Source organism: Fuscovulum sp. (genome assembly GCA_035192965.1).
Lineage (GTDB): Bacteria > Pseudomonadota > Alphaproteobacteria > Rhodobacterales > Rhodobacteraceae > Paragemmobacter.
In genome coordinates this window covers 3602918-4058544 of the sequence record CP136571.1, presented here as the reverse complement: position 1 = coordinate 4058544, position 455627 = coordinate 3602918, and the positions used below count along the sequence as shown (strand labels likewise).

Genomic DNA, 455627 nt, shown 5'->3' with positions numbered 1-455627 from the left:
GATCCGGGGCCTTGTGGCCGGGTGCGGTGAGGGGCGAAATCTGACGCAGATTTCGCGGCGATTTTTGACGCAAAAATCGGGGGCAGGAGGGCGCACGCAGTGCGGCGGAATTTGTGCCAAATTCCGGTGCGATTTCTGCGTCAGAAATCGCGTCAGCCGCCCCCGATCAATGCCCCGGCGGCAAAGACCAGAGCGCCGCCCACGACCACCTGAAAGGCGGCGCGCAGGAAGGGGGTTTCCATGAAGCGGTTCTGGATCCAGGCGATGGCCCAAAGTTCGACAAACACCACCACCATGGCGATGATCGTGGCGGTCCAGAAATCGGGGATCAGGTAGGGCAACGCGTGGCCCATGCCGCCAAGCGTCGTCATCACGCCCGACGCAAGGCCGCGCTTCCATGGGCTGCCGCGCCCGGACAGCACGCCGTCATCATGCGCGGCTTCGGTGAAGCCCATGCTGATGCCTGCGCCGACCGAGGCCGCAGTGCCGACGAGGAAGGTGGTCCAGGTGTCCTGCGTGGCGAAGGCGGTGGCGAAGATGGGGGCGAGGGTGGAGACAGAGCCATCCATCAGCCCGGCAAGGCCCGGTTGCACCCATGTGAGGATGAATTGGCGGCGGGCGGTGGCGTCTTCGTCGCTGCGCGCCCCTTCGGTGAGGTGTTTGTCGGCCAGTTCGACGGCCTTGCGTTCATGCCCGGCCTCGGCGGCGGCAAGGTCGCCCAGCAGTTTGCGGGTGGCGGCATCGGTCGTGGACTGCGCGGCGCGGCTGTAGAAGCGGTTGGCTTCTTGTTCCATCGCCGTTGCCTCGCCCCGGATCGCATCGAGCGAGAGGTTCTTGGCAAGCCAGACCGGTTTGCGCGCGTAATGGCCTGCCACATGTTCGCGGCGGATGAGGGGGATGACATCGCCGAATCGCGTGCGGTGCAGGTCGATCAGGCGCTGGCGGTGCTGATCCTCTTCGCCCGCCATGCCGTCGAAGATGGCGGCGGTGGCGGGGTATTCGCCGCGCAGGCGTTCGCCATAGCTGCGGTAGATGCGGGCGTCGTCTTCCTCGGACGAAATGGCGAGGGCGAGGATTTCCTGTTCGGTCAGGTCGGAAAAGCGGCGGCGGGTGGAGAGGCCGGGGATCATGGGGCTGCTCGATCAGTTTGGAATGATTCTAAGTTAGTCGAAAGCGATGCTGGGGCAAGGTGAAAAAAGTGAACCGAACGGTTCATATCCATCTTGAAAAAGTGAACCGATGGGTTCATATCTGGAAAATGAACGAAACGGTTCATTTCTGGAGTGGAAACAATGAAGCGCCTTGCCCCCCTTGCCGTGATCCTGTCGATCCTTGCCGGCCCGAGCGTTGCCGGTGGGTTCAGCTTTGACCTGCCCGTGCTGACCTGGCCCAGCGATGGCGCGACGATTCTGGGAACAAAATCAGCGACGAAGCCCTGAGGCGGCACTGTCGCGGCCCCAAAGCGGGTGCGTCAGTCCACGGAACGGATGAGCTTGCGTTCCAGCACGCGCAGCACGGCCGCAAGGTCGTGCCCGCGGCGCAGCACCTGGCCATCCATGCCGACGACGGCGTAGATGCCTTGGCGGGAGCGGAGTTTCGGGTGTTTCTCGATCCGGTAGAGCGGGTTTTCCGCCGTGCGGCGGAAGATGGCGAAGACGGCATATTCCCGCAGCGTGGAGATGCCGTAATCGCGCCATTCGCCCAAGGCCACCATGCGCCCGTAAAGCGTAAGGATCAGCGACAGTTCGTGCCGATCAAAGCTGACCTGATCGGTCATGCGGGTGGATTGGGGGAAAGGGGTCGGTGGTTGGACCGTCATTTCCCGATCTTACGCGCTTGGGCGGGCAAATCAAGCCTTGGGGATGCCGTGAAGAGTCCGCAGGAATACCCCGATCTGATCTGATTTCCGCCCTTATCGGACGTCATACATCCTTTCAGACGACAGGCCGGGGTCGGTATCACAGCCCCCACCAAGCGTCGGCCTCGGCCGGTCTGTCGTAATCGGAGGCCCCCGTCAGAGCGACGGGGGCCTTTCGATTCCTGGGTCTTTCAAAGGTGGCGATCACGGAAAGCCGGGGGCGCTTTGGATGATGCCCGTTTCCATGCCGCGCCAGTTCTTTTGCACTGCATCGAGGCGCTTTTTCGCGGCCGGATGGTTGGCGTCGAGGACGCCGAGTTTGACAAGCAGCGCGGTGATTGCGCCTTCGGCGCCGCGGGTGCCGCCATCGGTGACTTTCAGCGCGATGCCCATCTTGCGTTCGGGGATGATGGCGATGAACACCGCCTCGGCCCCGGTCTTGATGGCGACGCGGCCGTCCATTGCGCGCATCAGTTCGGTGCAGGAGCGGGATTCGCCGGCGACCATTTCGGGATGGGTGGCCATGGAATGGGTCAGGCGGTGCATGGCGCGGTCGCGCGCATCGCGTGTGCCGGTGGCGGCGGCGAAGCGGGCCATGGCGCGGGCGAGGCCGTGGACGGAGGTGGCGAAGTTTGGGGCAGAGCAGCCGTCGATGCCGTAGCCGGGCGAGGTTTCGCCCGTGGTTTCCTCATGCGCCTGTTTGACGGCAATCTGAACGGGGTGGTCGAGGTCGATGTATTCGGACCCGCCCTTGAGGTGGCGGTTGAGGGTGAGGAAGCCCGAATGTTTGCCCGAGCAGTTGTTGTGGCACTGGCAGGGTTTTTCATCCGCCTTGATGAGGCGGTTCCGCTCGGCAATGTCATAGGGTTCATGTGCGCCGCAGCGCAGATCGGCATCGGACAGGCCAAGATCGGCAAGCCAGCGGGTAACGGCCTCGGTGTGGATCGCCGCGCCCTGATGGCTGGCGCAGGACAGCGCGATCTGGCGGTCGGTCAGGCCATGGGCATCGGCGGCGCCGGATTCGAGGAGCGGCAGGGCTTGCAGCATCTTGCAGGAGGAGCGCGGGAAGATGGTGGCGGTCGGGTCGCCCCAGCTTTCGACGATCTGGCCCGTCTCATCGCAGATGACGGCATGGCCGAGATGGGTGCTTTCCAGCATTCCCCCCCGCCAAAGTTGGATCATGGGGACGGGCGCGGTCATCGGGTTCCTCCATCAGCGTCACAGATGCGCGATTTTCTGCCCAAGGGGCTTTCGCGGATTGGTCTTTCCAAGTTAAAAGGGGATATCGAGTTGAGACGTTCCGCGCCACAGCAAAAGGTCCGCGTTCCCGATGGGAACGACAGGGCGGTGGGCGGACAAGAGGCAAAGTGCGGAGGCCTAACCCCATGACCACCCTGTTCGGCCGCGTCCTTGGCGCTGCTTTGTTTGCGGCAACCCTGACTGGCGGCGCGGTGTTTGCGCAGGAATCCGATAACCGCGTGGCGGTGACGTCGGATTGGAACGTGTTCACCGAGGAAGAGCCGAAGGAATGCTGGGGGGTGACCGTTCCGAAAGAAACGGTGAACACCCGCGATGGCCAGCCGGTTCAGGCGCGGCGGGGCGATATCCTGCTGTTCGTGACCTATCGGCCCGGCAAGCCGGGTGAGGTGTCGTTCACGGGCGGCTATCCCTTTGCCAACGGGTCCACGGTGACGATGAATGTGGATGGCAACAGCTATGACCTGTTCACCGATGGCGAATGGGCCTGGCCCGCAACGCCCGAGGCGGATGCAACACTGCTGGCGGCAATGAAGGCGGGGACCACGGCCACGCTGACCGCCCGGTCAGAGCGCGGCACGCAGACGCAGGACACGTTCAGCCTGCGCGGCTTTACCGCCGCGATGACGGAAGCCGAGACGCGCTGCAAGTAAGAGCGGTGGCTTTGCCTGACCGAATTTGGCCCCCGTTTGGGGGCCTTTTTCATTCTTGATCAGGTTTCAGAAGACGCGCCAAGATGCGGCTGTCATGGTCTTGCCCGCCGTAGAAGATGGCGAGGATGCGGATGATCTGCCTGTCTTCGATCAAGTCGAAGTAGAAGATCGCTTTGTCTTTGGTGACGCGGCGGATGCTGGCGCCAAGTTCGGGGCAGCGGGTGCCTTGGTAGGGGGCGAGGGTCAGCGCCTCTGCCAAGTACAGGATGGCAGTGAGCCGCGCCTTGGCGATGGCGCGGGCATGGTCGGGAGCATCGCCAAAAGACAAGGCGCTGGATTCAATGAAATTCCGGATCGTCCTGAGATCCTTTCGAGCGCCACCGACGAATTCATGTGTCCATCTCAAGATCGGTCAACTCTTCTTCAAACATCGCGTCGACATAGCGTTTCATCTCTTCGGCAGAAATCGACGGTTCCGACTGCCGCTGCTGGAGCAGGGTACGAAGGGCATCGGTTGCCTCGGAGTCGCGCCGCAGGAGTTCCAGGCCCTGCTGTAGGACGGCGCTGACGCTGCTGTAGCGGCCTTCGGCCACGAGGCGGCGGACGAAGGCATCTTGGGCGTCGGTCAGGGAGATGGAGGATTTGACGGTCATCTTCTTGGCCCCTTGTGGTGCTACTGGGTAGTATGGGGCGGTGCGTGGGGCGGATCAAGGCTGTGCTTTGCAGAGCCTTTTGTTTTTGGGGCGAATCCCCTATATGAACGCCTTCCCAGCCTGTCAGGATCACCGACCATGACCGTCCCTGCGCCGACTTCCGCGCCCATTCCGGCACCCATCACGCAAGATGTGCTGACCATCCCGCGCAAGCTGGTTGAGGGGGGGAAGACCAATATCGTCGGGCTGACGCGGGATCAGCTGCGCGAGGCGCTGATCGCGGCGGGGACGCCGGAAAAGCAGGCCAAGATGCGGCTGGGGCAGATCTGGCAATGGGTCTATCACTGGGGCGTGCGCGATTTTGGCGGGATGACCAATCTGGCGAAGGACTATCGCGCGCTTCTGGAGCAGCATTTCGTGATCGAACTGCCGGAGGTGGTGACACGCCAGATTTCCGAGGATGGGACGCGGAAATATCTGGTGCGTATCGCGGGCGGGCATGAGGTGGAGACGGTCTATATCCCCGAGGAAAACCGGGGGACGCTGTGCATTTCATCCCAGGTGGGTTGCACGCTGACCTGTTCCTTCTGCCATACCGGCACGCAAAAGCTGGTGCGGAACCTGACGGCGGGCGAGATTGTGGGCCAGGTCCTGCTGGCGCGCGACGATCTGGGCGAGTGGCCGGTTCCCGGTGCGCCGAAGGATGAGACGCGGCTGGTGTCCAATATCGTGCTGATGGGCATGGGCGAGCCGCTGTACAATTTCGACAACGTGCGGGACGCCATGAAGGTGGTGATGGACAATGAGGGCATCGCGCTGGGGCGGCGGCGGATCACCCTGTCGACATCGGGTGTGGTGCCCGAGATTGCGCGCACAGCGCAGGAAATCGGCTGTTTGCTGGCGGTGAGCTTTCACGCCACGACGGATGCGGTGCGCGATGTGCTGGTGCCGATCAACAAGAAGTGGAACATCGCCACCCTGCTGGATGCGCTGCGCGACTATCCCGGCCTGTCGAACAGCGAGCGGATCACGTTTGAATATGTGATGCTGGACGGGGTGAATGACAGCAAGGAAGACGCGCATCGGTTGGTGAAGCTTCTGGAGGGGATTCCGGCCAAGGTGAACCTGATCCCGTTCAACGAATGGCCCGGCGCGCCCTATAAGCGGTCGTCTGGCAACCGGATTCATGCCTTTGCCGACATCATCTATCAGGCGGGTTATGCCAGCCCCATCCGCACCCCGCGGGGCGAAGATATCATGGCGGCTTGCGGGCAGTTGAAATCAGCCACGGAGCGGGCGCGGAAATCATCGCGCGAGATCGCGGCAGAGGCCGGGATCGGCGGCTGAGGGTTGTTGTACCGGGGGCGCCCCCGGGGCTCTGCCCCGGACCCCGGGGTATTTGGGCCAAGATGAAGGGCGATTGTGCAGCAGCGGCCGCCCTTCCGGTGTCAACTGGCGGGCTGCGGGGTTTCGGGCGGGGCGTGGCGCACGGTCCAGCGATCCAGCCATGAGAACAGGAGCGGGTTGGCGAGGATCGAGATCAGCGCGCCTGCGACGACAAGATCCTTGGCCTCGGACGGGACGATGGCGAGTTTGACGCCCATCACGATGAGGATGAAGGAAAACTCGCCGATCTGGGCGAGGCTGGTGGCGATGGTCAGCGCGGTGCCCTTTTCGTGGCCAAAGGCGCGGACGATGGCATAGGCGGCCAGCGACTTGACCACGAGGATGATCAGCACCGTGGCGAGCAGGGCCAGTGGGGCCTGAACGACCACCGCCGGGTTGAACAGCATCCCCACGGATACGAAAAACAGCACGGCAAAGGCATCGCGCAGGGGCAGGGTTTCGCGCATGGCCTGTTGGCTGAGCGTGGACGTGGCCATGACCATGCCCGCGAAGAAGGCCCCCAACGCGAAAGAGACGCCGAAGATCTGCGACGAGCCGAAGGCCACGCCAAGGGCGATGGACAGCACGCCGAGGCGGAACAGTTCGCGGCTGCCGGTATGGGCGACGTAGTGCAGGATCCACGGGATCACCTTGCGCCCGACAAGCAGCATCAGCGCGACGAAGGCCGCGAATTTGGCGAGCGTGACGGCGAGGGTGGCGGTGATGGGGCCAAAGCCCAGACGGATCACCTCTTGCGCGGCCTCACCCTCCACCGGTTGGGCGATGCCACCCAAGAGCCCCGCGAGCGGCGGGATCAGCACAAGGGCAAGAACCATGGCCACATCTTCGACGATGAGCCAGCCCACGGCGATGCGCCCCCGGTCGGAGGCGACAAGATCACGGTCCTGCAATGCGCGCAGAAGGACGACGGTCGAGGCGACCGAAAGAGAAAGCCCAAAGATCAGCCCCGCACCGACGCCCCAGCCCATGAGCAGCGCAAGGCCGAGGCCCGCGCCGGTGGCCACAGTGATCTGGCCGAGGGCGCCCGGGATGGCGATGGTCTTGACCGCCAGCAGATCCTTGAGCGAAAAGTGCAGCCCCACCCCGAACATCAGCAGGATTACCCCCAGTTCGGCCAGTTCCGTTGCCAGTTCCTGATCGGCCACATAGCCCGGTGTGAAGGGGCCGATGATGATGCCTGCCAGCAGATAGCCCGCCAGCATCGGCAGGCGCAGGCGCTGGGCGATCAGGCCCAGCAGGAAGGCAAGGGACAGGCCGATCACGATGGTGGCGATCAGGGGCGTTTCGTGGGGCATCGGGCCTCCTTCTTTGGGGCGGGGGTGTGGGGTCGGGAATGGCTGCGCGCTGTCCGCCATCTGCCGGGGGAACAGGCGGCGGTCCTTGGCGGGTTAGCTTGGGGACAGACCGAGACTAAGCATCTGGCGGGGCGATTCAACCGTTGGCTTGGGCGCTGTGATCACGATTTTCGTCGCTATCTTTCAGATTGTTGCGGAATGGCGCGCGGGGGGGCTTTGCGGGGGGTGGGGGCGGCTGCTACGCCTGTGGCATGCCTGTGCCCCTGATCCCCAACGACCTTGCCCGACGGGTGTTTCTGGACCGCCACGCGCTGGCCGAGCCGCCCGTGGGTGCGGCGTCGGGGGCGGGTTTGGCGGGTTTGGTGGGGCGGATCGGCTTTGTTCAGGTCGACAGCATCAACACTGTGGCGCGGGCGCATGACATGATCCTGTGGGCGCGGCGGCAGGCGTATCGGCCGCCTGCGCTGGCCGGGCTGGTCGAGCGGGACCGCGCGCTGTGGGAACATTGGACGCATGACGCGTCGATCCTGCCGGTGGAGGTCTGGCCCTACTGGCGGCACCGCTTCGCGCGGGATGAAGACCGGCTGCGGGGGAATTGGCAGCGCTGGTTCCGCGACGGGTATGAGGCGCAGTTCAGCACCATCCTGAACCGGATCGCGCGGGATGGCCCGGTGAAAAGCGCCGAGGTGGGCGAGGGCGAAGTGCGCGGCAAGGGCGGCTGGTGGGACTGGCACCCGTCGAAGACCGCGCTGGAATGGCTGTGGCGGACGGGGCATCTGGCGATCACCCGGCGCGAGGGGTTTCGCAAGGTCTATGACCTGACGGAACGGGTGATCCCCGCTGCGCTGCGGGCGGTGGAGGTCGAGGAGGCGGCGCTGGTGGATTGGGCCTGCGCCTCGGCCCTGGAGCGGTTGGGGTTTGCGACAGCGCGCGAGGTGCAGGCCTATTGGAACGCGATCACCGTGGAAGAGGTGCGGGACTGGCTGGCGATGGCGCTGCGGGCGGGTCGGGTGGAGGAGGTGGAGGTCGAGGGGGCCTTGGGCGCGCGCAAGCGGTGCTATGCGGTGCCGGGCGTGGTGGGGGTGACGCCGCAGGAACCTCCGGCGCGGCTGCGGGTGCTGTCGCCCTTTGATCCGGCGCTGCGGGATCGGGCGCGGGCAGAGTTCCTGTTCGGCTTCCGCTACCGGATCGAGGTGTTCGTGCCGGAACCGAAGCGGGTGTTTGGCTATTACGTGTTCCCGCTTCTGGAAGGGGCGCGGCTGGTGGGGCGTGTAGATGTGAAGCGGCGCGACGGCGTGCTTGCGGTGCGCGCGCTGTGGCCAGAACCGGGGGTGGTGTTCGGCAAGGGGCGGATCGCCAAGCTGGAGGCGGAACTGGACCGGTTGGCGGCTTTTGCGGGCTGCGAGAGGGTGGATTGGGCCGAGGGGTGGCTGCGCGCGCCGCAGGCACAGCCCTAGTCACCGCCCGTTTCTTGCTGCGGCTCTATCTTCTCTGCGGCAAATATCCTCGGGGGGTGAGGCGCGCAGCGCCGAGGGGGGCAGACAGCCCCCCTTTGCACCAGTGACGTTCAGCGCAGGCGGTCCAGAATATCGATACTGGCAAACCCATCCGGCACCAGACCGACAGTTCGTTGAAAGGCGCGGATGGCGGCGATGGTGTTGGGGCCGATCTTGCCGTCGACGCCGCGTGTGTCATGGCCTGCCGCGGTGAGGCGCTCTTGCAGTTCGCGCCGTTCCTCGCCGGTCAGGGCACGCAGGTCGCGGGGCCATGTGGCGCGGATCGGGGGGCCACCTTTCAGGCGGTCTGACAGATGGCCGATGGCGATCACATAGGCGTCGGCGGTGTTGTAGCGCTCGATCGCGCGGAAGTTGGGATAGATCAGGAAGGCCGCGCCGCGCGCCCCGCCGGGCAGCAGGACGGAGGCCGGGCCGTGATCGGGCAGCGGGCCGCCATCGGCGCTGCGCAGGCCGAGGGCGACCCAATCGGCGGTGGGCTGGGGGGTGATCTTGCCCGCCTGTTCGTAATCAAAGCCGGGGGGAAGGGTAACCTCGATCCCCCAGGGTTGTCCTTTCGTCCAGCCAGACTTCGCCAGATAGGCGGCGGTTGAGGCCAGCGCATCGGTGGGATCATCCGACCAGATGTCGCGCCGCCCGTCGCCGTTGAAATCCACCGCAAAGGATTGATAGCTGGAGGGGATGAATTGCGTATGCCCCATCGCCCCGGCCCAACTGCCGGTGAAACTGTCGGGGTCCACATCGCCGGATTGCAGGATGCGGAGCGCGTCGATCAACTGCGCCTCAAAGAACGGGCCACGGCGGCCGTCATGGGCAAGTGTCGCCAGCGCCCCGATCACGGGGACATCGCCGCGATTGGCACCAAAGCTCGACTCCAGCCCCCAGACGGCGACGACCACCTCTTTCGGCACGCCATAGGTGGCCTCGATCCTGTCCAACAGGGGGGCATTGGCGCGCAGGGCGGCAATGCCGTTGGTGACACGCGCGTCCGAGACTGCGCTGTCGAGGTAATCCCAGAGCGCACGGGTGAATTCGGCCTGATTGCGGTCTTTCTCGATCACATCGGCATTGTAGGTGACATCCTGAAAGGCCCGGTCCAGCGTGGCGGGGGTGATGCCTGCGGCCAGTGCGCGGGGGCGGAAGGCGGCGATCCAATCGCGCAGGCCGTCAGTCTTGGTTGCAGGCACGGTCTGTCCCCCGGCGGCAGTCTGGGTTTGGGCGGAGAGTGGCGCGATGGGGGCGGGTTCTGCAAGGGCGGGCAGCGGCAGAACCGCAGAAAGAAGGGCGAACTGCCGCACGCGCATGGGACCACCTGCCTGTTTGATCTTGTAGATTGCGCCGGAGTGTAGCGCAGGGCGGGGGGGCTGGCAAAGGCGCGGCAGGGCCGGGCGGGCGAAGTTCTGCCGCCCCTAGCGGCGTTTGCGGATGACCTTGCGTTTGGTCTTTGCCTCGCGCGCCGCAAACGGCCCCGGTTTGCGCGGGGCAAAGCGGCCTTTGCGCCCGGTGTTCGGGCTGCGCGGCAGGGCTGCGCCGTCAAGCGACAGCAGTTCCAGCACCAGACCGCCCGTCACGGGGATCGCCTCGGCCAGCCGGACGGTGACGCGTTGACCGATGCCCAGCGTCAGGCCGGTATCGGCCCCCATCAGGGTTTGGGTCTGATCGTCATAGTGAAAGAATTCGCGCCCCACATCGCGGATGGGGATCAACCCATCGGCCCCCGTTTCATCCAGCTTCACGAACAGCCCAAAGCGCTGCACGCCCGAGATGCGGCCTGCAAATTCATTGCCCACGCGATCGGCCAGATAGGCGGCGAGGTAGCGGTCATTGGTATCGCGTTCGGCCATCATGGAGCGGCGTTCGGCATCGGAGATCAGCTTCGCGGTTTCTTCCAGCACCTCGATATCCTGTGCCGACAGCCCGTCATCGCCCCAGCCATGCCCAGAGATTAGGGCGCGGTGAACGATGAGATCGGAATAACGACGGATGGGCGAGGTGAAATGGGCATAAGACCGCAGCGACAGGCCGAAATGGCCAAAATTCTGCGGGTGGTAATAGGCCTGCGTCATGGACCGCAGGGTGGTGATGTTCATCAGCTCATCAAATTCCGTCCCCTGCGCCTGTGCCAGCAGGCGGTTGAGGTGCGCGGTTTTCAGGACCTGCCCTTTGGCAAGGGTGAAACCCGACGCTTCGGCCACTTCGCGCAGGGCGTCCAGTTTCTCGGGGCTGGGTTCTTCATGGACGCGGAACAGGAGCGGGCGCTTGAGCCGGGTCAGTTCCTCGGCCGCGGCGACATTGGCGAGGATCATGAATTCCTCGATCAGCTTATGCGCGTCGAACCGGTCGCGATAGGCGACCGACAGGACCTTGCCTTCGTCCGACAGCACGATCTTGCGTTCGGGCAGGTCCAGATCCAGCGGCTGGCGCAGATGGCGGGCTTTGGTGGCCACTGCGTAGGCGGCGTAAAGCGGCGTGATTACCCGGTCCATGAGGGGGGCGGTGCGGGCGTTGGGGCGGCCATCGGCGGCCTCCTGCACCTCACCATAATGCAGAGAGGCGGCAGAGCGCATCATGCCGCGCACAAAGCGGTGGCTGATCTTCTGGCCTTCGGCATCCAGCTTCAGGCGGACGGCGATACAGGGGCGGTCCACGCCTTCGTGCAGGGAACAGAGATCACCCGACAGGACATCGGGCAGCATGGGAACCACGCGGTCGGGGAAATAGGTGGAATTGCCGCGCTTGCGCGCCTCACGGTCCAGCGGGCTGCTGGGGCGGACGTAATGGGCTACATCGGCGATGGCGACCCAGACGATGAACCCGCCGGGATTGTGGCTGTCGGTATCGGCCTCGGCATAGACGGCATCGTCATGGTCGCGGGCGTCAGACGGGTCGATGGTCACCAGTGGCAGATCGCGCAGGTCTTCGCGGCCTGCCATCGGGGCGGGTTTTGCGGCCTCGGCTGCTGCAATCACGGGATCGGGGAAACGGTCGGGGATGCCGTGCTGGTGGATGGCGATGAGCGAGACGGCCTTTGGCCCCGCCGGATCGCCCAGACGGGCCACGATGCGGGCGCGGGGCAGGCCCATGCGCTTGGGGCCGGACTGTTCCGCCTCGACCAATTCGCCATCGCGGGCGTCGAGTGTGTCGTCGCGGCCGACCATCCATTCCTTGTCGGCGCCTTTGTCGATGCCGATGATGCGGCCTCCTTCGGCGTTCTGGCGGAAGATGCCCAGCAGTTTGATCGGGTTGGTGCCAAGGCGGCGGATCAGACGCGCCTCATACTGCCAGTCGTCGAGATCGACCTTGGACAGGCGGGCAAGGATGCGGTCACCCGCGCCAAGGGCGGGATCGCCCTTCTTGGGGATGAACAGGATGCGGGGGGCATCCTCGGCCTCGCCCTGCCATTCCATCGGGCGCAGGAAGACATCGCCCTGACCATCGGGCGGCAGCGCGGTCAGCAGGGTGACAGGGGGCAGGGCATCGGGGTCGCGATAGGTGCGGGCCTTTTTGGTGAGCGCGCCTTCGTCTTCCAATTCGCGCAGGACGCGCTTCAGGTCGATCCGCGCCGCGCCCTTGATGTTGAAGGCTTTGGCAATGTCGCGCTTGGCGGAAAGACCGGGATTTTCGGCGATCCACTGGAGAATCTGGGCTTTGGTGGGGATATCCTGCATGGGATTGCCCTAGCACGGGTTGTGCGGAAAGGCCATTGCTTCGGGTGTCGCTCCCGGCCCTGCACGCGGGGGCTGTTTGCTCCGCCAGCCAGCGGTTCCTGAACCGGTGGCGAACACAGGGGCCGATCCCCGTGGCTGTTCTGGAACGGATGAAGCGGCTTTCACCTGTTTTCAAATATCCACAAGGGGTGAATTGGCCGGAACGGCCAAGAGGGGACGCGTGCGTCCCCTGACACCGGAGGAGGCGCGGATGCGCCGACGACAGAAAAGGCTTGCGCGGCCCGCTTGCGGGGCGCGCTCCGCTGGATCACAGGGCGAGGATCATGTCGCGGTGGGGGATGCCGGCGTCCATGTATTCGGGGCCGGTGGCGGTGAAGCCCAAGCGTTCGTAAAAGCCGATGGCGTGGGTTTGCGCGCCGAGTTTGGCGGTGGTCAGGCCAAGGCCGCGCAGTTCGGTGATGGCGGCGCGGATGAGCGCTGCGCCAAGGCCGGTGCCGCGATGGGATTTCAGCACGCAAACGCGGCCGATCTTGCCCATATCCCCTGCGATCAGCAGGCGGGCAGAACCAACGGGGGTGCCGCTGGCGGTCGCCAGCAGATGGAGTGCGGTGTCGTCCTTGTCGTCGACCTCATCCGCCTCGGGGACGCCCTGTTCTTCGATAAAGACGATGCGGCGGAGGCTGCGGCAGGTGGCGATGTCACGGGTCGGCTGGATGAGCAGGGTCATGGTCAGGTCTGGGTCAGTTCTGGGCGAAATAGTCGCGCAGGATGCGCGTGTAGATGGATTTGAGCTGGTGGATCTGTGCGACCTCGACCCGTTCATCGACCTGATGCATGGTCTTTCCGACAAGGCCGAATTCGACCACGGGGCAGTGATCTTTCACGAAGCGCGCATCCGAGGTGCCGCCGGTGGTGCTGAGTTCCGGGGTAACCCCGGTTTCCGCCTGAACCGCGCGGGAGATCAGGGCTGACAGGTCACCCGGCGGGGTGAGGAAGCTTTCGCCGGAAATCTGGATGCGCGTGGCGATGGTGACGCCGGTTTCCTGTTCGACCTTTGCCGCCTCGGCCCGCAGCCATGCGGCGACGGCTTCGCCTGTATGGGCATCGTTGAAGCGGATGTTGACGGTGGCGCTGCCTTTGGCGGGGATCACGTTGTTGGCCGGATTGCCGCAATCGATGGTGGTGATTTGCAGGGTGGAGGGGTCGAAATGACCCGTGCCGTCATCCAGCTGATCGGGCAGGCGGGACAGGAGCGTGGTCAGCGCGCGCATGGGGTTCTTGGCGCGGTGGGGATAGGCGGAATGGCCTTGCACGCCCGTTGCCGTGAACCATGCGGTGAGCGAGCCGCGACGGCCAATTTTCATCATCTGGCCCATGTGATCGGGGCAGGTGGGTTCGCCGACAAGGCAGTGGGTCATCCGTTCGCCGCTTTGCGCCATCCAGTCGAGAAGTGCGACGGTGCCATCGGTGGCGTCGCCCTCTTCATCGCCCGTGATGGCCAGGATCACCGCGCCATCGGGCGGGGTGTCGTGGACAAAGTCGATGGCGGCGGCGGCGAAGGCGGCGACGCCGGATTTCATGTCGGTCGCGCCGCGCCCATACATCCAGCCGTCGATCACCGCTGCACCGAACGGGTCTTGCGTCCAGGCGGCGCGGTCGCCCACGGGGACGACATCGGTATGGCCGTTAAAGCCGAAGCTGCGGTTCGCGCCGCGCGTGCCCCAGCGGGCGTAGAGGTTGGCGGTGCCGTTCCTGTCAACCCGCGTGCAGGTAAAGCCTGCCTTGCTGAGCAGGTCTTCGAGCAGGACGAGCGCGCCACCTTCGACCGGGGTCACCGAGGGGCAGCGGATCAGGGCGGCGGTCAGGGCGACGGGATCGGTCGGCATGGCGGTCCTTTCAGGCGGTGCCATGGGGATAGCGCGCGCTGCCGGGGGCTGCAACTGCCTGTGCCGTGGTGGATTTGGGGCCTGCCGGGCCAGACCGTGACCGGTTTGGCGGGGGCGGGACAGACTTCTGCGCGGAATGGGCCAAACTTTTGGACGATTTGCCGAGCATAAGGTTAATGAAAGTTAACAATCCCGCCCAGTGTGGGACCAGATCGGATGTCCGACCATGGCGACGGGTGCAGAACTGACCTATAACACGGCCGCCTCTGCCTTGCAGATGGCCGAGGCGATCTTTGGCGACGGCGTGATTGTCCACAGCGCCACCTATACGGGTGATCCGGCCGCGAGCGCGATCTATTCCAACGGGCAGCTTGCGCCGGGTGTAGTGCCTTCCGACACCGGGGTGATCCTGTCCACCGGGCGGGTGGCGGATTTCACGCAGTCGAGCGGTGATCCGAACCGCGCGGCGGGAACGACAACGGATACGACGGGGCCGAACAATGACCCGCTGTTCAACGCGCTGGCCGGGGCGGGCAGTTTTGATGCGTCGTTTCTGGAGGTGAGCTTTACGCCTTCGGGCAGCATGATGACGATGCGCTTTGTTTTCGGGTCTGAGGAGTACCCGGAATACATCAACAGCAGTTTCAACGATGTGGTGGGCGTCTGGGTGAATGGTGTGTCGGTGCCGATGACGGTGAATGGCGGCACGGCCAGTGTGAACAACATCAACGGGGCGACGCAGCAGAACCTGTTCATCGACAACCAGACGGACGCCTTCAACACCGAAATGGACGGATTTACGGTGACGCTGTCGCTGTCGATTCCGGTCACGGCGGGGGTGCCGAATACGATCCGCATCGGAATCGCGGATGTGGGGGATGCGGCCTTTGATTCCAATCTGCTGATTGCAGCGGATTCGATCCAGACGGCGATCATCGCGGCGGATGATACGGAAACCATGGGGCCGAACGGGACACGCATCCTGCGGGTGCTGGACAATGACACGACCACGGTCGGGACCTTGGTGATCACCCATGTGAATGGCCAGCCCGTGGTGGCCGGGCAGACGATCACGCTGGCGTCGGGTGAGCAGATCACGCTGAACGCCAATGGCACATTTACTGCCGTGTCCAATGGCACGGTGGAGACGCAGAGTTTCACCTATACGATATCGAACGGGCAGGGCGGGACCGATGTCGGCATGGTGACGCTGGCGATGGTGCCCTGTTTCGTGGCGGGGACGCGGATCGCCACGCTGGACGGGGCCATCGCGGTTGAGGATTTGCGTCCCGGCGATCTGGTGTTGACGCGGGATGAGGGGGCGCAGCCCCTGCGCTGGGTTGGGCGGCGGCGGGTGGCGGCCAAGGGGGCCTTTGCGCCGATTGGTTTTGCTGCGGGGGCGCTGGGCGGGCATGGCGCGCTGCGCCTGTCGCCAGAGCATCGGGTGTTGGTGCAGGGCAGCATGGCCGAGATGCTGTTCGGCGCGTCGGAGGTTCTGGTCGCGGCGAAGCATCTGGTCAATGACACGACCATTCGGCGCCTGCCGGGGGGCGAGGTGGAGTATCTGCATCTGCTGTTTGACCGGCATCAGGTGATCTGGGCGGAGGGCCTTGCGACCGAGAGCCTGTTTCTTGGGGTGCAGGCATTGGGGGGCCTTGAGCAGGATGCGCTTGACGAAATCCTTGCGATTTTTCCCGAATTGGATGCCCGGACCGGCAAAGGTTATGGGCCGACTGCAAGGCGTGTGTTGAAAGCGCATGAGGCTCAGGTCATGATGCGCGTCATGTTGGTAAACGCCGCCGCCTGATTTGACGCGCTGGATCGCCTTGTCCGACCAGCCGGATGCGCCCGGAACGCCCGTTTCGGGCGATCTTTCGCATGGGGTTCTGGTGTTCGAGATCGAGATGCCGCTGGCCGGGGCCGGGGTGTTGCTGGATCTGCGTGTGGGCAGCGGGGCGGATGAGGTGGCGCTGTCGCTGTTTCACGATCTGGGCGCGGGGATGGCGTTGCTGCACCGGCAGGGCGGGCGGGTGTTGCGGCATGTGCTGCCGGGGCCTTTGCCGCAGAAGCTGGGCGTGGCGCGGCTGAGTTTCGGCTGGGACATGCGCGGGCGCGGCTGGTGGATGGAAATGGAGTTGGCCGGGCAGCGGCTGATGGCGCAGGGCGAGGCGGCGATGCCCGTCCGGCTGGCGGACCTGACGGCGCTGTGCGCGGGCGGGGCCGGGGTGCTGCGCCATCCGGCGGTGCTGTGGTTTGGGGCGATGCAGGGCACAGCGCGGCCGGGGCCGATGGGGTGGCTGGGCGTGGCGACGCCGGTTTCCACACAGCGCGGGCCGGTGGCGGCGGGGGCGCTGCGGCCCGGAGACCGGGTTCTGACGCGCGACAATGGCGCGGTGGCGCTGATCGGGGTGACGCGGGCGCAGGTGCCGAGCCGGGGGAGCATGGCCCCGATCCGGCTGCGTGCGCCCTATTTCGGGCAGGGGGGCGACATGCTGGTGTCGCCGGATCAGCCGATCTGCATTTCCGGGGAAGAGACGGAGTATCTGTTCGGAGCCGAGGAGGTGCTGGTGCTGGCGCGGCATCTGGCGGATGGGCAGATGGCGGTGGCCGACAGCCGCCGGGCCGTGGCAGTGGGTGTGGTGCTGGACCTTGGGACAGCGGAACTGATCGAGGCGGATGGCTGCTGGCTGGCCACGGGCGGACCCGAGGGCATGGCCACGCCGCGGCGGCTGCTGGACCCCTATGAGGCGCTGCCGCTGCGGACGGCGCTGGAGCGGTTGCAGCGGCGCGCGGTGTGACGGATCAGTCGTAGAACGGGTTCATCTGGGCGACGATGACCGAGTTTTCATCCAGCGCGCGCTGCATCAGGGCGCGTTCGTCGGCATCAATCTCATCCCCGCCTTTGAGACGATCCTCGAGCGTGCCGTAGCCGGACACGTCGAGCGGCGCGAGATCGGCCTGTTTCAGGATGGCGACGGTTTCGCGGACGGCTTCGTCTTCGTCCACGCCGGAGGCATAGATCATCAGCGCGGCCCCGGTGGATTTGTCGGGCAGGCCATCACCCGGCTTGCGGCCCACTTCGACCACCAGCGTATAGACCTGCTGGGGGCGCTTTTCGCGCTTGGGGGGAGGGGCTTCGGTCATGGCGGGCCTTTTTGGTTTGCGCGGCCAAGCGATAGCATCCCCGGGCGGAGAGCGCAAAGCGGCTGCGCGGGGGGCGAGTTCGCAGGAAAAATTAACAAAGGTTAACTTTCGGTCGTTTACGGATTTCGAGAGAGTATCTGGAGAGTGCCTCGATGTCCGCGACGGAATTGCTGATCGATACCGCCAGTGCCGAACAGATGGCCGCGACCATCTTTGGCGAGGGTGTGACTGTCGTTTCGGCCAGCTTCACGGGTCAGGCTGAGCAGGTTGGCATCTATTCGGGCGCCGACACGACGATGCCCGGTGTCGCACCTTCGGACAGAGGGTTGATCCTGTCGACGGGGCGGGTGGCGGATTTCACCCAGAGCGCCGGGGATGCCAATATCTCGGAAGGGACGTCGACCGACCTCAAGGGGGCGGGCGATGCCATGCTGGGCGCGGTGTCGGGGCAGCTGACCTTTGACGCGGCGGTGTTCGAGGCGAGTTTCATCCCGACGGGGGATGTGCTGACGATGCAGATCGTCTGGTCGTCGGAGGAGTATCTGGAATATGTCAATTCCGGCTTCAACGATGCCTTTGCCGTCTGGGTGAACGGGGTTCCGGCGGAACTGGTGTTGGGTGCGGGAAGCATCTCTATCGACAACATCAACAACAGGGTGAATTCGAACCTGTATGTCGACAACCCGGCGGCTTCGAACAGCTATAACACCGAGATGGACGGGTTCACCGTCACGCTGACGCTGAAGGTGCCGGTTCAGGCGGGCGCGGTGAACACGTTCCGCATGGCCATCGCGGATTCCGGGGATGGGGCGTTTGATTCCGCCGTGATGGTGGCGGCGGGATCGGTGCAGGTCGGGCTGATCGCGCAGGATGACGAGGTGACGATCCGCAAGGGCGATCTGGCAACGCTGGATGTGGTGGGCAACGACAAATCGAGCGTCGGGTCGATTTTGAAGGTGACCAAGATCAACGGCGTTGCTGTAGAGGCCGGGGACAGCGTGACGCTGCCCACGGGCGAGACAGTCACGCTGGGGCTGGATGGGGTGCTTTATGTCCAGTCGGTGAACAGCCTGGCGGATCAGGTGCTGACCTATGAGGTCACCGACAGCATGGGCAATACCGACGTGGGCTTTGTGACATTGTCGGTGGTTGCCTGTTTCACCGAAGGGACGTTGATCGACGTGCCGGGGGGGCAGGTTGCCGTGGAGCGGTTGGCGCCGGGGGATCCGGTTCTGACGCGGGATCATGGGGCGCAGGTGCTGCGCTGGGTGGGGCGAGTGGTGCGCGCCGCGCAGGGCGTGGATGCGCCGGTGGAGATTGCGGCGGGGACGCTGGGCGATCACGCGGCGGTGCGCCTGTCGCCCAACCACCGGGTGCTGGTGGCGGGCGCGCGGGCGGAGTTGCTGTTCGGTGAGCCGGAGGTGCTGGTGAAGGCCAAGCATCTGGTGGACGATCACGCGGTGCGGGTGGTGGAGGGCGGCGCGGTGACCTATCTGCACCTGCTGTTTGACCGGCACGAGGTGGTGACGGCGAACGGGCTGCCTTGCGAAAGCTATTTCCCGGGCGATTGCACGATGAAGGCCTTCGATGCCGAGGTGCAGGAAGAGATCCTGCGGCTTTTGCCGAGCCTGCGCGAGGGCGTGGCGGCCTTTGGGCCGTTGGCGCGGTCTGAGGTGAAGGCGGGCGAGGCGCGGCTGTTGATGCGCTAGGTCTGCGGCGGGCAGGCGGGCGGGGGCGGGGGAGCCCCGACTTCGTTGGCGTGGTGCGGGTGGTGCTGTCGGAATTTGGGTATTTGGGCCAAGATGAAGGGGCAGAGGTTGCGCTCTGCCCCCCTCTTGGTGTGATCAGTCGCGCAGGAGTTCGTTGATCGAGGTCTTGGAGCGGGTTTGCGCATCGACCTTTTTCACGATCACGGCGCAGTAGAGGTTGATGCCGTTCTTTGACGGCATGGAGCCTGCGACGACGACCGAACCGGCGGGCACTTCGCCATAGGTGACAGTGCCGGTTTCGCGATCGACGATCTTGGTCGATTTGCCGATGAACACGCCCATGCCGAGGACCGAGCCTTCGCGAACGATGCAGCCTTCCACCACTTCGGAGCGGGCGCCGATGAAGCAGTTGTCCTCGATGATGGTGGGGCCGGCCTGCATGGGTTCCAACACGCCGCCGATGCCGACGCCGCCCGAGAGGTGGACGTTCTTGCCGATCTGCGCGCAGGAGCCGACGGTCGCCCAGGTGTCGACCATGGTACCTTCATCGACATAGGCGCCGAGGTTGACGAAGGAGGGCATCAGAACCACGCCCTTGGCGATGAAGGCCGAGCGGCGGACGATGCAGTTGGGGACCGCGCGGAAGCCTGCGGATTTCCACTGATCGGGGCCCCAGCCGTTGAACTTGCTGTCGACCTTGTCCCACCAGGTGCTGCCCTGCGGGCCGCCGCTGTGGGGTTCCATATCCTTGAGCCGGAAGCCGAGGAGGACGGCCTTCTTGGCCCATTGGTTAACGTGCCAGTTGCCATCGGCCTGACGTTCGGCCACGCGCAGGGTGCCGCTGTCGAGCGCGGTGAGCGTGGATTCGATCGCGTCGCGGGTTTCGCCGCGGGTGGCGGGGGTGATGCTGTCGCGGGCATCCCATGCGGTTTCGATGGCAGCTTCGAGCGCGGCGTAGGACATGGTTTCCCCCCTTTTGATTGGTCTGATCCGGTGCGACCCTATAGAGATGGAGCCTATAGAGAAGGTGGCGCAGCCGCGCAACAAGAGGACCGGAATGACAGCCAAGGATGATGGACGCGCGCACCCGTTCCGGGACAGCACGCAGGATGTGGCGGCGGCGGAGCGGTTGCCGGATACGGCGCAGACCCGCGCCCCGGCCTATCGGCTGGCTTTCACCGACACCGATTTCCTGATGCGCGAGGAGTTGCGCCCGGTGCGGTTGCAGTTGGAGCTGCTCAAGCCGCAGATGGTGCTGGACGAGCGGGGGATACGGTCCACCGTGGTGGTGATGGGATCGGCGCGGGTGCGTGCGGATGGTACCGGGCCGGCGGGGGCCTTGGCGGGGTGGTATGAGGAGGCGCGCAAGCTGGCGTTTCGCATCACCGAGGAGAGTTTGAAGAGTTACGGGCGGGAGTTGGTGGTGGTGACGGGGGGCGGCCCCGGCATCATGGAGGCGGGAAACCTTGGCGCGGCAGAGGCGGGGGGGCAATCCATCGGCCTTAATATCGTGTTGCCGCATGAGCAGGCGCCCAATGCCCATGTGACGCCGGACCTGTGTTTCAACTTTCATTACTTTGCCATCCGCAAGATGCATTTCCTGATGCGGGCGCGGGCGGTGTGCATTTTCCCCGGCGGGTTCGGCACGTTGGACGAGATGTTCGAGGCGCTGACGCTGATCCAGACGGGGCGGATGAAGCGGGTGCCGTTCCTGCTGTTCGGCCGCGCGTTCTGGGAGAAGATCGTGGACTGGCAGGCGCTGGCGGATGAGGGGCTGATCGCGCAGGCGGACCTTGGGTTGTTCCGGTTCGTGGAGACGGCGGAAGAGGCGGTTGAGGTGATCCTCGGCTGGGAGTGAGGCGGGTTGAGGGGGACTCGTCTTTCAGGCTGATGTTCCTATAATGTTCTTTTGGAACCTGAGCGAATCCCCTGCTGCCCATGGCCTTTGTCGAATTGTCGGCCCTGTCAAATTTCACCTTTCTTGTCGGGGCGTCGCATCCCGAGGAGTTGATTGCGCGTGCCGCCGAGATGGGGATGGCGGGGCTGGCGGTGGCGGATGTGAATTCCGTGGCGGGCATCGTGCGGGCCCATGCGCGGGTGCGGGAACTGGCGCGGGTGGCGGCAGAGGAGGGGCGGGCGTGGGCCGGGACGCGGCTGATCCCGGCAGCGCGGATCGTGTTGCGGGACGGATTCACGGTGACCTGTCTGCCCGAGGATCGGGCGGGGTGGGGGCGGCTGTGCCGGATGATCTCACTCGGTCGGTTGCGGGTGGCGAAGGGGGCCTGTGATCTGGGGGTGGAAGACCTGCTGGATTGGGGCGCGGGGATGGTGCTGCTGATCCATCCGCCCGCGCGGGGGGAGATGGGGGCGTGGCGCGGGGTGGTGGGGCGGTTGGTGGCGCGGTTTCCCGGCGCGTGCCATCTGCTGATGGCGCCGCGCTATGACGGGCAGGATCGGGCGCGGTTTGTGCGGCTGGCGCGGCTGGCCGAAGGGGTGGGGGTGACCCCGGTGGCGAGTGCGCTGCCGATGATGCATCACGGATCGCGGCGGCGGATGGCGGATGTGCTGACGGCAATCCGGCTGGGGGTGCGGGTGGATGCGCTGGGCCGCCGCGCGCTGCCCCATGCCGAGCAGCGGTTGCGGTCGGAGGCCGAGATGCTGCGCCTGTTTGCGGACCATGAGGCGGCGGTGCATCGGGCGGGGGAGGTGGCGGCGCGCTTGCGGTTTTCGCTGGATGAGTTGCGCTATGAATACCCGTCCGAGGTGACGGGGGGCGAGACGGCGGCAGAGCGGTTGGCGCGGCTGGCCTGGGCTGGGCTGGACTGGCGTTATCCTGCCGGGGCGTCAGACCGGGTGCGGGCGCAGATGGCGCATGAATTACAGCTCATCGGGAAGCTGAAATACGAGCCCTATTTCCTGACCGTGCATGACATCGTGCAGTTTGCGCGGGGGCGGGGGATTCTGTGCCAGGGGCGGGGATCGGCGGCCAATTCGGTGGTGTGCTATGCGTTGGGGGTGACGTCGGTTTCCCCGGAGATTGGCACCATGGTGTTTGAGCGGTTCGTGTCGGAGGCGCGCAACGAGCCGCCGGACATCGACGTGGATTTCGAGCATGAGCGGCGCGAGGAGGTGATCCAGCATATCTATGCGCGCTACGGCCGGCACCGGGCGGGGCTGTGCGCCACGGTGATCCATTACCGGGGCAAGCGGGCGGTGCGCGAGGTGGGGCGCGCGATGGGGCTGACCGAGGATACGCTGGCGGCGATGTCGAGCCAGATCTGGGGCTGGGGCGGGCCCGGGCAGATCACGGAGGTGCGGCTGCGCGAGATCGGGCTGGACCCGGCGGATCGGCGGCTGGCGCTGACGATGCAGATCATCGACGAGATTCAGGGCTTTCCCCGGCATCTGAGCCAGCATGTCGGCGGGTTCATCATCACCGAGGGGCGGCTGGATGAGCTGGTGCCGGTGGAGAATGCCACGATGGAGGATCGGACCGTCATCTGCTGGGACAAGGATGACATTGATACCTTGGGCATCCTGAAGGTGGATGTGCTGGCGCTGGGGATGCTGACCTGCATCCGCAAGGGGTTTGACCTGCTGGGCAAGCATCACCAGTTGCACCATACCCTTGCCAGTCTGCCCGCCGAGGATGCGGCGACCTATGACATGCTGTGCAAGGCCGATAGCCTTGGCGTGTTTCAGGTGGAAAGCCGGGCGCAGATGAATTTCCTGCCGCGGATGCGGCCGCGGACATTCTACGATCTGGTGATCCAGGTGGCGATCATCCGGCCCGGGCCGATTCAGGGGGATATGGTGCATCCCTTTCTGCGGCGGCGGAACGGGCAGGAGGTGGTTTCCTTTCCATCTGACGAATTGGGGCGGGTGCTGGGCAAGACGCTGGGCGTGCCGCTGTTCCAGGAGCAGGCGATGCAGATCGCCATCATCGGGGCAGGCTTCACGCCGACGGAAGCCGACCGGCTGCGCCGGTCGCTGGCGACGTTCAAGAAGCATGGGTCGGTCAGCGAGTTCCGGGATCGGTTCATGGAGGGGATGCTGGCGAAAGGATATGACGCAGACTTTGCCGCGCGCTGTTTCGCGCAGATCGAAGGGTTCGGGAGTTACGGGTTCCCCGAAAGCCACGCGGCGAGTTTCGCGCTGCTGGTCTATGCCAGTGCGTGGCTGAAGCGGCATCATCCGGGGATTTTCGCCTGCGCGCTGCTGAACAGCCAGCCGATGGGGTTTTATGCGCCGGCCCAGATCGTGCGGGATGCGCGCGAGCATGGGGTGGCGGTGCGCCCGCCCTGCATCAATGCGAGCCATTGGGACAATGTGATGGAACCCGACGGGCGGGGCGGGTTGGCGCTGCGGCTGGGGCTGCGGCAGATCAAGGGCATGGCCGAGGATGAGGCGCAGTGGATCGTGGGGGCGCGGGGCAATGGCTATGTGGCGGTGGAGGATGTCTGGCGCCGGGCGGGGATCAGCGCGCTGATGCTGGCGCGGCTGGCCGAGGCGGATTGCTTTGCCGCACTGGGCCTTTCGCGCCGGGATGCGCTGTGGGCGGCAAAGGCGCTTGGCGAGAGCAAGCCACTGCCGCTGTTTGCGGGGGATATGGATGGCGAGGGGATCGTGGAGCCTGCGGTGGTGTTTCGGGCCATGACGGCGGGCGAGCAGGTGGTGGAGGATTATGTGTCGATGCGGTTGACGCTGCGGGCGCATCCACTGGCGTTGCTGCGGCCCTGGCTGACGCCGGAAGCGGCTTGAACATCGGGGGGTGGTGGGTCAGGCTGGCCGCAGGACAAGGGAGGCGCGGATGACACCGGAGCGGTTGGCGATCGAGATGGGGCTGGATATCCCGGATTTCGACGTGATGGGGTATTACGGGGCGGATTACGGGACGATGAAGCCCTATCATCGGGTGGGGAGCCTGCTGTTCCTGTCGGGCCATGTGGCGCAGATCGGAACGGAGATCACCCATAAGGGACGGCTGGGGGCGGACCTGACGACGGATCAGGGCTATGCGGCGGCGCGGCGGACGGGGCTGAACGTGCTGGGCGGCATCCGGCAGGCGGTGGGGTCACTGGACAAGGTGCGCAGCATCGTGCGGACGTTGAACTTCGTGGTCTGCACGCCGGATTATGAGGATGTGCACAAAGTATCCAGCGGGCTGTCGGACCTGTTCGTCGAGGTGTTCGGGCGCGAACGGGGCCTTGGCGGGCGGGCGACCATCGGGGTGATGGCGCTGGCGGGGGGCGTGTGTTTCGAGACCTGGGCCACGGTGGAGGTGGAGGATTAGTCGCCGCCTTAATGCTCGGCCAGATGATCCATCTTGGCTGCGAGTTTAAGGTCCAGCGCGGTCAGCCCGCCCGTATCATGGGTGGTGAGCGTGACAGTCACGGTCTTGTAGACGTTGGACCAATCGGGGTGGTGATCCCATTTTTCCGCCCAGATCGCGGCGCGGGTCATGAAACCGAAGGCCTCGACGAAGTTGCGGAAGGTGTAGACCTTGGCGATGGCGCGGCCGCCTTCGATTTTCATCCAGCCATTGGCGAGAAGGGATGTGAGATCGGCTTCGGAGAGGGTGCTGTCGGCAGGGCGGTCGATCATGGCGGCTTTCATTCATCAGGTTGGGCAGGGCGATTTTTCTGCGAAAAATCGGGGAATGTTTCTGCGAAACCTTTAACGCTTCGTGAAACAACCCTGTGATGGGTGACAGGCGGGCGGGGGAAGGTCAACGCTGCTGTCATGGTTCGGCGGTGACCTGCCGGAAGGGGCCGTAGGCGGTGAGGACTTCGATCTCTTCGTCCACGGCGCGGCGTTCGGCGCGGAGGTATTGCGCGACCGCATCGCGGAAGCCGGGTTCGGCGATCCAATGCAGGGAGTGGACGGGGGTGGGCAGGTAGCCACGGGCGAGTTTGTGTTCGCCCTGTGCGCCTGCCTCGACCCGGGCGAGGCGATGGGTGATGGCCCAATCGATGGCCTGATAGTAGCAGAGTTCGAAATGCAGGCAGGGGTGATCCTCGATGCAGCCCCAGTAGCGGCCAAAGAGCGTGTGGCGGCCGATGAAGTTGAGCGCGCCAGCGACGGGGGTGCCGTCGGGGCGTTCGGCCAGAACGAGAAGCATGTCGTCGCGCAGGGTCTCGTGCGCCTGGGTGAAGAAGCGGCGGGTCAGGTAGGGGGTGCCCCATTTGCGGGCGCCGGTGTCCTGATAGAAGGTCCAGAAAGCATCCCAGTGGCGGGGTTCGATCTGATCGCCAGTCAGCTGGCGGATGGTGAGGCCAGAGGCATGGGCGGTTTCGCGTTCCTTGCGGATCATCTTGCGCTTGCGCGAGGAGAGGTCGTTCAGGAAATCGTCGAAGGTGGTGTAGCCGCGGTTTTCCCAATGAAATTGCTGGGTGACGCGGTGCAACAGACCGTGGCGGGCGGCCAGCGTTTCGGCCTCTTCGCCGGTGCAGAAGGTGGCGTGGAGCGAGGAGAGGTGGTTGGTGCGGGCGAGGTGGATCGCGGCGTCCACCAGCGTGTCGCGGGCATGGGGGGCATCGGGTGCGGCTAGGAAGCGGCGGCCTGTGGCGGGCGTGAAGGGGACGGCGATCTGGAGTTTGGGGTAGTAGCGCCCGCCCGCACGTTCCAGTGCCTGCGCCCAGCCGTGATCGAAGATGTATTCGCCCTGGCTGTGGGATTTCACATAGAGGGGCGTGGCGGCGAGCAGGCGGGTATCATCGCGGATCACCAGCGGGCGGGGCTGCCAGCCGGTACCGGTGCCGGTGGAGCCGGACCTGTCGAGCGCGGCGAGGAAGCGGTGGGTCGTGAAGGGATCGACCGGGCGGCCACCATCGGCGCATTCCGGGCAGGCCAGCGCGTCCCAATCGGGGGCGGGCAGATCGGTGACGCTGTCGAGGAGGTCTGTCTGGGTCATTCCCGGCCGTTGTTTTGCGGAGAGGCTGGGGGGCCGTCTGCCCCCCAGACCCCCCGAGGGTACTTTTGCCAAGATGAAGGTGGCTTGGCGAAGGGGGGCGTCAAGCTGGGATCGTGGCCGGGTACTGTTCGAAGGTGATGTTCTGGGCGATGTGCCGCGCCTCGGACTCTGCCGCGGGAGATTTGATCGTCCAGCAGAGGATGGCGGCGCCCTGCGCGGCGAGGTCGGCCACGCGGGGGCGGGCGAGGTCGGCGGCTTCGTGGCTGATGAAGCTGGCCTGAACGCGGTCGTAATCGGGGATGTCGCGCAGGTGGGCGCAAGTGGCGGCGGGCAGGGGGTGCCAGTCTTCCGGATCATAGGCCGAGGTGGTGAGCCCGCGCGGCAGGGCGGGGGCAAGGCGGGCCATATGGGCGATGCAATGCGGGTTGAAGGACATCACCGCGACAGGGCCCACGTAGCCCGCCAGCAGGGCGGCGGTGGCCTGTTCGAGGCGACCGTCGGTATCTGCCATGCGGAGGGTCTGATCCTTTAGCTCGATCAGCAGGGGGGTGCGGCCTGCGACGAGGGTGAGGATGTCGGCAAGGGTCGGGATGCCTTCATCGCCGCCCTTGAGCGGGATGGCGGCGAGTTCGGCGGCGGTGAGGTCACGAAGCCAGCCGTCGCGCGGGGTGAGGCGTTCGAGGGTTTCATCATGGAACACCATCGGGACGCCGTCGCGCGACAGTTGCAGGTCAATCTCGATCCCGTAGCCGGCTGCGATGGCCGCGCGGATGGCGGCGCGGCTGTTTTCCGGGCAGCCCTGCGCCACATCGTGGTAGGCGCGGTGGGCGATGGGGGCCTTGAGGAAGGCGGGCGGCAGGCTGGGGGAGGGGCTTGCAGACATGGGATCAGCGGATTTCAAAGATGCCTTCGATTTCCACCGCGACGCCAAGCGGCAGCGAGGCGGCGGACACCGCCGAGCGCGCATGGCGGCCCGCATCGCCCAAAGCGGCGACGAGGAAATCGGATGCGCCGTTGATGACCTTGGGCTGATCGATGAATTCGGGGGTGGAGTTGACGAAACCCGTCAGTTTCACCACGCGGACGAGGCGGGAGAGATCGCCGCCGCAGGCCTTTTTCACCTGAGCGAGCAGGGAGATGGCGCAGGATTTCGCGGCCTCGGCCCCCTGTTCGATGGCGAGGTCATCGCCGAGGCGGCCCTTGATCAGGCCGTTCACGTTCTGGCTGATCTGGCCCGAGACGTGGACGATGTTGCCCACCACCACGAAGGGGACGTAATTCGCCGCCGGGGCGGGGGCATCGGGGAGGGTGACGCCGAGTTCGGCGAGGCGGGCTTCGATGGACATGGTTCCTCCGGGAGTCATTTGACGCGGAGGCTAGCCGGGGGCGGGGGGCGCGGCAAGAGCGGGCGTTGGGGGCGGGCGTAGGGACGCGGTATCAGGATTCGCGGAAGGCCTGCCGGAAGTAATCGGTGAAGGGTTGCAGGAGATAGGCCATCGGGGTGCGCGTTCCGGTGCGGATGAAGGCGTCGACAGGCATGCCGGGCAGGAGGGTGAGCCCGTCAAGACGGGAGATTTCCTGCGGCGACAGGGTGATTTCGGCGCGGAAGAAGGGCTGGCCGGTATTCTGATCGGCGAGCGCATCAGCGGAGACAAGCGCGAGGGTGCCTGCAAGTTCCGGCGTGTCGCGCGCCGAAAGGGCGGGAAAGACCAGACGGACGGGTTGGCCGATGCGCACCTCATCGACATTGGCGGGCGGGATGCGGATGGCAATGACGAGCGGGCGATCCTGCGGGACGAGGTACAGGATCGGATCGGCGGGGCGCAGCACGGCGCGGGGGGTGGTGACCGACAGGCCAAGGACGGTGCCGGAAACGGGGGCGCGGATATCCAGCCGGGCGATGCGTTCGGCTAGCGCGCCGCGCCGTTCGGCAAGCTCACGTTCTGTTGGGCCGATGTCGCGCAGTTCGGCGGTGGCTTCTTCGCGGCGCAGGGCGGCGAGGCGGAGGGTTTCAAGGTCGATCTCGGTGATCCGGCCTTCGGCCTGAGCGCGGAGGGAGGCAAGTTCGCCGGTGCGGCCTTGCAGGCTGGCGGCTTCGCGTTGCAGGGCGAGGACGCGGGCAGCCTGAGCAAGACCACGATCGAGCAGGGATTGCTGGTCGGTGAGTTCGCGGGTGATCAGGTCGGTCTGGGTGACAAGGGCGGCGGATTGGGCGTCGATGCCTTCGATCTGGGCGGCGGTCTGGGCCTTGCGGCGGGCGAGTTGTTCGGATTGGCGGGCGATGGTTTCGAGGCGCGCCATGAACAGGCGGTTCTGACCTTCGAGTTGTTCGGCCACGTCGGGGCGGGTGGCGGCGAGGGCGGTCAGATCGGGCGGGAAGGTGAGGGCGGGGGCATCGTCACGCTCGGCCTCCAGCCGGGCGCGGCGGGCGCGGATTTCGTGAAGCTGCGCTTCGACGATGCTGTGTTCCGAACGCAGGAGCGCGCCGTCGAGCGACAGGAGAAGATCGCCCGCCTGAACCGGTTGGCCTTCGCGCACGGCGATGGTTTCGACAACGCCGCCATCGGGGTGCTGGACGATCTGGCGGTTCTGGTCGACCTGGATCTGACCGGGCGCGATGATCGCGCCGTCGAGTTCGGTGCCGCTGCCCCAGAGGCCCAGCAGGGCGGCAAGGCCGGCGAGGGTGAGCAGGCCCGCGCGGATGTGGCGGCGGGCAGACCAATCGGGGGTGGCGGTCATCGGATGCCCCCCGGTGCGACCTTGCCCACGATATCGCCGGCGTTCTGGACCATGTCGCGCAGGATCTGATCGCGCGGGCCGAAGGCGCGGCGCAGGCCGTCTTCGAGCACGAGGAGGAGGTCGCATTCCTGAATGGCGGCGGGGCGGTGAGCCATGATGAGGGCGGCCCCGCCTGCGGCCTTGTGCGCGCGGATGGCGGCGTTCACGGCGAGCGATCCTTCGTTGTCGAGGTTGGAATTGGGCTCATCAAGGATGAGCAGGGCCGGTTGGCCAAAGAGCGCGCGGGCAAGACCGATGCGCTGTATCTGGCCGCCGGACAGCAGGCCACCCGTGCTATCGAGCCGGGTGTCATAGCCGCGCGGCAGGCGCAGGATCATGTCATGGGCGGCGGCGGCCTGTGCGGCGGCGACAATGCGGGCATCATCGGTGGGGGCGAGGCGGGCGATGTTTTCGGCGATGGTGCCATCAAACAGGCTGACGCGCTGGGGCAGATAGCCGATCAACGCGCCGAGACGGTCGGGATCGAATTGATCAAGGCTGGCGCCATCAAGGCGGATGCTGCCCGAGGCAGGGTGCCAGAGGCCGGTGAGCGCGCGGGCGAGGGTGGATTTGCCAGCCCCGGAGGGGCCGATGACACCGAGCGCCTGGCCGGGTTGCAGGGTGAAGGACAGGCCGCGCAGGGTGGGGGCGGATTGGCCGGGGGGGATGAGGGAGATGTTTGCCACCTCGATCTTTGCGGCGGGGCGGGGCAGCGCGGTGCGCGGCGCAGTTGGCGGCACACGTGATAGCAGATCTGCGAGGCGGGCGCGCGCCTCCATCGTGCGGGTGAGGATGGGCCATTGCGCCACGGTCTGTTCGATGGGTTGCAGCGCGCGGCCCATGAGGACGGAGGCCGCGATCATGGCGCCGGCGGTCAGTTCGCCCTGAAGCACGACCCAGGCGGCAAGGCCCAGCATCGCCGATTGCAGGTACAGGCGGAAGCCGCGCGAGGCGGCGGACCATCCGCCGCCACTGTCGCCTGCGATGATGTTTTCCGACAGGGCAGTGCTGCGGGTTTTCTGCCAGCGGTCGAAGGCGGCACCGGTCATGCCGAGGGCGCGGATCGTTTCAGACTCGGCGCGCATCCTGTCGGCCATGCGGTCGGCCTGGAGGGTGGTTTCGTTGGCGCGTTGCAGGGCGTGGCGGGTGTTGCGCTGATTGAGCAGCGCCATGCCGAGGATCACGACGGCCCCGGCAACAGCGAGCCAGCCGAGAATGGGGTGAAAGATGAAGATCGCGGCGAAATAGAGCGGGGCCCAAGGCATATCGATCAGGGCGGTGACGGATTGCGACGACCAGAAGGCGCGGATCGCCTCGACATCGCGCTGGGCGGCGAGGGCGGCGCTGTCGTCGGGGGCTATGGATTGGCGTGTGAGGGCGGCTTTGAACACGCGCGCATCGAGTGCATCCTGAAGGCCCGCGCCGATGCGGGCGAGGATGCGGCCGCGCAGGTGATCAAGCAGGGCCATGATGACGAAAAGCGCGGTCATCAGCAGGGTCAGCGCGACAAGGGTCGCCTCGGACTGGCTGCCGAGGACGCGATCATAGACCTGCAGCATATAAAGCGGGCTGGTCAGCATCAGCAGGTTGACGGCGCTGGAAAAGAGGATGGCGGCGACGAAAAGGCCGCGCTGCGTTTTAAACGCAAGGCGCAGCTCTGCTGCGCCATGGGAGAGTCCGCTTCGCCACATGCGTCGCGCTTCCTTTTCAACCGATCACTGGTTACCCGGCGGTTGCCCGCCTGCCGAGACAATTAGCATGGCCGCCGGTGCCCTGCCACGGGGAAGTTGGGATCTAGGTGAAGGGCGGCAGGCCGCTTTCCGCCATTGGGGCGCGGCGGGAAATCTGAACGCGCCCCTGCTGCGTAGGATTGGGGTAGGGTGAGGCGGGTTTCCGCATTTCGTGACCACGGCGACACGGTCGGGCGGTTGTCATGGGGGGCGGGGCGGCATAAGGCTGGGACCAGACAGGTGCACCGCGGATCGGGACAGGATTTAGGGAGCAGGATGAATTTGGCGCAAATGACGTTTTCTGGCCGGGCCGCTGGCCGTTTCGGGCGGGTGGCCCTGCCTGCGGGCCTGTGCGCGCTGATGCTGACGGCCTGCGGGCCTGCGCCGATGGCGACCGGGGTGAATGACCCGAACGAGGCGCAGAACCGCGAGATTCACGAATTCAACCGCGGCGTGGACAAGGTGCTGCTGCGGCCCACGGCCAACACCTATAGCTCAATCCTGCCGGAACCGGTGGAGCAGGGGATTTCGAACTTTGCCACCAATCTGGATGCGCCGGGGGATGTGCTGAACAACATCCTGCAACTGCGGCTGGGCAAGGCGGCAGAGAACACGCTGCGCTTTGCGATCAATACCACGGTCGGCGTTGGCGGGCTGTTCGATCCGGCCACGGCTTTGGGTGTGGCGGGCGACCCGACCGATTTCGGCGAGACGCTTCATGTCTGGGGTGCGCCCGAGGGTAAATATGCCGAAGTGCCGTTCATGGGGCCGACGACGAGCCGCGATCTGGTGGGCGTGATCGTGGATGTGGCGGCCAACCCGGTGCGGCTGGCATTGCCGCAGCCGGAATCCTATTACGCGACGGGAACCAAGGTCGCCTCGCGGCTGAGTGATCGGGCGCGCTATTCAGAAACGGTCGATTCCGTTCTATATGAGAGTGCCGACAGCTATGCGCAGACGCGCCTGCTGTATTTGCAGAACCGTCGCTTCGCACTGGGGGGTGCGGCTGGTGAGGCGGATGTTGGTTTCGAAGACCCTTATTCAGATTTCGAGGACCCCTATGCGGAATGATCACAACTCGGCCCGGCTGACACGCCGGGGATTCACCTCGATCGCGCTGGCGGCGACGGCGGCCTTTGGCCTGCCCATGCCTGTCTTTGCGCTGACGGTTGACGATGCGCGCGGGCTGATCGATTCCGCGGTTGCGGATGTGAACCGCATCATCGCATCGGGTAAGTCCGAGAACGCGATGTTCGGGGATTTCGAACGGATGTTCGCGCGCTATGCCGATGTGCCGGTGATTGCGCGGTCGGCGCTGGGGCCTGCGGCGCGGCAGGCAAGCTCGGGGCAGTTGTCTGCCTTTACCAAGGCCTATCAGGGCTATCTGAGCCGCAAATATGGCCGCCGGTTCCGGGAATTCATCGGGGGCCGGATCGAGGTGACGGATGCGCGCCCGATCAAGAGCTATTTCGAGGTGATCTCGGTCGCCTATCTGCAGGGTGAGGCGCCGTTCGATCTGCGCTGGCATGTGTCGGACAAGTCGGGGAAGAACCTGTTCTTCAACATCATCATCGAAGGGGTCAACATGCTGGCCTCGGAGCGGACGGAGATCGGCGCGCTCTTGGATCGCAACGGCGGCGATATCGACCGTCTGGTGGCGGAACTGAAAACGATCTGACCCTTAGCAGGGTGTGGAATGAAAAACCCGCCGGGGATGGCCTGACGCATTCTGTTTTGTTGGACAAGGATGAGGCAAACAGCCTTTGGCCAGAGATTTTCTACGTGGGGCGAGCCTAGTAAGGCCCGCCTCGGCTGTTTTGGGAGAGCGGACCTGAACTCCTGCTGGAGGTGCCAATACTGTCAGATATGCAAGGCTCGGCGGTCACAACCGACGGAAAGAAGGCTGCTCTGGAGACAGTCACCGCGCCAAGTATAAGCGCCTGAGATAGAACAGCGTTCCACCAATCCCTACGGTTGCTATGCCAGTGCACAAGCCGACCACCAAACGGTGCAAAGTTGGTGGAGAAAAGGAATCCTCGGCGACAGTGGCTGACGGAAGGCCCGCGAAATAGCTGGCCTCGATAGCATAGAGATGCAGTGTGGTGAGTATGGTGAAAAGGCCCCAGACCACCAATACCCACTGCAAGACGACCAGAATGTAGTTCGAAATTCGTCTCATCGGCATCCGCAACCAACTCAATACTTCGTCTTTCTGCGCCAACTCTGGCGGGAGTATGGCATCTGGAGCGTCAAGCAGAAATTGGTTAGCGCTTTCCGTTGATGATCGTCTTGAGCTGTATGGTCCTATCCAAGTCCTACCAAACAAAATGCGTCAGGGGATTTCCCCGGCGGGTTTTTTCATGCGTTGCGTTTCAGTAGATGCCCAGCAGATCGCGCAGGAGGGATTCGACGGGGTCTTCCTGTGAGCGGTCGCGTTGCGGCTGTTGCTGGATCTGGCCTTGGCCGGATTGGTCGGGCAAGGGCTGGGCGTACTCTGGCTGCGGCGGGGTGCGGGGTTCGGGGATTTCCATGGGAAGGGGTTTGACTTCGACCCCGTCATGGACGCGCATCATCACCTCGTGCCAGATTTCGGCTGGCAGGCCGCCGCCGGTAACGCCGGTCAGCGGCGTGTTGTCATCATATCCCATCCAGACGCCCGCCACGTAATCGGCGGTGAAGCCCACGAACCATGCGTCGCGGGCGGCTTGGGTGGTGCCGGTCTTGCCTGCGGCGGGGCGGCCGTCGAGTTGGGCGCGGGTGCCGGTGCCGGTTTCGATGACCTGAGACATCATGTAGGTGAGCAGGCGGGCGGATTGTTCCTGAATGACCCGTTCACCGATGCCGCCTGCGGCGCCGATCAGGGGTTCCTCTTCGCCCTGAAGGCGGAGTTCGACAAGGCCGTAGGGCGTGACGGAGGAGCCGCCGTTCAGGATGCCTGCGAAAGCGCCGGTCATTTCGATCAGGGTGGATTCTGAGGCCCCTAGGGCGAGGGCGGGCCCTGCGGCGAGGTCGCTTTGGATGCCGAAATTGGCGGCGACTTCACGGACGAGGTCGCGACCGACGGACTCGGACACCTTGACGGCGGGGATGTTGCGGCTTTCGGCAAGGGCCTGGGTGAGCGTGATCAGTCCCTTGAATTCATTGTCGTAGTTCTTCGGTGTCCAGGGACCGGAGCCGGGGATGTTGAGGGTAAGGGGGGTGTCTTCGACGTAATCTGCCGGGCTCCACCCCAGATCGAGGGCGGCGGCGTAGACAAAGGGTTTGAAGGTGGAACCGGTCTGGCGCAGGGCCTGCGTCGCGCGGTTGAAGCTGCCCGCCGCTTCGATCTTGCGCCCGCCGACCATGGCGCGGACGGCCCCATCGGCGGACATGACAACGATGGCGGCCTGTGCGTTGGAGCCTTGCTTGATCTTTGTGTCAAAGACGAAGGCGAGCGCCTCTTCGGCGGCTTTCTGAAGGCGCTGGTCCAGCGTGGTGCTGATGACCACGTCTTCGGTGGTTTCCGATGTCAGGAAGGCGGGGGCGGTTTCCATCACCCAATCGGCGAAGAAGCCGCCGGACCGGGAGGCCGCGGCCTCGGACAGGCGGGCGGGGGTGTTGCGCGCCTCATCCGCCTGTTCGGCTGTGAGGTAGCCCTGATCTTCCATCAACCCGACGATGACGTTGGCGCGGGCGCGGGCCCGGTCCATGTTGTTGGTGGGGGCGAAGTAGGAGGGGGCTTTCAGCAGGCCTGCGAGCATCGCGGCTTCGGCGGCGGACACCTCATTCGCGGATTTGCCGAAATAGCGCTGGGCGGCGGCCTCGAACCCGCGCGCGCCTGCGCCGAGATAGGCGCGGTTGAAGTAGATCGTCAGAATCTCTTCCTTGGAATACTTCACCTCCATCGCGATGGCGTAGGGGACTTCCTTGATCTTGCGCCAGATGCCGCCACGGCGGCAGTCGGATTCGTAATCCGCTTCGGATTTCCACTGCGACTGGTCATAGGGGACGCCGAGGCAGAGGAGTTTGGCGACCTGCTGAGTGATGGTGGAGCCACCGTTGCCTTCGAGCGGGCCGCGCCCTTCGGCGAGGTTGATGCGGATGGCCGAGGCGATGCCGCGCGGCGAGATGCCGAAATGGCGGTAGAAGCGGCGGTCTTCGGTGGCGACCACGGCATCATGGAGGAAGGGCGAGACGGTATCGGCGGTGATCATGCCGCCAAAGGTTTCGCCGCGCCAGGCATAGACCTTGTTTTCCCGGTCGAGGAAGGTGACCGACCCGCGCGAGCGGGCATCGACAAGTTGGTCGACGGGGGGAAGTTGGGCGAAGAAGTAGAGGACAGCGGCGGCGAGGACGGAGCCGAGGACAAAGCCCACGCGCCAGCCCACGCCCCAGATGATGCGCCAGATCAGGCCGAAGAAGCCAAAGAACAGCGTGCCGATCGGGCCGCGCTTGCGCGGGGGGCGGCCAGAGCCGCGCGTGGGTTTGCGCGGCGGGGTGCCGCCACCGCCTGTGCCGCCCTTGCCCGCGCCGCTGCTGCGGGCGGGTGCCTGACGCGCAGGTGTATAACGCTTGTCCGCCACGAGCGACCCGCGCCCCTTGCCCGATACTGCCATGCCTGTTCTGCCCGTCTTTCGCGCGCTGCTTCCCCGCCAATCTAGCCTGCCATTGCGGGAATGTGGAGACGGCATTGCGTTTACGTATCGGCAACGATTCGCTTACATGACATGCACATATTTTAATCATTGGCACATGAAAGTGCAAAAATTGTGCAAATTAGCGGGATTCAGGGGTTGTTGAGCCGTCACCTTGCCTTGTGCCAGCGCAGCATGAGCCGTCTTCATGCCCCCGAGGGCCCAGACGGGCTCCCGCCAATGGAAGGGGAACGACGTGAAACTCATCATTGCAGCGATCAAGCCGTTCAAGCTGGAGGAGGTCCGCGAGGCGCTGACCACCATCGGCGTAAGAGGCATGATGGTCACCGAGATCAAGGGCTTCGGGTCGCAGTCCGGGCATACGGAAATTTATCGTGGCGCTGAGTATGCGGTGAATTTCGTGCCGAAGGTCCGGCTTGAGATCGTGGTCAGCGACAGCCTGGCAGATCAGGTCGTGGAGACCATCCGCGTGACCGCAAAAACCGACAAGATCGGCGACGGCAAGATCTTTGTCGTCGACGTCGAGCAGGCCGTGCGCGTGCGCACCGGCGAAACCAATGACGATGCGCTTTGAAAGCCGCAGGGAAGGGGAAACCGTAACCATGAAGAGTTTGATGAAACTGTCTGGCCTTTCCGCGCTTGTCGCGGCGGCGTCGGCATTGCCAGCGATGGCGCAGGAATTGACGCCTTACGTCTATGAAAAGGTTGTGGACAAGGGTGACGTGGCCTGGATGTCGGTGGCCACCATCGTCGTGCTTCTGATGACGATCCCCGGCCTTGCGCTGTTCTATGGCGGCCTTGTGCGCACCAAGAACATGCTTTCGGTGCTGACGCAGGTCTTTGCGATCACCGCCATCGTCTGTCTGATCTGGGTGACCTACGGCTATTCGCTGGCCTTCTCATACGGCGGGTCGATGGATACCTATGTTGGCGGTCTGTCGAAGATGTTCCTGGCGGGCGTGGATTACACGACGCTGGTTCCGACATTCTCGAACGGTATCTGGATGCCGGAATACACGTTCATCGCCTTCCAGATGACCTTTGCCTGCATCACGCCGGCGCTGATCGTGGGGGCCTTTGCAGAGCGCGTGAAATTCTCGTCGCTGCTGGTTTTCACCGTGCTTTGGGTGACCTTCATCTACTTCCCGATGGCCCATATGGTCTGGTGGTGGGGTGGTCCGGACTTCCTAGCCGAACAGCAGACCGCGTTGCTGATTGCCGAGGCTGCTGGTGACACTGCCGCTGCGGAAGCTGCCGCCGCCAATCTGGCTGCGAACGGGCTGATCTGGAACTGGGGCGCGCTGGACTTTGCGGGCGGCACCGTTGTTCACATCAACTCGGGCATCACCGCCCTTGTGGGTGCGATCGTTGTCGGCAAGCGGATCGGCTATGGCAAGGAATCGATGGCGCCGCATTCGCTGACCATGACCATGATCGGTGGCGCGCTGCTGTGGGTGGGCTGGTTCGGCTTTAACGCCGGGTCCAACCTGGAAGCCAACGCGATCACCTCGCTGGCCATCGTGAACACCTTCGTGGCGGCTGCTGCGGGCGGTGTGGCTTGGATGTTCGCAGAATGGGCAACCAAGGGCCATCCGTCGCTTCTGGGTCTTGTGTCGGGTGTTGTGGCCGGTCTGGTCGCGGTGACGCCGGCGGCAGGCTTTGCAGGCCCGATGGGCGCAATCGTGCTGGGTCTGGTGACCGGTGTGATCTGCTTTGTCTTCGTGGGCTTCATCAAGAACAAGTTCCAGCTGGATGACTCGCTGGATGTGTTCGGGATCCATGGTCTGGGCGGCATCATCGGCGCGCTGGGCACGGGTATCCTGGTGAACCCGGCGCTGGGCGGGGCCGGTATCCCTGACTACCTGTCGCAGCCGGGCACGCTGCAGGTGGCCGAGTATGTGTTCGCCACGGCGTTCATGGCGCAGGTCAAGGCCGTTGCCTTCACCATCGTCTTCGTCGGGATCGGTTCGTTCATCCTGTTCAAGCTGATCGACATGACCATGGGTCTGCGCGTGAAGCCGGAAGTGGAGCGCGAAGGTCTGGACGTCGCCGAGCACGGCGAGCGCGCCTACAACATGTAAGGAACTGGACGGGGCTGCGCCAAGCGGCCCCGTCAACGACGCGCCTGGGAACCTCCTCCCTTCCGGGTGTGAAACTGCAACGGCCCGCGGGATCCTCCCCCTGCGGGCCGTTTTTCGTTGCGGTGGGGTCAGCGTTCGCGGATGGCGATGATGCGGCAGGGGATGGCGGGGTCGAGGAAGGCCTCGTTCACCTTCCAGTACACCCATGTGCGGCGGGAGTAGTACCAGCACCAGTCGGCGGCGTCCTGGATTGCGGCATCCACGTTCGCCCTGTCGCTGGACGCCCCCCACACGCCATAGGGGCTGAGGGCGAAGGCGCCGGGCCCCTTGGTCGCCTGCCAGTGTTGGTAAGCGGAGTGGATTTCGGGGGTGACGGGAAGGACGCCTTCCATCTTTTCGACCGGCACGTTCATGTGTGTCACGGCGCAGGGGCCTTCGGACGGGCGGCGTTGGGTTTCGCAGAACAGGAGGGCGATGTCGCGCCCCGCCTCGGGCCAGCCGGATTCGCGCACGGTTTCGCCACCGTCGCCGCCGTTGGCGGCGTAGGTGCCGTGCAAGCCTTTCGGGAGATAGGGTTGCATCCAGAGTTTCGGCCCACCGGTGAGACGGATGACTTGTGACCTGGCGGCGGGGGCGATTTCGGTGAGTTCGATGGTGAAGGGTGCAGGGTAGAGTTGTGGCTTGGGGCGCAGGTCCTCGATCCCTGTCACGCGCAGGACGCGGCAGGGTTCGGAGAGCGGGGTGTCGGCCAGCGGTTCGGTGGCGCGGCGGGCTTCGCAATCCTCGGCGGCGTCGCGCATGAAACTGGTATTTCTCCCGCGCCGACCCAAGAGGTCAGCGCCCCAGGCATTCGCCCCGCCCACGGCAACCGTGCCTTCGCCCAGCATGGAGCGTGCGGCGATGCCCTGTGCCATGGCGCGGGTCAGCACCGGTTCGCTGCGGGGCGGGTCACGGTGGAGAGGCAGGCGTTCGGCCACCACGCGGCAGTCGTCGCCGCAGAGGGCGAGGGCGTAGGCGCGGGCGAGTTCGGGTTTGCGCGCGCCGGTCCAGACGCCTTGGCGTCCGCCCGGCCCGATGGCGACGGCAGCGAAATAGTCGCTGTCGGCAAGTGCCTTGGCGGCGGCTGCTACCTCAAGCGGTGTGGCGCCGGGCGCGGGCAGGGTTTCGCCCTCGGGGCCGTAGTAGAGGTAGGTGCCGCTTGGTTCGTCGGACTGTTCGGGGACGGGGTCGAAATAGCCCATCGCGTAGAGGGCAAGGATTCCCGCCACGATGATAGCGAAGAACTGGTGGGGAGGAAGTTTGGCAAGCACACTGTACATGCCGTGGCTGTAGCGCGGATTTCCGGCGTTTTTCGGGACGGTCGTTGGTTGTTTCGCGGCATCACTGTGGATCGCGCCTACCATTTTCCGAACGGCAAGCGCCCGCCGCAGGGCGCGGCGGGCGCTTGGCCTTTAGGAATTGTGCCCGTCAGCCCGCGACTTGGGCGATGGCGGTGGCGAGGATGGGGACGGTGCGGGCGTTGAGGCCTGCGATGTTGATGCGCGAGTCGCCCACCATGTAGATGCCGTGTTCGTCGCGGAGCGTGTTCACCTGATCCTCGGTCAGACCGAGGCGGGAGAACATGCCGCGATGGGTGGCCACGAAATCGAAGCGGTCGGAATTGGTGGCGCGGCGCAGCTCATCGGCCAGCGACTGGCGCAGGGTGAGCATGTTGAGGCGGACCTCTTCCAGTTCGGCCATCCAGTCGGCGCGCAGCGCGGCATCCTCAAGGATCATCGTCACCAGACGCGCGCCGTGATCGGGCGGGAAGCTGTAGTTCTGGCGGTTGAGGAAGTTGAGGTTGCCTTGCAGCACGCCCTTGCCGCCCTCGGGGCCGATGCCGATGAGGATACCTGTGCGTTCGCGGTAGATGCCGAAGTTTTTTGAGCAGGAGGCGGCGATCAGCACTTCGGGGAAGGCGGCGGCGATCTGGCGGGTGGCGGCGGCGTCCTGTTCCAGACCGTCACCAAAGCCCTGATAGGCGATGTCCACGAAGGGGATCGCGCCTTTGGCCGACAGCAGGGTGATGACGCCTTCCCACTGGGCGGCATCAAGGTTGGCGCCGGTGGGGTTGTGGCAGCAGCCATGCAGAAGGACGACATCGCCCGCCTTGACGGTGGCAAGGTCGGCCATCAGGCCCGGAAAATCGATGCCGCGGGTGGCGGCGTCGAAGTAGCGGTATTCGGCCATGTTCATGCCGAGGTATTTGATGATGGACGGGTGGTTGGGCCAGGTCGGGTTGGAAATCCAAACGGTGGCCGAAGGGGTGGCCAGCTTGATCAGTTCCAGCGCCTGCCGGATGGCCCCGGTGCCGCCCGGTGTGGCGACCGATGCCACGCGGTCCATCGGGACAGCATTGCCAAGGATCATGCCTGCCAGCGCGGCGTTGAAGGCCGGTTCGCCCGCAAGGCCGGTATAGGTTTTGGTCGTCTCGGTCTCCCACAGCTTTTTCTCGGCGGCCTTGACGGCGCGCATCACCGGGGTCAGGCCGGTGGCATCCTTGTAGACGCCGACGCCGAGGTCGATCTTGGTGGGGCGGGGGTCATCGCGGTAGAGCGCGATGAGTTGCAGGATCTTGTCCTGTGGCTGGGCCTTGAGCTGGTCGAACATGCTTACCTCTTTTCACCGCTTCCTGTTTGAACAGGAAGGTCGTCATACATCCCCCATTCCGACCATGAGCCATCATAGAGCGCGTGGTTGCGGTGGCCGATCCGTTCCAGTGCCAGCGACAGCACGGCGGCGGTGACGCCCGACCCGCAGGTGGTGATCGCGGGTTTGGACAGGTCAACGCCCGCGGCCTCGAAAGTGGCGCGCAGGTCGGCGGGGGATTTCATGGTATTGTCGCTGTTCAGCAGGGTACCGAAGGGAACGTTCACGGAGCCCGGGATATGGCCTGCGCGCAGGCCGGGGCGGGGTTCGGGGGCATCGCCCCGGAACCGCGCGGCAGAGCGGGCGTCGATGATTTCCGCCTGCCGCAGTTTCGAGGTATGGGCGACCTGCGTGACATCTTTCACCAGATGGTTCTGGCGTGACACGGTCATGTGCCGGTCGCGGATCATCGGGGGGAGGTCTTCGACCTCGTGCCCTTCGGCCAGCCATTTGGGGAAGCCACCGTCAAGGACGGCGACATCGGTCTTGCCCATCAGGCGGAAGGTCCACCAGACGCGGGGGGCAGAGAACATCCCGGCCCCGTCATAGATCACCACCTGATGGCCGTCGCCCACGCCCATGGCGCGCATCCGCGACATGAACTTTTCCGTCGGCGGGGCCATGTGGGGGAGGGAGGAACGCTGGTCAGAGATTTCGTCGATGTCGAAGAAGCGCGCGCCGGGGATATGGGCGGCGTCATATTCTGCCCGCGCGTTGCGGCCCGCATCGGGAAGATACCAGGAGGCATCAAGGATGCGCAGATCGGGATCGCGCAGATGGGTGGCGAGCCAGTCCGTGGAAACGAGGGTTTTGGGATCGTCCGTCACTTGCGCCTCCGGCCATGCGGTCAGGGGCAAGTAGCCGGATCGGGCCTTTGTGGCAAGGGCGGGGCGATTTCTGACGCAGAAATCGCGACGTTTTCTGCACGCAGAAAACGGGGGGCTGGCGTTGCGGCGGGGGGGCCGATTTCTGTGTCAGAAATCGGTGCATTTTTTGCGTCAAAAAATGCTTCAGTCGCGCTTTGACATCTTCAGGAGCCGCGCCTTTTCGCGTTCCCAGTCACGCTTGGCGCTGGTTTCGCGTTTGTCGGCCAGTTTCTTGCCTTTGGCGATGCCGAGCTTGAGCTTCACCATGCCGCGGTCGTTGAAATACATCTTGATCGGGACGATCGTCATGCCTTCGCGGGCGGTGGCGTTCCACAGGCGCGACAGTTCTTTCTTGCTGACCAGCAGTTTGCGGCGGCGGCGTTCGTCATGGCCCCAGGTTTTGGCCTGAAGATAGGGGGCGATGTAGCCGTTGATGAGCCACAACTCGCCGCCTTCGACCGAGGCATAGCTTTCGGCGATGTTCGATCCGCCTTGGCGGAGGCTTTTCACCTCGGACCCCAGCAGCATGATGCCAGCCTCGAGGTCGCTTTCGATGTGGTAATCGAAACGCGCGCGGCGGTTTTCGGCGATCAGTTTGGAATTGGGATCGGACTTGGTGACCATGATCGGTTGGAGATAAGCGATGCGGTGGGCACTGTCCAGAAGGGGCGGTCAGGGTTGCCGTGAACGGGCGCGGCTGCGCGCGAGGGTGTATAGGCCGGAGCCTACGACGAGGGCCGAGCCGATGAGGGTATAGGCATCGGGGGTTTCGTTGAAGACGAGGATGCCAAGGAGCATCGCAAAGACCAGCCGCGTATAGCGGAAGGGGGTGACGGCCGCGACCTCTCCCGTGCGCATGGCGATGGTCAGGGCGTTATAGGCAAAGATGCCAAAGCCCGTCATTCCGGCCAGAAGGGCGAGGGTGCGCGCGTCGGGCAGGGTTGCGCCGCCGGTGACCGCAAGGATCACCCCCCCGGCGAGGGCGAGCATGGCCATGCCGATCACGCCAAGCTGGCGGTTCGATAGGGTGAGCGGGGCCGCGCGGGTGGCAAGGTCGCGCCCGGCAAAGCCGATGAGGCCCACCACGGTGACAAGCGAGAGGGGGCTGAAGCCATCCAGCCCCGGGCGCAGGATGATGAGGACACCGGCAAAGCCCACGAGAATGGCCGTCCAGCGCCGCCAGCCGACACTTTCGCCGAACAGCAGCGCGGCCCCTGCGACCACGACCAGGGGCGTGGCTTGCAGGATGGCCGAGGCGGTGGAAAGGGGCGTGAGCGCGATGGCGAGGGAATAGAAGATGCGTCCCGTCACCTCGAACCCCGAACGGAGGAGCAGGGGGCGTGAGAGCATGGCGGGGTGCAGCGCCGCCTCACCCATCTGCCGCGCGCGGAGGGCGAAGAAAAGGGTGCCGGTGAGGCCGAAAATCAGAAGGGCCTGACCAAGGGGGATATGGGCGGTGACGGCCTTGAGGAACATGTCCTCGATGGCGAAACCCGCCATGGCCGTCACCATCCAGAGCGCCCCGCGCAGGTTGTTGCGCGGGTTGGTCGCGGTCACAGGATGCCCGCAAATTCCATTGCGGCCTTGATCTTGGCCTTGGTGCCGTCGGTCAGGCCGACCAGCGGGAGGCGGACCTCATCAGAGCAGCGGCCCAGAAGGGAGAGGCCGTATTTTGCGCCGGCCAGGCCGGGTTCGATGAAGATCGCCTCGTGCAGGGGCATCAGGCGATCCTGGTATTCCAGTGCCTTGCGGTAGTCGCCTGCAAGGGTGGCCTGCTGAAACTCGGCGCAAAGCTTGGGGGCAACGTTGGCGGTGACCGAGATGCAGCCGGTGCCGCCATGGGCGTTGAAGCCGAGGGCGGTGGCATCCTCACCCGACAGCTGGATGAAATCCGGCCCGCAGGAGGCGCGCTGCATAGAGACGCGTTCGATTTTGCCGGTGGCATCCTTGACCCCGATGATGCGGGGCAGTTGCGCCAGTTTGCCCATGGTTTCGGGCTGCATGTCCACGACCGAGCGGCCGGGGATGTTGTAGATGATGATGGGAAGCGTGCAGCACTCATGCAGCGCGGTGTAATGCGCGATCATGCCTGCCTGCGTGGGCTTGTTGTAATAGGGGGTCACGACAAGCGCGGCATCGGCCCCCACGCGTTCGGCGTGCTGGATCAGACGGATGCCTTCGACAGTGTTGTTCGACCCCGCGCCCGCGATGACCGGGACGCGACCTGCGGCGAATTTCACCACGGCCTCGACCACGGCCTCATGCTCTTCGTGGCTGAGGGTGGGGCTTTCGCCCGTGGTGCCCACGGGGACAAGGCCGGTGGAGCCCTGTTCGATCTGCCAATCGACAAGTTTCTTCAGCGTGTCCAGATCAAGTTCGCCGTTCTTGAACGGCGTAACCAGGGCGGGAATGGACCCTTGGATCATGGCACGCGTCTCCTGTCTTGGGGCGTGAGTCGCCCTGTTGCAAACGCGCCCTTCCTAACGGTGTGGCAAAGCCTTGCCAAGCGGGGCAGGTGTTGACGCGGTTGTGGGTTGCGGGGGCGGGCGGGGTGCGGCAGAGTCTGGCGTTAAGGATCACGAGCAGTCAAAAACGATGATCGGGCAGATGATGGCAAGAGCGCGCACCCTTGGGTGGGTTATTTCCCTATTTCTGATGGTGGCACCGGTGCCGGTGCTGGCCGATGGCGCGGCGGCGCTGCGGCAGGCGATGCGGCTTGCCTCGGCCGGTGATTGGGACGGGGCTGCAGGGGCGGCTCAGGGGGCCGGGCAGGTTGGGGCCGACATCATCACCTGGCAGCGGTTGCGTGCCGGGGATGGTCGGCTGGGGGATTATGAGGATTTCATCGCGCGCCGGGCCGATTGGCCGGGCATGGCGCTGCTGAAGGAAAAGGGCGAAGAGGCGGTGGCACGGTCCACCGATCCGGGCCGGGTGATCGCCTATTTCACCGGGCGCACGCCGGAAACGGCCGAGGGGTCGCTGGCGCTGATTTCGGCGCTGCGCAATTCGGGGCGGGATGCCGAGGCGGAGGCCGAGGCCTTTCGTGCCTGGACGGAACTGCCCTTTGCGCCGGATCAGGAGCAGGCCATTCTGGGACTGTATGGCGATGCCCTGAGGGTTGCGCACGAGGTGCGGCTGGACCGGCTGTTGTGGCAGAACCGGGTGTCCGAGGCGAAACGGATGCTGCCGCGCGTGGGGCCGGGATGGCAGGCGCTGGCGCAGGCGCGAATGGCGCTGCGCGGGGATGCGGATGGGGTGAATGCGCTGATCGAGCGGGTGCCTGCGGATTTGCAGGCCGATCCGGGGCTGGTTTATGAGCGGTTCGACTGGCGGTTCCGTCGCGACCGCGATGACGAGGCGGCGGAACTGGTGATCGCGCAATCCAAAAGCGCCGCGGCGCTGGGTGACCCGGAGGCCTGGGCCGAGCGGCGGGCGGCGTTGGCGCGGTCGCTGCTGCGGGCAGACAAGGCGCAGGCGGCGTATCGCGTGGCGGCAAGCCATTTCACGACGGCCGGGTCGGGTTATGCCGATCTGGAGTTTCTGGCGGGGTTCATCGCGCTGCGCAAGCTGGGCGATGCGACCACGGCCGTGACGCATTTCCGCAATCTGCGCGAGGGGGTGGCGACACCGATTTCTGTAAGCCGGGCGCATTACTGGGCCGGGCGGGCACTGCTGGCGGCAGGCGATCAGGCGGGCGGCACGGCCGAGTTGCAGAAGGCGGCAGAGCATCACAGCGCCTATTACGGGCTGCTCGCGGCCGAGGCGCTGGGACAGTCGCTGGACCCCGCGCTGTTGAACGATGCGCGGCCTGCGGATTGGCGGGGGGCGTCTTTTGCCAATTCGTCGGTCCTTGAGGCGGCGATGGTGCTGAGCCGGGCCGGCGAGCGGAACCTTGCCAAACGGTTCTTCCTGCATCTGGGCGAAAGCCTGAATGGCTCTGAGCTGGACCAGCTGGCCGATCTGGCGTTGCAGATGGATGAGCCGCATATCGCGCTGGTGGTGGCCAAGCAGGCGGCGGAAAAGGGAGTGATCCTGCCGCGCAGCTATTACCCGGTGCCGTCTTTTGTGCCGGGGGACGGGTTGCCGGTGAGCCGGGCGCTTGCCTTGGCCATTTCGCGGCGAGAGTCTGAGTTCGATCCCGCAGCGCGGTCGGCGGCGGATGCGCGGGGGTTGATGCAGGTGCTGCCATCGACCGCCAAGCTGGTGGCGCCAAGGGTGGGGTTGTCCTTTGATGCGGGCAAGCTGAACGATCCGGGGTATAACGTGCGGATCGGGACCGGCTATCTGGCGCAATTGGTTGAGCAATTCGGACCATCGGTGGCGCTGATCGCGTCGGGTTACAATGCCGGGCCAGGGCGACCGAAGCGGTGGATCGGGCTGTTCGGCGATCCGCGCGATCCGAATGTGGATGTGGTGGATTGGGTGGAGATGATCCCGTTTACCGAAACGCGGACCTATGTGATGCGGGTGACGGAGAGCCTTGTGATCTATCGCGCCATCCTGCGCGGGTCGGTGGGGCCGGTGGATGTAACGGGGGAGTTGCGGGGGTAGCGGTTCGTTCCCGACGCCCTTTGTCGCGCGTGATGCAGACGGGGGTGTGCGGGCAATGCGCTGATTGCACAAATTTGTGACAGATCATGGCCACCCGATACCTTCCCCTTTTCCTGCGGCATAGCCCGACCCCGCGCGTGCAGAACTTTGCCTTGCTGGCCGGGATCGAGGCGAGCGTGCGCGGGACGCTGATTTCGGCCATGCCGTTGACGGTGTATGCCTCGCTTGGCAGCGCCGAGGCCACGTCGAGCGCCTATTTCTGGGCGGGGATCGTGGCGCTGGTCTGGGGGTTGATGGTGCCGTGGTTCACGCGGCATCTGCCCCGGCGGTGGATGTATACGTCGGGCTGTCTGCTGTATCTGGTGGGGATGACGCTGGCGGTCATCGGCACGCCGGTGACGGTGCCGCTGGCTTTGATGTGTCTTGCCAGTGCGACCGCGACGACATTCGTCTGTTTCAACGCCTATGTCCTTGATTACATAGACCGCACCGATCTGGGGCGGAGCCAATCCACGCAGATGGTCTATTCCGCCGCGCCCTGGGCGATTGGGCCGATGCTGGGGGTGACGCTGCATGACCTGTGGGCGCCGGCGCCGTTCCTGCTGGCGGGGACGTTTGCGGTGGTGCTGCTGGTGGTGTTCTGGATCCTGCGGTTGGGGAACGGCAAGCAGATCACGCGGGCGAAGGGGCCTGCGCTGAACCCGCTGGCCTATCTGGGGCGGTTCTTTCAGCAACCGCGTCTGATTGCCGGGTGGATGTTTGCGGTGATGCGGTCCTGCGGGTGGTGGGTCTATGTGGTGTATCTGCCGATCTTCTGCATCGAAGCGGGCCTCGGTGACAAGGTGGGGGGCGTGGCGCTGTCGATTTCCAACGCGCTGCTGTTCATCTCGCCCCTGATGCTGCGCTATGCGCGGCGGCGGTCGGTGCGGCGGGCGGTGCGGACGGCGTTCGGGCTGTGCGGATTGTGCTTTGTGACAAGCGCGCTGTTTTCGCCGCTGCCTTGGGTGGCGGTGCTGGCGATGATGGGGGCTTCGGTCTTTCTGGTGCTGTTGGATGTGGTGGGGGGGTTGCCCTTCCTGATGGCGGTGAAGCCGTCGCAGAGAACGGAAATGTCGGCTGTTTACAGTAGTTTCCGGGATGTTTCGGGGATCATGACGCCGGCGGCAGCGTGGATCGTTCTGGTGCCGTTTGGCGCGCCGCTGGCGGCGTTCTTTGCGGTGACGGGGGCCGGGATGTTGGGTGCTTTTGCGATTGCGGGGCGGCTGCATCCGCGGTTGGGGACGTTGCGGCCATCGCATGGGCGGCCTGTGCCGGGGGAGTGAAGCAGGCGAATTCTGACGCAGATTTCGCGGCGTTTTCTGCACGCAGAAAACGGGGTGGCGCTGTCGCTTGGGGGCGATTTCTGTGCGCAGAAATCGTGCCATTTTCTGCGTCAGAAAATGGTTTGGTTAAGGGTTTGTTAACCGCTTTTGAGCTGCGAGACGCAAAAGGCGCGGGCCGTTCGCACGGTCCGCGCCTTTGCTGTTTCACCCTGACGGGGAAAGGTTGATCAATCCAGAAGGCGGCGGGCGATGACCTGGGCCTGAATTTCGGCAGCGCCTTCGAAGATGTTCAGGATGCGCGCGTCGCAGAGGATGCGGCTGATCGTGTATTCCAGAGCAAAGCCGTTGCCGCCGTGGATTTGCAGCGCGTTATCGGCGCTGGCCCATGCGACGCGGGCGCCCAGCAGCTTGGCCATGCCCGCCTCAAGATCGCAGCGTTTGTCATGGTCCTTTTGCCAGGCGGAGAAATAGGTGAGCTGGCGGGCCACCATGATTTCCACCGCCATCATGGCCAGTTTGCCGGAAACGCGGGGAAATTCGATCAGGGATTTGCCGAATTGCTTGCGGTCTTCGGCGTATTTCATGCCGACCTCCAGCGCCGATTGCGCCACGCCCACGGCGCGGGCGGCGGTCTGGATGCGGGCGGATTCGAAGGTTTGCATCAGCTGTTTGAAACCTTGGCCTTCGACGCCGCCGAGAAGGTTTTCGCCCTTCACTTTGAAATCGTCGAAGTTGACGGTGTATTCCTTCATGCCGCGATAGCCGAGAACCTCGATCTCACCACCCGACAGGCCAGCGTCCACGAAGGGGGTTTCATCGGTGCCGGGGGTCTTTTCGGCCAGGAACATCGACAGGCCACGATAATCGGTCGTGCCGTCGATGGTGCGGGCGAGGACGGTCATCACATGGGTGCGGGCGGCGTGGGTGATCCAGGTTTTGTTGCCGTTGATGACCCAGTCATCACCTTCCTTGCGGCCCTTGGTGCGCAGGGAGCCGAGGTCGGACCCGGTGTTGGGTTCTGTAAAGACCGCGGTGGGGAGGATTTCGCCGGAGGCGAGTTTGGGCAGCCATTTGGCCTTTTGTTCAGGCGTGCCGCCGCAAAGGATCAGCTCTGCCGCGATTTCGGAGCGGGTGCCGAGGGAGCCCACGCCGATATAGCCGCGCGAGAGTTCTTCGGACACCACAACCATGGAGGCCTTTGACAGGCCGAACCCGCCGAATTCTTCGGGGATGGTCAGGCCAAAGACGCCCATTTCGGCAAGGGAATCAATGATTTCCATCGGGATCAGTTCATCGCGCAGGTGCCAGCCTTGGGCGTGCGGGATGACCTTGTCATCGGCGAAGCGGCGGAATTGATCGCGGATCATTTCCAGTTCTTCATCCAACCCGGAGGCGCCAAAGGTGGCGCGGCCGTGATTGTCGCGCATCAATTCCACGAGGCGGGTGCGGGCGGCGACGGTATTGCCCTGGGCCATGAGGGCAACCGCCGCCGCGCCGGGTTTGGCCGGGGTGAGGCCGAGGTCCTGCAAGCGCGCGACCTCTCCCTGGCTCATCGGAATGCCGCCTTGGATCTGCTGGAGGTATTCGCCATAGGCGATCTGTAGGAGCAGCGCCTCCATTTCCGAGAACTTGCCATCGGCATCGAGGCGCAGCGCCCAGGCCTGCATCTGCCGCAGGGATTCCGTATAGGTGGCGAGCCATGCCAGCGCATGGGCGGCGTATTGGTGTTCTTCCAGTGCAGCGGCAGAGACCTTGCCCGCAACGGTGACCATGCCGCGGAGGTTTTCGCGGGCGGCGATGAAGGTGGCCTCGACCTCGGGGAGGGCTTCGGCCGTGAGGCGGAGAAGGTCGGCGAGGAGGGGCGACTGCGTCACGGACTGGCCATCGTGGGGCATCGGGATCACCTTGGAAAGGGCATGCTGCGGTTGCGAGATAGGTAGTGCCTTCATGTGCGCTGAGCAACTTAATTTCGCTGGAAAAACGTCAAGTGAAGGAAAATGTCGCAGCGGAATTTCTGCGGTCTGTATGCCAAAGCGGGGCGGTTGGCTGCGTTTTGAGGCCTAAGCGCTTGCGGGCGCTGTATTAATGGGCCGGATTGCGGTGCAGCTGCCGGTGCAGATGCCTGTGCAGACGGGCGTATGCACGCAGCGCACGGTGGTTGGGCGGTTAACCACGTTTGGGATTGGGCTTTGAGGGGTGAGTCGGCCCTTGGCTTTGCCAAGCCGGGGCGGCATGGTCGCAGCCGACAGGGCGCGGGGGGCTGGAATGGACGTGGCGATGGCGGGGCTGGAGCCTGCGGCATTCTGGGCGGCGATGGCGGTGACGCTGTTTGCCGGGTTCGTGAAGGGGGCGGTGGGCTTTGCCATGCCGCTGATCATGATTTCGGCCTTTAACGGGTTCCTGCCGCCGGAACTTGCGGTGGCGGGGCTGATATTGCCGACGCTGATCACCAATCTGAGCCAGTCGACGCGGCAGGGTTTGCCTGCGGCGTGGGAGTCGGTGATCGCCTATCGGCGGTTTCTGATCGGGACGGTGGTGTTCATCATCCTGTCAGCGCCGCTGCTGACGGTGATCCCGCGCACGGCATATCTGTTGATCCTGGGGGTGCCGGTGACAGCCTTTGCAGGGTTGCAACTGGCGGGGGTGCCTTTGGCGCTGCCCATCCGGCACAGGGCGCGGGCGGAATGGGGGCTGGGGGTTCTGGGCGGGATGTTCGGGGGAATTTCGGGCATCTGGGGGCCGCCTCTGCTGGTCTATCTGCTGTCGACCGGGGCGGGCAAGCAGGAGACGGTGCGGGTGCAGGGGGTGGTGTTTCTGATCGGGGCGGTGGCCCTGCTGGCGGCGCATCTGCGGACCGGGGTGGCCGATGCGGCGAGCCTTGGGTTTTCGGCCGCGTTGGTGGTGCCTGCGATGGTGGGAATGTTCATCGGCTATCGCGTGCAGGACCGGCTGGATCAGGCGCAATTCCGGCGCTGGACGCAGGGGTTGCTTGTGCTGACCGGGTTGAACCTGGTGCGGCAGGCGGTGATGTGAAGGGGCGAATTTTCTGCGAAAATTCTGGATCCTTCTGCGAAGGATAGGGGCCGGGACAGTTTCAGAAAATGTCCCGGCCTTTTGCGATCAGCCGATGGCGGCGGCCTTTACGTCATCGTCGATGAACGGGACGTATTGGGCGAAGTTCTTGGAGAACATGTCCACCAGTTTCGCGGCCTGCGCGTCATAGGCGGCTTTGTCGGCCCAGGTGTTGCGCGGGTCGAGAAGGGCGGTGTCCACGCCCGGCACGGCGACCGGCACCTCGAACCCGAAATTCGGGTCGCGGCGGAATTCCACGGTGCCGAGGGAGCCATCGAGTGCGGCTGAGAGCAGCGCGCGGGTGGCCTTGATCGGCATCCGCTTGCCCGTGCCGAAGGCGCCGCCGGTCCAGCCGGTGTTGACCAGCCAGCAGGTTGCGCCGTGCTTGGCGATCTTGGCTTGCAGAAGCTTGCCATAGACCTCGGGCCGGCGGGGCATGAAGGGCGCGCCGAAGCAGGTGGAGAAGGTGGGCTGCGGTTCGGTGACGCCGCGTTCGGTGCCAGCCACCTTGGCGGTGAAGCCGGACAGGAAGTGATACATGGCCTGCGCGGGCGTCAGCCGCGAGATGGGCGGCAGGACGCCGAAGGCATCGCAGGTGAGCATGATGATGTTCTTGGGGTGCCCGCCAAGGCCGGTGCTGGAGGCGTTGGAGATATAGTCCAACGGATAGGCGCAGCGCGTGTTGGCGGTCAGGCTGTCATCGTTGAAATCAAGTTCCAGCGTTTCGGGATCATAGACCATGTTTTCCACCACAGTCGCGAAGCGGTGGGTGGTGGCGTAGATTTCGGGCTCTGCCTCGGGGTCGAGGTTGATGGTCTTGGCGTAGCAGCCGCCCTCAAAATTGAAGGAGCCGCGGTCGGACCAGCCGTGTTCATCGTCGCCGATCAGGGTGCGATCGGGCGATGCGGAAAGCGTGGTCTTGCCCGTGCCGGAGAGGCCAAAGAAGACCGCCGTGTCGACCGGGTTGCCGATGGCGTGGTTGGCCGAGCAGTGCATCGGCATCACGCCTTTTTCGGGCAGCAGGTAGTTGAGCAGGGTGAAGACGGATTTCTTGTTTTCGCCCGCATAGGCCGTGTTGGCGATCAGGATCAGCTTCTTGTCGAAGTGGAAGGCGATGACGGTTTCGCTGCGGCAGCCGTGGCGGGCCGGGTCGGCCTTGAAGCTGGGGCAGTTGATGATGGTCCATTCGGGGACGAAGCTGTCAAGCTCGGCCCGGGCGGGGCGGCGCAGGACGTGGCGGATGAAAAGGCCGTGCCAAGCCAGTTCGGTGACGACGCGCACATCGAGGCGATGGACGGGGTCGGCCCCGGCGTAGAGATCCTGAACGAAGTAATCGCGGCCCTGCATATGGGCCAGCATGTCGGCATGGAGGCGATCAAAGCCTTCGGGCGGCATGGCGGCGTTGTTTTCCCACCAGATCGTCTTTTCCACCGACGGGGTGCGGACGACATGCTTGTCCTTGGGGGAGCGGCCGGTGAACTGACCGGTGGAGCAGAGGAAGGCACCGCCGATGCCAAGCCTGCCTTCGCCCCGGGTGACCGCAGCTTCGACAAGGGCTGGTTCGGGGAAGTTGTAATAGACGTTCCCGAGGCCGGTGATGCCTTGATGTGCCAATTCCTGCGCGGGGTTCACGCGTCCGTTCGTCATCCTGCAAGCTCCTGTGGCCGGGATCGCACCGACCATGTCCATTCCAGTGAAGTCCTGCCCGGGCCAAGGGGCAGATGCCGACGTCCGGGCCAAATCGGCCGCGACATAAAATTGCTATAACACGTCGTTTGCCGCATGGAACAGGACGCTTTCGCACAGTTAGCGCAACCATTGCGAGTTTGGCGCAACCAGTGGATACAATCCTGCCCGCAGGACGGGAATGTGCGGCAATTTGGCCATTTCTGTGGGTTTTCCGCGACGGTTGCGCCCCACAGATGACGTGATTCGCACATATCGGTTGATTCCCTGCGATGGAAAAATGATCATGCCCCACAAAACAAAAAATCAATGACACACGGGCAGAGTAGGGAAATCGATATGGCAAGGATCGCGCTTGTCGACGATGACAGGAATATCCTGACATCCGTCGCAATGACCTTGGAAGCCGAGGGCTTTGAAGTAGAAACTTATAATGACGGGCAATCGGCGCTGGACGCCTTTAACCGTCGGCTGCCGGACATGGCGGTTCTCGATATCAAGATGCCGCGGATGGACGGGATGGACCTGTTGCAGCGGCTGCGGCAGAAAACCAGCATGCCGGTGATCTTTTTGACATCCAAGGATGACGAGATCGACGAGGTTCTGGGTCTGCGCATGGGCGCGGATGACTATGTGAAGAAGCCGTTCAGCCAGCGCCTGCTGGTGGAGCGCATCCGGGCGCTGCTGCGCCGGCAGGATGCGATTGCCAGTGGCGAAGTGGCGGTGACGGAAGAGACCAAGATCATGGAGCGGGGCAACCTGCGCATGGACCCGCTGCGCCATTCCGTGACCTGGAAGGGCAATGATGTGGCGCTGACGGTGACGGAGTTCATGCTGTTGCAGGCGCTGGCCCAGCGGCCCGGTTTCGTGAAGAGCCGGGATCAGCTGATGGACGTGGCCTATGACGACCAGGTCTATGTGGACGACCGCACCATCGACAGCCATATCAAGCGGCTTCGGAAAAAAATGCGGGCGGTGGACGACAACTTTTCGGCCATCGAGACGTTATATGGAATCGGCTATCGCTATAACGAAGAGTAAATGACCGCAGCACCGCGCATTGGAAAGGATGGCCGCCCGGCCCGTTCGGGCGAGGTGATCCTTGGGGAAGACTGGACCTCGGGTGAGGGGCTGGTCGATCCTGCCTTGCGCGCAAGCCGTGACAGGCGGGGGCTGGTGTCGTTGAACCGGTCGCCGCTGGCGCGGAAGATCATCCTGTTCAACCTGCTGGCGCTGCTGGTGCTGGCAGGGGGGGTGCTGTTTCTGAACCCGTTCCGCGATACGCTGGTGGGCCTGCGCGGTGAGGCGCTGGTGAACGAGGCGGCGCTGGTGTCGGACGTGTTCGAGGCCGTGGCCGCCGAGGCGCCGGGGCCGATGGATGCGGCGCGGCTGGCGCGAGTGCTGGAAAGCGTGCAGGTGCCGCCGGGGGTTGAGGCCTTTGCGGTGGCGGCGGATGGCACGCTGGCAGCGCGGCGGATGGGCGCGGATCGCCCGGCGATCGTGACGCGGCCGACGCCGATCGTCGATACGCTGACCGGGGCCTGGAACGGGGTGCGGAGCCTTGTGTCAGGGGCCGAGCCGGATGCCGCAGCGACGGACGGGTTTGCGCTGGTGCAGACGTTGCTGCCTGCCGCGCTGAAGGGCGAGGGCGTGCGGATCGACGGGCGCGCGCCGGATGGCGGGCGGCTGTTTGCCGTGGCGCAACCGGTGACGGTGAACGGGCAGGTTCTGGCCGTTGTCGCGCTGAGCGGCGATCAGGCCGGGATTGATGTGCTGGTGCGCGGCGAGCGGGAACAGGTTTTGCTGATCTTCATCGCGTCGCTGATGGTGTCCTTTGGCCTGAGCCTTGTGTTGGCATCGACGATTGCCAATCCGCTGTCTGACCTTGCGGCGGCGGCGGAGTTGGGGCGCGACAGGGATGCACGCAAGATGGCACCCGGGCGCGTGCGGATCCCCGATCTGGCGGCGCGACCCGATGAGATCGGGCGGCTGTCGGTGGCGATGCGGGGCATGGTGGCGGCGCTCTATGACCGGATCGACGCGAATGAGCAGTTCGCGGCGGATGTGGCGCATGAGATCAAGAACCCCCTTGCCAGCCTGAGGTCTGCCGTCGGCACGATGCGGCTGGCCAAGCGGGACGACCAGAAGAACAAGCTGCTGGACGTGATCGAGCATGACGTGCGGCGGCTGGACCGTCTGGTGAGCGACATTTCCAACGCGTCGCGGCTGGACAGCGAATTGGTGAAGGAGGAGGAGGAGGAGTTCAACCTTGTCCGCACCCTTTCCAACATCGCGGAGTATCTGGGCCAGCAGGCCAATGAGAAGGGTGTCGAGTTCATCACCGATTTCCCCGGCGATCCGATCATGATCCGGGGGCTGGAGGCGCGGCTGGCGCAGGTTTTTGTGAACCTGATCACCAATGCGATCAGCTTTTGCGAAGATGGCGATGCGGTGCGCGTCTGGGCGCGGCGGCGTGAGAACCGGGTGCTGATCGTGGTCGAGGATACTGGGCCGGGGATTCCGGAACAGGCGCTGACCAAGGTGTTCAAGCGGTTCTATTCGGAACGTCCGCAGGTTCAGTTCGGTGAACATTCGGGGCTGGGGCTGGCGATTTCCAAGCAGATCGTCGAGGCGCATGGCGGCGTGATCTGGGCCGAGAACATCCGCCCGACCCATGCGGATGTGACCTCTGATCCGCTGGGCGCGCGGTTTGTGGTGGGTCTGCCGGTGTGACCGGCAACGGCCTGCTGCTGCACGCGACCTGCGTGGCGGTCGAGGGGCGGGGCATTCTGATCATCGGGCCATCGGGGGCGGGCAAGTCGGCGCTGGCCTTGCAGCTTATGGCGCTGGGCGCGCGGCTGGTGGCGGATGATCAGGTGGCGCTTTCGCTGCGCGATGGGGCGCTTTGGGCCGCGTGCCCGCCGACGATCCGGGGAATGATCGAGGCACGGGGAGTGGGTCTGCTGAATGCCGATCCCGTTGAGGGGGCCGAAGTGGTGCTGGCAGTCGATCTGGGGCAGGGGGAAACGATGCGCCTGCCGCCGCGACGTGAGGTTTCCTATCTTGGGCGGAGCGTGGACCTTGTGCTGGGAAGCCAAACGCCCCATTTCCCGGCTTCGCTGCTGCTCTATGTCAGTGCAGGACGCAGGGAATGACGGACGTGCCCGTGACGGATGTACCAAACGCACAAGGATCGGTGCCGATGCAGGAGCATCGGCTGGTGCTGGTGACCGGGCCTTCGGGGGCCGGACGGTCAACCGCGATCGATGCGCTGGAAGATCTGGGTTATGAGGTGATCGACAATCTGCCGCTGAGCCTTGTGCCGCGGCTGATTGAGGGGGCGCCGCTGGGGCGGCCCATCGCGCTGGGCCTGGATGTGCGCAACCGCGATTTCAACGTGGCGGCGCTGATCGAGTTGATTGATGCGCTGACGCGGGATCCGCGGGTGACGCTGGAAATGATCTATGTGGATTGCGCGGCATCCGTGCTGATCCAGCGCTACAGCCAGACGCGGCGGCGCCATCCGCTGGCCCCGGCGGAAACGCCTGCCGAAGGGGTGGCGCGCGAGATTGATCTCTTGGCGCCGATCCGGGCGCGGGCGGATCATCTGATCGACACCAGTGAGATGAGCCCGCATGACCTGAAGGCGGAACTGGCGCAGTGGTTCGATCCACGGGTCGGCGAGCGGCTGGCGGTATCGTTGCAAAGCTTCAGCTTTAAGCGCGGGATGCCGCGCGGTGTGGATATGGTGTTCGATTGCCGGTTTCTGCGGAATCCCTATTGGGAACAGGCCTTGCGCGATCTGGACGGGCGCGATGAAGCGGTGGAGGCCTATATCCGCGGCGATGCGCGCTTTGCGGAATTCTACGGACGGTTGAGCGATCTGATCACCTTTCTGCTTCCGGCTATGGTGGAGGAAGGCAAGGCGCATCTGGCCATCGGCTTTGGCTGCACCGGCGGGCAGCATCGCAGTGTTGCAGTTGCAGAAATACTGGCCAAAGCGCTTGCAGAGGCGGGCTGGCCGGTGTCAAAACGTCACCGGGAACTGGAACGCAGGGCGGCATCGCAGCCGCCCTTGGCTACTGGGGTGACAGGCGCGTGATCGGTATCGTGATCGTTGCACATGGCGGGCTGGCGCGGGAATACCTGTCGGCGGTGGAGCATGTCGTGGGCAAGCAAGATGCGATGCGGGCCATCGCCATCGAAGATGACCATGACCGCAGCGCCAAGCAGGCGGAAATCTGCGCGGCGGCGGATTCAGTGGATACCGGCGCGGGCGTGGTGGTGGTGACCGACATGTTCGGTGGATCGCCTTCGAACCTGTCGCTGATGGCGTGCAGCGGGCAGGATCGGCGCATCGTCTATGGCGCGAACCTGCCCATGCTGATCAAGCTGGCCAAATCGCGCGAGCTGACGGTGACCGAGGCGGTGGCGGCGGCGCTTGACGCGGGGCGCAAGTATATCAACAGTCTGGACCTTGGCGGCGGGGCGTGAGCTGGGGAACATGACGGGACGGGTATTGCGGATCATCAATGAGAAGGGCCTGCATGCGCGGGCCTCGGCCAAGTTTGTGGAAGTGGTGGAAAGCCACGAGGCACAGGCGCGGGTGACCAAGGACGGGATGACCGTTTCGGGGGATTCGATCATGGGTCTGCTGATGTTGGCCGCATCGCGCGGCACGGCCATCGAGGTGGCGACGCAGGGGGCGGAAGCGGAGAAGCTTGCCGATGCGCTGGAGGCGCTGGTTGCAAACCGCTTCGGCGAGGACTACTGAGGCGCGTCAGACGCGAAAGGCAAAGCCGCCGTGACCGAGACGTCGCAGAGCGAAGATCTCCGCAGCCTTGAGGTGAGCGAAGAGGAACTTGCCCGCCGCAGGGTGGAGCGGGCGGAACGCCCCTATGACATGCGCCGTCTGTCCTATGCCGGAACGTTCAAGAACCCGGTCAAGGCGAACACGATCCGGGTTCTGGAATGGCTGACGGCGAAGGTTACGCTGCTGAAACTGATCCGGGATTTCGAGCGGACGGGGGCGCCGGTGGGCGCACCGTTCTGGCCCAAGGCGATCCGTCAGATGGGGATCACCATCCAGACGCCGCCCGAGGAGATTGCGCTGATCCCGAAGACCGGGCCGCTGGTGGTGGTGTCGAACCACCCGTCGGGATTGGTGGATGGGATGGTTCTGGCGGAATTGGTCACGCGGGTGCGGTCGGATTTCAAGATCCTGACGCGGTCGCTGCTGACGGGGATTCCGGAAGTGGAACAGTTCATGATCCCGGTGCCCTTTCCGCATGAGGACAATGCGCGCGAATTGGGCCTGCAGATGCGGGACGAGACGATGAAGCATCTGAAGGCGGGGGGCGTGATCATCCTGTTCCCGGCCGGCAAGGTGGCGATGTCCGAGGGCTGGTGGGGCCCTGCGGTGGAGAGCGAGTGGAACGTCTTTACCCATAAGATCGTGAAATCCTCGGGCGCGACGATCCTGCCGGTGTATTTCCCCGGCCAGAATTCACGCGCCTTTCTGATCGCCAACAAGATCAGCGACACGGTCCGGCAGGGGCTGCTGCTGTATGAGATCAAGCGCTGCCTGTTCAAGCCGACGCGCCCCGTGATCGGTGCGCCGATCCCGGCGGAGGAGTTGAAGAAGTGGGAAGGGAACCCGCGGGGGTTTCTGGCGTGGCTGCGCGAGCATACGTTGAGTTTGAAGAAATGAGGCACAGGCCCTGATTTTTCGCAGGAAAATCGTGGGGCCTGTGAGGGGGGCGACGTCTGGCCCCAACGATTTTTCTGCGAAAAATCAGGGGCCTTTGGGGCGATTTCTGGCGCAGAAATCGCTGCGGAATTTGACACAAATTCCGAAATCACGAAGTTTGGCACCGATTTCTGCGTCAGAAATCGGCGCGGAAACTGCGTCAGTTTCCGCTTCTTAGCGTGTCGGAACCGGGGTTTCGCCGCGATAGTCGTAGAAGCCGCGCTGGGTTTTGCGGCCGAGCCACCCCGCCTCCACATACTTTGTCAGCAGAGGGCAGGGGCGGTATTTGGTGTCGGCCAGACCGTCATGCAGCACGTTCATGATGGCAAGGCAGGTGTCCAGCCCGATGAAATCGGCCAGTTCCAGCGGGCCCATCGGGTGGTTCGCGCCGAGTTTGAGAGATTCGTCGATGGATTTGACCGAGCCTACGCCTTCGTAGAGCGTATAGACCGCTTCGTTGATCATGGGCATCAGGATGCGGTTGACGATGAAAGCGGGGAAGTCTTCAGCGCTGGCGGCGGTCTTGCCCAGTTTGCGAACAACGGCGTGGAGGCTGTCCCAAGTGTCCTGATCGGTGGCGATGCCGCGGATCAGTTCCACCAGTTGCATCACTGGGACGGGGTTCATGAAGTGGAAGCCCATGAATTTTTCCGGCCGGTCGGTGCGGCTGGCAAGGCGCGTGATGGAGATGGACGAGGTGTTGGAGGTGAGGATCGTGGAGGGCTTCAGGTGGGGCAGCAGATCCTCGAATATCGCCTGCTTGACGGTTTCGCGTTCGGTGGCGGCTTCGATGATAAGGTCAGAGGGGCCGAGATCGGCGAGTTTGAGCGTGGTCCGGATGCGGGCCATCGCGGCGGCCTTATCCTCGGCGCTGACTTTGCCCCGGCTGACTTGCCGTTCGATGTTGCGGTCGATGAGCGCGACAGCCTTGTCGAGGCTGTCCTGCGCGATGTCATTGAGCAGCACGTCATAGCCAGCAAGGGCGAAGACATGGGCGATGCCATTGCCCATCTGACCTGCGCCCACGATGCCGACGGTGCGGATCTCTGCCATTTTCGTGCTCCTTCTGTCCGCGGCGACCTTAGGCGTGTGGGGGCCGTGGGCGCAAGATGGGGTGGGCAGGGAGTGTTGCGGAAAGATTGGTTCGAATTGCGACTTTAGCCCTTTGTTCATCTCTGCCCGGCAGGCTTTGCCCTGGGTGTTGTGAAAACTTGGGGGTGTGGGCGATGGCCTATGTTTATCCCGGCGACGGGTCGCTGGATTATATGCCGTGCCGGTATGGGCGGTCGCGGTTGCTGTTTCGCGGGCCGCGGCGCGATCTGGGCGGGCGCTATGCGGTGGTTCTGGGCGGGATCGAGGCTTATGGCCGCTATATCCCGCAGCCCTATCCCGCGCTGCTGGAGGCGGGGCTTGATCTGCCGGTGGTCAATCTGGGCTGCCCCAATGCGGGGCCGGATGCATGGCTGAACGATCCGGCGGTGATGGAGATCGTGTCGCGGGCGGTTGTGACAGTGGTGCAGGTGCCCGGCGCGGCGGATCTGACGAACCGGCTGTATACGGTACATCAACGGCGCAATGACCGGTTCCTGCGGGCGTCGCCCTTGTTGCAGGCGATCTATCGCGGGGTGGATTTCACGGATTTCAGCTTTACCCGCCATATGCTGCGGTCACTGTTCGAGGCGGGGCCAGAGCGGTTTGCGCTGGTGGCGGATGAGTTGCGGGCGGCCTGGGGCGCGCGGATGGGGGCATTGCTGGCAGGGATGCGGGGAAAGACGGTGCTGCTGTGGATGGCCGATCAGGCCCCCGGCCCGCGCCGCGATGTGCCGATGGGAGAGCCGCTGCTGGTGGATGCGGCGATGTTGGAGGCGGCGATGGAGCGGGCGGATGCGCTGGTGACCGTGACGCCCAGTGTGGCAACGCGGTGGAAGGGGCTGGAGGGGATGGTGTTTCCGGCCTTGGCCGAGCCTGCGGCGCGGGGCCTGCCGGGTGTGGTGGCGCATGAGGATGTGGCGGCGGCCCTGTTGCCGGTGCTGCGCGGGATGGTGTGATGCAAAAGGGGCGCGGGTTTGCACCCGCGCCCCTGTTCCGATCCGGCCTGCGGCGGGATCAGAGCTTTTCGATCATTTCCGGCACGGCGGTGAAGAGGTCGGCCACGAGGCCGTAATCGGCGACCTGGAAGATCGGGGCCTCTTCGTCTTTGTTGATGGCGACGATGACCTTGGAGTCCTTCATCCCGGCCAGATGCTGGATCGCACCCGAGATGCCGACGGCCACGTAGAGCGTGGGGGCGACGACCTTGCCGGTTTGGCCGACCTGCCAATCGTTCGGAGCGTAGCCCGAGTCGACCGCCGCGCGCGAGGCACCGACGGCGGCACCCAGCTTGTCGGCCAGTTGTTCGATCAGGGCGAAATCGGCTTGGGACCCGACGCCACGGCCACCAGAGACGACGATGCCTGCGGAGGTGAGTTCCGGGCGGTCAGAGGCGGCGACCTTGTCTTCAACCCATTTCGACAGCGAGGCATCGGCGCTGGCGGCGATCTTTTCGACGGCTGCCGCGCCGGTGTTGCCGACAGCGGCGAAAGAGGCCGTGCGGACGGTGAACACCTTTTTCGCATCCGCCGATTTCACGGTCTGGATGGCGTTGCCGGCGTAGATCGGGCGTTCGAACGTGTCGGCGTCGATGACGGCGGTCACGTCGGAGATCACCATCACGTCGAGAAGGGCGGCCACGCGGGGCAGCACATTCTTGGAAAACGCGGTGGCGGCGGCGGCGATGTGGCTGTAGCCGCCCGCCAGACCCGCGATCAGGGCGGCGGTGGATTCGGCCATGCCATGATCGAAGGCGGCGTCATCTGCGTGAAGAACCTTGGCCACACCTGCGAGCTTGGCGGCCTCGGCCGCTGCTGCGGCGGAGGTGCCTGCGATCAGGAGATGCACGTCGCCCAGCGACGCCACGGCGGAGAGGGTCTTTGCCACGGCATCGGTGGCGAGCTGCCCGTCATTCACATCGGCGAGAAGAAGAACGGCCATCAGATCACCCCTGCTTCGTCTTTGAGTTTCGCGATCAGTTCCTGAATGGAGCCGACCTTGACGCCGGCCTTGCGGCCTGCGGGTTCCACGGTTTTCACGACCGACAGGCGCGGGGCCACGTCGACGCCGTAATCAGCGGGCGTCTTGGCGGCGAGCGGCTTGGCCTTGGCCTTCATGATATTGGGCAGCGAGGCATAGCGCGGCTCGTTCAGGCGCAGGTCGACGGTCACGATGGCGGGCATCTTGACCGCGATGGTCTGGAGGCCGCCGTCGACTTCGCGCGTGACGGTGGCGGTGTCGCCTTCGATGGCGAGTTCGGAGGCGAAGGTCGCCTGCGACCAGCCCAGCAGGGCCGACAGCATCTGGCCGGTGGCGTTCATGTCATTGTCGATCGCCTGCTTGCCGCAGAGGACGAGGCCGGGGCCTTCTTCCTTGACCACGCCGGCCAGCAGTTTGGCGACGGCGAGGGGTTCGATGTCGGTGTGGACGTTATCGGTGGCCTCGATCAGGATGGCGCGGTCGGCACCCATGGCGAGCGCGGTGCGGAGCGTTTCCTGCGCCTGCTTCACGCCGATGGAGACGACGATGATTTCGGTCGCAATGCCCTTTTCCTTTAGACGGATCGCCTCTTCGACGGCGATTTCGTCGAAGGGGTTCATCGACATCTTGACGTTGGCGAGATCGACGCCCGATCCATCCGCCTTGACGCGGACTTTCACGTTGTAGTCGATCACACGTTTGACGGGCACGAGGACCTTCATCGCGTATCTCCTTTTGCAGGCCCGGCGGCGCGGACCTTATCCCAAGCTCTCGATAGGGTAACTAGACCGTCCGACCGGGTTGCAACAGATCAAATACGACAGCAAAGCGCGTCGGGACGTCGCGTTTTCCCGGCGGGTCAGCCTTCGCGGGTCAGTCCCGGCACCCAGAGGACATCATCCTTGCCGTCGTTGTTGGCGATGCGGCCTGCCACGAAGAACCAGTCGGAGAGGCGGTTGAGGTATTTCACCGACTCGGGGTTAACCGATTCCATGGTGGCAAGTTCCACGGTCAGGCGTTCGGCGCGGCGGCAGACGGTGCGGCAAAGGTGCAGGTAGGTGGCCAGCGGCGAGCCGCCGGGCAGAATGAAAGACCGCAGCGGTTGCAGTTTGGCGTTCATCACGTCGATTTCCCGCTCTAGCCGGATGACTTGCGCCTCTTGCATCCGCAGGGGGGTGTAGGGGAGGGTTTCGTCAAGATGCATGTCGGGGGTGCAGAGATCGGCGCCGAGATCGAACAGGTCGTTCGAGATGCGGGCGAGGGCGGCGTCCATGTCGGTATCGGCATGAAGGCGGGCAAGGCCGACGGTGGCGTTGGTTTCATCCACGGTGCCATAGGCCGAGACGCGGGTGGCATGTTTGGCCACGCGGGCCCCGTTGCCGAGCGCGGTTTCGCCGGCGTCGCCGGTCTTGGTGTAGATCTTGGACAGGACGACCATCGGTTACCTCTTGGATTGCAGATAGGCGAAAGCGACGATCAGGGCCACGGCCACGGCCTGCGCGATGATGCGATAACGCATGATGCGGTTGGCGTGTTTGCGGTTGAAGTCGCCGCCTTTGGCAAAGCCGCCGATGCCGATCATCAGGATGGCCAGCACCGCAAGGGCGGCAATCGCGGCGACGATGAAGAGCGGGTCTGACAGCATGGCGGTTCCCCCTGATGCGCTGCGGGTGATCTAGGGGTGAATGGCGGAAAAGCCAAAGGGCAATTTGCCGGGACGGGGAATTTGCCGCGACTGGGTGGTTCGTGGGGTCAGCCTTTGGCGATGACGCGGTCGAGCAGGCGGGTGGGCAGGATGCGTTTGAAGAAACCCGCAATGTGGGTGGGGGTGGTGACGTAGTAGCGCGCGCGGGGGCGGGGGGATTCGACGGCGTGGATCAGCTTGGCCGTGACGGCGGCGGCGGGGAGTTCCCAGCGGTCTTTCCGCGCATCGGGTTTGTAGAGCCGGTCGAGGAGGGTGCTGTATTCGTCGCGCCGGGCGGAGTTTTCCCAATCGATCCATTTCTCAAAGTGCGGGATGGCGTTTTCGCGGATGCGGGTGCCGATGGGGCCGGGTTCGATGAGGATGACGTCGATCCCCGTGCCTTGCATTTCAAGGCGCAGGACATCGGACAGCCCTTCCAGCGCGAATTTGGTGGAGACATAGGCCCCCCGCCATTTCGCCCCCACAAGGCCGAGGACGGAGGAGCAGTTGACGATACGGCCATGCCCTTGGGCGCGGAAGGTGGGGATCAGGCGGCGGGTCAGGTCGTGATAGCCAAAGAAGTTGGTTTCAAAGATTTCCCGCAGCGCGCCCCGGGGCAGGTCTTCGACTGCGCCGGGGCAGGCGAAGGCACCATTGTTGAACAGGGCGTCAAGTTTGCCATCGGTGCGGTTCAACACCTCGGTCACGGCGGATTCGATGCTGGCTTCGCTGGCGTGGTCAAGGGGGAAGCTTTCCAGCCCTTCGCTGATCAGCCGGTCACAATCGCCCTGTTGGCGGCAGGTGGCAAAGACGCGCCAGCCACGCGCCTTGAGGGCATGCGCGGCGTCGTAGCCGATGCCCGAGGAGCATCCGGTGATGAGGATGGAACGCATGTGCCTGCCGCCTGATTTTTGTTCTGCTGCTTTGTCATGGATTTAGCGGCAGCTTGGGCGATTTGGCAATGGCGGGGTGGTCAGTCGCTGGACGGCCCGAGCGACAGGGTGGAGAGCGAGGGCGCATCGGACGAGATCAGGCGGCGGTGGACGAAGCCATCAATGCCATCGCCTTCGATGCGGATATGGACCCAATCGCCGATCTCTTCGACGACCTGAACAATCTCGCCGCGTTCGACACGGTCGATCACCGATCCGGTGCGGCTGGCAGCGTCGCGGACATTGGCGGCTTCGGCCGTGATGTAGCGCAGGGTGACAGTCGGGTTGTTGAAATCGTTGAAGGCGGGTTCCGGTTCCGCGCTGGTCAGGCTGGCGGGTTGGATCGTGGCCTGTTCCGGCGCGGGCAGGATGCGCAGCGTGTCGGCCGGGGCGGCGGCGGTTTGCGTTTCGGTTTCCGATTGCGGCGCGGGCAGGGCGGGGGCGAGGGCCACGTCATAGGCCCCTTGCAGACCCATGCGCTGCTGGCCGCGATCTTCACCGCCGATCAGAAGGGCGAGGTAAAAGGTGGCGCCGAAGAAAACGAGGTAGCGAAACATGGTTAATGCCCGACTCATACGCTGGAATGACCTGTGCCATAGCATGGCTTGTGGTTGAGTCGGTGTGAAAATTTGCACGTTCGACCATTGTCTGATCGGGGTGGGGCCAATGGTGGATTCGGCGGTGGTTTCGGCTGGACCGATGGCGCGCGGCGAATTACACAACATCCATGTCTGACACGCCTGTGAACCCCAAAATCGAGCCTATCGAGCTGTCTGAACCGTTGAGCCGTGCGATCGGCGAGCGGTATTTGACCTATGCGCTGTCCACCATCATGCATCGGGCGCTGCCCGATGCGCGGGATGGGTTGAAGCCGGTGCATCGGCGGATTCTGTATGCGATGCGGGAATTGCGGCTGACGGCGACGGGGGGATTCCGCAAATCGGCCAAGATCAGCGGCGATGTGATGGGGAACTATCACCCGCATGGCGATGCTGCGATCTATGACGCGATGGCGCGGTTGGCGCAGGATTTCAACGTTCGTTATCCGCTGGTCGATGGGCAAGGGAATTTCGGCAATATCGACGGGGATAACCCGGCCGCCAGCCGCTATACCGAAGCACGGCTGACGGCGATTGCCGAGACGCTGATGGAAGGGCTGGCCGAGAACGCCGTGGACTTCCGCCCGAACTATGACGGCACGCTGGAAGAGCCGGTGGTGATGCCGGCGGCGTTTCCCAACCTGCTGGCCAATGGATCGTCCGGCATCGCGGTGGGGATGGCCACGAACATTCCGCCGCATAACCTGGATGAGTTGATCGGGGCCTGCCATGCGATGCTGGGCAATCCGGGGATCAGTGACGACGAGTTGGTGGCCTTTGTGCCGGGACCGGATTTCCCGACGGGCGGGGTTCTGGTGGAGCCGCGGGCAAATATCCTGGACGCTTATCGCACGGGGCGGGGGTCGTTCCGGCTGCGCGCGAAATGGGAGGTGGAAGATCTGGGCCGCGGGATGTGGCAGATCGTTGTGACCGAGATCCCGTATCAGGTGCAGAAATCCAAGCTGATCGAAAAGCTGGCGGAACTGATCCAGACCAAGAAGATCCCGATCCTCGCCGATGTGCGGGACGAAAGCGCCGATGATGTGCGGATCGTGCTGGAGCCGCGCACGCGGACGGTGGAACCCGACATGCTGATGGGGATGCTGTTCAAGAACAGCGATCTGGAGATTCGCTTCAGCCTGAACATGAACGTGCTGATTGATGGTAAGGTGCCGAAGGTGTGCAGCCTGAAAGAGGTGCTGCGGGCGTTCCTTGACCATCGCCGCGACGTGTTGCAGCGCCGGTCGCTGCACCGGATGGAGAAGATCGACCACCGGCTTGAGGTGTTGGAAGGCTTTATCATTGCTTTCCTCAACCTCGACCGGGTGATCGACATCATCCGTTATGACGACGATCCCAAGCGCGCGTTGATGGCCGAGGATTGGTCGAAAGACCACAAACGCGCCATGTCGGAGAAGGATTATGTCGGCCCCCCGGACGGTGAGGGAGAGCTGACCGAGGTGCAGGCGGAAGCCATCCTGAACATGCGGCTGCGGTCTTTGCGGCGACTGGAAGAGATAGAGCTGATCCGCGAGCGCGACGCGCTGATGAAGGAGCGGGCCGATCTGGCGGACCTGCTGGAAAGCGACCGCCGCCAGTGGAAGCAGGTGGGCGTGGAGCTTGAGGCGATCCGCAAGCAGTTCGGCAAGGACAGCAAGGGTGGCGCGCGGCGCACGGCATTTGCCGAGATGGGCGATGTGGAAGAGGTGCCGTTCGAGGCGATGATCGAGCGGGAACCGATCACCGTTATCTGTTCCAAGATGGGCTGGATCCGCGCGATGAAGGGGCAGGTCGCGCTGGACACGGACGTGAAGTTCAAGGACGGGGATGAAGGACGGTTCCTGTTCCATGCCGAAACGACGGACAAGATCTTGCTCGTCGGGTCGAACGGGCGGTTCTACACGCTGTTGGGCGCGAACCTGCCCGGTGGGCGGGGGATGGGCGAACCCGTGCGGCTGATGGTCGATCTGCCGAACGAGGCAGAGATCATTGAGTTGATGATCTATCGCGCGGGCGAGAAGCTGCTGGTGGCATCGACGGCGGGTGATGGGTTCGTGGTGCCATCGGAAGAGGTGCTGGCGCAAACGCGGGCGGGCAAGCAGGTGCTGACCGTGCGCGATGGTGTGAAGACCGCGCTGTGCCGCCGGGTGGCCGGGGATACGGTTGCCGTGGTGGGGGATAACCGCAAGTTGCTGGTCTTCCCGCTGGCGGAACTGCCCGAGATGGCCAAGGGCAAGGGCGTGCGGTTGCAGAAATACAAGGACGGCGGGTTGTCGGATGCGACGACCTTCACGCTGGCCGAGGGGCTGACGTGGAAAGACCCGGCCGGGCGGACGCGGACCGAGGCGGATCTGGCCGAATGGGCCGGGCCGCGGGCGGGGGCGGGCAAGATGGCACCGCGGGGTTTCCCGAGGGATAACAGATTTAACTGAGTGAATTTTCAGGACGGTTGCGATGGATCACCCCGCTGTAACGGATGTGCAGGTGCAATATCGGGGGGATGCGGCGAAGCTGTTTCCGCTGGCGCTGGGCACGGGTGTGCTGGGACTGGTGACGCTGGGGATTTACCGGTTCTGGGGCAAGGCGCGCATTCGGCGGCATGTCTGGGCCAAGATGCGCGTGGGCGATGACGCGCTGGAGTTCACCGGAACGGGCCTTGAGATGTTTCTGGGGTTCCTGATGGCGGTGGTGGTGCTGGCCGTCTATCTGGCGATTGTGCAGTTGATCCTGTTCTCGGTCGGTATCCGGTTCGTGTTCGACCCGCAGTCCGAGGTCGAGGAGATTGCGCAGGGCATTTCGATTGCGCTGTCTTTCCTTGCCGTGCTGCCCCTGATGATTTTTGCGGCCTATCGGTCGCGTCGATACAAGCTGGCGCGGACGCGGCTGCGGGGCATTCGTTTCACGATGGAGAATGCGGCAGGCGGCTATGTGATCCGCGCGCTGGGCTATCTGGTGTTGACGGTGGTGTCGCTGGGGCTGTTGTGGCCGCTGATGACGTTCCGGCTGGAAGCCTACATGACCGACCGGACATGGTATGGCTCCGCGCGGTTCCGGCAGGGGGGCGTGTGGACGGGGCTGTACCGGGCTTATTTTCACGTGATCGTCGGCATGGGGATGATCGTAGCGGCGTTCATCTTTGGGGCGCTGAACGAAAGTTGGATGGCCGGGCTTTTGGGCGTGCTAGGCGTGATCTGGGGTCTGGTGGGTCTGATCCTGTATCGCGTGCGGGCCTTTGGATACCTGATGTCGCATAAGGTGATGGAGGGGGGCCTTGGCTTTCGCGCCGCGCCGCGGGCGGGGGCAGTGGTGTGGACCTATATCAAGGGTGTGTTGATCGTGGGTCTGCTGGGCGGGTTCGCGTCGGCGGTGATCTTTGCGCCGCTGGGGGCGATGATGGTGGGGATCGAAGAGGCGAGCGAGTTCGTGCAGCTGGAATTCGCCGTGCTGGGGGTGGTGCTGTATCTGCTGGTGCTGACGGTGTTCGGCGCGCTGTCGCTGGTGTTCATCAGCCAGCCGATTCTGGCGCATTTTGCCCAAAGCGTGACGGTGACGGGGGTGGCGGCGCTGGATCTGGTGCGGCAGAGGATGGGCGATGGCGGGGCGGATGCCGAGGGTCTGGCTGATGCGCTGGATATGGGCGGGGCGTTCTGATGGGACCGGGGCCGGAGAACGCGGTCTGGTTTGACGGCCAAAGCGCGCGACGGCAGGCGGTGATGGTCGAGGTGGCGCCGGACGGGCGGGCCTTGCGGTTTGGCGGGCAGGTCTGGCCGATGGACAGGCTGCGGCAGATCGAGGGCGAGGGGCTGGTTCTGGCGCTGCTGGTGGAGGGTGGCGATGAGTTGCCGCATGATCCGGCGCGGCTGGTGTTGGCGGATGGCGCGCTGGCGGAATGGGTGCGGGCGCGCGCGCCGCATCTGGCGCGGCGGGATCTGAAGCAGGGCACGGGCATAAAGATCGCGGTGCGCGTCGGTCTGGCGGTGGTGGCGCTGGCGGCGATCCTGTTCCTGTTTTTGCCGCGCATATCCGACCGGCTGGCCGATCAGTTGCCGCTCGAGCAGGAGGTTGCCTTTGGGCAGGCGGTGATCGGGCAGATCGAGGGGTTTCTGGGCGGGGATGAGCCGTTGGCCTGTTCCGCGCCGGAGGGGCTGGCCGCGCTGGAGAAGATGGAGCGGCGGCTGACCGAGGGGCAGGGGCTGCGCTACGACATCGAATTGCGCGTGTTCGACCATGAGATGCTGAACGCCTTTGCGGCACCGGGGGGGCAGGTTGTCATCATCCGGGGGCTGCTGGACGAGGCGGAAACGGCCGAGGAAGTGGCGGGCGTGCTGGCGCATGAGATCGGCCATGTGGAAGCGCGCGATCCCACGCGGCTGGCGTTCCGGCAGGCCGGATCGGCGGGTATCTTGGCGCTGGTGCTGGGGGATGTGACGGGGGGCACGGTGATCGGCCTGCTGGGCGATCACATGCTGAGCGCTTCCTACACCCGCGAGGCCGAGGCGGCGGCGGATGCCTTTGCCTTTGCGCTGTTGCAGCGGACGGGGATCGGGACCGAGGGGTTGGCAGCGTTCTTTGAACGGATTGAGGGGATGGGCGCGGATGTGCCGGAGATATTGTCGACCCATCCGGCAAGCGGCAACCGGGCCGAGGCGGCGCGGGGCGCGGGCGGGGCGGCAGAGCAGCCAGTGCTGAGCGATGCGGAATGGCAGGCGTTGAAGGCCATCTGCGGCTGACGGCGCCTTGACCCGCCTTGCGGAGCGAACTGTCCGCGACAAGGAAACCCGTCGCGGACACACTCGTTACTGCACACGAACGGAAGGTAAGGAAGGCCCTCGCCGCCCCGTTCAACCCATACGTTAGTATGGGAAAAAAGCATTTCAACCGATGCGTAGAAGTGTTGCGAAAATGATCTGGGGTCGTTTCAGCCGTGCCTGTTTGCGCGGCGCTTCATGCCCGATCAATGCGCAGCCAGATGCCGCCTTCGGGACGCAGGGTAAGGATCATCACGGGTTTTGGTGTCTTGCCGGGGACGGGGGTGAAGCGGAACCGGGCAAGCAGGGTGGCGAGGATGATGACCGCCTCTTGAATGGCGAAGTTGGCCCCGATGCAGATGCGGGGGCCATCGCCGAAGGGCAGGAAAGTGAAGCGGTCGGTCTGATGGCCGGGGGCGAAGCGTTCGGGATCGAAACGGTCGGGGTCGGTCCAATGGGCGTGATGGCGGTGCAAGGCGTAGATCGGCAGGATGACCGTATCGCCGCGTTTGACCGCGCGCCCGCAGAGCGTGTCGGGTTTCTGGGCGGTGCGCGACAGAAAGGCGGCAGGCGGATAGAGGCGCAGGGTTTCGTCGATCACCTGCCGGATATAGGGCAGGTTCGGCACATCCGCTGCCGTGGCCGCGCGGGGGCCGAGCAGGGCCTGCGCCTCGGTGCGGGCACGGGTCTGAACGGCCGGATCGAAGGCACAAAGATAGAGCGCCCATGACAGGGTGAGGGCGGTGGTTTCATGGCCCGCGACGATGAAGGTGAGGAGGTTGTCGCGCAATTCCGCGGTCATCATTTTGCGGCCGGATTTCGGGTCTTCGCCCGCCATCAGCAGATCAAGCAGATCCGGGATACCGGGGCTGCCGCTGGCGCGGCGGCGGGTGATGGCGGCATCGGCCACGGCTTTCATGTCGCGCAGGCCGGAACCCGCGATCATGCGCGACGGGCGCGGCACCCAGGGCGGGGCGCCGAGGATATCGAGCAGCGAGACTTTGGCAGTTTGCGAGATATAGGCGTCGATGGCGCGGTGAACGGCGTCGCGGTCAAACCCGTCGCCGCCCGAGAAGGTGACGTCGGAGATCACCTCGAAGGTGGCGGTGACCATTTCATCAAAGGCATCCGCGGCGCGGCCCGTGGCTGTGGCGAAACGGTCGCAGGCGCGTTCGGCGGCGGCGGTCATCACCGGGGCGAGGGCGGCGACGTTGCGATGGGAAAAGACCGGCGCGGCGGTGCGGCGTTGCCAGAGCCAATCCTGCCCTTCGGCGATGAACAGGGATTTGCCGATGCCGGGACCGAGGATGAGCTTTGTGACATCGGATTTGGGGTAATCCTCGACCCGGTCGCGTAACACGCGGCGCAGGGCTTCGGGATCCATGATCATGTGCCACCGCTTGCCGCGGGTGTTCGACACGATCGGCGCGCGGGTGGCCTGTTCGGGGATCAGTTCCAGAAGGTTGCGCCGTCCGGCGCGCAGGCTGCCGAGGATGCCGAGCGGTTCTGGGGCGAGGGGCACGCGCACAGGCAGCGGTGCGGGCAGCGGGGCGGGCGGGGGGCCAGCTTCGGGATCGGCGATCTGGACGCGGGGGGACATGGGTTTTCCCTTGCTGGACCCATCACAGATAGGCGACGGGACGCATCGGGCAACGGGCGACCGTTGCGCAGCGGCTTTGCAACGGTTATCGGGATGGCAATGGCCTGTGGGCCGAGACGGACGGGAGACCCCATGCTGACCCTTCGCCAAGTGGCCTTTTTCATCGGGTTTGCCGTTCTGGCAGGCTGTGGCAAAAGCGATCTGGAGGAGCCGCCGGTTCCGCTGGGGGATTTTGCGCTGGGGCTGAATATCGTTGTGGCCGACAATGTGCAGAAGGTGCCGATTTCGCGCGATGCCTCGGTCGAGGAGTGGGAGGCGGTGATGAAGGATGCCGTCGCCAACCGCTTTGGCCGCTATCAGGGGCCAAAACTTTATAACATCGGGATTTCCATTGATGGCTATGCGCTGGCGCCGCCCGGTATTCCGGTGGTGGCGGCCCCGAAATCGGTGCTGGTGATCACGGCCAATGTCTGGGACGACGCGGCCGAGCAGAAGCTGAATGCCGAAGGGCACCGGATCACCGTATTCGAAAGCCTGTCGGGCGAGACGGTGATCGGCACCGGTTTGACGCGCAACAAGACGGAACAGATGGAAGCGCTGTCCTATAACGCGGTGAAGCGGGTGGAGGAGTGGTTCCTGGAAAACCCGGAATGGTTCGGCCTGCCGCCGAAGCCGCCCGCACCCGAGGCAGCCCCTTCCAGCAATCGGTGACGCATCGGCCAGCAAAGGCTGCCATTCCCGCTTGATTTTCCCCCAGCGGCGGCTTAATTCGCCGCGCGAGTAGCACGGGCCGGGTTCGGCCCCCCAATCCGAAGGCCCGAAGACATGGCAAAGGCAAAGTTTGAACGGAACAAACCGCACGTCAACATTGGCACGATTGGCCACGTTGACCACGGCAAGACGACGCTGACGGCTGCGATCACGAAGTATTTCGGCGAATTCCGCGCCTATGACCAGATCGACGGCGCGCCGGAAGAGCGGGCTCGTGGGATCACGATCTCGACCGCCCACGTGGAATACGAGACGGAAGCCCGTCACTATGCGCACGTCGACTGCCCCGGCCACGCCGACTATGTGAAGAACATGATCACCGGTGCGGCCCAGATGGACGGCGCGATCCTGGTTTGCGCCGCATCCGACGGCCCGATGCCGCAGACGCGCGAGCACATCCTGCTCGGCCGCCAGGTGGGTATCCCCTACATGGTCTGCTACATGAACAAGGTTGACCTTGTTGATGACGAAGAGCTGATCGAACTGGTCGAGATGGAAATCCGCGAGCTGTTCTCGAGCTACGAATATCCGGGCGACGACATTCCGATCGTCAAGGGTTCGGCCCACCAGGCCATGATCGGCGAGCGCAAGGACATCGGCGAGGATTCGATCCGCGCTCTGATGAAGGCCGTGGATGAGTACATCCCGACCCCGGCCCGCGCCATCGACCAGCCCTTCCTGATGCCGATCGAAGACGTGTTCTCGATCTCGGGCCGCGGTACGGTTGTGACCGGCCGTGTGGAGCGTGGCGTGATCAACGTCGGCGACGAAGTTGAAATCGTCGGCATCCGCGACACCAAGAAGTCGGTCTGCACGGGCGTGGAAATGTTCCGCAAGCTGCTGGACCGTGGGGAAGCTGGCGACAACGTCGGCGTTCTGCTGCGCGGCATCGACCGTGAAGGCGTGGAGCGTGGGCAGGTTCTGTGCAAGCCGAAGTCGGTGAACCCGCACACGAAGTTCGAGGCGGAAGCCTATATCCTGACCAAGGAAGAGGGTGGCCGTCACACGCCGTTCTTCGCGAACTACCGTCCGCAGTTCTACTTCCGCACGACGGACGTGACCGGGACGGTTGAGCTGCCGGAAGGCACCGAAATGGTGATGCCGGGCGACAACCTGAAGTTCAACGTGACGCTGATCGCCCCGATCGCGATGGAAGAGAAGCTGCGCTTCGCCATCCGTGAAGGCGGCCGCACCGTCGGCGCAGGCGTCGTGTCGAAAATCATTCTGTAATCCGATCCTGTATCGGGTTGAAAGGCGCGCGGGGGTGACCCCGCGCGTTTTTCGTTATATGGTTGCGTTGCAATCATGGGAGGCACCGATGGACCTGACGATCTGACCTGCGTTTTCCTGAAACGACGATCAGCGAGGTTCATTCCATGCCATTTCTGAACGCGGATGCGGTGCATCCCCTGACCTTTCCCGATGGAACCGTGCACCCCGATATGGTGCATCTGAACCGGGTCATCGACCATCCGAACATCACGGTGGGCGATTACAGCTATGCCAATGATTTTGATCCGCCGCGTGAGGCGGGGGGCTGGGCGGCGCGGCTGGCGCCGTATCTTTATCCCGGTGCGCCGGAGCGGTTGGTGATCGGGCGATTCTGCCAGATCGCGCATGGCGTGCGGTTCATCACGGCATCGGCCAATCACGCGATGGACGGGATCACGACCTATCCGTTCGGGGTGTTCGACCCAGTGACGCTGGAGGGATATCGCGATGGATTCGCCCAGCTGCCGGATACGGAGGTGGGCCATGACGTGTGGATCGGGCATGGCGCGCTGATCCTGCCGGGGGCGCGGATCGGCAGCGGGGCGATCATCGGGGCGGGGGCCGTGATGGCGGGTCAGGTGCCGCCTTTTTCGGTGGTGGCGGGCAATCCGGCGCGGGTGGTGCGGATGCGGTTTTCCGGGCTAGAGGTGACGCGGCTGCTGGCCATCGGCTGGTGGGATTGGCCGCTGGAGCGTATCCGGGCGGCGCTGCCGGCGCTGCTGGCGGCGGATGTGGCGGCGCTGGAGCGGGGGTAGAGGGTGGCATGGCGGGAAAATCCGTCGGGGTGGTTTTTCGGGGCTGACGCCCCCTTGATTTCCCCCGGCCCATGCCGTAACCCCCTTCGCAGGCCTAGGAGTTTAGCTCAGTTGGTAGAGCATCGGTCTCCAAAACCGAGGGTCGTGGGTTCGAGTCCCCCAACTCCTGCCAAGCCTGCTGGATGCGTTCCGCGGGCGAACGGCCCCAGAAAAGCCCCGATTTTTCCCTGAACCCGACGTGACATGGCCCCGGCGCGGGCATGGTGCGGGACAAGGATCACGCGCAGGTTGTCCTGTGGAGTGGGCCTATGTTCCGACTGTTCGCGATGCTGCTGGCTTTGCCTTGGCCGGTGATGGCCCTGATATCGGCGGGCCTGTTCTGGCTGGCGCAGGATTCGCATCAAAGGGTGACTGCCTTCGAGGCCGAGAAGGCGCAGGCCTTGCAGGCGGGCGCGCCGGAACCGGTTGCGTTCGACGCGTTCACCGAAGCGGATATCCATGCAGCGGATGAGGTGCATGTCGCGGCCTGGCTTGGCACGGATTACAATTACGAATTGACCAAGCAGCGGAAGGGCACCGATACGGTGCGGCGCATGTACGTCCTGTTTGGCCCCGGAGACGCAGAGACGAGCAAGGTGGCGCGCGGGATCGTGCTGTTGTCGCCCGGTCAGGTGGATGGCTTTATCGGGCATTTGTTGAGCCGGATGTATGATCCGCTGGATGCGCGGATGCCGTTTCATCTGAATGGGACTGTGGATACGAGCCCCGAGCTTTCGGACATGGTCGCGGATGCTTTTGCAGAGCAGGGCCTGACAAAAGCCGAGGATTTTGTCGTGATCGAGCCGTTTCTGGAGGGCCGCGAAGCGGCGCTGGCCCCGGACCCGGACGCACCGATGCGGGTGGCCACGGTGTTTGGCGGGCTGGGCGCGCTGGCGGCGTTGCTGGCGCTGGGGAAGTTGCTGACGGGCCGCGGGCGGAAGACGCGCCGGGAAGATCGGGCGAATGCGGAACTGGAACGGGCTGTCATGATGGCGACTGCGACGCGCCCGGTGGTGGCCCCATCGCCGACGCACTCTGAGCCGACGAACGCTGCGCCGGTTGTCGCGAGCGGGCAGCGCTATGCGACCGTGCCGACGCCCCCGCCTGCGGCGTGGTCACCGCTTGAGGCGGTGATGGCGAAGCAGGCAGCGACGGTGGGGGCGACGCGCAGTGGCGGCTATGGGTTTTCGTCAGGGCTGGCCGCGGGTGCGCCATCAGGGGTGGGCGCGGATCAATCCCTGCCCAGGCGCGATGGGGCCGGGGCAGGGTTGCGGCGCATGTTTCGGGCGCCGACCAAGGTCGTGGGCGCGCTGGTATTTTACTTCGCCGTCTATCTTGCCTTTGGGCATTTGACGCCGCCCACCACCATGAACTCCGTACCGGAGGGCGGTATGGTGGCGAAGGTGATGGAGGGGTTGTTCGGGTTTGCCCCGGCTGAGGCCGAGGGCGAAGAGGGCGCGGCGACCTTGCCGCAGGGCAATGGTGGGGCGCAGCGGACCTTGCCGCAGGTGGATGACACGCCGCCATCGCCGAAGAATCAGGTGAGTGAGGATATTGCGGCGGGCATGACGCCTGCGGAGGCGGTGCGCAGAGCGATTGCGGCGGAGTTTCCGGATGCGACGGGGCCATCAGGGCCGGTTTTCCTGAGCACAGGCGAGGACCAGCCTGCGGCGCAAGCCGGTCTGGTGGAGCAATTGCGCGACCTTGTTCCGCAGGGCTGGGGCGGGATGGATCCAGCGGAAGTCTCTGCAGCGGTCATGGGGGGCGGCTTGTGGAAGGGGCCCGCCGGGATTGCGGTTCTGCTGGCGCTGGGTTCGGTCTTTGCCGCCATCGGGTTGGCCGTCGCGCGCCGGTCGCGACAGCGCGCGACAGCGACGCGGGGCGATCCGTGGGCGCGGATATCCGACCGGCTGCAATAGCGGCGCGGGGTGGGTTTGGCTTTCCCTTGAAATCCCGGCCCATCCGGCGTATCTGCCCACCAACCCTAATGCGTGGATCTGAGACCATGGCCAAGACGAACCCCATCACCTTTCTTCAGCAGGTGCGAACCGAAGTCGGCAAGGTCGTCTGGCCGACCCGGCGCGAGGTGGTTCTGACCACGATCATGGTGTTCATCATGGCGGCTCTGACGGCGACATTCTTCAGCCTTGTCGATTTGGGCATCCGCACGGGGCTGCGCGCGATCCTTGGGTGAACGCGGGCGATTGCCCGGATTTGCCTTGAATTCATTGGGCCGCGCTTGTATCTGCGCCCCTGAACAAGGAGCACGGGCGCGCAGCGATTCGAGTTGCGCGCTTTGTTGTGTTCCTGAAAGCATAGAAATTTCAGGGGGTTCGCCCCCGCTGACGTAAGGTGGATGAGGCATGGCGAAGCGCTGGTATTCGGTGAGCGTTCTCTCGAATTTCGAGAAGAAGGTTGCCGAGCAGATCCGGACGGCCGTGATCGAAGCCGGGTTGCAGGAAGAAATCGACGAAGTGCTGGTTCCGACGGAAGAAGTTCTGGAGGTTCGGCGCGGCAAGAAGGTGACGAGCGAGCGGCGCTTCATGCCCGGCTATGTGCTGGTGCGGATGGAGATGTCGAACAAGGGCTATCACCTGATTTCGTCGATCAACCGGGTCACTGGGTTCCTTGGCCCGCAGGGCAAGCCGATGCCGATGCGGGATGCGGAAGTGAATGCGATCCTGAACCGGGTCGAAGAGGGCGAGGCTGCACCGCGCAACCTGATCCGCTTCGAGATCGGCGAGAAGGTGAAGGTCACCGATGGCCCGTTCGAGGGCTTTGACGGGATGGTGGAAGAGGTCGACGAGGACCACAGCCGCCTGAAGGTTTCGGTGTCGATCTTTGGCCGGGCAACCCCGGTCGAACTGGAATTCACGCAGGTCACCAAAGGGGCCTGAGTGTATCGCGTGGGAGGCGAGCGCCCCTTGGGGTGACGGACCGAACCACTAAACCGCGCCACGCCCAATTCCGGGAGGCGCTGTGACAGAGGAGATGGCCCCATGGCCAAGAAAGTAATCGGCAGCCTCAAGCTGCAAGTGAAGGCTCAGCAAGCCAACCCGTCGCCGCCAGTTGGCCCGGCTCTGGGTCAGCGCGGGCTGAACATCATGGCCTTCGTGAAGGAATTCAACGCGAAGACCGCCGAAATTCCGCCGGGCACCCCGACGCCTGTCGTGATCACCTATTACCAGGACAAGTCGTTCAGCCTTGAGCTGAAGACGGCGCCGGCCTCGTACCTGCTGAAGACCGCTGCCGGTCTGCCGCCGGTGGGCAAGCGCAACCGCGCGAAGGGTTCGGCGAAGCCGGGCCGTGAAGTGGCTGGTACGGTGACCGTGGCGCAGGTGCGCCAGATTGCCGAAACGAAGATGAAGGACCTGAACGCCAATTCCGTGGAAGCTGCGATGCAGATCATCCTCGGCTCGGCGAAGTCCTGCGGCATCGAAGTGAAGGGCTGAGATCATGGCAAAACTCGGTAAGCGCGTTCGCGCAGCACAAGAAGTTTTCGGCACCGCGACCAATGTTTCGGTCGAGGATGCTGTCGCCCTGATCAAGAAGGCGGCTTCGGCCAAGTTCGACGAGACGGTTGAAATCGCGATGAACCTGGGGGTTGACCCCCGCCATGCGGACCAGATGGTGCGCGGCGTGGTGCAACTGCCGAACGGCACGGGCAAGACCGTGCGCGTGGCGGTGTTCGCCCGTGGTGCCAAGGCCGATGAGGCCAAGGCCGCCGGTGCGGATATCGTGGGCGCGGAAGACCTGATGGAAACCATCATGGGCGGCAAGATCGAGTTCGACCGTTGCATCGCGACGCCGGACCTGATGCCGCTGGTGGGCCGTCTGGGCAAGATCCTGGGCCCGCGCAACCTGATGCCGAACCCGAAGGTCGGCACTGTGACGATGGACGTGAAAACGGCTGTCGAAGCGGCGAAGGGCGGCGAAGTGCAGTTCAAGGTCGAAAAGGCCGGTGTGGTGCATGCAGGCGTTGGCAAGGTGTCGTTCGACGCCGAAAAGCTGGCGCAGAATGTGCGCGCCTTCGTTGACGCGGTGAGCCGTGCGAAGCCCGCCGGTGCGAAGGGTGCCTACCTGAAGAAGGTGTCGCTTTCTTCGACGATGGGCCCGGGCGTTTCGGTTGATCTGGCCTCGGCCACTGCCAACTGATTGACGTATCGGTCCAAGACCTGATTTACAATGCGGACATCCGGAAACGGGTGTCCGTTTTTTTTGGCGCGGCGCGTGTGTCGCCCCGGTGGGTGGAGAGTGCGGGTGGATTTGGCCGAAGACGGTCGGGCGATCGAGATGCTTGTTCCGGACCGGGGCCGGATCGCCGTTTATTCCTGCTATTTCGGCCAGTATGAACCGTTCCATCGCAATGCCCTGGGGCCGGAAGGCGACTGGGATCGCATCATCTTTACCGATCATGCCGAACTGGATGCGCCGGGTTGCCGGGTGGTGCGGCTGCCCGAGCGGTTTGAGGGGCTGAGCCCGAAACAGCTGTCGCGGTTGCCGAAGCTGTGGCCGGAGCGGTTTTTGGGGGCCTATGACTGGGTGATCTATATCGACAACCGGGCGCGGCTGGTGATGCCGCCGGATGAGGTGGTCGCCCGGCTGGATGCCGCACATGGCGGGGTGGCCCCGGCGGGCCGGTTTCTGGTGCGCCACCGGGCGCGGGGCTGTTCATGGCGCGAGGCAGAGGTGTGCGAGCGGCAGGAAAAGCTGGATGCCGAAGAGATGGCCCGTCTGCATGCGTGGTTCCGGGAGGCGGGGCTGCCCCGGAATGCGGGGCTGTTCGTCAATACGGCGCTGGTGCAGAAGATGGGATCACCCGATACCGCGCGGCTGAATGAGGCGTGGTTCCGCGCCTTTGTCAGCATTGCGGGGCGGGATCAGGTTCTGTTGCCCAATGTGATGCGGGTGACAGGTCTGGCGCAGCATGAGATGGGCATGGCGCTGGCGGAGTTTGCACAATGGCCGGTCTTCGGGTTCAAGATCCGCAACATGTTTCGCCGGGGCATGGCGCTGCCCGCGGGATGGGACAGCCCGAAGGCGGCTGATGCAATGGACGAGGATGGGTCGGACGGGGCGACGGCCGGCCGGACGGAACGAAGGAAGCCTGCCGCGAGGGCGGCGTCGAAAGGAGAGATGCAGGTGCAGGATTTCAAGCGGAAGCGCAAACTGGGCGAGCGGCTAGTGGCAGAGGATGCGGCCCGTCTGGAGCAGGGGAGCGTCGTCCTTGGTGAGGATGACATGAAGCTGTACCGCTATGGTGGGGAGGATGGGTTTGATCTGGAGCTGTATCGCAAGGTGCAGACCGAGGCGAACAAGCTGAAGATCAAGAACCAGTTCGTGCCGGAAGAGCATATCGCGATCCTGTCGCGCTATATGCTGGATCAGGGTGCGAAGCCCGTCACCGGCATCTGCCACGGCACGCGCCGGGGCAATGAGCAGGTGTGGTTTCGCCAGTATCTGGGCCCGCAGGCCGAGGTGTTCGGGACCGAAATCTCGGACACGGCGACGGAGTTCCCGCACACGATCCAGTGGGATTTCCACGAGGTCGATCCGGCGTGGCTGGGCAAGATGGACCTGGTCTATTCCAATTCCTGGGATCATGCCCATGATCCGGAGCGGGCCTTTGCGGGGTGGATCAGCTGCCTGAAACCCGGCGGGTATCTGATGCTGGATCACGGCTGGAACTATCTGCCGGATCGGGTGTCGCCGATGGATCCGTTCGGGATTTCGGAAGCGGGGCTGGTGAAGATGCTGAACCGGTTGGGGGATGCGACCGGCGAGGTGATCGAGGTAATCGACGGTGGCAAGCACAAGCGCCACCAGATCCGCACGGTGATTTTCCGCGCCAAGGCGTGATTTCGCGGTTGGCAGCGGCTTTGAACACGGTAACGGCATGACGGCTGTGCTGACGGGGCTTGGAAAGGGCGGGCGGAATGGATATTGACCCGTGATACTCTGCCTGCGTGATTCGTTGCGCAGGTCGCGTATCCTTTGTCCGAGACGGTGGGTGCCCGGCGTGAGCCTGGCTTAATTTCCCTCCTGAGATGAGAGAACGAGACGGATTTCCGGGGGTTTTCCTCGGGCGATCATAACTCGGGATATCATTCGGACCCGAATGCCCCTGCTTGCAGGGGCTTAAATGAGCCGGGGGGAGACCCCCACACTTGGAGTGAAACTGTGGATAGAGCCCAGAAAGAGAAAGTGGTCGATGAACTCGGCCAGATCTTCGAAAGCTCTGGCGTTGTGGTGGTTGCCCACTACACGGGTATGACGGTTGCACAGATGCAGGACCTGCGCGCGAAAATGCGCGAAGTTGGCGGGTCCGTACGCGTTGCCAAGAACAAGCTCGCCAAGATCGCCCTTGAAGGGAAACCCGGCGCACAGATGGGTGACCTGCTTACGGGCATGACCGTGCTTGCCTATTCGGAAGACCCTGTCGCTGCGGCGAAGGTCACCGAGGCCTATGCCAAGACGAACGAAAAGTTCGTCATTCTTGGCGGGGCTATGGGCGGCTCGATTCTGGACCAGGCCGGTGTCAAGGCTGTGGCTTCTCTGCCGTCGCGCGAAGAGCTTATCGCTCAGATCGTGTCGTGCATCGGGGCACCTGCTTCGGCAATCGCTGGTGCAATTGGCGCGCCTGCTTCGAACATCGCAAGCATCCTGTCCACCATCGAGGAAAAGGCTGCGGCCTGATCCGAGAATACCCGCGTGGTTGACCCCACAGCGTTGGACCCCATCTTAATAGAACGGAATGAGCAAAATGGCTGATCTGAACAAACTCGCCGAAGACATCGTCGGCCTGACCCTGCTGCAGGCTCAGGAACTGAAGTCCATCCTGAAGGACAAGTATGGCATCGAGCCGGCCGCCGGTGGCGCCGTCATGATGGCTGCTGGCCCGGCTGCTGCTGCCGCCCCGGTGGAAGAGCAGACCGAATTCGACGTCGTCCTGACGGACGCCGGCCCGAACAAGATCAACGTGATCAAAGTCGTGCGCGAAATCACCGGTCTGGGCCTGAAAGAAGCCAAGGACCTGACCGAAGCCGGTGGCAAGGTCAAGGAAGGCATCTCGAAGGCTGACGCCGAAGCGATGAAGAAGAAGTTCGAAGAGGCTGGCGCCAAGGCCGAACTGAAGTAATCGGGCAGGATGCGTTTCGCATTCTGACACTGGTTTTGAGGCTGGGTCGGGGATTTCCCCGGCCCAGCCGAACCTGTCTTGAAAGGGGCATCACGGCCCTTTGGCCCCGATGCGGGTGCCCCTTTCAAGGCGTGGTTTTGGGTTCGGGAGCTTTCCGGTGGGACGGAAAGCATGAATGGAACCCTTCCGCCGCATCGCAATAGGCGCGCGTTCGTGACCCCGACGAACCAGCGCCAGCGACACGAGAAAAGGTGACGACGCACATGGCGCAAGCTTACGTTGGCCAGAAACGCATCCGCCGCTATTACGGCAAGATCCGCGAAGTCCTGGAGATGCCGAACCTCATCGAGGTTCAGAAATCTTCTTATGACCTGTTCCTGAAATCGGGTGACGGCGACAAGCCGGCCGATGGCGAGGGGATTCAGGGAACCTTCCAGTCGGTTTTCCCGATCAAGGATTTCAATGAGACCGCGGTGCTTGAGTTCGTGAAATACGAGCTTGAGAAGCCGAAATACGACGTGGACGAGTGCCAGTCGCGCGACATGACCTTTGCGGCGCCGCTGAAGGTGACGCTGCGCCTGATCGTGTTCGATGTCGACGAGACGACGGGCGCGCGGTCCGTCAAGGACATCAAGGAACAGGATGTCTACATGGGCGACATGCCCCTGATGACATCGAACGGCACGTTCATCGTGAACGGCACCGAGCGGGTGATCGTTTCGCAGATGCACCGCAGCCCCGGCGTGTTCTTTGACCACGACAAGGGCAAGACGCATTCGAGCGGCAAGCTGCTGTTCACCTGCCGGATCATTCCGTATCGCGGGTCGTGGCTGGATTTCGAATTCGACGCCAAGGACATCGTGTTCGCGCGCATCGACCGCCGCCGCAAGCTGCCGGTGACGACGCTGCTTTATGCGCTGGGCATGGATCAGGAAGGCATCATGGATGCCTATTACGATACCATTTCCTTCAAGCACGTGAAGAACAAGGGCTGGGTGACCAAGTTCTTCCCGAACCGCGTTTCCGGCACGCGCCCGACCTATGATCTGGTCGATGCGGCGACGGGCGAGGTGATCCTGAAGGCGGGCGAGAAGGCCACGCCGCGGATGGTGAAGAAGTGGAAGGATGACGGCGCGATCACGGAGCTGCTGGTTCCGTTCGACCACATTCTGGGCCGCTATGTCGCCAAGGACATCATCAACGAAGAAACCGGCGAGATCTGGGTCGAAGCCGGCGACGAATTGACGATGGAGTACGACCGCGACGGCGGTGTGAAGGGTGGCAGCCTGAAGGTTCTGCTGGATCAGGGCATCACCGATATTCCGGTGCTGGACATCGATAACATCAATGTCGGTCCGTACATCCGCAACACGATGGCGGCTGACAAGAACATGGGCCGCGACACCGCGCTTATGGACATCTACCGCGTCATGCGCCCGGGCGAGCCGCCGACCGTTGAAGCGGCAAGCCAGCTGTTCGACACGCTGTTCTTTGACAGCGAACGCTATGACCTGTCGGCCGTGGGCCGGGTCAAGATGAACATGCGTCTGGATCTGGGCAAGCCCGATACCCAGCGCACGCTGGACCGCGAAGACATCATCGCCTGCATCAAGGCGCTAACGGAACTGCGCGATGGCAAGGGCGAGATCGACGACATCGACCACCTTGGCAACCGCCGCGTGCGGTCTGTCGGGGAATTGATGGAGAACCAGTATCGCGTCGGCCTGCTGCGGATGGAGCGCGCGATCAAGGAGCGGATGTCGTCGGTGGAAATCGACACGATCATGCCGCAAGACCTGATCAACGCGAAACCGGCTGCGGCTGCGGTGCGGGAATTCTTTGGTTCCTCGCAGCTGTCGCAGTTCATGGACCAGACCAACCCGTTGTCGGAAGTCACCCACAAGCGCCGCCTGTCGGCCCTTGGGCCGGGCGGTCTGACCCGTGAGCGTGCCGGTTTCGAAGTGCGCGACGTTCATCCGACCCACTATGGCCGGATGTGCCCGATCGAAACGCCCGAAGGTCAGAACATCGGTCTGATCAACTCGCTGGCCACTTTCGCCCGCGTGAACAAGTACGGCTTCATCGAAACACCGTACCGCAAGGTGATCGACAACAAGGTGACCGACGAGGTCGTCTACATGTCGGCGACCGAGGAAATGCGCCACACCGTGGCGCAGGCCAACGCCGCGCAGGACGAGAATGGCAAGTTCACGGATGATCTGATTTCCAGCCGGAAATCGGGGGAATTCATGCTGAACCCGCCGGACGCGATTGACCTGATCGACGTGTCGCCGAAGCAGTTGGTGTCTGTCGCCGCATCGCTGATCCCGTTCCTTGAGAACGACGACGCGAACCGCGCGCTGATGGGGTCGAACATGCAGCGTCAGGCTGTGCCGCTGCTGCAATCGGATGCGCCTTTCGTGGGCACGGGGATCGAGGCTGTTGTGGCCCGCGACTCCGGTGCTGCGATCATGGCGCGGCGGGCGGGTGTCATCGACCAGGTCGATGCGACCCGTATCGTTGTGCGTGCGACCGAGATGCTGGAACCCGGCGAGCCGGGCGTGGATATCTATCGTCTGCGCAAGTTCAAGCGTTCCAACCAGTCGTCCTGCATCAACCAGCGTCCGCTGGTGAAGGTGGGCGATACGGTCGGCCGGGCCGAAGTGATTGCGGATGGCCCCTGCACCGATCTGGGCGAACTGGCCCTGGGGCGGAACGTGGTCGTCGCGTTCATGCCGTGGAACGGCTATAACTATGAAGACTCGATCCTGATTTCCGAGCGTATCCTGCGCGATGACGTGTTCACCTCGATCCATATCGAGGAATACGAAGTTGCGGCGCGCGACACGAAGTTGGGGCCGGAAGAGATCACCCGCGACATCCCGAACGTCGGCGAGGAAGCCCTGCGCAACCTTGACGAAGCCGGGATCGTCTACATCGGTGCCGAAGTGCAGCCGGGCGATATTCTGGTGGGCAAGATCACGCCCAAGGGCGAAAGCCCGATGACGCCGGAAGAAAAGCTGCTGCGCGCCATCTTTGGCGAAAAGGCATCGGATGTGCGTGACACGTCGCTGCGCCTGCCGCCGGGGGCCTATGGCACCATCGTGGAAGTGCGCGTGTTCAACCGCCACGGTGTGGACAAGGACGAGCGTGCGCTGCAGATCGAGCGGGAAGAAGTGGAACGTCTGGCGCGGGACCGCGACGACGAATTGGCGATCCTTGAGCGCAACATCTATTCGCGCCTGAAGACGCTGATCATGGGCAAGACCGCCGTCAAAGGGCCGAAGGGCATCCGCTCGGGTTCGACCATTGACGACGAACTGCTGGGCACGCTGTCGCGCGGCCAGTGGTGGCAGCTGGCGCTGGGTGAAGAAGCCGAGGCGAAGGATGTCGAGGCGCTGCATGACCAGTTCGAGGCGCAGAAGCGCGCCCTGGATCACCGGTTCGACGACAAGGTCGAAAAGGTGCGCCGTGGCGACGATCTGCCCCCGGGCGTGATGAAGATGGTCAAGGTGTTCGTCGCGGTGAAGCGCAAGCTGCAGCCGGGCGACAAGATGGCCGGTCGTCACGGGAACAAGGGTGTTATCTCGAAGGTCGTGCCGATCGAAGACATGCCGTTCCTTGCGGATGGCACGCCGGTTGATCTGGTGCTGAACCCTCTGGGTGTGCCGTCGCGTATGAACGTCGGGCAGATTCTGGAAACCCACATGGGCTGGGCCGCGCGCGGTTTGGGCCTGAAGATCGACGATGCCCTGAAAGAGTATCGCCGGTCGGGTGACATGACCCCGGTGCGCGAAGCGATGCGCATTGCCTATGGTGATGAGACCTATGACGAGGTGCTGGCCGACCGGAGCGAGGATGAATTCCTTGAACTGGCAGGCAATGTGACGCGCGGTGTTCCGATTGCGTCGCCGGTGTTCGACGGGGCCAAGGAAGCGGACGTGAACGACGCGCTGACGCGCGCCGGGTTCGATACCTCGGGTCAGTCGGTGGTGTTCGATGGTCGTTCGGGCGAGCAATTCGCGCGGAAGGTCACCGTGGGCGTGAAATACATGCTCAAGCTGCACCACCTTGTCGATGACAAGCTGCACGCCCGTTCGACGGGGCCGTACTCGCTGGTCACGCAGCAGCCGCTGGGTGGTAAGGCGCAGTTCGGTGGTCAGCGTCTGGGGGAAATGGAGGTCTGGGCTCTGGAAGCCTATGGTGCCGCCTATACCCTGCAGGAAATGCTGACCGTGAAGTCGGACGACGTGGCAGGCCGGACCAAGGTCTATGAATCGATCGTCAAGGGCGAGGACAATTTCGAAGCGGGCGTTCCGGAGAGCTTTAACGTTCTCGTAAAGGAAGTGCGCGGCCTCGGCCTGAATATGGAACTCCTGGATGCGGAGGAGGAGTGACCGAAAGGCGGTGTGAACCGCCCTTTGGCCCCTCGTGGGGCGGGTTGACACCCGCCCTGCGCCCCCGCCCCCTTTCAAGGATTTGGAAATGAACCAGGAACTGACCAACAACCCGTTCAACCCGGTTGCCCCGATCAAGACGTTTGACGAGATCAAGATCTCGCTCGCGTCGCCGGAGCGCATCCTTTCGTGGTCGTTCGGCGAGATCAAGAAGCCGGAAACCATCAACTATCGCACGTTCAAGCCGGAACGTGACGGCCTGTTCTGCGCCCGTATCTTCGGGCCGATCAAGGATTACGAATGCCTTTGCGGCAAGTACAAGCGCATGAAGTATCGCGGCGTTGTCTGCGAGAAATGCGGTGTGGAAGTCACGCTGCAAAAGGTGCGGCGCGAGCGGATGGGCCATATCGAACTGGCCGCACCCGTGGCGCATATCTGGTTCCTGAAATCGCTGCCGTCGCGGATCGGGCTGATGCTCGACATGACGCTGCGGGATCTGGAGCGGATTCTGTACTTTGAAAACTATGTCGTCATCGAACCCGGTCTGACGGACCTGACCTATGGTCAGCTGATGACCGAGGAAGAGTTCCTGGATGCGCAGGACCAGTATGGCGCGGATGCCTTCACCGCCAATATCGGCGCGGAAGCGATCCGGGAAATGCTGGCGGCGATTGATCTGGAATCGACGGCGGATCAGCTGCGCGAAGACCTGAAAGAGGCGACGGGCGAGCTGAAGCCGAAGAAGATCATCAAGCGGCTGAAGATCGTGGAATCGTTCCTGGAATCGGGCAACCGGCCGGAGTGGATGGTTCTGACGGTGCTGCCGGTCATTCCGCCGGAACTGCGCCCGCTGGTGCCGCTGGATGGTGGCCGGTTTGCGACGTCGGACCTGAACGACCTGTATCGCCGCGTGATCAACCGCAACAACCGCCTGAAGCGGCTGATCGAGTTGCGCGCGCCCGATATCATCGTGCGGAACGAAAAGCGGATGCTGCAGGAAGCGGTTGACGCGCTGTTTGACAACGGCCGTCGTGGCCGCGTGATCACGGGCACCAACAAGCGCCCGCTGAAATCGCTGTCCGACATGCTGAAGGGCAAGCAGGGCCGGTTCCGCCAGAACCTGCTTGGCAAGCGCGTGGACTTTTCGGGCCGTTCGGTCATCGTGACCGGGCCGGAACTGAAGCTGCACCAGTGCGGTCTGCCGAAGAAGATGGCGCTCGAACTGTTCAAGCCGTTCATCTATTCGCGGCTTGAGGCGAAGGGGCTGTCGTCCACCGTCAAGCAGGCGAAGAAGCTGGTTGAAAAGGAACGTCCCGAGGTTTGGGATATTCTGGATGAGGTCATCCGCGAACACCCGGTTCTGCTGAACCGTGCGCCGACGCTGCACCGGTTGGGGATTCAGGCGTTCGAGCCGATCCTGATCGAAGGCAAGGCGATCCAGCTGCACCCGCTGGTCTGTTCGGCGTTCAACGCCGACTTTGACGGCGACCAGATGGCCGTGCACGTTCCGCTGAGCCTTGAGGCGCAGCTGGAAGCGCGCGTCTTGATGATGTCGACCAACAACGTTCTGTCGCCTGCAAACGGCGCGCCCATCATCGTTCCGTCGCAGGACATGGTGCTGGGGCTGTACTACGTCACCATGGAACGTAAGGGCATGGTTGGCGAAGGCATGGCATTCGCCGATATCGAGGAAGTGGAACATGCGCTGGCCGCTGGCGCGGTGCATCTGCATGCCTCGATCACAGCGCGGATCAAGCAGATCGACGAAGAGGGTAACGAGGTCTGGAAGCGGTTCAAGACGACCCCCGGTCGTCTGCGGCTGGGCAACCTGCTGCCGTTGAACGCTAAGGCGCCGTTCGAACTGGCCAACCGGTTGCTGCGCAAGAAGGACGTGCAGAACGTCATCGACACCGTCTACCGCTATTGCGGGCAGAAAGAGTCGGTCATTTTCTGTGACCAGATCATGGGTCTGGGCTTCCGTGAAGCGTTCCGTGCGGGCATTTCGTTCGGCAAGGACGACATGCTGATCCCGGATTCCAAGTGGACCATCGTGAACGAAGTTCGCGATCAGGTGAAGGAATTCGAACAGCAGTACATGGACGGCCTGATCACCCAGGGCGAAAAGTACAACAAGGTTGTCGATGCCTGGTCGAAGTGTTCCGACAAGGTGGCCGGTGAGATGATGGCAGAGATTTCTGCCGTTCGTTTCGACGATGCCGGTGCCGAAAAGGAACCGAACTCGGTCTACATGATGTCCCACTCTGGGGCGCGGGGTTCGCCGGCGCAGATGAAGCAGCTTGGCGGGATGCGCGGCCTGATGGCCAAGCCGTCGGGTGAGATCATCGAGACGCCGATCATCTCGAACTTCAAGGAAGGTCTGACCGTTCTTGAATACTTCAACTCGACCCACGGCGCGCGGAAAGGTCTGGCCGATACGGCGCTGAAGACCGCGAACTCGGGCTATCTGACGCGGCGTCTGGTGGACGTGGCACAAGATTGCATCGTGCGCAGCCATGATTGCGGAACCGACCGGGCGATCACCGCCGAAGCCGCCGTGAATGACGGTGAAGTGGTGCAGACCCTGGCCGACCGTGTGCTGGGCCGTGTGTCAGCGGATGACGTGCTGGTGCCGGGAACGGATGAGGTTCTGGTGGCGGCGGGCGAGCTGATCGACGAGCGTCGGGCTGATCTGATCGATCAGGCCGGGGTTGCGGTCATGCGCATCCGCAGCCCGCTGACCTGTGAGGCCGAAGAGGGCGTCTGCGCCATGTGCTATGGCCGTGACCTTGCGCGCGGTACTCTGGTGAACCAGGGGGAAGCTGTCGGCATCATCGCCGCGCAGTCCATCGGGGAACCCGGTACGCAGCTGACGATGCGGACGTTCCACATCGGCGGTATCGCACAGGGTGGCCAGCAATCGTTCCTTGAAGCCAGCCAGGAAGGCCGGATCGAGTTCCGCAATGCCAACCTTCTGTCGAACGCCAATGGCGAGCAGATCGTGGTCGGGCGGAACATGTCGATCGCCATCGTGGATGAGGCCGGTCAGGACCGGGCGGTTCACAAGGTGAGCTATGGTGCCAAGATCCATGCCAAGGACGGCATGGCTGTTAAGCGCGGCACCAAGCTGTTCGAATGGGACCCCTATACCCTGCCGATCATCGCCGAAAAGGGCGGTGTGGCGAAGTTCGTCGATCTGGTATCGGGCATTTCGGTGCGCGAAGACACGGATGATGCGACGGGTATGACGCAGAAGATCGTGTCGGACTGGCGGTCGGCGCCCAAGGGCAATGACCTGAAGCCCGAAATCATCATCATGGACCCGGCAACGGGTGAGCCGGTGCGTGCCGACAATGGCAACCCGATCACCTATCCGATGTCGGTGGACGCGATCCTTTCGGTCGAAGACCAGCAGGAAGTGCGTCCGGGCGATGTGGTGGCGCGTATCCCGCGCGAAGGTGCCAAGACCAAGGACATCACCGGGGGTCTTCCCCGCGTGGCGGAACTGTTCGAAGCCCGTCGTCCCAAGGACCACGCAATCATCGCGGAAACCGATGGCTATGTGCGCTTCGGCAAGGACTATAAGAACAAGCGCCGCATCACGGTTGAACCCGTCGATGAGACGCTGCAGGCGGTTGAGTACATGATCCCCAAGGGCAAGCACATTCCGGTTCAGGAAGGTGATTTCGTCCAGAAGGGTGACTACATCATGGACGGCAACCCGGCTCCGCACGATATCCTGCGGATCATGGGGGTCGAGGCGCTTGCCAACTACATGATCGACGAAGTGCAGGACGTGTACCGACTGCAGGGCGTGAAGATCAACGACAAGCATATCGAAGTGATCGTGCGTCAGATGCTGCAAAAGCTGGAAATCCTGGATGGTGGCGATACCACGCTGCTGAAGGGCGAACAGGTGGAGCGCATCGAGCTGGACGAAGAGAACGCCAAGGCACGCAACCGCGGGCTGCGCGAGGCCAAGGCCGAGCCGGTTCTGCTGGGGATCACCAAGGCGAGCTTGCAGACACGGTCCTTCATCTCGGCCGCGTCCTTCCAGGAAACCACCCGCGTGCTGACCGAGGCTTCGGTTCAGGGCAAGCGCGACAAGCTGGTGGGTCTGAAGGAGAACGTGATCGTGGGTCGTCTGATCCCGGCAGGGACGGGCGGGGCGACGAGCCGCGTGAAGAAGATCGCCGCGGATCGCGACCAGAACGTGATCGAGGCGCGCCGGTCGGATGCTGAAACGGCGGCGGCTTTGGCGGCACCGGTCGACATGAAGGCTAACGATCTGGATCTGGGTATGTCGGATGCGATCGACAGCCGCGACTGATCTTTGACGCAGTCTTGAAAGGGGCCGTCGCAGCGATGCGGCGGCCCTTTTCCTTTGGCGGGCGCGCTGATAGCGATGTGGGCCAAGAGGACATGATGCCGATATCCGACAATCTGCGCGGCGCGATCTATATGATGATCGCAATGGCCGCCTTTACCCTGAACGACAGCGCGATGAAGGCCGCGACGCAGACCCTGCCCTTGTGGCAGGCCATTGCGATGCGGGGATTGCTGACGCTGGCGCCACTGGCGCTGATCGGGGTGGCAACCGGGGGGCTGCGGTTCCGGATGGCGCGGCGAGATGCGGGGATCGTGGCGATCCGGTCTGTGGCAGAGGTGGCGTCGACGCTGCTGTTCTTGGCGGCGCTGGTGCATATGCCTTTGGCGAACCTGTCGGCGATCCTGCAATCGCTGCCTTTGGCGGTGGCCTTGGCCGCTTGGGCGGTGTTTGGCGACAGGATTGGCTGGCGGAGGATCACGGCCATTCTGGTGGGGTTCGTGGGGGTGTTGATCATCATTCGGCCCGGACCGCAGGGGTTTGACCATTGGTCGCTGATGGGGTTGGCATCGGTGGCCTTTGTGGTGGTGCGCGATCTTTCAACCCGGCAGCTATCAAGGGCGGTGCCGTCATCCACCGTGGCGGTGCTGGCGTCACTTGCGGTGACGGTCACCGCGCTGACCCTGTCGCTGCCTGCCGGGTGGGAGGCGGTAAGCCTGCGCGAGGGGCTGCTGATCGGTGGGGCAGCGGCGGCGCTGGTGGTGGGCTATAACTTTGTGATCATGGTGATGCGGGTGGGCGATATCGGGTTTATCGCGCCTTTCCGGTATACGGCCCTGCTCTGGGCGATCTTTCTGGGCTGGGTGATCTTTGGCACGCTGCCCGATGCGCTGACGCTGATGGGGGCGGGGCTGGTGGTGGGATCGGGCATCTTTACCCTGTGGCGCGAGCGCAAGGTGAAGGCGGTTCAGATGCCGGGGGGGCAGGGCTGACCCCAGGCCAGCAACCGGGCCGGGGCGGTTGTTGACATCCCCCGCGACTCCCCCTATACGCCCGCTACCTGAGTGCTGGCCCCCTGTGGGAGTCGGCCCAAGGATATCGAAAAGTGAGTGGTCATGATCCGGGCGCAGGCCCCGATCCTCTGGAATTCCACCGCGTCGTCCCCGCGAAGGGGGCGCATGCGGTTTTGGCGTTTTGCGATCCGCGCAGACGTCAGTCGAGAAGCAGCGCGCCGGGAGATTGGCGCGAGTATTGACAACGCCCGTGAGGGCAAATCGGGGTACGTGAATGCCGACGATCCAACAGCTGATCCGCAAGCCGCGGGAAGCGAAAGTAAGAAGGTCCAAGTCGCAGCACTTGGAATCCTGCCCGCAGAAGCGTGGCGTGTGTACCCGCGTGTACACCACGACGCCTAAGAAGCCGAACTCGGCTATGCGGAAAGTCGCCAAGGTGCGTCTGACCAATGGCTTTGAAGTCATCAGCTACATTCCGGGTGAAAAGCACAACCTTCAGGAACACTCTGTGGTTCTGATCCGTGGCGGCCGGGTAAAAGACCTTCCCGGTGTGCGTTACCACATCCTCCGCGGCGTTCTGGATACCCAGGGCGTGAAAGATCGTCGTCAGCGTCGTTCGAAATACGGCGCCAAGCGTCCGAAGTGAGGAGATAAGAGATGTCACGTCGTCACGCCGCCGAGAAGCGCGAAATCCTGCCCGATGCCAAGTATGGCGACCGGGTTCTGACCAAGTTCATGAACAACCTGATGCTGGACGGAAAGAAATCCGTTGCAGAATCCATCGTCTATGGCGCGCTTGAGCGCGTTCAGTCGCGTCTGAAGCGCGAACCGATCCAGGCCTTCCACGAAGCGCTGGAAAACGTGAAGCCGTCGGTCGAAGTGCGTTCGCGCCGCGTCGGTGGTGCAACCTATCAGGTTCCGGTCGAAGTGCGCACCGAGCGCCGCGAAGCGCTGGCGATCCGCTGGCTGATCATCGCGGCCCGCAAGCGCAACGAGAACACCATGGAAGAACGTCTGGCTGCCGAGCTTTCGGATGCCGTGAACAACCGTGGCACCGCTGTCAAAAAGCGGGAAGACACCCACAAGATGGCGGATGCGAACAAAGCATTCAGCCATTACCGCTGGTAAGGGGTCATCATGGCACGCGAATTTCCGCTGACGCGCTACCGCAACTTTGGCATCATCGCGCATATCGATGCCGGCAAGACCACCACGTCTGAGCGCATCCTGTATTACACAGGCAAGTCGCACAAGATCGGTGAAGTCCATGATGGCGCGGCCACCATGGACTGGATGGAGCAGGAGCAGGAGCGTGGCATCACGATCACCTCTGCTGCGACGACCACGTTCTGGGAACGCACCATTGATCCGGGTCTGGAGCATGCGCGTTCCGACAAGTACCGTTTCAACATCATCGACACCCCCGGCCACGTGGACTTTACCATTGAAGTCGAACGTTCGCTGGCCGTGCTTGACGGTGCTGTCGTTCTGCTGGACGGCAACGCAGGTGTGGAACCGCAGACCGAAACCGTGTGGCGTCAGGCTGACCGCTACAAGGTTCCGCGGATCGTGTTCGTCAACAAGATGGACAAGACCGGTGCGGACTATTTCAACTGCGTCCGCATGATCAAGGACCGGACCGGCGCGAATGCGATGCCGGTGGCCCTGCCGATCGGCGCCGAGGACAAGCTGGAAGGCATCATCGACCTCGTGACGATGGAAGAGTGGGTTTATCAGGGTGAAGATCTGGGCGCGTCCTGGATCCGTCAGCCGATCCGCGCCGACCTGAAGGACGTGGCCGATGAATGGCGCCTGAACCTGCTGGAAACGGCAGTCGGTCAGGACGACGCGGCCATGGAAGCCTATCTGGAAGGCAACGAGCCGACCCCGGAAGAACTGCGCGCGCTGATCCGCAAGGGGACGCTGGCGATTGACTTCATCCCGGTTTTTGCGGGCTCGGCCTTCAAGAACAAGGGTGTGCAGCCGCTGCTGAACGCCGTGATCGACTATCTGCCTTCGCCGCTGGACGTGCCGCCCTATATGGGCTTTGCACCGGGCGACGAAACGGAAACCCGCAACATCGCGCGGTCTGCAGATGACGACCAGCCCTTCTCGGGTCTGGCGTTCAAGATCATGAACGACCCCTTCGTTGGTTCGCTGACCTTTACCCGGATCTATTCGGGCAAGCTGGCCAAGGGCGATGCGATGATGAACGCGACCAAGCAGCGCAAAGAGCGCGTTGGCCGCATGATGATGATGCACGCCATCGACCGCGAAGAAATCACCGAAGCATTCGCTGGTGACATCATCGCGCTGGGCGGTCTGAAGGAAACCACCACCGGGGACACGCTTTGTGATCCGGCGGCACCCGTTGTTCTGGAAACCATGACCTTCCCGGTCCCGGTGATCGAGATCGCGGTGGAACCCAAGACCAAGGCCGACCAGGAAAAGATGGGCATCGCGCTGGCCCGTCTGGCCGCCGAAGACCCGTCCTTCCGGGTGGAGACCGACATCGAATCCGGTCAGACCATCATGAAGGGTATGGGGGAACTTCACCTCGACATCCTCGTCGACCGTATGCGTCGCGAGTTCAAGGTCGAGGCGAATATCGGTGCGCCGCAGGTGGCTTACCGCGAGACGATCTCGCGCGAGCATGAGATCGACTACACGCACAAGAAGCAGACCGGTGGTACCGGCCAATTCGCGCGCGTGAAGCTGGTCATTCAGCCGACGGAACCGGGCGAAGGCTATTCCTTCGAGTCGAAGATCGTTGGTGGTGCGGTGCCGAAGGAATACATCCCCGGCGTCGAAAAGGGCATCAAGTCGGTGATGGATTCGGGCCCGCTGGCCGGCTTCCCGGTGATCGACTTCAAGGTGCAGCTGATCGACGGCGCATTCCACGATGTTGACTCGTCGGTTCTGGCCTTTGAAATCGCGGCCCGTGCGGCGATGCGCGAAGGTCTGAAGAAGGCCGGCGCCAAGCTGCTGGAACCGATCATGAAGGTCGAAGTGGTGACCCCGGAGGAATACACCGGCGGCGTCATCGGCGACCTGACCTCGCGTCGGGGGATGATCAACGGGCAGGACAGCCGCGGCAACGCGAATGTCATCGCCTCGATGGTTCCGCTGGCGAACATGTTCGGCTACATCAACCAGTTGCGTTCGATGACCTCGGGTCGCGCTGTGTTCTCGATGGAGTTCGACCATTACGAGGCCGTGCCGCAGAACATCTCGGACGAGATCCAGAAGAAATACGCTTAACCGGTGTGGCGGGGTGAACCCCGCCCTACCACCCCGTAGGCCGGGGGATACCCCGGCAGCACCGACACACGAATGAGGAGTGACCCTGATGGGCAAGGCAAAGTTTGAACGGAACAAACCGCACGTCAACATTGGCACGATTGGCCACGTTGACCACGGCAAGACGACGCTGACGGCTGCGATCACGAAGTATTTCGGCGAATTCCGCGCCTATGACCAGATCGATGGCGCGCCGGAAGAGCGGGCTCGTGGGATCACGATCTCGACCGCACACGTGGAATACGAGACGGAAGCCCGTCACTATGCGCACGTCGACTGCCCCGGCCACGCCGACTATGTGAAGAACATGATCACCGGTGCGGCCCAGATGGACGGCGCGATCCTGGTTTGCGCGGCTTCCGACGGCCCGATGCCGCAGACGCGCGAGCACATCCTGCTCGGCCGCCAGGTGGGTATCCCCTACATGGTCTGCTACATGAACAAGGTTGACCTTGTTGATGACGAAGAGCTGATCGAACTGGTCGAGATGGAAATCCGCGAGCTGTTCTCGAGCTACGAATATCCGGGCGACGACATTCCGATCGTCAAGGGTTCGGCCCACCAGGCCATGATCGGCGAGCGCAAGGACATCGGCGAGGATTCGATCCGCGCTCTGATGAAGGCCGTGGATGAGTACATCCCGACCCCGGCCCGCGCCATCGACCAGCCCTTCCTGATGCCGATCGAAGACGTGTTCTCGATCTCGGGCCGCGGTACGGTTGTGACCGGCCGTGTGGAGCGTGGCGTGATCAACGTCGGCGACGAAGTTGAAATCGTCGGCATCCGCGACACCAAGAAGTCGGTCTGCACGGGCGTGGAAATGTTCCGCAAGCTGCTGGACCGTGGGGAAGCTGGCGACAACGTCGGCGTTCTGCTGCGCGGCATCGACCGTGAAGGCGTGGAGCGTGGGCAGGTTCTGTGCAAGCCGAAGTCGGTGAACCCGCACACGAAGTTCGAGGCGGAAGCCTATATCCTGACCAAGGAAGAGGGTGGCCGTCACACGCCGTTCTTCGCGAACTACCGTCCGCAGTTCTACTTCCGCACGACGGACGTGACCGGGACGGTTGAGCTGCCGGAAGGCACCGAAATGGTGATGCCGGGCGACAACCTGAAGTTCAACGTGACGCTGATCGCCCCGATCGCGATGGAAGAGAAGCTGCGCTTCGCCATCCGTGAAGGCGGCCGCACCGTCGGCGCAGGCGTCGTGTCGAAAATCATTCTGTAATAACCACAAACAGAACCTCTTGGGTGGGCGAAAGCCCACCCCAACGTTCTAAAAGGAAAACAAGATGCAAGGTCAAACCATCCGCATCCGGCTTAAGGCCTTCGATTACCGCGTACTGGATGCCAGCACGCAGGAAATCGTGAACACGGCCAAGCGGACCGGCGCGCAAGTGCGCGGCCCGATCCCGCTGCCGAACAAGATCGAGAAGTTCACCGTTCTGCGCGGTCCGCACATCGACAAGAAGTCGCGCGACCAGTGGGAAATCCGGACGCACAAGCGTCTTCTCGACATCGTAGATCCGACCCCGCAGACCGTGGACGCGCTCATGAAGCTCGACCTCGCGGCCGGCGTGGATGTCGAGATCAAGGTTTAAGGGGGCATGACCATGCGCTCTGGAGTTATCGCAAAGAAGCTGGGCATGACCCGGCTGTTCCTGGAGAACGGCACGCAGGTTCCTGTGACCGTCCTTCAACTTGACAACCTGCAGGTCGTCGCACAGCGCACCGCCGACAAGGATGGCTATACGGCTGTTCAGCTTGGCGCGGGCGAGGCAAAGGCCAAGCGGACCACGGCAGCGCAGCGCGGCCATTTCGCCAAGGCGAATGTCAGCCCGAAGCGCAAGATCGCGGAATTCCGCGTGACGCCCGACAACCTGATTGATGTGGGTGCGGAAATCACCGCAGACCATTACCTGGCCGGGCAGTTCGTGGATATCGCGGGCACCTCGATCGGTAAGGGTTTTGCCGGTGCGATGAAGCGCCACAACTTTGGCGGTCTGCGGGCGTCGCACGGTGTTTCCGTGTCGCACCGTTCGCACGGGTCCACGGGCCAGTGCCAGGACCCCGGCAAGGTGTTCAAGGGCAAGAAGATGGCAGGCCATCTGGGTGCCGTTCGTGTGACCACGCAGAACCTGCAGGTCGTGCGCACGGATGCCGACCGCGGCCTGATCATGGTCAAGGGCGCTGTCCCGGGATCGAAGGGTGGCTGGGTCACCGTGAAGGACGCCGTCAAGAAGGCCCCGTTCGCCGACGCACCGCGTCCGGCTGCGGTGCGTTCGATGACTGCTGCTGCTCCGGCCGTGGAAGTTGCGGCCGAAGGGGGTGAAGCATGAAACTTGATGTGATCAAGCTGGACGGCGGCAAAGCCGGTTCCATCGATCTGGACGAAGCGCTGTTCGGGCTGGACCCGCGCGCCGACATCCTGCACCGCGTGGTGCGCTGGCAGCGGGCGAAAGCCCAAGCTGGCACCCATTCGACGCTGACCCGGGCCGAGGTCTCGTACTCGACCAAGAAGATCTATCGCCAGAAGGGCACCGGTGGCGCACGTCACGGTTCCCGCAAGGCGCCGATCTTCCGTCACGGTGGCGTTGTGAAGGGCCCGACCCCGCGGTCGCATGCCCATGACCTGCCGAAGAAGTTCCGCGCCCTCGGGCTGCGCCATGCGCTGTCGGCCAAGGCCAAGGCGGGTGAACTGGTGATCGTGGACAGCCTGGTGATGGCGGAAGCCAAGACCGCAATGCTGGCCAAGACCCTGCAGGAACGTGGCTGGAAGCGCGTGCTGATCATTGATGGTGCGGATGTCGACGCGAATTTCGTGCTGGCCGCCCGCAACATCGAAGGGATCGACGTGCTGCCGACCATCGGTGCAAACGTTTATGACATCCTGAAGCGTGACACCCTGGTGATCACGAAGGCCGGTGTCGAAGCACTGGAGGCTCGTCTGAAATGAGCGTGAAACCCGAACATTACGACCTGATCAAGAAGCCGATCATCACCGAGAAAGCCACCATGGCATCGGAGCATGGTGCGGTGGTGTTTCAGGTTGCCATGACGGCGACCAAGCCCGCCATCAAGGAAGCCGTGGAAGCGGTTTTCGGCGTAAAGGTGAAAGCGGTGAACACCGTCGTCACCAAGGGCAAGGCCAAGAAGTTCCGCGGTCGCGCAGGCGAGCGGTCGGACAAGAAGAAGGCCTATGTCATGCTGGAAGAAGGCAACACTATCGACGTTGCCACCGGCCTCTGATATTGAGCCGACGAATCTGGCGGCCCCGGTTTTCCGGGGCCGTGGATTTTTAAGGAATCCGGTCGTTTTGCCTGCGGGCATCCGGCCGAAATCGGGGATCTTCGGAGCCCTATAACCACGGGACCGCATCTGCGATCCCTTAGCTGACGGAAGACAGAGAGCATGGCACTCAAGTCGTATAAACCGACGACGCCTGGCCAGCGTGGGCTGGTTCTGATCGACCGTTCGGAGCTGTGGAAAGGACGCCCTGTCAAAGCCCTTACCGAGGGTTTGACAAAGACGGGTGGCCGGAACAACACCGGACGTATCACGATGTGGCACAAGGGCGGCGGCGCAAAGCGCCTGTACCGCATTGTGGATTTCAAGCGCCGCAAGTTCGACATCGCGGCGACCGTGGAACGGATCGAATATGACCCGAACCGCACCGCTTTCATCGCGCTGGTGAAGTATGCGGATGGCGAGCTTGCCTATATCCTGGCACCGCAGCGTCTGGCTGTTGGCGATCAGGTGATCGCGGGTGCCAAGACCGACGTGAAGCCCGGCAACGCAATGCCGTTCTCGGGCATGCCGATCGGGACGATCGTTCACAACGTCGAGCTGAAGCCCGGCAAGGGCGGCCAGCTGGCACGCGCGGCGGGCACCTACGCCCAGTTCGTGGGCCGTGACGGTGGCTATGCGCAGATCCGCCTGTCTTCGGGCGAATTGCGGATGGTGCGTCAGGAATGCATGGCCACCATCGGTGCCGTGTCGAACCCCGACAATTCGAACCAGAACCTCGGCAAGGCCGGGCGTCGCCGCCACATGGGCATCCGCCCGACCGTTCGCGGTGTTGCGATGAACCCGATCGACCACCCGCATGGCGGTGGTGAAGGCCGCACCTCGGGTGGTCGTCACCCGGTGACGCCGTGGGGCAAGGGGACCAAGGGCAACCGGACCCGTTCGAACAAGCAGACGGACAAGTACATCGTCCGTTCGCGTCACGCCAAGAAAAAAGGGCGCTAATCCATGACTCGTTCTATCTGGAAAGGCCCGTTCGTCGACGCTTACGTCCTGAAAAAGGCCGAGAAAGCACGGGAATCGGGCAAGAACGAAGTGATCAAGATCTGGTCGCGCCGTTCCACCATCCTGCCGCAGTTCGTTGGCCTGACCTTCGCGGTCTACAACGGACACAAGCACATTCCCGTCAATGTGACCGAAGAAATGATCGGCCAGAAGTTCGGGGAATATTCCCCGACCCGGACCTATTACGGTCACGCCGCGGACAAGAAAGCCAAGAGGAAGTAAGCCATGGGTAAGGAAAAGAATCCGCGCCGCGTGGCGGACAACGAAGCGATGGCGATTGCCCGGATGCTTCGCACCTCGCCGCAGAAGCTGAACCTCGTCGCCGGTCTGATCCGGGGCAAGAAGGTGGAAAAGGCTTTGGCCGATCTCACCTTCTCGAAGCGCCGCATCGCGGGTGACGTGAAGAAGTGCCTGCAGTCGGCGATCGCCAATGCGGAAAACAACCACAACCTCGACGTTGACAGCCTTGTCGTCGCCGAAGCCTGGGTCGGCAAGAACCTGGTCATGAAGCGCGGCCGTCCGCGGGCGCGTGGCCGGTTCGGCAAGATCATGAAACCGTTCAGCGAGATCACCATCAAGGTGCGTCAAGTCGGGGAGTCTGCATAATGGGTCAGAAGGTTAACCCCATCGGGATGCGCCTGCAGGTCAACCGGACCTGGGATAGCCGCTGGTTCGCCGAGTCGAAGGACTATGGCAACCTGCTGCTGGAAGACCTGCGGATGCGCGAGTTCATCCACAAGGAACTCAAGCAGGCTGGCATCAGCCGCGTGATCATCGAGCGCCCCCACAAGAAGTGCCGTGTGACCATTCACACCGCACGTCCGGGCGTGATCATCGGCAAGAAGGGCGCGGATATCGAGACGCTTCGCAAGAAGCTGACCGCGTTCACCAAGTCTGAACTGCACCTGAACATCGTCGAAGTCCGCAAGCCGGAACTGGACGCCCAGCTGGTGGCCGAGTCGATCGCCCAGCAGATGGAGCGCCGGGTTTCGTTCCGCCGGGCCATGAAGCGCGGCGTGCAGAACGCCATGCGGATGGGCGCGCTGGGGATCCGTGTGAACGTCGCCGGTCGTCTGGGTGGTGCGGAAATCGCGCGTACCGAATGGTACCGTGAAGGCCGCGTTCCGCTGCACACGCTGCGCGCCGACATCGACTATGCGCTGTCGGAAGCCGAGACCCCTTATGGGATCATCGGTGTGAAGGTGTGGATCTTCAAGGGCGAGATCCTTGAGCATGATCCGCAGGCCCATGATCGCCGTCAGGCCGAAGCGCAGGACGGTGCTGCACCGCGTGCGCCGCGCCGCGACCGCGAACGCGCGTAAGGGAGTAGAAGGAAATGCTGCAACCGAAACGGACCAAGTTCCGCAAACAGCACAAGGGCCGTATCCACGGCGAGGCGAAGGGCGGCTTTCTGCTGAACTTCGGGTCCTTTGCGCTGAAAGCTACTGAGCCCGAGCGTGTGACCGCGCGGCAGATCGAAGCGGCCCGCCGCGCGATCACCCGCCACATGAAACGCCAGGGTCGCGTCTGGATCCGGATTTTCCCGGATGTTCCGGTGTCGTCGAAGCCTACCGAAGTCCGTATGGGTAAAGGTAAGGGTTCGGTGGATTACTGGGCAGCCAAGGTGAAGCCGGGCCGCATCATGTTCGAGATCGACGGCGTGTCCGAAGTTATCGCGCGTGAAGCCCTGCGTCTGGGCGCCATGAAACTGCCGGTCACCACGCGCGTTGTCGCGAAGGAAGACTGGTAAGGGTCGCGCGCTTTTAGCGCACACCTTACGGAACAGGCCCCCACTGGCAACGGTGGGGGCCTTTTCGTTTGGCGTGAAGGGTGGTGCCGCCCAATGTCAGGCGGCGGTCTTTACCTGGATCGGGCCGTCGTCGGCCAGCACGAGGCCGGACGTGGCCATAAGTTTGATCGTGCCGGTCCATTCTTGCATGACGCCGTTTTCATCCGGCCGTTGGAACGTCAGGACAAGGTCGGTAGATCCGTCCTGCGGGTTTTCCACCAAGGACGCGCCCTTGAAGTAGGGGGCATCTTCGGGGCGGATGTTGATGATCAGGTCGTCCTCGGCCTGTGAGAAGTCATCGATGACAAGCATTGTGTCGGTGCTGAAATCTGCGCCGGAGGTGACATCCTTAACATCAAGGGTGAAGGTGTCTGCGCCGGCACCACCGGAAACCGTATCGACACGCTGAGCGAATGGGTCGTTCAGGGCGATGCCGATGTTAAGGTTGTCGTCGCCGTCACCACCATTGATGGTTGAGGTTTCTTGGGTGTTGCTGGTGCTGTCGATGTTCAGCACATCATTCCCGGCGCCGCCGAGGACGTTCATATTTGCGCTTTCGCCAACGTTGAGCGTGTCATTGCCAGCCCCGCCGTCCAGAACGGAATCCGCGCCCGTCTCGATGTCAAAGCGGTCATCCCCCCCACCACCAAGGAAGCTGCCACCTGCGATTCCGGTGATCGTGTCATTCCCCGCGCCGCCTGTGACAGAGGAGAGGCCGCCCGGTGCGATGTCATAACGGCGGCCCTGATCATCCGGGATCGCCGGGGCTGGGGGAAGGTTCACGCCGAGCGATTCAAGGTTTGCCCCGGTGATCCCTTCCATGCGGATGGTGGAATAGCGTTCGACGACTTCGCCGTTCTGGTTTGTCACCGAGTGATACAGCCTGAGGTCGGTGAAGCCGTTTTCGGAATTTTCGATCAACTCGGCCCGTGAGAAGTTATCCGCTTTGATGTTCAGACGGTCTTCGCCGGGTTTGAAATCCTTCAACGTGACAAAGTCCGCCTGTCTTTGGTCTGCATCCGGCCATGCGTTGAAGGTCAGATCAAAGGTGTCTGCCCCCCTGCCACCCCCAAGAACGGCCCCGGCGGCGTTGGGAATATCTGGAAAGGCAACGGAAAGGGTATCGTTTCCATTGCCGCCATAGGCAGCCTGACCGTCAAAGGCCGAGGCGGAGAAGGAGATCAGATCGTTTCCGGCATCCCCGTGCAGCACATAGTTGTCACCTGCGCTGGTAAGCGTTTCATTCCCATCGCCGCCAAAAATTCTGGCGCCATAGCCATCCTCGAAATCGAACCTGTCATCGCCGCCGCCAGCAAGGACGTCGCCTTCGGCGATGCCGACAAAGGTGTCGTTGCCAGAGCCGCCGGCGGGGTTTCTGACGCCGCTTTTCAGTTCGATGCGGCGACCTTCGTCGTTGTCATCGGGCGGATCGTCGCCGTCGTCATCGTTCTGATTTCCACCGCCGGAAGGACTGTCCGGGCTCTCAGATCCACCAAGCAGCGAGGCGGCGCCAAGCCCGAGGAGGGCCAGCAAAAGGAATTCCATGACATCACCATTTACCAAACAACCTTGGGAGGAGTTTGTGCAGGCACACGCTTTCTGTCAACAGGCCCGGCGGCCCCAATGGATAGGGCTGCTGTGGGGGCTGCCCTTGCCCTTATGGCACGGCCCCGCGAAGGGGTGCGTCAAAGGGCAGTGTCATGTGCGGTGGGTTGATCCGAACATGGGGGCGCGGCTTGCGTTGGCTATCGCTGGATAAGGGTGCTTGCATAGCGGTCGGCAAGGGGCACGAATTTGGGAAGTTTGCGAAAGAACTTTTCGGTATCGGCCAGATCGTAGAACGCGCTGTCGAGATCGAGGAAATCCAGCCGTGCCTCTGGCGGGCCAACGCGGGCCTGCCGGGTGTCACGGTCGAACGGGTAGGGGGCGGCGACACGATCCATCGCCTGTGAGATGATGTCGGCGACATCGGGCATGCCGATCGCGGCAAATCCTTCGCGTGCCTCGGGGGCTGTTACCCCGGTCGAGTTGAAGAAGTACTGCCAGAAGCCGCCATTGTGCACCTCAAGATGCAGCCAGTGCAGGCAGAACAGATGCACCGCGCCGGGGGGAACACCCTGTATGGACTGAAGCCAGACATCCCGGCCATCATAGAACTTGATCAGCCTGTCGTAATGGGCGGCATAGGCGGCGGGATAGGCGCGCGGGGCATTGAACAGCCTGTGAAGCATGGCCTATTTTCCTTGTGGAAAGTTGCGCAACACCGGCATAGCAAGCGGGGCGGGCTGCATCAACTTCCCCCTTGCCCCGTAACCCCTTCCTCCCTATACGGGCGCATCCACGGCTCCGGGGCGACTCGGAATCGGTGGTTTGTCATTGATCCACCAGGTTCAAGGTTACCCTGAGACGATTGCAGGGGTCTTCTGGTGATTGAGAAAAGGAAGACGCGGCATGACCGCCACGGAACTGAAGACCAAGACGCCTGACCAGCTGCGCGACAGCCTGGTTGCGCTGAAGAAGGAAGCGTTCAACCTGCGCTTCCAGCAGGCCACCGGCCAGCTTGAGAACACCGCCCGCATGAACGCCATCCGCAAGGACGTGGCGCGCATCAAGACGGTGCTGACGCAAAAAGCCGCTGAAGCCGCGAAATAAGAGGATCACGACATGCCCAAACGCATCCTGCAAGGTGTTGTGACCTCGGACAAGAACGCCCAGACGATCACCGTTCTGGTCGAGCGCCGCTTCAAGCACCCGCTGCTGCAAAAGACAGTCCGCAAGTCCAAGAAGTACCGGGCCCACGACGAACACAACAAGTTCAAGGTTGGCGACGCTGTCCGCATCGAGGAATGTGCGCCGATTTCGAAAACGAAACGCTGGACGGTGGTTGTCGAGGCGTAAGCCGCAACCTCCGTTCTGCTCGAACGAAACCCTGGGACCGTTACGATCATGACGGTTCCCAAAGGTCGGGAGTAAACCAATGATCCAGATGCAGACCAATCTGGATGTAGCTGACAACTCTGGCGCTCGCCGGGTTCAGTGCATCAAGGTTCTTGGCGGTTCGCACCGCCGTTATGCTTCGGTCGGCGACATCATCGTGGTGTCGGTGAAGGAAGCTATTCCGAAAGGCCGTGTGAAGAAGGGGGATGTCCGCAAGGCAGTCGTCGTTCGCACCGCCAAGGAAGTCCGCCGTGAAGACGGTACGTCGATCCGCTTTGACCGTAACGCCGCCGTCATCCTGAACAACCAGGGCGAACCGGTCGGCACCCGTATCTTCGGGCCGGTCGTGCGCGAGCTGCGTGCGAAGAACTTCATGAAGATCATCTCGCTGGCTCCGGAGGTGCTCTGATGGCTGCGAAACTCAAGAAGGGTGACACGGTCATCGTGCTCACCGGCAAGGACAAGGGCAAGAAGGGCGAGATTTCCGCCGTCATGCCCAAGGACAACAAGGCCGTCGTCGATGGCGTGAACGTCGCGATCCGCCACACCAAGCAGTCGGCTTCTTCTCAGGGCGGCCGTCTGGCCAAGGCGCTGCCGGTCGATCTGTCGAACCTGGCGATTGTTGACAAGAACGGCAAACCCACCCGCGTCGGCTTCCGCATGGAAGGCGACAAGAAGGTGCGTTACGCCAAGTCCACCGGGGAGGCGATCTGATGCTTGACCAAGCCACCTATACCCCGCGGGCCAAGGCGGACTATGCCACGCGCATCCGCCCCGCGATGAAGGAAGAGTTCTCCTACAAGAACGACATGCAGATCCCCAAGCTCGAGAAGATCGTGCTGAACATGGGCGTCGGCGAAGCGGTCAAGGACACCAAGAAGGTGAAGCAGGCCGCTGAAGAACTGTCGCAGATTGCAGGTCAGAAAGCCGTCATCACCTATGCAAAGAAGTCGATCGCCGGCTTCCGCGTGCGGGAAGAGATGCCGCTGGGCTGCAAGGTCACGCTGCGCGGCGACCGGATGTACGAATTCCTGGATCGTCTGATCACGATTGCCCTGCCGCGCGTCCGCGACTTCCGCGGCGTGAAGGGCACGTCCTTTGACGGCCGTGGCAACTATGCCATGGGCCTGAAGGAACACATCGTGTTCCCGGAAATCAACTTCGACAAGGTCGACGAAGTTCTGGGAATGGACATCATCATCTGCACCAACGCGAAGACCGACGCAGAAGCCAAGGCGCTGTTGAAGCATTTCAACATGCCCTTCACGTCGTAACCGCGAGGAACCTAGATATGGCAAAAAAATCCATGGTGAACCGCGAAGTGAAGCGCGCCAAGCTTGTGAAGCAGCATGCTTCGAAGCGCGCGGCACTCAAGGCGGTGATCAACGACCAGTCCAAGCCGGTGGAAGAGCGCTTCAAGGCGACTCTGAAACTTGCCGAACTGCCCCGCAACTCGTCCGCCACCCGGCTGCACAACCGCTGCCAGCTGACGGGCCGTCCCCATGCTTATTATCGTAAGCTGAAACTCTCGCGCATCATGCTGCGGGAACTGGCGTCTTTCGGCCAGATCCCCGGCATGGTGAAGTCGAGCTGGTAAGGGAGGAAGACAGATGTCGATGAACGATCCTCTCGGCGATATGCTGACCCGTATCCGCAACGCGCAACAGCGCGGCAAATCCACCGTCGCGACGCCGGCTTCGAAGCTGCGCGCCTGGGTGCTGGATGTGCTGGAAACGGAAGGCTACATCCGCGGCTACGAGAAAAAGACGACCGAGAATGGCCAGGGTGAACTGGTGATCTCGCTCAAGTACTTTGAAGGCACCCCGGTGATCCGCGAGCTTAAGCGCGTGTCCAAGCCGGGCCGCCGCGTCTATATGGGTGTCAAGGACATCCCGTCGGTGCGGAACGGTCTGGGTGTTTCCATCGTCTCCACGCCGAAAGGCGTCATGTCCGATGCAGCAGCACGGTCCGCCAATGTTGGCGGCGAAGTGCTCTGCACCGTGTTCTGAGGAGGGTGGTATGTCTCGTATTGGAAAGAAGCCGGTCGAAATGCCCAAGGGCGTGTCGGCCTCGATCAGCGGTCAGACCATCGAAGTGAAGGGGCCGAAAGGCACCCGCAGCTTCACCGCTGGCGACGACGTGACGCTGACTGTCGACGGAACCACCATCAAGGTGACCCCGCGCGGCATGTCCAAGCGCGCACGTCAGCAGTGGGGCATGACCCGCTCCATGGTGTCCAACCTTGTGGTTGGTGTGACCGATGGGTTCAAGAAAGACCTGGAAATCCAGGGTGTGGGTTACCGCGCCGCGATGAACGGGAATATCCTGAAGCTGTCGCTCGGCTATTCGCATGAGGTCAACTTCGAAGTGCCGAAGGGGGTGACTGTCACCTCTCCGAAGCAGACTGAAATCGTTGTGGAAGGTATCGACCAGCAGCTTGTCGGACAAGTTGCGGCGAACATCCGTGAGTGGAAGCGCCCCGAGCCCTATAAGGGCAAGGGCATCCGCTACAAGGATGAGTACATCTTCCGCAAGGAAGGCAAGAAGAAGTAAGGGGCGCAACCATGGCGAACACGAAAAGAGAGCTGTTCCTCAAGCGTCGCATGCGCGTCCGGAACAAGATCAAGGCGATGTCGAACGGGCGTCTGCGCCTTTCGGTGCATCGTTCGAGCAAGAACATCAGCGTCCAGCTGATCGACGACGTGAAGGGGGTCACCGTGGCCGCTGCATCGTCGCTCGAGAAGGATCTGGGGATCGTTGGCAAGAACAACGTCGAGGCTGCGGCCAAGATCGGCGCTGCGATTGCAGAACGTGCGAAAAAGGCCGGCGTGGAAGAATGCTATTTCGACCGCGGCGGTTACATCTTTCACGGCAAGATCAAGGCTTTGGCCGATGCTGCCCGTGAAGGTGGCCTGAAGTTCTAATCAAAAGCGGGTGGCGTGTTCCGGTATGGGCGCGCCACCCCGATGATCCGGGGTTGCCCTTTGGCATCCACCAGGATTGGCCAACAAACGGCGCTTTGCCGCGCCACGAGTGAAGGAATGCCATATGGCAGAACGTGACAACCGCCGGGAAGGCCGTGGCAATGACCGCCGCGACAACCGCCCGGAAGAAACCCCGGAATTCGCCGACCGTCTGGTCGCGATCAACCGCGTGTCCAAAACCGTTAAGGGCGGCAAGCGCTTTGGCTTTGCGGCACTTGTCGTGGTCGGCGACCAGCGTGGTCGCGTCGGCTTTGGCAAGGGCAAAGCCAAGGAAGTGCCGGAAGCGATCCGCAAGGCCACTGAACAGGCCAAGCGTTCGCTGATCCGCGTTCCGCTGAAGGATGCGCGCACGCTGCATCACGATATGGAAGGCCGTCATGGCGCAGGCAAAGTGGTGATGCGGACGGCTGCGGCCGGTACCGGGATCATCGCCGGTGGTCCGATGCGCGCTGTGTTCGAAATGCTGGGGATTCAGGACGTGGTGGCGAAATCCATCGGGTCGCAGAACCCCTACAACATGATCCGCGCCACGATCGACGGTCTGAAGCAGGAAACATCGCCTCGCCAAGTTGCGAATCGTCGCGGCAAGAAGGTGGCCGAGATTCTGCGCAAGCCCGAAGCTGAAGCAGTGGAGGCTTGATCATGGCTGACAAGAAAACCATCGTGGTAAAGCAGGTGGCATCCGCCGCCCGCCGCCCGGCCGTGCAGACCGCGACCCTGAAAGGTCTGGGCTTGAACAAGATGAACCGCACCCGCGAGCTGGAAGATACGCCTTCCGTGCGCGGCATGGTGCGCAAGATCCAGCACCTGGTGCAGATCATCGAAGAACGCGGCTGATCGTGGGGCAGGGGTAACCCTGCCAAACGGTGCCTGACAGGACGCGCGGGGGAAACCTCGCGCGTCTTTGCCATTTTATAGGGGGGCAGCGTGCCGCCCTGAACCAACAAGAAATGCCGCGTTGCCCTTCATCCGTCGCAGGTATGGGCATTCCGGCCAAGGAGTATGCGACATGAAATTGAATGAACTGCGTGACAATGACGGCGCCGCCAAGAAGCAGAAGCGCGTGGCGCGCGGCCCAGGTTCGGGCAAGGGCAAGACCGCAGGGCGCGGGATCAAGGGCCAGAAGTCCCGTTCGGGCGTGGCACTTGGCGGGTATGAAGGCGGCCAGATGCCGCTGTACCGCCGTCTGCCCAAGCGCGGCTTCAACAAGCCGAACCGTCTGGAATTCGCGGTGGTCAACCTGGGCCTGATCGAAAAGTTCATCGGTCTGGGCAAGCTGGATATCAAAGCTGAGATCACCGAAGACGTGCTGGTTGCTGCCGGTCTGACCAAGACCAAGCGCGACGGCATCCGCATCCTGGGCAAGGGTGAGCTGACGTCGAAGGTGAAACTGGTGGTCACGGGCGCGTCTGCCTCGGCCATTGAGGCCATCGAAAAGGCTGGTGGTTCGATCACCGTCAAGGCATCGGCGCCGGCGGCTGCCGAATAACGGTTGTGAGCGGTCGCAGGACCGCTTACATCAGGGCAAGTTTTCCCGCGCCGCCGACCGGAAAACGGTTCGGCGGCGCCTCCATGAAAGAAGTCTGGGCATGGCATCTGCTGCGGAGCAAATGGCGGCGAACCTGAGTTGGTCCGCCCTTGGCAAGGCGACCGACCTTCGCCAACGCATTTTCTTTACCCTCGGGTTGCTGATCGTCTACCGGCTGGGGACCTATATCCCCGTGCCCGGTATCGACGGGACGGCGCTGCGCGAGTTCATGACGGAGGCGAGCCAGGGCATCGGTGGGATGCTGAACCTGTTCACAGGTGGCGCGATCAGCCGTATGGGCATCTTCGCGCTGGGGATCATGCCCTATATCAGCGCGTCGATCATCGTACAGCTGATGGCCGCAATGGTGCCGAAGCTGGAGCAGCTGAAGAAGGAAGGCGAGCAAGGCCGCAAGAAGCTGAACCAGTACACGCGCTATGGCACCGTGGCGCTGGCGATCTTTCAGGCCTGGGGCATCGCTGTTTCGCTGGAAGCGGGCGGTCTGGCCCATGATCCGGGGCTGTTCTTCAAGGCAGCTTGCGTGATCACGCTGGTGGGCGGGACGATGTTCCTGATGTGGCTGGGTGAGCAGATCACCGCGCGGGGCATCGGCAACGGTATTTCGCTGATCATCTTTGTGGGGATCGTGGCGGAAATTCCGGCCGCTTTGGTGCAGTTCTTTGAACAGGGCCGGTCGGGCGCGATTTCGACCCCGGTCATCCTGGGCATCATCGTGATGGTGATCGCGGTCATCGCCTTTGTGGTGTTCATGGAGCGCGCGCTGCGCAAGATCCATATCCAGTATCCGCGCCGTCAGGTGGGGATGAAGATTTTCGACGGCGGGTCATCGCACCTGCCTGTGAAGGTGAACCCGGCGGGCGTGATCCCGGCGATCTTTGCCTCGTCCCTGCTGCTGTTGCCGACGACGATCGGCACCTTCTCGGGGTCGGATACCAACCCGGTGCTGTCCACGCTGATGGCCTATCTGGGCTATGGTCAGCCGCTGCATCTGTTGGCGATGGCAGCGATGATCGTGTTCTTTTCCTACTTCTACACCGCCAATGTGGCGTTCAAGGTGGAAGATGTGGCGGACAACCTGAAGAACCAGCAAGGGTTCATTCCCGGTATCCGTCCCGGCAAGAAGACCGAAGAGTATCTGGAATACGTGCTGAACCGCATCCTTGTGCTGGGGTCGGCCTATCTGGCGGCGGTCTGTCTGCTGCCTGAGATCCTGATCGCAGAGGTGGGGCTGCCGTTCTATTTCGGGGGTACGTCTGTGCTGATCGTGGTGTCGGTGACGATGGACACGATCAACCAGATTCAATCACATTTGTTGGCGCACCAGTATGAAGGGTTGATCGAAAAATCGAACCTGCGTGGCAAAAAGCGGACGGCGCCCAAGGCGCCGGCGCGGCGCTGATCGCGGGGGGGACATGGTCAACATCATTCTTCTGGGCCCGCCGGGGGCGGGAAAAGGTACGCAGGCCAAGCGGCTGGTGGATGAGCGGGGCATGGTGCAGTTGTCGACAGGCGACATGTTGCGCGAGGCCAAGACCAGCGGCACCGAAATGGGCCGCCGGGTATCCGAGGTGATGGCGCGGGGCGAGTTGGTCACCGATGACATCGTGATCGGGCTGATCGAGGAAAAGATCACCGGCCCGGCGGGCGGAGGGTTCATCTTCGATGGCTTTCCCCGCACGCTGAAACAGGCGGATGCGCTGGGTGATCTGTTGCACCGGTCCGGCCAAGCGCTGGATGCGGTGATCGAGATGCAGGTGGATGACGCCGCGCTCGTGGCGCGGATCACCGGTCGCTATACCTGCGGCAATTGCAGCGCTGTCTATCACGACCAGACCAAGCCCACGTCAGTGGCGGGTGTCTGCGATGCCTGCGGGTCAACCGACCTGCGGCGGCGGGCCGATGACAATGAAGAGTCGCTCAAGCAGCGGCTGATGGAATACTACAAGAAAACGTCGCCGCTGATCGGTTACTATTATGCCAAGGATCAGCTTTCGACGGTGGATGGGCTGGCGGAAATGGACGCAGTTTCTGCGGCCATTGCGGCAGTGCTTGACAAGGCATGAAAATGCCGGTCCCCGGCCTTGACGGGCCGGGGAAAAGCCCATAAAGCACAGCGTCCCGCAAGGGAATCGTCCGGCCATATTGATGCTTGGCTGGTCAGATCGAATCGGTGGCACGGGATCGCCTGCGCCGCCGGAGTTGTGAAAAAAGGTTCTGGCATCACGGAACCGCAACGAAAAGGAACAAACGTTTGGCACGTATTGCTGGCGTCAACATCCCCACCCAGAAGCGGGTGCCGATTGCCCTGACCTACATCACCGGTATCGGTCCCCATAACGCCGAGATCATCTGCACCTCGCTGAACATCGACACCTCGCGTCGCGTGAACCAGCTGTCGGATGCCGAAGTTCTGGCGATCCGCGAATTCATCGATGCAAACTTCACCGTCGAAGGCGACCTGCGTCGCGAAACGTCGATGAACATCAAGCGTCTGATGGATCTGGGCTGCTATCGCGGCCTGCGTCATCGCAAGGGCCTGCCGGTCCGCGGTCAGCGCACCCACACGAACGCACGTACCCGCAAGGGCCCCGCCAAAGCCATCGCTGGCAAGAAGAAATAAGGAGGGGCACCCATGGCACGTGATACCAAGAGCGCCGCGCGCACCAAGAAAAAAGAACGCAAGAACATTGCTGCTGGCGTGGCACATGTGAACTCGTCGTTCAACAACACCAAGATTCTGATTTCCGACGTTCAGGGCAACGCGATTTCGTGGTCCTCGGCCGGCACGATGGGTTTCAAAGGCTCGCGCAAGTCGACGCCTTATGCTGCCCAGATGGCCGCCGAAGACGCCGGGAAAAAGGCGCAGGAACATGGCGTGAAAACGCTGGAAGTCGAAGTGCAGGGTCCGGGTTCGGGCCGCGAGTCGGCGCTGCGTGCGCTGGCAGCTGTGGGTTTCAACATCACCTCGATCCGTGATGTCACCCCGCTGGCGCATAACGGCTGCCGTCCGCCGAAGCGCCGCCGCGTCTGACACTGTTTGATATGGGCGGGCCGTGCCTTCTGGTGCGGCCCGTTTCAGCTATTTCTGATCCTCGGGCGTCCGCCGCTAACTGGACATGGGCAGCGGGCAAGTATGGAGGCGAAAGCATGATCCACAAGAACTGGCAAGAACTCATCAAACCGACGCAACTGGTGGTCAAGCCCGGGGCTGACCCCGCGCGCGTGGCGACGGTGATCGCCGAACCGCTGGAGCGGGGCTTTGGCCTGACGCTGGGCAACGCGCTGCGTCGCGTGCTGATGTCGTCGCTGCAGGGCGGGGCCATCACCTCGGTGCAGATCGACAACGTTCTGCATGAGTTTTCCAGCGTGGCCGGTGTGCGTGAAGACGTCACCGACATCGTGCTGAACCTGAAGGGCGTGAGCCTGAAGATGGAAGTCGAAGGGCCGAAGCGCCTGTCGATTTCGGCCAAGGGTCCGGGCGTTGTGACCGCTGGCGATATCTCGGAATCCAACGGGATCGAGGTTCTGAACAAGGACCACGTGATCTGCCATCTGGATGACGGCGCGGATGTGTTCATGGAACTGACGGTGAATACCGGCAAGGGCTATGTCGCGGCCGACAAAAACCGCCCGGAAGATGCGCCGATCGGTCTGATCCCGATCGATGCGATCTATTCGCCGGTCAAGAAGGTTTCCTACGAAGTGCAGCCCACCCGTGAGGGCCAGGTGCTGGACTATGACAAGCTGACGATGAAGATTGAAACCGATGGCAGCCTGACGCCGGATGACGCCGTGGCCTATGCCGCGCGCATCCTGCAGGACCAGCTGTCGATCTTCGTCAACTTCGACGAGCCGGAATCGGCCAAGCTGGGCGAAGTGGATGCAGGGCTGGAATTCAACCCGCTGCTGCTGAAGAAGGTGGACGAGCTGGAGCTTTCGGTGCGTTCGGCCAACTGCCTGAAGAACGACAACATCGTCTATATCGGCGACCTGATCCAGAAAACCGAAGCCGAGATGCTGCGCACCCCGAACTTTGGCCGCAAGTCGCTGAACGAGATCAAAGAAGTGCTTTCGGGCATGGGCCTGCATCTTGGGATGGAAGTCGAGGACTGGCCGCCGGAGAACATCGAAGATCTGGCCAAGCGCTTCGAAGACCAATTCTAATTCGGGGGGCGGGGGAAACCCCGCCTTTCGGACAATGCCCGCGCAGGCGGGGAATACCTGGGCATTCCGCCCCAACGACGCGGCCTGCACGCACAGGCCGCAACACAAAGCAAAACGAGACGATAGGAGACCATCATGCGTCACTCGAACGGCTACCGTAAGCTGAACCGCACCCATGAACACCGCAAGGCGATGTTCGCCAACATGTGTGGTTCGCTGATCGAACATGAACAGATCAAGACGACCCTGCCCAAGGCCAAGGAACTGCGCCCGATCATCGAAAAGCTGATCACGCTGGCCAAGCGCGGCGACCTGCATGCGCGCCGTCAGGCCCATGCTCAGCTGAAGCAGGACATGCACACCGCGCGCCTGTTCGAAATTCTGGGCCCGCGCTACAAGGACCGTCAGGGCGGTTATGTCCGCGTGCTGAAGGCCGGCTTCCGCTATGGCGACATGGCCCCGATGGCGATCATCGAGTTTGTCGACCGCGACACCTCGGCCAAGGGTGCAGCAGACCGCGCCCGCGTCGAGGCCGAGGATTCTGCCGAGGATTGATATCCAAGGCTTTGCCCTTTTGATGAAAAGCCCGCCGAAAGGTGGGCTTTTCCATTTGCGGCGGGGTTTTTCGGGACGGTAAGGGATTACCGCCTTGGCCCCGGCAACGCGGAAAGCTATCGAGGAAACGCAACTCGCAGATGTTTCTTCTTGTGCGAATGCGCATAATGAGCGTAGCAATCATAGGTTGAAAGGGGGCGTGCTCGCGCAGAGCCGACATGTCGGAAAGAAAGGTTGTTAATCAGTTGCTGGAAGACCTCGATCAGCTTGCCCCGATGGGCTATTCGGTCGGGCTGCACATTCGCTATGCAAGTCCTCTGGTTTATAAAAGCACCTATCCGGCGGATTGGACTGAGTTTTACAACAGCCATTCCTACTATCTGCGGGATCCGCTTGTCTTCTGGGGCGTGGGTGTCGAAGGCACCACACGCTGGAGCAGCATCCCCCTGCCTGATCCCTTCAGCGTCATGGCGAAGGCCGCATCGCATGGTCTGAAATTCGGTGCAGTGTCATCCTATGGACCCATCACCTCGCGCTCGATCGTCGGCGTTGCCCGGTCTGATCGGGAATTCGAGGATGAAGAACTGGAACTGCTGAGGGAAATCACGATCCGGCTGCACATCGAAGCGAAACCGCCAAGCGAGCTGACGCGGGCGCAGATCGAGGCGCTTCAATGTCTGGCCGATGGGGATCGCCATGCGGCAGCGGCGGAAAAACTCGGTATTTCGGAAAGTGCCCTGAAGGCGCGGCTTGTATCCGCGCGAATCCGGCTTGAGGCGCGGACCACGTCAGAAGCGATCAGAAAGGCGCGCGAATACAGGCTGCTTTGACGCGGGCCATCCCTTCACAGGTTTCACCAGCCCTGAGAAGGAGACTACGATGGAAGTTACGACCCTTTCCTATGACAATCTGCATGCCCATGGCACGCTGTTTGCCGATCTGTTCCGCGCCCGCCACCGCACCTTTATCCGCAACAATGGTTGGAACCTGCCCGAGGCGGACGGGATGGAGTTCGACCAGTATGACACCCCCGCCAGCCGTTGGGTTGCGGTGCATATCCGGGGCGAGGTGATGGCTGGGGTGCGGCTGACACCGACGGTGCATCGCTGCGGGATCTATTCCTACATGATCCGGGATGCGCAGCGGGGTTTGCTGGAGACGATCCCGAGCGACCTTTTGAACTTTGAGGCTCCGGTTGATCCGCGGATCTGGGAATCGAGCCGGGTATTCGTGTCGGACCTTGTGCCAGCGGCGGATCGGCTGCGGGTGCAGATGCGGCTGATCCATGAAATGGTGATGTCGGCCCGCGAGTTGGGGGCGGCGTCGCTGTTGGGGATCATTCCGGAACATGCGCCGCGTCTGGCGCGGCGGGTGGGGCTGGATTGCATCCCCGCCGGGCCGGTGCTGGATACAGGTGGGATGCGCAGTGTCTGCGTGACGATCAGCATGCAGACACGGATGCATTGAGTGGTGGATTGCTGATGGTCTGCGCGGTGCTTGTGCGCCGCGCAGACCGGGCGCATATCGGGGATAGCCTCGTGAGGGAGTGACCCATGATCCGCAACCTTTGCCTTGTGATCGCGCTTGTCTGTGCGGTGCCCGCCTATGCCCAGACGGTTGTTCCGGAAACGCAGGGCCAGATCGCCCTGTCCTTTGCCCCGGTCGTCAAGGCGGCGGCCCCTGCGGTGGTGAACATTTACGCGACCCGGATCGTGCAGGAACGCCGATCCCCTTTTGCCGATGACCCGTTCTTCAACCAGTTCTTCGAGGCGCTGGGGCCAACCCAGCCCCGGGTGCAGAATTCGCTGGGGTCGGGGGTGATAGTCAGCGCGGGCGGGATTGTGGTGTCGAACTATCACGTCGTGGGGCAGGCGACCGAGATTCGCGTCGTGCTGAATGACCGGCGCGAGTTCGCGGCGGATGTGATTCTGGGCGATGAAGCAAGCGATCTGGCCGTTCTGCGCCTGCGCGATGCAGAGGGATTGCCCTTCTTGCCCCTGCGCAATTCGGATGAATTGGAAGTGGGCGATCTGGTGCTGGCCATCGGCAACCCGTTCGGGGTGGGGCAGACGGTATCATCGGGGATCGTGTCCGGTCTGGCACGGTCGGCGTTGCAGGTGGCGGATGGACGCGGGTATTTCATTCAGACCGATGCCGCGATCAACCCCGGCAATTCCGGCGGGGCGTTGGTGGATATGCAGGGGCGGCTGGTGGGGATCAACACCGCGATCCTAACGCAGGGTGGCGGATCGAACGGGATCGGTTTCGCGATTCCGGCCAATCTGGTGCAAAGCATCGTTGCACAGGCCGATGCAGGGGCCGCGCGTTTTGCCCGGCCCTGGGCTGGGGTGACGGGGCAGGCGATGGATGCGGCACTGGCCGAGGGGCTGGGTCTGGCGCGGCCGGATGGGGTGCTGGTGTCAGAGCTGCATCCGCAAAGCCCCTTTGCAGCAGCGGGGTTGCAGGTTGGAGATGTGATCCTGTCGCTGGGCGGTGAGCCGACCAACACGCCGCAAGAGGTCATGTTCCGTCTGTCGGCGCTGGGGGTGGGAGCGGATGCCGAATTGGTCTGGCTGCGCGACGGGGCAGAGCAGCGCGCGATGATGCGGCTGGCCCCCGCGCCCGACGATCCGCCGCGTGACCAGACGACGGTGGTGGAGGATGTGTCGCTGCGTGGGCTGACGGTGGTGCAGATCAACCCGGCGGTGATGGAGGAGTTGAACCTGCCCATGCAAGCCGAGGGCGTGGCGGTGGTGCAGGCCGAAGACCTTGCCGAACGGGCGGGGTTTCAGCCGGGGGATGTGGTTCTTGGGATCAACGGGGTGCCGGTGACAACGCCTGCGGATGTGGTCGCGCTGGCGGGGATGGACGCGCGGGTCTGGGTGATCGACCTGATCCGCGGCGGGCAGCCGCTGCGGTTGCGGTTCCGCTTCTGAGCTTTCAAGCAGGCGGTTGCGGGGGTAGGCTGGGCGCATGGGTGATCTGTTTGATACCGCACCAAAGCCGAATGCAGAGGGTCCGCGCCCGCTGGCCGACAGGCTGCGACCAAAGCATCTGTCTGAGGTGATCGGCCAAGGGCATGTGCTTTCGCCTGAGGGGCCTTTGGGGGCGATGCTGGCGGCGAAGAGCCTGTCGTCGATCATCCTTTGGGGGCCGCCGGGGGTGGGCAAGACCACGATCGCGCGGCTGTTGGCGGATGAGACGGAACTCGCCTTTGTGCAGATCAGCGCGATCTTTACCGGGGTGCCGGACCTGAAAAAGGTGTTCGAGCAGGCCCGCATCCGGCGGCAGAACGGGCAGGGGACGTTGCTGTTCGTGGATGAAATCCACCGTTTCAACAAGGCGCAGCAGGATGGATTTCTGCCGCATATGGAGGATGGAACGATCCTTCTGGTCGGGGCCACGACGGAAAATCCAAGCTTCGAGTTGAACGCCGCGCTGCTGAGCCGGTCGCAAGTGATTGTATTGGAACGCCTTTCTCTGGCCGATCTGGAGCGGATGGCGCAGCGGGCAGAGAAGGAATTGGGTCGTAACCTGCCGCTGACGGGTGAGGCGCGTGAGGCGCTTTTGGAGATGGCGGATGGGGATGGGCGGGCGCTGTTGAACCTGGTTGAGCAGGTGGCGGCGTGGAAGGTGGACCGGGCGATGGACCGGGCGGCGCTGGCGCAGCGACTGATGCGGCGGGCGGCGAAGTACGACAAGTCGGGGGAAGAGCATTACAACCTGATCTCGGCCCTGCACAAATCCATTCGGGGGTCGGACCCGGATGCCGCGTTGTATTGGTTCGCGCGGATGCTGGAAGGGGGGGAAGACCCCCGCTTTCTGGCGCGGCGGCTGGTCAGGATGGCGGTGGAGGATATTGGTCTGGCAGACCCGCAGGCGCAGGGCATTTGCATCGACAGCTGGCAGACCTATGAGCGGCTGGGGTCGCCCGAGGGCGAGTTGGCCTTGGCAAATGCTGTTGTTTATCTGGCACTTGCGCCGAAATCGAACGGGGTCTACGTGGCCTATAAGGCGGCACGGGTGGCGGCGCGCGAGACCGGCAGCCTGATGCCGCCGCGCCATATCCTGAACGCGCCGACCAAGCTGATGAAAGAGATCGGCTATGGATCGGGCTATGCCTATGACCATGAGGCGGAGGATGGGTTTTCGGGGCAGGATTATTTCCCCGAAGGCATGAAGCGCCCGGTCTTTTATGCGCCGCCCGAACGGGGGTTCGAGCGCGAGTTGAAGAAGCGGGTGGAGTATTTCGCCAAGCTGCGCGGAAAGCGGCAGGGCGAGCGTTAATTCACGCTGTTCCTCAAGGGGTTGGGCGAAAATGGCTGTGCAGCGCCCGGTGCAGATGGTGGTGCAGACGGCTGTGCATACAAATTCCGGCAGGGCAACGGGTGCGATCATGGTTAATGGTGCGCTGGTGTTGAGGCCACCCCTTGCCGATGCCGGTGCCGGGGGGAGGGAAGGGCGCCAAGCCGGCGGCGTTGGTGCCGGGGGCGAGGGCGCAATTGGGTATTTGGGCCAAGATGAAATGGCAGGGCGGGCTTGGGTTCAGACGGCTTTGGCGGGCCTGTCGAGGTTGACATTCTGGCCCCTTGGCGCAATGCAGAACGGATGATCACGACCCTTCTTCATGTGGCCGCAGGTGGGGCCATCGGCGCGGTCCTGCGCTATCTGACCAATGTCAGCGCGGGCCGCCTTTTCGGCCCCGGTTTCCCGGTGGGGACGGTGATCGTGAACGTCGCGGGCTGTTTTGCGATGGGTGTGATCGTCACGGTTCTGGCGAAGAAGGGGGGCAATCATCTGGCGCCCTTTCTGATGACCGGGGTGCTGGGCGGGTTCACCACCTTTTCGGCCTTTTCGCTGGATGCCCTGACCCTGTGGGAGCGGGGGCAGCATGGGGTGGCAGCCATCTATGTGCTTGGTTCGGTTATCCTGTCGCTGGCAGGGATCGTGGCGGGCCTGACCCTTGCACGGAGCCTGACATGAACGCTGTACAGACCTTGACCGTATCAGAGGATGAGGGCGAACAGCGCCTTGACCGCTGGTTCAAGCGGCGGTTCCCGCATGTGACCCAAGGTGCGGTGGAAAAGATGTGCCGCACGGGGCAGGTCCGGGTGGATGGGGCGCGGGCCAAGGCATCAGACCGGGTGATCCCCGGCCAATCCATCCGCGTGCCGCCGCTGCCCGATCCGAATGCACCGGGGCGGGCAAAGACCGACGGGATCAGCGCGGCGGATGCCAAGATGATTCAGGACTGCGTGTTGTGGATGGACGACCACATGATCGTGCTGAACAAGCCCGCCGGTCTGCCCAGCCAGGGTGGCAGCGGGCAGGGCGAGCGGCATGTGGACGGGTTGGCCGAGGCGTTGAAGTTCGGCTACAAGGAAAAGCCCAAGCTGGTGCATCGGCTGGACAAGGACACATCGGGTTTGCTGATGCTGGCGCGCACCGACCGGGTGGCGCGCAACCTTTCCGAGGCGCTGCGCCACCGCAACACGCGCAAGATTTACTGGGCGGTGGTGGCGGGCGTGCCGAACCCCAAGAAGGGCAGCATCAAATACGGGCTGATGAAGGCCCCCGGCCATGGCAAGCGCGGCGAGGGGGAAAAGATGCTGTGTGTGCATCCCGCCAAGATGGCCGAGTTCCCCGATGCCAAGCGGGCGCATACGGATTACTTCGTGCTGTGGTTCCTTGGCACCCGCCTGTCGTGGATGGCCTTGGAGCCGGTGACGGGGCGGACGCATCAGTTGCGCGCGCATATGGCCGAGATCGGGCATCCGATCATCGGGGATGGCAAATATGGCGGGTCGGATGCCGATAACGAAGGCGATGGCTGGGGCGCGGCGGTGGGCGGCGACATCAGCCGCAAGCTGCATCTGCATGCGCGGATGCTGGTGGTGGAGCATCCGGTGTTGAAGACCGAGATGACATTCACCGCCCCCTTGCCCGACCATATGGCGCGGACGTGGAAGGCGCTGGACTGGAATGAAAAGGACGTGCCGGCCGATCCCTTTACGGTGTTCAAATGAGCGCATGGAAGGCCAAGCGGTTCTGGACCAAGGCCGAGGCTGAACCTTGCGAGGGCGGCTTTACCGTGCGGCTGGATGGCCGCCCGGTGAAGACGCCGGCCAAGGCGGCGCTTGTGGTTCCGACACAGGCCATGGCGCAGGCGATTGCGGCAGAATGGGATGCGCAGAGCGGCGAGGTGAAGCCCGCCACGATGCCGGTGACGCGGGCGGCCAACTCCGCCATCGACAAGATCACCGCGCAGCGCGACGAGGTGGTGGAGATCATCGCGGCCTATGGCCAGTCTGATCTGCTGTGCTACCGCGCGGTGGCGCCTGCGGCCTTGATCGCACGGCAGGCGGCGGGGTGGGACCCGGTGCTGGACTGGGCCGAGGCGGCATTGGGCGCGCGGCTGGTGGTGACGGCGGGGGTGGTCCATGTGGCGCAACCGTCTGACGCGCTGGCGCGGCTGACGGCGCGGGTGGCGGGGATGACAGAGTTCCAGCTGGCGGGGCTGCATGACCTGGTGGCGATCTCGGGATCGCTGGTGCTGGCGCTGGCGGTGACGGAGGGGCGGTTGGGCGATGACGAGGCCTGGGCGCTGTCGCGGATCGACGAAAGTTGGCAGATTGAGCAGTGGGGGGCCGATGAAGAGGCCGCCGAGTTGGAGGCCTTTCGCCGTGTCGCTTTCGGCGAGGCGAGTCGATTCTATGCATTGTGTGGATGACAATGATGCCTGTTTTTCGTGCAAAAGCCGCGCGGCACGTACCTGTTCAGTGGCAAATCATTGATCGTGCAGGGAATTTCGTTTCTTGGCGGGTAGTGCTTGACCTTTCAAACCGCTTCGGAAGAAACTGTTAAACACTGGGAGAGGCTCACCTCCTATTGGTTCCGCCCTTGGGGCGCGAAGGTGCGCCACAGGGGACAAGATAACCGCTGCCCGGGAAATGGGCGGCATACTCAGGAAGAGGTAAGAATGAACAAATCCGTATTCCTCGGCGTCGTCGCGGCAACCACGATGGTTGCAGGCGTGGCGTCGGCACAAGCGACGCTGGAAGCGGTCAAGGCACGTGGCGAGCTGATCTGCGGCTCGAACACCGGTCTGACCGGGTTCGGTGCGCCGGATGCGAGCGGCAACTGGGTCGGCTTTGACGTCGATCTGTGCCGCGCCGTGGCTGCCGCGATCTTTGGCGATGCGACCAAGGTGAAGTTCGTCCCCACCACGGGCGAAACCCGCTTTACGGCGCTGCAATCGGGCGAAGTGGACCTGCTGGTCCGCAACTCCACCTGGACCATGAGCCGTGACAGCGAGCTCGCGCTCGATTTCGTGGCGGTGAACTACTATGACGGCCAGGGCTTCATGGTGAAGAAAGAGCTGGGCGTGTCTTCGGCCAAGGAGCTGGATGGCGCGACGGTTTGCATCCAGACCGGCACCACGACCGAACTGAACCTTGCCGACTTCTTCAAGCAGAACAACATCAGCTATCAGCCGGTGACCGTGGCCGACGATTCGGAAGCCCAGCGCCAGTATGTCGCCGGTGCCTGTGACACCTATACGACGGATGCTTCGGGTCTGGCTGCAAGCCGCGCGACGCTGCCGGATGCGGAAAACCACATCATCCTGCCGGAGATCATCTCAAAAGAGCCGCTCGGCCCGGTCGTGCGTCATGGCGACAGCAACTGGGGCGACATCGTCCGCTGGACCTATTACGCGCTGCTGATCGCCGAAGAGAAAGGCATCACCAAAGCCAACGTCGGCGAGTTCGCGAACACCACCGCGGATGAAGAAGCCAAGCGTCTGCTGGGCGTGTCCGGTGACATGGGCGTGAAGATCGGGCTGGACAATGCCGCGTTCAAGAACGCGATCGCAGCGGTCGGCAACTATGGCGAAATCTTTGCCGCCAACATCGGCGAAGGCACCGCGATCAACCTGGCGCGCGGTCTGAACGCGCTGTGGACGCAGGGCGGCCTGCAGTACGCACCGCCGTTCCGTTGATCTGATACTGACCGGGGGCGCCCTTGCGGGCGCCCCCGGCCCAATTCGGGCCTGACGACGGCAACCGAAGGAACACCCGGAATACCGGGGTTCACGTCAAGACGCGCGCGGCGGGCGTGCGAACACAGGGGAAATCACATGGCTGTGGCCAGCGACGTGCCGAAAGAGTCCTTTCGGCTCTCAATGCTCATCTATGATACGCGGTATCGGTCGATCACCATTCAGCTCTTTGTGCTGCTGCTGTTTGCGCTGTTTCTGGCCTGGCTTTTGAACAATACGGCCGTGAACCTGGCGACGCGGGGCAAGGAGTTCAACTTCGGCTTCCTGTGGCAGCGGGCCGGCTATGACATCGGGCAGCAACTGATCCCCTATACCAATGACAGCACGCATTTCCGGGCGCTGTTGGTGGGTTTGATCAACACGCTGGTCGTGGCGATTCTGGGCTGCGTGCTGGCGACCGTGATCGGCGTGGTTGTCGGTGTTTTGCGGTTGTCGAAGAACTGGCTCGTGAGCCGGTTGATGACGGTCTACGTGGAGATGTTCCGCAATGTGCCGCTGCTTCTCTGGATCCTGCTGTCTTATGTGATCCTGTCGGAAACGACGCCGCAGCCGCGGGATTTCCGGGTGACGGATGAGATGACAGCAGCGGGAGAGGCCCCGGCGGCATCCATGATGCTGTGGGATACGGTGGCGGTGACGAACCGTGGCACCAACATCCCATCGCCGCTGTTTGATCGCGGGCTGGGCAGCGCGGATATCGGGTTCATGACGCTGAACCTGACGACGCTGGCCTATCTTGTGGTGATCTTTGGGTCGATCTGGGTGAACCACCGTATCCTTTCCGCCGCGCGCGCGCAGCAGGAGGCGACGGGGGATCGGCCGGTCACGTGGTGGAAATCGGTGCTGGTGCTGCTTGGCCCTGTGATTGCGCTGAGCGTTGCGCTGGGCCTGCATCTGGAAGTGCCGGAGTTGAAGGGGTTCAACTTTGCCGGTGGCATTCTGGTGGCCCATTCCTTTACCGCGCTGGTGATCGCGCTGGCGCTGTATACGGCGGCGTTCATTGCGGAAATCGTGCGGTCGGGGATTCTGGCCATTTCGCGCGGGCAATCGGAGGCGGCGTTCGCGCTGGGCCTGCGGCCGGGGCGGACGATGAACCTGATCATCCTGCCGCAGGCGCTGCGGGTGATCATTCCGCCGCTGATCAGCCAGTATCTGAACCTGACGAAGAACACCTCGCTGGGGATCGCCGTGTCCTATCTGGACCTGCGCGGCACGCTGGGGGGGATCACGCTGAACCAGACCGGGCGCGAGCTGGAATGCATGCTGCTGATGATGCTGATCTATCTGACCATCAGTCTGATCATTTCGGCGCTGATGAACCTGTATAACACCTCTGTCCAGATCAAGGCGCGCTGACATGGCATCAGAATTGAGTTTTGTGCGGGATCAGATGCTGCCGCCTTCGGCACCGCCGGTGCGTGAAGCGGGGGCGGTGAAGTGGCTGCGCGAGAACCTGTTTTCCGGCCCGTTCAATACGGGGCTGACAATCCTGGGGATCGTGGTGATCTATATGATCATCTCGGCATCGCTGCCGTGGTGGCTGAATTCGGTGTGGAACGCCGCGTCGCTGGCGGAATGCCGTGACATCGTGACGGCGAGCGCCGGGGAAGGCGCGACCGGGGCCTGTTGGGCCATGATCCGCGAGCGGTGGCATCAGTTCATCTTTGGCTTCTACCCGCCGGATCAGTACTGGCGGCCCGTGCTGGCCTTTGGTCTGCTGGTGGCGGCGTTGTCGCCGGTGCTGTTTGCCGGGCAGAAGAAGAACCTGTCGATCATCCTTGGCGTTGTCGGGGTGTTCCTCGTGGTGACGCTGGGGCTGGCCGGTGCACCGGTGGGCGCATGGATCGCCGCGCTGGCGCTGGTGGGCGGGATGCTGGCGATTGCGCAGGTGCAGCCGAGCAAGCTGTTGTGGTTCACCGCGCTGTTTCCGGCTTTGTGCTTCTGGCTGCTGTGGGGCGGGTCGGTCTGGGTGCCCATCGTGGCGCTGCTGGGCTTTGTCGTGATGGGCGTGGCCTATATGGCGCTGGTGGCGCGGCTGGGGCCGACGGCATCGGCGCTGATTGGGGTGTTCCTTGCGCTGCTGTGGTGGATGTTCATTGACGTGCCGCTGACGCAGGCCATCAACGGCATGGTGCCCTGGGGATTGGTGTCCGTGAATTCGGACCAGTTCGGGGGCTTTTTGCTGGCGATCACCATCGGGGTGACAGCGATCACCTTCTCGCTTCCCATCGGGATCCTTTTGGCGCTGGGGCGGCAATCGGACATGCTGATCGTGAAGACGCTGTGCGTTGGGTTCATCGAATTCATCCGGGGCGTGCCACTGATCACGCTGCTGTTCACGGCGTCGCTGCTGCTGCAATACTTCCTGCCGCCGAACACCAACTTTGACATTATCCTGAGGGTGATCATTCTGGTGACGCTGTTCGCCGCGGCCTATCTGGCCGAGGTGATCCGTGGCGGTCTGGCCGCGCTGCCCAGCGGGCAGTATGAGGCGGCGGATGCGCTGGGGCTGGATTACTGGCGCGCGCAGCGCCTGATCATCCTGCCGCAGGCGTTGAAAATCTCGATCCCGTCTATCGTTTCCACATTCATCGGTCTGTTCAAGGACACAACGCTGGTGGCGTTCGTGGGCCTGATGGACCCGCTGAAGGGGGTGACGCAAATCGTTCGTGCCGACATCAACTGGAAGGGCATCTACTGGGAGCCCTACATCTTTGTCGGCGCCATCTTCTTTGTCATCTGCTTTGGCATGTCGCGCTATTCGATGCATCTCGAGCGCAAGCTGAAGACCGATCACCGTTAAGGATTGACCCATGTCTGAACAGGCCATTGACCGATCAAAGATGACGATCTCGGATGAGGTTGCCATCCGGATTGCCAGCATGAACAAGTGGTACGGGACGTTCCACGTGCTGCGCGACATCAACATGACCGTGCAGCGCGGCGAGCGGATTGTGATCTGCGGACCGTCGGGTTCGGGGAAATCGACCCTGATCCGCTGCATCAACCGGCTGGAGGAACACCAGCAGGGGCAGATTGTGGTGGATGGGACGGAGCTGACCAACGACCTGAAGAACATCGACAAGGTTCGGTCCGAGGTCGGGATGGTGTTCCAGCATTTCAACCTGTTCCCGCATCTGACGATTCTGGAAAACTGCACGCTGGCACCGATCTGGGTGCGCAAGGTGCCGAAGAAGGAAGCCGAAGAAACCGCGATGCATTTCCTGCGCAAGGTGAAGATCCCCGAGCAGGCGAACAAGTATCCGGGGCAATTGTCGGGCGGGCAGCAGCAGCGGGTGGCCATCGCGCGGTCGCTGTGCATGAAGCCGCGGATCATGCTGTTTGACGAACCGACCAGCGCGCTTGATCCGGAGATGATCAAGGAAGTGCTGGATACCATGATCGAGCTGGCCGAAGAGGGGATGACCATGCTCTGCGTGACCCACGAAATGGGTTTTGCGCAGGCGGTGGCGAACCGGGTGATCTTTATGGATCAGGGCCAGATCGTGGAGCAGAACGAACCCAAGGAGTTCTTCAACAACCCCAAGAGCGACCGGACGAAGCTGTTCCTGTCGCAGATCCTGGGCCACTGAAGGGCAGAGCGCGGAATGCGAAAGGGGGTGCCGGTTGGCACCCCCTTTTGGTTTGGCGGGACGCGTGGTTCGCGCCAGGGATGGTTAAACGATCGTCAGGCGACGATTTCGCTGGGGATGATGAAATCATCCACCACACCCGTGCCGAAGGTGACATCGGCCCAGTTCGCGACGTTGAAATCCGCCACCAGCGTGGCCCCGGTGGGGTAGCGGCTGAATTCCGGGTTGTGCGGGGCCTGTGCCACCAGACGGGCGGCAAATTCTGCGATGCCGGGGTTGTGGCCGATCATCATCACGCAATCGCCCTTGGCATGGCGCAGAACGGCCAGCATCACATCGGGGCCGGCGTGATAAAGCGCGGGTTTCAGTTCCAGCACCGGCGTGCCGGGCAGGGCGGGGGCGATCCCGCTCCAGGTCTTGCGGGTGCGCAGCGCATCGGAACAGAGCACCTCATCCGGGACATAGCCGCGCGAGGCGAGCCATTGGCCCAGATCGGCGGCAGCGGCCTTGCCGCGTTCGTTGAGCGGGCGGTCGTGATCCGGGGTGAGTGGATCATCCCAGCTGGATTTCGCGTGGCGTGTCAGGATCAGCCGCTTCATCGTGGTGTTTGCCCCCCGTGGAATCGGCGCATGTGATAGGCCGACTGTTCGGGAAGTCTTGCATAGCGTTGCGACAGGGGGCAAGCGCGGCGGACGATGCAGCCCGATTCCATGCAATCCGCGCCGGGGGCGGTGTCGAGGAAGGCGTGGCAGGCGGGGACGTCATAGCCGTTGGCGGTGAGGGCCTGCGTTGGGCAGGCCGTCAGGCAGGGCTTGGCGCAGGTATCGCAGGGTTTTTCCGGTGGCGGGGGAAGGGCGAGGTGGTCTTTCAGGGCGAGCGCGCCCCGGAAGCTGACCATCAGGCCCTGGTCTGCGTGGACGAGCAGGCGAACCGGGCTGTCCCAAGTGCGGCCCGTGCGCAGCGCCCATTTGTAGAAGGGGTGGTAGGGCGGGCCACCAAAAGGAAACAGCGCCTTGGCCCCCAGATCACAGGCGAGGCGGCCAATGGTGCGGCGCGACCAGCGGTCGACAGGATCGGGTTCGCCGTCCAGCCATTCGGGTTGTGCGGTGAGGTGGGGCCAAAAGCCGGGTTCTGCCGGACCGAGGAGGAGAAGGGTCTGGGTGCCGGGCGGGGTGGCGTCGTCCGCGCCCGGATGGAAGCCGCCCAGCACGGTGAGGTGATGGGCGGCGAGGGCGGGTTGAAGATCGTCCAGCGTCACCGCTTTACGCGCGGTTTGACGCGGGGCTCGGTAGAGCGGATCTGCGATCCGGCGCCGTGATCGGTGAACAGTTCCATCAGGCAGGCATTGGGGACGCGACCATCGAGGATGGTCACGGCGCGGACGCCTTCGGCCAAAGCGGCCAGCGCGGTTTCCGTTTTGGGGATCATGCCGCCCGCGATCACGCCATCGGCTGTCATCTGGCGAACTTCTTCGGGGGTGATCTGGGTCATCACCTCGCCCGACGCGTTCTTGACGCCTGCGACATCGGTGAGCAGGAGCAGGCGGTCGGCCTTGAGCGCGCCGGCGATGGCCCCGGCGGCGGTGTCGCCGTTGACGTTGAAGGTTTCATTGTCGGCCATGCCGGTGGCGACCGGGGCCACGACGGGGATGATGCCTGCGTTGTAGAGATCGCGCAGCACCTGCACGTTCATCTCAACCGGGCGGCCCACAAAGCCCAGTTCGGGATCGTCGGCCTCGCACACCATAAGATCGTCGTCCTTGCCGGAAATGCCCACGGCGCGGCCGCCGGCATCCATGATGGCCTGAACGATACGCTTGTTCACCAGACCGGACAGGATCATTTCTACCACCTGCACGGTGGCCTTGTCGGTGACCCGCTTGCCGCGCACGAAGTTGGATTTTATGCCAAGCTTTTCAAGCATTTCATTGATCATCGGGCCGCCGCCATGGACGACCACGGGGTTCACGCCAACCTGCCGCATCAGCACGACGTCGCGGGCGAATTCGGCCATGGCGGCATCGTCGCCCATGGCGTTGCCGCCGAATTTCACGACCACCACGGCATCGGCATAGCGTTGCAGATAGGGCAGGGCTTCGGACAGCATCTTGGCGGTGTTGGCGGCGTCAGACATGGTGCTCGTTTGCAGTTTCATGGGGCCCCCCGGATCAGGTTGCGTCTTGGTAATGCGTGATGCCGCGCCTGCCAAGCGGCAATGGCTTTCCGCCGACAAAGCGGCGAAGATGGGCGGAAGAGACAGGTGGTGAATCGGATGGCAGAGCAAAAAACCCTCGTGTTGACAGGGGCTTCGCGTGGGATCGGGCATGCGACGGTGAAACGGTTTTCGGCTGAAGGCTGGCGGGTGCTGACCTGTTCGCGCCATCCGTTTGATGAGCGCTGCCCCTGGCCGGGTGGAGAGGAGAACCATATCCAGATCGATCTGGCCAGCCCCGACAAGACCATCGCCGCCATCGAGACGATAAAAGCCAAGATAAACGGGCGGTTAGATGCGCTGGTGAACAATGCGGGGATCAGCCCGAAAGGCGAAGGGGGCAAGCGCCTTAACACTTTGGAAACCGATCTGCGGACCTGGGGGCAGGTGTTCCATGTGAACTTTTTCGCGTCGATCGTGCTGGCGCGGGGGTTGCAGGCGGAACTGTCGGCGGCGCGGGGGTGTGTGGTGAATGTCACCTCTATCGCGGGAAGCCGGGTGCACCCTTTTGCGGGGGCGGCCTATTCCACATCCAAGGCGGCGCTGGCGGCGTTGACGCGGGAAATGGCCCATGATTTCGGGCCGTTAGGGGTGCGCGTCAATGCCATTGCGCCCGGCGAGATCGAGACGGCGATCCTGTCGCCGGGGACGGACAAGATCGTGGAGCAGTTGCCGATGCAGCGGCTGGGCCAGCCGCGCGAAGTGGCGGATGCGATCTGGTTTTTGTGTTCCGATCAGTCGTCCTACATTTCCGGCGCGGAGATACAGGTGAACGGCGCGCAGCATGTGTGAGGGCTGTGCAGCCGCCGGTGCAGATGGCGGTGCAGACGGGCGTGCATACAAATTCGGGCAGAGTCGCGCGGGCGAAACTGGTTAACGGTGCGCGGGCGGGGAGGTGACATCAGCCCCGTCCCGCCGCCTTGCAGCGGTCACTCCAACGTGGCGATGATGGCGCGGAGGGTTTCGATGCCGTCGCCCTTTTCCGACGAGGTGACCACCAGTTCGGGATAGGCGGCGGGGTGTTTGGCCAGCGCGGCCTTGACCTGCGCGATAGAGGCCTCGCGCGTTTCTGCATTCACCTTGTCGGCCTTGGTCAGCACGCATTGGAAGGTGACGGCGGAGCGGTCGAGGAGGGTGAGAATCTCTTCATCTACCGCTTTCACCCCGTGGCGCGTGTCGATCAGCACGAAGGCGCGGCGCAGGGTCTGGCGGCCAGCGAGATAGGCCTTCAGGAGTTCCTGCCACTTGCGGACGACGGCGACCGGGGCTTCGGCATAGCCATAACCGGGAAGGTCGGTCATGTAGCGGTTTTCGCCAAGGGCGAAGTAGTTGATTTCCTGCGTGCGGCCCGGTGTGTTGGAGGCGCGGGCGAGGGTTTTGCGGCCTGTCAGGGCGTTGATCAGGCTGGATTTGCCGACGTTGGAGCGGCCGGCGAAGCAGACCTCAAGCCGGTCGGCAGGGGGCAGGCCGGACATGGCGACCACGCCTTTGACGAAGGTGACGGGGCCTGCGAAGAGCAGGCGGCCCGCTTCGCGCGCCTCATCCGATGCGTCGGGGGCGAGGGAGAATTGCAGGCCGGTCATGCGAGGGTCCATTCATCGCCTGTGGCGATGGTGCCGGGTTGCAGGACGGTGGCGTAGAGGCCGAAATCCTGATGCCCGTAGTTGCGTTCAAGGGCGCCGAGCGTATCGGCGTTGCTGTGGCCGGTGGCGGGTTCGACGGTGGTGGCCATGCAGCGGGTGATGCGTTCCTGCAGATGCAGGATGGCGGTGCCGATGCGGATGTCGCGGCCGACCCAATCCCATTCGGCCCAAGCGGGCGCGCCGTCGAGCCAGAGGTTGCCGCGCCAGCGGTGGATTGAAAGATCCTGCCCGATGCGTGTGGACAGATCGGCAAGGGAGGCGAGGTTGAGGATGGAGATGGAGGGGAAATCGCTGTCGGTCATGCCGCGACCGGCGGTGACGATGCGGGTGGGCTGGGCGCGTTTTTCCGGGTTCAGCGGGCGGACCCAATCCAGAAAGCGGGGCGTGTCAGCGGCATCGTCGGGGCGGAAGGTGATCTCGCCCCGGTCGGGGTGGCGCAAGGTGACGGTGGCGGTTGTCGTGTCCAGTTCGGATTCGATGGCCATGAGGGCATAGGCCTTGGCCCCGCGTGCGAAGTTCACGCAAGGGTTCCAGCCATCGGTCAGCTTGGCGGCATCGTGGGCCACCGCCCAGAGCCTGTCCCATGGCAAGCATTCGCCCGCAGAAAGACGAACGGACGCGAGCATCTCGCGTCCGTGTCCCTTGATCGGGTGGCGGCAGATATGGGCCAGCCGCCCGCCTGTCATTTCTTGCCCTTCTTGGATTTGTCGGCCACGGGGACCGGTTCCTTTTTCTTCATGCCCGATTTGATGTTGCCAAAGATATCCGGCTTGTGGCCGTGGCTGCGCATGATGAGATATTGCTGCGAGAAGGTGATGATGTTGTTCGTGATCCAGTAGACCACGAGACCCGAGGCAAAGCCGCCCAGCATGAACATGAAGATCCAGGGCATCCAGGCAAAGACCTGTTGCTGGATCGGGTCGGTGGGCGCGGGGTTCAGCTTCTGTTGCAGCCACATGGTGATGCCCAAAAGGATGGGCAGGATGCCGATGAAAATCAGCGCCATGAAGCTGCCCTGCACGGGTGCATCCCAGGGCAGGAGGCCGAAGAGGTTGAAGATCGAGGACGGATCGGGGGCCGAAAGATCGGTGAGCCAGCCGAAGAAGGGGGCGTGGCGCAGTTCGATCGTGACGAAGATCACCTTGTAGAGCGCGAAGAAGATCGGGATCTGGATCAGGATCGGCAGGCAGCCCGCAGCCGGGTTGACCTTCTTGTCCTTGTAGAGCTGCATCATTTCCTTTTGCAGCTTTTGCTTGTCTTCGCCCGCGCGTTCCTTGAGCGCCTCAAGCTCTGGCTGCAATTCCTTCATCTTGGCCATGCTGACATAGGATTTGTAGGCCAGCGGCAGGACGAGGAATTTCAGGAAGAAGGTCAGGCCGATGATGGCGAGGCCCATATTGCCGATCATGGCGTTGAGCCAGTGCAGCACGGCGAAGATCGGCTTGGTCAGGAAGAAGAACCAGCCCCAGTCGATGGAATCGATGAAGCCTGCAATGCCGAGGTCTTTTTCATAGGCGCGGATCGTGGCCCATTCTTTGGCACCGGCGAAGAGGCGGACAGAGGAGGTGACGGTGGCCCCAGCGGCCAGTTCCTGCACGGGTTTGCGGGTTTCCGTCTGGTAGATGTTGGCGCCCGGAACGTATTTGGTGACGGCCGTGAACGGGGTGCCCTGTTCGGGGATCAGCGTCGTCATCCAGTATTTGTCGGTAAAGCCGATCCAGCCATCGGTAGTGGCAGAGACGACTTCGGCCTGCGCGCCTTCGCGTTCGACGACGGGGAGTTCCATCAGATCGTCGTATTTCTGTTCGGTCAGGGTGCCATCTGTGCGGCTGACCATGCCTTCGTGCAGCACGAAGAAGTTTTGCAGGCCGGTCGGCTGGCCGTGGCGGGCGACGATGCCATAGGGGAAGAGCGAGACAGCGGTGCCGCCAGCGTTCTGGACCGTGTCGGTGACGGTGAACATGAAGTTGTCATCGACCGCGATTTCGCGCGTGAAGGTCATGCCCTTGGTGTTGGACCAGGTGAGCGTGACGGGGGCGCCCGGTGACAGGGTGCCGCCTTGGGCGATGCGCCATTCGGTTTTCGCGCCCGGCACATCATCGGCGGTCAGGCCGGTGCCCGGACCCCAGCCGAAGACGGCGTAATAGGGGTGGGCTTCGCCCACGGGTGAAAGCAGGCGGACGATGGGGGAGTCGGGTTCCAGCGTTTCCTTGTAGCTTTTCAGCGACAGGTCATCGATCCGGCCCCCGAGCAGCGAGATGGAGCCCACCAGTTCCGGGGTGTCGACCGTCAGGCGCGGGGCTTCGGGCAGGGGTTCTGCGGCCTCGGCCGTGGCGGTGGCGGTCGCGGTGCCTTCGGGCGTGGCGGCGGTTGCCGGTGCCTCGGTCTGGGTGATGGCCGCAGGGGCGTTGGGATCGACCGGCGGCGCTTCGGGCGGCGGGAAGAGCACGAACCATACGAGGATCACGACGAAGCTCAATACGGTTGCGAGGAGGAGGTTCTTGTTCTGATCTTCCATAGGGAGAGACTGCCGCCAATGGTGGAAATGAGTCAGGCCTGCTTCAACAGAAGGGGGGGCGAAAGGTCAAGGCCTTTCGCCTGTGCGTGCCGGGGGCAGCCGGGAAAGTTGATCGGCGCGGGCGTGTCAGCGCAGGGCGGGGGGAAGGCCGGTATCGACGTCGGCGGGGGCGTCGGTGGGGGCCATGCCGGGGGCGAGCGAGAGGAAGTCGAACAGCGCAGGGTCGGCCAGATGCGAGGGGCGGACGTTCATCAGCGCGCGGAACATGATCTGGCGGCGACCGGGGGAACGGGTTTCCCAGTCATCCAGCAGCTTTTTGACCTGCATGCGTTGCAGCCCTTCTTGCGAGCCACAAAGATCGCAGGGGATGATGGGATAGTTCATGGCGCGGGCGAACTTTTCGCAATCCGCCTCGGCCACGAAAGACAGCGGGCGGTAGAGCATCAGATCGCCGTCCTCGTTCAGCAGTTTGGGCGGCATGGCGGCCAGGCGGCCGCCGTGGAAGAGGTTCATGAAGAACGTCTCGAGGATGTCATCGCGGTGATGGCCGAGGACGACGGCGGAGCAGCCCTCTTCGCGGGCGATGCGGTAGAGGTTGCCCCGGCGCAGGCGCGAACAGAGCGCGCAATAAGTGCGGCCCTGCGGAACCTTGTCCATCACGATGGAATAGGTGTCTTGATATTCGATGCGGAGGGGGACGCCCATTTTCGTGAGAAATTCAGGGAGCACCGTGGCGGGGAAGCCGGGCTGGCCCTGATCGAGGTTGCAGGCGAGCAGATCGACAGGAAGAAGGCCGCGCCATTTGAGTTCGTACAGGACGGCGAGAAGGGTATAGCTGTCCTTGCCGCCCGAGAGGCAGACAAGCCAGCGGTCGCCCCGGTTGACCATGCCGTAGGTTTCAATCGCTTCGCGCGCCTCACGCACGATGCGTTTGCGGAGTTTCTTGAACTCGGTCGTCGAGGGCGCGCCGTGGAACAGCGGGTGGATGTCGTCGAGATCGTCCAGCATGGGGTTGCTTTCACGCCAATGTGCAGGATGGCTATGCCAGAAGGGCGCGCGCGCGGCAATCCGGCAGGGGTTGTGGCGCGTATTACGGGAAATGGGGGATGGTGTGATGGCAAAGCGGATGATGCGGGCGGGGATGATGCTGGGGGCGCTGGCGGTGCTGGCGGCCTGTACGGGCAAGCCGTCGCTGGAGGATCCCTCGCTGTCGACCCGCGAGCTGGAGCTGGAAGAGTTCTTTGATGGGCGGCTGGTGGCCTATGGCCAGTTTCAGGACATTTTCGGCACGGTGCGGCGGCAGTTCGTGGTGAATATCCAAGGCGATTGGGACGGGCAGCGGCTGCGGCTGGTGGAGGATTTCGTCTATGAGGACGGATCGACCGAACAGCGGGTGTGGACCTTGCGCAAGACAGGCGAGGAGACCTGGGAAGGCACGGCGCCCGGCGTGATCGGGGTGGCCAAGGGGGTGGAGAAGGGTGACCGGTTCAACTGGCAATACACCATCGACCTGCCGGTGCCTGCGGCGGATGGCACGGCCGAAACGCTGCGGGTCACGTTCGATGACTGGATGTGGTTGCAGAGCGAGGACCGGCTGTTCAACCGGGCCTATATGAAGCGCTTCGGCGTGGATATTGGGGATGTGTCGATCAGTTTCGAGAAGTTGTAAGGGGACGATTTTTCTGCGAAAAATCTGGGACTGGTGGCGCTGCGCAGGGCGATTTTTCTGCGAAAAATCAGGGTTGATCCTTCCGTGAAGGATCAGCGCTGCGGCGGTCATGGTCCGGGTCTGATCCCGGCACGGGATCGTAGCCGTGCCCGCCCCAGGGGTGGCAGCGACAGATGCGGTGGGCGGTGAGATAGCCGCCCTTCAGGCCGCCGTGGCGTTCCAGCGCCTCAAGCGCGTAAGCGGAACAGGTGGGCTGAAAGCGGCAGCCGTGGCCGACCCAGGGCGAGAGCACCAGACGATAGGCGCGGACGGGCAGCGCGAGGACGCGGGCGAGCGGCGTCATGGTTTGGGGGCGGGCGCGCGGTCGCGGTGGACGCTGTGCAGCGCGGTGGCAAGATCGTCGAGCAGGTCGGTGAAGGCGCGGGTGACCGTCGCCTCGGGCCGGGCGACGAGGACGTAATCCCAGCCGGGGCGCGCGAGGGCGGGCAGGACTTGTTGCGCCACGGCGCGCAGGCGGCGCTTGGCACGGTTGCGAAAGACGGCGTTGCCGATTTTCTTGGACGCGGTGAAGCCGAGGCGAATGTCGGGGCTGCCGTCATCGCGGTTGCGGGCTTGCAGCAGGAAGCCGCCCGTGCCTTGCCTGCGGGCCGATGCGGCGCGCAGGAAATCGGCGCGTTTGCGCAGGGTCTGGGGTTTTGGTGCGGTATCCGCGCAAAAGGAAACCGCCGGGGGAACCCCGGGCGTTTCGGCATTGCCGCTTTTGCCCGTATCCCTCGGCGGTGTCATGGCGTCACCTTTTGTCGGCCCGATTGGCGGGCCGGGAAGGATCAGGCGGACAGCTTCTTGCGGCCCTTGGCGCGGCGGGCGGCCAGCACAAGGCGACCACCTTTGGTTGCCATGCGGGCGCGGAAGCCATGGCGGCGGCTGCGCACCAGGTTCGACGGTTGGAATGTACGCTTCATTGCGGCTCTCCGTAGCGGTCAGGCTGCGCAAACCCGATGGATTCGAGCGCCATATTATTCGAAGCCCGGTCTTTACGGGCGGTTTCGGTGCAAGTCAACGCAAGGCGGACCGATTTTCTGCAACATTTCGCAGCCTGATGGGCGGGGAATGTTGCAAAGGGGGGGCTTGGGTTCAATGCGGCGTGATGCGGCTGGCGGGAAGGGGGGGATTTGGCCATGGTCGGGGCATGGAAAAGACCGATGCCCCCCGCCCCGTGCCCGATGCCCCCAAAAACCGGGGGCGGATGATTCCCGCGCTGATCTTGTTGGGGGTGGCGATTGTGGGGGCGGTGTTCCTGCGCGACAGCCTGACCTTTGACGCGCTGGCCGCGCATCGGGAGACGCTGCTGGCGTATCGCGATGCGCATTACGGGTTGGCGGTGGTGGCCTTTGTGCTGGCCTATGTGGGGATCGTGGCCTTTTCCCTGCCGGGGGCGACGGTGGCCACGCTGACGGGCGGGTTCCTGTTCGGGCTGTTTCCGGGCGTTTTGTACAACCTGACCGGGGCGACGTTGGGGGCGGTGCTGCTGTTTCTGGCCGCGCGCGCCGGATTCGGCGCTGGGCTGGCGGCCAAGATCGAGATGCAGGGCGGCAAGGTGGCCAAGCTGCGCGCGGCGCTGGCGCGGAATGAATGGGAAGTGCTGTTCCTGATGCGGGTCACGCCCATCGTGCCGTTCTTCATGGCGAACCTGATTCCGGCGCTGCTGAATGTGTCGCTGTTCAAGTTCGTGGTGACGACGGCGTTGGGGATCGTGCCGGGGGCTTTGGTCCTTACCTCTGTGGGTTCAGGGTTGGGCGATGTGTTCGCGACGGGTGGGACGCCGGATTTCGGCGTGTTTCTGGAGCCTTATGTCATCGGGCCGATCATCGGGCTGGTGGCGCTGGGGCTGTTGCCGATGGTGGTGCGCGCCCTGCGGCGGAAAGAGGAGTTGTGAGCGTGCCAGAGAACAAGTCGGTGATCAGGACGGATATCTGCGTGATCGGGGCCGGGTCTGGCGGGCTGTCGGTGGCGGCGGGCGCGGTGCAGATGGGCGCGCGGGTCGTGCTGATCGAGGGCGGCGAGATGGGCGGGGATTGCCTGAATGCGGGCTGCGTGCCGTCAAAGGCGCTGATTGCCGCGGCAGAGGCGGCGCAGGCGCAGCGCGGATCGGCGCGGTTCGGCATCGCGGCGGTGGAGCCTGCGGTGGATTTCGGCGCGGTGAAGGATCATGTGGCGGCCGTGATTGCGGGGATTGCGCCCGTGGACAGCCAAGAGCGGTTTGAGGGCTTGGGCTGCGTGGTGATCCGGGATTGGGCGCGGTTTGTATCGCCCAAGGCGGTGGAGGCGGGGGGCAAGCGCATTGTGGCGCGGCGGTTCGTGATTGCCACGGGGTCGCGGGCGGTGGTGCCGCCTGTGCCGGGGATCGACACGGTGCCCTATCTGACCAACGAGTCGGTCTTCAGTCTGCGCGAGCGGCCGGAGCATCTGCTGATTCTGGGCGGCGGGCCGATTGGCATGGAAATGGCGCAGGCGCATCGGCGGCTGGGATCAGCGGTGACGGTGATCGAGGCGGGGCGCGCGCTGGGCCGGGAAGACCCGGACGCGGCGGCGGTGGTGTTGGACCGGCTGCGGGCCGAGGGCGTGGAAATCCGCGAGGGGCAGGGGCTGGTACGGATCCGGGCGCTGGAACCGGGGGTGGAGGCGGTGCTGGCCGATGGCACGGTGATCGCGGGGACGCATCTTCTGGTAGCGGCGGGGCGCAAGGTGATGCTGGAGGGGCTGGGGCTGGAGGCCGCTGGCGTTGCGCATGACGCCAAGGGTGTGATGGTGGGGCCGAACCTGCGGTCAACCAGCAATGGCCGCGTCTTTGCGGTGGGTGACGCGGCGGGGGGCGCGCAGTTCACCCATCTGGCGGGGTATCATGCGGGCATCGTGATCCGGCAGGCGGTGCTGGGCCTGCCTGCCAAGGTGCGGACGGATCATATCCCGCGCGTGACCTATACCGATCCGGAACTGGCGCAGGTGGGGCCGAGCGAGGCAGAGGCGCGCAAGACATGGGGTGACAAGCTGACGGTGAGCCGCGCGGAGTTTCACCACAATGACCGCGCGCAGGCGATGCGGGCGGGCGAGGGCTTTGCCAAGGTGATGGTCGTAAAGGGCCGCGTGATCGGGGCCACGGTGGTTGGCCCGCATGCGGGCGAGGTGCTGGCGCCGCTGGCGCTGGCGGTATCGGCGAGGATGAAGGTTGCCACATTGGCCGGGGTGGTGTTGCCCTATCCGACATTGGCGGAGATCGGCAAACGCGCGGCGGGAACCTATTTCACGCCAAAGCTTTTTGATAACCCTGGGTTGAAGCGTTTTGTGGGGCTGGTGCAGCGTTGGCTGCCCTGACCGCCGGGCGGCGCGCCCGTGGCGGGCGGTGCATTTTGGGTATTTGGGCCAAGATGAAGGGGCTGGGTGCGCCAGTATCCTTGGACTGAGCAGGCGCAGATTGAGGTGGTGCGCAGATTGATGCCTTGTTGCGGCATATGCGGACCTTAGGGGTTGCGGGCGAGCAAGGGCGATGCGTATTTCAATAGTTGTAGACAAGGGGCGGGGTTTTCGTGCGGATCGGGCGGGGCAGGTTTCTGAACACGCTGTCTGGGCGTTTCCTGCTGCTGACGGTGGCCTTTGTCATGCTGGCCGAAGTGCTGATCTTTGTGCCCAGCATCGCGCGGTTCCGGGCGGATTACATGCTGCTGCGGCTGGAGAAGGCGCAGATCGCATCGCTGGCGCTGCTGGCGGCAGATGATGCGACAGTGGGGGCAGAGCTTGAGACCGAACTGCTGAAGAATGCCGAAGTGTTCAACGTGGTGCTGCGGCGCGATGAGGTGCGGCAGTTGGTGTTGTCGTCGCCCATCCCCGCGCCGATCCATGACACGTTCGATCTGCGGATGGCGGGGCCGTGGGAATTGATCCGCGATGCATCTGTCGTGCTGGCCGATCCCGAGAACCGGATCATCCGGGTGATCGGCAACCCGGTGCAGGATGCGGGGCTCTTGATCGAGATCACGATGGAGACCGGGCCGCTGCGGGTGGCGATGATCGAATACGGGCTGCGGATCCTGTTCCTGTCAGCGCTGATTTCGGTCGTGACGGCGTTTTTGCTGTTTCTGGCGGTGCAGCGGTTGCTGGTGGTGCCGATCCGGCGGGTGGTGCAGCATATGACCGCCTATGCCGAAGCGCCCGAGGATGCGCGGCGCGTGATCGCGCCTTCGGCCGAGGTCGAAGAGTTGCGCGTGGCGGAAGAAGCGCTGGCCTCCATGCAGACGCAGTTGACCGGCGCGTTGCGGCAGAAGGAGCGGCTGGCGCAACTGGGCGGGGCGGTGGCCAAGATCAGCCATGACCTGCGCAACATCCTGACCACGGCGCAATTGTTTGCCGACCGGCTGGGGGCGAGCGCCGATCCGGCGGTGGCGCGGGCCGCGCCCAAGCTGGTGGGATCAATCTCGCGCGCGGTGAGCCTGTGCGAATCGACACTGGCCTTCGGCAAGGCCGAAGAGCCGCCGCCGACATTGAAGCGGTTCGCGCTGCGCCTGCTGGCCGATGATGTGATCGAAGGCGAAGGTCTGGCGGGCGAGGAATCGCTGGTGGCCTTTTTGAACGATGTTCCGGCGGGGTTGGTGATCCGGGCGGATACGGAACAGCTTTACCGCGTGCTGTCCAACCTGGTGCGCAATGCGCGGCAGGCCATCGAGGCGACGGGGCAGGGCGGGACCATCGAAATGTCGGCGGGCGAGGATGAGCAGGATTGGTGGATCCGGGTTGGCGATACCGGGCCGGGCCTGCCGCCACGCGCCAAAGAGCATCTGTTCGAGGCGTTCCAAGGCGGCGCACGCAAGGGCGGCACGGGGCTTGGACTGGCCATCGCGGCTGAGCTGGTGCGCGGCCATGGCGGGCGGCTGGAACTGGCACGCAGCGATGCCGAGGGGACGGAGTTCCAGATCCGCCTGCCCAAGCGGCTATCGCCCGGCGATGCGGAATGAGGCCGTTGCCTTGCGTTTTTTCCCTTGCACCCCCGAATGACCGGGGCTAAACGCTGCCCCACGATGGACCCGTAGCTCAGCTGGATAGAGCATCAGACTACGAATCTGAGGGTCGGGCGTTCGAATCGCTCCGGGTCCGCCATCCTACCGACTGACGACCGTTCAGAATCGGATGAGATGTTGAACAAGCAAGCCAGAATGAAGATTGCCTTGGGTGGCCTGATGCGCGGTTTTCCGGCATGGGCGCGTGGCGTGGGGCGTTGGCCGTTGCAGGCGATGACGGCACGGGCGAGGAATGGGTTTCGAATTTTTGCCCCATTTCCCGGTTAGCCGATCCTGATGCCCAGAATTCATTCCATTGATGTGCTGAAGTTGATCATCGCCGCGGGTGTGGTCTGGGCGCATGCGACGCTGCTGACCTTGCAGGGGGGCGTGGTCGCCTATGTCCTTGGGCAGGGGCTGGTGCGGACGGTGGTGCCGACATTTGCGGTGGTTTCGGGATTCCTGTTCCATTCGACCTTTCACCATGGCCGCGCGCGGGCGTGGTTGATCCGGCTGGGCTTGTTCTATCTGCTGTGGACCGTGCTGTATTTGCCGGTCTGGTGGCCGCAGGACCCGACGCTTGGCACGGTGGTGCAGGACCTGATCTTCGGGCCGATCCATCTGTGGTACATGGCGGCGCTGATGCTGGCGCTGGTGGTGTTGCGGGTGGTGCTGCTGCTGGCGGGGGATGATCGCCGGGGGCGGCGCTGGCTGATCTGGCTGGGGCTGATCTTTCTGCTGTGCGGCACGACGTTGCAGGGCGTGGATTTCTTTTCAGACGCGACCTTGTCGATGCACACATGGCGCAACGGGGTGTTCTTCGAGTTCCCCTTTGTGGTGATCGGCTATCTGGTGGCCGACCGTATCCGCCGGCGCGGGATGGGCTGGTTGCCGAGTGCCGGGCAGGCCTGGGCGGTGCTGGGCGGGCTGGCGCTGCTGCGGCTGGGCGAGGCGGCGCTGTCGCTGGATCTGTTCGGGCTGAGCATCTTTGCGCCGCCGGAGTTTCCGTTCCTGACGGCGGCTTTCGCGTTGATGATCCTGCTGGTGGCGCTGCGCACAGAGGTGCCGCCCGTGCCTGTGAACATCGCCTTTCTGTCGATGATGATCTATTTTCTGCATTTCATTGTGCTGCTGGCGGCGTTGCGGCTGGGCGTGACGCAGATCTGGGCGCTGATGGGGCTGGGGCTGGGTTTGCCAGTGCTGGCCGGGCTGTTCTTGCTGGGGATGGGGCAATGGCTGCATGGGCGGATGCCTGCGGCCTGGCATCGGCGGCTCTATGGCAGTGCCGGGCTGAAGGGCGGGATGGACCCCACCCTTGCGGCGGGTGAAACCGAACCCCGGCGCGGCTAGGGCAGGGCGATCGGTCGGTCCGGCCTTTTCCTTGGGCGGATAAGCTGGCATTTGGGCTTTGAACGCGACGTGCAACGCATTGCAGAAGAGGCCGGGCCATGCTGAACGGAAAACATCTGATTGCCGGGGAATGGGTTGGGGGCGGGGCGACCTTCACCTCGACCCCTGCAAGCGGGGCGGGGCAGGTCTTTGCCAGCGGCGGCGCCGCCGAGGTGGACCGCGCCGTGCAGGCAGCGGAAGCGGCGTTCTGGTCCTATTCCGCGCTGACGCGGGCCGAGCGCGCGGCGTTTCTGGAGCGGGTCGCGGATGAGATCGAGGCGCGCGGCGCGGAGTTGACCGCCATCGGCACCGCCGAGACCGGCTTGCCCACAGCGCGGCTGGAGGGGGAGCGGGGGCGCACCACGGGGCAGCTGCGGCTGTTCGCGCGGCATATCCTGTCAGAGGCTTTCCTTGACCTGCGCCATGACGCGGCGTTGCCCGATCGCCAGCCTTTGCCGCGCCCGGATATCCGGCTGATGCAGCGCCCGGTGGGGCCGGTGGCGGTGTTCGGGGCGTCGAACTTTCCCTTGGCGTTTTCCACGGCGGGGGGCGACACGGCCTCGGCCTTGGCGGCGGGGTGCCCGGTGGTGGTGAAGGGGCATCTGGCCCATCCCGGCACGGGCGAGATCGTGGCGCAGGCGGTGGCGGCGGCTGTGGCGGCCTGCGGTGTGCATCCGGGGGTGTTCAGCCTGATCCAGGGGGTCGGCAATGATCTGGGCGTGGCGCTGGTGACCCATCCGCTGATCACGGCGGTCGGGTTTACCGGATCGCTTGCGGGTGGGCGGGCGCTGTTTGATCTGTGCGCGCGGCGTGATGTGCCGATCCCGTTCTATGGCGAATTGGGGTCGGTGAACCCGGTGTTCCTGCTGCCGGCCGCCTTGGCGGCGCGGGGGGCAGCGGTGGCTAAGGGCTGGGCCGGGTCGCTCACGATGGGGGCGGGGCAGTTCTGCACCAATCCCGGTATCCTGCTGGTGATCGACGGGCCGGAGGCGGAGGGCTTCGTCGCCGCCGCGCGTGAGGCGCTGGCGGCAGTGGCCGCGCAGGTGATGCTGACCGAGGGCATCGCATCGGCCTATCGCGCCGGGCGCGACCGGATCGCGGCGGTGGGCGGCGTGCGCGATGTGCTGCACACGCCTTGCGACGGCCGCAGTGCGACGCCCGCGCTGTTCGAGGTGACGGGGAAAGACTGGCTGGCCAATCACGCGCTGGGCGAAGAGGTGTTTGGGCCGCTGGGCCTGATCGTGCGGGTGGCGGATTTCGCGCAGATGGAGGCGGTGGCGCGGTCCTTGGAGGGGCAGTTGACCTGCACCTTGCAGATGGACGACGCCGACACCGATCTGGCGCGGCGGCTGATGCCGGTGCTGGAGCGCAAGGCGGGGCGGGTGTTGGCCAATGGCTTCCCCACTGGTGTCGAGGTTTGCGAGGCGATGGTCCATGGCGGGCCTTACCCCGCCTCGACCAGTTTCGGCGCGACGAGTGTGGGGACCATGGCGATCCGCCGCTGGCTGCGCCCGGTAAGCTATCAGAACCTGCCCGAAGCGCTGTTGCCTGCCGAGTTGCGCTGATCTTATTGCGCGGGCAAGGCCGGGGCGGCCTTGCCCGCAAGACCTTTGTCTCGCCTGCGCGCGTGCCGCGCTTCGGCTCGGGCGCGGGGGTTCCACCCCCGGACCCCCGGGGATATTTGCGGCAGAGAAGAGGGGAATTCGTGCTGCTTGATATCTTCTCTGGAAAAATATCCTCGGGGGGTGAGGCGCGCAGCGCCGAGGGGGGCAGACGGCCCCCCTGCACCGCCGGGGCCGTGATCAGCCTTCGTCTTTTAGAAGCAGCAGCAGGGCAAGGATGGACAGCGCGACACCGCCGAGGATGAGGGCGGGGGGCGCGCTGCGGCCCAGGGCGATTTCCCACAGGATCACCCAGCTTGGCACCAGATAGGTATAGGCCATGACCTTGGCCGCCGGCAGGTGCAGGGTGGCGAATTGCAGCAGAACGAAGGTGGCGGCGCTGGCGAAGACCGCCGTATAGACCAGTGTGATCCAGACGATGGCCGGCAGGGCGGGCCAATCGGTGGCAAGGATGGCAGGCGCGCCGGCCACGGTCAGGATCAGCCAGCCTGCGATCATCATCCCGAAGGTGAAGACCACGGCGGGTTCACCACGGTTGAACTTGCGCACGAGGGGCGCATAGAGCGCGTGGGCGACGCAGCCTGCGAAATAGATCACCTCGCCCGTGCCGATTTGCAGGGCCAGCAAGCGCTGGGGATCGGCGCGGAAGATCACCCAAAGCGCGCCCACTGCCCCGATGGCCAGTGCAAGTGCCATGCGGCGCGTCAGGCGCTGGCGCAGGGTGAGCCAGCCGAACCCCGCCGCCAGCGCCGGGGTCAGGGTGAAGACAGCGGCGGTAGAGACGGGTTCGGCGGTTTTCAGGCCTTGGAACATCAGCACGAAATAGGCAGCCAGCAGAGCGCCGAGGATCAGGTAGCGCCACGGGGCCTGCGCCGCGCTGCGCCGGATGCCGGTGGTGGCAAAGGCTGCGGCACCCACAATCGCGCCCGCCAGCAGGAAGCGGAGCGCCGACAGCGCCAGCGGGTCGATCAGCGGCGCCGTCATTGCGCCAAGGCTGAACGACCCTGCCACGAGGGCCGAGAAGGTGAGCATCGCCAGATGCCCGCGACCTTGGTCTGTCAGGGTCACGCCGCGCTCATACCGACCAGGATTTTGCTGCGTCCTTCAGGACGGTGAGGAAGGCCTGCACCTTGCGGGTGCGGTGCAGATCGACATGGGTGACGATCCACAAGGGCGCATCCCATTCGGGGCGGGGGGGCATGATCTCGACCAGGTCGGGGTCATTGGCGGTCTTGAAGGCCGAGAGAAAGCCGATGCCGAGCCCGGCACGGATGGCGGCTTCCATCGCGGCCATTTCGGTGGCGCGGAAGCGGATGTTTTCAGGCGGGACGATGGCGCGGAGCCAGCGGTTGAAGGGCGCGCGGCTTTCGGCGCTGTCATTGCCGACGAAGCTGTGGGCGATGAGGTCGGCTTCCGAGGCGGGCAGGCCGTGGCGTTCGACATAGCTGCGCGCGGCGTAAAGGCCGGTGCGCATGCGGACGAGGGGTTGGACCACGTTGTCGGGTTCTTCCGGTGCGGCACCGGCGCGGATGGCGACATGCGCCTCGCCATAATCCAGGCGGAAGACGCGCATATCGGTGAGGAAGCGCAGGATCACGGCAGGATATTCGGTCTGGAACCGCGCGAGGATGGGGACCAGCAGATCGGCCACGCCCGAGATGGAGGTGATGACGAGTTCGCCCGCCACCGTTTCGCCGATGCCTTTGATGCGAGAGGCCAACTGGGCGAATTGTTCATCCGTGGTCTGGGCGACTGACAGCAGGTCATGCCCGGCCTCGGTCGGGGTGTAGCCCCGCGCGTGGCGCTGGAACAGGCGGGTGCCGAGGCGCTTTTCCAGCGCGTCGATATGGCGGATCACGGTGGCGTGGTGGACCCCCAGAACCTCGGCCGCGCCGGAAACAGTGCCAAGGCGCGCCACCTGATAGGCGGTGCGAATTTCATCCCAGGTATCAATGCCCATAGCTGTGCGTCCGTGAACAATGTGAGGGTTAATCTGGCGGCGATGCACAGGGGATTGCAAGAGGCAATTCCCGGTTGCGCGGGCTGGTGCGGCTGAGCGTGGGCCTGGGGGCGGGCCAGAGGGCGGGCCAGAGGGCGGGGTTGACTCGGCGGGCGGGTGGGCGTATCGCCCCCGGTAATTCCCCGGAGGCCTGCGCTTCCGGTCCCGTCGCATATGCGGGGATCGCCATCCGTCAGCGCGTTGCGCCCACGGGTGCCTTTTCGCTTTGCGTGGGTCACAATTCCGCTGCCGGACCCCCATATCCGGTTTTTCGCAACGAACCCGGAGGGTCGCCATGTTCGAGAGCCTGTCAGAACGCCTTGGTGGTGTTTTCGACCGCCTGACCAAGGCCGGGGCGTTGAGCGAGGCCGATGTCGTGACCGCGCTGCGCGAGGTGCGGGTGGCGCTGCTGGAGGCGGACGTGTCGCTGCCTGTGGCGCGGGATTTCGTCAAGCGGGTGCAGGACAAGGCCACGGGCGTGGCGGTGACCAAGTCGGTCACGCCGGGGCAGATGGTGGTGAAGATCGTCCATGACGAGCTGATCCGCGTTCTGGCCGGGGATGGCGAACCCGATGCGCTGAAGATCGACAATCCGCCGGCCACGATCCTGATGGTGGGTTTGCAGGGGTCGGGGAAGACCACGACCACGGCCAAGCTGGCCAAGCGGTTGAAAGAGCGTAACGGCAAGCGGGTTCTGCTGGCCTCGCTCGATACCAACCGCCCGGCCGCGATGGAGCAGTTGGCCATCCTCGGCGCGCAGATCGGCGTGGACAGCCTGCCCATCGTCAAGGGCGAGTCTGCGGTGCAGATTGCCAAGCGCGCCAAGACGCAGGCCAATCTGGGCGGCTATGACGTGCTGTTCCTGGATACCGCCGGCCGGTTGCACATCGACGAAGTGCTTATGGACGAGGTGCAGGCGGTGCGTGACATCGCCCAGCCGCGCGAAGTGCTGCTGGTGGTCGATGGCCTGACGGGCCAGGACGCGGTGAATGTGGCGACCGAGTTCGACGGCAAGGTCGGCATTTCTGGCGTGGTGCTGACGCGGATGGATGGCGACGGGCGCGGCGGTGCCGCACTGTCCATGCGGGCGGTGACGGGCAAGCCGATCCGGTTCGTCGGTCTTGGCGAGAAGATGGACGCGATCGAGACCTTCGAGGCCGATCGCGTGGCGGGCCGTATTCTTGGCATGGGCGACATTGTCGCGCTGGTCGAGAAGGCGCAGGAGACGTTCGAGGCCGAGCAGGCAGAGCGCATGATGAAACGGTTCCAGAAGGGGCTGTTCAACATGAACGATCTGCGGATGCAGCTGGAGCAGATGGTCAAGATGGGCGGCATGCAGGGCCTGATGGGCATGATGCCCGGCATGGGCAAGATGCAGGCCGCTGCCGCCGAGGCGGGCATCGACGACAAGATGCTGAAGCGGCAGATCGCGCTGATTCAGGCGATGACCAAGAAGGAACGCGCCAATCCCGACATGTTGCAGGCGAGCCGGAAGAAGCGGATCGCGGCAGGGGCCGGGCTGGACGTGGCCGATCTGAACCGGCTGCTGAAGCAGCACAAGCAGATGGCCGAGATGATGAAGAAGATGGGCAAGGGGGGCATGATGAAGCAGGCCCTCAAGCAGATGATGGGCAAGGGCGGGCTGCCGGATCCCAGCAAGATGACGCCCGAACAGCTGGAAGAAGCGGCGCGCGGGATGAAGCAGGGCCTGGGTCAGGGCGGCGGCTTCCCCGGGATGCCGCGCGGGATGAGCCTGCCTTCGGGCCTGTCTGGGCTGATGAAGAAGAAATGACCCTGCCTGCTGCGCCCCAGCTGACCGGACTGCCCGTTCTGGAGACAGAGCGGTTGGTGCTGCGTGGGCCGCAGGCATCTGATTGGCCGGTGTTTCGTGACTATCGCCTGTCGCCGCGCACCGTGTTCACCGGTGGGGTGAAGAAGCCGCATGAGGCGGCGGAGCAGTTCGCGTCATTCTTTGGGCATTGGGTGCTGCGCGGGTTCGGGCGGCTGATCGCCGAGTATCGCGCGACGGGGCAGCCCGTAGGCCATTTCGGGCCGATGCAATGGGAAGACGGCGGCGAGGTGGAACTGACCTGGTCGCTGTGGACGGCGGCAGCCGAGGGCCGGGGGCTGGCCACCGAGGCCGCGCTTGCTCTGCGCGACTGGGTGTTCGGGCGGCTGCGGTTGCCGATGGCGGTTGCGATGGTTCATCGCGACAATGCCGCATCGCATGCGATTGCGCGGCGGCTGGGCGGGCAGGAAATCGCGGGCCGCGTGCCGGCCTGGGTTGAGGTCGGATCGGTTTATCGCTTCGGGCCGGAGGGGCAGGCATGATGGCCCCGACCTTGCATACTGAGCGCCTGACGCTGAGGATGCCGCGCCTAGAGGACTTTGAGCCTCGGGCGTCCTTCTATGCGTCAGATCGGTCGGTCTGGGAGGGCGGGCCGCTGTCGCGCATCGAGGCGTGGCGCATCTGGGCTTCTGAAGTGGGGCTTTGGCCGCTGCGGGGCTATGGTCCGTTCACTGTCGAGGTGGGCGGGGCCTATGTCGGCGAAGTCGGCATCTATCAGGCCGAGGATTATCCGGGGCCGGAACTGGGCTGGTTCGTCGTGCCCGAGGCCGAGGGGCGCGGCTACGCGCTTGAGGCTGCGCGGGCCGTGATGGGCTGGGTGCGGCGGAGCTTTGGCTGGGACGAGATCACCAACATCATTGATCCGGGCAATGCGCGATCCATCGCGCTGGGCCTGCGGCTGGGCGGGCGAATTGATCCGGCGCGGCCGGGGATCGACCCGGGCGATGTGGTGATCGTGCATGATCTGCGGGGGATGGCGTGACCTTGCCCTTTGATATCCCGACGCTGACGACCGAACGTCTGACGCTGCGCGAACCCCGCGAGAGCGATCTTGAGGCGATTGTCGCCTTTGGCGAGTCGGAGCGCACCGAATACATCGGCGGGAAGCATGACCGGATGGGGGCTTGGCGCATCCTGCTGGCCGGGATCGGGCATTGGGCGCTGCGCGGCTATGGGTTCTGGGCTGTGGAAACGCGGGATGGCGATTTCGTCGGGCGCGTTGGCGTGATCAAGAACGATGGCTGGCCTGAGCCGGAATTGGCGTGGCATCTGTTCGACGGGTTCGAGGGGCGCGGCTATGCCCATGAGGCCGCCTTGGCCGCACGCAAACATGCCTATCGGGCCTGGGGCATGGGGCCGCTGATTTCGATGATCGCCTTCGAGAACATCCGTTCCATCGCGCTGGCCGAACGGCTGGGCGCGATATTCGAAGGCCGGAACGAGGGGCGCGTGCGCCCTTATGGCATCTGGCGGCATCCCGCCCCTGACAGCGAGGTTCACGCATGACCGACGCCGCCACCCGCGCCGCCACCCTGCTGGCAGAGCATCGCGACAGCATCGACCGGCTGGATGCGATCCTCGTCTACACGCTGGCCGAGCGGTTCAAGCACACGCAGCAGGTGGGCCGGCTGAAGGCCGAGCATGACCTGCCCCCCAGCGATCCGGCGCGCGAGGCGCGGCAGATCGAACGTCTGGAACGGTTGGCCCAAGAGGCCAATCTGGACCCGGAGTTCGCCAAGAAATTCCTGACCTTCATCATCAGCGAAGTCATCAGGCATCACGAGAAACTACAGAAATAACCCATGAAGCTGCGCAGATGCGCGGCCTATGATACCCAAGGAGAAGACGATCATGGCTATGAAAATCCGACTGGCCCGTGGCGGTTCCAAGAAGCGCCCGCACTATTCCATCGTGGCGACCGACTCGCGCATGCCGCGCGATGGCCGTTTCCTGGAAAAGCTGGGCACCTATAACCCGCTGCTCGCCAAGGATGACGAGAACCGCGTGAAGATGGACATGGACCGCATCAAGCATTGGATCGGTCTGGGCGCGCAGCCGACCGACCGGATCGCACGGATGCTGGAAGCAGCTGGCGTGATGCCGAAGAAGGCCCGCAGCAACCTCAAGGCCGCTGTGCCGGGCAAGGCCATGGCCGAGCGTGCCGCCAAGAAGGCCGCCCGCGCTGCTGCACCTGCGGAAGAATAAGACCATTTGCCGGGGGGGCCGCGTCTGTGGCCCCCCCGGACTTCCCTTTTCGCAGTTCCAGCCCCTTGGTGAATGACCATGACGCGACCTGACCGCATCTGTGTCGGTGCCATAGCCGGTTCCTTTGGCGTGCAGGGAGAGGTGCGCCTGAAGAGTTTCTGTTCCGACCCCGAGGCGATTGCGGGCTATGGCCCCTTGTGGACCGAGGATGGCAAGCGGTCTTTCACCGTGAAGCTGACGCGGGCCAATGTATCAGGCGGGTTGGGGGTGCGGCTGTCCGGCGTTCTGACCAAGGAACAGGCGGATGCCCTTAAGGGCACGCAGCTGTATGTCGACCGGGACCGGTTGCCGTCGCTGCCGGATGACGAATTCTATCATGCCGATCTGATCGGATTGACGGCGCAGGATACCGGGGGTGTCGTGCTGGGCACGGTGCGGGCGGTGCACAATCACGGCGCGGGTGATCTGCTGGAAATTCTTGGACCGGGGATGAAGGCAGCGCTTTTGTTGCCCTTCACACTGGCCGTGGTGCCGACGGTTGATCTGGCGGCGGGGCGGATCGTGGTCGATCTGCCCGAAGAAACGGAATAGTGCCGATGGACGAGGTGCCGGAGAAGGCCCCCGATCATGCCCCCGAGAAGCCCAAGTCGCATGGGCGGCTGAAGGTGCAGGTCACCGCTGTGCCGCGCGACCTGATGGAGGAGCCCCGGCATATCAAGGGGGCATGGGTGGCGCGGATCGTGACGCTGTTCCCCGAGGCCTTTCCCGGCACGCTGGGCCTGTCGCTGACGGGTAAGGCGCTGGATCAGGGGCTGTGGCGGCTGGAACCCATCGACCTGCGCCCCTTTGGCGAAGGCAAGCATCGCACGGTGGATGACACGCCTGCGGGTGGCGGGGCGGGCATGGTGCTGCGCGCCGACATCGTGCATCGCGCGCTGCGGCAGGCGGCCATCGGCACGCCCGCCGACAGGGCGCGGTGGCCGATCGTGTATCTGTCGCCGCGTGGCAAGCCGTTCGATCAGGCCCGCGCGCAGGATTGGGCGGCGGCGGATGGAATCACGCTGCTGTGCGGGCGGTTCGAGGGCGTGGATCAGCGCGTGCTGGACCATTGGGGGATTGAGGAAGTGTCGCTTGGCGATTTTGTCCTGACCGGGGGCGAGATCGCGGCGCAGGCCATGCTGGACGCCACGGTGCGGCTGCTGCCGAATGTGCTGGGCAATGCGGCAAGCACCGAGGAGGAAAGCTTCTCGGACGGGTTGCTGGAGCATCCGCAATTCACCCGCCCGCAGGTTTGGGAAGGGCGGGAGATTCCGGCGGTGTTGATGTCAGGCCATCACGGGCAGATCGCCAAGTGGCGGCGGGCCGAGAGTGAGCGGCTGACGGCAGAGCGGCGGCCGGATTTGTGGGAAAAGCGGAAGGGGTAAGGGTTCGTTGACGCTGCCTTGGGGCAAGGCGGGGTGAAGCCCACCCTGCGCCGTCGCGTTCCGCCCCTTTCCACCCTTGACCAAAGCCCCGTTCCGCCCCTATACGCGCCCGGTCCGGGGTGGTTTCACCGTTTGGACCCGATTCCTTTTGGCCTCTGCCTTCTTCGGCAGATTGCAGGACAAGGGGGCGGTGCATGAAAAGCAGGCCTGAACCTCTGGCGGGCGCATCCTTTGCGGGATGGCGGACCCGGTCGAAGACCGAGAGCTCTGGGGCGGCATCACCTCTGCGGATATACCGCAGGTATATGGAGACTTGGCGATGAACCTTATCGCACAGATCGAGGCGGAGCAGATTGCTGCCCTCGGCAAGACGATCCCGGATTTCAAGGCCGGCGACACCATTCGTGTCGGCTACAAAGTGACCGAAGGGTCGCGTTCGCGGGTGCAGATGTATGAAGGCGTCTGCATCGGCCGCAAGGGCGGGGCGACCATCGCCGCGTCTTTCACCGTGCGCAAGATTTCCTTTGGCGAAGGCGTGGAACGTGTATTCCCGCTCTATTCGACGAACATCGATTCGATCGAAGTGGTCCGTCGTGGCCGCGTGCGTCGTGCAAAGCTGTACTACCTGCGCGACCGTCGCGGCAAATCGGCCCGGATCGCCGAAGTGACCAACTACAAAGAAAAATCAGAGTAAGGAGCCGGTGCGATGAAAAAGGGCATTCACCCCGAATATCACATGATCACGGTCAAGATGACCGACGGCACCACCTTCCAGACCCGTACCACCTGGGGCAAGGAAGGCGATCAGATGGCGCTGGACATCGATCCGCTGGCCCACCCGGCCTGGACCGGCCAGTCGGCCAAGCTGATGGACACCGGCGGCCGTGTGTCGAAGTTCAAGAACAAGTACGCCGGTCTGGGTTTCTGATCCTTACGGACGTGCAAAGGTTGAACGCCGCCCCCCTGTGGGCGGCGTTTTACTTTGGGGCAAGGCAAGGAAGGGCTTGCGGATTTCCGCCAACTGGGCCTTATCCCTGTTCCGCGACCTGAGTTCTGCCGCGCGGGGCGCAGTCTGGTGTCGGGGGAAGGCCACATGGCGCATATCATCGTTGTCGGAAACGAGAAGGGCGGGTCGGGGAAATCGACCACCTGCATGCATGTGGGCACGGCGCTGGCGCGGCTGGGGTTCCGTGTGGGGGCGCTGGACCTTGATCTGCGGCAGCGCAGCTTTGGCCGCTATGTCGAGAACCGCCGTGCCTATATGGCGCGTGCCGGGTTGACCCTGCCCAGCCCGGACTATCGGGAATTGCCCGAAGTGGCGGCGGATGCGCTGGCCCCGGGCGAGAATGCCTTTGACGCGCGGCTTGCCAATGCGATTGCCGCGCTGGAGCCGGTATCAGATTTCATCGTGATTGATTGCCCCGGATCGCATACGCGGCTGTCGCAGGTGGCGCATTCTCTGGCCGATACGCTGATCACGCCGCTCAATGACAGTTTCGTGGATTTCGACCTGCTGGCGCGGGTGGACCCGGAAACGGGCAAGGTGAAGGGGCCGTCGATTTATTCCGAGATGGTGTGGAATGCGCGGCAGTTGCGGGCGCAGGCGGGGCTGAAGCCGATTGACTGGATCGTGCTGCGCAACCGGCTTGGCGCGCAGCAGATGCACAACAAGAAGAAGGTGGGGGCGGCGCTGGAGGAATTGTCGCGGCGGATCGGGTTCCGCGTGGCGCCGGGCTTTTCCGAGCGCGTGATCTTTCGCGAGCTGTTTCCGCGTGGGCTGACGCTGCTGGATCTGCGCGATACCGGGGTGGATCAGTTGAACCTGTCCAACATCGCCGCGCGGCAGGAAGTGCGCGATCTGGTGACCGAGCTTAGATTGCCGGGTGTTCGGGTGGATTTCTGACGCCGTCATGGCTGTGGCCCGTGAAGGGGCCAGTCTGCGTGGAGCGCAGATTTTCACGCGCGCCGATGCGTTGCAGGCGTTGGTCATAGGCAGGGTCGATCTGCCCGGCCTTGTGAGGCAGAAGCCCGAATTTTTCGAGCAGGCTGAGGCCGAATTCCATGTCCGTCTCCTCTCGGGCCGCGATTGGCTTGGAGTTGTGTGACAATCAGAATTCCAGCAAAGCACGGCAAGAAAGGGGCAAGGGTTGGGTCATTCCACGTCAGTACCGAAGGCCGGCTTGGATTGCGGGCAGGGTTGTGGCGCGTGCAAGCCCTGTGCCATGACGTGTGAAATGGGGGAAGACCGATGAAAAACATGCTGTTTGACGCGCTTTTCGCACCTTTGGTGGGGCGCGGGACGCCGCTTCTGATCCTGGCGGATGGGCGGACGATCAGCGGGGATGCGTTCCTGCGGATGGTGGCGCGGCAGGCGAATGCGCTGCGGGCGCTGGGGTTGGGCAAGGGCGACCGGATCGCCGCGCAGGTGGCCAAGACACCCGAGGCTTTGGCGATCTATGGCGCGGCGGTGGCGATGGGGGCGATCTTCCTGCCGCTGAACACGGCCTATACTGCGGAAGAGGTGGGCTATTTTCTGGGCAATGCGACGCCGCGCGTCTTTGTCTGTGATGGCGGCAAGGCGGGGGTGATGGCCCCGGTGGCGGCGGCGCATGGGGCGCGGTTGGTGACGCTGAACGCGGATGGGTCGGGGGAGCTGGCCGATCTGGCAGCGGGGGCGGCGGATCAGGTGCAGGTGGCCGAATGCGGGGCGGAGGATCTGGCGGCGTTTCTTTATACGTCGGGGACGACCGGGCGGTCGAAGGGGGCGATGCTGACGCATCGCAACCTGTTGTCGAATGCCGAGGTCTTGGTGCGGGAATGGCGGTTCACGGATCGGGACGTGCTGCTGCATGCGCTGCCGATTTTCCATACGCATGGGCTGTTCGTGGCGTCCAACGTATCGCTGCTGTCGGGCGGGGCGATGATCTTTCTGCCGGGATTCGAAGCCGGCGCGGTGCTGCGGCTGCTGCCGGAGGCCACGGTGATGATGGGGGTGCCGACCTTCTATACCCGCCTGCTGGAGGATGCGCGGCTGGACCGCGCGCTGGTGGCGCATATGCGGCTGTTCGTGTCCGGGTCGGCCCCGCTGCTGGCGGAGACGCATGTGGACTGGGAGGCGCGGACGGGGCACCGCATTCTGGAACGCTATGGGATGACCGAGACGAACATGAACACCTCGAACCCCTATGACGGGGAACGGCGGGCGGGGACGGTGGGTTTCCCGCTGCCGGGGGTGGAGCTGCGCATTCTGGCCGAAGGGCAGGAGGTTGGCCCCGAAGAGGTGGGGATGATCGAGGTGCGGGGGCCGAACGTGTTTCAGGGCTATTGGCAGATGCCCGAGAAGACGCGCGAAGAGCTGCGCCCGGACGGGTGGTTCATCACCGGCGATCTGGGGAAGCGCGATGCCGATGGCTATGTGCATATCGTGGGGCGGGCGAAGGATCTGGTGATCACCGGGGGGTATAATGTGTACCCCAAGGAGGTGGAATTGTTGCTGGATGAGGTGCCGGGGGTAGCGGAAAGCGCGGTGATCGGGCTGCCGCATCCGGATTTCGGCGAGGCGGTCTTTGCCGTGCTGGTGGCGAAGCCGGGCGCGGTGCTGGAGCCGGAGGCGGTGCTGGCGGCGATTGCGGACAAACTGGCGCGATTCAAGCAGCCCAAGGGCGCGGTTGTGGTGGACAGCCTGCCGCGCAACACGATGGGGAAGGTGCAGAAGAACCTGCTGCGGGAAGCCCATAAGGGGCGGTTTGCTTGAGGGGGGCGAAATCTGACGCAGATTTCGCGACGATTTCTGCACGCAGAAATCGCTGATGGGCGTCATGCCTTTGGGTTGGGGGCGGAGTTTGCGTCAAACTCCGGCGCGAAATCTGCGTCAGATTTCGCTGTCTTCGGGGAGTTCGGAGGCGAGGAAGCGTTCGAAGGCATCCAGATCGACCGGGTCGAACTGGCCGAAGCCCTGCATCCAGACCGATGCCGCGCGCAGGGCATCGGGCTCCAGCTTGCACCATTTCACGCGGCCGCGTTTTTCCTGCGTGATCAGGCCGGCATCGGCCAGCACGGCAAGGTGCTTTGAGATCGCGGCCAGCGACATGGCAAAGGGATGGGCCACATCGGTGACGGCCATGTCATCCTCCAGCAGCATCGTCAGGATGGCGCGGCGCGTGGGATCGGCCAGCGCGGCGAAGACGGTGTCGAGCGGATGGGGCGCGGGGCTGGTCATGCGGCATGTTTGGGGGGCGGGGGTGGGATCGTCAACCGTTTGGTTGAATATGCTGATAGGGCAGGATGTGGGGCACCGGGGGGTGGCTTGGCTTGTGGCGCCGGAAAATTATGCATTGAAAACAGATTGTTGGGGCAGGGTTTTGGCGGGATTTCGGTGCTTGACTCAGGCACCCCCCCTCCGTAGTTATCCCCCGACTGTTCTGGGGGCACCCAACCATGGCTGAAGACCCTGATCGCGAGCGTCTGCGGGCGCTTGAGGAAAGGATCGCCAAGGTGAAGGGCGTGGTCGAAGGACCCGCCAAGCGCCATCAGGACAGCCAGTATTCGCAGGCCAATCTGGCATGGCGGATGGTGGTGGAACTTGTGGCCGGTCTGGGGATCGGCTTCGGCATCGGATACGGGCTGGATGTTCTGTTTGGAACGCTGCCCATCTTCATGGTGCTGTTCATTTTCGCGGGTCTCGCGGCGGGTGTGAAAACCATGCTGAGATCGGCGAAAGAGGTGCAGGAACGCAAGGCGGCCGAGGCCGCCGAAGAAGGGGACGACTGACGTGGCGGAAGAGGCGCATAGCGAAGGCGGTCTGGTGTTTCACCCGATGGACCAGTTCATCGTCAAGCCGCTGTTCGGCGATGGTCCGGTGGAATGGTACACGCCCACGAACGTGACGCTGTGGCTGGGCATTGCGGTGCTGTGCACGGTGGCGCTGTTCGTGATGGGCACGCGCGGGCGGGCGATCATTCCGACGCGGGTGCAATCCATCGCAGAGCTGGCCTACGGGTTTATCTACAAGATGGTGGAAGATATCGCCGGGCCGGATGGCGCGAAGTATTTCCCCAAGATCTTTACGCTGTTCGTCTTCATCATGATGACGAACTATCTGGCGCTGATCCCGATGTCCTATAGCCCCACGTCGCATATCGCGGCGACGGCGGTTCTGGGCTTTGGCGTGTTCATCGCCGTGACGGTGCTGGGTTTCGTCAAGAACGGGGCGCATTTCCTTGGCCTGTTCTGGATGTCCGAGGCGCCGCTGGTGCTGCGCCCGATCATCGCGGTGATCGAGGTCATTTCCTACTTTGTGCGTCCGGTCAGCCATTCCATCCGACTGGCGGGCAACATCATGGCCGGCCATACGGTGATCAAGGTGTTCGCCGCTTTTGCCGGGGTGGTTGCCCTGGCACCGGTGTCGATCCTGGCCATCGTCGCGATCTATGGGCTTGAGGTGCTGGTCGCCTTTATCCAGGCCTATGTCTTTACCATCCTGACCTGCGTCTATCTGCGGGATGCCCTGCATCCCGGCCACTGAGGCGCCTGTCGGTTCTAATCAACAGCATTCCATCTAAGGAGAAAATCATGGAAGGCGATATCGCAAGCATGGGTCAGTTCATCGGTGCCGGCCTCGCCGCCATCGGGTCGGGCGTGGCCGCTGTCGGTGTGGGCAACGTGGCCGCGAACTTCCTGGCGGGCGCCCTGCGCAACCCGTCGGCAGCCGGTTCGCAGACCGCGACCCTGTTCATCGGTCTGGCCTTTGCAGAAGCTCTGGGGATCTTCGCGTTCCTCGTGGCACTTCTGCTGATGTTCGCCGTCTGATCTGACTTCGTATCCTTATTGGGGGGCACGCCGGGGAACCGGCGGCCCTTCGAAGTTCAAAGGGTCCGACGGAGGACAAGATGGCAACTGAATCGACTGCCGATGTGATCGGAGCCTGCGTGGATGCCAATGGCAGTGCCATTGGGATGCCGCAGCTGTGCGTGGAGTGGATGCCGAACCAGATCTTCTGGTTGGTCGTCGCGCTGATCGCGATCTATTTCGTCCTGTCGCGTATCGCGCTGCCCCGGATTGGCGGGGTTCTGGCCGAGCGCAAGGGCACGATCACGAATGACCTGACGGCAGCGGAAGAACTGAAGGCCAAGGCGGTGGAAGCCGAGAAAGCCTATCAGGATGCGTTGACGCGGGCGCGTGCGGAGGCTGCAAAGATTGTGGCTGAGGCGCGGGCCGACATCCAGAAGGATCTGGATGCCGCAACGGCGCGGGCCGATGCCGAGATCGCGGCGCGGTCGGCGGAATCGGAAAAGCGGATCGGCGAAATTCGTGCCGGGGCGCTGGAGGCCGTGACCGAAGTGGCGAAGGATACCGCCAAGGAACTGGTCAATGCGCTGGGCGGCAAGGCGGATGCGCGGTCGGTGACCGCGGCTGTGACCGCACGGCTGAAAGGGTGATGGCGATGAGAACGCTTCTGGCATTTCTGGCGCTGTCTGCCACCCCGGCCTTTGCGGCGGCGGGCAAGCCGTTCTTTTCGCTGAGCAACACCGATTTCGTGGTGAGCATCGGTTTCCTCGTCTTTATCGGCATCCTGCTGAAGTACAAGGTGCCGGGCAAGATCGTGGGGCTGCTGGACAGCCGCGCGGCGCAGATCAAGGCGGAACTGGAAGAGGCGCGCAGCCTGCGTGACGAAGCCAAGGCGCTGCTGGCATCCTATGAGCGCAAGCAAAAGGATGTGCAGGAGCAATCCGAGCGGATCGTTGCAAACGCCAAGGAAGAGGCGATGAACGCGGCAGAGCAGGCCAAGGCCGATCTGCAGGCGTCGATCGCGCGGCGGATGGCGGCGGCCGAGGATCAGATCGCTTCGGCCGAAGCATCGGCCATTCGCGCAGTGCGCGAGCAGGCGATTGCGGTGGCGGTTGCGGCTGCGGGCGATGTGCTGGCCAAGCAGATGACGGCAGAGGGTACCTCTGCCTCTATCGACGCGGCGATTGCGCAGGTGGAAGCCAAGCTGCACTGATCCGGCGGGTCAATTGGAATGGAAGGAACCCGGCCTTGCGCCGGGTTTTTTCATGGGCCGCTACCGGCCTTGTTCGTGTTCCAGCCTTTGGCGGGCAATGGATTCGTTGCGTTCGGCGCGGATCTGTTCGTTCAGTGCCGTTTCGACATAGGTGAGGTGGGCCTCTATCGCGCTGCGGGCGGCGGCGGGATCGCGGGCTTGCAGGGCGGCGTTGATGGCGCGGTGCTGATCCAAGAGCGCCTCGCGCGTGGTGCGGGCCTTGAACATCATCTGGCGATTGTAGAACACGCCCTGACGAAGCAGGTCGAACATTGACCGCATCATATGCAGCATGACGACGTTATGGCTGGCCTCGATGATGGCCATGTGAAATTCGGCGTCCAGCGCCGCCTCATCCGACGGGTCGCGTTTGCCATGGGCGGCTTCCATCTTGGCGTAGATGGCGTTGATGACCATGAGATCGGTGTCTGAGGCGAGGCGGGCCGCGCGTTCGGCGGCCAGACCTTCCATATCGCGGCGAAAGGCGATGTAGTCGAACACCGCTTCGTCATGGCGGGAGAAGAGGTCCACCAGCGCGGGGGCAAAGGCAGAACCCAGGACATCGGCCACGTAGATGCCCGCGTTGGGGCGTGCGACCAGAAGGCCGCGATCCTGAAGGTCACCCACGGCTTCGCGCAGCGAAGGGCGCGAGACATCCATCCGTTCCGACAATTCGCGTTCGGAAGGCAGGCGTTCGCCGGGGCGCAGGATGCCGCGCAAGATCAGAAGTTCGATCTGCCGGATCACGGTCTGCGACAGCTTTTCGGGGCGGACTTTGTGGAACGGCATGGCACCCCCAAGGATTGGTCGGAATTTATGACCAAAGCCGGGGGGCCACAATGAAAAAGGCCGGGCAGTGTGCCCGGCCTTTGACGGTGTGGAATGCGCGATCAGCGGGTCGGGCGGATGATGATTTCCACGCGACGGTTCTGCGCGCGCCCTTCGGGCGTGAGGTTCGAGGCGATGGGCTGATCCTCGCCCCGGCCAAAGGCCGTGACGCGGGCCGAGGGCACGCCGCTGTTGCGCAGCACGGACGCGACCGAAACAGCGCGGCGCTGCGACAGATCCTGATTGTAGCTGGCCGAACCGGTGTTGTCGGTGTGGCCGATGATCTGGATCTGGCTGTTGGGATAGCGCAGCAGGTTCTGGGCGACAGACTGGATGTCGCTGGCGAGGTCGGGGCGCAGCGAGGCGCTGTCGACAGCGAAAAGAACGTCCTGCGGCATGTTCACGACAAGGTAGTCACCCATGTTGGTGACGTTGAACTGGCCGTTGATGCCGCGCAGTTCGGCGGCCTGCTGGTCCAGCGTGGTGCCGATGGCACCGCCGACGATGGCACCAATGCCTGCGCCAACGGCGGTTTTCAGCACGCGGTCATCGCTGCTTTGCGAGCCGAGAAGGCCGCCAGCCATGGCACCGATCAGCGCACCCGACTGGGCGCGGGGGCCCATCTGCGGGGTGGTCTGGGTGGCATAGGGATCGGCCGGGACGCAGGCGGTGAGCGCCAGAACGGCGAATGCGGAAAGGATGAGGGGGGTCTTGAAGGTCATTTTGTCGCCTTGATCTATATCGCCCGCAGGTGCGGGTGCCGGATGTTCTTATACCAGTCTGTACACGCGCAGGATAGCACAGCCCCCGCTGCGGCGACATTCCGCGCATCACATTCCGGTGCGGGCAGATTCCCAGGCGAGGATCGCGCGCTTGACGGGCAGGCCCCAGTGATAGCCGCCAAGTTCGCCCGATTTGCGCAGAGCGCGGTGGCAGGGGATGAGGAAACTGATCGGGTTGCGCCCCACGGCGGTGCCCACGGCGCGCACGGCCTTTGGGTGGCCCACAGCGCCTGCCAGTTGCGAATAGGTGGTGACATGGCCTGTGGGAACGGACAGCAACGCCTCCCAGACCTTGATCTGGAACGGCGCGCCGATGAGGTGGATGGGAATTTCAGTCTGGTCGGCTATGCCGAAGGCGGAGTGGACCCAAGGGGACAGCGTTTCAGGATCAGTGATGTAGGTGGCCTTGGGCCAGCGGCGACGCAGGTCTTCGACGGCGGCCTCGGCCCCCATGTCGGTGGCAAAGCCCATGCCGCAGATCCCCTTGTCGGTGCCCATGACGATGGCAGGGCCGAAGGGGGTGTCGAACCAGCCTTCGCGGATTGTCAGCCCCTCACCACCCCGCGCGAATTCGCCGGGGCTCATCGCCTCCCAGCGCAGGAACAGGTCATGCAGGCGGCCTGTGCCGGACAGGCCGGTGGACAGCGCCGTATCCAGCACGGTGAACCGTTCAGCCAGCATCTGCCGGGCATGGCCGAGCGCCAGATACTGCTGATACCGCTTGGGCGAGATGCCGACCCATTGAGAAAAGACGCGCTGGAAATGGGCGGGCGACATGTCCATCTGCGCGGCGAGATCGTCGAGCGTCAGGGATGGACCGGCCGCGTCGATCACCTGCAGCGCGCGGGCGATGACGGCGTAATGATAGCTGGGGGATTGATGGTCGGTAAGATCGGGCATCGCTGTCTCCTGTAGCGGCAATCTAGGCGCGCGGGCGGCGACAGGCGACCCGGAATCTGCGCATCCTGACTTGCCCGCTGCGGCGCGGTCGCTTATGGCGGGGCGATGGCCAAGCAGCTTCCCTATGCCGCGATGAAGGAAATCTTCACCCGCTTTCACGCGCTGGATGCAGCGCCGGAAGGCGAGTTGGAGCATGTGAATGCCTTTACCCTGCTGGTGGCGGTGGCGCTGTCGGCGCAGGCCACCGATGTGGGCGTGAACAAGGCGACACGCGGGCTGTTTGCCGTGGCCGACAGTCCGGAAAAGATGCTGGCTTTGGGCGAAGACGGGCTGATCGGTTACATCAAGACCATCGGCCTGTTCCGCAACAAGGCGAAGAACGTCATCAAGCTGAGCCGCATCCTGATCGAGGAATATGGCGGCGAGGTGCCATCCTCGCGCGCGGCGTTGCAATCGCTGCCAGGTGTGGGACGCAAGACGGCGAATGTGGTGCTGAACATGTGGTTCAAGCAACCGGCGCAGGCGGTGGACACGCATATCTTTCGCCTTGGCAACCGCAGCGGCATAGCGCCCGGCAAGGATGAAACCGCGGTCGAGCGGGCCATCGAGGACCATGTCCCGGCCGAGTTTCAGCTGCACGCCCATCACTGGATGATCCTGCATGGCCGCTATATCTGCGTGGCGCGCAAACCCAAATGCGGCATCTGCCCGATCCGCGATCTTTGTATGTATGAGGAAAAGACCGAATGAAGACCTATGATGTCGTGGGCATCGGCAATGCCATCGTCGATGTGTTCAACCAGGCGGATGACAGCTTCATCGAGATGATGGGCATCGAAAAGGGCATCATGCAGCTGGTGGAACGCGAGCGGGGCGAGCTGCTCTATGCCGCGATGAAAGAGCGGGTGCAGGCACCCGGCGGGTCGGTTGCCAATACCATTGCGGGGCTGGGCAATCTGGGCCTGCGGACGGCCTTTATCGGGCGTGTGCATGATGATGCACTGGGGCAGTTCTATGCGCAGAGCATGACCGATGGCGGGACGGCCTTTCCCAATCCGCCGGTCGCGGGGGGTGAATTGCCGACCTCGCGGTCGATGATCTTTGTCTCGCCGGATGGGGAGCGGTCGATGAATACCTATCTGGGGATTTCGTCGGAGCTTGGGCCGGAGGACGTGTCGGATGATGTGGCGGGGGCGGCGACGCTGCTGTTCCTTGAGGGCTATCTGTACGACAAGCCCAAGGGAAAGCAGGCCTTTGAACGCGCGGCGAAGCTGTGCCAGAACGCGGGCGGGTTGGCCGGGATCGCCTTGTCGGACCCGTTCTGCGTGGACCGCCACCGCGATGATTTCCGGCGTCTGGTGAAGGAACTGGACTACGTCATCGGCAACGAACATGAGTGGGCGTCGCTCTATCAGACCGACCTGTCGGCGGCGCTGGAACAGGCGGCGGCGGATGCGGGGGTGGTGGTCTGCACCCGGTCTGGGGATGAGGTCATTCTGGTGCGCGGGGATGAGACGGTGACAGTGCCCGTCCGCCGCGTGGTGCCGGTGGATGCGACGGGTGCCGGCGACCAGTTCGCGGCGGGGTTCCTTTTCGGTCTGGCGACGGATCAACCGCTTGCGGTGAGCGGACGGATGGGCTGCGTGGCGGCGGCAGAGGTCATCAGCCATTTCGGCGCGCGGCCCGAGACGGACCTGAAGGCGCTGTTCCGCGCGGAAGGCCTGATCTAGGCCGGGGGGGCGGCTTGCTCGGGCCTGGCCCAAGGGGGCCAAGCCTTCGCGCGCCGCCGCTGCCGCGGAACAGGGTCCGACCGCGATGCTTGTGGCACTGTCGGATTTGGATATTTGGGCAGAGAAGAAATCAGCTTCGGTTCCGCAAAGCGGGCTAAGGATTTCGTAATCTTTGCCTGAGAAGATGTGCCTTGCGGTACAGGCTGGGAAGCCGATGACCGCCAGAGGAGAGACGGCACCCCGCGGCTGGAGCGATCCCCCGTCGGGGTGCCGGACATTCCTTGCTGAAATGCCCTATCTTCTCTGGAAAAGTACCCTCCGGGGGTCCGGGGGTGGAAAACCCCCGGGGGGCGGGTCTTGGCGGATCAGTCGCCCAGCTTGGCGTGAACCTCGTCCAGATCGACCTGGCCCTTGGGCATCTTGTTCGACGGATCGTCGAAATCGTATTTGAACAGTTGGAAATCGCGCTTGTAGATTTCCCACATCAGGTGATGCGACAGGTCGTCGAAATAGGCCTCGACCGGGTGAAGGCGTTTGGGGCCGTGGCCTTCGCTTTCGTTGAACCGGGGGATCTTCTTGAGGTTGATCTTGTGCTTGGTCTTGATGCTGTCGAGCACGACCTGCATGCCTTCATCGAATTTCTCGGTGAAGAAGATGTGGTCATAGCGCCCGCCATTCACGATGAAGGTCGAGATATGGCCTGACATGGCAGACCAGTGGATGTCCGGCTCCATCGGTTTCTTGAAGCGGATGGTGTCGCGGGCGAAGAGCAGAAAGCGGCGGAAGCTGGCGATCTGGTCGAATTCCTGCTTGCCGTCATCCCCGCCGACCTCGACCCCGTATTTCTGCACAAGCAAAGGCACGAGGTTGCCGCGATAGCGTTTTCCGTTGCGCTGGATGCCACAGATCTTGTCGAAGAACGACGACAGGATGCGGGTATAGGGGTTGCGCACGCAGGTGAAGGCAAAGGATTTGTGGCCCTTTACATTGGCCTCGATCAGGCGCTGGCTGTCTTCTTGCGCCCATTTGTGCAGGCCTGTGGTGCTGTCATGGATGTCGCCATCGAAGAAGCGGCCGTGATCGGAATAGAACATGATCTGACCGATGGACGAACAGGCGCATTTCGGCACCACGCGGTACACGACGCTTTCGCTTTCGGTCATCCAGGTGCCGGGAAAACCCATGTAGAAACTGCCTCCAACGCCGGGCGATCTGACGTGCCCTTGACCCAATGGCCACAAAAAAGCAAAGAAAAGCTGTTTATTCAATGACCGTTGACGTTATTTGTGCACTCAGTGACACTTAGCGCACCGTATCAGTCCGGATCCCATGGCCAAAATCGCCTACATTCTTTTGTGCCACAAGGATCCCGATGGCATCATCGCGCAGGCGCAGCGTCTGACGGCGGCTGGGGATTTCGTCGCCATACATTTCGACGCGCGCGCGCCGCGCGAGGCGTTCGACAAGATCCGCGCGGCGCTGGCGGCCAATGACGCGGTGACCTTTGCCCGCAAGCGCATCAAATGCGGCTGGGGCGCGTGGAGCCTGGTGGAGGCGACGCTGCTGGCGGTGCGGGCGGCGGTGGATGCCTTTCCGCGGGCCACGCATTTCTACATGCTGTCGGGGGATTGCATGCCGATCAAATCGGCAGAATTCGCCCATGCTTTCCTTGACCGGGACGAGGTCGATTACATCGAAAGCTTTGATTTCTTTACCTCGGACTGGATCAAGACCGGGATCAAGGAAGAGCGGCTGATCTATCGGCACTGGTTCAATGAACGCACGCATAAGAAGCTGTTCTACGGGTCGATGCAGGTGCAGCAGAAGCTGGGTCTGGCGCGGCAGGTGCCGGCGGATATCCAGATGCAGATTGGCAGCCAGTGGTGGTGTCTGCGGCGGCGCACTGTGGAGTGGGTGCTGGATTTCTGCGATCAGCGGCGCGATGTGATGCGGTTCTTCCGCACGACGTGGATTCCGGACGAGACGTTCTTTCAGACGCTGGTGCGCCATCTGGTGCCCGAGGCCGAGATCCGCACGCGGACGCTGACCTTTCTGATGTTCACCGATTACGGGATGCCGCTGACATTCTACAACGACCATTATGATTTGCTGGTCAGTCAGGATTACCTGTTCGCGCGCAAGATTTCGCCCGACGCCGATGATCTGAAGGAGCGGTTGGGCAAGCTTTATGCCGCCAAGGGCGTGCAGTTCACCATATCGAACGAAGGGCGCAGCCTGTTCCGGTTCCTGACCGGGCGGGGGCGGGTGGGCCGCCGCTTTGCGCCGCGTTTCTGGGAGCGGGAATCGTCGCTGGGGCGGGAACGCACGCTGATGATGGTGACCTGCAAGAAATGGCACGTCGCCAAGCGGTTGGTAGAGCGGGTACGCGATGTGACCAACCTGCCCGCGATGGATTACCTGTTCAATGAAGGATCCACCCCGCTGCCTGATCTGGGCGGCATCCAGACGACGCTGGAAAAGCGGACGCGGCATCGGCGCGCGCTGGTCCGGATGCTGTTTGATTACTGGCAATCGGACCGGCTTTTGTTCTGCATCGATCCGGCCAATGTGGACCTGATGCAGGATTTCTATAACGACAAGGCGCAGGTGCGGCTGTTGGAAATCGAATGCGATTTCACGGATGATTATCTGGTGGGCCATGCGCGGCGGGTGGGTCTGGCGGGGGACAAGACGCCCAAGGAAACCATTGACCGGCTGCTGCCCACGATCCGCTATGACGTGAAGTTTGAAAGCGACCGGCTGCGGGACGCCAACTTTGCCGGGTTCCATCGCATCCGGCAAAGTGCGAGCGTGGATGAAAACACCCTGCCCTTGGCAGAGTTCCTTGATATTCCTGTCGAAAAGGCGCGTGAGATCGCGGCGACAGGGCATCTTTTCGTGGATTGAGAGCTATGGCCCATACCTATGACGCGACCAATATCTTTGCCCGGATCCTGCGCGGCGAGATTCCGAACAAGACGCTGATCGAGACTGAGCACACGCTGGCCTTTCACGACATCAACCCGCAGGCGCCGCATCATGTGCTGGTGATCCCGAAGGGGCCCTATGTGACCTTTGATCATTTCTGTGCGGATGCCAGCGATGCCGAGATCGTGGATTTTCACCGCACGGCGGCCAGTGTCTGCGCCATGCTGGGGGTAAGCCTTGGCGATGGCGGTACGGGGTATCGCGGCATCACCAATGCGGGCGGGGATGGCGGGCAGGAAGTGCCGCATTACCACCTGCATATCGTGGGCGGCGCGCCGCTGGGGCGAATGCTGACGCGCCCCTGAAAGCGCAAGGATCGGGTCGATTGATGGCGGCCTGACGGGCAGGGTGGGTGGACCAAGGAGGGTTCACCGATGCTGCGATTTGTTCCGATACCGACCGAAATTGCCCGCGCCTATCAGGCGGGGGGTGCAGATTCCTATGGGCTTTTGCCCGAGCGGCAAGTGTCTGATGGGGGTGGGAACCCGTGCCGGCATTGCCTGCGGATGATCCCGAAAGGGGCGGGGCTGCTGGTGCTGGCGCATCGGCCCTTTGGCGCGCTGCAGCCCTATGCCGAGACGGGGCCGATCTTTCTGTGTGCCGATGCCTGCGCGGCGGGGGATGGGGTGGAGGTGCCGGAGATACTGGCGTCGCCGGATTACATCCTTCGCGGTTATGGGGCGGATGAGAGGATCGTCTATGGTACGGGCGGTGTTGTTCCGACCGGGCGTATTGCGGAACGGGCGGCGGAGCTGCTGGCGGATGCGCGGGTGGAATTCGTGCATGTCCGATCGGCGCGGAACAATTGCTTTCAGCTGCGGGTGGAGCGCGTGGATTAGCGGCGGAAGGGGCTGGGCCTGAGATTCTGCGCGGCCGATCCGGTGATGTCTGCGATCCGTTTTTCGCGCGTTTCCAATGTTTTGGCGGTTTTCAGCCATTCCAGCGTGCCACGCTTTATGCTGCGGGGAAGGGCGGTCCAGAAGACTGTGGTGCCGGACAGTTCAAGCGCAGTGGCGAGGTCGGGCGGCACCTCCAGCCGTTCGACATCGTCAAGAAAGGCCCACATGCCGTTTGCTTGTGCTGTGGTGATGAGGGCTTCGCCCGCCGCCGTCATGGCGCCCGAGGCGCGGGCGCGGAGGACATGAGCCTTGTTGATGGCGGACCAAGCGGATTTCGGATTTCGTCGTGAAATCAGGATCATGGAGAGGTCGGCGTCAAGCGTGCGGGTGACAGAATCGATCCAGCCCCAACACAGGAGTTCTTCCACCACCGGTTCATAGGCGAGGTAGTCGGGGTGGTGTTTCTTGTATGTGGCAAGCCAGACCGAGCCGTGGGTGGCGTGATTTGCGGCCAGCCATGTTCGCAGGTCGGCCCGGGTGCGGATGGTAAGGATCGGAGCGTCTTTGGCCGTCATCGGATGTGCCGTGCATTGTGCCGCATTCTGTGCAGCAGAGATTGGCCAAGCGCCAAGCGGCTGGGAAGGGATTTCTTCATCGGCAGCGTTGCGCCTGCGGGGCCGTTGATTTGGGTATTTGGGCCAAGATGAAGCGGCGGGGTCAGGGTTGTGGGTTGGTGGCGTCCCAGTTTTTGAGCCAGCGTTTGGGGGCGGCTTCGCGCCAGTGGCGGATCAGGCGGGGGCGGGCCCAGTCGGGATCGATCCGCCCGGCGCGGACGAGGACGAGGTTGTGGGGGGCGTAATGGGGGTGCAGGAAGAAGGTGGCGGGGTCGGCCTGCATCAGCATTTCGCGTTCCTCCCGGTCGGCCTTGAACACGGCGGCGTCTTCGTAGGGGGACCAGTAACACCAGAGCTTGCCATGCGCCTTGAGCGCTTCATGCCCCCAAGGGGTGGCAAGGGTAACTTCGGGCAGGTTCAGCCCGAGCGCGAAGGCGCGCAACTCGGGCCAGGTGGTGATCATGGGTTGAAGCCTTCGTCGCCGCCAAGCCCCGCGATGAATTCGGTGATGCGGCGGGCGCGGACAGAGGGGGATTTTGCGGTGGAAAGCCGGAAGGCCAGCGCAGCGCGGGCCTTGGCAGGCAGGGCGGTGAAGGCCGTTTGCGCGGCCTCGGAGGCGGCGGCGAGGGCCGTGAGGAAATCATCGGGGATGTCGGCGGGCTTTTCCGCCGCATAGGCCGCGGCCCAGCGGCCATCGGCCTGGGCGCGGGTGACCTCGGCCAGGCCCGGTTCTTCCATCCAGCCACCTGCGATCAGCTTTTCCGCCGTGGCGCGGGCCTTGGGTGACCATGGGCTGCCGGGGCGGCGGGGGGTGAAGCGGTGGAGCATGTGGAAGGGGCCATCGGGTTTTTTCTGCGCGTCGACCCAGCCCCAGACCAGCGCCTCTTCGACCGCCTGTTCCCAATCGATCGAGGCGGCCCCGGTGGCCTTTTTCGCGATTCGGAGCCAGACGTCCGTTGCCTTGTCATGGCGCATCGACAGCCAGAAGTTCCATTCATCCTGCGTGGCGAAGGTGAGGGGGGTGGGCTGTTTCAATGCGCTGCCGCCCATGTCTGGCCTTGGCCTGCCTCGACGATCAGGGGGACCTTGAAGTGGACGGCCGGGTGGGCGGCAGCCTCCATCACCTCTTTCGCGCGGGCGGCGAGGGTGGGGGCGGCGTCTTCGTCCACCTCGAACAGCAGTTCGTCATGGACTTGCAGCAGCATCTTGGCGGGCAGGTCGGCGATGGCCTGCGGCATGCGGATCATGGCGCGGCGGATCACATCGGCGGCGGTGCCCTGGATCGGGGCGTTGATGGCGGCGCGTTTGGCGAAACCTGCGGTGGGGCCTTTGGCGTTGATTTCGGGGGTGTGGATCTTGCGCCCGAAAAGGGTGGTGACGAAGCCCCGCGCCTGCGCCTCTTTGATGGTGGCGTCCATATAGCCCTTGATGCCGGGGAAGCGCTGGAAATAGCGGTCGATGAAACCCTGTGCTTCGGCGCGCGGGATGCGGAGGTTGCGGGCGAGGCCAAAGCCGGAAATGCCGTAGATGACGCCGAAGTTGATCGCCTTGGCCTGACGGCGGATGTCGGACGTCATCTGGTCAAGCGGGACGTTGAACATTTCCGACGCGGTCAGCGCGTGGATATCCAGCCCGTCGCGGAAGGCCTGCTGCAACTCGCGGATGTCGGCGATATGGGCGAGGATGCGCAATTCGATCTGGGAATAGTCGAGCGAGACGAGGAGTTTGCCCTTTGGCGCGACAAAGGCCTCGCGGATGCGGCGGCCCTCTTCCGTGCGGACGGGGATGTTTTGCAGGTTCGGGTCGGTGGAGGAGAGGCGGCCCGTGACGGCCCCGGTGATGGAGTAGGAGGTGTGCACGCGGCCCGTATCGGGGTGGATATGGTCCTGCAACGCATCGGTATAGGTGGATTTCAGCTTGGACAGTTGACGCCAGTCGAGCACGCGGGCGGCCAGGGTGGCAGCCTTTGGGTTGGTGTCTTCCAGTGTGGTGATATCCTCAAGAATATCGGCACCGGTGGCATAGGCCCCGGTTTTGCCTTTCTCGCCGCCCGGCACCTGAAGGCGATCAAAGAGGATTTCGCCCAGTTGTTTGGGGGAACCCACGTTGAAAGGTTCGCCTGCGATGTCCTGAATCTCGGCCTCTAGCCCCGCCATCTTTTGGGCGAAGGCGTTGGACATGCGCGAAAGCGTGTCGCGGTCGACCTGGATGCCTGCCATTTCCATATCGGCAAGGACCGGGACGAGCGGGCGTTCGAGGGTTTCATAGACGGTGGTGACATGGCCGCGGTGGAGCTGCGGCTTGAGGTGTTCCCAAAGGCGCAGGGTCACGTCGGCATCTTCGGCCGCGTATTTTACCGCATCGGCCACGGGGACGCGGTCGAAAGTGATGGCGGATTTGCCCGTGCCGAGCAGGGATTTGATCGGGATGGGGGTATGGCCCAGATGGGTTTCCGACAGGGCATCCATGCCGTGATTGTTCAGCCCGGCATGCAGGGCCGAGGACATGAGCATCGTGTCATCAAAGGGGGTGATGCGGATGCCGTGGCGGGCAAAGATCTTGAAATCGTATTTCATGTTCTGGCCGATCTTCAGGATCGACGCGTCTTCCAGAACAGGCTTCAGCGCGGCAAGCACGGTGTCCATATCCAACTGACCTTCGGCCAGTTTGGCGGAGCCGAACAGATCATCGGTGCCGGAGCGGTGGGTAAGCGGGATATAGGCGGCTTTGCCTGCCTCGACACAGAGCGAGATGCCCACCAGTTCGGCGCGCATTTCATCAAGGCTGGTGGTTTCGGTATCCACCGCCACATAGCCCCGGTCGCGGATCGTGGCGATCCATTGGTCCAGCGTGGCAATGTCGGTGATGGCCGTATAGGCCGCGTGGTCAAAGGGCAGTTGCGCGGCGTTCGCGGCGGGTTCAGGGTGGTTCATGTCGGTTCCCTTGCCTTCGGGCAAGGGTGCCGGGGGCGCCACTTTCAGGCTTTCGGCCACACGACGGGTGAGGGTGCGAAACTCCATCTGGTTGAGGAAGGCCATCAACGCCTCGGGGTCCGGAAGGCGGACCTCAAGATCATCGAGCGTCACATCAAGCGGCGTGTCGGCCTTGAGTTGGACCAGCTGCTTGGAGATGCGGATCAGGTCGGCATTGTCGATCAGCGCTTCGCGGCGCTTGGGCTGTTTGATTTCGCCAGCGCGTTCCAGGAGCGTTTCCAGATCGCCGTATTCCTGAATGAGCAGGGCGGCGGTCTTGATGCCGATGCCCGGCGCGCCGGGGACGTTGTCGACGGAGTCGCCCGACAGGGCCTGCACATCGACCACGCGGTTGGGGGCGACACCGAATTTTTCGAAGACCTCATCCGGGCCGATGGCGCGGGTTTTCATCGGGTCGAACATCATCACGCCGGGGCCGACGAGTTGCATCAGATCCTTGTCCGACGAGATGATGGTGACATCGCCGCCGGCCTTGGTCGCCTCGACTGAAAGTGTGGCGATGATATCGTCGGCCTCAAACCCCTCGGTTTCGATACAGGCGATGTTGAAGGCGCGGGTGGCGTCGCGTGTGAGGGGGAATTGCGGGCGCAGATCTTCTGGCAGTTCCGGGCGGTTGGCCTTGTAGAGCGGGTAGATGGTGTTGCGGAAGGTCAACGAGGAATGGTCAAAGATCACCGCCACATGGGTGGGCGCGCCGTTCGGGGCATCGGGGCCTTTGTTGCCTTCGAGATAGCGGAACAGGATGTTGCAGAACCCGGCCACGGCCCCGACGGGCAGGCCATCGGATTTGCGCGTCAGCGGTGGCAGCGCGTGATAGGCGCGGAAAATGAAGGCCGATCCGTCGATCAGGTGAAGGTGGCAGCCCTTGCCGAAGGTCATGGTCGTCTCCCTGGATTGGCGGGGATTATTGGCAGAAAGGCGCGGCGAGGGCTACCCGCTTTGGCCGGGAAGATGCCAGTCAAGCGAAAGGGTGACGGACCAGTTGGCGGGCGTCCAGAGGCCAAAGGGAATGCCCGCGGCGCGCAGGGTTTCGCCAAGCCAGACATTGCAGGTGCGCAGGGCATGAAAGCGGCCGGTGGCGGGGAAGAAGGCATCCTGCGGGGTGAAGCCGGGATGATCGAGCGGGGTGCGGCTGGCGAAGGTGGCGAGGGTTTGCGACAGCAGCGCCTGATACTGCGCCTCGGACAGGGTGAGAGTGCGCAGATTGTCCAGCGGGGGCAGGGGGCCGGTCACATCCAGCCGGATCACCGCGCTGTCGCCGGTGGCGGCGGTCAGGATGGCGGAGGGCGTGATGTCGGCATAGGTGCCGGCGGTGGTGTAGAAGGCCGCCGATCCCCAGCCGAACATCAGCCATTCCGCGCCGGGATGGTTGACCGGCACGCCCGCGGCTTCGGCAAAGGCAAAGCGGGCGCGGGTGTCGGGCGACAGGGGAAACAGGATATCAGTATGGATCGGCCCCTGAATGAGGCCGATGGTGCGGGCGGGCGGGCCAGAGGCCACAGGCCCCGGCCCGGGAATCAGCGGCAGGGTGAAAGAGGCCGCAATGTAAAGGGCGGGTAGGCCAAGGATCAACGCGGCAAGGTACAGGACGGGGCGTAGGAGGCGGCGCATGGGGATTTACCGCCCTGCGCCGGGGCAAGTGGGCTTGTCTGCCCGCCTTAGCGCTTGATTGCCGGGGACAGGGTGCGGGAGGATGCCGCCATGTCCGACGGGCGGGGGGATGGCATGCGTCGACTGATGGGGGCTGTTCTTGGGTTTCTGATAGGCGGCGGGGTGGTGCTGGCGCTTGGCCTTGCGCTGCCGTCGGTCTTTTCCATCAGTCAGGCGGAAGGGGCCTATGCGATGGGGGTGGTGTTCTTCTGGGCGCCCATGGGCGCAGTGGTCGGCGCGATTGTGGGCCTGATCCTGGGCAATCTGCGCAGCTAGGGCCGTGCGATCAGTGATCGTCATGGGCGTGATCGCGGTCGATCACGTAGCGCTTGTCGCAATAGCCGCATTCGACCCAGCCGGTATCGCGCGCGATGGTCAGCCAGACGCGGGGATGGCCCAACGCGCCTTCGCCCCCGTCGCAGGCCACTTTCCAGGTGGTGACGACTTCGGTTTCTGGGGCGTCGATGGGCATGGGGCGACCTTTCGTTTCGGTGGCGGTCTTTTACCCGCGCGGGCAGGGGCGGCACAAGAGGGTGTTGGCGTGGGCGTCACGCCCCGATGAGCCTTGCCCGGCCTTTGAGCGCGGAAAGCCACATCAGCCCGTGCACGGTGGCGCGGGAGGGAAGGTATTCGGCGGAAATCCAGCCGGGATAGGCAGTCTGGTCCAGTTCGGCGCAAAGGCCGGTCAGATCGAAACCGCCACCGCCGGGTTCGTTGCGGCCGGGGAAACCTGCGATCTGGATATGGTTGACGCGGGCCTTGTGGCGCGCCCAGACGGCATCTGCATCGCCGTGGATGCGCGCGGCGTGCCAGAGATCGAACTGGATGCCCAGATTGGGCAGGGCAAGATCGTCGATGATGCGGGCGGCCTGATCGAAATCGTTCAGAAAGTAGCCCGGCATGTCATCCGTATTCAGCGGCTCGATCGTCAGGGCAATGCCCGGCGCCTGTTCAGCAGCCCAAGACAGGTTGTCGCGATAGGTCGCCTCGGCCTGTTCGCCGCGCGCAACGCCCGCCATGACGTGGATATGCGACGCACCAAGGGTGGTGGCGAGGTCGGCGGCGCGCAGGAAGCTGGCGCGGAACACCTCTTCCGCGCCGGGGACGGCGGCATGGCCACGGTCGCCAAAGGCCCAATCACCGGGATGGGTGTTGATGAGCGCGACGGGCATGCCCGACAGGGCAGACTGCCAGTCGCGCGGGGGGTGGTCATAGGGAAACAGCACCTCGATGCCGTCGAACCCGGCTTCGCGCGCCAGATCGGGGCGCGCGAGCATCGGGACTTCGGTAAAGAGCATCGTCACATTCGCGGCGAAACGGGGCATTCAGGGGAGGTCTTCCGAGGGAATCATCGGGAAGAACCTGCCCCATGACCACAGACCAAACCAGTCTTTTCCCTCGATCCGTTCATGAACGCACAAATCGACCATGCGATAAAAGGATTTCCGGTCGATCAGAGCCTCTAGCCCCGCGCGGATGTGGATGTAGGGCGACGGCTCGCCCGTGGCGGGATCGCGGTCCACGCGCAGGGCGTGATCGGCGTCGAGCGGCACGCTGTCGCCCACCTGCGTGGTGACGGTGATCGTCTGGTCCTTGCCTTGGCCTGCCGTGTCGAAATCCACCGCGACGAAGGGGGCGTCATCGACGAGGATGCCCACTTTTTCCACCGGGGTGACGAGGAAATACTTGTCGCCTTCCTTCTTGAGGATGCCGGAGAACAGCTTCACCAGACCTGGCCGCCCGATGGGCGTGCCTTCATGGAACCATGTGCCATCGCGGGCAATGCGCATGTCGATATCGCCGCAAAAGGGCGGATTCCACAGATGCACCGGGGGCAACCCCTTTTTCGCAACGGCCTGTGCCGAAGCCGCGAGCCCTTCAGCGGAGGGTTTCACAATCATTTGTCCGCTCATTGTTTTTGCCATTTGTGCCGGACGGGATAGTTCGGTCTAATGCGATCATATAACTGCGCGAGGAGCAAAGTCATGACTGATGCAAGCGAACTTGTCGCGCGGATCGAAGGTCTTGGGGAACAGTTGGCCGCGGCCAAGGCATCCATCAACCGCCGTTTCATCGGGCAGGAGAAGGTGGTTGATCTGGTGCTGGCCTCTATGCTGTGCGGCGGTCATGCGCTGCTGGTGGGGTTGCCTGGGCTGGGCAAGACGCGGCTGGTGGATACGCTGTCCACCGTGATGGGGTTGAAGGGCAACCGCATCCAGTTCACGCCCGATCTGATGCCCGCCGATATTCTGGGGTCCGAAGTGCTGGAGACGGCGGCGGATGGCAGCCGGGCGTTTCGCTTTCTGGAAGGGCCGATCTTCTGCCAGTTGCTGATGGCCGATGAGATCAACCGCGCGTCGCCGCGCACGCAATCGGCGCTGCTTCAGGCGATGCAGGAGCGCGAGGTGACGATTGCCGGTCAGCACCGCCCGCTGGGGCGGCCGTTCCATGTGCTGGCGACGCAGAACCCGATTGAACAGGAAGGCACCTATCCCCTGCCCGAGGCGCAGCTGGACCGGTTCCTTGTGCAAGTCGACGTGGATTATCCCACGCGCGAGACGGAGCGCGATATCCTGATTGCCACCACCGGGGCCGAAGAGGCCGAGGTGCATCAGGTGTTCACGGGCGAAGAATTGCTGGCGGCGCAGCAGGTGCTGCGGCGGATGCCGGTGGGTGATCAGGTGGTGGAGGCGATCCTTGATCTGGTGCGGTCCTGCCGTCCGGGCGAACCTGAGGGGCGCGAACTGGCGGATTCCTTGAGCTGGGGTCCGGGGCCGCGCGCGGCGCAGGCCCTGATGCTGACGGTGCGGGCGCGGGCGCTTTTGGACGGGCGGCTGGTGCCTGCAGTGGCGGATGTGGCGGCGCTGGCGCGGCCTGTGCTGACGCATCGGATGGCGCTTTCCTTTGCGGCGCGGGCGCGGGGCGAAAGCCTTGCCGGGATCATCGACCGCACGGCCAGCCGCAAGCTGGGGCTTGAGGCGGCGGCGTGACGGAGACCACTTCCCTTTCCGGCGGCGATCTGCGTGGCGATCTGCGGCAGCGGGCCGAAACGCTTGGCCAATCGCTGCCGCCCTTGCTGGCCGAGGCGGAATTGCTGGCATCGACCATCATGCTGGGCGAGCATGGCCGCAGGCGGGCGGGGCAGGGCGATGAGTTCTGGCAGTATCGCCCCACCCATGCCGGGGATTCGGCGCGGATGATCGACTGGCGGCGGTCGGCGCGGTCGGATGCGACATTCGTGCGCGAACGGGAATGGCAGGCGGCGCAATCGGTGACGCTGTGGGTGGACCCGGCGAAATCCATGGCCTTTACCGGGGCCAAGGGGCGGGCAGAAAAGGGCGACCGCGCGCGGCTTCTGGCGATGGCGCTGGCGGTGCTTTTGCTGCGCGGGGGGGAACGGGTCGGGTTGGCGGGTGGCGGTGTGCCGCCGCGGCCGGGGCGCGGGCAGTTGCTGCGCCTTTTGGTGGCGCTGGAGAGCGGGGGCGAGGCGGATTACGGCACGCCTGATGCCACGGGTATCGCAAGCCATGGGCGGGCGGTGTTCCTGTCGGATTTCATGGGCGATATGGCCGGGGTCGAGGCGGCGCTGGGCCGCGCATCCGACCGGGGCGCGCGGGGCGTGCTGTTGCAGGTGCTGGACCCGGCGGAGGAGGATTTCCCCTTCGACGGGCGGACGATCTTTGAAAGCATGGGCGGCACCGTGCGGCATGAGACGCTGCGCGCGGGCGATCTGCGCGCCCGCTATCTGGCGCGCTTGGCAGAGCGCAAGGACCGGCTGGCGATGCTGGCCCGCGCGGTGGGGTGGCATTACCAGTGCCATCATACGGGCGATGCGGCGCAACCGGCGCTGCTGTGGCTGTATCGTGCGCTGGAAGGGGGCCGCTGATGTTCATGCTGGGCCCAGTCGGATTTGTGACGCCTGTGCTGCTTTGGGCGCTGGTGGCCTTGCCTTTGCTATGGCTGGTGCTGCGCGCCGTGCCGCCTGCGCCGATCCGGCGGCGGTTTCCGGGCGTTGCGCTGCTGCTGGGCTTGCAGGACGAGGATAACGAGACGGACCGCACGCCGTGGTGGCTGCTGCTGTTGCGGATGGTGGCGATTGCGGCGGCAATCATCGCCTTTGCCGGGCCGATCCTGAACCCGCGTGAGCGGGTGGCGGGCACGGGGCCGCTGTTGGTGGTGATGGATGGCGGTTGGGCCGATGCGCGCGATTGGGCGCGGCGGGTAGAACGGGCCGGGGCGCTGGTCGAGGAAGCCGGGCGCGACGGGCGGACGGTGGCCGTGGTGCGGCTGACCGATGCGCCGGGCGAGATTGCCTTTCAGGCTGCCGATGCCTGGGCAGGGCGGGTGGCCGCGCTGACGCCGCAGGCGTGGTTGCCGGGCGATCTGGCGGGTTGGGCCGAGGCGCTGCCGGATGAGGGGTTTGAAACCTTCTGGCTGTCGGATGGGTTGGACAGGCCGGGGCGATCCGATCTGTTTGCAGCGCTGGACGCGGCGGGGGATGTGACGGTGTTCCAAAGTCCGCGCCCGGTGCTGGCGTTGCATCCGGCCGGGTTTGCCGATGGGGCGGTGCAACTGGCCGCAAGCCGCCTGCCTGCGGGCGATGCGCTGGAGGTGGAAGTTGTGGCGCGCGGGCCTGATCCGGCGGGGATCGAACGAGAATTGGCGCGGGTGACGCTGGGCTTTGGTCTGGGCGACGCGCGGGGCGAGGTGGCGCTGTCGTTGCCGCCGGAATTGCGCAACCGGATTACGCGCTTTGAAGTGGCGGGGCAGCGGTCGGCGGGGGCAGTCAGCCTGACGGATGACAGCCTGAAGCGGCGCAAGGTGGCGCTGATCGGCGGGCGGGCGGACAATGCCGAAGGGCTGCAACTGCTGTCGCCCACGCATTACCTGCGGCAGGCGCTGGAGCCTGTGGCGGACCTGATCGACGGGTCGTTGATGGATGTGCTGCTGGCGAACCCGGATGTGATCGTGCTGGCCGATGTGCCCGCGCTGACGCAGGATGAACAGGATGCGGTGCTGGGCTGGCTGGATGGCGGCGGGCTGCTGTTGCGCTTTGCCGGGCCATTGTTGGCGGCATCAGAAGTATCGCGCCTGTCGGAAGACCCGCTGATGCCGGTGCGCCTGCGCGAAGGTGGGCGGACAGTGGGCGGGGCGATGAGTTGGGGGGAGCCCAAGACGCTGGCGCCTTTCGTGGAGGGGTCGCCCTTCTTTGGCCTGACGGTGACGGATGAGGTAACGGTCACGGCGCAGGTGTTGGCGCAGCCGGACCCGGAGCTTGCTGCGCGGACAATTGCGGCGCTGGAGGATGGCACGCCTTTGGTGACGCGCAAAGAGGTGGGGCAAGGGCAGGTGGTGCTGTTCCACGTGACCGCCAATGCGGAGTGGTCGACGCTGCCCTTGTCGGGGTTGTTCGTGCAGATGCTGGAACGGATGGCCGTGTCCACACGGCCCGCAACGCCGGGGGCCGAGGATCTGGCCGGTCAGGTTTGGGTGCCCGAGGTGGTGCTGGATGCCTATGGCGTGCAGGCCGAGGCGGGCGAGATGTCGGGGGTTGAGGGCACCGCTTTGGCCGAGGCGATTGTCGCCGGGCCGGGGCCTGCGCTGCCGCCGGGGTTGTATGCCGGTGCGGATCGGCGCGTGGCGTTGAATGCGGTGGGGGCGGATACGGTGCTGGAAGCGGCCGTCTGGCCTGCCGGGACACCCGTGGAAGGGTTGGAGATGGCGCAGGAGCAGGTGTTGAAGGGCTGGTTCCTGTCGGCGGCGCTGACGGCGCTGATGATCGACATTCTGGCCGCGCTGTGGATTTCGGGCAAGCTGTCGGGGCTGCGTCGCGGGGTGGCGATGCTGGCCGTGGTGATGCTTGCGCTGGCGGCGGCACCGGGGGTGCAGGCGCAGGATGCTCCGCTTGAGGCGCTGGACCCCGAGGAAGAGGCGCTGGCGCTGGAGGCAACGACAGCGGTGGTGCTGGGTTTTGTGCAGACCGGGGACGCGTCTCTGGATCAGGTGGCCGAGGCGGGCTTGCGGGGTTTGGGCGAGCGGTTGTGGGAGCGCACGTCGATCGAGCCGGAGGCCCCGGTGGGCGTGGATATCGAACGCGATGAGCTGGCGTTCTTTCCGTTCCTGTATTGGCCCGTATCCACCAGCCAACCGCTGCCTTCGGCCAATGCCTATCGCAAGTTGAATGATTATCTGCGCACGGGCGGGATGATCCTGTTCGACACGCGCGATTCCGATCTGGCGCGGTCGGGTGGCAGCACGCCAGAGGCGCTGCATCTGCAACGCATCGCGGCAGGGCTGAACATTCCGCCGCTGGAACCTGTGCCGGTGGATCATGTGCTGACGCGGACCTTCTATCTGTTGCAGGATTTTCCGGGCCGGTTCGGTGGTGCGCCTGTGTGGGTAGAGGCCGCCCCTCCCGATGCCGAACAGGTGGAGGGGATGCCGTTCCGCAACCTGAATGACGGGGTGACGCCGGTGGTGATCGGCGGGAACGATTGGGCCGCAGCCTGGGCAGTGGATGAGATGGGGGTGCCCATGTATCCCGTTGGGCGCGGTTTTGCCGGGGAACGGCAGCGCGAGATGGCAAACCGCTTTGGCGTGAACCTTATCATGCATGTGCTGACGGGGAATTATAAGTCGGATCAGGTGCATGTGCCTGCGCTGCTGGAAAGGCTGGGGCAATGACGGCTGCGCTGACACTTGATCCGCTGGTGCCGTGGCCGGTGCTGTGGGGCTTGGCGGCCTTTGCTGCCGTTCTGCTGGCCGTGGCGGTGTGGCGGGGCCTGTCGGGTTGGTGGTTGCGGGGGTTGACGGCGCTGGTGGTGCTGGCGGCGATTGCCAACCCTTCCTTGCAAGAAGAGGAACGGGCGGCGCTGTCGGATATCGTGCTGCTGGTGGTGGATGACAGCGCCAGTCAGGGGCTGGGTGACCGGGCCGCGCAGGTAGAGGCCGCGATTGCCGGGGTCGAGGCCGAGGTGGCGCGGCTGGAGAATACCGAACTGCGCATACGGCGGTTTTCCGACGCGCCCGAGGATGGCGGTTCGCTGGCCATGACGGCGCTGGCGGAACTGCTGTCGGAAGAACCGCGCGCCCGTGTGGCGGGGGCGATGATCATTACCGATGGGCAGGTGCATGATGTGGAACTTGCCCCCACCTTGCCCGCGCCGCTGCATGTGCTGCTGACGGGTGCGGCGCAGGATTGGGACCGCCGCCTGATCGTGAAGAACGCGCCTGCCTTTGCCATTCTGGGCGAAGAGGTGATGCTGACCCTGCGGATCGAGGATCAGGGCGCCGCGCCGGGGGCCACGGATGTGGACCTGACGATCACGGTGGATGACAGCGAGCCGCAGACGTTTCGTGTGCCGGTCGGCGAGGATCTGGATCTGCCCGTCACCCTGCCGCATGGCGGGATGAACGTGTTGCAGTTTTCCACCCCGCAAGCCGAGGGTGAATTGACCGACCGCAACAACGCCGCCGTGGTGCAGATCAACGGGGTGCGGGATCGCCTTCGGGTGCTGCTCGTATCGGGCGAGCCGCATGCCGGGGAACGGGTGTGGCGGAACCTGCTGAAATCGGATGCGTCGGTCGACCTCGTGCATTTCACCATTCTGCGGCCGCCGGAAAAGCAGGACGGGATTCCGGTGACGGAACTGTCGCTGATCGCCTTTCCGACGCGGGAATTGTTCGTGGAAAAGATCGAGGAATTCGATCTGATCGTGTTCGACCGATACAGGATGCGGGGCATCCTTCCGATGTCCTATCTGGAAAACGTCGCGCAATATGTGCGCAACGGCGGCACGGTGCTGGTGGCGGCGGGGCCGGAATTTGGGGCGGTGGATTCGCTGTGGCGGTCGCCCTTGGCCGATGTGCTGCCGGTGGAACCCACCTCGCGGGTGACCGAGGGCGGCTTCCGCCCGGCGCTGACCGATCTGGGGCGGCGCCATCCCGTGACCGAGGGGCTGGAGGAATTGGCGCCCGAAGGCGGCTGGGGCCGTTGGTTCCGGCAGATCGACGTGATCCCGCGCGCGGGGCAAGTGGTGATGTCGGGTGCGGATGACCGTCCGCTGCTGGTGCTGAACCGGGTGGATGAGGGGCGGGTTGCGGTGCTGGCTTCGGACCACGCCTGGCTTTGGGGCCGGGGGTATGAGGGCGGCGGGCCGCAGTTGGAGTTGTTGCGGCGGCTGGCACATTGGATGCTGAAGGAACCCGAGCTTGAGGAAGAGGCGCTGACCGCCACAACCACGGGGCAGGAACTGACGGTGCGGCGGCGATCGATTGCCGAGGAACCGCCGGGTGATCTGACGATCACGGGGCCGGATGGGGCGGTGGTGGTGCTGCCGATGCCCGAAGTTTCGCCGGGGCGGTATGAGATGGTCTGGCAGGCACCGATGATGGGGCTGTACCGGCTGGAGCAGGGCGATCTGACGCGGGTGGTGGCGGTGGGGCCATCTGCCCCGCGTGAATTCGTGGAAACCATCGCCACGGTTGCGGTGCTGGAGCCGGTGGTGACGCCCACGAATGGCGGCATCCTGCGGCTGGAAGAGGGCGTGCCGGACATTCGCGCGGTGCGCGAGGGGCGGCCTGCGGCCGGGCGCGGCTGGGTGGGGATCACCCCGCGTGGGGCCTATGTGACGCAGGATCTGACCATCGCGCCGTTGTTGCCGGGATGGGTCTGGCTCCTGCTGGCGGCGGGTCTGGCGATTGCGGCGTGGTTGATCGAAGGGCGGCGCGGCGCGAAGCGGATCAGCGCTTCAGCATGACATCGCGGGAATGCGACGCGAATTCGCGTCGCATCAGGACGGCGGCGCTGGCAAGGCCGGCAAAGATCAATCCGTAGGGGCCGAACAGCCACCCCAGCGCGCCGAGCGCGAAATAGATCGACCGCAGGCCCCGGTTGAAGCTGCGCGCGCCGGTGATGTTGATTTCCGCCGCCTGCCCGGCGCGGATTGCGGCGTTGGGATCGGTGATGTTGTTGGGCACTGCCCCCATCAGGATGGAGCAATAGCCGAACAGCCGATGCGCCCAGATGAATTTCAACAGCGCATTGGCAAGGAAGGCGATGACGAGGATGATCTTCATTTCGATCAGCGGGCCGGCCTGACCGAGGGTCAGGTCGGCGGCCAGACCCTCGACCCGGTCGGAATTGCCGATCAGCGCCACACCACCGCCGATGGCGATCATGCAGGCCGAGGCGAAGAAGGCCGTGCCTTGGCGAAGCGAGTCGATCAGGGTGGCGTCGAAGATGCGGGGTTGGCGGGTGACAAACTCGCCCATCCAATCGCGGCGGTATTGTTTCATGATGACCGTGACCGATGGGAACCGCGCGGGCGGGTTTTCGATGATCCAGCCGCTGGCCACCCAGAGCAGGATGTACGCCGCCACAGCGATCAGATCGGGTGCAGTCAGGCTGCCGATATGGAAGGGTATGGTCATGGGTTGATGGTTAGGCGCGGGAATGGCGCTTGTCAGCCCGGTAAATTGGTTATATCTTTTTACCAATTCTGCGACGCCCTAGCAAAAGGACCGATCCCATGGAAATGCCCGTTCCCGATCCGGTGATCCTTGCCAAACGCGCGCGGATCGTGGCGCGGCTGGCCGAAGTGCTGCCTGCAGATGCGCTGATCACCGACCCGACCGAGACCCGGGCCTATGAATGCGATGCGCTGACCGCCTATCGCTGTTTGCCGATGGCGGTGGTGTTGCCGCGCACGACCGAAGAGGTCGCCGCCGTGATGCGCGCCTGCCATGAGGAAGGCGTGAAAGTGATCCCGCGCGGCGCGGGCACGTCGCTGGCGGGCGGGTCGTTGCCCACCCCTGATGCGGTGGTGCTGGGTGTGGCGCGGATGAATGCGGTGATCGAGACGGATTATCCCAACCGGTTCATCCGGGTGCAATCGGGGCGGACCAACCTTTCCGTGACCGGCGCGGTGGAGGCGGAGGGGTTCTTTTACGCGCCCGATCCATCGAGCCAGTTGGCCTGTGCGATTGCCGGGAATATCGGGATGAATTCCGGAGGGGCGCATTGCCTGAAATACGGGGTCACCACCAACAACCTGCTGGGCGTGACCATGGTCACCATGGCGGGTGAGGTGGTGCAGGTGGGCGGGCCCTATATGGATGCGGGCGGGCTGGACCTGCTGGGGGTGATCTGCGGGTCTGAGGGGCAGTTGGGCGTGGTGACGGAGGCGTGGCTGCGCATCCTGCCCAAGCCCGAGGGCGCGCGCCCGGTGCTGATGGGGTTCGGATCGAACGAGGTGGCGGGGGCATGTGTGTCCGACATCATCAAGGGCGGGCTGCTGCCGGTGGCGATCGAGTTCATGGACCGCCCCTGCATCGAGGCGACCGAGGCTTTTGCCAAGGCGGGATACCCCGATTGCGAGGCGCTGCTGATCGTGGAGGTGGAGGGAAGCCCCGCCGAGATTGATGAACAGCTTGGCCGGATCAAGGCGATTGCCGCGCCGCACAATCCGGTGGCGTATCGCGAGGCGGCAAGCGAGGATGAGGCCAAGCGCATCTGGCTGGGCCGGAAATCGGCCTTCGGGGCGATGGGGCAGATGGGGGATTACATCTGTCTGGATGGCACGATCCCGGTATCGGAACTGTCCTTCGTGCTGCGCCGGATTGCGGAATTGTCGGACGGGTACGGGCTGCGGGTGGCGAATGTGTTCCATGCGGGGGATGGCAACATGCACCCGCTGATCATCTTCAACGCCAACAAGCCCGGTGATCTGGACCTGGCCGAGGCGCTGGGGGCGGATATCCTGAAGCTCTGTGTCGAGGTGGGCGGCTGCCTGACCGGCGAGCATGGCGTGGGGGTGGAGAAGCGCGATCTGATGGATGTGCAATTCACGCGCGACGATATGGAGGCGCAGTTGCGGGTGAAGGATGTGTTCGATCCCGGCTGGCTGCTGAATCCGGCGAAGGTGTTTCCGCTCTATGTGACGGCGAGCCGTCGCGCGGCCTGAGAGTGCGGGACCGGGGGTTTCACACCCCCGGACCCCCGTGGGATATTTGAACAGAGAAGAGGGGGCAGGGCTTTCTCTTTCACCATCGGGCGCAGTGGGGCGCTGAAGGGATGAGGCGTGGCGATGCGACCGGGGAGTGAAGCGGAGCTGGCGGAGCTGGTGCGCGTGGCCAACGCGCCCTTTGTGCTGCGCGGGGGTGGCACGCGGGGGATTGGCGCGGTTGGACCGGGCGAGGTGATGGAAACCGGGGGGCTGGCGGGGATCACGCTCTATGAGCCCGGCGCGCTGACGCTGGTGGTGCAGGCGGGAACGCCCTTGGCGCAGGTGGAGGCGGCGCTGGCGGCCGAAGGGCAGCGGTTGCCGTTTGAGCCGCCGGACATGCGCGGGCTGCTGGGGCGCGCGGGCGAGAGCACCATCGGCGGGGTGGTGGCCGCCAATGCCAGCGGGCCGCGCCGGGTGCAGGCCGGGGCCTGCCGCGACAGCATGATCGGTCTGCGCTTTGTGGATGGGACCGGGACGGTCATCCGCAATGGCGGGCGAGTGATGAAGAATGTGACGGGCTATGATCTGGTGAAGCTGCTGGCCGGATCGCATGGCACGCTGGGGGTGATCACGGAGGTGGCGTTCAAGCTGCTGCCCGCGCCGGAAGTGGCGGGCACCCTGTGCGTGGACGTCCAGAAGGATGCGCAGGCGGTAGAGGCGATGGCGGCGGCGCTGGGATCGCCTTTTGACGTGACCGGGGCGGCCTTCTGGCCGGGGCGCGGGGTTTTCCTGCGGGTGGAGGGGTTTGAAACCTCGGTCCGCTATCGGCTGGGGGAGTTGACCAAGGCGCTGGCGCGGTTTGGTGCGGTGGATGAGGTGGATGGCGCGGTCTGGCAGGCGGTGCGGGATGTGGCGCCGTTTCATGGGCGCGAGGGCGATGTCTGGCGGCTGGCGGTGACGCCGTCCGAGGCGCCGGGGCTGGTGGCGCGGGCGGGGGCGGACGCGGTGATGTATGATTGGGGCGGCGGGCTGGTCTGGCTGCTGGTGGCGGCAGGGGTAGACCTGCGCGCGCGGCTGGGGCTGTTTGCGGGCCATGCGACGCGGGTGCGCGGGGCAGGCGGAGTGCCGGCCTTTCCGCCGGAGCCTGCGGCCCTTGCCGCGCTGTCGGCGGGGTTGCGGGCGAAGTTCGATCCGAAAGGGGTGTTCAATCCCGGTTTGATGAGGGCGGTCTGAGATGGGGGTCCTGCTGATCGCGTATCCGGTGGCGGTGTTTGTGTCGCTGTGCCTGTTGCCGCGTGCCAGGGCGGCGCTGGGCGTGGGGCTGGCGGTGGCGGCGCTGGGGATTGTCTGGGTGGTGAATGATCCGGCAGCGGATAACGGCGCGGTGCGGTTTCTGGTGAAGCTGGGGGCCGCGCCCGTGGCGGTGGCCGCGCTGGCGCAGGCGCTGCGCGGCGTGATCGCGCCGGACAGCCCGCGCTGGATGTGGCCCGCGCTGGCGGGCGGGGTGGCGCTGACGGCGGTCTTTCTTTTCTTCCTTCTGGTCTGAGGTGATCTGATGCAGACGAATTTCACCCCGGAGCAGCTGGCGATCCCGGCGCTGGCGCGATCGAACGAGATCTTGCGGTCTTGCGTGCATTGCGGGTTCTGCACGGCGACCTGCCCCACCTATCAGGTGCTGGGCGATGAGTTGGACAGCCCGCGCGGGCGGATCTACCTGATCAAGGACATGCTGGAGACGGGTCGCGCGGCGGATGCGCGGACGGTGAAGCATATCGACCGCTGCCTTTCCTGCCTGTCCTGCATGACGACCTGCCCATCGGGGGTGCATTACATGCATCTGGTGGACCATGCCCGCGCGCATATCGAGGCGACTTATAAGCGGCCCATCACGGACCGGGCGCTGCGGTTCGTGCTGGCCAAGGTTCTGCCTTATCCGATGCGGTTCCGGGTGGCGCTTTTGTTGGCCAAGATCGGCAAACCCTTTGCGCGTTTGATCCCGGATGCGCGGGTGCAGGCGATGCTGGAGATGGTGCCAAAGCGGGTGCCGCCCGTATCGCGCAACGACGACCCGCAGAGCTTTGCCCCGATGGGTGCGCGCAAGATGCGGGTGGCGCTGATGACGGGCTGCGCGCAGAAGGCACTGAACACCGATATCAACGATGCCACGATCCGGCTGCTGCGGCGGTTGGGATGTGAGGTGGTGGTGCCGCGTGGCATGGGCTGCTGCGGGGCGCTGACGCATCATATGGGGCGCGAGGCGGAGGCGCATGGATTTGCCGCCGCCAATATCCGCGCCTTCATGGCGGAAGTGGAAGGCGACGGGCTGGACGCCATCGTCATCAACACCAGCGGCTGTGGCACGACGGTTAAGGATTACGGCCATATGTTCCGCACCGAAGCCGAGGCCGAGGCGGCAAAGCGGGTCTCGGCGCTGGCCTGTGACGTGTCGGAGCTGTTGGCGCGGATCGGGCTGCCGCAGGGGGCGGCGAAGGGGCTGCGCGTGGCCTATCACGCGGCCTGTTCGTTGCAGCATGGCCAGCAGATCAAGACCGCGCCGAAAGACCTGCTGAAGCGGGTGGGGTTCGAGGTGGTAGAACCTGCCGACAGCCATCTGTGCTGCGGGTCGGCGGGGACGTATAACCTGCTGCAACCCGAGATTTCCAAAGAGTTGAAGGCGCGCAAGGTGCGGACGCTGGAGGCGAAGGCGCCGGATGTGATCTCGGCCGGGAATATCGGCTGCATGATGCAGATCGGATCGGGGACCGGGGTGCCGGTGGTGCATACGGTGGAATTGCTGGACTGGGCGACAGGCGGGCCGAAGCCGCGTGCCTTGACCGAGGCGTGACGACCTGGGGCGTGACGGGGCCAGTTGGGCGCAGGAAAATTCTGACACAGAATTTTGCACGATTTCTGGATCAGAAATCGTGGGGGCGCTGGGTGCGTTGGGCATCGGTTTGCGTGCGCTGCGCCTGGCTGCGCTGTCGATTGGGTATTTGGGCCAAGATGAAACGGCAGGGCGGTCGAATTGCATCACTGGGCTTGGGTATTCACCCGCGGTCTTGCGGTGACTGGACGGCGCGCGGGGGGGCTGCCAAACTTCTGCCGGAATGGCGGGGTAGCGGGAATGCGATCCCGGACGGAAGGTGTGGAATGCGCTTTGTTGCCCTTGTGCTGTCGTTGATTGCTGCCCCCGCCTTGGCCGAAGAGCCGAGCATGCGCGCCTTGCAGACGGTGCAAGAGGGCAAAGGCTGGCAGGCGGTGGGGCGGATCGAATTGGGCGGGCGGGGGTTCTGCACGGGCGCGCTGATTGCCGATGATCTTGTGCTGACCGCGGCGCATTGCCTGTTCGACAAGGAAACCGGCGCGCGCATCGACGAGGCGGATTTGCAGTTTCTGGCCGGGTGGCGCAACGGGCGGGCCGAGGCTTACCGCAATGTGGCGCGGGCGCTGGTGCATCCGGGCTATGCTTTTGACGTGGGCGAGGATCTGGGGAATGTCGGGGTGGATCTGGCGCTGCTGCGGCTGGACCAGCCGATCCGCCTGCCGCAGGTGACGCCCTTTGCCACCGACTGGTCGCCGATGATGGGCGAAGAGGTGGGGATCGTGTCCTATGCGATGGACCGGTCGGAAGCGCCGTCCTTGCAGGAGGTCTGCGAGATCATGGCGCAGCGCAGCGATCTGATGGTGTTGACCTGCGCGGTGGAATTCGGCGCATCCGGCGCGCCCGTCTTTGCGATGCGCGATGGCGAGGTGCGGATCGTGTCGGTCGTGTCGGCCAAGGCGGTGGTGGAGGGCAAGCCGGTTTCGCTGGCCGTGCCGCTGATGGAGCCGCTGGCGGTGTTGCAGGCGGAGATGGCGGCGGGTGCGCCGCGTGCCGCGCCGGGGCCGAAGGTGCTGTCCGGCGGGGGTGGCGGGGCGAAGTTCGTGAAGGTTGCGCCCTGACGCAGGTGTGACGGATGGGCTGGCGGGGGTCTTGAAACCCGGCGGGGCTGTTCCCAAATCGGGGGGGTACCGGTGCCTGCGACAGGGCCGGTGCGTTCCCCGCCCGTCCGATGAGGAGGGCATCACATAGCATCGCTCACTGGAGGATGACCCCTATGCGTAATCTTGATTTTGCGCCGCTGTACCGTGCGACCGTCGGTTTTGACCGGATTGCCGACCTGATGGATCGCGTGCTGACGACCGATGTCGCACAGCCGACCTATCCGCCCTACAACATCGAAAAGACCGCCGAGGATGCCTATCGCATCTCGATCGCCGTGGCCGGGTTCACGCCCGAGGAGCTGGGCGTCGAGGTGAAGGATGGCACGCTGGTGGTGACCGCCCGCAAGGCCCCCGAGGATGAGGCCAAGACCTATCTGCATCGTGGCATCGCGACCCGCGCTTTCGAGCGCCGCTTTGCGCTGGCCGATCATGTGCGCGTGACCGGCGCGGTGCATGAACATGGGATGCTGCACATCGATCTGGTGCGCGAAACGCCCGAGGCGTTGAAGCCCCGCCGGATCGAGATTGCCCGCACGGGGCAGGTGGCAGCGCCGGTGCTGGAAGGCACGGCGAATGTGACGAACTGATCCGCTGATCGCGGATCGGTAAAAGGGGGCGCCCCGGTGATGACCGGGGCGCCCCTTTTGCGTTCAGTAGATCAGGCTGTCATAGACGGTAGAGGTGCCCGAGGCGCTGTCGATGCGGCCTTGCCGGCCACGACCGGCGGCAGAGGCGCGATACCGCGCCATGGCCCCGACGCTTCCGTGACTCTGCCGCCATTTCGCCCGCTTCGCATGTCACGTCTGTGGCCAGAGTCGTGGCCAGAGTCGTGGTCAGTCATGGTGGATGGAGGATGCGGTTGCGTGGCGTTCTGATTTGGCTGGCCCTTTTGGCACAACCGGCACTTGCCGGGGATGGCAACCTGCGCCCGCTTGAGACCGGCGTGATCGCCGGGCGATGGGCGGCGGTCGGGCGCATCGACCTCGGGTCGAAGGGCTTTTGCACCGGCACCCTGATTGCGCCGGATGTGGTGTTGACGGCGGCGCATTGCCTTTACGACAAGGCGACGGGAGAGCCGTATCGTCCCTCGGACCTGACATTCCTTGCCGGATGGCGCGATGGCCGAGCCGAGGCCCACCGCGAAGGCGCGATGATTCTGCCGCATCCCGACTACCTCCCCGGTCTTGAGGACGGCAGCGAGGCGCAGATGAACCAGACCGGCAACGATCTGGGCCTGATAAAGCTTGCGCAGCCGATCCTGCTGCCGTCGATCACGCCCGCATCGACCGGGTCCTTTCCGCGGGGCGGCGACCGGGTGGAGATCGTGTCCTATGCGAAGGATCGGTCAGAGGCGGCCTCGATGCAGGATGCCTGTTCTGTGTTGGGCACCGAAGGCCGCGTTGCCGTGCTAGATTGCCCGGTGGATTTCGGCGCATCCGGTGCCCCTGTGTTCCGCGACACCGCCTATGGGTTTGAGGTGGTGTCGGTCATTTCCGCCAAGGCGGAGATGAATGGCAAACCCGTTGCCATCACCGTTCCGGTCGAAGGCGTGTTGGCCGACCTTTTGGCCCAGCTTGACCGCGCCTCGCGGGCGGCGGCGCCGGGGGCGCGGATGATTTCGGGCGCGCGCAGCGGCATGGGCGCGGGCGGGGCCAGATTCCTGAGGGTCGGTGAATCGCCCTGATCCGGTAGATGCCCCTGCCTGCGGGGCAGGGGCCGACACTCGCGGGGCGCCCAGAAAGGGTGCCCCTTTTTGTTCAGTAGATCAGGCTGTCATAGACGGTATAAGCGCCCGAGGCGCTGTCGATGCGGCCTTGCAGGCCACGGTCGGCGGCATAGGCGGCGACGGCGCGATAGGTGCCGGGGCCGAAGACGCCGTCGATGCCGCCGTTGTAGTAACCGGCGCGGGCAAGCTGGCGCTGGATCGCGCGGCGTTCCGACGGGCTATAGCTTTTGAAGGCCTGCGCGGCGGCGGTGGTGGAAAGGCTGGGCCGCACGGGCTGGGCGAAGTAGGCCGGTTCGCGCGGGCCGGGGGTATAGTATTGCGGCTGCTGATGCTGACGCGGCTGCTGGTAGTGGCGCGGTTCCTGATAATAGCGCGGCTGGGCCTGGGCGCGCTGGGTGTTCAGACCGTTGATGACGGTGCCGACGATGACGGTGGCGGCGACGCCCTTGAGGAAGTCGCGTTCGCGCTGGCCTGCCTGAACAGGCGCGGCGACCGTAGCGGCAAGGGCGATGGCCGCGATGGCGGCGGTGGTGGCGGTGCGGATCTTGGGCAGCATGATCGTTCCTTTCGGTGGGTCGGCGAAATGCCTTGCCTCCGACATGGGCCAAGTGCTGCTGCTAGGCAAAATCGCAAGGCTGATATGCGATAACAGGGCCTGTTCAGCGACGCGGCGGCAGTGCTATTGCCCGATCTTTGCCGGTGTCTGTGCCGGTGCCTGTGCCGCCCGTTCCAGCCATTTGGTCAACCAAGCCACGCGGCGGATCGCCTGATGCTTTGCGTCGATATCGCCCTGTGTCACCGGGTTGACGGTGATGGCATCGGCAAGGCGGTACAGTTCGGTGGCCACATCGGTGCGTTCAGCGGTGGTCAGGTTCAGAAGGCCATCGTCCATCGCCCGAAGGGCAAGGCGGCGCAGGTGTTCGGGCATGTCATCCACAATCTGGATCATCGGAGGTCCATCAAATTTTCATTTACATTGTAAGTGGAAATAGGAAGGATGGCCGGAAAGCGCAAGACATTGTCTTTGACAATTTCTGCATAGCGGCTACACCCCCACGTCATGACGCGCAGTTACACTCTTTCCGAACCCGCCCGCGCCCGCCGTGAGGCGCAGAAGCAATCCACCCGGCAGGCCCTGCTGGATGCGGCGCGCGCCATCGCGGCCGAGCGCGGGGTTGAGGCGATTTCCGTGGTCGAGGTGTCGCGGCGGGCCGGTGTGTCACACAGCCTGATCAACGCTTATTTCGACGGGAAGGTCGGGCTGATCGCGGCCTTGGTGAAAGGGGTCTATGGCGCGCTGCTGGAGCGGACCGAGGCGATTGCCGCCGGGCCAGGCAGCGAGGTGGACAGGCTGCGCGCGATCCTAGTGGATTGGGCCGCGTTCGATCTGGCCGACCCAAAGCTGTTGCGGGTCTTGCAGGCGCATGGCTGGACTTGGTCCGAGGCGGCAGAGGCCGCAAACCGCGCCGACCGACAGGCGTTTCTGGCCCCGGTGGGGGCGCTGATCCGGGCGGGGCAGGGGGCAGGTGTGTTCCGACAGACGGTGGCGCTGGAGGATGCGCTGCCGGCGATCTGGGCCATCTATACCGTGGGGATGCGCGATGCGGTGTTTGCCACGCCGGTGCCACCCCCCGAAGACGCAGTCGCCGCGATCTGGGGTCAGATCGCGGCGGTTCTTGATGCGGTGTCGAAACGCTGACAGTTCGTGATCCAAGGGTTTCCCCGCCTTGAATCACAAACTTGGCGGTTGAGTGCCTGCTGATCGGCGCAGTCGCAAATGTCTGACTGCGCCGTTCATGATGGTGTTCTTGTTTTAGAAAAGAAAGTCACCTGCGCTGAGCGATGCGATCGTGACACCATTCAGGGTGATCGTGTTTGTGCCATCGAAAATGACGGCGTTGCCTCCTTCTGTCCGCAGGTGGTTTGTTGTCAGATCAGTCCAGTCCTCGATGTTCGTGAGCGCGGACAGGTCTATGACCTCGCCGACTGCGGCTGTGTTGAAATCGGTAATCACATCTCTGCCGAAGTTGTTCGTGAACACGAATGTATCGCTTCCTGTTCCCCCTTCGAGCGTGTCATTCCCGGTACCGCCATCGAGCGTGTCATTGCCACCGCGTCCGTTCAGCCGGTCATCGCCACCCAAGCCGTTCAGGATGTTGGCCCCGGCGTTGCCTGTGATGGATTGGGCGAGGCTGTTGCCGATCAGGTTGATGGCCGCGGTGCCTGAATCATCCGTGGTGGCGAGATGTTCGATGTGAGCATCTGTGGCCAGACTGTACCGGACGCTTGTACGCACCGTGTCGGTTCCGTTTCCGGCGCCTTCCACGATCACGTCACCGGCGCCGTCGACGATATAGAGATCGTCTCCGGTTCCCCCTTCAAGCGTGTCGTTCCCGGTACCGCCATCAAGCGTGTCATTGCCTGCACCTGCGATCAGGCGGTCATTGCCGCCCAAGCCGTTGAGGAGGTTGGCCCCGGCGTTGCCTGTGATGGATTGGGCGAGGCCGTTGCCGGTCAGATTGATGGGCGTTGTTGCCGCTTGTGCAACTGTGGCCATGGTTTCGATGTTGTCATCCTCGGCCAGGGCGAAGCTGACCGAAGCGATCACGCGGTCAGCCGTTCCGTTGCCGGCGGTTTCGACGATGGCATCGTCGGCGTCATCGATGAAGTAGACATCGTTGCCCGCGCCGCCATGCAGCGTGTCGATCCCTGTCCCACCGGTAAGGCTGTCATTGCCAGCGCCGCCGAACAGGATGTCATTCCCGCCGCCGCCAAGCAGGTTATTCACCCCGGCATTGCCGGTGATGGTCTGGCTGAAGCCGTTGCCGATCAGGTTGATGGCCGCGGTACCGGCATCATCCGTGGTGGCGAGATGTTCGATGTGGGCGTTCGCACCGAGACTGTACCGGACGCTTGTACGCAACGTGTCGGTTCCGTTTCCGGCGCCTTCCACGATCACGTCCCCGGCGCCGTCGACGATATAGAGATCGTCTCCGGTTCCCCCTTCAAGCGTGTCGTTCCCGGTACCGCCATCGAGCGTGTCATTGCCTGCACCTGCGACCAGGCGGTCATTGCCGCCCAAGCCGCTGAGGGAGTCGTTTCCTGCATCGGAAACGATCAAGTTGTCCGCGGCGCTGCCGACTACGGTTTCCGACACCTCGTCAGCCAGATTGATGGTGATGACCCGCGTGGTCTGGGCACCGCCCTCATCTGTTACTCTGACCCTTACGGTGTAACTGGAGGCTTGTTCGAAATCCAGCAACAGCGGGTTGGCCACCACGATGTTGGAACCATCAAGCGCGAAGCGACCGCCGGCATCATCTTCCAGGAAGAAGCTGCTGTTGGCCGGATCCGAGTCGACATCTGCCACCTCAAGCACCGCTGCAACCGCCCCAAGGGCCGGATTCTCACGCAAGCCCGGGGTAACTGTGACCGATACGGCAGGCGCATCGTTGAAGGGCGTGACGGCCAGATCGAAACTCTCCGAAGCTGTCAGCCCGCCCGCATCGGTCGCCACCACCGTCACCGTAACGGTGCCGGTAAAGTCGGTCGGCGGCACGCCGGTAATCTGACCTGTGGAGCTGTTGATCGACAGCCACTGGGGCGATCCGACGGCAAGGCTGTAGGTCACGGTGTCATCGTCAACGTCGGCGAAGGTGCCCTCCGGTACGGTGTAGCTGTAGGGCGTATCTTCGTCGAGGAATTGGTCGGGCAGAATCCCGGTAAAGACCGGCGCGTCGTTCACCGCCGCGATGGCGATGTTGAAGGTGGACGTGGCCGTCAGGCCGCCGGCATCCGTCGCCACCACGGTCACGCTGACCGTGCCGTTGAAGTTGGCCGGCGGCGTGCCGCTGATGACACCCTCCGCGCTGATCGACAGCCATTCCGGTGCGCCAGCGCCGAGGCTGAGGGTCAGCGTCGCGTTGTCCACATCGGTGAAGGTTCCGGGCGGCACCGTGAAGGTGACGGCCGTGTCCTCGGTGCCCGCCTGATCGGCCAGCGGTGACGCCACGACCGGCGCGTCGTTCACCGCCGCGATGGCGATGTTGAAGGTGGACGTGGCCGTCAGGCCGCCGGCATCCGTCGCCACCACGGTCACGCTGACCGTGCCGTTGAAGTTGGCCGGCGGCGTGCCGCTGATGACACCCTCCGCGCTGATCGACAGCCATTCCGGTGCGCCAGCGCCGAGGCTGAGGGTCAGCGTCGCGTTGTCCACATCGGTGAAGGTTCCGGGCGGCACCGTGAAGGTGACGGCCGTGTCCTCGGTGCCCGCCTGATCGGCCAGCGGTGACGCCACGACCGGCGCGTCGTTCACCGCCGCGATGGCGATGTTGAAGGTGGACGTGGCCGTCAGGCCGCCCGCATCCGTTGCCACCACGGTCACGCTGACCGTGCCGTTGAAGTTGGCGGGCGGCGTGCCGCTGATGACACCCTCCGCGCTGATCGACAGCCATTCCGGTGTACCAGCGCCGAGGCTGAGGGTCAGCGTCGTGTTGTCCACATCGGTGAAGGTTCCGGGCGGCACCGTGAAGGTAAAGGCCGTGTCCTCGCTGCCCGCCTGATCGGCCAGCGGTGACGCCACGACCGGCGCGTCATTCACCGCCGCGATGGCGATGTTGAAGGTGGACGTGGCCGTCAGGCCGCCGGCATCCGTTGCCACCACGGTCACGCTGACCGTGCCGTTGAAGTTGGCCGGCGGCGTGCCGCTGATGACGCCTTCCGCGCTGATCGACAGCCATTCCGGCGTGCCAGCGCCGAGGCTGAGGGTCAGCGTCGCGTTGTCCACATCGGTGAAGGTTCCGGGCGGCACCGTGAAGGTAAAGGCCGTGTCCTCGCTGCCCGCCTGATCGGCCAGCGGTGACGCCACGACCGGCGCGTCATTCACCGCCGCGATGGCGATGTTGAAGGTGGACGTGGCCGTCAGGCCGCCGGCATCCGTTGCCACCACGGTCACGCTGACCGTGCCGTTGAAGTTGGCCGGCGGCGTGCCGCTGATGACGCCTTCCGCGCTGATCGACAGCCATTCCGGCGTGCCAGCGCCGAGGCTGAGGGTCAGCGTCGCGTTGTCCACATCGGTGAAGGTTCCGGGCGGCACCGTGAAGGTGACGGCCGTGTCCTCGCTGCCCGCCTGATCGGCCAGCGGTGACGCCACGACCGGCGCGTCATTCACCGCCGCGATGGCGATGTTGAAGGTGGACGTGGCCGTCAGGCCGCCGGCATCCGTTGCCACCACGGTCACGCTGACCGTGCCGTTGAAGTTGGCGGGCGGCGTGCCGCTGATGACGCCTTCCGCGCTGATCGACAGCCATTCCGGTGTACCAGCGCCGAGGCTGAGGGTCAGCGTCGTGTTGTCCACATCGGTGAAGGTTCCGGGCGGCACCGTGAAGGTAAAGGCCGTGTCCTCGGTGCCCGCCTGATCGGCCAGCGGTGACGCCACGACCGGCGCGTCATTCACCGCCGCGATGGCGATGTTGACGGTGGACGTGGCCGTCAGGCCGCCCGCATCCGTCGCCACCACGGTCACGCTGACCGTGCCGTTGAAGTTGGCCGGCGGCGTGCCGCTGATGACACCCTCCGCGTTGATCGACAGCCATTCCGGCGTGCCAGCGCCGAGGCTGAGGGTCAGCGTCGCGTTGTCCACATCGGTGAAGGTTCCGGGCGGCACCGTGAAGGTGACGGCCGTGTCCTCGGTGCCCGCCTGATCGGCCAGCGGTGACGCCACGACCGGCGCGTCATTCACAGGGGTGACGGTGACATTGACCGTGCCGGTTGCCGTGGCGCCATTTGCATCCGTCACTGTGTAGGAGAAAGAGGCCGGTCCGCTGAAGTTTGGCGTCGGCGTAAAGATAACATTGTTGCCATCGATCCGGACCGAGCCGCCCGATCCCGCCGATACGGCGGTGATCGTGAGGATATCCCCGAGGGGGGTATCGGCATCCTCATCATTGCCGAGCAGTGCCGAAAGCGGAATCGTGAGCGTCCCGTCTTCGGCGATTGTCGCGCTGTCTGTCCCTGCGGTGGGCGTGTCATTCAGGACAGCAGCAATGGCTACCGCCGGACCATCGCCGAAGCGTATGGATTCGATCCCCGTCGCGCGGACGGAGTCGCCGTTTGCGGCAGTGAAAGTGTAGGCTCCGCCGGCAAAGCTGATGTCGTAGTCGGCCCAGTTGCCTGCCAGAACGAGGGTGTCGTTGCCCGATCCGCCTTCGGCGATATCCGACCCACCATCGGCATGGATCATGTCATCTCCGGATCCACCGACCATGCTGTCATCGCCAAGACCGCCAAAGATCACATCATTACCAGATGCCCCGGACAGCGTGTCATCGCCGCTCAGACCGATCAGGCTGTCAGCCGTTCCTGTGCCGGTCAGGTTGTCGTCGATGTCGTCAAATCCGGTGAAAACCTCATTGCGGCCCGTCACGGTGACAGTGATGGTCTGATCCCGGCTGACACCTTGGCTGTCGGTCACGCGCAGGGTGAAGGTTTCGGTTCGTGTCTGCCCTGTGGTGAGTGCCTGCGTCGTGGCAAGGCTATCGTCCAAGGTGTAGGTCCAAACCGCTCCGGAAAGGGTCAGATTGCCGAAAGTGCCTGCCGCTGCGCCAACGATAGACCAAGCCAGCGTGTCGCCGGTATCTGGATCGGTCGCCACAAGGGTGCCGGTGGCGGTGACTGGCGTTGCAGGGGGCGTTGTTCCGGTTCCGGTTTCCGTCACGCTGCCGGTGACGGTGGAGGTGGTGGAAATGACCGGCGCGTCATTGGTGCCGTTGATGCGGACGGTTACCACCTGTTGAGCTGTGCCTCCTTGTCCATCGGAAACAATGGCGGTGAACTGCTCGGTGATCGTATCGTTTTCCGACAGAGACTCTGCGACAGCCGGGTTCAGAGTGAAGGTCCAGCTGCCGTTCGGATTGAGTGTGAAGGTACCGTAGGCAGAGGTGGACGTGGTGGACCATGTCAGGCCTGCAGTCTCACCCTCGTCGGCATCGGAGGCGGTGAGTTGGCCACTGGCTGTAAGGGCCCCCGCAACGGCACCATCCGACTGTTCACCCTGGTCTTCCACGATGCCAAGGTTGGCACCGTCGGCCGTTGTCACCACGGGCGCGTCATTCGTACCGGTGATGGTGATGGCGACCGTCGTTGTCGTGCCATCGGCGGTGGTGAAGGTCAGCGTGTCGGTGACCGTTTCGCCTGCCGACAAGGCCTGAACCGTTTCGTTCTGGTTGTTGAGGGTATAGGACCATTCCCCTGCGGCATTGGTCGAATAGGTGCCGAAGCTGGCAGCGGTGCCGGTCTGCGGCTGGAAGGTGGCCTCGCCGTCATCCACATCCGTCACCCCGAGGGTGCCGGAGGCGGAAAGGTCCGACTCCTCAGTCAGGCTGCGGTCACCTGCCGTCTGTCCGGTGATAACAGGCGCGTCATTCGTACCGGTGATGGTTATGGCGACCGTCGTTGTCGTGCCATCGGCGGTGGTGAAGGTCAGCGTGTCGGTGATCGTTTCGCCCGCCGACAGGGCCTGAACCGTTTCGTTCTGGTTGTTGAGGGTATAGGACCATTCCCCTGCGGCATTGATCGAATAGGTGCCGAAGCTGGCAGCGGTGCCGGTCTGCGGCTGGAAGGTGGCCTCACCGTCATCCACATCCGTCACCCCGAGGGTGCCGGAGGCGGAAAGGTCCGACTCCTCGGTCACGCTGCGGTCGCCTGCCGTCTGTCCGGTGATGACAGGCGCGTCATTCGTACCGGTGATGGTGATGGCGACCGTCGTTGTCGTGCCATCGGCGGCGGTGAAGGTCAGCGTGTCGGTGATCGTTTCGCCCGCCGAAAGGGCCTGAACCGTTTCGTTCTGGTTGTTGAGGGAATAGGACCATTCCCCTGCGGCATTGATCGAATAGGTGCCATAGGTCGCGGCTTGATTGGTCAGCACCCGGAACAGGGCTTCGCCCGCGTCGAGATCCATGATTTGCAGCGTGCCGCTAGCAACTGAATCGGTTCCCTCGGTCACGCTACGATCGCCGGTGTCCTGACCGGTGATGACAGGCAGGTCGTTCGTGCCGGTGATCGTGATGGTGACGTTCTGCGTGGCGCTGTTCGTGGCCGTGTCGCCGGAATCGTCTGTCGCGGTGATGCGGTAGGTCACGGTCAGCGTCTGGCCAGCGCCGAGGAATTCAACCATCGTTGAGAGGAGAGAGAAGTTCCAGGTCACTGCTCCGCTGTTCGCGGCTGCGGCCGTCCCAGCGCCCGACAGCGTGAAGGCGTTCGCAAGCGCAGCTTCCAGTTCGGCTTGCTGGCCGGCGGGAAGGGTGCCCCCGCTCCAGCCAACGTTTTGGAAGGCATGGGTGACGCTGACGAGATCGGTCGTATCGAGATCGTCAAAGCTGATGCTGCCGCTGTCGGTCATCGAAGCAAGCAAATCGCCTTCGGTCGTGCTGCCCGTCACATCGGTGGCCGTGATGACCGGGCGGTCATTGGTGCCCGTCAGGGTGATGGTGATGGGTTGCAGCAGGATGCCGCCCGCCGCCTGATCCAGCACGCGGATGGTGAAGGTTTCTGTCAGCGTTTCGCCAGCCCCGAGTTGCTGAAGGTTGAGATTGGCCGGATCGATGCGATAGGTCCAAGTCACCTCTTTGGTGCCGGTCGCCGCATCCACGATCCTGTTGATCTGCGTGAGCGTACCGCCGAATTGGCTGGCGCCGTTGAGCACCCCGAGATGGTTCAATATCTGAACAGGGTTCGCGGCAAGGTCGGGATCGGTAAAGCGGAAGGAACCGGTCGCCTCCAGACTTTCGGGCGAGGGCGAGGTTTGTTCCTCCACCTCGGTCCGTTCGGTCACAGTGCCGGTGCGGGCGCCACCTTCGAGCAACGCGACACCGTCATTCGCGCCAGTCAGGTTGATGGTCACGTTCTGGCTCGCCGTGCCACCGTTGCCGTCATTCAATGTGACGGTGAAGGTCAGGGTCGCCGTCTGCGCCGCCCGCAGGAAATCCAGCGCGGCAGGGGTGGGTGCGAAAGACCAGTTGATCGTTCCGGTGTTGGTGGCCCCATCCGACAGCGAAAGGCTGAATGCGCTGATCAGGGCATTGGCCGCCGTCAGTTGTTCGGCGTTGAGGCTGGATCCTGTCACGGCCAATGCGGCGGTCAGTGTCGCCCCTGTCGAGGCGCTGCCGTCCGAGCCGGGCCGATCTGCCGCATCCGGATCGGCAAAGGCGATTGTCCCGCTTAACGTGGTCGGAACGTTGTCGCCATCGGGCGCACCATCGGGGCCTTCGGTCATGCTGCCGGTAACGATGCCGGGCGTCAGGACGGGTCCGTCATTGCTGCCTTCGATATGCAGGGTCAGAGTGGCGCTGCTGGTGGCACCGGATCCGTCTTGCATCACATAGGTGAAGACATCGGTGACACGCTGGCCTGCTGCCAGAGCCTGGGTATCGGCGTCGGCGTTGTTCAGCGTGTAAGACCAGCTGCCATCGGGGTTGATCAACAAGGTCCCGTAGGTGCCGATCACGGTGATACCGGTGTTCGTGACGGCGTCGGTCGGCACAGCCGTCCCCGCTCCAGCAAGGGTGACCTGCTGGGTGTCGCCTTGGTCAAGTTCGATATCATTGGTCAGGACGTTGCCGTTGGCCGTAGGTTGACCGGCCAATGCGGGTTCGTCCCCTGCTTCTTTCAGGATCGTGCCTGCCTCTTGCGATGAGGCATCCGCCACGGCGATGGGTCCGTCATTGGACCCGGTGATGGTGATGGTCAGGGGCTGCGTCTGTGACGCGCCCGTGCCATCGTTGACGCTGACGGGGAAACTGATCGTCAGAGTCTGCCCTGCCCGCAGGAAATTGAGGTCGGCCGTGCCGGAATAGATCCACGAGATGGATTGCGGCGTGCCGGCATCCGAGTTTGGCGTGCCGGTGAAGGTCAAGACGCCCGCGCCGATCAAGCCAGCCGCGACGTCCGGAGGCAGGGAGATGGGTTCTCCGTTCATAAGAACCACAGGCGTGCCGTGGCTGGCGGTCAGGGTATCATTCTGGTCGACGTCTGAGACAGTGATCGTCCCGTTGACGCTGATCGCCTGCGCGGCGGCATCCACGGCTTCGGCCACGGCTTCGATGTTGGAGACGCTTGTCACTGCAGGCAGGTCATTCGTGCCTGTGACGTTGATCGAGAGGGTCTGGCCTCGTGTCGCCCCGTTTTCATCGCTCGTGATGAGGGTGAAGGTATCCGTCCCATTCGCCCCGTCGTCCAGCGCCTGCGTGGCGGCAAAATCGTTGCGCAGCGCATAGCTCCACGCGCCGTTGCTGCTGATCGTAAGCACGCCGTATGTACCGATGATCTGCGTGTCAGTCCCGACCTCTGCAGAGCTTGCGCCACCAGGGAGCTCTACCGCGGTCACGCTCAGCACCGCGTCCTGATCCGGATCGCTGTCATTCGTCAGCACATTGCCGTTGACGCTTGACGTGCCAGCCGTGGCACTGCCCGCTTCGGTCACCGCGCCGGTGTCGTTGGCCAGAATCGGGGCATCATTCGTGCCCAGGAAGGTGATGGTCAGATTCTGCGGAGCAGATTGCGCCGTCCCGTCCGACACGCGGATCGGGAAGGTGACGGTCAGCCTGTCGCCGTTGTTCAGGAAATCGAGGTTCAGGTCATTGGCGGTGAAGGTCCAGCCGATGGTCAGGCCCCCGGCGCCGGAGTTGGAGTTCACCGTCCCACTGGCCGAAAACGCCGCGGACAGTGCCTCGGCAAGACCGGCAGGCAGGGGATTGCTGCTGCCCGTCAGCGCCACCACTGGGGTGCCCACGACGATGGAGAGCGTGTCGTTTGCATCGACATCCGACACGTCGAAGCTGCCGGAGAGCGAGATGTCCTGTGCGGCGGCGGCGGCATCCTCGACAACATCAGCCGGCGCTGTGACTGCCCCGAGCACCGGGCCGTCATTCGCCCCGTTCACCGTGATGGTCAGTCTGCTGATGGCCGTCGCCTCTGCGCGATCGGTAATGGTGTAGTTGAAAACCTCGGTCCCGTTGCTGCCTTCGTCCAGCGCCTGCGTGGCCGCGCGGGTGTTATCCAGCACATAGGTATATGTGCCGTTTGCCCTCAGGTAGAGCGTGCCATAGGTGCCGTTGATTACGGCGTAATCCACGGTTTCCGCACCGGGGGCCGTCTGATCGAAGGTCAGCAAGCTTTGGGCGTCTGTGCCATGGCTGCCTCGGTTCACGGCGAGAAGTGGGTCATCGGTGGTGTCAATATCTACCCAGTTCGCGCCGTCTGCACCGGCAAGGGTGCCCGTGATGCTGGCCGTACCGGCGGAAGTGCCATCTTCGGTTACCGCGCCCTCTGACTCCATGGTGATGGTCGGGGCGTCGTTCGTGCCGGTGACGGTGACGGTGATGGTCCGCCCTGCGCCCGTGGTGGTTGCGTTGTTCTGGTCCGTGACGTTGAACTGATAGGTGATCGTGAGTGTCTGCCCTACGGCAAGGAAGTCGAAGGCGCTGTCAGGTGCCTGGAAGGTCCAGTTGATCTGACCGCCGTTGCCCGCAGAGGTAAAGGCCAGCGACGATGTCATGAAGCTGAGGAAATTGATCCCCGAAGGAATCGTGACGCCGGAAGAGGCTGTTGTGGTCACGCTTTGCGCGACTGTGTGACCGGTGTTGTTCAGGTCCAGATCCGTGAAGGCGATGGCGTAGGTGGCGTTCGATTCACCAACAGTCCCAGAGACCGCGTTGTCGACGGCGACAACCCGATGCTGGCCGTCGATCAGCGTTCCCGTCAGGTCGTTGTCCGTGCCTATGACGGAACCGTCTCCACGGGTGATTGCCTGCCCTTCCGTGATATAGACGCCCCATGCCTCGGTGCCGGTCGGCGTGTCATTGGTGCCGGTGAAGGTGATGACCACCGGCTGCACCACCGAACCGCCCGCCCCGTCGGTGACGGTGATGTTGAAGGTCACCGTCAGGGTTTCGCCCGCTGCGAGGAAGTTCAGGTTGATGTTGCTGGTGGTGTTCGCGTCAAAGCGCCACGTCACCTGGCCCGAGGGGTTGATATCCGCGGTGAAGGCATTTGTGATCGCGGTGCGGGCGCTGTTTGCAAGGACGCTGGTCGTGAGGTCGCCCCCACTCCAGGCGAAAGTCGGCCCTGCGTTGGTTTCAGCCCAGACTGTGCCGGTATCAAGATCAGTGACTGTAAAGCTGCCGGACAGATCTGCATCGCGGAGGTTGAATTGCCCGGTGCCCGCAGGCTCGGTCAGCGCGCCGGTTGTGATGCCGCCAGCGGTGACGGTCGGCGCGTCGTTGCTGCCAGCGATCGTGACGGTCACGGTCGTCAGGGTATTGTCAATTGTCACCACGGGGAAGATGCGCAGGACAGATGCGCCACCGGCAAGCGCTTGGGTCGCAGGACGAGAATTGTCGATCGTGTAGGTCCAGACCCCTGCCTCGGTCAGGGTGAAGGTGCCGTAATCATCGTTTACGGTCTGCGCGATCCAGGAGTTTGGCGTGTTGTCCACGTCCGCAGCGGTGAGCGTGCCGGTGACTGTCGGGATGCCGGCGTCGGCGTTGTTCAACCCGCCCGCCTCCTGCACCGTGCCCGTCGTGGAGCCGGAGATGACCGCGTCGTCGTTGGTGCCGGTGATGGTGATGTTGATCCGCTGTTCGGTGCCACCTGTGGTGGTGACGGTGATCGTGTCGGTGAGTGGGTCGCTTTCGTTGTTCAGCGCCTGCACCGCCGGAAGATTGTTATTCAGCGTATAGGTCCATTGCCCGTTGGCGAGCATGGTGAAGGTGCCGTAAGTCGTGACTTGGCTACTGATCGGGGTCCATGCGTCGTCGGCATCGTCGGAATCGGCGTCGGTATGGTTCAAGTCGCCGCTGATCTGGCCCGCGACGGCGTTGGAGTCCTCTGCGTTCGCGACACCACCCGCTTCGTCAATCGTGCCCGAGATGTCGCCCGTCACCTCTGCTGCGTCATCCGCGCCGGTGATGGTGATGGTGATGGCATGCTCCGTCCCATCCCCGGACCGGACGCGGATCGTATCGGTCAACGTGTCGCCAACCGCGCTCAGCGCCTGCACCGCCGCATTGGTCTGGTCGGTGGTGTAGGTCCACGCGCCATTTGCGCCAATCACCAGGGTGCCATATTGGCCGGTAAGGGTGGCTGGCTGCCAGACGTCGTTGGCGTTGTCGACATCGGTATGGTCGATGTCACCCGTGACCGAGGGCGTTTCGTTGGTGCCGTTCAGCACGCCACCCGCTTCGGACAGCTGGCCGCTGCTGCCCACTGAAACGGAGGCGTCATTTGCCCCATTGATCGTAAAGGTCAGAGTCTGGGCGGTTCCGCCCGTGGTAAAGACAGTTGCCGTGTCGGTCAGCGTCTGCCCTTCACGCAGAGCCTGAACGGCGGGATTGGTGTTGTCGAGCGTGTAGGTCCATCTGCCGTCCGCTCCGACGGTCAAACGGCCGTACGAGGTGCGGCCGTCGGTAACAGGCGTCCATGCGTCATCGACATCCGCGTTGTCACGGTCGGTGTGGTTCAGGTCGCCTGAAACTGTCGGTGTGCCGGCGGTATCCGCAGCTTCGACAACCGTGCCCGAGATATCGCCCGTGACCTCGGCGGTATCATTCGCGCCGCTCAGGAAGAAGGTTAGGGTGTTGGTGACCGCGTCGCTTCGGCCATCGGTGACAGACAACGTGAACAATTCTGTCGCGCTTTCGCCAGTAGACAACCCTTGGACCGCAACGCTGTTGGGCACGAACCTGTAGGCGCCCGTCGCGGTGTTCAGATAAAGGGTGCCAAAGATGCCGGCTGTCTGGACATCGAAACCGGCTTCGCTGCTTGGGCTTGACCCATTCAGCCCGTATGTCAGCGTATCGGTGCCATCTGCGTCTGTCGCCACCAATGTGCCGGTGGAGGTAGCGAAGATGTCATTGTCTGCCGTATCCGTCCGCGAAAACGATACGGGGGCAAGCGTCGGGATGTCATTCGTCCCGGTGATGGTGATGGCCAAGGTCTGCGTCGCCGTGCCGCCCTGCCCATCAGAAAGGGCAAGCGTGTAGGTGAGCGTCAGTTCTTCGCCCTGAGCGAGATACTGGAACTGCGCCGAGTTGGCCGAGAAGGTATACCCGATCTGGCCCGCGGACGGGGCAGTAGGGGTGCCTGTGGTTGTGCTGACCGTCGTGGAAAGCATGGCGATCAGCGCGGCGTTGTCCGACGCCAAGCCGTTGGTGATACCCGATGCATTAACGGTGACGGAAGAAAGCGTGTGCGTGTCGGTGATGTCTGCGTCGGTGAAGGCGAGCGTCGATGTCACCGTGATCGCGGTGTCATCCTCGCCGAAAGCGTGGTTCGGCGCGGCCGACGAAATGATGGGGGCATCATTGGTGCCCGTGACGGTAATGGTGATGGGTTGGGTAAAGGAGTTGCCGTCAAGATCGAACACCTCGATCTGATAGACCTGCTGCAGGGTTTGTCCCGCTGCAAGGTATTGCACCACTGCGGTATTGACGCTGTAGGACCATTGGATGGTGCCGGTGGTATCGCCACCCTGACCTGTTGCATCATCAAGGAGTACGGCGTTGAACGTGCCGATGGCGTTTGCAGGCGCCGTCACAAGCGGGAACTGTGAATCAGCATCTCCTGGGCTGTTCATGCCCTGATCGGTGAAAGTGAAGGTCTGCGGCGCGATCTGCAGAAGGGAAGCGGCGTCTTCAGTCAGTTGGCCGACAATCGTACCCGAAGAAAAGATGGGAGCGTTCACAATAGGTCTCCATAAAGCACTCGTTAATTGCTCTGACCTGATGAAAACGCAGCCGAAGACACAGAGCGGGAATGTCCCTGCCCAGCCTTTGACGCTCGAGTCCCCACCCGGATCGAACTAGGGATAAGGAACCGAAAAGGCGGCTCACCTGTCAATCCAAAATTGATTTTTCATCAACCAATGGAAGAATTGTTTCGACTTTCGGATGGGTTAGCGCAGAGCAAAAAAAACCCTGCCAAGGCAGGATAGGCGCGATGTCCTCAGCCGAACGCGCCGCGGCACAGGATACCTGATTCGATTCAGGACCGAGGCTGGGGTCACTGCCCGCAAGGGGAGAGATGGAAGGAAGGGGTGCGTCTGATGGGCCGGGGTGGGTGCGCCGCAGGGTCAAGCCCTGCGGCGACGGCGTCACACCGACAGGCAGATGTATTTCATTTCCAGATAGTCTTCCATGCCGTGATGGCTGCCCTCGCGGCCAAGGCCGGATTGCTTGACCCCGCCGAAGGGGGCGACCTCGGTGGAAATCAGGCCGGTGTTCACGCCGACCATGCCGTATTCCAGCGCCTCTTGCACGCGGGTGATGCGGCCGATGTCGCGGGCGTAGAAGTATGAGGCAAGGCCGAAGATCGTGGCATTGGCCAGTTCGATGACCTCTTCCTCGGTGTCGAATTTGAACAGGGGGGCGAGGGGGCCGAAGGTTTCCTCATTCGTCACCAGCATATCGGTGGTCACGCCCGTCAGGATGGTAGGCTGGAAGAACGACCCGCCCAGTTCGTGCCGCTTGCCGCCGGTTTCCACCTTGGCGCCTTTGGACAGGGCGTCGGCGATGTGTTCCTCGACCTTGACCACGGCCTTGTCGTTGATCAGCGGGCCGAAGGTCACGTCTTCCGACAGGCCATCGCCGACCTTGGTCTTGGCGACCGCCTCACCCAGTTTCTTGGCGAAAGCGTCATAGACGCCCGCCTGCACATAGATGCGATTGGCGCAGACGCAGGTCTGGCCGTTGTTGCGGAATTTGGACACCATGGCACCCGCCACGGCGGCATCCAGATCGGCATCATCGAACACGATGAAAGGCGCGTTGCCGCCCAATTCCATCGAGCATTTCATCACCTGTTCGGCGGCCTGCCGCAGCAGGATGCGGCCCACCTCGGTTGATCCGGTGAAGGTCAGTTTCCGCACGGCGTGGTTTTCGCAGAATTCCTTGCCGATGTCGGAAGACCGGATGGAGGTGATGACCGAGAAGATGCCCGCAGGCAGACCCGCGCGTTCGCCCAGCAGGGCCATGGCCAGCGCCGACAGCGGCGTTTCCGCAGCAGGGCGGGCGACAAAGCCGCAGCCAGCGGCAAGGGCAGGGCCTACCTTGCGGGCGATCATGGCGTTGGGGAAGTTCCACGGCGTGATGGAGCCCACAACCCCGATGGGCTGCTTGATCACGGTGATGCGCTTGTCGCGCTGATGGCCGGGGATGGTTTCGCCGTAGACGCGTTTTGCCTCTTCGCCGAACCATTCGATAAAGGACGCGCCATAGGCGATTTCGCCCTTGGCTTCGGCCAGTGGCTTGCCCATTTCGGCGGTGAGGATTTTTCCAAGGTCATCCTGATTGACCATCATCAGGTCGTACCATTTGCGCATGACGGCGGCGCGTTCCTTGCCGGTGCGGGCAGCCCAGTCCTTCATCGCCTTTTGTGCGGCGTCGATGGCGCGGGCGGTTTCGGCCCGGCCAAGGTTGGGCAGGTGGCAGATCACATCGCCGCGCGCCGGGTTTGTCACTTCAAAGGTGGTGCCATCATCGGCGTCGATCCATTGGCCGGCGACATAGGCCTTGGTGACCAGAAGCGTCGGGTCTTTCAGAAGCGACGCGAGATTGGTGACGGAATCGAGCATAGGGGCCTCCGGCTTTTCGGGTTAAGGATGGATGCATCCGCGAGGGGGGGCTTGTCCAGTTCCGGCGGGGAAATATTGCCCCAAGGGCGCGATTTTTGATCAAATTGACGGAAACGGAAGCAGGGATGGCGGAAACAGAGCAGGCGGCGATGGACCTCGCTTATGCCAACGGGGCCTTCATCGCGGGGGCCGAGACCTATCCGCCGCAGTGGGAGGCCGAAGCGGCGGCGTTTCGCGATTCGTTGGGGGCGCGGGCGCGGCTGGACTTGGCCTATGGCGGCGGTGCGCGGCAGCGGCTGGATCTGTTCCTGCCCGAAGGGGTGGCGCGGGGCGTGCTGGTCTTTGTGCATGGCGGATACTGGATGGCCTTTGGACGCGAGACGTGGTCGCATCTGGCGGCAGGCGCGGTGGCGCGGGGCTGGGCCTGTGCGATGCCATCCTACACGCTGGCACCCGAGGCGCGGATTGCCGACATGACGGCCGAGGTGGCGCGCGCCTGCGCCGTGGTGGCAGGCATGGTAGAGGGGCCGCTGGTGGTGACGGGCCATTCCGCGGGCGGGCATCTGGCGGCGCGGATGGGCTGCGCGGGTATGGCGGTGCCCGGGCTGGCGCGGGTGGTGCCGATCTCGCCCCTTGCCGAGCTTGCGCCGCTGATGGGCACGGGGATGAACGAAAAGCTGCGGCTGGACGGGCCGGAATGTGCAGCCGAAAGCCCGGCGCGGCTGGGCCTGCAACCGGGCGTGGGCGCGCAGGTCTGGGTGGGCGGGCAGGAGCGGCCGGCCTTTCTGTGGCAGGCGCGGACGCTGTCAGAGGCGTGGGATTGCGGCTGGACGGTCGATCCGGGCAAGCATCATTTCGATGTGATCGACGGGCTGGCAGACCCGGCCTCGCCCTTGATCGGGGCCTGTCTGGACGGGCTGCGCTGGGACAAGCTGCATTGACGCAGGTGCCGCGTCAGTTGGCGGCGTGCATCCGTTCGATATAGGCGCGCATCTCTTCGGCCTCGTGTCGGGCGTCGCGCAGGCCTTCCATCGCGGCGCGCAATTCGGCCTCGGTCTGGGCGATCTGGTTCATCAGTTCGGCTTCGCGTTCCTCAAGGTAGAACAACGCCTGATCGCGGGCCTCTTCTGCCTCGTGCAGGGATTGGGCGAGGTTGTCCATTTCGGCCACGTCGCCACCTGCCACGCGGGTGAAGCGGTGCAGAAGCCAGTACGTGAACCAGCCAAGGGCGAAAGCCAGCAAAAGGATGATGGCAGTCGCGGTGATGAATTCCTGGCGGTTCATGGGGCCCTAGTCTGTTCGCTGTCCTTAACCGTTATTCGCGGGACGGGCGGTTGGACGCAAGGTCTTTTCCTGCGGTGCGACAGAGGGGCTGGTGTCGTTCGAGAAATCGGGCGGTCCCGCGGCGGGTGTGGCGGTGGCGGGCGCGGCGGTTGCCGCGGTGGCCGCGGCTGCGGGTGCAGGGGTGGCGGCAGCGGTTGGGGCGGGGGTGCCGATCAGGGTGAATTCGATCCGGCGGTTGGCTTCGCGTCCATCCTCGGTGTCATTGTCGGCGATGGGTTTGGTTTCGCCATAGCCCACGGCCTTGAGCGTGGAGACATCGACGCCAGTTCCCAACAGGGCCACCAGCACGGCTTTGGCACGATCTTCGGACAGCGTCAGGTTGTTGCGCTCGGTGCCTTGGGAATCGGTGTGGCCCGCCACTTCGATCGGGACGCCCGGGCATTGTTGCAGCAAGGCGGAAAGCGCCTCGATCAACGGGATCGAGACATCGGAAATCTCGTCCGAGCCGGGATCGAAGGTGATCTTGTCCTTGGCGAGAAGGGCCGTGATGTTGGCCACACAGCCCGCGCCGTCGGCGGGCGGGGAAAGCGCGGCGATGGTGGTGCCGTCACCGGCGGCGGCGGCGGGCGTGTCCGCCTCTGCGGCCGCTGTGACGGCAGGCGCAGGGGCCGCCCCGATCAGCGTAAACTCGATCCGGCGGTTGGCATCGCGGCCTGCTTCGGTTTCATTGTCGGCGATGGGGCGGCTTTCGCCATAGCCCACGGCGCGCATTTCCGACACCTCGACCCGGCGGCCTTGCAGCGCCAGAAGCACCGCCTCGGCCCGGGCCTGCGACAGGGCGCGGTTGCCATCTTCGGACCCTTGGGAATCGGTGTGACCGGCAATTTCCAGCGGCATCGCGGCGCATTCGTTCAGCGCATCGGCGAGGCGGGTCATCAACTGGCCCGTGGCGGCGTCAATCTCGGCCGAGCCGGGCGGGAAGGTGATCTTTTGCTGGGCCAGCAGCCCATCAATCGTGGCAAGGCATTCCTGCGGCGTGGGCAGGGCGGCAAGGGGATCGCGCTCTTCGTCATAGGTGACAGAGACCTTGAAGCCCTGACCCTGCCCCAGCTTGCCGGAAAGGATCTGGCTGATCCGGTCCCGCGCGTTCAGCGATCCGGTGATGCCCGACACTTCGACCGTATCTTCGCGCACCAGAAGGGCGCCTTCGTCAAGCTCGGCCAGCGCTTCCATCCCGGCCAGAACGCGGACTGGCCAGCCATCGGGAAGTTCGGAATCAAGCCGCGTCGCGTTATAGACATTGCCCGCGCCAAATTCGGCCTGCGCGACGCTGTCGACGGCGGCACGTTGCAGATCATCGGTCAGGCGGCCGCGCAGATCGACCTTGCCTTCGGGCGACAGGGTGGCGGTAAACTCGGCCGGGCCAGCGGCGGCGGCGGTGGCCGGTTTGGGCAGGGTGGCATCCAGCGAAAAGACCTGCGGCAGGGCGGCCTTCAGTTCCCCTACGGCGCGGTCAAAGCTGGCTTGATCCGAGCCTTCGGCGGCAACAAGCGAGATATCGGCATCGGAAAACGTCACGGTGCCCTGCCCGATGGCGGCAATGGCGCGGATGGCGGCTTCGGCGGCATCGGCCCAGCGGGGGCTGGGCACGCCAAGGCCCACGGTGCAGGTGGCCTTGCCCTCAACCCCGGCGGTGACAGCGGCGGCGAGGATGCGGGCGCGTGCGGCCTCGGTATCGGCCGAGCAGGCATCAAAGCGCGCGCCTTCGGCATCCTTGACGAAACGCAGAGTGAAGGGCGTGATCACGGGCCGAGGGGCCGAGATGTTGATGGCCAACGCCATGCCTTCGGGGCGCAGGCGGGCGAGTTCGCTTTCCAGCGTGCGTTTTTCGGCATCGCTGGTGGCGATGGCCGTGACTTCGACCCCATCAGCTGCGACGGAAATCTTGGACCGGGGCAACAGCTTCAGCGCGGCCAGACCGAAATCAAAAGCGGGTTGCCAAGTTTCGGGTGCGTCATAGGCGGCGGTTTCCAGCATGTCGGCCACCGGAATGCCGCGCGCCAGTTCGGTGGCGGCGGCGGCGAGGGTGGCTTCGCCTTCGCCTTCGGGCAGCAGACCGATCAGCTGAATGCCATCATCGTTGCGCAGCATTTCGATGGAAAAGCGGGGCGCTTCGATCTTGTTCGCGGGGGTAACCTCAAGCTCATCACGGACACGCCCGCTGTCGATCACCGATCCCGCGATGTTGACGGCGCGGAAACGGGCAGCCTCATTCGGGGCGGTGCCTTGCAGGGTGACCAACATGCCATCGGCACTGGCCTGCACCCAGGTGATCCCTTCATTCGCCATGGCCCAATTGATCGCCTTGACCGAGCGGCGTTCGATCACTGCCGATGCCGTATAGGCGATGAACAGCGCAAACAGCCCCGCCACGGCAAATGCGGCCAGTGCAATCGCCCCTTGGGGCAGGCGCAGGCGGCGCAGGGCGGCGAGGTTGAAATTGGTCTTGCGCAGATCGGGCAGGCGCAGCTTTGGCAGGCGCATCGGGCAGCTTTCCTTGGGGCAGTCGGCGCGCGGCGGGAATCCCCGTCAGGGATTCCCCGCGCACCGGATGTGCTTACGGCGCGGGGGGCAAAGGTTCAATCAAACCAGCGCGGCGGCGGCAAGAAACAGCGCAGGGATCAGGCCCGTATCGCGGTTGGACCGGAACAGGATCAGGCATCCCGCCGGGTCGTCGATATTCAGGCGGCGCAGTTGGGTGAACATGTGCAGCCCCATCGCCCAGACGCCCGCCAGCGCGGCCAGCAGGGGCCAGGGGCTGGACAGTGGCAGAAGGGCGGTGATGGCGGCGGCGGCCATCAGGATAACCGTGGCAATCAGGAACCCCGCCAGCCAGCGCGGGGTGTTTTCGGCAAACAGCCGCGCGGTGGAGCGGACGCCGATCAGGGCGTCATCCTCGCGGTCCTGATGGGCGTAGATCGTGTCGTAGAACAACGTCCAGACAAAGCCTGCGGCATAGAGGAACAGGGGGGCCGCGCTCAGGCTGCCGGAATGCGCGGCCCAGAGCAGCAGCGCGCCCCAGTTGAAGGCGAGCCCCAGAAACGCCTGCGGCCACCAAGTGAAGCGTTTGGCAAAGGGGTAGATGGCCACAAGGCCAAGCGAGCCGATGCCCAGCGCGATGGCCAGCGGGTGATAGGTGAACAGGATGGCGGCGGCGATCAGCGCCTGCGCAGCCATCCAGACCAGCGCCTGTTTCACGCTGACCTGACCCGAGGGGATGGGCCGCGACCGCGTGCGCGCCACGGCGCCGTCGATGTGGCGGTCGGTGATGTCATTCCAAGTACAGCCCGCGCCGCGCATCAGAAACGCCCCAATGCCGGAGGAGGCGGCAAGCCAAAGGTCGCCCAAGGTAAATCCGCCCGTGCTGGCAGCGGCCAGCGCGATGGCCCAAAGGCAAGGTAGCCACAACAGCCAGGTGCCGATGGGCCTATCTGCGCGCGACAGGCGCAGATAGGGGCGGGTGGCGGCGGGGGCGAGGGTATCCACCCAGTTGCCGCGCGGGGCATCGGCCACGGTTCCGCCCGGAAGGGGTGCCTCTGGCATTCGGGGCGGTTGGGTCATAGGGTGCGTGCCATGGAAGCGAAGGTTCGTCTCTTTGTAGATCAGCCCCTCGGGCAGGGGCAAGCCGTGGCCCTGAGCGCGGATCAGGCGCATTACCTGTTTGCGGTGATGCGGCTGGCCAAGGGGGCCATGGTCGCGTTGTTCAATGGCCGCGATGGCGAATGGCGGGCCGAGGTGGTAGAGGCAGGCAAACGCGGCGGCGTGCTGGTTTGTGACAGCCAGACCAAGGGCTTGCAGATGCCGCCCGACCTGTGGCTGCTGTTTGCGCCGATCAAGAAGGCGCGCACGGATTTCATCGTGGAAAAGGCCGCCGAAATGGGCGTGCGGCGGATCGTCCCGGTGCAGACGCGGCATACCAATTCCGAACGTATCCGGCAGGATCGGCTGCAGGCCCATGCGGTAGAGGCGGCCGAGCAATGCGGCGGGACTTTCGTGCCAGAGGTGGCAGACCTTGTGGCGCTGGACCGGCTATTGACCGGGTGGCCTGCGGATCGGCGCATCCTGTGGTGCGATGAGGGGATGGTGGGCGCGCGCGTGGCGCTGGAGGGGCTGGAGCCGGGGCCGTGGGCCATCCTGATCGGGCCGGAGGGCGGGTTTTCCGATGGCGAGGCCGCCAAGCTGCGGGCGATGCCGCAGGTGGTGGCTGTCAGCCTTGGACCGCGCATCCTGCGGGCGGATACCGCGGCGGTGGCGGCTCTGGCGCTGTGGCAATCGGTGCTGGGGGATTGGCGGTGATCCGGCCGGATCTGCGCGCCGACCTGTGGCGCTGGCGCGAGGTGATCGGGGCGGGCGCGGTGGTGGCGCTGGGTCTGTGGATTGCATGGCCGGGCGGGTGGGTGCTGGTGCCTGTCGGGTTGCTGGTGGCCGCGCTGGGCGCGGGGCTGGCGGTTCAGGGTTGGCGACGCCTGCGCTTTGCACAGGGCAGCGATGCGCCTGGCGTGGTGGCGGTGGATGAGGGCCAGATTTCCTATATGGGGCCGCAGCTTGGCGGCTTCGTCAGCGTGCCCGAACTGGAGGAGTTGCGCCTGATCACGCTGCGCGGGCGGCGGCTGTGGCGGCTGCGACAGGTGGATGGGCAGGTGCTGCTGATCCCTGTCGATGCGGCGGGGGCGGATGGGCTGTTCGATGTCTTTGCCACCCTACCGGGCATGGATATGGCGGCGCTGTTGGCGGCGCTGGCACCGCAGGGCGATGGCAGCGGGCGCGGGCTGGTGACGGGCGAGCAGATGGTGGTGATCTGGCGGCGCGCGGGGCGGGGCATGGCGCGGGCGTGATCCGTGCTTCTTGCCACCCCATGCCCGCCACCTTTGGCCCCCCACCTTCGGCCACTTGACTTGCCCCGTCAGGCAAAGCACGAGTCGGGGCCTTGAAGCAGATACGAAGCGGAGCCGTTGCCTATGTCCATTCCCCAATCCGGCGGCGGCCTGATCGAAAGCTTTGACCAACTGGCTGCCTTCATGGAATCGGGCAACAAGCCCAAGGCCGATTGGCGCATCGGGACCGAGCATGAAAAGTTTGGCTGGCTGACCGATACGCACCAGCCGCTGCCCTATGATGGTGAACGTTCCATTAACGCCCTGTTCGCAGGGCTGGAGGCGCAGTTTGGGTGGGCGCCAGTGCGCGAGGGCGCGAATGTTATCGGTTTGACACGGAACGGGGCGAATATCAGCCTTGAGCCTGGCGGGCAGTTCGAGCTTTCGGGAGCGGCCTTTGCAAGCGTGACGGATACCGATGCCGAGTTGAGAAACCATCTCGACGAAGTGCGCACACTGGCCGAACCGCTGGGCATCCGCTTCATGGGGATCGGTGCCGCGCCGGACTGGCGGCATGAGGATATGCCGGTGATGCCCAAGGGGCGCTATCGGCTGATGACGGATTACATGGGCAAGGTGGGCACCCATGGCACGCAGATGATGTACCGCACCTCGACGGTGCAGGTGAATCTGGACTATGCCTCTGAAGCGGACATGGTGCAGAAGATGCGCGTGTCGCTGGCGCTGCAACCAGTGGCGACGGCGCTGTTTGCGTCATCGCCCTTCTTTGAGGGCAAGCCCAACGGGCACCGCTCATGGCGGTCGCGAATCTGGCGTGATCTGGATGCGTCGCGCACGGGGATGTTGCCGTTTGCCTTTGAAGACGGGTTCGGGTTCCAGCGCTATGTCGATTGGGTGCTGGATGTACCGATGTATTTTGTCTATCGCGATGGCAAGTATATCAATGCCTTGGGTCAATCCTTCCGCGATTTCCTGAAGGGCGAGCTGCCTGCGCTGCCGGGCGAGAAGCCCACGCTTTCGGATTGGGCGGATCACATGACGACGGTGTTCCCCGAAGCGCGGGTGAAGCGCTACATTGAAATGCGCGGGGCCGATTGCGGGGATGTGCCGCATATCGTGGCGCTGCCGGCTTTCTGGGTGGGGCTGATGTATGACCAGACCGCGCTGGATGCGGCCTGGGATCTGGTGAAGGGATTCGATGCCGAGACGCGCGAAGCGTTGCGTGTGGCGGCATCGGTGGACGGAATCGCGGGCCGCGTGGGCGCGGTGAAGATCGCCGATCTGGCGCGGGCGGCGGTGGCCCTGTCCCATGCGGGGCTGGCCGGGCGGGGCCTGGGCGAAGAACGCTATCTGGAGCCGCTGGTGGCGACGCTGGAAAGCGGGCAGACGCAGGCGGATCGCTGGCTGTCGCTGTATCACGGCGATTGGGGCGGGGATCTGAGCCGGATTTATCAGGCTGCGAGTCTTTAAGCCGGAAGAGCTGTGCCGCTGACGGTGCAGACGCCTGTGCAGACAGATGTGCATACGCATGCCGGGCGATGGGCCGTGAAGCCATGTAGACGCCGCGCGCGTGGTCAATGGGCGGCGACTTCCCCGCTTTGAGCCGGGACCGGGTGTTGTGCGCCTTTCGCCATAAGGGAAGACGCCCCGGGTCAAGCCCGGGGCGCGGGGTTTGCCTGTGTCAGGCTGTCAGCGGGTCCGCGCCAAAGCGGTTGGCCCCGGTCTGGCCACGGCTGGCGAAGAAGACGATCAGCACGATCAGCCCGATCACCGGGATGAAGCCGATCAGCAGCCACCAGCCGGACCGGTCGGTGTCATGCAACCGCCGTGCGCCGACGGCGAGTGACGGCAGCAGCGTGGCCAGCGACCAGATCCCCCCCAGAAGGCCGGGGTTGATCAGGTTCAGGACCACCGCGATGATGAAGCTGAAAAGGACAAACCACCAATATTCCGCCCGCCGCGCGCGGCCCTCGAAAGTGGCATATTTGGAAAAGACGGCCTTTACGGCCTCGATCATGTTCATTCCGGTTCCCTCGTTAAAGTTTTTGGCCTGCGCATCGCATTTCCGGATGGCGGCAGCGAAGACTTACGCAGGTTGGGTTTTCGATCAACCGGGATTTCAGGGGGTCGGCCCGCGAACTTTGGCCAGTGATCTTTGGCCAGCGAACTTCGCGCGGTGATCTTGCGGAGCGGCGTGCCGCCGCATTCCTTTTGCGTCGTCGGCGCCTGCGCGCCTCCTCCGGGTGAAGGGGGCGGTGGCCCCCTTTGTCCGCGCGTGCCGCGCGGCCATTCACCCCCACGGGTATTTGAGCCAAGATGAAAAGGGCAGGGTCGTGTTGGCGCGCTCAAGCCGGTTTCTTTTTGCCGATCTTCGGTTCCGTCCCTTCGCCCAGGCGGCGGATGTTGGAGGCGTGGCGGATCCAGACGAGCACGGCCAGCAGGAGGGTCAGGATGACCGCCTCGGAATAGCCCGCAAAGGCCAGAAAGCCGGGGGTGAAGGCCGAAGCCGCAAGCGCGGAGACCGAAGAGATGCGGCTGATCGCGGCGGCGATGACCCAGGTGGCGCAGGCCATCAGACCGACGGGCCAAGCCAGTGCCAGCAGGATGCCCAGGAAGGTGGCCACGCCCTTGCCGCCCCGGAACCCCAGCCAGACCGGGAAGAGATGGCCGAGGAAGGAGGCAAGCGCGGCGAGTTGCGCGGCATCTTCGCCCACCATGGCGCGGGCGATCAGCACCGCGATCCCGCCCTTGGCGGCGTCAAGGATCAGCGTGGCGGCGGCGGCGGGTTTATTGCCGGTGCGCAGCACATTGGTGGCCCCGATATTGCCCGATCCGATCTGGCGCAAGTCGCCAAGCCCCATCATGCGCGTGATCACCACGCCAAAGGGGATGGAGCCCAGCAGATAGGCGAAGCCGCCCGTCAGGGCCAGCGCGAGGGGGGCAGAGGTGATGTCGGGCAGAAAGATCATGCGCTGTACACCTGGGTTCCGTTAACGAAAGTGGCCAGCACCTTACCTTCCATCCGCTGGCCGTCAAACGGGGTATTCTTGGATTTCGACCGTAGCTTGAAACGGTCCATCAGGAAGGGGGCATCGGGATCGAAGAGCACCAGATCACCCGGCGCGCCGGGCGCCATGCGCCCCTGCGGCAGGCCGAGGCGTTTGGCCGGGTTCAGCGCCATGGCGCGGAACAGGGTGGGCAGGTCCAGATGGCCCGCGTGATAGAGGCGCATCGCGGCGGGGAGGATGGTTTCCAGCGCCACCGCGCCGGGGGCGGCTTCCTCGAACGGGAGGCGCTTGGATTCCTCATCCGCCGGGGTGTGGAGCGAGGCGATGCAGTCGATGGTGCCATTCGCCACTGCCTCGACCATGGCAAGGCGGTCTTCCTCGGATCGCAGGGGGGGCGTGAACTTGAAGAAGGTGCGATAATCGCCGAGGTCGATCTCGTTCAGCGTCAGATGATGGATCGAGGTGCCGGCGGTGACATCCAGCCCTGCCGCCTTGGCGCGGGTCAGGGCGGGCAAGCTCTGGGCAGTGGTGATCTGATCGGCGTGGTAGCGCACGCCTGTCATTTCGACCAGCGCGAGGTCGCGGTCGAGCCCCATGCGTTCGGCGATGGGCGATACGGCGGGCAGGCCGCGCAGCGAGGCGAACTTGCCCGAAGTGGCGGCGGCCCCGTGCGACAGGCCCGGTTCCTGCGGGTGGCCGATCACCAGCGCGCCGAGGGACCGGGCATAGGTGAAGGCGCGCGACAGGACCTTGGCATTGGACGTCACGGCGAAGGCATCGGTAAAGGCGATGGCGCCTGCGTCGAGAAGGAAGCCGATTTCCGTCATTTCGCGCCCTTCGCGCCCTTTGGTCAGGGCGGCCATGTGGCGGATGCGGACGGGGCTGGCTTCGGCCGCGCGGCGGGTGACGAATTCCAGCGTTTCGGGCGTGTCGATGGCGGGGGTGGTGTCGGGGCGGGCGATGATGGTGGTTACACCGCCTGCGGCCGCGGCGAGGCCGGCGGAGCGGAAGGATTCGCGGTGGCGTTCGCCGGGTTCGCCGATCTTCACCCCGATATCCACGATGCCGGGGGCGAGGTGGTGACCGGCGCAGTCGATCTCTGTCGCGCCCTTGGGTTTGGGGCCGTTGATCGCGGCGATCACGCCTTTGGACAGGGTGACAGAGCCTTGGGTGATGGTCCCGGCCTCGGGGTCGATGATGCGGGCGTTGGTGAGGTGGAGCGTGGTCATGTGTTGGGTCCGGGCTGGATCGCGCGCGCGGCGGCGGCGGGATCGGGAAGGTATCGGATCAGATGCTTGTCGCCCGACGCGGTGATGACCTGTACCGCGCCAAGCAGGCTGCGGGTCTGGGTGATCTGGGAGCGGGGGATGGAGCGGCCAGCGGGGCCGGTCAGGTGGGTGTCGGTCAGGGTCCAGACCTCGGCCATCGCTTCGGATTTCACGTAAGCTGCGCGGATGCCGATGGCGAGTGCGGCGCCAAGAGGGCCGACCCAAGGGGCGGGGTTGCCAAGCGCCACGAGGACGAGGCCCGCGACGATGCCGCCCGCCAGTGCCATGATGCCATGGGCGCGCCAGTAGGTGGCAGGGTCGGGGCGGAAGTCGGTGGTCATGCCATCACGACGAAGGCGATGGTGAACAGCGCAAGGAAGATCAGCACAAGGGCGGCCACCTTGCCGCCGGCGCGCATCTCTTCCTTGGTGGGTTTGCGGTTGGGATCGGGGGTCATGCGGGGACCTTTCCGGGGTTGCGCATCAGATCGCGGACCTGATCGGCGTCTTTCGGCGCAAGGATCACGCTGCCACCAAAGGTGCCAAAGCGGATGACGCCGCCGATGCCTTTTCGCGCGGGGGTGCCAGTGTAAAAATGGGCACGGATGCGGCGGCGGGGCCAGTCGGACACGCGGATCAGGCGGCGGTTGGTCAGCAGGATCGCGCCCTGCGCCCGGCCCGATGTCAGGGCGCGGCGTTCCAGCATGTCAAAGGCCTGAAAGCCGGTCAGCAAGAGCGCAAGCGGGGGGATCAGGCGGTAGATTGTCCCGCAGGCCCCCTGACCGGCGGAAGCGGCGCAGATTTCGGCCTCGGACTGAACCACCCAGAGCGAGACAGCGCTATAGACCGTCAGCAAAAGCAGCAGCGCTGTCAGGATCGGCGAAGAGGTGAGGTTGAAGCCGATGCGCCCCTGCCAGAGCAGGGTTTCGCCCGGTTGAAGCACCTCGCTGAAAGGAGCGGCTGGCGTCACACCATTGCCCCCACGATCTTGCGCCCGCGTTCGGCGCGCAGGTTGCGGGCCAAAAGGTCCATGCAGGCCATGCGGACGGCGACGCCCATTTCGACCTGATCCTGAATGACCGAGCGGTTGATGTCATCGGCGAGGTCGCCGTCGATTTCCACGCCGCGGTTCATGGGCCCCGGATGCATGACGATGGCGTCGGGTTTGGCATGGGACAGCTTTTCCGCGTCCAGCCCGAAGCGGTGATAATATTCACGCTCTGACGGGATGAAACCGCCATCCATCCGCTCTTTCTGAAGGCGCAGCATCATCACCACATCAGCCCCTTCGAGGCCTTTCTTCATGTCGTCGAACACCTCCACCCCAAAGGCACCGATGCCCGCGGGCATGAGGGTGGGCGGGCCGATCAGGCGGATGCGGTTTTCCATCTTGCCCAGCAGGATGAGGTTGGAGCGCGCCACGCGGCTATGTGCGATGTCGCCGCAGATGGCGATGGTCAGGCGCTGAATCCGGCCTTTGGCGCGGCGGATGGTCAGGGCATCTAGCAGGGCCTGCGTCGGGTGTTCGTGCCGCCCGTCGCCCGCGTTCAGCACGGCGCAGTTCACCTTTGAGGCCAGCAGGTTGACCGCGCCGGATGACGGATGGCGCACGACCAGCAGGTCGGGATGCATGGCGTTCAGCGTGAGCGCGGTGTCGATCAGGGTTTCACCCTTTTTCACGCTGGACTGGCCCACGGCCATGTTCATCACATCGGCACCCAATCGCTTGCCCGCCAGTTCGAAACTGGCCTGCGTGCGGGTAGAGTTTTCAAAGAACATGTTGATCTGCGTCATCCCGGCCAGCACGTCGGACTGTTTCACCGTGCGGCGGTTGAGGTCGACATAGCGGTCGGCCAGATCAAGGACGGTGGTGATTTCCAGCGGGGCCAGTGGTTCGATCCCCAGAAGGTGGCGGGCGCGAAAGGTCATCTTGGGCGGCTCCTGCTGGGTGTGGTGGCTTGGCTTATAGGAAGGGCGGGGGTTCGGGGCAAGCATCGGGCCGGGGCTGCGGCATCGGCGGCCAAATTCCTTGGCCAAATTCGTTGGAACGAATTTGCAAATTTCTTCCAAGAAATTTGTGGGTGGCGTGGGGGGGTGGGGCGGCCTAGGTTTCCGCGCATGGGAATCGAGTTCGACACCACGACGCCGGAAGGCTGGCACGCGGCGCTGGCGGCGCTGCAATGGCAGCTTGAAATGGGCGTAACCGAGGTGATCGGGGACACGCCCTTCAACGGCTATGAGGTTGCGGACCGTGCGCCGTGGCTGCCCCCGGCACAGGGGCAGGGCGCGGCGGTCCCAGTGCGCGGGGGGCCGCCCAAGGCGGCCGAGCCTTATGTGCCGCAGATATCCGAGGCCGAGCGCGCGGCACAGGCCAGCGATGTCGCCGTGGCCGAGGCGCAGGCGCGGGCGGCGGCGGCCGGATCGCTGGACGCGCTGCGCGAGGCGATGGCGGGATATGACCATTGCGAATTGAAGCGGGGCGCGCGCAACCTTGTCTTTGCCGATGGGCGGGCGGGCGCGCGGGTTCTGGTGCTGGGCGAGGCGCCGGGGCGGGAAGAGGATATGGAGGGCCGCCCCTTTGTGGGTGCGGCGGGGCAGTTGCTGGACCGGATGTTCGCGGCCATCGGCCTGTCGCGCGACAACCCTGATCTGGAGCGGGCGCTTTACATCACCAATGTGATCCCGTGGCGGCCGCCGGGCAACCGTGACCCGTCGCCCGAGGAAATCGCCATGATGCGCCCCTTTGTCGAGCGGCATATCGCCTTGGCCGCGCCGGAGATTGTGGTGCTGATGGGCAATGTGCCCTGTTCGGCAGTGCTGGGGGCCAAGGGCATCTTGCGGCTGCGCGGGAGTTGGACCACCGCGCTGGGCCTGCCCGTGATGCCGATGGCGCATCCGGCCTATCTGCTGCGCAACCCTGTGGCCAAGCGCGAGGCGTGGGCGGACCTGCTGGAGATACAGGCCAAGTTGAGGGCGCGATGAGCTTTGTGGTGGACCCGCTGGTTCTGTTGGCCTTTGTCCCGGCCGGGCTGGCGCTGAACCTGACGCCGGGGGCGGACATGATGTTCACACTGGCGCAGGGGCTGCGGGGCGGGCCAAAGGCAGGGATGGCGGCAAATGCAGGCATTGCGGCTGGCGGTCTGATCCAGACGCTGGTGGCGGGGCTGGGGTTGGGCGCGCTGGTGGCGGCGCATCCGATGGCCTTTGACGTGATCCGCTGGGGCGGGGTGGCCTATCTGCTGTATCTGGCGGTGCAGTCCCTGCGGGCGGGGCCGCTGGTGGCGCGGAGGGCGGCGGAGGCGCGGCCCTTAATGCGGGTGTTTCTGGACGGGATGATGGTGAACCTTCTCAATCCCAAGGTGATGCTGTTCATTCTGGCCTTTCTGCCGCAATTCGTGGATCCGTCGCGCGCGGTGTTGCCGCAGTTTCTGGTGCTGGGCGGGGTCTTTGCGCTGGGCGGGCTGGTGGTGAACGGGGTGGTCGCTGTGTTTGCCGGGGGCGTGGGGCAGCGTTTGGCAGGATCGGCAGTGTTTGCGCGCTGGCTGGGCCGGGCGGGGGCGGTGATCTTTGCCGGGCTGGCGCTGCGGCTGGCGCTGATCCAGAAAGGGTAAGGGCATGAGCCGGATTGACGAAACGAAAGACTTCATCCCTGTACGGATCGCCGTGCTGACAGTGTCCGACACAAGGACCGCCGCCGATGACCGGTCGGGTGACACGCTGGTGGAGCGGTTGACCGAAGCGGGGCATCTGCTGGCCGCGCGAGGGATCGTGCAGGACGACCGGGCCGAGATTGCCGCAAAGCTGCGGGCTTGGATTGCCGATCCGGGGGTGGATGTGATCCTGACCACAGGCGGCACCGGATTGACGGGGCGCGATGTGACAGTCGAGGCGCATCGCGATGTCTATGAGAAAGAGATCGAGGCGTTCGGCACGGTGTTCACCATCGTGTCGATGCAGAAGATCGGCACCAGCGCGGTGCAGTCGCGCGCCTGTGGCGGAGTGGCGGGGGGGACATATCTTTTTGCCCTGCCGGGCAGCCCCGGCGGGTGCCGCGATGCTTGGGACGAGATCCTGAAATGGCAGCTGGATTACCGCCATCGGCCCTGTAACTTCGTGGAAATCTTCCCGCGGCTTGAGGAGCATCGCCGCCGCAAGTAGCGACGGAAGCGCGCGGGACTGGCGTTTAACAGGTTATTGGCCTGTTTCACGCAGGCTTCATTGGTCTTTGGTGGCGGGCGGGCTAGCCTTGTCGGGCCGGTTGCAAAGGGAATTTCATGCGGTTTTTCGGACGCGCGATGAGCGGGCTGTTCCTTGCGGCGCTGACGCTGGCCTTGCTGGCATTGGCGGTGGGTGTGGTTTTGGGCGCGTTGCGGGAACGGATGGCGGACGACGGGCCGGCAATGCCTGCGGCAGAGCGGGTGGTGTCGGCCAATGTGCTGCGGGTCGAGGCGGGGCGGATCGTGCCGCTGCTGACCGCCTATGGCGAGGTGCGGTCGGTGCGCACGCTGGAACTGCGCGCGCCGCAGGGGGGGCGGGTGGTGGAACTGGCCCCCGGCTTTGCCGATGGCGGGTTCGTGACGGCAGGCGAGGTGCTGCTGCGGCTGGACCCGGCCGAGGCGACGGCGGCGCAGGGCCTTGCGGCGGCGGCGCTTGCCGAGGCCGAGGCGGCGCAGCGCGAGGCGGGGCGGGCGCTGGACCTGGCGCGGGATGACCTGACCCAGTCGCAGGCGCAGTTGGCGCTGCGCGCGCAGGCGGTGCAGCGCCAGCGCGACATTGCCGCGCGCGGGGCGGGATCGGCGGCGGCGGTGGAAACGGCAGAACTGGCGCAGGCGCAGGCCGAACAGGCACTGCTGTCAAGCCGGTCGGCACTGGCACAGGCCGAGGCGGCGGTGGACCAGACGGCGATTGCCGTTGATCGCGCGCGGATCACCCTGACCGAAGCGGACCGCGCTTTGGCGGAAACTGTGATCCGGGCGGCGTTTGACGGGCGGCTGAATGCCGTCGCGCCGGTGGTAGAAGGCGGGCAGGTCAATGCCAATGAGGTGCTGGGCCAGATCATCGACCCGACCGCGCTGGAAGTGACGTTCCGCCTGTCAACCGCGCAATATGCGCGGCTGATCGACGGGGCGGGGGCGTTGATCGAGGCACCCGTCACTGCGCGGCTGGATGTGGCGGGCGCTGCGCTGGCGGCCGAAGGGCGGGTGGTCCGGGCCGGTGCGTCAGGGGCCGAGGCGGGTGGCGGGCGGGTGGTCTATGCCACGCTCGACGCGGCCCCCGGCCTGCGTCCGGGGGATTTCGTGACGGTGACGGTGGCCGAACCCGAGCTGGAGAGCGTGGCAGACCTGCCCGCCACGGCGGTTGATGCAGCGGGGCGCGTGCTGGCCTTGAACGCCGAGGAACGGTTGGAGGATGTGGCGGTCGAGGTGCTGCGTCGGCAGGGCGACCGGGTGATCGTGGCCCCCGGCGCGCTGGTGGGGCGCGAGGTGGTGGCCGAACGCTCCCCCCTGATCGGGGCGGGGATCAAGGTGCGCCCGGTGCGCCCCGGTGTCGAAGAGGCGGCACTGGAAATGCTGGACCTGACGGAAGATCGCCGCGCGGCGCTGATCGCGGCGGTCGAGGGCAACGCAAGGATGCCCGATGAGGCCAAGGCACGGGTGATCGAACAATTACGGCAGGATCGCGTGCCCGCCGATGTGGTGGCGCGGATCGAAGCACGGGCGGGCGGCTGATGCGGTCGCGCGGGATCCTGTCCTATTTCGTCCGGCACCGGACGCTGGCCAATCTGGTGATGGTGCTGATGCTGGTGGGCGGGCTGGTGGCCGCGCTGAACATCCGCGCACAATACTTCCCTGATGTCGTCCTGTCCGAGGTGGATGTCGATGTGTCCTGGCCCGGCGCGGGGGCCGAAGATGTGGATCGCGGCATCGTGCAGGTTCTGGAACCCGCGCTGAAGACGGTGGAGGGGGTGGCCGCCACCTATGCGCGGTCTTCCGAAGGGCGGGCGTCGATCGAGATCGAGTTTGAACCCGGCGTCGATCTGGACCGCGCCGCGCAGGATGTGGCAGCGGCGGTCGAGGGCGTATCGACCCTGCCCGCTGATGCCGAGGAGCCGGAGGTCAGCCGCAGCGCGTGGCGCGATCAGGTGACGGATGTGGTGATCACCGGGCCGGTTGCGGTGGACCAGTTGGCCCGGCTGGCGGATGAATTCACCGGGCGGCTTTTCGCAGCGGGCGTGACACGGGCCACGATCAGCGGTCTGGCCGCGCCCCAGACTGTGGTGGAGGTCACGCCCGTCGCCCTGATGCGCCATGACGTGACGATGGAACAGATTGCCAATGCCATCGCATCCGCCGTGGTGACGCGCCCTGCGGGCGAAGTGGCGACCGGGGCCGCGCGGGTGCGCACGGGCGAAGAACGCCGCGCCGCCGAAGAGATCGGTGATATCGCCCTGCGCGCGGGGCCGGACGGCACCGTGCTGCGCATCCGCGATGTGGCAACGATCCGCGTCGAAGGCGCGGACCGGGGCCGCGCGGCCTTTGTCGGGCCGAACCCGGCCATGGTGATCCGGGTGGAGCGCGGACCCGAGGGCGATGCCATCGACCAGCAGGCCCGGGTGGCCGACGCGGCGGCGGCAATGCGCCCCGCCTTGCCCGAAGGCGTGACGCTGGACCTTGTCCGCACGCGGGCCGAACAGATCACGGACCGGCTGACGCTGATGCTGGACAATGCGCTGTCGGGGATGGTGCTGGTGGTGCTGATGTTGTTCCTGTTCCTGAACGGGCGCATCGCGCTTTGGGTGGCGGCGGGGATTCCCGTGGCCACGATTGCCGCCATCGGCGTGATGTGGATGGGCGGCGTCACGCTGAACATGATCTCGCTTTTTGCGCTGATCCTGGTGCTGGGCGTGATCGTCGATGATTCCATCGTGGTGGGGGAGCATGCCGATTTCCGGGTGCGCCAGATGGGCGAAACGCCCGTGGTGGCGGCGGAACGGGCGGCGGTGCGGATGGCGGGGCCAGTGCTGGCCTCGACCCTGACCACGGTGATCGCCTTCCTGGCATTGGCCGCGATCGGCGGGCGGTTCGGCGACCTGATCAAGGACATCCCCTTTACCGTGATGGCGGTGATGGTGGCGTCGCTGATCGAATGTTTTCTGATCCTGCCCAATCACATGGCCCATGCCTTGGCGGATTCGGTGAAGGAGAAATGGTATGACGCGCCAAGCCGGTTCACCAACCGGCAGTTGGACCGTTTCAAGGACGCGGTGATGAAGCCGCTGATGCGGGGCGTGATCGCGGCGCGGTATCCGGTGCTGGCGGCGGCTGTGCTGGCGCTGGCCACGCAGGCAGCGCTGTTTGTGCGCGGCGATGTGCAGTTCCGGTTCTTCAACGCGCCCGAGCAGGGATCGTTGAGCGGGAATTTCGCGATGCTGCCGGGGGCCACGCGCGATGACACGCTGGCGATGATGGCCGAGTTGCAGCGCGCGGTGGATGCCGTGGGCGCGGCGTTTGCGGCAGAGCATGGCCTGAACCCGGTGGAATTTGTGATGGCCGAGGTGGGCGGCGGTTCGGGGCGCGGCCTGTCGGGCGCGGCGACCAAGGACCCGGATCTGCTGGGCGGCGTGTCCATCGAGATCGTCAATCCCGACCTGCGCCCCTATTCCAGTGCAGCGGTGATCGCCGCCATCGAGGCCGAGGTGCGCCGCCACCCGCTGCTGGAGGAGCTGAGCTTTCGCGGCGGACGGTTCGGCCCCGGTGGGGCCGCGCTTTCGGTGGATTTCTACGGCGCGGATGCGGGCGTTCTGAAGGCGGCGGCCGAGGCGTTGAAGGCACGGCTGGCGGTGTTTCCCGAAGTATCGGGGCTGGAGGATACGCTGGCCTATGACAAGGAGGAACTGGTTCTGAGCCTGACGCCGACAGGGCAGGCGCTGGGCTTTTCCATCGACGGGTTGGCGGCTGACCTGCGGGACATGCTGGGGGGCATCGAGGCCGCCACTTATCCCGACGGGCCGCGATCCGCCGCGATCCGGGTGGAACTGCCGCCGGGTGAATTGACGGCGGATTTCCTGGATCGGATGCAGATGCGGGCGGTCGGCAGCGATGGCACATCGGTCTATGTGCCGCTGGCCGATATCGTGACGGTGGCGCAGGCTTCGGGCTTTTCATCCGTGGTGCGGGAAAACGGGCTGCGGGTGGTCACCGTTTCGGGCGAACTGTCCGAAGATGACCCGGCGCGGGCAAGCGAGATTCAGGCCGCGCTCCGGGCGGAGTTCGTGCCGCAGGTGGAGCAGGATTTCGGCGCGATGGCGCGCTATTCCGGGCAGGCCGAACAGGAGCAGGAATTCCTGAGCGGCGCGGCCGTGGCGGTGGTGCTGGCATTGTTGGGCATCTACTTGTGCCTCGCGTGGATTTTCGCCAGCTGGTCACGGCCGATGGTGGTGATGTCGGTCATTCCCTTTGGTCTGGTGGGCGCGATCTTTGGCCATTGGGTGTGGGATGTGCCGCTGTCGATGTTTTCCATCGTGGGGATCATCGGCATGTCGGGGATCATCGTGAACGATTCCATCGTTCTGGTGTCGACCATCGACGAATATTCTGAAAAGCGCGGGCTGATCCCGGCGGTGGTGGATGCGGTGGCGGATCGTCTGCGCCCGGTGCTGCTGACGACGCTGACCACAGTGCTGGGATTGGCGCCGCTGCTGTTCGAGCGGTCCAGTCAGGCCGAGTTCCTGAAGCCCACGGTGGTGACGCTGGTCTTTGGGTTGGGTTTCGGGATGTTTCTGGTGCTGTTGGTGGTGCCTGCGATCACGGTGGTGCTGAACGATGGCGGGCGGCGGTTCCGCGCGCTGCGGCGGGCGGTGCGGGCGCGCGGGCGGATGCAGCGCGCGATGCGCGGGGCCGTGTTGGCCGTGGCGGTGGCGCTGGTGGCGGTGATGGGGCCTGTGCTGGCAAGCGGTGCGCTGCCCGGCTGGTTGCTTTCAGTGCTGCCGGGGCTGGGCGGGCTGCCCGTGGGGTTGGCCGCGCTGCTGGTGGTGGGGGCAACGGCTGCGGTGGTTACCGGCGGGGTCTGGCTGGCCGGGCGGCGTCGCGCGGCCTGACGGTGCAGGTCAGGGCCCGGCGTCGCTTAAGGTGCCGGGCAGCCCCGGATTTCCACCGCGCGATTGGCCGAGATGACGGTCACGGTAACGCCGGACCGGTCCAGCGCAAAGGGCGTGCCCTGCGGTGGCACCATTTCGGCGCTGGCGGTCAGGGTGCCGCCGCTGCGGTTGGCGCTGGCCTCGGATACCCAGACATCGGAATGCCCGCTTTCGAACACCACGGTTTCCGCGCCGCCGCCTGCGGGCAGGCCCATGGTTGCCGTGATGCGCAGCCCGTCGCTGATCGGGTCCACCGCGCAGCCGATGCCGGACAGCCCCGCCTGCCGCGCCGATATCGGACGGTCGGCCAGTGCCGCATCGATCACCGCATCCGGCGCACCGGGGCCTGCGATCACGCTGTCCACAGTCAGGCTCGCCGGGATGCAGATGTCATCACACACGCCCAGATCGACCGTCGCTTTCAAGCGTACGGGTTGCGACGGATCGACGGGGATCACCTCGATCGGCAGGACAAGATCGTTCTTGTAGCCCACCGTCGTCATCCCGTTCAGGGTAAAGACATGCGGGCGTGGCCAGTGGAAATGCACCGCGCGCAGGTTTTCGCTGCCCGACCAATCAAAGCTGGGCGGGATGCCCGCATCGCCGGGGCTGCGCCAATAGGTCTTCCATCCCGGGGCCATGGTCAGGTGCAGCGCCGTCATATGTGCGCCGCTTTCGGCCTGCCACCCCGTGCGCAGATCACCCGACAGCACGTCTTCCTGTGAAAAGGCAGCGGCGGGCAGGGCGGGGGCAATGAGGGCAAAGGTGAGAAGAGCTATCTGGCGCATGGGGCCAAGATAGGCAGGGCGGCTGTAATGGGAAATCACGTTCCAGAGAAACCATGTGACAGGAATGCCCTTGAGGCAGGGGCGCAACAGGCCCATCTTGATGGAAGGATGTGCAGGGGAGGGGCCGATGTCGGAACTGGATCTGGACGGAAAGCTGCTGGTCGCCATGCCGGGGATGGGCGATCCGCGCTTTGAAAAAAGCGTCATCCTGATCTGCGCCCATTCGGCCGAGGGTGCGATGGGCCTGATCATCAACCGCCCCGCGCGCGATCTGACCTTTGGCAATCTGCTGGATCAGTTGTCGATTCCCCGTGTGCCCGAAGGGCGGGACATCCGCATCCATTCCGGCGGCCCGGTGGAACGCGGGCGCGGCTTCGTGCTGCATTCGCCCGACTATACCGGAGGGCCCGCAACGATGCGAATCGGGTCGGATTACGGGATGACCGCGACGCTGGATATCCTTGAAGCGCTGGCGCGGGGCGATGGGCCTGCGCGCGCGCTGCTGGCGCTGGGCTATTCCGGCTGGGGGCCGGGGCAGTTGGAGGATGAGATCCGCGCCAATGGCTGGCTGATTGCGGACGCGGCGGAGGATCTGGTGTTCTCAGCCGACGACGCGGGCAAATGGGTGGGTGCGCTTCGGGCCATGGGCATTGACCCGCTGATGCTGTCCGCAGCGGCGGGCCGGGCCTGAGCGGGCGCAAGTTTTTCAGGGAAAAATTTGCGGTTCTGGGCAAATTTTACCTGTAAAATTTGCAGGCCTTCGCAGAAGGCCTGCGCGGGGAAAGTTTTCAGTGAAAACTTTTCCTCTCACTCGCCATAGGGCACCCAGACCGTCTTGATTGCGGTGGCATGGCGCAGAAATTCTCGCCCTTCGCCGGCTGCACCCGTCCAGTCGCGCAGGCGGGCGTTGTTCACCCAGGTGCGCTTCAGGTTGGTGGCGGATTCGGCTTCGATCAGCGCCGACAGGTCGGTCGAAGAGAAGGACCAGAGCGCGTCGACATCCATATGCCCGGCCATCGGCTTGGCCAGTTCGGCATGCGAACCGGTCACGAAGTTCACCACGCCGGGCGGCAGGTCCGAGGTTTCCAGCACCTGATAAAGGTCCGTTGCCGCCAGCGGAAAGGGGTCCGACGGAACCAGAACGCAGGTATTGCCCATGGCAATCGCGGGTGCCATGGCCGAGATCAGGCCCAGAAGCGGCGCCTCATCCGCGCAAAGTGCGCCGATCACGCCGACGGGTTCGTTCAGTGCCAGCGCGATGCCGCGCAGGGGAACGGATTTCGCCTGCCCATCGAATTTGTCCGACCACGCCGCATAGGTGAACAGCCGTGCGATGCTGGCCTCTACCTCGGCCCGGCCATCACGACCGGTCAGGTCGCGCAGGCGGGCGGCGAATTCCCCGGTGCGTGCCGACAGGTTTTCGGCGATGTAATACAGGATCTGCGCGCGGTTATGCCCCGTGGCCTTACCCCAGCCCTTGGCGGCATGGGCAGCCTCGACCGCATTGCGGATATCCTTGCGGTTGCCAAGGCCCACATGGCCCAGCAGCGCGCCCTTGGGCGAAAAGACCGCGCGGGAATAGCCACCGTCGGGGCGGGCCTGCTTGCCGCCGATGAACAGCTTGGCCGTACGGTCCAGTTCGGGGGCCGCGAAGCTGACAGGTTCGGCGACCGGGGTGACAGGTTTCAGCGGTTTCACTGTCGCGGCGGGTTTGAGATAGGCCAAGAGCCCCTCCCACCCGCCTTCGCGGCCAAAGCCGCTTTCGCGCACGCCGCCAAAACCTGCGGCGGCGTCGAACAGGTTGGTGGCATTTACCCAGACCACGCCCGCCTTGACCTTGGGCGCGATGTCGAGCGCGAGGTTGACGTTTTCCGTCCAGATGCTGGCCGCAAGGCCGTAGCGGGTGTTGTTGGCCAGTTCCACCGCCTCGGTTGGGGTGCGGAAGGTCATCGACACGAGGACGGGGCCGAACACCTCTTCCTGCATCAGGCGCGATGCTGTGCCGAGGCCGGTGATCAGCGTGGGCGGGTAATAGCAGCCGCCGGTGGGAAGCGGGGTGTTGGCGTGGTAAACCTCGCCATCTGATCCGTTGACCATATCTGTGATGGTCGCCAACTGGATCGGATCGACCACCGCGCCCACGTCGATGCATTTGTCCAGCGGGTCGCCGATGCGAAGGCCATCCATCCGGCGTTTCAGCTTGTCATGGAACCGCTCGGCAATGCCTTCCTGCACCAGAAGGCGGGAACCGGCGCAGCAGACCTGTCCCTGATTGAACCAGATCGCATCGACAAGGCCTTCGATCGCGCTGTCGATATCGGCATCGTCGAACACGATATAGGGGGATTTCCCTCCCAACTCGAGCGTTAGCGCCTTGCCCGTGCCTGCGGTCGCGCGGCGGATGGCCTTTCCCACAGAGGTGGAGCCAGTGAAGGCGATCTTGTCCACACCCGGATGGGCCACCAGCGCCGCCCCGGTTTCGCCGTCGCCCGTGACGATGTTCAGCACGCCTTTGGGCAGCCCCGCCTCCCGCGTGATTTCAGCGAAGAGAAGCGCGGTGAGAGGTGTGTATTCGGCGGGTTTGAGGACGACGGTATTTCCGGCGGCCAGCGCGGGCGCAACTTTCCAGGCCAGCATCAGCAGGGGGAAGTTCCACGGGATCACCGCGCCGCACACGCCCAGCGGGGACAGGCCGGGAAGTTCGCTGTCCATCAACTGCGCCAGGCCCGCGTGGTAATAGAAATGCCGCGCGACCAGTGGCACGTCGATATCACGGCTTTCGCGGATGGGTTTGCCGTTGTCCATCGTTTCCAGCACGGCCAGCAGGCGGCTGTGTTTCTGAATCAGGCGGGCCAGCGCATAGAGGTATTTCGCCCGCGCATGGCCGGGCAGGCGGGCCCATTTCGGCTGGGCGCGGCGGGCGGCCTTGACTGCGGCTTCGATATCCTTGGCGGTGCCTTGCGTCACCATGGCCAGTGTGTCGCCATTCGCCGGGTTCTTCGTGGCAAAGCCTGTGCCGGGTTTGGCAAAGCCGCCATCAATGAAATGGCCAAAGCTGGATTTGTGTTTGGCCAGCCATGCCTTCACCTCGGCATTGCCTTCCGGGGCGGGGCCGTAATCCATGCGGTCGAAGATTTCCTTGATCGTCATGGATTTATCCCATCGCGTGGCGGTTGGCGGCCGAATAGTGGCCGGTCAGGTAATGTTCCAGCTGGCGTTCGATATCGCCCAGCAGGGACGACGCGCCGAAGCGGAACAGATCGGGTTGCAGCCAAGGGTGGCCCAACTCATCCTTCATCAGCGCCAGATAAAGCAGCGCATCCTTGGCCTTGGCGATGCCGCCGGCGGGTTTGTAGCCGACCTTTACCCCTGTCCGATCCTGATAGTCGCGGATGGCGCGGATCATGGTCAGCGTCACGGGCAGGGTGGCGTTGACGCTTTCCTTGCCGGTCGATGTCTTGATGAAATCCGCCCCTGCCATCATGCAGACCAGCGACGCACGGGCCACGTTCCGCAGGGTGGCCAATTCGCCCGTGGCAAGGATGGCCTTCACATGGGCGGGACCGCAGGCCTCGCGCATTTCGCGCATCTCATCATAGAGCGCCTGCCAGTTGCCGGTAAGGACATGGCGGCGGGAAATGACGATGTCGATTTCCTGCGCCCCGGCCTTCACGCTTTCGCCGATTTCGGCGATGCGCAGGTGATAGGGCGACAGGCCAGCGGGAAATCCGGTGGATACGGCGGCGACGGGAATCCCCGATCCCTCCAGCGCGCGCACGGCGGTTTCCACCATATCGTGATAGACGCAGACGGCGCCGGTCTTCAGCCCCTCCATCCCCAGCTTTTCCAGCATCCAGGGCGCGACCGGCTGGCGTGCCTTGGCACAAAGGCGCTGCACCCGGCCTGCGGTATCATCGCCCGACAGGGTGGTCAGGTCGATCAGGCTGACGGCTTTGAGCAGCCATGCCGCCTGAAATTCCTTTTTCACCGACCGGCGGCCACCCAAGGTGGCGGCGCGGCGTTCGATGGCCGAAGTGTTGGCCTGCACGGCGGCGACCCAATCCAGATCCAGCGGCATGCCGGGATTGCGCGGATGGGCGACCTGCGGAAGCTGGGCTTGGCCGTGGTCAGTCTGGCTGGGGGTGAGTGTCTGCACGCGGTCCTCCCTTCGGACCGGGCGAAGATGCAACGCCACGCGCCCCCGCGCAAGGGCGGGGGTGCCGCGATGGGCAGAATTTTGACCTTATGGTCAGGAATCGCGGCTGGGAAGCAGCGGTTCTGCCTCTTGCGGGGCGGTGTCGAAGGTGGCCCAGTCGCGGCTGACGCCCGTGGTCGGGGTTTGCCCGTCATAGTGGCGCGATTGCAGATGCACCTTGGACAGGTAATTCGCGGTGATCGGGGCGGTGACGAAAATGAAGATCATCACCAGCACCTCTTGCCAGGAAAACCCGGTGCCGATCATCAACCCGTGGAACATGGAGGCCAGCAGCGCCGTGCCAAGGCCGACGGTCGACGCCTTGGTCGGCGCGTGCAGGCGCTGCATACGGTCTTTCAGCCGGATCAGGCCATAGCTGCCCGTCAGGCCAAACAGGCCGCCGACAACCAGAAGGATGGAAAGCGCGATTTCAAGGCCGAAGGTCATTCGATCACGCTCCCCCGCAGCAGGTACTTGCAAAAGGCGACCGTGCTGACAAAGCCGGTCAGGGCAAACAGCATGGCCGCTTCGAAATTGATGCCTTGCCCGGTGTGAATCCCGTTCAGCACGATGATGGCGATGACGTTCACCACCATCGTATCCAGTGCAAGGATGCGGTCGGCCACAGTGGGGCCGACGGCCAGCCGCCACAGGTTCAGGATCAGGCCGATGCCAAAGCAGACAAGGGCGAAGCCAAGGGCATAGGTGATCATTCAAAGATCCTCTTCAGCCGGGTTTCATAGCGCGACTTGATGTCGTCGCGGATGGCGTCAGGGTCGGGCGCGTGCAGGGAATGGATCAGCAGCACCCGCCCGCAGGCGGACATGTCGGCGGTCACCGTGCCGGGGGTCATGGTGATGGTTCCGGCCAGCAGGGCAATCGCCTCGGGTGATTTCAGTTCGATCGGCACGCGCACCCAGGCGGACTGGATCTTGTCGCGCGGCATGAACAGCACGATCTTGGCCACCTGAATGTTGGCAATGATCACGTCCCAGACCACCAGCGCCACATAAGACAGCAGGGCGGGCATGCTGTTCAGGCGGGGGCGATGGGGCCAATAGGGCGCGGTGATCAGCGGGATGACGGTGGCAAGAAAGATCGCCATGACAAGGCTGCCCAGCTTCCACTGATTGACCAGCAGGAACCAGGTCAGCACCAGAAACAGCGACAGATAAGGATGCGGATAGAGGCGGCGGAGCATGTCAGTTCACCTCTTGCAACTGATTGGCCGCGATATAGGCATCGGGCGCGTGCAGGGCGGCGGCGGTGATATCCAGCCAGGCCATGACCGGGCCTGCAAAGACCGTCAGCAGGACCAGACCCGCCAGCAAACCGCCAGCGGCGACAAAGGCCAGCGGCTCGGCCCGTTGATCGGTGGTAACAGCCTCACCCGTGGCGTGGGATTTCCAGAACAGGACCGAACCCGCGCGGGCAAAGCCCAGCACCATCAGGAAAGACGAGACAAGGATCACCGTCCAGATCAGGGCAAGGTTGTCGCGCAGCGCATCCATCACCAGCAGTTTGCCGATGAAGCCCGACAAGGGCGGCATCCCCGCCAGCGCGATGGCATTGGCAAAGAAGAAGGCCGCGATCAGGCCCTGCTGGGCAAAGCGGGGCTGGGCTGTCAGTGCCCCGCTGCCGCGCCGGTCGCTGACCAGATCGGCGATCAGGAAGATCGCCGCCGTGGCAAGGGTGGAATGCAGCAGGTAGTAAAGCCCCGCCGCCGTGGCCTGCGGGGTAAAGGCGGAAAACGCCGTGAACAGCGTGCCCATCGACGCGATCCCGGCAAAGGCGGCCAGACGCGGTAGGGTCGTGGCCCCTAGAATACCGATGGACCCCACCGCCAGCGTCACCAGTGCGGCGGGCAGCATCAGATCGGCCACCATGCTGCCGGTCGCAGCCGTGTCGGGCGGGAAGATCAGCGTCGTGGTGCGCAGGATGGCATAGGCGCCGACCTTGGTCATGATGGCGAACAGCGCGGCCACAGGGCCGGGCGCATTGGCATAGGTGCCGGGCAGCCAGAATTGCAGCGGCACCAGCGCGCCCTTGATGGCAAAGACCGACAGCATCAGGATGGCAGCCACCCGGATCAGCCCGGCCTCACCCTCGGGCAGGGTGGCGACCTTTAGCGCGATATCGGCCATGTTCAGCGTGCCGGTGACGGCATAGATCGTGGCCAGCGCGAACAGGAACAGGGTCGAGGCGATCAGGTTGAAGGCGATGTATTGCACGCCCGCGCGCAACCGGTCCTTGCCCGCACCGTGGATCATCAGCCCGTAAGAGGCGATCAGCAGCACTTCGAAGAAGACGAACAGGTTGAAGGCGTCGGCGGTCAGAAAGGCACCGTTGATGCCCATCATCTGAAACAGGAACAGCGCGTGGAAATGCCGCCCGCGCGCATCCCAATCGGTCGCGATGGCGTAAAGCTGCACCGCCAGCGCCAGCACCGCCGTCAGCAGCAACATCATGGCCGACAGCCTGTCCAGCATCAGCACGATGCCGAAAGGCGCGGGCCAGTTGCCCAGGAAATAGGCCTCGGGCGGGTTATGGCTGGCCGACCAGAGCAGGGCTGCGGAAATCGCCAACATGGCCAGCGTTCCGCCAACCGCAAAGATGCGTTGCAGCGTCAGGTCGTTGCGCATGATCAGCACGATCAGCGGCGCAAGTATCGCGGGCAGCGCGACGGGGGCGATGATCCAGTGATCCATCATTTGCCCATCTCCCCTTCGTCTTCGTCCATGTCGACCTTGTCATGGCCGGATTCCAGCCATGCCCCCAAGGACATCAGCACGATCACTGCGGTCATCCCGAAGGAAATCACGATGGCCGTCAGCACCAGCGCCTGCGGCAGCGGATCGGTATAGCCCGCCGCATCCTTGGCGATGATGGCGGGCAGGCCGGGGACAAGGCGACCGGCGGCAAAGATGAAGACGTTGACAGCATAGGACAGCAGCGTCAGCCCGATGATCACGGGAAAGGTGCGCTGGCGCAGCATCAGGTAGATGCCCGATGCGGTAAGGGTGCCGATGGAGATGGCGATCAGGGCTTCCATATCAGTTCCCTCCTTCCGGGCGATCGACGGAGTAGGGATCGGCGCTGACCGTTTCCCCCGCACGGCGGGCCATCCGGCTGAGCGAGTTCAGCGCCAGAAGCACCGCGCCCAGCACGCAGAGGAAGACACCCAAATCGAAGATCGCGGCGGTGGCCAGTTCAAACTCTTCCAGCGGCCATAGGTGCACATAGGTGTAGCTGGACGACAGGAAGGGCGCGCCGAACAGCCACGATCCCACCCCTGCGGCGGCGGCGACCAGCACACCCGCAGCGATCAGCGCGTGGTATTCGATGCGCTGGCGCGCCTCGGTCCAGCCAAGGCCGGAGGCCATGTATTGCATGACCGTGGCGATGGCGAAGACCAGCCCCGCCACAAAGCCGCCGCCGGGCAGGTTATGGCCCCGGAAATACAGGAACACCCCGATCATCATCGCCACCGGCAGCAAAAAGCGCGTGGCCATCACCATCAAAAGCGGGTGGCGGTCGCCGGCGCGATCAGCGCGCACTGGCATGGCAAGCAAGCGGTCATTCGCGGTGCCGGGTTTCAGCAGCGCCTCGACCAGCGCATAGATCAGCAGCGCGGCGATCCCCAGAACGATGATCTCACCAAAGGTATCATAGCCCCGGAAATCCACGATGATCGTGTTCACCGCATTGGTGCCGCCCGCGCCGGGTTTCGACTGGGCAAGGTGATAGGCGGAAATCGACGGAAAGGCGAAGTCGCGCGTCATGATGGCATAGGCCAGCCCGCCGATGCCCGCGCCCGCCGCAATCGCCACCACCGCATCACGGCCCCGGCGGAACGGGCTGCTTTCACGCGGCGTTTCCTTCGGCAGGAAGTTCAGCGCCAGCAGCATGAAGACCACCGTCACCACCTCGACCGTGATCTGGGTAAGCGCGAGGTCGGGTGCCGACAGCCATGCAAAGCCGAGCGAGATGATCAGCCCGATAATCCCGATCAGGATCAGCGACATCAGGCGGTTGCGATGGGTCAAGACCACCCCGACGACCGCGCACATCAGCAGGCCCCAGCCGATCAGCGGCACGGGTTCCAGCGGCAGCATGGCGCGGGTGCCGGGGGTATGTGTCCCGCCCGCAAAGGCCCAAAGGCAGGCCGCCGTGATCGCCACGGTGCCGATCGCCACCGCGCGGGTGAGTGACCCGTTATGCAGCGCCTGGGTGACGGCGCGCGCGGCGGCAACCAGCGGTTCCATGATCGCGTCAAAGATGACCTTCGCCTCGGGGCGCGGGGTGGCGTCCCACAGGGCGCGCATCGGGCGGAAGGCCGCCAGCAGCGCAAAGCCCCCGCCCACCGCCGCCAGCGACATCCACAAGGCGGGGGAATACAGGCCGTGCCAATGCTTGATATGCACCTCAGCCTCGGCCCCGGTAACGGCGCTGGCCGCCACATCCACCAGCCATGCGGCAGAGGTCATGGGGATCAGGCCGATCAGGATGACCAGCAGGCAAAGAAAGGCCGGTGCCGCCCAAAGGCCAAAGCCCGGATCATGCGGGGTGTGGGGGTAATCATCGCGCTTCGGCCCCAGAAAGGCATGGGACAGGAAGCGAAAGCTGTAGGCGACCGAAAAGAGCGCCCCTGCGGTGGCCAGCAGCGGCAGCAGCCAGACCGGTCCAAGTGCGGTATGCGCGGCCTCTTCCAGCATCATTTCCTTGGACAGGAACCCGTTGAACGGCGGGATGCCCGCCATGGACAGCGCGGCAATGCCCGCGATGGTAAAGGTGATGGGCATCAGATGGCGCAAGCCACCCAGCCGCTTCAGATCGCGAGTGTGTGTCTCATGGTCCACGATCCCGGCGGTCATGAAGAGCGCGGCCTTGAAGGTGGCGTGGTTGATGATGTGAAACACCGCCACGGTTGCGGCCTTGGCCGTGCCCATGCCCAGCAGCATGGTGATCAGGCCAAGGTGGCTGACGGTGGAAAAGGCCAGCAATGCCTTCAGGTCATCCTTGAAGAAGGCGATCTTGGCGCCGATCAGCATGGTGATCAGGCCCGCCGATGTGACGATCCAGAACCATTCCGGCGTACCCGCCAGCACGGGCCAAAGCCGCGCCATCAGGAAGATGCCCGCCTTCACCATGGTGGCCGAATGCAGATAGGCCGAAACCGGGGTTGGCGCGGCCATGGCGTGCGGAAGCCAGAAATGGAACGGGAATTGCGCGGATTTGGTGAAACAGCCCAGCAGGATCAGGATCAGCGCGGGCAGATACCAGTCGGAGGCCTGAATCACCTCTTTCTGCGTCAGGATGACCGACAGGTCATAGCTGCCTGCAATATTGCCAAGGATCAGCATCCCCCCGATCAGCGCCAGCCCGCCGCCGCCGGTGACGGCCAGCGCCATGCGCGCGCCCTGCCGCCCTTCGGGCAGGTGTTTCCAGAACCCGATCAGCAGGAAGGACGACAGCGAGGTCAGTTCCCAGAAGATCAGCAACATCAGGATGTTGTCCGAAAGCACGATCCCCACCATCGCGCCCTGAAACAGCATCAGATAGGTGTAGAACACCCCCATCGGATCGGATTTCGACAGGTAGAAACGGGCGTAAAGGATGATCAGCAGGCCGATGCCAAGGATCAGCCCCGCAAACAGCAGGCCCAGCCCATCGAGCATGAAATTCACGTTCAGGCCGAGCGAGGGGATCCATTCGATGCGGGTCTGCACCACTTCGCCGCGCAGCACGGCAGGGGCCTGCATCGCCAGCAGCACCAGCGCCAAGGCGGTGACCGAACCGGTTACGGTGGCACAGGCAGTGCGGCCGGAACGGATCAGGAGGCCCGGCAACAAGGCGCCGAGAAAGGGCAGGGCGGCAATCAACGCAAGGGTCATCGAGAAATTTTACTCCCTTAGCGTCGTGTCCGCGACGCACACTCCTCTTCGGCAGGAACCGCGCAAAGATTAGGCCACCTTTGGCACGGACACCCCCCATCTGTGCAAAATGTTCGATCAGATCAAGACGCTGTTGCAGCAAAAACGCAGGTTTGGGGCCGTTTTCGGCATCGCGGTGCGGCGGGTGGTCGGGATGCGCGCGCCTGTATGGTGGCCCGCAGGTCAGCCCTGCGCAGCAGCAGGGTCGATCAAATAGCGCTGGGCCAGCGGGATGGCGGCAGCCCCCAGCGCGCGCGCCTCGGCCCCGACGGTGCCTTCGCGGACCTGCGGTTGTTCCACCCCCGACAGATCAAGGCGTGACAGCGCGGCATGGGTGCGGCGGGTGATTTCGGCCCGCACATCGGTGGGCATCCAGCCGTCGATCATCACGGCCTCCAGTTCCACCAAAGCTGCGGCGGACAGGGTGGCATAGGCCAACCCCTCGGCGGCATGGCCGATCCAGTCATCCAGAATATCGGGCGATACGCGCCATTCCAGATGCTGTTCCCACAGGTGATCTGCGCTTTCGCCGGCGGCTTCCATCTGTTCGGCCAGCCGCGACATCGACGCCACGTCGAACAGGCGTTGCAGGGTGCCATCCGGGCCGGGCACGGGCATGGGACCCACGCCCCCGGCATTGCCGGTGCGTCCGGTGAACAACTGGCCGTTCAGGACCAGCCCGCCACCGATGAAGGTACCAAAATAGAAATACAGGAAATCCTTGGGCTTTTCGCCCGTGCCAAAAACCAGCTCCGCCCCGCAGGCGGCGGTGGCGTCGTTCTGCACATGGACGGGCATCCCGGCGATGGCGGCGATTTCAGCGTTGATGTCGCGGTTGCGCCAACTGTCCATTTCAGCCTGTGGCGCGCCAAGGTAATGCACCCAGTTCCACAGCTGGAACGGCATGGCGATGCCCATGCCACCTACCCTGTCGCGCTGCGCGCCGGGCAGCATGGCCAGAACGGCGGGCAGGGCATCGGTGACGAAAGCCACCACGATATCGGGGGTCGGATAGCGATAGATACGGCGGCGCGTGGCGCGCACACGACCCAGAAAATCGACCAGCATCAGATCAGCCGACCGTCGCCCGATCTTCAGCCCAAGGAAAAACGCGCCTTCCGCATCCAGCGACATCGGCACCGACGGCTGGCCGATGCGGCCGCGGATCGGCTCGCCCCGCAGCAGCAGGCCATCCTGTTCCAGACTGCGCATGATGACAGATACGGTCTGCACCGACAGGCCGGTGATCCGCGCCAGATCGGACTTGGCCAACGGCCCCTGCTGGCGCAGGATCGACAGCACCAGCCTTTCGTTATGGGCGCGCATGCCGGACTGGTTCGACCCCCGAAAGCCAGCGGCTTCGGGGGCGTGACGATCCGGCATCGTCTCGGCCAATGGTCGCACGTCTCCTCCCGTTCCGGGCGGTTTTGCCCAGTTTTGAGGCGAGGATGCGCGGGGAATCGGCGGCATGTCAATAATAATTCAGAGTGATTTAATTATCTTGACGCGGCGGAGGGAATCGGTTTTCTTGTCACCGTCGCAAGGGGGGATTACCCCTCACGGCACATCACATGAGGGGGCGCACCCCCTGATTTTCTTGGGAGGAAAATCAATGAAATTCAAAGCAAAAGCCCTTGCCGGGGCTGCCACGCTTGCGCTGCTGTCGGCTGCTCCGGTCATGGCGCAGGACGTTGCCGCGTGCCTGATCACCAAGACCGACACCAACCCCTTCTTCGTGAAGATGAAGGAAGGTGCCGAGGCGAAGGCCGCCGAACTGGGCGTTTCGCTGAAGTCCTACGCAGGCAAGGTTGACGGCGACCATGACAGCCAGGTTGCTGCCATCGAAGCCTGCATCGCCGACGGCGCTAAGGGCATCCTGATCGCCGCCTCCGACACCAAGGCCATCGTGGATTCGGTGAAGAAGGCGCAAGAGGCCGGCATGGTCGTCATCGCGCTGGACACCCCGCTTGATCCGGCAGATGCCGCCGACGCGACCTTCGCGACCGACAACCTCGAAGCCGGCAAGCTGATCGGCGCCTGGGCTGCCGCAACGCTGGGTGCAGAAGCCGCAAACGCCAAGATCGGCTTCCTGAACCTGACCCCGTCGGAACCGACCGTCGACGTCCTGCGTAACCAGGGCTTCATGATGGGCTTCGGCATCGACGTGGCCGACCCGAACGACATCGGCGACGAAACCGATCCGCGCATCGTTGGCCATGACGTGACCAACGGCAACGAAGAAGGCGGCCGCAAGGCGATGGAGAACCTTCTGCAGATCAACCCCGATATCAACGTGATCCACACGATCAACGAGCCCGCCGCCGTGGGCGCCTATCAGGCGCTGAAGGCTGTCGGCAAGGAAAACGACGTGCTGATCGTGTCGGTTGACGGCGGCTGCCCGGGCGTTGCCTCGGTCAAGGACGGCGTCATCGGTGCAACCTCGCAGCAGTATCCGCTGATGATGGCGGCGCTGGGCGTGGAAGCCATCAAGAAGTGGGCTGACTCGGGCGAGAAGCCTGCACCGACCCCGGGCAAGGCCTTCTTCGATACCGGCGTGGCGCTGATCACCGACAAGCCCGCCGAAGGCGTGACGTCGATCGACACCACCAAAGGCACGGAACTGTGCTGGGGCTAATCTGAGGCTTGTGCGGGGGGACAGCCCCCCGCATGATCCCAGACGGGAGAAAACGGGGGCGGCTCTCGACCAGGGCCGCCCTTTGTCTAGGCAGAACCCGCGCCTTGGGCGCAAAGCGGGTCTTTCAGGGGGGGTGACACATGAGCCAGCCACAGGAATTCGAGAAGGTCCTTGATAAAAGCGCGGCGACCGTCGCGCATTTCGACGAACACAGGGGCGGCCTTCGCAAGTTGCAGCATTATCTGCACTCCAACCCGGCAGCGGTGCCGATGATCGTGCTTGTCGCGCTGATCATCTTCTTTGCCGCAGCGCGGGACGGATCGGTTCTGATGGAGTTCCGCTGGATCACGGGTGATTTCGAAGGTCTGCGGTTCTTCTCGGCCTATACGCTCACGCTGATCATGCAGCAGGTGGCCGTGGTCGGTATTCTTGCCGCGGCGCAAACGCTTGTCATCCTGACGGCGGGCATTGACCTTGCGATCGGCGTGGTCATGGTTTTCGCCTTTGTTCTTATGGGCCATGCCGTGCTGACCTATGGCCTGCCTTGGTATCTTGCGATCATTGCAGGCTTTGCGCTGGCCGGGTTCTGCGGTTGGATCAACGGGTATCTGGTCGCCCGTCTACGTTTGCCGCCGTTCATCGTGACCTTGGGCACATGGAACGTGTTCATGGCCGTCTGTCTGATCTATTCCGCCAACGAGACCATGCGCGAAGCCGATCTGACGGCCCTGACGACCGGGCTGCACTTCTTTGGCAACCGGTTCGAACTGGGCGGCGCGCAGGTCACCTATGGGGTGATCTGCATGGTGCTGGTCTATGTCGCGCTGTGGTACATGCTGAACTACACCGCATTCGGGCGCCATATCTATGCCGTCGGTGACGATCCCGATGCATCAGAGCTGTCGGGCATCCGGGTCAGCCGCGTGCTGATCGGCGTCTATGCTCTGGCCGGTCTGATCGCTGCGCTGGCGGCGTGGGTGTCGATCGGTCGGAACGGGTCGATCTCGCCCTCGACCGTGACCACCGATTTCAACCTTCAGGCCATCACGGCCGCGGTGATCGGGGGGATATCGCTGTTCGGCGGGCGCGGGTCCATTCTGGGCGTGCTGTTCGGAACGCTGATCGTGGGCGTGATGAGCATGGGGCTGAACATGTTGGGTGCCGATCCGCAATGGAAGGTGCTGCTGACGGGTATCCTGATCATCGGCGCTGTCGCCATTGACCAGTGGATCCGCAAGGTTTCGGGCTGAGGGAGGGACAAGACATGGCTGAACCCATTCTGAGTGCGCGCGGTCTGACCAAGCGCTACGGGCGCGTGACCGCGCTGGACCAGTGCGACTTTGACCTCTATCCCGGCGAGATCCTTGCGGTGATCGGCGATAACGGGGCCGGGAAATCGACGCTGATCAAAGCGCTGTGCGGGGCGGTTACCCCGGATGAGGGCGAGATCAAGCTGGACGGGAAACCTGTTCAGTTCGCCAACCCGATGCAGGCACGTGATGCCGGGATCGAGACGGTGTATCAGAACCTTGCGCTGTCGCCCGCGCTGTCCATCGCCGACAACATGTTCATGGGGCGCGAAATTCGCAAACCCGGTGTGATGGGGTCGGTGTTCCGGATGCTGGACCGGGGCGCGATGGAACAGATCGCCCGCGACAAGCTTACGGAACTGGGCCTGATGACGATTCAGAACATCGGGCAGGCGGTGGAAACACTGTCAGGCGGGCAGCGGCAGGGTGTGGCCGTGGCACGGGCGGCGGCCTTCGGGTCCAAGGTCGTGATCATGGATGAACCCACCGCCGCGCTGGGTGTAAAGGAAAGCCGCCGGGTGCTGGAACTGATCCAGGATGTGAAAAAGCGCGGGCTGCCGATCATCCTGATCAGCCACAACATGCCGCATGTGTTCGAAGTGGCCGATCGCATCCACATCCACCGCTTGGGCAAGCGTCTGTGCGTGATCGACCCGAAGGAATACACGATGTCGGATGCCGTGGCCTTCATGACCGGGGCCAAGGTGCCGGAACATGTGATCGCCTGAAAGGGTATCCTGATTGCAGGGAAACGGGGGCCGGAAGGCCCCCTTTTTCTTGCCCGGCAGGTAGGCAGTGATGTTGCACCGGCTTGCGGGGCGCAGCCGGATCGGGCGGCGGATACCGGGTGCAAAACGGGCGCGCCCTTCACACAGCGTTAACCTTAACGATGGGCAAAGGCAGCGCGCGTATGCACAGCCGTCTGCACCAGTGTCTGCACCGCCAGCGGCACAGGGTTTTTGCCGGATTTCAGTTCGTAAACCCTGCGCCCGCAAGGACTTAGCGGTCGAGACCCAGTTGCCGGTCCAGCGACAACCGCCCCGGCCCGGCCACGATCAGCGCAAGGAAGCAGGCGGCCCACAGCCCATGCGTCTGCCAAGCACCGGGATAGACGAAAATCTGGATCACCGCCGTCATCGCCAGCAGACCCAACGCCGAAAGCCGCGTGCACAGGCCCAGCACCAGAAGGGCGGGCAGCACATGTTCCGCCACGGTCGCCGCCACGGCGGCGATGTCGGACGGGATCAGCGGCAGCGCATATTCATGCTGAAACAGGAACCACGTGCTGTCGGCAATGCGCCAGCCATCCAGCTTGGTCTGGCCCGAGGCGAAGAACACCGCCGCCGGAAAGATCCGCAGGGCCAGTGCCGCCGCATCCCAGGGCAGGCGGGCCAGCTTGCTGTTGATTTTCCTGATGAATACCGTCGTCTTGGCCATGATCTATCCTTGTTGCGCGATCCCGGTGATCGCCCCCGCCCGCATCAGAATTGCCAGCAGGCGCGCGGGATCTGCGCCTTCGGCCCGTGTTGCAGCGTCAAGCAGGGTTTCGCCGCGCATCAGCGCGGACTGAAACCCTGCCTCGCCCGCAGACAGGGCGATGACCGGCACCTGATCGGTGCGGTCGCGCAGGACCAGCGCGTCCTCGGCCCGGTCGGCGCGCAGCGGCCCGGTCTGCACCGCGCCCGGCTGATTGGCCTGCCAGATCGTCACCACCGCATGCCGCGACCGGATCAGCCCGACCGACGGGTGCAGCACCAGCCTGAACCGCGCCGGATCAGCCGCCGCCTGCGCCAGATCGGTGGCGGCCACCGATGGCACATCCGCGGCGTGATAGGCCAGCCCGCGCTGCCATTCCAGCCGTGAAACATCGGGCAGATAAGCCAGCGACCGCACCGGAGGAAACCCCTGCAGAAACCGGGCAAACCCCTCACCCCAAAGGAAAAGCTGCGGTGAAGCGGGGGGATCGGCTTCGATGTAGAGCCGCGCCATGGCGGTGAAGAACTCCAGCCCCACCAGACGCTCCACCACCGGAAAGCGGCGGGCAAGCGCGCGGGTCAGGCTGTGGGCCACGTTGTTGCGATAGACGGCAAAGCGTTGGGCGGCCTCATCCGGGGCCTGTGCGGTTACCCCGGGGGGAAGGGTACCCTTGAACAGGCCTGCGCGGAAGGCGCGGGTGAATTCAGCATGCCTGAGCATGGTGCACCTCGGCCCGGGTCAGGATGTCGGCGGCGCGGGCGGCCTCGGCCAGCAAGATGGGAAAGTCGGGAATATCATTGTCCCATTCGATCAGCGTGGGCAGGGCACCCGCGCGGGCGATGGTCTGGCTGTACAGCGCCCAGACCGGATCGGCGACCGGGCTGCCGTGATCGTCGATCAGCAGGGGGCCAGAGGGCAGGGCCTCGGTCGCGTGCCCGCCCAGATGCACCTCGCCCACCGCATCGAGCGGGATGGCGGCCAGCCAATCCTGCGGATCGGTCCGGTGGTTGGTGCAAGAGACGAAGACGTTGTTCACATCCAGCAGAAGGCCACATCCCGTGCGGCGGGCGATTTCGGCCAGAAACTCTGTCTCGGCCAGTGTGGATTGGGCAAAAAGCACATAGGTCGACGGGTTCTCCAGCAAGAGCCGGCACCCCAATGTGGCTTGCACCTCATCCACATGGTCGCAGACAAGTTGTAGCGTCTCGGGCGTGTAGGGCAGGGGGAGAAGGTCATTTAGGTAATCCGACCCATGGCTAGACCAAGCCAGATGTTCGGAAAAGCTGGCGGGTTGATAGCGGTTGATCAGGTCGCGCAGGCGTTTCAGATGGGCGGCATCGGGGCGGTCCGGGCCGCCGATGGACAGGCCCACGCCATGCAGCGAAACCGCATAATCCTGCCGCAGCGCAGTGAGTTGCCGATGCGGCGGGCCGCCTGCGCCCATATAGTTTTCGGCATGCACCTCGAAAAACCCCAGCCGGGGCCGGGTATCGCGGATGACGGCGAAATGTTCGGCCTTGAATCCGAGGCCGGGGGCGGCGGGCAGGGGCATGGCGGGCAACCTTGGATAAGGGGAGGGGCCGGGGCGGGGAAGCGCCACCCCGGCGCTGGGATCAGGATTCGATCGCTTCGAGCGAGCCCATGCCGTTCGGGGTTTCCATCGTCACGCAGGTACCGGCCGGAACGAGTTTCCACGCGTTGCCCTGATAATCGGTGGTCGAGGTGCCAGCGCAGGTGGTCCCCGGTCCGGCGGCGCAATCGTTTTCACCCGCAAGCGCCACGCCATAGCATTTTTCCATCCCTTCCTGAGCATGGGCGGTGGCGGCGGCCATGGTCAGGGCGGCGGCCAGCGTTGCGGTCAGGGTGAGGGTCTTGTCGAACATGGTCATGGGTCTCTCCGTCTGTGAACTTGGGTTTGAACCTTTGGCTGTGCTTGAGCCAAGGACCGCTGTGGTCCTCGGTCAGTCCATTCGCGGCGGGGATGGCGGGCGTTACCGGTGATCACGGATCGGTGTTCAAATCGGAAAAACGGATGCGAAGGCTTTGCGTTTCCCAAACATTTGCAGAAGAATTTGTGTTGCTGCTGTAACAAAGGGCCAGTGCGCCGCGAAGGGACCATCGGAATGACTATGCGTGAAGCCGAATGGTCAGCGTTGCTGCGGGCAGCGATGGAAGGGGACGGGCGCGCCTATGCCCGCTTCCTTGGCCTTGTCACGCCGGTGCTGCGCGGGATTGTCCGGGCACGCGGGCGTGCGTTGGGGCCGGAAGGACAAGAGGATGTGGTGCAGGAGGTGTTGATCGCGATTCACACCAAGCGCCACACCTGGGACCAGTCGGCGGCGCTGTTGCCGTGGCTTTATGCGGTGACGCGGCACAAGGTGGTGGATGCGTTCCGGCGCAGGGGGGCATCGATCCACCTGCCGATTGACGATTACGCCGATGTGCTGGAGGCAGAGGCGGTGCCGGATGCGTTGGCGGCGCGGGATAGTGCGGTGCTGATCGGGCAGTTGGATGCACGGTCGGCGGCGATTGTGCGGGCGGTCAGCCTTGACGGGCAAAGCACCGCCGAGGTGGGCGCACGACTGGAAATGTCGGAGGGGGCAGTTCGGGTGGCTTTGCATCGCGCGATCCAGCGGATGGCGCGGCTGGCAAGAGGAATGGAATGATGAAGACGGAAGACCTGATCGGCATTCTGGCGGCGGACTCAGCCCCGCCCCCGGCTTTGCGGCCCAAACGGATTGCGGCGGTGGTGCTGGTCGTGATGGCTGTGGCGGTTGCGCTGTTTCTGTGGCGGTTCGGCATTCGCGACTCGGTCGTGCAGGCGATGACGCGGCCGCAGGTGGCGGCGAAGACGCTGCTGCCGCTGGCGCTGTGCGCCATCGCCCTGCCTTTCGCGCTGGTGCAGATGCGCCCAGGCGCGGCGCAGGCGGTACGGTTGCGCTGGCTGGCGGTGCCGCTGGGGGCGGCGGCGGGGTTGTGGCTCTGGGCTTTTGCGACGCTGCCGCCGGAAGTCCGGTTCGCCGAGGTGTCGCCTTTTTCGCTGAGGGAATGTCTGGGCCTGATCTCCGGCCTGTCGTTGCTGCCCTTGGGCGTGCTGCTGCTGATGATGCGGCGGGGGGCAAGTGCCGCCCCGGTGCGGGCGGGGGCGATGGCGGGGCTGGGCGTGGCCGGCGGGATCGCGGCGGGCTATTCGCTGTTCTGCGTGATGGACAATCCGCTGTTCTATGTCACCTGGTATGGTGTGGCGATTGCGGCTGTCACGGCGTTGGGTGGCCTGGCGGGCGGGTGGTTGTTGCGCTGGTAGCCGTTGCGGCGGTCAGGCCGGGGTTAGAACCACTGTCCCGGCTCCATCAGGCCAAGGTCCATCAATTGCTGCGAATGCCACTGGAACCCGGTGGAATTGTGCCATTGAAAGGTCTTGATCTCCCACTTTGAACCGGGGTTCGCCTTCAGCGCCTTGGCGGTGCGGAAGGAACAAACCGCCGCTGTCAGGTTGTTGTGCCAAGGGCAGGCGTAGGTGTTGTATTCTTCATCGTTGAAGGTGAAGTCGGGGCGCAGGACCAGCCCCTTCTTGGCCTTGAACAGCGAGATGCGGTCGATCTTGCGGCGGGTGTAGGGGACGTGCTCCTCGAACCGCCAGCGCAGACCGCCGAAGAAATCCAGTTGCCGTTCCTTTGGGTGCCAATGGTTGTCGGCATCCTGCCGGGCAAGGGCGTAATAGCCGGACCGGTCGAGATGGGCGTTTTCAAGGCTGACCGCGGCAGGAAACCGGTCGAGGTCACCGGCATAAAGGTCGATCACATAGGTCAGCATCGCGTCGCGCCGTTCTTCGGCGTGAAAGGCGATCAGGTCGCGCACGGTGCGCGTCTCGCAGAACGGGTGAAACAGGTATTCGGCGTTAAAGCAGTAATACATCCATAGGCCGGGGAAGGCCTCGATCAGCGGGTTGACCGCCGCCATAAGTGCATGTTCGGCATGGACATCATGTTTGATGCGGTGGACCTTTTCCTCCATCCCCTTGGGCGTGGCGATGGCGTCGGGGGCCAAGAGCAGGACATCGCGAAAGCCAGCTTGCAGGTGATGGCGCAGGGTCGTGTCCACCTCGACCGGGTCTTCGGCCAGGATGATGGCCATGGGGCCCTTGAGCGGCGGTTTGGTGGCCGCCGCGTTGATGAAGGATGACACGCTGTCATATTGCATGGACCTGCCCCAAGTCCGAACCTGTAAACCACGCGCCCCGGTCGTTGCCGGGCCGCAATGGCGTGCAGAGTCCGGCATGGGCCGTGGCAATGCAAGCCCCCGCAGGCGGGGCGATCACGAAAATGCCGGATCATTGCAGAGAGGCGCCGTTTGCGTGTATGGGGCGGGCTGCGGAACAGGGGTGCGCCATGGCGGAACCGAAGAAGCTTTTCATAAAGACCTATGGCTGTCAGATGAACGTCTATGACAGCGAGCGCATGGTCGAGGCGCTGGGTGCCGAAGGCTATGTCACGACCGAGGTCGCCGAAGAGGCGGATATGGTGCTGCTGAACACCTGCCACATCCGCGAAAAGGCATCCGAGAAGCTCTATTCCGATCTGGGCCGGTTGAAGCCGCTGAAGGCGGCGAAACCGGGGATGAAGATCGGCGTGGCTGGCTGCGTGGCGCAGGCCGAAGGGGCCGAGATTCAGCGTCGGATGCCGCTTGTCGATCTGGTGGTGGGGCCGCAAAGCTATCACCGTCTGCCCACGATGATGGGCGATCTGGCGCAGGGCAAGACCGCGATCGAGACGGATTTCCCGCCCGAGGACAAATTCGACCATCTGCCCGAACGCAAGGCGCTGCGCGGGCCATCGGCTTTTTTGACCGTACAGGAAGGTTGCGACAAGTTCTGCGCCTTTTGCGTGGTGCCTTATACGCGCGGGGCCGAGGTCAGCCGCCCGGTGGACCGGTTGCTGACCGAGGCGCGCGGATTGGTGGAAAAGGGCGTGAAGGAGATCACGCTTCTGGGCCAGAACGTGAATGCCTATCACGGCGCGGGCGAAGGTGGGGCCTGGGGGTTGGCGCGGCTGGTGCGGGCGCTGGCCCGCATCGACGGGCTGGAGCGGATCCGGTACACGACCAGCCATCCCAACGACATGGAAGATGACCTGATCGCCGCCCACGGGGATGAGGCCAAGCTGATGCCCTATCTGCACCTGCCGGTGCAATCCGGCAGCGACCGCATCCTGAAGGCAATGAACCGCAAGCATACGCGAGATCAGTATTTCCGCCTAATCGAGCGCATCCGCGCGGCGCGGCCCGATATCCTGCTGAGTTCGGATTTCATCGTGGGCTTCCCTGGTGAGACGGATCAGGACTTTGCCGATACGATGGACCTGATCCGCACGGTCGGGTTCGGGTCTTCGTTCAGCTTCAAGTATTCGGCCCGGCCCGGCACGCCCGCGGCCGAGAAGGACCCGGTCGCGGCCGAGATCGCCGATTCGCGGTTGCAGGAATTGCAGGCGCTGATCACCGCGCAGCAACGCGCCGCGCAGGAGGCGATGGTCGGGCGCGAGGTGGGCGTGATTTATGAAAAGCCCGGTCGCCTGCCGGGGCAGATGGTGGGCAAGTCTGACCACCTGCATGCGGTGCATGTCGATGATGCCGAAGGGCGGATCGGCGATCTGGTCCGCGTGCGGATCAAGGCTGCATCAACAAATTCGCTGGCAGGTGTGCGTCTGTAGCACCGCTTCGGGCGGGGCAGCGCCAAGAGGTTTGTTTCCGTATTTCGGACAATCCCTTTGCCGCGGCCTGATCGTGCAGGAATCCCTCGCGACCTATGCCTTTGCCGTTAGCGAAGGTGATGATTCCGCTTGATTTGCGGCCAAAGCGGCGGCAATCCTGAAGGCGAGTATCTGTATGTGGTGATTTGTTAACGAGGAGGGCTTCGGCTTGTTTCGATACTCCACGCGCGCGCTTTTTGGCGCGCTGTGTCTGTTGGTTGCCGCTGGTATGCCGACGGACGTTCTTGCCCAATCCCAACCGGAAGTGAAGGGTCGCATCGATTGGGGCGCCTGGATCGATGATGATGGGTGCATGCATTGGTGGGCCGATGGCGGGGTCGAGGGATACATGGTTCCCCGCCGCGATCCGCATACCGGCAAACCGGTCTGCCTGAAGCGCAACCTGTGTCTGGTGGAAAACACGGACACCTTGTTCGCCACTGACAGCGCAAGGCTGACGGCGCATGGGCGGGCCCGGTTGCAGAGCTTTTTCAAGTCTGCCGGGGCCTTTGGCTATGCCATCTATGGCCATACCGACAGCCGCGCGTCGGATGAATACAACATCCGCCTGTCGCAGCGCCGCGCGGCGGCGGTTGGCGATGTGGCGCGGTCGGTCGGGGCGCCGGTCGAACGGCAGCTTGGATACGGCGAGCGGCAGCCGCGTGCGACCAACGCAACGGCGGAAGGCATGCAGCAGAACCGCCGCGTGGAAGTTGTTTGCTACACGTGGGGTCGGTAATCGTGGGGTCGGTGATGAAGTATGTGATGATGCCCCGTGCCGGGCTGTTGCTCGTGCTGGGCCTGACGGTATCGGCCTGCGGTATCCAGCCCTATGCAGGGTCGAACTCCGTGATCGCCACCGGAGCGGATCGCGGGGTGTTCGACCGCACCGCGCTGGTGAATGGTGAGGCGGCAATCGCCTATGATCCGGATGGCTGCCAAAACTGGATCATCGATGACGGGATCGAGGGTTATTCCAGCCCGCGCTATGACCCGGTGTCGGGCCTGCCCATCTGCAACAACCGCTATCCGCCGGGAACGGTGCTGGGCGAATACGAGACGCGTTCTGCGACTCTGGGCGATTGGGTTCCGCGCAACTGATCGGGCTGAAAGATGGATCAGGGGCCGTACCACGGGTGCGGCCCTTTTTCTTTGGGTGGTCGATTGACTTGGGCGCGCTGTCACGCATCTTGCACAATCCTTGGGCAGACTGGTGCCGTAGGCTTGAATGATGCTTGCCTTGTGGATGAACGCGGCACATCATCAAGATATTGGCGAAGCCCCTTAAGAAGGAGACCTCCTTGGGCATCAGCGCGCTGACCCCCCCGACCCGTCCTGAAGACGTTGTTGAAACGCTTCTCGAATTTCCGGACAACCGGTTGCTGATCGATCTGTGCGGCGAGTTTGACCGCAATCTGGCACAGATAGAACATCAGGTCGGGGTCCATATCCTCAGACGCGGCAACAGGTTGGCCGTGATCGGGGAAAAGGGTGCGCGGGACCAGGCGGCAGGTGTGCTGCGGTCGCTATACGCGCGTCTGGAATCGGGGCGCGGCGTGGCGGCGGGCGATATCGACGGCGCGATGCGCATGGGCCGCCCGATGCCCGACCGGCCGATGGCCGAGGGCGAACAGATCGAGATGTTCTCAGCCGGCAGCGTGGAATTGCGCACCCGCAAGAAGCCGATCGAACCCCGGACCGAGGCGCAGAAGGCCTATGTCGCCAATCTGTTTGCCAATGAACTTGGCTTTGGCATTGGGCCTGCGGGCACCGGCAAGACCTATCTGGCGGTGGCTGTGGGCGTGACCATGTTCATCAGCGGCGCGGTGGAAAAGATCATCCTGTCGCGCCCTGCGGTGGAAGCGGGCGAGCGGCTGGGCTTCCTGCCCGGCGACATGAAGGAAAAGATCGATCCCTACATGCAGCCGCTTTACGACGCGCTGAACGATTTCCTGCCGCAAAAGCAGGTGCAGAAGCTGATCGAGGAAAAGCGGATCGAGATTGCGCCGCTGGCCTTCATGCGCGGGCGGACATTGTCGAATGCTTTCGTGGTGCTGGACGAGGCGCAGAATGCCACGACCATGCAGATGAAGATGTTCCTGACCCGTCTGGGTGAGGGCAGCCGCATGGTGATTACCGGCGACCGCACACAGATCGACCTGCCGCGCGGGGTGCCGAGCGGGTTGCAGGATGCCGAGCGCATTCTGAAAGGGGTGAAGGGCGTGACCTTCAACTACTTCACCGCCAAAGACGTGGTGCGCCACCCGCTGGTGGCGCGGATCATCGAGGCCTATGAGGCGGACGAGAGCCCGCAGGCCTGAACCGGAAGCAGCGCGCGGCCAATCTTTGGCGCTGCGGGCTGCATCGGCCGCCGGGGGCGCTGCCCCCGGACCCCCGGGATATTTTCACAGAGAAGAAAAGGCGGGGTTTGCGCTTTTGCCCTGTCGCGGCTAAAGGGCGGCGCATGGAACCGCTGGTTGAGATCGTGATCGATGACGCGCGCTGGGAGGCGTTCGGGCTGGAGGCTGTGGCCGAACGAGCCTGCCGGGCGACGCTGGTGCATCTGGGATTGGGGGTCGAGGGGTTTTCCGTGGTGGTGATGGGCTGCGACGATGCCCGGATTGCGGTGCTGAACGCCGATTTCCGCGGCAAGCCGCAGCCCACGAATGTGCTGTCCTGGCCGTCAGAGGAACGGGCGTCCGATGTGGCAGGAGAGGTGCCGGATCGGCCCGAAGCGGGCGATGCGGAGGATCCCGAGGCATTGGGCGACATTGCCATCGCCTGGGAGACCTGCGCGGCGGAGGCGGTGGATCAGGGCAAGCCGATGGTCGACCATGTGACCCATCTGATCGTTCATGGAATGTTGCATTGTCTGGGCTATGATCACGTCGAAGACGCAGATGCGGAATTGATGGAAGGGTGTGAGGTGGAGATACTTGCCAGCCTTGGCCTTTCCGACCCATACTTGGTAGGTTCCGTATGACGGAACGTTTTGGAAGAAGGACAGATGGGCAGTAGCACCGACGGGTCTAATGCGGCGCAAAGCGCGCAGGGATCGACCCATGATGACGGATCAGAGCGCGCAAAGCGCGGCTTTTTCGGGCGGATATTGACCGCCTTTTCCTCTTCGGCAGATACGGGCGGGTCAGGCGGCAGCGATGCGGCGTCAAACGTGCAGCCCGTGGCGGGGCCGGGGGGTGGATTGCCGGGGATCGGCAATTTGCGCAGGCTGCGCGTCGATGACGTGGCCGTGCCCAAGGTCGAAATCGTGGCCGTGCCGCTGGATATCGGCAAGGATGACCTGGTCGAGGTGTTCCGCGAGCATGGTTTCAGCCGGGTGCCTGTCTACAAGGGAACGCTGGATCATCCGCAGGGATTGGTGCTGTTGAAGGATTTGGCCTTGCAGCACGGGTTCGGGGCGGCGGGGCGGTTTTCTTTGAAGAAACTGCTGCGTCCGGTGCTGTATGCGCCCCCGTCTATGCCCATCGGCGTGCTGTTGCAGAAGATGCAGCGCGAACGCGTGCATATGGCGCTGGTGATCGATGAATATGGCGGGGTGGATGGTCTGGTGACCATCGAGGACCTGATCGAGACCGTGATCGGCGAGATCGAGGATGAGCATGACGAGGAGGAGGGCGCGCTCTGGAAGGAAGAGCGTCCCGGTGTCTTTGTCGCCATGGCCAATACGCCGCTGGAAGAGATTGAAAGCGCGACCGGGTTACAACTGCGCCATGACGAGGATGACGAAGAGATAGATACCCTTGGCGGGATCGTCTTTTTGCGCACCGGGCGGGTGCCGCTGCGGGGCGAGATCGTGCCGCATGAAAGCGGGGCGGAGTTCGAGGTGATCGACGCCGATCCGCGCCGGATCAAGCGGGTGCGAATCCGCCTGCCGGAAGTTGTCGCCCAGCAAGAGAAGGTGGCCGTCGGGTGATCAGGGCGCTGTGCCGCAAGGCCGTGGCGGGCTGGCCCGGCGCGCGCGCTGTGGCTGGCATGGCCCTTGTGGGTGCGGTGATGGCAACCGGGCAGGCACCGCTGGGGTGGTGGTGGTTGTCGCTGCCGGCGCTGGCGTTGTTCCTGCATTTGCTGGCTGCTGCACCGCGTGGGCGGGCATGGCTGGCCTGGTTCGGAGGCGCGGGCTATTTCGCAGCGGCGCTGGCCTGGATTGTGGAGCCATTCCTGATCGCGCCCGAGATTCATGGCTGGATGGCGCCTTTCGCGGTGGTGTTCCTGTCTTTTGGGTTGGCGCTGTTCTGGGTGGTGGCATCGCTGGCGGCGCGGGGGCGGTTTCCGCTGCTCGGTCTGGCGCTGGGGCTGACACTGGTGGAACTGGCGCGCGGCTATGTGCTGACGGGGTTTCCCTGGGCGATGATCGGCCATGTCTGGATCGGTCATGCGCCCGCGCAGCTGGCGGCGCTGATCGGGCCGTCGGGGCTGACGTTGTTCACCTTGCTGGCGGCGGCGCTGCTGGCACAGCGGCGGGCGGTTTCGGTCGGGTTGGGGCTGGCGCTGGTAGCGGCGGGGTTTGGTTTCGGGCTGTGGCGCGACGCGCAGCCCGAGCCTGCGCCGCGCATGGCGATGCTGCGGCTGGTGCAGCCCAATGCCGAGCAGGGGTTGAAATGGGATCCCGATCAGGCGCGGCTGTTCTTTGACCGGCAATTGTCCTTTACCGCCGCCGGGTCGCGGCCCGATCTGGTGATCTGGCCGGAAACGGCGGTGCCTTATCTGCTGGAGGAAAACCCCGTAGTGGGCGAACTGATCGCCGAAGCCGGGCGGGGCAGCCCGGTTGCAGTGGGCGTGCAGCGGGTGGAGGGGCGGCAGTTCTGGAACAGCCTTGCCGTGATCGGGCCCGGCGGCCGGGTGACGGCCAGTTACGACAAGCATCATCTGGTGCCATTTGGCGAGTACATCCCTTTTGGCGATGTGCTGTATGACTGGCTGGGGCTGGTGGCCTTTGCGGCGCGGCAGGGGAATGGCTATTCGCCTGGTCCCGGCCCTGTGGTGCTGGATCTGGGCGGGAATTTGGGCAAGGCGCTGCCGCTGATCTGTTATGAGGCGATCTTTCCCCAAGACCTGCGCGCTGCGCCGGAACGGGCGGACTGGATATTGCAGATCACCAATGACGCATGGTTCGGCACGTGGTCGGGGCCGTTCCAGCATCTGGCGCAGGCGCAGTTGCGGGCGATCGAGCAGGGGCTGCCTTTGGTGCGGGTGGCCAATACCGGGGTGACGGCGGTGATCGATGCGCGGGGGCGGATCGTGGACAGCCTGCCAATGGGAGAGGCGGGATATCTGGATGCGCGCCTACCCGGGGCCTTGCCTGCCACACCCTATGCCCGCTGGGGCGAGGGGCCGGTTCTGCTGTTGCTGTTGGGTCTTGCCCTTGGGTTGTGGGCCGCCGCGCGGCGGAGACCTGCCTGACGCGGACATCTGCTTGACGTGGGCAGGGGCGGGGTCTAGTGAGGCGACTTAACCGCTACAACGGCTTCCTGGCGTGGCGGGGATCACCCAATGGAGCACTTCCCATGACCCGTAAGAACTATGTGTTTACCTCTGAGTCCGTGTCGGAGGGGCATCCCGACAAGGTGTGCGACCGCATTTCCGATGCCGTCCTTGATGCTTTCCTTTCGGAAGAGCCCAATGCCCGTGTAGCCTGTGAAACCTTTGCCACGACCAATACGGTTGTTGTGGGCGGGGAAGTGGGGCTGTCCACCGAGGCGGCCACCAAGGCCATGCTTGGCCGTGTCGAAGCTATCGTGCGCGATTGCGTGAAGGACATCGGCTATGAGCAGGACAAGTTCCATTGGAACACCCTGAAGGTGCATAACTTCCTGCATGAACAATCGGCCCATATCGCCCAAGGCGTGGACCGGGATGGTGCAGGCGATCAGGGCATCATGTTCGGCTATGCCTGCCGCGAAACGCCGGAACTGATGCCGGCGCCGATCCAGTATTCCCACGCCATCCTGCGCCGTCTGGCCGAGGTGCGGAAATCGGGGCAAGAACCGACGCTGGGGCCGGATGCCAAGTCGCAGCTGTCGCTGCGCTATGAAGATGGCAAGCCGGTCGAGGTGACGTCGATCGTGCTGTCGACCCAGCATCTGGATGAGGCGCAGACTTCGGACGATATCCGCGCCATCGTTGAGCCCTATATCCGCGAGATTCTGCCGAATGGCTGGATCACCGGGAATACGGAATGGTGGGTCAACCCGACGGGCAAGTTCGTGATCGGTGGACCCGATGGCGATGCGGGCCTGACCGGCCGCAAGATCATCGTGGATACCTATGGTGGCGCGGCCCCGCATGGCGGCGGCGCGTTTTCGGGCAAGGACCCCACCAAGGTGGACCGGTCTGCCGCCTATGCCGCGCGCTATCTGGCCAAGAACGTGGTCGCTGCCGGGCTGGCGGATCGCTGCACCTTGCAGGTGTCCTATGCCATCGGGGTGGCGAAGCCGCTGTCGATCTATGTCGATACGCATGGCACCGGTGTTGTGGAGGCGGACGTCATCGAACGCGCCGTGGCCGAATGCATGGACCTGACGCCGCGCGGCATCCGCACGCATCTGGGCCTGAACAAGCCGATCTATGCGCGCACCTCGGCCTATGGCCATTTCGGGCGCGATGCGACGGCGGATGGCGGGTTCAGCTGGGAAAAGACCGATCTGGTCGAGGCGCTGAAATCGGCGGTGAAGTAAGGCCGTCGGGTTTTTGTTAGGGGCGGGCGCAGGGGGCAACCCTTGCGCCCGTTTCGTTTGGGTCAGTCGAGGCTGGCTTCGATCTGGGCGGCAAGTTCCCAGAGATCGGCCGATTCGCCGTTGGCCAGCAGGATGACAGTGACGCCATTGGTCAGGTTGCGTTGGTAGAGGGTGGAGGTGCCCATCCAACTGCCGGTATGGGCGGCATAGTCGCTTTCCCCGTCGTTGGAGATGCCCCAGCCGTAGCCATAGCCTTCGCCGCTGTCGTCCTCGATGGGGCTGCCATCGTCAAAGGTGCCATTGGTGAACAGGGCAGTGGTTTCGGATAGGTACCGGTCGTCCCAGAAACCCTGTTCATAGCGCGCAAGGTCGCGCAGGGTGCTGAACACATTGCCGTCGCCTTGGGCGATGTTCGGCTCGAAGCTGGGTTCGAAATCGCCGCCGGTCCCGTCATAGCCGGTGACACGGCGGTCTTCGTCGATGGGGTCGGGCAGGGCGGTATCGGCCATGCCGGATGCATCCCAGATGCGGGTTTGCAGGACGGAGGCGAGGTCGTCGGCCTCATCCGCGGCGGCGACGAGGCTGCCAAGGGCGAGGTAACCGCTGTTGGAATAGTCGTATTGCGCGCCGGGGTCGTGATCGAGGTCTTGTTCCGCCAGCCATGCCAGTACCTCGGCATTGGAGGTGTCAGGGCTGTAATCGTCCCATGACAGGTAATCGGTCAGGCCAGACAGGTGATGGACCAGATCGCCCACGGTCAGGGGGCGGGGGCTGTCGATACCCGCGAGTTCGGGCAGCAGGTCGGCGATGGGGGTGTCTTCATCATAAAGACCGTCTTCGATCTGCATGCGGGCGGCGAGGGCGGTCATCTGTTTTGAGACCGAGGCGAGGTCGAAAATGCTGTCGGGGGTGACGGGGGTTTCATCGTCGATGTCGGCATGGCCGTAGCCAGCTATATGCAGGGGTTTGCCCTGCCGGGTGACCACAACGCCAAGGCCGGGGGTGGTGTCGCCGATGAAATCTTCGACCAGAGCGTCAATGGCAGGGAGGGTGGGGTCGGCGGCTTGGGCCGGGTAAGTCAGCGCGGTCAGGACGAGAAGCGCGGCGGGGCAGGCGAAACGGGGGAACATTGGTACCTCAGGCTATGAAACGGGCGCAGGATGGGCGTTCGCGGGGGCAGAGGCAAGGGGTGGTGGCGGGGCGCGTGGGCCTGTGCGAGGGTGGGGGAGTTGGGGAAGGGATGAGGGATTGGACGCAATGACGATGCAGCGGCAGGAGCGGGTCTGATGGGGGTTGGTGCACCGCCCGAGCCTTGGGCCATGGGGATGGCCGAAATGATGGTCACGGATTACGCCGCCTCCTACGCCTTTTGGACCGGGGTGTTGGGCTTTGGCCTGGCCTTTGAGCGACCCGCGCAGAAACTGGCCTGTCTGGCCCATCCCGATGGGGCGCAAGTGATGATCTATCAGCGCGACGGCGATTGGGAAACCGGGCCGATGGAGGCCCCCTTTGGCCGGGGGCTGGTGGTGCAGGTCTATGTGCGCGATGCGCGGGACGCTGAGGCGAAGGTGCGCGGTGCGGGGGTGCCGTTCTATGTGGAGCCGCGCGAGAAGTGGCGCGATTGGGGCGACCGGATGGGCGGGCAGCAGGAGTTTCTGGTGCAAGACCCGGATGGCTATCTGGTGATGGTGGCCCAGCGGATCGGCGAACGGCCATTGGAGGGCTGAGCCCTCGCAGGCTTGACCTTGGGGCGCGGGGGCGGATAGGTCGCGCGCAATCCAAAGGGACAGATGATGACCGAAACGCCCGAAAGCACCGCGCCGCGCCGCAATTTCTATGGCCGTGTGCATGGCAAGACGCTGCGCACGAGCCAGAAAACCTATCTGGCCGAGGATCTGGGCAAGCTGTCGCTGCCGGGGGTGACGGTCGAGGACAACCCCGCCCGCGCGCCGATCGATCCGGTGGCGCTGTTCGGGGGGAGGCCTGTTTGGCTGGAGGTGGGGTTCGGCGGCGGCGAGCATCTGGTGCATATGGCCGCGCGATACCCGGACATCGGGATCATCGGATGTGAGCCGTTCGTGAACGGGATTGCGATGCTGCTGGGCAAGATACGGGCGGCGGGGGTGACCAATCTGATGATCCATCCCGGCGATGTGCGCGATCTGTTTGACGTGCTGCCTGCCGCTTCGGTGGCGAAGTGCTTCCTGAATTATCCCGACCCCTGGCCCAAGGCGCGGCACCATCGGCGGCGGTTCGTGACGCCGGGCTATCTGGCGTTGCTGGCGCGTGTGATGATCCCAGGGTCGGAATTCCGGGTGGCGACGGACATACCCGATTACGTGCGCCAGACGCTGGAAGAGGTGCCTGTCGCGGGGTTTGATCTGATCGCGCAGGCCGGGCCGGGCGGGGCGTGGGACGACTGGATTTCAACCCGCTATGAACAAAAGGCGCTGCGCGAGGGGCGCGCGCCGCATTACCTGACCTTCCGTCGGCAGGGCTGATCAGATTTGCGGAATCGCCCATGCCTCGCCGGGGGCGAGGGGGCGGAAGCGGTCGGACGAAAGGCCGCGCTGGGCGAGTGCCGCTGCCAGTTCGCGAGGCGGGGCTTCGCGGCCCTCATTGGTGAGTTGGAAGGTGCCCCAATGGTGGCCGACGGCATGGGCCGCACCAGAGAGCAGGAACCCCTCCACCGCCTCGGCCGGGTCCTGATGCTGATCGCGCATAAACCAGCGGGGTTCATAGGCCCCTACTGGCAGGATCGCGGCGCGGATGGGGCCGTGCTTTTCCGAGATATGGCGATAGGGTCGACCCTGATCAAAGCCGGTGTCACCGATATGGTGGATGCGGCCTGCAGGAGTGTCGATCACGAAGGCTGCCCACAGCGCCATGGACCGGTCACGCGTGCCGCGCGCAGACCAGTGGTGGCAGGGTTCGAAATGAACGGTGGCCGGGCCGATGCGGGCGGTGTCGCCCCAGTTCCCGGTCTGCACGCGCATGTCGGGCACCGCGTCGCGGATGATTGCGTCATTGCCCAAAGGCGTAATCACCAAGGGGTCATGCGCGGCCTTGAGCCGAGCCAGCGTTTCAAGGTCGAGGTGATCGTAGTGGTTGTGGCTCAGCAGGACCGCGTCGATCCGGGGCAGGTGTTCAAAGCGGATGCCGGGAACGGTGGCGCGTTTCGGACCTGCAAAGGAAAACGGGCTGGCGCGCAGCGACCAGACCGGATCGGTCAGCAGGTTCAGCCCCGCCACCTGCACCAGCAGCGTGGCATGACCGACCATGGTGATGGTCATGTCATCCACTTTGGGCGCGGGTCTGGTGGGCGTGACGGCGATGCCTTCGGGCCATGGCGTGCGTCCGCCGCCCGCCTGCCATTTCAACACGTCGCCAAACCCTTTGGGCGCGGCGCCGCCGGGGTTGAAGAAGCGCGTGCCGTCAAAGTTATGGGCGGGTGGGCCGGAGTAATAGCGGTTGCGGGCAGGGCTCAAGGCGAAGGCTCCGGTCGCGGCAAGGGCCCCGCCAAGGGCGAGCAGGGCGCTGCGTTTGAAAAAGCTGCGTCGGTTCATCTTTCGGATATGCGCCGCGCTGCGGCAGGTTCAAGCCTTTTGCGGCGGAAAGCGGGGCATGGACCGGCCCCTGCGCTTGCGCTATCAGGCGTGCCGATGCCTCAGGGAGAAGACCATGTCCGGCCACGGCGAAGCGCAACCCATGACCGCCCGCAAATCGGGCCCGCTGAAGGGCCGGGCTGAAGTGCCGGGGGATAAATCCATCAGCCACCGCGCGCTGATCTTTGGCGCGATGGCGGTGGGCGAGACGCGGGTGACCGGCCTTCTGGAAGGGCAGGACGTGCTGGACACGGCCAAGGCGATGCGGGCCTTCGGGGCCGAGGTGACGCGGCACGGGCAAGGCGAATGGTCGGTGCATGGCGTGGGTGTGGGCGGGTTCCGCGAACCTGCGGATGTGATCGACTGCGGCAACAGCGGCACGGGTGTGCGGCTGATCATGGGGACCATGGCCACCAGCGCGATCACGGCGACCTTCACGGGGGATGCCAGCCTTCGCAAGCGGCCGATGGGGCGGGTGACCGATCCGCTGAGCCTGTTCGGGACGCGCGCCTATGGGCGGCAGGGTGGGCGGCTGCCGATGACGGTGGTCGGCGCGGCCAACCCGGTGCCGGTGCGCTATGCCCTGCCTGTCGCGTCGGCGCAGGTGAAATCGGCGGTGCTGCTGGCGGGGCTGAACGCGCCGGGGCAGACCGTGGTGATCGAACGGGAACCCACGCGGGACCATTCCGAGCGGATGCTGCTGGGCTTTGGCGCAGAATTGACGGTGGAGAAGACGGGCGAGGGCAATGTCATCACCCTGACCGGACGGCCGGAACTGCGGCCCCAGACTGTGGCCGTGCCGCGTGATCCTTCATCCGCGGCCTTTCCGGTGTGCGCGGCGTTGATCGTAGAAGGGTCTGACATCATGGTTCCCGGCGTCAGCCAGAACCTGACGCGGAACGGGCTTTATCTGACGCTGGTCGAGATGGGGGCGGAGATCGAATTCCAGAACCCGCGCGAAGAAGGGGGCGAGCCGGTGGCCGACCTGCGCGTGCGGTTCAGCGGCGACATGCGGGGCATCGAAGTGCCGGAAGAGCGCGCGCCCAGTATGATCGACGAATATCCAATCCTGTCAGTGGTGGCGGCCTTTGCCACCGGTAAGACGGTGATGCGCGGCGTCAAGGAATTGCGGGTCAAGGAAAGCGACCGGATCGATGCCATGGCGCGGGGGCTTGAGGCCTGTGGCGTGAAGGTCGAGGAAGATGAGGATACGCTGATTGTGCACGGCATGGGCGCGGGCGGCGTGCCGGGCGGGGCGACCTGCGCCACGCATCTGGACCACCGGATCGCGATGAGTTTCCTTGTCTGCGGGATGGCGGCAAAGGCGGCGGTGTCGGTCGATGATGCATCTCCCATCCTGACCTCATTCCCGATCTTCGAGGGATTGATGACGGGGCTGGGTGCTGCGCTGGAACGCGGGTAACGATTTTTCTGCGAAAAATCAGGGGGCTGTCCGCCCCCTCGCCCCTGCGGGGCTCACCCCCGAGGGTATTTGGGCCAAGATGAAGGGGCTTGCGGTGATCTTCACGGTGGCGATTGACGGGCCGGCAGCGGCGGGCAAGGGCACGATCGGGCGGGCTGTGGCGGCGCGGTTCGGGTTTGCGCATCTGGATACGGGGCTGCTTTATCGGGCGGTGGGGGCCAAGGGCGGCGATCCCGTTGCGGCGGCGGAAGGGTTGGTGCCAAGCGATCTGGCGCGGGACGATCTGCGGTCGCTGGAGGCGGGGCAGGCGGCATCACGGGTGGCGGTGATCCCGCAAGTGCGCGCGGCGCTTGTGGAATTTCAGCGCCGCTTTGCCCGGGCCGAAGGGGGCGCGGTGCTGGACGGGCGCGATATCGGCACGGTGATCTGTCCGGAGGCGGAGGTGAAGCTCTACGTCACCGCCAGTGCCGAGGTGCGGGCGCATCGGCGGTGGCTTGAAGTGGGCGGGGATGAGGCCCGCGTTTTGGCCGAAGTGCAGGAGCGGGATGCGCGCGACATGGGGCGGGCGGATGCGCCGCTCAGGGCGGCGGCGGAAGCTTTTGTGATGGATACCAGTGTGTTGTCGGTGGATGAGGCGGTGGCGCGGGCCATATCGCTTGTGGAACAAAAACTGGGAGAGCGGACATGACGGGGATGCGGTTGCCGGAACTGGCGGGCAAGGCGGTGCTGATCACGGGGGCATCCACCGGCATCGGGGCGGCGCTGGCGCGGGCCTTTGCCGCGCAGGGCGCGCGGGTGGGGTTGCATTACAATGCGTCGGAAGATGCAGCAAAAGCCGTGGCTTACGAGATCGGCGCGGCGGGGGGCGAGGCGGTTCTGATCCGTGCGGATGTGGGGTCTGGTGCCGGGGCGCGGTCGGCGGTGGAGCAGGCGGTGGCGGCGTTCGGGGGGCTGGACGGGTTGGTGAATAACGCCGGGGGAATGGTGCGGCGGGTGCCCTATGCCGATGTTTCTGAACAAGATTATGATGAGATCATGGACCTGAACGCGCGGTCGGTGGTGGTGGCGTCGCAGGCCGCCGTGGCCCCGATGAAGGCGGCGGGGGGTGGGTTCATCATCAACACCACATCGGTCGCGGCGCGCAATGGGGCTTCGGGCGGGGCGGGGCTGTATGGTTCGTCCAAGGCCTTCGTCCATAACGTGACGCGGGGGATGGCCAAGGAGTTGATTCCGTTCGGTATTCGGGTGAATGCCGTGGCACCGGGGGTGATCACGACGCCGTTCCATGAGCGCTATTCGACCGAGGCGCAGTTGACGGCGCAGCTGGCCACGATCCCGGCCGGGCGGCTGGGTGTGGCCGAGGATTGTGTGGGGGCATACCTGTTTCTCGCCTGTGCCAGCCTGTCGGGGTATGTCATCGGACAGGTGATCGAGGTGAATGGTGGGCAGTTGATGCCCTGAGGGCATCAGGGTTAACTGGCGGGAATCCAAGGGTTTTTGGCGGGAAGCGCCGTTGGCGACTGTGCAGCCCGCCTGTGCAGCGCGCTGTGCAGACGGGCGTGCATACCGATTTGGGCAGGGTGGGGGTGGGGATCGTGGTTAAGGGTGCGGGGGGGCACAAAGGTGAACCCGCGCTGTGGTTGTTCCGGGACCTTTGGGCGGGCGTAGGGCGCTGGTGGCGGGGGAGGTCCCGGCTTGGGGCCGGGAAGGGACGTTTCCGTAGGGCACCGTCACGTCCAAGTCTTTGACAAATGGACTGGCGCAAAGAGCCCTTTGCGGACGGTCAGTCTGCTATGCTATGGTTTCCATATGAAGAAATACGGTCGCACCTTTCATCTTCCGATCTCACCCGGTGCGACGAGTGACGACAAAATCATGCCCTCCCTGAATGGGCTGATGGTGGATGATCTCGTCGTAACCGAGAAGATGGATGGGGAGAATACGACCATCCATCGGGCTGGATCACATGCCCGAAGCCCTGACAGCCGCTATCATCCTTCCCGCGATTGGCTGAAGGCGTTCGCGGCAGGCGTCGCGCCTTACCTGAGTGAGGGCGAGCGCATCGTTGGAGAAAACCTTTTCGCCCGTCATTCTGTCGCCTACGATGCGCTACCCTCATACTTTCTTGGCTTTGCCTGGATTATCGGCGGCGAGGTGCAGGGGTGGGATCAGACGTTAGCGCGGTTTGAAGAACTGGGTATCCATCCCGTCCCGACACTCTATCGCGGCCTCTACCTGCATGGCCTGTTTGATGATCTTGCAAAGACGCTCGACCTGAGTACGCAAGAGGGTTTCGTCGCCAGAATAGCTGATGCATTTGCAGAAACGGCCATGCCAGAACGAGTGGGCAAATACGTCAGGGAGGGACATGTCCAGTCGGAGATACATTGGATGAAGGCCGAACTCATCGCAAACCGACTAGCCGATTGAACGTCCGCTTCGTCCGCATAGCCGCCGATCAGTCTGCCCGGAGCCTCTGGCATCAGCTTTGGGCAAAGAAGCGCTCTTTCTCAATGTGCAGGGAGACCCCGCCCCGGACTTGATCAGGGGCCTCCTGGAGGGGGGGCGCGGGTGGTGGGGGAGGTCCCGGCTCAGGGCCGGGACGGGTAGAAGACTGGGCTTGGAGGGCGCCTGTCAGATCAGCGCGATGCGCTCTCTCTGCGCGGGGTCGGGGTAGGGGCGGTAGAGGCCGATTTCGGCGCTTTCGATCATGGCGTGCATTTTCTCGTAGAGTTGGACGGCGTGATCGTCGGCGTCGGCCAGCGCGGTGAAGGCGTCGTCGAGGGCGGCCATGCCCTTGATTTCGATCTCCAGCACGAAATCGGTGTGGCGGCCGGAGGCAAGGCCGAATTTGCGGCGCATGAGGCGCCAGCCGGAGACCAGTTCAAGCTTGGTCAGATGGTCAAGCCAAAGTTCAACAGAATGGGCAAAGGACAGCGCGCGCGCCCCTGATTTCAGCTCGATCAAGCAATGGTAAACGTTCACGATCAACCTCCCCTACGGATTGCGAATCCCGTCCTTGGGATCGCTGCACAGGATGCCAGCCCAGAGCCTGCGTTTTTGTTAATACGACCAAGGCCCTGTTTTCGTTAGCGCGGCCGGTTTGATCCTGTGGCTTGCTTCGCAGGGCGGCGCTGCGTGGCGGGGGCGCGGGCCGGATGGTGCGGGGGCGACGGGAGGCTGGACCGTGGGCCGGGGATGCGGTTGGTGGGGGGCAGGCCCGGGACAGCGGGCGGCGAGGTGGCGCCGGGCGGGGTGAGGCGGGCGCTTGACGCTTGTTTTCCTGACCTCAAGCGACTATAGGCCCCCCATCCGAGAGGCAGAGTCGCGCCTGTTGCCGGTTTTCCGGGGCGGGCCGGTATTTGCGGACGGGATGCCACAAAGACCGGCGGAGCCAACCGCATGGCCAGAAAACCATGATAAAGGACGAACTGCATATGTGCGCGAAAAACGCTATGGAAGAATTTGAAGCCCTCCTGAAGGAGAGCTTCGAGATTGACACCCCCGAAGAGGGAACGGTTGTCAAAGGCAAGGTCATCGCCATCGAGGCGGGCCAGGCCATCATCGATGTCGGCTACAAGATGGAAGGCCGCATCGATCTGAAGGAATTTGCCAACCCCGGTGAACAGCCCAACATCAATGTGGGCGACGAGGTTGAGGTCTATCTGGACCGCGTGGAAAATGCCCGCGGCGAAGCGCAGATCAGCCGTGAGAAGGCCCGCCGCGAAGAGGCGTGGGACCGTCTTGAAAAGGCCTATGCTTCGGAGACCCGCGTCGAAGGCGCGATCTTCGGTCGTGTCAAAGGCGGCTTCACTGTCGATCTGGGCGGCGCTGTTGCGTTCCTGCCGGGTTCGCAGGTTGACGTCCGTCCGGTGCGTGATGCTGGCCCGCTGATGGGCATGAAGCAGCCGTTCCAGATTCTGAAAATGGACCGTCGCCGTGGCAACATCGTTGTCTCGCGCCGTGCGATCCTTGAGGAATCGCGTGCCGAGCAGCGCGCCGAGGTTATCGGCAACCTGACCGAAGGCCAGACCATCGACGGCGTCGTGAAGAACATCACCGAATACGGTGCCTTCGTCGACCTGGGCGGCGTGGACGGCCTGCTGCACGTGACCGACATGGCATGGCGCCGTGTGAACCACCCGTCGGAAATCCTTGCCATCGGCGAGACGATCAAGGTGCAGGTCATCAAGATCAACAAGGAAACCCATCGTATCAGCCTGGGCATGAAGCAGCTGCAGGCCGATCCGTGGGATGCTGTTGAGCGTGCCTATCCGCTGGGTTCGGTCCACAAGGGCCGCGTGACCAACATCACCGATTACGGCGCCTTCGTGGAGCTGGAAGCCGGTGTCGAGGGTCTGGTCCACGTGTCGGAAATGTCCTGGACCAAGAAGAACGTGCATCCCGGCAAGATCGTGTCCACCTCGCAGGAAGTGGATGTCATGGTGCTGGAAATCGACAGCGCCAAGCGCCGCGTGTCGCTGGGTCTGAAGCAGACCATGCGCAACCCGTGGGAAGTGTTCGCCGAAACCCATCCGGTTGGGTCGGTCATCGAGGGCGAAGTCAAGAACATCACCGAATTCGGTCTGTTCGTCGGCCTCGACAACGATATCGACGGCATGGTCCACCTTTCGGACCTGTCCTGGGACCAGCGTGGCGAGGATGCCATTGCGAACTATCGCAAGGGCGACACCGTCAAGGCATCGGTCACCGAGGTGGATGTCGAGAAGGAGCGTATCTCGCTTTCGGTCAAGGCGCTGGGTGAAGACAACTTCACCGATGCAGTCGATGGCGTGAAGCGTGGGTCCATCGTCACCGTCGTTGTGACGGCGATCGAAGAGGGCGGCGTCGAGGTGGAATACAACGGCGCCAAGTCGTTCATCCGCCGTTCCGACCTGTCGCGCGACCGGGCCGATCAGCGCCCCGAGCGTTTCCAGGTGGGTGATTCCGTCGACGTGCGCGTGACCAACATTGATCCGAAGACCCGTCGTCTGGGCCTGTCGATCAAGGCGCGCGAGATCGCCGAAGAGAAAGAAGCCGTGGAACAGTACGGTTCGTCCGATTCGGGTGCTTCGCTGGGGGATATCCTTGGCGCGGCTCTGAAGGGCGGCAACTGATCCTATCTGCTTGAATTTCTAGGAAAGGCCCCGCGTTTGCGGGGCCTTTTGCTTTGTGGCGGGGGCGGGGGCGAAAAACAGGGGTGCAGGGCTGCCGCGGGGGCCTGTGCTTTGACGTGCGGTTTTTCGTTTTCGTTGTGCAGTTGGTTTTTTTGCCTATAGTCCAATCCAAACAACAGCGTGGCGACCGGCCAACGGTGAACCACAGGGGGGACTTGGATGATCCGTTCGGAACTGATCCAGAAGATCGCGGATGAAAACCCGCACCTCACGCAGCGGCATGTGGAGCGGATCGTGAATACGGTCTTTGAGGAAATCATCGAGGCGTTGGCCAAGGGGGACCGCGTGGAGCTGCGCGGCTTTGGCGCGTTTTCGGTGAAGGCGCGCGATGCGCGCGTGGGCCGCAATCCGCGCACCGGCGAAGCGGTGAAGGTCGATGACAAGAAGGTTCCCTTCTTCAAGACCGGCAAGCTGTTGCGCGACCGGCTGAACGGCAAGAGCTGAGATTTCCTGTCTGATGCCTTGCGCGCCGGGAGCGGGGGCGCGATAGTCTGGGCCTACCCATCGGGAGGCACGGATGTTGCGCTATTTCCGCTATCTGATCATCGTTGCCATGCTGCTGCTGTTGCTGACGGTGGCGCTGGCCAATCGCACGGTGGTGCCGGTGCGGTTCCTGCCCGAAGATATGGGGGCGCTGTTCGGCGTGACCTGGCAGATGGAATTGCCGCTGTTCCTGGTCATTCTGGGCGGGGTGGTGATGGGTGTGCTGATCGGGTTCACCTGGGAATGGCTGCGCGAGCACAAGTATCGCAAGACGGCGAGCGTGCGCGGCAAGGAATTGGCACGGCTGGAACGCGAGATGGAAGTGATGCGCGATTCGTCGAGCGTGCCGAAGGATGAGATCCTGTCGCTGATCGACAAGCCGCGGAAAGCCGGCTGACCATGGGCGAGGTGCGGGTGAAGATCTGCGGTCTGCGGACCGTGCAGGATGTTGCCGCCGTGGCGGCTGCCGGAGCGGCCTATGCGGGGTTCGTGTTTTTCCCGAAATCGCCGCGCCATCTGACGGTGGAACAGGCCGCCGTGCTGGCGCTGGCGGTGCCGCCGGGGCTGGCCAAGGTGGCGCTGGTGGTGGATGCCGAGGATGCGGCGCTGGATGCCATCGTGGAGGGCGTCGCGCTGGATATGCTGCAATTGCATGGGCACGAAAGCCCGGAGCGGGTGGCCGAGGTGCGCGCGCGGTACGGGCTGCCGGTGATGAAGGCGGTGGGCGTGGCGGATGAGGGCGATCTGGCGGCGCTGTTCGATTACAGCACGGTGGCGGATCAGATCCTGATTGATGCCAAGCCGCCCAAGGGGGCGGCGTTGCCGGGGGGGAACGGGCTGTCCTTCGACTGGCGGCTGGTGGCGCAGCGGCGGTGGCTGCGGCCGTGGATGCTGGCCGGGGGGCTGACGGCCGAGAATGTGGCCGAAGCGGTGCGGCTGACCAATGCGCGGCAGGTGGATGTGTCGTCGGGGGTGGAAAGCGCGCCCGGACAAAAGGATGCCGCGAAGATTGCGGCCTTTGTCCGGGCGGCTGGGTAGACTGAAAGGTTGGCTGATCCGGGGCGGGAGCGGACCCGGATCAGCGCCGTCAGCTTACATCGCGGGCAGGATCGTCAGGTCGCGGACCGGTTGATCGGTGCCGGTGATGGCGATGGTGCCGGACACTGCACCGGTGGCGAGGTCAAGCATGTGCAACCCCCCCAGAGCGGCGACGTAAGCCGTGTTGGTGCCGTCGGCGGTGGTGGCGACATCCATCGCGACCGGGCCTTCCAGCGTGACACCCAGCGAACCGATGGTGGCGAGGACGCCATCATTCGGGGCGGTCTGTTGCAGCAGCGCGTTCAGGCCGGCGTCGATGTCATACATCGCGGTCTTTTCCGGCTTGCCGTAGCTGTTGGTATAGGCGACCGCGACGACCATCGGGGTTGCGGCGGCGTTGGCGTCGGCCGGGTCGAAGTTCAGCGCGCCATCGACGGTGACTTCGCCGGTTGCCATGTCCACACGGTGGTTGGTGGTGCCGGACATGAAGCGCAGACGGTCGGCGGCGGGGTTCACGTCAACGATGACGGCTGCACCGTCAGCGATGGTGAGCATCGTGTTCATCTTGGCGATTTCGGTGGTCGCACCGGTGGCGGGGTCGATTTCGACAATGGCCTGCGTTTCGGTCACGCCGATCACCTTGCCGGTGCCGGGGCGGTAATCGATGCCGTGCAGGCGGGTGACGCCTTGGGCTTCGACGCTGCCGGTCACGGCGCCGGTGGCGGTGTCAATCATCATCAGCGTGCGGTCGCCCGTCAGGCCGAGGGCGGTGTCTGCATGTGCGACGCCCGCCATGCCGACGAGGCTGAGGGTGAGGGCGGTTGTGAAGGTCTTCATGGATCGTCTCCTGTTGTCACTTGCGTTTGCATGGGAAGTTACGAAGCGATTCCCGGGAGGTTTCACCGGGGCGATCACGAAAGCGTCAGATGGTTTGTCCGGGCGGGCGATTTCTGATGCAGAAATCGCGGCGGAATTTGACGCAAATTCCGGTTCAGGACCGCTGGGCCGGGGGCTGCGAAATCTGCGTCAGATTTCGGCGCGGCGTTTGCGTCAAACTCCGTTTTTCGTGCGGGCTTTCCTGTGGCCGCCAAGGGCGCTACATCGGGGGGGCAAGCAAAGGGGGTGGCCCATGGCCGAGGACGGGATCAACAGTTTCATGACCGGGCCGGATGAGGCCGGGCGGTTTGGCATTTTCGGCGGGCGGTTCGTGTCCGAGACGCTGATGCCGCTGATCCTGGAACTGGAAGAGCGCTATGAGCATGCCAAGACCGACCCGACTTTCTGGGCCGAGATGGATTATCTGTGGAAGCATTACGTGGGCCGCCCGTCGCCGCTGTACTATGCCGAGCGGCTGACCGAGCATCTGGGTGGTGCCAAGATCTATATGAAGCGCGACGAGCTGAACCATACCGGCGCGCATAAGATCAACAATGTGCTGGGGCAGATCATTCTGGCGCGGCGCATGGGCAAGACGCGGATCATCGCGGAAACCGGGGCGGGGCAGCATGGGGTGGCGACGGCCACGGTCTGCGCGAAGTTCGGGCTGCAATGCGTGGTCTATATGGGCGCGCATGACGTGGAGCGGCAGGCACCCAACGTGTTCCGCATGAAGCTGTTGGGGGCGGAGGTGATTCCCGTCACCTCGGGCCGGGGGACGCTGAAGGATGCGATGAACGATGCGTTGCGCGACTGGGTGACCAATGTGCGCGACACGTTCTATTGCATCGGCACGGTGGCGGGGCCGCATCCGTACCCGGCGATGGTGCGGGATTTCCAGAGCATCATCGGCAAGGAAGTGCGCTGGCAGATGGCCGAGCAAGAGGGCGAGGGGCGGTTGCCGGATACGGTGATCGCGGCCATCGGGGGCGGGTCCAACGCGATGGGGCTGTTCTATCCGTTCCTGGATGACCCGTCGGTGCGGATCATCGGGGTGGAAGCCGGCGGCAAGGGTGTGGATGACCGCATGCAGCATTGCGCATCGCTGACCGGGGGGCGGCCGGGCGTGCTGCATGGCAACCGGACCTATCTGTTGCAGGACGATGACGGGCAGATCCTGGAAGGGTTCAGCATCAGCGCGGGGCTGGATTATCCGGGCATCGGGCCGGAACATGCCTGGCTGCACGATATTGGCCGGGCGGAATATGTGAGCATCACGGATGCCGAGGCGCTGGAGGCGTTTCAGCTTTCCTGCAAGCTGGAGGGAATCATCCCGGCGCTGGAGCCGAGCCATGCGCTGGCCCATGTGATGAAGATCGCGCCGACGCTGCCGCGCGAGCATATCATCGTGATGAACATGTGCGGGCGGGGCGACAAGGACATCTTCACCGTGGCCAAGCATCTGGGCGTGGACATGAAGGTTTGACCCAGGCCGCAGGTCTTTTGGCCTGATCCTGCAAGGGCTTGAACGCCCCCGTTGCATCGGCAGCGGGGGCGTTTTGCTTTTCGGCCTTGCCGAGGTGGCGGGGTGACTGCGCATTCGGGCCATAGGCGATGCCATGAAAATGTCGCAACGCGGCCATGCTGGGTTCCGGATGTTGAAAGATATCTTAACGGCTTGAGGAATGCGGCTTGCCCTAGAGGGGGTGCAGATGATGGCACGGAAAGTCATGGGGGCGCTGGTTGCCGGCGCGATGGGGACAACGCCGGTGATGGCGGATGTCTATGCGCGCACGATCGTGGAGCAGCTTGAGGCCGAAGGGTACCGCAGCATTTCCACCGAACGCACCTGGCTGGGCCGGATGCGGATCGTTGCAGAAAACGGCGACGGGCAGCGCGAGATCGTCATCAATCCGAACAACGGCGAGGTGCTGCGCGATCTGTGGCTGGCCGAGGGCGGCGAGGCTGTGGGGGGCGGCAACGGCAACGGGTCGAGCGTGATGTCTTCGGCCAATCGCGACGGTGGCGGATCGGCATCGTCAAGCTCTGGATCGGGTGGCGATCAGGGTGGCGGGGATGAAGGCGGTGACGACGAAGGCGATGACGGCTGAGACGGCCGCGATCAATTCAGCTCTGACCAGAACCGTGGCGGCAATGCCGATGGCCGGAGTGGCGGCGAATCGCACGATGACGGGTCGCAATCTGCCAGATGAGGGGCGGGACAAGGCGTGACGAAGAAATGGGTCATCGCCGGGGTTCTGCTGATTCAGGCGCTGTGCGCCGTCTTCTTCATTTCCGATATCGCGACCTCGCTGTTGGGGATCTATACGCCCCCCTTGCCGTGGGAACTGCGCGAGATCATGGAAGTGGCGGCGGCGCTGGGCCTGTTCATGGGCGTGGTGCTGGGGGCGGTTTTGTTGCGCAATGTGCTGCGGGAACGCAACGATGCGCGGGAACGGCTGCGCCGCGCGTCGGGAGCGTTCATGGACCTGCTGGAAGAGCGGTTTGGCGAATGGGCGCTGACCCCGGCGGAACGGGATGTGGCGCTGTTTGCTATCAAGGGCATGTCGACCGCCGAGATTGCGATGCTGCGGACAACGTCCGAAGGCACGGTCAAGGCGCAGACCAATGCGATCTATCGCAAGGCGGGGGTGAGCGGGCGGCCACAGCTGCTGTCGCTGTTCATTGATGATCTGATGCGGGACGATGTGACCGAACAGATCCGGCCCAGAGCGGCCGCTTAGCGCACAGGGTTTGCCAGTGGGTCAACCCGTGGGCAGATCGACGGCATATTCCTTCAGGATCGACAGCGGCACGATATCGAGCGCGCGGATATGGGTGGCCGCGAGGCGCACCTTGGGGGCCGCGCCTTCCTCATGAGCCTGATAGAAGCGGGCAGCGCAGAGGCACCAGTGATCACCGGGTTTTAGGCCCGCAAAGCCGTATTCGGGGCGTGGGGTGGACAGGTCATTGCCGAGGTATTTCGACAGGGCGAGGAATTCCCGGGTCATTTCGGCGCAGACGGTGTGCTGGCCCGTGTCCATCGGCCCGGTGTCGCAGCAGCCGTTGCGGAAGAAACCCGTGACAGGCGCGGTGGAGCAGGTTTCCAGCGGTTGGCCCAGAACGTTGATCGAGGCTTCTTTCATCGGGCTGCCCTTTCGCGTGTCGTGACAAAGCTAACGCATGGGCGGGCGATGTCGAGTGCGGCGATTTGCAGGGCGCGCGCAGTCGGGTAAGGTTCGCGCATTAACCGGGGCAGTTCCGGGCGTATTGCTGAGGATTGTGATTTGGAAATTGTCATTCTGGGCCTGTTGGCGGTTCTTGCGATCCCGGTCGGGGTGATTGTGCTTTGGGTGCGCGTGTCGGGGATGACGCGCGACATGGACGCGATGGCCGAGCGGTTGGCGCGGGCCGAGGCGCGGCTGGTTGCGGTGGAGGCGGGGACGCCGTCACCGTGGACGCGCAAGGAGGCGGTGGCAGAGACGGGTGTGCTGCCTGCGGTGCGGGCCGAGGCGGTTTTGCCTGAGGTGACAGTGCCGGACGCCGTTGTGGCGGATGCCGTTGACGCGCCTTTGCCGAGCGAGGCCGTGCCAGTGGTGCCGCCAGTGGTGCCGCCCGTGATGCCGACGGGGCCGCGCAGGAAGGGGCTGGCCGAACGGTTCGTGGCGTGGCTGGGCGAGAACTGGGTTTATGCGGTTTCCGGTGTGTCGCTGGCCTTGGCCGGGGTGTTTCTGGTGCAATACGGGATGGAGCGGGGATTCCTGCCGCCCGCGTTGCGGGTGCTTGCGGGGATCGGGTTCGGTCTGGCGCTGATCTATGCCGGAGAGCGGGTGCGGCGGCGGTTTGGTGATGGGGAAGAGTCTTCCACCGCCTATTTGCCATCAGTGTTTTCCGGGGCGGGTCTGGTTTCGGTCTTTGCCGCCGTGCTGGCCGCGCGGCAGATGTATGGGCTGATCGGGCCGGAGGTGACCTTTGCCGCGCTGGTGGCGACGGCGGGGGGGGCGATCCTGCTGGGCTGGTTCCACGGGCCGCTGCTGGCGGCGCTGGGGCTGGTGGGGGCGACACTGTCGCCTTTTGTCGTGGGCGGCAATGCCGACAGCGTGGACTGGTTGCAGGGCTATTTCCTGCTGGTGGCGGCAGTCGGGCTGGCGGTGGATGCGATGCGGCGCTGGGCCTGGGTTTCCGGGCTGTCGGTCGGGTTGGCGCTGCTGGCGGGAATCCTGCTGATGGCGGGTGGCGGCACGGTGGCGGCGTTCCAGATCGCGGTGACAGTGCTGGCGGTTCTGGCCGTGGGTGTTCCGGCGCTGCGGTTGTTCCCGGATCATGCGGGGCCGACGGTTCTGTCCGTGTCGCTGATCCAGAAGGGCGGGGGGCGGCCGGTTTTTCCGGTGATGCTGGGCTGGGCTGCGGTGGTGGCGGCGGTGGTGGCGATGGTGCTGCTGATCCCTGCGCCGGGATGGGGGTTGCTGCCCTTTGTCCTGCTGGCGGCTTTGGCGATTGGGCTGGCGCTGTGGACGGGCGAGGCGCGCGGGTTGCATGACCTGCCATTGGTGCCTGCGGCGGGGTTCGTGGCGCTGGTGGCCTTTTCGCCCGAGCAGTGGGGCGATCTGTTCCGCAGCTTTGAGGATGCGGCGTTGGCCTTGCGCGCGCCAGAGACGGCGGCCCCATGGACAGTGACGTGGTTGCTGGTGCTGGCGGCGGGGGTGTCCTGTGCGCTGGCGTTCCGGGCGCAGCGGGGGGCGGCGCATCCGGTGATCCTGTCGATTGCGGCGGCGCTGGCAGCGCCCATGACGGCGTTGATGCTGGAACTGACATGGCCGGTGTCGGCGGTGATCGGGGCCTATCCTTGGGCGTTGCAGGTGATGGCGCTGGCCGCGCTGATGGTGGCGCTGGCAGTGCAGTTTGCGCGGGCTGACGGGGGCACGTTGCGGCGGGCGGCGCATTTCACGCTGTCGGCGCTGGCGTTGATCGCTTTGGCGCTGTTCCTGATCCTGTCGCATGCGGCGCTGTCGCTTGGTCTGGCGGTGTTGGTGGCGGTGGCGGCGGGGCTGGACCGGCGGTTGCGGCTGCCGGAGATGGCGCTTGCGGTGCAGGCGGGCGCGATCCTGCTGGGTTGGCGCATGGCGGTTGATCCGGGGTTGATCTGGGCTTTTGACGCGCCGTTGATGGCGGCGGTGGCGGCCTATGTCGGGCCGATCATCGGGTTGGGGGCGGCGTTGTGGCTGTTGCCGCGCGAGGGGCGGGATGCGGCGCGGGCCTTTGCGGAAAGCGGGATTGCGCTGGCGCTGGTGTTGCTGGCGGATGTGCTGATCCTGCGCTGGATGACCGGGGCGCCGGGTGTGGCACCGCCGGAGGCGCATTGGTCGGCGGCGTTGCTGGCGCTGCCATGGCTGATGATGGCGCTGGTGCAGCTTTACCGGGTGAAACTGGGCGGGCGGCTGGAGCTGTTGCGCTATGTCCTTGCGGGCGTGGCGGGGGTGATCTGGGGGCTGGCGATGCTGGTCGCCGTGACGGGGCTGAACCCGCTGATCGCGGGGGATACCGTGCGCGGGCCGCTGCTTCTGGACAGCCTATTCGCGGCCTATGGGCTGGCGGGTGGGGTGATCCTGATGGCGCGGCGCTGGCTGGCGCATCTGCCGTTGGTGTTGCAGCGGGCGATGGATGGCGTGGGGGCGGCGCTGGTGGCGCTGTATGCCGGGCTGGAGATCCGGCGGTTCTGGCGGGGGGATGACCTGTCGGTGCCGGGGACGAGCCAGCCTGAGCTGTATTCCTATACCATCGCGCTGCTGATCGTGGGGGCGGTGCTGCTGTGGCAGGCCATCGCGCGGCGGTCGGTCGGGTTGCGGCGGGTGGCGCTGGGGCTGATCGGGTTGACGGTGGCGAAGGTGTTTCTGGTCGATGCGGCGGGGCTGTCAGGGCTGATGCGGGTGTTTTCCTTCCTGGCGCTGGGGCTGTCGCTGGCGGGGCTGGCCTGGCTGAACCGCTGGGCGGCAACACGGGCGGCGAACTGACGCGGCGCACTGGACCCTTGGGCGGCGCGCGTCTATAACGCGCGCCATGATGCAGATGTTCGCGATAGATGCCCGAATTAGTAGCCCGGCGCGCTGATAAGCCGCCGGGAGACCTGCCTGTCGCCTGCGGCACTGTGACCGGTGCCGCGACCCTGCCCCGATGATCGCAAGGACAGACGCCCATGTGCGCCGACACGACGAATACGCCCGACTATCGTTCCACCGTTTTCCTGCCCGAGACCGACTTTCCCATGCGCGCGGGGTTGCCGCAGCGCGAGCCGGAATGGCTGGAGCGTTGGGCGCGGATCGGGATCTATGACCGGCTGCGGGAAAAGCAGGGGCGGGTGCCGTTTGTGCTGCATGATGGCCCTCCTTACGCCAACGGGCATCTGCATATCGGCCACGCGCTGAACAAGGTGCTGAAGGATATGGTGGTGCGCAGCCAGCAGATGATGGGGCGTGACGCGCGCTATGTGCCGGGCTGGGATTGCCACGGCCTGCCCATCGAATGGAAGATCGAAGAGCAGTACCGCGCCAAGGGGTTGAACAAGGATGACGTGGACGTGGTGGCCTTCCGTCAGGAATGCCGCCGCTTTGCCGAGGGCTGGATCGACGTTCAGCGCGAAGAGTTCAAGCGGCTGGGGATCACGGGCAACTGGGCCGATCCTTACCTGACGATGGATTATCATGCGGAAGCGGTGATCGCGGACGAGTTCATGAAATTCGTGATGAACGGGTCGCTCTATCAGGGGTCAAAGCCCGTGATGTGGTCGCCGGTGGAGAAAACCGCGCTGGCCGAGGCGGAGGTGGAGTATCACGATCACACCAGCCACACGATCTGGGTTCGGTTTCCGGTTGTGGCGGCGGGGGACGCGATGTTCACCAAGACGCGGACGGATGTGGTGATCTGGACCACGACGCCTTGGACCATCCCGCAGAACCGGGCGATCAGTTTCGGGCCGGAAATCGGCTATGGCCTGTATGAGATCATCGGGCGGCCTGCCGACAGCACGGCGACCATCGGGCAGCGGTTGATTGTGGCCGACAAGCTGGCCGAGGCGGTATTCACGCAGGCCAAGCTGGCGGGGCCGGAGTTTGTGCGGCGGCTGTGCGATGTGGCGGCGGCTGACCTTGCCACGATGGTTTGCGCGCATCCGTTCCGGGGCGTTGAGGGTGGATTGGCCGAGTGGGATTTCGACGTGCCGATGCTGCCGGGGGACCATGTGACCGATGATGCGGGCACGGGGTTTGTGCATACTGCGCCGTCGCACGGGGATGACGACTATCAGATGGGCCTGAAGTTCGGCCTGCCGATGACCTATAACGTCGAGCCCGATGGCAGCTATCGCGCCGATCTGCCGCTGTTCGGGGGGCAGGCGATCCTGACGGCCGAGGGCAAGGAAGGCCCGGCGAATGTGAGCGTTATCAAGCAGTTGGCCTATAGTGGTGCGCTGTTTGCCAAGGGCAAGCTGAAGCATTCCTATCCGCATTCGTGGCGGTCCAAGGCGCCGCTGATCTATCGCAACACACCGCAATGGTTTGTGGCGATTGACCGGACGCTTGAGGATGGCATGTCCACCTATGGCGACACGATCCGCAAGCGGGCGCTGAATTCGATCAACCAGTTGGTGGAATGGACGCCGGTGACCGGGCGCAACCGTCTGCATTCAATGATCGAAGCGCGGCCGGATTGGGTGCTGTCGCGCCAGCGGGCATGGGGTGTGCCGCTGACCTGCTTCGTGAAGAAGGGGGCCAAGCCCACGGATGCCGATTACCTGCTGCGGAATGCCGAGGTGAACGCGCGCATCAAGGCGGCGTTCGAGGCCGAGGGGGCGGATGTCTGGTATGTGAACGGGTTCAAGGAGCGGGTGCTTTCGGGCCTCGTGAACCCCGAGGATTACACCCAGGTCTTTGACGTGCTGGATGTGTGGTTCGATAGCGGGTCCACCCATGCTTTTGTGCTGCGCGACCGGGCAGATGGGGCGGCTGACGGGATTGCCGACCTGTATCTGGAAGGCACCGACCAGCATCGCGGGTGGTTCCATTCCAGCATGTTGCAGGCCTGTGGGACCAAGGGCCGCGCGCCTTACCGGGGTGTGCTGACGCATGGCTTCACGCTGGACGAGAAGGGCATGAAGATGTCCAAGTCGTTGGGCAATACCGTGGCCCCGCAAGAGGTGATCGACGAATACGGCGCCGATATCCTGCGGCTGTGGGTGGCGCAGTCGGATTACACGATCGACCTGCGGATCGGGAAGGAAATCCTGAAAGGGGTGGCCGACAGCTATCGCCGGTTGCGCAACACGCTGCGGTTCCTGCTGGGCAATCTGGCGGGGTTCACGGAAGCCGAGCGGGTGTCTGTTGACGAGATGCCGGAGCTGGAACAGTGGGTGCTGCACCGGTTGGCAGAGTTGGATGCCGAAGTGCGCGCGGGCTATGGGCGATACGATTTCCAGGGCGTGTTCCAGAAGCTGTTCACCTTTGCGACGACGGACCTGTCAGCGGTGTATTTCGATATCCGCAAGGACAGCCTGTATTGTGATGCACCCGGCAGCTTGCGGCGGCGGGCGGCGCGGACGGTGCTGGATGCGCTGTTCCATAGGCTGACGACATGGCTTGCGCCGATCCTCGTGTTCACGATGGAAGATGTCTGGCTGTCGCGTTTCCCCGGCGAGGGGGATTCGGTCCATCTGCATGACATTCCCGAAACGCCGGCTGCGTGGCTGAACCCGGCGCTGGCGGCGAAATGGGACCGGATCCGCGCGGTGCGCCGGGTGGTGACGGGCGCGCTGGAGGTGCAGCGGACGGCCAAGGTGATTGGTGCATCGCTGGAGGCGGACCCGGTGGTTCATGTCGATGCCGAGACGGCACGGATGCTGGAAGGCGTGGATTTCGCCGATCTGTGCATCACCTCCAGCATCAGCGTTTCCACCGGGGCGGCACCCGAAGGGGCCTTTACGCTGGCTGATGTGGCGGGCGTGGCTGTGGTGTTCCGGGAAGCGGGCGGCGAGAAGTGCGAACGCTGCTGGAAAGTGCTGCCCGATGTGGGCACGCATTCCCATGCCGGGGTCTGCGCGCGCTGTGATGAAGCCCTCGGATGAGGGGATCGCGGCGGTCCTGACGGACCTTGCGTTGCGGCGGGGCAGGGGGAAGACCTTCTGCCCCTCTGACGCGGCCAAGGCGCTGTCGCCGGATTGGCGGCCCTTGATGCCCGAGGTGCGGCGGGTGGCGGCGGGGCATCCGGATGTGGTGGTCACGCAGAAGGGCGTGCCGGTTGATCCGGTCACGGCACGGGGGCCGATCCGGTTGGGGTTGCGCTAGGCTGTTTACGGCCAGATCGTTCGCGAAGTAAGGCCAGAGGCGGGAAAGGCTGCGATGCAGCTTGCCCTTGGGCAGCGGGGGGATTAGCCGTTTTGTAACGGTTATATGACAGGTGCCCGGTGACCTTTGGCGTCTTTCTGGCGGTTCTGGCTGCGGCATTCCTGCATGCGCTGTGGAATGCGCTGATCAAGGTGGGGACGTCCAAGGCGGGCGGGATGGTGATCCTGTCGATTGCCGAAATTCCCATCGGGTTGACGATCGCGCTGTTCTGCCCCTGGCCCAACCCTGAGGTGTGGTGGTGGGTGCTGGCGTCGGGCTGCACGCATTTTTGCTATAAGTCGTTTCTGGTGTTTGCCTATGAGCGTGGCGATCTGAGCCGGGTTTACCCGATTGCGCGGGGGGCCGCGCCGATGGTGGTGGCGCTGGTGGGGGCGTTCACGCTGGCCGATGCCATTTCCGGCAAGGAATATCTGGGCATTGCGGTGCTGGGCCTTGGCATCCTGCTGATGGCGCGGGGGGTGTTCACGCAAGCCGAAGATCGGCGGCTGTTGCCCTTTGCGCTGGGGTCGGCCTGCGCGACGGCGACCTATACGATGATCGACGGGCTGGGCGCGCGGGTGTCGGGCGATGCGGTGGCCTATGTGGCGTGGGTCTTCGTGGCGGATGGGCTGATCTTCACGACGGGGATGCTGTTGTGGAAGGGCGTGGATGTGATCCCGCGGGACCGCAAGGCCTGGGGGTTGGCGACGTTTGCGTCGGCCGCGTCTTATGGGGCTTATGCGGTGTCTGTCTGGGCGATGACGGTGGCTCCGCTGGCGGTGGTGGCCGCGCTGCGGGAGACGTCGATCCTGTTTGCGGTGCTGATCGGCTGGCTGGTGTTTGGCGAGAAGATGGGGACGGAGAAGGCGATTGCTTCTGTCGTGATCGTGCTGGGGGTGGTGTTGACGCGGCTGTAGCGGGGCCGTGTCAGGAGACGCGGTCGATGCTGCGATCGGGGATGATCTGCTGCGCGATCCCTGCAAAGGTCAGGTAAAGCGAGGTGATGACCAGCCCCCAATGCGCCCAGCTTTGCGGGTTGAAATCGACCCAGGCCGCCCAGCCCGCGAAGAACACCCAGCCCAGTGCCATCGGCAGCGTGACATAGCGCCAGCGGGCGGTGCGGACGGGGTGGACGAATTTCAGGTTGGTGAACATCCCCACAGTCAGCGCGACGACCACGATCAGGCTGATCCACCAGATCGGGTGCAGGGCGAAAAGGACAAGGATCACCATGTTCCAGCAGGCCGGGAAGCCGGCAAAGGATTTGTCCTTTGTCTTCATCCGCGTGTCGGCGAAATAGACGACCGAGCCGTAGACAATGGCGATGATGGCGAACCAGCCCGTCCAGCCCTGAAGAAGGCCGGATTTGAACAGGGCATAGGCGGGGATGAAGACGTAGGTGAGGTAGTCGACGATCAGGTCCATCAGGACACCGTCATAGGTGGGCCAGTTCTTGGTGACGTCATAGCGGCGGGCGAGGGGGCCGTCGATGCCGTCGACCAGAAGGGCCACGACGAGCCAGAGGAACATCAAGCTCCACTGTTCTTGCACGGCGGCGAGCATGGCGAACATGGACAGGACGGCACCTGTCGCGGTGAGGAGGTGAACGCCAAGCGCCTTGAAACGAATATCCATGATGCTTGGTTTGCCCCGAAATCGGATTTGGTGCAATTCCTGTCAGGCGCGGGGATGCGCCTTTTCGTAGACTTCCATCAATCTGGCGGCATCCACGGCGGTATATGCCTGCGTTGTGGACAGAGATGCGTGACCGAGCAGTTCCTGTATCGCGCGCAGATCGCCACCTGCGGAGAGCAGATGCGTGGCAAAGCTGTGCCGCAGGGCGTGGGGGGTGGCTGTCGCAGGAAGGCCAAGCTGGAGGCGGGTCTTTTCCATCACCAGCGCGATGAGCCGGGGGTTGAGCGGGCCGCCGCGCGCGCCGCGAAACAGGGGGGCGTTGCGGGACAGGTCATAGGGGCAGAGGCGGGCGTATTGGGCGACGGCGGCGCGGGCGGTGGGCAGGACGGGGACGAGGCGGGTCTTGTCGCCCTTGCCGGTGATGCGCAGCACATCGGGCAGCGGATGGTCGGCCCCGGTGAGGCCGAGCGCTTCGGATATCCGCAAGCCACAGCCGTAGAGGAGGGTGACCACGGCGGTATCGCGGGCGGCAATCCAGTCTTCGCGCGCCTGATCGCCAACGGTATCGAGCATGGCGCGGGCGCCGTCCTCGGATAGTGGGCGGGGGAGTTTGCGGCGGAACTTCGGGCCGCGGGTGGTGAGGATCGCGGTGGCATCCGTGCCGTCTCGATCCGCCAGCCAGGCGGTGAAGCCCTTGACGGCTGACAGCGCGCGGGCGAGCGAGCGGGCCGACAGGCCGCGCCCGCGTTCATGCGCCATCCAGGCGCGGATGTCCTGAATGGCGAGGGTGGTCAGCGCCGCCGTGCCCTCGGCCCCGCCACGATGGGTGGCGAGGAAGCTGAGATATCCCGCCACATCGCGGCCATAGGCGGTGATGGTGTTGGCGGCCGCCCCATCCAGCGCGCGCAGATGGGTGAGCCAGCGGTCCAGCGCATCGCGCTGTTGCGGGGAGATGAGGGCCGTCATGACAGCCAGCGGCGCATGGTCCGTTCAAAGACCCCGGCGAAGAAGGCCAGAAGGTCGGTGCCGTGGGTGGGTTTGAACTGATGCGGGTCTTCGGCACCGAAGACCAGCATCCCCGGCAAGCGGCCTGCGCCGAAATCGAGACGCATCAGCGCCTCGGACCGGATCCAGCCGGCGCGTTCGCCATAGAGGGCGTCGTTATCGGGTTGGACCTGACGCAGCACGACCGGGCGCAGGGGGACGTTGCGGCCCCCGGCAAGGTAGTCGGTCACGAAACCGGGTTCGGCCACGAAGAGCACATCGCCCAGTTTGCGCAGAAGGGCGGGGCTGTCTTCGGGCTGGACCGATTCCAGCACCAGCCGCACGCATTCCACGCGCAGGGTGCCTGCGACATCGGTGGCGAGGGTTTTCAGGAATTCCTCAAAGCTGAGCGGGTCGAGCATCTGGAGGATGGCGCGGTGCACCTGATTGGTGCCGGCGAGGTTTTCGTAGGCGGCGGCGATAACAGAGCGGTGGGTGTCTTCCAACCGGTCAAGCCGCGCCTCGAGCCGTTCCATCGCGATGCCGCGCAGATCGACGATGTTCGATCCCATCGCGCGTTCATTCGCGGCGATGAGCGCGTTCATCACTTCGCGGTCTTCCAGCAACAATTCCGGCTCTGACAGGAGCCGGTCGCGCAAATCAGGTTCGATCATTGGTGTCACTGCCCGGTAATCTTGTTGGTTGTTCTTGGTGATTTGCCGGGCAGTGTAGCAGGTTTTCAGAGGATCTTCTGCCCCGTTTTTGCCCAGTCCTTCATGAACTGATCCAGCCCCTTGTCGGTGAGGACGTGGGACGCCATGGCCTTGATCACCGAGGGAGGCGCGGTCATCACGTCGGCGCCGATCAGGGCGCATTGGGTGACGTGGTTGGCGGTGCGGATGGAGGCGGCGAGGATCTGGGTTTCGAACCCGTAATTGTGATAGATCTGGCGGATGTCGCCGATCAGTTCCAGACCATCAAGGTTGATGTCATCCAGACGCCCGATGAAGGGCGAGATGAAGGTCGCGCCTGCCTTGGCGGCCAGCAGGGCCTGATTGGCCGAGAAGCAGAGCGTGACGTTGACCATCTTGCCTTCGCCCGACAGCACCTTGCAGGTTTTCAGACCATCCCAGGTGAGCGGCACCTTGACCGCGATATTCGGCGCGATCTCGGCCAGTTTGCGGCCTTCGGCGATCATGTCTTCGGCTTTCAGCGCCACCACTTCGGCCGAGACGGGACCGGAGACGATGGAACAGATTTCGCGGGTAACCTCGATGATGTCGCGGCCGGATTTCAGGATCAGCGAGGGGTTGGTGGTGACACCATCGACCATGCCCAGATCATTAAGCTCGGCGATCGCTTCGACATCGGCGGTGTCCACAAAGAATTTCATCGGCGCGGTCCTTATGGGTTGCGGGGGTTTGGGGGCGGGTTTACCCCAAAGGGCGGGCAGGCGAAAGTGCCGGATCGGGCATGTCGGATAGAAATGTATGAGGGCGGTGACATTTGTATGACCGGACCTATCAGGCGGGCGACCTTGTCGGTGTTCTGACGACCGAGCCTTTGGGGCGCGTGCTGGATTACCGCGCGCCGGAGGGGGGCTGCGGCGACGGGGATTTCGTCGAGGTGCCGCTGGGGCCGCGCCGGGTGCTGGGCGTGGTCTGGGGCAAGGGGCGGGGCGATTGGGATATTGCCAAGGTGCGCCCTGTGGGGCGGGTGCTGGATGCGCCACCGATGCGGTTGGAATTGCGACAGTTTCTGACACGGGCCGCGGATTACACGCTGACGCCGCTGCCGCAGATGCTGCGCCTTGCGACGCGGTCGCCGGGGTTGATGGAGGGGGCGGCGACGCGGCGGGTGTATCGGCTGGGCGGCGCGGTACCGAACAGCCTGACCGATGCGCGGCACCGGGTGGTGGAGGTGCTGCGCAGCTTTGCTGGTGCGCCGATGACGATTGGCGAATTGGTGGAAGAGGCGGGCTGTGGCGCGTCTGTCGTGAAGGGGCTGGTGAAGCTGGGGGTGGTGATCGAGGAGGAGGCGCCGCGCGATCTGCCATTCCCACTGCTGGACCCCAAGGGCGGGCCGGATCTGCAGGGCGATCAGGTGGCGGCGGCGGATGCACTCGTCGCGTCGGTGGCGGCGGGGGAATATGCCACGACGCTGCTGAAGGGGGTGACGGGGTCGGGCAAGACCGAGGTTTATCTGGAGGCGGTGGCGGAGTGCCTGCGCGCGGGGCGGCAGGCGTTGGTGCTGTTGCCCGAGATTGCGCTGACGGCAGAGTTCCTGAAGCGGGTGGAGGCGCGGTTTGGCGCGCGGCCTGCAGAATGGCATTCGGGCGTGACGCAGACGGAACGGCGGCGGGTGTGGAAGATGGTGGCGCAGGGCGGCGCGTCCTTCGTTGTGGGTGCGCGGTCGGCGCTTTTCCTGCCGTTTCAACGGCTTGGCCTGATCGTGGTGGATGAGGAACATGACACCTCCTACAAGCAGGAGGAGGGCGTTCTGTACAATGCGCGCGACATGGCGGTGCTGCGGGCGGCGATTGTGGGCTGCCCGGTGGTGTTGGCCAGTGCGACGCCGTCGCTGGAGACATGGGCCAATGTCGAGGCGGGGAAGTATGGGCGGCTGGATCTGAGCGCGCGGTTCGGGGCGGCGGAGATGCCGGATGTGCGGGCGGTAGACATGCGCGGCGAAAAGCTGGCGGCGGATCGCTGGATCGGCGAGCGGCTGGCGGCTGAGGTGGCCGCGCGGACGGCGAAGGGGGAGCAGTCGCTGCTGTTCCTGAACCGGCGGGGCTATGCGCCGGTGACGCTGTGCCGGGCTTGCGGGCATCAGGTCGGGTGTGACCAGTGCGACGCGCGGATGGTAGAGCACCGGTTTCAGAAGCGGCTGGTCTGCCATCAATGCGGGGCGACGAAGCCGGTTCCCGTGGCCTGCCCGGCCTGCGGGGTTGAGGGGCGCATGGCCGCCGTGGGGCCGGGGGTGGAACGGCTGGCGGAAGAGGTGGCGGCGCGGTTCCCCGATGCGCGGGTGGCGGTGTTGTCATCGGACCTGTTCGGATCGGCGCGGGCCTTGAAGGCGCAGATCGAAGAGATCGCGGCGGGGGCGGCGGATATCATCATCGGCACGCAGATCGTGGCGAAGGGGCACAACTTTCCGTTACTCACCTTGGTGGGGGTGATTGATGCCGACCTTGGTTTGCAGGGGTCGGACCTGCGGGCGGCGGAGCGAACGTTTCAACTGATGCGGCAGGTGGCGGGGCGCGCGGGGCGGATGGAGGGGATGAAGGGCGTGGCGCTTTTGCAGACGCATCAGCCCGAGCATCCGGTGATCCGCGCCATTCTGGGTGGCGATGAAGAGGCCTTCTGGAAGGCCGAAGCGGCCGAGCGGCGGGCGGCGGGGGTGCCGCCCTATGGGCGCATGGCGGGGGTGATCCTGTCCAGCCCGGACGTAGCGCAGGTGTTTGATTTTGCAGGGGAACTTGCGCGGCGGGATGGGCCTTTGCGGCGGGTTGGGGCGCAGGTGTTCGGCCCTGCGCCCGCGCCGATTGCGCGGGTGCGCGGGCGGCATCGGGTGCGGTTGCTGGTGAAGGCGGAAAAGGGTGTGGCCTTGCAGGCGGCGCTGGCGGAATGGGTGGCGCAGTTGAAGCCTCCCGCAAATCTGCGGCTGGCCATCGACATTGATCCGCAGAGTTTCCTGTAAGGCGGGCTCGGCGGGATTAACCTGCCGTTAACCTGTACCGCGCCATGGGCGGATTTCCCCCAAACACCGATCCCCCAAGATATCGCCACAAGTTGGACAAAACTGTCTGCTGTAACGCTTTAAGACATGTGAAGACGTCGCGCGGGCCGTGGGGTGCGTGGGGCGGGGGTAAGCGGATGGTGACAATGGGCAAGAAAGCCTTTGAATTCTTGGCTTTGGCGGTGGTGCTGGGGGTGGTGCCGGTTGTGGCCGGGGCGCAGGCCCTGACCAAGGATGATGTGATCGCAGAGTTGCAGAGCGAGGGGTTCGTGGTGGTGGACACCGGGACCACGCTGCTGGGGCGGTTGCGGATCACGGCGACGGGGCCGGAGGGCACGCGCGAGGTGATCCTGAACACGCGCAACGGCAAGGTGCTGCGCGATGTGATGATCGAGGAAGCCCCTGAAATACCAGTGGAAATTACCAATACCGCGGTGGTCGCCCCGGTGGTGACCGAGCCGTTGCCGCCCGTGGTTGTGCCGCCTGTCGGCGGGGACGCCGGGGCGCATGGCGCAGGGGCGGAAGCGGCAGTACCTGACCGGTTGACGGTGGATGACGAGGCGGAGCCGAACCTGCCATAGCGCGCAGCGCGGCGGAATGGGCGCGTTTTCGCTGTGCCGCTGATGGTGCAGATGGCGGTGCAGACAGGTGTGCATACGCAGCGGGCGGTGGGGGAAGCCGGCGTTTACCTTGCCAACCCCGTTTGACCCGCACCGATGGGGGTTCGTTGGAATGTACCCGTCACAAGTTTTCCCTGTTGCCCTGCCGGGCATGGGCGTAAGGCCGGATTATGGGAATGCAGATCATGACCTTGGCCGATGCGCAGCGGTTGCCGGTTTGGCGGCGGCCGGAGAGCCTGTTGTTCCTGATGGTTTTTGCGATGCCCATCGCCTTTGCCACCTGGTCGGCGCTGCTCAACAATTTCGTCATCGAGGCGGCGCAGTTCTCCGGGGTGGAGATCGGCTGGCTGCACACGGTGCGCGAGATACCGGGGCTGCTGGCCATCGGGGTGATCTTTCTGATCCTGCTTATGCGCGAACAGGTGCTGGGCGTGGTGTCGCTGGGCCTGCTGGGGGTGGCGACGGCGGTGACGGCGTGGTTCCCGTCGTTCGGTGGGATGCTTTTGGTGACGCTGCTGTCTTCGATCGGGTTTCACTATTACGAGACGGTCAACCAGTCGCTGCAATTGCAATGGATCGACAAGAAGCGCGCGCCGCAGGTTCTGGGCCTTTTGGTGGGGGTCGGATCGGGGGCATCGCTTTTGGCTTATGGGGCCATCGTGCTGCTGTGGGACAGGCTGCAACTGAGCTATGACACGGTCTATCTGGTGTCGGGCGGGATCACGGCTGGGATCGCGGTGTTTTGCTATTTCGCCTATCCGCAGTTCGAGGGGCCGCATGTGCAGCACAAACACATGGTGCTGCGGAAACGATACTGGCTGTTCTATGCGCTGCAATTCATGGCGGGCGCGCGGCGGCAGATTTTCGTGGTCTTTGCCGGGTTCATGATGGTGGAGCGGTTCGGGATGAAAGTCTCGGAGATGACGATGCTCCTTTTGGTGAACTATGTGCTTCAGATGGTGGCGGCCCCGGTGATGGGCCGTGCGCTGGGCAAGTTCGGCGAGCGCAATGTGATGGCGTTTGAATATGTCGGGCTGACGCTGGTGTTTCTGGCCTATGGCGGGCTGTACTGGTTTGGCTGGGGGCTGGTGATCGCGGGGGGGCTGTATATTCTGGACCAGATGTTCTTTGCGCTGTCCTTCGCGCTGAAGACCTATTTCCAGAAGATCGCCGATCCGCAGGATATCGCGCCCTCGGCGGCGGTGGCCTTTACCATCAACCATATCGCGGCGGTGTTTCTGCCGGCGGCGCTGGGCTATATGTGGGCGAAATCGCCGGACTATGTGTTCGTGCTGGGGGCGGGAATGGCGCTGGTGGCGTTGGGGCTGGTGCTGCTGATCCCGCGCCATCCGCTGCCGGGATATGAGACGGTGTTCGGCGCGGCGGGGCCGCGAACGGCACCCGCGGAGTAGGGTGCCAAAAATCTTGGAAGATTTTTGCAAATTTCTTCCAAGAAATTTGGGGGTGCGACCCTATATATCAGGCACAGGATTGGAGGCCGCAGATGTTTTTCCTTGATCGCCGCAAGACCGAGATGGTGACGCCGGACCGCGCCCTGCCGGGGCGGCCTGAGCCGCTGCCGACGGCAGAGACGCATTTCCTTTCGGGCATTCCGCTGAAATCGCCCGTGCCTGCGGGCATGGAAGAGGCTATGTTCGGGATGGGCTGTTTCTGGGGCGTGGAGCGGAAGTTCTGGCAGGTTGAGGGCGTGTGGCTGACCATGGTGGGTTATGCCGGGGGCATTACGCCGAACCCGACCTATAAGGAGACCTGTACCCAGTTGACCGGGCATAACGAGGTGGTGCGGGTGATCTTTGACCCCGCCATCGTGAGCTATGCCGAATTGCTGCAACTGTTCTGGGAAGGGCATGACCCGACGCAGGGGATGCGGCAAGGCAATGATGTGGGGTCCACCTATCGCAGCGGGATCTATTGCTATTCCGACGCGCAGGCACAGGCGGCGCGCGAGACGAAGGCGGCCTATCAGGCGCGGCTGACGGCGGCGGGGTATGGGGCGATCACGACCGAGATCATTCCGGTGCCGGTGTTTTATTATGCCGAGGATTATCACCAGCAGTATCTGGCAAAGAACCCCGACGGTTATTGCGGCATCGGGGGCACCGGGGTAACTTGTCCCATCGGACTGACCGCCTGAAGAAGCGGCAGCGCTTTTCGGGAGGGGTTTCACAGGCATGGGTTCGGGGCGCATCGACACGCGCACCGTCGGGCTGGAGGCAGGCTGCGCGCTTGCCCGGTGGCTGACGGGCAAGGAGCATCTGCATTACGGGCTGTGGGGCGGGTTGGAGCCGGTGGCGGCCAATCTGGGCGCGGCGCAGGAGGCCTATAGCCAGCGGTTGCTGGCGCTGTTTCCGCCGGGAAAGCTGCGGATTCTGGATATCGGCGGTGGCGCGGGCGAGACGGCGAAGCGGCTGATCGCGCTGGGGCATCGGGTGGAGATCGTGGTGCCGTCGGCCTTTCTGGCGGCGCGGTGCCGGGTGAATGCGCCCGAGGCGGTGGTGCATGAGGCAATGTTCGAACAGGCGCAGGTGACGGGGCCGTTCGACCTGTGTCTGTTTTCCGAGAGTTTTCAGTATATCCGGCTGTATGACAGTCTGCCGAAGGCGAAGGCGCTGTTGGCGCCGGGCGGGGCGATCGTGATTGGCGACTGTTTCCGGCTGGTGGATGGCGAATGGGTGAAGAACCCGCATCGCACAGTGGGCGGTGGGCATGTGGTGGAGCGGTTCCTTGAGGCTGCCGAGCGTGAGGGCCTGGTGATCGAGGCGCAGGAGGATGTCACCGATCAGGTGGCACCGTCCATCGATGTGGAGCAGGCGTTTTTCAACGTGCTGGGCGTGGGCGTGGCCGGGATGGACCGCGAATTGCGGGCCAAGCGGCCATGGCTGCGCGGGCTGGCCGTGGGGGTGCTGGGCCGGGTCATGGGCGAACGGCGGCGGGCTACGCTGATGCGGCGGCTGACCGGCGACGAGCGGACGGGTGAGGCGTTCCGGCGCAGCAACCGCTATCTGCTGATGCGGTTGCGCCCTGCGGCGGTTTAGGGTTTACGGGGCTGAGTTTTCTGGGGCTGACCCATCGGGAGAATGACCATGCCGACCTATTCCGCCCTGACGACGCTGGAGGGCGAGGACGCCGCCGTGGCGCTGGCCAATGCCATCGAGCGGATGGAGCCGGAACCCACGGGCGTAGGCGTGTTCGAGATCGAGGATGATTCCGGGCTGTGGGAGGTGGGGGCCTATTTCCTGGAAGCGCCGGACATGGTGATGCTGGAGGTGATTGCGCTGGCCTTTGGGGCGAAGCCTTTTGCCATTTCGGAACTCCCCGAGATCGACTGGGTCGCCAAGGTGCGCCGGGAGTTGAGCCCGGTTGAGGCGGGGCGGTTCTTCGTGTTCGGCAGCCATGATGCCGACAAGGTGCCCGAAGGGCGGGTGGCGTTACAGATCGAGGCGACGGTGGCGTTTGGGACCGGGCATCACGGCACGACGCTGGGCTGCTTGCGGGCGTTTGATCGGCTGTATGAGGCCGGGTTCCGGCCCGCGACTGTGGCCGATATCGGCTGTGGCACGGCGGTGCTGGCGATGGCGGCGGCGGCGGTGTTGCCGGATGCGGTGGTGATTGCGTCCGACATCGACGCAGTGGCGGTGGATGTGGCGCTGGCCAATGTGGCGATCAACGGGCTGGATGGCCGGTTGGAATGCCTTGAGGCGACGGGGTTCGGACATGCGCGGCTGGAAGAGGCGGGGCCGTTCGAGCTGGTCTTCGCCAATATCCTGAAGGGGCCGCTGATCGAACTGGCCCCGGACATGGCCGTGCATGTGGCCAAGGACGGGCTGGCGATCCTGTCGGGGTTGCTGGTGGTGCAGGCCGAAGCGGTGACGGCGGCCTATGTCGCGGCGGGATTCGCGCTGGAGGCGCGCGAAGACATCGGCGAGTGGTCGACGCTGGTTTTGCGGCGCTCATAAACCAAAGTTGTATTAAAAGTTGCGGCAGAAAAGCGGCAAAGGGGCCGTTTCGCCGTAATTTTGCCATGATCTGAAGATACTGATTAAGACGGTGGGGGTCGAGATGCAGGTGCAAGCCATGTCTGACCCTAATTTGGAAGACTTCTATACCCGCGTGGGCCGCATCGAGCAGGCCCATGCGATGGGATACGGCTTTGAGGCGCCCGATACACTTGGGCGGTCCTTTTATCGGCGTTTGCCTGTGCGGCGGCGGCCGATCTTTCGCGTCGGTGTTTTCCTGTTCTGTGCCTGCTTCGGGATGAAGGGCGCGATCCATTACCATATGGGCGAGGCGTCATTCGACCGGCGCGTGGCTGAGATCGAAGCGCGGGGCGGTTTCGACGCGGTTCAGGGGTTCCTGATGCGGTCTGAACCGATCACGCGGCTGGTGTCGGACGGCATTGCGCTGGTGGTGGAGCGCAGCAAGATCTGAGGCTGAGGGAGTCCGGTTTGGACTTGGAGCAGGTCGCCCTGGCGGCACCTGCTTTTTGGCGTTTGCTGTGACGTCGTTTCGGCAGAAGGCGCATCACGCGAGGGCTGGAAAAAGCAAAGAGCCGTCGGTCCCCCACGGACGACGGCTCTGGCAGGTCGTTCGGTGGCTGAAGGATCAGCGACCGAGCATTTCGATATCGCCACGGCACAGACCGATATCATCAAGCTCACGATCGGAAAGCTTGGCGAGGGTGTTGCGCGTGACGCGGGCATCGTTCCAGTTCGAGAACGCAATGAAGGCATTGCTGATGAACTGAACGGTGCGGAAGATCGAAATGGCGCCGAACGGCGCCGGACGGGTCGTCTCGAAGGCGGCCATGGGAATTATCCTTTACAAACTGCTCATGGTAGAAGCATTCGCGCTTCTTGAGAGCCATATAATCGTGCTGCATGTGCAAAGCCAGTGCTGCGCTTGCAAAGCACCCTTGCAATGGCTGCATGACGAAAAGGGCCCGAAGGGCCCGTTATTGTTTGGGTTTTGAAATGCGGTCTGCGCTTCTGTCGGTTTCGACGGGGGCAGCGTCGCGTTCTGCATCTGCATAACAAAACCTTTACAAAGGCTGCAAGCAGAAAAGCCATTTGCCGGATGTTCCCGTTTCGTGCTAGTTCTGGGCTAAGCAAGAAGAAAAGGGGCGGGCATGCGTGTTCTGGGGATTGATCCCGGCCTTCGCAACCTGGGCTGGGGGGTGATCGACGTGGCGGGGTCACGCCTGACCCATGTCGCCAATGGCATCTGCCATTCCGCCCCCGGCGAGGGTGAGGGTGATCTGGCGCAGCGATTGCTGTCGCTGCATTCCCAGCTGACCGAGGTGCTGCGCCAGTGGCAGCCGGATACGGCGGCGGTGGAGCATACATTCGTGAACAAGGACGCGGTGGCGACGCTGAAGCTGGGGCAGGCGCGGGGGATCGCGCTGCTGGTGCCGGCGCAGTTCGGGCTGAGCGTCGGGGAATATGCGCCCAATGCGGTGAAGAAGACGGTGGTGGGCGTGGGCCATGCTGCCAAGGTGCAGGTGGACCATATGGTGAAGCTGCATCTGCCGGGGGTGAAGATTGCCGGGCCGGATGCGGCGGACGCGCTGGCGGTGGCGATCTGCCATGCCCATCACAGCCAGAGCGCCGGGCGGATGCAGGCGGCGCTGAAGAGGGCGGCGGGATGATCGGCAAGATTTCGGGACGGGTGGATTGGCGCGGCGGCGATCAAGTGCTGATCGATGTGCGGGGCGTGGGGTATATCGTGCATGTGAACGAGCGCACGATGGCCAGCCTGCCGGGGGTGGGCGAGGCGGTATCGCTGTATACCGACCTGCTGGTGCGGGAGGATCTTTTGCAGCTGTTCGGGTTCCCGACCATGCTGGAGAAAGAATGGCACAAGTTGCTGATGACGGTGCAGGGGGTGGGGGCGAAGGCCGCCATGGCCATCCTTGGTGCCTTGGGGGCCGAGGGCGTGGCGCGGGCGATTTCGCTGGGCGATGCGCGGGCGGTTCAGGCGGCACCTGGTGTGGGGCCAAAGCTGGCGCAGCGGGTGATCCTTGAGCTGAAATCGAAAGCGCCGGGGTTGATGGCGATGGGGGGGAACCTGTCGGTATCGGCGGTGGCGGATGATGCGGATGCGGTGATCGAGCCGATGACGCCCGCGCCGAAGCGGGTGGCAAAGGTGGACGGGGCGGCGCAGGCGCGAGCCACGGCCAGCGCGGATGCGCTGTCGGCGTTGTCGAACCTTGGCTATGGCCCCGGCGATGCGGCGCAGGCCGTGGCGACCGCGGCGGCGGAACTGCCGGAGGCCAATACCGGGGCGCTGATCCGGGCGGCGCTGAAGCTGCTCGCGCCGAAGTAGAGGTTCCTGGACGGGTCTTGCGCGGTCGGCCGGATGTCCCATCTTTGGGGAAACGGAGGGTCTGACGATGACCGGATATGCCAAGACATTTGTTCTGATGGCGGCGCTGACGGCGCTGTTCATGGGGATCGGGGCCATGCTGGGTGGCGCCAGCGGGGCGGTGCTTGCGTTGGTGGTGGCGGCGGGGATGAACCTGATCGGCTATTGGAATGCCGACAAGGCCGTGTTGCGCATGACCGGCGCGCGCGAGGTGACAGCGCAGACGGCGCCGGATTTCGTGGGGATGGTGCATCGGCTGGCCGATGGGGCGGGGATGCCGCGGCCACGAGTCTATGTGATCGAGACGGATCAGCCCAATGCCTTTGCCACCGGGCGGAACCCGGAAAATGCGGCGGTGGCGGCGACGACGGGATTGCTGCGGCGGTTGACGGCCGAGGAGGTGGCGGCGGTGATGGCGCATGAACTGGCGCATATCCAGAACCGCGACACGCTGATCATGACGGTGACGGCGACATTTGCCGGGGCGATCGGGATGCTGGCCAATTTCGCGTTGTTCTTCGGGTCGCGCGACCGGCCCGGCGGGATGATCGGGACCATCGCGCTGATGCTGCTGGCCCCGATGGCGGCGGGGTTGGTGCAGATGGCAATCTCTCGGTCGCGCGAATATGAGGCCGACAAGGTGGGGGCGGCGATCTGCGGCAATCCGCTGTGGCTGGCCTCGGCTTTGAAGAAGATCGACGCCTTTGCCAAGGGCATCGACAATGACGCGGCCGAGCGGAACCCGGCGGTGGCGCATATGTTCATCATCAATCCGCTGCATGCCCATGCGCATGACGCGCTGTTTTCCACCCATCCCGCGACTGCCAATCGCGTTGCGGCGCTGGAGGCGTTGGCGGGCGAGGGCAAGCGCTGGGGCAAGGTGGGGGTGGCGGCGCGGGGGCCTTGGGAATAGGTTTGGCGCTTCTTGCCAAATCGGCGGCGTTCTGTGAATGTTCCCGCCATGATGGACCCGGACCCGACCTTGCGCCCCGAGCGGCTGCCCGAAGATACCGACCGCGCCTTGCGCCCGCAGGCGCTTGAGGAATTCGTGGGGCAGGCGGAGGCGCGGGCCAATCTGCGCGTCTTTATCGAAAGCGCCCGGATGCGGGGGGAGGCGATGGACCATACGCTGTTCCATGGGCCGCCCGGATTGGGGAAAACCACGCTGGCGCAGATCATGGCGCGGGAATTGGGCGTGGGGTTTCGCATGACATCCGGCCCGGTTCTGGCCAAGCCCGGCGATCTGGCGGCGATCCTGACCAATCTGGAACCGCGCGATGTGCTGTTCATCGACGAGATTCACCGACTGTCGCCTGTGGTGGAGGAGGTGCTCTATCCTGCGATGGAGGATTTCGCGCTGGATCTGGTGATCGGCGAGGGGCCAGCGGCGCGGACGGTGCGGATTGAATTGCAGCCCTTTACGCTGGTGGGGGCGACGACGCGGCTGGGGCTTTTGACGACTCCGCTGCGCGATCGGTTCGGGATACCGACGCGGTTGCAGTTCTATACCGAGGATGAGCTGGATCTGATCGTGGCGCGGGGCGCGCGGCTGCTGGGCGTGCCGGCCGAGGCGCAGGGCACGCGCGAGATTGCGCGGCGCGCGCGGGGGACGCCCCGCGTGGCGGGGCGGCTGCTCAGGCGGGTGGTGGATTTCGTGCTGGTCGAGGGGGATGGCTGTCTGACCAAGGCGATTGCCGACCGGGCGCTGACGCGGCTGGGCGTGGATCATCTGGGCCTAGACGGGGCGGACCGGCGGTATCTGCTGCTGCTGGCCGAGAATTATGGCGGCGGGCCGGTGGGGGTGGAAACCATCGCCGCGGCCCTGTCGGAGGCGCGCGATGCCATCGAGGAAGTGATCGAGCCCTACCTGTTGCAACAGGGCCTGATCCAGCGCACGCCGCGCGGACGGATGCTGGCGACAAAGGCCTGGCGGCATCTGGGGTTGGAGGCGCCGCGGGCACCGGGGCAGAGCGATCTGTTCGAGGCTTGAGCGGGGCAAAAATTTTCAGGAAAATTTTTGCCCGCGGGGGCCGGAAAATTTCGGATCGAAATTTTTCGGCTGTGGAGCCCCAAAAGTTTTCAGGAAAACTTTTGGGGCCCGGGCGGAATGATGGGACGGGCGGCGAGGGAGTGTAGGATGACCCCGGATCAGGTTCAGGCGTTGTTCACCCGCGCGGACGGGACGTACCTGTTTGCGCGCTGGGGGCGGCCCATTGTGCCGGTGGTGTTCGGTGTCGAAGATGCGACGCTGGCGGTGGTGAAGGGTGCCGTGGAAGCCGTGGTGGCACTGGCGGGCCACAAGATGGCCGAGACGGACCCGGAACTGGGTGCAAACCTGATGATCTTCTTCTTTCGCGACTGGGCGGAATTGCCTGAGGTGCCAAACTTGGACCGGCTGGTGCCGGGGTTGGCGGCGCTGTGCGCGCGGCTGGAAGAGGCGGGGGCGAACCAGTATCGCATCTTCCGCTTTGATCTGGAGGGGGCGATCCGGGCGGTGTTCGTGTTCGTGCGGATGGACGCGCATCTTGAGGCAGTGTCGGCCGAAACGCTGGCGCTGAGCCAGGCGGTGCAGATGATCCTTCTGTGGTCGGACCGGGCCTTTGGCGATATGTCACCGCTGGCGGCCGGAGCTGGCGGGGCGGTGATGCTGCGGCCCGAGATCGCGGCGCTGATCCGGGCGGGATATGATCCGGTGCTGCCTGCCATTGCGATGGATGCAACGCACGGATTGCGGCTGGCCGCACGGATCGCGCGGGTGGTCTAGGGCCGGTTTCGAGCGGGAATCACCCGGCGATTGTGGGGCCGACCGGCGAGCGCGTAGCAGCGGCGGAACCTGCGCGACTGGGGGCGGGATTTTTTGCCGCAGGTGCGCGCTGGGGGCAGGCTGGGCGGTCACCCCGCCGGACAGGCGCGAAAATCGCATGGCGAAACGGGGGGTTAGTTGGCGATTTGTAAAATAGTTGACTAATTGCTTCTTCTTTCGTCAATGAATTTACAGAAAATGCTATGGACTTCAATGACTTGTTGGTAATTAACTAGAACTCAACTATTATCGCGGTTGCGTGATGCGATGGCCTCCGGGGGGGAGACCTGGCGCAACAGGGCGAAGACGGAGGAAAATCCATGGCAGATACCGTGCAGGCGCAGGGGGTCTATACGGCCTCGGACGCGTTCATCGCCAAGGCGCATGTCGATGCGGCGGGCTATGAGCGGATGTATGCAGACTCGGTCGCCGATCCGTCGGCGTTCTGGGCGGTGCAGGGCAAGCGGATCGACTGGATTCAGGACTATACCAAGGTCAAGGATACGACCTTTGAATACGGCAAAGTGTCGATCAAATGGTTCGAGGACGGCACTCTGAACGTGTCGGCCAATTGCATTGACCGCCATATGATGACGCGCGCCAATCAGACCGCGATCATCTGGGAACCCGATGATCCGAAGACGCCCGCGCAGCACATCACCTATGCGCAACTGCTGGAACAGACCTGCCGTATGGCGAACGTGCTCAAGGCGCAGGGGGTGAAGAAGGGCGACCGGGTCGTTCTGTATATGCCGATGATCCCGGAGGCGGCCTATGCGATGCTGGCCTGCGCGCGGATCGGGGCGATCCATTCGGTGGTGTTCGGGGGCTTTTCGCCAGATGCGCTGGCGAACCGGGTGAACGATTCCGAGGCGAAGATCGTGATCACGGCCGATTGGGCGCCGCGCGGGGGCAAGAAGACGCCGCTGAAGGCCAATGCCGATGCGGCGCTGCTGCATTGCGATGACCATGTGAAATGTCTGGTGGTGAAGCATACGGGCGACCAGACGAGCTGGGTCGATGGCCGCGATGTGGACCTGAAGGCCGAGATGGCCGCCGCCGCGCCCTATTGCGCCTATACGGAAGTGGGGGCGGAGGATCCGCTGTTCATCCTGTACACCTCGGGGTCGACCGGCAAGCCGAAGGGGGTGGTGCATACCTCGGGCGGGTATCTGGTCTATGCGGCGATGACGCATCAGCTGACCTTTGACTATCAGGAAGGCGATGTCTTCTGGTGCACGGCGGATGTGGGCTGGGTCACGGGGCACAGCTACATCGTCTATGGGCCGCTGGCCAATGGGGCCACCACGATCATGTTCGAGGGCGTGCCGACCTTCCCCGATGCGGGGCGGTTCTGGGAGGTCTGCGCCAAGCACAAGGTGACGCAGTTCTACACCGCGCCGACCGCGATCCGCAGCCTGATGGGGCTGGGGCCGGAATGGGTAGAGAAGCATGACCTGTCGAGCCTGCGGTTGCTGGGTTCGGTGGGCGAGCCCATCAACCCCGAGGCGTGGAACTGGTACAACACCCATGTCGGCAAGGGGAACTGCCCGATTGTCGATACCTTCTGGCAGACGGAAACCGGCGGGCATCTGATCACGCCGCTGCCGGGTGCCATTCCGCAAAAGCCGGGATCTGCAACGAAGCCGTTCTTTGGGGTGCAGCCCATCGTTCTGGACCCGGCCACCGCGAAGGTGATGCCGGAGACGGAAACCGACGGCGTGCTGTGCATCGCGGATAGCTGGCCGGGGCAGATGCGGACGCTGTGGGGCGACCATGCGCGGTTCGAGGAGGCCTATTTCAGCCAGTATCGCGGTTACTACTTCACCGGCGATGGCTGCCGCCGCGATGCGGATGGCTATTACTGGATCACGGGCCGCGTGGATGACGTGATCAACGTATCCGGGCACCGGATGGGGACGGCTGAGGTGGAATCCGCGCTGGTGGCCCACCCGAAAGTGGCCGAGGCGGCGGTGGTTGGCTATCCGCATGATATCAAGGGGCAGGGCATCTATGCCTATGTCACGCTGATGAAGGGCGAAGAGCCGTCGGACGCGCTGAAAAAGGAGCTTGAGGCCTGGGTGCGGACCGAGATCGGCCCGATCGCCAAGCCGGACCTGATCCAGTGGGCGCCGGGGCTGCCGAAAACGCGGTCGGGCAAGATCATGCGCCGCATCCTGCGCAAGATTGCCGAGAATGACTTTGCTACCCTTGGCGACACCTCGACGCTGGCCGATCCGTCGGTGGTGGAAGAGTTGATCGAAAACCGCGCGAACCGGGGGTGAGGGCGGTGTCCGAGGTGATGACCAAACCTGCTGTGCTGATCTTGCTGGGCCCTCCGGGGGCCGGCAAGGGCACACAGGCGCGGATGCTGGAAGAGGACTTTGGTCTGGTCCAGTTGTCCACGGGCGATCTGTTGCGCGCGGCGGTGGCGGCGGGCACGGAGGCTGGGCGTCAGGCGAAGGCGGTGATGGAAGCGGGGCAACTGGTTTCCGATGACATCGTGCTGGCGGTGCTGAAGGACCGCATGGCGGCGCCCGATGTGGCCAAGGGCATCATACTGGACGGGTTTCCGCGCACGGCGGGGCAGGCGGCGGCGCTGGATGGGTTGCTGGAAGCGGCAGGCCAGAAGGTGACGGCAGCGGTCAGCCTTGAGGTGGATGACGAGGCCATGGTCGGCCGGGTCGCGGGGCGGTTCACCTGCGCGGCCTGCGGCGAAGGCTATCATGACGAATTCAAGCGGCCTGCGGTGGCGGGTGCTTGTGACAAATGCGGCGGCACGGCGTTCAAGCGCCGGGCTGACGACAATGCCGAAACGGTGCGGGAACGGCTGCAAGCCTATCACGCCCAGACGGCACCGTTGATCGCCCATTACGAGGGGCAGGGCGTGCTGCAACGGGTCGATGCGATGGGTTCCATCGCGGCGATCCGTGCGGCGCTTTCGGCCATCGTGACACGGGTATCGGCGTAACGAGGGGAGGCCGCATCCCTGCAAAAGGGGGGTGCGGAGGTGGAGACAAGAAACCTACAGGGAGTAGCACTCATGGCGGACAAGACATCGTCCAACGCCTATTGGGCCGCGAACATCCGGGTCATCGTGATTTCGATGGTGATCTGGTTCGTGTGTTCCTTCGGGATGGGCATCATTCTTCGTCCTGCGCTTTCGGGGATCAGTGTCGGCGGTGCCGATCTTGGATTCTGGATGGCGCAGAACGGGGCAATTTACGTCTTTCTCGTGCTGATTTTTGCCTATGCGGCAAAGATGAACAAGCTCGACAAAGAACATGGCGTTGAGGAGTAAGCGGGAAAATGGATCAGTTTACCCTTAACCTTCTCGTCATCGGTGCGTCTTTCGCGCTGTATTTCGGGATCGCCTTCTGGGCACGCGCCGGTTCGACGGCGGAATTCTATGCAGCGGGCCAAGGCGTTGGCCCGGTGGTCAACGGCATGGCGACGGCGGCTGACTGGATGTCGGCGGCTTCGTTCATCTCGATGGCGGGTCTGATCGCCTTCGGGGGCTACGGCAACTCGGTCTTCCTGATGGGCTGGACCGGCGGCTATGTGCTTCTGGCACTGCTTCTGGCGCCTTACCTGCGCAAGTTCGGCAAGTTCACTGTGCCGGAATTCGTGGGTGATCGCTTCTATTCCACCTCGGCCCGCATGGTGGCCGTGGTCTGCCTTCTGGTGATCTCGATCACCTATGTTATCGGGCAGATGGTGGGCGTGGGCGTGACCTTTGCGCGCTTCCTGGAAGTGACCACGACGCAGGGCCTGCTGATCGGTTCGGCCGTTGTGTTCGCCTATGCAGTGTTCGGCGGCATGAAGGGCATCACCTATACGCAGGTGGCGCAGTATGTCGTGCTGATCATCGCCTATACGATCCCGGCGCTGTTCATCTCGCTGCAACTGACGGGCAACTTCCTGCCGCAGCTTGGCCTGATCGGTGGCTACGCGCCGACCGGTGGCGATGTTGCCTTCCTGACCAAGCTTGATCAGGTGGTGACGGATCTGGGCTTTGCGGCCTATACCGCCGACACGCCGAACATGTTCAACATGTTCCTTGTCACGCTGTCGCTGATGATCGGTACGGCAGGTCTGCCGCACGTCATCATCCGCTTCTTCACCGTGCCGAAAGTGTCGGATGCGCGTCTGTCTGCGGGTTGGGCACTGGTGTTCATCGCGCTGCTTTACACCGTGGCTCCGGCTGTGGGTTCGATGGCGCGTCTGAACATCACCACGACCTTCTGGCCGGGTGCGATTGCAGGCGACACGTTCAGTGCTCCGGCGCTTTCAATTGCTGAAATCGACAGCAACCCGGAACTGGCCTGGATTCGTAACTGGGAAAAGACCGGTCTGCTGGCGTTCTCGGACAAGAACGGCGACGGGCTGATCCAGTACTTCAACGAAAAGCCGGCACTCGCGGCGGCCAACAAGGCAATGGCCGATGCGAGCAAGGCGTTGGCTGACGCTCCGGCAGATGCCGACAAGGCTGCACTGGAAGCCAAGGTCGCTGAAGCCAAGACGGCACTCGACGCTGCGCTTGCCGATCCGGCCAACGGCCTAAACGGGCAGACGCTGGCCGCACAGGGCCTCGTCGGCAACGAACTGACCACGGTGAACAACGACATCATGGTTCTGGCCAATCCGGAAATTGCAAAGCTTCCGGGCTGGGTGATCGCGCTTGTTGCTGCCGGTGGTCTTGCCGCCGCGCTGTCGACGGCAGCAGGTCTGCTGCTGGCGATTTCGTCGGCAATCAGCCACGACCTGATCAAGGGTGCCTTGAACCCGAAGATCAGCGAAAAGGGCGAGCTTCTGGCCGCGCGGATTTCGATGGCCTTTGCCATCGTGCTGGCGACCTGGCTTGGTCTGGACCCGCCCGGCTTTGCCGCGCAGGTGGTGGCTCTGGCCTTCGGTCTGGCGGCTGCGACGATCTTCCCGGTGCTGATGATGGGGATCTTCTCCACCAAAGTGACCAAGGAAGGTGCAATCCTCGGCATGCTGGTCGGTCTGATTTCGACCGCGGTCTACATCTTCCTCTACCTGGGCTGGTTCTTCATCCCCGGCACGAACATGTTCCCGAACACGCCGGACGCTCATTGGCTGGGCATCTCGCCCGCGGCCTTTGGTCCGATCGGCGCCCTGCTGAACTTTGTGGTGGCTTATGTCGTGTCTTCGATGACCAAAGCCCCGCCGCAGGACGTGCAGGACCTGATCCAGTCGATCCGCGTGCCGAAAGGTGCCGGTGCGGCGCAGGCCCACTAAGCAAGATCGAAAGCCCCGGCGCGTGCCGCCGGGGCTTTCCCCTTTTTGATCAGGGATTGGCCGGGGATTTGCGATGGATGAGGGGCTGACGACCATCATCGCCTTTCTGGAGACGGTGCATCCTTATGATGGCCTGCCGCAGGACGAACTGGCGCGTGTCGCCGGTTCCTTCAGCCGCAGGGAATATGCCGCGGGCGAAGAGGTCTATCATGCGGGCGAGCCGCTGCGGGGCCTGTTTCTGGTAAAGCGCGGCGCGGTAGAGGTGCTGGAGCCGTCGGGCGGGATCGTGTCGCTGCTGGGACCGCGCAACAGTTTCGGTGAGCGCGGGTTGATGCGCAGCGGGCTGGCGGTGACGACGGCGCGGGCGACGCAGGACAGCGTGCTGCTGATGCTGCCGGTGGCGGAGTTCCGGCGGATGATCGCGGAGTTCCCATCCTTTGAGCGGTTCTTTCAGCGTGGGCGCGGGGCGGAGCATCGCGAGGCCGATCTGACGGCGCAGAAGGTGGCCAGCCTGATGGCGCATGAGCCGTTCACGGTGCCGGCCACGCTTTCGATCCGGGCGGCGGCAGAGGTGATGCGGGATAACCGTGTCTCCAGCCTTGGGGTGACCGAGGAGGGGCGCTTTGCCGGGCTGGTCACGGTGCGGGATTTCACCAACAAGGTGCTGGCCGAGGGGATGTCACCCGAGACGGCGGTGGGTGCGGTGATGACGCGCGATCCGGTGACGCTGCCGCCTTCGGCGCTGGGGTCGGATGTGCTGCATATCATGCTGGAGCGGCGCATCGGACATCTGCCGGTGGTCGAGAATGGCGCGCTGGTGGGGATGGTGACGCAGACCGATCTGACGCGGTTTCAGGCGGTGTCATCGGCGCAGTTCGTGCGCGATGCGGCGATGGCCACGGATGTGGCGCAGCTGGCGGCGGTGACGGCGCGGATCCCGCGGCTGCTGGCGCAGTTGGTGGGGGCGCATAACGCGCATGAGGTGGTGACGCGGCTGATCACCGATATTGCCGATACGGTGACGCGGCGGTTGTTGTGGCTGGGCGAGCAAAGCCTTGGCCCGGCACCGGTGCCCTATCTGTGGCTGGCTTGCGGATCGCAGGGGCGGCAAGAGCAGACCGGGGTGTCGGATCAGGACAATTGCATGATTCTGTCGGATGAGGTGACAGAGGCGGACATACCCTGGTTCACCGCTTTGGCGAAGTTCGTGTCTGACGGGCTGGATGCCTGTGGGTATGTCTATTGCCCCGGTGACATGATGGCGACCAATCCGCGCTGGTGCCAGCCGGTGCGGGTGTGGCGGGAATATTTCGCGGGATGGGTGGCGCGGCCCGATCCGACGGCGCAGATGCTGGCATCGGTGATGTTCGATCTGCGGCCCATCGGGGGGGAGCCCGCGCTCTACCGTGCCTTGCAGGATGAGACATTGGCGCTGGCGGCGAAGAACTCGATCTTCGTGGCGCATATGATCCAGAATTCGCTGAAACATGCGCCGCCTTTGGGGCTGTTGCGGGGGTTTGCGACCATCCGGTCGGGCGAGCACAAGAACCATATCGACATGAAGCATCAGGGCGTGGTGCCGGTGGCCGATCTGGCGCGGGTCTATGCGCTGATCGGGCGGCTGGCCCCGGCCAATACGCGCGCGCGGCTGGAAGCGGCCGAGGCGGCGGGGGTGATTTCGGCATCGGGTGCGCGGGATCTGATCGAGGCGTATGACCTGATCGCGCGGACGAGGCTGGAGCATCAGGCGCGGCAGGTGCGCGGGGGAGAGAAGCCGGACAATTTCCTGTCGCTTTCGGAAATGTCGGATTTCGAACGGTCTCATTTGCGCGACGCCTTTGTCGTTGTACGGACAATGCAATCTGCCGTGGGACAATCCCGCGGCGCCAGAAGTTGAGGTAGGCAGGTTATGGGTCTTGAACTGATCGCAGCGATTGTCGCAGCCATTGCCTGTGCGGGGATCGCGATGATCCTGCGCAGGCTGTCGCGCAACCGGCTGCCGGCCTGGATCATGCCTGCGGCGGCGGCGCTGGGGCTGATCAGCTATACGGCCTGGAGCGAGTATAGCTGGTATGGGCGTCTGTCGGCGGGCCTGCCCGAGGGTGTGGCGGTGGTCTGGGCGGATGATCGGCCGCAGGCGCTGCGGCCCTGGACGATGGCGGTGCCCCTGGTGACGCGGTTCGTGGCGCTGGATACGCGGCAGATGCTGGCGCATCCGGGCAATGCGGACCTGATCCTTGCCAATGCCTATGGCTTTGCCCGCTGGCGCGGGGTGGAGCAGTGGACGGTGGCGGTGGATTGCGCGGGCCAACGGTCAGTGCGGATGACGACCGAAATGAAGATCACGGATGCTGGCGTGCTGGAAGGGGGCGAATGGGTGCCCTTGCTGCCGGAAGACCAGACGGGGATGGTGGCGTGCCGGAGGGCAGGTGGATGACAGACAGGAAGAGAGAACCGCTTGTCCTGATCGTGGAAGATGAGGACAACATCGCCATCGCGCTGGAATATGTGGTGAAGCGCGAAGGCTATGGCCACGCGCGGGTGGCTGACGGGGCGGAGGCGCTGCCTTTCATCCGCAGTCGTCACCCGGAGGTGGTGTTGCTGGATATCATGCTGCCGTCTGTATCGGGCTATGAGATCTGTCAGGAGATCCGGCTGGATCCGTCGCTGCATGACGTGAAGGTGGTGATGATGACGGCGCGCGGGTCGGCGTTGGAAAAGCGCAAGGCGATGGCGCTGGGGGCGGATGGTTTTGTGACCAAACCGTTCGATTTGGGCACGTTGCGGGGCGAGATACGGCGGATCGTGGATGGGGGGGCGCCGATGTGATCGCCCGGGCGAGCCTGCGGCTGCGCATTCTGCTGTTTTTTGCGCTGCTGGCTGTGGGGTCTCTTTTGGCGATCGGGGCGGGGGTCTGGCTGGCGCTGACGCGGTTCCCGGAACTGGCGGAACAGTCGAACGGGTTGGTGCAGATTGCCACGGTGGCGGGGTTCGGCAGTCTGGGCCTGATCGCCTGGGTCTGGTTCCTTTTTGACAAGAACGTGGCGCGGCCCATCGACCTGTTGGCAGGGGCGCTGCGGGCGCGGGCGCATTCGGATGTGGACCGCCCGCTGGAGATGGAGGTGGCGCGCTATCTGGGTGATCTGGCCCCGGCTGCGGGGGCGGCATCGGACCGGCTGGCCGAGACGCGCAGCGCGCTGGCCGAGGCGATCGGGCGCGAGACGGCGCGGCTGACGGCGGAAAAGGCGCGGCTGGAGCGGCTGCTGTCGGATGTGCCGGTGGGGGTGATGATCTGCGCGGGCGATCATCAGCTTGTCTTCTATAACAGTCAGGCGGCCGAGTTCTTGGGGGCAGGCGGGGGGGCAGGCGGGTTGGACCTTGCCCATCAGCCAGGGCTGGCGCGCAGCGTGTTCGGCTATCTGCGCGAGGGGCCGTTGCAGGATGCCTATCAGCGGCTGGTGGAGACGGGCGCGGCGGATGCGGCATCAGACCTGATCTGCACGCCGGTGCAGGGGCGGGCGCTGCTGGCAGGGCGGATGCGTCTGTTGGCAGGCGAGGGCGATGCGCCGGGCTATGTGCTGACCCTGCGCGATGTGACGCAGGATTTCGCCGTGTCGGCGCGGCGTGAGGCGTTCATCGCCGAGGCGTTGGAGCGGATCAGCCGGTCGGTGGCGGGGATCGCCACGATCCGCGAAGCGGCGAGCGAGGGGGGCGATGCAGCGCTGGTGGCGGCGCTGGATGCGGAAGTGGTGGCCCTCGTGGCCATGGTGCAGGAGATTGCGCGCGCCAATCAGGAGCGGCGGCCTGAAACGCTGCCCTATACGATGCTGCGGGGCGAGGATGTGCTGGACAGCATCAAGGCGCGGGTCGAGGGCGCAGGGCTGACGGTCGAGATTGCGCCATCGGCGCTGATGATCGGCTGCAATGCCTATGAGTTGGTGGGGTTCACCGGGGTGTTGTGCCACGAGATTGCGCGGATGGCGGGGGTGACGCGGCTGACGCTGCGGCTGGATGAGGAATTTGGCGGGGCATCGCTGCGCATCGTCTGGAAAGGCGCACCGCTGACCATGGCCGCGCTGGAGCGGGTTCTGGACCTGCCGCTGGACGCAAGTTTGCCCGAGGCGACGGGGCGCAGCTTTTTGGCGGAACATGCCACGGATATCTGGCCCGAAGTGATGGAAGGCGGGCTAGAGGCGCTGTGCCTGCCGATCCTGCAGGCGCGGCGGTCGGTGAAGCGGCCCGAGCCGGTGGCGCGGCGGGTGACCTATGATTTCGATCTGCTGGGGCAGGAACGGCGCGGGGCTGTGCTGAACAGCCGGTTGGATCAACTGACCTATGTGGTGTTCGACACGGAAACCACCGGGCTGATGCCGCAGCAGGGCGATGAGGTGGTGCAGATCGCCGCTGTGCGGATCGTGAACGGGCGGCGGGTGGAGGGCGAGGTGTTCAACACGCTGGTTCATCCGGGGCGAACGATCCCGGCGGCATCAACTGCCGTGCATGGCATATCCGATGCCATGGTGGCCGACGCGCCGAAGGTGACCGAGGCCTTGGCACGGTTCCACCGTTTTGCCGAAGGGGCAGTGCTGGTGGCGCATAATGCGCCTTTCGACATGGCATTTTTACGCCGGGCCGAGCCTGCCATCGGCAAGCGGTTCGACATGCCCATTCTGGATACGGTTCTGCTGTCAGCGGTGGTGTTCAGCCAGCATGAGGAACATTCACTTGATGCGCTGACGCATCGGCTGGGCATCACCATATCCGAGGAGGCGCGCCACACCGCGCTGGGCGATGCGGTGGCGACGGCGGATGCATTCCTCAAGATGCTGACCATGCTGCGCGGGCGCAAGATCGGCACCTTTGACGAGGTGCTGACCGAGGTGCGCAAACATGGCCGTCTGCTGCAGGATCTGAACGCCTGAGCGCGGTCAGGCTTTTGCGGGGCCCACGGGAACGACGATCCGCCCGCGCACCTGCCCTTGCAGAAAGCGGGGGGCGGTGTCGATCACATCGGCGAGGGCGATCTCGGTGGTCATGCTTTCCAGAAGCGTCAGGTCAAGCTCTTGCGCCAGATGCGCCCAGGCCTTGATGCGGTCGGGTTTGGGGCACATCACGCTGTCGATGCCCGCAAGGGTGACGCCGCGCAGGATGAAGGGGGCCACGGTGGTGGGCAAGTCCATCCCGGCGGCAAGGCCGCAGGCGGCGACCACGCCGCGATAGCGCATGGCGGCAAGGACATTGGCCAGAACCACGCCGCCTGCCACATCCACAGCACCCGCCCAGCGTTCGCGGGCAAGGGGTTTGCCGGGGGCGGACAATTCGGCCCGATCGACGATGCTGGCGGCACCGAGGGAGCGCAGATAGTCGGCCTCGGCCGCGCGGCCGGTGACGGCGGCGACAGTGTAGCCGCGCTTGGCCAGCAGGGCGGTGGCGATGCTGCCCACGCCGCCGGCGGCGCCGGTGACGACAATCTCACCCGATGCGGGCGTGATGCCGTGACGGTCCAGCGCCATGACGCAAAGCATGGCGGTATAGCCTGCGGTGCCGATGGCCATGGCGGCGCGGGGGGAAATGCCCGCAGGCAGGGGGATCAGCCAGTCGCCGCTCAGCCGGGCCTGACCGGCCAGCCCGCCCCAGTGTTTTTCACCCACGCCCCAGCCGTTCAGCACGACTTTGTCGCCTGTCCGGAAATCGGGGTGATCGCTGGCAGATACCGTTCCCGCAAGGTCGATCCCCGGCACCATGGGAAAGCTGCGCACCACGGGCGAGGCGCCGGTGATGGCCAGCGCATCCTTGTAGTTCAGCGTGGACCATTCAACGGCCACGGTCACATCGCCGGGCGGCAATTGGTCGGGCGACAGGGTGGCGATGCGGGCGGTCTGGCCGGCGTCGGTTTTGTCGATCAGGAGGGCGTCGAACATCGGGAAAGCCTTTGTCTTGGGATCGCCAAAGAAGAAACCGAAAGCGCGGGGCGCGCAAGGGCAGGGGCGCTTTCTGTTCGATGCGGCTTCATCTTGGCCCAAATACCCTCGGGTGGGTCCGGGAGGGCAGACAGCCCTCCCGGGGGTGATGCAGCAGACCGCGCTTTCCGGTTTGGCGATGCGGCGGGGGCAGCGCGGCCTGACCGAAGCGGATCAGGTCAGGGTGACGAGGTGGTTGTCCCAGGCAAGGGGATGGCTGTGCAGGGCGGTGGTCTGGATGGTGTCGCCCTTGACCGTCAGGCGCAGGAGCGCGCCCATCCCGTCGCTGGCCAGAAAGCCGCCGCCGGGCAGGGCGGCAATGCCGCAGACATCCTGGCGCGTTTGGCTGGCGAGGAAGCGGCCATCGGCGGCGAAAACCTGCACCAACCCGCCGCGCGGTGAGGTGATGGCGATGTGGCCGCTCTCCGCCACGGCGATGGATCCGGCATAGCCCTGCATCCGCAGGGATTCGGGTTCCGGTACGGCGCAAAGGGTGGGGGTTGCGCCGGGGGTCCAGAGGCCGAGGAGGGGGACAGCCTCTGTCGTGTCGCCTTCCCATTGCATGGCGAAGGCGATGCTGCCCGTTTGCGTCAGGGCAAGGTGGCGGATGGAGTTGCAGTTCAGCGTGGGGTCCAGTTCGGCCACGTCCAGCGGTTTGCCATGGGTGTCGAGCAGGGTCAGGTTCGGGCGCATGTCGGGGATGTTCAGCTTGGTCCGGTCGCGCGGATCGGTGACGATGCCGCCATTGGCGATGACGAGGCGGCCGTCGGGAAGACGTTTCATGTCATGCGGGCCAATCCCGCCCGAAGTCCATTCTCCGATGCGGGTGAAGCGGTTCGTGTCCCAAAGGCCGATGCGCCCCTGCGAGGTTTCGGCGATGACTTCTGACGTATAAAGGATCGTGCCATCGGCGGAAAATGTGCCGTGGCCGTTGAATTGGCGGCCATCGGGCGGGGTGAGGCGGTGCAGCAGGCGGCCATCGCGGCAGTCGATCACCAGAGCAAACACGCCGGGGCGGCGGGCGAAGGCCACGGCGAGGGGGCGGTGGGGATGGGCGGTGGCGGCATGGCCGCGCGCAGGCAGCGGAAGCGAGAACAGGCTTTCCCCTTTGGCGGTGAGGCCGTGGAGGAAGTAGCCATCTCCTTGTTTTGCGGCGGCGAGGAAGCGGGGATTGCCCACATCGGCCCAGCTTGGCGCGGGCAGGCAAAGTGCGGCGAGGCCTGCGAGGACGGAACGGCGGGAGGTCATGGTCAATCCCCGTCCAGCGCATTGAATCCGATGCCCACGCCGAGGGCGGGGGGAAGGGCTGCCACCACCGAGTCACGGGCCGCGCGGATGGAGTGCTGAAGGATTTCGATCCGCAGGCGCGCGGCGGGATCGGCGGTCCCGGCGAGGATGGGGTCATCCAGCGCTGCGGCCTTTGCAAGCGCAGTGTCGATGGCGGCGAGGGGGGCTGTCGTGTCGGGCGACAGGGTGGCCGAAAGGTCGCGCAGGGCGTGCAGCGACAGGGTGATGTTGCGCAGGCTGCGGCCGGAGGCGCGGGCCTCGGCCAGATCGGGGCGGGGTTTGTCGAAGCTGCCCATGGGGCGGGCGATGCGTTGGTCGGCGAGGTGTTCGAGGCCCGTGGTGAGTTGGGTGAGCAAGGCCTGACGCGCCTCGGCCTGCGACAGAAAGCGGGTGTTTCCGGGTTGGCCTGCGCTGGTGAGGCTGGTGGCAAAGCCCTGTTGCCACAGGGTTGCGATATCGGCGGTGGTGCGGGCCAGATCGGCGGTGGTCAGGCGGATCAGGGCGCACGTGTCGCCTTGCAGCGAGGCGTCAGGATAGAGGAGGCGTTCCAGCGCCATCAGGCCGCGTGCGGCGATGGATTGATCGGCGAAGTTGTCGGGGGTGAGGGTGGCAGGGTCGTTGGCAAGGATGGCGCTTTGCGCGGCGAGGCCGCGACCTTTGGGATCGGGCCAGAAGGCGGTGGCAAGACCGCGCCCCTCTTCCTCGACCGGGCCGAGATGGAGGTGCTGGACAGCCATCCAGGCGTCAAAGGTGGTGTGGAAGGCGGGGGTCAGGGTGGCGGGGGTGCAATCCTGTTGGGCGGTTGCGTCCAGCGTGGCGGCGGCGCTGGCCAGTGCCGTGTAGCCGGGCAAGATATGGTGCTGGACCACCTCGGCCACATCGGCGCGCGCGCTGAGCGGCGAGAGGATCAGGGCCAGCGTGAAGGTGAGGCCGAAGCATGTGCGGGGCATCAGAGGCTTTCCAGAAAGGCGATGAGGGCATCGCGGTCATCGGCGGGCAGGGCGATGGTGGCATCGCGGGCGGCCTGCGCCTCGCCCCCGTGCCAGAGGATCGCCTCGAGCAGGGTGCGGGCGCGGCCATCGTGCAGGAATTGGGTGTGGCCGCTGACCTGTTCGGTCAGGCCGATGCCCCAAAGCGGCGGGGTTTTCCACTCGCGCCCCGAGGCGCGGCCTTCGGGGCGGTTGTCGGCGAGGGCTTCGCCCATGTCGTGGAGCAGGAGATCGGTATAGGGCCAGATCAGCTGAAAACTTTGCTCGGGCTGATCGGTCAGGCGGTGGGTGACGTGTTTGGGGGTATGGCAGGCGGCGCAGGTGAGCGTGTGGAACAGCGCCTTGCCGCGCAGGACTTGCGGATCATCCACGCGGCGGCGTTCCGGGACGCCAAGGTTGCGGGCATAGAAGGTGACGAGGTCGAGGCTTTCGGCCTCGACCTCCAGCCCGTCGCGGATGCCGGGTTCCTGCCCGTGGCGGGCGGCGCGACATTCGCCTTGGGCCGGGGTGCAATCGCCCCAGGGATCGGGGTGGAGGGGTGTGGACAGGCCCATGTCGCCCGCAAAGGCGGCGGAGGATTGGTCACGCACGGTGGGAGCGCCGGCCTTGAGGCCGAAGCGGCCGAGCATGGGGGTGGCGTATTCGGTGGAGGGCACGATCTGCGGGCGGCCCGAGATGCCATCGCCATTGGCATCATCAGGATCGGCAAGGGCGAGGATACCGGCGGCGGGGATCGCCTCGAGCAGGCCAAGGCCGATCATCTGTGGCGCGACGCGGGGGGAGAGCATCAGGCCGGGGTCGGGTGGGCCGTAGGCGGGATCGGCGAGGGCATAGCTGGGCTGGCGCAGGGTGATGACGGTGCCATCGGCGAGGGGGACGGGCAGGTCGGTATAGGTGATGTCCATCCGCCCTTCGGCGGCTTGGCCGGGGGCGGCGAAATCCTGCAACTGGCCGCCATAGGTGGGGTCTGGTGCGGTGGCGAGCCATTCTTCTATATCGGCGGGGCCTGTCTTGGCAGGGACAGACAGACGCAGGAACAGGGAGACGCGGCTGTCACCGGGGCCTTCGGGCGTGTGGCCGCGGCCATCCTTGAGGTGGCAATCCTGACAGGCGCGGGCGTTGTAGAGCGGGCCGAGGCCATCGGAGGCGAGGGTGGAGGCGGGGGACGCGACCCATGTCTTGCGAAACAGCGCATTGCCCAGCTTGAAGCGCATTTCATGATCGAAGGGCATATTGGCCGAGGATTGGCTGAAAGCATCCGTGGTGGTGCGGGCACGAACGGTGGCGGCCCCGGCAGAGAGCGCCTCAAACGGTTCGGCTTCGGTGAAATCGGTGGGTGGGGCGAGGATCGCCTTGATGCGGGCGGATTCGGCTGCGGTGCGGGGGAGGGTGGAGAGGTGCGGATCGTCCAGTGCCAAAGCGGGGCCAGAGATCAGCAGGGCGAGCAGGAAGGGGCGGAGCATGACTGGGGTCTTTCGCCCTGTGGGCGTGGGCAGGGGATGGGCGCGCAGCCGCGATGGGGCCGCGCGCCGGGTTGGCGTTACTGGAAGACGGCGCCGGGATTATCGAGGCTGTCGGAGCCTTCGAAGCTGATCTGCGACAGGCCAAGGGCGGTGACCGCGCGGTCGATTGAGGCGGTTTGCGTGACCAGCGCATCGATGGCGGCGGTGATCAGCGCCTCGCCCTCGGTATTGCCGGGGGCAAGCATCTGGTCATAGGCGAGGCCCCCTTCGGCGGCGGACTTGATGGCCTGAAGCGCGTCGATGGAGGCGTTGAGTTCCGTCTGCAGGCGCGCGTCGACGACGGGGTCAACTGCGGCGACCAGATCCGCCAGCGCGGGGCCGGAGACGATGCTGCCATCTACGCGTGTATAGCTGCCGAGGTATACGTTGCGGATGCCGAGGCCATCGTAGAAGTGGCTGTTGTGGGTGTTGTCGGAGAAGCAGTCATGTTCTTCTTCGGGATCGTTCAGCATCAGGCCGAGTTTCATCCGCTCACCCGCCTGTTCGCCATAGGACAGGCTGCCCATGCCGGTGAGCATGGCCAGAAGCCCGGCTTGCGGATCGGCGGTCACAGTTGCGCGGCCGTCACCACCCGGAGCCCAGGCGGCGGCCATGTATTCCAGATCGGACACCAGCAGATCGGTTGCGGCGGCAAGATAGGCGGCGCGGCGGTCGCAGTTGCCGCCGGTGCAGCCTTCGCCTTGCAGGAAATCGGTGTAGGGGCGGTTGCCCGCGCCGGGTTCGGTGCCGTTCAGATCTTGCCCCCAGAGCAGAAACTCGATGGCATGATAGCCAGAGGCGACGTTGGCCTCGATCCCGTCCGCCTCGTGCAGGGTGTCGGCGATCAGGGCCGGGGTGATGGTGGTGGCGTCGATGTCAGACCCGGAGAGGGTGAATTTCGGCGTGGCGATGATGTTGAGTTGCGAGAGGGTATTTTCCTCGTTCAGCCCGTAACCGGTGGCGACATAGTCGATCAGCCCTTCGTCGAGCGGCCAGGCGTTCACCTTGCCTTCCCAATCATCGACGATAGGGTTGCCGAAGCGGAACACCTCGGTCTGTTGATAGGGGACGCGTGCGGCGAGCCAAGCGCTTCGGGCGGCGGTGAGGCCGGATTCCGAAGGTGTGGCGATGAGGGTGGCGACGGCGGATTGCAGGGCCTGCGCGGTGGTCAGGCTGTCGCCATAGGCTGCGGCGGCGATGTCGGCATAGGTGGCGACAACGTCGGCAGGATCGGCGGCGAAGGCGGGTGTGGTGAGTGCGGTGCACAGAAGCAGGGCAGCGGTGGCGCGGCGCATGGGGACTCCGGGTTCGGGCGGGGCCTATGCACGGTGCCGGATGGCGGGATCAGCGCAGGGGCCAGTGGAAGGGGCAGGATCGGCCACGGGTGACCGGATCGGCTTGCCCTTCGGGCTGGCTGGGGTCTTCCTGACAAAAAAGATAGGAAATGTAAATACCGGATTGAAATGATCGGGAATTGGAGTTCCCAGGGCGGGGGACGGGATCAGGGTGAGGCCTGAGCGGGCAGGGCGCGCGTCGCGAGCCAAGCCAGCAGCGCCATTGTGCCTGCGGTGGCGAGGCAGGCGGGCAGGCCGCCCCATTGGTAGCTGAGACCTGACAGAAGGGTGCCGATCAGGCGGCCTGCGGCATTGGCCATGTAATAGAAGCCCACATCGCGCGTGATGCGGTCGGCCTGTCCGAAGGCGAGGATCAGGTAGGAATGGACCGAGGAATTCACCGCAAAGACAAAGCCGAAGGCGAGGAGTCCGACAATCAGCGTGGCGGTCAGCCATGGTGCGGGATCGCCAGCCCAAAGCGCCAGCGCGGCCAGCGCAAAGGGGATGGGGACGAGGAGGCCAGACCAGAGCGCGGCCCTTTGCGTGGTGGCCTGCAACGGTTGGCCCTTGCCGCCAAGGATGCGGGGGGCCATGGCCTGCACCGCGCCGTAGGCGATGATCCACAGCGCAAGAAAGCCCCCGATCAGGAAAAAGGCGGCGCGGCGGCTGTCGGGCGTTCCGTCGGACAGGACGGCCTGAAAATAGACCGGGATCCCCACGACGAACCACACATCGCGCGCGCCGAACAGGAACAGGCGGGCCAGCGACAGACGGTTGATGCGGGGATCGGGTGAGCGCCAGCCGCCCCAGCTTTCGGCCGATTTCATGCGCCCCGGCAGGCCTTTGGGCAGGAACAGAAGGACAGCGATCAGGATGGTGGTCAGCACAGCGGCCATTGCCCAGAGCGCGGCCTGAAACCCAGCCAGCGCCAGTAGCGCCGCGCCGAGGAAGAAGCCCGCGCCCTTGACCGCGTTCTTTGACCCGGTGAGCAGGGCCACCCAGCGGAACAGGCCGCCATCCTCAGCGGGGGCCAGAAGTTTGACGGCGGATTTGGAGGACATCTTGGCAAGGTCTTTCGCCACCCCCGACACGCCCTGAACGGCCATGACGAAGGCCACGGAGGCGGCGATGGCCCATGCGGGATCAAGCTGTGACAGGGTGAGCAGGGCAGCGACCTGAAGCGCGAGGCCCGCGTAAAGCGTGGCGGCAAGGCCGAAGCGGGTGGCGAGCCAGCCTGCGGCGAGGTTGGTGATGATGCCGGCAAGTTCATACAGGAGGAATAGCCAAGCCAGTTGGATGGGCGAGAAACCGAGCGCGTTGAAATGCAGCAGCACCAGCATCCGCAGCGCGCCATCGGACAGCATGAAGGCCCAATAGGCCGCCGTGACGGCGATATAGGCGCGCATCGGGTTGAGGCTGGTCACAGCGAGGCCGCCACCATGCGGGTGATATCGGCCAGACGGCAGGCATAGCCCCATTCGTTGTCATACCAGGCGTAGATCTTCACCTGCGTGCCGTTGATCACCATCGTCGATTGCGCGTCGATGATGGATGAGCGGGGGTCGTTGGTGAAATCCGATGACACCAGCGCGCGGGGTTCATAGCCGAGGATGCCCTTGAGCGGGCCTTCGGCGGCGGCTTTGAACAGGGTGTTGACCTCTTCTGTGGTGGTTGGACGCTCCACCTCGAACACGCAATCGGTGAGGGAGGCGTTCAAGAGCGGCACGCGCACGGCGTGGCCGTTCAAGCGGCCTTTGAGTTCGGGGTAGATGAGCGTGATGGCGGTGGCCGATCCGGTGGTTGTGGGGATCAGGTTCAGCAGGGCCGAGCGGGCGCGGCGCATGTCCTTGGCCGGGCGGTCGACGATGGTTTGGGTGTTGGTGACATCGTGGATCGTGGTGATGGAGCCGTGACGGATACCGAGGGATTCATGGATGACCTTGACCACCGGGGCGAGGCAGTTGGTGGTGCAGGAGGCGGCAGTGATGAGGGACTGGGTGCCGTCATAGAGGTGATGGTTGACCCCGTAGACGAGGTTCAGCGCGCCACCATCCTTGACCGGGGCGGAGACGATGACCTTTTTCACCCCGGCGCTGTGGTAGGGCGCGATCTTGGCGGCAGTCTTGAAGACACCCGTCGCATCGACGACCAGATCGATCCCCATGGCGGCGAGGGGCAGGGCGTCGAGCGTTTTTTCATGCGTCAGGCGGATGGGTTGGCCTTTCAGCACCAGTGTGTCCGGTGCATGGGTTACGGGGGTTTGCCAGCGGCCATGGACGCTGTCGAATTCCATCAGCAGGGCGTGCTGTTCGGCATCGCCTGCGGGATCGTTCAGAAGGACGATGTCGCCGCCTGCGCCCATGTCGATCAGGTTGCGCAGGACGAGTTTGCCGATCCGGCCAAGGCCGTTGAGCGCGATGCGGGGCATGAGGATCAGCCTTTCGTGGCGGCAGTGGTGTCGGGGGCGAGACCGATCTGGTCTACGTGCGACTGAAGGGACATGCGGTTGAGTGTTTCGAAGGGCAAGGCGACAAAGGCCGTGATGCGGCGGCGCAGGGCGGCGTAGGTCTGGGCGAAGACCAGCGCGCGTTCGGCATCGGTGCCGGTTGCCTTGACCGGGTCGGGCAGGCCCCAATGGCCGGTGATGGGCTGGCCGGGCCAGGGGGGGCATTCCTCGGCTGCGGCGGCGTCGCAGACGGTGAAGACGAAATCCATCGTGATGGAGTCGGGCTGCTGGAATTCCGAGATATGTTTGGAGCGCAGGCCGGAAACATCATGCCCGTTCCGGGTGAGAACATCGAGCGCGAGGGGGTTGAGTGCGCTGTTCGGGCGGGTGCCTGCGGAGAAGGATTGAAACTTGCCCTGCCCCAGATCGCGCAGCAGCGCCTCGGCAAAGATGGAGCGGGCGGAGTTGCCGGAGCAGATGAAGAGGACGTCAAAATCGGTGTCGCGCATGGCGGGTTCCTTTGCGGAGTCCATAAGGGGGGCAAGCAGGTCTGGTCGCGCGCGGCCGATATCGAGCGCGAGGTAGCCGATCAGGCCTTCGGTGACGTCGAGGTTGACGGCATAGAAAAGCGAGCGGCCGTCACGCGTGACGGTGACAAGGCCGGATGCGGTGAGGTCGGCCAGATGATGCGACAGGGTGTTGGGCTTCAGGTTCAGCGCGGCGGCGATTTCCGTGGGCCGCACGCCCTGTGGGGCAAAGCGATTGAGCAGGCGGAACACGGCCAGCCGGTCCGGGTGGCCGAGAGTGGCGAAGGCATGGGCGGCGTTCATCTTTTCCATAATTCCCGAATATAGGAAGTATCTGTGAAAGGCGAGTGAAGTTCTTGTAACGGCACGATGTCACATGCGCGGGCGGTGGTTGCGGCCCCGGTCAACTGGACAAGCGGGGCGGGGTGGTGCAGCACTGGCGGGCCGGGATCCTGTGGGTGGATCGGGCAAGGCGGGGTGCGGGATGATCGTCAGGGACAGGCCGGATATCTGGGATCTGCTGACCGCGCTGCGCGGGTCGATCGTGCCGCGCATCGCGCTGCCGGTGGTGCTGCTGGCCGGGGTGGCGGCGGGTGTGGTGGCGCTGGACCGGGTGACCGGGGTGGTGCCGCGTCTGGATGCGTCGGCCTTCGCCGTGTTCGGGATCGGGTTGTCGCTGTTTCTGGGGTTTCGCAACAACGCCGCCTATGACCGCTGGTGGGAGGCGCGCAAGCTGTGGGGCGGGCTACTGGCTGATCTGCGCAGTCTGGCGCGGGAGGTGGAGGTGTTCGTGCCTGACCCCGCGCTGCGGCGCGCGATGCTGGAGGGCGCGCTGGATTTCATCCATGCCCATCGGGTGAACCTGCGCGGGCTGCCGGTGGCCGAGGCGGCGCGTGATGGGGTGAGCGATCTGGCCGGTGCGCCGCATCCGCCCTGTGCGGCGCTGGACCGGGTGACGGCGATGATTGTCGGGGCGCATCGGGCGGGCGGGATCGACGGGTTCGGGGCGCGCAGCCTGACGGCGCGGATGGGGGGGATTGCGCAGCAACAGGCGGGGTGTGAGCGGATTGCCAACAGCCCGCTGCCCTTTGTCTATTCGCTGCTGATCTATCGGACGAGCTACCTGTATTGCCTGCTTCTGCCCTTTGCCCTGACGGGGACGACGGGATGGGCCACGCCTTTGTTCGTGGCGGTGGTGGGGTACATGTTTCTTGGGCTGGCTGAAGTGACTGAGGAGTTGAGCCATCCTTTTGCGCCCAGCCCGAACGGGATCGCCATGGATGCGATTTGCCGTGCGGCGGAGATCAGCCTTGCGCCGCATCTGGGGCGCGAGGCCCCGCCGCCGCTGGCGCCGGTGGATCATTATCTGAGTTGAGGAGACGCGATGCAGCCTGACATCCTGATCATTGGCTCCGGCATGGGTGGGGCCACGCTGGCGGCGGGGTTGGCACCCAGCGGGCGGCGGATCGTCATTCTGGAACGCGGCGAGCGGCTGGTGGACGGGCCAGAAGCGCGCGACCCGGCGGCGATCTTTCAGCGCGGGCATTTCAAGCCGAAAGAGACGTGGCGCGATGCCGAGGGGCGGGCGTTCAATCCGGGCAATTATGCCTGTGTGGGCGGGAATACGAAATTCTATGGCGCGGTGCTGCTGCGCTATCGCGAGGCGGATTTCGCACCCTTGCAGCACATAGGCGGTGTGACGCCGGGCTGGCCGATTGGATACGATGTGCTGGAGCCGTTCTATTCCCGCGCTGAGCAGTTGTATCGGGTGCGCGGCGATGCGGCGGGCGACCCGACTGAGCCGCCGCGATCTGTGCCCTATCCCTTTGCCCCGGTGCCGGACGAGCCGGATATCGCGGCGCTGCGGGCGGCGTTCGGGGCGCAGGGCCTGCATGTATCGGCGCTGCCCTTGGGGGTGGATATCGACGCCTGGCTGAAACGCGCGCCGACGACTTGGGACGCGTTTCCCGATACGACGGGGGCCAAGTCGGACGCAGAAAGCTGTGGTCTGGCCGAGGCGCTGCGGTTTCCGAATGTGGAGTTGGTGACCGGCACGCGGGTGGTGCGGCTGCTGGCCGAGGGGCGGCGGGTGACCGGGGTGGAGGTGGAGCGGGACGGGCAGCGCGAGGTGATGAGCGCGCCGGTGGTGTGCCTCTGTGCCGGGGCGGTGATGTCGGCGGCGTTGCTGCTGGCATCCGCGCGGGTTGGCCAATGCGTCCGATCAGGTGGGGCGGAATTTCATGAACCACAACCTGACGGGGATGGTGGCGTGGAACCCGTTGCGGCGGAACCGGTCGGTTTACGAGAAGACCATCCAGATCAATGACTGGTATCTGACCGGCGGGCCGGGGGGGGAGCCGCTGGGGAATATACAGATGCTGGGTCGGATCACCGGGCCGATTCTGGCGGGCGAGGCGGGGCTGCCTTTGTGGCTGGCGCGGCATGTGGCGGATCATTCGATCCATATCATGGCGATGTCGGAGGATCTGCCCGATCCGAATTCGCGTGTGATGTGGCGGGATGGCGGCGTGGTGCTGGATTGGCGGCGGACCAACACGGAAGCGCATGATCTGCTGGTGGGGCGGTTGAAGCGGGCGATGCGGCGGGCGGGGTGGCCCATCGTGCTGTCGCGGGGGTTTCCGAAATCGAAGCCAAGCCATCAATGCGGCACGGCGCGAATGGGGGATGATCCGGCGGCATCGGTGGTGGATGCCAACCTGCGGGCGCATGATCTGGACAATCTGTTCATCGTCGATGCGTCGGTGCTGCCGACATCGGCGGCGGTGAACCCGTCGCTGACGGTGGCAGCGCTGGCCTTGCGGGCGGCGGGCCATATCGGCAGCGCAACCATTGCCTGAGCGCAGGCAAAGCGACACAATCACGCTATATGAGTGTCGGGGCATCGGCCCGATCTGCGCCGCGGGCTATCGATTGCGGGTGGCAGAGCGTAAGTTGATGCACGGTCCGTAAGCGGGGAGGCTTTCGGTGCTGGAGTTCAGCCATGACTGGCGGCTTGTGGTCGCGGCCTTTGCCATCGCCTTGATGGCGGGGTTTACGGGCCTGTCGCTGACGCGGGGCGTGTCGCGCCGGACGGTGGCGCAGCGCAAGGTGGCGGTGTCGATGGCATCGGTCGCGCTGGGCGGGGGCATCTGGTCGATGCATTTCGTGGCCATGCTGGGGCTGCAACTGCCGATCCTGTACACCTATGACGCGTTGACGACGCTGGTGTCGGCGCTGGTGGCGATCCTGATGACGGGGCTGGCGCTGCTGATCCTGCATTTTCGGCCCCGGACCCGGCGCAGTCTGGCGCTGGCGGGGGTGATCATCGGCTTTGGCATTTCGCTGATGCATTACATCGGCATGTCGGGGATGGAGCTGTGCCGCCCGGTCTATACGCCCTTGGGCGTGGGCGGGGCGCTGGTGGCATCGGTGGCGCTGTCGGTGATGGCGGTGCGGGTGGCCTATTCCGAACGCGGGCGGCGCAACATCGTGCTGGGAACGGTGGGGTTCGGCTTGGCCGTGGTGATGGTGCATTTCATCGCCATGGCGGGGACGGGCTTTCTGCCCGATGGCGAAGCGGGGGCGGTTGGCCCGGCGCTGAGCAACGAGATGTTGGCCATTCTGGTGACATTGGCGGCGTTCGTCATCTCAGCCGCGTTCCTGCTGACGGGGATCACCTTTGCGCCTTCGGCAGAGGAGGCCGATCAGGGCGCGGCGGTGGCTGTGGCCCAGAGGCCGCAGGCGCCTCCCCCGGTGGAGGTTGCCCTGCCGGCTGCCGCCCCCGTGGTGCGGGCAGAGCCGGTGGCGCTGCGCGTGCCGCATGAAAAGGAAGGGCGGACCTATTTTCTGGACCCTGCCGCGATTTCGGCGGTGCGGGCCGAAGGGCATTACACTGTGATGCAGAAAGGGGCGGATGCGCTGTTCTGCCCCTGGTCGATTTCCGAGGCGGAGGAGCGGCTGGCACCGGTGGGATTCATGCGGGTGCATCGCAGCTATCTGCTGAACCCCGCGCATGTGGTGAAGTTCGAGCGGCTGAAGGATTCCGGGCAATGCAGCGTGGAAGGGGCCGAGGGGTTGCGCATTCCGGTCAGCCGGGCGCGGCTGGCGGAGTTGCGCGAGGCGTTGGGTCTGTAGCGCTGTCGCAATTCATGCTGGCATTTCGCATTTCGTGCAAAAGAGCGCCGCATTCGTTTGTCGCCGCTCAACCCTTGGCCGGATCGCCATAGCCTTTTGCCAACTGCGCGGGACGGACGCAGAGCGGGAGGAACACATGATACCATCGGCCTTTGAGTATCACCGGCCGGGCGACCTTGCGTCGGCCATCGGGATTTTGACGGAGCATGGCGATGAGGCGCGGGTCATCGCGGGCGGGCATAGCCTGATCCCGATGATGAAGCTGCGGATGGCGTCGATCGGCCATCTGGTCGATCTGCAATCGGTGGCCGAGTTGAAAGGGATCACGGTGGCGGGCGGGCAGGTGACCATCGGCGCGATGGTGACGCAGGCCGAGTTGATCAGCCATGACGGGCTGGCGAAGGCCGCACCCATCCTGCGCGAAGCGGCATTGCAGATCGCCGATCCGCAAGTGCGTTATGTGGGCACGGTGGGCGGCAACGTCGCCAATGGCGATCCGGGCAATGACATGCCGGGTCTGATGCAGTGTTTGGACGCGCAGTTCACGCTGGTGGGTCCGGGGGGCAGCCGCGAGGTGGCGGCGCGGGAGTTCTTTCACGGGCTTTACGCGACCGAGCGCGCGGATGACGAGATCCTGACCAGCATCCGCTTTGCCGCGACGGGCGCGGGTTATGCCTATGAAAAGCAGAAGCGCAAAATCGGGGATTATGCCACGGCGGCGGCGGCGGTTCTGTTGACCAAGGCAGGCGGCAAGGTGGCCAGTGCCTCCATCGCGATGACCAATCTGTCGGACACGCCGATCTGGTCTGCCGATGCGGCGGAGGCACTGGTGGGCAGCGATTGCGGCCCGGAAGCGGTGCTGGCGGCGGTGGCGGCGATGCTGAGGGATATCGACCCGCAGCAGGACAATCGCGGCCCGATCGCGTTCAAGAAACATGTGGCTGGCGTGATTTTGGGCCGTGCGATTGCGCGTGCCTGGTCGCGCGCCTGAGGGGGGAGAGAGCATGGGAAAGAAGATGCAAGTCAGCCTGACCGTGAACGGTGAGGTGCATGACATTCTGGCCGAGCCGCGCGAATTGCTGATCCATACGCTGCGGGAACGCCTGGGGATCACCGGGCCGCATATCGGCTGCGAGACCAGCCATTGCGGCGCCTGCACGGTGGATATGAACGGCAAGTCTGTGAAAGCCTGCACGGTGTTCGTGGCACAGGCCGAGGGTGCCGAGATCACCACCATCGAAGGCTTGGGCAATCCTGACGGGTTGCATGTGTTGCAGCGGACCTTCCGCGAGCATCACGGGCTGCAATGCGGCTATTGCACGCCGGGGATGATCACCCGCGCGCATCGGTTGCTGATCGAGAACCCGAACCCGACCGAAGAAGAGGTGCGGTTTGGCATTGCCGGAAACCTGTGCCGTTGCACCGGATACCAGAACATCGTGAAGGCCATTCTGGCTGCCGCGTCCGAGATGAATGCGAAGGAGGCCGCGGAATGAACGACCTGACGCCAAACCGCGAAGAACGGATCGCCAATCTCAAGGGTCTGGGTTCCAGCCGCAAGCGGGTAGAGGATGTGCGCTTTACCCAAGGCAAGGGGAACTATGTCGACGACATCAAGATGGCAGGGATGCTGTTTGGGGATTTCGTCCGCAGCCCCTATGCCCATGCGCGGGTGAAATCCATCAATGCTGATGCGGCGCGGGCGTTGCCCGGTGTGGTGGCGGTGCTGACGGCGGCGGACCTTGCGCCGCTGAACCTGCATTGGATGCCGACGCTGGCGGGTGACAAGCAGATGGTGCTGGCCGATGGCAAGGTGTTGTTCCAAGGGCAGGAAGTGGCCTTTGTGGTGGCGACCGACCGCTATATCGCCGCCGATGCCATCGAACTGGTGGAAGTGGATTACGAAGAACTGCCGGTGATCGTGGACCCGTTCAAGGCGCTGGAACCTGGTGCTGCGGTGCTGCGCGAGGATCTGGCAGGGCAAACGTCGGGCGCGCATGGGCCGCGCAAGCACCACAACCACATCTTCCTGTGGGAGGTGGGCGACAAGGAGGCAACCGATCAGGCGCTTGAGGCGTCTGAAGTGGTGGCCGAAGAGATGGTCTATTACCACCGCACGCATCCCTGCCCGCTGGAAACCTGCGGCTGCGTGGCCAGCATGGACAAGGTGAACGGCAAGCTGACCGTCTGGGGCACGTTCCAAGCGCCGCATGTGGTTCGGACCGTTGCCTCGCTTTTGTCGGGGATCGAGGAGCACAATATTCGTGTGGTTTCCCCCGATATTGGCGGCGGGTTCGGCAACAAGGTGGGGGTTTACCCCGGCTATGTCTGTGCCATCGTCGCCTCTATCGTCACGGGCAAGCCGGTGAAGTGGGTCGAAGACCGGATGGACAACCTGATGGCCACGGCATTCGCGCGTGACTATTGGATGAAAGGGCGGATCAGTGCCACGAAAGAGGGCAAGATCACCGCGTTGCATTGCCATGTAACGGCCGATCACGGGGCGTTCGATGCCTGTGCGGACCCGACGAAGTTTCCGGCCGGGTTCTTCAGCATCTGCACGGGCAGCTATGACATTCCGGTGGCCTATGTCGGCGTGGATGGCGTCTATACCAACAAGGCCCCCGGTGGGGTTGCCTATCGCTGTTCCTTCCGGGTGACGGAGGCCGCCTATTTCATCGAACGGATGATCGAGGTTCTGGCGATTGAGTTGAACATGGATGCCGCCGAATTGCGGCGGATCAACTTCATCCGCAAGGATCAGTTCCCCTATCAGTCGGCGCTGGGCTGGGAATATGACTCGGGCGATTATCACACCGCCTGGGACAAGGCGCTGGAGGCGGTGGATTACAAGGGGTTGCGGGCCGAGCAGGCGCAGCGGCTGGCGGATTTCAAGGCGGGAAAGACGCGCAAGTTGATCGGGATCGGGCTGACGCATTTCACGGAAATCGTGGGGGCGGGGCCGGTGAAGAACTGCGACATCCTTGGCATGGGGATGTTCGACAGTTGCGAAATCCGAATTCATCCGACGGGTTCTGCCATCGCGCGGCTGGGGACGATTTCGCAGGGGCAGGGGCATGCCACGACCTTTGCCCAGATCATTGCCAGCGAGATCGGGTTGAGCGCGGACAGCATCACGGTGGAGGAGGGCGATACCGATACGGCCCCCTATGGCCTTGGCACCTATGGCAGCCGGTCGACGCCCGTTGCAGGGGCGGCGACCGCGCTGTGTGGGCGCAAGATCCGGGCCAAGGCGCAGATGATCGCGGCGTGGTTGCTGGAGGTGCATGAGGGCGATCTGGAGTGGGATGTGGACCGGTTTCAGGTGAAAGGCGCACCGGAGCGGTTCAAGACCATGAAGGAGCTGGCCTATGCCGCCTATAATCAGGCCATTCCGGGCATCGAGCCGGGGCTGGAAGCGGTGTCCTACTATGACCCGCCGAACATGACCTATCCTTTCGGGGCCTATATCGCCGTGATGGAGATTGACGTCGACACGGGCGAGCATGAGGTGCGGCAGTTCTATGCGCTGGACGATTGCGGCACCCGGATCAACCCGATGGTTATCGAGGGGCAGGTGCATGGCGGGGCGACAGAAGGCTATGCCATCGCGATGGGGCAGGAGATCGCCTATGATGAGATCGGCAACGTCAAGACCGGGACGTTGATGGATTTCTTCCTGCCCACCGCATGGGAGACGCCACATTACACGACCGACCACACCGAAACGCCGTCGCCCCATCACCCCATCGGGGCGAAAGGGGTGGGTGAGAGCCCGAACGTGGGGTCGGTGCCGGCCTTTTCAAACGCGGTGCATGATGCGTTCCGGCCCTTTGGCCTGAAGCAATCGCACATGCCGCATGATCACTGGCGGATCTGGACCATCGCCCGTGATCTGGGCCTGCATGGCTGATGATGGCAGGGGGGGCAACGGACCCCCCCTGACCCCCCTTTCCCCTTTGACGGGCGGGATTTTTCCTGATGACCACTGCCGCCACCGTGCAATCCGGCCTTGCTGCGCAGGGCTATGTCGCAGCAGCAGATCTGGCGATGGCGCTGCATCTGTCGCTGGTGTTGGGGCGGCCCCTGCTGCTGGAGGGTGCGGCGGGGGTGGGCAAGACCGAGGTGGCGCGTGCCTTGGCGGCGTGGAAGGGCTGCGCGTTGATCCGGTTGCAATGCTATGAAGGGCTGGACGCGGCGCAGGCCATTTATGAGTGGAATTATCAGCGGCAATTGCTGGCGATCCGGGCGCTGGCCGAAGGGGGAGAGACGGGAAGCGCCGTGGAAGCGCGGCTGTTTTCCGAGGATTATCTGTTGGAGCGGCCTTTGTTGGCCGCCATCCGGCAGCCTGTCGCACCGGTGCTGCTGATTGATGAGATTGACCGCGCGGATGAGGAGTTCGAGGCCTATCTGCTGGAGGTGCTGTCGGATTTCCAGATCACCATCCCCGAGATGGGAACGATCCGCGCGGTGACGCGGCCTATGGTCATTCTGACGGCGAATGGAACGCGTGACCTGTCGGATGCGCTGCGGCGGCGGTGTCTGTACGCGCATGTGGATTATCCCGATGCAGTGACGGAACTGGCGATCCTGCAGGCGCGGTTGCCGGATGTGGGCGCGGCGCTGGGCGCGCAGATCGTGGGGTTTGTCCAATCGCTGCGGAAAGAAGAGTTGGAGAAGAAACCCGGCGTTGCCGAGATGCTGGATTTCGCGGCTGCCTTGGCGGGGTTGGGGGTGGCGGACCTGACCGGTGATCCGGCGGTGTTACAGGCGGCTTTGGCGACGTTGTTGAAAACGCAGGGGGACCGGGCGGCTGTGACAACCGAGGTGGCGCAGCGGCTGGCGGGGAAGGCGGCATGAGGGGGGCAGTGACCCGTTTTGCGGCGCGCGATCCGGGGCCGGTGGCGCGGGTGGCGGGGTTCATGGCGCATCTGCGCGCGAATGGGTTCCGGCTGGGGATCGCCGAGGCGGAGGTGGCGTTGGCAGCGCTGGCGGTGACGCCCGCGGATGAGGGATCGGTCAGGCGCGCGCTGAAGGCTGTGGCCTGTGGCTGTGCCGAGGATTGGGCGCGGTTCGATGCGGTGTTCGACAGCTATTGGCGCAATGGTGGGCGGGTGCGCAGCAAGGTGGTGCCATCGGCGGTGCCAGCCCATGCCCGCGCGGCACGCGGGGCCGAGGGCGAGAACGGCACCGGCAGCGGTAAGGCCGATGCGCCCGACAGCGGCACGGGCGGCGAGAGCGAGGCCGGGGGCGCAGGGCGGCTGGTGGCGACAACGATCCGCAACGTGATGAAGAAGGATTTGCGCGAGGTGGTGTCGCCCGAGGATATTCGTGCGGCTGAGGTTGTCGCGCATCGGTTGGGGCGGGCGCTGCGCGACCGGCGGTCGCGGCGGGCCAAGGTGGCGCGGCGGGGCGCGCGGATTGATCTGCGGCGCACGATCCGCGCGTCGCTGGCGACCGGGGGCGAGCCTTTGCGTCTGGCGCGGAAGCGGCGGCCGGAGCGGCCGGTGCGGATTGCGGCACTGGTGGATGTATCGGGATCGATGAGCGTTTATGCGCGGCCCTTTCTGGCCTTTCTGGCGGGGCTGATGCGGGCGGATGGGCAGGCGGATGCCTATCTGTTCCACACCCGCCTTGTCCGCGTGACCGAGGCCTTGCGGGATGAGGACCCGTTTCGCGCGCTGAACCGGATCACGCTGCTGGCCGATGGCTTTGGCGGTGGCAGTAAGATAGGGGCGGCGCTGGAGCAATTCGCGGCCACCTATGCGCGGCGGTTCGTCAACGGGCGCAGCGTGGTGATGATCCTGTCGGATGGGTACGACTCGGCCCCGTCCGGCCAGATTGGTGCCGCGATGGAGCGACTGTCGCGCCGGGGGTGCCGTATCCTGTGGCTGAACCCGCTGAAGGGCTGGCGCGATTACGCGCCGGTGGCGGCTGGGATGGCGGCGGCGCTGCCCTGGCTGGACCTGTTCGCCCCTGCCGCCACCTTGGATGATCTTGCCGCGCTGGAAAGGGAGCTTGCCCGCCTATGATGCCCGCCCGTTTCGAGAGCCGATTTGAGGCCACACTGTCCACCCTGCGCGCGCAGGGGGCGCCCTTTGCGATTGCCACAGTGGTGCGCACGGTGGATGCCACCAGTGCAAAACCGGGGGCGAAGGCGATCATCCTGCCCGATGGCAGCATTGCCGAGGGCTGGATCGGGGGCGGCTGCGCCCGGTCGGCGGTGGGCAAGGCGGGGGCGGCGGCGATTGCCGAGGGGCGGCCGCAGTTCATCTCGCTTCGTCCCGAGGAATTGCTGGCGGCAGAGGGGGTGGCACCGGGTGAGGAACGGCACGGGGTGCGGTTTGCGCGCAATGGCTGCCCCTCCAAGGGGTCGATGGATGTGTTCGTAGAGCCGGTCTTGCCGCAGCCCCGGCTGGTGGTGTTCGGCGCGGGGCCGGTGGCGATGGCGCTGTGCGATCTGGCGGGGCGGTTCGATCTGCACCGGACGCTGGCTGCGCCGGGGCTGACCGAGGGCACGGCAGAGGTGGTGCAGGACGGGTTCGCGTTGGAGGCAGGCGGGGCTGGCCAACGGTTCGTGGTGGTGGCCACGCAGGGCAAGGGCGATGAGGCGGGGCTGCGGGCGGCGTTGGCCAGTGGCGCGGCCTATGTGGCCTTTGTCGGGTCGCGCCGAAAATTCGCGACACTGGCGGCGCGGCTGGCGGCGGATGGGATGGGGGCCGAGGATCTGGCGCGGGTGAAGGCCCCGGCCGGGTTGGACATCCACGCGATCACGCCTGAGGAGATTGCGCTGTCGATCCTGGCGGAGATCACCGCGCTGCGCCGTGCGGGCGGGCGGGAGGCGGTGGATGGCTGATCCGGTGACACAGTCCTTGCCCATGCCGGATGCAAAGCCGGGCTTGCTGGCGCGGCTGTTCCCGCCTCTGACGCCCGCACAGGTAGCGGTCATGGCGCAGGTCAAGCTGCCCTGCTGCTGAGCACCGGGACGGATTGAGTAAGGGCCGTGTTTCGGATGGCGCATGACAGGGCAACGCGCTGCCGGTCCTCCTGCGTCTGCTTCGGGATGGAGGTCAGCACCTGACGTTGAGAACGTGGCGTGCATCCGAGATGGTTCATCCATGGAAGCGGTCGCGGCTTTACCGCGCGGCGGTTGGTTTCGAGCGCTGGGGCATCTGACTTTGGCCCGCACCAACCAGCCGCCGTGGTCAGCCACCGGAACGTGCGTTCCTGCTTTGAGGGAAATTGTCCGCGACTGCCAACTGCCGCAAAGTTCCTTACGGCGCCGAGGGTGGGACCAGCGCGCCCTTTCCCGCGATCACTTGGGCGGCAAGGGACATTCCGGCTTCTACTGCCTTGGGCAAGCTGGCCCCTGTCAGATAGCTGGCAAGAAAGCCTGCGTTGAAACTGTCTCCGGCGGCGGTTGTGTCGAGCACCGGCGTGTTCGGGACCGGCACCTGATATGTGGTGGGCCTGCCGGCATCCCATGTAACCACCGGTCGCGGGCCATCCTTGACTATGACAAGGGGCGCGCCATTCGCGGCATATCTTTTGGCCGTGGCGAGCGGATCGGGATCGGCGAAATGGCGGGCTTCGTCGTCGTGGGACGGCAGCACGATGTCGGCATGGGCTGAGAGGTCGGTGATGGCGTCACGCATGGTTTGCGCATCCGGCCACAGGGCAGGCCGGATATTGGGATCGAAGGCAATCCTGCTGCCCCGCGCCTTTGCATCAATGAGCGACGCAGTCAGCCGCGATCTTGCCTCGGTGGAAAGGATGGCGAGTGTGATGCCGGAGAGGTAGATCAGATCCGCCCCGACCAATGCCGCGTCCACCTTGGCCGGATCATCGGCCAGAAGGCGAGCCGCAGAGGTTGCGCGCCAGTAGGCAAAGCTTCGTTCGCCATTGGTCAACTGGATCAGGTACAGACCCACGCTGCGTTCCGGCTTTCGCTGGACAAATTCGACGTCGATGCCTTCTGCCGCCATGAAGCCGACCATGCGATCTGACACGGCATCTGTGCCGACGGCGGAAAGATAGGATACCGTCGAGGTCACTGGCAAAAGGCGGCGCAGATACCACGCCGTGTTGAACGTATCGCCTGCGAACCCCATGGCAAAAAGTCCGCTGTCGGCGGGAGCAAACTCGACCATACATTCACCGATGGAGACGACGCGCATTTATCCTTCATCCGCGAAATAGGCGGCATTCTCGGCGCGGATGCGGACAATCTGGTGCAGGATGCGGGACAGGTGGATCCGCACCATTTCGGCGGAGCGTTCTTCGTCGCGTGACCGGATCGCCGCCAGAATATCCTTGTGTTCCGCAAAGGCGTATTCCAGTGCGAAGGACAAGGATAGGAAGCGCACCCGATCCATATGCGACTTCATCTCGCGCGCCGTTTCCCAGACAAAGCCGGTACCCGAACGTTCGCAGATTTCGCGGTGGAACTGATCGTCCAGATCGTGAAACCTGGATGGGTCGTGCGCGGCGACGGCCTCGGCCTGCTGGTCGATGATCGCTTCGATGGCCGCAAGATCAGCTTCGGTCAGCGTCCGGCAGGCGACGCGCGCCGTTTCGGCCTCGATTGCCATGCGGATAAAGCGGGCCTGCATCACAGCCCGTTCCGAGATGGCCGAGACGACGGTTGCGCGCTGTGGGCGGATGGTCAGGAAGCCCAGCTTTGACAACCTGTAGAAGGCATCGCGGACCGGCTGGCGCGACACGCCAAGGGCGCGGGCGACGTCGAATTCTGAAAGCTTGGTGCCGGGCGGGAGTTCCAGCCGAAGAATCTGGCGATGCAGTTCGTCAAAGACGGAATCTGCGATGGACGGCCGCTGGATCGGTTCCAGAACACTTAGCGCCCCGTTGCTCGCCATTCCTTAACTCCCATTTCAATGTCGCCAAGCTAGACGCGGATTGTTCGGGCGGCAACTGGAATATTAGTTGACTAGTATAATTTGATTCCCCAAGGTGACGGGCAACCAAAGCTTCTGCACCGGGGAGGGTGACAGTGGGCCTGCTTCATCCTGATCGTCTTTTTCCGACTGACCCTGCGTCACGCGACATCGCTCGCGCGCTGTATGCCGAGGTTCGGGGTCTGCCGATCGTCAGCCCACATGGCCATACCGACCCGGCGTGGTATGCGACGGATGCGGCCTTTCCCGATCCGGCCCAACTGTTCGTGACGCCTGATCATTATGTCTTTCGGATGCTTGCCTCGCAGGGTGTTCAGCTTGAGGCGTTGGGGGTTCCCCGCGCCGATGGCGGCCCGACGGAAACCGATGGCCGGAAGATCTGGCACCTGTTTGCGGCGAACTATCACTTGTTCCGGGGGACGCCGTCGCGGATGTGGCTGGACCATGCGTTCGAGACCATCTTCGGTTTCGACCAGCGCCTGTCCGCTGCGACGGCCGACGCTTACTACGACAGGATTGCCGAGGCGCTGCAAACCCCGGCCTTCCGGCCCCGTGCCTTGTTCCAGCGTTTCAATATCGAAGTCATCGCCACCACCGATTCCGCGTTGGACGACCTGTCGCATCACCAGACCATCTGCGACTCGGGTTGGACGGGCCGGGTGGTTCCCACCTATCGCCCCGATGCCGTTGTCGACCCGGATTTCCCGGGTTTCGCCGCCAACATCGCGCGGTTGGGTGAGATCACGGGCGAAGACACGCAAAGCTGGCAGGGCTACCTGACTGCCCATCGCAAGCGTCGCGCGTTCTTCAAATCCATGGGGGCCACGGCCAGCGATCATGGCCATGCCACGGCCCGCACCGAAGATCTTTCCGTGCAAGACGCTTCGGCCCTTTTTTCCCGTATCCTGACCGGTCAGGCCTATTCCGATGACGTCGATGCCTTTCGCGGCCAGATGCTTACCGAAATGGCGAGGATGAGCCTGGACGATGGTCTTGTCCTTCAGCTTCATCCTGGCAGCCGCCGTAACCACCATGCTGGAATTCTTCGGCAATTCGGCCGGGACAAGGGTTTCGATATTCCCGGTCGCACCGATTATGTCGCCGCGCTGAGGCCGCTTCTGAATGCGATGGGGATGGAACCGGGCCTGACGATCATCCTTTTCACGCTGGATGAGACGGCCTATGCCCGCGAGCTGGCCCCGCTGGCGGGCGTTTATCCGGCCCTTAAGCTTGGCCCAGCCTGGTGGTTTCATGACAGCCCCGAAGGCATGCGCCGCTTCCGCGAAATGACGACCGAGACGGCAGGTTTCTACAACACGGTCGGCTTCAACGACGACACCCGCGCCTTCCTGTCGATCCCGGCGCGGCACGATATGGCGCGCCGGGTGGACTGTGCCTGGCTTGCCGACCTTGTCACCACAGGCCGACTTGACCGCGAGGAGGCGTTCGAGCTGGCCCCCCAACTGGCCTACGGGCTTGCGAAAGCCGCTTACAAACTTTGACCAATACGAGGAGGAGAAGACCCATGAAACTCAGAACCACCATGGCCACGCTTCTGGCCACGGCTGCCCTCAGCACCGCCGCCTTTGCCGAATGCGAGGTGACGCTGAAATCGTCCGACACCCACCCCGACGGCTATCCGACCGTCGCCGCCGTTCAGAAATTGGGCGAGATGGTGAAGGAACGCTCGAACGGGCGTATCTGCATCGACGTGTTCCATTCGGCCCAGTTGGGCGAGGAAAAGGACACGATCGAACAGACAAAGTTCGGCGTGATCGACATGAACCGCGTCTCGATGGGGCCGTTCAACAACCTGATCGAAGAAACCAAGGTCGTTTCGCTGCCCTTCATCTTTCGCGGCACCGACCATATGCACCGCGTCATGGACGGCCCGATCGGCGAAGAGATCCTTGCGGCCTTTGAACCGCATGGGTTCATCGGGCTGGCCTATTACGATGGCGGTTCGCGCAGCTTCTACAACTCCAAAAAGCCCATCGATTCCATCGATGATCTGAGCGGGATGAAGGTCCGCGTCATGCAGTCTGACGTGTTCGTCGACATGATGTCCGCCCTTGGTGCCAATGCCACACCGATGCCTTTCGGCGAGGTCTATTCCGCCATCCAGACCGGCGTTATCGACGGGGCGGAAAACAACTGGCCGTCCTTTGAAAGCTCGGGCCACTTCGAAGTTGCGGGCTATTACACGCTGAACGAACACCTGATCGTGCCGGAAGTTCTGGTGATGTCCAAGGTCAGCTGGGACAAGCTGACCCCGGAAGACCAGGCGCTGATCCGGCAGGCTGCGAAGGATTCGGTGCCGATCAACCGCGAGCTTTGGGCCGCGCGCGAGAAGGTATCGGAAGAAAAGGTTCGCGCGGCGGGCGTCGAGATTATCGACAACATCGACAAGACCCCGTTCATCGAGGCGATGGTCCCGGTTTATGAAAAGCATGCGAACACGCCGAAGTTGCAGGATCTGGTGACGCGTATTCAGGCGACCGAGTAACGACCAAAGGGGGGCGACACCGCCCCCCCACCACTCCTCCGGAGGCAAAAGTGCAGCCAATCCTCATCCGTCTTGCCTCGATTCTGGGGGCTCTTTCGACGCTTGCCCTTTGGATCGCGGGCTTCGCCATGGTCGCGATGACCCTGATCGTCGGTGCGCAGGTCTTTGTCCGCTATGCGCTGAACTCTTCCCTGGTCTGGAGCGAGCCTGTCTCTGTCCTGCTGATGGGCTGGTTCATCTTTCTTGGCAGCGCGGTGGGCACGCGGGAAGGCTTTCACCTGAGCTTCGATCTTATCGGCCATCTGGCCTCGCCCCGGATCCGGGCCGGAATGGAAACGCTATCGGATATGATCGTCTTTGCGTTCGGGGCCGCCATGGCCTTTTACAGCTTTCAGCTTGGGGCCGCCGCCTGGGGTTCACGGATGCCCGCTATCGGCCTGCCGGACGGGATCAGCATGGTTCCGGTCGTCCTTGGAGGTGCCATGGTCGCCCTCTTTTCGCTGGAACGCCTTTTGCGACGCTTCGCGGGCTTGGAAACCGCCAGCACCTCTGTCGCCCATCAGAAAATCAGCGAGGTCTGACCCATGGAAATGTGGATACTCTTCGGGTCTTTCACCCTTTTGCTTCTGATCGGCACGCCTGTCGCCTATTGCCTTGGCGCGGCCTCGCTTTTGACCGTCCTTTACATGGAACTGCCGCCGATCATCGTGTTTCAGCGCATGAATTCAGGTGTCAGCGTCTTTTCCCTGATGGCGATTCCGCTGTTCATCTATGCTGGTGACCTGATGGTGAGGGGCGGCATCGCCACCCGGATCGTTGCCTTTGCCGGGTCCATGATTGGCCATGTCAGGGGTGGCCTTGGTCAGGTGAACATCGCGGCCTCTACCCTGTTTGGCGGCATCTCCGGCTCTGCGGTGGCCGAGGCCGCCGCCGTGGGCGGCATCATGATCCCGCAGATGAAGGCGCGCGGCTATGATGCCGACTATGCGGTAAACATCACGGCCATGGCCTCGCTTATCGCGATCCTGATCCCGCCGTCGCACAACCTGATCATCTATTCGATCTCGGCCGGTGGCTCGATCTCTATTGCCGATCTCTTCACTGCCGGGATTGTACCGGGCTTCCTGCTGGCAGCCTCTTTGATGGTTGCAGCCTATTTCGTTGCCCGCAGCCGCGGCTACCCGACCGAGGCGTTTCCCGGCTGGGCCATGGTCGCCCACCTTGGGGCTGTGGCGATCCCCGGAATCCTTCTGATCGCGATCATCTTCGGCGGTGTCCGCTCGGGCATCTTCACCGCGACCGAAAGCTCTTGTGTCGCGGTGCTGTACGCGCTGGTGATCACCTATTTCGTCTATCGCGAGCTTGATTGGAAAGCCTTCCTCGCCGCCACTGCCGGGGCAGTGCGGACAACCGCGATGGTCCTTTTGATCATCGGCACCGCCAGCGCGTTTTCATGGCTTATGGCTTTCCATCAGGTCCCGGCCGCGCTGATCGACTGGATGAAGACGATCTCGGACAACCCGATCATCATCCTGCTGATCATCAACGTGATCCTGCTGCTGCTGGGCACATTCATGGACATGGGGCCGACGATCATCATCACCACCCCGATCTTCCTGCCCATTGCCGAGGCTTATGGAATCGACCCGGTCCAGTTCGGTATCATCATGATCCTGAACTGCGGCATCGGACTGAACACGCCCCCGGTTGGCGCGGTCCAGTTCGTCGCATGTGCGGTCGGCAAGATCAGCGTGGCGGAATCGATGCGCACGATCTGGCCCTTCTACGGCGCAGGCTTCGCGGTGCTGATGCTGGTGACGTATGTCCCTGCCGTCTCGCTCTGGTTGCCATCGCTCTTTCACTAGGTGACGCAATGCCCCCCAAGACATATCCAACCGTCGCCACGGGCCCCGGCGTGACACGTCAGGTGCTGGCCGACCACCCCGACCTGATGATCGTTGCCTTCCGCTTCATGGAAGGGGCAGAAGGCGCGTTGCACAATCACCCGCATGTGCAGGCGACCTTTGTCCAATCCGGACGCTTCGCCTTTAGCGTGGGCGGTCAGGACCGTGAGGTCGGCCCCGGCGACAGCCTTATAGTCCCCAGCGGTGCGACCCATGGCTGCCGCTGCCTTGAATCCGGGGTGCTGATCGACAGCTTTGCCCCCCGCCGCGACGACTTCCTTTGAAAGGCCCTGTCATGCTGAGCATCGAGACCCGCCCCGCCATTTCCCCGACTGAAGCCAAAGGCATGGACACAACGGCCCTGCGTGGCGCCTTCCTTGGGCAGGGTCTTTTTGCCGATGGCGAAATCCGTCTGATCTATAGCCACTATGACCGCATGATGACCGGCGGTGCGGTTCCGGCGGGCGGTAGCCTGACGCTGGACCACGTCAAGGAATGCGGCACCGCCTCGATCCTTGACCGCAGAGAGATGGGCGTCGTGAACGTGGGTGGTTCCGGCACAGTGACCGCTGCAGGCGAGACCTATGCGATGGAAAAGGGGGACGTTCTGTATCTTGGCCGGGGGCTTGGACCTGTTGTCTTTGCGGGGCAGGGGAGGTTCTACCTTACCTCTGCCCCCGCCCATGCCAGACTTCCCGCCCGGCTGATCCGTCTTGGCGATGCGAAAAGCTTCACCACTGGCGCGGCAGAGACGGCGAACCACCGGACGATCTATCAGTTCATCCACCCCGAAGTGATGGAAAGCTGCCAGCTGGTTCTGGGCTATACCAAGTTCCACGGCGGTTCTGTCTGGAACACCATGCCCGCCCACCTGCACGACCGCAGGATGGAGGCCTATTTCTATTTTGACCTCGCCCCCGACGCCCGTGTTTTCCACATGATGGGCGAACCTTCAGAGACACGCCACCTTGTCGTCGCCAATGAACAAGCCGTGCTGTCACCGCCGTGGTCGATCCACTGCGGCGCTGGCACCGGCAGCTATACCTTTGTCTGGGCGATGGCCGGAGACAACGTCGATTACAAGGACGTGGAGATGGTCGGGATGGGGGACCTTCGGTGAACCCGTTCTCGCTTGCAGGTCGACACGCGCTTGTGACCGGGGCCAATACCGGCATTGGCCAAGCCATCGCGGTTGCTTTGGCACAGGCGGGCGCAAGGGTGACCGTCGCCGCCCGCCGAGACTGCGACGAGACGCTGGCGTTGATACCCGGCGCGCAGGCGATCCATCTTGATTTCGCCGACCCGTTGGCCGCCCGTGATACTTTCGCGGGCCATGACTATGACATCCTGATCAACAACGCTGGCACCATTCGCCGCGCCGACAGCCTTGAGTTCAGTGAGGAAGACTGGGACGCGGTGATGGACGTCAACCTCAAATCCGTCTTCTTCACGGCCCAGGCCTTTGCCCGCGCCCTTGCGGCCCGCAAGTCGCCGGGCGCGATCGTCAACATCGCGTCGCTTCTGTCATTTCAGGGCGGCATCCGCGTGCCGTCCTATACGGCCGCGAAGCACGGTGTCGCGGGGTTGACCAAGCTTCTTGCCAACGAATGGGCGGTGCTTGGCATCAACGTCAACGCCATCGCACCGGGCTATATCGAGACGAACAACACCGAGGCGCTTCGCAACGACCCCGACCGAAGCGAAGCGATCCTTGCCCGTATCCCGGCCGGGCGCTGGGGCCGCCCGGATGATATCGCAGGAACGGCCGTCTTCCTTGCCTCTCCTGCTGCCGCCTATATCCATGGCGCGATTCTGAACGTGGATGGAGGCTGGCTTGCCCGCTGACCTGTTTCGGACTCGTCCCGCCCCAAGAACCGGGATCGTCCACCTTGGCTTGGGTGCCTTTTTTCGCGCGCATGGGGCGGTTTACGTTCAGGACGCGATGGCCAGATCGGGCGGGGACTGGGGCATCCTTGGCGTTTCGCTGAAGCGCCCGGATATCCGCGACGCCTTGGAGCCTCAGGATGGCCTTTACCACGCGCTTGAGCTTGGTCCCGAAGGCCAGACGGTGCAGACTGTCACCAGTGTCACGGGCGTCTTGGTTGCGCCCGAAGATCCCATCGCTGTCCTTGACGCAATGGCGGATCCGGCGGTCAGGATCGTTTCGCTGACGGTCACCGAAAAGGGCTATTGCCACGAGCCTGCCACCGGCAGGCTTAACCTCGATCACCCCGATATCGCCTACGATCTGACCCATGCTTTGCCACGGTCCGCCATCGGATTTCTTGTGCGCGCGCTTGACCTTCGCCGCGAACTTGGCATTCGGCCTTTCTCGGTGCTGACCTGTGACAATCTGCCGTCGAACGGTGCGCTCTTGCGCGGCCTTGCGCTGGACTTTGCCCGAAACATTGACCCTTCATTGGCAGAGTGGATCGAAACCGAATGTCGGTTTCCTTCGACCATGGTCGATCGCATCGTTCCTGCTACCACGCCGGACACCATCGCCACTGTCGCACGCCTGACCGGAAAGGCTGACGCCGCCCCAGTGCAGCATGAACCCTTTCGGCAGTGGGTGATCGAGGATGATTTTGTCGACAACCAACGCCCGGATCTTGCCGCTGTCGGCGTTGAGCTTGTGCCTGACGTAAGCCCCTATGAACACATGAAGCTGCGGATGCTGAACGGCACGCATTCGTCGCTGGCGTATCTTGGCTATCTTGCCGGTCACGAGACAATCGCCGAGACGATGGCCGATCCGGTCTTTGCCCGCTTTGCCCGCAGCCTTTGGCGGAACGAGATTATTCCGGCCCTTACCCCGCCACCGGGGGCTGACCTGACTGCCTATGCCGAACGTTTGTTCGGGCGGTACCAAAACCCCGGCATCCGCCACCGGACCTGGCAGATCGCGATGGATGGCAGCCAGAAACTGCCGCAGCGCCTTCTTTCGACCCTGGCCGACAACCTGGCGGCTGGCCGGGATAGCCCCGGCCTTCTTCTCGCTGTCGCGGCGTGGATGCGTTATGTCGGTGGCGTCGACGAGAAGGGCCAGCCAATCGACGTGCGCGACCCCTTTGCCACCCGGCTTCGCGCCGCTTCGGACAGCCAAGAGACGCCGGAAGGCAAGGTCGCGGCATTGCTGGCCTTTCACGAAATCTTCCCGCCCGATCTTGCCCGCGCGATAGAGCCGGGCCTGACGTCCGCCTACATCCTCTTGCAGCAAAAGGGCGCAGGCTGCGCCGTGGAGGCCCTGTTATGATCGAAAGCTGGCGCTGGTTTGGGCCATACGACAAGATCACCCTGCCCGAGATTGCCCAGACCGGGGCCAGCGGCATCGTCACAGCCCTGCACGAGATCCCTTATGGCGAGGTCTGGCCCACCGACCTGATCGCCACGCGCAAGGCTGAGATCGAAGCGGCGGGCTTTGAATGGGTCGTTGTCGAAAGTCTGCCGCTACATGAACGCATCAAGCACGGTGAAGGCGACCTGAGCCAGCTGTTCGCCAACTATCGACAAAGCATGGCAAACCTTGCGGCGAATGGCATCCGGACGATCTGCTATAACTTCATGCCGCTGATCGACTGGACCCGCACCGACCTTGCCGCGCCTGTCGCGCGCGGCGGAACCTGTCTGCGCTTTTCTGCCCCGAAGATGGCGGCGTTTGAAATCCACATGCTGGGGCGTCATGCGGCTGAAGACGATTACTCGGAACAGGTCCGCAAGGATGGCGCGGTCTGGTTCCAGCGCTCCTCTGAAGCGGATCGGGAGATTCTTCTTCACTCCATCATGTCCGGTTTGCCGGGCGCCTATGACCGCTATGACATTGCAGGATTGAAGTCGGCCTTGCAGGGCTATGACGGCATCAGTCGCAGTGACCTGCGCGCGAACTATCGCCGCTTCCTTGAAGAGGTGATCCCGACGGCCGAAGAGCTTGGCATGCGGCTTTGCGTCCATCCGGACGACCCGCCGCGTGATCTTTTGGGTTTGCCGCGCATCGTGTCCGATGTTGAGGGTATTGCCTTTGCGCTGAACGCGGTGCCGGCTCGCGCAAATGGGCTTACGCTCTGCGCCGGGTCTTTAGGCGCGAACCCGGCCAATGACGTGCCTGCCATCGCCCGGCAGTTTGCCGATCGCATCCACTTTGCCCATCTGCGGAACGTCCGCAAAGATCCCGATGGCAGCTTTGAAGAGGCGGCGCATCTTGAGGGCGACACGGACATGGTTGCCCTGATTGACGCATTGCTGACCGAAGAACGCCGCCGCATCGCAGAGGGACGCGAGGACGCGGTTTTTCCCTATCGTCCTGACCATGGGCACGAACTTCTGACGGATATCGGCCGCGGCACCCATCCCGGCTATTCCCTTATCGGCCGTATGCGGGGCCTTGCCGAATTGCGCGGCGTGGCCACGGCACTCGCCCGGCCAAACCAAGCGGGCAGATAGCACCCTCAAGCGCTGTGTTGACCGATAGCGGGTCCTAAGCCGGGCCGCACCGCCATGGCGCGAAGAACCATGCGCTGAACGTCCCACGATTGCACTTAGGCGCGGGCTGTGCCCCATCGGATCAGGCTGTGAGATGAAGTGGTGCCCGGAGCCGGAATCGAACCAGCGACACGCGGATTTTCAATCCGCTGCTCTACCAACTGAGCTATCCGGGCACCGTTGTCGAAGGGGCGCTGCCCTTCGGGTGGCGGGGTGATACGTCAGGCGGGCGGGGCTGTCCAGTGGGTATCGGCAGAAAATTCGCAGCCTTGCCGTGCCGGGGTGGGGGCCTTAGTTCGGGCGTTCGGGCGGGGTGTCGGAGTCGGGCAGGTCACCGTCTTCCATCGGCTCGGCCGGGATGGCGTAGCTGCCGGTCAGCCAGCGGCCAAGGTCCACATCTGCACAGCGGCGCGAGCAGAAGGGGCGGTATTTCGCATCGGTTTCCTTGTTGCAGATCGGGCAGGTCATGGCACCACGCCGTGTAGCAATTCCGCAAGCGGGAGGCGGTCGCGCTTGCGCGTCATCTCGTAGAGGCCGAGTGCTGTCCAGCCAGCGAGATGCGTCTCGGCCCCTTCGGCGCGGAAGGCGGCTTTCATCACCTGATCCAGCGTGCCGCGGTCCTTTTTCGGGACTGGCGCGAAATCGACGACCACCTGCCCGCCAAGCCCGCGCAGGCGCAACTGGCGCGGCAGGTCGCGCGTGGCGGCCACATTGGCCTTGAGCGCGGCGGCGGGCGATGTGTCCGCCCCCGTATTCACATCCACCGCGACCAGCGCGCGGGTGGGTTCCACCATCATATGTCCGCCACCCGGCAGATCGATGCGCGGCGATTGCAGCGCGGTGATCATTTCCCAGACGCCGTGATCATCAAACCCGCCTTCGACCACCTCATCCGGCGCAGGTTCGGCCCAGTCGCGCCAGGCCGCCTCATGCGCGCCCGGGCCGTCCACCAGCAGTTCCGGCCCGCCCGACAGATCGGCCACCACGGCAGCGGCCATGTCCTTCATCGCGAGGATGTCTTCGGCCACCGCCGCCTCATCCTCGCCTTCGGCAGCAGAGCGCAGGATAAGCCCGTGATCCGCTGCCGCGCCTGCCATCGCGTCTTCGGCGAGTTGTTGCAACCCGGCGCGGGTGTCTTCGTCGCGGATGCGGCGCGAGATGTTGATGCCCGGCGCCCCCGGCGTGATGATGGCCCAGCGGGATTTGAACAGGAGCCGCGTGGTGACCGGCACGGCCTTGCCGGGTTCGGTCGGCCCGGAGACCTGCACGATGATCCGTTGCCCGGGTGCGAGACCGGAGACCTGCCGCAGGAAGCCGGTGCCTTCAGGCAGTTTGACGAACATGCCGCCCTGGCCCTTCATCGGGCGGTCGGCCACAGCACGGTAGATCGCGCCGGGCAGGACCACGTCCTCGGGCGGGTCGATCAGCAGGTCTTCCAACTGCCCGTCGACGATCAGCGCGGCCGCGTCGCGGCCATCCACCTGATCCAGACAGACCACACGCCCTTTCATCCCTGCCTCCATACCGGATAACCCGCAGCCGCCAGAAGCGCCGCCGTCTCCGCCAGTGGCAGGCCGACAATGCCGGTGAAACTGCCTGAAATCCACGGGATGAAGGCCCCCGCCGCGCCCTGGATGGCATAGCCGCCGGCCTTGCCTTCCCATTCGCCGCCCGCCAGATAGGCGTTCAGCTCTGCATCCGAGAGCCGCTTCATCTTGACCGCGCTTACGCTTTCGCGAGTCCAGTACCGGTCGCCCCGGCGCACGGCCACAGCGGTGATAACCTCATGCCGCCGCCCACCGAGTGCCAGCAGGAAGGCCGCTGCTTCGCCTGCATCGGCAGGCTTGCCGAGGATGCGGCGGCCCAAGGCCACGGTGGTATCGGCGCAGAGGACGATGTCCTCTGGCCCCGCCGTCACCGCCGCCGCCTTTTCGCGCGCCAGCCGTGCCGCATAGGGGCGGGGCAATTCGCCCCGTGCCGGGTCTTCGTTGATGTCGGGGGGAAGGATGGCATCGGGCACGACGCCGATCTGCGCCAGAAGTTCCTTCCGGCGCGGGCTGCCCGATCCGAGGATCAGCTTCACTTGAAGCGATAGTTGATGCGGCCTTTCGACAGGTCGTAAGGCGTCATTTCCACCTGAACCTTGTCGCCCGCCAGAACGCGGATCCGGTTCTTGCGCATTTTTCCTGCCATCACGGCGATCAGTTCATGGCCGTTATCCAGCTCGACCCTGAATGTCGCGTTCGGCAGGAGTTCCTTCACGACACCCGGGAATTCGAGGATATCTTCCTTGGCCATGTTCACTCCAAATAGGTTTACGGCCCGCAAGCATGGCTCGCGGGCTTCGGGCATGGGTAATGCGCCTGTCGGGGCGGATTTTCAAGGGGCAAATGCAACGCGCATGGCCCGATCAGACAAGAAGGAAGTCATCCTGCAAGAGGTCGAGGCGGTTCACGCCCATGACGATCAGCAAGTCCCCATCGCCGAAGTCGAACAGTACATGATCCGCACGCTCGCGCCCCAGCCTGCGCAGGTCTGCCCATCCTGCCCCGGCCCCCAGAAGATCGGCCTCGATGCGCAGGGTGTCGATGTTGTCTTCGAAGGCGGCGACTGTGTCGCGCCCGGCGACGTAGATGAAGCTGTCGGCGCCGTTCCCGCCGGTGAGCCGGTCATTGCCCAGCCCGCCATCGAGCGTGTCATTGGCGGTGCCGCCGAACAGCACGTCATTCCCGGCCCCGCCACTGAGGACGTCCGCACCGCCATCGCCGAGCAGGCGGTCGTTGTTGTCGCCGCCAAAAAGCTGGTCGCGCCCAAATCCGCCGGTCAGCGTGTCATTGCCCGCCGCACCGAACAACCGGTCATTGCCGTTGTTGCCGGACAGGATGTTTGCGGCGGTGTTGCCGACCACCCGGTCATTGCCGGAGCCGGCTTCGAAATTCTCGATCACCACGCCGCGGGCGATGGTCATGTTGCCGATGCCGCCCATGACATCAGACCGACCGGTGGCCACCAGCGTGACGTTCTGATTTGTCGTGTCACCGCGCATCCGGATCGTGTCGATCCCGCCTTCATCCCAGATGGTAAAGGCCAGATCGGACATGCCGCGAACGCCTTCGAAGATGTCGTTGAAGAACTGGCCCAGCGCGTTGGTCAGCGTGGTGCCTTCGCCCCAGACGGTGTTGCCCGCCGTTGCCCCGCCGCGTGCTGCGCCATAGAGGTTTTGGATCGCGACGATATCCGCGGGCATCGCTGTCATCAGTGCTGCATAGCTGCCCGGGTCGTTCGTGTTCTGATCCTGATTGAAATAGGACATGATCGACATGGACCAGCTGTCATTGCGGAAATCCGTGTCAAAGCGGTAGATCGCCGCGCCGTTATAGGCCCCCTGGTGGCCCAAGCCGAGGGCATGACCGATTTCATGCACATAGGTCTGATAGCTGTAGCTGTCATAGCTTGTGCCGTAGCGCGCCAGCCAGTCGGTACTGACATTGATCTGGGCGCTGGTGATGGTGGTACCGGTTACAGAATTGCTGGCAAAGGCGCCTGGACGGGCATCGTCGAAGGTGAGGTCCGCCTGACCCGATGACGCGGCCTGAAACTGCAGATTGGCCACCATTGCCCAGGCTTCCATGGCCCAAAGCGCCAGTTGACGGCCTTCTGCCGTAAGGCCCGTGATGTTATAGGTAATCACGTTGGAGGCAGAGGTATCAAAGCTCTGACGGCCTGAACCGCGCCACTCCCAGTAGCCATCGGTCAGGAAATTCGCCAATTGATCCAGCGTCCCGTTTGGGGGCAGGGGGGGTGCCGCAATCTCTGTGATCGCCATGCGGTATGTGCCGGCAAAGCCGTCGTTGTAGCTTCCGGCGGACAGGAAAAAGGTTCCGCTGACGGATGGCGAAAAGGTCACCCGCGAGTTTAGACCCACGGCATCGTCGTTGAGGGCCACCACATTGCCGGACGCATCCAGCACGCGCAGGAAAGTATCTGCAACCGGAGAGGCCCCGCTACCGGAAAGATCGATCTGATAGACCTGCCCGGCTACCAGCGTCACCGCGACAAGATCCCTGTCGCCCGGGGTCAGGCTGCCCAGAAACTCATCGCCGACCGACATGGTCGTTGTCGGTACGGCCGGCACGGTATTCGGGGCATCGCCGGTTTCTAGGACCGTGGCCAATACGGTGATTGTCGGGTTCGAAAAACCACAGCCTGTTTCGATCACGGCTGCAAAGCACATTGTACACATGGGTCACTCATCAACAAACTGAACGGCTTAGAGAGAACTGAAACGGCGCTTGCCTGTCAGGGGGGCGGCGTTGCCTGCAAGAGATCGGCCGCCAGACGGGCGGGCCAATCGGGCAGCAACGGGCCATCCATGGCGATGACCTGCACCAGCGGGCCCGCTTCACCCTGCCAGCGCAGGCGTGCGGCCACGAGCCCGGCCTCTGCGGCCGTCACCTCCAGCGTCAGGCCATCCAAGGGCAGGGCACGATCGTGCAGCGCGTCGGCCAGCGCCTGACACAGCGTCGCGGCGGCGGCAGGCTCTGCCCCTTCGGCATGTTCACAGTTGAGGCCGGATGCCCCGGCCATGCTGGCGCAGAGGCTGACCATGGCGGCTGCGCCCATTTTGCGGCCAAGTTTGCCGCCGGGGTTTGGGGAAAAGATCCGCCGGTCTGTCACATCTGCACCCTTACAACGATTAGACCCGGCCACCTTGCGAGGGGACGGGCATCATTCGGGGCAGGCTAACAGGACGCGCATAAAAATCAATCATGGGTTGACAATTGCGCGCAAATGGCGCGGTCAAGCCCGGGCGAGGCGATCCTTCTGTTCGTCCCAATGCAGGTGGTTCAGCACACCGCCGTTGCGGCGCACTTCATGCACGGCGGCGAGGTCAACCTCTGCCACGGCCCAGCCGGGGGTGTTCAGCGCGGTTTCGGTGAAGATGCCGGTGGGCGGGAAGCTCCGGTCGGGCGGGCCGTAGATGGCGGCTGCGCCCACGTTTTCATCCACCGCCGGGCACCAGGCGGCCAATCCTACAGTGGGGGAATGGACGGTGATGCACTGGTTTTCCAGTGCGCGAGCCATGGCACCCACCCGCACGCGGGTAAAGCCTGCCAGCGTATCGGTGCAGGAGGGCACGAGGATCACCTCGGCCCCGGCTTCGGCCAGACGCCGCGCCAGCAGGGGAAATTCGCTGTCGTAACAGATCAGAATGCCGATGCGGCCAAGGGCGGTGTCGAACACCGGCAGCCCATGGCCGGGTTCTACGAACCATGTCTCACGCTCGAACCGGGTCATGATCTGCTTGTCTTGATGGCCGGCAACCCCACCCGGCGCATAAAGCGTTGCGCGGTTCACCGGGCGCGCGCCGTTGGACGGGAAGACGGGGCCTGAGGCGCCGAGGATATGCACCCCATGTTCCGCCGCCAGCCGCAGATGCAGCGCATCCACCGCGTCGCGCCACCGGGCGACCTCGACCAGCGCGCGCTCCAGATCGGCGGCGACCTCGGCCCCACCCAGTGAGGCCAGTTCCATGGCCCCGTATTCCGGGAACACAAGAAGATCGGCCCCCAGAGCTGCGGCATCCGCCACCCAGCGCGTCAGCTTTGCCTCATAGCCGGCAAAGTCTGCGTGGAAGTCGAGCGGATAGGCGGCGGCGGCTATTTTCATCGGGCGGGCCCTTCTGGCGGCAAGCGGATCAGCGGCCTTTGTGGCAGCCTTCGGCAGGCGGGAAAACCCGTTTCGCCGGGATGGGACGCTTGTCCGGCCTGAGATGCGCTTCTCGGGTGCCTGCGCAAAGCAAAAGGGCCGGGGCGGGGGCATTACGCCCCGGTCCCGGCCCCTGCCGTCTTGGTGACGGTAAGCGCCTGCAGTCTTTTGCGGCGTCCGTCTTACGGGCAGCGCGCCACGTAGCGGCGGCCGTTGGCATCCTGATAGACACAGTCGTTCGGCGTGTTGGCGCGACCGATCAGGTTGCCAGCAACGCCGCCGACGGCAGCGCCGATGATTGCGCCTTCGACGCGGTCATCGGAATCTGACACCGCAGCGCCCAGCAAGGCGCCTGTTGCCGCGCCGCCCAAAGTCGCCTGGTCCGCAGGAACGCAGGCCGCTGTGCCCAGCGCCAGGATCGCAAACAGGATGGTGTGTTTCATGGAAATCTCTCCAGTGATGTTCTTCATCGGACAAAACGCCCCAGTCGCCCATCGGTTCCATGGCGGGCCCGGAATAGTGATGCGACAGGGTTTGTGACAGGCTCCGGATCGCCACGGGTCAGGTATACGCCCCCGGAATTGCGGGTGGCAACGCAGGCGGGGCGTGTTGCGCCAAAGCTTGCCTATCGGTGCCCCATGGATATTGGCCATGCAGGCCGAATAAGGTGCACTGTCGGTTGCGCGCGGCTGTCCTGGGGGCGTCTGCGGTGCAACCGGGCAGAGGCCTGCCATTGGTGCAGATGAGGTGGAAGTGGAAGTGGGACATGTAATGGACAGCAAAGATTTCGACCTGCGCGTTTACTATGAGGACACCGACCTTGCCGGGATCGTCTATTACGCGAATTACCTGCGGTTCATCGAACGGGCGCGGACGGAATGGGTGCGCGGGCTGGGTGTGGATCAGGGGGCGTTGAAGCGGGATGAGGGCATCGTCTTTGCCGTGCGGCGGGTGGAGGCGGATTATCTGAAGCCTGCGCGGTTCGACGATCTGCTGACGGTCAAGACGCGTCTGCTGGAACTGGGCGGCGCGCGGATCGAGCTGGAGCAAGAGGTGTTGCGCGCAGGCGAGCGGCTGTTTGCAGCGCGGGTGGTGCTGGTCTGCATGTCCGAGGCGGGCGGGGCGGTACGCATTCCGCCTGTGGTGCGGGCAAAACTGTCGCCGCCGCGGCATTGAATCGCCGCTTATGCCGCGCCGCAGCGGCAGGTTGCCGCCAAAGGCCGCCCTGTCGCGCAGATGTGTTGGCAATCCGGTTTGAATGCGGGTAGAATCACCGCTAATGGGCTGCGACAAGGATGGCCCGGCAACAAGAGCAGGCGTAATGGAAACGGAAACCCTTGCGGCGGCGCAGGAGATTGATTTCTCTGTGCTCGCGCTTTTCATGAAAGCGACACTCACCAACAAGCTGGTGCTTTTGACCCTGCTGCTGATGAGTTTCTGGTCCTGGTCCATCATCGTGCAGCGTATTCTTTTGTTTCGCCGCGCGCGGACCGAGGCCGAGGAATTCGACCGCGCCTTCTGGTCGGGCGAGCCGCTGGATGAGCTTTATGAAACGATCGGGCCGCAGCCGCAGGGCGCGAGCGAGCGCATCTTTGTGGCCGGCATGACGGAATGGCGGCGCAGCCACCGGCAGGATGGCAAGCTGATTGCCGGCGCGCAGGCGCGCATCGACCGGGCCATGGATGTGGCCATCGCGCGCGAGAATGAGGCGTTGAACAAGGGGCTTGGCTTTCTGGCCACCACCGGATCGACCGCGCCCTTCATCGGTCTGTTCGGGACGGTCTGGGGGATCAAGTACAGCTTTGAACAGATCGCCATCAGCCAGAACACCAACCTTGCCGTCGTGGCGCCCGGTATTGCCGAGGCGCTGCTGGCCACGGCCATCGGCCTTGTGGCGGCTATTCCGGCGGTGGTGGCCTATAACAAGCTCAACAGCGACAGTGAGCGTATCCTGAACGGGTATGAATCCTTTGCCGACGAGTTTTCCACCATCCTGTCGCGCCAGCTGGACGCCTGAGCCATGGGGGCCGGGGTTGCAAAAGGCGGCGGGGGCGGGGGCGGACGTCGGGGCCGGAGACGGCGCGGCGGTGCGCCGATGGCGGATATCAACGTCACGCCCTTTATCGACGTGATGCTGGTTCTGCTGATCATCTTCATGGTGGCGGCGCCGATGCTGACGGTGGGGGTGCCCATCGAACTGCCCGAGACGGCTGCGAATGCTCTGCCGTCTGAGCAGGAGGAACCGCTTGCGATCACAATGACCGCAGATGGCCGTCTGATGATCCAGAATACCGAGACCGCACCGGAGGAGCTTATCACCCGGCTGACGGCGATTTCGGCAGAGCGGACATCGGACAAGATATTCCTGCGGGCTGATGGGTCCATTCCCTATGCCCGCGTGGCCGAAGTGATGGGCGCGCTGAGTGCGGGTGGGTTCAACAATATCGGTCTGGTCACCGACGCGGGTGGCCCGACGCTTGATGGTAACGGCGGCTGACGGCCGGGCAGGGCATGGAAAAGGGTCAGATCATTTCGGGCATCGCGCATGGCGGCGTGATCCTCTGGGTTATCCTGGGGGATTGGCTGTTCCGTGCGCCGACGCTGCCTGAGATTGAGGTGGCCGAAGTGTCGCTGATGTCGAGCGCCGAGTTCGATGCGATGATGGCGGCGGCACCTCCGGCAGCGGAACCCGCTGCGGAACCCGCACCCGAGCCTGCGCCTGAGGAACCTGCACCCGAAGAACCGGCGATCCAGCCGCCCGAACCGGTGCAGCCGCAAGAGCCGCCACCGCCTGCCGAGGACCCGCCGCCGGTGGCCCCGCCCGAGGAACCGCTGCCGGAGGATCTGCCCACCGAGGCGGTGCCGCAGCTGATCGAGACGCCCGATCCGGTAGCCCCGATTGCGGATGTGGAACAGCCGATTCCGGTGCCGCTGTCGGATGCGCGCCCGCGCCCGCGCCCGCTGGACCGGGTGGCGGCGACGCCGGTAGAAAGCGTGGACGCGCCCGAAGTGGCCGAGCAGGTGATCGAAGAGGTCAGCGACGTGCCGTCTGAGGAGGCGGTCATCGTCGAGGAACAGCAAGAGGCTGCCGCGCCCGAGGAAGCCACGACACAGATCGTGACCGAAGCGGTGGAAACCGAGGAAGACGCGCCGCAGCTTGAAATGACCGCCTCCCTGCGGCCCCGGTCGCGGCCCGAGCGGGTGCAGCCCAGCGAGGAACCGGTCGAGGACGCGGCAGCAACCGCCGAGACGCCCGAGGAAACCCCCGAAGAACCCGCGCCGGACACGGCCACCGAAGATGCCGTTGCAGCCGCGCTGGCCGAGGCTTTGGCAGAGGAAGCCGCCGCCGAGGAGGCCGCCGCCGAAGCAGCAGCCGCTGCCGCAAGCGACCTGCCCGCCGGTCCGCCCATGACGGCCGGTGAGATGGATGCCTTGCGGGTGGCGGTGCAGGCCTGCTGGAACGTCGGGGCGCTGTCGATGGAGGCGCTGCGGACCACGGTCACGGTTGCGGTATCGGTGGGCCAGGATGGCGTGCCGGATGCCGGGTCGATTGCCATGATCGCATCGAACGGCGAATCCGATACAGCCACGCAGCAGGCGTTCGAGGCTGCGCGGCGCGCGATCATCCGCTGCGGCGCGCGCGGGTTCCCGCTGCCGCCTGAGAAATATGACCAGTGGCAGAACATGGAACTGGTATTTGATCCGAACGGGATGCGGATGAGATGACCGCTTTCCCGACATATTGCCGACATGGCGGCGCTGCTCGCGCCATCGTGTCCCCGAAAAAGCGCCGTTCGCGGCATGGTGAAATTGAATGACCCGAGGAGAATGAGGAAACGATGACCTTGATCAGAACCCTCTCCCCCGTGCTTGCCCCCGTGCTTGCCCTAACGATTGCCCTGTTGTCCGGCGTCTTTGCCCCTGCCGTTGCGCAGGAGCGGGGGCCTTTGCGGATCACGATCACCGACGGGGTGATCGAACCCTTGCCTTTTGCAGTGCCCGCCTTTGTGGCCGAGAACGGCGCAGGCGGCCAATATGCCGCCGATATCACGCGGGTGGTGGCGGCGGATCTGGCCGGGACCGGGCTGTTCCGGGAAATTCCGGCCGAGGCGCATATCGCGCAGGTGTCCAGCTTTGATGCGCCTGTCTCCTTTGGCGACTGGCAAGCGATCAATGCGCAGGCGCTGATCGTGGGGGCAGTCAGCGCGTCGGGCGATCAGATTGTCGTCAAGTTCCGGCTGTTCGATGTGTTCAGCGGCCAGCAGATGGGCGAGGGGCTGCAATTTGCGGGCACCCCCGGCACATGGCGGCGGATGGCGCATAAGGTGGCGGATGCCGTCTATAGCCGGATCACGGGCGAAGGCCCCTATTTCGACAGCCGGGTTGTCTATGTGTCCGAGAGCGGGCCGAAGAACCAGCGCGTGAAGCGGTTGGCGGTCATGGATTACGACGGCGCGAATGTGGCCTATCTGACGGATGGGTCGTCCATCGTGCTGGCCCCGCGCTTTTCGCCGACGGGGAACCAGATCCTGTTCACCAGCTATGAATCCGGGTTTCCGCGCATCTACCTGATGGATATCGGGTCTATGCAGGTGCAGGCTTTGGCGCAGGCCGAAGGCAACATGACCTTCGCCCCGCGCTTTGCGCCGGATGGGCGGACGGTGGTGTTCAGCCTGGAACGCGGCGGGAATTCCGACATCTACGCGCTGGATATCGGCAGCGGGCAGATCCGGCAGTTGACCAATGCGCCCTCGATCGAAACAGCGCCGAGCTTTTCGCCCGATGGCAGCCAGATCGTGTTTGAAAGCGACCGGTCGGGGAACCAGCAGCTGTATATCATGCCGGCAAGTGGCGGTGAGGGGCAGCGCATTTCCAACGGGCCGGGCCGTTACGGCACGCCGGTCTGGTCGCCGCAGGGCGATTACATCGCCTTTACCAAACAGAACGCGGGCCGGTTCCATATCGGCGTGATGCGGACGGATGGCGGGGAAGAGCGGTTGCTGACCGCCTCGTTCCTGGATGAGGGTCCGACCTGGGCCCCGAATGGCCGCGTGATCATGTTCATGCGCGAAAGCGCGGGGGCGAGCGGGCAATCGGCGCTGTTCAGCGTGGATATTTCGGGCCGCAATCTGCGGCAGATTCCGACCGATGGCCCTGCCTCTGATCCGGCATGGTCGCCGCTTCTTCCATGAGAGATGTCGCGCCGCCGATTCACAGGGCGGTGCAAAGCTGTTATCCTTGTGCGCAATCGAGCCAAGAACCCAAAAAGGAACCCTATTCATGACGCTTCTTCCCAAGGCCCTTCTTGTTGTCGCCGTGCTTGGTCTGGCGGCCTGTAACAACCCTGACCGCTTTGGTGCGGGTGGTGCTGGCGGTGCCGGTGGCGCGGGCGGTATCGGCGCGGGCGGCATTGGCACGTCCGGGCTGGGCGATCCGAGCGATCCGCGCTCCATCGCCTATTTCAACCAGGCTGTCGGTGACCGCGTGCTGTTCGCGGTCGACCAATCGACCCTGTCGCCCGAAGGGCGGATGGTGTTGCAGGGGCAGGCGCAGTGGCTGAACTCCAACCCGGATTATGCTATCATCATCGAAGGCCATGCCGATGAGCAGGGCACGCGGGAATACAACCTTGCGCTGGGCGCGCGCCGCGCCAATGCGGTGCAGGATTTCCTGATTTCGCAAGGTGTGGGCCCGAACCGGATGCGGACTGTGTCCTACGGCAAGGAGCGCCCGATCGAGGTGTGTTCGGATGAGGCCTGCTATTCCAAGAACCGCCGCGCCGTGACGGTGCTGTCGATGGGCGCGGGGGCCTGATCCGATGCGGATGATCCGCCTGTTCCTGGTGATGGCCTTTCTGCCTGTGGCTGGTTTTGCGCAGGATGCGCAGACGCTGGCCGATATTCGTGCGCAGATTTCGCAGCTTCAGGCTGAGTTCAACAGCCTGAAGTCCGAACTTGTCACCTCGGGCGCGGCAGCGACCGGGGCGGCAGGGGGCGATGCGTTGCAGCGCATGGACGCCATCGAGGCCGCGCTGACACGGCTGACATCCAAGACGGAAGAGGTGGAGCTGAAGCTGAACCGCGTGGTCACCGATGGGACGAACCGCATCGGTGACCTTGAGTTCCGGCTGTGCGAACTGGAAGAGGGCTGCGATATCGCAGCCCTTGGCGATACGGCACCGCTGGGTGGTGGCGTGGCCGGGGCGACGGCCCCCGTGGCCCCGGCGACCCCCGACCCTGCCGCCGGAGGGACCGCTGCGCCGGAACTGGCCATCGGCGAACAGGCGGATTTTGACCGGGCCAAGGAGGTGCTCGGTCAAGGTGACTTTCGCGCCGCTGCAGACCTCTTTGCGACCTTTGCCCAATCCTACCCGGGTGGCCCCCTGACGCAGGAAGCGCATTTCCTGCGGGGCGAGTCGCTGAGCCAGCTTGGCGACACCTCCGGGGCCGCGCGCAGTTATCTTGAGGCGTTTTCGGGCCAGCCTTCTGGGCCGCAGGCAGCGCCTGCGCTGCTGAAGCTGGGGCAGGCGTTGGGCGCGCTGGGCCAGACGCCCGAAGCCTGTGTCACCTTGCAGGAAGTGGGGACGCGTTTCCCCGGATCGGCCGAGGCATCCAATGCCACGCTGGCCATGCAGGGGCTGGGCTGTCTCTGACCCGGGACGTTGCCGATATCTTCCGCCGGGGCCTTGGCCCGGCCGGGAAAGAGGCGCTGGGGCTGGCTGTGTCGGGTGGCGGGGATTCGCTGGCGATGCTGTATCTGGCGGTCGAGGCGGGCTGCGATGTGGCCGTGGCGACTGTGGATCACGGCTTGCGCCCTGAGGCGGCGGCAGAGGCGGCAGCGGTGGCCGGGGTCTGTGCCGGGCTGGGTGTGCCGCATGAGATTTTGCACTGGCATTGGGACGGCGCGGGCAACCTTCAGGATGCCGCACGACGGGGCCGTACGGCGCTGCTGGCCGATTGGGCGCAGCGGCGCGGGCTGCGGACTGTGGCGCTGGGCCATACCGAAGATGACATTGCCGAGACGTTCCTGATGCGGCTTGCCCGTGATGCGGGGGTCGACGGGCTGGCCGCCATGGCGGCGCGGCGCGAGGTGGCGGGGGTGGTGTTCCTGCGCCCCTTGCTGGCGGCCAGCCGGGCCGACCTGCGGGCGTGGCTCTTGGGCCGGGGCCTGCCTTGGGCGGATGACCCGTCGAATGAGGATGAGCGGTTCGACCGTGTGCGCGCCCGCCGGGCGCTGGCCGCGATGGCCGAGGTGGGCGCGGGCGGGGCCGAGATTGCGGCGCTGGCGGCCAAGATGGCCGATGTCCGCGCCGCGCTGGAAGCGGCGACAGCGGATGCGGCGGCGCGCATCCTGCGGGTGGATGCGGGCGATGTGATCGTGGATGTAGGCGGTCTTGCAGCGCAGCCTGCGGAAATTCGCCGCCGGTTGCTGCTGGCCACGCTGATCTGGATCGCATCGGCGGAATACGGGCCGCGCGGGGCCGAGATGGAGCGCTTTGTCGCAGCCGCGCTGGAGGGGCGCCCGGCCACGCTGGCGGGCTGCAAGACAAGCCATGCGCGCGGGCGGATGCGGGTGACGCGGGAACTGCGGGCGGTGGCCGCGCTGGAATGTCCGGCGGATGCGCTGTGGGATGGCCGGTGGCGGGTTTCCGGCCCGGAAACCAACGGCTTGACCCTGCGCGCGCTGGGCGAGGCAGGCCTTGCTTCCTGTCCGGACTGGCGGGCGGCGGCGCATCCACGGGCGACGCTTCTGGCCAGCCCGGCCGTGTGGCATGGGGAGGTGCTGGTGGCGGCCCCGCTGGCCGGATTTGGGGCCGGCTGGGCGGCGCAGTGCCATCCGCCCAAAGGCCCCCTGGGTGCGGCACCTTTATCGCATTGAACCCTTGGGGTTTATCTCTATCTTAAAGGATAAGGGTCGCTGGCCGTTTCTGGTCTTGCGGCGGTATGAGGAGAGACTTCGTGGGTAATGCACGAAATATCGCATTCTGGGTTGTCCTGTTTCTGTTGATCCTGGCCTTGTTCAACCTGTTCAGCGGGAACCAGACGACCAGCTCGTCGCGGACATTGTCCTATTCGGAATTCATCACCCGCGTCGACAGCGGCGAAGTGCAGAGCGTGACGCTGGATGGCGAACGGGTTCTGGTGCGCGCGCGGGACGGGTCGCAATATGTGACGATCAAGCCGGATGGCGAAGTGCTGACGGATCGCCTGATCGACAAGGGCGTGGAAGTGAAGGCCGAGGCGCAGGAGCAATCGGGTTTCATGTCCGTGATCGGCATCTGGTTGCCGTTCCTTGTGCTGATCGGTGTCTGGATCTTCTTCATGAACCGGATGCAGGGCGGCGGCCGTGGCGGCGCGATGGGCTTTGGCAAATCGCGGGCGAAGCTGCTGACCGAAAAGCATGGCCGGGTGACGTTTGACGACGTGGCCGGTATCGACGAGGCCAAGGAAGAGCTGGAAGAGATCGTGGAATTCCTGCGCAACCCGCAGAAGTTCAGCCGTCTTGGCGGCAAGATCCCGAAAGGCGCGCTGCTTGTTGGCCCGCCCGGTACCGGTAAGACGCTGCTGGCGCGTGCCATCGCGGGCGAGGCTGGAGTGCCGTTCTTTACGATCTCGGGTTCCGATTTCGTGGAAATGTTCGTGGGCGTGGGCGCAAGCCGTGTGCGCGACATGTTCGAACAGGCCAAGAAGAACGCGCCTTGCATCGTCTTCATCGACGAGATCGACGCCGTGGGCCGTGCCCGTGGTGTGGGCATCGGCGGCGGCAATGACGAACGCGAACAGACCTTGAACCAGTTGCTGGTCGAGATGGACGGGTTCGAGGCGAATGAAGGCGTGATCATCGTCGCGGCCACCAACCGCAAGGATGTGCTGGACCCGGCGCTGCTTCGTCCCGGCCGTTTTGACCGCACGATCCATGTGCCGAACCCCGATATCAAGGGGCGCGAAAAGATCCTGAACGTGCACGCCCGCAAGGTGCCGCTGGGGCCGGATGTTGATCTGCGCACCATCGCACGCGGCACGCCGGGTTTCTCGGGCGCAGACCTGATGAATCTGGTGAACGAGGCGGCGTTGATGGCCGCCCGCGTGGGCCGCCGGTTCGTGACGATGGAAGATTTCGAGCAGGCCAAGGACAAGGTCATGATGGGCGCCGAACGCCGCAGCATGGTCTTGACCGCCGATCAGAAGGAAAAGACCGCCTATCACGAGGCTGGCCATGCCATCGTGGGCATGAACATGCCGAAATGCGACCCGGTCTATAAGGCCACGATCATCCCGCGCGGCGGTGCCTTGGGGATGGTTGTCAGCCTGCCCGAGATGGACCGGCTGAACATGCACAAGGATGAAGGCAAGCAGAAGATCGCCATGACCATGGCGGGCAAAGCGGCCGAGATCATTAAATATGGCGAAGAGGGTGTCTCCTCTGGTCCGGCGGGCGATATCCAGCAGGCATCTTCCTTGGCGCGGGCCATGGTGATGCGCTGGGGCATGTCGGACAAGGTTGGCAACATCGACTATGCCGAGGCGCATGAAGGCTATCAGGGCAACACGGCGGGCTTTTCGGTTTCCGCCGATACCAAGACGCTGATCGAATCCGAAGTGAAGCGGCTTATCGACGAAGGCTATGAAACCGCGCGGCGGGTTCTGCTGGAGAAAGCCGATGATTTCGAGCGGTTGGCAAAGGGCCTGCTGGAGTATGAAACGCTGACCGGTGACGAAATCCGCAAGGTGATTGCGGGTGAGACACTGGGCAAGGATGATGACGCGGACAAGCCTGCCTCGGGCGGTGGTGCCACGTCGATTGCGGCCATCCCAAAGACCAAGCCCAAGGCCCCCAAGGCCGGGCCGGAGCCTGAACCGGTTCTGTAAGCCAGGTCTGGACTGCGGAAAAAGCCCCGGAACCCGTGATGGTTCCGGGGCTTTTGTCTGGCTGCCTTGCCTCGGGCGAGCAGGCGCGGGTAGATGGTAGCCTGTTCGAACAACCTTGCGCCGGGGGTGACATGCCTGTTCTGAAACCGACAGAGTTCTACGCCCGCATCACCTGGCTTGGCCGGGTGCCGGACCGTAAGGCGGCGCTGGCGGCCGAGGCGGTGGACAGTTTGCGCGTGTTGTTTTCCGGGCCGGAGGGCGAAGATCACGGCGGGCTGACGCGGCCAAGTTGCAGCCGCGTGGTGGCGCAATATCCCAAGGGGACGGAGATCCGTAATACGCGGCAGTTCACCGTGCTGTCGGCCGAGGAATTGGCGGATACCGCCGCGCGGATGGGGCTGGCGGCGCTGGACCCGGCGCTGCTGGGGGCAACGATGGTGGTGGAGGGCATCCCCGATTTCACCCGCATCCCGCCATCCAGCCGCTTGCAGGGCGAGGGCGGCGCGACGCTGGTGGTGGATATCGAGAACCGGTCCTGCCAGTTGCCCGCCAAACCCATCGAGGCGCGCCATCCCGGTTTCGGGGCAAAGTTCAAATCCGCCGCCAATGGGCGGCGCGGCATCACGGCATGGGTGGAGCGTGAGGGAGAGTTCCGCCTTGGCGAAACCCTCCGCCTTCACATCCCCGATCAACCGGTCTGGGCGCATCTGGACGCGGCGCTGCGGGACTGATTCCCTGTAGGGAAAATTTGTTTCACTGCGGATAATTCCCCGGTGCGATGGGGCGGGTTTCCGATCGGAAACGCCCGGTGGCGAATCTGGGGGCGAACATGTCGGAAAAGCCCCTCTCAATGCACGTTTCCCCCGCTATCACGTCGGAAACGGGGGAAGAACCCCGCAAAGGGAGCTTGGGACATGGCCGTTAAAACCGACATCGAGATTGCACGCGAAGCCAAGAAGAAGCCGATCATGGAGATCGGCGCAAAGCTGGGCATCCCGTCCGATCATCTTCTGCCCTATGGCCATGACAAGGCGAAGGTGAGCCAGGAGTTCATCAAATCGCTGGCAGGCAAGCCCGATGGCAAGCTGATCCTCGTCACCGCGATCAACCCGACGCCTGCGGGTGAGGGCAAGACGACCACGACAGTGGGTCTGGGCGACGGCCTGAACCGCATCGGCAAGAAGGCGGTGATTTGTATCCGCGAGGCAAGCCTTGGCCCGAACTTCGGGATGAAGGGTGGTGCTGCGGGCGGCGGTTACGCGCAGGTCGTGCCGATGGAGGAGATGAACCTTCACTTCACCGGTGATTTCCACGCGATCACGTCTGCCCACAACCTGCTGTCTGCGATGATCGACAACCACATCTATTGGGGCAACAGCCTGGACATCGACGAGCGCCGCATCGTCTGGCGCCGGGTGATGGACATGAACGACCGCGCACTGCGCGACATGGTGGTGTCGCTGGGTGGGGTTTCCAACGGCTTCCCGCGCCAGACCGGGTTTGACATCACCGTGGCGTCCGAGGTCATGGCGATCCTGTGCCTGTCCAATGATCTGGACGATCTGCAAAAGCGGCTGGGCGATATCGTGGTTGCCTATACCCGCGAGAAGAAGCCGATCTATTGCCGCGACATCAAGGCCGACGGCGCGATGACGGTGCTGCTGAAAGATGCGATGCAGCCGAACCTTGTGCAGACGCTGGAGAACAACCCGGCCTTCGTGCATGGCGGGCCGTTCGCCAACATCGCGCATGGCTGCAACTCGGTCATCGCGACCAAGACCGCGCTGAAGCTGGGTGAATATGTCGTCACCGAAGCCGGGTTCGGGGCCGATCTGGGTGCCGAGAAGTTCTTTGACATCAAGTGCCGCAAGGCCGGGCTGAAGCCTGCCGCCGCCGTGATCGTGGCAACAGTGCGTGCGATGAAGATGAACGGCGGCGTGGCCAAGGCCGATCTGGGGGCCGAGAATGTGGAGGCGGTCAAGAAAGGCTGCCCGAACCTTGGCCGCCATATCGCCAACGTGAAAGGTTTTGGCGTGCCGGTGGTGGTGGCGATCAACCACTTCTTCAGCGACACTGATGCCGAGATCGAGGCCGTGAAGGCCTATGTCGCCGAGCAAGGCGCCGAGGCGATCCTGTGCAAGCATTGGGCCCAAGGGTCGGCTGGGATCGAGGATCTGGCGAAGAAGGTCGTGTCGCTGGCAGAAGGGCCGTCGAACTTTGCGCCGCTTTACCCCGATGATCTGGGCCTGTTTGCCAAGATCGAAGCCATCGCCAAGGGCATCTACCGCGCCGATGGCGTGGAGGCCGACAAGTCGATCCGCGATCAGCTGAAAGGCTGGGAAGCGGCGGGCTATGGCCATCTGCCGATTTGCATCGCCAAGACGCAGTATTCGTTCACCACCGATCCCACCGTGCGCGGTGCGCCGACCGGGTTCACCATTCCGGTGCGCGAAGTGCGGCTGTCGGCGGGGGCCGGGTTCATCGTGGCGATCTGCGGTGAGATCATGACGATGCCGGGCCTGCCCAAGGTGCCGAGCGCCGAGGTGATCCGGTTGAACGATCAGGGCCATGTCGAGGGGCTGTTCTGACCCGATCTGTCGCGTTGTCCTTCCGGGATGGCTCTATTACATGAGAGCCATCCTGAGAGGGGGCGAGGCATGAAGAGGCCAGAAGACTGTACCACGATGGCCGATATCCGGGCCGAGATCGACAGGCTGGATGCGGAACTGGTGGGGCTGTTCGCGCAGCGGACGGCCTATATCGACCGGGCGGCGGCGATCAAGGAACAGGTCGGGCTGCCCGCGCGGATCGAGGATCGCGTGGAGCAGGTCGTGGAAAACGTGCGGCGTCATGCGGTGGCCCATGGGTTGCCGCCGGACAAGCTGGAAAAGCTGTGGCGCAAGCTGATCGACTGGTCGATCGAGCGCGAGGAAGACCACCTGCGCAAAGGCTGATATCGGGTTGCCTGTGCCGCGGTCTGGGAAAAACGAAGAAGGATCAGGGACATGACGGCCAAGGTGATCGACGGCAAGGCCTTTGCGGCGACGGTGCGCGGGCAGGTGGCGGCGCATGTGGCGCGGATAAAGGAAGAGCAGGGGATCACGCCGGGGTTGGCCGTGGTTCTGGTGGGCGAAGACCCGGCGAGCCAAGTCTATGTGCGCAACAAGCACGCCTCCACCATCGAAGTTGGGATGAACAGCTTTGAGCATCGCCTGAGCGCCGAGACGGGCGAGGCGGAATTGCTGGCGCTGATCGACACGCTGAATGCCGATCCGGCAGTGCATGGCATTCTGGTGCAGTTGCCGCTGCCGGGGCATTTGAATTCCGAACTGGTCATTAACCGGATTGATCCGGCCAAGGATGTGGACGGGTTCCATATCTCGAACGTTGGGCTGTTGGGGACAGGGCAGAAGTCGATGGTGCCCTGCACGCCGCTGGGCTGCCTAATGATGCTGCGCGATCACCATGGCAAGCTGGCGGGGCTGAATGCGGTTGTGGTGGGGCGGTCCAATATCGTGGGCAAGCCGATGGCGCAATTGCTGTTGGGCGATAGCTGCACGGTGACGATTGCGCATAGCCGGACCAAGGATCTGGCCGAGGTGTGCAAGCGGGCGGATATTCTGGTGGCGGCCGTGGGGCGGCCTGAGATGATTACCGGGGATATGGTACGGCCGGGGGCCACGGTGATTGACGTGGGCATCAACCGGATCGAGCGGGATGGCAAAGCCAAGCTGGTTGGCGACGTTCACTATGAGAGTGCCGCCGCTGTGGCAGGGGCGATCACCCCGGTGCCGGGTGGGGTGGGGCCGATGACGATTGCCTGCCTGCTGGCCAATACGCTGACCGCGTGCTGCCGGGCGAATGGATTGCCGGAGCCGGAAGGTTTGACGGCCTGAGGTGTGGGGTTCACCCCGCGCGGCGGTCGTGATGATGGGGGCGTTCCGGTTGGGTCGGGGCGCCCTTTTCCTTTTGCGGGCGTTGGCGGGAGCCGTTTCCTAGAGGGGGATGGGGAGGGCTTTGGTGCCTGTCAGGATCGCCAGTGCGCCCTTTTGCATCAGGCTTTGCAGGGCCGTGTCATGGGTGGCAAGGCCGCCCGTATAGGTGCCATAGGCGGGCAGGATCAGGCGGCGCGGATCCAGCAGAAAGCAGGGGCGCGAGGTGCCTTTGATGCGGGCCTTTGGGTGGTAATGGCCTGAAACCTCAGCCATTTCTGCGGGGTCGGCGATGTGACGAAAGGTGAGGGGGCCAAGGGTCAGCGTGGCGCGGTGGGTGCCGCCGATATCAACCGGGCCTGCATCGTGGTTGCCTTCGATCCAAGTCCAGTCACGCCCGGCCATCAGGCGGGCGAGGCGGAGGCGGGCCTCCTCCTCCAGCCCGTCGACGGCGGCGAGATCATCGAAACTGTCGCCAAGGCAGACCACACGGGCAGGGGTGGTGCGGTCGATATCGGTTTCGAGTTTTTCCAGCGTGGCGCGGGTTTCATAGGGCGGCAGCAATGCGCCGCCGCGGCGGGCAAGGCGTTCGGATTTGCCGAAATGCAGGTCGGACACGCAGAGGAGCGATTGCGCAGGCCAGTAAAGCGCGCCGGAGGGCAGGGCGTGAAGGGTTTCGCCAGACAGGGTGAAGGCGTGGTGCATGGCGCTTGGTTTGCCTTGCCCGGCAAGGGGTTGCAAGGGTGTCAGGCGAGGCCTGCTTCCTCCATCAACCGGCGGGCGGCGTCTTCGACCATGCGTTCGCGTCCTGCGCCCTGCACCGGGATGCGGCCCGGTTCGAGGAAAAGGGGCGCGGCAAGCGGGGTGACGCGGGGCAGGCGGATCAGGTCGATGCGGCCTTCGACGCGGGCGAGCATGTCTTCGATGCGGGAGAAATCGACGAGGCCGCGTTCGGCCTCTTCCCGCGTGACCTGCAACAGAAGGTGGTCGGGGTCGTATTTGCGGAGCGTGTCATAAAGGATGTCGGAGGAGAAGGTGGCCTGTCGGCCCGATTTGCGGCGGCCCTGATGGCTGCGTTCGATGAGGCCTGCGATGATGGCGCTGGCGCGGAAGGTGCGTTTCATCACGGCATTGCCGCCGAGCCAGCTTTCCAGACCGTCGCGCAAGGAGCGAAGGTCGAACAGGGGGGCGGCATCGGTGACGGGATCAAGGCCCCAGATCAAGGTGGCGTAGTCGGTGGCGACAAAGCCCAAGGGGGCAAGGCCCTGTTCTTCCATGCGTTTTGTCACCAGAAGGGCGAACGTCTGCATCGCGTTGCGGCCTGCAAAGCCGTAGATGCAGAGATGTTCCCGCCCGTCATGTGGGAAGGATTCCACCAAGAGCCGGTCGGGCTGCGGCAGCCGCGATACCTCGCGTTGCAGGGCGAGCCAGCTTGCCGTGTGGGCGGGCAGATCTGGCCAGCTATCCTGTTGGAATTTCGTTAGAATCCGTTCCGTGAGCAGGGTGGACGTGGCGAATTTGGTGCCGTTGAAGGTGGCGACCTTTGGGTCGCGGCCGGGTTGGCGCGTCACCTCGACCGTCATTTCCTTTAGGCCTTCATAGCGGACAACCTGACCGCCGATGAGGAAGGTGTCGCCGGGGGTGAGGGTTGAGGCGAAGCCTTCCTCCACCTCGCCCAGCGGCGTGCCGCCGAGGCGATTTCTTAACCGGACCTTAAGGGTTTCGGTGTCGATGATGGTGCCAAGGTTCTGGCGGATGACGGCGGCGGTGCGGGGATCGCGAAGCTGCCATTTATCGTTGCGGAACAACAGCCTTTGCCAGCGGTCATAGGCGCGCAGGGCATAGCCGCCGGTGGCGCAGAAATCGAGGCAGGCGTCGAATTCCGGGCGGGTGAGGGCGGCGTAAGGGCCTGCGCGCGCAACCTCGGCAAAGAGAATATCGGCGTCGAAGGGGCCTGCGGCGGCGGTGAGCAGGATGTGCTGGCAGAGCACATCGCGCGGGCCGGGGCCGCGCGGTTCGCCGTCAAGCGTGTGATCGCGGACGGCATCAAGCGCGGCGCGACATTCCACCACTTCGAACCGGTTGGCGGGCAGGATGAGGGCCTTGGAGGGCGCGTTGTAGCGGTGGTTGGCACGGCCGATCCTTTGCACGAGGCGTTTGACGTTCTTCGGCGCGCCGACCTGTATCACGAGGTCGACATCGCCCCAGTCAATGCCGAGGTCGAGCGAGCCGGTGCAGACGATGGCGCGGAGCCTCCCTTCGACCATCGCGGCCTCGACCCTTTCGCGCTGTTCGCGGGCAAGGGAGCCGTGATGGATGCCGATGGGAAGCCCGTCGTCGTTCTGTAGCCAGAGATCGTGGAAGAAGAGTTCCGCCTGCGCGCGGGTGTTGTGAAAGATCAGCGTGGTGCGGTGGCGGCGGACCTGATCGAGGATCGCCTGCATGGCATAGCGGCCACCGCCGCCCGCCCAGGGCGGGGGGGTGTCGGTTTCCAGCATGGCGATATCGGGGTCGGGGCCGGGGTCGGCCTGAAGGATGTCGCATTGGGTTGGGGCGAGATAGCGGGCCAGCGCGGGCGGGTCTTCGACCGTGGCGGAGAGGCCGACGCGGCGCAGGCCGGGGGCAAGGGTTTCGAGGCGGGAAAGGAGCAGCATCAGTTGGTCGCCGCGTTTGGATTCGGCCAGCGCGTGAAGTTCGTCGATCACAACCCGTTGGAGGGATTGGAAAATCCTTGGCGCATCTTCGTAGGAGAGAAGGAGGGCGAGGGATTCTGGCGTGGTCAGCAGGATATGCGGCGGGTCGGCGCGCTGGCGGCGGCGCTGGGTATAGGTGGTGTCGCCGGTCCGATCCTCGATCCGGATGGGCAGGCCTGCGCCTTCGACGGGCGTGCGGAGGTTGCGGCGGATGTCGGCGGTGAGGGCCTTGAGGGGCGAGATATAGAGCGTGTGCAGGCCCTTGGCCGGGTGGGTGCCAAGCTCGGCCAGGGTGGGCAGGAAACCGGCCAGCGTCTTGCCGCCGCCGGTGGGGGCGATGAGGAGCGTGGCGGGGTTGGCGCTGCGCGCCAGCATCGCCTGCTGGTGCGGGTGGAGCGTCCAGCCACGGGCGGAGAACCAGTCGGTGAGGGGTGGGGGAAGGATCATACGGGCAAGGTAGGGCGTGGCGTGAGGCGGGGGAAGGGCGTTGTGGATCAGGGGGTTGGCGAAAATGGGCTGTGCAGCGCCCGGTGCAGATGCCGGTGCAGACGGCTGTGCATACAAATTCGGATAGGGCTGGGCGGTTTTTTGCCGGGTTCTGTGCGTTTGTGCGGAGTGGGAGCTTTCCCGGATTGGGGACTGGAGCGCGGGGTGGTGCGTGCGGATTTGGGTATTTGGGCCAAGATGAAGCGGCAAATGGTGGTTTTGCGGTGAGGTGGGGTTTTGCGGCGGGCCAAGGTTTTGCGACAGGCGGGGTCGGGAACGGGATTGCCGTTTGCGGTGGCGCGGCGTAGGGCGGGGGGATGCGGATCCTTTTTCTGGGCGATGTGATGGGGCGGGCGGGGCGTGCGGCGGTGGCGGCACGGCTGCCGGGGCTGCGCGTGGACTGGGCCCTCGATTTCGTGGTGGTCAATGGCGAGAACGCCTCGAGCGGGGCGGGACTGACCGGGGAGCATGCGAGGCTGTTGCTGGCGGCGGGGGCGGATTGCCTGACGCTGGGCGATCACGCCTTTGACCAGAAGGACATGCTGAGCTTTATCGAGACCGAGCCGCGCATCATCCGGCCGATCAATTTCTCAAAGGTGGCCCCCGGCAAGGGCTGGCGCGTGTTCAACGCGACGCAGGGGCGCAAGGTGCTGGTGGCGCAGGTGCTGGGGCAGGTGTTCATGAAGCGGCCCTTTGACGACCCGTTCTCAGCCATCGAAGGCGTGCTGAAGACCCATGCCCTTGGCGCCTCGGTTCAGGCGGCGATTGTCGATGTGCATGCCGAGGCGACATCGGAAAAGATGGGGATGGGGCATTGGTGCGACGGGCAGGCCTCGCTGGTGGTGGGGACGCATACGCATGTGCCCACGGCGGATGCGATGATCCTGAAAGGCGGCACGGCCTATCTGTCGGATGCGGGCATGTGCGGGGATTATGACAGCGTGATTGGGATGGAAAAGCTGGAACCGCTGCGCCGTTTCGTGACTGGCATGCCCAAGGCGCGGTTTGAGCCTGCCGAGGGCGAGGCCACGCTGTCGGGCGTGTTCGTGGAGACCGATGACCGGACGGGCAAGGCGCTGCGCGTGGTGCCGGTGCGGGTGGGCGGGCGGTTACAGGAGAGTGCGCCGTGACCGCGACCGTCGGCGCAGCGCAGGGACCTGGACGGCGGGCGCTGATCGGCGTGTTGGTTGTGTTGGGCATGGGTTGGGGTTTGACCCAGCCTTTGGGAAAGATCGCCACCACGGGCGGGGCGCAGCCTTTCGGGCTCATTTTCTGGCAATTGGTGATCTGTGTGCTGGTCCTGGGGGCCTTGAGCCTGCCGCGGGGCAAGGGCCTGGTGTTCAGCAGGGCCAACTTGCGGTTTTATGGGATAGTGGCGGTTCTGGGCACGCTGGTGCCCAATGCGACCTTTTACCTGTCGGTGGCCCGGCTGCCATCGGGCATCATGTCGACGATCATTTCGGCGGTGCCGGTGATCGCCTTTCCGATTGCGCTGTTGTTGGGAATGGAGCGCTTTACCTGGCCGCGCATGGCCGGGTTGGTGCTGGGGTTGGCGGCTGTGGGGTTGATTGCGGCCCCCGGTGCGGTATTGCCCGATCCGGCGATGGCGGCCTTTCTGCCGGTCGCCCTGATCGGCCCGTTCTGTTATGCGTTGGAGGGGCTTTATGTGGCGCGCTATGGCACGGCACAGATGGACCCGGTGCAGGCGATGTTCGGGGCATCGGTGATGGGGCTGGCGCTTTGTTTGCCGGTCGCGCTGGTGTCGGGGCAGATGTACAATCCCTTTGCCGATTTCGGGCGGGATGAGGTGGCGCTGATCGGATCTTCGGCCATCCATGCGCTGATGTATGCAGGCTATGTCTGGCTGGCGTTCCGGGCGGGGGCGGTGTTCGCTTCGCAATGTTCCTATATCGTCACGGGGGCGGGGATTTTCTGGGCGATCCTGCTTTTGGGGGAAAGTTTTTCCCCAACACTCTGGCTTTCGCTTGTTTTGCTTCTGTGCGGTGTGGCATTGGTCAGCCCGCGCAAGCAGGCGGATGCGGGAGGTGCGCCCACCCCCTGACGCGCTGTGAAGGCTATGCGAGGGGACGGGATGTTTGGTCTTGAGATAGCGGCAGAGTGGCAACCCTGGGTGGCGATGGCCATCATGGTGGGGATGCTTGGGCTGTTCGTGCGCGAGACCTATCCGGTGGAAGTAACGGCGCTGGGCGGGGCGGCGTTGATGCTGGTGCTGGGCATCCTGCCGGTGAAGGATGGGATTTCGGTGCTGTCGAACCCCGCGCCGTGGACCATCGTTCTTATGTTTCTGGTGATGGGCGGGCTGGTGCGGACCGGCGCGGTGGAAATGGTGATCCGCGCGGCCGAGCGGCATGTGGGCGACCGACCCAAGATGACCATTGTGGTGCTGTTCGGGTTCATCGCGGTGGCGTCGGCCTTCATGAACAACACGCCCTTGGTGGCGGTGATGATCCCGGTGGTGATGCAGATTGCCGTGAAGATGGGGACCGCGCCGTCCAAGCTGTTGATCCCCTTGTCCTATGTCACGGTGATGGGGGGGATGATCACGCTGATCGGCACCTCGACCAACCTGCTGGTGGACGGGGTGGCGGCGGAGAACGGGCTGGAGCATTTTTCGATCTTTGAAATCGCGCCTTTGGGCATTGCGATCACCATTGTGGGCGGGGCCTTTCTGGCGCTGACGGCGGACAAGCTTTTGCCGGTGCGCCAGAGCATGGGCGTGCTGCTGAGCGACCGCCGCAAGATGAAGTATTTCACCGAAGTGGCGATCCCCGAGGACAGCCCGTTGATCGGGCAGGCGGTGCTGGAGATCGACCTGTTCAAGCGCGATGGCGTGCGCCTGATCGACGTGCTGCGCGGGGATGCGTCGCTGCGGCGCGATCTGGCGCCTGTGGTGTTGGCGGCGGGGGACCGCGTGGTGCTGCGGACCGAGATGACGGAACTGCTGGGTTTGCAGAACCGCAAGGACCTGCATCTGGTGGACAAGCTGTCATCGACCCAGACGGAAACGGTGGAGGTGCTGATTTCCCCCGGGTGCCGGATGGAGGGGCGGCGGCTGGGCGAATTGCGGCTGCGGCGGCGGTACGGGGTCTATGTGCTGGCGGCGCATCGGCGGAACCAGAATATCGGGCGGCAATTGGATGACCTGACGGTGCGCGTGGGTGATACGCTGCTTTTGGAAGGCGCGGTGGAGGATATCCAGCGGCTGGCGGCGGATATGGATCTGGTGGATATCAGCCGCCCGTCGATCAAGCCGTTCCGGCGGACCAAGGCACCGATCGCGGTGGCGGCGCTGGCCGGGATCGTGGTGCTGTCGGCCTTTGACGTGGCGCCCATTCTGGCGCTGGGGCTGATGGCGGTGGCGGTGATCCTGATCACGCGCTGTGTGGATGCCGAAGAGGCGTTTTCCTTTGTCGACGGGCGGCTTCTGGCGATGATCTTTGCCATGCTGGCGGTGGGGCAGGGGTTGGATCATTCGGGCGCGGTGTCGCTGATGGTGGAGGCGGTGGCGCCGTCCATGGCTGGGCTGTCGCCGTTCTTGATGATCCTGAGCGTTTACTTCCTGGGGCTGGTGCTGACCGAGTTCCTGTCGAATAACGCGGTGGCGGTAATCTATACGCCGATCGTGATCGAGCTGGCGCAATCTTTGGGGCTGGATGCGCGGCCGTTCGTGGTGGCGGTGATGTTTTCGGCGTCAGTCGCTTTTGCCACGCCGGTGGGGTATCAGACCAACATGATGGTTTATGGCCCCGGCGGATACCGGTTTTCGGATTACATGCGGGTGGGGATCCCGTTGAACATCATCACGGGATTGGTGGCGTCGGCCCTGATCCCGCTGATCTGGCCGCTTTGATTGGCCGCTTTGAGGAGAGATGCGATGCGTGTGATGGCGGGTCTGGCGGTGGTGGCGGTGCTGGCGGGATGCGCGCTGCCCGGTGGCGGAGTGGAGCCGCAGGCGGCGCGGCTGTCATCCGAGGTGCTGACGGTGAGCCTGAGCAACGGCACGGTGTGCCGCGCCGATTGGGCGGCGGCGGGCGGGGCGGGGCGGCTGGAGCCCTGCGGACCGGGCTATGATTACCGGGTGACGCTGGTGGACCGGCCCAACTTGCTGCGCCAATTCTGGACGGAACTGACCCGCGCGCTGGGGGCCGAGGGCGTGGTGGCGCCGTTGGCCAGTGTGGAGATTACCGACGGGGTGGAGGTCTGGACCTTTGCGTCGCCCCCGCCTGTGCGGGACTGAGACGGCCTTATGGCCATGGGCCAGTGCAGGGGCGGGGTTGCCGTTCCCTGCCTGCCTTGTGTATAGGACCGCATCACCCCACAGGGAAGCGGAGCACGGGTCATGGCAGGCCATTCTAAATGGGCGAATATCCAGCATCGCAAGGGCAAGCAGGACAAGCTGCGCTCGAAGATGTTTTCCAAGCTGGCGAAGGAGATCACCGTCGCCGCCAAGATGGGCGACCCAGATCCCGACAAGAACCCGCGTCTGCGCCTTGCGGTGAAGGCCGCGAAGGCCGTGTCGATGCCCAAGGACGTGATCGAACGCGCGATCAAGAAATCCATGGGCGGCGATGCCGAGGATTACAGCGAAATCCGCTATGAAGGCTATGGCGTGAACGGGATTGCGATCATCGTTGAATCGATGACCGACAACCTGAACCGCACGGCCAGCAATGTGCGGTCCTATTTCACGAAATGCGGCGGGAACCTTGGGCAGACCGGATCGGTCAGCCATTCATTTGACCGGGTGGGCGAGATTTCCTATCCGGCCTCGGTCGGGTCGGCCGATGATGTGATGATGGCGGCGCTGGATGCCGGGGCCGATGACGTGGAATCCGATGACGAGGGTCATTGGATCTATTGCAGCGTCGAGGCCCTGTCGGACGTATCGGATGCGCTGGAAAAGGCGCTGGGGGAATCGCTGGAATCCAAGCTGGTCTGGCGGCCGCAATCGCGCACCGAGGTGGATCTGGAAACGGCGACCAAGCTGTTGCGGTTGATCGACATGCTGGAAGAAGATGACGATGTGCAGACCGTGACGCACAACTTCGACATTCCCGAGGATGTGGCGGCGCAACTGGCCTGATCCATCGGGCGGAATTGGAAAGGGCGGCCCTTGTGGCCGCCCTTTTGCATTCTCGCGCGGTATCAGGCGGCGGGTGGCGGGGCGTCGGCGATCCGGGGGCGGCCGTCACCACGCTTTTCCATCCAGTAGCTGTGGTTTTCCAGTGCGGCGGACATGGCTTCGAGCAGGTCGCCGCGGGTGACGGGCATGCGCAGCGTCACGTCGCAGATCGCCATGCGTTCGGTGGAGTAATCCGAGGTCGTCACGCGGCGCGAGGCCATGATGACCGGCATGGCGGGGCTGAAGCGGCGCAGGCGCATGCCGAAATCGATCATGGCGCCTTCGTCCCCAAGGAAATCGGCGTCGACGAGGGCGACATCATGGCTGCCGGCATAGGTGTCAAACCAATCGAGCGGCAGGCGGCGGAGCGGGAAATGGGTGATCTGCGCGCCTTTTTCTGCAAGCCAGTCCAGCAGCGGGTCAAGCGGGCCGGGCCGATCGCAAAAAACCACGATGTTTGCAGAGCGGGGCGACTGGCCTGCTTCGCCGGCGATGGCTGGATTGGGATGGTCGGCGGCGGGAACCATGCTGAGGCTTTGTGTGTAACCGGTCATCTGATGGGGCGCGCACTCATTGGACGGTCTGCGGAAGTGGGGAATCGCTGGGCACTGGGATCGCACAGAAGGGAACTGGCATCGCACAGAGGGCCGGTCGGAACCAAGGAACCAAAAAAACGTTATCTCACCGGCCAATACACGCCAAAGTTGTTACTTCGGGCCGTGCTGTCAAGAGAAAGAACGGGGCTTTGGGCACAAATTGTTAATTTATGTCAAAGATGCGGGTGACCGTTGCCTGCGCAGCTTTTCCTAGCGTAAGTTAAATGTGGGTTGGGGAACGTCGGGAAGTTCGCGTTGTGAATATCAAAAGCGTTGCACAGTTGAGGGCCTTGCTGTTCGAGATGGAAACGACCCTTGGGCTGGTCGACCTGTCTCCGAACGAGCGGGATGTTCTTTATGCGATCAATGAGGTTTGCACCGGGTCGCCGAAAGCGGCGCGATCCGATGCGATCCGGAACCATCCGCTTGCGGCGAGCATTCCTCAGGCCACCTATCACAGGGCGCTGAAGAGCCTTGTCCAGCGGGGGATGATTGCCCACGCGCCCGATACGCGGGCAGGGCATTACGTGCTGGCAGTGGAGCCCCGGACCTGAGGGCGGGGATGATCTGCGGCTGCGAAAGAGAGGGGATGTGATGCGAAACGCGATGCGGTTCACCGCTGTGCATTTTTCCCTGGTATCCGCGCTGATCCTGCTGGCCTTTGCGCTGGGCGAGGGGGTGCAGGGCCTGCGGGAAGTGGTTTTGCCGCATGTGACCAGCCAGCTTCATGCTGTGTTCGTGCCCTTTGGGGCGATGGTGTTGCTGACCTGGGTTTATGGCTGGATGGCGGTGCCGTTGATGCTGCCTGCGGCGGTGTTGGCGGTGGGGGCGATTCTTGGCGTGTCGAGCCTGTCCTGGGCGTTGCTGACGATCCTAGCGGTCAAGGTTGCGGCGGTTCCAGTGAGCTTTGACCTGTTTCGCAAGGCCGGGCTGGATGCGCGGGGCGAGGGGCGGGCGGCGAACTGGCGCGTGCTGATGGCGGTGGGGTTGGTGGCCGCGCTGATCGGCAATGTGCCGCGCGTGATGGCGGGGCCGTGCTGTGATGGGTTTTCCGTGGGCGAGCGGATGGCGACCTATGTGACCGTGACGGCGGCGGATATTGGCGGGCTGATGCTGGTGCTGCTGGGCGCGATGGCGTTGTTCCGGGTGCTGCGTCAGGGCTGAAGCAGGACGCCGCGCGCGGCTTGCTGCATGGCGCGGGTGAGCGGGGCAAGCGCGGGCGCGGTGAGGCGGGCAAATTGCCAGTGCAAGGCGGTATCAAGCGGCTGATCCGGGGCGAGGTCGACGAGCCTGCCGCTGGCAAGATGGACCGCGACGAGCGGTTCGGGGTTCAGCCCCCAGCCAAGGCCCGCAAGGCAGGCATCCACAAACCCCTGAGACGAGGCGAGGCGGTGGCCGGGAAAGCCTGCGCGGCTGGCTTGTCCGCTGGTGCGCTGATCGACCCAGAGGTGTTGCAGGCGGTCCTTGTCGGAAAAGGTCAAGGCGGGGGCGCGGGATAGTGCCAGCGCGCTGGCGCCATCGGGCATCCAGCGTTCGATATAGGCAGGTGAGGCGGTGGCGCGATAGCGCAGGCGGCCCAAGGGAAGGGTGTCGCAGCCCTGCAGCGGGCCGGGATGGGCGGTGACGGCGGCGGCAACCTCACCCCGGCGGAGCCAGTCTTGCGAGACATCCTGATCGTCGATGACGATGTCGTAAAGAAAGCCTTCGGTCGCGGCCAGCGCGGGGATGACCCAGGTGGCGAGGCTGTCGGCATTGACCGCGATGCGCAGGGTGGCCGGGCCGGGGGTGGTGCCGGGAAGTTCGGCGGCGAGGGCCTGTTCCAACAGCACCACTTCATCATGGTGGCGGATCAGGCGCAGGCCAGTGGCGGTGGCGGTGCAGGGCGTGCCGCGCCGGATAAGGAGGGTGCCGATCCGTTCCTCCAGCGCCTTGAGCCGTTGGGAAATGGCCGAAGGGGTGACGTGCAGTTCGGCAGCGGCAAGGTCAAAGGAGCCGCGTCGGTGAACGGCGGCGAGGGCGGAAAGCTGGGCGGGATCGAGCATTAGAGTTTCTAATGTTGGGGCAGGTTCTTTAATTGGATTGTGACGGGTGGGGGCGGTAGGTCAAGGGGGAACGAGGAGAGGGACTGTGCCATGGGCGAACGGGATATCGGGCGGTTGCTGCGCGGGATGGAGCCGGAGCTGCATTCGGCGGCCTATGGCTTTGCGCTGTGGCCGGGTGGGGCCTTGCCCTTTGCGCCCTTTGCCTCGGTGGCCGAGGTGGAGGGGCTGACGGTGGTGGCCCCGCTGGAAGTTCTGGCCGGGGTGGGGCTGGCGTCGGAGCCTTGGGGGCGGATCAGCCTGACGATCCACAGTGACCTTGCGGCGGTGGGTTTGACGGCGGCCTTGTCCGCCGCGCTGGCGCGTGAAGGGATCAGCTGCAACGTGATTGCCGGGCTGCACCATGACCATCTTTTCGTGCCATGGGATCGCCGGGGCGATGCGCTGCGGGCGCTGGAGGCGCTGGCCCATGCTTGAGGCGGCCGGGGCGGGGTTTGTGGTGGCGATCAGCCTGATCGCGGCCATAGGGGCGCAGAACGCCTTTGTGCTGCGGCAGGGGATCCGGCGCGAGCATGTGCTGGCGGTGGTGGTGACCTGTGCGCTGTCGGATGCGGTGCTGATCGCGGCGGGGGTCGGGGGCTTTGCGCTGGTGTCGGGGGCAGTGCCGTGGCTGGCGGATGTGATGCTGTGGGGGGGTGTGGCCTTTCTGGTGGTCTATGGCGCGCTGCGGTTTCGCGCGGCCTGGGCCGGGGGTGAGGCGTTGATGCCCGCGCCGGGTGGGGCCGCGCCGTTGGGCAAGGTGCTGGCGACGTGCCTGGTGCTGACCTGGGCCAATCCGCATGTCTATCTGGATACGGTGGTGCTGCTGGGGTCGATCAGCACGCAATATGCGCCGCATGGCGTGGCTTTTGGAACAGGCGCGGCGACGGGGTCTTTCGTGTTCTTCAGCGCGCTTGGCTTTGGGGCGCGGTTGCTGGGGCCGGTGTTTGCCAAGCCGCGTGCCTGGGTGGTGCTGGAGGTGGTGGTGGGCTGCACGATGTGGGCGATTGCGGCCAAGCTGGCGCTGACGGCCTGAGCCTGCGGCGCTTGTGGCCTTGCGGGCGGCGTGGGGATCGGGTTTTGTCGCCGCCATGAGTGCCAAACCCCCCGTCACCGATCTGGGCCGCCCCGTGGAAGGGGCGTTGTGGATGCTGCTGACGGGGCTGTGTTTCGTGGCGGTGACCGGGATCGTGCGCCATTTGGGGACGGACCTGCCCGCCGCGCAATCGGCCTTTGTCCGCTTTGGTTGGGGCGTGGTGTTTCTGCTGCCGACGCTGGGGCCGCTGATGCGGGCGGGATTTCCGCCCGGCACGCTGCGGCTGTTTGGCTGGCGCGGGTTGGCGCATACGGCGGCGGTGGTGCTGTGGTTTCACGCCATGGCGCGCATCCCGGTGGCCGAGGTGACGGCGATTGGCTATCTGAACCCGGTTCTGGTGACGTTGGGCGCGGCGCTGTTCTTTGGCGAGGCGCTGGCGCTGCGGCGGATCGTGGCGGTGGGGGTGGCGCTGGTGGGCGCGCTGATCGTGATCCGCCCCGGACTGCGCGAGGTGACGGATGGGCATTTCGCGCAGCTGGGCGCGGCCTGTTTCTTTGCGGTGTCCTATCTGTTTGCCAAGCGTTTGAGCCAGCAGGTTTCGGCTGGGGCCATCGTGGGCATCCTGTCGGTGAGCGTGACGGTGGGGCTGTTGCCGCTGGCGATCTGGGTCTGGGTGCCGATGAGCCTGACGCAATTGGCGTGGTTGGGGCTGGTGGCGGGGTTCGCGACAGGGGGGCATTACGCGATGACGCGGGCCTTCCGGGCTGCGCCGCTGGCGGTGACGCAGCCGGTGACGTTTCTGCAACTGATCTGGGCCACATTGCTGGGCGCGCTGGTGTTCGGCGAGGGGGTGGATCTGTTCGTCCTGCTGGGAGGGGCGGTCATCATCGGGGCGATCAGCTATATCACCTGGCGCGAGGCGATGATCAAACGCCGCCCGGTCACACCCGCCGAGGCCGAGACGACTGTGTGAACAGATCGCTAAAATCCGGGGGGAAGGCCTTGGATTTGCCCGCATTCCCTAAGGCATTCCTAACCGTGACAGCGCCAGTCTGACCTAGGCTTTCGGGTGTGGGCTTTCGGGTGTGGGCCTTCGGGTTTGGGCCTTCGGGTGTGGGTGAGGGTGTCGTGTTTGAATTTCTGAGGGTCGGGGTGACCCTTGGCGCGCGATTTGCGCAGCCTTGGACGCATGGCGAGATAGTGGTGCAGCCGGGGACTGTTCCCACGGTCCGGCTGTTCAATCCGGTGCTGAATGAAACCGTGCTGCTTGGGCTGGGCGAGGCGGGGCCGGTGGTGCAGTCCTTTGCGGTGCAGGGCAATGCGCGGGTGGGGGTTAGCGTGGGGGGCGTGGCGGGCAGCCTGCCGGTGGACATGATCACCACGGCGCAAGGGGCGGGGGGGATGACCGCCTTTCTGCAACCGGGCGCACCGATGCAAGCGCAGGCGGTGGAGATGATCGCGGTGGAGGTGGCGGGGCAGTCCTATCTGCTGGCCGCGCGGCACAGCGGAAGCGGGGTGGAAAGTTTTCGCATCGGGGCGGGCGGCGCGCTGACGCCGGTTTCGGTGGCGGCGGATGCGGGGGCCTTCGCGCTCGCCGGGGTGGTGGCGCTGGCGCGGGCGCAGGTGGGGGGTGTGAGCTATGTCTTTGCCGGATCGGGGGTGGAACACGGCATCACCACGCTGATCGTCGGGGCAACGGGTGCGCTGACGCGGGGGGCGGTGACAGGGCAGGCGCAGGGCGTGCCGATGCAGGGGATCACCGCGTTGCAGACGGTCGAGGCTTTTGGCGCGACATGGCTGGTCGCGGCGGCGGCCGGGTCATCAAGCCTGACGGTGTTTCGTGTCGGCGCGGGCGGGGCGCTGGTGCCGGTGGATCATGTGTTTGATGAATTGGGCACGCGGTTTCAGGGTGTCACGGCGCTGGATGTGGTGGTGCGGGGCGATTGGGTCTTTGTGCTGGCGGCCGGGGCGGATGAGGGGCTGACGCTGTTTGCCCTGACGCCGGGGGGGCGGCTGGTGCATCTGACGAGCCTTGCCGACCGGGCCGATCTGGGGCTGGCCAATATCAGCGCGCTGCGCGGTGTGGTGGTGGGCGACAGTTTGCAGGTGATGGTGCTGTCGGGGGCGGAGGCGGGGGTGACGCAGCTTTCGCTGCCGCTGGCAGGGTTGGGCGTTCCGGGCCGGGTGGGGGCCGCAGGGCGTGACCTGATCCTGGACGGGGCGGGGGTGGATGTGCTGACCGGGGGGGCAGGGGGCGATCTGTTCGTGATGCGCGCCGATGGTCTGCGCGACGTGATCACCGATTTCGACCCTGCTCTGGACCGGATCGACCTGACAGGATGGCCGTTCTTTCGCCATGCGGGGCAGTTGGCGGTGACGGTGACCGCGACGGGGGCGGTATTGCGCTTTGCGGGCGAAGAGTTGGAGATCCGCACGGCATCGGGCCGCCCCCTGACGGTGGCAGAGGTGATGGCGCTGGAATTCGGGCGCAACGGGCGGGTGCTGTTCGATCCGGCGCCGGTGATCGAGGAGCCACCGGACCCGGACCCGCCGGACCCTGACCCGCCGCCCGATCCGGTGGGCACGGGTGTGAACCTGTCCGGTCGCGCCGGGGCGGACCGGCTGGAAGGGGGAGGCGGGAATGACACGCTGAACGGCCGGGGCGGCGCGGATACGCTGCTGGGCGGGGCGGGGAATGACGCCCTGATCGGGGGCAATGGTGATGATCTGCTGTCTGGCGGGGAAGGCGCGGACAGTCTGTCCGGGGATAGCGGCGACAACCGCCTGTTCGGCGGGGCCGGGAATGACAGCCTTGTCGGGGCCGAGGGGCGGGACGCGCTGTTCGGCGAGGATGGGGATGACACGGTGCTGGGCGGCGCGGGGGCCAATACGCTGGATGGGGGGGCGGGCGATGACCGGCTGATCGGTGGCGATGACGCCGAGGTTCTGGAGGGTGGCGATGGCGCGGATGCAATCGAGGCTGGGGGTGGCCATGACACCGCCCGGGGTGGGGCCGGGCATGACCAGATTCTGGGTGGACTGGGCGAGGATGCGCTGTGGGGCGGAAGCGGGGACGACAGGCTGGAAGGCGGCGCGGGCAATGACAGCCTGTTTGGCGAGGCGGGCAATGACCGGCTGGTCGGCGGGGATGGGGTGGACCGGCTGGACGGTGGCGAGGGGGATGACTGGCTGGAGGGGGGTGAGGGGGAGGATGTCTTCGTCGACGGCGCGGGCAATGATACGATCCTTGCCGGGGCTGGGAATGAGGTGATCCGGGCGGGGCTGGGCGATGACTCGGTTCTGGGTGAGGCGGGCAATGACGATCTGGCGGGCGGTTTGGGGGATGATCTGCTGTTCGGCGGGCTGGGGAGTGACAGCCTGTTTGGCGAGGCGGGCGATGACCGGCTGATCGGCGGGGATGGGGTGGACCGGCTGGACGGTGGCGAGGGGGATGACTGGCTGGAGGGGGGTGAGGGGGAGGATGTGTTCGTCGACGGCGCGGGCAATGACACGATCCTTGCCGGGGCGGGGAATGAGGTGATCCGGGCGGGGGCGGGCGATGACTCGATCCTTGGGGAGGCGGGGAATGATTTCATCGCGGGCAGTCTGGGGGATGACCTGTTGTTCGGCGGGGCCGGGGAAGACGCGCTGTTCGGGCAGGCCGGGAATGACCGGCTGTTCGGCGGGGACGGTGCGGATCGGCTGATCGGAAGCCTTGGGGATGACTGGCTGGAGGGGGGCGATGGGGTTGATGTGTTCAATGACGGGGCCGGGGATGACACGATCCTTGCCGGGGCCGGGGATGAGGTGATCCGGGCACGGTTGGGCAATGACTCGGTCCTTGGCGAGGCGGGCAATGACCGGCTGGCGGGGGGGGCGGGGAATGACCTGCTGTTTGGCGGGGCCGGGACGGACACAATGTTCGGGCAGTTGGGAAATGACCGGCTGAGCGGGGGAGAGGGGGAGGATGGGCTGTATGGCGGGACGGGGAATGACACGCTGGCAGGGCAGGAGGGGGGCGATTTTCTGGCCGGAGAGGCGGGGAATGATCGGCTGGACGGGGGGGGCGGGCGCGATACCCTGTCAGGTGGGTCTGGGGCGGATGTGTTTGTGTTTTCCAGCTTTCGCGGCTGGGAGCGCGATCTGGTGACGGATTTCGTGCCGGGGCAGGACCGGCTGGAGTTGCAGGGCGTGGCGGGCATGGCAGGGCTGGCCTTGCGGGATGTGACGATCGGCGGGGTGCGGATGGCTGAGGTGGCTGTGGGTGGCCATCTGATCCGGCTGGAGGGGGTGGCGGTGCGGGATCTGGACGCGGGGGATTTCCTGTTTCTTTAGGTGGGCAGGGTTCTGGTGCGGGGGACTTGGTGTTAGACGGGGGTCATCATGCCAATCCTGATCCCCCTTCTGCTGATCGGTGTCTTTGTGGTGCTGTGGCTTTCGCGGCGCGGGTCGACGTTGACGCGGGCGTGTCGGTGGCGGCTGGATCGGGCGGCGGGGCCGGAGGTATGGCGCTGCGCGGTCTGTGGGGCGCAGGTGACATCGGCCCGCGCGCCGCGTGATTGCCTGCGGGATGCGGGCTGATAGGGTGGCCGCAGAGAGGTGCCGCGATGAAGATTGTGACTGACCATGCCCGTCCTGCCGATGCCGATACGCGGCAGGGGATTGCCCCGGTGATCTGCTATCCGGTCGAGGGGTTGCCGCGCCCTGACCTTGCGCCGTTCCGCGCGGCGCGGGGGGGATGGGAGAGGGTGGCCGAGGTGGTGGTGCCGGCGCGGGATGCGCGGTGTTTCGCGGTGCCGGCCGGGCATTTCTTTCGCATCACCAGCATCGAAGGGCCGCAGGTGGGCGACCTGAACCTCTGGGCGCAGGGGGATTTGCGCGCGCGGTTCTATTCCGGCAAGACGCGGGCGCTGCATGGGACGCATCTGTCAACCGGGGATCGGATGTGGTCGTCCTTTCCGACGCTGCGGCCTATGGCGACCATCACGGACGACAGTCTGGATTGGTATGGGTTCGACGCGTTCGGAGGGGCCGTGCATGATGTGATCGGCACGCGCTGCGATCCCTATACCCACAACCTTTTGAGCGGGGGCGGGCAGTATCACCATTGCTGCCATTCCAACCTGACGCGGGCCTTGGCGGATTGGACGGGCCTGCCGCTGCGCGAGGCAGAGGCGCATGTGCATGATGTGCTGAACGTGTTCATGTGCACGGGGTTCACCCGCGATACGGGGCAGTATTTCATGAAGGCAAGCCCGGTGCGGCCGGGGGATTATCTGGAATTCTTTGCCGAGATTGACCTGATCGGCGGTTTGTCGGCCTGTCCGGGCGGGGATTGTTCGGCGGAACATTCATCGGATGCCGCGCGGTGCCATCCGCTGCTGGTGGAGGTGTTCCGGCCTTTGGCCCCGCCTGCGGGATGGGTGGCGCCGGGGGTGAACGGCTATGACGGCAGTCATGGGGTCTAGGGTGCTGCATCTGACCGAGGCGCTGGTCGCGCGGGTGGAACGGCATGAGCCGGAATGCGATGGCGCGCGCGGGGTGCCGTGGATCGCAGAGGACGCCTTTGCCCGCCATGCGGCGCGGCTCCTGGCCGAGGCGGGGGAAGGGCCGGTCTGGACCTTTGCCTATGGATCGCTGATCTGGAAACCTGCGTTCGAGGCGGCGGATGCGGTGCCTTGCGTGCTGCATGGCTGGCGGCGGTCATTCTGCATCCATCTGGAAAGCTGGCGCGCAACGCCGGATCAGCCGGGTCTGATGCTGGCCTTGGCGCGGGGGGGAAGCTGCCGGGGCATGGCTTACCGCCTGCCCGATGCGGGGCGCTTGGAGGCGATGGAGGCGCTGCTGCGGCGCGAGATCGGGTATGAGGTCGATCTGGCATCCGTCCGTTGGTTGACGGTGCGGGGGGCGGCGGGCGTGATGCGGGCGCTGGTGTTCTATGCCGCGCCGCTGGACCCGGCGATCCATATCTGCCTGCCGATGGAGGAACAGGCCCGGCGGATCGCGCGGGCAGCGGGGCATATGGGCAGTTGCGCGGCCTATCTGCACCACACCGTGCGGCATCTGGAGCAATTGGGTATCCGCGACCGGTATCTGTGGGAGTTGCAGAGGCTGGTCGCGGAGGAGATTGCGGCGCTTTAGATTCCGGCGCCGGAGTTCAAGGCTGGCCGGTATAGATCACGATCTTGCCGGTGGTGCGGCCGGTTTCCGAGGCCAGTTGCGCCTTTGCCGCGTCATCCAGCCGGAATTCGCCGCCGATGAGGGGGCGGATTTGCCCCGCGTCCACCAGATCAGCAAGGTCGCGCAGGATGGCGGCGTTCGGGTCGATGAAGACGAAGCCCGCGCGTTTGCCCTCGGCTGTTGCGCGTTCGGCGCTGGGGGGCGCGGTGATGGACACGAGGAAACCACCCGGCTTGAGCATGGCCCAGGACGCATCCTGCGTATCGCCGCCGATGGTATCGAATACGATGTCCATGTCGCGGGCGGCGGCAAAGGCGGCGGGATCGCGGTAATCGACCACCTCATCCGCGCCGAGAGAGCGAACAAGTGCGGCCTTACCCGAAGACGCGGTGGCGGTGACATGGGCGCCTTTGGCCTTGGCAAGCTGAATGGCGATGGAGCCGACGCCGCCGGCACCGGCATGGATCAGGACGCGCTGTCCGGGCTGCATGCCGGCGGTGGTGATCAGCGCCTCCCATGCCGTGATGGAGACGAGGGGCAGGGAGGCCGCTTCGACATGGCTGATGGTGGTGGGTTTGAGGGCCATTTCGCGGGCGCGGACGGCCACGTATTCGGCATAGGTGCCGTTACGGCGGATGTCGGGGCGGGAATAGACGGCATCGCCGGGTTTGAAGCTGGTGACGTCGGCGCCGACGGATTCCACGATGCCCGACACATCCCAGCCGAGGGTGAGGGGCATGTCATAGGGCAGCATCTTTTCCAGATAGCCGCGGCGGATTTTCCAATCGACCGGGTTGACCGAGGCGGCGACGGCGCGGATCAGCACGTCATCGGGGCCGATTTCGGGCAGGGGGGCGTCTTCGACGCGGATCTGGTCGGAATCGCCATAGGCGTGGATGCGGGCAGCTTTCATGGGGGTGTCCTTTCCGGGGCAGGCAGCATAGCTACGCGCCCCGGGACCCGGTGGTAACCCCCCCTCACGTGGTGGTGAAGGCGGCCTCTAGCGCGATCTGGACCATGTCGCCGAAGCTGCGTTCGCGGTCGGACGCGGGCAGTGCCTCATGCGTGAGGATGTGATCCGAGATTGTCAGCACCGCCAGAGCGCGGCGGTTGTAGCGGGCGGCGAGGGTGTAAAGTTCGGCGGCCTCCATTTCCACGCAGAGGCAGTTGTGGCGTTGGAGTTGGTCAGACAGGTCTTGGCGTTCGTCATAGAAGGTGTCTGACGAATAGATGCCCCCGACATGGGTGGGGATGGCCCGTGCCAGCGCACCCTTGTGGGCGGCGGCGAGCAGGGTGAAATCGGCGACGGGGGCGAAGTGCAGTTCCTTGAAGATGGAACGGGACGGGGTGCCAAGCGTGCTGGCCGCCTGCGCCAGAACGATATCGCGTACCTTCACATGGGTTTGCAGCGCGCCTGCCGATCCGATGCGGATCAGGGTCTGAGCGCCATAGTCGCGGATCAGTTCATTGGCATAGATCGACATCGAGGGCATGCCCATGCCGGTGCCGTGGATGGTGACGCGGTGGCCGTTCCAGGTGCCGGTATAGCCCAACATCCCGCGCACCTCGTTCACCAGAACGGCGTCTTGCAGGAAGGTTTGGGCGGCCCAGCGGGCGCGGTAGGGATCGCCGGGCAGGAGGACGGTTTCGGCGATGTCGCCGGGTTTGGCGCCGATATGGACAGTCATGGAAGCCTCGTGATTTCGCAACATGACGCTAGGCCATGGCATTGCAAAGGGGAAGTCCCCTGCAGTGCAGCACAGGCTGCCAGTCAGGAAAACGGTGATAGGTCGGATGCGTGGGATCAGGCGGCCCTTGTGGCCCCGGTGATGGTGACCCGTTCGCTGTAGGCCGGTGCGTTGGGGCAGAAGGTGGCATCTGCGGGCTGGGCCAAGCTGGCATCCTGCAGCAGGCGGGCGCATTTGCTGCGTTGGTTGCAATTGGCGCAGGTGCCCAGCAGTTCCAGATAGTCGGCGCGGTTGGCCTTCAACTCATTGTTGGAAATGCCGAAAATGGTGGCCATGGCGGTGACGCGGTCGGGCACATCGGCGGGCATGGTGGCAAAGGCGGTGACCTGCGCGCGGGTCATGCCAAGATCGTAAAGATCGTGATCAGAGAGCGCTTCGACCTGTTTGAGTTGATCGAGACGATCCAGAAAGCGGCGGATCTGGTTCAGCATTGCGGTTCCTCCCATGCGGTATGCTGGGAGAAGGATGCGCTGGGGGCGGGCCGGGTGCCTTGATCTGGAACAAGCGCGCAGACGAAGGATCGTCAGCGCGGGGGTGTCATTTTGCGATCATTCGGCAGCGACGGCCTGCCTGTCCACGAGGCCGACGATATCCATCATGATGCGATTCAGTTCGAAATCCTTGGGCGTGTAGACGGCGGCCACGCCCATTGCGCGCAGGCGGGCGGCGTCTTCTTCGGGGATGATGCCGCCCACGACGAGGGGGACATCGCCGAGGCCCGCGGCGCGCATCCGTTCCATCGTTTCAGTGATGAGCGGGATGTGGCTGCCCGACAGGATGGAGAGGCCCACGACATGCGCCTCTTGTTCCACGGCGGCGGCCACGATTTCGGCGGGGGTCAGGCGGATGCCTTCGTAATGAATGTCCATGCCGCAATCGCGGGCGCGGGCGGCGATCTGTTCGGCGCCGTTGGAATGACCATCAAGCCCCGGCTTGCCCACGAGGAATTTCAGCTGGCGGCCCAGTTTGGACGACACGGCGGCGACGGCGTCGCGGATCGGCTCCAACCCTTCGGTGCGGTTCGAGGGGCTGCGAGACACGCCGGTGGGGGCGCGGTATTCGCCGAATGCGGAGCGGACGACGGCCCCCCATTCGCCTGTGGTGGCCCCGGCCTTGGCGGCGGCGATGGAGGCGGGCATGACGTTTGCGCCTGTGGCGCAGGCCTGACGCAGGGCGTCGAGGGCGGCTTTGACCTTTGCCTCGTCGCGGGTGGCGCGCCAGTTTTGCAGGCGTTCGATCTGATCGTGTTCGGCATCAGCGTCGGCCACCATGATCGACCCGTCGCCCGCCGTCAGGGGCGAAGGCGCGGCCTCGGTCCAGCGGTTGACGCCGACGACGGTGGTTTCCTTGGATTCGATCTTTGAGAGGCGGTCAGAGTTCGCCTCGACCAGACGGCCCTTCATGTATTCGATGGCAGCGACCGCGCCGCCCATCCCATCAATCGTGGCCAATTCGGCGCGGGCGCCGTCTTTCAGCTCGGCCACCTTGCGGTCGATGGCGGGGTTGCCGTCAAACAGATCGTCATATTCCAGAAGGTCGGTTTCATAGGCGAGGATCTGCTGCATCCGGAGCGACCATTGCTGATCCCAGGGGCGGGGCAGGCCGAGGGCTTCGTTCCATGCGGGCAGTTGCACGGCGCGGGCACGGGCCTTTTTGGACAGGGTCACGGCCAGCATCTCGATCAGGATGCGGTAGACGTTGTTTTCGGGCTGCTGTTCGGTCAGGCCCAAGGAATTGACCTGCACGCCATAGCGGAAGCGGCGGTATTTCGGATCGGTGACGCCGTATCGGGTTTCGCAAATCTCATCCCACAGGTCGACGAAAGCGCGCATCTTGCACAGTTCGGTGACGAAGCGGATGCCTGCGTTCACGAAGAACGAGATGCGGCCCACCATGTTGGGGAAGTCTTCCGCGCTGACCTTGCCTTTCAAATCGTCCAGCACGGCGCAGGCGGTGGCAAGGGCGAAGGCCAGTTCCTGTTCAGGCGTCGCGCCAGCCTCTTGCAGGTGGTAGGAGCAGACGTTCATCGGGTTCCATTTCGGCAGATGCTTCTGCGTATAGGCCGCGACGTCGGTGATCATGCGGAGGGATGGCTTCGGCGGACAGATATAGGTCCCGCGCGAGAGGTATTCCTTGATGATGTCGTTCTGCACCGTGCCTTGCAGGGCAGAGATGTCGGCCCCCTGTTCCTCGGCCACGGCGATGTAGAGGGCCAGCAGCCAGGGCGCGGTGGCGTTGATCGTCATCGATGTGTTCATCTGATCCAGCGGGATCTGATCGAACAGCGTGCGCATATCGCCCAAATGCGCCACGGGGACGCCCACCTTGCCCACTTCGCCGCGCGAGAGTTCATGGTCGCTGTCATAGCCGGTCTGGGTGGGCAGGTCGAAGGCCACCGAAAGGCCGGTCTGGCCGCGCGACAGGTTGTTGCGGTAGAGCGCGTTGGAGGCGCGGGCGGTGGAATGACCGGCATAGGTGCGGAAGAGCCAGGGCGCTTCTTTCTTGGGCGGGGTCATGGCGGCCTCCTGAATCAGTTCGGCAATTTTATTTCGCTGACGCATCCATAGAGGACACAATCGTTCAATGTCAATTCGCCGCGTTGCGGCATTCCGCAGTGCGGCGGGGATGTGGCGCGGTTTTTGACGCAAAAACTGCGACGGAATTTGACGCAAATTCCGGGGGGCGGGTGGGTGCAGCGATTTCTGCGTCAGAAATCGGCGTGAAGTTTGCGTCAAACTTCGCTTTGGCAGGCCCCTTAACATGCAGGCATGACTTTACTATATTTGCATGGAAGGCCCCTGCCGCGAGTCTGGCATGAACAAGGGGGGCCGAGGGTCGAAGGACCATACGTCGATGCGCGCCATTCATGCGCTTGTTGCCCTCCCGCTGCTGCTGGCCGTTCCGGCCTTTGCGCAGGACCGTTCGGTTCAGGTGGTGAACAACAGTGGTTTCACCATCGTGGAATTCTATGCCTCTACCCAAGGCGCTGCGGATTGGCAGGAAAACATGCTGGCCGGGCAGGCCGTGGGTTCGGGTGCCAACCTGACCGTCAACTTCGATGACGGATCGGGCGAATGTGCCTATGCCTTCCGCGCTGTGTTCGATGATGGCGATGAAGCCGTGGGCGACATCGACATCTGTTCCGGCAGTTCGATCACCATCAACTGATCCACTTTGATGCGCCCGCTTATCTGCGGTTTGCAGGCGGGCCGAAAGGCCGCTAGCCTGTTCGCATGACGGGAACGGTGGAGCTTCCGCTCTGGCTTGTGGTTCTGGTGCTGGTCCTTGCGGCCATCGCCGCGCTGGACCGTGTGCTGGCGCCATCGGTGCGGTGGTTCTTTCGCCGCCGGATGGAGCGGGCGGTGGCGCGGCTGAATGAACGGCTGGAGCGGCCGATTTCGCCGTTCAAGCTGGCTCAGCGGCATGACATGATCCTGCGGCTGGCCTATGACCCCCAAGTGATGCAGGCAGTGGCGGATCACGCGGCAGAGGCCGGGGTGCCGCCCACGGTGGCGATGCAGGAGGCGCGGTCCTACGCGGCCGAGATTGTGCCTGCCTTTTCTGCGACGATGTATTTCGGCTTTGCCGTGCAGGTCGCGCGCTGGCTGACACGGCTGTTCTATCGGGTGCGGATCGGGCGGATTGATCCGGCCTTGGCGCGGGTGGATGACCGGGCGACGGTGGTGTTCGTGATGAACCATCGCAGCAATATGGATTACGTGCTGGTGACATGGCTGATCGCGGACCGGTCTGCGATTTCCTATGCGGTGGGGGAATGGGCGCGGGTTTGGCCTTTGTCGCGGCTGATCCGGGGGATGGGGGCCTATTTCATCCGGCGCGGATCGCGCAATGCGCTCTATCGCCGGGTGTTGGCGCGCTATGTGCAGATGTCGGCCGAAGAGGGTGTGGCGCAGGCGATTTTCCCCGAGGGCGGGTTGTCGCTGGATGGCCGGGTGGGGGCGGCGAAGCTGGGCCTGTTGTCCTATTTCGTGAGCGGTTTTGATGCTGGGGAGCGGGACATCCTGTTTGTGCCGGTGGGTCTTGGCTATGACCGCGTGCTGGAGGACAGGCTGCTGACCGAGGCAGCACGGACGGGGGTGCGGCGGTTCCGGCCCCGGGTGACGGGCGTGGTCACTTTTGCCCTGCGGATGGCGTGGCGCAGTCTGCGGGGAAACTTCCCCGGCTTTGGCGCGACGGCGGCCGGGTTCGGTGCGCCGATTTCGCTGCGCGCCTTTCTGGCCGAAGGGCATGATGACCCGACCGAGGCTTTGGGCCGCGCGCTGATGGCACGGGTGGCGCGGGTGGTGCCGGTGCTGCCGGTGCCGTTGCTGGCGGCGGCGCTGGAGGCCGCGCCCGCCGACCGCGCGGCGCTGGAGGCCGAGGTGGCGCGTCTGGCCGATGCGCTTGCGGCGCGGGAGGCGGTGCTGCGGCTGCATCCGCAGGGGTTGGGGCCGACAGTGGCCGAGGCGCTGCTGCATATGCAGCGGCGGGGGCTGGTGGGGGCCGATCTGCGCATTCCGCCGGGCAAGCAAGCGCTGGTGGGGTTCTATGCCGCCCCGGTGCGGCAGGTTCTGGAAGGCTAGGGGCTGCCCAGTTCCGGGCTTGGCCCAACAATCTGTGTCGCGCCCGGCGGTGCCGCGATGCGGCGGACATAAAATTACAAAAATAGGCGCATCGCTATTGCAATATTGCGCGGGCATCCTCTATCAGTGACCCAAGGCGCCGATTCTGCGGCGCGGCATTGTGGTTCTGGGGAGGCCGGAGGATGGCTTTGGATACGCAGCAGCAGATCGCGACCTATGACGCGCCGAAAAAGGACCTGTACGAGATCGGCGAAATGCCTCCGCTGGGCCATGTGCCAAAGCAGATGCACGCCTGGACCATTCGGCGCGAGCGTCACGGCAAGCCCGATACGGCCATGCAGATCGAAGTGGTGGATACCTGGAAGATCGACAGCAACGAGGTGCTGATCCTCGTGATGGCGGCGGGCGTCAACTATAACGGCGTCTGGGCCTGCCTTGGCGAACCGGTCAGCGTGTTTGACGGCCACAAGCAGCCCTATGCGGTGCTTGGGTCGGATGCGGCGGGCATTGTCTGGGCGGTGGGTGACAAGGTCACGCGCTGGAAGGTGGGCGACGAGGTGGTGGTCCACTGTAACCAGGATGATGGCGACGACGAGGAATGCAACGGCGGCGATCCGATGTTTTCGCCCAGCCAGCGCATCTGGGGATATGAGACGCATGACGGGTCTTTCGGGCAGTTTGCCCGGGTGCAGGCGCAGCAGTTGATGCCGCGTCCCAAGCACCTGACCTGGGAGGAAAGCGCCTGCTACACGCTGACGCTGGCCACGGCATACCGGATGCTGTTCGGACATGAGCCGCATGACCTGAAGCCGGGGCAGAACGTTCTGGTCTGGGGTGCGTCGGGGGGGCTGGGGTCCTATGCGATCCAGCTGATCAATACGGCGGGGGCGAATGCGATCGGCGTGATTTCCGATGAGAGCAAGCGCGATTTCGTGATGGGGCTGGGCGCGAAGGGCGTCATCAACCGCAACGATTTCAAATGCTGGGGGCAGTTGCCCAAGGTCAATACGCAGGAATACAACGACTGGCTGAAGGAAGCGCGCAAGTTCGGCAAGGCGATCTGGGACATCACCGGCAAGGGCGTGAATGTGGACATGGTGTTCGAGCATCCGGGCGAGGCGACCTTCCCGGTGTCATCCTTGGTCTGCAAGAAGGGCGGCATGGTGGTGATCTGTGCGGGGACCACCGGTTTCAACTGCACCTTCGACGTGCGCTACATGTGGATGCATCAGAAGCGTTTGCAGGGGTCGCATTTTGCGCATCTGAAGCAGGCAAGTGCGGCGAACAAGCTGATGATCGAGCGGCGGCTGGACCCCTGCATGTCGGAGGTGTTCCCATGGGCCGAGATTCCGCAGGCGCATATGAAGATGCTGAAGAATGAGCACAAGCCGGGGAACATGTCGGTGCTGGTGCAGGCACCGCGTCCGGGGCTGAAGACGTTCGAGGATACGCTGGAAGCCAGCCGCAACCCGTAAGGGGCGAGCGTTTGAGATGGCATGCGCCCCGGTCGAAAGGCCGGGGCGTTTTGCGTTGCGAACCCAAGTTGGCGCAGGGGGGGAAACGGATTGTTGCCGGGGGGAAGGTAGGTTGCAATCAGGGCGGGTGTTATCTTTCGGCGGGGGCGCGTCTTTGGTGCGGAGTGGGGCCGGATGCGGCATGACTGGGTGTTTGAAGTCCTGACCGACCTTGCGGAATATGCCGAACGCAACGGCTTGCCCCGATTGGCGCGGAAGGTTGCGGAAACGCTGGCCGTCGCGCGGGACGAGATCGCGGCTGCCCGGGATGATGGGGCAGGCGGGGCGGGCAGCGGGGAGCCTTCGCTGCATTAGCGCGGCTGGCGGGGCGATGCCCCCTCGCATCCCGGCGGGGGGCGGATTATGGTCGCCGCCATGCAAGGAATGACCCAAACCGAGCCGTCTGTTGCGCTGACCTTTTCGGACGATCAGGCCGAGGCCTTTGATCGCGTGGCGGCGGAGCTGTATTCCCATGGCATCGACCTGACGGCGGGGGAATTGACCCCGCGCGCCGAGGGCAAACCGTCGGTTCTGGCGGTGGTGGGAAAGGCCGGATCGGGCAAGACGATGCTGCTGGCCAGCCTGACAAAGGCGTTGGTGGCGGCGGGGGTGGAGGTCATTTCCGGCGATTATGAGGGGCGGCGGAGGAAGGACCGGCGGACGCTGGCCATTCTGGCCCCCACCAACAAGGCGGCGAGCGTGCTGCGTCTGCGCGGCGTGCCGGCAACGACGATCCACCGTATTCTCTATACCCCCGTCTATGACCCGGAATATGAGCGCATCGCGGAATGGCTGACGGGCCAAGGTGAGCGGCCGGTGGTGGAGGGATTGACGGATCTGGCGCTGGATCGGGCTTTTGCCTTTTATCAACAGGTGGCGTCGGTTCCGGGGGCGCTGGCGGCGGCGGGGTTGAAAGGTTCGGACTTTATCAAGGGATGGAAGCGGCGCGAGGAGCCGCTGGATGTGGGGTTCATCGACGAATCCTCGATGTTGGATGAACGCGCGTTGGATGACCTGCGCGAGATCTTTCCGACGCTGGTGCTGTTTGGCGATCCGGCGCAGTTGGCCCCGGTGGGGTTGTCGGGCGAGATGGTGTTTGACCGGCTGGGCGAGTCGCGGCGGCTGGTACTGAGCCGGATTCACCGCCAGACACAGGATAACCCGATCCTCGATCTGGCGCATGCGCTGGGCGATGAAAGCCTGCGGTTCGAGACCTTCGAGCGGATGGTCGAGGATGCGGCGCGGCGCGATGACCGGGTGGTGATGGCGGAACGGGTGGATGCCGACCTGATGGCACGGTCCCCCGTGCTTGTCTGGCGCAATGCGACGCGCATCCGGTTGATCCATGCCTTTCGCGGGGCCTTTGGCGCGCCGGAGGATGAATTGCTGCCCGGTGAGCCGCTGGTCTGTGACGGGATCGAATTGCCGCTGAAGCACCGCAAGAAGCGGATCGACCTAGAGGCGCGGGGGCTGATCAAAGGGGCGCAGGTGATCTATCTGGGCCCTGGATCAAAGCCGGGCTTTGCCAAGTTGCATGTGGTGGGGGCGGAAGAGCCGCAGGTGTCAGCGGCATCCATCATCAAGATCGAAAAACCGGATGAGGAAGAGCCCTTCATCCCATCCGCCGCCACGATGGGCGCGGCCTTTCTGCATGGGGCGGCGGTGACGATTCACAAGGCGCAAGGGTCGCAATGGGACGAGGTGCAGGTCTTTGCGCCCGACATTTATGCCGCCGCGCAGGCGGGGCGGAGCGAGGCGGGGGTGCCTTTGTGGAAGCGGCTGGCCTATGTGGCGATCACGCGGGCGGAGACGCGGCTGCATTGGGTGACGCGCTACCGGCTGGCGCGGCCGCAGGGGCCGCTGTCGGTGGACGATCTGCGCCGGGGGCCTGCGCCGCTGGCCTTGCAGGCAGAGGAATGACCAAATTCCTTGGAAGGAATCTGCAATTTTCTTCGAAGAAAATTGTGCCTTGCCTATGGCTTGGTTAGGGTAAGGGCAGGATCAGGAGGCCCAAGATGCGCTGCGTATTCGTTCAATTCCGCTGCACCCCCGGCAAGACTTATGAGGTGGCGGAAGCCATCTATGACCGCGAGGTGGTGAGCGAGTTGTATTCGACCAGCGGGGAATATGACCTGATCGCCAAGATCTATATCCCCGAGGATGCGGATGTGGGGCATTATCTTTCCGGTCGGCTGTTCGACATTCCGGGGATCGTGCGGACCTTGACGACGATGACCTTCAAGGCGTTTTGATCTGCTGAAGCGACGATTTTTCTTGCGAAAAATCAGGGGGCTTCGCGCCCCCTCGGAGCTGCGCTCCTCACCCCCGCGGGATATTTTGGGCAGAGAAGAATGGGATCAGAGCCAGCGGTCGCGGCCGGTGCCGGTGGCATCGGTGACATGGGCGAAGCCGTGTTGGGCGGCGATTGCGTCAAGGCCGTGCGCGAGGCGGGGGATGAGGGAGAGGCCTTGATAGACCATGGCCGTGTAGACCTGCACGGCGCTGGCCCCGGCGCGGATCTTTTCCCAGGCCTGTTCGGGGGTGGAGACGCCGCCCACGCCGATGAGGGGGAGCCTGCCGTCTGTCAGCTGTGACAGGCGGGCGAGGGTGCGGGTGGATTTCTCGAACAAGGGCGCGCCGGAGAGGCCGCCGGCTTCCGTGCGATGCGGGCTTTGCAGGCCGTCGCGGGACAGGGTGGTGTTGGTGGCGATAATCCCCGCGAGGCCGGCTGCCAGGGCGACTTCGGCGATCTCGGCGAGGTCGGATTCGGTGAGGTCGGGGGCGATTTTCAGGAAGATCGGGATGGGGCGGGCGAGGCTGGCGCGGGTGTCCATCACGCCTGCGAGAAGCGCGGTGAGGGCGGCGCGGCCTTGCAGATCACGCAGTTTTTCGGTGTTGGGCGAGGAGACGTTGACCGTGGCGAAATCGACATGCGGGCCGCAGGTGGCCAGCACGCGGGCGAAATCGGCGGCGCGGTCGGTGCTGTCCTTGTTTGCGCCGAGGTTGAGACCGACGGGGACGGTTGTGTGTCTGCGGGCCTTGAGGCGGGTGGAGATAGGGTCCATCCCGTCATTGTTGAAGCCGAAGCGGTTGATGGCGGCGCGGTCCTCGGTCAGGCGGAAGAGGCGCGGTTTGGGGTTGCCGGGTTGCGGGCGGGGGGTGGCGGCGCCCACCTCGATGAAGCCGAAGCCCGCGCGGGACAGGGCGGCGATGGCGGTGGCGTTCTTGTCATAGCCGGCGGCGAGGCCCACGGGATTGGGCAGTGCGAGGCCGGCCAATGTGGTGGCGAGGCGGCGGGAAGTGACAGGGCCGGGCAGGGGGGCGAGGCCCATTTGCAAAGCGCGGATCGACAGGCCATGCGCGACCTCGGGGTCGAGGTGGTGCAGTGCCGCGAGGCCAATGCGTTCGACGAGGTTCACCATACGCCTTCGGGGAAGATGTGGCCGGTCACGCCAAGGGGGAGGGATTTGTCCCAGACCACATCGGACAGGCGCAAATGCCTGTAAAGATGGGGAAAAAGTGCGCCGCCGCGCGAGGGTTCCCATTTCAGGGCGGGGCCGAGTGCATCGGTATTGAAGGCCACGAGGACGAGGTCGCTTTCGGTAGCGAACCATTTCGCGGCGGTTTCGGCCACTTGGGCGGAGGTGGAGAAATGGATGAAGCCATCGGTCAGGTCGATGGGGGCGCCGGCGGTTTCACCGGCAGCGCGGAAGGCATCCCATTCGGAGCGGCGGAATATCTTGTAGATCAGCATGCGCGGTTCATGCACTGCGCCGGGTTTTGGGTCAATGGCTGTGGTCAAGGATTGCTGCCTGCGCGGGATGTCGCGCAGCCGTGATCTGGCAGCGCTAGAGCAGGTTTGACAGGCGCCGAGCCGACGCGGCAGGGTGGGGCATTCAACCAGCAGAGGAGTGATTTGGCATGACGAGGATTTTCCTTTCCACGGTGGCGGTGATGGCGCTGAGCAGCGGGATGGCGGCGGCGGAGTACACGCTGAATGTGTTGCATATCAATGACTTTCACAGCCGGATCGAGCCGATTAACGGATCGGATTCCACCTGTTCGGCCGAGCAGGCGGCGGCGAATGAATGCTTTGGCGGCGTGGCGCGGGTGGCGACCAAGATCAAGGAGTTGCGCGACAGCCTGACGGCGGCGGGCGAGAATGTGATCGTGCTGGATGCGGGTGACCAGTTTCAGGGCAGCCTGATGTACACCACCTATAAGGGCGCGGTGGAGGCCGAGTTCATGGAGGCCATCGGCTTTGACGCCATGGCGCTGGGCAACCATGAGTTTGACGATGGTCCGGAGGGGCTGGGTTCGTTTCTGGACAAGGTCACCTTTCCGGTGATTTCGGGGAATCTGGATGTGAGCCAATCCAATGTGCTGGCAGGCCGGGTGGGCAACCATGTGGTGCTGGAGGTGGGGGGTGAGAAGATCGGCATCATCTCGGCCCTGGCGATGGACACGCCGGAGACATCAAGCCCCGGAAATAGCGTGATCTTTCAGGATGATATCGACAGCCTGAAGGCCGATGTCGCCACGCTGGAGGCGGAGGGGGTGACCAAGATCATCGCGCTGACGCATCTGGGATTGAAGCGCGATCTGGAGGTTGCGGCGGCGGTGCCGGGGGTTGATGCCGTGGTGGGCGGGCATTCGCACACCTATCTGTCGGCGACCGACCCCGAGCGGCATGGCCCCTATCCGACATGGGTGACGCGGGGCGAAGGCGATCTGGTGCCGGTGGTGCAGGCCTATGCCTATTCCAAGTATCTGGGGCATCTGGAGCTGACCTTTGATGATGCGGGGACGCTGATCTATGCGGGGGGGAATACGATCCTTCTGGACGGATCGGTGGAGCCGGATGCGGCGATTGCAGCGCGGGTGGCGGAGCTGGCCGGGCCGATCGAGGAGTTGAAGACCCGGGTGGTGGCCGAGGCGTCGGAGGCGATTGATGGCAGCCGGGAAACCTGTCGCGCGGGCGAATGCCAGATGGGCAATCTGGTGGCCGAGGCGATGCTGGATCGTGTGGCGGATCAAGGGGTTACCATCGCGATCACCAATGGCGGCGGGCTGCGTGCCAGCGTAGACGCAGGGCCGGTGACGATGGGCGAGGTTCTGACGGTGCTGCCGTTCCAGAACACGCTGTCGACATTCGAGGTGAGCGGTGAGGCCATCGTGGCGGCGCTGGAGAACGGGGTGAGCCAGTATGAAGAGGTGGCGGGGCGGTTCGCGCAGGTGGCGGGGTTGAAGTACAGCTTTGATCCGGCGGCGGCTGTTGGGGCGCGGGTGTCGGATGTGCAGGTGCTGGTTGGTGGCGATGCCTGGGCGCCGATCGATCCGGCGACAGTCTATAAGGTGGTGTCGAACAACTATGTCCGCGGTGGCGGGGATGGGTTTTCGATGTTCGTCGATGCAGCCAATGCCTATGATTTTGGCCCCGATCTGGCCGATGTGACGGCGGAGTATCTGGCGAAAAATCAGCCATATCAGCCGTTTACGGATGGGCGGATCACGCGGAAGTAAGTTGGCAAGCCGGGCCGTCCCTGTTTTCGGGGGCGGCCTTTTCTTTTGCCCCGGACCGGTTAACAGTTGGTTGCATGTGCGGGCGTTTCACCATCACCCATCCCGATGAGGCGATTGCGCGGCTGTTTGATGCCGTGATCGGGAATGATCTGCCGCCTGTGCCGCGGTTCAATGTCTGCCCCACGACGCAGGTGGCGGTGGTGACGTCGGATGGTGGCGCGCGGCGGCTGCGGGCGATGCGCTGGGGGTTCATTCCGACCTGGTACAAGGCCCCGAATGACGGGCCGCTGATCATCAATGCGCGGGCGGATACGGTGGCCACCAAGCCCGCCTTCCGCGAGGCGGTGCGGGCGCGGCGCTGCATCGTGCCTGCGAGCGGTTTTTATGAATGGCAGGAAGGGGATAAGGGGCAAAAGCTGCCTTGGTATTTCACGCGCAGGGATGGGCAGCCGATGGCCTTTGCGGGGCTTTGGCAGCGCTGGGGCGAGGTGGATACGGTGGCGATTGTGTCGACGGATGCGGGGCCGGGGATGGCGGGGTTGCACCATCGCGAGGCGGTGGTGCTGGAGCCGCCCGATTGGCCGCTATGGCTGGGCGAGGCGGGGCATGGGGCGGCGGTGTTGATGAAGGCCTCTGCCGATGGGGTGTTGCAATGCCACCGGGTGGATCGGGCGGTGAATTCCAACCGGGCCGAGGGTCCGGCGCTGATCGAGCCCGTAACTGCCTGAGGGCGCTGCATTTATTTCTCGAAATCTGCGGGTTTGGCGGTGCCGCTGGTGGTGCAGACGCCTGTGCAGACGGGCGTATGCACGCAGCGCACGGTGATGAGGCGTTAAGGTTAACGCCAGATTCAGGGATGGGAGGGGATTCGAGGGGGGGCGTGTGGCGGGATTCGCCGGGGCGCGGCGGGGGCTTGGCTGGTGCCTAGGGCGGCCGTGCGTGGCAGGATCGGGTGGGGGCGGTGGTTAAGTGGGCGGGGCAGTCTGGACGGGGGACAGCCGGGCAGTGGCCCGGTTTGGGAAGGCGGCCGTTGGCAGGCCTGTGATCGCCAGAGGGTCCGGGATGGGTTGCAACCGGACGTGGGTATGGGTATGACAGTGCCGCACGGCGCGGGCGTTGTGTAATGGTAAGACCTTAGCCTTCCAAGCTAAAGACGCGGGTTCGATTCCCGCCGCCCGCTCCAGAAATCCCCTTTAATCGCTTCTGTTCGTCCAACGCGCGGCCGATCTGCCGCCATGCCTGCGGCGCATTCGGATAGGGGGCCCAATCGCGCCAGACGGGGCGGGGCGGGCGGCACGGTTCTTGAAGACCGCCTGCGCCAGACGTCTGTGACATCCGTCGCAAGATCCGGGGATTCACCCTGTTCTGGCGGATGCCAGATGGACGGACAGCGCATGGAAAGGGGCGGGGAAAAGAGGCGGCGGCGGATCGGGACGTTGCGCGTCACCGCCTGCCTTGGCATTTGCCTGCCGATCATGGTGGGCGGCTCGGCCCATTCGGGCGAGTTCTGGCACAATACCTTTCTTCTGGATGTCTATCAGGGATCGCATCGGTCAGACGTGGTCAGTGGTCTGGCCAAGGGCGGATATGAGTTGTCGGACGGTTCCTTCGTTGATTTTCGAGACTGGTACAGCCCGGGTTTTCCCGATGTCACGGTGTTGCTTTTGAAACAGGTGTCGTCGGACTTTGCGTTTATCTGGGGTGTCAGTTCCGGAGAGCGCGGTGAGAAATACCGGATCGAACCTGCGTTGCAGCTTGGGTTCTTTTATCAATTCGTGCCGTTTGAGAATGCAGTGGTTTCGGTCAAGACCACCTATCCGTTCTTTGGCCAGATGCGCGAAAAGACCTGTGAGGCGGATTATGGCGCCATCGGCGGCGTGCAGACGGTGAATTGCAGGCTTGCGGCGGACCTGATGCCGCCTGAGGAGACCTTGGATTATCTTGTGACCATCCGGGGTAAAGCCGACGCCCGTGTCAGCATCGGCTTTACCTTTGTCTTTTGACTCACTTGATGGCGACGGGTGCCAGCGCGCGGCTGATGCTGGCTTCGCCACGGCCATGGATATTGGCGGCATATCCGGCGATCGTGTCTGTCCGGGCGGTGTTCAGCAGTTGATTGGTGATCTGCGTCGGGGTGGCCCGTGTGAATTTGCTGCCCAGAACCGAGGCGTAGCCCGACACGATCGGCGCGGCGAAGGATGTGCCGTAGAGATTCGTCATGTTGCCTGTCACGCCAACAACAAGGAACTGCCTCTGCACCGTCGCGTTGCTGCCGGCGAAGTTCGAGTATCCGGCCATGGTCGCCTTGTTTGCAACTGTGCCATGGGTGTTGAGCGCACCGACGAAAATGGCGGATTGCCTGCCGGTCAGGTCGCGGTTCAGGTAATCGACCAGCCCCGACGCGTTTGCCGCGCCGACGGCCACGGCGTCATTGCCCGCTGCTTTGACCACGACGGCCTTGCCGTCGCGCGCATAGGAGATGATGGAGGTTTCGCGCTGGCTCCAGCGGATGCTGGTATAGCCGTTGGGTGCCATCATGCCATAGGACAGGTTCAGCGTGTTGAGGCCACGTTGCAGTTTCACCGCAGCCGCATTCCCGAAATCATGCGTATAGACCTTGGCCGAGGGTGCGATCATCCCCGCTTCGAGCGCGGTCCATTCTCCGTGGCGTCGCCGTTCGGTGACGCCGCGCAGGTTTCCGGCATAGGTCGAGCCGCTGCGGAAATCATCAATGACCGTGATGGAGGTGCCTTGCCCGCGGAAGCCGAGGCTCCATGCCTGACCGATTTCCGAGTTCATCCACGGGCGCAGCTCTTGCGCGGCGGCGGCGATGGGGGCCGACAGCGCCAAGGCGAGGGCGGCGACTTTCACGCTGAACGATCTGGGGAAGGCTTTGGGAAATTTCATGGTATCTCGCTCCGGTTGGCAGACTGACGCGGTTCATGGAACGTCAGAAATCCGGCAGGATTTACCGCAGTGGTGGGAGGGATTTGTCTGGCTCTGCCGCGACAAAAGCACGGAGAGTGACGAAGGTATGGGCGGGGCGACAGGTTAGCCCTTGTCGGCCGCGCTGCTGAGGTTTTCCTGCTGCGGCATACCAAGGACGTGGTAGCCGCCATCCACATGCACCACTTCGCCCGTCGTGAAGCAGCCGTAGTCGGAGGCGAGCCAGACGGCGGTTCCGCCCACGGCTTCGAGCGTGGCGTTGGAGCGGAGGGGGGCGTTCGCCTCGGTATGGCGGTAGGTTGCCCGCGCGCCGCCGATGGCTGCGCCTGCCAGTGTCTTCATGGGGCCCGGCGATACAGCGTTGACACGGATGCCCTGCGGGCCAAGGTCATTGGCGAGGTAGCGGACGGAGGATTCCAGCGCGGCCTTTGCCACGCCCATCACGTTGTAATTGGGCGTAACGCGGTTCGATCCGCCATAGGTGAGGGTGATCAGCGTGCCGCCATCGGGCATCATTTCCGACGCGCGGCGGGACACGTCGATGAAGCTGTAACAGGAGATGGCGAGCGAGTTGGTGAAGTTGGCGCGCGTGGTGTTGCTGAAGCGGCCGGTCAGTTCGTTCTTGTCGGAAAAGGCGATGGCGTGGACGAGGAAATCCATCTTGCCCCAACGTGCCTGCAACGCGGCGAAGCAGGCATCGAGGCTTTCGTCATTGCTGACATCGACATCGACCAGGAAATCCGACCCGACCGAGGCGGCGAGGGGAGCCACGCGTTTGCCGAAGGCCTCACCCTGATAGGAGAAGGCAAGATCTGCCCCCTCAGCGGCCATGGCCGAGGCGATGCCCCAGGCGATGGAGCGTTCGTTTGCCACGCCCATGACAAGCCCGCGCTTGCCCTTCATCAGATCGGCCATGTCCCTGTCCCCTTTTTTCGGTGGCTTTTGTCAGCCGAGGTATTTGCTCATCACGAGGGTGGCGTTGGTGCCGCCGAAGCCGAAGCTGTTGGACAGGACCGAGTCAAGCTTCACGCCTTCGCGCAGGGTTGTCACGATCTCGGCCGGGTCGAGGGCCGGGTCGAGTGTGGTGACATTGGCCGAAGCGGCGATGAAATCGCCGTTCATCATCAGAAGCGAATAGATCGCCTCATGCACGCCGGTTGCGCCGAGGCTGTGGCCCGTCAGGGATTTGGTCGAGGCGACGGGGGGCGTGGTGCCACGGCCGAAGACGCGGCGGATCGCTTCCATCTCGGTCACGTCGCCTACGGGGGTGCTGGTGCCGTGGGAGTTGATGTAGTCGATCTTGCGGCCCTGCGGCAGGGTGGACAGCGCCACGCGCATGGAGCGTTCGCCGCCTTCGCCCGAGGGGGCGACCATGTCATGGCCATCGGAGGTGGCGCCGTAGCCTGTCACCTCGGCGTAGATTTTCGCGCCGCGGGCGAGGGCGTGGTTGAGTTCCTCAAGCACGACGACACCGCCGCCGCCTGCGATGACAAAGCCGTCGCGGGTGGCGTCATAGGTGCGGGAGGCGGTTTCGGGGGCGTCGTTGTATTTCGAAGACATAGCGCCCATCGCGTCAAACAGGCAGGACAGCGTCCAGTCCAGTTCCTCGCCGCCGCCGGCGAAGACGATGTCCTGCTTGCCGAACTGGATCAGTTCCGCGCCGTTGCCGATGCAATGAGCGGAGGTGGAGCAGGCGGAGGTGATGGAATAGTTCACGCCCTTGATCTTGAACGGTGTGGCAAGGCAGGCCGAGGTGGTGGACGACATGCCCTTGGTCACGCCGAAAGGGCCGATCCGTTTGGGCGAGCCGGTTTCGCGGACGATGTTATGCGCCTTGAAGAAGGATTTGGTCGACGGCCCGCCGGAGCCCACGATGATGCCGGTGCGTTCGTTGGAGATGTCGGACGGTTCGAGACCGGAATCCTTGATCGCCTGATCCATAGCGATGAAGTTATAGGCCGCGCCGTCGCCCATGAAGCGCAGGTCGCGCTTGTCGATGTGGTCTTCCAGAACGATCTGTGGCTGGCCGTGAATTTGGCTGCGGAAACCACGCTCGGCGTATTCGGGGGCGAAGACGATCCCCGACTTGCCGGCGCGCAGGTTGGCTTCGACCTCGGCGGCGGTGTTGCCGATGGGCGAGACGATACCGATCCCGGTGATGACGACGCGACGCATGCGGCCTCCGTTCATTATCCTTGGGTTGTCTCTAAGGGAGAGGGGGGCGAGGGGCAAGGGGGATGGGGATTGTGCAGGCGGACGGGCGGGCGGAGGATGGGCTTTTGGCGGGCGGGGAGGGTGTGATGGACCGGGTGACGGGCGGGTGTTTGTGCGGGGCGGTGCGGGTGGTGGCAAGGGGCGCGCCGTTGCGGGTGGGGGTGTGCCATTGCCTGGACTGCCGCAAGCATCATGGGGCGGTGTTTCACGCCAGCGCCATCTTTGCGGCGGGCGCGGTGGAGGTGACGGGAACGGTGGGGGAGTATCGGGGGCGGTGTTTCTGCCCGGTTTGTGGATCGTCGGTGTTTTCGTTGAGCCCCGGAGAGGTGGAGGTGCATCTGGGGGCGCTGGATGAGGTAGGGGTCTTTGCGCCGACATATGAGTTGTGGACGGTGCGGCGGGAGGGCTGGTTGCCGGAGTTTTTGGGGATGGAGGGGTTTGTGGGGGATCGGGCGTAGTGGGTTTGGGCAGGACGGTCTGGCATCGCTCGGGCCCCGAAGGCCCGGGTGGCGGCCGCACATATACGTGCAGCCACCCTGCGGTGCGGCCGTCACCTTTGCGCCTTGTCACATGAAAAAGGGCACCACATTGGTGCCCTTTATGCACAGTTGGCAGGCTCCACTCACGCTTCGCTCAGCGCGACCTTCATGTCCTTGACGATGTAGATCACCTCGCCATCCGCCTCGACGATGCCATCCGCTACGCCCATGGTCAGGCGGCGGGTCTGGATCGCTTTGGTGAAATCGACCTTGTAGGTCAGCATCTTGCGGTCGGGGCGGACCATGCCGGTGAGTTTGACCTCGCCCACGCCGAGCGCGTAGCCGCGGCCTTGCCAGCCGCGCCAGCCGAGGTTGAAGCCGGTGAGTTGCCACAGGCCATCAAGGCCGAGGCAGCCGGGCATGATCGGGTTGCCGGGGAAGTGGCAGGAGAAGAACCACAGGTCGGGCGTGATGTCGAATTCGGCCACCACATGGCCTTTGCCGTGCAGGCCGCCATCTTCGGAGATGTCGGTGATGCGGTCCATCATCAGCATGGGCGGTTCGGGAAGCTGGGCATTGCCGGGGCCGAAAAGTTCGCCCCGCGCGCATTTGAGAAGGGCGTCGCGGTCGAAGCTGTTCGGATAGGCGGCCATGCGCTGGGTTCCCGTGTGGTCCTGTGTTGCGGGATCGGGTGTAGCATCGGCATGGAAGCAAGGGCAAGGGTGACGCGGCCCTGCCGGGGGGCCTGTATGGGCTGAACGGGCTGTGACCCGCTGCGACCGATTTTCATTTGTATTCGGGGGGGGAGAGGCCTTATATGTTGAGCGGAACAGACAGGAATTGCAGGGACAGCGCATGGTGCTGACGGCACAGGATCGGGGGACGGAGTGGTTGTCGCGGGGGGGCTTGCGCCCGACGCGGCAGCGGCTGGCCCTTGCGGCCTTGCTGGTGGGCGATGGCGAGGACCGGCATGTGACGGCGGAAAGCCTGTTCGCGCTGGCCGATCAGTCGGGCGAGAAGGTGTCGCTGGCGACTGTCTACAACACGCTGCGCGCCTTTTGCGAGGCGGGGTTGATGAACGAGGTCGTGGTCGACGGGTCGAAAAGCTATTTCGACACGCGCATGGATGACCACCCGCATTTCTATTGGGAAGACACCGCGACGCTGAGCGATGCGCCCGCCGATACGCTGCGGATCGAGGGGCTGCCCGAGGCGCCCGCCGGGATGCAGGTGTCGCGCGTGGATGTGGTGATCCGGCTGAAGCGGGCCTGAGGCCGAGGCCTGTTCAGGCCAGCGCCCGCAGGGGCGGAAAAGCGCACATATCCTGAAACGTGCAGAAGGCGGGCGGGGCGAGGTCCATCTGCGGGATGTCTTGCTGGAGCCGGGCCGTCCAATCCTGCATGGTCGCGCGCCAGACGGGCAGGGCTGCCGTGGGCAGGGCGCGTTTCACATAGGCCAGGGTGGTGTGAAAGGCGTAGGCGTCATGCCCCGGAGAGCGCAGGCGCAGGGTTTCCGACAGCCGGTTGCGCCAGGCGCGGGCGGCGGATTCGTCGGCCTGGGTCAGGCCTTCCAGCGTAACGCCGAACGGGGTGGCGGCGGCCACCTTCATGCGGAAGGGCGGCGGTGGGGCGAAGCCTTCGAGCCGGGCGGCCATGGCGGCGGTCACGGCGGGAATTGACAGATCGGCATCCAGCCCTTCGGGCCAACGGTGCGGATCGCGGCGGGTCTCGACCACCCCTTCGAATACGGTCATGTGCCAGCTTTCGGGGGGCGTCAGCGCCAGAAGATGCGCATGGGGCAGATCGGCGAGGGCGGCGCGGAAGCGCGACAGCGCGGCTTCGGTTGGCGATCCGGGGATCACCTGACAGACCACCGTATTCCCGGTTTCGGGCAGGAAGCGGCCGGAGTCATCGAAGCGGGTGCCGAGGCGCGGGTTGATCCATCCGGCACCAGGCGAAAGGGTTTGTTCCCAGGACATCGGTCTGTCTCCTTGGCGTCTGCGGTTTGCAGATGTCGCAGGGGCGGGTGACAGGCGGATGACAGGGTGGGCAAAAGATTGGGGGGGCGGTTGCCCGCCCCCCCTTTCAGCCAGCAATCAGTTTGGGCCGATCACTTCGGCACGAGGACCGCGTTGACGACGTGGATCACGCCGTTCGACTGGTTCACGTCGGCGATGGTGACCTGGCTTGCGTTGCCGCTTTCGTCGATCAGGTAAAGGTTGCGGCCTTTGACCTGTGCCGAGAGTGCGTCGCCCGAGACGGTCTGCATGTGGAAGAAGCCATCGCTGGATGCCTTGGCGCGGGCCATGATGTCGGCGCCCGACAGTTTGCCTGCGACGACATGGGCGGTCAGCACCTTGGTCAGCATGGCCTTGTTTTCCGGCATCAGCAGCGTGTCGACGGTGCCGGCGGGCAGCGCGGCGAAGGCGTCATTGACCGGAGCGAAGACGGTGAACGGGCCGGGGGATTGCAGGGTTTCCACCAGACCGGCGGCCTGAACGGCGGCGACGAGGGTGGTGTGATCCTTGGAGTTGACGGCGTTCTCGACGATGTTCTTGTCGGCGAACATGGGCGCACCGCCCACCATCGGGTTGTCCTGGGCAAGGACGGGAAGGGCGATCAGCGTGGACAGGGCAAGGCCGCGCAGCGTGGTCTTGAGCATGGAAACCTCCGGGTTTGGGCGGAACCGTTCCGCCTGTGATCCAATGAACGGGGGGAGGTGCGCAAAAGTTTCAGCGGCGACGAAAAGGTTGTGTCAGCAGGCGATCAAGCCATGCCTCGCGCCGGGTCCGGAAGGATTCAATGCCAAGGGCCATGGTCTGCGGGTCGCCCTGCGGGGCATGGCGCAGGGTGCCAAACAGGCGATCCCAGAGCGAGAGGTTGAAGCCGTAATTGCTGTTGGTTTCTTCGGGGCGAACCGAATGGTGGATGCGGTGCAGCGAGGGGGTGACGATCAAGCGGCGGAGGAGGCTATCCGCTCGGTCTGGCAGGCGGATATTGGCGTGGGTGAAGAGGGCGGTGGCGTTCAGTGCGATTTCAAACGCGATCACCGCAAGGGCGGGGGCGCCGAGGATCACCACGGCAGCAATCTTGAGAAGGGTGGAGAGCAGGATCTCCAGCGGGTGAAAGCGCAGGCCGGTGGTGGCATCGAGATGGGTGTCGGAATGGTGCATGCGGTGCAGTCGCCAGAGGGCGGGGACATGGTGCATCATCACATGCTGGCCCCAGATAAGAAGATCCAGCAGCAGGAAGGCGATGGGGATGGAGAGCCAGAGCGGCAGGGGGGAGAGAAGGCCCCAGCCCTGCGCCGTGGCCCAACTGGCGGCGGCAACGGGCAGGATCGGGATCAGCAGGCGGACAAGGACCGTGTCGATGGCGACAAGGGCCAGGTTGTTGGTCCAGCGGATGAGGCGCGGGATTTCTGCACGGCGGTCAGGGGCGGCGAATTCCCAAAGCGCCATCACGGCCAGCGTGCCGAGAAAGGCCACAAGGCGGATGAGGTCGGCGCTGTCCAATGCTGCGGTCCCCTCTGCCCGCCTTTGAGTGAGAGTGTGGGCGCGGCGGGGTTTTGGCAAGGGTGGGCTTGATCGGGGGGCGGGGGTCGGCTAGGCTTGTGGAAACGTTTACATAGCTTGCAGCAAGGACCGTATCGCCGATGAAAGCCGCCCGGATGAACCGCCTTTTCGCGCCTTCGGGCAATTGCTTTGACGTGGCCATTGACCATGGCATGTTCAACGAGCGCAGCTTTCTGGGCGGGATCGAGGATATGGGGGCGGCGATCCGTGCCGTTGCGGCGGCGAAGCCTGATGCCATTCAGTTGCCACCCGGAACGGCGCGGCTGTTGCAGGCCATTCCGGGGAAGGACAAGCCTGCGCTGGTGCTGCGGACGGATATCGCGAACGTTTACGGCACGCCTTTGCCCCGCGTGCTGTTTTCCGAGGTGATCGATCGGGCGGTGGAGCAAGGGGTGGTGCTGGATGCGGCCTGCGTGGTGGTGAACCTGCTGCTGCTGCCCGACCAGCCGGAGGTGTACCGCGCCTGCGTGCGCAACGTGAATTCCCTGAAGCGGGAATGCGAGATTATGGGGATGCCGCTGATGGTGGAGCCTTTGGTCATGCAGGACAATGCCAAGGGCGGCTATATGGTCGATGGCGATATCGACAAGATTCTGCCGTTGGTCCGGCAGGCGGCGGAGCTGGGGGCGGATATCATCAAGGCGGACCCCTGTTCGGACGTGTCGGAATATCACCGGGTGATCGAGATTGCGCAGGGCCTGCCCGTGCTGGTGCGCGGGGGCGGGCGCGTGTCGGATGCGGAGATTTTGTCGCGGACGGCGGAGTTGATGAAGCAGGGCGCGCGCGGCATCGTCTATGGGCGCAACGTAATCCAGCATCCCGATCCGGGGGGGATGACGCGGGCGCTGATGGCGGTGGTGCACGAGGGGGTATCGCCCGAGGCTGCGCTTGCGATGATCGGGGGCAAGTGATGCGCGAGGTTCGCTTTGGTATCATCGGCTGCGGGTTGATGGGGCGGGAGTTCGCCTCGGCCGCGGCGCGTTGGATGCATCTGACGGGGATGAAGGCGAAGCCGCGCATCGTGGCGGTGTGCGATACCAACCCCGCGCTGATGGGCTGGTATACAGACGCGCTGGGGCCGATGCAGGTGACGACGGATTACCGGGAATTGCTGGCCAATCCGGAGGTGGAGGCGGTCTATTGCGCGGTGCCCCATGTGCTGCACGCGGAAATCTATCCGGCGATCCTTGCGGCGGGGAAGCATCTGCTGGGGGAAAAGCCGTTCGGGATGGATCTGGCGCAGAACCGGGCCATCATGGCGGCGATTGCGGCGCGGCCCGATCTGATGGTGCGCTGTTCATCCGAGATGCCCTTTTACCCCGGCGCGCAGAAGGTGGTGGAGTTCGTGCGGTCTGGCGCCGTGGGGCCGGTGCTGGAGGTGGAGGCGTGTTTCCTGCATTCCAGCGACATCAACCCCGACAAGCCGATCAACTGGAAGCGGATGGGGTTGGTGAATGGCGACTATGGCTGCATGGGCGATCTGGGGATGCATGTGCTGCATGTGCCGCTGCGCCTTGGCTGGCGGCCTGCGCGGGTGACGGCGTCGCTGGTCAAGCGGGTGGCGACGCGGCCCGACGGCAAGGGCGGACGGGTGGCCTGCGATACATGGGACAATGCGACGATCACGGCGACGGTGCCGGATGCGGGCGGCGATTTCCCCATGGTGCTGAAGACATGGCGGATTGCACCCGGCGAGGCGAATACCTGGTCGATCCGCGTGCTGGGGATGACGGGGTCGGCGTTCTTTTCCACCAAGAACCCGCGCCAGTGGTCATGGATGCGCTATGAGGCGGGCGGGTCGCAGGGATGGGTGACCGAGGATCTGGGATACACGCCGCTGTTCGGGGCGATCACGGGCGGGATTTTCGAATTCGGGTTCACGGACGCGATCCAGCAGATGTGGGCGGCCTTTGTCGATGAACTGGCAGGCGGGGATGCGAAGGGCTTTCCCTGCGCCACGCCGGAGGAGGCGGCGGCGCATCATGCGGTGCTGACGGCGGCCTTGCAGGCGGGGGTGTCGGGGCAGTCGGTCGGGGTGTCCTATTGATGCAGACCCCGGCAACCAGACGCGGCATCGCCTGTGCGGGGAACTGGATCGTGGATATCGTCCACACGATCGAAGCCTGGCCCGCGAAAAGCGATCTGGTGCGGATCGTGGATGAGGTGGAGGGCACCGGGGGCGGGGCGGCGAATGTGATGCTGTCGCTGGCGGCGTTTCAGGCCGGGCTGCCGCTTTGGGCGATCGGGTTGGTGGGGATGGACCGACACGCGGCGACGGTGCGCTGGGCGGTGAAGGCGGCGGGGGCCGGGCTGGAGCATCTGGCCGAGACGGAGCGCGCGCCCACGGCGCATACGCATGTGATGAACCTGCCGGGGGACAGCCGGACGTTCTTTTACCATCCCGGCACGAATGACCTGCTGGATGAGGGCGATATCGCGGTCGAGGCGGTGGCGGCAGAGGGGGCAAAGGTCTTCTACCTTGGCTATCTGAACCTGCTGGGCAAGCTGGATGCGGTGGTGGACGGGACCACGGGCGCGGCGCGGGTGCTGCGGCGGGCGCAGGCGGCGGGAATGGTGACGGCGGTTGATCTGGTGTCCACCGACCGGGCCGAGTTCCGCGCGGCGGTGGAGGCGGCGCTGCCTTTCGTGGATGTGCTGTTTCTGAATGAGGTGGAGGCGGCGCGGGCCACCGGGCGCGTGATCGCGGGAGCCGAGGATGTGGCGGCGATCGAGGCGGCCGCGCGGCAGTTGCAGGAGGGCGGTGCGGGGCAGGTGGTGGTGCATACCCCGGCGCTGGGCCTGTGGCTGGAGGCGGGGGGGCGGCTGACGGTGGTCAACCCCGATCCGGTGCCGCCGGCGCAGGTGGTCAGCCCGGTCGGCGCAGGCGATGCCTTTGCCGCGGGCTGCCTTTACGGGCTGCATGAGGGGTGGGATGTGCGGGCCTGCCTGCGGCTGGGCCACCGCGCGGCGGCCGCTTGCCTGCGCGGGGCGACGGCGACAGGGGCGATCCCGCCTTTGACGGCGCTGACGGGCTGAGGCGGCGGGCGCTTTCCTTCCGTTGGACGGGGAGATGCGCCCTGTGTTTCACCTTGGCCCAAATACCCCATGCGACCTTGCCGCCAGTATGTCCGCTGCAATGATGGCGGGGGGTCACAGGGGGGCTGTGGAGCCCCGTGCGGCTGTGGTGCCGCGTGTGATCAGGGTCAGGGGCAGGCTGGGTGGCGGGGGTGGGGTGTCACCGCGCATCAGGGCGATAAGGATGTCCACGGCGGCCTGGCCGATCTGGCGGATGGGCTGGGCGACGGTGGTCAGTTGCGGGATGGTGTAGCGCGCGGCGGGCAGGTCATCGAAGCCGATCACCGACAGATCATCCGGCACAGTCAGGCCGTGCGCCACGGCGGCGTGCAGGGCGCCGATGGCGGCCATGTCGGAAATGCCAATCAGGGCCGTGGGGGTGCCGTCGGACAGCAGGTCGGCGGCGAGGCTGCGGCAGGCCTCAAAGCTGTGATCCGGGCCGAGGCGGGTGGCCATGGGGGCCAGCCCCGCGCTGGCCAGTTCCGCTACGATCCCGGCCAGCCTTTCCTGCACCGGGGCAGAATGGCCGGGCGCGCCCACGACCCCGATGGCGCGGTGGCCGAGGTCGAGCAGGTGGCGCGCGAGCATTCGCCCGCCGGCATGGTGATCGGCGGCCACGGCGGGCGTTCCGGGCAGCGCCCGGTCTACCGCCACGATGGGCACCCGCGCCGCGCTGAGCCGCGCCACGGCGGCCCCGTCTGACGTGACCGCGGCTAGGATCACCCCATCCACCTGTTGGGCCAGCATGGCGGCGACATAGGCGGCCTCATGTTCCGGGCTTTCGGCGGTGGAGCAGATCATCGCCTGATAACCGCGCGCGAACAGGGCCTGTTCCACGGTATGGGCGAGGATGCCGAAAAAATGCACGTCCAGCGCGGGCAAAAGCACGCCCACCATCCGGCTGGAGCCTGAGCGCATCATCCGCGCGCCGGCATTGGGGCGATAGCCAAGCTCGGCCACTGCCGCCTCGATCCGGGCGCGCATGTCGGCGCTGACATAGCCCGATCCGTTGACCACGCGGGACACCGTGGCGATGGAGGCCCCGGCACGATTTGCGATGTCCCTGATCTTGATCATGGCGCGGGCCCCTGTTCTGCCCTTCTGTCTAGCTGTGCCTGCCGGAAGAGCAAGGCTGTCAGGGTGGGCCTTGGAACAGATATATACATTCAGACTCTTGAATGTTTATGAGACTCCGGTTACCTCTGCCCCATCCTTTTCTGGAGAGTTGCCATGCGCCCCATCTCTGCCTTTTCGCTGATTGCCCTTTTTCTGAGTGCGGTTCCGGCTTTTGCGGACAGTGTCACGCTGGCCCCGGTCAGCATCACCGAATGGAAGGCCGTTTATGGCCGGGTGGAGGCGCGGGATCGTATTCCGGCGCGGGCGCGGCTGGGCGGGACGTTGGTTTCGCTGAGCGTGGCCGAGGGCGATGTCGTGGCGCAGGGCGATGTGCTGGCCGAGATCGTGGATGAAAAGCTGGGCTTTCAACTGGCCGCGCTGGAGGCGCAGGGGCAGGCGTTGGCGGCGCAACTGGCCAACGCGCAGACGGAATTGACGCGGGGTGAAGAGTTGCTGGCACAGGGGGTGACGACGGCGCAGCGGCTGGACGCGCTGCGCACGCAGGTGGATGTGGTCACGGGCCAGATTGCGGCGCTGGAGGCGCAGCGGCAGGTGGTGGCGCAGCAGGCGGCGGAGGGCGCGGTGCTGGCCCCGGTGGCGGGGCGGGTGCTGGATGTGCCAGTGGCGCAGGGCGCGGTGGTGATGCCGGGTGAGGCGGTCGCGCAGATCGGCGGCGGCGGCATCTTCCTGCGGCTGGCCGTGCCGGAGCGGCACGCGGCCAACCTGACCGAGGGAGATGCGATCCAGATCGAAGGGGCGGATGGTGTGGCCGAGGGGCGGTTGGTGAAGGTCTATCCGCTGATCGAGAATGGCCGCGTGGTGGCCGATGTCGAGGTGGCGGGGCTGTCGGACCGGTTCGTGGATGCGCGGGTGCTGGTGCGCCTACCGGTGGGGGAGCGCGCGGCGCTGCTGGTACCGGAGGCGGCGCTGGTGACGCGGGGCGGGGTGGATTTCGTCGGCATCGAGGGCGCGGGATTGCGCGCCGTGGTGCCGGGTGCGCGGGTGAGCATCGAGGGCGCGGCGATGGTCGAGGTGCTGACCGGGTTGCAGGCGGGTGACGTGGTGACGGTCGATGCTGCGGCGGCGGAGGTGGGCCATGAGTGATTTGCAAGGCGCATCGCTGGGCATTGCCGGGCGGCTGACGAAAGGGTTCATCGCATCGGCCCTGACGCCGCTGTTCATTCTGGCGGCGTTGGCGATGGGGTTGGTGGCGTTGGTGTCGCTGCCGCGCGAGGAGGAGCCGCAGATTTCCGTGCCGCTGGTGGATATCCATGTGCAGGCGCAGGGACTGCGCGCCGAGGATGGCGTGAAGCTGGTGACCGAGCCGCTGGAGATCCTTGTGAAGGGGATCAACGATGTGGAGCATGTCTATTCCCAGACACGGGATGATGCGGTTCTGGTGACGGCGCGGTTCGAGGTGGGGACCAAGGCCGAGGATGCGATCCTGCGGGTCCATGACAAGATCCGCGCCAATATCGGGCGGCTTCCGGTGGGGATACCCGAGCCTTTGGTGATCGGGCGGGGGATCGACGATGTGGCGATCCTGACGCTGACGCTATCCGGGGAAGGGGTTTCGGCCAATGACCTGACCCGCGTGGTGCGCGCGCTGCAATCCGAGGTGGCGAAGACCGAAGATGTGGGGCTGACCTATATCGTGGGCGAGGCGCAGGAGGCCATTCGTATCGCGCCCGATCCGGAGCGGTTAGCGCTGTACGGTGTGACCTTGCAGCAGTTGGCGGGGAAGGTGGCGCAGGCCAACCGGACGCTGAACACCGGCAAGGTGCGGGCGGATGGTGGACAGATTGATCTGGTCGCGGGCGAGACGATGACCGCGCCGTCGGACGTGGCGAACCTGCTCCTGACAACGCGGGACGGGCGGCCGGTCTATGTGGCTGATGTGGCGGAGGTGAGCTTTGTTCCTGACACGTCGGACCATATCGTCAGCCATCTGGTGAAGGATGCGGCGGGGGTGGTGCAACGGTCGCCCGCTGTGACGCTGGCCGTGGCCAAGCGGGCAGGAGCCAATGCGGTGGTGGTGGCGGAAGAGGTGCTGCACCGGGTGGAGACGTTGGAGGGCAAGCTGATCCCCGAGGGGATGACCCTGACCGTGACGCGCGACTATGGCGAGACGGCGAATGAAAAGGCCAATGAGTTGCTGTTCCATCTGGGGCTGGCGACGGTGTCGATCATCGCGCTGGTCTGGTTGGCGATCGGCTGGCGCGAGGCGATTGTGGTGGCGATCGTCATTCCGGTGACGATCCTGCTGACGCTGTTTGCGGCCTGGATCATGGGATATACGCTGAACCGCGTCAGCCTGTTTGCGCTGATCTTTTCCATCGGGATTCTGGTGGATGATGCCATCGTGGTGATCGAGAACATCGCGCGGCATTGGGCGATGAAGGACATACGCAGCCGGATGCAGGCGGCGATTGATGCGGTGGCGGAGGTGGGCAATCCCACCATTGTGGCCACGCTGACGGTGGTGGCGGCGCTGTTGCCGATGCTGTTCGTGAGCGGGTTGATGGGACCCTATATGTCGCCCATTCCGGCCAACGCATCCGCCGCGATGATCTTTTCGTTCTTTGTTGCGGTCATCATCACGCCTTGGCTGATGGTGAAGATTGCGGGGAAGGCCGACATGTCGGCCCATGCCGGGGATGACAGCCATGGCGGGCATCAGGGCGGGTGGCTGGAGCGGGGCTATGGCGCGGTGGCGCGGCCTTTGCTGGCGTCCAAGGCGCGGAGCCTTGGGTTTTTGCTGATCACTGCGGCGCTGTCGTTCGGGTCGCTGGCGGCGCTTTACACCCGCGACGTGACGGTGAAGCTTTTGCCGTTCGACAACAAATCCGAATTGTCGGTGATGATTGACCTGCCCGAAGGCGCATCGGTCGAGGCGACGGACCGGGTGGCGCAGGATGTGGCGGCGGTGGTGATGGGGATGGCGGAGGTGACATCCGTGCAGACCCATGCAGGGACGGCTGCACCGTTCAACTTCAACGGGTTGGTGCGGCATACCTATCTGCGGGCCGAGCCGCAATTGGGCGAGGTGGCGATCAACCTGCTGCCCAAGGCGGACCGCGACCGCGCGAGCCATGACATCGCGCTGGATATTCGCGAGCGGCTGAAAGCCGTTGCGGTGCCGGAGGGGACGGTGCTGAAGACCGTGGAACCCCCGCCGGGGCCGCCGGTGATTGCCACGCTGCTGGCCGAGGTTTACGGGCCGGATGCCGAGACGCGGCGGGCGGCGGCGGCGCAGATACGGGCTGCGTTCGAGGCGGTGCCCTTCGTGGTGGATGTGGATGACAGTTTCGGGGTGAAGGCCCCGCGCCTGCGGGCCACGATTTCGACCGATGATCTGGAATTCTTTGGTGTGCAGGAGGCGGATGTCTTCGACACCATGGCGCTGCTGAATGGCGGGCAGGTGGTGGGCTATTCGCATCGGGGCGAGGGGCGCTATCCCATCCCGCTGATCGTGGGGCGTGCGAAGGGCGACCGGGTGCTGGATGAGCGGTTCCTGTCGACGCCGATCCCGGCCAATGTGCTGCCCGGTGCGCGGGGGGTGGTGGAGCTGGGTGATGTGATCCGGGTGGCGGAGGAGCAATCCTCTTATCCGGTATTCCGCCATAACGGGCGCGAGGCCGAGATGGTGACAGCCGAGCTTGCCGGGGATTTCGAGGCGCCGCTCTACGGGATGCTGGCGGTGGCGGATGCCATCGAGGCGCAGGATTGGGCGCCGGGGACCAAGCCCGAGATCAGTCTGCATGGCCAGCCCGAGGATGAGGGCAAGGTCACGCTGCTATGGGATGGCGAGTGGGAAGTGACCTATGTCACCTTCCGAGACATGGGGGCGGCCTTTGGGGTGGCGCTGTTGGCCATCTATATTCTGGTGGTGGCGCAGTTCGGATCGTTCAAGCTGCCCTTGGTGATCCTGACGCCCATTCCGCTGACATTCCTTGGCATCATCGTGGGGCATTGGCTGTTTGCCGCGCCGTTTTCGGCCACGTCGATGATCGGGTTCATCGCGCTCGCGGGGATCATCGTGCGCAATTCCATCCTGCTCGTGGATTTCATCCGGCACACGACGACCGGGCCTGTCACGGTGGCTGTGCTGATTGCGGCGGGGGCGATCCGGTTCAAGCCGATCCTGCTGACGGCGGTGGCGGCGATGATCGGGGCGGTGGTGATTCTGGCGGACCCGATCTTTCAGGGCTTGGCGATTTCGCTGCTGTTCGGGCTGCTGTCATCCACACTTCTGACGGTGCTGGTGATTCCGGCGATCTATCGGGTGATGCGGACCTGAGGCAGGGCTGCGCGTATTTTAGACCGCCCTTCGGATGGGGACGCGGAGCAAGGGGTGAAGGCGCATACGGATTTCAGCGCGGACTACTCTGTCGCGGGCGGGTAAACCGCGCGGGCAGGGTGTAGATAAAGAGGGCGGGTTCCTTGAACATCAATTCAAGCCTCCCAGCGTCGGCTTGGTGACTGGCGGCGCATGGTGCAGTAGCGAGTGAGGTCACTTCGTCAGCCGGGAGGCGGATGGCTGCGCTGCCGATGCCATTTCAGCGCCGGCTTGACGAGGTGACAGGTAGCACTGCTGGTGCAGACGGACCTTTCAATCAGAATGAAAACATGTCGGTGACCTGACGCTTGCCCAGCGTCAGCGCGTCGGCGACATGGACCATAGGGGCGAGATCCACCTCTGCCGTGCCGGACCGGACAAGTTCGGCCATGCGGGCGTAGAGTTTGGGGTATTCGCCCATGATCGTGTGTTCACCCGCAACCTCGACACCCGCCACTTCGAACCGGTTGCCGCCAAAGAGCAGGGCGCAGGGGCCGGCATTGGTGTCCAGTTCGATATCCCAGGTCTGCGGCCCTTCCTGACGCCAGTCGAAATCGGCGGTGATGTTGCCGGAAAAGGCGATGCGGGCCGCGATCGGGGTGTCGCGATTGGCGGGAAATTCCAGCGTAGCGGCGGTGACATGGACCGGGGCCGGAAGGATTTCCGTCAGGATCGAAAGCGCGTTGATGCCGGGATCAAAGACGCCCATGCCGCCCGGTTCAAACACCCAATCCTGACCGGGATGCCATTTGCGCACGTCTTCGCGCCAAGTGATATGGGCGCGGGTGATGGTCTTGTCCTTGAGCCATGCTTTTGCGGGGGCCACAGCTTCGGCCATGCGGGAGTGCCATGTGGCATAAAGCGTGACGCCGTGATCGGCGGCGTGGCGTTCGAGGGCGTGCACCTCGGCCAGTGTTTGCCCCGGTGGTTTTTCCAGCATGACATGGCGGCCTGCCTTGAGCGCCATTTCGGCATAGGGATAGCGCGGCTGTGGTGGCAGGCAGAGCGAGATGGTGGTGATGTCGGGGCGTTCGGCCAGCATCGTGGCGAAATCGGTGAAGGCGGGAACGCCGTCCACGGTGCCGGAGCGGCTGACCGTGGCGGCGAGTTCCCAATCGGGCGAGGCGGCCAGCGCGGGGACGTGCTGGTCGCGGGCGATCTTGCCGATGCCGACGAGGGCGAGTTTCATCAATGCGAGTCCTTGCCAACGGGCGCGCCCCGGCAGCCCAGCATGAAATCAAGATCGGCCCCGGTATCGGCGCCCATCACATGGCTGTGGTGCAGCATGGCATAGCCGCTGTCGGGCGGGGCGATGCGGGGTGTCCATGCGGCCTGACGGCGGGCGATTTCCTCATCCGACACTTCCAGATGGAGGCGGCGGTTGGGGACGTCCAGTTGAATGAAATCGCCGTTCTGCACGATGGCGAGGGGGCCGCCCACGGCCGCTTCGGGGCTGGTGTGCAGGCAGACGGTGCCGAAGGCGGTGCCGGACATGCGCGCATCCGAGATGCGGACCATGTCGGTGATGCCCTTTTTCAGCACCTTGGGCGGCAGGCCCATATTGCCGACCTCGGCCATGCCCGGATAGCCTTTGGGGCCGCAATTCTTGAGCACCATGACGCAGGTTTCGTCGATGTCGAGGTCGGGGTCGTTGATCTTGGCCTTGTAGTCGTCGATATCTTCAAACACCACGGCGCGGCCGCGATGGACCATGAGCGACGGGGTCGCGGCAGAGGGTTTGAGGACGGAGCCGTTGGGGGCAAGGTTGCCCTTGAGGACGACGACGCCACCGGATTGCGTCAGCGCCTTTTCGACGGGAAGGATCACGTCGGCGTTGTGGTTGATCACATCCTTGACCTGTTCCCAGGCGGTTTCGCCAGAGACGGTGAGCGCGTCCTTGTTCAGAAGGCCCGCCTCGCCCAGGCGTTTCAGAACGACGGGCAGGCCGCCTGCGTAGAAGAATTCCTCCATCAGGTATTTGCCCGACGGCATGAGGTTGACGATGGTGGGGACATCGCGGCCAAGGCGATCCCAGTCATCCAGTGTCAGGTCGATGCCGACGCGGCCCGCGATGGCGAGGATGTGGATGACGGCATTGGTCGAACCGCCGATGGCGGCATTGGTGCGGATGGCGTTTTCAAACGCCTCGCGCGTGAGGATGTCAGAGGGTTTGAGATCATCCTTGACCATCTGCACGATGCGGCGGCCCGACATCTGCGCCATGACGCGACGACGCGAGTCCACCGCCGGGATGGCGGCATTGCCCGAAAGCGCCATGCCGAGTGCTTCGGCCATGGAGGCCATGGTCGAGGCGGTGCCCATCGTGTTGCAGGAACCGGCAGAGCGGGACATCGACGCCTCGGCCTCGGCAAACTCGGCCGGGGTCATTTCGCCTGCTTTTACCGCTTCCGAGAATTTCCACAGGTGCGTGCCGGACCCCACACGTTCGCCGCGGAAATAGCCGTTCAGCATCGGCCCGCCGGTGACAATGATCGAAGGCAGGTCGGTGGAGGCGGCGGCCATAAGGAGCGAGGGGGTGGTCTTGTCGCAGCCCACGAGCAGGACGCAGCCATCCATCGGCTGGCCGCGCATCTGTTCCTCGACCGACATGGCGGCGAGGTTGCGGAACATCATCGCGGTGGGACGGAAGGCGGATTCGGAGACGGAGAAGACCGGCACTTCGACCGGGAAACCGCCAGCCTCATAGATGCCGTTCTTTACCTTTTCCGCCAGGTCGTTGAGGTGGGCGTTGCAGGGGTTGAGTTCGGACCAGGTGTTCAGGATGCCGATGACCGGGCGGCCATCGAACAGATCATGGGGAAAGCCCTGATTTTTCATCCAGCCGCGGTGGTAGATGTTGTCGCGGCTGGAACCGCCGAACCATTCCTGCGAACGCAGTTTGCGGGGCCATTTGGCGGGCTTGAAGGTCATGTCTTCCTCACAGGGCGGTCACGGAAATGGTGCCGGATTGGGCGGGGGCCTTGGCGAGCGGGTTCTTCAGGGGCAGGCCGAAGGGGGCGGACTCAATTTCAAAGATATCGCCGGGACGGGTGGAAATGCCATCCGCAAAGGAGAGGGTGGCGGTGCCGAACATATGGACATGCACATCGCCGGGGCGGCGGAAGATATCATATTTGAAATGGTGGTGTTCGAGGTTGGCCATGCTGTGGGACATGTTCGCCTCGCCCGACAGGAAGGGCTTTTCCCAGATCACCGCGCCGTCGCGGCGGATGCGGGACATGCCCTGCACGTCGGCGGGCAGATCGCCCACAAGGATTTCGGGGCCGAAAGACGCCTCGCGCAGTTTGGAATGGGCGAGCCAGAGGTAGTTCACCCGTTCGGTGACGTGGTCGGAAAATTCATTCGCCAACGCCCAGCCGAGGCGGCAGGGGGTGCCATCGGGGGCGATGATGTAGATGCCCGCAAGCTCTGGCTCTTCGCCGCCGTCTTCGGCGAAGGGGGGCATGGTCAGGGGTTGGCCGGGGGCGATGGCGGTGGTGCCGTTGCCTTTGTAGAACCATTCGGGCTGCACGCCGGGGGTGGCGGGGGCGGGGCGGCCGCCTTCGAGACCCATCCGAAACATCTTCATGCTGTCGGTGAGGGTTTCCGCACCCTCCAGCTTTGCATGCATCGCGTCGCGGGCGGAAGCGCTGCCCAGATGGGTAAGGCCAGTGCCGGTGAGCAGCATATGCGCCGGGTCGGGATGGGTGATGGGCAGGGTGACGCGGCCTTCGGCCAGAAGCGAGGGCAGGTCCACTGCCGCGCCCATGCCGCGTTCGGCGATGATGGCGGCGATGGGGCGTTTGGAGGTGGCCGCCTCGAGCGCGAGGTCATAGGTGCTGGCGGTGCCGCGCAGAATGGCAGCTTCGGACCCCGAGCGGACCACAACGGCGAGGGAGCCGTCGGGATGCGTGATTTGGGACAGGAGCATCGGGGGCCTCACTTGTTCTTGTTGTAGACGTCGAAGATGACGGCGGCGAGGAGGACGAGACCTTTGATCACCTGCTGATAGTCGATCCCGATGCCCATGATGGACATGCCGTTGTTCATCACGCCCATGATGAGCGCGCCGACGACGACGCCAATGATCTTGCCCGAACCGCCGGTCATCGAGGCCCCGCCGATGAAGACGGCGGCGATCACGTCCAGTTCGAACCCGCCGCCCGCCTTGGGGGTAGACGAGTTCAGGCGCGCGGCGACGATCATGCCCGCAAGGGCGGCAAGGACGCCCATGTTGCAGAAGGTGAGAAACACCAACCGGTCGGTGTTGATGCCCGACAGGCGGGCGGCTTTTTCATTGCCGCCAAGGGCATAGATGCGGCGGCCCGTGGTCGTGGATTCAGTGAAGAAGGCGTAAAGGACGGTCAGGACCGACAGGACCACCACCACGTTTGGCAGGCCGCGGAAGGAGGCCAGCTTGTAGCCCACGAACAGGAGCGCGGCGGTGATGACAAAGTTGCGGATGGCAAAGACGATCATCGGCTCGGACGTGATGCCGAATTGCTGATCCCTTGCGCGGGCGCGCAGGCCCAGCCAGAGGATCACCACGGCGGCCAGGGCCACCAGTGCGAGCGCGGTCATGTTGGGTTTGTCGACGCCGAAGGCATCGGGGATGAAGCCGGTCGAAAGCGACTGGAAGGATTTCGGGAAGGGGCCGACGTTCTGCCCGGCGAGAAGCCAGAGCGTCAGGCCCCGGAAGACCAGCATCCCGGCCAGCGTGACGATGAAGGAGGGGATGCGCCAATAGGCAACCCAATAGCCCTGCGCCGCCCCGATGGCGAGGCCGACGAGCAGGCAGGTGGGGACTACGGCGATCACGGGCCAGCCCATGTTGACGGTCAGCACGGCGGCCACGGCCCCGGTGAAGCCCACGACAGACCCAACCGACAGGTCGATATGGCCTGCCACGATGACCAGCAGCATCCCCAGCGCCATGATGATGACGTAGGAGTTTTGCAAAAACAGGTTGGTGATGTTCTGCGCTGACAGGAAATCGACTCCTTGGGTCACGCGCACCATCACGGTGAAGAACAGGACGATGGCGACCAGCGCCAGGATCATCCCGTTTTCCCGCAAATGCCCGCCCAGATGCGCGCCGATGCCCTTGCCTGCGCCTGCTGTCTGATCTGCCATCACGCCACCTTTGCCTTGCCGTCGCCCCGAATGATCAGGGACATGATCCGTTCCTGGCTTGCCTCGTCACGGCTAAGTTCGCCGACGATGCGCCCTTCGTTCATCACATAGATGCGGTCGCACATGCCCAGAAGTTCGGGCATTTCGCTGCTGATCATCACGACCCCGCGCCCTTGGGCGGCGAGGTCTTTCATGATGGTGTAAATTTCGAATTTCGCGCCCACGTCGATGCCGCGCGTGGGTTCATCAAGGATCAGGACCTGCGGATCGGCGAACAGCCATTTCGACAGGACGACCTTTTGCTGGTTGCCGCCCGACAGGTTGACCACCTTTTGGAACACGGATGGCGTGCGGATCGACATGGCGCGGCGGTATTCTTCGGCCACCTGCTGTTCGCGCCCGCGCGACAGCACGCCACGTGTGGCCACGCCTGCAAGGTTGGCCAGCGTGATGTTGCGGACGATGGGTTCATCCAGCACGAGGCCAAGCTGTTTGCGATCTTCAGTCACATAGGCGAGGCCGGCGGCGATGGCCTTGGTCACCGACGAGGTATCGACGGCCTTACCGCCCATTTTCACGGTGCCGGAAATGTTGCGGCCATAGGCATGGCCGAAGATGGACATGGCAAGTTCCGTACGGCCCGCGCCCATGAGGCCTGCGATGCCCACGATTTCGCCTTTGCGGACGTTGAAGGCCGCGTCACGGATCATCTGGCGGCCCTGCTGTTCGGGGTGCCAGACATTCCAGCCTTCGACCTCCATCAGCACTTCGCCGGGGTTGCTGTCGCGGTCGGGGTAGCGGTGGGCCATGTCGCGGCCGACCATATCGCGGATGATCCGCTCTTCGCTGATATCGGCCTTGTTCAGGGTCGAAACGGTGCTGCCGTCGCGGATGATGGTGATGCGATCGGCGACGCGGCCGATCTCGTTTAGCTTGTGGCTGATGATGATCTGGGTGACACCCTGCGCCTTAAGCTCCAGCATCAGGTCCAGAAGTTTCTGGCTGTCGTTTTCCTGAAGCGCGGCGGTGGGCTCATCAAGGATGAGGAGGCGCACGTCTTTCGCCAGCGCCTTGGCGATTTCGATCAGTTGCTGCTTGCCGACGCCCAGCTTGCCGACCTGTGTTGTGGGCGGTTCGGACAGGCCCACCTTTTTGAGCAGGCCTTCCGTTTTCTGGAATGCGAGCGGCCAGTTGATGATGCCGTTCGAGGCAACCTCATTTCCGAGAAAGAGGTTTTCCGCGATGGACAGGAGCGGCACGAGGGCCAGTTCCTGATGGATGATGATGATGCCCTTGGCTTCGCTGTCGCGGATCCCGCGGTTGGTGAGGGTGGCACCGTCGTAAAGGATTTCGCCTTCATAGGATCCGTGCGGATAGACGCCGGACAGCACCTTCATCAGGGTGGATTTGCCCGCGCCGTTTTCGCCGCAGATGGCGTGGATTTCGCCTTGTTCGACGGTGAGGTTCACATGATCGAGCGCGCGGACCCCGGGGAAGACCTTGCTGATCTCCCGCATTTCCAGAAGCGTTGCCATGCTGTTCCCCCGGTTGAAGAAAGGCCCGCCCGGCCGCAAGGGCAGGGCGGGCCCGTAGTGCCGAACTTACTTCAGCTGGTCGGCGGTGTAGTAGCCCGAACCGACGAGGATTTCCTCATAGTTCGTGACATCAACCGGCAGCGGCTCCAGCAGGTAGGACGGAACGACCTTCACGCCGTTGTCATAGGTGGAGGTGTCGTTGATTTCCGGCTCGGCGCCGGACAGGATCGCATCCACCATCTTGACGGTCACGCCGGCAAGCGCGCGGGTGTCCTTGAAGATGGTCGAATACTGTTCGCCCGCGATCATGGATTTGACCGAAGGCACCTCGGCGTCTTGGCCGGTGACGATGGGCATGGGCAGATCGCCCGAGCCATAGCCAACGCCCTTGACCGAGGACAGGATGCCGATCGACAGCCCGTCATAGGGGGACAGCGCGCCGTGCAGCTGCTTGTCGCCGTAGTTGGCCGACAGCAGGTTGTCCATCCGGGCCTGTGCCACCGCGCCATCCCAGCGCAGGGTGCCGACCACATCCATGCCCATTTGGCCCGAAGCGATGACGATATCGCCCGAGTCGATCAGCGGTTGCAGGATCGACATCGCGCCGTTGTAGAAGAAGAAGGCGTTGTTGTCGTCGGGCGAGCCGCCGAACAGTTCGACGTTCCACGGCTTCACGCCGGGGAAGCGTTCGTTCAGGCCCTTGACCAGGCTTTCGGCCTGCTGGACGCCGACCTTGAAGTTGTCGAAGGTGGCGTAATAGTCGACCGAGCCGCTGTCACGGATCAGGCGGTCATAGGCGATAACCTTGATCCCTGCCGCAGCGGCGTTGTCCAGCGCGTTCGACAGCGTGGTGCCGTCGATGGCCGCGATGACAAGGACGTTGACGCCCTTGGTGATCATGTTCTCGACCTGCGCGAGCTGGGTCGGGATGTCGTCTTCGGCATATTGCAGATCGGTGGCGTAACCGGCGGCGGTGAACTGTTCCACCATCGAGTTGCCGTCCGAAATCCAGCGCGCCGAAGATTGCGTCGGCATGGCGATGCCCACGGTGCCTTTGTCTTGCGCAAAGCTGGGTGCGCCGATCAGCGACGCAGCAGTGGCGAGCGCGAGAAGCGCCCTTCTGGAAAGTTGCATGGTGTCCTCCCTCGCCGTGAATCGCCACGGCACGTTTCGGCTTTGCGGGCGGGCTCCAACCCCCATCCGCGCCGTGGGGGACAGTTGCAATGGGTTTGCATATCCGTCAATGAATGATTTGTGATTAATATATGGCGGAAAAGTTATGTCGGACGCGGATGATCTGCTGCGGCGCGGGGTGAAGCTGGCGCATCTGCGCCTGATGGCGGCGCTAGCAGAGACGGGGCAGTTGGGGCTGGCGGCGGATCTGATGGGGGTGGCCCAACCCGCCGCGTCGCGCCTGCTGGCCGAGGTGGAGCGGATCACGGGGCAGCCCGTGCATCTGCGCACGGGGCGGGGGATCACGCTGACGCCGATGGGGGTGGCGCTGGCAAAGCGGGCGGCGCGGGTGGTGACAGAGTTGCGCGATGCCGGTCGCGAGATGGCCGAGATTGCCAATGGCGGTTCGGGCCATGTGCGGATCGGGTCGGTGACCGGCCCGGCGCTGGACCGGGTGCTGCCCGCGCTGCGCACGGCGCGGTTGGCCCTGCCGGGGGTGACGACCGAGGTTGTGGTGGCACCGTCAGACCTGTTGGGGACGCAGTTGCTGTCTGGACGGCTGGATTTCGCCATCGGCCGGATGCCCGCGGGGATGGAAGGGCAGTTGCACCTGTCCGATCCCATCGGGGTGGAGCCGGTCTCGCTCATGGTGCGGCGGGGGCATCGGCTGGCGGGGGCAGAGCGGATCGCGCCGGCGGACCTGATGGGGTTCGACTGGGTGATGCCGGGGCCGGAGGCGCTGTTGACCCGCGCGGTGATGGAGAGGTTGCGCGCGCTGGGCCTGCCGCAGCCGCCGCAGCGGATGGCGACGGCGTCGTTTCTGCTGACGCTGGCGCTGGTGCAGCAATCCAACGCCATCGCGCCGCTGGCGCGGGCGGTTTGTGACCGATTCGCCGGGCCGGGGTCGCCCTATGAAATCTTGCCGGTCGATCTGGGTATCGTGGTGGACCCGTTTGGTTTGCTGACACGGGCGGGGGCGATTCTGACGCCGGTGGCGGCGCGGCTGGCGGCGATGGTGCTGGCACAGGGCAGGGAGGTTGCTGATTAGGCTGCGCCTAAGCTGCGCGGCGGCATATCCTGCTTTCCTTGCGCGGCCCGCTGGTCGACAGTGATCGGCAAGACGGGCTGGCCTGCAGGGCCGGTGCGTGTTGCTTTGCCGCCGAAGGATGCCTGCCATGACCGCCGTCGATCCCAGCCTGCGCGCGATAGAAGAGCTGCGCGCCAATGTGGCGGTGCCGTTTGAGCGGGCGCAGGCCATGCCGAAATCCGTCTACGTCTCGCCCGAGTTTGCCGAGGCCGAGCAGCGCCACATCTTCGCGCAGGACTGGCTTTGCGCGGGGCGCGCGGATGCGTTGAAGGAAGCGGGCGACTATCTGACGATGGAGATCGCGGGTGAGCCCGTCATCATCTTGCGCGACCGGGATGGCGCCTTGCGCGGGATGAGCAATGTCTGCCGCCACCGGATGAGCACGCTGCTGGAAGGGCGGGGGCGGGTGCGGGCGATCGTCTGCCCCTATCACGCCTGGACCTACAATCTGGATGGCACCCTGCGCGGCGCGCCGGCGATGACGCTGAACGAGACGTTCTGCAAGGATCAGGTGCGCCTGCCCGCGATCCGGGTGGCCGATTGGCATGGCTGGATCATGGTCACGCTGAACCCCGACGCGCCCGATATTCACGACCGGCTGCGCGACGTGGCGGCGCTGGTGGGCCATCTGGATATGGGGAGCTATGCCGAGACCTTCCGCGAAGAGTTTCGCTGGGCCACGAACTGGAAGGTGCTGGCCGAGAATTTCATGGAAAGCTATCACCTGCCCGCCTGCCACGCCGGCACCATCGGGGGCAGTTGCGATCTGGCGCTGATGGAATGCCCCGAGGGGACAGAGGCGTTCAACTATCATTGGATCGTCAAGAACGACACCGTGCCGCTGGCGCTGGCGCATCCGTCGAACACGCGGTTGCAGGGCGAGGAGCGGCGGATCACCTGGCTTTTGGCGATCTACCCCGCGCTGCTGATCACGCTGACGCCGGGGTATTTCTGGTACCTGGCGCTGACGCCGGATGGGCCGGGGCATGTGAAGGTGCTGTTCGGCGGCGGCATGAGTGCCGAATGGATGGCCGATCCCGATGCGTCTGCGAATCTGGCGGCAGTGAAGGCGCTGCTGGATGAGGTGCAGGTGGAAGACAAGGGCTGTACCGAAAAGGTCTATCGTGGGCTGTTGTCGCGGATGTCTGCGCCGGGGCCGCTGAGCCATCTGGAACGCCCGAATTTCGAATTTGCCCAGTATATCGCCCGGATGATGCCCGAGGCGTGATCCTTGTCAGAGCCGGGGGGTCGCAACGGCCCCCCGGCCCCCCCCTCGCACTCTTGACCCATCGGAAAGACATCATGGCCCATATCCGCCACCGCAAGTTCAACACCAAGGACACCTACCCCGAACAGAAGCTGGACAATGATCTGGCCCAGGCCGTGGTGGCGCGGGGGACGATGATCTTTTTGCGCGGGCAATGCCCGCAGGATCTCGACACCGCGCAGAACATCGGCAGCCATGATCCGGTGGAGCAGACCCACAAGGTGATGCAGAACATCCGCCAGCTGGTCGAGGAATGCGGGGGCAAGATGGAGCATGTGACCAAGCTGGTGGTCTATCTGACCGATGTGCGCCACCGCGAGGCGGTATATCGCACGATGGGCGAGTACATCCGCGGTGTGCATCCCGTCTGCACCGGGCTGGTCGTGGTGGCGCTGGCGCGGCCGGATTGGCTGGTGGAGATTGACGCCACTGCCGTGATCCCCGACTGAGCCTGCCCCCGAACCGCCCTGCCCCCGAACCACCCTGCATCCGCGTTGCATGGGTATGTGTTGCCAAGATGAAGCTGCCGTTTCACCTTGGCCCAAATACCCATCTTCGCCCGCCATCCCGAGGTGACGCATGACATTTTCGCTGCTGGCCCGCTGTGCCGAAACAGGTGCATTCGGGATGGTGATTTCATCCTCATCCCCCGCTGTTGCGGCGCGTTGTGCCCATGCGCGAGCGGGGGTGGGGGTGGCGGCGACACAGAACATCACCGACCCGGCACTGGGGCCTGCGCTGCTGGCGCGGCTGGCGGCGGGGGAGGCGGCGGCGGCGGCGATGGCCGGGGTCGTGGGTGGGGCGGCGTTTGCAGAGTATCGGCAGTTGATGGTGGTCGATGGGCAGGGCCGGACGGCCAGCCATAGCGGCGCGCATGTGCTGGGGTGCTGGGCGGTGGCTGAGGGGGCAGGGGTGATCGCCGGGGGGAACCTTTTGGCGCATGAGGGCGTGCCACAGGCCATGGTGGCGGGGTTTCTGGCGGCCTCTGGGGCGCTGGGCGACCGGCTGGTGGTGGCACTGATGGCGGGGCGCGATGCCGGGGGCGAGGCGGGGCCGGTGCATTCGGCAGGGCTGTTGATGGTGGACCGGGAAAGCTGGCCTGTGGCGGAGCTGCGCTGTGACTGGTCCGATGAGGCGCGCCCGATCGAGGCGGTGGCGCGGGCCTGGGAGGTTTATGCGCCGCAGATGGCGGCCTATGTGCAGCGGGCGCGCGATCCGCGCGCGGCGCCGTCCTACGGGGTGCCGGGGGAGAAGTAAGGGGGCTTTCGCCCCGGCGGCGGGCGGGCTAGCCTGCGCCCATGCCCCTGCGGTTCACCCTTCGCCAATTGGAATATCTGGTCGCGGTAGCGGAATGCGGGTCCGTCGCGCTGGCGGCGGAGCGGTGCCATGTGTCATCGCCGTCGATTTCCGCCGCGATTGCGCAGCTGGAGCAGGAATTCGGCCTGCCTTTGTTCATCCGCCGTCATGCGCAGGGCCTGTCGCTGACCGAAGGGGGGCGGCAATTCACCGAAGCGGCGCGGTCGGTACTTGCGGCGGGGGCGGCGCTGAACGACCGGGCGGCAGAGTTGACGGGGCAGGTGCGGGGGCCTCTGGCGGTGGGCTGTCTGCTGACTTTTGCGCAGGTGGTGTTGCCGCGCCTGCGGCGCAGCTTTGCCGAGGCCCATCCCGAGGTCGAGTTTCGCCAGTCCGAGCATGACCATGCCGCGCTGATCGAGGCGCTGCGCCATGCGCGGCTGGATGCGGCGCTGTCTTATGATCTGGAATTGCCGGGCGATCTGGAGTTTCTGCCGCTGTTGCCGTTGGCACCTTATGCGCTGTTGCCGGAGGGGCATCCGCTGGCGGGGCGCGCGCAGGTGACGGCGGCCGATCTGGCGCCGCATCCGATGGTGCTTTTGGACCTGCCCTATAGTGCCGATTACTTCCTGTCCTTTTTCACCGCCGAAGGCCTGCGGCCGCAGATTGCGGAACGCACGCGCGACATGGGGGTGATGCGGGCGATGGTGGCCAACGGGTTTGGCTATTCCATTGCCAATATAAGGCTGGGCTCGGACCGCGCGCCGGATGGGCGGCGGCTGGTCTTTGTGCCGCTGGTCACGCCGCGCGCGCCGATGCGGATGGGGTTGATCCTGCCCGCCGGGGGGCCGCTGCGGCGGGCGGTGGCGGCCTTTGCCGATCATTGCCGCGCGGTGCTGACCGAGGATGCTTTGCCGGGGCTGACGGATCCTGACTTTGGTCGCCATGGTTGACGGGCGACCTGGAATGGCTAGATCGCGGGCATGACACAGGAACTCATCCCCCGCCTGCCCGCTGCTCAACCTTTTGCGTTGCCCGCTGCTTTGATCGTGGCGCATGGACAGCCATCCGACCCCGGCCCCGCTGCCGCTGAGATCGCCTTTCTGGCGGCCAAGGTGCAGGCGCTGATGCCGGGGTGGCGCATAAGGTCGGCCACGCTGGCGGAACCCGATGCGCTGGCGCGCGAGGTGGCGGCGGCAGGCGGGGCGGGGCTGGTCTATCCGCTGTTCATGGCGGGGGGGTGGTTCACCACCACCCATCTGCCCGCCAAGCTGGCCGAGGCCGGGGGGGCGGATTGGCACATCCTGCCGCCGTTCGGGCTGGATGCGGGGGTGCAAGCGCTGACGCTGACATTGGCGCGCGAAGCGGCAGCGCGGCGCGGTCACGCGCCAGCCGACCTGCCGCTTCTCTTGGCGGCGCATGGCAGTTTCCGCAGCGCGGCCCCGTCAGACGTGGCCTATGCCATGGCAGACCGGCTGCGGCAGGAGGCCGGGTTTGCGCGGGTAGAGGCGGCCTTTATCGACCAGTCGCCCCGCATTGTGGAGGCCGCGGCAGGTTTCGCCCCCGGATCGCTGGTGCTGCCGTTCTTTGCCGCGCGCGGCGGGCATGTGATCGACGATCTGCCGCAGGCCTTGGCGGAGGCGGGGTTTGAGGGCGATCTGCTGCCGCCCGTCGGTCTGGACGCGCGGGTGCCGGGGTTGATCCGGCACGCGCTGAAGGCGGCGCTCAAGGCGCGGTGATCGGCTCTGTCCCTTGTTCCTTTTGGGTGGCTTGATCCGCCCCGAGGCGGGCGAGTTCATCGGACAGGGCGGCGCGGGTGGCCTGCCAGACTGGGGCGAGGGCGGCCAGCGAGTCCATCACATCGGGCGCGGCGTCGGGTTCCGGGGTGGGTTCTGTACCATTGGCGGCCAGAAGCTTCAGCGCCGTTTCCGCTGCCCGCAGCGCCGCATAGAAGCGGCGCGTGCCAAAGGTGCCGGAACTGCCGACAAGGCGGTGGCACAGCGCCGCCATCTCGGCCGCGTCGGTCTGCGGATGACGGGTGGTGAGGTCGGCAATGATCGTGTCGCCTTCGGCGATCAGGCGGGTGATGAGGGGGATTGCCGTATCGGGGCCGATCTGGCGGATCAGGTCGGCCAGAACTGCTTCGTCGACTATGGGCATCTGGTGTGGCGGGGGCGGGGTTTGCGGGTCTGGCAACCGGCCGGCGAGCGCGTGCAGCAGGGCCAGCCGGGCGATGGGTTTGGTCAGGGTGGCCTGCATCCCCGCCGCGTGGAAACGGGCCACTTCGTGTGGCAGGGCATGGGCGGTCAGCGCGAGGATGCGTGCGTCGCGCGACAGGCCCTGTCCGGCCCGGATCGCCTGAGTGGCGGCGATGCCATCCATACGCGGCATGGAGATATCCATCAGGATCACGTCAAAGGCCGAGGCGGCGGCCGCGTTCACCGCGTCAATGCCATCGGCGGCCTCTGTCACGTGGTGGCCTGCGCTATCCAGAAAACGGCGCAGGAGGAAGCGGTTGATGGCGTTGTCTTCGACCAAAAGAACCGAAAGCGGTGGTCCAGGGGGCGGATCTTCCGGCGGTGGCGCGGGCCGGACCCCGGTGACCGGCGCCTGCGGTTCCGGCGCGGCGGCGGACAGGTCGGCGGGTGGCAGGGGCAGGCGCAGCCAGAACAGGCTGCCTTCGCCTTCGATGCTTTCGACGCCGATCTCGCCCCCCAAGGCGCGCGCCAGCCGCCGCGCGATGCCAAGGCCAAGCCCGGTGCCCCCGGCGCTGCGGCCATAGCTGGCGTCAAGGGTGACGAAATCGTCGAAGATGCGGTCAAGGTCGGCCTCGGCGATGCCGATGCCGGTGTCGCTGACACGCAGTTCCACCAGCGCGTCCGGGCCGGAGAGGCGTTCCACCTCGACCGTGATGTCGCCGTTGCGGGTGAACTTGACCGCGTTGCCGATGAGATTGAGCATGATTTGCCGCAACCGCCCGGAATCGCCCATGACGGGCCCCAGCGGGCCGGTCGGATGCGACAGGGTCATGCGGTTGCCCGCGGCGGCAGCAAGGCCGGCCTGATTGGCGATGGTTTCCTCCAGCAGACGGTCGAGGTCAAAGCGCGCGCAGTCGGGGCGGATCATCCCGGCCTCGGCCCGCGATACATCGAGCACCGAATTCACGTGGCCCAGCAGGATATCGCCCGAGGCTTCCATGACGGAGAGGAGTTCCTTCTGCGCGTCATCCGTGGGCGTGCGGCGCAGCAGTTCCATCGACCCGATCAGACCGTTCAGCGGGGTGCGCATCTCATGGCTCATGACCGCGAGGAATTCGGCCTTGGCCTTTTCGCCGGCCTGGGCGCGGTCCAGCGCGCGGGTCAGGGCGACCTCGGCCTCGCGCCGGGTAGAGATGTCACGGACGAAGGCCACGACGAGGCCTGCTTCGGCGATCTGGGACCGGGCGATGGACACCTCGGCCGGGAAGCTGCGGCCATCGGCGCGGTGGGCGTCCACCTCAATGCGGATGGGGTGGGTGGCATCCGCCCCCGGATCGCGGAGCGCGGTGATCAGGGCGCGTTGCTGCGGGCCATCGGGGCCTTCGGCAAACAGCAGGGTGAGCGCGTTTTGCCCCTGCGCGTCGGCGGCGGGCAGGCCAAAGATCGCCTCGGCGGCTGGGTTGAATTCCCGGATCACACCGCCCCGATCGGTGACGACGATGGCATCGGCCGAGGTGGAAACGATGGTGGACAGTCGCGCCCCGGTATCGGCGAGCGCGCGTTTCTGCGCCTCGGACCGGCGGAATTGCAGGGCCAGCGCCCCGGCCACCCCGGCCACGATCAGCAGCAGCGCCCCGGTTACAAGCGCCAGCCGCACCAGCGTATCCGAGATCGATTCGCGGTTCATGTCGGATTGCGCGGTGAATTCGGACAGGGCGTTCAGCGTCATCTGGCGGGCGGTGGCGCGCAGTTCGGGCAATGGCGTGCCGATGCGCCCCAGAGCGGCGGCAAGCTGGGTATCGGGCGCGTCGATCAGCGGAACGGTGTTGTCCAGATAGCGGCGCAGGCGGGCATGATCGGCGCTGTAATCGGCACGCGCAAGCATCGGGGCGTAGACCGTGCTTTGTTCCAGCATCCCCACGCGGCTGTAGACGACATTGAACCAGCGCCGCACCTCATCAAGCTGGGCCGAGGACGGGTTGTCGCGCGCGGCGGACACCGCGCCTTGCAGGCGCAGCACCTCGACCTCGGTCTGCATCATCACCCATTGGGTGTTGTCGGAGTTGGCACGTTGCAACACCGCCAGTTTCGCGCGCACGGTCTGGGCGAGAAGGACCATGGCGATCAGGCATGACAGGGCCAGCAGCGTGGTCACGCCAAGCCGAAGCCGCCTTGCCCAAAGCTGCATTGTTTGCCCTGCCTTCTGTTCCGGTTTGCCTGTAGCGTGTCAAAGGGCCGTGACCCATGCCAGAGGCTAGGGCAGATGGGGCTTGCCTTCCAAGGCGTTTCACACGGTAAAGTAACGGCATTGACGGTCGTTCTGAAAGCAGAGCAATTCAGGACAGACCACATGATGCGGATGGGACAGGCGGACATGCGGCTTTTGCTGGCCGACGATCATGATCTGGTGCGCGAGACGCTTGCCGCCTTTCTGATGGCAGAAGGGTTCGAAGAGGTATGCTGTGTGGCCACCCTGCCTGAGGCGGTGGCGGTGCTGGAGAAGGGCGCGCGGTTTGATCTGGTGCTGCTGGATTACGGCATGCCGGGGATGAACGGGCTGGAGGGACTGGCGCGGGCGCGGGCGGCGGCACCGGGGGTGCCGGTCGCCATCATCACCGGCACGGTGCAGCGCGATCTGGCCGAGGCTGCGTTGGCTGCGGGGGCAGCGGGGTTCATTCCCAAAACGCTGGCGTCGCGCGCGATGATCGCGGCGGTGCAGTTGATGACCTCGGGCGATGTCTTCGCGCCGATTTCGCTGTTGATGAAGGAACCGGAGATGGCGTTGGCGTTGCAGACGCTGACCCGGCGCGAGACGGATGTGCTGCGCGGCATCTGCGAGGGCAAGCCGAACAAGGAGATCGCCCGCGATCTGGACCTGCAGGAGGTGACGGTGAAGCTGCATGTCAAGACGCTGAGCCGCAAGCTGGGCGCGAAGAACCGGACCCATGCGGCAATGATCGCGCGGGATGCTGGGTTGAGCTGACGGGTTCGGATTTTGGGGGGCCAACGATTTTTCTGCGAAAAATCAGGCCCCCCTGGCTGATTTCTCCAGCGACGGATCATGCGTTTTGTGCCGGGGGCAGGGCGTGAATTTTCGCAGAAAATTCGTGCGCCCTGCCGGGGCGCGTGTCAGACCGTGTGAAGGTAGAGGTCGAAATCGACCTCGCTGACTGTGCGGGCGACGCGGGCGTGTTCCGCCGCCTTGATCGCGGTGAAGGTGCGGTGCATGTCTTCACCCAGCGCGTCCTTGAGGAAGGCCGAGGCGGTGGCCGCCTCGATCGCCTGCCGCCAGTCGACCGGGATCGGCGGGGCATCCTGGGCATCGGCATAGCCGTTTCCGGTGGTTTCCGGGCCGGGGTCGATCTTGTGGCGCAACCCGTGGCGGATGCCTGCCAGCACGGTGGCCGCGACAAGATAGGGGTTGGCATCCACCCCGGCGGGGCGGTGTTCGATGCGGCGGGCCTTGATGTCGCCTGCCGGAATGCGCAGCGCGACGGAGCGGTTGTTCACGCCCCAGGTCGGGCTGACGGGGGCGTAGCTTTGCGCGGCAAAGCGGCGCCAACTGTTGGCGTGGGGGGCAAAGACCAGCATGGATTCGCCCATCGTCGCGCGCAGGCCACCCAGCGCGTGCAGGATGGCGGGGTTCCACTGGCCCTCGGTCTGCTCGACAAACACATTGCGGCCATCGGCATCGCAGAGCGAGACGTGGAAATGCATGCCGGAGCCTGCGTATTTCTCCACCGGTTTGGCCATGAAGCAGGCGGTCACGCCGTGCTGGCGGGCCTGCAGGCGGACGATCCGCTTGAGCCGCATCAGATCATCGGCGGCCTGCATCACATCGGTGCGGTAATGCAGCGTTAGTTCGTACTGGCCCGGCGCATATTCCGAAATCATGGTTTCGGCCTTGATCCCGGCCTTCTCTGCTGCGGCGTAGATGTCGCTGAACAGCGGCAGCATGCCGTGCAGATGGTCCACCGAATAGACCTCGGTCTTGTGTGAGCCGCGGCCATCGAGCACGTCGCGGGCCGGTTGGACCTTGCCATCGGGGCCGCGGTCGTTGGCGAGGAGGAAGAACTCCAACTCGAACGCGCCTGCGGGGAAGAGCCCTTCGCCCGCCATGGCATCGACCTGCCGTTGCAGGGCGTGGCGGGGGTCGGAGGTCATGGGATTGCCGTCGAGATCATAGAGCGACATCAGCACCTCGCCGCGCGGCGGCTGGGTGGCGTGCAGCGGCACCAGCGTGCCGGGGATGGGCCAAGCGCGCAGGTCGCCATCGCCCTGATCCCAGATCAGGCCGGTTTCATGCACATCTTCGCCGCAGATATCGAGGCCGAGGATGGAAATGGGCAGGTGGCGGCCAGAGCGGTAAAAGGACAAAAGCTCATGCCGGCGGATAATCTTGCCGCGGCCGATTCCGTTCGAATCGTGCAGGACGATATCGAAGGCTTCGATTTCGGGGTAGGCCGCGAGGAAGGCTTCGGCCTCGGCTGCGGTGGAGCCGGAGGGGCTGATGGTATCGGTCATTCGGAATCTCGGCAGAAGAGTTCGGTCAGGATTTCGTCGAAGGCGGCGATCAGGCGGTCGATCTGGCGTTTCTTGGTGGCGGGGCTGACCAGCATCATGTTGTGGAAGGGCGCGATCAGGCAGCCCCGGTTCAGCAGGGCGGTGTGAACTGCCGCCTCGACCTGCGGTTGGTGGGCCTTGTGCGCCGCGGAGCCGTTCTTCAGCGGGCCGGGGGCGCAGATAAACTCCACCCGCGCGCCGACGCGGACGACGTGCCAGGGCGCGTTGTGCTTGGCGATCACGGCGGTGAGGCCGGTGGCGAGGCGTTCGGCACCGTCTTCCATATGGGTGTAGTGTTCCGGTGTCATCACCTCGGCCAGGGTGGCGCGGAGGCAGGCGAATTGCATCGGATTGGCCGACAATGTGGTGCCCATGCCGGAATGGCCCGGCGGGCGGGTTGCGTTGTAGGTGGCGAAGCGGTCGGCCACGGCCTGCGTCATGCCCCAGACGGAGGTGGGCATCCCGCCCGCCACGCATTTGCCGACGACGAACATGTCGGGGGTGAGCCCGTGGACGCGGGTATAACCGCCAAGGCCCGTGGAGATGGTGTGTGTTTCATCAATGATGAGCAGCGCGCCATGTTGCGTGGCGAGGTCGCGCAGGCCTTGCAGGAAGCCCGGATCGGGCAGGACCATGCAGCAGTTTGTCATCACCGGCTCGGTCAGGATGGCGGCGACATCGCCTTTGGCGAGCGCCTTTTCGACGGCGGCAAGGTCGTTGAATTCGCAGACCACCGCGCCGAGGGTGAGGTCCTGCACCTGGCCCACAAGGCCCGCGCGGTTGGCGGTTTTGCCCTTGGTCAGTTCGACCATCGTGTCATCCAGCGTGCCGTGATAGCAGCCGTTGAAGACCAGCACCTTGGGCCGCCCGGTCACGGCGCGGGCGACACGCAAGGCAAAGCGGTTGGCATCGGTGGCGGTGGTGGCGATCTGCCAGCGGAAGGGGCCGAAGGTCTGCGTGAGCAGGCGGCCTGCTTCCAGTGCATCTTCGGTGGGCAGCATGTAGGTGAGGCCGCGCTTGGCCTGTTTGCGGATGGCGCGGGCGACGGGTTCGGGGGAATGGCCGAACATGGACCCGGTATCGCCAAGGCAGAAATCATCGATGCCATAGCCGTCGATATCGGTCAGTTTCGCGCCAGTCGCCTTGGCCACCAAGGGCAGGTGGGGCATGGGCCAATCGGCCATCCAATGCATCGGGACGCCGTTGAGGAAGGCCCCGGACCCGGCAGCGAGGGCGGCGGCGGCCTTGGGGCGGCTTTGCGCGAAGCGCCGGGCTTCACGTTCCGCGATGCGGGTGAGGCGGTCCTGCGGGATGCCTGCGATGAGTTTTGCCGGTTTTGCCATGGGACGGTCCCTTTGCGCTGCTTCCCGGCTTATGGCGCGTAATTTGATCAAATGCAAATGCGGGATAGCAGCATTTTCCCGGCGGTGGTGCGGGTGGCGGGCCGGGTTATGGGTATTTGGGCCAAGATGAAGGGGCAGGGTGGTTTCAGGAGGTGACGCGGATCTCGATCAGGCGGGGGCCTTTATGGGGGGTGGCGAGGGCGGCGTGGAGGGCGGCGGGGTCCTCAGTGACGCTTTGGAAGGGCAGGTCGCAGGCGGCTGCGAAGGGGGCGAGGTTGAGGGGCGAGGGGGTGCAGCCGATGATTTCGGTCTGCGCGTCGCGCATCGCCTCAGCGATTTCGCGGTAGCTGGCATTGTTCCAGACGAGGAAGGTGATGGGCAGGGATTCATCCACCGCGACGCGCAGTTCTGCAGGGTCGAATTGCAGGCCGCCATCGCCGATGAGGCAGATGGTGGGGGTGCCGGGCGCTGCGATGGCGGCCCCGATGGCGGCGCCGGGACCGAAGCCGAGCGCGCCAAAGCCGGTGGCGGCGTTGAACCAGCCACCGGGGCGGTCATGGTCGTAGAACAGGTTGGCGGCGTAGACGGGCTGGGTGCTGTCGCCCACGATCTGGGCGTTGGGAATGGCGGTGCGGATCGCCTCGACCATTGCCAGCTGCGCGGGCATGGAGGGGTGGAGATGGGTCAGTTCGGCGCGGGCTTGTTCGCGGGCGCGGGCGGCACGGGCGGGGCCGTCGGCCTGTTTTGGGGTGAGGTGGGGGAGGAGGGCCGTGATGGCGCTGGCGGAGTCGGCGGTGATGGGCAGGGCGGCGGGATGGCGGGCGAGTTGATCGGTGCAGATGTCGATGCGGATCATGCCTGACAGATCGGGAAAGCCGCCGCGGACATACATATCGTAATCGGTGGGGCCAAGTTCGGTGCCGAGAGCGAGGATCTGGTCCGCCGCGGCGATCAGGGCGCGGGGGGCATCGAGCGACGGGGAGGCGGGCACGCCGAGCGGGTGGGCATGCAGCATCCCGCGCGCGTTGACGGTGAGGATCGCCGGGGCGTCGAGGCGTTCGGCGAGTTGGGTGAGCGCAGCATCGCAGCCACGTGCGCCGCCACCGGCGAGGATGACCGGGCGCTGGGCGGCGTTCAGGAGGTGGGCGGCCTGTGCGATCTGCGCCGCGTCGGGGGCCGGGCGGGTGGGCAGCGGCGCGCGGGGCGCATCAGGGCAGGCCAGCGGCATCACATCGGTGGGAATTTCGATATGGAAGGGGCCGGGGCGGCCTGTGAGCAGATGGGTGAAGGCGCGGTCGAGGACAGCTTCCAGTTCGGCGGGGTCTTCCAGCCGTTCGGTTGGGCAAAGCGGGCGGACCATGGCGGCCTGATCGGGCAGTTCGTGCAGCAGGCCGAGGCCCTTGCCCAAGCTGGCGCGACGGTTGACGCCGGAGATGACGAGGATTGGGACAGAGTCCGCCTTGGCCTGCCCCATGGCGGTGAGCGCGTTCAACAGGCCGGGGCCGGTGATGACGAAGGCCACGCCCGGCTTGCCCGAGACGCGGGCATAACCATCGGCCATGAAGGCCGCGCCCTGTTCGTGGCGGGGTGTGACGTGGCGGATGCCGCCACCCGCAAGGCCGCGATACAGTTCGATCGTGTGGACACCGGGGATGCCGAAGACGACCTCGACCCCGCGGGCCTTGAGACCCTCGACCAGCGCCTGCCCGACCGTTCTCATGCCGCTTGCCTTTGGGCGGCGGCGAAAGTGGCGATGCGAGTGCAGGCTTCAAGGATTCGGTCATCGGGTTGGGTCAGCGACAGGCGCACCCAGCCTGCGAGGGCCGTGCCGAAGCTTTCGCCGGGCATGACGGCCACCTTGGCCTGCGCCAGCAGCGCGCGGGCAAAGGCATCGCCGGACAGGCCGGTGGCGCGGATGTCGAGAAGCGCGAACATGCCCGCCTGCGGCATGTGCACGTGGATACCCGCCGTGCCATGCAGGGCATTATGGATCAGTTTGGCGCGGCGCTGGAAGCGGGCCATCATCTCGGCCGCGATGGGCGAGGGGGAGGAAACGGCCTCGGCCGTCATGTCGGCGATGAAGGGCTGGCTGCCGAAGAGCATGGTTTCCGACAGGGGCAGCAGGCGGGTGCAGAATTCGGCAGGACCGATGCACCAGCCGGAGCGGAAGCCGGGCGCGGCGTGGGATTTGGAGATGGAGGAGGCGACGATCACCCGGTCTGCATAGTGCGGCAGATCGAGCGGGGAGGCGAAGGTCACGCCGGGGAAGCAGAGGTCTTCGTACACCTCATCACACAGGACCCAAAGATCGTGTTCGGCGGCAAGCTGGCACAGGGCGGCAAGGTCGTCGCGCGACAGGACTGCCCCGGTGGGGTTGTGTGGGCTGTTGAGGAAAAGGACGCGCGAGCGCGGCGTGATGCGGGCGGCGATGTCGGCGGGCTGGATGCGGAAGCCTGCCTCGGGGCGCAGGGGAACGGGGATGACCGTGGCCCCTGTGGCGCGGATCAGGCCTTCATAAGTGGCATACATCGGATCGCCCACCAGCACCTCATCGCCCGTGGTGACCAGCGTTTGCAGGATGGCATAGAGCGTGGTCTGGGTGCCGGGCAGGCACATGACCTGATCACGCCCGATTTCGCGCCCGCGCCGGGCGGTGTAGCGGGCGGCGAGGGCGGCCACGAGGGCCGGTTCGCCGCGCCCGTTGGAATAGCCGGTGCGGCCCGCCGCCATGGAGCGCGCGGCGGTGTCCAGCAGGGCGGGTGGGGTGGCGACATCGGGTTCGCCGATGGTGAGTTCGATCACCGCTTCGCCTGCGGCCTGCATCCGGCGGGCCAGGGCGTGGACTTCCCATTTCGCGCCGCCCAGATCGGCAAGACGGTCGGTGACGGGGGCATATCTCATGGAGTGATCTTTCTGTCGGATGGATCGGAATAGGCGGTGTCGGGGAAGCGTACGCCCAGCATGGCGCCGATGCCGTCGAGCGCGATGCGCACGACCTCGCCGCTGGCAAAGCTGTCGGGGAGGGAGCCGCCTTCGATCCAGAGCCCGTCGATCAGGGCATTGCAGGCGATGGCTTCGCGCCGGTCGCGGGCTGGGTCGGCGGGGCGGGGCAGGGCGGCGATCAGGTCTTGCAGACGGTCACGGTAGCCAAGATAGGTGGCTTCGTGGATGGTGTGGATCACCGGGTCATTGCGGCCAAGGTGCATGTAGCTGGCCCAGACGCCGACGACGGCGGGGGTCATCACCGGCGGGCGGAAGTTGGCGGCGATGAAGGCGGCGAGGCGGCCGATGGGATCATCTGCGGGCAGGCCTTCGATGGCGCGGAGCGCCTCTTGCGTCATTGAGTCCATGACATGGCGATAGGCGGCGTGGGTCAGTTCTTCCTTTGATTGGAAGTAATGGCGGATCAGCCCCGGCGTGACCCCGGCGCGGGCGGCGATGGCGCGGACGGTCGCGGCCTCTGTCCCGCCTTCGGCGACCAGCGCCATCGCGGCAGCGATCAGATCATCGCGGCGCTTTTCTTCGCCTTCTCGGCGATAGGGGCGGCGGAGGGCGGGTCCGGGCATGGGGAACCTGCGAATTATACGATTGAATAATAAGACGGTTTCGAGCCCCGCTGCAAGGGGTATTCCTGCATCGTGCCACAGCGTCGCGGGAAAGGCGATTCCGGGATTACTGCGCCCTGGCCGGGGGGGCGTCGGGGCTGCGGGCCACGTCCTTGTGGACGATGACATCGGTCTGGGGATAGGCGGCGAGGATGGATCGGCGCAGGCTGGCGCCGATGGCATGGGCCTCGCGCAGGGTTTGGTCGCCATCCAGTTCGATATGGATGTTCACGAAAATGCGGCTGCCTGCGGTGCGGGTTTTCAGATCGTGATAGCCGCGCACACCGGGCCAGTCTGCGGCGATCTTGCCGATGCCCGCCACGATCGCCGGATCGGCGCGGCGGTCCATCAGCGCATCCCACGCGCCCTTGCCGATCTTGGCCGCCCCCAGTGCCAGCATCGCGGCGGCCCCCAGTGCTACCACCGAGTCAACCGAGGCCAGCCCAAAGCGGCTGGAGGCCCAGAGCGAGGCGATGGCGCCCAGATTGGGCAGCAGGTCGCCAAGGTAATGCAAGCGGTCGGCGGCAATCACGCGGCTGCCCGTCTTGCGCGCCACGCGGCCTTGCCACCAGATCAGGCCCAGTGTCAGCAGGATGGATATGACCATCACGGCCATGCCAAGGCCTTCGTCGGAGAGCGGCACCTGTTCGGGGGCCATCAGCCTGTCGATCGCGCCCCAGGCAATCGCCCCGGCGGCGATGATGATGAAGACGGCCTGCCCAAGCGCGGCCAGATCCTCGGCCGAGGTGTGGCCGAAGGCGTGGTCTTCGTCGGCGGGTTTGGCGGCGTAGAGAATCGCGGCCATGGCGCCGAGGCTGACCATCAGGTCCATCGCGCTGTCGGCCAGAGAGGCGGCGACCGACAGTGACCCGGTCAGGCCAAGCCCCCACAGCTTTAGCCCCACAAGGGTGCCGGCCACGAGGACAGAGGCCAGCCCTGCCGAGATGTTCATGCGGACCAAGGTGGGTAGGGGCATTGTCGCGCCTCCGGCAGGGGTTTGCCGCCCGCTATCGCAGCGCGGCCCCCACAATCAAGCGCAAGCGACTCGCAACAGGTTATTCGATGGTTTCGGTGGGCGAGACGCCCCAGAGCGCGGTCTTGCGCACCCAGCCCCGTTCGCCATCGACGGACAGGCGGCACCAGTCGGGCAGGCATTCCTGCACCCAGCCCACGACATTGCGTTCGGCCTTGAATGTCACCTCGGCCTCATCCTGCGGGGTGCTGTGGAATTCTGCCATGTCGGCGGCGATCAGCACCGAGCGGACACCGGAGAGCAGCGCGTAATGCACCCAGCCGCCCACGCCTTCGGCATCTTCGACCCGGCGCCAGTGTTCATATTCGGCGGTGATGCGCAGCGGCATGCCCGAGCGGGTGAAGACCCAGTCGATGCGGTGGGTCAGGCCGGGGCCACGGCGGGCGTTGCCCTCGTTGCCCTTGAGGCTGACGAAGCGGGGAAGGGGCAGGTTGGTGACTGTGCCAAGGTTCGGATCGCGCGGGGTGGGCGGGTTTGCGGCCACGGCGGGGGTTGGTTCGGTGCTGGGGGCCGGGCCGGGTGCGGCAAGGGCGGGGGCGGCCTCTGGTGTGGCAGGCGGCGCGGTGACGGCAGCGGCCTGCACCAGTCCTTCGGGGCGGGGCATCGGACGCGTCACGTCTTGCGCGGGGGCCATGCTTGCCCATCCGACCACCGCGCCCACAATCGCGCCCGCCAGCGCCACCCGTGCCAGAACCATCATTACCGTCCACCTGTTCCTTGGCCGCACGCCGGTGTTCCGGTCGCCACGGCCCTGCTACTGCCCGTCTGGCCCGCGTCGTTGCGCGGACCTTGTCCTTCGGGGGCTTGTGCCTGCCCCCGCTTCCCGCCACTTTGCCACCTAAGGAACGGATATGGAAGTGCAGGGAGGCGCCCCATGCCAGCAGGACGCTTGAGTGTTGTCGTGACGCGACGGTTGCCCGAACCGGTAGAGACCCGGATGAAGGAATTGTTCGATGTGGACCTGCGCGATCCCGACACGCCGATGACGCGGGACGAGTTGGCCGCCGCCCTGCGCCGGGCGGATGTTCTGGTGCCCACGATCACCGATCAGATTGATGCCGGCCTTCTGGGGCAGGCGGGGGACAAGCTGAAGCTGATCGCCAATTACGGGGCGGGCGTGGATCACATCGACGTGGCGACTGCGCGCCAGCGGGGGATTTTGGTATCGAATACCCCCGGTGTGGTGACCGATGACACCGCCGACATGACCATGGCGCTGATGCTGGCCGTGACGCGGCGCATCCCTGAGGGGTTGTCGGTGATGCAATCGGGCGAATGGCAGGGCTGGTCGCCCATGGCGCTGCTGGGCGGGCGGATCGGCGGCAAGCGGCTGGGGATCCTGGGTATGGGCGGGATCGGGCAGGCCGTGGCGCGGCGGGCGCGGGCCTTTGGGATGCAGATCCACTATCACAATCGCCGCCGCCTGCGGCCCGAGGTCGAGGCGGAACTGGAAGCGACCTATTGGGAAAGTCTGGATCAGATGGTCAGCCGGATGGATGTGATTTCCATCAACTGCCCGCATACGCCATCGACCTATCACCTGATGAATGCGCGGCGCTTGAAGCTGTTGAAGCCTACGGCGGTGATCGTGAACACCTCGCGCGGGGAGGTGATCGACGAGAATGCCCTGACCCGGATGCTGCGCGCGGGCGAGATCGCGGGAGCAGGGCTGGATGTTTATGAGCGCGGGGCCGAGATCAACCCGCGCCTGCGGGAATTGCCCAATGTCGTGCTGCTGCCGCATATGGGATCGGCCACGCGGGAAGGTCGGATCGAGATGGGCGAGAAGGTGATCATCAACATCAAGACCTTTGCCGATGGCCACCGCCCGCCCGATCAGGTGGTGCCGGGGATGCTGTAGGGGCCTAGACCCGGTAGAAATCGCGGTACCAGTCCACGAAGCGCTGCACGCCGTCGCGGATATCGGTGCGGGGGAGGGGGCCGGTCAGCGCCTCGATCAGGCTAGCATCGGCCCAAGTCGCGGGCACGTCGCCGGGTTGCATCGGCAGAAGGTTCTTTTGCGCCTGCATGCCCAAGGCCGCCTCGACCGCCTGGACGAAATCCATCAGGCCCACTGGCGCGCCATTGCCGATATTGACCACCCGCCAGGGCGCGACGGGCGAGAGGCTGTCCATCGCGCCTGCGCTTTCTGAGGGCGGCAGGGCGATCAGGCGCACGATCCCTTCGACCAGATCATCGACATAGGTGAAATCGCGGCGCATCTCGCCGTGGTTGTAGATGTCGATGGGTTCTCCGTTCAGGATGGCGCGCACGAATTTGAACAACGCCATGTCGGGGCGGCCCCAAGGGCCATAGACGGTGAAGAAGCGGAACATGGTGGTGGGAAGGGTGTAGAGATGGGCATAGGAATGGGCCATCACCTCGCCCGCCTTTTTGGTGGCGGCGTAGAAGGACATCGGGTGATCAGCGGCGTGGGTTTCGGCATAGGGCATGGCCGTGTTCGCGCCATAGACCGATGAGGTGGACGCGATCAGCAGATGGGCAGGCTGTGCGTGGCGGGCAGCCTCGAGCACCTCATAGGTGCCGATCAGGTTCGCTTCGACATAGCTGCGCGGGGCGTCGATGGAATAGCGCACCCCGGCCTGAGCGGCGAGGTGGATGACCACATCCGCGCCTTCCATCAGGTTTGCGACCAGCCCCGGCGTTTCGACCAGCCCTTCGACGGCGCGGAAGCCGGGGGATTGCATCAGCATCTGGTGGCGGCGCTGTTTCAGCGCCACGTCGTAATAGGTGGTCATGCCGTCAAGGCCGGTGACGTTCCAACCATCGGCCAGCAGGCGGCGGCAGAGGTGAAAGCCGATGAACCCGGCCGATCCGGTAACCAATGCCTGTCTTGCCATCCCTGCGCCCCCGCTGCACCTGCACGGCGCCTAACTGGCAGGGCACGCGGGGGAAAATCAACCCTTTGCGGTGGTGGCGGTCATCTTGGCGGTTATTGCCCGAGGTGAGTTGTTCCCTTTACCGCTTCCTTTCCAGAAGTTTCGACGGGGTGCCTTGGGGCTGCGGTCCTTTGGGTATTTGGGCCAAGGTGAAGGGGCCGGGCGTTTTCCCCTTTTCCTGCGGGGGGTTGCGGGTGGGCGGCTAGAAGCGGGTGGGTAGATAGGGGGTGATGTCCATGCCCGGTGCGCGGCCAGCGATGAGGTTGGCCACGATCCGTGCGGTGACGGGGGCCATGGACAGGCCCAGATGGCCGTGGCCGAAGGCGTGGATCACATCACCCCCCGCGCGGGAGGGGCCGATGACGGGAACGGAGTCCGGCATGGAGGGGCGGAAGCCCATCCAGGTGCGGTCAGGCTCGGGCAGGCCGGGGAAGATTTTCCGAGCACCTTCAACGAGTTTCGCGATGCGGTGGGGCGACGGCGGCGCGGTCAGGCCGCCCAGTTCGACCGTGCCTGCAACGCGCAGGCGGCCTTTCATCGGGCAGAGGTAGAAGCCGCGGGTGGTGGGGCAGGTGGGGCGGGTGACGGGGGGATTGGGCATATCCCATTCGACATGGTAGCCGCGTTCGGTATCGAGCGGGACGCGGTCGCCGGCCATTCTGGCGAGGTTGCGGGAATGGGCGCCGGCGGCGATGACGACGTGGCGGGCCTTCAGGGTTAGTCCCGGACCGGTGATGAGGATGCCATCCGCCTGGCGTTCAAGGGTTGTGGCGCGGGTCTGCACGATCTCGGCGCGGGTGGCCACTTCGGTGGCAAGAAGACCGACCATCCGCCCGGGATCATTGAGAAAAACGGCTTTGGGGAAGAAGGCGGCGCCGCCTTCCACCGCGGGCAGTGTAGGTTCCATCTGGCGCAGGGCTTCGGGTGCGATCAGATCGACGGTGACACCCAGAGAGCGGCGGAAGGCCATGTCCTGTTCGGCGGCGCGGAAGGCGGCGGGTGTTTCATAGACATAGAGGCAGCCGCGCTTTTGCAGGATGTCGGCTGCGCCTAATTTCTCGCCTAGATTCAACCAGTTGGGGCAGGCATCAGCCAGCAGGGCGGCGATGTTGCGGGCGTTGCGTTCGGCCTGTTTGGGCAGGGATTGCCAGGCGAAGCGGGCGAGCCACGGCATCAGCGCGGGCAGGGCGGCGCGGCGGATGGCGAGGGGGGAGTTGCGGTCAAACAGCAAGGAGGGGAGGTTGCGCAGCACGTCCGGGGTGCCGACGGGCAAGACGGCGTAATCGGCGATTGTCCCGGCATTTCCGTAGCTTGCGGCGTTTTGTGAAATCACGTCTCCGGGCGGGTTGGGATCAATCAGCGTCACTTCGCGCCCTTCGGCGGTCAGACGCTCGGCAATGGCCAGACCCACGACGCCCGCGCCGATGATGGCGATATCGGTGGTGATGTAGCGGGGCATGGGGGGCGGTTCCTTGGACGTTAACGCAGTACGGCGGGGCGGTTCGGGAGGGGGGAAGGGGCGTGTGGGCTGTGCAGCAGCCGGTGCAGATGGCGGTGCAGACGATTGTGCATACAAATTCGGGCAGGGCCGGACGGTGCGGAATGGTTAAGGGTGCGGGGGCGCACAAAAGGAAACCCCGCCCCGGATCATGTCCGGGGCGGGGATGGGCGGGTTACATGCAGGCCTGATAGAGCGCGCGGGTGTTTTCGCGCGTCATCGGGATGGGGTTACCGCCGCAGGACGGGTCTTCCAGCGCCATTTCGGTCAGCTCATCCAGACGCGCGGCATCCACCCCCATCGCCGTGAGGTTGGCGGGGATGTTGAGCGTGGCGCGCAGGTCCATCACGGCCTTGCGGAAGCCATCGAAGCCGCCCGCGATGCCGATATAGGCGGCGGCCTTTTCCAGACGTGCCTCGATCACGGGGCGGTTGAAATCGAGCACCATGGGCATGACGACGGCGTTCGTGGTGCCGTGATGGGTGTTGTAGACCGCGCCCACCGGGTGCGAGAGCGAATGGATCGCGCCCAGACCTTTCTGGAAGGCGACCGCGCCCATGGCAGCGGCGGACATCATATGCGCCCGCGCCTCAAGGTTGGTGGGGTCGCTATAGGCGGTGGGAAGGTTTTCGAACACCAGACGCATCCCTTCCAGCGCGATGCCTTGCGACATCGGGTGGTAGAAGGGGGAACAATAGGCCTCAAGGCAATGCGCCAGCGCATCCATCCCGGTGCCGGCGGTGATGAACTTAGGCATTCCCACCGTAAGGGCCGGGTCGCAGATCGTGACCACGGGCATAAGTTTGGGGTGGAAGATGATCTTTTTCTTGTGGGTGGCGGAGTTTGTCAGAACCCCGGCGCGGCCCACTTCGGACCCCGTGCCTGCGGTGGTGGGGACGGCCACGATCGGGGCGATCTTGTCGCCATCGGCGCGGGTGTACCAGTCGTCGATATCTTCGAGATCCCAGACCGACAGGTCGGCCCGCTGATGCGCCATGAGGGCGATCATCTTGCCCAGATCGAGCGCCGAGCCGCCGCCGAAGCAGATCACACCGTCATGGCCGCCCGCTTTGTAGACCTTGATCCCGGCATCCATGTTGCCTTCGTTCGGGTTCGGGTCGACTTCGGAAAACACCGCTGTGCCGAGCCCGGCTTTGGACAGCACGGCCACGGCATCGGCGGTGATGGGCAGCGAGGCGAGGGCCTTGTCGGTGACGAAGAGGGGGTTCTTGATCCCCGCCGCCTTGCAGTGATCGGCCAGTTCGGCAATGCGGCCCACGCCGAATTTGATGGCGGTGGGGTAGGACCAGTTCCGGTTGGGAACATTGTGGGTCATGGTGTTCAGACCTTCTTGAGGTGATAGGATTTCGGACGGGTCACCGAATGGAACCCGAGATAGGAGAGGCTGCCGCCGCGCCCGGTATCCTTGCAGCCCGTCCAGCACAGGGCCGGGTCAAGGTAATCGGCGCGGTTCATGAAGACGGTGCCGGTTTCGATACGTGCGCCGATGGCCTGCGCGGTTTCATAGTCCTGCGTCCAGACCGAGGCGGTGAGGCCGTAGGGGGAATCGTTCATCAGGGCGACGGCTTCGTCATCATCCTTGACCTTCATGATGCCGACGACGGGGCCGAAGGATTCCTCGGTCATCACGCGCATGGAGTGATCGACGTTGACGAGGATTTGCGGCGCGAGATAGGCGCCGCCGTCATCGGCGGGGAAGAGGGCGGGGTCGATCAGGGGTTTGGCCCCTGCGGCGATGGCATCGGCGATCTGGCCACGGACCACGGCGGCAAAGCGCTTGTTGGCCATGGGGCCGAGGGTGCTGTCGGCATCGAACGGGTTGCCGAGTTTGAGGGTTTTGACCCATGCGACGGCCTTTTCGACAAAGGCATCGTAGAGCGATTCATGGACATAGATGCGTTCGATGCCGCAGCAGCATTGGCCTGCGTTATACATCGCGCCGTCCATCAGCGTATCAACGGCGGCGTCGAGGTTGGCGTCATGGCGGACATAGCCGGGGTCTTTGCCGCCCAGTTCGAGGCCCAGCGGCGTGAAAGTGCCAGCGGCGGCCTTTTCCATGGCGATGCCGCCACCCACCGATCCGGTGAAGTTGACGAAGCCGAAGGAACGGGCGGCGATGAGGGATTCCGTCGTGGCGTGGTCGAGGACGACGTTCTGGAACACGTCGGCGGGGATGCCTGCTGCGTGGAACGCCTCGGCCAGCCTTTCGCCGACCTTCATCGTCTGGCTGGCATGTTTCAGGATGACGGTGTTGCCCGCGATGAGGGCGGGGACGAGGGTGTTGATCGTGGTGAGGTAGGGGTAGTTCCACGGGGCCACGATGAAGACGACGCCGACCGGATCGCGGGCGAGGTAGCGGCGGAATTTGTCGCTGTCTTCGATCATTTCGGGGGCGAGCGTCTTGGCCGCGATGTCGGACATGTATTCGGTGCGGGCGTTGACGCCGCCGAATTCACCGCCAAAGCGGGTGGGGCGGCCCATCTGCCATGCGAGTTCTTCGACGATGACGGCGGACATGTCGTTGAGGTTTTTCACGCCTGCCTTGACCAGCGCGATACGGTCCGCCAGCGGGCGGGCGGCCCAGGCCTTTTGTGCGGATTTGGCGCGGGCGACAGCGGCCTTTGCCTCATCCGGGGAAAGGGGCATGCGTTCGATATAGACCGATCCGTCGACCGGAGAGATGAGTTGGATGGGTTTCATGTGGTCACCTTTTGCGGCGGGATTGGCCCGCCATTCGTTCGTTGAGGCGGGGGAGGCCCCGCCCAGTTTTATGCGCGTTCCAGCAGGCGCTGGAGTTCGAAATCGGTCACGACGCGGTCTGTTTCCGCGATCTCCCATTGGGCGGCGTGGTGGTAGTGGTCGACCACATCATCGCCCAATGCGGCGCGCAGCATGGTGGAGGTGTTGAGCAGGGCAGCGGCTTCGCGGAGGTTCTTCGGAATCTCGCGCACACCGGCGGCGTGGTACATGTCGCCTTTCATTTCCGGCTCCAGCTCCATCTTGGCCTCGATCCCCGCCAGACCTGCGGCGAGAAGGGCGGCGCAGCAGAGGTAGGGGTTCACGTCGCTGCCGGGGATGCGGCATTCGACGCGGACGGCCTTGGTGTGTTCGCCGCAGACGCGGAAGCCTGCGGTGCGGTTGTCCGCGCTCCAGACCGCTTTGGTGGGGGCGAACATGCCAATGGTAAAGCGTTTGTAGCTGTTGACGTAGGGCGCGAGGAAGGTGGTGATTTCCTGCGCGTGGGCGAGTTGGCCCGCGACGAAGTGCTTCATGGTGGCGGACATGCCATGCGGATCGTCATGGTCGTAGAAGGCGGGTTTGCCATCCAGCGTCCAGAGCGATTGGTGGACATGGGAGGAGGACCCCGCTTTGCGGTGGTCATACTTGGCCATGAAGGTGACGGACTTTCCCTTGGTATGGGCGATTTCCTTGACGCCTTGCTTGATGATCACGTGGTTGTCGGCGGTATCGAGCGCGTCGGAGTATTTGTAGTTCACCTCATGCTGGCCGGCGTCGGCCTCGCCCTTGGTGTTCTCAATGGGGATGCCGGCGGCGTAGAGGCCGTTGCGGACATCGCGCATCAGGGATTCTTCCTTGGAGGTCTGGAAGAGGTGGTAATCCTCGTTATAGCCGGAGATGGGCTTCAGCGCGGAGAGGCCGCCGTCGCGCAGGTTTTCATAGGCGTTCTCGAAGATGTAGAATTCGAGTTCGGTCGCCATCATGGGTTCAAACCCCATGGCGCGGGCGCGGGCGACCTGTTTTTTCAAAATCGCGCGGGGGGAGACGGTGACCTCTTCCTGCGTGTGGTGATCGAGAAGGTCGGACAGGCACAGTGCGGTGCCGGGCAGCCAGGGCAGGGCGCGCAGGGTGGAGAGGTCGGGCTTCATCACATAGTCGCCGTAACCCTGTTCCCATCCGGCGGATTTGTAGCCGGGGACGGTGTTCATCTCCATGTCCACGGCCAGCAGGTAGTTGCAGCAGTGGGTTTCCTTGTAGCCGTTGGAAACGAAGAAGGCGGCGTGAAAGCGTTTGCCCATCAGGCGGCCCTGCATGTCGATCGCGGCCACCAGAACGGTGTCGATCTCGCCGCGGGCGACGGCTTCTTTCAGGGTGTCGAATGTCATGGTTCCGGGCATCTTGTGGCCTCATATCTTTGGCGTCGGTGGCCCCGGTTGGGGGCGGAATGGGTGTGGACCGTCGGGCGGTCAGCCGTGCAGGGCGCGGCGGGCGGGCCGGGCACCGCCGAATTCAGGCTTGCGGGGCCAGCAATCGGTGCGGGCGTCAGATCGGGCTGGGCATGCGATCCGCATTGGGCCTCCGGGGGCGGCGGCAGGGGGCCGGATGCCGGTGCCGCAGAATTTGATCATATCTTTGCAGGTCTTCCCGCGCAATCGCCCTTGATCGCGGAAGGCGGGGGGGTGCGGTGGGGCGGCAGTGCCGCCCCACCGTTCGTCGGATCAGAAGCGGTAGGGACGTCCGGCTTTCACCATGACGTCGTTATACTGCTTGAAGATGGCCACGACCTTGGCCTTCACTTCGCTTTCGGCGGCGATTTCATCCCAGAAGGTCAGGGCGGCGGCTTCGACCGTTTTCCATTCCTCATCCGGGATGGTGGTCAGTTGCAGCTTGCCGCCGTTGATGCGCAGGTCAGCCTCGCCCGCCCAGTACCAGTGCTGGCGGTAGTAGTGGGACTGTTCGAAACAGGTCGCCAGCAGTTCCTGCAGGTGCGGCGGCAGTTCGTTCCAGCGGTCCATGTTGGCAAAGAAATGCCCGATCCATGCGCCCGAGATGTTGTTGGTGAGGAAGTAGTTGGTCACGTTGGACCAGCCCACGGTGTAGACCTCGGTGATGCCGGACCATGCGATGCCGTCAAGTTCGCCGGTCTGCATCGCAACTTCGATGTCTTCCCACGGCAGGGTGACGGGGACGACGCCGAATTGGGTGAGGAAGCGGCCAGCGGTCGGGAAGGTGAAGACGCGCTTGCCTTGCAGGTCGGCAAGGCTGTTGATCGGGTCTTTGGTGGCGAAGTGGCAGGGGTCCCATGCGCCGGCCGAGATGTGCTTGACGCCGACAGCGGCGTATTCTTCTTCCCAGATCTGCTTGAGGCCGTATTTGTTGAACAGCGCGGGCACGTCGAGCGAGTAGCGCAGGCCAAGGGGGAAGTAACCGCCGAACACGGTCACTTCGGTGGGGGATGCCATCGAGTCATCATCGGACTGGACGCAGTCGATGGTGCCTGCCTGCATCGCCTGAAACAGTTCGCCCGTCGGGACGAGCTGGTCGGCGTAGAAGAGTTCGATCTCCATCTGGCCTTGGGCGATGCGGTTGAAGGCATCCACGGCGGGTTTGACCACCTGTTCGCCAAGGGCGGCACCGGCATAGGTCTGCATCCGCCATTTGATGGGGGCCTGTGCGGTGGCGATGGCGGGCGCGGCCAGCGTGGCGGCCCCGGCCAGAGCGCCCTTGGTGAGGAAGGAACGTCTTGAAGTCGTCATTTGTCAGCCTCCTGGTTGGATGCGGGTCTGAAACGCCCGCGATTGGGTATCAGTTCGGATAGATCAGATTGGGCAGCCACAGCGCGATGCCGGGGAAGAGCATGATCAAGGCAAGCGCGGCCACCATCACGAGCACGAAGGGAACGACGGACCGGTAGATGTCGCCCATGGTGATTTCTGGCGGCGCGAAGGCGCGCATCAGGAAGAGGTTATAGCCGAAGGGCGGCGTCAGATAGGCGATCTGGCAGGTGATGGTGTAAAGCACGCCGTACCAGATCAGCACATCTTCAGGCGGGATGCCAAGGTCAAGCGTGGCCACCAGCGGCACATAGAGCGGGGCCACGATGACCAGCATCGCCGTGTCATCAAGGAACATGCCCATCAGCAGGAAGCTGACCTGCATAAGGATCAGGATGGTCCACGGGCCGAACCCCAGTTTTTCGACAAAGAGGCTTTCAATCGCCTTGACCGCGCCGAGGCCATCGAAGACCGCGCCGAAGGCCAGCGCAGCAAGGATCACCCACATGAACATGCAGGTGATGAACAGGGTGGAGCGGGTGGCAACCTCGAACACCATCTTGTTCATGCGGCCCTTGATGACGGCGGCCAGCATGGTGGCGGCGACGCCGATCACCGAGCTTTCGACCAGCGAGGTCCAGCCGTAGATGAAGGGAAACATCATCGCGAAGAAGATGATGAAGGGCAGCGCGCCCGCGCGCAGGGCGTGGAACTTGTCGGCGCGGGTGATGGTGGCGCGTTCCTCGGCGCTCATGGCGGGGCCAAGCGCGGGCTGGATGCGGCAGCGGATATAGACATAGAGGATGAACAAGGCCGCCATCATCAGGCCGGGAAGGACGCCTGCCAGCCAAAGTTCGGACACCGGGGCGCGGGCGATCATGGCGTAGAGGACGAGCACAACGGATGGCGGAATCAGGATGCCGAGCGAGGAGCCTGCCTGAATGACGCCGGTCACCATTTCCTTTTGATAGCCGCGTCGCAGCAGTTCGGGCAGAGCGATGGTCGACCCGATGGCCATGCCCGCAACAGACAGCCCGTTCATGGCCGAGATCAGCACCATCAGAAGGATGGTGCCGATGGCGAGGCCACCCGGAATGGGGCCGAACCAGACATGGAACATACGATAGAGATCATCGGCGAGGCGGCTTTCGCTCATGATGTAGCCCATGAAGACGAACATGGGCAGCGACAGGAGCGGATACCATTTCATCAGCTTCATCGAGGCCGAGAAGCCCATGTTATGCCCGCCCGTGCCCCAGAGCGAAATGGCGGCGACCACAGCGACAAAGCCGATGATGCCGAACACGCGCTGCCCGGTCATCATCATCAGCAGCATGGTCGAGAACATCAGGGCGGCGATCATCTCATAGGGCATCAGATCGTCTCTCCGCGGATGGTGGCGATGTCTTTCGCCAGCGACGAGAGCGCCTGGAGAAGCATGAGGATGAAGCCTGTCAGCATCACAAGCTTGATGGGCCAGAGATAGGGCCGCCAGGCGGTTGGACTGCGTTCCAGCCGGCCGATTTGCGGCCAGGACAGGCCGAGTGCGGAGGTTGTGGGATCAGTCCATTTCAGGCCGAGGGAGTAGCCGAAGCTTTCTGCAGCACCCCAGATCAGCACGCCGAGATAGAAGATGATGGCAAAGACGGTGAAGCCATCCCACCAGGCGCGGCGGACGGGGGATTGCTTGGCATAGAACAGGTCCATGCGGACATGGCCTTCGTTCTGCATCGTGTAGGGGCCGCCGAGGATGTAATAGGCCACCATCACGAACTGGGCCATTTCCAGCGTCCAGAGCGAGGGGTTGAAGAAGGCTTTGGAAAGCGAGGACCAGGTCAGGATCGCCATCAGGACGAACAAAAGATACATCGCAAAGCGCCCGACGCCGTAATTCAGGCGGTCGACGAGGCGGACGAAGGCGATCACGAAACGCGGCATCCGGTTCCTCACATCACGGGTTCTGGCGTCAGCGCGGCCATGGCGGCGGCGAGGACGGGGGCGAGGGTGGCGGCCATGGCGGATTGGTCCGCCGGGCTGGCGATGAGGTCGTTGCGAATCTCTAGCATGGCGTTGGGCAGGCCGTAGGGCGTGGCGTGCAGGCGCAGGGTGTGGGTCACGTCATCGCGGGCGGAATAGGGTTCGTTCAGCGCGGATGTCAGGGTGGTGCGGGCGCGGGCGGCGTCAAGGATGGCACGGGGAAGGGTGTCGTCGGCATCGTGGATGACCCCGAATTCTACCGTGCGGGGCGTGCCGAAATAGACGGGCGTGAAGCTGTGGATGGTGATGAGCGCGGGGTGCAGGCCACGGGCGATGCGGTCCATCAGAAGCGCGTGCAAGCCGTCATGGAAGGGGACATAGACCGCCGCGGTGCGGGCGGCGCGATCTTCGGGCGTGATGGCGGTGTTGCCGGGGATGTCGTGGATTTCCGAGCGGGCGGGCATGGCACCGGCCATGTCGGGCGCGCGGTTGCAATCATAGACAAGGCGCGACACGGGGGCATGGACCAGCACGGCATCCAGCCGCTGCGCCAGCCCGCGCGCCACGCCAAGCGCGCCGGGATCCCAGGCGATATGGGCGCTGCGCTGATCGGGCGTCAGGCCCAGATCGCCCCAGCGCGGAGGGAAATGGTTGGAGGCATGTTCGCAGACGATCACCGCCCGGCCACGGGCGGCGCTGTTTTCGACCAAGGGCGGAAAGACCGCCGTTTCCCTGTTGCTGCCCGCGTTCATTGCGCGAGTCATCCCCCTGTTGATTAGAGCAAGGCTCATCCGCCGCCGCGCATTCTGTCAAGAATTTTTCTGCCGGAATATTTCTGTTACAAAGTTTTCTAATCGACTTGTGCCGGGAATTCGGCCAAGCCTTCGGGGGGCCGCCCAAAGCCTGAGCGGGGGGCAAGTGTATGGGGTCTGCCATGGATGCCGCCGTCACGATCGAAGACCGGATGCGCGCCGCGATGGGCGATCTGACGCGGGCCGAACGGCAATTGGCGACGCACATCCTGACCCATTATCCGGTGGCGGCGCTGGGGTCGATCACCGAACTGGCGCGGGCGTCGGGGGTGTCGAACCCCACGGTGGTGCGGCTGTGCCAGAAGCTGGGCTTCAAGGGATATCCCGATTACCAGCATGCCCTGCGGTCAGAGGTGGAGGCGATGCTGCTGTCACCCTTGGCCAAGCATGACCGCTGGGCGGGGGGCGTGCCGGATACGCATATCCTGAACCGGTTTGCCGATGCGGTGGTGGCCAATTTGCAGGCCACGCTGAGCCAGATCGACCATGCCGAGTTTGACGCGACGGCGGCGCTGCTGGCCGATCCGGAGCGGCGGGTGTTTGCGATGGGTGGGCGGATCACCCATGCGATGGCCGAATATTTCGTGACGCTGATGAAGAATGTGCGCCCGAATGTGACGCTGCTGTCGGGGATGTCGAATACATGGCCGCCCGCGTTGTTGGATATGGTGCCGGGGGATGTGCTGGTAGTGTTCGACATCCGCCGCTATGAAAATTCGGTGCTGCAACTGACGGAACTGGCGGTGGAGCAGGGGGCGGAGGTGGTGCTGATCACCGATCGCTGGCTGTCGCCCGCTGCCGCCCATTCCCGCCATGTGCTGGCCTGCCATGTGGAAGCGCCGAGCGCCTGGGACAGCACTGTGTCGCCTTTGGTTCTGGTGGAGACGCTGCTGGCTTCGGTGCAGGACCGGACCTGGGCGGTGACAGAGGGGCGGCTGAAGCGGCTGGAAGAGCTATATGCCCGGTCGCGGTTTTTCCGGCGGCACCGCTAGGGGCGGTCAAGGCCAGTTGCGGGCGCTGTGGAGGAGGCGGAGGATGGTGACCGCTTCGTCCCGTGCGGCGTAGACGAGGATGTAGTTCGGGTGGATGACCATCTCGCGCGTGCCGGGCAGGCGACCCTTGCGGAAAGCGTGGGGATGGTTGGGGAGGAGTTCTGCCTGCCGGTAGATCAGGTCACGAAGCGCATCGGCGGCGCGGATATTGTGGTCGGCAATATGCGCGTAAACGGAGGCCACATCGAGGCGGGCGCGTCTACTCCATCGGACTGCGGTCACGGACACGATTACGGATCAACTCGTTCATTTCACGCATTGCCTCTTCATGGGAGAGGAGCGGGCCGGGATCGTCAAGCGCCTCTTGCACCTTGCGGCGGAACCATTCGTCGTGGGTTTCCTCGGTCACGGTGAGGCCGGGGGGGAGGCCGCCTTCTTTTGCGACGCGGGTGAGGAGGATGCGGACGGCGTCTGAAAGCGTCAGGCCCACGCCTTCCAGCGCGGCGGCGGCGCGGGTTTTTACATCCTCATCTATGCGGATGTGCAGCATGGTGGTGTTGGCGGGCATGGCGATTTCCCCCTGTGGATTGGGGGATGGTGTCTCTCAATTGAGAGACGGTCAAGGGGTGTCAGGTCGCGGCGGCGCGCCGTGCGCCGGAGACGGCATTCATCGTGACCGCGACCAGCAGGATGGCGCCGCCGAGGAAGGTGGCGGGGCTGGCGGTTTCATTGAGGAAGAGCCAGACCCAGAGCGGGGCCAGCATCACCTCGATATTCGACAGGAGGGCGGATTCGGCGGCGGGGACGACCCGGCTGCCCAGTTCATAAAGCACCATGCCGCCGGATAGTGTGACCGCGCCCATGGCCATGGACCAGAGCGCATCGGGCAGGGGGACGGCAAGGGTCTGGCCCATCTGCGCGGCGATGACGGCCCCGGCGGCGATGGAGAAGAAGCCCCCCAGAAGGACCGAGGGCAGACTGTCTGCCACCTTTCCCCAGCGCAACGAGACGGTGAAGACGGCAAAGCCGAGGGCGGACAGGAGCGCCGCGATGTTGCCCGCCATCGCGCCGCCCGACAGATCATCGCGCACCATGACGAAGATGCCCGCAAGGGCGACGCCCATCGCGGCCCATGTCTGGGGGCGGACGCGTTCGCCCAGCACGGCCCAGCCGATCAGCGCCGTCAGGAAGGGGGAGGCCGCGAACAGGAAGACGGCATTGGCGATGGTTGTGGACTGGATCGAATAGATCGCGCCACCGAAGGCCCCGACAAGGCCGAGGCCGCCCAGGACCCCCGCCAGACCCACCGCCCGGATGGCGGGCACAGGTGATCCGCCTGCGCGCCAGATGAGAAAGGAAAGCAGAACCGGGACCATGCCGACCGAGCGCCAGAACAGCACCGCCCAGGTGCCGGCCGCGTCGATCTGTCGAAAGACCAGCCCCTGCGTGGACCAGATGATCCCCGCCAGTACGACCAGCACCATGCCCAGACCGTAGCGCATATCGCTCTCCCTTATCGCGGGCAGGAGGGCATGGGGGTGGTCGGGCCGTCTGTTCCAATCCCGACCTGTCGCGCGGGGATCAGGTCGCGCCGCCACCCCCGGCCCGTTCCCCGCGGGCGGGGAGGGGAGGGTGTGATTTGGTGATCGGGGCGCGGGTTGGTGGCGTGGAATTGGGTATTTGGGCCAAGGTGAGAGGCAGGGCGTGGCCGCGTTGGGGGGGGGCTTTGCGGTCGGGTGAGGGGGCGGTCAGTAGCCGCGCTGGCGGTCGACCTGATGGAGCAGGGGTTCGCCCGCCTCGCTGCGGCGGATGTTTTCGGCGATCACGCGGGAGGCTGAGGGGGCGCGGGTGTCGGCGGCAATGTGGGGGGTGACGGTGACGCGGGGGTGGGACCAGTAGGGGTGGTCCTGCGGCAGGGGTTCGACCCGGAACACATCGAGTGTGGCGTGGCCGATCTGGCCTGCGTCAAGCGCGGCGAGGAGGGCGTCGTCGTCGATCAGCGCGCCGCGGCCGGGGTTCAGGATCACGGCGCCTTTGGGCAGCAAGGCGAGGGTGTGGGCGTTGAGGATATTCTCCGTCTCGGCCGTTTTGGGCAGCAGGGTGATGACGATCTGCGCGGTGGCGAGGGCGGTGGCGAGGCCGGATTCGCCGTGCAGGCAGGGGATGCCTTCGACAGATTTGGGGCTGCGGCTCCATCCGGTGACGGGGAAGTTGAGCGCGGTGAGCGCGCGGGCGCAGGCGGTGCCCAATTCGCCCATGCCCAGCATGGCGACGGGGCGTTCGCGGGCGAGGGGGGGGCAGGTGGGATCCCATGCCTTGCCGGGGTTGAGGATGTGGCGATCCATCCCGAGGTGGTGGCGCAGGGCGTGGCCGACCACCCATTCCACCATCCCCTCGGCCAGCGCGGGATCGACCATGCGGCAGAGGGGTTGGGTCAGCGTGGGGTTGGTGACGATCCGTTCCACCCCGGCCCAGAGGGACAGCACGGCCTTGCAGTTGGTGTAAGGGGCGAAATCCTGCAAGGCGCTGGTGGGGGCGTAGACGATGTAATCTACTGTTTCGGGGGCGGCGTCGCGGGTGAGATGCGCGGTCAGCCCGGCGGCGGCGAAGGCTGTGGCGAGGGGGCGGGCATAGGCCTGCCAGTTGGCATCCGAGGCGGCGAAGAGGACGGTGAGGGTCATGGTCTACCTTGGCCTGTGGACATGAGCGCTTTGGATCAGGCCGAAGGCGATCAGCAGCACGAGCATGACCGAGCCGCCATAGGAGAGGAAGGGCAGAGGCACGCCGACGACGGGGGCCATGCCCATGACCATCGACAGGTTGACCGCCAGATAGAGGAAGAAGTTGGCGGCGAGGCCGATGATGAGAAGCTGGCTGAAGCGGTCCTTGTTGGCCATGGCGGAGGTGAAGCAAAAGAACAGGATCAGGCCGTAGAGGATCAAGAGAGAGAAGGCGCCGACGAAGCCAAATTCCTCGCCCAGCGTGGTGAAGATAAAGTCGGTGTGCTTTTCGGGCAGGAAGTTCAGGCGCGACTGGGTGCCCTGCATGAAGCCCTTGCCGCCCCAGCCGCCTGAGCCGAGCGCGATCTTGGCCTGCATGATGTTGTAGCCCGCGCCCAAGGGATCGGCCGAGGGATCGAGGAAGGTGTCGATGCGGCGGTATTGGTAATCGTGCAGGAATTGCCAGGGCGTGCCGCGGGTGGAGAACACGGCCGCCACCGCGCCGACGACAAGGGCGGCGACGAAGGCGAAATACCAGATGCTGACGCCGGCGGCGAACATCACCGCCGCGCCGCCCATCAGCAGCATGAGCGACGTGCCGAGGTTGGGCTGGATCACCACCAGAAAGGTGGGCAGCACGATCATCACCACGGGGATCAACACCCAGAGCGGGTGCGAGGTTTTCTTGATGTCGAGCCAGTCGTAATAGGCGGCCAGCATCATCACCATCGTGACCTTCATCAGTTCCGATGGCTGAATCCGGATCGGCCCGATGTCGAGCCAGCGCTGCGCGCCCATGCCCACCGCGCCGAAGAATTCCACCGCCAGCAACAGCAGGATGGAGATGCCGAAGGCGAGGCCCGCCATGTTGCGCCAGAACCAGATCGGCACGAAGGCGATGGCGAACATCATCCCCATGCCCACGGCGAAGCGTTTCATCTGCGGTTCGGCCCAGACACCCAGATTGCCGCCCGCGATGGAATAAAGGATCAGGAACCCGACCGAGGAGACGGCGGCGACCAGCACCACCAGCGGCCAGTTCAGGTGCAGCACCTTGCGCAAACCGCCGGGAACCGTCTTGACCTGATATTCGAGAAAACTCATGGCTGCCCCCTGCCTCAGGCCCGCGAACTACCGGCGGGGCCGGTGTCGCGCAGGCGGTCGCGCAGGGCGTTCAGATCGGTTTCGATCCGGCCGCGCTGATTGGCGGGGTAGGCGGTCAGGGGCGGGATATCGCCATAGAGCGCGCGCAGGATGGCATCGCGTGCGATGGGCGCGGCCACGGCAGAGCCGCCGCCGCCATGTTCCACCACCACCGACACGGCGTATTTCGGATTGTCGAAGGGCGCATAGCCCACATAGAGCGCGTGGTCGCGCCGGTTCCAGGGAAGATCATCGTTCGACACAACGCCGCGCGCGCGTTCGGCGGCGGTGATGTTGCGAACCTGGCTGGTGCCGGTCTTGCCCGCCAGCACCATGGTTTCATCGGCCACCCGCGCGCTGAAGGCGGTGCCGCGCTGGCTGTTCATCACGTCGGACATGCCGTCGCGGATCGAGCGCAGGTTGGTGGCATCCAGCCCCAGCGGTTCGGCCTGCGGCAGATCGACGGGTTGGCCGCCGATGGAATGCACGATGCGCGGCACGATGGCCCGGCCCGTGGCAAGGCGGGCGGTCATCACCGCGAGTTGCAGCGGCGAGGCTAGCACATAGCCCTGCCCGATGGAGGCGTTGATGGTGTCGCCGATGCGCCATTCCTGGCCCCAGCGTTCCATCTTCCAGGCCTTGTCGGGCATGATGCCTTCGGTGATGGCGGACATGGGCAGGTCGTGGCGGATGCCCAGGCCGAGGCGGCGGCCCATTTCGGCGATCTTGTCGATGCCCACCTTCTGCGCGATTTCGTAGTAATAGACGTCGCAGCTTTCGGCCAGCGAGCGGGCGAGATCGACGCGACCATGGCCGCCGCGTTTCCAGCAGTGAAAGCGGCGGTCGCCGAATTCGATGTAGCCGGGGCAGGAATGGGTGGTTTCGGGGGTGATCAGCCCTTCTTCCAGTGCGGCGAGCGCGGTGACCATCTTGAAGGTCGATCCCGGCGGATAGGCGCCTTGCACCGTCTTGTTGGCCAGCGGGCGGTGGTCATCCTCCATCAGGGCGGAATAGTCGCGTTGGGTGATGCCGCGCACAAAGAGATTGGGATCAAAGCCCGGCGAGGAGGCGCAGGCGATGATTTCGCCGGTGTTCACATCCATCACCACGCAGGCGGCGCTTTCCTCGCCCAGACGGGCCTGCACGAAATTCTGCACATCGGAATCCAGCGTGAGCTGGATATCCTGCCCCGCCGTGCCATCGGTGCGTTCCAGTTCGCGCATCACGCGGCCGACGTGGTTGACCTCGATCCGCTTGTTGCCGGCGGCGCCGCGCAGCGTTTCCTCCATCCAGCGTTCAACGCCGATCTTGCCGATCTGAAATTCGGGGATGCGCAGGACCGGGTCGGGGTTGGGGCGTTCTTCGAGATCTTTTTCGCTGACCGGGCCGACATAGCCCACGACATGGGAGAAATCCTCGACCAGCGGGTAGTGGCGGGACAGGCCCACCTCGGGTGTGACGCCGGGCAGGGTGGGGGCGTTCATCGCGACTTTTGAGAAATCTTCCCACGGCAGGCGGTCGGCCACGATGATGGGGACGAAGGGCGAGTTGCGGTCGATGTCGCGGCGGATGCGTTCCATCTCTTCGGCGGTGACCGGGATCAGGCGGGTGAGACGGGCGAGCACGGCATCGACGTCGCCCGCGTCTTCGCGGGTGATGGTGACGCGGTAATTCTGTTCGTTGCCGGCGATCAGCTTGCCGTTGCGATCGAAGATCAGCCCGCGTTCGGGCGGGATCAGGCGCATGTTGATGCGGTTTTCTTCGGCCAGCAGGCGGAATTCATCGGCCTGTTCGACAGAGAGGTAGCGCATCCTTGCGCCGAGAACGGCGAACATGGCCACCATCGCGCCGCCCATGAGAAGGGAGCGGCGATTGACGCGGCGGGCGCTTTCTTCGGTGTCGCGGGCGGTGCGTCTCATGGGTTACAACCTCCGTCCGTAGGCATCGACTTCGCCGGTTGCGGGCTTGCGCAGATCGAAGGCAAGGCGCGAAGCGACCACCACCAGCGGATAGCACAGGATGGACCACAGAGTCTGTAGCAGCGCAAAGCCGAAGGGGGGCTGCGGCAGGAACACTATCGTGAAGGCAAGGCGATAGGCGATGAGCAGGGCCACCATCAGCCCCGCCACCAGCAGCCATTCCGTGAGGAACTGCAACTCGCGCGTGAGGGCGGCGCGGGCGCGGACGAATTCGGTGGCGAGGATCACCAGCGCCGTCCACAGCCCCGGAGGGCGCAGCAGGATGAGGTCTTCCAAAAGGACGACGGCCCCGATCAGCAGGACGGGCAGGAAATCCGGCCGCCGCATGACCCAGGCAAAGATGAGGCACAGCAGAAGGTCCGGCCCGGGCCAATCGCCCGCGACAGACCCCAGCGGCAGGAGTTTGAGAAAGATCAGCGCCACCGCGATGCCGAGGAAGGCCGCGCGGTAGAGCCAGACCGAGGAGCGCAGCGCATCAACCATCGGGTGCCCCGGTTTCGGGGGAGCCTTCGGTCACATCCCCGGTGCCGCCCGCGGCAGAGGGATCGGGAGTGACGGCGCTGCCTTCGCCGGTTTCGGCATCGGGTTCGGCCGGGGTGGGGGGCGGCGCGATCAGGGCACCAGCATCGGTGATGGGGGTCAGTTCATGGCTGCGCAGGACACGCAGGAATTCCAGCCGTTCGTAATCGGCAGACAGGACCACGCGCAGGCGGCGGTCGGTGCCCATAACGACCTGACCCACCAGCAGCCCGGCCGGCAGCATCGCGCCATCGCCCGAGGTCACCACCCGGTCGCCGGGGCGGACAAGATCGGCGTCTTCGAGGAATTCGAGGGGTGGCAGGGCGCTGTTGTCGCCGGAGAGCAGGGCCTTTTGGCCCGACGGCTGCACTGTGACCGGGACGCGGGAGTTGCTGTCGGTGAGCAGGATAACGCGGGAGGTGCGTTCGCCCACGCCCGAGATGCGGCCCACCAGGCCGATGCCATCCATCGTGGCCCAGCCGTCGCGGATGCCGTCGCGGTGGCCCACGTTGAGCAGCACGGATTGGCGGAAGGGCGAGCCGGAGTCGGCCAGCACAACGCCGGTGACATGGGTGAGTTTGGGGTCCAGCCGCACCTGATTGAGGTCGAGCAGGCGGGCGTTCTTCTGTTCCAGTTGCAGCGCCGCTTCGCGCCAGGCCTTCATCTGCTGCAATTCGCGGCGGAGTTCTTGGTTCTGTTCGTAGAGGCTGGCATAGCTTTGAAATTCGTCGATCATCGCGGCGGCCTTGGTGACCGGCAGCAGCGCCCAATCGAAGGAGGGGACCACCCGGTCCACCAGCGCGGCGCGGAAGCGTTCGACGCGGGGGCTGTCGATGCGCCAGAGCAGGAACAGGCCCAGAAGGACAAGCACGAAAAGCCCCACGAACAGGCGTCGCAGGGGGCGGGCGTAATCGTCTGGTCCGATGTTGCGCGATTTTGCCACGGCTGCCTCTTGTCTGATGCCGGGCCCTGATCACAGGGGCGGCGATCAGCTATCCCCGATGCCGGGCCTGTTTCCGGGCGCGGCGATCAGCTGTCATAATCGATCACATGACGCAGTTGCTTTTCGTATTCCAGCGCCTTGCCGGTGCCAAGGGCGACACAATTGAGTGACTCATTGGCGACCGAGATCGAAAGGCCGGTCTGTTCGCGCAGGGACAGGTCCAGATCGCCCAGCAGCGCGCCGCCGCCGGTGAGCATGACGCCCCGGTCGACGATATCGGCGGCGAGGTCGGGGGGCGTGGCTTCCAGCGCCTGCATCACGGCATCGCAGATCTGCTGCACGGGTTCGGCCAGTGCCTCGGCCACCTGGGCCTGATTGATTTCGGTTTCCTTGGGCACGCCGTTCAGCAGGTCGCGGCCCCGTATTGTCATCGACGAGCCGCGCCCGTCGTCGGGCATGCGGGCGGTGCCGATGGAGGTTTTGATGCGTTCGGCGGTGGATTCACCGATCAGCAGGTTCTGGTGGCGGCGCAGGTAGCTGATGATCGCCTCATCCATGCGGTCGCCGCCGACGCGGACGGAGCGGGCATAGACGATGTCGCCAAGCGACAGGACCGCGACTTCGGTGGTGCCGCCGCCGATATCCACAACCATGTTGCCGGTGGGGTCGGTGATGGGCATGCCCGCGCCGATGGCCGCGGCGATGGGTTCGGCGATCAGGCCCGCGCGGCGGGCGCCTGCGGACAGCACCGATTGGCGGATCGCGCGCTTTTCAACCGGGGTCGCGCCATGGGGGACGCAGACGATGATCTTGGGTTTGGAGAAGGTCGAGCGTTTGTGCACCTTGCGGATGAAATGCTTGATCATTTCTTCCGCCGCTTCGAAATCGGCGATCACGCCGTCGCGCATGGGGCGGATCGCCTCGATACTGCCGGGGGTGCGGCCCAGCATCAGCTTGGCGTCTTCGCCCACGGCGAGGACCTGTTTCTTGCCGTCCTTGCTGTGATAGGCCACCACGGACGGTTCGTTCAGAACGATCCCCTTGCCGCGAATATAGACGAGCGTATTCGCCGTGCCGAGGTCGATCGCCATGTCCGACGAAAAGATGCCCGAGAGTATCGACATGCTTGGGTGATCCTGTGCCACGCAAAAAGGTATGAACTCGCGACTCAGCGATGGCCGAGGCAAGCGTGTCCATATAAAGACAGCCATGTGTCAGCGAAAGCCCAGAGGGGGCTGTGGGGCGCAATTCCGCGTGTTGGGCGGGGATTTGAGGTTTCCCGATATTGCGGTGTCAGGTCTGCCCCTGCTGGGCCGGATCCTTGACCTTTTCGCGCATCAGGCCGCGATGGGGGGCTGAAAAAGCTGCCGATCATTCATCTCGTGGCGTTCGGCCATGCGGCGTGCCTGCCGTCCGGGGAGCAGAATCCGGGCTGGTTTGGGGGGTGCGGCCGGTCCGTCGCTGCCAAACAGTTCGGGCATGATGAGGGCGATTTCCGAGCGGGCGGCATCCCCCAGCGCCTTTTGCGCCTGTTCGCCGAGGTAGAGCGATTCCGCTGCCGCGCCATCGGCCATCAGCACTTCGTGACGGTCGAGAAGGATGTGCCAGTATTCGACATGCTGCGCGTCCCTGACCAGGTCTATCCCCGGCAGGCCGACCAGATGCCGGGCGGCGACCAGCACCTCGGGTTTGCCTGTCATGCGCATGGCGATGGGCGAGCGCACAAGGATCCGGTGCTGTTGCGACACGACCAGATCGGCATGGGGCATGCCGGGGCCAAGTGCGCCTGCCGCGATGCGGACGGGCCAGAGGCGGGGATTGGCGCGGATCTCGGCTGCCTCGATGCGGCGCATGCCGACCCAGCGCACCTGTTGCGGGCCGTTGTCGAGGGTGGAGAGCCAGTCACCGGGGCGGATGCGTTCGACCGGGCGGTCGCCATCGGGTGTGGCGATGCGCGTGCCACGGGTGAAGCAGGGAATGAAGTTCAGGACCGGGCGGTCAATGCCCATGCCGGTATAGGTGTTGCCCACCAGCCCGGTCAGGGTGACGGCGCGGACGGCGTCCACCGTGAGGGCGATGTTGGTGGGGGTTCCGGCGGTGGGCGAGGGGACGAGGTAGAGATCACCATTCGTCATCTGCACCAGCACGAGGTCCAGCGTCGCGGATGAGGTGCCGTCCATATAGGTGAGGACGCCTTGATAGATGGAGGTCGCGTCGAAGGTATAGGTGACCGGGCCTGATCCGTTGTTGATCGTGGCGCGGTCGTTCACCACGTTGTTGTTTTGATCCAGCGCCGTCGCGTTGCCGCCACGATTGACCGAGGTAAAACTGACCCAGCGCGCCGCCAGCGAGTCGGCCGTAGAGCCGAAGGTCTGCCCGACAAGCAAATTGGCGTTTTCGGCATCCTGATCGCCCTCGGTCGGGTCAATGCGTGTTGCGGTGTTGCCCAGAAAGATCGCGTTGAAAGTCAGCGGCAAGGGGTCGTCTCCTGTTAATGAAGATTAACATGGCGGGCGTTTCGGGCGAGATTGTGGAGGAAATGGGAACAATGGTCAGGTGACGCTGGGTCATGACCATTTTTGTTGCCGCTTCGGAAACGATTGATGCGCGGCGTGCCGGTACTGGATGCCGGTGGGCGGGTGCGCGTCCTGTCAGGTGCGGCTTGCTGTGCTGGGCTGCGGCGGATACCAGCAGGGGTGAACATCAAGAGGTACACCTTGCCAGATTTCCTTCCTGACGTGCCGGTCGAGGCCGTGCTTGCCGCGCTGGCCCGGTCACCCGGCAATGAGTTGGCGAGCGGCAAGTTCGACAGCCCGGAATCCTCGGCCGCGTTGGCGGTGAATGCCTTTGGCTGGTTTCTGGAGCGTGCGGCAATGCTGCCACCGCTGCCCGGCGTGCCGATGGGCAAGCCGCTGGCGGTGGAGATCGAGGCCGAGATGCGGTTTCCCTGGAAGGGGGGGCGGCATCCCTGGCTGGATGCGGCGGTGAGCACGGCCACGTCGCTGGTGGGGGTGGAGTCCAAACGATACGAGCCGTTCCGTCCGGGCAAGGCCACGATGTTTACTGAGGCCTATGACAGCCGCGATTGGGGACCGGGCATGGCGCGGCATGAGATGCTGCGGTCGCGCCTGATTGAAGGAGAGCGGAGCTTTCGCCAACTGGATGCGGTGCAGCTGATCAAGCATGCTTATGGGCTGCGGACGCAGGCGCAGAAGCGGGGGCTGGGGGCGGTGCTGGTCTATCTGCACGCGACCCCCGCGACCTGGGCCAATGGCAAGCCGCTGGACCCCGCCGCGATCAAGCGGCACGAGGCCGAGATTGCCGCCTATGCGCAGGCGGTGAAGGGGGATGACGTGGTGTTCGTGCCGCTACGCTGGGCCGATCTGCTGTTGCAATGGGCGGGCAAGCCGGAGCTTGCCGCCCATGCGGCGGCGGTGAACGGGCGGTTCGCGCTGCTTTAGGGCGGGCGGTCAGGCCGGGGGGGCGGCGTCATCGCCACGACCTGCGGCCATCCCCATCCCCATGCCACCCCCTGCGCCGCCGCCTTCGCCACCCGCGCCGCCACCTGCGCCGCGGCCGCCACCTTCGCGCCCGCCGCGCGATCCGCCGCTTTGCGGCCGTGTCGGCCCTTGCAGCGGGATGGCGAGTGTTTCCGGGATCGGGTCAAGATCGAGGGCGAGGCGGATGAACCGCCGCAGCGCAGTGACGAGTTCCGCCGTATGGATGGGCCGCCCGGCGGCCATGTCGCTGGCGGCCTGTGCGGCGAGGCGGACATGCTCTTCGGTGCCCAGAAGCAGGATGTCGGACAGGGCCGCCTCGACCGCGTCGCGGATCAGGCGGGGACGGTCCCAGGTGGGGTTGGGCGCATCCGGGCTGTCCGTCGCAGGGGGAGGGGTATCCGTACCCTGGGCGCGCGGGCCGCGCAGATGGGCCGGGTTCACCGTCAATTCCCCGGTGAAGGAGCCGCCCAAGGTGCGGTAGGCCGCGATCAGCGTTTTCAGCCGTTCGTTGATCTGGCGGTTCATGCGCTGCTGACGCTGCTGGATGGTGAGCATCACCAGAACGCGAATGCCCACCCCGATGAGGGCGATGATGGCGATGCCGAGGATTGTGGTGAACGCGCCCTGCCAAGTGCTGAAATCGAGAAAGCGCATAGCGGTGGTCCTTTTTTCCGGGGCGTTTGATGGGGTGGGGCACCCAATGTGACCCTAGCCGGATCGCGGCGGAACAACAGCCTGACTGTAACATGGGTTCCGCGTTGACAGACCCCGACGCCCCGCGCTTGATCCTTTGGTGAGATGCGTTCGCGCGGGAAGCAGGGAGACAGGACCGTGAAGCTGCACCATGTGACGGAAACGCTGGATGTGAATGATGCTGATCTGTCGGGGTCTCGGTTCAACGATGCCAATCTGTCGGGGGCCACGTTCAACCAGATCAACCTGTCGGGTGCGCGGTTCAATGACAGCAACCTGTCGGGCTGGCATATGAATGACGTCAACCTGTCAGGCGCGGTGTTGCAGAACTTGAACCTGTCCGGCGCGGTGGTGACGAATTGCCGCCTGACCGGGATGGTGATCGACGGGGTGTCGGTGGAAGAGATGATCGCGCTGTGGCGGCAGGTGAAGGGGTAAGGGGCGGCCTGCGCCGCCCCTGTCCTGTCACTCGCCGTGATAGGTGACGGTCTTCACATCCTCGCCCGGCGCGGTTTTCTGGCGGCGGACGATGAGGCGGTTGAGGGCGTTCACATAGGCCTTCACCGATGCCACGATGGTATCGGTGTCGGCGCTGGCGCCGGTGACGATGCGGCCGTCCTCCTCCAGCCGGACGGAGACGGTGGCCTGCGCGTCGGTGCCTTCGGTCACGGCGGCAACCTGATAGACCTGCAACCGCGCCTTGTGCGGGAACAGCATCTTGATGCAGTTGAAGGCCGCATCCACCGGGCCGTCGCCCGTGGCGTCGATGTGGTGATCGACCCCGTCGATGGTCAGCACCATGTCGGCCTCTTGCGGGCCTTCGGTCCCGCAGATCACGCGCAACTTTTTCAGCACCAGCGTGTCATGCGCGTCCATCGTCGCCTCATCCGCCACAAGGGCGATCAGGTCGTCGTCATAGACTTCCTTCTTGCGGTCGGCGAGCGCCTTGAAGCGGACGAACACATCATTCAGTTGGTTGTCGGCCAGATCGTAGCCCAGTTCCTTGAGCTTTGCCCGCAGGGCGGCGCGGCCGGAATGTTTGCCCATGGTCAGGTTCTTCTGGTTCAGGCCGATGTCTTCGGGGCGCATGATTTCGAAGGTTTCGACATTCTTCAGCACGCCGTCCTGATGGATGCCGGATTCGTGCAAGAAGGCGTTCTTGCCGACGATGGCCTTGTTGAACTGCACCGGAAAGCCCGACACGGTGGAGACGCGGCGGGACAGGTTCATGATCTTGGTCGTGTCGATGCCGGTGCGGTAGGGCAGGATGTCATTGCGGACCTTCATCGCCATGACGACCTCTTCCAGCGCGGTGTTGCCCGCGCGTTCGCCAAGGCCGTTGATCGTGCATTCGATCTGACGCGCGCCCGCCTCGACCGCCGCGAGGGCGTTGGCCGTCGCCATGCCAAGGTCGTTGTGGCAATGGGTGGCAAAGATGATTGTATCCGCGCCGGGGACGCGTTCGAGCAGCATGCGGATGATCTTGGCGGATTCAAACGGGTAGGTGTAGCCCACGGTATCGGGGATGTTGATGGTGGTGGCCCCGGCCTTGATGGCAATCTCGACCACGCGGCAGAGGTAATCGGCTTCCGTCCGCGTGGCATCCATGGGCGACCATTGCACGTTGTCGCACAGGTTGCGGGCATGGGTCACGGTGTCATGGATGCGTTCGGCCATCTGGTCCATGTCCAGATTGGGGATGGCGCGGTGCAGTGGCGAGGTGCCGATGAAGGTGTGGATGCGCGGGGATTTGGCGTGGCGCACGGCCTCCCAGCAGCGGTCGATATCCTTGAAATTGGCGCGGGCGAGGCCGCAGATGGTGGAGGTTTTCGCGCGCTTGGCGATTTCGCTGACGGCGTTGAAATCACCCTCCGAGGCGATGGGAAAGCCCGCCTCGATGATATCGACGCCCATTTCATCCAAGAGGCCTGCGATTTCCAGCTTTTCGGCATGGGTCATGGTGGCGCCGGGCGATTGTTCGCCATCGCGCAGGGTGGTGTCAAAGATCATGACGCGGGGTTGCGTGCTGGTATCAGTCATGGCTGTTTTCCTTGTGCCGTCTGTGCTTTTCCTTGGCGGGCGCTGTTCACCTCCGAGCGGTCGCGCCCAAGGGCACGCTCAGAGGCGGCTAAGGAGAAGCAGGTCACGGGCGGGCAGGGCGCTGAATGCGCCTGTCGTGAAAGCGATATGCTGGTCCCGTGTCATGGGGCGCGACGATACGCAGGAATTGCGGCAGCGCAAGGCGGAAAACGCGCCTTGCCCGCGCTTTTCATCGGCTTATCTGCCCGGCCTGAATGTCGGGCCGGAACAGGGGGTGCCCCATGCGCGCAGTCATCATCGGATCATCGGGCGGCATCGGCGCGGCACTTGTCGCGGCGCTGGAGGGGCGGGGGGCTGCGGTCACCGGCCTGTCGCGGCGCGATCATGGGCTGGACCTGACGGATGAGGACAGCATCGCGCGGGTGCTGGCCCCGCTGGAGCCGGGGGTGGATCTGATCTTCATCGCGACGGGCGGGCTGGAGATCGACGGCGCGCGGCCGGAAAAGGCGCTGCGCGCGCTGGACCCGGCGGCGATGGCGGCGCAATTCGCGCTGAACGCCATCGGCCCGGCGCTGGTGCTGAAGCACGCGCTGCGGCTGGTTCCCAGGGATCGGCCTGCGAAGATCGCGGCGCTGTCGGCGCGGGTGGGGTCGATCGGGGATAATCGGCTGGGCGGTTGGCATGGTTATCGGGCGGCCAAGGCGGCGCTGAATCAAATCATCCGCACGGCATCCGTCGAACTGGCGCGCAACCATCCGCAGGCCACGCTGGTGGCGCTGCATCCCGGCACGGTGGCCACGTCGCTGACGGCGGCCTATGCGGGGGGGCATCCGACAGTGACGCCTGCGGTGGCGGCGGAAAACCTGCTGGCGGTGCTGGATGGGCTGACCCCGGCAGAGACGGGCGGGTTCTATGACTGGCAGGGGAAGGTGATCCCGTGGTGATCGTGACCTGCGCCATGGGCTTCATCTTGGCCCAAATACCCAAATCCGACGGTTCCATCCCGTGCCACGTATCAGGAGGGCGCGCATGACGCGTCTGATCCTGGTGCTGGGCGACCAGTTGACGCCCAATGTCGCGGCGCTGCGCGCGGCAGGGCCGGGCGATGTGGTGGTGATGGCCGAGGTGATGGCAGAGGGCAGCCATGTGCCCCACCATCCGCAGAAGATCGCGCTGATCCTGTCGGCGATGCGGCATTTCGCCAATGATCTGCGCAGCAGTGGGGTGACGGTCGCCTATTCCAGGCTGGATGATGCCGACAACAGCCAGTCCATCCCCGGCGAATTGATCCGGCGCGCGGCAGAGTTTGGCGCGGCGCAGGTGATCGCCACCGCGCCGGGGGATTGGCGGCTGCGGCAGGCATTGGCGGATTGCCCGATCCCGGTGACGCAACTGCCCGATGATCGATTTTTGTGTTCAGAGAGTGAGTTCGCGGACTGGGCCGAAGGGCGCAAGCAATTGCGGATGGAGTGGTTCTATCGCGAGATGCGGCGCAAGACCGGGCTGATGATGGAGGGGGACAAGCCCGCGGGGGGGCAGTGGAATTTCGACCATGACAATCGCAAGCCCGCCAAGGCGGATCTGTTCCGCCCGCGCCCGCCGCGCTTTGCCCCCGATGCGGTGACGGAGGAGGTGCTGGCGCTGGTCGAGGCGCGGTTTGGCGCGCATTTCGGCGCGGTGCGGCCTTTTGGTTGGGGCGTGACGCGCACGGATGCGCTGGCCGCGCTGGACCATTTCGCCACCCATGCGCTGCCCACATTCGGGGATGAGCAGGATGCGATGCTGGCGGGGGATCCCACGCTGAGCCATGCGCTGATTTCGCCCTATCTGAATATCGGGTTGCTGACACCGATGGAAATCTGCCAGCGGGTCGAGGCGGAATGGCGCGCGGGGCGCGCGCCGATCAACGCGGCAGAGGGGTTCATCCGCCAGATCATCGGCTGGCGCGAGTTCATTCGCGGCATCTGGGCGCTGGAGGGGCCGGAGTATCTGACGCGCAATGCGCTGGGCCATTCCCGCGCGTTGCCGCCGCTTTACTGGGGGGGCAAGACGCGGATGCGCTGCCTGTCGCATGCGGTGGGGCAGACGCGCGACCTCGCCTATGCCCATCACATTCAGCGGCTGATGGTGACCGGGAATTTCGCCCTGCTGGCCGGGGTGGACCCCGGCGCGGTGCATGAATGGTATCTGTCGGTCTATGCCGATGCCTTTGAATGGGTGGAGGCACCGAACACACTGGGGATGAGCCAATTCGCCGATGGCGGTGTGGTGGGGTCCAAGCCTTACGTCAGTTCCGGGGCCTATATCGACCGGATGTCGGATTACTGCGGCGGCTGTGCCTATAAGGTGAAGGAAAAGTCAGGGGCGGCGGCCTGTCCGTTCAACCTGTTGTATTGGCATTTCCTGACCCGGCACCGAGCGCGGTTTGAGGCCAATCCGCGGATGGCGCAGATGTACCGGACCTGGGACAAGATGGAGGCAGGGCATAAGGACCGGGTGCTGCGCGAGGCCGATCTGTTTCTGGCGCGGATGGATGCGGGTGAGGTGGTTTGAGGCCCTTGCCTTGAAGCGGCATCTTCAGTGGCAGCGTAGCAGGACGATTTTTCATGCGAAAAATCAGGGGGCGTTCCGCCCCCTCGGAGCTTCCGCTCCTCACCCCCGGAGGATATTTTTTGCAGAGAAGAGAGGGGCGGGTCAGTTTTCTGCGGGAGCGGGGGCTGCTTCCGGTGCCGCTGGTGGCTCTGTCGGTGCTTCCGGTTGCGCTTCGGGCGGGGCCACGAGGATGCCGTTGAGCCAGTTGCCTTCGGCCACCTGACCGCTGGCATAGGTGAGTTTGCCCTGTCCCTGCCGTTTGCCCTTTTCGAACGCGCCTTCATAGATATCGCCGCCGGGATAGGTGGCGCGGCCCTGACCGTGGATTTCGCCATCAAGCCACGCGCCTTCATAGATGAAACCATCCGGCATGGTCAGCTTGCCCGTGCCGTGGCGCAGGCCGGCCTTGAAATCTCCCTCATAAACCGACCCGTCGGCAAAAGTGGCGGTGCCTTTGCCTTCGCGCAGGCCTGCTTTCCATTGGCCGTCATAGACATAGCCATCGGGCTTGGTCATCTTGCCCTGGCCTTCGGGTTTGGCGTCGACGAAACGCCCCTGATAGACCGACCCGTCGGCATAGGTGGCGGTTCCGGTGCCGGTGATCACGCCGGCCGCCCAATCGCCTTCATAGGTGGAGCCGTCGGCATAGGTGATCTTGCCCTTGCCCTGCGGCCGGTCAGCGACCAGCGCGCCCTGATAGACCGCGCCATCGGGATAGGTCAGCTTGCCTTGGCCCGACAGGCTGCCTTCGGACCAGATGCCTTCGAGGACATAACCATCGGTGCTGCGGAACACGCCTTGCCCGCTGCGGCGGTCGGCGGTGAAATTGCCCTGATAGACATCGCCATTGGCGTAGGTCAGCGTGCCGGTGCCGGTTTTCAGCCCGTCCTTGAAGGCGCCTTCATAGACATCGCCATTGGCCTGCGTCAGCTTGCCCTGACCGTTGATCTGGCCATCCAGCCAATCGCCGACATAGGTCATCCCGTCCGGCAGGGTGAGCGTGCCGCGCCCGCTGCGTTGGCCTGCCTTGAGCATCCCGTCATAGACCGCGCCATCGGGATAGGTGACCTTGCCTTCGCCATCCTTTTCGCCCGCGACCCAGCTGCCCTCAAACCGATAGCCGCCGGGGCCTTCCATCACGCCGCGGCCATCATGTTTGCCGTCCTTGAAGCGCCCGGTATAGACCGCGCCATTTGCATAGCGGGCAACACCCGCCCCGGTGATCGCGCCCGCGACCCAGTCGCCCTCATAGCTTCCGCCATCGGGATAGGTGATCTTGCCCTTGCCTTCGGGTTTGCCTGCGACGAAGGCGCCTTCATAGACCGACCCGTTGGGATAGGTGGCGCGTCCGGTGCCGGTGATCTGGCCATCCTGCCATTCGCCGGAATATTCGAACCCGTTGGGCAGGCGATAGGTGCCGATGCCATGCTGGAGCCCGTTGCGGAAGGTGCCTTCATAGACCGATCCGTCATCATATTGCTTGGTGATGACCTCGCCCTCGTCCTGCGCATAGGCGCCTGCGGGCATGGCCAGCGCCGCCGCCAAGGTGAGTGCCCAAACTGCCCGTCCGTTCCGCATCCCTGCCGCCTGTCTGTCCATCATCCCACTTGCGCGGTGCAGCCTAGCCGCCGCCCCGGCCTGCCGCAAGCCGCGCACCTTTCCCTTCGCCTTCGTTCTGCTAGAACGATCTGGAAAGAACAGGGATATTCCGCGCATGAGCGATACCTTCCGTCTGACGCTGGCGCAGCTGAACCCCACGGTGGGGGCCATCGCCGCCAATGCCGCCCGCGCCCGCGCCCTGTGGGAAGAGGCCAAGGCCGCCCGCGCCGACATGGCCGCGCTGACGGAGATGTTCATCACCGGCTATCAGACGCAGGATCTCATCCAGAAGCCCGCCTTCGTGGCCGAGGCGATTGCGGCGATCGAGGGGTTGGCGCGCGATTGCGCCGATGGCCCGGCGCTGGGCATCGGGGGGCCTGCGCTGCGGGATGGGCGGTTGTTCAACGCCTATTACATCCTGCAGGGCGGGCAGATCACGGCAACCGTGCTGAAGCATCATCTGCCCAATGACGGGGTGTTTGATGAAAAGCGGCTGTTCACCCCGGCCGATGTGCATGGCCCCTATGTGGTCAACGGGGTGCGCATCGGCACGCCGATCTGCGAGGACAGCTGGCACCCGGATGTGGCCGAGACGCTGGCCGAGACGGGGGCCGAGATCCTGCTGGTGCCCAACGGATCGCCCTATCATCGCGGCAAGCCGGACCTGCGGCTGAACCTGATGGTGTCGCGCGTGGTCGAGACGGGGCTGCCGCTGGTGTATCTCAACATGACCGGCGGGCAGGATGATCAGGTGTTTGACGGCTGTTCCATGGTGCTGAACCCGGGCGGGCATCTGGCGGTGCAGTTCCCGCAATTCGACGATTGCGTGACGCATGTGGATTTCACCCGCACCGGTGAGGGATGGCAGGCGCAAAAGGGGGCCATCGCGCCGATCCCCCCGGTGGCCGAGGCCGATTACCGCGCCATGACGGTGGGGCTGCATGACTATCTGGCGAAATCGGGTTTTTCCAAGGTGGTTTTGGGCCTGTCGGGCGGGATTGATTCGGCGCTGGTGGCGACGATTGCCGCCGATGCGCTGGGGCCGGAAAATGTGCATTGCGTGATGCTGCCATCCGAATTCACCTCGGCCCATTCGCTTGAGGATGCGGGGGATTGCGCGAGGCGGCTGGGGGCAAAGCTGGATACGATCCCGATTTCGGGGCCGCAGGCGGCGGTGGGGGTGGCGCTGGCACCGCTGTTTGCGGGGACCACGCCGGGGATCACCGAAGAGAACATCCAGTCGCGGCTGCGTGGCCTGCTGCTGATGGCCTTGTCGAACAAGTTTGGCGCGATGCTCTTGACCACGGGGAACAAGTCCGAGGTGGCGGTGGGCTATTGCACGATCTATGGCGACATGAACGGTGGCTATAACCCGATCAAGGATCTGTGGAAGACGCGGGTGTTCGACACCTGTCGCTGGCGGAATGAGAACCACCGTCCCTGGATGAAAGGCCCGCGCGATGAGGTGATCCCGCAGCGCATCATCGACAAGCCGCCCAGCGCCGAATTGCGCCCGGACCAGCGGGATGATGACAGCCTGCCGCCCTATGACATTCTGGATGCCATTCTTGAGGGGCTGGTGGAAAAGGATCTGTCGGTTGCGCAGATCGTGGCGCAGGGCTTTGATCTGGCGACCGTGAAACGGGTGGAAAGCCTGCTTTATACCTCGGAATGGAAGCGTTTTCAGGCTGCCCCCGGCGTGCGGTTAACGCAAAAGGCGTTCTGGCTGGATCGGCGCTATCCGATGGTGAACCGCTGGCGCGATGGCAGCGGCGCGGCCTGATCCGGGCGACAGCGCTTGTGGCTGGCGTTGGCAGGGGGCCTTGCCCCCTCGCCGCCTGCGGCGGCTCACCCCCGGGGTATTTTTGCCAAGATGAAGGGGCGGGGTTTCATCTTGGCCCAAATACCCATCTTCGGCCTGATCAGGGCGCGGCGACGGTGAAGGGGGCGATGGCCATCACGCGGTAGTGGTCATCGAACATCAGCCGCGCTTCATAGTCGCCGGGGGTGAGTTCTTCGTAAAGCTCATCAGCGGGGAAAGTCAGATCGCCCGCGATGCGGGACCCGGTGTAGGCGAAGCCGAGGTAGTTGTAGACCGAGGGATCGCCTTTTCGGTAGATGCCCACCCAATCCAGCTTGAACCCGGGCGCACCGGAGAAGCGCAGGGTGACGTCGCTGCCGGGGGTGACGGGGGCCGTGACCTCCATCCGGGCCAGCCCGTCTTGCGGGATGATATGAAAGGAGGTGCGGGCCAGTTCCGCGCCTTGGTCATTGAGCAGCACGGCGTCATAGGGGCCGGGGTCCAGCCCGATGGTGGACAGCCGGACGGTGGGCCGGTCGGCGGCATTGACATCGGCGATACCGGTGAGCGCCTGATCGGGGCGCGCGCCGGGGGGCAGGACATAGGCGGAATAGGTGCCGCCCTCTGGCAGCAGCGCGCGCAAAAGGAAGCTGCCCCCGGCCTGCACCGGGCGGGGTTCCACGGCGATGCGGGGCGGGGCAGGGATGGGGGTGACCGCGACCTCGGACAGGACGGCGCGGTGGTCCGAGGGCCAGGGTGTAGCGGAGAGGCCGTTTTGGGGATTTCCAGCCTCACCCATCACGAGCGATGAGAGGGTGTTGCCATTGGCAAGCCAGATGAAATCGATCCGGTCCAGCGTTTCGCCTTTGGGGAGGAAAGGCGCGGGGCGGCCGGGTGTCCATGTCAGGCCGGGTTGGGCGGCGGGGTCGGGGTTTGCGGCGCGGAAGGTATCGGTGAAGCCTGCTGCCTCCATCGCGTTGGAAACGGGCCAGGCGATGGCGCGATCTCCGGTCCAGTCGCGATGCGACGGGCTGTTGAAATCGCCTGTGACCAGCACCGGCGCACCGGACGCGATGACCGGGGCAAGGCCGGCGATCAGGGCCTCGGCCTCGGGCAGGCGGGTGTCGGCCTCATTGGCCAGAACATCGGCGGGTGTTGCACCGTCGCGCAGCAGTTCGGGGCCGTAGGGATCGGAGGTGAGATGCGTGTTGACCAGCGCCACCACCTTGCCCGGCGCAACCAGTGCCCAGATATGCAAGGCATCCGGGTCCAGCCCGGCGGTGGAATAGGGCGGAGCCTCGGTCGCCTGCGTTTCGCCTGCGCCAGAATCAAAAAGCGGGTAGCGCGACAGGATATGCCGCCGTGTGTCGACGTAAGGATACCCTGCCAGAGCCGCGATATCCGCCGTGCGGCCATCGGGTTCCTGCAGACCCACCACATCGGCATCGGCCAGACGGATGGCTTCGATCACTTGGGCGAAACTGACTTGATCGCCGCCATACCAGATGTTGAAGCTGAGAACCTTGATCCGGACGGGATCATCCGCCCGCGCGGGCAGAGTGGCGAGGGTCAGGCAGGAAAGGATCAGGGCCAGAAGGGAGAACAGGTGCATCGGCAGCACTCCATCTGTCGGGGCATGAGCGCAGTCTGTCAGGCATTGTTAA

Annotated in this window: 439 protein-coding genes, 4 tRNA genes and 1 riboswitch; of the genes, 267 read left to right on the top strand and 176 right to left on the bottom strand. The window is 64.6% G+C overall.

Annotated elements, in window-relative coordinates:
- Positions 1-152: 152 nt before the first annotated feature.
- A complete protein-coding gene (locus tag RSE12_19935) occupies positions 153-1130 on the bottom strand; it encodes a ferritin family protein (protein WRH62597.1) in 978 nt (325 codons plus the stop codon).
- A gap of 162 nt (positions 1131-1292) precedes the next feature.
- Between RSE12_19935 and RSE12_19930 the strand changes: the two genes are divergently transcribed.
- Positions 1293-1439, top strand: a complete 147-nt coding sequence (locus RSE12_19930) for a hypothetical protein (GenBank protein ID WRH62596.1) — start codon at positions 1293-1295, stop codon at positions 1437-1439.
- A gap of 32 nt (positions 1440-1471) precedes the next feature.
- Here RSE12_19930 and RSE12_19925 read toward each other — a convergent pair whose 3' ends face one another.
- Positions 1472-1819 carry a DUF2794 domain-containing protein gene (locus tag RSE12_19925; GenBank protein ID WRH62595.1) on the bottom strand — a complete coding sequence of 116 codons (348 nt, stop codon included), beginning with the start codon at positions 1817-1819 and terminating at the stop codon, positions 1472-1474.
- 243 nt (positions 1820-2062) lie between these two features.
- On the bottom strand, positions 2063-3058 hold the full coding sequence (locus RSE12_19920) for an asparaginase (GenBank protein ID WRH62594.1): 996 nt from the start codon (positions 3056-3058) through the stop codon (positions 2063-2065).
- Between the two features lie 185 nt (positions 3059-3243).
- On the opposite strand from RSE12_19920, the gene RSE12_19915 reads away from it, so the two are divergent.
- Positions 3244-3768 (top strand): invasion associated locus B family protein, encoded by a 525-nt coding sequence (locus RSE12_19915; GenBank protein ID WRH62593.1) that lies wholly within the window; start codon positions 3244-3246, stop codon positions 3766-3768.
- A gap of 49 nt (positions 3769-3817) precedes the next feature.
- Here the strand turns inward: RSE12_19915 and RSE12_19910 are convergent, their stop codons facing one another.
- Both RSE12_19910 and RSE12_19905 read right to left on the bottom strand, forming a co-directional pair.
- Positions 3818-4096 carry a type II toxin-antitoxin system RelE/ParE family toxin gene (locus tag RSE12_19910; GenBank protein WRH62592.1) on the bottom strand — a complete coding sequence of 93 codons (279 nt, stop codon included), beginning with the start codon at positions 4094-4096 and terminating at the stop codon, positions 3818-3820.
- 61 nt (positions 4097-4157) lie between these two features.
- A complete protein-coding gene (locus tag RSE12_19905) occupies positions 4158-4421 on the bottom strand; it encodes a type II toxin-antitoxin system ParD family antitoxin (protein ID WRH62591.1) in 264 nt (87 codons plus the stop codon).
- A gap of 138 nt (positions 4422-4559) precedes the next feature.
- Between RSE12_19905 and rlmN the strand changes: the two genes are divergently transcribed.
- Entirely contained in the window at positions 4560-5768 is a 1209-nt protein-coding gene (gene rlmN / locus RSE12_19900) for a 23S rRNA (adenine(2503)-C(2))-methyltransferase RlmN (GenBank protein ID WRH62590.1), read from the top strand.
- A 101-nt stretch (positions 5769-5869) separates the two neighbouring features.
- On the opposite strand, the gene RSE12_19895 is transcribed toward rlmN, so the two are convergent.
- Positions 5870-7123 carry a cation:proton antiporter gene (locus RSE12_19895; GenBank protein WRH62589.1) on the bottom strand — a complete coding sequence of 418 codons (1254 nt, stop codon included), beginning with the start codon at positions 7121-7123 and terminating at the stop codon, positions 5870-5872.
- A gap of 251 nt (positions 7124-7374) precedes the next feature.
- On the opposite strand from RSE12_19895, the gene RSE12_19890 reads away from it, so the two are divergent.
- Positions 7375-8580, top strand: a complete 1206-nt coding sequence (locus tag RSE12_19890) for a crosslink repair DNA glycosylase YcaQ family protein (protein ID WRH62588.1) — start codon at positions 7375-7377, stop codon at positions 8578-8580.
- Positions 8581-8690: 110 nt separating this feature from the next.
- Here RSE12_19890 and RSE12_19885 read toward each other — a convergent pair whose 3' ends face one another.
- The 4 genes from RSE12_19885 to dapE form a co-directional block, all read right to left on the bottom strand.
- Positions 8691-9941, bottom strand: a complete 1251-nt coding sequence (locus RSE12_19885; protein ID WRH62587.1) for a lytic murein transglycosylase — start codon at positions 9939-9941, stop codon at positions 8691-8693.
- A gap of 105 nt (positions 9942-10046) precedes the next feature.
- Positions 10047-12305: a ribonuclease R gene (gene rnr / locus RSE12_19880; protein ID WRH62586.1), complete on the bottom strand. Its 2259-nt coding sequence runs from the start codon at positions 12303-12305 to the stop codon at positions 10047-10049.
- Between the two features lie 307 nt (positions 12306-12612).
- Complete coding sequence (locus tag RSE12_19875; protein WRH62585.1) at positions 12613-13032, bottom strand: GNAT family N-acetyltransferase; 420 nt, start codon at positions 13030-13032, stop codon at positions 12613-12615.
- A gap of 13 nt (positions 13033-13045) precedes the next feature.
- Positions 13046-14191: a succinyl-diaminopimelate desuccinylase gene (dapE, locus tag RSE12_19870; protein ID WRH62584.1), complete on the bottom strand. Its 1146-nt coding sequence runs from the start codon at positions 14189-14191 to the stop codon at positions 13046-13048.
- A gap of 226 nt (positions 14192-14417) precedes the next feature.
- Between dapE and RSE12_19865 the strand changes: the two genes are divergently transcribed.
- A complete protein-coding gene (locus RSE12_19865) occupies positions 14418-15998 on the top strand; it encodes a choice-of-anchor L domain-containing protein (GenBank protein ID WRH62583.1) in 1581 nt (526 codons plus the stop codon).
- 1 nt (position 15999) lies between these two features.
- Positions 16000-16989, top strand: coding sequence for a Hint domain-containing protein (locus RSE12_19860; protein ID WRH62582.1), 990 nt, complete (start codon positions 16000-16002; stop codon positions 16987-16989).
- Positions 16990-16993: 4 nt separating this feature from the next.
- Here the strand turns inward: RSE12_19860 and RSE12_19855 are convergent, their stop codons facing one another.
- Positions 16994-17335: a hypothetical protein gene (locus RSE12_19855; GenBank protein WRH62581.1), complete on the bottom strand. Its 342-nt coding sequence runs from the start codon at positions 17333-17335 to the stop codon at positions 16994-16996.
- Positions 17336-17487: 152 nt separating this feature from the next.
- On the opposite strand from RSE12_19855, the gene RSE12_19850 reads away from it, so the two are divergent.
- Positions 17488-19044, top strand: coding sequence for a choice-of-anchor L domain-containing protein (locus RSE12_19850; protein WRH62580.1), 1557 nt, complete (start codon positions 17488-17490; stop codon positions 19042-19044).
- 135 nt (positions 19045-19179) lie between these two features.
- Here RSE12_19850 and dapD read toward each other — a convergent pair whose 3' ends face one another.
- A complete protein-coding gene (gene dapD / locus RSE12_19845) occupies positions 19180-20007 on the bottom strand; it encodes a 2,3,4,5-tetrahydropyridine-2,6-dicarboxylate N-succinyltransferase (GenBank protein ID WRH62579.1) in 828 nt (275 codons plus the stop codon).
- 94 nt (positions 20008-20101) lie between these two features.
- On the opposite strand from dapD, the gene RSE12_19840 reads away from it, so the two are divergent.
- The 3 genes from RSE12_19840 to RSE12_19830 all read left to right on the top strand — a co-directional run bounded on the left by RSE12_19840 (position 20102) and on the right by RSE12_19830 (position 24337).
- Positions 20102-20902, top strand: a complete 801-nt coding sequence (locus RSE12_19840) for a TIGR00730 family Rossman fold protein (GenBank protein ID WRH62578.1) — start codon at positions 20102-20104, stop codon at positions 20900-20902.
- A gap of 80 nt (positions 20903-20982) precedes the next feature.
- Positions 20983-23805 carry an error-prone DNA polymerase gene (locus tag RSE12_19835; protein ID WRH62577.1) on the top strand — a complete coding sequence of 941 codons (2823 nt, stop codon included), beginning with the start codon at positions 20983-20985 and terminating at the stop codon, positions 23803-23805.
- Positions 23806-23854: 49 nt separating this feature from the next.
- Positions 23855-24337, top strand: a complete 483-nt coding sequence (locus tag RSE12_19830) for a RidA family protein (protein ID WRH62576.1) — start codon at positions 23855-23857, stop codon at positions 24335-24337.
- 8 nt (positions 24338-24345) lie between these two features.
- Here the strand turns inward: RSE12_19830 and RSE12_19825 are convergent, their stop codons facing one another.
- The 6 genes from RSE12_19825 to RSE12_19800 all read right to left on the bottom strand — a co-directional run bounded on the left by RSE12_19825 (position 24346) and on the right by RSE12_19800 (position 30426).
- Positions 24346-24648, bottom strand: coding sequence for a 4a-hydroxytetrahydrobiopterin dehydratase (locus tag RSE12_19825; GenBank protein WRH64880.1), 303 nt, complete (start codon positions 24646-24648; stop codon positions 24346-24348).
- 136 nt (positions 24649-24784) lie between these two features.
- The gene (locus RSE12_19820; protein WRH62575.1) at positions 24785-25957 is read right to left on the bottom strand and encodes a GNAT family N-acetyltransferase; all 1173 of its coding nucleotides are present in this window, start codon (positions 25955-25957) and stop codon (positions 24785-24787) included.
- 100 nt (positions 25958-26057) lie between these two features.
- Positions 26058-26840 carry a glycerophosphodiester phosphodiesterase family protein gene (locus tag RSE12_19815; GenBank protein ID WRH62574.1) on the bottom strand — a complete coding sequence of 261 codons (783 nt, stop codon included), beginning with the start codon at positions 26838-26840 and terminating at the stop codon, positions 26058-26060.
- 4 nt (positions 26841-26844) lie between these two features.
- Positions 26845-27303: a RidA family protein gene (locus RSE12_19810; GenBank protein ID WRH62573.1), complete on the bottom strand. Its 459-nt coding sequence runs from the start codon at positions 27301-27303 to the stop codon at positions 26845-26847.
- Between the two features lie 91 nt (positions 27304-27394).
- Positions 27395-28696 carry an HlyD family type I secretion periplasmic adaptor subunit gene (locus tag RSE12_19805; GenBank protein ID WRH62572.1) on the bottom strand — a complete coding sequence of 434 codons (1302 nt, stop codon included), beginning with the start codon at positions 28694-28696 and terminating at the stop codon, positions 27395-27397.
- Positions 28693-30426, bottom strand: a complete 1734-nt coding sequence (locus RSE12_19800) for a type I secretion system permease/ATPase (GenBank protein WRH62571.1) — start codon at positions 30424-30426, stop codon at positions 28693-28695. The genes RSE12_19805 and RSE12_19800 overlap by 4 nt, the downstream gene beginning before the upstream one ends.
- A 330-nt stretch (positions 30427-30756) precedes the next feature.
- Here RSE12_19800 and RSE12_19795 point away from each other — a divergent pair, with 330 nt between their 5' ends.
- Together RSE12_19795 and RSE12_19790 are read left to right on the top strand one after the other, a co-directional pair.
- On the top strand, positions 30757-31536 hold the full coding sequence (locus RSE12_19795) for a VacJ family lipoprotein (GenBank protein ID WRH62570.1): 780 nt from the start codon (positions 30757-30759) through the stop codon (positions 31534-31536).
- A 76-nt stretch (positions 31537-31612) separates the two neighbouring features.
- The gene (locus RSE12_19790) at positions 31613-32143 is read left to right on the top strand and encodes an ABC transporter substrate-binding protein (protein WRH64879.1); all 531 of its coding nucleotides are present in this window, start codon (positions 31613-31615) and stop codon (positions 32141-32143) included.
- Between the two features lie 694 nt (positions 32144-32837).
- On the opposite strand, the gene RSE12_19785 is transcribed toward RSE12_19790, so the two are convergent.
- Positions 32838-35060: a PBP1A family penicillin-binding protein gene (locus RSE12_19785; GenBank protein ID WRH62569.1), complete on the bottom strand. Its 2223-nt coding sequence runs from the start codon at positions 35058-35060 to the stop codon at positions 32838-32840.
- 274 nt (positions 35061-35334) lie between these two features.
- Between RSE12_19785 and RSE12_19780 the strand changes: the two genes are divergently transcribed.
- A complete protein-coding gene (locus tag RSE12_19780) occupies positions 35335-35673 on the top strand; it encodes a P-II family nitrogen regulator (GenBank protein WRH62568.1) in 339 nt (112 codons plus the stop codon).
- A gap of 28 nt (positions 35674-35701) precedes the next feature.
- Complete coding sequence (locus tag RSE12_19775) at positions 35702-37180, top strand: ammonium transporter (GenBank protein WRH62567.1); 1479 nt, start codon at positions 35702-35704, stop codon at positions 37178-37180.
- Between the two features lie 128 nt (positions 37181-37308).
- Here RSE12_19775 and RSE12_19770 read toward each other — a convergent pair whose 3' ends face one another.
- From RSE12_19770 to dapA, 6 genes are all read right to left on the bottom strand, one after another.
- Positions 37309-38499 (bottom strand): hypothetical protein, encoded by a 1191-nt coding sequence (locus RSE12_19770; protein ID WRH62566.1) that lies wholly within the window; start codon positions 38497-38499, stop codon positions 37309-37311.
- 148 nt (positions 38500-38647) lie between these two features.
- Positions 38648-39829, bottom strand: a complete 1182-nt coding sequence (locus RSE12_19765) for an amino acid aminotransferase (GenBank protein ID WRH62565.1) — start codon at positions 39827-39829, stop codon at positions 38648-38650.
- A gap of 2 nt (positions 39830-39831) precedes the next feature.
- Positions 39832-40695, bottom strand: coding sequence for a 3-mercaptopyruvate sulfurtransferase (gene sseA, locus RSE12_19760; GenBank protein ID WRH62564.1), 864 nt, complete (start codon positions 40693-40695; stop codon positions 39832-39834).
- Positions 40696-40878: 183 nt separating this feature from the next.
- Complete coding sequence (gene smpB, locus RSE12_19755; protein ID WRH62563.1) at positions 40879-41358, bottom strand: SsrA-binding protein SmpB; 480 nt, start codon at positions 41356-41358, stop codon at positions 40879-40881.
- A 48-nt stretch (positions 41359-41406) separates the two neighbouring features.
- Entirely contained in the window at positions 41407-42234 is an 828-nt protein-coding gene (locus RSE12_19750; protein ID WRH64878.1) for a DMT family transporter, read from the bottom strand.
- A gap of 53 nt (positions 42235-42287) precedes the next feature.
- Positions 42288-43160 (bottom strand): 4-hydroxy-tetrahydrodipicolinate synthase, encoded by an 873-nt coding sequence (dapA, locus tag RSE12_19745; GenBank protein ID WRH62562.1) that lies wholly within the window; start codon positions 43158-43160, stop codon positions 42288-42290.
- Between the two features lie 229 nt (positions 43161-43389).
- Here dapA and RSE12_19740 point away from each other — a divergent pair, with 229 nt between their 5' ends.
- Both RSE12_19740 and RSE12_19735 read left to right on the top strand, forming a co-directional pair.
- Positions 43390-45285 (top strand): lytic transglycosylase domain-containing protein, encoded by a 1896-nt coding sequence (locus RSE12_19740; protein ID WRH62561.1) that lies wholly within the window; start codon positions 43390-43392, stop codon positions 45283-45285.
- Positions 45286-45371: 86 nt separating this feature from the next.
- Positions 45372-46607, top strand: a complete 1236-nt coding sequence (locus tag RSE12_19735; GenBank protein WRH62560.1) for an MFS transporter — start codon at positions 45372-45374, stop codon at positions 46605-46607.
- Between the two features lie 227 nt (positions 46608-46834).
- On the opposite strand, the gene RSE12_19730 is transcribed toward RSE12_19735, so the two are convergent.
- The gene (locus RSE12_19730; GenBank protein ID WRH64877.1) at positions 46835-48502 is read right to left on the bottom strand and encodes an acyl-CoA dehydrogenase family protein; all 1668 of its coding nucleotides are present in this window, start codon (positions 48500-48502) and stop codon (positions 46835-46837) included.
- 337 nt (positions 48503-48839) lie between these two features.
- Here RSE12_19730 and RSE12_19725 point away from each other — a divergent pair, with 337 nt between their 5' ends.
- A complete protein-coding gene (locus tag RSE12_19725) occupies positions 48840-49640 on the top strand; it encodes a sulfite exporter TauE/SafE family protein (protein ID WRH62559.1) in 801 nt (266 codons plus the stop codon).
- An 87-nt stretch (positions 49641-49727) separates the two neighbouring features.
- Here the strand turns inward: RSE12_19725 and RSE12_19720 are convergent, their stop codons facing one another.
- The gene (locus RSE12_19720) at positions 49728-51326 is read right to left on the bottom strand and encodes a phosphoenolpyruvate carboxykinase (protein ID WRH62558.1); all 1599 of its coding nucleotides are present in this window, start codon (positions 51324-51326) and stop codon (positions 49728-49730) included.
- Between the two features lie 378 nt (positions 51327-51704).
- Here RSE12_19720 and RSE12_19715 point away from each other — a divergent pair, with 378 nt between their 5' ends.
- The 7 genes from RSE12_19715 to RSE12_19685 are packed head-to-tail and all read left to right on the top strand — an operon-like array spanning position 51705 to position 57075.
- Positions 51705-52406 carry a response regulator transcription factor gene (locus RSE12_19715; GenBank protein ID WRH62557.1) on the top strand — a complete coding sequence of 234 codons (702 nt, stop codon included), beginning with the start codon at positions 51705-51707 and terminating at the stop codon, positions 52404-52406.
- Positions 52407-54098, top strand: a complete 1692-nt coding sequence (locus RSE12_19710) for a sensor N-terminal transmembrane domain-containing protein (protein ID WRH62556.1) — start codon at positions 52407-52409, stop codon at positions 54096-54098.
- Entirely contained in the window at positions 54095-54520 is a 426-nt protein-coding gene (locus RSE12_19705; GenBank protein ID WRH62555.1) for an HPr kinase/phosphatase C-terminal domain-containing protein, read from the top strand. Before RSE12_19710 ends, RSE12_19705 begins: the two co-directional genes overlap by 4 nt.
- A 47-nt stretch (positions 54521-54567) precedes the next feature.
- Positions 54568-55467 (top strand): RNase adapter RapZ, encoded by a 900-nt coding sequence (gene rapZ, locus RSE12_19700; GenBank protein WRH64876.1) that lies wholly within the window; start codon positions 54568-54570, stop codon positions 55465-55467.
- A complete protein-coding gene (locus RSE12_19695; GenBank protein ID WRH62554.1) occupies positions 55464-55859 on the top strand; it encodes a PTS fructose transporter subunit IIA in 396 nt (131 codons plus the stop codon). The genes rapZ and RSE12_19695 overlap by 4 nt, the downstream gene beginning before the upstream one ends.
- A gap of 10 nt (positions 55860-55869) precedes the next feature.
- On the top strand, positions 55870-56139 hold the full coding sequence (locus RSE12_19690) for an HPr family phosphocarrier protein (GenBank protein WRH62553.1): 270 nt from the start codon (positions 55870-55872) through the stop codon (positions 56137-56139).
- 30 nt (positions 56140-56169) lie between these two features.
- A complete protein-coding gene (locus RSE12_19685) occupies positions 56170-57075 on the top strand; it encodes a lysophospholipid acyltransferase family protein (protein ID WRH62552.1) in 906 nt (301 codons plus the stop codon).
- A gap of 213 nt (positions 57076-57288) precedes the next feature.
- On the opposite strand, the gene RSE12_19680 is transcribed toward RSE12_19685, so the two are convergent.
- Positions 57289-58167, bottom strand: a complete 879-nt coding sequence (locus RSE12_19680; GenBank protein WRH62551.1) for a 3-hydroxybutyryl-CoA dehydrogenase — start codon at positions 58165-58167, stop codon at positions 57289-57291.
- A gap of 173 nt (positions 58168-58340) precedes the next feature.
- Between RSE12_19680 and RSE12_19675 the strand changes: the two genes are divergently transcribed.
- A complete protein-coding gene (locus RSE12_19675; protein WRH62550.1) occupies positions 58341-59162 on the top strand; it encodes a DUF6473 family protein in 822 nt (273 codons plus the stop codon).
- Positions 59163-59220: 58 nt separating this feature from the next.
- Here the strand turns inward: RSE12_19675 and RSE12_19670 are convergent, their stop codons facing one another.
- The 6 genes from RSE12_19670 to RSE12_19645 form a co-directional block, all read right to left on the bottom strand.
- Positions 59221-60144 carry an FAD-binding protein gene (locus RSE12_19670; protein ID WRH62549.1) on the bottom strand — a complete coding sequence of 308 codons (924 nt, stop codon included), beginning with the start codon at positions 60142-60144 and terminating at the stop codon, positions 59221-59223.
- Complete coding sequence (locus RSE12_19665; GenBank protein WRH62548.1) at positions 60144-60905, bottom strand: electron transfer flavoprotein subunit beta/FixA family protein; 762 nt, start codon at positions 60903-60905, stop codon at positions 60144-60146. The genes RSE12_19670 and RSE12_19665 overlap by 1 nt, the downstream gene beginning before the upstream one ends.
- 137 nt (positions 60906-61042) lie before the next feature.
- Positions 61043-61621, bottom strand: a complete 579-nt coding sequence (locus RSE12_19660) for a cob(I)yrinic acid a,c-diamide adenosyltransferase (GenBank protein WRH62547.1) — start codon at positions 61619-61621, stop codon at positions 61043-61045.
- 3 nt (positions 61622-61624) lie between these two features.
- Positions 61625-61828, bottom strand: coding sequence for a twin transmembrane helix small protein (locus RSE12_19655; protein ID WRH62546.1), 204 nt, complete (start codon positions 61826-61828; stop codon positions 61625-61627).
- A gap of 107 nt (positions 61829-61935) precedes the next feature.
- The gene (locus RSE12_19650) at positions 61936-62760 is read right to left on the bottom strand and encodes an SDR family oxidoreductase (GenBank protein ID WRH62545.1); all 825 of its coding nucleotides are present in this window, start codon (positions 62758-62760) and stop codon (positions 61936-61938) included.
- Between the two features lie 80 nt (positions 62761-62840).
- On the bottom strand, positions 62841-63356 hold the full coding sequence (locus RSE12_19645; GenBank protein WRH62544.1) for an SH3 domain-containing protein: 516 nt from the start codon (positions 63354-63356) through the stop codon (positions 62841-62843).
- A gap of 170 nt (positions 63357-63526) precedes the next feature.
- Here RSE12_19645 and RSE12_19640 point away from each other — a divergent pair, with 170 nt between their 5' ends.
- From RSE12_19640 to RSE12_19630, 3 genes are read left to right on the top strand one after another with little or no spacing between them, the layout of a single operon-like run.
- Complete coding sequence (locus tag RSE12_19640) at positions 63527-65830, top strand: DNA topoisomerase IV subunit A (GenBank protein WRH62543.1); 2304 nt, start codon at positions 63527-63529, stop codon at positions 65828-65830.
- A gap of 22 nt (positions 65831-65852) precedes the next feature.
- Positions 65853-67049 carry a DUF898 family protein gene (locus RSE12_19635; GenBank protein ID WRH62542.1) on the top strand — a complete coding sequence of 399 codons (1197 nt, stop codon included), beginning with the start codon at positions 65853-65855 and terminating at the stop codon, positions 67047-67049.
- Positions 67049-68128, top strand: a complete 1080-nt coding sequence (locus RSE12_19630) for a M48 family metallopeptidase (GenBank protein ID WRH62541.1) — start codon at positions 67049-67051, stop codon at positions 68126-68128. Before RSE12_19635 ends, RSE12_19630 begins: the two co-directional genes overlap by 1 nt.
- 214 nt (positions 68129-68342) lie before the next feature.
- Here RSE12_19630 and RSE12_19625 read toward each other — a convergent pair whose 3' ends face one another.
- A complete protein-coding gene (locus RSE12_19625) occupies positions 68343-69746 on the bottom strand; it encodes a cytochrome P450 (GenBank protein ID WRH62540.1) in 1404 nt (467 codons plus the stop codon).
- A 132-nt stretch (positions 69747-69878) separates the two neighbouring features.
- Between RSE12_19625 and RSE12_19620 the strand changes: the two genes are divergently transcribed.
- The 28 genes from RSE12_19620 to rplP all read left to right on the top strand — a co-directional run bounded on the left by RSE12_19620 (position 69879) and on the right by rplP (position 98813).
- The gene (locus RSE12_19620) at positions 69879-70457 is read left to right on the top strand and encodes a hypothetical protein (protein ID WRH62539.1); all 579 of its coding nucleotides are present in this window, start codon (positions 69879-69881) and stop codon (positions 70455-70457) included.
- A 114-nt stretch (positions 70458-70571) separates the two neighbouring features.
- Complete coding sequence (tuf, locus tag RSE12_19615; GenBank protein WRH62538.1) at positions 70572-71747, top strand: elongation factor Tu; 1176 nt, start codon at positions 70572-70574, stop codon at positions 71745-71747.
- 146 nt (positions 71748-71893) lie between these two features.
- Positions 71894-72544: a CatB-related O-acetyltransferase gene (locus RSE12_19610; protein ID WRH62537.1), complete on the top strand. Its 651-nt coding sequence runs from the start codon at positions 71894-71896 to the stop codon at positions 72542-72544.
- A 96-nt stretch (positions 72545-72640) separates the two neighbouring features.
- A tRNA-Trp gene (locus RSE12_19605) sits at positions 72641-72716 on the top strand.
- A gap of 136 nt (positions 72717-72852) precedes the next feature.
- A complete protein-coding gene (locus tag RSE12_19600) occupies positions 72853-74502 on the top strand; it encodes a hypothetical protein (GenBank protein ID WRH62536.1) in 1650 nt (549 codons plus the stop codon).
- A gap of 86 nt (positions 74503-74588) precedes the next feature.
- Complete coding sequence (gene secE / locus RSE12_19595) at positions 74589-74777, top strand: preprotein translocase subunit SecE (protein WRH64875.1); 189 nt, start codon at positions 74589-74591, stop codon at positions 74775-74777.
- A 169-nt stretch (positions 74778-74946) separates the two neighbouring features.
- A complete protein-coding gene (nusG, locus tag RSE12_19590) occupies positions 74947-75480 on the top strand; it encodes a transcription termination/antitermination protein NusG (protein ID WRH62535.1) in 534 nt (177 codons plus the stop codon).
- A gap of 102 nt (positions 75481-75582) precedes the next feature.
- A complete protein-coding gene (gene rplK, locus RSE12_19585; protein WRH62534.1) occupies positions 75583-76035 on the top strand; it encodes a 50S ribosomal protein L11 in 453 nt (150 codons plus the stop codon).
- Between the two features lie 4 nt (positions 76036-76039).
- A complete protein-coding gene (gene rplA / locus RSE12_19580; protein ID WRH62533.1) occupies positions 76040-76738 on the top strand; it encodes a 50S ribosomal protein L1 in 699 nt (232 codons plus the stop codon).
- 105 nt (positions 76739-76843) lie between these two features.
- The gene (locus RSE12_19575; protein ID WRH62532.1) at positions 76844-78442 is read left to right on the top strand and encodes a class I SAM-dependent methyltransferase; all 1599 of its coding nucleotides are present in this window, start codon (positions 76844-76846) and stop codon (positions 78440-78442) included.
- A 321-nt stretch (positions 78443-78763) separates the two neighbouring features.
- Complete coding sequence (rplJ, locus tag RSE12_19570) at positions 78764-79279, top strand: 50S ribosomal protein L10 (protein ID WRH62531.1); 516 nt, start codon at positions 78764-78766, stop codon at positions 79277-79279.
- Between the two features lie 67 nt (positions 79280-79346).
- Positions 79347-79721 carry a 50S ribosomal protein L7/L12 gene (rplL, locus tag RSE12_19565; GenBank protein WRH62530.1) on the top strand — a complete coding sequence of 125 codons (375 nt, stop codon included), beginning with the start codon at positions 79347-79349 and terminating at the stop codon, positions 79719-79721.
- Between the two features lie 263 nt (positions 79722-79984).
- A complete protein-coding gene (gene rpoB / locus RSE12_19560; protein ID WRH62529.1) occupies positions 79985-84118 on the top strand; it encodes a DNA-directed RNA polymerase subunit beta in 4134 nt (1377 codons plus the stop codon).
- 88 nt (positions 84119-84206) lie between these two features.
- A complete protein-coding gene (gene rpoC, locus RSE12_19555) occupies positions 84207-88445 on the top strand; it encodes a DNA-directed RNA polymerase subunit beta' (protein ID WRH62528.1) in 4239 nt (1412 codons plus the stop codon).
- A gap of 35 nt (positions 88446-88480) precedes the next feature.
- The gene (locus RSE12_19550; protein ID WRH62527.1) at positions 88481-89434 is read left to right on the top strand and encodes a DMT family transporter; all 954 of its coding nucleotides are present in this window, start codon (positions 88481-88483) and stop codon (positions 89432-89434) included.
- 295 nt (positions 89435-89729) lie between these two features.
- On the top strand, positions 89730-90101 hold the full coding sequence (gene rpsL / locus RSE12_19545) for a 30S ribosomal protein S12 (GenBank protein ID WRH62526.1): 372 nt from the start codon (positions 89730-89732) through the stop codon (positions 90099-90101).
- Between the two features lie 11 nt (positions 90102-90112).
- Positions 90113-90583, top strand: coding sequence for a 30S ribosomal protein S7 (gene rpsG / locus RSE12_19540; protein WRH62525.1), 471 nt, complete (start codon positions 90113-90115; stop codon positions 90581-90583).
- A 9-nt stretch (positions 90584-90592) separates the two neighbouring features.
- Complete coding sequence (fusA, locus tag RSE12_19535; protein WRH62524.1) at positions 90593-92716, top strand: elongation factor G; 2124 nt, start codon at positions 90593-90595, stop codon at positions 92714-92716.
- A gap of 88 nt (positions 92717-92804) precedes the next feature.
- The gene (tuf, locus tag RSE12_19530) at positions 92805-93980 is read left to right on the top strand and encodes an elongation factor Tu (GenBank protein ID WRH62523.1); all 1176 of its coding nucleotides are present in this window, start codon (positions 92805-92807) and stop codon (positions 93978-93980) included.
- 64 nt (positions 93981-94044) lie between these two features.
- Positions 94045-94353, top strand: a complete 309-nt coding sequence (rpsJ, locus tag RSE12_19525; protein WRH62522.1) for a 30S ribosomal protein S10 — start codon at positions 94045-94047, stop codon at positions 94351-94353.
- A 12-nt stretch (positions 94354-94365) separates the two neighbouring features.
- The gene (rplC, locus tag RSE12_19520; GenBank protein ID WRH64874.1) at positions 94366-95091 is read left to right on the top strand and encodes a 50S ribosomal protein L3; all 726 of its coding nucleotides are present in this window, start codon (positions 94366-94368) and stop codon (positions 95089-95091) included.
- The gene (gene rplD / locus RSE12_19515) at positions 95088-95708 is read left to right on the top strand and encodes a 50S ribosomal protein L4 (protein WRH62521.1); all 621 of its coding nucleotides are present in this window, start codon (positions 95088-95090) and stop codon (positions 95706-95708) included. The genes rplC and rplD overlap by 4 nt, the downstream gene beginning before the upstream one ends.
- Positions 95705-96001 carry a 50S ribosomal protein L23 gene (locus RSE12_19510; GenBank protein ID WRH62520.1) on the top strand — a complete coding sequence of 99 codons (297 nt, stop codon included), beginning with the start codon at positions 95705-95707 and terminating at the stop codon, positions 95999-96001. The genes rplD and RSE12_19510 overlap by 4 nt, the downstream gene beginning before the upstream one ends.
- Before the next feature lie 162 nt (positions 96002-96163).
- Positions 96164-97003 (top strand): 50S ribosomal protein L2, encoded by an 840-nt coding sequence (gene rplB / locus RSE12_19505; protein WRH62519.1) that lies wholly within the window; start codon positions 96164-96166, stop codon positions 97001-97003.
- A gap of 3 nt (positions 97004-97006) precedes the next feature.
- Positions 97007-97285: a 30S ribosomal protein S19 gene (rpsS, locus tag RSE12_19500; protein ID WRH62518.1), complete on the top strand. Its 279-nt coding sequence runs from the start codon at positions 97007-97009 to the stop codon at positions 97283-97285.
- A gap of 3 nt (positions 97286-97288) precedes the next feature.
- Complete coding sequence (gene rplV / locus RSE12_19495) at positions 97289-97669, top strand: 50S ribosomal protein L22 (protein ID WRH62517.1); 381 nt, start codon at positions 97289-97291, stop codon at positions 97667-97669.
- Positions 97669-98385, top strand: a complete 717-nt coding sequence (gene rpsC, locus RSE12_19490; protein WRH62516.1) for a 30S ribosomal protein S3 — start codon at positions 97669-97671, stop codon at positions 98383-98385. The genes rplV and rpsC overlap by 1 nt, the downstream gene beginning before the upstream one ends.
- Before the next feature lie 14 nt (positions 98386-98399).
- On the top strand, positions 98400-98813 hold the full coding sequence (gene rplP / locus RSE12_19485; protein ID WRH62515.1) for a 50S ribosomal protein L16: 414 nt from the start codon (positions 98400-98402) through the stop codon (positions 98811-98813).
- 96 nt (positions 98814-98909) lie between these two features.
- On the opposite strand, the gene RSE12_19480 is transcribed toward rplP, so the two are convergent.
- Positions 98910-100397, bottom strand: coding sequence for a hypothetical protein (locus RSE12_19480; protein WRH62514.1), 1488 nt, complete (start codon positions 100395-100397; stop codon positions 98910-98912).
- Between the two features lie 200 nt (positions 100398-100597).
- Entirely contained in the window at positions 100598-101083 is a 486-nt protein-coding gene (locus RSE12_19475; GenBank protein ID WRH62513.1) for a DUF4375 domain-containing protein, read from the bottom strand.
- 220 nt (positions 101084-101303) lie between these two features.
- Here RSE12_19475 and rpmC point away from each other — a divergent pair, with 220 nt between their 5' ends.
- From rpmC to RSE12_19330, 29 genes are all read left to right on the top strand, one after another.
- Positions 101304-101504, top strand: a complete 201-nt coding sequence (gene rpmC, locus RSE12_19470; protein WRH62512.1) for a 50S ribosomal protein L29 — start codon at positions 101304-101306, stop codon at positions 101502-101504.
- 12 nt (positions 101505-101516) lie between these two features.
- Entirely contained in the window at positions 101517-101750 is a 234-nt protein-coding gene (rpsQ, locus tag RSE12_19465) for a 30S ribosomal protein S17 (protein WRH62511.1), read from the top strand.
- A gap of 79 nt (positions 101751-101829) precedes the next feature.
- A complete protein-coding gene (rplN, locus tag RSE12_19460; protein ID WRH62510.1) occupies positions 101830-102198 on the top strand; it encodes a 50S ribosomal protein L14 in 369 nt (122 codons plus the stop codon).
- Positions 102198-102503 carry a 50S ribosomal protein L24 gene (rplX, locus tag RSE12_19455; GenBank protein WRH62509.1) on the top strand — a complete coding sequence of 102 codons (306 nt, stop codon included), beginning with the start codon at positions 102198-102200 and terminating at the stop codon, positions 102501-102503. Before rplN ends, rplX begins: the two co-directional genes overlap by 1 nt.
- A complete protein-coding gene (rplE, locus tag RSE12_19450; protein ID WRH62508.1) occupies positions 102503-103063 on the top strand; it encodes a 50S ribosomal protein L5 in 561 nt (186 codons plus the stop codon). The genes rplX and rplE overlap by 1 nt, the downstream gene beginning before the upstream one ends.
- 17 nt (positions 103064-103080) lie before the next feature.
- Positions 103081-103386 (top strand): 30S ribosomal protein S14, encoded by a 306-nt coding sequence (rpsN, locus tag RSE12_19445; GenBank protein ID WRH62507.1) that lies wholly within the window; start codon positions 103081-103083, stop codon positions 103384-103386.
- 13 nt (positions 103387-103399) lie between these two features.
- The gene (gene rpsH, locus RSE12_19440) at positions 103400-103798 is read left to right on the top strand and encodes a 30S ribosomal protein S8 (protein ID WRH62506.1); all 399 of its coding nucleotides are present in this window, start codon (positions 103400-103402) and stop codon (positions 103796-103798) included.
- A 10-nt stretch (positions 103799-103808) separates the two neighbouring features.
- Positions 103809-104342 carry a 50S ribosomal protein L6 gene (gene rplF / locus RSE12_19435; protein WRH62505.1) on the top strand — a complete coding sequence of 178 codons (534 nt, stop codon included), beginning with the start codon at positions 103809-103811 and terminating at the stop codon, positions 104340-104342.
- 11 nt (positions 104343-104353) lie between these two features.
- Positions 104354-104713: a 50S ribosomal protein L18 gene (gene rplR / locus RSE12_19430; GenBank protein ID WRH62504.1), complete on the top strand. Its 360-nt coding sequence runs from the start codon at positions 104354-104356 to the stop codon at positions 104711-104713.
- 124 nt (positions 104714-104837) lie between these two features.
- Positions 104838-105413 (top strand): 30S ribosomal protein S5, encoded by a 576-nt coding sequence (gene rpsE / locus RSE12_19425; protein WRH62503.1) that lies wholly within the window; start codon positions 104838-104840, stop codon positions 105411-105413.
- A gap of 2 nt (positions 105414-105415) precedes the next feature.
- Complete coding sequence (gene rpmD, locus RSE12_19420; protein ID WRH62502.1) at positions 105416-105610, top strand: 50S ribosomal protein L30; 195 nt, start codon at positions 105416-105418, stop codon at positions 105608-105610.
- 172 nt (positions 105611-105782) lie between these two features.
- The gene (rplO, locus tag RSE12_19415) at positions 105783-106262 is read left to right on the top strand and encodes a 50S ribosomal protein L15 (protein WRH62501.1); all 480 of its coding nucleotides are present in this window, start codon (positions 105783-105785) and stop codon (positions 106260-106262) included.
- Positions 106263-106362: 100 nt separating this feature from the next.
- A complete protein-coding gene (gene secY, locus RSE12_19410; GenBank protein ID WRH62500.1) occupies positions 106363-107721 on the top strand; it encodes a preprotein translocase subunit SecY in 1359 nt (452 codons plus the stop codon).
- Positions 107722-107734: 13 nt separating this feature from the next.
- Positions 107735-108385 (top strand): adenylate kinase, encoded by a 651-nt coding sequence (locus tag RSE12_19405; GenBank protein ID WRH62499.1) that lies wholly within the window; start codon positions 107735-107737, stop codon positions 108383-108385.
- 188 nt (positions 108386-108573) lie between these two features.
- Complete coding sequence (rpsM, locus tag RSE12_19400; GenBank protein ID WRH62498.1) at positions 108574-108942, top strand: 30S ribosomal protein S13; 369 nt, start codon at positions 108574-108576, stop codon at positions 108940-108942.
- Positions 108943-108954: 12 nt separating this feature from the next.
- Entirely contained in the window at positions 108955-109353 is a 399-nt protein-coding gene (gene rpsK / locus RSE12_19395) for a 30S ribosomal protein S11 (GenBank protein WRH62497.1), read from the top strand.
- Between the two features lie 116 nt (positions 109354-109469).
- Entirely contained in the window at positions 109470-110486 is a 1017-nt protein-coding gene (locus RSE12_19390; protein ID WRH62496.1) for a DNA-directed RNA polymerase subunit alpha, read from the top strand.
- A 135-nt stretch (positions 110487-110621) separates the two neighbouring features.
- Positions 110622-111041 carry a 50S ribosomal protein L17 gene (rplQ, locus tag RSE12_19385; GenBank protein WRH62495.1) on the top strand — a complete coding sequence of 140 codons (420 nt, stop codon included), beginning with the start codon at positions 110622-110624 and terminating at the stop codon, positions 111039-111041.
- Between the two features lie 218 nt (positions 111042-111259).
- On the top strand, positions 111260-111871 hold the full coding sequence (locus RSE12_19380) for an autoinducer binding domain-containing protein (protein ID WRH62494.1): 612 nt from the start codon (positions 111260-111262) through the stop codon (positions 111869-111871).
- Positions 111872-111920: 49 nt separating this feature from the next.
- The gene (locus tag RSE12_19375) at positions 111921-112508 is read left to right on the top strand and encodes an acyl-homoserine-lactone synthase (GenBank protein WRH62493.1); all 588 of its coding nucleotides are present in this window, start codon (positions 111921-111923) and stop codon (positions 112506-112508) included.
- 86 nt (positions 112509-112594) lie between these two features.
- Positions 112595-113977: a Do family serine endopeptidase gene (locus RSE12_19370; protein ID WRH62492.1), complete on the top strand. Its 1383-nt coding sequence runs from the start codon at positions 112595-112597 to the stop codon at positions 113975-113977.
- Between the two features lie 37 nt (positions 113978-114014).
- On the top strand, positions 114015-115328 hold the full coding sequence (locus RSE12_19365) for a replication-associated recombination protein A (protein WRH62491.1): 1314 nt from the start codon (positions 114015-114017) through the stop codon (positions 115326-115328).
- A 321-nt stretch (positions 115329-115649) separates the two neighbouring features.
- Positions 115650-116024, top strand: coding sequence for a fluoride efflux transporter CrcB (crcB, locus tag RSE12_19360; protein ID WRH62490.1), 375 nt, complete (start codon positions 115650-115652; stop codon positions 116022-116024).
- The gene (locus tag RSE12_19355) at positions 116021-117067 is read left to right on the top strand and encodes an RluA family pseudouridine synthase (GenBank protein WRH62489.1); all 1047 of its coding nucleotides are present in this window, start codon (positions 116021-116023) and stop codon (positions 117065-117067) included. Before crcB ends, RSE12_19355 begins: the two co-directional genes overlap by 4 nt.
- Entirely contained in the window at positions 117064-117771 is a 708-nt protein-coding gene (locus RSE12_19350; protein WRH62488.1) for an ATP12 family protein, read from the top strand. Before RSE12_19355 ends, RSE12_19350 begins: the two co-directional genes overlap by 4 nt.
- A gap of 249 nt (positions 117772-118020) precedes the next feature.
- Positions 118021-119040 carry an amino acid ABC transporter substrate-binding protein gene (locus RSE12_19345; protein ID WRH62487.1) on the top strand — a complete coding sequence of 340 codons (1020 nt, stop codon included), beginning with the start codon at positions 118021-118023 and terminating at the stop codon, positions 119038-119040.
- Between the two features lie 138 nt (positions 119041-119178).
- Positions 119179-120456 carry an ABC transporter permease subunit gene (locus RSE12_19340; GenBank protein WRH62486.1) on the top strand — a complete coding sequence of 426 codons (1278 nt, stop codon included), beginning with the start codon at positions 119179-119181 and terminating at the stop codon, positions 120454-120456.
- Between the two features lies 1 nt (position 120457).
- Entirely contained in the window at positions 120458-121903 is a 1446-nt protein-coding gene (locus RSE12_19335) for an amino acid ABC transporter permease (protein WRH62485.1), read from the top strand.
- Positions 121904-121913: 10 nt separating this feature from the next.
- Entirely contained in the window at positions 121914-122693 is a 780-nt protein-coding gene (locus tag RSE12_19330; protein ID WRH62484.1) for an amino acid ABC transporter ATP-binding protein, read from the top strand.
- Positions 122694-122788: 95 nt separating this feature from the next.
- On the opposite strand, the gene RSE12_19325 is transcribed toward RSE12_19330, so the two are convergent.
- From RSE12_19325 to argB, 3 genes are read right to left on the bottom strand one after another with little or no spacing between them, the layout of a single operon-like run.
- The gene (locus tag RSE12_19325) at positions 122789-123292 is read right to left on the bottom strand and encodes a histidine phosphatase family protein (protein WRH62483.1); all 504 of its coding nucleotides are present in this window, start codon (positions 123290-123292) and stop codon (positions 122789-122791) included.
- Complete coding sequence (locus RSE12_19320) at positions 123289-123945, bottom strand: ferredoxin (GenBank protein WRH64873.1); 657 nt, start codon at positions 123943-123945, stop codon at positions 123289-123291. Before RSE12_19320 ends, RSE12_19325 begins: the two co-directional genes overlap by 4 nt.
- A gap of 2 nt (positions 123946-123947) precedes the next feature.
- Entirely contained in the window at positions 123948-124826 is an 879-nt protein-coding gene (gene argB, locus RSE12_19315; protein ID WRH62482.1) for an acetylglutamate kinase, read from the bottom strand.
- Positions 124827-124964: 138 nt separating this feature from the next.
- On the opposite strand from argB, the gene RSE12_19310 reads away from it, so the two are divergent.
- Complete coding sequence (locus RSE12_19310) at positions 124965-125696, top strand: SDR family oxidoreductase (protein ID WRH62481.1); 732 nt, start codon at positions 124965-124967, stop codon at positions 125694-125696.
- Between the two features lie 137 nt (positions 125697-125833).
- On the opposite strand, the gene yihA is transcribed toward RSE12_19310, so the two are convergent.
- The 4 genes from yihA to ttcA form a co-directional block, all read right to left on the bottom strand.
- Complete coding sequence (gene yihA, locus RSE12_19305; protein ID WRH62480.1) at positions 125834-126487, bottom strand: ribosome biogenesis GTP-binding protein YihA/YsxC; 654 nt, start codon at positions 126485-126487, stop codon at positions 125834-125836.
- A complete protein-coding gene (locus tag RSE12_19300) occupies positions 126484-127233 on the bottom strand; it encodes an MOSC domain-containing protein (protein WRH62479.1) in 750 nt (249 codons plus the stop codon). The genes yihA and RSE12_19300 overlap by 4 nt, the downstream gene beginning before the upstream one ends.
- Entirely contained in the window at positions 127230-129065 is a 1836-nt protein-coding gene (yidC, locus tag RSE12_19295; GenBank protein WRH62478.1) for a membrane protein insertase YidC, read from the bottom strand. Before yidC ends, RSE12_19300 begins: the two co-directional genes overlap by 4 nt.
- A 126-nt stretch (positions 129066-129191) precedes the next feature.
- Positions 129192-130073, bottom strand: a complete 882-nt coding sequence (gene ttcA / locus RSE12_19290; protein WRH62477.1) for a tRNA 2-thiocytidine(32) synthetase TtcA — start codon at positions 130071-130073, stop codon at positions 129192-129194.
- Between the two features lie 106 nt (positions 130074-130179).
- On the opposite strand from ttcA, the gene RSE12_19285 reads away from it, so the two are divergent.
- Entirely contained in the window at positions 130180-130734 is a 555-nt protein-coding gene (locus RSE12_19285; GenBank protein WRH62476.1) for a DUF3833 domain-containing protein, read from the top strand.
- A 67-nt stretch (positions 130735-130801) separates the two neighbouring features.
- On the opposite strand, the gene yidD is transcribed toward RSE12_19285, so the two are convergent.
- Genes yidD through rpmH form a run of 3 tightly spaced genes read right to left on the bottom strand, consistent with a single transcriptional unit; the run spans position 130802 to position 131696 of the window.
- Positions 130802-131077: a membrane protein insertion efficiency factor YidD gene (yidD, locus tag RSE12_19280; GenBank protein ID WRH62475.1), complete on the bottom strand. Its 276-nt coding sequence runs from the start codon at positions 131075-131077 to the stop codon at positions 130802-130804.
- The gene (rnpA, locus tag RSE12_19275; protein WRH62474.1) at positions 131074-131520 is read right to left on the bottom strand and encodes a ribonuclease P protein component; all 447 of its coding nucleotides are present in this window, start codon (positions 131518-131520) and stop codon (positions 131074-131076) included. The genes yidD and rnpA overlap by 4 nt, the downstream gene beginning before the upstream one ends.
- Positions 131521-131561: 41 nt before the next feature.
- Positions 131562-131696 carry a 50S ribosomal protein L34 gene (gene rpmH / locus RSE12_19270; GenBank protein ID WRH62473.1) on the bottom strand — a complete coding sequence of 45 codons (135 nt, stop codon included), beginning with the start codon at positions 131694-131696 and terminating at the stop codon, positions 131562-131564.
- Between the two features lie 227 nt (positions 131697-131923).
- On the opposite strand from rpmH, the gene RSE12_19265 reads away from it, so the two are divergent.
- From RSE12_19265 to RSE12_19240, 6 genes are all read left to right on the top strand, one after another.
- The gene (locus tag RSE12_19265; GenBank protein WRH62472.1) at positions 131924-132670 is read left to right on the top strand and encodes a TVP38/TMEM64 family protein; all 747 of its coding nucleotides are present in this window, start codon (positions 131924-131926) and stop codon (positions 132668-132670) included.
- 2 nt (positions 132671-132672) lie between these two features.
- Complete coding sequence (locus RSE12_19260) at positions 132673-134106, top strand: FAD-dependent oxidoreductase (GenBank protein ID WRH62471.1); 1434 nt, start codon at positions 132673-132675, stop codon at positions 134104-134106.
- A 284-nt stretch (positions 134107-134390) separates the two neighbouring features.
- Positions 134391-135740: a HAMP domain-containing sensor histidine kinase gene (locus tag RSE12_19255; GenBank protein WRH64872.1), complete on the top strand. Its 1350-nt coding sequence runs from the start codon at positions 134391-134393 to the stop codon at positions 135738-135740.
- A 65-nt stretch (positions 135741-135805) separates the two neighbouring features.
- Positions 135806-135882, top strand: a tRNA-Arg gene (locus RSE12_19250).
- 197 nt (positions 135883-136079) lie between these two features.
- Positions 136080-137132 carry an acyltransferase gene (locus RSE12_19245; GenBank protein ID WRH62470.1) on the top strand — a complete coding sequence of 351 codons (1053 nt, stop codon included), beginning with the start codon at positions 136080-136082 and terminating at the stop codon, positions 137130-137132.
- A gap of 98 nt (positions 137133-137230) precedes the next feature.
- On the top strand, positions 137231-138736 hold the full coding sequence (locus RSE12_19240) for an aldehyde dehydrogenase (NADP(+)) (GenBank protein ID WRH62469.1): 1506 nt from the start codon (positions 137231-137233) through the stop codon (positions 138734-138736).
- 237 nt (positions 138737-138973) lie between these two features.
- Here the strand turns inward: RSE12_19240 and RSE12_19235 are convergent, their stop codons facing one another.
- Both RSE12_19235 and RSE12_19230 read right to left on the bottom strand, forming a co-directional pair.
- Positions 138974-139855: a DMT family transporter gene (locus tag RSE12_19235; protein WRH64871.1), complete on the bottom strand. Its 882-nt coding sequence runs from the start codon at positions 139853-139855 to the stop codon at positions 138974-138976.
- Positions 139856-139868: 13 nt separating this feature from the next.
- A complete protein-coding gene (locus tag RSE12_19230) occupies positions 139869-140753 on the bottom strand; it encodes a LysR family transcriptional regulator (GenBank protein WRH62468.1) in 885 nt (294 codons plus the stop codon).
- A 334-nt stretch (positions 140754-141087) separates the two neighbouring features.
- Between RSE12_19230 and ffh the strand changes: the two genes are divergently transcribed.
- From ffh to RSE12_19175, 11 genes are all read left to right on the top strand, one after another.
- A complete protein-coding gene (gene ffh, locus RSE12_19225; protein ID WRH62467.1) occupies positions 141088-142584 on the top strand; it encodes a signal recognition particle protein in 1497 nt (498 codons plus the stop codon).
- The gene (locus RSE12_19220) at positions 142581-143123 is read left to right on the top strand and encodes a GNAT family N-acetyltransferase (protein ID WRH62466.1); all 543 of its coding nucleotides are present in this window, start codon (positions 142581-142583) and stop codon (positions 143121-143123) included. Before ffh ends, RSE12_19220 begins: the two co-directional genes overlap by 4 nt.
- Positions 143120-143623 carry a GNAT family N-acetyltransferase gene (locus RSE12_19215; GenBank protein ID WRH62465.1) on the top strand — a complete coding sequence of 168 codons (504 nt, stop codon included), beginning with the start codon at positions 143120-143122 and terminating at the stop codon, positions 143621-143623. Before RSE12_19220 ends, RSE12_19215 begins: the two co-directional genes overlap by 4 nt.
- A complete protein-coding gene (locus RSE12_19210) occupies positions 143620-144147 on the top strand; it encodes a GNAT family N-acetyltransferase (protein ID WRH62464.1) in 528 nt (175 codons plus the stop codon). Before RSE12_19215 ends, RSE12_19210 begins: the two co-directional genes overlap by 4 nt.
- Positions 144144-144440 (top strand): chorismate mutase, encoded by a 297-nt coding sequence (locus RSE12_19205; GenBank protein ID WRH62463.1) that lies wholly within the window; start codon positions 144144-144146, stop codon positions 144438-144440. The genes RSE12_19210 and RSE12_19205 overlap by 4 nt, the downstream gene beginning before the upstream one ends.
- Before the next feature lie 52 nt (positions 144441-144492).
- Entirely contained in the window at positions 144493-144846 is a 354-nt protein-coding gene (rpsP, locus tag RSE12_19200) for a 30S ribosomal protein S16 (protein WRH62462.1), read from the top strand.
- A gap of 78 nt (positions 144847-144924) precedes the next feature.
- Positions 144925-145437, top strand: coding sequence for a ribosome maturation factor RimM (gene rimM, locus RSE12_19195; GenBank protein WRH62461.1), 513 nt, complete (start codon positions 144925-144927; stop codon positions 145435-145437).
- Positions 145438-145442: 5 nt separating this feature from the next.
- Positions 145443-146270, top strand: a complete 828-nt coding sequence (trmD, locus tag RSE12_19190) for a tRNA (guanosine(37)-N1)-methyltransferase TrmD (protein ID WRH62460.1) — start codon at positions 145443-145445, stop codon at positions 146268-146270.
- Positions 146271-146589: 319 nt separating this feature from the next.
- Complete coding sequence (gene rplS, locus RSE12_19185) at positions 146590-146964, top strand: 50S ribosomal protein L19 (protein WRH62459.1); 375 nt, start codon at positions 146590-146592, stop codon at positions 146962-146964.
- Between the two features lie 12 nt (positions 146965-146976).
- On the top strand, positions 146977-147198 hold the full coding sequence (gene rpmE / locus RSE12_19180) for a 50S ribosomal protein L31 (GenBank protein WRH62458.1): 222 nt from the start codon (positions 146977-146979) through the stop codon (positions 147196-147198).
- 165 nt (positions 147199-147363) lie between these two features.
- The gene (locus tag RSE12_19175; protein ID WRH62457.1) at positions 147364-148173 is read left to right on the top strand and encodes a division plane positioning ATPase MipZ; all 810 of its coding nucleotides are present in this window, start codon (positions 147364-147366) and stop codon (positions 148171-148173) included.
- Here the strand turns inward: RSE12_19175 and RSE12_19170 are convergent.
- Positions 148142-148333, bottom strand: a complete 192-nt coding sequence (locus RSE12_19170) for a hypothetical protein (GenBank protein WRH62456.1) — start codon at positions 148331-148333, stop codon at positions 148142-148144. The two genes, RSE12_19175 and RSE12_19170, sit on opposite strands and share 32 nt — an antisense overlap.
- 185 nt (positions 148334-148518) lie before the next feature.
- Between RSE12_19170 and RSE12_19165 the strand changes: the two genes are divergently transcribed.
- Positions 148519-150024 carry a malonyl-CoA synthase gene (locus tag RSE12_19165; GenBank protein ID WRH62455.1) on the top strand — a complete coding sequence of 502 codons (1506 nt, stop codon included), beginning with the start codon at positions 148519-148521 and terminating at the stop codon, positions 150022-150024.
- Between the two features lie 117 nt (positions 150025-150141).
- Here RSE12_19165 and RSE12_19160 read toward each other — a convergent pair whose 3' ends face one another.
- On the bottom strand, positions 150142-150489 hold the full coding sequence (locus RSE12_19160; GenBank protein WRH62454.1) for a metalloregulator ArsR/SmtB family transcription factor: 348 nt from the start codon (positions 150487-150489) through the stop codon (positions 150142-150144).
- 218 nt (positions 150490-150707) lie between these two features.
- Between RSE12_19160 and RSE12_19155 the strand changes: the two genes are divergently transcribed.
- The 5 genes from RSE12_19155 to RSE12_19135 all read left to right on the top strand — a co-directional run bounded on the left by RSE12_19155 (position 150708) and on the right by RSE12_19135 (position 153270).
- Positions 150708-151040, top strand: a complete 333-nt coding sequence (locus tag RSE12_19155; protein WRH62453.1) for an AtpZ/AtpI family protein — start codon at positions 150708-150710, stop codon at positions 151038-151040.
- Position 151041: 1 nt separating this feature from the next.
- Positions 151042-151794 (top strand): F0F1 ATP synthase subunit A, encoded by a 753-nt coding sequence (locus RSE12_19150; GenBank protein WRH62452.1) that lies wholly within the window; start codon positions 151042-151044, stop codon positions 151792-151794.
- Between the two features lie 47 nt (positions 151795-151841).
- Positions 151842-152078: a F0F1 ATP synthase subunit C gene (locus RSE12_19145; protein ID WRH62451.1), complete on the top strand. Its 237-nt coding sequence runs from the start codon at positions 151842-151844 to the stop codon at positions 152076-152078.
- Between the two features lie 80 nt (positions 152079-152158).
- On the top strand, positions 152159-152707 hold the full coding sequence (locus RSE12_19140; GenBank protein ID WRH62450.1) for a F0F1 ATP synthase subunit B': 549 nt from the start codon (positions 152159-152161) through the stop codon (positions 152705-152707).
- A gap of 5 nt (positions 152708-152712) precedes the next feature.
- Entirely contained in the window at positions 152713-153270 is a 558-nt protein-coding gene (locus RSE12_19135; protein WRH62449.1) for a F0F1 ATP synthase subunit B, read from the top strand.
- Between the two features lie 60 nt (positions 153271-153330).
- Here the strand turns inward: RSE12_19135 and RSE12_19130 are convergent, their stop codons facing one another.
- The 3 genes from RSE12_19130 to RSE12_19120 form a co-directional block, all read right to left on the bottom strand.
- Positions 153331-154098 carry an FCD domain-containing protein gene (locus RSE12_19130; protein WRH62448.1) on the bottom strand — a complete coding sequence of 256 codons (768 nt, stop codon included), beginning with the start codon at positions 154096-154098 and terminating at the stop codon, positions 153331-153333.
- Between the two features lie 101 nt (positions 154099-154199).
- On the bottom strand, positions 154200-154859 hold the full coding sequence (locus RSE12_19125) for an OmpA family protein (protein WRH62447.1): 660 nt from the start codon (positions 154857-154859) through the stop codon (positions 154200-154202).
- 108 nt (positions 154860-154967) lie between these two features.
- Entirely contained in the window at positions 154968-155819 is an 852-nt protein-coding gene (locus RSE12_19120) for a bifunctional helix-turn-helix domain-containing protein/methylated-DNA--[protein]-cysteine S-methyltransferase (protein ID WRH62446.1), read from the bottom strand.
- A gap of 105 nt (positions 155820-155924) precedes the next feature.
- Between RSE12_19120 and nth the strand changes: the two genes are divergently transcribed.
- Positions 155925-156569 carry an endonuclease III gene (nth, locus tag RSE12_19115; protein ID WRH62445.1) on the top strand — a complete coding sequence of 215 codons (645 nt, stop codon included), beginning with the start codon at positions 155925-155927 and terminating at the stop codon, positions 156567-156569.
- The gene (locus RSE12_19110) at positions 156566-157549 is read left to right on the top strand and encodes an adenosine kinase (GenBank protein WRH62444.1); all 984 of its coding nucleotides are present in this window, start codon (positions 156566-156568) and stop codon (positions 157547-157549) included. Before nth ends, RSE12_19110 begins: the two co-directional genes overlap by 4 nt.
- A gap of 365 nt (positions 157550-157914) precedes the next feature.
- On the opposite strand, the gene RSE12_19105 is transcribed toward RSE12_19110, so the two are convergent.
- Entirely contained in the window at positions 157915-158733 is an 819-nt protein-coding gene (locus RSE12_19105) for a sulfotransferase family protein (GenBank protein WRH62443.1), read from the bottom strand.
- 145 nt (positions 158734-158878) lie between these two features.
- Here RSE12_19105 and RSE12_19100 point away from each other — a divergent pair, with 145 nt between their 5' ends.
- The 3 genes from RSE12_19100 to RSE12_19090 all read left to right on the top strand — a co-directional run bounded on the left by RSE12_19100 (position 158879) and on the right by RSE12_19090 (position 161376).
- On the top strand, positions 158879-160456 hold the full coding sequence (locus tag RSE12_19100; protein ID WRH62442.1) for a DUF5928 domain-containing protein: 1578 nt from the start codon (positions 158879-158881) through the stop codon (positions 160454-160456).
- 5 nt (positions 160457-160461) lie between these two features.
- On the top strand, positions 160462-160842 hold the full coding sequence (locus RSE12_19095) for an HIT domain-containing protein (GenBank protein ID WRH62441.1): 381 nt from the start codon (positions 160462-160464) through the stop codon (positions 160840-160842).
- Between the two features lie 69 nt (positions 160843-160911).
- On the top strand, positions 160912-161376 hold the full coding sequence (locus RSE12_19090) for a DUF1203 domain-containing protein (protein ID WRH62440.1): 465 nt from the start codon (positions 160912-160914) through the stop codon (positions 161374-161376).
- Here the strand turns inward: RSE12_19090 and RSE12_19085 are convergent.
- From RSE12_19085 to RSE12_19065, 5 genes are all read right to left on the bottom strand, one after another.
- The gene (locus RSE12_19085; protein WRH62439.1) at positions 161373-161951 is read right to left on the bottom strand and encodes a YdeI/OmpD-associated family protein; all 579 of its coding nucleotides are present in this window, start codon (positions 161949-161951) and stop codon (positions 161373-161375) included. The two genes, RSE12_19090 and RSE12_19085, sit on opposite strands and share 4 nt — an antisense overlap.
- Before the next feature lie 142 nt (positions 161952-162093).
- Positions 162094-162453 (bottom strand): MmcQ/YjbR family DNA-binding protein, encoded by a 360-nt coding sequence (locus RSE12_19080; GenBank protein ID WRH62438.1) that lies wholly within the window; start codon positions 162451-162453, stop codon positions 162094-162096.
- A complete protein-coding gene (locus tag RSE12_19075) occupies positions 162450-163040 on the bottom strand; it encodes a YdeI/OmpD-associated family protein (protein ID WRH62437.1) in 591 nt (196 codons plus the stop codon). The genes RSE12_19080 and RSE12_19075 overlap by 4 nt, the downstream gene beginning before the upstream one ends.
- Positions 163022-165862, bottom strand: coding sequence for a DNA polymerase I (gene polA / locus RSE12_19070; protein WRH62436.1), 2841 nt, complete (start codon positions 165860-165862; stop codon positions 163022-163024). The genes RSE12_19075 and polA overlap by 19 nt, the downstream gene beginning before the upstream one ends.
- Positions 165863-165913: 51 nt before the next feature.
- Positions 165914-166594, bottom strand: coding sequence for a DUF2459 domain-containing protein (locus RSE12_19065; GenBank protein WRH62435.1), 681 nt, complete (start codon positions 166592-166594; stop codon positions 165914-165916).
- Between the two features lie 114 nt (positions 166595-166708).
- Between RSE12_19065 and RSE12_19060 the strand changes: the two genes are divergently transcribed.
- Positions 166709-166909 carry a hypothetical protein gene (locus RSE12_19060; GenBank protein WRH62434.1) on the top strand — a complete coding sequence of 67 codons (201 nt, stop codon included), beginning with the start codon at positions 166709-166711 and terminating at the stop codon, positions 166907-166909.
- 10 nt (positions 166910-166919) lie between these two features.
- Here RSE12_19060 and RSE12_19055 read toward each other — a convergent pair whose 3' ends face one another.
- The 3 genes from RSE12_19055 to RSE12_19045 form a co-directional block, all read right to left on the bottom strand.
- Positions 166920-167105 carry a zinc-finger domain-containing protein gene (locus RSE12_19055; GenBank protein ID WRH62433.1) on the bottom strand — a complete coding sequence of 62 codons (186 nt, stop codon included), beginning with the start codon at positions 167103-167105 and terminating at the stop codon, positions 166920-166922.
- A 76-nt stretch (positions 167106-167181) separates the two neighbouring features.
- Positions 167182-167958, bottom strand: a complete 777-nt coding sequence (locus RSE12_19050) for a TIM barrel protein (protein WRH62432.1) — start codon at positions 167956-167958, stop codon at positions 167182-167184.
- On the bottom strand, positions 167959-168534 hold the full coding sequence (locus RSE12_19045; protein ID WRH62431.1) for a DUF1285 domain-containing protein: 576 nt from the start codon (positions 168532-168534) through the stop codon (positions 167959-167961).
- 84 nt (positions 168535-168618) lie between these two features.
- Here RSE12_19045 and RSE12_19040 point away from each other — a divergent pair, with 84 nt between their 5' ends.
- The 4 genes from RSE12_19040 to RSE12_19025 are packed head-to-tail and all read left to right on the top strand — an operon-like array spanning position 168619 to position 175392.
- Positions 168619-169623: a MoxR family ATPase gene (locus RSE12_19040; protein ID WRH62430.1), complete on the top strand. Its 1005-nt coding sequence runs from the start codon at positions 168619-168621 to the stop codon at positions 169621-169623.
- Between the two features lie 29 nt (positions 169624-169652).
- Positions 169653-170519, top strand: a complete 867-nt coding sequence (locus RSE12_19035) for a DUF58 domain-containing protein (protein ID WRH64870.1) — start codon at positions 169653-169655, stop codon at positions 170517-170519.
- Positions 170519-173317 carry a DUF4159 domain-containing protein gene (locus RSE12_19030; protein WRH62429.1) on the top strand — a complete coding sequence of 933 codons (2799 nt, stop codon included), beginning with the start codon at positions 170519-170521 and terminating at the stop codon, positions 173315-173317. The genes RSE12_19035 and RSE12_19030 overlap by 1 nt, the downstream gene beginning before the upstream one ends.
- The gene (locus RSE12_19025) at positions 173314-175392 is read left to right on the top strand and encodes a hypothetical protein (protein ID WRH62428.1); all 2079 of its coding nucleotides are present in this window, start codon (positions 173314-173316) and stop codon (positions 175390-175392) included. Before RSE12_19030 ends, RSE12_19025 begins: the two co-directional genes overlap by 4 nt.
- Here the strand turns inward: RSE12_19025 and RSE12_19020 are convergent.
- The gene (locus RSE12_19020) at positions 175376-176065 is read right to left on the bottom strand and encodes a DUF599 domain-containing protein (GenBank protein WRH62427.1); all 690 of its coding nucleotides are present in this window, start codon (positions 176063-176065) and stop codon (positions 175376-175378) included. The two genes, RSE12_19025 and RSE12_19020, sit on opposite strands and share 17 nt — an antisense overlap.
- A 98-nt stretch (positions 176066-176163) precedes the next feature.
- Here RSE12_19020 and RSE12_19015 point away from each other — a divergent pair, with 98 nt between their 5' ends.
- The 7 genes from RSE12_19015 to RSE12_18985 all read left to right on the top strand — a co-directional run bounded on the left by RSE12_19015 (position 176164) and on the right by RSE12_18985 (position 183247).
- Positions 176164-177597 (top strand): FAD-linked oxidase C-terminal domain-containing protein, encoded by a 1434-nt coding sequence (locus RSE12_19015; GenBank protein ID WRH62426.1) that lies wholly within the window; start codon positions 176164-176166, stop codon positions 177595-177597.
- A gap of 123 nt (positions 177598-177720) precedes the next feature.
- On the top strand, positions 177721-178812 hold the full coding sequence (locus RSE12_19010; protein WRH64869.1) for an FAD-binding protein: 1092 nt from the start codon (positions 177721-177723) through the stop codon (positions 178810-178812).
- A gap of 1 nt (position 178813) precedes the next feature.
- Entirely contained in the window at positions 178814-179125 is a 312-nt protein-coding gene (locus RSE12_19005; GenBank protein ID WRH62425.1) for a hypothetical protein, read from the top strand.
- Between the two features lie 9 nt (positions 179126-179134).
- On the top strand, positions 179135-180424 hold the full coding sequence (gene glcF / locus RSE12_19000; GenBank protein ID WRH62424.1) for a glycolate oxidase subunit GlcF: 1290 nt from the start codon (positions 179135-179137) through the stop codon (positions 180422-180424).
- A gap of 305 nt (positions 180425-180729) precedes the next feature.
- The gene (locus RSE12_18995) at positions 180730-181521 is read left to right on the top strand and encodes a trypsin-like peptidase domain-containing protein (GenBank protein ID WRH62423.1); all 792 of its coding nucleotides are present in this window, start codon (positions 180730-180732) and stop codon (positions 181519-181521) included.
- 155 nt (positions 181522-181676) lie between these two features.
- Positions 181677-182150 carry an Hsp20 family protein gene (locus RSE12_18990; protein WRH62422.1) on the top strand — a complete coding sequence of 158 codons (474 nt, stop codon included), beginning with the start codon at positions 181677-181679 and terminating at the stop codon, positions 182148-182150.
- Positions 182151-182416: 266 nt separating this feature from the next.
- Positions 182417-183247, top strand: a complete 831-nt coding sequence (locus RSE12_18985; protein WRH62421.1) for a trypsin-like serine protease — start codon at positions 182417-182419, stop codon at positions 183245-183247.
- Between the two features lie 73 nt (positions 183248-183320).
- On the opposite strand, the gene RSE12_18980 is transcribed toward RSE12_18985, so the two are convergent.
- The gene (locus RSE12_18980; GenBank protein WRH62420.1) at positions 183321-183845 is read right to left on the bottom strand and encodes a peptidoglycan-binding domain-containing protein; all 525 of its coding nucleotides are present in this window, start codon (positions 183843-183845) and stop codon (positions 183321-183323) included.
- 123 nt (positions 183846-183968) lie between these two features.
- Positions 183969-184238 (bottom strand): hypothetical protein, encoded by a 270-nt coding sequence (locus RSE12_18975; protein WRH62419.1) that lies wholly within the window; start codon positions 184236-184238, stop codon positions 183969-183971.
- A 111-nt stretch (positions 184239-184349) separates the two neighbouring features.
- Here RSE12_18975 and RSE12_18970 point away from each other — a divergent pair, with 111 nt between their 5' ends.
- Entirely contained in the window at positions 184350-184988 is a 639-nt protein-coding gene (locus RSE12_18970; protein ID WRH62418.1) for a TetR/AcrR family transcriptional regulator, read from the top strand.
- Between the two features lie 114 nt (positions 184989-185102).
- Here RSE12_18970 and RSE12_18965 read toward each other — a convergent pair whose 3' ends face one another.
- Entirely contained in the window at positions 185103-198026 is a 12924-nt protein-coding gene (locus RSE12_18965; protein WRH62417.1) for a VCBS domain-containing protein, read from the bottom strand.
- A gap of 408 nt (positions 198027-198434) precedes the next feature.
- Positions 198435-199913 carry an NAD-dependent succinate-semialdehyde dehydrogenase gene (locus RSE12_18960; protein WRH62416.1) on the bottom strand — a complete coding sequence of 493 codons (1479 nt, stop codon included), beginning with the start codon at positions 199911-199913 and terminating at the stop codon, positions 198435-198437.
- A 125-nt stretch (positions 199914-200038) separates the two neighbouring features.
- On the opposite strand from RSE12_18960, the gene RSE12_18955 reads away from it, so the two are divergent.
- Positions 200039-200854: an alpha/beta hydrolase gene (locus RSE12_18955; protein WRH62415.1), complete on the top strand. Its 816-nt coding sequence runs from the start codon at positions 200039-200041 to the stop codon at positions 200852-200854.
- Between the two features lie 13 nt (positions 200855-200867).
- Here RSE12_18955 and RSE12_18950 read toward each other — a convergent pair whose 3' ends face one another.
- The 3 genes from RSE12_18950 to ubiA form a co-directional block, all read right to left on the bottom strand.
- Positions 200868-201197, bottom strand: coding sequence for a hypothetical protein (locus RSE12_18950; GenBank protein ID WRH62414.1), 330 nt, complete (start codon positions 201195-201197; stop codon positions 200868-200870).
- A 24-nt stretch (positions 201198-201221) separates the two neighbouring features.
- The gene (locus RSE12_18945) at positions 201222-203741 is read right to left on the bottom strand and encodes an OmpA family protein (GenBank protein WRH62413.1); all 2520 of its coding nucleotides are present in this window, start codon (positions 203739-203741) and stop codon (positions 201222-201224) included.
- Between the two features lie 99 nt (positions 203742-203840).
- Complete coding sequence (gene ubiA / locus RSE12_18940) at positions 203841-204818, bottom strand: 4-hydroxybenzoate octaprenyltransferase (GenBank protein WRH62412.1); 978 nt, start codon at positions 204816-204818, stop codon at positions 203841-203843.
- A gap of 12 nt (positions 204819-204830) precedes the next feature.
- Here ubiA and RSE12_18935 point away from each other — a divergent pair, with 12 nt between their 5' ends.
- From RSE12_18935 to RSE12_18925, 3 genes are all read left to right on the top strand, one after another.
- Positions 204831-205553 carry a 16S rRNA (uracil(1498)-N(3))-methyltransferase gene (locus RSE12_18935; protein WRH62411.1) on the top strand — a complete coding sequence of 241 codons (723 nt, stop codon included), beginning with the start codon at positions 204831-204833 and terminating at the stop codon, positions 205551-205553.
- On the top strand, positions 205550-206092 hold the full coding sequence (locus tag RSE12_18930) for a hypothetical protein (protein ID WRH62410.1): 543 nt from the start codon (positions 205550-205552) through the stop codon (positions 206090-206092). Before RSE12_18935 ends, RSE12_18930 begins: the two co-directional genes overlap by 4 nt.
- A 123-nt stretch (positions 206093-206215) precedes the next feature.
- The gene (locus tag RSE12_18925) at positions 206216-207562 is read left to right on the top strand and encodes a glutamate--cysteine ligase (GenBank protein ID WRH62409.1); all 1347 of its coding nucleotides are present in this window, start codon (positions 206216-206218) and stop codon (positions 207560-207562) included.
- Between the two features lie 211 nt (positions 207563-207773).
- On the opposite strand, the gene RSE12_18920 is transcribed toward RSE12_18925, so the two are convergent.
- The 6 genes from RSE12_18920 to RSE12_18895 all read right to left on the bottom strand — a co-directional run bounded on the left by RSE12_18920 (position 207774) and on the right by RSE12_18895 (position 212296).
- On the bottom strand, positions 207774-208115 hold the full coding sequence (locus RSE12_18920; protein ID WRH62408.1) for a DUF805 domain-containing protein: 342 nt from the start codon (positions 208113-208115) through the stop codon (positions 207774-207776).
- Positions 208116-208437: 322 nt separating this feature from the next.
- Entirely contained in the window at positions 208438-209052 is a 615-nt protein-coding gene (gene plsY / locus RSE12_18915; protein ID WRH64868.1) for a glycerol-3-phosphate 1-O-acyltransferase PlsY, read from the bottom strand.
- A 5-nt stretch (positions 209053-209057) separates the two neighbouring features.
- Positions 209058-210329, bottom strand: coding sequence for a dihydroorotase (gene pyrC / locus RSE12_18910; protein WRH62407.1), 1272 nt, complete (start codon positions 210327-210329; stop codon positions 209058-209060).
- Complete coding sequence (locus RSE12_18905) at positions 210326-210709, bottom strand: hypothetical protein (GenBank protein WRH62406.1); 384 nt, start codon at positions 210707-210709, stop codon at positions 210326-210328. Before RSE12_18905 ends, pyrC begins: the two co-directional genes overlap by 4 nt.
- A 112-nt stretch (positions 210710-210821) precedes the next feature.
- On the bottom strand, positions 210822-211337 hold the full coding sequence (locus RSE12_18900) for a hypothetical protein (GenBank protein ID WRH62405.1): 516 nt from the start codon (positions 211335-211337) through the stop codon (positions 210822-210824).
- On the bottom strand, positions 211334-212296 hold the full coding sequence (locus RSE12_18895) for an aspartate carbamoyltransferase catalytic subunit (GenBank protein WRH62404.1): 963 nt from the start codon (positions 212294-212296) through the stop codon (positions 211334-211336). The genes RSE12_18900 and RSE12_18895 overlap by 4 nt, the downstream gene beginning before the upstream one ends.
- A gap of 189 nt (positions 212297-212485) precedes the next feature.
- On the opposite strand from RSE12_18895, the gene RSE12_18890 reads away from it, so the two are divergent.
- The 5 genes from RSE12_18890 (at position 212486) to RSE12_18870 (ending at position 219464) form a co-directional block, all read left to right on the top strand.
- The gene (locus RSE12_18890; GenBank protein WRH62403.1) at positions 212486-213349 is read left to right on the top strand and encodes a uracil-DNA glycosylase; all 864 of its coding nucleotides are present in this window, start codon (positions 212486-212488) and stop codon (positions 213347-213349) included.
- Between the two features lie 5 nt (positions 213350-213354).
- Positions 213355-213978 carry a LysE family translocator gene (locus RSE12_18885; protein ID WRH64867.1) on the top strand — a complete coding sequence of 208 codons (624 nt, stop codon included), beginning with the start codon at positions 213355-213357 and terminating at the stop codon, positions 213976-213978.
- A 4-nt stretch (positions 213979-213982) separates the two neighbouring features.
- On the top strand, positions 213983-214525 hold the full coding sequence (gene moaB, locus RSE12_18880; protein WRH62402.1) for a molybdenum cofactor biosynthesis protein B: 543 nt from the start codon (positions 213983-213985) through the stop codon (positions 214523-214525).
- Between the two features lie 116 nt (positions 214526-214641).
- Positions 214642-216096, top strand: a complete 1455-nt coding sequence (locus tag RSE12_18875; GenBank protein WRH62401.1) for an HlyD family efflux transporter periplasmic adaptor subunit — start codon at positions 214642-214644, stop codon at positions 216094-216096.
- Complete coding sequence (locus tag RSE12_18870; GenBank protein WRH62400.1) at positions 216096-219464, top strand: efflux RND transporter permease subunit; 3369 nt, start codon at positions 216096-216098, stop codon at positions 219462-219464. The genes RSE12_18875 and RSE12_18870 overlap by 1 nt, the downstream gene beginning before the upstream one ends.
- A 26-nt stretch (positions 219465-219490) precedes the next feature.
- On the opposite strand, the gene RSE12_18865 is transcribed toward RSE12_18870, so the two are convergent.
- On the bottom strand, positions 219491-220387 hold the full coding sequence (locus RSE12_18865; protein WRH62399.1) for a protein-disulfide reductase DsbD family protein: 897 nt from the start codon (positions 220385-220387) through the stop codon (positions 219491-219493).
- 40 nt (positions 220388-220427) lie between these two features.
- Between RSE12_18865 and RSE12_18860 the strand changes: the two genes are divergently transcribed.
- Positions 220428-220982, top strand: a complete 555-nt coding sequence (locus RSE12_18860; protein WRH64866.1) for a YqgE/AlgH family protein — start codon at positions 220428-220430, stop codon at positions 220980-220982.
- A 116-nt stretch (positions 220983-221098) separates the two neighbouring features.
- Here RSE12_18860 and RSE12_18855 read toward each other — a convergent pair whose 3' ends face one another.
- From RSE12_18855 to RSE12_18815, 9 genes are all read right to left on the bottom strand, one after another.
- The gene (locus tag RSE12_18855; GenBank protein WRH62398.1) at positions 221099-223441 is read right to left on the bottom strand and encodes an aldehyde dehydrogenase family protein; all 2343 of its coding nucleotides are present in this window, start codon (positions 223439-223441) and stop codon (positions 221099-221101) included.
- Between the two features lie 4 nt (positions 223442-223445).
- Positions 223446-224447 (bottom strand): deoxyribose-phosphate aldolase, encoded by a 1002-nt coding sequence (deoC, locus tag RSE12_18850; GenBank protein WRH62397.1) that lies wholly within the window; start codon positions 224445-224447, stop codon positions 223446-223448.
- A 93-nt stretch (positions 224448-224540) separates the two neighbouring features.
- Complete coding sequence (gene mnhG, locus RSE12_18845) at positions 224541-224933, bottom strand: monovalent cation/H(+) antiporter subunit G (protein WRH62396.1); 393 nt, start codon at positions 224931-224933, stop codon at positions 224541-224543.
- Positions 224930-225199 carry a K+/H+ antiporter subunit F gene (locus RSE12_18840; protein ID WRH62395.1) on the bottom strand — a complete coding sequence of 90 codons (270 nt, stop codon included), beginning with the start codon at positions 225197-225199 and terminating at the stop codon, positions 224930-224932. The genes mnhG and RSE12_18840 overlap by 4 nt, the downstream gene beginning before the upstream one ends.
- A complete protein-coding gene (locus RSE12_18835) occupies positions 225196-225687 on the bottom strand; it encodes a Na+/H+ antiporter subunit E (protein WRH62394.1) in 492 nt (163 codons plus the stop codon). Before RSE12_18835 ends, RSE12_18840 begins: the two co-directional genes overlap by 4 nt.
- Before the next feature lies 1 nt (position 225688).
- The gene (locus tag RSE12_18830; protein ID WRH64865.1) at positions 225689-227194 is read right to left on the bottom strand and encodes a monovalent cation/H+ antiporter subunit D; all 1506 of its coding nucleotides are present in this window, start codon (positions 227192-227194) and stop codon (positions 225689-225691) included.
- Complete coding sequence (locus tag RSE12_18825; GenBank protein WRH62393.1) at positions 227194-227538, bottom strand: Na+/H+ antiporter subunit C; 345 nt, start codon at positions 227536-227538, stop codon at positions 227194-227196. The genes RSE12_18830 and RSE12_18825 overlap by 1 nt, the downstream gene beginning before the upstream one ends.
- 1 nt (position 227539) lies before the next feature.
- Positions 227540-230380 carry a monovalent cation/H+ antiporter subunit A gene (locus tag RSE12_18820; GenBank protein WRH62392.1) on the bottom strand — a complete coding sequence of 947 codons (2841 nt, stop codon included), beginning with the start codon at positions 230378-230380 and terminating at the stop codon, positions 227540-227542.
- A 222-nt stretch (positions 230381-230602) separates the two neighbouring features.
- Positions 230603-231802: an ROK family transcriptional regulator gene (locus RSE12_18815; GenBank protein ID WRH64864.1), complete on the bottom strand. Its 1200-nt coding sequence runs from the start codon at positions 231800-231802 to the stop codon at positions 230603-230605.
- A gap of 295 nt (positions 231803-232097) precedes the next feature.
- Between RSE12_18815 and RSE12_18810 the strand changes: the two genes are divergently transcribed.
- The 3 genes from RSE12_18810 to RSE12_18800 all read left to right on the top strand — a co-directional run bounded on the left by RSE12_18810 (position 232098) and on the right by RSE12_18800 (position 235092).
- Entirely contained in the window at positions 232098-233054 is a 957-nt protein-coding gene (locus RSE12_18810) for a substrate-binding domain-containing protein (GenBank protein WRH64863.1), read from the top strand.
- A 140-nt stretch (positions 233055-233194) separates the two neighbouring features.
- The gene (locus tag RSE12_18805; GenBank protein ID WRH62391.1) at positions 233195-234304 is read left to right on the top strand and encodes an ABC transporter permease; all 1110 of its coding nucleotides are present in this window, start codon (positions 233195-233197) and stop codon (positions 234302-234304) included.
- A gap of 14 nt (positions 234305-234318) precedes the next feature.
- Complete coding sequence (locus RSE12_18800) at positions 234319-235092, top strand: ATP-binding cassette domain-containing protein (GenBank protein ID WRH62390.1); 774 nt, start codon at positions 234319-234321, stop codon at positions 235090-235092.
- 271 nt (positions 235093-235363) lie between these two features.
- Here RSE12_18800 and RSE12_18795 read toward each other — a convergent pair whose 3' ends face one another.
- From RSE12_18795 to RSE12_18780, 4 genes are all read right to left on the bottom strand, one after another.
- Positions 235364-235801, bottom strand: coding sequence for a DoxX family protein (locus RSE12_18795; protein ID WRH62389.1), 438 nt, complete (start codon positions 235799-235801; stop codon positions 235364-235366).
- A 3-nt stretch (positions 235802-235804) separates the two neighbouring features.
- Entirely contained in the window at positions 235805-236560 is a 756-nt protein-coding gene (locus RSE12_18790) for a DNA-binding domain-containing protein (protein WRH62388.1), read from the bottom strand.
- Positions 236544-237392 (bottom strand): DUF692 domain-containing protein, encoded by an 849-nt coding sequence (locus RSE12_18785; protein WRH62387.1) that lies wholly within the window; start codon positions 237390-237392, stop codon positions 236544-236546. The genes RSE12_18790 and RSE12_18785 overlap by 17 nt, the downstream gene beginning before the upstream one ends.
- Before the next feature lie 61 nt (positions 237393-237453).
- Positions 237454-237729 (bottom strand): DUF2282 domain-containing protein, encoded by a 276-nt coding sequence (locus RSE12_18780; protein ID WRH62386.1) that lies wholly within the window; start codon positions 237727-237729, stop codon positions 237454-237456.
- 234 nt (positions 237730-237963) lie between these two features.
- Between RSE12_18780 and RSE12_18775 the strand changes: the two genes are divergently transcribed.
- Together RSE12_18775 and RSE12_18770 are read left to right on the top strand one after the other, a co-directional pair.
- Positions 237964-238506: a sigma-70 family RNA polymerase sigma factor gene (locus tag RSE12_18775; protein WRH62385.1), complete on the top strand. Its 543-nt coding sequence runs from the start codon at positions 237964-237966 to the stop codon at positions 238504-238506.
- A complete protein-coding gene (locus RSE12_18770; GenBank protein WRH62384.1) occupies positions 238503-239144 on the top strand; it encodes an NrsF family protein in 642 nt (213 codons plus the stop codon). The genes RSE12_18775 and RSE12_18770 overlap by 4 nt, the downstream gene beginning before the upstream one ends.
- Before the next feature lie 23 nt (positions 239145-239167).
- On the opposite strand, the gene RSE12_18765 is transcribed toward RSE12_18770, so the two are convergent.
- Entirely contained in the window at positions 239168-240040 is an 873-nt protein-coding gene (locus tag RSE12_18765) for a hypothetical protein (protein WRH62383.1), read from the bottom strand.
- A gap of 188 nt (positions 240041-240228) precedes the next feature.
- Between RSE12_18765 and miaB the strand changes: the two genes are divergently transcribed.
- The 8 genes from miaB to metK all read left to right on the top strand — a co-directional run bounded on the left by miaB (position 240229) and on the right by metK (position 248279).
- Positions 240229-241545: a tRNA (N6-isopentenyl adenosine(37)-C2)-methylthiotransferase MiaB gene (gene miaB, locus RSE12_18760; protein ID WRH62382.1), complete on the top strand. Its 1317-nt coding sequence runs from the start codon at positions 240229-240231 to the stop codon at positions 241543-241545.
- Positions 241546-241849: 304 nt separating this feature from the next.
- Positions 241850-242323, top strand: coding sequence for an OmpA family protein (locus tag RSE12_18755; GenBank protein ID WRH62381.1), 474 nt, complete (start codon positions 241850-241852; stop codon positions 242321-242323).
- A 14-nt stretch (positions 242324-242337) separates the two neighbouring features.
- Positions 242338-242685 carry a hypothetical protein gene (locus RSE12_18750; protein WRH62380.1) on the top strand — a complete coding sequence of 116 codons (348 nt, stop codon included), beginning with the start codon at positions 242338-242340 and terminating at the stop codon, positions 242683-242685.
- A gap of 200 nt (positions 242686-242885) precedes the next feature.
- A complete protein-coding gene (locus RSE12_18745) occupies positions 242886-243905 on the top strand; it encodes a PhoH family protein (protein ID WRH62379.1) in 1020 nt (339 codons plus the stop codon).
- Between the two features lie 143 nt (positions 243906-244048).
- The gene (gene ybeY, locus RSE12_18740; GenBank protein WRH62378.1) at positions 244049-244567 is read left to right on the top strand and encodes an rRNA maturation RNase YbeY; all 519 of its coding nucleotides are present in this window, start codon (positions 244049-244051) and stop codon (positions 244565-244567) included.
- 24 nt (positions 244568-244591) lie between these two features.
- Positions 244592-245518, top strand: a complete 927-nt coding sequence (locus RSE12_18735) for a transporter associated domain-containing protein (protein WRH62377.1) — start codon at positions 244592-244594, stop codon at positions 245516-245518.
- 59 nt (positions 245519-245577) lie between these two features.
- Positions 245578-247005 (top strand): apolipoprotein N-acyltransferase, encoded by a 1428-nt coding sequence (gene lnt / locus RSE12_18730; GenBank protein WRH64862.1) that lies wholly within the window; start codon positions 245578-245580, stop codon positions 247003-247005.
- A gap of 49 nt (positions 247006-247054) precedes the next feature.
- Positions 247055-247103: riboswitch (SAM-SAH riboswitch) on the top strand.
- Positions 247104-247109: 6 nt separating this feature from the next.
- Entirely contained in the window at positions 247110-248279 is a 1170-nt protein-coding gene (gene metK, locus RSE12_18725; protein ID WRH62376.1) for a methionine adenosyltransferase, read from the top strand.
- Between the two features lie 62 nt (positions 248280-248341).
- Here metK and RSE12_18720 read toward each other — a convergent pair whose 3' ends face one another.
- Positions 248342-249409, bottom strand: a complete 1068-nt coding sequence (locus RSE12_18720) for a serine hydrolase domain-containing protein (GenBank protein WRH62375.1) — start codon at positions 249407-249409, stop codon at positions 248342-248344.
- A gap of 156 nt (positions 249410-249565) precedes the next feature.
- Here RSE12_18720 and RSE12_18715 point away from each other — a divergent pair, with 156 nt between their 5' ends.
- Both RSE12_18715 and RSE12_18710 read left to right on the top strand, forming a co-directional pair.
- Positions 249566-250006, top strand: coding sequence for a VOC family protein (locus tag RSE12_18715; GenBank protein WRH62374.1), 441 nt, complete (start codon positions 249566-249568; stop codon positions 250004-250006).
- Between the two features lie 66 nt (positions 250007-250072).
- Entirely contained in the window at positions 250073-250780 is a 708-nt protein-coding gene (locus RSE12_18710; protein ID WRH62373.1) for a tRNA (guanine(46)-N(7))-methyltransferase TrmB, read from the top strand.
- Here RSE12_18710 and RSE12_18705 read toward each other — a convergent pair whose 3' ends face one another.
- Entirely contained in the window at positions 250781-251845 is a 1065-nt protein-coding gene (locus tag RSE12_18705; GenBank protein WRH62372.1) for an MBL fold metallo-hydrolase, read from the bottom strand.
- A 115-nt stretch (positions 251846-251960) separates the two neighbouring features.
- On the opposite strand from RSE12_18705, the gene aroA reads away from it, so the two are divergent.
- The 4 genes from aroA to RSE12_18685 all read left to right on the top strand — a co-directional run bounded on the left by aroA (position 251961) and on the right by RSE12_18685 (position 255737).
- Positions 251961-253307, top strand: coding sequence for a 3-phosphoshikimate 1-carboxyvinyltransferase (aroA, locus tag RSE12_18700; protein WRH62371.1), 1347 nt, complete (start codon positions 251961-251963; stop codon positions 253305-253307).
- A 94-nt stretch (positions 253308-253401) separates the two neighbouring features.
- The gene (locus RSE12_18695) at positions 253402-253995 is read left to right on the top strand and encodes a d(CMP) kinase (protein WRH64861.1); all 594 of its coding nucleotides are present in this window, start codon (positions 253402-253404) and stop codon (positions 253993-253995) included.
- Positions 253992-254768, top strand: a complete 777-nt coding sequence (locus RSE12_18690; protein WRH62370.1) for an SDR family oxidoreductase — start codon at positions 253992-253994, stop codon at positions 254766-254768. Before RSE12_18695 ends, RSE12_18690 begins: the two co-directional genes overlap by 4 nt.
- A 348-nt stretch (positions 254769-255116) precedes the next feature.
- Positions 255117-255737 carry an RNA ligase family protein gene (locus RSE12_18685; GenBank protein ID WRH62369.1) on the top strand — a complete coding sequence of 207 codons (621 nt, stop codon included), beginning with the start codon at positions 255117-255119 and terminating at the stop codon, positions 255735-255737.
- 204 nt (positions 255738-255941) lie between these two features.
- On the opposite strand, the gene RSE12_18680 is transcribed toward RSE12_18685, so the two are convergent.
- Positions 255942-256292: a DUF6614 family protein gene (locus RSE12_18680; GenBank protein WRH62368.1), complete on the bottom strand. Its 351-nt coding sequence runs from the start codon at positions 256290-256292 to the stop codon at positions 255942-255944.
- Positions 256293-256744: 452 nt separating this feature from the next.
- On the opposite strand from RSE12_18680, the gene rpsA reads away from it, so the two are divergent.
- The 4 genes from rpsA to RSE12_18660 all read left to right on the top strand — a co-directional run bounded on the left by rpsA (position 256745) and on the right by RSE12_18660 (position 260005).
- Complete coding sequence (gene rpsA / locus RSE12_18675) at positions 256745-258424, top strand: 30S ribosomal protein S1 (protein ID WRH64860.1); 1680 nt, start codon at positions 256745-256747, stop codon at positions 258422-258424.
- Between the two features lie 219 nt (positions 258425-258643).
- Entirely contained in the window at positions 258644-258928 is a 285-nt protein-coding gene (gene ihfB, locus RSE12_18670) for an integration host factor subunit beta (protein ID WRH62367.1), read from the top strand.
- 73 nt (positions 258929-259001) lie between these two features.
- Positions 259002-259364: a LapA family protein gene (locus RSE12_18665; protein ID WRH62366.1), complete on the top strand. Its 363-nt coding sequence runs from the start codon at positions 259002-259004 to the stop codon at positions 259362-259364.
- 2 nt (positions 259365-259366) lie between these two features.
- Positions 259367-260005 (top strand): phosphoribosylanthranilate isomerase, encoded by a 639-nt coding sequence (locus tag RSE12_18660; GenBank protein WRH62365.1) that lies wholly within the window; start codon positions 259367-259369, stop codon positions 260003-260005.
- Between the two features lie 54 nt (positions 260006-260059).
- On the opposite strand, the gene RSE12_18655 is transcribed toward RSE12_18660, so the two are convergent.
- Complete coding sequence (locus RSE12_18655; GenBank protein ID WRH62364.1) at positions 260060-260842, bottom strand: DUF4394 domain-containing protein; 783 nt, start codon at positions 260840-260842, stop codon at positions 260060-260062.
- Positions 260843-261134: 292 nt separating this feature from the next.
- Between RSE12_18655 and trpB the strand changes: the two genes are divergently transcribed.
- The 4 genes from trpB (at position 261135) to RSE12_18635 (ending at position 263625) form a co-directional block, all read left to right on the top strand.
- Positions 261135-262367 carry a tryptophan synthase subunit beta gene (gene trpB, locus RSE12_18650; protein ID WRH62363.1) on the top strand — a complete coding sequence of 411 codons (1233 nt, stop codon included), beginning with the start codon at positions 261135-261137 and terminating at the stop codon, positions 262365-262367.
- 226 nt (positions 262368-262593) lie between these two features.
- On the top strand, positions 262594-262992 hold the full coding sequence (locus RSE12_18645) for a hypothetical protein (protein ID WRH62362.1): 399 nt from the start codon (positions 262594-262596) through the stop codon (positions 262990-262992).
- Positions 262982-263113, top strand: coding sequence for a hypothetical protein (locus RSE12_18640; GenBank protein WRH62361.1), 132 nt, complete (start codon positions 262982-262984; stop codon positions 263111-263113). The genes RSE12_18645 and RSE12_18640 overlap by 11 nt, the downstream gene beginning before the upstream one ends.
- Positions 263110-263625: a helix-turn-helix transcriptional regulator gene (locus RSE12_18635; GenBank protein ID WRH62360.1), complete on the top strand. Its 516-nt coding sequence runs from the start codon at positions 263110-263112 to the stop codon at positions 263623-263625. Before RSE12_18640 ends, RSE12_18635 begins: the two co-directional genes overlap by 4 nt.
- A gap of 21 nt (positions 263626-263646) precedes the next feature.
- On the opposite strand, the gene RSE12_18630 is transcribed toward RSE12_18635, so the two are convergent.
- Positions 263647-264027 (bottom strand): DUF2237 domain-containing protein, encoded by a 381-nt coding sequence (locus tag RSE12_18630; protein WRH62359.1) that lies wholly within the window; start codon positions 264025-264027, stop codon positions 263647-263649.
- 141 nt (positions 264028-264168) lie between these two features.
- On the opposite strand from RSE12_18630, the gene RSE12_18625 reads away from it, so the two are divergent.
- The 4 genes from RSE12_18625 (at position 264169) to RSE12_18610 (ending at position 271169) form a co-directional block, all read left to right on the top strand.
- Complete coding sequence (locus tag RSE12_18625; GenBank protein ID WRH62358.1) at positions 264169-266892, top strand: DUF2339 domain-containing protein; 2724 nt, start codon at positions 264169-264171, stop codon at positions 266890-266892.
- A gap of 182 nt (positions 266893-267074) precedes the next feature.
- On the top strand, positions 267075-269993 hold the full coding sequence (ileS, locus tag RSE12_18620; GenBank protein WRH62357.1) for an isoleucine--tRNA ligase: 2919 nt from the start codon (positions 267075-267077) through the stop codon (positions 269991-269993).
- Complete coding sequence (locus RSE12_18615; protein WRH62356.1) at positions 269977-270213, top strand: DUF3253 domain-containing protein; 237 nt, start codon at positions 269977-269979, stop codon at positions 270211-270213. Before ileS ends, RSE12_18615 begins: the two co-directional genes overlap by 17 nt.
- A 119-nt stretch (positions 270214-270332) precedes the next feature.
- On the top strand, positions 270333-271169 hold the full coding sequence (locus RSE12_18610; GenBank protein ID WRH62355.1) for a DMT family transporter: 837 nt from the start codon (positions 270333-270335) through the stop codon (positions 271167-271169).
- A gap of 10 nt (positions 271170-271179) precedes the next feature.
- Here the strand turns inward: RSE12_18610 and RSE12_18605 are convergent, their stop codons facing one another.
- The 4 genes from RSE12_18605 to fsa form a co-directional block, all read right to left on the bottom strand.
- Positions 271180-271887, bottom strand: coding sequence for a CDP-alcohol phosphatidyltransferase family protein (locus RSE12_18605; protein ID WRH62354.1), 708 nt, complete (start codon positions 271885-271887; stop codon positions 271180-271182).
- 42 nt (positions 271888-271929) lie between these two features.
- On the bottom strand, positions 271930-272853 hold the full coding sequence (locus RSE12_18600; GenBank protein ID WRH62353.1) for a tyrosine recombinase XerC: 924 nt from the start codon (positions 272851-272853) through the stop codon (positions 271930-271932).
- Positions 272850-273545 carry a DUF484 family protein gene (locus RSE12_18595; GenBank protein WRH62352.1) on the bottom strand — a complete coding sequence of 232 codons (696 nt, stop codon included), beginning with the start codon at positions 273543-273545 and terminating at the stop codon, positions 272850-272852. The genes RSE12_18600 and RSE12_18595 overlap by 4 nt, the downstream gene beginning before the upstream one ends.
- A 65-nt stretch (positions 273546-273610) precedes the next feature.
- Positions 273611-274264 carry a fructose-6-phosphate aldolase gene (fsa, locus tag RSE12_18590; GenBank protein WRH62351.1) on the bottom strand — a complete coding sequence of 218 codons (654 nt, stop codon included), beginning with the start codon at positions 274262-274264 and terminating at the stop codon, positions 273611-273613.
- 113 nt (positions 274265-274377) lie between these two features.
- Between fsa and RSE12_18585 the strand changes: the two genes are divergently transcribed.
- The 7 genes from RSE12_18585 to RSE12_18555 all read left to right on the top strand — a co-directional run bounded on the left by RSE12_18585 (position 274378) and on the right by RSE12_18555 (position 281678).
- A complete protein-coding gene (locus tag RSE12_18585; protein WRH62350.1) occupies positions 274378-276570 on the top strand; it encodes a primosomal protein N' in 2193 nt (730 codons plus the stop codon).
- A 185-nt stretch (positions 276571-276755) separates the two neighbouring features.
- Complete coding sequence (locus RSE12_18580; protein WRH62349.1) at positions 276756-277190, top strand: hypothetical protein; 435 nt, start codon at positions 276756-276758, stop codon at positions 277188-277190.
- A gap of 215 nt (positions 277191-277405) precedes the next feature.
- Entirely contained in the window at positions 277406-278641 is a 1236-nt protein-coding gene (locus RSE12_18575) for an MFS transporter (protein ID WRH62348.1), read from the top strand.
- A 92-nt stretch (positions 278642-278733) separates the two neighbouring features.
- Positions 278734-279384 (top strand): peptide-methionine (S)-S-oxide reductase MsrA, encoded by a 651-nt coding sequence (gene msrA, locus RSE12_18570; GenBank protein WRH62347.1) that lies wholly within the window; start codon positions 278734-278736, stop codon positions 279382-279384.
- Between the two features lie 37 nt (positions 279385-279421).
- Positions 279422-280285, top strand: a complete 864-nt coding sequence (locus RSE12_18565) for an SAM-dependent methyltransferase (GenBank protein ID WRH62346.1) — start codon at positions 279422-279424, stop codon at positions 280283-280285.
- Between the two features lie 48 nt (positions 280286-280333).
- Positions 280334-281206 (top strand): 50S ribosomal protein L11 methyltransferase, encoded by an 873-nt coding sequence (locus RSE12_18560; protein WRH62345.1) that lies wholly within the window; start codon positions 280334-280336, stop codon positions 281204-281206.
- A 118-nt stretch (positions 281207-281324) separates the two neighbouring features.
- Positions 281325-281678: a hypothetical protein gene (locus RSE12_18555; protein WRH62344.1), complete on the top strand. Its 354-nt coding sequence runs from the start codon at positions 281325-281327 to the stop codon at positions 281676-281678.
- Between the two features lie 174 nt (positions 281679-281852).
- Here RSE12_18555 and RSE12_18550 read toward each other — a convergent pair whose 3' ends face one another.
- Entirely contained in the window at positions 281853-282056 is a 204-nt protein-coding gene (locus RSE12_18550) for a DUF1127 domain-containing protein (GenBank protein ID WRH62343.1), read from the bottom strand.
- Between the two features lie 319 nt (positions 282057-282375).
- On the opposite strand from RSE12_18550, the gene ruvC reads away from it, so the two are divergent.
- The 13 genes from ruvC to RSE12_18485 all read left to right on the top strand — a co-directional run bounded on the left by ruvC (position 282376) and on the right by RSE12_18485 (position 296597).
- Positions 282376-282894, top strand: coding sequence for a crossover junction endodeoxyribonuclease RuvC (gene ruvC / locus RSE12_18545; protein ID WRH62342.1), 519 nt, complete (start codon positions 282376-282378; stop codon positions 282892-282894).
- The gene (gene ruvA, locus RSE12_18540) at positions 282891-283571 is read left to right on the top strand and encodes a Holliday junction branch migration protein RuvA (protein WRH62341.1); all 681 of its coding nucleotides are present in this window, start codon (positions 282891-282893) and stop codon (positions 283569-283571) included. Before ruvC ends, ruvA begins: the two co-directional genes overlap by 4 nt.
- A 67-nt stretch (positions 283572-283638) precedes the next feature.
- Entirely contained in the window at positions 283639-284523 is an 885-nt protein-coding gene (gene htpX, locus RSE12_18535; protein ID WRH62340.1) for a zinc metalloprotease HtpX, read from the top strand.
- 48 nt (positions 284524-284571) lie between these two features.
- The gene (gene ruvB / locus RSE12_18530) at positions 284572-285600 is read left to right on the top strand and encodes a Holliday junction branch migration DNA helicase RuvB (protein WRH62339.1); all 1029 of its coding nucleotides are present in this window, start codon (positions 284572-284574) and stop codon (positions 285598-285600) included.
- A 147-nt stretch (positions 285601-285747) separates the two neighbouring features.
- Entirely contained in the window at positions 285748-286374 is a 627-nt protein-coding gene (locus RSE12_18525) for a hypothetical protein (GenBank protein ID WRH62338.1), read from the top strand.
- A gap of 359 nt (positions 286375-286733) precedes the next feature.
- On the top strand, positions 286734-288698 hold the full coding sequence (gene acs / locus RSE12_18520; protein WRH62337.1) for an acetate--CoA ligase: 1965 nt from the start codon (positions 286734-286736) through the stop codon (positions 288696-288698).
- A gap of 17 nt (positions 288699-288715) precedes the next feature.
- Positions 288716-289384 (top strand): adenylate kinase, encoded by a 669-nt coding sequence (locus RSE12_18515; protein ID WRH62336.1) that lies wholly within the window; start codon positions 288716-288718, stop codon positions 289382-289384.
- A gap of 72 nt (positions 289385-289456) precedes the next feature.
- Positions 289457-289714: a DUF4212 domain-containing protein gene (locus tag RSE12_18510; GenBank protein ID WRH62335.1), complete on the top strand. Its 258-nt coding sequence runs from the start codon at positions 289457-289459 to the stop codon at positions 289712-289714.
- Positions 289715-289722: 8 nt separating this feature from the next.
- Positions 289723-291675, top strand: a complete 1953-nt coding sequence (locus tag RSE12_18505; GenBank protein ID WRH62334.1) for a sodium:solute symporter family protein — start codon at positions 289723-289725, stop codon at positions 291673-291675.
- 73 nt (positions 291676-291748) lie between these two features.
- The gene (locus RSE12_18500) at positions 291749-293572 is read left to right on the top strand and encodes a DUF294 nucleotidyltransferase-like domain-containing protein (protein ID WRH62333.1); all 1824 of its coding nucleotides are present in this window, start codon (positions 291749-291751) and stop codon (positions 293570-293572) included.
- A gap of 12 nt (positions 293573-293584) precedes the next feature.
- Complete coding sequence (locus RSE12_18495) at positions 293585-294112, top strand: hypothetical protein (protein WRH62332.1); 528 nt, start codon at positions 293585-293587, stop codon at positions 294110-294112.
- Positions 294109-294504, top strand: coding sequence for a response regulator (locus RSE12_18490; GenBank protein ID WRH62331.1), 396 nt, complete (start codon positions 294109-294111; stop codon positions 294502-294504). The genes RSE12_18495 and RSE12_18490 overlap by 4 nt, the downstream gene beginning before the upstream one ends.
- On the top strand, positions 294501-296597 hold the full coding sequence (locus RSE12_18485; GenBank protein WRH62330.1) for a 3'-5' exonuclease: 2097 nt from the start codon (positions 294501-294503) through the stop codon (positions 296595-296597). The genes RSE12_18490 and RSE12_18485 overlap by 4 nt, the downstream gene beginning before the upstream one ends.
- A 6-nt stretch (positions 296598-296603) precedes the next feature.
- Here RSE12_18485 and RSE12_18480 read toward each other — a convergent pair whose 3' ends face one another.
- From RSE12_18480 to RSE12_18445, 8 genes are all read right to left on the bottom strand, one after another.
- Positions 296604-297596, bottom strand: coding sequence for an MDR family oxidoreductase (locus RSE12_18480; GenBank protein WRH62329.1), 993 nt, complete (start codon positions 297594-297596; stop codon positions 296604-296606).
- 213 nt (positions 297597-297809) lie between these two features.
- Positions 297810-298883: a DUF1513 domain-containing protein gene (locus tag RSE12_18475; GenBank protein ID WRH62328.1), complete on the bottom strand. Its 1074-nt coding sequence runs from the start codon at positions 298881-298883 to the stop codon at positions 297810-297812.
- A gap of 2 nt (positions 298884-298885) precedes the next feature.
- A complete protein-coding gene (locus RSE12_18470) occupies positions 298886-299872 on the bottom strand; it encodes an imelysin family protein (protein ID WRH62327.1) in 987 nt (328 codons plus the stop codon).
- Positions 299872-301374: a di-heme oxidoredictase family protein gene (locus tag RSE12_18465; GenBank protein WRH62326.1), complete on the bottom strand. Its 1503-nt coding sequence runs from the start codon at positions 301372-301374 to the stop codon at positions 299872-299874. The genes RSE12_18470 and RSE12_18465 overlap by 1 nt, the downstream gene beginning before the upstream one ends.
- 77 nt (positions 301375-301451) lie before the next feature.
- Positions 301452-302708 carry an imelysin family protein gene (locus tag RSE12_18460; GenBank protein WRH62325.1) on the bottom strand — a complete coding sequence of 419 codons (1257 nt, stop codon included), beginning with the start codon at positions 302706-302708 and terminating at the stop codon, positions 301452-301454.
- Positions 302709-302914: 206 nt separating this feature from the next.
- Entirely contained in the window at positions 302915-304153 is a 1239-nt protein-coding gene (arsJ, locus tag RSE12_18455; protein WRH64859.1) for an organoarsenical effux MFS transporter ArsJ, read from the bottom strand.
- A gap of 14 nt (positions 304154-304167) precedes the next feature.
- The gene (locus RSE12_18450) at positions 304168-305175 is read right to left on the bottom strand and encodes an ArsJ-associated glyceraldehyde-3-phosphate dehydrogenase (protein WRH62324.1); all 1008 of its coding nucleotides are present in this window, start codon (positions 305173-305175) and stop codon (positions 304168-304170) included.
- A gap of 5 nt (positions 305176-305180) precedes the next feature.
- Positions 305181-306032: a metalloregulator ArsR/SmtB family transcription factor gene (locus tag RSE12_18445; GenBank protein ID WRH62323.1), complete on the bottom strand. Its 852-nt coding sequence runs from the start codon at positions 306030-306032 to the stop codon at positions 305181-305183.
- A 172-nt stretch (positions 306033-306204) separates the two neighbouring features.
- Here RSE12_18445 and RSE12_18440 point away from each other — a divergent pair, with 172 nt between their 5' ends.
- The 11 genes from RSE12_18440 (at position 306205) to RSE12_18390 (ending at position 316831) form a co-directional block, all read left to right on the top strand.
- The gene (locus RSE12_18440; protein WRH62322.1) at positions 306205-307095 is read left to right on the top strand and encodes a bestrophin family ion channel; all 891 of its coding nucleotides are present in this window, start codon (positions 306205-306207) and stop codon (positions 307093-307095) included.
- Between the two features lie 9 nt (positions 307096-307104).
- On the top strand, positions 307105-308046 hold the full coding sequence (locus RSE12_18435; GenBank protein WRH62321.1) for a GMC family oxidoreductase: 942 nt from the start codon (positions 307105-307107) through the stop codon (positions 308044-308046).
- A complete protein-coding gene (locus tag RSE12_18430; GenBank protein WRH62320.1) occupies positions 307961-308578 on the top strand; it encodes a GMC oxidoreductase in 618 nt (205 codons plus the stop codon). Before RSE12_18435 ends, RSE12_18430 begins: the two co-directional genes overlap by 86 nt.
- 127 nt (positions 308579-308705) lie before the next feature.
- A complete protein-coding gene (locus RSE12_18425; GenBank protein WRH62319.1) occupies positions 308706-309854 on the top strand; it encodes an MHYT domain-containing protein in 1149 nt (382 codons plus the stop codon).
- Positions 309855-309990: 136 nt separating this feature from the next.
- Positions 309991-310845 carry a xanthine dehydrogenase family protein subunit M gene (locus RSE12_18420; GenBank protein WRH62318.1) on the top strand — a complete coding sequence of 285 codons (855 nt, stop codon included), beginning with the start codon at positions 309991-309993 and terminating at the stop codon, positions 310843-310845.
- Between the two features lie 13 nt (positions 310846-310858).
- Positions 310859-311350, top strand: a complete 492-nt coding sequence (locus RSE12_18415; GenBank protein ID WRH62317.1) for a (2Fe-2S)-binding protein — start codon at positions 310859-310861, stop codon at positions 311348-311350.
- On the top strand, positions 311347-313767 hold the full coding sequence (locus RSE12_18410; GenBank protein ID WRH62316.1) for an aerobic carbon-monoxide dehydrogenase large subunit: 2421 nt from the start codon (positions 311347-311349) through the stop codon (positions 313765-313767). The genes RSE12_18415 and RSE12_18410 overlap by 4 nt, the downstream gene beginning before the upstream one ends.
- 68 nt (positions 313768-313835) lie before the next feature.
- On the top strand, positions 313836-314714 hold the full coding sequence (locus RSE12_18405) for a MoxR family ATPase (protein WRH62315.1): 879 nt from the start codon (positions 313836-313838) through the stop codon (positions 314712-314714).
- Positions 314711-315886: a VWA domain-containing protein gene (locus tag RSE12_18400; protein WRH62314.1), complete on the top strand. Its 1176-nt coding sequence runs from the start codon at positions 314711-314713 to the stop codon at positions 315884-315886. Before RSE12_18405 ends, RSE12_18400 begins: the two co-directional genes overlap by 4 nt.
- On the top strand, positions 315886-316710 hold the full coding sequence (locus tag RSE12_18395; GenBank protein ID WRH62313.1) for an XdhC/CoxI family protein: 825 nt from the start codon (positions 315886-315888) through the stop codon (positions 316708-316710). The genes RSE12_18400 and RSE12_18395 overlap by 1 nt, the downstream gene beginning before the upstream one ends.
- Positions 316703-316831: a hypothetical protein gene (locus RSE12_18390; protein ID WRH62312.1), complete on the top strand. Its 129-nt coding sequence runs from the start codon at positions 316703-316705 to the stop codon at positions 316829-316831. The genes RSE12_18395 and RSE12_18390 overlap by 8 nt, the downstream gene beginning before the upstream one ends.
- A 297-nt stretch (positions 316832-317128) precedes the next feature.
- Here the strand turns inward: RSE12_18390 and RSE12_18385 are convergent, their stop codons facing one another.
- Positions 317129-318031, bottom strand: a complete 903-nt coding sequence (locus tag RSE12_18385; GenBank protein ID WRH62311.1) for a sugar kinase — start codon at positions 318029-318031, stop codon at positions 317129-317131.
- Positions 318032-318730 carry a GntR family transcriptional regulator gene (locus RSE12_18380; protein WRH62310.1) on the bottom strand — a complete coding sequence of 233 codons (699 nt, stop codon included), beginning with the start codon at positions 318728-318730 and terminating at the stop codon, positions 318032-318034.
- 134 nt (positions 318731-318864) lie between these two features.
- Here RSE12_18380 and uxaC point away from each other — a divergent pair, with 134 nt between their 5' ends.
- The 9 genes from uxaC to uxuA are packed head-to-tail and all read left to right on the top strand — an operon-like array spanning position 318865 to position 327619.
- The gene (gene uxaC, locus RSE12_18375) at positions 318865-320271 is read left to right on the top strand and encodes a glucuronate isomerase (protein ID WRH62309.1); all 1407 of its coding nucleotides are present in this window, start codon (positions 318865-318867) and stop codon (positions 320269-320271) included.
- Between the two features lie 23 nt (positions 320272-320294).
- Positions 320295-321275, top strand: a complete 981-nt coding sequence (locus RSE12_18370) for a TRAP transporter substrate-binding protein (GenBank protein ID WRH62308.1) — start codon at positions 320295-320297, stop codon at positions 321273-321275.
- A 50-nt stretch (positions 321276-321325) separates the two neighbouring features.
- Positions 321326-321856 (top strand): TRAP transporter small permease, encoded by a 531-nt coding sequence (locus tag RSE12_18365; protein WRH62307.1) that lies wholly within the window; start codon positions 321326-321328, stop codon positions 321854-321856.
- Positions 321857-321859: 3 nt separating this feature from the next.
- Entirely contained in the window at positions 321860-323140 is a 1281-nt protein-coding gene (locus RSE12_18360) for a TRAP transporter large permease (GenBank protein WRH62306.1), read from the top strand.
- Between the two features lie 8 nt (positions 323141-323148).
- A complete protein-coding gene (locus RSE12_18355; GenBank protein ID WRH62305.1) occupies positions 323149-323463 on the top strand; it encodes a cupin domain-containing protein in 315 nt (104 codons plus the stop codon).
- 11 nt (positions 323464-323474) lie between these two features.
- On the top strand, positions 323475-324299 hold the full coding sequence (kduI, locus tag RSE12_18350) for a 5-dehydro-4-deoxy-D-glucuronate isomerase (protein WRH62304.1): 825 nt from the start codon (positions 323475-323477) through the stop codon (positions 324297-324299).
- Positions 324296-325024, top strand: a complete 729-nt coding sequence (gene kduD / locus RSE12_18345) for a 2-dehydro-3-deoxy-D-gluconate 5-dehydrogenase KduD (GenBank protein WRH62303.1) — start codon at positions 324296-324298, stop codon at positions 325022-325024. The genes kduI and kduD overlap by 4 nt, the downstream gene beginning before the upstream one ends.
- Positions 325002-326435, top strand: coding sequence for a mannitol dehydrogenase family protein (locus RSE12_18340; protein ID WRH62302.1), 1434 nt, complete (start codon positions 325002-325004; stop codon positions 326433-326435). Before kduD ends, RSE12_18340 begins: the two co-directional genes overlap by 23 nt.
- Positions 326432-327619 carry a mannonate dehydratase gene (gene uxuA, locus RSE12_18335; GenBank protein WRH62301.1) on the top strand — a complete coding sequence of 396 codons (1188 nt, stop codon included), beginning with the start codon at positions 326432-326434 and terminating at the stop codon, positions 327617-327619. Before RSE12_18340 ends, uxuA begins: the two co-directional genes overlap by 4 nt.
- A 139-nt stretch (positions 327620-327758) precedes the next feature.
- Here uxuA and RSE12_18330 read toward each other — a convergent pair.
- From RSE12_18330 to RSE12_18290, 9 genes are all read right to left on the bottom strand, one after another.
- Positions 327759-327834: transfer RNA gene (locus RSE12_18330), tRNA-Phe, on the bottom strand.
- A 115-nt stretch (positions 327835-327949) separates the two neighbouring features.
- On the bottom strand, positions 327950-328126 hold the full coding sequence (gene yacG / locus RSE12_18325) for a DNA gyrase inhibitor YacG (protein WRH62300.1): 177 nt from the start codon (positions 328124-328126) through the stop codon (positions 327950-327952).
- Complete coding sequence (locus RSE12_18320) at positions 328123-329169, bottom strand: ribonuclease E/G (GenBank protein WRH62299.1); 1047 nt, start codon at positions 329167-329169, stop codon at positions 328123-328125. Before RSE12_18320 ends, yacG begins: the two co-directional genes overlap by 4 nt.
- Complete coding sequence (locus RSE12_18315; protein WRH62298.1) at positions 329166-329741, bottom strand: Maf family protein; 576 nt, start codon at positions 329739-329741, stop codon at positions 329166-329168. Before RSE12_18315 ends, RSE12_18320 begins: the two co-directional genes overlap by 4 nt.
- Positions 329738-329956 (bottom strand): translation initiation factor IF-1, encoded by a 219-nt coding sequence (gene infA, locus RSE12_18310; GenBank protein ID WRH62297.1) that lies wholly within the window; start codon positions 329954-329956, stop codon positions 329738-329740. Before infA ends, RSE12_18315 begins: the two co-directional genes overlap by 4 nt.
- A 112-nt stretch (positions 329957-330068) precedes the next feature.
- Positions 330069-331892, bottom strand: a complete 1824-nt coding sequence (locus tag RSE12_18305; protein ID WRH62296.1) for a M10 family metallopeptidase C-terminal domain-containing protein — start codon at positions 331890-331892, stop codon at positions 330069-330071.
- Positions 331893-331957: 65 nt separating this feature from the next.
- Positions 331958-332281 carry a hypothetical protein gene (locus RSE12_18300; protein WRH62295.1) on the bottom strand — a complete coding sequence of 108 codons (324 nt, stop codon included), beginning with the start codon at positions 332279-332281 and terminating at the stop codon, positions 331958-331960.
- Positions 332282-332458: 177 nt separating this feature from the next.
- Positions 332459-333328 carry a carbon-nitrogen hydrolase family protein gene (locus tag RSE12_18295; GenBank protein ID WRH62294.1) on the bottom strand — a complete coding sequence of 290 codons (870 nt, stop codon included), beginning with the start codon at positions 333326-333328 and terminating at the stop codon, positions 332459-332461.
- Positions 333329-333549: 221 nt separating this feature from the next.
- Positions 333550-333810 carry a glycine zipper domain-containing protein gene (locus RSE12_18290; protein ID WRH62293.1) on the bottom strand — a complete coding sequence of 87 codons (261 nt, stop codon included), beginning with the start codon at positions 333808-333810 and terminating at the stop codon, positions 333550-333552.
- 328 nt (positions 333811-334138) lie between these two features.
- Between RSE12_18290 and ybgC the strand changes: the two genes are divergently transcribed.
- The 13 genes from ybgC to folD all read left to right on the top strand — a co-directional run bounded on the left by ybgC (position 334139) and on the right by folD (position 347132).
- Positions 334139-334543 (top strand): tol-pal system-associated acyl-CoA thioesterase, encoded by a 405-nt coding sequence (gene ybgC / locus RSE12_18285; GenBank protein WRH62292.1) that lies wholly within the window; start codon positions 334139-334141, stop codon positions 334541-334543.
- 145 nt (positions 334544-334688) lie between these two features.
- Entirely contained in the window at positions 334689-335384 is a 696-nt protein-coding gene (gene tolQ, locus RSE12_18280; protein ID WRH62291.1) for a protein TolQ, read from the top strand.
- Between the two features lie 3 nt (positions 335385-335387).
- Complete coding sequence (gene tolR / locus RSE12_18275; GenBank protein ID WRH62290.1) at positions 335388-335864, top strand: protein TolR; 477 nt, start codon at positions 335388-335390, stop codon at positions 335862-335864.
- Between the two features lie 14 nt (positions 335865-335878).
- Complete coding sequence (locus RSE12_18270; protein WRH62289.1) at positions 335879-337093, top strand: cell envelope biogenesis protein TolA; 1215 nt, start codon at positions 335879-335881, stop codon at positions 337091-337093.
- A gap of 113 nt (positions 337094-337206) precedes the next feature.
- Positions 337207-338559, top strand: coding sequence for a Tol-Pal system beta propeller repeat protein TolB (gene tolB, locus RSE12_18265; GenBank protein ID WRH62288.1), 1353 nt, complete (start codon positions 337207-337209; stop codon positions 338557-338559).
- A gap of 88 nt (positions 338560-338647) precedes the next feature.
- Positions 338648-339181 (top strand): peptidoglycan-associated lipoprotein Pal, encoded by a 534-nt coding sequence (gene pal, locus RSE12_18260; protein WRH62287.1) that lies wholly within the window; start codon positions 338648-338650, stop codon positions 339179-339181.
- 4 nt (positions 339182-339185) lie between these two features.
- A complete protein-coding gene (gene ybgF, locus RSE12_18255; protein ID WRH62286.1) occupies positions 339186-340019 on the top strand; it encodes a tol-pal system protein YbgF in 834 nt (277 codons plus the stop codon).
- Between the two features lie 68 nt (positions 340020-340087).
- Positions 340088-341245, top strand: a complete 1158-nt coding sequence (tilS, locus tag RSE12_18250) for a tRNA lysidine(34) synthetase TilS (GenBank protein WRH62285.1) — start codon at positions 340088-340090, stop codon at positions 341243-341245.
- An 80-nt stretch (positions 341246-341325) separates the two neighbouring features.
- A complete protein-coding gene (gene ftsH / locus RSE12_18245) occupies positions 341326-343236 on the top strand; it encodes an ATP-dependent zinc metalloprotease FtsH (GenBank protein ID WRH62284.1) in 1911 nt (636 codons plus the stop codon).
- Between the two features lie 131 nt (positions 343237-343367).
- Positions 343368-343967, top strand: a complete 600-nt coding sequence (locus RSE12_18240; GenBank protein ID WRH64858.1) for a sulfurase — start codon at positions 343368-343370, stop codon at positions 343965-343967.
- Between the two features lie 183 nt (positions 343968-344150).
- A complete protein-coding gene (locus tag RSE12_18235) occupies positions 344151-345824 on the top strand; it encodes a formate--tetrahydrofolate ligase (protein WRH62283.1) in 1674 nt (557 codons plus the stop codon).
- A gap of 69 nt (positions 345825-345893) precedes the next feature.
- Complete coding sequence (locus RSE12_18230; protein ID WRH62282.1) at positions 345894-346190, top strand: chorismate mutase; 297 nt, start codon at positions 345894-345896, stop codon at positions 346188-346190.
- Between the two features lie 51 nt (positions 346191-346241).
- The gene (folD, locus tag RSE12_18225; GenBank protein WRH62281.1) at positions 346242-347132 is read left to right on the top strand and encodes a bifunctional methylenetetrahydrofolate dehydrogenase/methenyltetrahydrofolate cyclohydrolase FolD; all 891 of its coding nucleotides are present in this window, start codon (positions 346242-346244) and stop codon (positions 347130-347132) included.
- A 99-nt stretch (positions 347133-347231) separates the two neighbouring features.
- On the opposite strand, the gene pdeM is transcribed toward folD, so the two are convergent.
- Positions 347232-347873 (bottom strand): ligase-associated DNA damage response endonuclease PdeM, encoded by a 642-nt coding sequence (pdeM, locus tag RSE12_18220; GenBank protein ID WRH62280.1) that lies wholly within the window; start codon positions 347871-347873, stop codon positions 347232-347234.
- 41 nt (positions 347874-347914) lie between these two features.
- A complete protein-coding gene (locus RSE12_18215; protein ID WRH62279.1) occupies positions 347915-350308 on the bottom strand; it encodes a ligase-associated DNA damage response DEXH box helicase in 2394 nt (797 codons plus the stop codon).
- Positions 350309-350664: 356 nt separating this feature from the next.
- On the opposite strand from RSE12_18215, the gene RSE12_18210 reads away from it, so the two are divergent.
- The 5 genes from RSE12_18210 (at position 350665) to RSE12_18190 (ending at position 355451) form a co-directional block, all read left to right on the top strand.
- Positions 350665-351477, top strand: coding sequence for a TIGR00282 family metallophosphoesterase (locus tag RSE12_18210; GenBank protein WRH62278.1), 813 nt, complete (start codon positions 350665-350667; stop codon positions 351475-351477).
- A complete protein-coding gene (locus tag RSE12_18205; protein WRH62277.1) occupies positions 351474-352409 on the top strand; it encodes a DMT family transporter in 936 nt (311 codons plus the stop codon). Before RSE12_18210 ends, RSE12_18205 begins: the two co-directional genes overlap by 4 nt.
- A gap of 30 nt (positions 352410-352439) precedes the next feature.
- Entirely contained in the window at positions 352440-354218 is a 1779-nt protein-coding gene (locus RSE12_18200; GenBank protein WRH62276.1) for an SLC13 family permease, read from the top strand.
- Positions 354219-354242: 24 nt separating this feature from the next.
- Positions 354243-354605 (top strand): hypothetical protein, encoded by a 363-nt coding sequence (locus RSE12_18195; GenBank protein WRH62275.1) that lies wholly within the window; start codon positions 354243-354245, stop codon positions 354603-354605.
- A gap of 102 nt (positions 354606-354707) precedes the next feature.
- On the top strand, positions 354708-355451 hold the full coding sequence (locus RSE12_18190; GenBank protein WRH62274.1) for a YebC/PmpR family DNA-binding transcriptional regulator: 744 nt from the start codon (positions 354708-354710) through the stop codon (positions 355449-355451).
- A 62-nt stretch (positions 355452-355513) separates the two neighbouring features.
- On the opposite strand, the gene RSE12_18185 is transcribed toward RSE12_18190, so the two are convergent.
- Complete coding sequence (locus RSE12_18185; GenBank protein ID WRH62273.1) at positions 355514-356044, bottom strand: hypothetical protein; 531 nt, start codon at positions 356042-356044, stop codon at positions 355514-355516.
- A gap of 344 nt (positions 356045-356388) precedes the next feature.
- Here RSE12_18185 and RSE12_18180 point away from each other — a divergent pair, with 344 nt between their 5' ends.
- A complete protein-coding gene (locus tag RSE12_18180; GenBank protein ID WRH62272.1) occupies positions 356389-356640 on the top strand; it encodes a hypothetical protein in 252 nt (83 codons plus the stop codon).
- A 40-nt stretch (positions 356641-356680) separates the two neighbouring features.
- Positions 356681-357250: a hypothetical protein gene (locus tag RSE12_18175; protein WRH62271.1), complete on the top strand. Its 570-nt coding sequence runs from the start codon at positions 356681-356683 to the stop codon at positions 357248-357250.
- Here the strand turns inward: RSE12_18175 and RSE12_18170 are convergent.
- Positions 357241-358128, bottom strand: coding sequence for a LysR family transcriptional regulator ArgP (locus tag RSE12_18170; protein ID WRH62270.1), 888 nt, complete (start codon positions 358126-358128; stop codon positions 357241-357243). The two genes, RSE12_18175 and RSE12_18170, sit on opposite strands and share 10 nt — an antisense overlap.
- Before the next feature lie 90 nt (positions 358129-358218).
- Here RSE12_18170 and RSE12_18165 point away from each other — a divergent pair, with 90 nt between their 5' ends.
- The 7 genes from RSE12_18165 to RSE12_18135 all read left to right on the top strand — a co-directional run bounded on the left by RSE12_18165 (position 358219) and on the right by RSE12_18135 (position 365341).
- A complete protein-coding gene (locus RSE12_18165) occupies positions 358219-358602 on the top strand; it encodes an ACT domain-containing protein (GenBank protein ID WRH62269.1) in 384 nt (127 codons plus the stop codon).
- A complete protein-coding gene (locus RSE12_18160) occupies positions 358595-359200 on the top strand; it encodes a LysE/ArgO family amino acid transporter (GenBank protein ID WRH64857.1) in 606 nt (201 codons plus the stop codon). Before RSE12_18165 ends, RSE12_18160 begins: the two co-directional genes overlap by 8 nt.
- Positions 359201-359255: 55 nt before the next feature.
- Positions 359256-360173, top strand: coding sequence for a DMT family transporter (locus RSE12_18155; GenBank protein WRH62268.1), 918 nt, complete (start codon positions 359256-359258; stop codon positions 360171-360173).
- 98 nt (positions 360174-360271) lie between these two features.
- On the top strand, positions 360272-363535 hold the full coding sequence (locus RSE12_18150) for a calcium-binding protein (protein ID WRH62267.1): 3264 nt from the start codon (positions 360272-360274) through the stop codon (positions 363533-363535).
- A 48-nt stretch (positions 363536-363583) separates the two neighbouring features.
- Positions 363584-363781: a hypothetical protein gene (locus tag RSE12_18145; protein ID WRH62266.1), complete on the top strand. Its 198-nt coding sequence runs from the start codon at positions 363584-363586 to the stop codon at positions 363779-363781.
- Positions 363782-363807: 26 nt separating this feature from the next.
- Positions 363808-364668 carry a DUF1989 domain-containing protein gene (locus RSE12_18140; protein WRH62265.1) on the top strand — a complete coding sequence of 287 codons (861 nt, stop codon included), beginning with the start codon at positions 363808-363810 and terminating at the stop codon, positions 364666-364668.
- Complete coding sequence (locus tag RSE12_18135) at positions 364646-365341, top strand: gamma-glutamylcyclotransferase (GenBank protein WRH62264.1); 696 nt, start codon at positions 364646-364648, stop codon at positions 365339-365341. The genes RSE12_18140 and RSE12_18135 overlap by 23 nt, the downstream gene beginning before the upstream one ends.
- 16 nt (positions 365342-365357) lie before the next feature.
- Here RSE12_18135 and RSE12_18130 read toward each other — a convergent pair whose 3' ends face one another.
- The 4 genes from RSE12_18130 to RSE12_18115 all read right to left on the bottom strand — a co-directional run bounded on the left by RSE12_18130 (position 365358) and on the right by RSE12_18115 (position 369644).
- Complete coding sequence (locus tag RSE12_18130) at positions 365358-366293, bottom strand: NADP-dependent oxidoreductase (protein WRH62263.1); 936 nt, start codon at positions 366291-366293, stop codon at positions 365358-365360.
- Between the two features lie 64 nt (positions 366294-366357).
- Positions 366358-367068 (bottom strand): purine-nucleoside phosphorylase, encoded by a 711-nt coding sequence (gene deoD / locus RSE12_18125; protein WRH62262.1) that lies wholly within the window; start codon positions 367066-367068, stop codon positions 366358-366360.
- A 116-nt stretch (positions 367069-367184) separates the two neighbouring features.
- Positions 367185-367559 (bottom strand): DUF1127 domain-containing protein, encoded by a 375-nt coding sequence (locus tag RSE12_18120; GenBank protein ID WRH62261.1) that lies wholly within the window; start codon positions 367557-367559, stop codon positions 367185-367187.
- Between the two features lie 117 nt (positions 367560-367676).
- A complete protein-coding gene (locus RSE12_18115) occupies positions 367677-369644 on the bottom strand; it encodes a protein meaA (protein ID WRH62260.1) in 1968 nt (655 codons plus the stop codon).
- A gap of 337 nt (positions 369645-369981) precedes the next feature.
- Between RSE12_18115 and RSE12_18110 the strand changes: the two genes are divergently transcribed.
- From RSE12_18110 to RSE12_18085, 6 genes are all read left to right on the top strand, one after another.
- A complete protein-coding gene (locus tag RSE12_18110) occupies positions 369982-370296 on the top strand; it encodes a hypothetical protein (protein WRH62259.1) in 315 nt (104 codons plus the stop codon).
- Positions 370297-370361: 65 nt separating this feature from the next.
- Positions 370362-371711, top strand: a complete 1350-nt coding sequence (locus RSE12_18105) for a 1-acyl-sn-glycerol-3-phosphate acyltransferase (GenBank protein ID WRH62258.1) — start codon at positions 370362-370364, stop codon at positions 371709-371711.
- Between the two features lie 182 nt (positions 371712-371893).
- A complete protein-coding gene (ccrA, locus tag RSE12_18100; GenBank protein ID WRH62257.1) occupies positions 371894-373186 on the top strand; it encodes a crotonyl-CoA carboxylase/reductase in 1293 nt (430 codons plus the stop codon).
- Between the two features lie 174 nt (positions 373187-373360).
- Positions 373361-373540: a hypothetical protein gene (locus RSE12_18095; GenBank protein ID WRH62256.1), complete on the top strand. Its 180-nt coding sequence runs from the start codon at positions 373361-373363 to the stop codon at positions 373538-373540.
- 69 nt (positions 373541-373609) lie between these two features.
- Positions 373610-375145 (top strand): AAA family ATPase, encoded by a 1536-nt coding sequence (locus RSE12_18090; GenBank protein ID WRH64856.1) that lies wholly within the window; start codon positions 373610-373612, stop codon positions 375143-375145.
- A gap of 95 nt (positions 375146-375240) precedes the next feature.
- Complete coding sequence (locus RSE12_18085; protein ID WRH62255.1) at positions 375241-375477, top strand: Lrp/AsnC ligand binding domain-containing protein; 237 nt, start codon at positions 375241-375243, stop codon at positions 375475-375477.
- A 105-nt stretch (positions 375478-375582) separates the two neighbouring features.
- Here the strand turns inward: RSE12_18085 and RSE12_18080 are convergent, their stop codons facing one another.
- Together RSE12_18080 and RSE12_18075 are read right to left on the bottom strand one after the other, a co-directional pair.
- Complete coding sequence (locus RSE12_18080; protein ID WRH64855.1) at positions 375583-376644, bottom strand: quinone-dependent dihydroorotate dehydrogenase; 1062 nt, start codon at positions 376642-376644, stop codon at positions 375583-375585.
- On the bottom strand, positions 376641-376979 hold the full coding sequence (locus RSE12_18075; protein WRH62254.1) for a DUF952 domain-containing protein: 339 nt from the start codon (positions 376977-376979) through the stop codon (positions 376641-376643). The genes RSE12_18080 and RSE12_18075 overlap by 4 nt, the downstream gene beginning before the upstream one ends.
- Before the next feature lie 167 nt (positions 376980-377146).
- On the opposite strand from RSE12_18075, the gene RSE12_18070 reads away from it, so the two are divergent.
- From RSE12_18070 to RSE12_18055, 4 genes are all read left to right on the top strand, one after another.
- On the top strand, positions 377147-378748 hold the full coding sequence (locus RSE12_18070; GenBank protein ID WRH62253.1) for a bifunctional metallophosphatase/5'-nucleotidase: 1602 nt from the start codon (positions 377147-377149) through the stop codon (positions 378746-378748).
- A gap of 74 nt (positions 378749-378822) precedes the next feature.
- Complete coding sequence (locus tag RSE12_18065) at positions 378823-379476, top strand: SOS response-associated peptidase (GenBank protein ID WRH62252.1); 654 nt, start codon at positions 378823-378825, stop codon at positions 379474-379476.
- A gap of 381 nt (positions 379477-379857) precedes the next feature.
- Positions 379858-379931 (top strand) — tRNA-Gly (locus RSE12_18060).
- 211 nt (positions 379932-380142) lie between these two features.
- Positions 380143-380751 (top strand): hypothetical protein, encoded by a 609-nt coding sequence (locus RSE12_18055; GenBank protein ID WRH62251.1) that lies wholly within the window; start codon positions 380143-380145, stop codon positions 380749-380751.
- A gap of 1 nt (position 380752) precedes the next feature.
- On the opposite strand, the gene RSE12_18050 is transcribed toward RSE12_18055, so the two are convergent.
- The 3 genes from RSE12_18050 to fabB all read right to left on the bottom strand — a co-directional run bounded on the left by RSE12_18050 (position 380753) and on the right by fabB (position 383869).
- Positions 380753-381655 (bottom strand): S8/S53 family peptidase, encoded by a 903-nt coding sequence (locus RSE12_18050; protein WRH62250.1) that lies wholly within the window; start codon positions 381653-381655, stop codon positions 380753-380755.
- Positions 381656-381799: 144 nt separating this feature from the next.
- Positions 381800-382609 (bottom strand): SDR family oxidoreductase, encoded by an 810-nt coding sequence (locus RSE12_18045; GenBank protein ID WRH62249.1) that lies wholly within the window; start codon positions 382607-382609, stop codon positions 381800-381802.
- Between the two features lie 30 nt (positions 382610-382639).
- Positions 382640-383869, bottom strand: coding sequence for a beta-ketoacyl-ACP synthase I (gene fabB / locus RSE12_18040; GenBank protein WRH62248.1), 1230 nt, complete (start codon positions 383867-383869; stop codon positions 382640-382642).
- 125 nt (positions 383870-383994) lie between these two features.
- Between fabB and RSE12_18035 the strand changes: the two genes are divergently transcribed.
- Entirely contained in the window at positions 383995-384366 is a 372-nt protein-coding gene (locus tag RSE12_18035) for a GFA family protein (protein WRH64854.1), read from the top strand.
- Between the two features lie 164 nt (positions 384367-384530).
- On the opposite strand, the gene fabA is transcribed toward RSE12_18035, so the two are convergent.
- Positions 384531-385040, bottom strand: a complete 510-nt coding sequence (fabA, locus tag RSE12_18030; protein WRH62247.1) for a bifunctional 3-hydroxydecanoyl-ACP dehydratase/trans-2-decenoyl-ACP isomerase — start codon at positions 385038-385040, stop codon at positions 384531-384533.
- A 202-nt stretch (positions 385041-385242) separates the two neighbouring features.
- On the opposite strand from fabA, the gene RSE12_18025 reads away from it, so the two are divergent.
- Positions 385243-385659: a transcriptional repressor gene (locus RSE12_18025; GenBank protein WRH62246.1), complete on the top strand. Its 417-nt coding sequence runs from the start codon at positions 385243-385245 to the stop codon at positions 385657-385659.
- Positions 385660-385672: 13 nt separating this feature from the next.
- Here the strand turns inward: RSE12_18025 and RSE12_18020 are convergent, their stop codons facing one another.
- The 3 genes from RSE12_18020 to RSE12_18010 form a co-directional block, all read right to left on the bottom strand.
- A complete protein-coding gene (locus tag RSE12_18020) occupies positions 385673-386365 on the bottom strand; it encodes a DUF1868 domain-containing protein (protein WRH62245.1) in 693 nt (230 codons plus the stop codon).
- A gap of 131 nt (positions 386366-386496) precedes the next feature.
- The gene (locus RSE12_18015) at positions 386497-387048 is read right to left on the bottom strand and encodes a fasciclin domain-containing protein (GenBank protein ID WRH62244.1); all 552 of its coding nucleotides are present in this window, start codon (positions 387046-387048) and stop codon (positions 386497-386499) included.
- Positions 387049-387118: 70 nt separating this feature from the next.
- Positions 387119-387901, bottom strand: coding sequence for a sterol desaturase family protein (locus tag RSE12_18010; GenBank protein WRH62243.1), 783 nt, complete (start codon positions 387899-387901; stop codon positions 387119-387121).
- A 155-nt stretch (positions 387902-388056) separates the two neighbouring features.
- On the opposite strand from RSE12_18010, the gene RSE12_18005 reads away from it, so the two are divergent.
- From RSE12_18005 to RSE12_17995, 3 genes are read left to right on the top strand one after another with little or no spacing between them, the layout of a single operon-like run.
- Positions 388057-388872, top strand: a complete 816-nt coding sequence (locus RSE12_18005; protein WRH62242.1) for an aldolase — start codon at positions 388057-388059, stop codon at positions 388870-388872.
- Positions 388872-390008, top strand: a complete 1137-nt coding sequence (locus tag RSE12_18000; GenBank protein ID WRH62241.1) for a Gfo/Idh/MocA family oxidoreductase — start codon at positions 388872-388874, stop codon at positions 390006-390008. Before RSE12_18005 ends, RSE12_18000 begins: the two co-directional genes overlap by 1 nt.
- A complete protein-coding gene (locus RSE12_17995; protein ID WRH62240.1) occupies positions 390008-390997 on the top strand; it encodes a carbohydrate kinase family protein in 990 nt (329 codons plus the stop codon). Before RSE12_18000 ends, RSE12_17995 begins: the two co-directional genes overlap by 1 nt.
- A gap of 114 nt (positions 390998-391111) precedes the next feature.
- On the opposite strand, the gene RSE12_17990 is transcribed toward RSE12_17995, so the two are convergent.
- Complete coding sequence (locus tag RSE12_17990) at positions 391112-392113, bottom strand: LacI family DNA-binding transcriptional regulator (GenBank protein ID WRH62239.1); 1002 nt, start codon at positions 392111-392113, stop codon at positions 391112-391114.
- Between the two features lie 153 nt (positions 392114-392266).
- Here RSE12_17990 and RSE12_17985 point away from each other — a divergent pair, with 153 nt between their 5' ends.
- Positions 392267-393256: an efflux RND transporter periplasmic adaptor subunit gene (locus RSE12_17985; GenBank protein WRH62238.1), complete on the top strand. Its 990-nt coding sequence runs from the start codon at positions 392267-392269 to the stop codon at positions 393254-393256.
- The gene (locus RSE12_17980) at positions 393249-396452 is read left to right on the top strand and encodes an efflux RND transporter permease subunit (protein WRH62237.1); all 3204 of its coding nucleotides are present in this window, start codon (positions 393249-393251) and stop codon (positions 396450-396452) included. The genes RSE12_17985 and RSE12_17980 overlap by 8 nt, the downstream gene beginning before the upstream one ends.
- Before the next feature lie 316 nt (positions 396453-396768).
- On the opposite strand, the gene RSE12_17975 is transcribed toward RSE12_17980, so the two are convergent.
- The 6 genes from RSE12_17975 to chvE form a co-directional block, all read right to left on the bottom strand.
- Positions 396769-397680, bottom strand: coding sequence for a Gfo/Idh/MocA family oxidoreductase (locus RSE12_17975; protein WRH62236.1), 912 nt, complete (start codon positions 397678-397680; stop codon positions 396769-396771).
- Positions 397680-399422 carry an L-arabinonate dehydratase gene (araD, locus tag RSE12_17970; GenBank protein ID WRH62235.1) on the bottom strand — a complete coding sequence of 581 codons (1743 nt, stop codon included), beginning with the start codon at positions 399420-399422 and terminating at the stop codon, positions 397680-397682. Before araD ends, RSE12_17975 begins: the two co-directional genes overlap by 1 nt.
- Positions 399423-399429: 7 nt before the next feature.
- Positions 399430-400422 (bottom strand): AraD1 family protein, encoded by a 993-nt coding sequence (araD1, locus tag RSE12_17965; GenBank protein WRH62234.1) that lies wholly within the window; start codon positions 400420-400422, stop codon positions 399430-399432.
- Between the two features lie 8 nt (positions 400423-400430).
- Positions 400431-401624, bottom strand: a complete 1194-nt coding sequence (gene mmsB / locus RSE12_17960) for a multiple monosaccharide ABC transporter permease (GenBank protein ID WRH62233.1) — start codon at positions 401622-401624, stop codon at positions 400431-400433.
- Positions 401624-403159, bottom strand: a complete 1536-nt coding sequence (gene mmsA, locus RSE12_17955) for a multiple monosaccharide ABC transporter ATP-binding protein (GenBank protein WRH62232.1) — start codon at positions 403157-403159, stop codon at positions 401624-401626. The genes mmsB and mmsA overlap by 1 nt, the downstream gene beginning before the upstream one ends.
- A 66-nt stretch (positions 403160-403225) precedes the next feature.
- The gene (gene chvE / locus RSE12_17950; GenBank protein WRH62231.1) at positions 403226-404293 is read right to left on the bottom strand and encodes a multiple monosaccharide ABC transporter substrate-binding protein; all 1068 of its coding nucleotides are present in this window, start codon (positions 404291-404293) and stop codon (positions 403226-403228) included.
- Positions 404294-404438: 145 nt separating this feature from the next.
- On the opposite strand from chvE, the gene RSE12_17945 reads away from it, so the two are divergent.
- From RSE12_17945 to RSE12_17920, 6 genes are all read left to right on the top strand, one after another.
- The gene (locus RSE12_17945; GenBank protein ID WRH62230.1) at positions 404439-405380 is read left to right on the top strand and encodes a LysR family transcriptional regulator; all 942 of its coding nucleotides are present in this window, start codon (positions 404439-404441) and stop codon (positions 405378-405380) included.
- 127 nt (positions 405381-405507) lie between these two features.
- On the top strand, positions 405508-406647 hold the full coding sequence (locus RSE12_17940; GenBank protein WRH62229.1) for an SRPBCC family protein: 1140 nt from the start codon (positions 405508-405510) through the stop codon (positions 406645-406647).
- A gap of 74 nt (positions 406648-406721) precedes the next feature.
- Positions 406722-407135: a RidA family protein gene (locus RSE12_17935; protein WRH62228.1), complete on the top strand. Its 414-nt coding sequence runs from the start codon at positions 406722-406724 to the stop codon at positions 407133-407135.
- A gap of 130 nt (positions 407136-407265) precedes the next feature.
- Positions 407266-407943, top strand: a complete 678-nt coding sequence (locus RSE12_17930; GenBank protein WRH62227.1) for a DUF1028 domain-containing protein — start codon at positions 407266-407268, stop codon at positions 407941-407943.
- 41 nt (positions 407944-407984) lie between these two features.
- The gene (locus RSE12_17925; protein WRH62226.1) at positions 407985-408932 is read left to right on the top strand and encodes a LysR family transcriptional regulator; all 948 of its coding nucleotides are present in this window, start codon (positions 407985-407987) and stop codon (positions 408930-408932) included.
- Between the two features lie 30 nt (positions 408933-408962).
- The gene (locus RSE12_17920; GenBank protein WRH62225.1) at positions 408963-409718 is read left to right on the top strand and encodes a CbiX/SirB N-terminal domain-containing protein; all 756 of its coding nucleotides are present in this window, start codon (positions 408963-408965) and stop codon (positions 409716-409718) included.
- On the opposite strand, the gene RSE12_17915 is transcribed toward RSE12_17920, so the two are convergent.
- Positions 409705-412365: an ATP-binding protein gene (locus tag RSE12_17915; GenBank protein WRH62224.1), complete on the bottom strand. Its 2661-nt coding sequence runs from the start codon at positions 412363-412365 to the stop codon at positions 409705-409707. The genes RSE12_17920 and RSE12_17915 overlap by 14 nt on opposite strands.
- A gap of 162 nt (positions 412366-412527) precedes the next feature.
- On the opposite strand from RSE12_17915, the gene RSE12_17910 reads away from it, so the two are divergent.
- On the top strand, positions 412528-413160 hold the full coding sequence (locus tag RSE12_17910; protein ID WRH62223.1) for a response regulator transcription factor: 633 nt from the start codon (positions 412528-412530) through the stop codon (positions 413158-413160).
- Positions 413161-413306: 146 nt separating this feature from the next.
- On the opposite strand, the gene RSE12_17905 is transcribed toward RSE12_17910, so the two are convergent.
- The 7 genes from RSE12_17905 to RSE12_17875 all read right to left on the bottom strand — a co-directional run bounded on the left by RSE12_17905 (position 413307) and on the right by RSE12_17875 (position 421421).
- The gene (locus RSE12_17905) at positions 413307-414701 is read right to left on the bottom strand and encodes a glutamine synthetase family protein (GenBank protein WRH62222.1); all 1395 of its coding nucleotides are present in this window, start codon (positions 414699-414701) and stop codon (positions 413307-413309) included.
- On the bottom strand, positions 414698-416083 hold the full coding sequence (locus RSE12_17900; protein ID WRH62221.1) for an aspartate aminotransferase family protein: 1386 nt from the start codon (positions 416081-416083) through the stop codon (positions 414698-414700). The genes RSE12_17905 and RSE12_17900 overlap by 4 nt, the downstream gene beginning before the upstream one ends.
- Before the next feature lie 145 nt (positions 416084-416228).
- Positions 416229-417803, bottom strand: a complete 1575-nt coding sequence (locus RSE12_17895) for a 5-guanidino-2-oxopentanoate decarboxylase (protein WRH62220.1) — start codon at positions 417801-417803, stop codon at positions 416229-416231.
- The gene (locus RSE12_17890; protein ID WRH62219.1) at positions 417800-418984 is read right to left on the bottom strand and encodes a pyridoxal phosphate-dependent aminotransferase; all 1185 of its coding nucleotides are present in this window, start codon (positions 418982-418984) and stop codon (positions 417800-417802) included. The genes RSE12_17895 and RSE12_17890 overlap by 4 nt, the downstream gene beginning before the upstream one ends.
- Positions 418981-419649 carry a TetR family transcriptional regulator C-terminal domain-containing protein gene (locus RSE12_17885; GenBank protein WRH62218.1) on the bottom strand — a complete coding sequence of 223 codons (669 nt, stop codon included), beginning with the start codon at positions 419647-419649 and terminating at the stop codon, positions 418981-418983. Before RSE12_17885 ends, RSE12_17890 begins: the two co-directional genes overlap by 4 nt.
- Positions 419650-419755: 106 nt before the next feature.
- Entirely contained in the window at positions 419756-420664 is a 909-nt protein-coding gene (locus RSE12_17880; GenBank protein ID WRH62217.1) for a cation diffusion facilitator family transporter, read from the bottom strand.
- Between the two features lie 79 nt (positions 420665-420743).
- Positions 420744-421421: an SH3 domain-containing protein gene (locus RSE12_17875; GenBank protein WRH62216.1), complete on the bottom strand. Its 678-nt coding sequence runs from the start codon at positions 421419-421421 to the stop codon at positions 420744-420746.
- Between the two features lie 174 nt (positions 421422-421595).
- Here RSE12_17875 and RSE12_17870 point away from each other — a divergent pair, with 174 nt between their 5' ends.
- Complete coding sequence (locus RSE12_17870) at positions 421596-422582, top strand: D-glycerate dehydrogenase (GenBank protein ID WRH62215.1); 987 nt, start codon at positions 421596-421598, stop codon at positions 422580-422582.
- 4 nt (positions 422583-422586) lie between these two features.
- On the opposite strand, the gene RSE12_17865 is transcribed toward RSE12_17870, so the two are convergent.
- The 9 genes from RSE12_17865 to RSE12_17825 all read right to left on the bottom strand — a co-directional run bounded on the left by RSE12_17865 (position 422587) and on the right by RSE12_17825 (position 433394).
- Positions 422587-423582 (bottom strand): NAD-dependent epimerase/dehydratase family protein, encoded by a 996-nt coding sequence (locus RSE12_17865; GenBank protein WRH62214.1) that lies wholly within the window; start codon positions 423580-423582, stop codon positions 422587-422589.
- Between the two features lie 241 nt (positions 423583-423823).
- Positions 423824-425080 carry an FAD-dependent oxidoreductase gene (locus RSE12_17860; GenBank protein WRH62213.1) on the bottom strand — a complete coding sequence of 419 codons (1257 nt, stop codon included), beginning with the start codon at positions 425078-425080 and terminating at the stop codon, positions 423824-423826.
- A gap of 214 nt (positions 425081-425294) precedes the next feature.
- On the bottom strand, positions 425295-426455 hold the full coding sequence (locus RSE12_17855; protein ID WRH62212.1) for an iron-containing alcohol dehydrogenase: 1161 nt from the start codon (positions 426453-426455) through the stop codon (positions 425295-425297).
- Between the two features lie 5 nt (positions 426456-426460).
- Positions 426461-427840 carry an aldehyde dehydrogenase family protein gene (locus tag RSE12_17850; protein ID WRH62211.1) on the bottom strand — a complete coding sequence of 460 codons (1380 nt, stop codon included), beginning with the start codon at positions 427838-427840 and terminating at the stop codon, positions 426461-426463.
- Positions 427841-427908: 68 nt separating this feature from the next.
- Positions 427909-429276: a glutamine synthetase family protein gene (locus RSE12_17845; GenBank protein ID WRH62210.1), complete on the bottom strand. Its 1368-nt coding sequence runs from the start codon at positions 429274-429276 to the stop codon at positions 427909-427911.
- A gap of 321 nt (positions 429277-429597) precedes the next feature.
- Positions 429598-430635 carry a TRAP transporter substrate-binding protein gene (locus RSE12_17840; GenBank protein ID WRH62209.1) on the bottom strand — a complete coding sequence of 346 codons (1038 nt, stop codon included), beginning with the start codon at positions 430633-430635 and terminating at the stop codon, positions 429598-429600.
- A 49-nt stretch (positions 430636-430684) separates the two neighbouring features.
- Positions 430685-432028: a TRAP transporter large permease subunit gene (locus RSE12_17835; protein ID WRH62208.1), complete on the bottom strand. Its 1344-nt coding sequence runs from the start codon at positions 432026-432028 to the stop codon at positions 430685-430687.
- Entirely contained in the window at positions 432028-432591 is a 564-nt protein-coding gene (locus tag RSE12_17830) for a TRAP transporter small permease subunit (protein WRH62207.1), read from the bottom strand. The genes RSE12_17835 and RSE12_17830 overlap by 1 nt, the downstream gene beginning before the upstream one ends.
- Positions 432592-432599: 8 nt before the next feature.
- Positions 432600-433394 (bottom strand): N-formylglutamate amidohydrolase, encoded by a 795-nt coding sequence (locus RSE12_17825; GenBank protein WRH62206.1) that lies wholly within the window; start codon positions 433392-433394, stop codon positions 432600-432602.
- A gap of 170 nt (positions 433395-433564) precedes the next feature.
- Between RSE12_17825 and RSE12_17820 the strand changes: the two genes are divergently transcribed.
- Positions 433565-434434, top strand: coding sequence for a MurR/RpiR family transcriptional regulator (locus RSE12_17820; protein WRH62205.1), 870 nt, complete (start codon positions 433565-433567; stop codon positions 434432-434434).
- A gap of 6 nt (positions 434435-434440) precedes the next feature.
- Here the strand turns inward: RSE12_17820 and RSE12_17815 are convergent, their stop codons facing one another.
- From RSE12_17815 to RSE12_17770, 10 genes are all read right to left on the bottom strand, one after another.
- On the bottom strand, positions 434441-434677 hold the full coding sequence (locus RSE12_17815) for a type II toxin-antitoxin system RelE/ParE family toxin (GenBank protein WRH62204.1): 237 nt from the start codon (positions 434675-434677) through the stop codon (positions 434441-434443).
- A gap of 16 nt (positions 434678-434693) precedes the next feature.
- On the bottom strand, positions 434694-435002 hold the full coding sequence (locus RSE12_17810) for a type II toxin-antitoxin system RelB/DinJ family antitoxin (GenBank protein WRH62203.1): 309 nt from the start codon (positions 435000-435002) through the stop codon (positions 434694-434696).
- 61 nt (positions 435003-435063) lie between these two features.
- A complete protein-coding gene (locus tag RSE12_17805) occupies positions 435064-435936 on the bottom strand; it encodes a DMT family transporter (GenBank protein WRH62202.1) in 873 nt (290 codons plus the stop codon).
- Between the two features lie 246 nt (positions 435937-436182).
- Positions 436183-437115, bottom strand: a complete 933-nt coding sequence (locus RSE12_17800) for a glyoxylate/hydroxypyruvate reductase A (protein ID WRH62201.1) — start codon at positions 437113-437115, stop codon at positions 436183-436185.
- 3 nt (positions 437116-437118) lie between these two features.
- Positions 437119-438258, bottom strand: a complete 1140-nt coding sequence (rodA, locus tag RSE12_17795; GenBank protein WRH62200.1) for a rod shape-determining protein RodA — start codon at positions 438256-438258, stop codon at positions 437119-437121.
- Between the two features lie 14 nt (positions 438259-438272).
- Positions 438273-440216: a penicillin-binding protein 2 gene (mrdA, locus tag RSE12_17790; GenBank protein ID WRH62199.1), complete on the bottom strand. Its 1944-nt coding sequence runs from the start codon at positions 440214-440216 to the stop codon at positions 438273-438275.
- 3 nt (positions 440217-440219) lie between these two features.
- The gene (locus tag RSE12_17785; GenBank protein WRH62198.1) at positions 440220-440759 is read right to left on the bottom strand and encodes a rod shape-determining protein MreD; all 540 of its coding nucleotides are present in this window, start codon (positions 440757-440759) and stop codon (positions 440220-440222) included.
- Positions 440752-441738, bottom strand: a complete 987-nt coding sequence (mreC, locus tag RSE12_17780) for a rod shape-determining protein MreC (protein ID WRH62197.1) — start codon at positions 441736-441738, stop codon at positions 440752-440754. Before mreC ends, RSE12_17785 begins: the two co-directional genes overlap by 8 nt.
- A gap of 86 nt (positions 441739-441824) precedes the next feature.
- A complete protein-coding gene (locus RSE12_17775; protein ID WRH62196.1) occupies positions 441825-442862 on the bottom strand; it encodes a rod shape-determining protein in 1038 nt (345 codons plus the stop codon).
- A gap of 213 nt (positions 442863-443075) precedes the next feature.
- Positions 443076-444215: a Hint domain-containing protein gene (locus RSE12_17770; protein WRH62195.1), complete on the bottom strand. Its 1140-nt coding sequence runs from the start codon at positions 444213-444215 to the stop codon at positions 443076-443078.
- Positions 444216-444455: 240 nt separating this feature from the next.
- Here RSE12_17770 and RSE12_17765 point away from each other — a divergent pair, with 240 nt between their 5' ends.
- Positions 444456-445199: a hypothetical protein gene (locus RSE12_17765; protein WRH62194.1), complete on the top strand. Its 744-nt coding sequence runs from the start codon at positions 444456-444458 to the stop codon at positions 445197-445199.
- A gap of 9 nt (positions 445200-445208) precedes the next feature.
- Here RSE12_17765 and RSE12_17760 read toward each other — a convergent pair whose 3' ends face one another.
- Positions 445209-445892, bottom strand: a complete 684-nt coding sequence (locus tag RSE12_17760) for a hypothetical protein (GenBank protein ID WRH62193.1) — start codon at positions 445890-445892, stop codon at positions 445209-445211.
- 177 nt (positions 445893-446069) lie between these two features.
- Here RSE12_17760 and RSE12_17755 point away from each other — a divergent pair, with 177 nt between their 5' ends.
- Complete coding sequence (locus RSE12_17755; protein ID WRH62192.1) at positions 446070-446369, top strand: pentapeptide repeat-containing protein; 300 nt, start codon at positions 446070-446072, stop codon at positions 446367-446369.
- Between the two features lie 27 nt (positions 446370-446396).
- Here the strand turns inward: RSE12_17755 and RSE12_17750 are convergent, their stop codons facing one another.
- Positions 446397-447971 (bottom strand): 2-isopropylmalate synthase, encoded by a 1575-nt coding sequence (locus RSE12_17750; protein WRH62191.1) that lies wholly within the window; start codon positions 447969-447971, stop codon positions 446397-446399.
- Between the two features lie 281 nt (positions 447972-448252).
- Here RSE12_17750 and RSE12_17745 point away from each other — a divergent pair, with 281 nt between their 5' ends.
- Both RSE12_17745 and RSE12_17740 read left to right on the top strand, forming a co-directional pair.
- Positions 448253-448915, top strand: coding sequence for an SDR family NAD(P)-dependent oxidoreductase (locus tag RSE12_17745; GenBank protein ID WRH62190.1), 663 nt, complete (start codon positions 448253-448255; stop codon positions 448913-448915).
- Positions 448916-449000: 85 nt separating this feature from the next.
- Positions 449001-450524, top strand: coding sequence for a cryptochrome/photolyase family protein (locus tag RSE12_17740; protein WRH62189.1), 1524 nt, complete (start codon positions 449001-449003; stop codon positions 450522-450524).
- A gap of 141 nt (positions 450525-450665) precedes the next feature.
- Here the strand turns inward: RSE12_17740 and RSE12_17735 are convergent, their stop codons facing one another.
- The gene (locus RSE12_17735) at positions 450666-452141 is read right to left on the bottom strand and encodes a 2-isopropylmalate synthase (protein ID WRH62188.1); all 1476 of its coding nucleotides are present in this window, start codon (positions 452139-452141) and stop codon (positions 450666-450668) included.
- A 136-nt stretch (positions 452142-452277) separates the two neighbouring features.
- On the opposite strand from RSE12_17735, the gene RSE12_17730 reads away from it, so the two are divergent.
- A complete protein-coding gene (locus RSE12_17730; GenBank protein WRH62187.1) occupies positions 452278-453945 on the top strand; it encodes an NAD+ synthase in 1668 nt (555 codons plus the stop codon).
- A 139-nt stretch (positions 453946-454084) separates the two neighbouring features.
- Here RSE12_17730 and RSE12_17725 read toward each other — a convergent pair whose 3' ends face one another.
- Complete coding sequence (locus RSE12_17725) at positions 454085-455575, bottom strand: endonuclease/exonuclease/phosphatase family protein (GenBank protein WRH62186.1); 1491 nt, start codon at positions 455573-455575, stop codon at positions 454085-454087.
- Positions 455576-455627: the final 52 nt, after the last annotated feature.

Coding starts and splice junctions, on each gene's coding strand:
- RSE12_19935 (WRH62597.1), bottom strand. CDS start 1,130: ATGATCCCCGGCCTCTCCACCCGCCGCCGCTTTTCCGACCTGACCGAA.
- RSE12_19930 (WRH62596.1), top strand. CDS start 1,293: ATGAAGCGCCTTGCCCCCCTTGCCGTGATCCTGTCGATCCTTGCCGGC.
- RSE12_19925 (WRH62595.1), bottom strand. CDS start 1,819: ATGACGGTCCAACCACCGACCCCTTTCCCCCAATCCACCCGCATGACC.
- RSE12_19920 (WRH62594.1), bottom strand. CDS start 3,058: ATGACCGCGCCCGTCCCCATGATCCAACTTTGGCGGGGGGGAATGCTG.
- RSE12_19915 (WRH62593.1), top strand. CDS start 3,244: ATGACCACCCTGTTCGGCCGCGTCCTTGGCGCTGCTTTGTTTGCGGCA.
- RSE12_19905 (WRH62591.1), bottom strand. CDS start 4,421: ATGACCGTCAAATCCTCCATCTCCCTGACCGACGCCCAAGATGCCTTC.
- rlmN (WRH62590.1), top strand. CDS start 4,560: ATGACCGTCCCTGCGCCGACTTCCGCGCCCATTCCGGCACCCATCACG.
- RSE12_19895 (WRH62589.1), bottom strand. CDS start 7,123: ATGCCCCACGAAACGCCCCTGATCGCCACCATCGTGATCGGCCTGTCC.
- RSE12_19890 (WRH62588.1), top strand. CDS start 7,375: ATGCCTGTGCCCCTGATCCCCAACGACCTTGCCCGACGGGTGTTTCTG.
- RSE12_19885 (WRH62587.1), bottom strand. CDS start 9,941: ATGCGCGTGCGGCAGTTCGCCCTTCTTTCTGCGGTTCTGCCGCTGCCC.
- rnr (WRH62586.1), bottom strand. CDS start 12,305: ATGCAGGATATCCCCACCAAAGCCCAGATTCTCCAGTGGATCGCCGAA.
- RSE12_19875 (WRH62585.1), bottom strand. CDS start 13,032: ATGACCCTGCTCATCCAGCCGACCCGTGACATCGCCACCTGCCGCAGC.
- dapE (WRH62584.1), bottom strand. CDS start 14,191: ATGCCGACCGATCCCGTCGCCCTGACCGCCGCCCTGATCCGCTGCCCC.
- RSE12_19865 (WRH62583.1), top strand. CDS start 14,418: ATGGCGACGGGTGCAGAACTGACCTATAACACGGCCGCCTCTGCCTTG.
- RSE12_19855 (WRH62581.1), bottom strand. CDS start 17,335: ATGACCGAAGCCCCTCCCCCCAAGCGCGAAAAGCGCCCCCAGCAGGTC.
- RSE12_19850 (WRH62580.1), top strand. CDS start 17,488: ATGTCCGCGACGGAATTGCTGATCGATACCGCCAGTGCCGAACAGATG.
- dapD (WRH62579.1), bottom strand. CDS start 20,007: ATGTCCTACGCCGCGCTCGAAGCTGCCATCGAAACCGCATGGGATGCC.
- RSE12_19840 (WRH62578.1), top strand. CDS start 20,102: ATGACAGCCAAGGATGATGGACGCGCGCACCCGTTCCGGGACAGCACG.
- RSE12_19835 (WRH62577.1), top strand. CDS start 20,983: ATGGCCTTTGTCGAATTGTCGGCCCTGTCAAATTTCACCTTTCTTGTC.
- RSE12_19830 (WRH62576.1), top strand. CDS start 23,855: ATGACACCGGAGCGGTTGGCGATCGAGATGGGGCTGGATATCCCGGAT.
- RSE12_19825 (WRH64880.1), bottom strand. CDS start 24,648: ATGATCGACCGCCCTGCCGACAGCACCCTCTCCGAAGCCGATCTCACA.
- RSE12_19820 (WRH62575.1), bottom strand. CDS start 25,957: ATGACCCAGACAGACCTCCTCGACAGCGTCACCGATCTGCCCGCCCCC.
- RSE12_19815 (WRH62574.1), bottom strand. CDS start 26,840: ATGTCTGCAAGCCCCTCCCCCAGCCTGCCGCCCGCCTTCCTCAAGGCC.
- RSE12_19810 (WRH62573.1), bottom strand. CDS start 27,303: ATGTCCATCGAAGCCCGCCTCGCCGAACTCGGCGTCACCCTCCCCGAT.
- RSE12_19805 (WRH62572.1), bottom strand. CDS start 28,696: ATGACCGCCACCCCCGATTGGTCTGCCCGCCGCCACATCCGCGCGGGC.
- RSE12_19800 (WRH62571.1), bottom strand. CDS start 30,426: ATGTGGCGAAGCGGACTCTCCCATGGCGCAGCAGAGCTGCGCCTTGCG.
- RSE12_19795 (WRH62570.1), top strand. CDS start 30,757: ATGACGTTTTCTGGCCGGGCCGCTGGCCGTTTCGGGCGGGTGGCCCTG.
- RSE12_19790 (WRH64879.1), top strand. CDS start 31,613: ATGCCTGTCTTTGCGCTGACGGTTGACGATGCGCGCGGGCTGATCGAT.
- RSE12_19785 (WRH62569.1), bottom strand. CDS start 35,060: ATGGCAGTATCGGGCAAGGGGCGCGGGTCGCTCGTGGCGGACAAGCGT.
- RSE12_19775 (WRH62567.1), top strand. CDS start 35,702: ATGAAGAGTTTGATGAAACTGTCTGGCCTTTCCGCGCTTGTCGCGGCG.
- RSE12_19770 (WRH62566.1), bottom strand. CDS start 38,499: ATGTACAGTGTGCTTGCCAAACTTCCTCCCCACCAGTTCTTCGCTATC.
- RSE12_19765 (WRH62565.1), bottom strand. CDS start 39,829: ATGTTCGACCAGCTCAAGGCCCAGCCACAGGACAAGATCCTGCAACTC.
- smpB (WRH62563.1), bottom strand. CDS start 41,358: ATGGTCACCAAGTCCGATCCCAATTCCAAACTGATCGCCGAAAACCGC.
- RSE12_19750 (WRH64878.1), bottom strand. CDS start 42,234: ATGGCGGGTTTCGCCATCGAGGACATGTTCCTCAAGGCCGTCACCGCC.
- dapA (WRH62562.1), bottom strand. CDS start 43,160: ATGATCCAAGGGTCCATTCCCGCCCTGGTTACGCCGTTCAAGAACGGC.
- RSE12_19740 (WRH62561.1), top strand. CDS start 43,390: ATGGTGGCACCGGTGCCGGTGCTGGCCGATGGCGCGGCGGCGCTGCGG.
- RSE12_19735 (WRH62560.1), top strand. CDS start 45,372: ATGGCCACCCGATACCTTCCCCTTTTCCTGCGGCATAGCCCGACCCCG.
- RSE12_19730 (WRH64877.1), bottom strand. CDS start 48,502: ATGCCCCACGATGGCCAGTCCGTGACGCAGTCGCCCCTCCTCGCCGAC.
- RSE12_19725 (WRH62559.1), top strand. CDS start 48,840: ATGGTCGCAGCCGACAGGGCGCGGGGGGCTGGAATGGACGTGGCGATG.
- RSE12_19720 (WRH62558.1), bottom strand. CDS start 51,326: ATGACGAACGGACGCGTGAACCCCGCGCAGGAATTGGCACATCAAGGC.
- RSE12_19715 (WRH62557.1), top strand. CDS start 51,705: ATGGCAAGGATCGCGCTTGTCGACGATGACAGGAATATCCTGACATCC.
- RSE12_19710 (WRH62556.1), top strand. CDS start 52,407: ATGACCGCAGCACCGCGCATTGGAAAGGATGGCCGCCCGGCCCGTTCG.
- rapZ (WRH64876.1), top strand. CDS start 54,568: ATGCAGGAGCATCGGCTGGTGCTGGTGACCGGGCCTTCGGGGGCCGGA.
- RSE12_19690 (WRH62553.1), top strand. CDS start 55,870: ATGACGGGACGGGTATTGCGGATCATCAATGAGAAGGGCCTGCATGCG.
- RSE12_19680 (WRH62551.1), bottom strand. CDS start 58,167: ATGGCAGAGATCCGCACCGTCGGCATCGTGGGCGCAGGTCAGATGGGC.
- RSE12_19675 (WRH62550.1), top strand. CDS start 58,341: ATGGCCTATGTTTATCCCGGCGACGGGTCGCTGGATTATATGCCGTGC.
- RSE12_19670 (WRH62549.1), bottom strand. CDS start 60,144: ATGGCCGTTCTTCTTCTCGCCGATGTGAATGACGGGCAGCTCGCCACC.
- RSE12_19665 (WRH62548.1), bottom strand. CDS start 60,905: ATGAAGGTCCTCGTGCCCGTCAAACGTGTGATCGACTACAACGTGAAA.
- RSE12_19660 (WRH62547.1), bottom strand. CDS start 61,621: ATGGTCGTCCTGTCCAAGATCTACACCAAGACCGGCGACGCCGGCGAA.
- RSE12_19655 (WRH62546.1), bottom strand. CDS start 61,828: ATGCTGTCAGACCCGCTCTTCATCGTCGCCGCGATTGCCGCCCTTGCG.
- RSE12_19650 (WRH62545.1), bottom strand. CDS start 62,760: ATGCGTTCCATCCTCATCACCGGATGCTCCTCGGGCATCGGCTACGAC.
- RSE12_19645 (WRH62544.1), bottom strand. CDS start 63,356: ATGTTTCGCTACCTCGTTTTCTTCGGCGCCACCTTTTACCTCGCCCTT.
- RSE12_19640 (WRH62543.1), top strand. CDS start 63,527: ATGTCTGACACGCCTGTGAACCCCAAAATCGAGCCTATCGAGCTGTCT.
- RSE12_19635 (WRH62542.1), top strand. CDS start 65,853: ATGGATCACCCCGCTGTAACGGATGTGCAGGTGCAATATCGGGGGGAT.
- RSE12_19630 (WRH62541.1), top strand. CDS start 67,049: ATGGGACCGGGGCCGGAGAACGCGGTCTGGTTTGACGGCCAAAGCGCG.
- RSE12_19625 (WRH62540.1), bottom strand. CDS start 69,746: ATGTCCCCCCGCGTCCAGATCGCCGATCCCGAAGCTGGCCCCCCGCCC.
- RSE12_19620 (WRH62539.1), top strand. CDS start 69,879: ATGCTGACCCTTCGCCAAGTGGCCTTTTTCATCGGGTTTGCCGTTCTG.
- tuf (WRH62538.1), top strand. CDS start 70,572: ATGGCAAAGGCAAAGTTTGAACGGAACAAACCGCACGTCAACATTGGC.
- RSE12_19610 (WRH62537.1), top strand. CDS start 71,894: ATGCCATTTCTGAACGCGGATGCGGTGCATCCCCTGACCTTTCCCGAT.
- RSE12_19600 (WRH62536.1), top strand. CDS start 72,853: ATGTTCCGACTGTTCGCGATGCTGCTGGCTTTGCCTTGGCCGGTGATG.
- secE (WRH64875.1), top strand. CDS start 74,589: ATGGCCAAGACGAACCCCATCACCTTTCTTCAGCAGGTGCGAACCGAA.
- nusG (WRH62535.1), top strand. CDS start 74,947: ATGGCGAAGCGCTGGTATTCGGTGAGCGTTCTCTCGAATTTCGAGAAG.
- rplK (WRH62534.1), top strand. CDS start 75,583: ATGGCCAAGAAAGTAATCGGCAGCCTCAAGCTGCAAGTGAAGGCTCAG.
- rplA (WRH62533.1), top strand. CDS start 76,040: ATGGCAAAACTCGGTAAGCGCGTTCGCGCAGCACAAGAAGTTTTCGGC.
- rplL (WRH62530.1), top strand. CDS start 79,347: ATGGCTGATCTGAACAAACTCGCCGAAGACATCGTCGGCCTGACCCTG.
- rpoB (WRH62529.1), top strand. CDS start 79,985: ATGGCGCAAGCTTACGTTGGCCAGAAACGCATCCGCCGCTATTACGGC.
- rpoC (WRH62528.1), top strand. CDS start 84,207: ATGAACCAGGAACTGACCAACAACCCGTTCAACCCGGTTGCCCCGATC.
- RSE12_19550 (WRH62527.1), top strand. CDS start 88,481: ATGCGGCGGCCCTTTTCCTTTGGCGGGCGCGCTGATAGCGATGTGGGC.
- rpsL (WRH62526.1), top strand. CDS start 89,730: ATGCCGACGATCCAACAGCTGATCCGCAAGCCGCGGGAAGCGAAAGTA.
- rpsG (WRH62525.1), top strand. CDS start 90,113: ATGTCACGTCGTCACGCCGCCGAGAAGCGCGAAATCCTGCCCGATGCC.
- fusA (WRH62524.1), top strand. CDS start 90,593: ATGGCACGCGAATTTCCGCTGACGCGCTACCGCAACTTTGGCATCATC.
- tuf (WRH62523.1), top strand. CDS start 92,805: ATGGGCAAGGCAAAGTTTGAACGGAACAAACCGCACGTCAACATTGGC.
- rpsJ (WRH62522.1), top strand. CDS start 94,045: ATGCAAGGTCAAACCATCCGCATCCGGCTTAAGGCCTTCGATTACCGC.
- rplC (WRH64874.1), top strand. CDS start 94,366: ATGCGCTCTGGAGTTATCGCAAAGAAGCTGGGCATGACCCGGCTGTTC.
- rplD (WRH62521.1), top strand. CDS start 95,088: ATGAAACTTGATGTGATCAAGCTGGACGGCGGCAAAGCCGGTTCCATC.
- RSE12_19510 (WRH62520.1), top strand. CDS start 95,705: ATGAGCGTGAAACCCGAACATTACGACCTGATCAAGAAGCCGATCATC.
- rplB (WRH62519.1), top strand. CDS start 96,164: ATGGCACTCAAGTCGTATAAACCGACGACGCCTGGCCAGCGTGGGCTG.
- rpsS (WRH62518.1), top strand. CDS start 97,007: ATGACTCGTTCTATCTGGAAAGGCCCGTTCGTCGACGCTTACGTCCTG.
- rplV (WRH62517.1), top strand. CDS start 97,289: ATGGGTAAGGAAAAGAATCCGCGCCGCGTGGCGGACAACGAAGCGATG.
- rpsC (WRH62516.1), top strand. CDS start 97,669: ATGGGTCAGAAGGTTAACCCCATCGGGATGCGCCTGCAGGTCAACCGG.
- rplP (WRH62515.1), top strand. CDS start 98,400: ATGCTGCAACCGAAACGGACCAAGTTCCGCAAACAGCACAAGGGCCGT.
- RSE12_19480 (WRH62514.1), bottom strand. CDS start 100,397: ATGGAATTCCTTTTGCTGGCCCTCCTCGGGCTTGGCGCCGCCTCGCTG.
- RSE12_19475 (WRH62513.1), bottom strand. CDS start 101,083: ATGCTTCACAGGCTGTTCAATGCCCCGCGCGCCTATCCCGCCGCCTAT.
- rpmC (WRH62512.1), top strand. CDS start 101,304: ATGACCGCCACGGAACTGAAGACCAAGACGCCTGACCAGCTGCGCGAC.
- rpsQ (WRH62511.1), top strand. CDS start 101,517: ATGCCCAAACGCATCCTGCAAGGTGTTGTGACCTCGGACAAGAACGCC.
- rplN (WRH62510.1), top strand. CDS start 101,830: ATGATCCAGATGCAGACCAATCTGGATGTAGCTGACAACTCTGGCGCT.
- rplX (WRH62509.1), top strand. CDS start 102,198: ATGGCTGCGAAACTCAAGAAGGGTGACACGGTCATCGTGCTCACCGGC.
- rplE (WRH62508.1), top strand. CDS start 102,503: ATGCTTGACCAAGCCACCTATACCCCGCGGGCCAAGGCGGACTATGCC.
- rpsN (WRH62507.1), top strand. CDS start 103,081: ATGGCAAAAAAATCCATGGTGAACCGCGAAGTGAAGCGCGCCAAGCTT.
- rpsH (WRH62506.1), top strand. CDS start 103,400: ATGTCGATGAACGATCCTCTCGGCGATATGCTGACCCGTATCCGCAAC.
- rplF (WRH62505.1), top strand. CDS start 103,809: ATGTCTCGTATTGGAAAGAAGCCGGTCGAAATGCCCAAGGGCGTGTCG.
- rplR (WRH62504.1), top strand. CDS start 104,354: ATGGCGAACACGAAAAGAGAGCTGTTCCTCAAGCGTCGCATGCGCGTC.
- rpsE (WRH62503.1), top strand. CDS start 104,838: ATGGCAGAACGTGACAACCGCCGGGAAGGCCGTGGCAATGACCGCCGC.
- rpmD (WRH62502.1), top strand. CDS start 105,416: ATGGCTGACAAGAAAACCATCGTGGTAAAGCAGGTGGCATCCGCCGCC.
- rplO (WRH62501.1), top strand. CDS start 105,783: ATGAAATTGAATGAACTGCGTGACAATGACGGCGCCGCCAAGAAGCAG.
- secY (WRH62500.1), top strand. CDS start 106,363: ATGGCATCTGCTGCGGAGCAAATGGCGGCGAACCTGAGTTGGTCCGCC.
- RSE12_19405 (WRH62499.1), top strand. CDS start 107,735: ATGGTCAACATCATTCTTCTGGGCCCGCCGGGGGCGGGAAAAGGTACG.
- rpsK (WRH62497.1), top strand. CDS start 108,955: ATGGCACGTGATACCAAGAGCGCCGCGCGCACCAAGAAAAAAGAACGC.
- RSE12_19390 (WRH62496.1), top strand. CDS start 109,470: ATGATCCACAAGAACTGGCAAGAACTCATCAAACCGACGCAACTGGTG.
- rplQ (WRH62495.1), top strand. CDS start 110,622: ATGCGTCACTCGAACGGCTACCGTAAGCTGAACCGCACCCATGAACAC.
- RSE12_19380 (WRH62494.1), top strand. CDS start 111,260: ATGTCGGAAAGAAAGGTTGTTAATCAGTTGCTGGAAGACCTCGATCAG.
- RSE12_19375 (WRH62493.1), top strand. CDS start 111,921: ATGGAAGTTACGACCCTTTCCTATGACAATCTGCATGCCCATGGCACG.
- RSE12_19370 (WRH62492.1), top strand. CDS start 112,595: ATGATCCGCAACCTTTGCCTTGTGATCGCGCTTGTCTGTGCGGTGCCC.
- RSE12_19365 (WRH62491.1), top strand. CDS start 114,015: ATGGGTGATCTGTTTGATACCGCACCAAAGCCGAATGCAGAGGGTCCG.
- crcB (WRH62490.1), top strand. CDS start 115,650: ATGATCACGACCCTTCTTCATGTGGCCGCAGGTGGGGCCATCGGCGCG.
- RSE12_19355 (WRH62489.1), top strand. CDS start 116,021: ATGAACGCTGTACAGACCTTGACCGTATCAGAGGATGAGGGCGAACAG.
- RSE12_19350 (WRH62488.1), top strand. CDS start 117,064: ATGAGCGCATGGAAGGCCAAGCGGTTCTGGACCAAGGCCGAGGCTGAA.
- RSE12_19345 (WRH62487.1), top strand. CDS start 118,021: ATGAACAAATCCGTATTCCTCGGCGTCGTCGCGGCAACCACGATGGTT.
- RSE12_19340 (WRH62486.1), top strand. CDS start 119,179: ATGGCTGTGGCCAGCGACGTGCCGAAAGAGTCCTTTCGGCTCTCAATG.
- RSE12_19335 (WRH62485.1), top strand. CDS start 120,458: ATGGCATCAGAATTGAGTTTTGTGCGGGATCAGATGCTGCCGCCTTCG.
- RSE12_19330 (WRH62484.1), top strand. CDS start 121,914: ATGTCTGAACAGGCCATTGACCGATCAAAGATGACGATCTCGGATGAG.
- RSE12_19325 (WRH62483.1), bottom strand. CDS start 123,292: ATGAAGCGGCTGATCCTGACACGCCACGCGAAATCCAGCTGGGATGAT.
- argB (WRH62482.1), bottom strand. CDS start 124,826: ATGTCTGACGCCGCCAACACCGCCAAGATGCTGTCCGAAGCCCTGCCC.
- RSE12_19310 (WRH62481.1), top strand. CDS start 124,965: ATGGCAGAGCAAAAAACCCTCGTGTTGACAGGGGCTTCGCGTGGGATC.
- yihA (WRH62480.1), bottom strand. CDS start 126,487: ATGACCGGCCTGCAATTCTCCCTCGCCCCCGACGCATCGGATGAGGCG.
- RSE12_19300 (WRH62479.1), bottom strand. CDS start 127,233: ATGACAGGCGGGCGGCTGGCCCATATCTGCCGCCACCCGATCAAGGGA.
- yidC (WRH62478.1), bottom strand. CDS start 129,065: ATGGAAGATCAGAACAAGAACCTCCTCCTCGCAACCGTATTGAGCTTC.
- ttcA (WRH62477.1), bottom strand. CDS start 130,073: ATGCTGGACGATCTCGACGACATCCACCCGCTGTTCCACGGCGCGCCC.
- RSE12_19285 (WRH62476.1), top strand. CDS start 130,180: ATGGCAAAGCGGATGATGCGGGCGGGGATGATGCTGGGGGCGCTGGCG.
- yidD (WRH62475.1), bottom strand. CDS start 131,077: ATGACGCCGCTCGCCCGCGTCCTCGCGCTGCCCGTCCGCGCCTATCGT.
- rnpA (WRH62474.1), bottom strand. CDS start 131,520: ATGACACCGCCGAGGGATACGGGCAAAAGCGGCAATGCCGAAACGCCC.
- rpmH (WRH62473.1), bottom strand. CDS start 131,696: ATGAAGCGTACATTCCAACCGTCGAACCTGGTGCGCAGCCGCCGCCAT.
- RSE12_19265 (WRH62472.1), top strand. CDS start 131,924: ATGGAAAAGACCGATGCCCCCCGCCCCGTGCCCGATGCCCCCAAAAAC.
- RSE12_19255 (WRH64872.1), top strand. CDS start 134,391: ATGCTGGCCGAAGTGCTGATCTTTGTGCCCAGCATCGCGCGGTTCCGG.
- RSE12_19245 (WRH62470.1), top strand. CDS start 136,080: ATGCCCAGAATTCATTCCATTGATGTGCTGAAGTTGATCATCGCCGCG.
- RSE12_19240 (WRH62469.1), top strand. CDS start 137,231: ATGCTGAACGGAAAACATCTGATTGCCGGGGAATGGGTTGGGGGCGGG.
- RSE12_19230 (WRH62468.1), bottom strand. CDS start 140,753: ATGGGCATTGATACCTGGGATGAAATTCGCACCGCCTATCAGGTGGCG.
- ffh (WRH62467.1), top strand. CDS start 141,088: ATGTTCGAGAGCCTGTCAGAACGCCTTGGTGGTGTTTTCGACCGCCTG.
- RSE12_19220 (WRH62466.1), top strand. CDS start 142,581: ATGACCCTGCCTGCTGCGCCCCAGCTGACCGGACTGCCCGTTCTGGAG.
- RSE12_19215 (WRH62465.1), top strand. CDS start 143,120: ATGATGGCCCCGACCTTGCATACTGAGCGCCTGACGCTGAGGATGCCG.
- RSE12_19205 (WRH62463.1), top strand. CDS start 144,144: ATGACCGACGCCGCCACCCGCGCCGCCACCCTGCTGGCAGAGCATCGC.
- rpsP (WRH62462.1), top strand. CDS start 144,493: ATGGCTATGAAAATCCGACTGGCCCGTGGCGGTTCCAAGAAGCGCCCG.
- rimM (WRH62461.1), top strand. CDS start 144,925: ATGACGCGACCTGACCGCATCTGTGTCGGTGCCATAGCCGGTTCCTTT.
- trmD (WRH62460.1), top strand. CDS start 145,443: ATGGACGAGGTGCCGGAGAAGGCCCCCGATCATGCCCCCGAGAAGCCC.
- rplS (WRH62459.1), top strand. CDS start 146,590: ATGAACCTTATCGCACAGATCGAGGCGGAGCAGATTGCTGCCCTCGGC.
- rpmE (WRH62458.1), top strand. CDS start 146,977: ATGAAAAAGGGCATTCACCCCGAATATCACATGATCACGGTCAAGATG.
- RSE12_19175 (WRH62457.1), top strand. CDS start 147,364: ATGGCGCATATCATCGTTGTCGGAAACGAGAAGGGCGGGTCGGGGAAA.
- RSE12_19170 (WRH62456.1), bottom strand. CDS start 148,333: ATGGAATTCGGCCTCAGCCTGCTCGAAAAATTCGGGCTTCTGCCTCAC.
- RSE12_19165 (WRH62455.1), top strand. CDS start 148,519: ATGAAAAACATGCTGTTTGACGCGCTTTTCGCACCTTTGGTGGGGCGC.
- RSE12_19160 (WRH62454.1), bottom strand. CDS start 150,489: ATGACCAGCCCCGCGCCCCATCCGCTCGACACCGTCTTCGCCGCGCTG.
- RSE12_19155 (WRH62453.1), top strand. CDS start 150,708: ATGGCTGAAGACCCTGATCGCGAGCGTCTGCGGGCGCTTGAGGAAAGG.
- RSE12_19145 (WRH62451.1), top strand. CDS start 151,842: ATGGAAGGCGATATCGCAAGCATGGGTCAGTTCATCGGTGCCGGCCTC.
- RSE12_19140 (WRH62450.1), top strand. CDS start 152,159: ATGGCAACTGAATCGACTGCCGATGTGATCGGAGCCTGCGTGGATGCC.
- RSE12_19135 (WRH62449.1), top strand. CDS start 152,713: ATGAGAACGCTTCTGGCATTTCTGGCGCTGTCTGCCACCCCGGCCTTT.
- RSE12_19130 (WRH62448.1), bottom strand. CDS start 154,098: ATGCCGTTCCACAAAGTCCGCCCCGAAAAGCTGTCGCAGACCGTGATC.
- RSE12_19125 (WRH62447.1), bottom strand. CDS start 154,859: ATGACCTTCAAGACCCCCCTCATCCTTTCCGCATTCGCCGTTCTGGCG.
- RSE12_19120 (WRH62446.1), bottom strand. CDS start 155,819: ATGCCCGATCTTACCGACCATCAATCCCCCAGCTATCATTACGCCGTC.
- nth (WRH62445.1), top strand. CDS start 155,925: ATGGCCAAGCAGCTTCCCTATGCCGCGATGAAGGAAATCTTCACCCGC.
- RSE12_19110 (WRH62444.1), top strand. CDS start 156,566: ATGAAGACCTATGATGTCGTGGGCATCGGCAATGCCATCGTCGATGTG.
- RSE12_19105 (WRH62443.1), bottom strand. CDS start 158,733: ATGGGTTTTCCCGGCACCTGGATGACCGAAAGCGAAAGCGTCGTGTAC.
- RSE12_19100 (WRH62442.1), top strand. CDS start 158,879: ATGGCCAAAATCGCCTACATTCTTTTGTGCCACAAGGATCCCGATGGC.
- RSE12_19095 (WRH62441.1), top strand. CDS start 160,462: ATGGCCCATACCTATGACGCGACCAATATCTTTGCCCGGATCCTGCGC.
- RSE12_19090 (WRH62440.1), top strand. CDS start 160,912: ATGCTGCGATTTGTTCCGATACCGACCGAAATTGCCCGCGCCTATCAG.
- RSE12_19085 (WRH62439.1), bottom strand. CDS start 161,951: ATGACGGCCAAAGACGCTCCGATCCTTACCATCCGCACCCGGGCCGAC.
- RSE12_19080 (WRH62438.1), bottom strand. CDS start 162,453: ATGATCACCACCTGGCCCGAGTTGCGCGCCTTCGCGCTCGGGCTGAAC.
- RSE12_19075 (WRH62437.1), bottom strand. CDS start 163,040: ATGGGCGGCAGCGCATTGAAACAGCCCACCCCCCTCACCTTCGCCACG.
- polA (WRH62436.1), bottom strand. CDS start 165,862: ATGACCTTCGGCAAGGGCTGCCACCTTCACCTGATCGACGGATCGGCC.
- RSE12_19065 (WRH62435.1), bottom strand. CDS start 166,594: ATGCGCCGCCTCCTACGCCCCGTCCTGTACCTTGCCGCGTTGATCCTT.
- RSE12_19060 (WRH62434.1), top strand. CDS start 166,709: ATGCGTCGACTGATGGGGGCTGTTCTTGGGTTTCTGATAGGCGGCGGG.
- RSE12_19055 (WRH62433.1), bottom strand. CDS start 167,105: ATGCCCATCGACGCCCCAGAAACCGAAGTCGTCACCACCTGGAAAGTG.
- RSE12_19050 (WRH62432.1), bottom strand. CDS start 167,958: ATGCCCCGTTTCGCCGCGAATGTGACGATGCTCTTTACCGAAGTCCCG.
- RSE12_19045 (WRH62431.1), bottom strand. CDS start 168,534: ATGATTGTGAAACCCTCCGCTGAAGGGCTCGCGGCTTCGGCACAGGCC.
- RSE12_19040 (WRH62430.1), top strand. CDS start 168,619: ATGACTGATGCAAGCGAACTTGTCGCGCGGATCGAAGGTCTTGGGGAA.
- RSE12_19030 (WRH62429.1), top strand. CDS start 170,519: ATGTTCATGCTGGGCCCAGTCGGATTTGTGACGCCTGTGCTGCTTTGG.
- RSE12_19025 (WRH62428.1), top strand. CDS start 173,314: ATGACGGCTGCGCTGACACTTGATCCGCTGGTGCCGTGGCCGGTGCTG.
- RSE12_19020 (WRH62427.1), bottom strand. CDS start 176,065: ATGACCATACCCTTCCATATCGGCAGCCTGACTGCACCCGATCTGATC.
- RSE12_19015 (WRH62426.1), top strand. CDS start 176,164: ATGGAAATGCCCGTTCCCGATCCGGTGATCCTTGCCAAACGCGCGCGG.
- RSE12_19010 (WRH64869.1), top strand. CDS start 177,721: ATGCGACCGGGGAGTGAAGCGGAGCTGGCGGAGCTGGTGCGCGTGGCC.
- RSE12_19005 (WRH62425.1), top strand. CDS start 178,814: ATGGGGGTCCTGCTGATCGCGTATCCGGTGGCGGTGTTTGTGTCGCTG.
- glcF (WRH62424.1), top strand. CDS start 179,135: ATGCAGACGAATTTCACCCCGGAGCAGCTGGCGATCCCGGCGCTGGCG.
- RSE12_18995 (WRH62423.1), top strand. CDS start 180,730: ATGCGCTTTGTTGCCCTTGTGCTGTCGTTGATTGCTGCCCCCGCCTTG.
- RSE12_18990 (WRH62422.1), top strand. CDS start 181,677: ATGCGTAATCTTGATTTTGCGCCGCTGTACCGTGCGACCGTCGGTTTT.
- RSE12_18985 (WRH62421.1), top strand. CDS start 182,417: ATGCGGTTGCGTGGCGTTCTGATTTGGCTGGCCCTTTTGGCACAACCG.
- RSE12_18980 (WRH62420.1), bottom strand. CDS start 183,845: ATGCTGCCCAAGATCCGCACCGCCACCACCGCCGCCATCGCGGCCATC.
- RSE12_18975 (WRH62419.1), bottom strand. CDS start 184,238: ATGATCCAGATTGTGGATGACATGCCCGAACACCTGCGCCGCCTTGCC.
- RSE12_18970 (WRH62418.1), top strand. CDS start 184,350: ATGACGCGCAGTTACACTCTTTCCGAACCCGCCCGCGCCCGCCGTGAG.
- RSE12_18960 (WRH62416.1), bottom strand. CDS start 199,913: ATGCTCGATTCCGTCACCAATCTCGCGTCGCTTCTGAAAGACCCGACG.
- RSE12_18955 (WRH62415.1), top strand. CDS start 200,039: ATGGCGGAAACAGAGCAGGCGGCGATGGACCTCGCTTATGCCAACGGG.
- RSE12_18950 (WRH62414.1), bottom strand. CDS start 201,197: ATGAACCGCCAGGAATTCATCACCGCGACTGCCATCATCCTTTTGCTG.
- RSE12_18945 (WRH62413.1), bottom strand. CDS start 203,741: ATGCGCCTGCCAAAGCTGCGCCTGCCCGATCTGCGCAAGACCAATTTC.
- ubiA (WRH62412.1), bottom strand. CDS start 204,818: ATGACCCAACCGCCCCGAATGCCAGAGGCACCCCTTCCGGGCGGAACC.
- RSE12_18935 (WRH62411.1), top strand. CDS start 204,831: ATGGAAGCGAAGGTTCGTCTCTTTGTAGATCAGCCCCTCGGGCAGGGG.
- RSE12_18925 (WRH62409.1), top strand. CDS start 206,216: ATGTCCATTCCCCAATCCGGCGGCGGCCTGATCGAAAGCTTTGACCAA.
- RSE12_18920 (WRH62408.1), bottom strand. CDS start 208,115: ATGAACATGATCGAGGCCGTAAAGGCCGTCTTTTCCAAATATGCCACT.
- pyrC (WRH62407.1), bottom strand. CDS start 210,329: ATGACCACGCTCCACCTCACCAACGCCCGCATCATCGACCCCGAGGCC.
- RSE12_18905 (WRH62406.1), bottom strand. CDS start 210,709: ATGACCACCGACTTCCGCCCCGACCCTGCCACCTACTGGCGCGCCCAT.
- RSE12_18895 (WRH62404.1), bottom strand. CDS start 212,296: ATGACCTTTCGCGCCCGCCACCTTCTGGGGATCGAACCACTGGCCCCG.
- RSE12_18890 (WRH62403.1), top strand. CDS start 212,486: ATGGGAATCGAGTTCGACACCACGACGCCGGAAGGCTGGCACGCGGCG.
- moaB (WRH62402.1), top strand. CDS start 213,983: ATGAGCCGGATTGACGAAACGAAAGACTTCATCCCTGTACGGATCGCC.
- RSE12_18875 (WRH62401.1), top strand. CDS start 214,642: ATGCGGTTTTTCGGACGCGCGATGAGCGGGCTGTTCCTTGCGGCGCTG.
- RSE12_18870 (WRH62400.1), top strand. CDS start 216,096: ATGCGGTCGCGCGGGATCCTGTCCTATTTCGTCCGGCACCGGACGCTG.
- RSE12_18865 (WRH62399.1), bottom strand. CDS start 220,387: ATGGGCCTGTTGCGCCCCTGCCTCAAGGGCATTCCTGTCACATGGTTT.
- RSE12_18855 (WRH62398.1), bottom strand. CDS start 223,441: ATGACGATCAAGGAAATCTTCGACCGCATGGATTACGGCCCCGCCCCG.
- mnhG (WRH62396.1), bottom strand. CDS start 224,933: ATGACCTTCGGCCTTGAAATCGCGCTTTCCATCCTTCTGGTTGTCGGC.
- RSE12_18840 (WRH62395.1), bottom strand. CDS start 225,199: ATGATCACCTATGCCCTTGGCTTCGCCCTTGTCTGCTTTGGCATCGGC.
- RSE12_18835 (WRH62394.1), bottom strand. CDS start 225,687: ATGCTCCGCCGCCTCTATCCGCATCCTTATCTGTCGCTGTTTCTGGTG.
- RSE12_18830 (WRH64865.1), bottom strand. CDS start 227,194: ATGGATCACTGGATCATCGCCCCCGTCGCGCTGCCCGCGATACTTGCG.
- RSE12_18825 (WRH62393.1), bottom strand. CDS start 227,538: ATGGAAGCCCTGATCGCCATCTCCATCGGCACCCTTACCGCATCGGGC.
- RSE12_18820 (WRH62392.1), bottom strand. CDS start 230,380: ATGACCCTTGCGTTGATTGCCGCCCTGCCCTTTCTCGGCGCCTTGTTG.
- RSE12_18815 (WRH64864.1), bottom strand. CDS start 231,802: ATGCCGGATCGTCACGCCCCCGAAGCCGCTGGCTTTCGGGGGTCGAAC.
- RSE12_18810 (WRH64863.1), top strand. CDS start 232,098: ATGGCGCAGGACGTTGCCGCGTGCCTGATCACCAAGACCGACACCAAC.
- RSE12_18805 (WRH62391.1), top strand. CDS start 233,195: ATGAGCCAGCCACAGGAATTCGAGAAGGTCCTTGATAAAAGCGCGGCG.
- RSE12_18800 (WRH62390.1), top strand. CDS start 234,319: ATGGCTGAACCCATTCTGAGTGCGCGCGGTCTGACCAAGCGCTACGGG.
- RSE12_18795 (WRH62389.1), bottom strand. CDS start 235,801: ATGGCCAAGACGACGGTATTCATCAGGAAAATCAACAGCAAGCTGGCC.
- RSE12_18790 (WRH62388.1), bottom strand. CDS start 236,560: ATGCTCAGGCATGCTGAATTCACCCGCGCCTTCCGCGCAGGCCTGTTC.
- RSE12_18785 (WRH62387.1), bottom strand. CDS start 237,392: ATGCCCCTGCCCGCCGCCCCCGGCCTCGGATTCAAGGCCGAACATTTC.
- RSE12_18780 (WRH62386.1), bottom strand. CDS start 237,729: ATGACCATGTTCGACAAGACCCTCACCCTGACCGCAACGCTGGCCGCC.
- RSE12_18775 (WRH62385.1), top strand. CDS start 237,964: ATGACTATGCGTGAAGCCGAATGGTCAGCGTTGCTGCGGGCAGCGATG.
- RSE12_18770 (WRH62384.1), top strand. CDS start 238,503: ATGATGAAGACGGAAGACCTGATCGGCATTCTGGCGGCGGACTCAGCC.
- RSE12_18765 (WRH62383.1), bottom strand. CDS start 240,040: ATGCAATATGACAGCGTGTCATCCTTCATCAACGCGGCGGCCACCAAA.
- miaB (WRH62382.1), top strand. CDS start 240,229: ATGGCGGAACCGAAGAAGCTTTTCATAAAGACCTATGGCTGTCAGATG.
- RSE12_18750 (WRH62380.1), top strand. CDS start 242,338: ATGAAGTATGTGATGATGCCCCGTGCCGGGCTGTTGCTCGTGCTGGGC.
- ybeY (WRH62378.1), top strand. CDS start 244,049: ATGGAACCGCTGGTTGAGATCGTGATCGATGACGCGCGCTGGGAGGCG.
- RSE12_18735 (WRH62377.1), top strand. CDS start 244,592: ATGGGCAGTAGCACCGACGGGTCTAATGCGGCGCAAAGCGCGCAGGGA.
- lnt (WRH64862.1), top strand. CDS start 245,578: ATGGCCCTTGTGGGTGCGGTGATGGCAACCGGGCAGGCACCGCTGGGG.
- metK (WRH62376.1), top strand. CDS start 247,110: ATGACCCGTAAGAACTATGTGTTTACCTCTGAGTCCGTGTCGGAGGGG.
- RSE12_18720 (WRH62375.1), bottom strand. CDS start 249,409: ATGTTCCCCCGTTTCGCCTGCCCCGCCGCGCTTCTCGTCCTGACCGCG.
- RSE12_18715 (WRH62374.1), top strand. CDS start 249,566: ATGGGGGTTGGTGCACCGCCCGAGCCTTGGGCCATGGGGATGGCCGAA.
- RSE12_18710 (WRH62373.1), top strand. CDS start 250,073: ATGACCGAAACGCCCGAAAGCACCGCGCCGCGCCGCAATTTCTATGGC.
- RSE12_18705 (WRH62372.1), bottom strand. CDS start 251,845: ATGAACCGACGCAGCTTTTTCAAACGCAGCGCCCTGCTCGCCCTTGGC.
- aroA (WRH62371.1), top strand. CDS start 251,961: ATGTCCGGCCACGGCGAAGCGCAACCCATGACCGCCCGCAAATCGGGC.
- RSE12_18690 (WRH62370.1), top strand. CDS start 253,992: ATGACGGGGATGCGGTTGCCGGAACTGGCGGGCAAGGCGGTGCTGATC.
- RSE12_18685 (WRH62369.1), top strand. CDS start 255,117: ATGAAGAAATACGGTCGCACCTTTCATCTTCCGATCTCACCCGGTGCG.
- rpsA (WRH64860.1), top strand. CDS start 256,745: ATGTGCGCGAAAAACGCTATGGAAGAATTTGAAGCCCTCCTGAAGGAG.
- ihfB (WRH62367.1), top strand. CDS start 258,644: ATGATCCGTTCGGAACTGATCCAGAAGATCGCGGATGAAAACCCGCAC.
- RSE12_18665 (WRH62366.1), top strand. CDS start 259,002: ATGTTGCGCTATTTCCGCTATCTGATCATCGTTGCCATGCTGCTGCTG.
- RSE12_18660 (WRH62365.1), top strand. CDS start 259,367: ATGGGCGAGGTGCGGGTGAAGATCTGCGGTCTGCGGACCGTGCAGGAT.
- RSE12_18655 (WRH62364.1), bottom strand. CDS start 260,842: ATGAAGACCTTCACAACCGCCCTCACCCTCAGCCTCGTCGGCATGGCG.
- trpB (WRH62363.1), top strand. CDS start 261,135: ATGGCCGAGGACGGGATCAACAGTTTCATGACCGGGCCGGATGAGGCC.
- RSE12_18645 (WRH62362.1), top strand. CDS start 262,594: ATGATGGCACGGAAAGTCATGGGGGCGCTGGTTGCCGGCGCGATGGGG.
- RSE12_18640 (WRH62361.1), top strand. CDS start 262,982: ATGACGGCTGAGACGGCCGCGATCAATTCAGCTCTGACCAGAACCGTG.
- RSE12_18630 (WRH62359.1), bottom strand. CDS start 264,027: ATGAAAGAAGCCTCGATCAACGTTCTGGGCCAACCGCTGGAAACCTGC.
- ileS (WRH62357.1), top strand. CDS start 267,075: ATGTGCGCCGACACGACGAATACGCCCGACTATCGTTCCACCGTTTTC.
- RSE12_18615 (WRH62356.1), top strand. CDS start 269,977: ATGAAGCCCTCGGATGAGGGGATCGCGGCGGTCCTGACGGACCTTGCG.
- RSE12_18605 (WRH62354.1), bottom strand. CDS start 271,887: ATGGATATTCGTTTCAAGGCGCTTGGCGTTCACCTCCTCACCGCGACA.
- RSE12_18600 (WRH62353.1), bottom strand. CDS start 272,853: ATGACGGCCCTCATCTCCCCGCAACAGCGCGATGCGCTGGACCGCTGG.
- RSE12_18595 (WRH62352.1), bottom strand. CDS start 273,545: ATGATCGAACCTGATTTGCGCGACCGGCTCCTGTCAGAGCCGGAATTG.
- fsa (WRH62351.1), bottom strand. CDS start 274,264: ATGAAATTCTTTGTGGACACCGCCGATGTCGAAGCGATCGCCGAGCTT.
- RSE12_18580 (WRH62349.1), top strand. CDS start 276,756: ATGGGCAAGAAAGCCTTTGAATTCTTGGCTTTGGCGGTGGTGCTGGGG.
- RSE12_18575 (WRH62348.1), top strand. CDS start 277,406: ATGCAGATCATGACCTTGGCCGATGCGCAGCGGTTGCCGGTTTGGCGG.
- msrA (WRH62347.1), top strand. CDS start 278,734: ATGTTTTTCCTTGATCGCCGCAAGACCGAGATGGTGACGCCGGACCGC.
- RSE12_18565 (WRH62346.1), top strand. CDS start 279,422: ATGGGTTCGGGGCGCATCGACACGCGCACCGTCGGGCTGGAGGCAGGC.
- RSE12_18560 (WRH62345.1), top strand. CDS start 280,334: ATGCCGACCTATTCCGCCCTGACGACGCTGGAGGGCGAGGACGCCGCC.
- RSE12_18555 (WRH62344.1), top strand. CDS start 281,325: ATGTCTGACCCTAATTTGGAAGACTTCTATACCCGCGTGGGCCGCATC.
- RSE12_18550 (WRH62343.1), bottom strand. CDS start 282,056: ATGGCCGCCTTCGAGACGACCCGTCCGGCGCCGTTCGGCGCCATTTCG.
- ruvC (WRH62342.1), top strand. CDS start 282,376: ATGCGTGTTCTGGGGATTGATCCCGGCCTTCGCAACCTGGGCTGGGGG.
- ruvA (WRH62341.1), top strand. CDS start 282,891: ATGATCGGCAAGATTTCGGGACGGGTGGATTGGCGCGGCGGCGATCAA.
- htpX (WRH62340.1), top strand. CDS start 283,639: ATGACCGGATATGCCAAGACATTTGTTCTGATGGCGGCGCTGACGGCG.
- ruvB (WRH62339.1), top strand. CDS start 284,572: ATGATGGACCCGGACCCGACCTTGCGCCCCGAGCGGCTGCCCGAAGAT.
- RSE12_18525 (WRH62338.1), top strand. CDS start 285,748: ATGACCCCGGATCAGGTTCAGGCGTTGTTCACCCGCGCGGACGGGACG.
- acs (WRH62337.1), top strand. CDS start 286,734: ATGGCAGATACCGTGCAGGCGCAGGGGGTCTATACGGCCTCGGACGCG.
- RSE12_18515 (WRH62336.1), top strand. CDS start 288,716: ATGACCAAACCTGCTGTGCTGATCTTGCTGGGCCCTCCGGGGGCCGGC.
- RSE12_18510 (WRH62335.1), top strand. CDS start 289,457: ATGGCGGACAAGACATCGTCCAACGCCTATTGGGCCGCGAACATCCGG.
- RSE12_18505 (WRH62334.1), top strand. CDS start 289,723: ATGGATCAGTTTACCCTTAACCTTCTCGTCATCGGTGCGTCTTTCGCG.
- RSE12_18500 (WRH62333.1), top strand. CDS start 291,749: ATGGATGAGGGGCTGACGACCATCATCGCCTTTCTGGAGACGGTGCAT.
- RSE12_18495 (WRH62332.1), top strand. CDS start 293,585: ATGGGTCTTGAACTGATCGCAGCGATTGTCGCAGCCATTGCCTGTGCG.
- RSE12_18490 (WRH62331.1), top strand. CDS start 294,109: ATGACAGACAGGAAGAGAGAACCGCTTGTCCTGATCGTGGAAGATGAG.
- RSE12_18480 (WRH62329.1), bottom strand. CDS start 297,596: ATGTTCGACGCCCTCCTGATCGACAAAACCGACGCCGGCCAGACCGCC.
- RSE12_18475 (WRH62328.1), bottom strand. CDS start 298,883: ATGACCTCCCGCCGTTCCGTCCTCGCAGGCCTCGCCGCACTTTGCCTG.
- RSE12_18470 (WRH62327.1), bottom strand. CDS start 299,872: ATGCCCCGCACATGCTTCGGCCTCACCTTCACGCTGGCCCTGATCCTC.
- RSE12_18465 (WRH62326.1), bottom strand. CDS start 301,374: ATGCTCCGCCCCTTCCTGCTCGCCCTGCTGATCTCTGGCCCCGCTTTG.
- RSE12_18460 (WRH62325.1), bottom strand. CDS start 302,708: ATGCGCCGCGCCACCGCTGCCCTGCTTCTGTGCACCGCACTCACCACA.
- arsJ (WRH64859.1), bottom strand. CDS start 304,153: ATGCGCGCCTATATCGCCGTCACGGCGGCCTATTGGGCCTTCATGCTG.
- RSE12_18450 (WRH62324.1), bottom strand. CDS start 305,175: ATGCCCCGCATCGCGCTCAACGGCCTTGGCCGGATCGGCAAACTCGTC.
- RSE12_18445 (WRH62323.1), bottom strand. CDS start 306,032: ATGGAAAAGATGAACGCCGCCCATGCCTTCGCCACTCTCGGCCACCCG.
- RSE12_18440 (WRH62322.1), top strand. CDS start 306,205: ATGATCGTCAGGGACAGGCCGGATATCTGGGATCTGCTGACCGCGCTG.
- RSE12_18435 (WRH62321.1), top strand. CDS start 307,105: ATGCAGCCTGACATCCTGATCATTGGCTCCGGCATGGGTGGGGCCACG.
- RSE12_18430 (WRH62320.1), top strand. CDS start 307,961: ATGAACCACAACCTGACGGGGATGGTGGCGTGGAACCCGTTGCGGCGG.
- RSE12_18420 (WRH62318.1), top strand. CDS start 309,991: ATGATACCATCGGCCTTTGAGTATCACCGGCCGGGCGACCTTGCGTCG.
- RSE12_18415 (WRH62317.1), top strand. CDS start 310,859: ATGGGAAAGAAGATGCAAGTCAGCCTGACCGTGAACGGTGAGGTGCAT.
- RSE12_18410 (WRH62316.1), top strand. CDS start 311,347: ATGAACGACCTGACGCCAAACCGCGAAGAACGGATCGCCAATCTCAAG.
- RSE12_18405 (WRH62315.1), top strand. CDS start 313,836: ATGACCACTGCCGCCACCGTGCAATCCGGCCTTGCTGCGCAGGGCTAT.
- RSE12_18400 (WRH62314.1), top strand. CDS start 314,711: ATGAGGGGGGCAGTGACCCGTTTTGCGGCGCGCGATCCGGGGCCGGTG.
- RSE12_18395 (WRH62313.1), top strand. CDS start 315,886: ATGCCCGCCCGTTTCGAGAGCCGATTTGAGGCCACACTGTCCACCCTG.
- RSE12_18390 (WRH62312.1), top strand. CDS start 316,703: ATGGCTGATCCGGTGACACAGTCCTTGCCCATGCCGGATGCAAAGCCG.
- RSE12_18385 (WRH62311.1), bottom strand. CDS start 318,031: ATGCGCGTCGTCTCCATCGGTGAATGTATGGTCGAGTTTGCTCCCGCC.
- RSE12_18380 (WRH62310.1), bottom strand. CDS start 318,730: ATGGCGAGCAACGGGGCGCTAAGTGTTCTGGAACCGATCCAGCGGCCG.
- RSE12_18370 (WRH62308.1), top strand. CDS start 320,295: ATGAAACTCAGAACCACCATGGCCACGCTTCTGGCCACGGCTGCCCTC.
- RSE12_18360 (WRH62306.1), top strand. CDS start 321,860: ATGGAAATGTGGATACTCTTCGGGTCTTTCACCCTTTTGCTTCTGATC.
- RSE12_18355 (WRH62305.1), top strand. CDS start 323,149: ATGCCCCCCAAGACATATCCAACCGTCGCCACGGGCCCCGGCGTGACA.
- kduI (WRH62304.1), top strand. CDS start 323,475: ATGCTGAGCATCGAGACCCGCCCCGCCATTTCCCCGACTGAAGCCAAA.
- RSE12_18340 (WRH62302.1), top strand. CDS start 325,002: ATGGAGGCTGGCTTGCCCGCTGACCTGTTTCGGACTCGTCCCGCCCCA.
- uxuA (WRH62301.1), top strand. CDS start 326,432: ATGATCGAAAGCTGGCGCTGGTTTGGGCCATACGACAAGATCACCCTG.
- yacG (WRH62300.1), bottom strand. CDS start 328,126: ATGACCTGCCCGATCTGCAACAAGGAAACCGATGCGAAATACCGCCCC.
- RSE12_18320 (WRH62299.1), bottom strand. CDS start 329,169: ATGAAAGGGCGTGTGGTCTGTCTGGATCAGGTGGATGGCCGCGACGCG.
- infA (WRH62297.1), bottom strand. CDS start 329,956: ATGGCCAAGGAAGATATCCTCGAATTCCCGGGTGTCGTGAAGGAACTC.
- RSE12_18305 (WRH62296.1), bottom strand. CDS start 331,892: ATGTGCTTTGCAGCCGTGATCGAAACAGGCTGTGGTTTTTCGAACCCG.
- RSE12_18300 (WRH62295.1), bottom strand. CDS start 332,281: ATGGGCGCAGCCGCCATGGTCAGCCTCTGCGCCAGCATGGCCGGGGCA.
- RSE12_18295 (WRH62294.1), bottom strand. CDS start 333,328: ATGAAAATAGCCGCCGCCGCCTATCCGCTCGACTTCCACGCAGACTTT.
- RSE12_18290 (WRH62293.1), bottom strand. CDS start 333,810: ATGAAACACACCATCCTGTTTGCGATCCTGGCGCTGGGCACAGCGGCC.
- ybgC (WRH62292.1), top strand. CDS start 334,139: ATGGACAGCAAAGATTTCGACCTGCGCGTTTACTATGAGGACACCGAC.
- tolQ (WRH62291.1), top strand. CDS start 334,689: ATGGAAACGGAAACCCTTGCGGCGGCGCAGGAGATTGATTTCTCTGTG.
- tolR (WRH62290.1), top strand. CDS start 335,388: ATGGGGGCCGGGGTTGCAAAAGGCGGCGGGGGCGGGGGCGGACGTCGG.
- RSE12_18270 (WRH62289.1), top strand. CDS start 335,879: ATGGAAAAGGGTCAGATCATTTCGGGCATCGCGCATGGCGGCGTGATC.
- tolB (WRH62288.1), top strand. CDS start 337,207: ATGACCTTGATCAGAACCCTCTCCCCCGTGCTTGCCCCCGTGCTTGCC.
- pal (WRH62287.1), top strand. CDS start 338,648: ATGACGCTTCTTCCCAAGGCCCTTCTTGTTGTCGCCGTGCTTGGTCTG.
- ybgF (WRH62286.1), top strand. CDS start 339,186: ATGCGGATGATCCGCCTGTTCCTGGTGATGGCCTTTCTGCCTGTGGCT.
- RSE12_18240 (WRH64858.1), top strand. CDS start 343,368: ATGCCTGTTCTGAAACCGACAGAGTTCTACGCCCGCATCACCTGGCTT.
- RSE12_18235 (WRH62283.1), top strand. CDS start 344,151: ATGGCCGTTAAAACCGACATCGAGATTGCACGCGAAGCCAAGAAGAAG.
- RSE12_18230 (WRH62282.1), top strand. CDS start 345,894: ATGAAGAGGCCAGAAGACTGTACCACGATGGCCGATATCCGGGCCGAG.
- folD (WRH62281.1), top strand. CDS start 346,242: ATGACGGCCAAGGTGATCGACGGCAAGGCCTTTGCGGCGACGGTGCGC.
- pdeM (WRH62280.1), bottom strand. CDS start 347,873: ATGCACCACGCCTTCACCCTGTCTGGCGAAACCCTTCACGCCCTGCCC.
- RSE12_18215 (WRH62279.1), bottom strand. CDS start 350,308: ATGATCCTTCCCCCACCCCTCACCGACTGGTTCTCCGCCCGTGGCTGG.
- RSE12_18210 (WRH62278.1), top strand. CDS start 350,665: ATGCGGATCCTTTTTCTGGGCGATGTGATGGGGCGGGCGGGGCGTGCG.
- RSE12_18200 (WRH62276.1), top strand. CDS start 352,440: ATGTTTGGTCTTGAGATAGCGGCAGAGTGGCAACCCTGGGTGGCGATG.
- RSE12_18195 (WRH62275.1), top strand. CDS start 354,243: ATGCGTGTGATGGCGGGTCTGGCGGTGGTGGCGGTGCTGGCGGGATGC.
- RSE12_18190 (WRH62274.1), top strand. CDS start 354,708: ATGGCAGGCCATTCTAAATGGGCGAATATCCAGCATCGCAAGGGCAAG.
- RSE12_18185 (WRH62273.1), bottom strand. CDS start 356,044: ATGACCGGTTACACACAAAGCCTCAGCATGGTTCCCGCCGCCGACCAT.
- RSE12_18180 (WRH62272.1), top strand. CDS start 356,389: ATGGAAACGACCCTTGGGCTGGTCGACCTGTCTCCGAACGAGCGGGAT.
- RSE12_18175 (WRH62271.1), top strand. CDS start 356,681: ATGCGAAACGCGATGCGGTTCACCGCTGTGCATTTTTCCCTGGTATCC.
- RSE12_18170 (WRH62270.1), bottom strand. CDS start 358,128: ATGCTCGATCCCGCCCAGCTTTCCGCCCTCGCCGCCGTTCACCGACGC.
- RSE12_18165 (WRH62269.1), top strand. CDS start 358,219: ATGGGCGAACGGGATATCGGGCGGTTGCTGCGCGGGATGGAGCCGGAG.
- RSE12_18160 (WRH64857.1), top strand. CDS start 358,595: ATGCTTGAGGCGGCCGGGGCGGGGTTTGTGGTGGCGATCAGCCTGATC.
- RSE12_18155 (WRH62268.1), top strand. CDS start 359,256: ATGAGTGCCAAACCCCCCGTCACCGATCTGGGCCGCCCCGTGGAAGGG.
- RSE12_18145 (WRH62266.1), top strand. CDS start 363,584: ATGCCAATCCTGATCCCCCTTCTGCTGATCGGTGTCTTTGTGGTGCTG.
- RSE12_18140 (WRH62265.1), top strand. CDS start 363,808: ATGAAGATTGTGACTGACCATGCCCGTCCTGCCGATGCCGATACGCGG.
- RSE12_18135 (WRH62264.1), top strand. CDS start 364,646: ATGACGGCAGTCATGGGGTCTAGGGTGCTGCATCTGACCGAGGCGCTG.
- RSE12_18130 (WRH62263.1), bottom strand. CDS start 366,293: ATGAAAGCTGCCCGCATCCACGCCTATGGCGATTCCGACCAGATCCGC.
- deoD (WRH62262.1), bottom strand. CDS start 367,068: ATGACTGTCCATATCGGCGCCAAACCCGGCGACATCGCCGAAACCGTC.
- RSE12_18120 (WRH62261.1), bottom strand. CDS start 367,559: ATGCTGAACCAGATCCGCCGCTTTCTGGATCGTCTCGATCAACTCAAA.
- RSE12_18115 (WRH62260.1), bottom strand. CDS start 369,644: ATGACCCCGCCCAAGAAAGAAGCGCCCTGGCTCTTCCGCACCTATGCC.
- RSE12_18110 (WRH62259.1), top strand. CDS start 369,982: ATGCGCGCCATTCATGCGCTTGTTGCCCTCCCGCTGCTGCTGGCCGTT.
- RSE12_18105 (WRH62258.1), top strand. CDS start 370,362: ATGACGGGAACGGTGGAGCTTCCGCTCTGGCTTGTGGTTCTGGTGCTG.
- ccrA (WRH62257.1), top strand. CDS start 371,894: ATGGCTTTGGATACGCAGCAGCAGATCGCGACCTATGACGCGCCGAAA.
- RSE12_18095 (WRH62256.1), top strand. CDS start 373,361: ATGCGGCATGACTGGGTGTTTGAAGTCCTGACCGACCTTGCGGAATAT.
- RSE12_18090 (WRH64856.1), top strand. CDS start 373,610: ATGACCCAAACCGAGCCGTCTGTTGCGCTGACCTTTTCGGACGATCAG.
- RSE12_18085 (WRH62255.1), top strand. CDS start 375,241: ATGCGCTGCGTATTCGTTCAATTCCGCTGCACCCCCGGCAAGACTTAT.
- RSE12_18075 (WRH62254.1), bottom strand. CDS start 376,979: ATGCTGATCTACAAGATATTCCGCCGCTCCGAATGGGATGCCTTCCGC.
- RSE12_18070 (WRH62253.1), top strand. CDS start 377,147: ATGACGAGGATTTTCCTTTCCACGGTGGCGGTGATGGCGCTGAGCAGC.
- RSE12_18065 (WRH62252.1), top strand. CDS start 378,823: ATGTGCGGGCGTTTCACCATCACCCATCCCGATGAGGCGATTGCGCGG.
- RSE12_18055 (WRH62251.1), top strand. CDS start 380,143: ATGGAAAGGGGCGGGGAAAAGAGGCGGCGGCGGATCGGGACGTTGCGC.
- RSE12_18050 (WRH62250.1), bottom strand. CDS start 381,655: ATGAAATTTCCCAAAGCCTTCCCCAGATCGTTCAGCGTGAAAGTCGCC.
- RSE12_18045 (WRH62249.1), bottom strand. CDS start 382,609: ATGGCCGATCTGATGAAGGGCAAGCGCGGGCTTGTCATGGGCGTGGCA.
- fabB (WRH62248.1), bottom strand. CDS start 383,869: ATGCGTCGCGTCGTCATCACCGGGATCGGTATCGTCTCGCCCATCGGC.
- RSE12_18035 (WRH64854.1), top strand. CDS start 383,995: ATGGACCGGGTGACGGGCGGGTGTTTGTGCGGGGCGGTGCGGGTGGTG.
- fabA (WRH62247.1), bottom strand. CDS start 385,040: ATGGCCGCCTATCCGAACAGCTTCGACCGCGACGCCCTTCTCAAATGC.
- RSE12_18025 (WRH62246.1), top strand. CDS start 385,243: ATGGTGCTGACGGCACAGGATCGGGGGACGGAGTGGTTGTCGCGGGGG.
- RSE12_18020 (WRH62245.1), bottom strand. CDS start 386,365: ATGTCCTGGGAACAAACCCTTTCGCCTGGTGCCGGATGGATCAACCCG.
- RSE12_18015 (WRH62244.1), bottom strand. CDS start 387,048: ATGCTCAAGACCACGCTGCGCGGCCTTGCCCTGTCCACGCTGATCGCC.
- RSE12_18005 (WRH62242.1), top strand. CDS start 388,057: ATGAACCGCCTTTTCGCGCCTTCGGGCAATTGCTTTGACGTGGCCATT.
- RSE12_18000 (WRH62241.1), top strand. CDS start 388,872: ATGCGCGAGGTTCGCTTTGGTATCATCGGCTGCGGGTTGATGGGGCGG.
- RSE12_17995 (WRH62240.1), top strand. CDS start 390,008: ATGCAGACCCCGGCAACCAGACGCGGCATCGCCTGTGCGGGGAACTGG.
- RSE12_17990 (WRH62239.1), bottom strand. CDS start 392,113: ATGATCAAGATCAGGGACATCGCAAATCGTGCCGGGGCCTCCATCGCC.
- RSE12_17985 (WRH62238.1), top strand. CDS start 392,267: ATGCGCCCCATCTCTGCCTTTTCGCTGATTGCCCTTTTTCTGAGTGCG.
- RSE12_17980 (WRH62237.1), top strand. CDS start 393,249: ATGAGTGATTTGCAAGGCGCATCGCTGGGCATTGCCGGGCGGCTGACG.
- RSE12_17975 (WRH62236.1), bottom strand. CDS start 397,680: ATGAAACTCGCCCTCGTCGGCATCGGCAAGATCGCCCGCGACCAGCAC.
- araD (WRH62235.1), bottom strand. CDS start 399,422: ATGACCTTCAAGCCCGCCAAATGGCCCCGCAAACTGCGTTCGCAGGAA.
- araD1 (WRH62234.1), bottom strand. CDS start 400,422: ATGCTCCTGTCCCAAATCACGCATCCCGACGGCTCCCTCGCCGTTGTG.
- mmsB (WRH62233.1), bottom strand. CDS start 401,624: ATGGCAGATCAGACAGCAGGCGCAGGCAAGGGCATCGGCGCGCATCTG.
- mmsA (WRH62232.1), bottom strand. CDS start 403,159: ATGGCAACGCTTCTGGAAATGCGGGAGATCAGCAAGGTCTTCCCCGGG.
- chvE (WRH62231.1), bottom strand. CDS start 404,293: ATGCAACTTTCCAGAAGGGCGCTTCTCGCGCTCGCCACTGCTGCGTCG.
- RSE12_17945 (WRH62230.1), top strand. CDS start 404,439: ATGTCGGACGCGGATGATCTGCTGCGGCGCGGGGTGAAGCTGGCGCAT.
- RSE12_17940 (WRH62229.1), top strand. CDS start 405,508: ATGACCGCCGTCGATCCCAGCCTGCGCGCGATAGAAGAGCTGCGCGCC.
- RSE12_17935 (WRH62228.1), top strand. CDS start 406,722: ATGGCCCATATCCGCCACCGCAAGTTCAACACCAAGGACACCTACCCC.
- RSE12_17930 (WRH62227.1), top strand. CDS start 407,266: ATGACATTTTCGCTGCTGGCCCGCTGTGCCGAAACAGGTGCATTCGGG.
- RSE12_17925 (WRH62226.1), top strand. CDS start 407,985: ATGCCCCTGCGGTTCACCCTTCGCCAATTGGAATATCTGGTCGCGGTA.
- RSE12_17920 (WRH62225.1), top strand. CDS start 408,963: ATGACACAGGAACTCATCCCCCGCCTGCCCGCTGCTCAACCTTTTGCG.
- RSE12_17915 (WRH62224.1), bottom strand. CDS start 412,365: ATGCAGCTTTGGGCAAGGCGGCTTCGGCTTGGCGTGACCACGCTGCTG.
- RSE12_17910 (WRH62223.1), top strand. CDS start 412,528: ATGATGCGGATGGGACAGGCGGACATGCGGCTTTTGCTGGCCGACGAT.
- RSE12_17905 (WRH62222.1), bottom strand. CDS start 414,701: ATGACCGATACCATCAGCCCCTCCGGCTCCACCGCAGCCGAGGCCGAA.
- RSE12_17900 (WRH62221.1), bottom strand. CDS start 416,083: ATGGCAAAACCGGCAAAACTCATCGCAGGCATCCCGCAGGACCGCCTC.
- RSE12_17895 (WRH62220.1), bottom strand. CDS start 417,803: ATGAGAACGGTCGGGCAGGCGCTGGTCGAGGGTCTCAAGGCCCGCGGG.
- RSE12_17890 (WRH62219.1), bottom strand. CDS start 418,984: ATGAGATATGCCCCCGTCACCGACCGTCTTGCCGATCTGGGCGGCGCG.
- RSE12_17885 (WRH62218.1), bottom strand. CDS start 419,649: ATGCCCGGACCCGCCCTCCGCCGCCCCTATCGCCGAGAAGGCGAAGAA.
- RSE12_17880 (WRH62217.1), bottom strand. CDS start 420,664: ATGCCCCTACCCACCTTGGTCCGCATGAACATCTCGGCAGGGCTGGCC.
- RSE12_17875 (WRH62216.1), bottom strand. CDS start 421,421: ATGATGGTTCTGGCACGGGTGGCGCTGGCGGGCGCGATTGTGGGCGCG.
- RSE12_17870 (WRH62215.1), top strand. CDS start 421,596: ATGCCAGCAGGACGCTTGAGTGTTGTCGTGACGCGACGGTTGCCCGAA.
- RSE12_17865 (WRH62214.1), bottom strand. CDS start 423,582: ATGGCAAGACAGGCATTGGTTACCGGATCGGCCGGGTTCATCGGCTTT.
- RSE12_17860 (WRH62213.1), bottom strand. CDS start 425,080: ATGCCCCGCTACATCACCACCGATATCGCCATCATCGGCGCGGGCGTC.
- RSE12_17855 (WRH62212.1), bottom strand. CDS start 426,455: ATGACCCACAATGTTCCCAACCGGAACTGGTCCTACCCCACCGCCATC.
- RSE12_17850 (WRH62211.1), bottom strand. CDS start 427,840: ATGAAACCCATCCAACTCATCTCTCCGGTCGACGGATCGGTCTATATC.
- RSE12_17845 (WRH62210.1), bottom strand. CDS start 429,276: ATGCCCGGAACCATGACATTCGACACCCTGAAAGAAGCCGTCGCCCGC.
- RSE12_17840 (WRH62209.1), bottom strand. CDS start 430,635: ATGACGACTTCAAGACGTTCCTTCCTCACCAAGGGCGCTCTGGCCGGG.
- RSE12_17835 (WRH62208.1), bottom strand. CDS start 432,028: ATGCCCTATGAGATGATCGCCGCCCTGATGTTCTCGACCATGCTGCTG.
- RSE12_17830 (WRH62207.1), bottom strand. CDS start 432,591: ATGCCGCGTTTCGTGATCGCCTTCGTCCGCCTCGTCGACCGCCTGAAT.
- RSE12_17825 (WRH62206.1), bottom strand. CDS start 433,394: ATGACTCGCGCAATGAACGCGGGCAGCAACAGGGAAACGGCGGTCTTT.
- RSE12_17820 (WRH62205.1), top strand. CDS start 433,565: ATGGATGCCGCCGTCACGATCGAAGACCGGATGCGCGCCGCGATGGGC.
- RSE12_17810 (WRH62203.1), bottom strand. CDS start 435,002: ATGCCCGCCAACACCACCATGCTGCACATCCGCATAGATGAGGATGTA.
- RSE12_17805 (WRH62202.1), bottom strand. CDS start 435,936: ATGCGCTACGGTCTGGGCATGGTGCTGGTCGTACTGGCGGGGATCATC.
- RSE12_17800 (WRH62201.1), bottom strand. CDS start 437,115: ATGACCCTCACCGTCCTCTTCGCCGCCTCGGATGCCAACTGGCAGGCC.
- rodA (WRH62200.1), bottom strand. CDS start 438,258: ATGAGTTTTCTCGAATATCAGGTCAAGACGGTTCCCGGCGGTTTGCGC.
- mrdA (WRH62199.1), bottom strand. CDS start 440,216: ATGAGACGCACCGCCCGCGACACCGAAGAAAGCGCCCGCCGCGTCAAT.
- RSE12_17785 (WRH62198.1), bottom strand. CDS start 440,759: ATGGTTGATGCGCTGCGCTCCTCGGTCTGGCTCTACCGCGCGGCCTTC.
- RSE12_17775 (WRH62196.1), bottom strand. CDS start 442,862: ATGTCGATACTCTCGGGCATCTTTTCGTCGGACATGGCGATCGACCTC.
- RSE12_17760 (WRH62193.1), bottom strand. CDS start 445,892: ATGCGCTTTCTCGATTTCAGCACTTGGCAGGGCGCGTTCACCACAATC.
- RSE12_17750 (WRH62191.1), bottom strand. CDS start 447,971: ATGACTGATACCAGCACGCAACCCCGCGTCATGATCTTTGACACCACC.
- RSE12_17745 (WRH62190.1), top strand. CDS start 448,253: ATGCGCGCAGTCATCATCGGATCATCGGGCGGCATCGGCGCGGCACTT.
- RSE12_17740 (WRH62189.1), top strand. CDS start 449,001: ATGACGCGTCTGATCCTGGTGCTGGGCGACCAGTTGACGCCCAATGTC.
- RSE12_17735 (WRH62188.1), bottom strand. CDS start 452,141: ATGCGGAACGGACGGGCAGTTTGGGCACTCACCTTGGCGGCGGCGCTG.
- RSE12_17730 (WRH62187.1), top strand. CDS start 452,278: ATGAGCGATACCTTCCGTCTGACGCTGGCGCAGCTGAACCCCACGGTG.
- RSE12_17725 (WRH62186.1), bottom strand. CDS start 455,575: ATGCACCTGTTCTCCCTTCTGGCCCTGATCCTTTCCTGCCTGACCCTC.